The sequence below is a fragment of the Alteromonas sp. ABH4_454 genome, assembly GCF_056311775.1.
Genome location: NZ_CM149972.1, coordinates 57672 through 519044 on the forward strand (window position 1 = coordinate 57672; position 461373 = coordinate 519044).

Genomic DNA, 461373 nt, shown 5'->3' on the forward strand with positions numbered 1-461373 from the left:
GGAATGACAATTGTGGATACAGGTGCCGATTTAAATCGTGCAAACGGGTAGGCAGTTTCAGACAATAATGCCAAATTCGGCTGCACAGCAACATTTCCTGCATCCGGAAATTCGATAGCAGAAGAATCGGCCAGTTGAAAAACCAAATGCTTACCTGAAACATCGTCACAGGGCACTCCTGCAAGTGGCGCGCGTAAGCTTAAATCAAAGTCAACATTGTTGATGCCTCCTTTGAAAAAGCGCGCCGGCACCCTGAGTTGATAATCCCTAAACGACTGGCCGTTGTCATTATTAAGCGCTAGGCCGTGAACTAACTCATCATTCACGCTCACATTCATTACAGAGCCAGGTCCGAAACCCGCGCCATAACCAAAATCTAAGAACAAGTTAACGCTGGCATTCTCTGGTACGTAAAAGTCAGCGGGCAATCTAAACGATACTCGTTTGTTGAAGGTGCCTTCGTCTCTAAATTGCGATGTGGACACGCCTAAATCTTGAAGTGTGTAATGATTATCAGGAGCCAATACAAAATTGCGCTGAAGCGTGTCTGCTTTCATTTGGGTTTGGGAAAGTATGGTGACCTGAGAGACTGGATTGATAGCGTCATCCATTACCGCCAACGCTTTTGCCGCTTCAAGCACTTCAGTTGGTGTTGTGCCACTAACAATAAGCCGATAGCTCGCCGGTACAATTACTTCACCATCTTTTACAAACGCTGGAGTTCGCTGGGTTTTCAAAAATGCACCGTCAATATCGTTTATTACTTCGTCAGATAACACAGGGGATAAAGCATCTACGGTGCCAATTAATACGTGAACGGGCTGCTTTTCTTTTCGTTCCAAATACCAAGCAGTGCGTTCATAACGCGCTACGTTTTCCTCCCCCCAATAGCTATCCTCAGTCTCTTTTAATTGAGGCAAAACATAACCATCATCGAAGGTGTCATGCTCTACAATTAACGGTTGGTATTGGTTTCTAAGCGCTAGAGCTTGTGCCACTAAAGGCAAAGTTTGTTGCTTTAGCTCACTTTCGATCTCGCGTGCAGTGTAAAGCTGTACGTCTCTCTGTCCGCCAATGCCTGGATTAAAGAAACCGCTTAAATCTTCTAATTTAAAAGGTTTGTTATCGATTGATGTCTCTAATTGTAACGTTGACGTATAGGCATTAATTTCACTCCATAGCTCTGGCGCACTGCCATCTACGCACTGCTCGGCATAGTGCTGGCTTACTGCTAACGTCAGTGAATTAAAGCCTGCTCGCCAAAGAGACTGGGGTATTTCTATCTCAGAGACTAAAGACGGCCTTTGAGGGTCAAAAGCCACCTGACCGATAGTCGCGTTGTTGAACCTAACATAAAGTTGAGAGCGTTTTTTGATCAACGCTTGGGAGCTCATTACCTCTAACCGCAGTCGAGCGCTGTTTACTTTCGCAAGCGAACTAAGAGGTATAGGTATGTCTAGCGTTGCCGCTTTACCTTGTAGGCGCAGGGTTTCGTCACCGCCGAAAAACTCTGTTAGCCTGTAAGTATCGGTTTGGGCCGCGAGGCTGCATGATACGCACAAACACAACATGAAGATAAAGTATTTTTTAATCATTGTTTGTCCTTTACCGATTTAGGCAATAGACCTAATTTATCGGCGAATTTGCCTATTAATACAAGCATATGCAATAAAGCTGGCTTTAATCCAACTTTTAATACGTGTTTAGCTCCAAACCAGTAAGAAATGGGTCTGGTTCTGCGACGTTGAAACGATAACCAACGCAAGCTGTCACAAAGAGCGAAGGCGATGACTTCGTTTTCTTGTTCGTCCGTTTCGGGAACAAAACGAACTCTTAGTATTTTAGATTTGCTATCGTAGTTCAGTACAACAATAGCGATATGTACATTCTTATTTAAAGCATGACTCCATGAAGAAAGTGTTGCCTTTTCGGGAACGAATGCTCCTTTACCTTTTAATCGCAACCTTGCTCCACCTAATGAAAGGTCGACTAAGTCACCCACCCAAGCTTCATCACTTTTAGTTTTAATTACTACACTATTGGTGGCTGGCAACCGAGCTTGGCTGCGTACCTGTTTTCGCTCGAGTAGAACACTCAACACTGACAGCAATAAAATTAAATTAAAGACATTCCAAAGCAATACGACTACCGTAAGCTCTCGGGTTAGTGGTTCAGTTATTAATTTATAAACTCCACACCCTAGCGCGAAAGTAATAAGAAGTATTCCCCAGTAAAAAACGTTAGAAAGCGGCGATACAAAGGTTTTTTCTAAGCTTTCTCCTTTCGGCGTTACGACAAAAGAGGGGGCTCGCGGCTTCAAGAAAACTTTCACTAATGCGTTTAATGTGAATGCGCATTGCAATATTTCGTAAAGTTCGGATACCAAGGGCCATCGCGTTCGCCCAAAGAGCATTGTGGAGATCATATAAGTTGCGAACACATGGGGTAGTGTAAACGCGAATATCTCTAGTATAGAGGCATGGTAAACCTGAAGCCCGAACACAAGATATGCTAAAGGCATGAGTAAAAAGATAATGCGGGCGAAAGGAAACAGCCAAAACATGATTGAACTCATGTAGCCCACCCGCTGGTACCACTTTAAACCTTCCGCTTTAAATGGTTTTTTAAGTAGTAAAATTTGTGTCATTCCCTGCGCCCAACGCATACGCTGTTGAATAAACGCATCGAAGGTTTCAGGAGCAAGTCCGCTTACCATAGGTCTGTCAACATACACAGACTCATAGCCCATTTTATGCAGGTCTAGCGCGGTTTCTGCGTCTTCGGTAATAGAGTCACCAGAAATGCCGCCAACCAAGTCCAAGTGCTTTCGACGCATTAATGCGGTCTGAGCCACAAAAAAACGAACTACCCCAATAATCTAACCCTTTTTGGATAGTGCCATAGAACATATCGTTCTCTGAAGGCATGCGCGTAAACGCAGAGAAATAGTTTCTTTCTACTGGATCTGGGTTAGCCATAAAGTGAGGGGTTTGAACTAAGAACACCTTTTCGTTTTTAAGCATCCAAGGGACAGTTCTGTCGAGAAAGTCAGAAGTAGGCACGTGATCGGCATCGAGAATTACAATCAAATCTCCCGTCGTATTTTGTATTGCACTATTAACGTTGCCCGCCTTAGCAAACTCATTTTTCGCCCGAGTGTGATAGGTAATGCCTAAGCGCGAACAAAGTGATTGTAAGTCTTGTCGACGCTGTCTGGCTGACGCTGCCGAGGTAGGGTTATCCGCGTTGATTTTTTGATCTGTACCACCGTCGTCAAGCAGGTGAATATGAAGTTTGTCTTTTGGGTAATCCAACATTTGTGCGGCACGAATCGTGACCTCTAATATCTCTTCATCTTCGTTATAACTTGGGATCATAACGTCTACGCTTGGCAGCGCAGATTTATCCATACCTTCTAATGAGAGCAATGGTCGACTTAACGGGAAAGCATTAACAATAGCTCCTAATACCGAAGTGATACCCGCATATATTTCTGCTGCGAACAGCAGCCATACTGCAATCATCGAAAAAATATCTGAATAGGTGAGTGTATAGATACCTCGCCACAGCAAATACCTTACGCTAAGTGCTATGGCCAAAACGAGCGCAAAGATGCGGAATAAATGCTGGTATTTCTGAGTATGACGCGCTTCTTTACTACAAAGAGAAATGAAAACTAGGATAGTAATAGAGGCCAATAGTTGGCCTAGTGCGTCCATTGGCGCTAAAAGTAAGCCTCCTAACAAACAAGAGGCTACCAGAAGCAACAAAATTAGCTTGGAGGTATAGTGATGTCTATGGGTTTGTGAATAATCCAAGTTTGCGATCCAATATGTGTATTTGAGTTACACTTGCATAGTTCGCCCTGTTTATTAACTTCATGGTTCCGTCAACAATCTCAACTTCGTGGTTGCTTTTGTAGAACAAGCTAGAGATATGGTCTCTGCGTTTTCTATTACTTTTCGAAACTAAGAACCATGCTGGGTAAGTCGCCAAACCGAAAGCTGCAACAGTAATCAAACTGTAGAAAACTGCTGGAGACATGGAAGGAGCCACGTACAGGGAAAATAAAAACATAGCGATACTCAGGACCGTAAATATAGCAGTAATTTTACGTAAACGTATAACTTTTATAAGATTATTCTCCGCATCCAGTAGCATTTTAAGACGCTTTTTCCAAAGGTTCTCTGTTTCAAGACTGGTGCTTACTTCTACCAAACGCGGCTTGTTGCCAGCTGGCGCTGTATTTTTGAAATGTTGTGCTCGTTCAAACACATTTACCGCAGAACCGCTGTTGATAGCGTTTTGAAAAGACTGCTCAAGCAGATCAGTTTGATTAATTTGTTGTTTGTTATCGACTAATTTCACTGCGCACGCTCTCCTGACTACTACACGACAAGTCTACTTCTGCACATCCGGAGGAAAAATTGCTGAAACCATACTTACTGATTGATAATGATACGCTTACATACGCAAAAGAAAATTGGACTTTAGCTCATTAAACTTTGGTATAAGCCTTTAAAAACAAGGCTTAGAGCAGATTGGCATACCAAAACCTGACCGTTTGGAGGAGTGCTATCAGGCGTTTTGAAAGCCCAAAACAGCCCATTTTTTGAGCTAAAAGTGAGCTAAATTAGACTAATTGATTAGATAAGTGTGGTAAGAATAGTATTAAGGCTTTCTAAGCTTACTTAAAATACTGATCAAGTTACTGATATTGAAAACAGTACCGAAAATACTGCCTACGGATAAAGCGTATAACAGCCCTAATGTTTCAGCCGCTAGAAACACTTTTCTGATGGTATGTGTGTTTCTGATAACCAATGAACCTACGGTAAAAATAAGTGATGACGCATAGGCAATAAAAATTATCCAACTGTGCTCTAACACAAACCATTCATAGGCGAGAAAGCCAAGATTCACTGCTACGAAGAAAAACAAAATAGCATTGCTTCTGTGTTTAATAGCAATAAAGTTACGCACGCTTGCGAGCAATGTACCTATGCCAGCGGCCATAGCGTCCAACATAAAAAAATGGGCACTTAATGCACTTAAAGCAAACGCTGAAATAAGCAAATATTTGTCGACATTGGTTTGGCGATACCCAATAAAATTTAAAACAACGGCTATCGCGCCAAAACCTTCTGCAACTATATTCATTTATATAAGCTCATTAAAATTTTAGGTAAAAAGGCTGACAAAGGGCTTTATATTCATTTGTGTAATTCCCCTCATGGTCTCTAATAACCAGCGCATTTTCATTCGCAACTTTTGTGGTAAAAAGCTGATGGTCTGCATACGCAGTACAATCTGCATGTCCGCCGTCAGCATTCTTCATTACTTTGTTAAAGCGAAATGCACAAAGGTAAGGGTCTTTATCCGATGTATGCTTTACATAAAGCATCGCTTCCAGCAATAAGCCATGACCAGCGGCGGTTTTGATAATGTCAGTTTCCATCGACGCAGGGTAAACGCAGTACATTTGTCCACTTTCTATCAATAATGCACTGCTAGCGTTAAAAAGATCATCTGGGCTTAATGTAGATGTTTGTCTTGCTACTGAACGATTGTGGCTTTGCTTACTGTAGGCATTAGAAAGTTTCGCTGGCGATTCGAAATACGGCGGGTTGGAAATAATGGTGTCATACAAATAGGCTGGTTCAAACCCCGCCAAATCGCAGTTGTGGATATGTAGCTGCCCTGCCCACTTTGAATTTTCAAAGTTAATTGCTGCCTGCGCCGCTGCATCCTTATCAATTTCGATGGCATCAATTTTGATAGCCTCGACTTGAAGTGCATCATTGTTATGATTTAACGGAAAAAAGCTTTCGGCTTTTTGCGCCATCATTAGGGCTAAAATGCCACTGCCGGTTCCAATATCTAAAATACGCGGGGCGTGGCTAATGTTGTCTGCACGAAGCTTAGCCCAACTTCCTAAAATTAGGCTGTCGGTGTTCACTTTCATGGCGCATTTATCTTGCGCTACGGTGAATTGTTTACAGCGGAACATGGGGAAGTCATATTACCTGATGCATTAAAAGGCGCGCATTCTATACCAAGTTGGGTTGCGCTTCACGTTAAGCTGGTGACATATTCTGCTAGTTATTATAAACCTGCTCATTGCCAGCGCTGTAGCGACATCATATTTCTGGCCACATCCACGGCATGAACAGGTCGGTACTTTTTTAACGGGCCTTTCATTATGCTTTGCCATATAGGCGCCGTTTTCTGCGCTATGTCTTCTAGCGTTCGCGATTCATTGCGCTCACCCAGTAGTAATGAAGGTCGAACTGCCGAGGCATGGGGTAATTGCGGCATACGCATAATGGCGTTCTCCAGTTCTCCTTTCACCCGCAAGTAAAAGTTACTGCTTTTAGCATCAGCGCCAACTGAAGATATCCATACAAAACTGTCTGCGCGCTGAGCGCGGGTAAGCTGCGCCGCTACGTGAACGTACTCGAAGTCGACACGGCGAAAGGCTTGCTTAGACCCTGCCTTTTTAAGCGTAGTACCCAGGCAGCAATAAACATGGTTTACACTGAAGTAACCTTGGTAGTCTTGCAGGTTGTCAAAGTCGATAACCACAGGCTTTAGTCTGTTGTAGGGGTCGTTAAACATGCTAGAAGAAAGCGGTTTTCTGACTAAGCAGGTTACTTCATTGTATCGTCTGTCCTGTAACAGCATATTTACAAGCGTTCGTCCTACTAAACCTGTCGCTCCTAGCACCATTGCGGATTTCATACGTCGCACCTTGTATCATAAATTGATATAACTACAATCAAACCTTCGACAGTCAAATATGCAGATAAAAATGAAAAAAGCCCTTTTAATTGGAGCCGCTATGCTCTCTACTGCTTTAAACGCTGAAACGCTCACTATTGAGCGCATTTTCTCTTCTCCTTCACTTGATGGCAATGCACCCCGTTCATTGAAAGTATCCCCCGACGGCCAACGTGTTACCTTCTTAAAAGGTAAGCAAACTGACTACGAGCGCCTAGATTTATGGGAATACCATATTGAAAGCGGTCAAACTCGCATGCTGTTCGACTCAAACGACCTTCAAAGCGGCGAAGAAGTGCTGTCTGATGAAGAAAAAGCGCGACGTGAGCGTATGCGCTTATCTGGTAGCGGCATTGTTAGCTACCAATGGTCCGACGATGGTAAAGCATTGTTGTTCCCGCTGGGCGGAGACGTTTTCTATCACAAGCTAGGTGAAAAAGGCGCAAAACAGCTTCTAGATACCGAAGCGTTTGAAACCGATATTAAATTATCACCAAAAGGTAACTACATTTCGTTTATCCGCGACCAGAACCTTTATGTTAAACACATAGAATCAGGTAAAGAGACAGCAATTACCAAAGAAGGTGGCGACAACATTAAATTTGGTATGGCCGAGTTTGTAGCTCAAGAAGAAATGGGCCGCATGACTGGATACTGGTGGTCGCCAGATGAAAGTAAAATCGCTTTTACCAAGGTTGATGAAAGCCCAGTAGATGTAATTACTCGCTCTGAAATCTATGCTGACGACATCAAGCTTATCGAACAGAAATACCCGAAAGCGGGCACACCAAACGTGTTAGTGGAACTTGCTATTCAAGACATCAACTCTGGCGATCGCACTTGGGTTGACTTAGGTGAAGATAAAGACATTTATTTTACTCGCGGTAAGTGGATGCCAAACAGCACTACCTTTACTTACCAGTGGCAAACGCGAGATCAGCAAACCTTAGAGCTTCGCGCGTTCGACCTTAACAGTAAAAAAGAAAACGTATTGCTTACAGAAATAAGTAATACCTGGGTAAACCTGCACAACGACCTTTACTTTCTAAAAGATAAGGGTCAATTTATTTGGGCGTCTGAGCGCGACGGTTTTAAACACCTTTACCTTTTCGACAACAACGGCAAGTTAGTTAAGCAGTTAACCAAAGGTGATTGGGTTGTTGACAGTGTTGAAGCTATTGATACCGCAAACAACCGTTTGTATTTCTCTGGTCGCAAAGATACGCCGCTAGAAAGTCATGTTTACAGCGTACCCTTAGATGGCGGCGAGATTTCACGCGTAACTGAGTTAGGCGCGTATCATAGTGCTGCGTTTAGCAAAGATGCTTCAATTTTTATTGACCGTTTTTCAACTATCAATTCCCCTGCACAGGTAAGCTTAAACAGTGCAAACGGCGAGCGAATTACTTGGCTTGAAGAAAATAAGGTTGAAGAAGGCCACCCGCTACACGCTTATATGGACAGCTGGACGGCACCTGAGTTTGGTGACATTACCACTAAGGATGACGCAACGCTTAAGTATCGCATCTACACGCCAGACAGCGCTAAGCAAAACCCTAAACAGAAGCACCCTGTTATTGTTTACCTTTACGGCGGTCCACACGCACAAGTGGTAACAAACAGCTGGGCGGGTAACCGTGGTTTGCTGTTCCAACACTGGGTTGACCAAGGTTACGTAGTATTCACGTTAGATAATCGTGGCTCTAACTATCGCGGTAAAAGCTTTGAAGATCCTATTTACAAAAAAATGGGCTTTATTGAAGTAGACGATCAGGTTGCGGGCGTAGAGTTCTTGCGCACACTTCCTTATGTTGATGCTAAGCGTATCGGTGTTCACGGTCACAGCTATGGCGGCTACATGACGCTTATGACTATGTTCAAAGCGGGCGACTACTTCGCAGCGGGTGTCTCAGGTGCGCCGGTAACCGACTGGCGCTTGTACGATACTCATTACACCGAGCGCTATATGGGTAACCCTAATACAGATGATGATGCCTACACAGCATCTTCAGTATTCCCTTACGCAAAAGACTTGAAAGGCGACCTTTTGATTTACCACGGCATGGCAGATGACAACGTATTGTTTACGCACTCGACCATGCTATACAAGCACCTTCAAGATTTGGCGATTCCATTTGAAACCATGGATTACCCAGGTAAGAAGCACAGTATTCGTGGTAAGCAAACGGGCATTCACTTATACAAAACGATTACTAACTTCTTTAACCGTAACTTGAAAGACTAATCGGGTTAGGGCCTAGGCAAGTTGTAATAAACAAAAAAGCGATGCTTGTGAAAGCATCGCTTTTTTATTTGGTTTTTTTGATTCTTACTAGCTAAACATCTGGGTTGCTAGGTTTTGCTGTACCGCCTGAGCAGACGATGCACTTAACTCAATTTCAACAGGGTCGGCTTTACCCGACAACCAAATTTTAAGCTCGGCGTCAGTATCAAAGTGCCCTGCCGTCTCAACGATAAACTGGGTAATAGATTTGTAAGGAATGGAGTGATAGTTCACTTTGCGCCCGGTTAGGCCTTGCTTATCGATAAGGATTAAGCGTTTGTTTGTAAATACGCTTAAATCGCGCACTAGTTTAAACGCGGAGGTAACGGTCTCGTTAGCTGCGAGTATTGGCGTAAGCTCTTCTTGTACGTCTGAAGCGCTTGTCTCGCTTGCATTACCCATGATGGTATCAAATAAACCCATAATCATTTCCTTTAGGCAGAGGCAAGTTTAACTCGCCATTGAACTCTATGCGCCAGCGGTTTAGGTTTATCTAAAGCAAAGCCTTGACCATAGTCCACTTTAAGCTCTTGTAAGACCTCTGCGGTCGCGTTATCGACCACAAACTCAGCTACCGTTTGTTTACCCATACTGTGCGCAATATTATTAATCGCAGTAACTGTAGCATGATCAATTGGATCGTGAACAATGTTTCGCACAAAAGAACCATCAATCTTAACGTAATCAACATCAAGGTTTTTAAGGTAGGTGAACGAGGACATACCTGCACCAAAGTCATCTAAAGCGAAGCTGCAGCCGAGGGCCCGTAAGGTAGAAATGAAATGCTTAGCTGCACTTAAGTTAGTTACCGCCGTTGTTTCTGTTATTTCAAAGCAAATCTTCTCAGCTGGCACAGAGGTACTTTGCATGCGCTTCGTAATGTTGTGAAGCGCCATTTCATCGCCCAATGTAATACCCGATAAATTAATCGCAACCTTGCCAACGTTATCAATATGAGCTGGGTTACTCTCAAGAGTTTTAAGGGTGTTATCTACCACCCACATATCCACTTTGTTCATTAATCCGTGGCGCTCTGCCAATGGAATAAAAAGCCCCGGGCTTATAAGGCCGCTATCTTTTGCATTTAGACGCAGTAGAATTTCGTAATGCTCTTGTTGGGCGGCCTTTTCTTGGCTAGGCACGTTAAGTGGCATAATAGCTTGGCTATACAACTCAAAACCATCGTTTTGTAACGCGTGGTGTAAAGCATGTAAAACCTGATTTTCGCTGTCGTCAATGGCCATTTGCGAGTCGTTATCATGAAATACAAAGTAACGGTTTCGACCTAGGTGTTTGGCTTTGTAACACGCATTGTCTGCAGCTTTAATCAATGCTTCTGCACTTTGTGTACTTTCATTGATTTCGATAACGCCGATACTTGCGCCTACAAAGAATAACTTGTCGTCATAAACAAAACGATAATTTGAAATCGCCACCAATAACTTGTCTAGGCGGTTTGTTACCTCATCCAAACTTTGATTGCGAAATATAATGCAGAATTCATCCCCACCTATTCGGGCAAGCAAGTCTTGGCCGTTTACGTATTGTCTGAATATTGTAGATATCTCTTTTAAAAGCTTGTCGCCCGCGGGGTGACCACAGCTATCATTAACCAATTTGAAACGGTCCATATCGATAAAGCACATCACGCTTTGCTTGTGGTAAGCGCGAGGCGAGCTAATGTTTGCCACTTTTTTAAAACCAACTTGGTGTAACGCCTCTTGGCTACTGTGCTGAACAGCTTCTTTATGCGTTTCATCAAGGATCTCTCGCAGTTTTTCATCAAACGCGTAGCGATTAAACAACCCGGTTAACTGGTCATGGTTTGCTTGAAAATACACTTCTTCCTGCAGCGCTAGCTCTTTCGTCACATCGCGGGCAATGCCTTCAACGGCTACGAGTAGTCCTTGCTCGTCGAGGATAGGGGTGTCTGAGAACTCAATAGCTAATGGCTCGCCTACTTTGCCTTGATAATGCACAACATAAGGCTCGGGCTTTTCGCCACGGGCAATGGTTTGGCGTATTTCAAAGGTCTCGTCAGGTACTTGTCGTACGTACCTCGACTCGTTCGCACAGAAGTCTTCGGCGCTAAACCCTAAAATTTTTTCAATACCCGCGCTCACATACATAAAGTTATGCTCGACAGTTTTGGTGTAAACAAAGTGACGGTGCATGCCATCAACTAAGCGACGGTATTTTTCCTCGCTGCGTTTAAGATCATTTTGGGCCCGAAAACGCTCGGTAACATCCCTAATTGTTAAGGCGATATTTTCCCCCGCCTTTACCACCTGAACTTTTATCCATTCTGGGCTAACTTGATCACTTTCAATAGCGATATGCGATTCATAAGGTACGCCATCTTTATATACGTTTTGCGCATTTATAAATTCGTTACCCAACCCTAAATACCGCATTTGCTCCGCCAATGTCATGGAGCGCAGTACGTCACACGCCCCACGAAACAGATAACGGGTATATGAATTGGCTTCGACGAGTGAAAAATCGCCTTCAGTAGGTTGGTAAATAAGCAAGGCATCTAAAGAAGCCTCGCTGGCTGTTAGGTAACGCTGATGGCTAAGCGATAAACTGACGGCACCCTTTAATTGTTTGTGTAGTACATAGCTAACCAATGCTGACATTAACAAGCCCGTTAGCATAATCAAAAGCCCTGCGTTGTAAGGGCTAAGCTGGGACTGCATGGTAAGAAGGAAGTCCCGCTCTAGAAATGTAAATGGTGCAAGCGACACAATAGTGCCATCTTTTACTAATTCTCCGCTTTTAAATAAGGTTTGATTGTCGGCTTTGAGCTGAAAATTAAACTGCGGCCCCACTAACTCGCCTAACATCACACCTAGAATAGTTTGGACATCAAAACTCGCCACTAGAAAGCCATGTTCAGGCTCCTGAGGGCTTATCGATCTACCCATAATGATAAAGTGGTGTTTAGCGGTATCTGAATACAAAAGCGTGCTTTCCAAGTCCTCAGAAAAGCGCGATATATTCAGGCCCAACGCTTCCATAGGCTTACCAACTAAGCTGTTGTCTATACGGGTTTTAATGCCGGAAGATGGCGTGGCCACCCACGCTATCTTCCCATTAGCATCAACAAACACCAACGATGAAAAACCACGCTGCATGCCCATTAATGACAAGGCTTGCGCGTTAAACCAATCTACTTGGTTTGGTTCGAAGGTGGGCCAGTTTTGCATAAGGTTATGCAGCGCTTGAATGCGTTCACTCGAGAAAACCTCTAGGCTTATCTTTACCTGCTCTGCTACTGACTGGGCTTTAGAAATACGTGCTTGGCGTTCGTCGTTTTGAATAAAAACGCCCGCAGAAACGAATAGTAAAGTGAGAAAGAGAAACAAAACCGTTGGTAAGGCGTAAATACGATGATTGAGTTTGCTTAACATGTGCCTATCTCCGGAAACTGGCGCAGTTAGACTAAAGTAGAATTATGAAATAAATATGAATTGCCTTATACACGATAAAGTTTCAGCACACTGGCGTAATTGAAAAGTATCTGGCAGTGTATAGATTTAATTTTTTCTTTAGCGCGAAAAAGGGCATGCTTACTTTAACGCGTTAAAAACACACAATTAAAAGAGCGTTTCTTAATGAGTAACTCCCCAAATTTTGAAGATATAAAACAAGCCTATGAACGGATAAAGAACGACGTAAAGAAAACACCAATAGTAGAATCTTCGTTACTGAATAAATGGATGGGCAACCGCATTTTGTTTAAAGCAGAATGCTTACAAACCATTGGGGCATTCAAAATTCGCGGCGCAATGAATTTTCTGGCACGTTTGAAAGAGGAAGGCCGCCTACCAAAACATGTGGTTGCCAATAGCTCTGGAAATCATGCACAAGCTGTTGCTTATGCAGCCGCACATTTCGGTTGTAGCGCTACAATTTTCGCGAGCGAGACCATTTCGCCAATTAAAGCTGCGGCAACGCAAAGCTATGGTGCAGAATTAAAGTTGTATCCTACTCGCCCAGAGGCCGACGCAGCAGTAGAGCAAGCATCAAAGGCACTAGACACTGTATGGATACCGCCGTTCAATCATGAAGACATAGTGGCGGGGCAAGGCACAGTGGCATTAGAAGCGTTAAATGAAATAGGCGATGTGGACGCCGTTTTTGCACCTTGCGGCGGTGGCGGTCTGCTATCTGGTACCTTGCTGGCAACCCGTGAATTGCAGCCCGATGCTTTGGTTATCGGCGCAGAACCCGCTGAGGCAAACGACGCATCCATGTCGCTACAGGCGGGCGAGATAGTATCGTTGCAGCATACGCCAAATACCCTAGCTGATGGCGCAGCCACCCCTTCAGTGGGCGATGTAACCTTTCCTATACTTCAGGAGCTTGACGATTTTTATGAAGTAGACGAGCTACAAATTGCTTATTGGACGCAATGGTTGCACCACCTACTAAAGCTTCATATAGAGCCAACATGTGCAATGACGATGGCCGCTGTAGCAGCTTGGGCGGCGAACACTCCTCCTGGGCAAACCGCTCTTGTAATATTAAGTGGTGGCAACATTAGCCAATCGAATATGGCAAAAATTTGGGAAAGAGACTTTTTATTGCAGCCTCCTATCCTGGATTTTGAAGACGCTGACGAATTAGAAGAACTTAAAGACGCTGAGGCATAGTCGCAGGTCCAAGCTCAGACTTAGCAAAGCGGTATTTCGCTTTTTTCGTTTTAAAAAGAACTTAAGCGAATAGTACGATTTAATACTAAGAATAGAAAAACAAACAGGCAGAAACTCACTATGAACTCTACATTGTCTACGCTGACATTTAAAAAGCATTCGCTTTCAAAACTACTCGCAGCAACATTTGCCACAGCGGCAACACTGACCGCCATGACCACTGCGCTTAGTGTTGAGGCAGCCACCCTGGTTGAGAACGTAAAAGGCTACACCTTAAATGAAAAGGGTGAACTCACTACTTTTAAAAATCTTCTTTTAGACGAAGGTAAGGTCGTTGCACTAGATGTAGATAAAGGTAAAACCTCTGTTGATGACACCATCGACGGCGAAGGTAAAGTCATGCTGCCTGGTCTTATCGACGCTCATGGTCACCTTCTCGGCCTAGGGGCAAACTTACTAGAAGTAAACTTGCGAGAAAGTACAAGTGCCCAAGACGCAGCTAAAATGGTTGCCGAATACGCTTTTGCAAACGGACAACAAGCTTGGATTACCGGGCGCGGCTGGAACCAAGAATTATGGTCTGACAGAGCGTTTCCAACAACTGCTGATTTGGACAAAGTTGTTTCAGATAAACCTGTAATGCTTACTCGAGTGGACGGTCATGCGGCGTGGGTTAACACAAAAGCTATGGAGCTAGCTGGCATCACAAAAGACACTCAGTCCCCTGTTGGTGGTGAAATTATTAAGGATGCTAACGGCCAACCTACTGGTGTATTCATCGATAACGCATCACTGTTAATTGAAGAACACTTACCGAAAGCCAGTAACGCGATATACGAGCAGCAATTGAATGCCGCAGGTGAGCACTTACTAGCAAATGGGATTACGTCAATGCACGATGCTGGTGTGGGCAGAGACGTTTACGACTTCTATTTAAAAGAAGCGGTAGAAGGCGACTTACCTGTACGTATTTATGCAATGGTGAGCGCGACTGACCCCGAACTTTCTACCATGTTGAGCAACGGTGCAATTCGTGATGAAGACGACTTTTTGTATATTCGTTCAGTGAAAGCCTATGGCGATGGTGCCCTAGGTAGTCGGGGTGCAGCATTACTCGAACCGTACTCAGATGCGCCCCATCAACATGGATTGCTGTTAACTCAACCAGAAGATATGACACAGCTTTTCACCACGGTTATTGGTGCGGGCTTCCAGCTTAACTATCACGCTATTGGCGATAAGGCGAATCATGTTGCGCTAAACGAGTTTGAAACTACGTTTAAAAATATTGGCGGCAGCGAGTTGCGCAACCGCATAGAACACGCGCAAGTTATAGCGCCTGACGACCTAGCCCGCTTTGCGTCGCTAAAGGTGTTACCTTCTATGCAGCCTACTCACGCCACCAGCGATAAAAACATGGCGGAAGATCGTCTTGGCAAAGATCGAATGAAAGGCGCTTATGCATGGAAAACGCTACTCGATTCGGGCATTGCCCTCCCCTTAGGTTCAGATTTTCCTGTAGAGCTTGCTAACCCGTTTTATGGTCTTCACGCTGCGGTTACACGTCAAGACAGAAACAACCAACCGGTAAAAGGCTGGTATGCCCACGAAGCCTTAACCATTGAGCAGGCCTTCAAGGGGTTTACTTTAGATGCAGCCTACGCAGGGCATATGGAAGATACTTTAGGCACATTAACGCCAGGGAAATGGGCTGATTTCATTTTGGTAGACCAAGATATTTTCAGCATAGACGCTAAAGATATTTGGAAAACCGAAGTTCACGCCACCTATGTGGCTGGAGAGGAAGTTTTCTCTAAATGAGTAGCGAAAACAAAAGCCTTTTAACCAAAGGGATCGGCGGCATTGGCGCCGCCCTTTTAGTATTAAACGGTCTTATTGGGGCAGGCATTTTTGCACTGCCCGCTAAAATGGCAGCAGAGCTTGGTGCTTTCAGCCCCTACATCTTTTTGATCTTTGGCGCACTTATGCTGGCCATTGTCTGGTGTTTTGGACAGTTAGCGGTACGCTATCAAGAAACTGGCGGGCCAGTCATTTATGCCCAAAAAGGCTTTGGTAATGCAGCCGCGTTTCAGACGGGGTTTGTGTATTACTTGGCTCGAGCCACGGCAATTGCCGCTAATATGCACGTTCTGTTACTTTACGCAGGCTATATGTGGCCCGGGCTTAATACAGGCGCAGGAAAATCATATGCAATCATAGGGCTGACAGCAGCATTAATTGTAGTAAATATTGTTGGTCTTAAGGCCGCTATGCGTTCGCTAGATACTATATCAGTGCTAAAACTCGTGCCTTTTGTAGCGCTTATTGTTGTGGGTTATTGGCAGCTCGACTTCTCTACTGCGCTGACAAGCTCTTCGGCTACTGTTGTCCCTGCATTCGACACTATATCAGCGGGTGCTTTACTTACGCTTTACGCCTTTATTGGCTTTGAGACGGTAGTGGTGACCAGCGGCGAGACTAATTCACCGAAAAAGACCATTCCTCGGGCGTTGATGCTTACGGTTTCAGGCATTGCCATCTTTTACTTTTGCGTGCAGTGGCTTTATTGGCACACCGTAGGGCCTGCCAAGCCGGATAGCGCACCACTTATTGCCCTTGCTAATGTGATATTTGGCGAAACCGGAGCGCTGATAATGACGCTTACCGCCGTGGTGTCGGTTGCCGGTAACCTATTGGCGAACATGATATCTACCTCTCGGCTTACGTTCTCTATGGCGCAGCAGTCTCTTATTCCCGGTAGACTAGGTAATAAGCTAGGTGAAGTTCACTCGACCTTTGCTACCCCAGCCGTTTCCATAACTATACTGGGGATTTTTGCCGGTACCATGGCACTTACCGGCAGTTTTGTATGGCTAGCAATTTCAAGCGTGCTGGCGCGGCTAGTAGTATATGCAATGTGTGTAGTGGTGCTAATGAAAGCGCAGAGGACTTATTTACAAGGGAGTTCTACAGGCTCATCCGCTAACGCTATAAACCCATTAAAACGTTTGATACCCTTTGCTGCATTAGTGGTTTGTGCATGGTCTATTGCACAATCTTCAACGAACGCATGGTTATTTTTATTAGGTGAACTAGCTGTAGGCGCACTGCTCTATTTTGCGCTTTTTCATTTAGCCCCAAGCAACAAAAAATCAAAAGGTTAAACAGTGGAAATTCAAGTTATACCGGTTACGCCCTTTGCCCAAAACTGCTCGTTAATTTGGGATCCAACGACTAACAAAGGCGCGTTTGTCGACCCAGGTGGCGACGTTGAAACGTTAATTGAAGCTGCTACAAATAAAGGCGTGAGTATAGAAAAAATCATACTGACTCACGGTCATCTCGACCACGTTGGCGGCACAGTCGCCATCGCTGAACATTACGGTGTGCCTATTGTGGGCCCTCATATCGGTGATAAATTCTGGTTAGATGCCCTTATGCAGCAAAGCCAGATGTTTGGCTTTCCGCCCGCGCAACCTTTTGCTCCCAATGAGTGGTTAAATGATAACGACACCATTTCAGTAGGCAGTTTAACGTTAGAAGTATTGCATTGCCCCGGTCATACGCCTGGACATGTGGTGTTGGTAGAGCGTTCAAGCAACCGGGTTATTGTGGGGGATGTAATTTTCGCGGGCTCTATTGGCAGAACTGATTTTCCGCAAGGAAATCATCAGCAGCTTATCGACTCTATTAAGCAAAAAATTATGGCGCTACCCGATGATATGACGATTTATCCTGGGCATGGCCCCACTACAACGGTAGCCACAGAAAAGGCGACTAACCCTTATGTTTCGGGTCAGTTTGGATAAAACCCTACGTTTTATTAGCAGTTAAAGAACAAAAAGGCGAGGTGCGTTGAACAAGCTTTTGCTTGTTTCGCCCTCGCCTTTCGCTTATTTAATGCTAGCTATGCATTTGCTTACGCAATGCCTATAAAGCATTATTAATTAACGCTTACTCGTAAGCGCCGCTTGCATAGTGCAATTCATAGCTGTGGCTATAAATTTCAAGGATGTTGCCAAAAGGGTCTTCCATGTAAATCATGCGGTAAGGCTTTTCACCAGGATAGTAATAACGCGGCGCCTTCATTCGCTTTTTACCACCAGCGGCAACAATCTTCTCAGCCAAGCCTTCTACGTCTGGGTCTTGAACACAGAAGTGGAAGATACCGGTTTTCCAGTACTCGAAGTTGTTCTCAGGGTTCTCTTGGTTACTGAACTCAAAGATTTCAACGCCAACACGATCACCTGTTGAAAGGTGCGCAATGCGGAATTTACCCCAACCTGCACCGAATACGTCGGTACACATTTCACCAATGGCCGAATCGTCTTCAACAATTTCCGTTGGCTTCATGATGAGATACCAACCAAGTACTTCGGTATAAAATTTCACGGCAGCTTCTAAGTCAGATACTGAAATACCGATGTGAGAAAACGTACGTGGATACGGTGTTTTTACTGCTTCAGTCATCACTTACTCCTAGGTAGTGCAAGTTATCAAAATGGTTTAAGCGACTAATACATTGCCTATTTCAGTGTTGGGTTAGATAGCGTTTTTGCCTCAACAACCACCCAAAACTTCAATAGGAAAGCTACTCGATAAATAGCGCTTAAGTGAACATGGATACATAGTAGCTAGACAAACCGTAAACTTGAAATTATGATATTTTCTCAATTTCATAAATTTAGGTTATACCAAAATGATTAACCCTATTTGGCTAGACACCTTTATTACTCTAGTAGAAACAGGCAACTTCACTCGCACCGCTGAGCAACGTTTTATGACGCAGCCAGGAGTAAGTCAGCATCTGAAAAAGCTAGAGGAAGTATGTCAGTGCGAATTGGTGGTTCGTTTAGGCAAAGGGATTCAGCTTACAGAGCAGGGTCAGCGGGTGTATCACTACGCTAAAAATCAGCAGGCTAAGGAGCAAGATTTTATTGCCAGCTTGAAATTTGACGCGCCATTTGAAGGAAAATGTGTAGTGGCCTGTTCAGGCGCTATCGCGCAGCGTATTTACCCTGCCCTGTTGGCACTACAAAAGCAGCATAACGCGCTAAATATTCATGTTGAAGTCGCGCCTCGACGCACAATTTTATCAGGCATAGCTAACAATACCCTTGAGCTTGGCATTGTGACTAACCAGCCAGAGAGTGAAGATATACACAGTGAGTACTTAGGCGAAGAAGCACTGGGGCTTATCCTACCGCGTAGCCTGCCTGTTGCACTTGCTACACAGCTTTCTGAATTGCCTGAAAATACACAGAACTTTATGCCTGATTCGGGTACGGGTACGGGTACGGGTACGGGTACAAAAATAACAAGCGTATCTGAAAGAGCAAAGAGTAAAACTGATGACGCTATTATGCTAAAAGCCGTAATCAACCATTTAGGGCTTATAAATCACCCTGACGCCATGCACTACTTACAGCGCTACTTTAACGATTGCGGAGAGCCTGAATTAGCCAAGGTTAATCCAAATAAGCTGCCACACGCCGGCTATATCAATCAACTTTCGCAAATTCTACTGCCGGTAAGCGAAGGGTTAGGTTACACCGTGCTGCCAACCAGCACGCTAGAATTTGTGTCATTTGCCGACAAACTCACCGTCTACGAAGCCAAAAATGAGGTGACAGAGCCATTATACAGTGTTCAAACACCCCACAGCGCACTCCCCGCCCGCTATCAAGCAGTAAAACAAACCATCTCCCAAGTATTGAGATAAATAGTGGGGTGACCCGAGTTTTGGGGTCAGAGTACATTATCAGGCTGGCTTAACGACTAAACGCAGAGCTTTTGAGGGCGGGACCATTAAAATTACTCTGACCCCACAATTCGTAATTAGTCGTGAAGCGAAGGATCGGGCGCTACCATCTCGGCTTCTTTTTTGTGTTCAGGTACACCCACTTTACCCGAGGCAATGACTTCCCCCTCTTGCCAAAGCTTCCATTCACCTCGCTCGTATATATCCCACTGTTCATCGTTAGTTAGCGGTTCGGTAGCGATAATACTTACCACATCCTTTGGCGTGGTTTCAGCTGCAAAATCAATCTCTACTTCAACATCACTTAAGCAAGCCGGGCCAAAAGGTGCTCTACGGGTAATGCTAGCTAACTTTGTGCTACAGAAAGTAAACAGCCAGTCGCCGTTACTCAATAAACAGTTAAATACACCTTGCTGTGCATACTCTTGTGCCAATTCGACAAGCGTTTCAGCTAGCTGCTCTGGCATAGCATCTCGGGGGAGGTTTTGCCTAACATTATTCATAATGTCGCAGAAAAGCTCTTCGCTATCTGTATTCCCTACCGCTTCATAAATACCTGCTCGACGTGAGAAGTTGGGTAACTGCCCGTTGTGTGCAAACACCCAATAGCGCCCCCAAAGCTCACGGGTAAAGGGATGCGTGTTCGCCAAGTTGATGTTACCAACGTTAGCTTGCCGAATATGACAAATGGCGTTTTTACTTTTTATAGGAAGCTTAGAAACAAAGTCGGCGATAGGTGACGTGGCGCAAGGCTCAGGGTCGTGAAACATACGCACGCCTTTCCCCTCGTAAAATGCCACGCCCCAGCCGTCTTTATGCGGCCCGGTTTCACCACCACGGCGCGTTAATCCCGTAAAGCTAAAACACAAATCTGTTGGGGTATTGGCACTCATGCCTAGAAGTTCACACACGTTAATTTACGGCCTCTAACAATATTTGTGTTCAGCATAATAAAGGGCTGGCGCTAGTTCAATTCTTAATTAGGAGCAATCAACATTTCATAATTAAAGAGGTTTTAAAGAGTCCATTAAATAAAATAGTAATGAAAATAACAATAATTACTATTTACATGCATACTTTAGTTGAATATCCTATTGGCGATTTTTTAAGGCTGCTTGCCGCAAATTAAATAAAAGCTAAAGGAGAGCTTACGTTGACGACTGTATTTGCATTTGGTTTAGTCCTCTGCGTGTTAGCGTGTACAGTCTTGTATGCTGGGAACCCAAACCAGCAGTGGTTTAAAACACGCCCTTATTCATTTAAAACAGCCATCATCGGTTGTATTAGTCTCTGTACTGTCGCCACTTTTTGTTTCAGCCAGTCGTTTTCAGTAGCCGCAGCAATTTATACGACTTTCACGCTTAGCATGCTTGGTTTAAGCCTTGTACCTCTTATAACACGGTGGGAGAAGCCTTTAACCGCACCACGGGGTAATAAATCTACGTTATCTCGCGACCAAAGTAGTCAAGCTAATCCGCCACAATGGTGGCTAAAAAGTATTGGAGCACTTGTACTGGGGCTTCCTCTAGGTTTATTTACTAGCGCACTTATCACTTTTGCAGTTTTTGATAACACGCCTTTAGACGTTAAAACACAACACCTTATGTGGTGGATAGTACCTGTCTGGCTCACGCTTATAGCACTTATTTACTTTTCTCACCGTCCACTTCGCATCTTTACCGCTATCGCTCTTTTAACCGCTGCAGAGTACCTAGCAATACAGGTCTTCATTTAAACCATGAAATTAGAAAACTTTAAAAACTACCAAAACATTCATATTTGGACAGGCATTTTATCTGGGCTTTTATTGTTCATCTGCTTTGCAACGAGTGCTTTTACCATGTTTAAAGGGCCACTGAACACCTGGGCTCTACACAGCGAAAATACCATGCCTGCCATCGCTGAAAGCCAGTATGACGACCTAATACAACAAGTACTTACTGAGCACCCAGAAGCAGGTAAAGAAATGACGGTGTATTTGCCTACCGCAATGACAGAACATGCGCCGGTTCAATGGGTAGTGAGAGATGAAGGTACTCATGATGCGGTCTATTGGCATGCTTCATTGGATGAGAACGGACAACTTATCAGTCAGCAAGCATTTCTTTCAGATATCGGTGATTTTCTTGATCATTTACACAGAACCGCAGGGATCCCAGGAGGTGACGATCACGATGCGGTAGGTATCTGGATAATGGGTATCGTTTGTATACTCTACTTTGTCGCCATTGTATCTGGTCTGGTTATATTTCTCCCCACATGGGCAAAAGACTTATTTGCCCTGCGAAAGGCAAAAAAAGCAAAACGTTTTTGGGTAGATTTTCACAATATATTAGGTATTTCAGCCCTTCCTTTTCACATCATCATCGCGGTAACAACTGTGGTATTCGCTTATCACGATATCCTTTATGGCTCTATGCAAAGCCTTGTTTATCAAGATAAGCCTATGTTTAATCGACCCGCTGCAATTGACGTGGTTCGAAACAACGAAAACCTTCTCTCTATAGAAACATTACGCCAGAAAATTACAGAAACTGAGCCTGACTTTAATATGGCTGAACTTCGCTTTTCAGGTCTGGGTACGCCGCGTTCTAGATTGATCATTGGTGGCGAACTTGAAGGTGAGATCATCCGCGGTCCTTATTATGCGTTCTGGGTGACAGACCCATACACTGCCTCAGCTGGGTATACGGCAATGCTGCCTTCAGTTTCAGGCGTAGCGGGTAAAATTGTGAATAGCTTTTTCACGCTGCACTTCGGGGGGTTTGGCGGCAGTGCAATTCACTGGATTTATTTTGCATTGGGATTAAGCGGCTCACTGCTTTTCCTAACGGGCAATATCATTTGGATAGAAGGGAGAAGAAAACGCTCGACAGCTAATGCTCCTGCCACACAGAAACGCTCGGTAAGAATTTTATCGCGCCTAACTGTCGGCGTTTGCACAGGTACCTTGGTTGGGATTGGTTTATCTCTTTTGGCGGCGAAGCTTGTATCGGCAGCACAAGGTAACATTCAACTCTATCAGCACCTTGGCTATTACGGCGGGTTCCTAGCAGCGATAGCATACAGCTTTTGGGTTCCCCCTCTTAAAGCAGCCATTCACAGCCTTTATGCACTTACCGTCATAGCACTTAGCCTTATTGTAGTGACCTGTGTTTATTGGAATGCCAGCGTATCTAGCACCATAAATATCGCGTTTATCGGAGTTGCTATTTCGCTTATTGCTTTGTTTATTTTGACTGCGAATAGTTTGGCTGCAAAGCGCACGCTTGTGCCCCAAGACGGTGTCTGGCAGTAACCTAAATCTAACACTCTGGCGAGTGTTGACCGTTGGCAACCGCCAGAACTTTACCACTTAAGCAATAAAAAGAGCCTCGTTCAAAGCGGCCGTACTACTTTGAGAAATAATAAGGAACTACTTTTATGAGAAACACGTTTCCATCATCGTTATCTGTGATAGCAATGGCAATATCAACGGTCGGCTTTACTGTCAATGCTCAAAATGTACCAGCCCCTGACGGGAGTGTTGAGGAAATTGAGAAAATCGTCGTACTAGGTGAAAAAGCCAATCGTACGCTAAAAGATTCAACATCATCCATATCTATTCTTACCGCAGATGAAATAAACAATACGCAATACAAGTCGGTATCTGATGCACTTTCAGAAATCGCCAACGTGGTAACGCTTTCGGGAGCATTGCCCGACATTCGCGGTGTTTCGGGTAACGGTGGCGCTGGGGGCTTTAATTCAATTGCCGGTGGCGCAAAGGGGCGTGTATCAACCCTAATTGATGGCGTGGCACAGCCTTTTGTTGCCGACTTAAGCGGCGATAGTGGTATGTGGGACTTACAGCAAATAGAGGTTTTCAGGGGCCCTCAATCTACAAGTAATGGACGAAACAGTATTGCCGGCTCTGTCTTCATTAAGACTAATGATCCTTCTTTCGATTGGGAAGGCGCAGCCCGAGTAGGCTATAGAAATAAAGACCAATATATTGATACTGCTGGTGTTATATCAGGCCCTATTATTGAAGATGAACTAGCGTTTCGTTTAAGTGTGCAAACGCTTAACGCAGATACCATTACCAATGGTGAAGGTTTTGAAACTAACCCTCCAGACTACGACATAGATGAAATTGAAACCCGTCGCGTGCGCGCGAAGCTTAAGTGGGAGCCTAGCGACGACCTTTCATTTATGCTTACACACACCTACAACAACGAAGAAGGTGACACGGGGCGTATTTATTATGAGCTTGAAAATTTAGACGAACGAAATCGCGTATTTTTTAGAAATATTGAAACTGAAATATCTACCACCTCGCTCCTTACAGAATATGCAATAAATGATAACTTCTCGTTCGACCTTATATTGGCTTATATGGATTATCAGTGGGGCTTTGACAGTTACGAAGCATCTGATGAAGACGAACAAACTCTAGTATTCGATGAAACCAATACCACGGTAGATGCAAAGCTAAACTTCGCGTTTAGTGGTGGTGAAACCACAGGTTTTATTGGTTTCTATTACTTCGAGCGTGAGCAAGATATTTTAAGTACGGGAGCATTTCCCTACTACGGTGACGACGATAGTGAATCAATCGCACTATATGCCGAAGCCAACTTTACTTTATCGGATAAGCTCACGCTTACCGCGGGTGGGCGCCTAGAAAGAGAAAGCCAAGACAGGCACTTCGTTTATGACCCCATCGACGATGTATACATAGAAGATACTAACATTTTCCTTCCTAAACTCGCGCTAACCTATGATGTAGATGAAAGCACTACATTGGGTATCAGTGCTCGTAAAGGGTATAACGCAGCGGGTGGTGCGCTAAACTTCACAGCTCAAGAGTACTATTACTACGATGAAGAAGAAGTCTACACCTACGAGTTGAGCTCGCGTACATCGTTAAGTAATAGTACATTCATTAGTGCTAACCTTTTCTATAACGACTATTCAGGTTTTCAAGCATTAAGCTCGACCCGCTTCATAACGAATATGCCAGAGGTAACAACTTATGGCTTGGAAGCGGAGCTGCATACAAATCTCACTGACGACCTACAGCTTAATGCGGGTATTGGGTTACTTAACAGTGAAATTACCGATGCAGGTGAGGAATACCCTGATGTGGATGGTAATGAACTGAATTCTGCCCCCTCTTTTAACGCAAATGTAGGGGCAAAATACTGGCTAAACGACACATTTAATGTAGGTGGCTCGGTCCGTTACATTGGTGAATATTTTGGCGACTTTTCAAATACTGAAGAGCGTGTAGCTGGAGACTATACCCTGGTACGTCTAACCGCTGGCTACGAGACCGACAACTGGTCTGTTACTGCGTTTATAGACAACCTTTTCGACGAAACTGCCATTGTGACTCAAGAACCCGTAAGTGCTCGTAACCCGGCGGGCTACGCTGCCATTGCGGACCCGAGAAACGTTGGAGTTTCTGCTACTTATAAATTTTGATTTACTTTAAAGAGTAAACTCCTGCAAGCCACCACCGCCCGCGACGTATTGCGCGCGGTGGTTTAGGCTTTACCGCCTACTGCGCAGTGAAAAGCTAATCGATGACTTCAAGCTCCCTGTGTAGCATCGAAGGGTTATCTACGCTTAAATATAGGGTCGAAATACTTTCATTTAGTAAAGCCATACCAGAATAATATGTTTGGGGTTTATTGAAGGTAAGTTTGACGTTAGCAGCGCCCCTTCCAAAGTGAAAATCCTCTTTGGTTAAATTTCTACTCCACTCGCCAACTTCAATGCTTTCTATATTCGCTTTTGGAATCACAACCATTCCCCACCAAGAGTTATTCACTACAACCTTGTCCTGCCAAACAAAGCAGCTGTAGTTTTTGCTTACCCGGTAGTTCGCAACAAACATGATCACTAGATAGAACACCAAGGTGGCCACCACCATGGCAATCGTTTCACTAAATTGCGATAGCAATACATAAGAGGCATAGGTTGTGATACTCAAAGCAATAAGTACGCTTAGTAAATGCCACCACTTACCAGAAAGTAACTTCAGGTGCACTGCGCTTTTCACATGCTTTTTGCTGAAGCTAGGTATAGCGTAATACCAACTAGCAGGTTCGTGAGCCAACATTAAAGCAAGCTCTAGTTGCTTAGCCTCTTTGCTACCTTTTTCTGGCGCTTCAGCTGTTTCATATTTTTCGAGCATGTGTATTCGTGGGTCGCCGCTTAGTTTACGTGCGCCCCAAAGCGCTTTCACGATAGTTACCAAAAGCACTACTTCAATAATCATTAGTACGGCAATGATGGGGTATTTAAGGTAGCTGATAAACGCAAAATAGTGCGCTAGCTGTTCCGGGTAGTTGTAGCGGGCTATTAAACTACTTAAAGAAAATATTAGCAGTAACTTCCAAAGAGCTTGTTCGCCAATACGGATAACCCAGAAGTAATACAACACCGGCAGCAAAAGGAAATAAACCAACGAAACAAGCGCCGTATTACGCCAGCTTGGCTCTGATATGATATTGCTAAAGTTCAGCGTAATGTCTGGCAAGGTACTCGGTAAGAACCATGTGCCTACATAAAAACACGCCGCAGCAACGATTAAAAAAGCAATTCTGTATTTGACGGGTTTACGCATATTTCATCCCTGATGCGTTAAAAATAAAGGACGCTAAATAGCTAAACAATTGATATACAATACGAAAAAGTGGGGTCAGAGTAAATTAATTTGATGGCGGGGTCGTCTGACTTTGGCGAAATGTACTCTGACCCCAAAACTTATGGGGGTCAGAGTACATTAATTTGGTGGCAGGGTTCGTACAGCTTTGGCGAGATGTACTCTGACCCCTTTACTTTTATACAGCTTTTACTTCGGTGGTTGTTTCAGGCTGTGAAACGTTAGTTTCTAATTGGGGTTCAACGCTACTAAGTTCATTTTGATTTTGGCTATCACGAACGTTCTTTTGAACCGTAATGGCAGCAAATAAGCTCAAGGTAAACGCCATGCCAAAAAAGCCTTTTTCGCTTAACAAGAGTTCTGCGTTCAGCAATCCAATAACTAACAGTACAATGGCTGAACCGGTGGCTACCGCTGAAGCTAAAAAGTATGCTTTGGTCGTAGGTACACCTTCCATTTTATCCCGTACCGTTTTTTGCAAGCTTACCACTGAAAATAATCCAAATAGCATGATTGTGAAGTAATAACCTTTTTCGTTAAGGGCCATAGGTGCATTGTACAAGCCTATAAAATAAGCACCTACGCCTACAATAAGTGCAGCTAGTGACGCGATTCGAAATGCTTTAGTGGGTTTAGTCATGTTTTGCATAGTAAAACTCCTAAATATTCTCTATTTGACCCGTATGGGTAAACGTAACGGCCTTGTTTGTTAAATCGTACTTTTGCATATAGCGAGCAAGGCTTCCGAAAGTGGTGGTTTCTACCTTGCGACCGTGGTCTGACAAAGTTACGCCATCGCTGAACATACTTGCTAAGCCAAGTTTCGCGGGGCTCATATTTACTTTTTGTGGCACAAAATGGGCCTTAGCATTTACCTTTAGCTGCGTAATATCAGTGGTTGAATAAATTGCAGCGTTCAAAACATCAAGGGTGTATTCCGTGCAGTTTTGACGTTCACTATTAAACGGGTTTGCCACTACCGAATATCGAGCATTGTGAAGCAGCTTAGCTTTGTCATCGCGATATAGATTTACCAACGCTTGCTGTACCTCTACTGAAGGAATTATTATTCCTGCCTCTAGCGCATACGCGCCCCAGAAGAAATCTACTGGATAGTCGGTAATCAAATGACTTTTGCCCTGCTCATCTGCGTCTTGATATAAATTGTGTATGGCATAACCCTTCGCCGTATCGCCATTGCTTAGCTCAATACTTGAGTAAATAGCGATTGCGGTATGAGTAAAGCGAATACCTTTTGGCATATCCTCAATAGGCCTGCCACGTCTGGCAACGATAAACGCGCGGGCCCCTTCACCTGCCGCATACTTTTCCACATTCTTTGAAAAAGTAGCGATCGCTTCTGGCGTAAAAGTAGGCTTACCATGCTGCTGACTACCCGCGTATACGTCATGAATACCAGACATCAATAGTACAAGTGCAAACCCGATTGAAGTTATGTAGGTTTTCATGTCTAACCTACCGCTTAGTGTTTGTTGTAGTTGTGATCACTTTGGTTTTAGTAGTAACCACTTGGTTTGGAGCAGGGTCGGCAGTAATAATAGTTTCGGTTATTACCAAAGGTTGGTTGTGCGCTAATGAAGACTGATGGCTAGCCTGATGAAGGTTGCGAGCACTTTCATTCACGGCACTTTCTACCACCGCGCTTCCTGCTACAACCACACTCCCGGTCAATACCACAGGCACTGCCACCACCGCACTTGCTACCGAAGCGGTTGTCGCTAAGCCTTCAGAGGCAGCTAACGCACTGTGCTTACTGGCTTTGCCGCTATGGTCAAAAGAATCATCTGCCATTACAGAATGGGTAAGAAGCGCACCACTTAATAGTGCAGTTAACATCAATGTTGAACGTGTATTTTTCATATCACTTGCTCCTATTGTGTTAAGACAAGATGTGTCTGAACACTTTCTACACTAGAACCAAGAATAAATTTCGTAAACCAAAATGATTAATGTAGTATTAAATTACACCACAAGTATAAAAAAGTAATACCATGAGCCAAATTAGCCTTGTGTACGACACCTTGAAACAATGCTTACGGGAACAGCGACTCACCTATAAGCAGCTTGCAGAAGCACTTGATGTTAGCGAAGCGAGTGTAAAGCGTAACTTTTCGTTGCAGGCATTCAGCCTTGATAAGTTAGAGCAGATTTGTGAGCGCTTAAATCTGTCATTAAGCGATTTATTTAGCCTTTCACAAAAGCAGCAGGAGAAGATTTCGCAGCTGTCTGAACAGCAAGAAATGGAACTGCTCGCTAACCCTAAGCTACTGCTTGCCGCCGTGTGCGTAAGAGACGGTTGGCGCTTTTCAGAACTCATCGAACATTACGATATTGATGAAGTGGAAGGCATTAAGCTAATGACAACCCTTGATAGGCTTAAGCTTATCGAACTGTTGCCGAACAACCATTATAAGCTGCTTATTGCCCAAGACTTTCGCTGGATCCCAGGCGGGCCGCTAGAAAAGTTTATGGAACAAGAAGTCATGGTGAAGTTCATGGACCCAAAGAAAAACGAACCTTGGATGTTCCGCTTTTATTTGCGCGGGCGCTATTCACAAACCTCGGTATCTATCATTCAGCGGCGCTTAGAGCAGCTTAGGCAAGAAGCAGCTAAGCTCAGTAGCGAAGATAATGACTTACCGATAGAAGAGCGCCAGCATGTGGGGTTGCTGATGGCTATGCGGCCTTGGGAACCTTCGCTTTTTGAAAACATGAAGCGAAAATAACCCTGACAAAGCATATTTGGGGGTCAGAGTAAATTAAATAGAAATGTACTCTGACCCCATTATTGGGAGGCGCTTTTTGCCTGCATGGTAACTGGTACTCTATTGGACAGCGTTAGGTAAACGATACTGGCGATAATTAGCCCCACGAACCACGCGTAGGCGTAAAGCGTATCGAAAATGGCAGGTACGCTGTCTACAAACCCAGTCTGCGTGCGCAAAGCCAGGGATATTAGGCAAAATACCAATAACAAGTGCAGCTACGCCCGCCATGTTCCAACCATTGTTCGCGCCATATTCGCCACTGTGCTGAAACAGCGCATCAATATTTAGCATCGATTTTCTCAAGATAAAATAGTCAGCAATGAGAATACCTGCGATTGGGCCCAGTAGCGCTGAATATCCCGTAAGCCACGTAAATAAATAACCACCGGCGGTTTCAAGCAGCTTCCAAGGGAATATAGCAACGCCGATACCCGCGGTGATGTATCCGCCCATTCTAAAGCTAATTTTTGAAGGCGCCATGTTCGAAAACCCATACGCCGGGGCAACCATGTTAGCGGCTAAATTCGTAGTTAAAGTAGCAAGCGCTAATGCCGCGAGCGCAAAGACCACGCCCATGCCGCCCATTCTGCCCGCGAGTGCCACTGGGTCCCAAATAGCTTCACCGTAAATGGTTACCGTTGCCGAGGTAACCGCTACCCCAATAAAGGCAAACAACGCCATGGGTAAGGGTAAGCCGATAGCCTGCCCTAGCATCTGATCTTTCTGTGATTTAGCAAAGCGAGTGAAGTCAGGGATATTTAATGCCATGGTTGCCCAAAAGCCCACCATAGATGTAAGACCTGCGAAAAACGCAGACCAAAACTGTCCTTCTTTAGCGCCCCCTTCGACAAATTGAGATGGCGTAGATAACATAGCGCCAAATCCACCGGCATTGATGTATGCCCAAGCAAGAAGCGCTAAGCCCATTAAGATCAAAAATGGTGCAGCAAAAGTTTCAAGCCAGCGAATAGATTCAGTACCGTGCTTAATGAAAACCAAATGCATTGCCCAAAAAGCAAAGAAGCATAAGGTTTGAGTAATATCTATACCTAAAAATGGCAGCGCCTGCCCTACAAACGCGTCGCCGCTCACGCTATTTAAAATAACGTAAATCGCACTGCCACCCACCCATGTATTGATACCAAACCACCCACACGCTACAAGGCCGCGAGCCAGAGCAGGGATCTTCGCGCCTTTGGTACCAAAAGCACTACGTAGCAATACAGGAAAAGGTAAACCGTATTTAGCCCCCGCGTGACCAATTAGCATCATTGGCACCAGCACAATAATGTTGCCCAACAGCACGGTTATCACTGCCTGATACCAGTTCATGCCTTCAGACACTAGCCCAGCAGATAGCAAATAGGTGGGCACACATACCACCATAGCCACCCATAACGCCGCATAGTCCTTCCACCTCCAGGTTCTTGTTGCCTCACTGGTGGGCGCCAAATCTGGGTTCCATAAATCGCCATCGTAATGGGAAGGTTTTGTCATGGGTTGATTGTTGGTGTTATCCACGATCTATTTCCTTGTTGTTTTAGTGCTGCACGCGCTTGTCTTTTTTATAAATAAAAAACAGGGCCTTACGAAGCGTTACTGTTTACAAAATATCGAATATTTTGCTGATTCCTTGGGTGACATTTTTTGAAAAAATGCCGCATTCTTTTTAACTAGCGAAAACGCGCTATTTAGCGATAAGCCACCGATAAGTCGCTGATGAGAACAGAAGCAAAAATGCTGCCGTTTTGCGCTTACCGATAACGAAACACCTAGATACCGTTTTTTAGAATGTCGGTATCTAGGTTAGCTAAATATCTGGCATTTTCGAGCAAGGCCGTTTTCGAGTAAGATTTAAGTTTTAAGCCAAGTGTCTAAAACGCCTTACTTACCAAACTAGAAACTTCGTCTAATAGTCACGCCATATGTCCTAGGTTTTGCGTAGGAAATTTGACTTGTGCCGTAAAAGCCTGAAACGTCAAAGCCAATGAGTTCGTGATCAGAATCAAACAGATTATCTACGTAAGCAGCTAGGCTCCATTTGTCTAGACCATCAACCCAGGTTAAGCGTGCATCTGCCGTAGCATAGCTATCAATTTCATGAGCGGTAAAATTACGCGCATTGTGAAAAGTTTCAGATTGATAGTTTGCTGATAGCTGTGCAGCCATATTTCCTTCGAACGCATCCCAGTTGTATCTGAGCATAGCAGACGCCTGGTATTCAGGGGTAAATGGCGGAGTAGTATCGGCAAAGTAACCTGACGCCACTTCTAAATCTTCAACCACAGCATCGGTATAAGAGAAATTCACCATCAAATCCAAGCTGTCTGTTGGCGTTAAAAATACTTCAAGCTCCACACCGCTAAACGAGGCTTCTTCATTCGTCACAACACCGGCATTATTTACCCATGAAAAAGACTGGTAATCGTTGTAGTCGTAGTAAAAGACATTAGCATTAAACACGCCGCTTCCCTGCATAAAACTGTGCTTCAAGCCAGCTTCGTAAGAAGTGAGCTCTTCAGGTTCATAAAAACTGAACCCTCCGAATAAGGGCGCATTAAAACTTCCCGCTTTTACGCCACGATTAATTCCCGCATAGTACAAACTATTGCCAATGCTATATTCCAACTGAAGCTTTGCAGACCATAAATTTTGGTCGTTGCTTTGCGAAAGCATTTCTAAAGAAGACGTGCTGGTGTCAATCTCAATAACTCGGTCGTCGGTGTTCTCGTTCTGATAAACATTACCCACAAAGTCTTTGTCTTCACGGGTATAGCGTAAGCCACCAACCAGAACAAGGTCGTCAGTCAAGCTGTAGTCGACTTGCCCAAATACAGAGTATGATTCGGTTTCAAGGGCCACCAAAGTATTGTTTTCTTCTCCGCCTAAAAAGAAGGTGGTGGGCGAGCCCGCCAAGCCTTGACTGTAATCTGTGTCGATAGAAAGGTAATAAAGCCCCCCAACCCACTTTAAGTCGGCAGTGTCACCTGAAAAGCGAAACTCTTGGCTAAACTGTTCGATGGTGCTATTTGACTGAAAGATAAGTTCAGGAGACGCCGTTTGGTCAGAATCTAGACCAACCGTACGCTTGAATTCTTTATAATCTGACATGGCAAAGAAATCGAACTCTTCGAAAGCATAGTCTAGTGTTGCCGCTAAGCCTTTTGACTTGATTTTGTTTTGATCGTCAAAGGCGAAGTCTTTATTTACCTTATTGCCCGAACCGTCAGGGTCAAAGTTGCCGTTGAAGTCACCACCTTGCACTGGACGGAATGGGTCGCCATTAAAATTACCATCTACACACACACCCGCTTGGATAGTGTCACAGCCTAGAGGATCGTCGGCTGCAAAAATTACATCTATCACATTGCCCGCGGCATCTTTCACTTCTGTGGTATTCACCACCTGATACGGGCCTTCACTTTTGGTGGTATCAGACCAGTTACCGCTCAGAAGTAAGGAGCCTTCCTCGCCAATATCAAACATCAGTTGAGCACGAAACGCTTTGGTATCATCGTTGTACCCATCTTCACCGCCTCCCACAGAACCTAAACGGGTATCAGGTGCAGCGCCGTCTTCATAAATATTCTCCAGGATCTCACCTTGCTGATTGGTAAACCCAGAAAAGCGGCCATAAATGCCGTCTGCTAGTTCGCCTGATATGGCCCCTTCAAAGCGGTATTGCTCGAATCGTGCGGCAGTAAACTCAGCATAACCCTCTGTATCAACAGTAGGCTTGGCAGTAACCGTATTAACCAGTCCGCCTGTGGCATTTCTTCCGAATAATGTTCCCTGCGGGCCTTTCAAAATTTCTATACGGGCTACATCAAATAAGCCAAAGGTTTGCGCTTGGGTGCTTGCTAAATATCCGCCGTCCACGTAGACCGCCACCGGCGCTTCAGCCAAATCAGCATAGTCATTTTGCACCACGCCTCGAATATTAAAAATAGCGCGCTGCCCACCAATATCCCCGGCTAACGACACGCCTGGGGTAAACGCAATAAGCTCGGTACTGCTTTCAAGACCAAGCGCCTCTAAGCTGCTCCCCCGAAAAAGCGGTAATAGCGATACCCACATCGCTTATATTCTCGTTGCGCTTTTGCGCGGTAACTTCAATACTTTCCCAAACATTCTCTGCAGCAAAGGCCGCTGGCGTACTTAACGCCATCCCAACGGTTAACGCCAGCAGACGCTTGTGTGTGTTTAACGTATGCATGTTTTACTCTCGTTTATAGTTCTTTTTAACAAGCCTTGCGGCGGTGTTGTCCCGATATTTTTATAAGAGTAACTGTCGACGTGAACTGCTTATCGATTGCCACTGGGGTACAAACCTAAAGCAGGACTGGAGAGGAACTGCCAAAGGTTTGCGGGTTTAAATTGTTATAATTAATGGCATAGCTTTTACTACCCACCGCCAGTGAACATTTGCCGTTTTTAGCTAAAGGCATTAATGCACCGGCAGCATGTAGTTTTTATTAACTTGTTAGTTAACTAGGAAATGAAAAGCTGACTCCTTCTCTAACACCACTTGAGGGCCAACGTTGGGTAATAGTTTTGCGTTTAGTATAAAAACGCACGCCGTCAGGTCCGTATGCATGAAGGTCGCCAAAGAGTGAGCGCTTCCAACCACCAAAGCTGTGATAAGAAACAGGTACAGGCAGCGGTACGTTTATGCCTACCATGCCCACCTGAATATTGTCGGAGAAATAACGGGCAGCTTCACCATCGCGGGTGAAAATGCAGGTGCCGTTGCCGTATTCATGCTCGTCAATAAGCTGCATGGCTTGCTCCATACTTTCAACGCGCATTACCTGTAATACCGGGCCAAAAATTTCGGCCTTATAACTTGTCATTTCAGCCGTGACTTTATCGATGAGTGTGGCACCTAAGAAAAAGCCAGTTTCATATCCCTCGACTGTGGGGCTTCGCCCGTCAACGACTACGTTAGCGCCTTGCTCAGTTGCACTTGTTATAAAGCCTTCTACTTTCTCTTTATGCTGCTGTGTAATAAGCGGGCCAAAATCATTAGATGCATCGTCAAATGCCCCCACTTTTAAGTCTTTCATCGCCAACTGCATTTTATCTACAATCTCATCGGCTATCTTGTCGCCCACGGCAACCACCACAGAGAGCGCCATACAGCGCTCGCCCGATGAACCAAAGGCTGCGCCTAACAGTTGATTAACCGCGTTATCAACGTCGGCGTCAGGCATAACAATGGCGTGGTTTTTAGCCCCGCCTAGTGCTTGGCAGCGCTTGCCACTAGCATTGGCTTTTGAATAGATGTATTCAGCAATAGGCGTTGAGCCTACAAAACTTACTGCTTTAATGCGCTCGTCATCGAGTACCTGATCAACCGCTTCTTTATCACCATTGATTACATTGAAAACACCGTCGGGTAACCCTGCTTCTTTAAGTAGCTTCGCTAGGAAAATAGCGCAGCTTGGGTCTCGTTCTGATGGTTTTAAAACAAAAGTGTTGCCACATACTATGGCGAGCGGAAACATCCAAAGCGGCACCATAGCCGGAAAGTTAAATGGAGTTATTCCTGCAACCACACCAAGGGGCTGAAACTCGCTCCATGAATCTATACTTGGCCCCACATTTTTACTGTGTTCACCTTTAAGCAACTGCGGCGCGCCACAGGCAAATTCTACGTTCTCGATACCTCGCTGCAGTTCGCCCGCCGCGTCGTGGCTTATTTTTCCGTGCTCGGCGCCAATTAGCGCGATAATTTCATCCGCGTGCTCTTCAAGTAAGCTTTTGAACTTAAACATAACGCGAGCCCGCTTGCTTACCGGCGTGTTTCGCCATTGTGGAAAAGCTTGCTGTGCGTTAACAATGGCTTCGTTTACGGTAGCCTTTGATGCCAGCAAAACCAGCTTCTCTGCCTCCCCCGTTGCCGGGTTATAAACATCTTGCATACGCCCTTTTGGGGTACAGGTTTCACCGTTTATAAAATGGCCTACTACTTTCATTGGGTATCTAATCCTTCAGTTATGCGTCTTTACACGCGCTGTGATATCCGCGCTGGTAATATAAAAGTGCGTCGGCGTCTTGGTCTTGTTTGATGTCTACTACTTGGCAAAAAAGCACATCGTGTGTAGCAACACTTTTTACATCTGTGATCACGCAATCAAAACTGACTGCGGCATCGAGTAGTTGAGGGCAGCCAGTTGCTGACTCGCCCCAATCACCAATTTCAAAGCGTTCATTCATAGGCGCTTTACCACCGAAGGTGTTTGAAATTGACTGATGCTGCGAGGTTAGCGTGTTAATAACCAGATGCGTGCTGTTCTTAAATACCTTATGCACAGAAGCGCTGCGGTTTAAACACACCAGCAAAGTTGCTGGGCTGTCGCTTACGCTGCACACTGCCGTTGCTGTAAAGCCAGCGCGCCCTTCTGGGCCAGTTGTTGTAACGACGTTTACCGCTGCCGCTAAGCTAGACATGCCTTCACGGTATTGCTCAGGCGTAACCGGGGGAAGCACTTCTGTTACTGCGTTTTTTATTGCTGTAATAGTCATACAAATATCCTTTGTGTTGGCGTTACAATATTTGACAAGCTTGCTCGAAACTTAAGCGAGGCAAACGTTTGTGCACTTTCTTTCCATCGCCATAACCAATGTTAAGTAAGAAGTTCACCTTCCACGTGCTATCGGAAAAGAATGTGTCGTTAAGTAATTTGGGGTTAAAGCCAGACATGGCACCGGCATCAAGACCGAGTGCACGCGCGGCGCTAATTAAATAAGCGCCCTGCATGGAACTGTTTCGCATCGCGGTTTCATAAGCGGCTTCAGGGCTTGAAGTAAACCAGCTCTTAGCATCCGCATAAGGAAATAGCGTAGGTAACTCTTCATAGAACTCTTCATCGTAAGCCACGATAACCGTACAAGGTGCGGTCATAGTTTGCTCTACGTTACCGCTTGAAAGACAAGGCTTAAGTTTTTCTCGCCCTTCATCTGAGGTAATAAAAACAAATCTCGCCGGGCTGCAATTTGCTGATGTCGAGCCTACTTTCACTAAGTCATAAAGCTGCTTTACGACTGCCTCATCTATCTTTTTATCCAGCCATGTAGTGTGGGTGTGTGCACAGCTAAATAACTGAGCTAGACCACTTTCGGTTATAGGGCCTTTCGTTTCATATTCAGTTTTTTCTAATACCGTCATTTCTATGTCTTTCCAGTTTTCAAATTGCTAGACAGCGTCTTAGCCGCCTAGGTATTGTCTTGAGCGCATTGTTCTGAGGCACTTACGTGTGAACAATTAAGCTATGCGCTGTAAGTATCCCAACACCAATTTATTAAATGCCTCAGGCACCGTAATGTTCGATGCATGACCGCCATATTCCATTACCGATAACTCTGCGTTAGGCATGGCATCAGCTAGTATTTTTGAGCGCTGCCATGGAACCAAGGTGTCGTCTTTATTTGCCAGTGCTAATGTTGGTGTAGTGATATTTGCTAGCTTGTCATCGATATCGAATGCGCTTAGCGCGCCGATACGCGCTAGCAAGTTATCTACATCAGGAAAATGGTTGAGTAAATGTGCCTCTTCATCGTCTAAGTGCTGTGCATTCGCGGCTATCCAGTCAGGTGGAAATAGCAGCAGCGCTTGCAGTTGTAGGTACATATCTTTTCTATCCGCAGCGAGTAAGGCTTTGCGTATATCAAAGCAGCGCAGGGTGTGCGGATTGGGGCTACTCCATGCATTTACTAGCACTAGGCTTTGCAGTAGGTTGGGCTGAGTAAACCCTAGTTCTAAGCCCACCAGCCCACCAAGCGCATGACCAACAAAATGGCACTGCTGCACTTCCAGTTTTTTCAGCAGTGCGGCGAGTTCATTTGCCATATCAGAAATACTGTAGTTCGCTGGCAAGTTACCTACACTTTTGTTGGTTCCAAGTTGGTCGTAAGTGATCACTCGGTAGTATTGGGTAAAGTCAGCCAGTTGGGGCTGCCAAAACTTAGCAGCCCCGCCTAACCCTGAACTGAATACAACCGTTGGCGCGTCTGGCGACGTCAGACCATGTATTTCGTAATGTGTCTTGCCGTGCATTTCGCCGCTCATGTGGGCGTAGCTTGCCCGCTTATCAGAAGGCATAAAGCTCACCTATATAAAACCAATGAGCACAATTAATGGGAAGTCCAAACATAACCGCTTACCCAATGTGTGCTGTAGAGGCAATTTCAATTAAGGCTTCAGGCTTTACCAGCCCAACTTTAATGCAGTAGCGAGCAGGCTTTTCGCCTGGGAAGTATTCGGCGTAAACCTTGTTTACCGCGGCGTAGTCGTCCCAATCGGTAATAAAAATTGAGTTAAAGGTGACGTCATCCATAGTGCCACCCGCCTCTTCAATAACGCTTTTTATGGTTTCTAACACATGGCGAGTCTGCGCTTCAGCGTCACCTACATGCACCACATCATTATTTTCATCAAACGGCAAAGTGCCTGACACATAGAGAATATTGTCAGCCATGGAGCCCGGAACAAAAGGGGCTATTGGCGTTGAAGTACCCGCTGGAATAATGGCGTTCTTCGGCATAATTACATTCCTCATTCTCTGCGCTATTTACACAGTGCTTTTAGTACTGCTTTAGCTAATTTTTTATAAAGGCAGCGCTACTTGTTGCCCTTTATTTTTACTATTATCGGTTTCTCGCTTTTAAGCTTTCTTTCCCACTTTTTAATCGCTGCTATGGGTTTAAGCTAAATGGGCTTTCGCTTTACGTGCTGCGAGTTCACGACTTGGTTTTTAAAATTAAGAAGGTTTAAACACCTCACAAAATTGCGCCGTGGTAGACACCCAACCGAAAAACGTTTGAATATTAAAAAGAGACGCTTCATGAATCTCTGGCGGGCCAGCTTGATAGGCTGCGTCAGCAAGCACCACACCAAAATATTCCAGATGGAAGCCATCGCGCAGCGTCGACTCTACACATACGTTAGTGGCAATGCCGGTAAACACTAAATTGCGAATACCACGAGCCCGCAGCATGCTGTCTAAATTGGTGTTATAAAAACCGCTATAACGGGTTTTAGGGATAACGATATCGCCAGCTTGAGGTTTTAGTGCATCTACAAGTGCATAGTCCCAAGTACCTTTGGCAAGCAAACTCCCCTTCAATTCTGGCTGTCTGCGCATAGTTTTAAGGGCGTTAGACTTATACCAGTTAGGTGAGCCAGGGCCTCCCGCTTCTTTATAATCCGAGTCCCACCCATTTTGTAAGAACACCACCGGCATGCCTGCGGCACGAGCGGTATCAAGCACCTTAACGGTATTTTCAATAACCGGCGCAGTAGTAGAGACGTCAAACCCCGCTTTGTCTAAATAACCGTTTTTACTGGCATAAGCGTTCTGCAAATCCACAACTATCACGACGGTTTCAGATGGGTTTAGGGTTAAGGGCTCAGGTTTGGCAGGCAGCACTGGCTGCCCTGTTTGACGTGCTTGAAAGCACCCTGACACTTCAAATATTTCACCGGCAGACATTAGGCTGCTCCCGATGTTTCAAGTAAATGCTGACGGGACTTCATTAACGGCTGAATTTTAGTGCCGAAATCATCCATACCTTTAAGGAAATCATCAAAGGTTAGCAATACACCTTCACAGCCTGGAACCGTCGCGATTTCATCTAGCATAGAAGCGACTGATTCATAAGAGCCAACAAGGGTACCCATATTCAGGTTTACCGCTGAGGTTGGATTGGTCATGTCGCGAATGTTGGTGTCTTTGCCTGACTTTTTGTCTGCCGCGCCTTGCGTTGCCATCCAATCTAACGCTGACTGATCTTTACCGTCTTTATAGCTTTCCCATTTAGCCATAGCTGCTTCGTCGGTTTCATCAGCAATGATCATGATAAGTACCGCGGAGCCAACGCTGCGACCGTGCTTTTCCGCCGCTTCGGTCAAGCGCGCAGCGGTAGGCGCAAATGCGGTAGGTGTATTTACACCTTTACCAAAACAGAAGTTATAGTCGGCGTGACGGGCCGAGAAATCCATACCCGCGGCACTTTGCCCTGCACAAATAAGCGGTATTTTACGCTGTGGTTTGGGCAGCATACGGCAGTCATCCATTTGGAAATGCTCGCCTTTAAAATCACTTTTCCCTGTTTCCCAAAGCTCTTTCACAACTTTGATGTATTCATCTAAATATTCGTAGCGGTTACCGAAAAACTCATCGCCCGGCCACATGCCCATTTGAGAATATTCAGGGCGTTGCCAGCCAGTAACCAAGTTGACCCCAAAACGACCGTTGGAAATAGAATCGATAGTAGTCGCCATGCGTGCCATGATCGCTGGTGGCAAGACCAACGTTGCAGTTGTGGCATACAGTTGTATTTTTGAAGTAACAGCGGCAAGACCAGCCATCAAGGTAAACGACTCTAAGTTGTAGTCCCAAAACTCTGTTTCACCGCCAAAACCGCGCAACTTGATCATAGAGAGCGCGAAGTCCATATCGTACTTTTCTGCCTTCATTACAATCTCTTTGTTGAGATCGAACGATGGTTTGAACTGAGGCGAATTTTTAGAAATTAACCAGCCGTTGTTACCAATCGGAATAAATACACCTATATCCATGTTGTTCCCTCTGCTTGTCTGCGTTTTAAGCGGTTTACCCCGCTTTTTTTAAGGTTGCCGAATTCAAAACATTGAAGTGGCGGTATACATAGTGAACAGCACAAAGCAGGCCAATTTATTAAACACTTAAATTTCAACAACTTAAATATCTTTAACTTTGAAATTAGACCTATTGGTTCAATTTGGAACATCCAGTCCAGTGCAACTGAACTTAATTGGTGCATATTTGTGCAAATGGGTTTATAGGTTAGAAAACTGCGCGTAAACTATGCGCCAGATTGCAGAAATCCGGTTAAGAAGAATTGAGTAGTGAGTAAATCTGAAGACCAATTAAATACAAAAACAGCAAGAGCATTTAGCCCTACTACCCAGAAACGAAGAGAAAAGGCGCTTCAAGAAAAGCGTAACCGCATTATGGATGCTGCCCTTTCTCTGTTTTCAAAAAACGGTGTAAGCGGCACAACCGTAGAACAAGTATCGGAATTAGCGAATGTATCAAAGAGTAATTTACTGTATTACTTTAAAAGCAAAGATGGCCTTTACTTATCGGTAATCACTCACCTATTAGATGTATGGCTAACGCCGCTACAAAGCTTTTCTGCAGAACAGGAACCCATAGCCACCTTGAGTGAATACATAAAAGTAAAACTTGAAATGTCGAGAGACAACCCAACCGAATCAAAGCTTTTTTGTATGGAAGTGGTACAAGGTGCACCGCTTTTAATAAAGGAATTAGAAACGCCGCTTAAAACATTGCTGGATGCAAAAAGCGCCGTGATTAATGCGTGGATTGAAGCCGGCAAATTAAAACCTGTCGACCCCATGCATCTGATATTCAGCATTTGGGCCATAACGCAGCACTACGCAGATTTCAGCGTTCAGATTAAAGCCATCACCGGCAAAGATTTAAGCGATCCCGACTTCTTCGATAGCACGCTTAGCAACATTCAGCACATTATTTTAGACGGGCTAAAGCCTTAATCAAAATCCAATCAACTGGGGGGAACACTCAATGTATTTTGTTCAGATAACACTTGCAGTAGGTCGTTATAATTTTTGAGTGAGTACTAAGAGTCCCTACAAAGGTAATATAGACGAACTGTCTTTTAGAAAATTTTTAAGGCGCTCAACATTGGTGATAGCTATTCCTCCATATCGTTTCTCTATAAGTTGCAAGTCATACAACTTAGTTAGCGACTTATGTGCGGTAAGTACTGTTACTCCCAACCTCTCTGCATAATCGCTTTGCCGCAGGGGTATAACGTCACTTTGTGTCGTCAAATATGACTGGTAAATCAACTTAGCCAACTGAACATAAGTGGGTAAACGTCGAATATCATCTAGCCTTTCTAGCGCCGCGTGAAGCTTTATTGCGAGTGATCGAGAAATAAAGTCAGAGATTACAGGATGCTGGTTTATAAGAGAACGAAAAGCAGGTTCAGGGACCTGTAGTATCTTACATTGCGTTAGCGCTAGTGCGTGGTGGGTTCTGGCAAGTGAAGCATATAGCGTAAATTCTCCAAACGTATCTCCGCGTTGCAGTATGGTGGTAATTTGATAACTGCCGTCCAATCCATAATTACCTATTTTAACTTCTCCAGACATAACAATAGACAACCCTTTGTTTTTGCTTCCTCTATCGTGAATAGTCGAGGTCGCTGCATAGGTTTTTACCTTTCCAAAGGGTATACAAATATCGAGATAATCATCAGGCATAACCGTCTGCTGTATACCGTGAATGTAAGACATGCTCATAAAATCTATATAAGTATATATTCTGCGATGTTAACGCAATGTAAATTCACACTCAACAATCGTGTGTGGGAGTAATTACTATGAGCTATCAATGGGCAATTTTGGCCGTTTTTGTTACGTTTGCTTTGCTGGAAGCCAAGAGCGGTAAGCTATTTAAAAAAGCTACGGAAGTCAGCGATGATGGAAAAGTAGAGCTTATCGGTACGTTACTATTATTTACCGTAACACAACCTCTGGTTCTCTTTTGCTCTGCCGCAATAATGGCGTTAGCATTCCCCCAATTTCAGGGGGCGCTTACAGGTTCCCCTATTCTTTTGCACCTAGCACTGCTTTTAATATTTGATGACATGATGCAATACTGGTGGCACAGGCTTTCGCACTCAACCCGATTTCTCTATAACTTACATCGAGCCCACCACAATGCTAAGTACATGAGTGTTCGTATTATCTACAGAAATAACTTCTTCTATTATCTATTTATGCCGTCATTATGGTTTTCTGGCGCGCTAATTTATTTGGGGTTAGGTTGGACCTACGCCTTTTATTTAGTGGCAAAGCTTACTGTGATAACTGGCGCTCATGCAGAGTGGAAGTGGGACAAAGTACTGTACAATATACCTTTGTTACACCCTATTGCTTGGGTGGTCGAGCGCACCATATCAACGCCTTCTACACATAGTGCGCATCATGGATTAAAAGCAGATGACGGCGTGACCAATTACAAAGGTAATTACGGCAACCTATTGTTCTTTTGGGATGTATTATTTGGTACCGCTAAGATAACAAGGCAATATCCTGCGCAATACGGTATTGAGGGTATGTTTTACGCCGACTGGAAAGAACAACTAATTTGGCCGCTGTACAAAACCCCGAGAAAGCCAAAGCAGTTAAAGACTGAGTCTTCCAATAAGGGCTTACCTGTGCTCAATTCAGAGCAACAAAAAACGCAACAGGCAGCGAAGACTAGCGCTTAGTGTGGCATCAAAAAGTTATGGGGTCAGAGTTGTGACTCTGACCCCGTTGTTCGTGATAAACTAGCAGTTCGAAATGAGACAGAGCAGCGCCATACTATGAATGAACAACCCAACAATCCCCTACACGGCTTAACGCTAGAGAAAATCGTAACGCAGCTTCATGAGCGCTACGGCTGGGACGGGTTGTATTACCGCATAAGAGTGAACTGCTTTAACAACGACCCTTCGATTAAATCGTCACTTAAGTTTCTTAGAAAGACCCAGTGGGCGCGAGATAAAGTAGAGCAGCTTTATATCCAAACGTTTAGTGAGTAGTCACTGATAAAGTGCGTTTTACAATGCACCATATTTTATTGGGGGTCAGAGCCCTGACTCTGACCCCACTGTTATTTTTTGCTAGGCGTCTTTGTAGAGTGTCGCTATCCACTTCTCTTCATTGATGAAATTCCAGCTCCAGTCGGCCCACTTTTCATCTAGGCCCATCGCTTTTACTTCATCAAGGGTTTTGCCGTCTTGCTTGAGTTTCTTAACGTAGTCAAAGGTTTCGCTGATCATAGCTAAAAATGCGGTGTATTCTTGCTTGTTGCTGATTTCGCCGTGGCCCGGAATGATAATGGTCTCGTCATCTATTTTCGCTAGCAACTGCTCTACCGATTCCATGTAGCCTTCTACATTGCCACCTGCACCTTGGTCAATGTAGGGAAAACGACCATTGAAGAATAAGTCGCCCGTGTGCATGACGTTGGGTTGCTCAAACCACACTACGCTATCGCCATCAGTGTGACCTACCGCTAAATGTATGACATGTAAGGTCTCACCATTAAAGTAAATTTTAATGCCATCTTCATAGGTAATGGTTGGCAGGGCTTCCGGTTTTATCTTTTCATCGTTAGCTAAGCGTACGCGTACATTTTCATGGGCCAGAATGGTCGCGCCTTTATGGCTGTGGAAAAATGCATTAGAGCCTGTGTGATCGCCGTGATAATGAGTATTTATCACATATTTAGGCTTATCACTGCCTAGTTCGCCAAGCTGAGCCGCTATTTTTTCAGCCAATGGCGCAAATTGATCGTCGATGATAAGAACACCATCTTCCCCAGCTGATACGCCAATATTTCCACCTGCGCCTGTAAGCATGTGAACAGAGCCTTTTATCGCGGTTGCCTTTACTTCAACATCGGCGAACCTGTCTTGTGCATTTGCTGGATTAACCGATGAATAAATTAAAGGACTAGCAGCTAAGAACGCAGCCATAATGTGGGCACTAAAACGAGGGGCAGTTTTCATTATTATTTCCTTGTAAGAAGCCTGTTTAAATAAGACCTCTTACACTATGACCTAATTTCACAATTAGATCATTTTTTCGTCATTAGGGATATCACCCACATAAGCAAAACGAGGAAGTGTCTCTCCGTCTTTTTCCACTGACTCTAAAAACATATCGAGAGGGCGAACCCATAACGCCTTTTCGCCATAACACGGCCGATATACCACTAACTTACTTTCGTCTTCTGAATGCGTCGCCACTTCGTAAACATCGTATAAATTGCCTTTATAATGCTTGTAACGGCCGGGGGTTTTAAGTTGTATTGAATCCATTGTGACCTTCAAGGTAAGTGTTGCGTCAAAGAATAAGGCGCTAGTGTTAATTAAATTGGCTCAAAAGGCAAAACCAGCTGTTGTGTTGATTGGTCGGCGGCAAGACCTATATGCACGCCTACAAGACGGATGCCACGCCCTGTTGCGCGTTCAAAAGCTTCCTGCATTAATGTACGAAAATAAGCTTCATCAAGCGTAGCGCAACGATGTTCAACCGTGGTCAGCTGAAAGTCGTTAAACTTAAGCTTTACGCCTTGTGTGCGAATACGCACAGGCTTGCCTGTCCGCTTCTTATGGTTCTCCATTCGTTCCTGAAGCTTTTCAAACAAGTGGGGCAAAAAGTCGATGCATTGCTCGATAGTGTGTATATCTTCGCTTAGCGTGCGCTCTACACCTATAGACTTGCGCTCTCGAGATACTGACAACTCGCGCTCATCGATGCCATGAGCCCGTTCCCATAGCACACTACCGAATTTGCCCAGCTCTTTTTGAATGCGTTCGAAAGGATACTGGCGAACATCGTTACACGTATTGAGCCCCATGCGCTGAAGCTTTTGCATGGTAACTTTGCCTACGCCTGGAATTTTCTTTAGCGGCATTTCGCGTACAAACTCATCAAGTTTATCGGGCGTGATCACGCAAATACCGTCAGGCTTGTTTTCATCGCTGGCTACTTTTGCCACGAATTTGCAGGGCGCGACCCCTGCTGAAGCGGTAAGACCTAACTCGCTTTCAATGCGTGCACGTATTTCTTCAGCGATTAACGTAGCGCTACCACCACAAAACTCACTGTTAGTAACGTCCAAATAGGCTTCATCTAATGATAGGGGTTCAATAAGGTCGGTATAGTCTGCAAAAATTTTACGTATTTTTTGCGACTCAGCGGCATACACCTCCATGCGGCCTTTCACTAAAGTAAGATTGGGACATAGTTTTAACGCATACGCGGTAGCCATAGCCGAGCGTACACCAAATTTTCGGGCGGGATAATTACAGGTAGAGATAACACCGCGTCTGTCGGCACTGCCGCCAATAGCAATGGGAATATCGCGCAAGGCTGGGTTATCGCGCATTTCTACTGCGGCGTAAAAACAATCCATGTCGACGTGGATAATTTTTCGCATTACCTGCCTTTGCTCTTAACGTGCTCACACGAAACTGTACAAAAAGACAGTATATTATCAATAGTGTTTAATTACACTACCTCGTTTTGATAATTAACGAGATTGATTGGTCCTCACTCTTTTGCATGAATGGCTCAAGTTGAAACGCGTGTTTTTTACAGAACGTTGCCAGAATTAAAGTTCTAAACAAAAAGCGGCGACACACCAACATTGATGTGTCGCCGCTCAATTATGTAAACGCCAAAACAAGTATCCAAATTGTCCCAGCAGTTTTACCTAATTCGCTCGGCCTAACCAATACATTACCCGAGATGTTGCCATCATCACTTCTAGGCTTCCCTCAGCAGACTTTCTCGCGTGTAGAGAGTGGCTGCGGGCCGGTCCAATCAACGCAGGGCTTTTCCAAATACTGATGCCTTCAACCGTCATTTCGCTGAGTTCAGAAGCACCGTAGTAACTCCAATCATTGTCATGCGCCGTTGTCACAAGAAGTGTCTGTTCAGTAGCGGTTACTGGATTGGCTACCATGTCTACAATAACCTTATTTATCGAAACTTCCGATGTCTTGGTCAAACTGGTGTCAGCTACATCATACATAACTAGAGATTGGTTCTGATTATAACAGGCCAGTTCAGCGGCAGCGTCACTATCAGCATTAATAAAGGTAAGGCGCGCGCAAGAAATATCGGCGCTTGCCTGAATAGAGAAACCTGATGTTGTTGGTTTGAGTAATTGCGTTATGTCGTCGCCTTGAGAAAGCGCCACGTACACATTGCCATTGATCGCGGCAATATCAAAATCACGGAAATATTGAGGCATGGTGTAAGTGGCCAACATAACTTGATTATTCACGTCGACCGCTTTTAATGTGCGACCATCAACATACACTGCATCATCGAAACCATCGTTATTGAAGTCGAATGCCTTGATAACTGAAACATCATTTGAATAATCGCCTGTAATCTCATATTGAATAGAGAAATCATTTAATCGCATTGCAGCGAATGCGCCATCATAGGTTTCTGCACTAGGTAGGAATAAATCACCAGCACCGTCATTGTTGTAATCGGTAGTTACAGCAACACTAGAGTTATCCCAGTTAGAAGAAATCTCTTCACTAGTAATGTAATTCCCTGTGTTCTCCATTAGTAAGACCTTAGAGCCGTCATAACCACTACCCGTGCTTGGCACGAAGAAAACAGCACGTTCGTCACCAGGGTACAAATCTGCCCACCCAGCCGCACTAAAGCTATCTAGTTGATGTGTGGTTGCCGTCGTTTTTATTGTTGCAGAAGTGGCTGTGACATCTGCCGTTACGAGTAAATTTTCACCAGAATGTGTAGTGCCGGTGCCCCATAACAGTTCGTTAAGGCCATCATTGTCGGCATCGCCAAGGGTCAGCGAAGTCGAACCATGATCAACCATATCAACGCTAAATACTGAAGTGAGCGTGTTACTAGACAGCTTCATGGCGTGGACATTGCCCCATTGGCAGTCCCCTACAAGCAATACAGGATCACTATCGTCAGTCAGTTTCCCTGCGCTAATGTCGCAAGTATTAAAATTCTCAACACTCGTTATTTGAGACTTGTCTTGTGCTGAGTACACATAGATATAAGACCAACTGTCAGCGCCTACAATTTCATCAATACCGTCGCTATTTATATCGGCAACGGCAATGTGATGACTACCAAATCCTGAGTTCAAAAACCACTGGTTTTCACCAGAATCAAGGTCATAAACTAAACCAGAATTGGTAACCAGTTCTAACTGAGTGTCGGAATCTACATTACCCAGAGCAATTTCATAGGTATCTTCAGCGGTAAACGTAAATAAAGGTGTTTCGGGTGAATTAAGATCTACCACCACAATATTATCGGCATCGCCGTAATCACGTGATGAATATAGGTAGGCCAATTCATCGTCACCATCGTTGTCTATGTCTCCTAGAACAGCACTATGTATGAAATTGTCGGTGGTAAAAAGCGTTGTGGCCGCTTCATCAATGTCGGTAACGACAGATACGCCGTGTTCAGATATCACTAAAATATCGGGGTAATCGTCGTTATCAAAATCGGTACTGAGAACTTGTTTTACTGTTTCACCGTGCTCGATTTTGTAGGGATACATCCAAGTTTGGTTGTAGTTGCCGTTTTGATAAGACAGTAAGAACACTCGATTTGCAGAATCGGTGGAGAGAACTTCATTGTCACCGTCGTGGTCGAAATCACCCACTACCATTGAATTGTTCATTTTAGGCACTTCAATACCCGAGCGAGCTAACTCTTGAACGTCATTATTAGTCACTGAGACATCAGTTTTGACTACTTCGGCACCTTCTTCACCCGTTGAAAAACCAAATTCGTAAAGTTGGGTTTTAAACAACTGATTACTCGGCGCTTGCCAAGAAATCAATCCATCTTCGTTAATGGTAGCGCCTGAAGGCGCTGACACTAAGGTCGGAACCCCTTGATTGTCGCCAAGATCAGGGTCAGACACAATTGCACTAAATTCGATATATTCGCCAGGAGACACTGACTCTGGTAAATTCTCGAATGCTACTTGTGCCGGTGCATCCGCCAGAGTGATTGAAGTGCGACCTGACTCTACAGTGTTAGCGCTATCAGAGACGACCATTGATACTTCTACTACATCGTTAAATACAGCGCGGTAGGCTGGAAAGGTATCCCCTGAAACGTCCTCTACTAAGTTGCCATTGAGATACCAGCGGAAACTGACCGTTAAATCTTCGTAGTCTGTATCGCTATCATTATAATAGCCAGGGCTAACAGTAATGGGTGTCGTCGTGTCCACGTTGTCCCAAGTATAAAAATCAGGTGCATAGACAGTGGGTGGCATGGACATGTCAGCAATAGCGACAAGTGATCTGTCTGCAAGGTTACCACTAATTAAATCATGACCATCAATTATAAATGTACCTAGGTCGTAGGTACCGTCGTTATCTGTATCTTCTAAATAACGAATAGTGCTTTGTTCGAAAAGTAAGGTTGCAGTTTTATCACCCGCTACTACTACTTCGCCATCGTACATGTATGGCCATAAATACTCAGGGGCCTCTGCTTCGACAGCTAGTTTACCTTTAGAGCCAACATAGAAGTCTAATTCAGCATGGTTAAGGCTTTCATTGGGCGAATAGGATATGTCGTAATTCCCCGTTAATTTATATTGCTCTGCGCCTATAGTGAACGCGACATGTTGACTGGTATCTACGTAATAGCTACTGTTAGTTTCGTTGAAGCCCTCATCGATTGAGACGACGCCAGACAAAGTATAGGGTACACCTTCGATAGTCCATGTCAGACTGTCGAAATACATACTGTATTTCGCAGCGCTATCTGACACGCTTTCAATGGCAATAGCCGTCGACCCAGAAATAGCAACGCCATTGCTATACAACCAACAATTTTGGTAATTCATGGCGATGGTACCTGTCAAGGTATCGGATACTTTGCCGTCATAAGCAACACTACCACCTTGATCACAGGCATACGTGTTTTTAATCGTTCCGCCGTTCACATCATCAGAAAAGTCCTGTTCTGCCAGTTCTGGGACTGTCATAACTGAATCATTAAACAATAAATTGAACGCTTCTTGGACCAGCTCTATGTCCACTTCCGCATTGACTGTTTCGCCTTGGTATTGGGCGTTTGCAATTGCCTTTGCTGCAGTGTTGAGGCGCGATGGAGTGTAGTCTTTAGCGTTTTTGATGATTGATGATGAAGAAACCGGAGTGGAGCCTCCGTTATCCGACACATCAGAGTCCGAACCTCCGCCTCCACATGCGGCTAGGGATAACGCGATTATACTGAAGGTCCCGAGGCGTACACTGCGTGTCATAACTCTTCCTTGATGTTTTATTGTTTATATTAGAATTTTATGAGATGTAAATTTAACCTAAATACAAATGTGGAGCAACGAAATATGGGTAGAGCTAACAAAGTGCTAAAATATTAACGCCTGTTCATGGCTTGTTCGTAAAGATAACGCTCCCTTTAAGTGGTGTCGCCCATGAAGCATCCCCGACAAGTTACATTAGGTTAGCTGTGCAGATTCGACGTAAAATCTCCATCTATCAGATACAAAAAAGCGCTGTCGATGAGTATCAAACAGCGCTTTTATAACTTAAGCCAACGAGAGATTAAGCATTACAAAATTTGGTTTTGCTTCCACTCGTTTAATTTTTTCTGGCGGGCTTCTTCTTTTTCCATACGTGACTTTTTACGATCGCACGGTTCTGGACAGTCACAGGCTTTTTCGATACCTAGTGCCCCTAAGCCGCCACAGCTTCCAGAGATTGATTTTTTCTGAAATAGGTAGCCAACGGCCATAGCCAGTACCATTGTTAGAAAGAAACCAAAAGCAAGAATGAATGTAGACATTGCTACCCCCTAATTATGAACTGTAACCAGTTTATCAAATTCTGGCGATGCATACTCTTCAAATCCGTCTTCTGTGCGACGAATGAGGAATACAGCAAGTTGTTCTTGCTCAGCAACCGCTATTGCTTGTTCCCACCCCATCACATTAAATGCCGTAGCTAAACCATCTGACGTCATAGATGAGGGGTTAACAACGGTTACAGAAACCAAGTTGTGTGAGATAGGTTTGCCCGTTGTAGGGTCGATTAGGTGCGAATAACGAACACCGTCTTCTTCGTAATAGTTACGGTAATCACCTGATGTAGCAACCGCGTTTTCACCTATTGAGACAACTTTTTGAACAGCGCGTTCAGTGGTAACAGGCTTTTCTATAGCAATAAGCCATTCACTGCCGTCGCCGCGTTCGCCTTTCACGCGCATTTCACCGCCTATTTCCACAAGGTAGTTTTCAATACCGTGCTTTTCAAGGATCTCGGCCACTTCGTCAACACCAAAACCTTTAGCAATAGTCGATAGGTCGACGTACAACATTGGATGGCTTTTCTTTAAGCCTGTTGGTGTAGTTGATAGTTTCTTATAGCCCACATATTCACGGATATCGTCGATGTCTGCCTGACTTGGCACTTTCTCAGGGCGCTTAGTGGGGCCAAACCCCCATAGGTTAACCAGTGGACCAACAGTCACATCTAGTACACCACCACTAAGATTAGCCAATCGCAAAGCTTCGTTTACCACGGTAAGGGTATCGGGCGACACAGCAAAATTATCGGTATAGCGATATTGATTAAAGCGTGAGAGCTCTGACGTTGGGTCGTAGGTCGACATCATCTTGTTAACGTCAACAAGGCGAGCATCTATTTCAGCTTGTAAGCCTTCTACTGGCGTTTCAGCTACAAGGTATTTCACATTGTAGGTTGTTCCCATAGTCTGTCCTTGAAGGTGCACTACAGGCGTTTTTTCGTCACTGCAGCTTGCTAGTACAAGAATACCAATAGCAACAAAAGCGAGAAAAATTCGAATACCAAAACGAATCACATTGTTGTCCTTACTTACATGTACAAAGCTGTAAAGCTTCTATGTACGTTATTGCGTTAAGCTTAAACAAAAAAGGGGCTTTCGCCCCTTTTTTTAAATTGCTTGTTAGCTTGGTAGCTTAGCCACCGAAGTCATCTAGCATGATGTTTTCGTCCTCAACACCTAGATCTTTAAGCATGTTGATTACGGCCGCGTTCATCATAGGTGGTCCACACATGTAGAACTCACAGTCTTCTGGTGCAGGGTGATCTTTCAAGTAATTCTCTAGAAGTACTTGGTGAATGAACCCTGTGTAACCTTCCCAGTTGTCCTCTGGTTGAGGATCAGAAAGTGCTACGTGCCACTCGAAGTTATCGTTTTCTGCTGCTAGCTCGTCGAAGTCTTCTGTATAGAACATTTCACGAAGTGAACGTGCACCGTACCAGAAGCTCATCTTACGCTTAGACTTAAGGCGACGAAGCTGATCGAAGATGTGAGAACGCATTGGGGCCATACCTGCACCACCACCTACGAATACCATTTCGTTTTCAGTTTCTTTCGCGAAGAATTCACCGAACGGACCAGAGATAGTCGCTTTGTCACCTTCTTTCAGGCTCCAAATGTACGATGACATTTTACCCGCAGGTAGGCTTAGGTTATTAGGTGGCGGCGTAGCGATACGCACGTTCAGCATAATAATGCCTTCTTCTTCTGGGTAGTTCGCCATTGAGTACGCACGAATCGTCTCTTCGTCTACTTTAGACTCGATGTCGAAGAAGCCAAAACGCTCCCAGTCACCGCGATATTCTTCAGGAATGTCGAACTCTTTGTACTTAACGTGGTGCGCTGGCGCTTCAATCTGAATATAACCACCTGCACGGAAAGGTACGCTTTCACCGTTAGGAATTTTAAGCTTAAGTTCTTTGATGAAGGTTGCTTTGTTATCGTTAGAGATAACTTCACAATCCCATTTCTTAACACCAAATACTGACTCTTCTAGCTCGATTTCCATGTCTTGCTTAATAGCAACCTGGCATGAAAGACGGCAGCCCTCGCGTGCTTCACCTTTAGTGATGTGGTCTAGTTCAGTTGGAAGAATTTCACCACCACCTGAGTGTACATCTACACGACACTGACCACATGAGCCACCGCCACCACACGCAGAAGATACGAAGTATCCTGCATCAGCTAGAGCACCAAGTAACTTACCACCTGGCTCTGTTTTGATTGCTTTGTCTGGGTCACCGTTGATAGTGATAGTAACATCACCGCTTGGTACCAATTTAGACTTGGCAAACATGATAATAAATACCAGCGCTAGAACGATGGCAATGAACATGCCTACGCCTAGATATATTTCTACATTATTCATTTATATGCTCCCGAGCTTTCTTACAGCTGAATACCAGTGAATGACTGGAAGCCTAGTGCCATTAGACCCGCGATCATAAATACAGAACCTAGACCACGAACACCATCTGGCATATCAGCATACTTAAGCTTTTCACGTACTGCCGCAAGCAACACAATTGCAATTGCCCAACCAATACCACTTCCTACGCCGTAAACAACACTTTCGGTCAGGTTATATTCACGCTGTACTGCGAACGCTACACCACCGAAGATTGCACAGTTAACGGTAATAAGCGGAAGGAAGATACCTAGTGCGTTATAAAGCGCAGGGAAGAACTTATCTAAGCTCATCTCTAGGATCTGTACCAATGCCGCAATAACACCGATAAAGGTTAGGAAGTTAAGGAAGCTTAAGTCAGCTTCAGGGAAACCTGCCCATGCTAATGCGCCTGGAGCAAGAATGTTTACATAAATAATTTGGTTAACCGGAACCGAGATACCTAGTACCACGATAACAGCAACACCAAGACCCATAGCAGTTTTTACTTTCTTAGATACCGCAAGGAAGGTACACATACCTAAGAAAAGTGATAACGCCATGTTCTCAACGAAAATTGAGCGAACAAATAACGACAAATAATGTTCCATGACTTACTCCTTAGGCTCTACTTGCTCAGGACGGATGGTACGGATAACCCAAATCATACCGCCGATTAAGAAGAATGAGCTGAATGGTAGGATTAACAAACCATTACCCTGATACCAGCCACCGTTTTGAACCAGTGGAAGGATTTCGAAACCTAAAATAGTACCGAAACCAAATAGCTCTTTAATTGTACCAATTACAACTAGAATGAAAGAGTAACCCAAGCCGTTACCAATACCATCAAGGAAGCTCATCAGAGGTGGGCTCTTCATGGCGTAAGCTTCAGCACGACCCATTACGATACAGTTAGTAATAATAAGACCAACGAATACCGACAGCTGCTTCGATATTTCATACGAATACGCTTTCAGAATTTGGTCAACCACGATTACCAACGACGCAATAATGGTCATCTGGATAATAATTCGAACGCTAGATGGAATCTGGTTACGAATTAGTGAAATAAACAAGTTTGAGAACGCTACAACGCTTGTAAGCGCAAGCGACATTACCAATGCTGTTTCCAGCTTAGTGGTAATTGCCAGTGCTGAACAGATACCCAATACCTGTAGGGCGATCGGGTTGTTGTCCAGGATTGGCCCAAAGAGGGCCTTTTTCATTTCTTTAGTATCTGCCATGAGACTTCCCTTATGAACGCCATGCTTGGTTCTTCAGGAACTGGCCGAAGCCTTGCTCGCCTACCCAGTAACGAATAGTGTTTTCAACACCGTTGCTGGTTAGGGTTGCACCTGAAAGCGCATCGATAGTGTGAGGATTGCTAGGGTTAGCATTTTTCACTACGCGAATAGCAACTTCGCCATTCTCGTAAAGCTCTTTGCCGTCCCATTTGTCCTGCCAAGCAGGGTTTTGCACTTCACCACCTAGTCCTGGCGTTTCTTTTTGCTGATAGTAAATAAGCTCGCGAACCGTTTGGCCGTCTGCGTCTACCGCTAAGAAACCGTACATAAGATCCCAAAGGCCGCTGCCGTGAACAGGAAGGATGATACGAGAAACATCACCTGCGTCGTCGCGAACTAAGTAAACACTTGCCACGTTAGGGCGGCGCTGGAAACCAACATTGCTGTTAGTTACCTTTGTGCTGTACTCAGTTTCTTTGGCTGCTTTATACATGTCGTAATCTGGCTTAGGCGCTTCTACGAAAGTACCTTCGTCAAGATTAACAAAACGCTGTTCTACTCGCTCGCTGTACGTGCTTTCAATTGCGCTATTGCTCATGCCCATTTCATAAAGGCCTGCAGCATTAAGAATGTTGCTCTTTTTATCTAGAGCTGCGTTTGTTTGTTGTAAAGAGCGAAGGCCAACAGCCGCGCCAGAAACAACAATTGAACAAACTAAACATACGGCAACAACAATACCTACCGTTTTGCCTAAAGATTCTTTCTTAGCCGACACGTGCTACCCTCCGCTTGATATTGCTTTGTGCGACGAAATAGTCGAACAGTGGCGCCCACAAGTTAGCAAATAGAATTGCTAGCATTACACCTTCAGGGAAGGCTGGGTTTAGGACGCGGATTAGTACCGTCATGAAACCAATGAAGATACCGTAAGCCCACTTACCTTGGTTAGTGAACGACGCAGAAACTGGGTCTGTCGCCATAAAGAACATACCAAAAGCAAGACCACCAACAACAAAGTGCCAATGTGCAGGCATTGCAAACATAGGGTTAGTATCGCTGCCAATTAGGTTTAGCAAAGTTGCGAAGAAGGCAACACCAATTGCTACACCAGCAACAATCCGCCAGCTTGCTATACGCATGTACATGATGAACAAGCCACCAAGAATAATAGCAAGGGTAGACACCTCACCCGCTGAACCTGAGATAGTACCGATGAAGCTGTTCATCCACTGATCCATGTTCGCGTAATCAAGGTTGCCAGAAGCCGCTTGGCTTAGAGACGTTGCACCAGAATAACCATCTGCCGCTACCCATACTTGGTCACCTGAAATTTGTGCAGGGTACGCAAAGTAAAGGAACGCACGACCAGACAATGCTGGGTTAAGGAAGTTACGACCTGTACCACCGAATACTTCTTTAGCAATTACAACACCGAAGGTAATACCTAGTGCAACTTGCCATAGAGGAATAGTAGCTGGAAGTGTTAGTGCGAACAGTACCGATGTAACGAAGAAACCTTCGTTAACTTCGTGCTTGCGCACAGACGCGAACAATACTTCCCAGAAACCACCTACCGCGAACGTTACCGCGTAGATTGGCAGCCAGAAACATGCGCCATAGAAGAATAGACCTAGTGTTCCCGCATTTGCCAAGTCACCGCCAAGGGCAGCGAATAGACCTGCTTGCCATGTGTCAGGCAGCGTTCCTGCGCCAGCAGCAATAGCTTCTTGCGCTTGGAAACCAATGTTATACATACCAAAGAACATAGCTGGGAATGTTGCCATCCATACCATGATCATGATGCGCTTAAGGTCAATGCTGTCACGCACGTGCGTGTTAGCTTTGTTTACTTTACCTGGCGTATAAAAGATGGTCGCTGCAGCTTCGTAAAGCGCGTACCATTTTTCATGCTTACCACCCGGCTCGAAATCCGGCTCAATTTTTTCTAAATACGCTTTTAAACCCATGACTTAACCCTCTTTCTCTATCGTGGTCAAACAGTCGCGTAAGATAGGAGCGTAGTTGTATTTGCCTGGGCATACATAAGTACACAATGCCAAATCTTCTTCGTCCAACTCTAAGCAACCCAACGTCTGAGCACCGTCAGTATCACCAGAAATCAGGTCCCTAAGCAGAAGCGTAGGAATGATATCTAGGGGCATAACGCGTTCGTAATTACCAATTGGAACCATAGAACGTTCTGAACCATTGGTAGTTGTTGTCATATCAAATTTCTTGCTACCACTTAGGTGACCTAAGTAAGCGCGTGTCACTGAGTGTTGGTTTGAACCAGGTAGGATCCAACCGAACAATTTCTTCTCGTGACCTTCTTTTAATAGTGAAACTTGGGTGTGGAAACGACCTAAGAAACCGTGTACGCCCATTGCAGTTGTACCGTTAAGTACAGAACCAGAAACAACACGTACTTCACCGTCTACTTGCTCATTCGCAGTTAGCTCGGTCACGTCTGCGCCAATTACAGTGCGCACTAGACGTGGGTTTGTTGCAGCAGGACCTGCAAGTGAGATAACACGGCGGTTATCTAATTCACCTGTAGTTAGCAATGCACCAATCGCCATAACGTCTTGGTAATTAATGTGCCAAACCGTTTTGTTCATGCCGGCTGAATCAAGGAAGTGGATATGAGTACCCGGTAGGCCCGCAGGGTGAGGACCGCCAAACTCTTCAACATCAACTGCCGCATCGCCAGTAGCAACAGAAGCACCTGCCGCTTTACAAACGTAAGTCTTGCCACCGCTCAATTGCGTTAGCGCTTTAAGACCATTTACGAAATCGTCTTGGCGCTCAGCAATAATCACAGCAGGATCTGCTGCAAGTGGATTAGTATCCATTGCTGTAACGAAAATTGAGTTTGGTACAGAGTCTAGCTGAGGCGATTTGCTGAATGGACGTGTGCGTAACGCTGTCCACATGCCTGACTCTACAAGGATTGACTGAAGCTGCTCACGTGTTGCGCTCGCGATCTGGTCAGCTGCAATTTTATCAAATGTTACGGCATCGCTGCCGTTCATTTTGATAACTACAGACTGAAGAACACGTTTTGCACCACGGTTAACCTCTACCACTTCACCCGCAGCTGGAGCAGTGAATTTAACGCCAGGGTTCTTTTTGTCTTCAAAAAGAACCTGACCTTTCTTCACTACATCGCCAACTTGGACGTGCATGGTAGGGCGCATACCCACATATTCTTCTCCCAGAATGGCAACGCGCGTTGCAGCAGATGCATCAGCAATCTCCTGCTTTGGCGCTCCCTCAATTGGGAGGTCGAGACCTTTCTTGATTTTTATCATATGTAATTGCACTACTCTAATAGAAATACCCTTTTGCATGACCGCAGGAAACCTGCCTGTCAGCATGCAAAAACGCACTATTAACAGGTGTTAGACACCTTTTTTGTTGATTGATGGAACTTGCTGCAATTGCTACGGTCAGCCTGTTATGAAGCCGTAACGCATAATTCCTTTAGCGGACGCTTTGTTCGTCCTTTCTATATAGACCACCAGCAGAAATTTACACTTATTATTGTTGTTGTGTAGCTGCAATCGCCACTGCTGTTTTGGTAGAGGCAGAAAAGACCCCTACTTAATTTCGGGATTTTAGCATTAACCCATACGTTTGTGCCACGCTATTTCAAGATAAAGGCAAATTTTTCTACAATTTAATGTAAACCTTTGGTCTTATTCATTTACAATTTTTTCGATGACACCCTATATCGGCTTGTAATTCGGTACAAAAAAGCCGTCAAATCAGACGGCTTTTGCACGAATTGCATTAAGTTAATTAATGGTAAGTTTAGGCTTTACCACTTAACCAATGGGTCAACTTCACTGTCGTAATCAACGCTGTCAATGTCAAAACCAAACAGCTTTAGGAACTCATGGTGGTAACCTTTGTAGTCACTTAAGTCATGAAAGTTCTCTTGTGTCACTTGGTCCCATAGCGCTTTAATCTTCGCTTGAGTAGCGTCATTTGTTTCTTTGCCGTCCATGCGATAGCGATTTGCTTCATCTAACGTAGGCGTATTGCCAAACAGGCACTGTGTGAACAAACCATGAATCTGTTCAATACAGCCTTCGTGTGTGCCCTCTTCTTTCATCACTTTGTAAATAAGTGAAATATAAAGCGGCATGACGGGAATGGCAGAACTTGCTTGCGTCACGAGCGCTTTTAGTGAGCTTACGTTTGCTTGTACAAGCAAGTCACTGTTTTTGCCAATAATAGCAGTCTGCAGCGCGATCAAGGTCTTCTTTTGCTTTGCCGATAGTCGCTTGACCGTAGATAGGCCATGTAAGCTCTTTACCAATGTAGGTATAGGCAGTGGTTTTGCAGCCTTCTGCTAGCACATCAGCATTTCGTAAAAAGTCCATCCAACGTTCCCAATCTTCGCCACCCATCACTTTAATGGTGTTGAGGATCTCATCGTCGTTGGCAGGCTCAAGCGCCACTTCATGCACTTTGTCTTTATCTGTATCGTAAGTTTTTGTGGTGTATGCCTCGCCTACTGGCTTAAGCGTCGACTTGTAGGTCACACCGGTTTCTGGGTCGGTTCTGCGCGGAGACGCAAGGCTATAAATAACCAAGTCAACCTTACCCATTTCAGCTTTGATTTTTTCGATAGCTTCGCTTTTGATTTCATCAGAAAAGGCGTCGCCATTAATAGTATCTGCATACAAGCCTTTTGCTTTGGCTTTTTCATGGAATGCTGCCGTGTTGTACCAACCAGCAGTCCCTGTTTTGCGTTCCGTTGGCGCTTTTTCAAAACAAACACCTAATGTTTTTGCGCCATAACCAAAGGCAGATGTGATGCGTGACGCTAAGCCGTAGCCTGTAGAGCTACCAATAACCAGTACATTTTTAGGGCCTTCGCCTAAGTCACCTTTTGCTTCCACATAAGCAATTTGTTCATCAACCGCTTTAGCACAGCCTACCGGGTGCGCGTTTGTACAAATGAAGCCTCTCACTTTAGGCTTGATAACCATAATAATTTTCCTTATTTGAGCGTGGGGCTATTGTAATGCCGAAGCCACTGATAACAACTCGGAGCAGATGGGACCCTGCTAACCTTTAATTCGCTTTTGCCAGCATATCGCATACATGCATTCTCACCAACAAAACATAGTAGCATCACATATTTAGATTTAAACAAGCGACACGTAAACGCGTCCAGATTATTAGTGTGCTGTTCGTTTACTAACAAAGCGTTAGAAAAGTAAAAGGAATAGGTTAGAAGATAGAAAGGAATAAAAGATTAAACAAAGAAAAGTACTGGTATTCACAGGAGCACCATTGGGCACTCCTGTGAAGAAATCATTAACCTAGAACGTCAAGAAGTTCTACGTCAAAGATTAGGGTGCTGTAAGGTGCAATAGCTGCGCCAGCACCTTGCTCACCGTAAGCTAGGTCGTGTGGTACGTATAGACGATACTTTGAACCTGCTTTCATAAGTTGAAGTGCTTCAGTCCAACCTTTGATTACGCCGCCTACTGGGAATTCAGCTGGCTGACCACGCTCGTAAGAGCTATCAAACGTAGTACCGTTTATAAGCGTACCGTGGTAGTGAACACGTACTGTGCTAGAAGCATCTGGAGTCTCGCCGTCACCTTCAGTAACAACTTCATATTGAAGACCAGATTCAGTTACGGTTACTTCGTCACGCTTTGCGTTTTCTTCAAGGTACTTTGTGCCTTCTTCAATAACCGCTTTGCTTGCTTCTTCTTTAGCAGCTTGCATACGCTTGTGAATTTCGCCAAACGCATCACGTAGAGTGTCGTTATCAACCTGAGGTGCTTGACCTGCGAAGGCGTCTTTAAGGCCAGCTACAACAGCGTCAATCGCTAGTCCGTCGAAAGGATTTGATTGTAGTTGTTGACCCATTTGAAAACCAATGCCGTAACTTGCTTGGGTTTCTACTGTATTGAATGTATCAGTCACAAGAACTCCTGAAATTAAATTACAAATGCAGTACAAATTTCAAACAAAACGCTTAACGCGAGAATGTTTCTGCATTTTCCGGTGCAAGAGTGTACCACACCACAAAATATCTTGCTTTGAGCAATGTTAACTAGGGTGCAAAAGTATCAAAATGTTGTAAATTATAACCGAAAGTGGTTAGACAAGTCGCAAAGGACACAGTATGGTTAGCCCATATATTTAGGAGGATAGCATGCAAACACACTATGATGCTGAACTGAAAGATACCGTTCGATACCTTGGTAAAACCCTTGGTGAAACAATCAAAAATCAATTAGGTCAGGAGTGGCTAGACCGTATTGAAAAGATTCGTAAAGGCGGCCGAGCTTCTTATCAGGGAGACGCTACTTGTAGCGAAGAACTGAAAGAAACTTTCAAAACAATGTCTGACAGCGATTTGCTGACTGTTGGTCGTGCCTTCGCACAATTCTTGAACCTAGGTAATATTGCCGAGCAAGAATACAACGCGGCAATGAATGTCGATGCATCTATTGATGCTCTGTTTAAACACCTAGATAAAGCAGAACTGACTGCTGACAAAGTACAAGACGCCGTTGCAAAACTAAACATCGATCTTGTATTAACCGCACACCCTACTGAGGTTACGCGCCGTACACTTATTCATAAACATAAAGAGCTAGCGGACTGCCTGCAGGCTGTGCATCAAGAATCGTTAAGTGATGTTGAGCGTAAAAAGATCGAAACCCGCATTGCTGATCTTATAGCGCAAGCTTGGCACACTGAAGAAATTCGTTCAGTTCGCCCGACTCCCGTCGACGAAGCGCGTTGGGGCTTCTCGGTCATTGAAAACTCATTGTGGGAAGCGGTACCTGACTTCATGCGCGAGCTTGATGGTCGCTTAAATGAAGACTACGACGTATCGCTACCGCTAGACTCGTCACCAGTACAATTTAGCTCTTGGATGGGTGGAGACAGAGACGGTAACCCGTTTGTTACTTCGAAAGTAACTGAGCAAGTATTGCTGCTGGCAAGAAAACGCGCGGCTAAGCTTTTCGCAATCGACCTTGACCGTTTGCAGGTAGAACTTTCGATGTACGATTGCAACGAAGAACTACGTGCACAAGTAGGCGATGCAAACGAACCGTACCGCGCCCTACTTCGCCCGTTGGTTAATAAGTTTATTGCTACTCGTGACGGCATTGCCGACTATCTTGCAGGTAAAAACCCAGACACGTCTAACTGGATAGAAAGCGATGATGAGCTTATCGAGCCGTTGATGCTTTGCTATCAGTCACTATTAGACTGCGGTATGCAGGTTGTTGCTAATGGTCTACTACTAGACACCATTCGTCGTGCTCGCGTATTTGGTATTCACCTTCTACGCCTTGATGTACGCCAAGACTCTGAACGTCACGCAGACGTATTTAGCGAACTTACTCGCTATTTAGGTTTAGGCGATTACGCACAGTGGAGCGAAGCCGACAAGCAAGCATTCTTATTGCGCGAGCTTGGCTCAAAACGTCCGCTATTCCCAGCACAATGGGACGCATCTGACGATGTAAAAGAAGTGCTGGATACCTGTAAGGTCATTGCAAAGCACAGCAAGCATGGCTTTGGTATCTACATTATCTCTATGGCGAGTGAGCCATCAGATGTTATGGCGGTTAGACTGCTTCTTCAAGAAAGCGGTGTAGATTGGCCAATGCCGGTAGCACCACTATTTGAAACGCTAGACGATTTGAACAACTCGCCTGACGTAATGCGCAAACTTCTGTCTATCGACTGGTATCGCGGTTACGTGAAAGGTCGTCAGTTTGTGATGATTGGTTATTCTGATTCAGCGAAAGATGCAGGCGCATTGGCTGCGGGTTGGGCACAGTATCAGTCTCAAGAAGCACTGGTAGCCATTGCAGAAGAATTCGACGTAAGCCTAACCCTATTCCACGGTCGTGGCGGTACGATTGGTCGTGGTGGATTGCCAGCGCACGCTGCTATTTACTCACAACCTCCTGGCTCACTAGAAGGCGGATTCCGCGTAACAGAACAGGGCGAAACTATTCGCTATAAGTTCGGTATGCCAAAACTGGCTAAACGCAGCCTAGGTATTTACGCCAGCGCCATTATTGAAGCTATGTTGTTCCCACCTCCGGCACCAAAAGAAGAGTGGCGCGAGCTTATTACCGCAATGGCAGCGCAAGGTCGCGATAACTACCGTGCAACTGTACGTCATGATGAAGAGTTTGTCCCTTACTTCCGCGTGGCTACTCCAGAGCAAGAGTTGGGTAAACTACCGCTAGGTAGCCGCCCAGCTAAGCGTAAGCCACAAGGCGGAATTGAGAGCCTACGAGCTATACCGTGGATCTTCGCTTGGGCACAAACACGTTTAGTACTGCCAAGCTGGCTAGGCGTTATGCGCGCTATTGATAGCGTGAAGACCCCTGAAAACGAGAAAGTAGTTAACGAAATGTTCAGCGAATGGCCATTCTATCGTTCGCGTCTTTCTATGCTAGACATGGTGTTCCACAAAGCTGATCCACGCATTAGTGAAGCTTATGATGAGCGCCTTGTACCTAAAGAGCTTAAGCACTTTGGTGAAGCGCTACGTAGCGAGCTTAAAGAGAGCATCTCGTCACTGTTAGCTATTACAGGCGATGACGACATTATGAAGAACGATCCGCAAGGTAAAGAGTCTATGGAAATTCGCGCTGCGTATTTACAACCTCTTCATTACCTGCAAATTGAGCTTCTTGACCGTATCCGTAAGGCCGGTGATGAGTCGCAAAATACCAGCTTAGAGCGTGCAATGATGGTTACCATTGCGGGAATCGCGATTGGTATGCGTAATACGGGCTAGAGCCCAATTTAGCGCTTAGCGTTGTGACTAGAAGCCTGCTCATTGAGCAGGCTTTTTTTTGCAGATTGCTTAACTATAGCGAGCGAGTTTTATAAGATTTTAACAGGCTCGCTTCTTTTTCAAATAATGAGTGTGCCAAAGGATGTTCGGTAATGGATTGAATTGGCAGGAGTTTGAGAAACAGGCTCTCCTGTGCCAAGGATGCCGTGGCAAAGCCTACAAAGACGCAACAAAAAAGGCTGGATACGTAAGGTCGTAACAGACTGTCTGCAGCAGGGATGCTGCAGCCAAGCCTCCATGGATGGAAGCTCGGCGTGTCTGTGTAGGCCTTACGTATCCAGCCTTTTCTAGCGGATGCTAATGCATCCGCTTTAAGCACTATTAGCCGTTTACGAAATCAACGCCTAGCTTGATGTCGCCACGTAGGCCTTCAAGCATGTCGTTTTTCGCTTTTTCTTCAAACGCGCTTAGCTCGCCGTATGGCAAGATTTCTACAACACCGTTTGCGCCAAGGCGTACTGGGTGTGCGAAGAATGCTGCGTCGTCGCTGTCGTCAGTCTGTACGTAAGTGTACTCAACAACGTTCTCACCTTGCATTGCTGCAACTAGAGACAGACAGAAACGCGCTGCTGCTTGACCCATTGAAAGGGTTGCAGAGCCGCCGCCAGCTTTCGCTTCAACAACTTCAGTACCCGCATTCTGGATACGAGTAGTTAGGCTAGATACTTCTTCGTCTGTAAACTCTACGCCTTCAACTTGTGAAAGAAGAGGAAGGATAGTTGTACCCGAGTGACCACCGATTACCGGTACGTGCACAGAAGATACGTCTACACCTTTAAGTTCAGCAACGAAAGTTTCAGCACGGATAACGTCAAGTGTCGTTACACCGAAAAGCTTGTTCTTGTCGTAAACGCCTTTAGCTTTAAGCGTTTCAGCTGCAATAGCTACAGTAGTGTTAACTGGGTTAGTGATGATACCAACACACGCGTTCGGGCAGTTATCAGCTACACCTTCAATTAGGTTTTTAACAATGCCGGCGTTGATGTTGAACAGATCAGAACGATCCATACCTGGCTTACGAGGCATACCCGCTGGAATAAGAACTACGTCTGCTCCAGTAAGTGCATCAGCTAGGTCATCTTTACCGTGACCGGTTACTTTTACCGCAGTGGGGATGTGGCTCAAATCAACGGCAACACCAGGAACAACTGGCGCAACGTCATATAGCGCTAAATCTGAACCTGCTGGCAATTGTGTTTTCAACAACAAAGACAGCGCCTGACCAATACCACCGGCAGCACCTAACACGGCTACTTTCATACCATTTCTCCTATGGGATTACTTCACGTATTTAAACGGAACGTCACACTAATGCAACGCGGGGGAAAACTCAATCACCGGATCGTCTTATTAACGTTATTTATGGCGATTTTCATTCGATATTCATTATCATGAATGATTATGCAAAGAAATTGCGCAAAGTCTACCTGTACGGCACAATATGCGCATACTAAATAGAATTCCTTACGATAACACTTAAAAAAGAAAAGAGCGCTAATGGCAAACGCAAAACAAGAGCAACTCATCAAAGCTTTTAAAGAAATTCTAAAAGCAGAAAATTATGGTTCGCAGGGCGAGATTGTTGACGCTTTGAAAGCACAAGGTTTTGACAACATCAGCCAATCGAAAATCTCTAGAATGCTAAGTAAGTTTGGCGCGGTACGAACCCGAAATGCACGGGGAGACATGGTTTACTGTTTGCCTCCTGAATTAGGTATGCCTACCGCCAAAAGTCCGCTCAAACAGTTGGTATTAGATATCGTTCACAACAATGTCATGGTCATTATTAGAACGAGCCCAGGCGCTGCTCAACTTATTGCCCGTTTATTAGATTCGTTAAGCAAGAAAGATGGCGTACTAGGCACTATTGCAGGTGATGACACTATTTTCATTGCCCCTGCTGATGTGACAAGAATTGAAGAATTAAGACAACGCGTTGAAGATTTATTTGAAAATGTTTAGTTAGGGCAACCAAAAGCCGACAATCAAAAATCAAGAAACCGCATACAAGATGCGGTTTCCAAATAGGGTATAACCCAAGGCTATCCTAAGATAGCAACTTAATAAGCGCGTCTGCCGCTGGGCGTGAAGACGGTGGGTTCTGACCCGTTACTAACAAACCGTCAGTAAAAACTTTTACCGCGAAATCGTCAGCACTTTCATATTTACCGCCCTTTTTAACCAGTTCATCTTCTACCAGATAAGGAACAACATCAGTAAGTTCCATTGCTGCTTCTTCGCTGTTTGAGAACCCCGTTACCTGTTTGCCATCAACTAAGTATTTGCCATCTGGAGTTTTAACGTCCTTAAGTACGATTGGAGCATGGCACACTGCACCAACAGGTTTATTCGCCGCAATTGTGTCCTCAATTAATTTAATCGAGTGCGCGTTGTCAGAAAGATCCCATAGCGGGCCGTGACCGCCCGGGTAAAATACGGCATCGAACTCATCTGCACGCACATCTTCAAGCGGTATAGTCGAGGCGATAGCACTACGTGCCAATTCATCTTTGGTATAACGCATAGCGTCGTCTGTCATTGCGTCTTCTGCAAGACTATTTGGGTCAATTGGCACTTGCCCGCCCATTGGTGATGCCAGCGTAATCGTATAGCCTTGGTCTTTAAATGCGTAATATGGCGCTGCGAACTCTTCTAACCACATGCCAGTTTTCTTCCCCGTATCACCCATAATTTCGTGAGACGTCATTACCATAAGCATACGTTTTGTCATAAGCCCTCCTTGCGAGCATTTAAAAATGTAACGCCAATTGATTCGTGTGGTGGAGGGACTTAGATCATAAGCAAACACTGTGATCGATTAGTGGCTTGTGTGTGAGATAAATCGCAGGCATAAAAAAGTGCCACTTTCTGTTAAGGAAAGTGGCACCTAACACTACAACTTGTAGTTAGTGTTTACTACTTCTTAGAAGCGGTAGTTAACACCCAAACGTAATTCCCAAAGTGATGCATCACCTTGACGTGGAGTTGGGTTTGAAGAACCAATTGTAACAGTGTTGAACGATGCTTCTTCAAGAATGCCCCAGTCGTCATTCAGCATATTTGTGAAGTTATCAATCACGAAGAATACTTGTGCTGAGTGGTCTTTGTGGAATGCTGGAACATCTTGGCGAACCGCGATATCAACCTTTGTCCACCAAGGGCTTTCTTCATCATTACGCTCAGCACCGATTGGAAGAACACTACCGCTATCTAGGTAAGGAGTGAATTCAAAGATAGCGTTACCTTCATTTTTTGAATAAACAAGGCTGTAAGGTCTGCCAGACTGTGCAACCGCAAATGCAGAGAACGTAGTGTCATAACCATCAATAAGCTCGGTGGTGTAACGGAAGTCCAATGTAAAGCGGTGAGCAATGTTCCAGTCTGAAAGTGAAGAAACTTCTTCATTCGGGTTAGTAAATGCTCTGTACTGGTAGTTAGAAAACGCTACCGAACTGGTCATAGGCTGAACATCTTCAGCGTGGCTGTAGTTATAGCCTGCAACAACTGAGATCCCGTTATCCCATGATTTGTTCATAGTCCCTGTTAATGAATATGAAGTTGAAGACTCGTCAGAATTAGTTAACTCAAGAGAACCATAACCCGTTCTATCGTAATCGATATAACCTTCTTCGGTTAAACCAACCGCTTCAATACCTTTGTATTTAATCATCGCTTGGTCTTGCGTGATGCTTACCAATAGATCTAAGTTAAATACGTAGTCTTCATCTGTAATATGCGTCATACCTGCAGAGATTTTCCACTCACTAGGCATTTTGAAATCTGGGTCAAGGTTGTTACTTTCGAAGTTATCACCTTCACCAGCGTCCATAGCAGCATCTAAGTCTGAAGGTACAGAGTAACCTGGGCCAGCAGTAACACCGTCTTCAGTATTTACCCACGTAACACTACCGTCTAGAAGGTTAGCGTATTCGCCTTCTACTTCACCACCAGTTACGTTTGTGTTTTGATAATTGTTAGTCATCCAAACGTTAGGGTTACCACCTGAGAACAAGCCAAAGCCACCGCGAAGCTCTGTGCTATCGCTTAGCGTGTAGTTAAGACCTACACGCGGTTGAAGTAGGTCAATACCATCCAGGTTTGCTGTGTTGCTATAACCATAAGATTCAGTAAATTCGGTATTTTCCACTGGGCGGTCAGACGTTGTGATCCAATCGTAGCGAAGACCAGCTACTACTTTAAGATCGTCAGTTAGGTAGAACTCGTCCTGAGCATAAGTTGAGTGAGACGTATAACCCCACTCTGCCGCACGGTCGTTCAAATCACCTGAATAGGCATAACCGTATTCTATCTCTGCGTTGGTACCGTTCTCAAAGTCTTCAATGCTTTCAAACGTAATTGACGTTTCAGAGTGCTGAACAAATAAGTTGTATATGTCCAACTTATCATTTTCATAACCGAAGGTTAGGGTATGACCATTATCGAAGTAGTAGTTACCACGGAACATGATACTGGTTGCATCCCAGTCAAGGTCGTTGGCTTGACGGCTGTCGTCTGAACCAAGGTAAACAGTGATATCGTCAGAATCTGCGTTAGTCAATTCAATCTTGATCTCACCGAAGTCGTTGCCACCAGGGTTTCCATCGCCGTACATTGAACGTTGAAGGTTATCTAGCTCTGTACGTGCAATACGGATTTCAGTAGAGAATTTATCTGTCCAGTCTGAGTAAAGCACACCAATGAAAGATTGAAGCTCAGCACCACGCTCATATAAGTGGCTTGAGAATTCAAATTCATCAGAATCACCATCAGATTCAGAGAAGTTGTTGCCGTCATTGTAGTTATAAGTGAAAGCAAAACGATGCTGATCGTTAATGTTCCAGTCTAATTTAACAAGAAGCTTCTCATCTTCATTCGCCATGCTTGATGGAACTGTACCAGCGTCGAAGTTGTATACGCTTTGTGAGATAGCCTGAATTTGCTCAACTTGGTCTTGTGTTATATTGATTTCATTGATAGCACCTGAGCCGATTGCGCCGCGGTCGAAGGTGTTAGCGCCTTCAAGTTTTTCGTATGCTGCGAAGATAAATAATTTATCTTTAATAAGTGGGGCACCAACAGTAAAGCCATAACGCTTCTCGGTATAGCCACCAAGAGTAATGTCGTCACCTTCTAGAGAGTCACCACGTAGGCTGTCACTACCGAAGTCATAGAATGCAGAGCCGTGAACTTCGTTAGTACCTGTTTTACTTACAGCACTAATATTACACGCAGAGAAACCACCGTAGATTACGTCAAACGGTGCAATTTCAACTGAAACACCAGCGATAGCGTCGAAAGAGAAAGGCATTCTTTCAGTTGGGTAGCCGTTTGAATTTAGACCGAAAAGGTCGTTCATACGAACACCGTCAACAGTCAAGCTGTTGAAACGTGGGCTTTTACCCGCACACTGAATTCCGTTGCTGCCACCTTCGTCTACGTAAATACGTGGGTCGATACGAACAATGTCAGTGATGTCACGGTTGATAGCAGGCGCTTCTTGAAGAGTAGAAAGGTCGAAGCTTGCAACAGGGCCGGTTTGGCCGAAAGATAAGCTGCTAACTTGAGAACCAGTAACAACAATATTTTCGTACTGGGCTGCTGGCTCTAGCATACGCTCAATTGACGCTGACTCACCAAGCTCTAGGTAAACGTCATTGATTGTTTGATCAGCGAACTCGTCAGAATCGATTACAACTGTGTATGGACCACCAACGCGAAGACCGCGAAGACTGAACGTACCGCCGTTGTTTACAGTAACAGTTTTAACTGCGCCCGTAGGAACGTGAGTGACTGTTACAACAGTACCTGCTGCTGGGTTACCTTGTGGCCCCACAATTTTACCGTTCAATTCAGATGACGTAACCTGGGCCATAGCCGTTGACGACAAACCGATTGACAGCGCAACCGCAGCCGCAATGCGACTGAACTTTGCTGATGTTCTCATGTGTGTTTCCCTTTTTGTTTAAATTTGTTTTTAGGGTCGCAGTAGGGTGTTTCCCTTAGTCGACCTTTAATTAATATGAATCGGTGAAATTGTTATAGAGATTCATGTCAATTTTATTACAACTTTACATTTTTATTTAGCAGCAACTCCCCTAGGCGTTTGACTTTGTAAAAAATATCTTGACCAAATGGTCAGGTTAATTTACTTATTGTTATTATTGTCAATTCACGGCGATTAGCTGATGCTATTCTTGCCATATCAAACACTAATAAACAGCGTTTAACAAAAATCAGGTTTACCTATAAAAGATTCATTAATAACAACAACTTACCACTTTAAAATAAATTTACCTATTGCAATAAGTAACCTTAACTGATGAAATCCACATATAAATCGTTAATTCATTTGGTCGTTTTTTTGACAGATTTAAGAATTGTTACCTCTGCAAAGTGGATTGTGTTAGCTATAGTTGCACTATCGTGTGGCCTAGCAAGCTATTATAAAAACTCTACGTTTTATGATGACATTCTGCCTCAAACCGGCCAAATATTAACCTGCAATACAGGGTTATCGGGTAATAAAGATGTATTTTCTGCTTATATAACCGATGGTCGCATAGCTAAAATGGTTAGCGAACGATTATGCTCTGACAGCACAATAAAACGCCAATACAGCAGTATTAAAGTAGTAATTGGTCAAAGCGATTACGATACCTTTCGATATATAAACCACGGTGTAGTTGACCTAGCCTTGGTGAAAAGCAATATCGTGGATGCCTTTGGTGCAGATAAAATCTATGGTTTGACTAAGCTAGCAGCCCACCCTGACTACCCCGCATTTTTTATAGCGCTTAGAGAAAAACCATTGTTAAGTAAAGAGTATTTACTTGGGAAACGCATTGGCCTTTTAGACTATCCGAGTAGCCGTTCTGGTCATATAGTTCCCAAGACAGTCTTACAACATATGGGCCTGACAGACACCATTGTCGACATTGTCTATTACAGCTCTCACAAGGAATTGAGGCGCGCACTCCTTGCAGGCGAAGTCGATATCATCTCAACGTATTGGGCAGAGGAAGATGCCGAGACGTTTTCTAAGAATTACACCGCCCCCCTTTTAGAGAGCGTGAGCGGGATGCAATGGTATTTAAAGATGCAGACCCAAAATACGGACCTATTCTGCGCAGTTCAGTCAGTTGTCTACGAAATAGCGACAACTCACCCAAGACCATATTACAAAAATATTACGTTGGAAGAAGGGTGTAACAAATGAGTAAAGTTAAGTTACATCTGAAGTCACCCTCCAAAATTGCGGCTACGCTTTTATTACTGGTAATTTTGTTGCAAATAGCATCTATAGTCGGTCAATACTTTGCACATCAGCTTTCTATCCATCAAGCTATTGATGTCGTCGAAAGGCGTATAAGTTTGGATAGCGCCTTCCTTGATGTTGGAAACGAAACGCTAAATACGCCAGCGAATATGTATGCAATTGAGCGCTATCTTGAACGCCTCAATAAAGTGATAGAAGAAAAAACGCTGCCTGTCATAGCGAGTGCTGTTCAGGGCGTTCAGACAAATGCAGACTTAACTGAATACCCAATTGTGCATAGTTCCACTTTTAAGAATGCAGAGCAAACGATACATATTTCAATTAATAGTAGAAATGCTTTAAGTGAAGTGGGCATTAGCTGGGTAGCCGTTCTAATCGCACTTCTTATTGCCCCATTATTTGTATTTACGAACAAAGAGAAGCGAAAACAATCTCCCCTTGAAGAACTCGTTGTTCCTCCTAAGCCCAAACTAATAATTAACCTGCAAGAAAAGACCATATCAAACGGTATTGAAGACAAAGTAGTAACCTTACAAAACAAACCTCTTTGTTTTTACACTGCTTTGGTTAAATACTGCATAGCCAATCCCAATCAACCATTACCGCCACATAAAGATGTTCCAAGTGAGTTAATGGCGCTAGCTAATAAATGCTTCGGCCGATTGATTGAGTTAGGCCATACAAAGAGAAAACGCCCCGACTTCAACGCAAACCTAGACAAAACGTTAAGTGAAATAAGAGACTGCCCTTGATGAGTTGTTCTTGTCTTACGTTGAAGAAAAAGAGAAGTATTACCCACCTCGTGCTCAGGGTGAAGGTTCACGTTCAAAGCAACACTCTTATGCATTGCCACCGATAAAAGAAGAGGATATCGAAATTATTGGTAACTAATTAAAAACTGACCACTTGGAGAACTTTATTGTATTTTATGCGAGTTTAAAAAACAGCCCGCAATACCTTGAAAATACAATAATGTTCTAGCAAAGACCGCGCCCAAAAGCGAGAACTTGTGAATATAACATTGATTCGCGAGGCCTAAACGCGTATCTTTGCACCAACAAAACCAGCTTTATAGTACTATGCAATCGCCACTAATTATTGCCATTTCTGGAGCTTCTGGCTCTGGGAAGTCTCTTTTTACAAAAAATTTGTTTAACGGCTTCAGTGCTCAAGGCCGCCCTGTTCAAGTGCTGCGCGAAGATCACTACTATCGCGCCCAAGATCATCTTCCCATGGAACAGCGTGAGAAGAATAACTACGATCATCCAAACGCATTTGAACACGAGTTATTGAAAGCGCACCTGCAAGCATTGCGTGATGGCCAACCTATCGACTATCCGCATTACTGCTATAAAACGCACACACGTTTACCTGAAACGGAGCGCTTAAACCCCGCACCGGTAATCATACTTGAAGGTATTATGTTGCTTGCGCGTACCGATTTATTACCTCTATATGACGTAAAAATCTTTATCGACACTCCTCTTGATATTTGTTTGATGCGCCGAATGATGCGAGACCTGAAAGAACGTGGCCGTAGCATTGAGTCGGTGGCAAAGCAGTACGAAGAAACTGTAAAGCCTATGTATCATCAATTTATCGAACCTAGCCGCTTCACTGCCGACGTAGTAGTGACGCAAGGTGGCAAAAACCAAATTGCATTAGATGTGATCAAATCACACATTCAGCAAGCGCTTCTTTAAGGAAACATTACTATGGTAGGTTTACTGGGCATTGCAGTCCTTCTGGGTATTGCCTTCGCGTTATCATCGGCGAAACGCAGTATAAATTGGCGCACCGTTGGTGGCGCATTTGCTATTCAAGCATCAGTTGGCGCATTTGTCCTGTATTCTGAACCAGGTAAAGAGGTATTGTTAAGTGCAACCAAGTTTGTTGCTAATATTATTGCTTACAGCCAAGAGGGCATAAACTTCCTGTTTGGCCCTATTGGCGACAAGTCAATAGCATTCATATTCGCTTTTAACGTACTTCCCGTTATTGTCTTTTTCTCAGCCCTTATCGCAGTGCTCTATCACCTTAAAGTGATGGGTGTCATCATCAAAGTAATCGGTGGATTCTTACAAAAAGCGCTCGGAACCAGTCGCCCAGAATCCATGTCCTCTGCTGCCAACATTTTTGTTGGTCAAACCGAAGCGCCTTTGGTAGTTCGTCCTTTCATCCCACACATGACGACTTCTGAGCTATTTGCCATTATGGTAGGCGGCCTGGCATCAATAGCAGGCTCTGTCATGGCTGGTTATGCTGGCATGGGGGTTGAGCTTAAATATCTATTGGCCGCAAGCTTCATGGCTGCGCCAGGTGGCTTGTTAATGGCAAAAATTATTTTGCCTGAAACCAGTAAACCAAATGAAGACTTACACGACGTAGACTCGGAAGATACCGGCTACGCTAATGTATTTGATGCTGCTGCCAGTGGCGCAGCGTCAGGCATGCAGCTTGCGTTAAACGTAGGCGCTATGCTACTCGCTTTCATAGCTTTAATTGCCATGTTTAACGGCCTTATTGGCTGGACAGCAGGGCTATTTGGCTATGAAAACGTAACGTTTGAAGGGATCCTGGGTTATGTACTTCAACCTCTTGCATGGGCAATCGGCGTCCCATGGGAAGAAGCACAACTTGCAGGCAGCTTTATTGGTCAGAAAATGGTGGTGAACGAATTCGTTGCCTACCTTAACTTCTTAGAAAACCAAGCACAGCTATCTGAAGCGTCTCAGGCCATTATCACCTTTGCTCTTTGTGGTTTTGCAAACTTCTCTTCTATCGCAATCTTGATGGGTGGAATTGGTGTAATGGCACCAACACGCAGAAATGAAATTGCGCGATTAGGATTAAAAGCAGTTATCGCAGCTACGCTATCTAATTTAATGAGTGCCGCACTGGCAGGCTTTTTCCTCTCTCTGGGTTAAAGATTATTAAATTAGACCAGTTGGTCAAGAAAAAACTAGACTAACTAGTCAGGTTTCTGTAAATTACGCGCAAATTCCTCGCGGGGTTGATTTATGTCAATTTCTGCGACTTTTTTCTGTAGCCCGTCTACCTTTATAATGCCGCAGTCAAAATATACGGGATAAAGTTATGCAATTAGTTGCTGTTGATTACCAAGCGGAAAACGCACAAGAAGAATTCGTGAAGTCACTTCGCGAGACAGGGTTCGGTGTTTTGAAAAATCACCCTATCCAACAGTCATTAGTTCAAGGTATTTACGACAATTGGCAGGGCTTCTTCGATAGTGAAGAGAAGAACGACTACCTGTACAACAAAGGTAAACAAGACGGATTTTTCCCTCAGAGCGTATCTGAGGTAGCTAAAGGCTTTACGAAAAAAGACATCAAAGAGTATTACCACTTCTATCCGTGGGGGCAGTGCCCAGAAGCGCTACATCCACAAATTTCTCAGTACTATGAGGAAGCGAACACATTAGCGAAAGAGCTATTGGGTTGGATAGAAAAGCACTCTCCTTCAGAGGTGAGTGACAAGTACAGTCAACCGCTAGGTGACATGATCAAAGATTCTGATCAGACCTTGCTGCGTATACTGCACTACCCACCACTAAAAGGTGATGAAGAAGTAGATGCGATTCGCGCTGCTGCTCACGAAGATATTAATTTGATTACTATCTTACCAGCAGCCAACGAGCCAGGATTGCAAGTACAAGCTAAAGACGGTAGTTGGATTGACGTTCCTTGTGATTTCGGGAACTTGATTGTGAATATTGGCGACATGCTTCAAGAAGCATCAGGCGGATATTTCCCATCAACTACCCATAGGGTTGTAAACCCAGATGGCACTGACATGACGAAATCTCGTATCTCGTTGCCATTGTTTTTACACCCAAGACCAGATGTTGTTCTTTCAGAACGTCATACTGCAGGGTCATACCTGCAAGAGCGCCTTCGAGAGCTGGGCGTTATATAAATTAAGTTCCTTTTGTAGTGTTATTCTTTTGCCGCAGCTTAGTCTGCGGCTTTTTTTTAGTTGCTTGCCAAGGTAGCTAATTTAGAAGAATAGCGTTGCTTTTCCTGTAGGTTTGGCGAATGCTTCACGGCCCTTTCTAAGAAGCGTTGCGCTTCGCTAACATCGCCTAACTCGTGATACGCTTTGGCCATGCCGAATAAAATCTCGTGACGCGCGTTATCAAGCTTTAGCCCTTTTCTGTAGTGCGCTATTGCAGCGTTAAGCTTGCCAGCATCAAAAGCTTGTTCCCCTAATATGTAATGATAGAAAGGGTTATTTTTACGCTTTGCCTCAACCATTTGTGTAATCTGCATTGCTTCTTCGTTTCTATCTTGGTGAGTATAGAGAATGGATAAATTCTCCCAAGCTGTGAGGTTTTCATCATTTAGTGATAGTGCGTGCTTGTAAGTCATCTCAGCCTGCTTATAAGCGTCAACCATTCTATATAAAACGCCAAGGTTGACCCAGCTTTGCTGTAATTCAGGCGTTAATGTAGCAGCGGCACGAAAGTAGCTGTAAGCCCTTGTGTAGCTATTCGCCACCAACGCATCTGCACCTTTGTTGTTGTAGTACATAGACACTATTTTGTTTTTCGCTACTGGCTTTCTGGGAAAGTAGTTGCGTAGCATTTGAGGGTCAAAGTCTACGTCTGCCCATAAGCCTCCAATCGATGTTACGTTGTTAGCCTCAGGCATTGAGACGCGCATATTAATATGCCCATTTAGCAGGCTATACCCTTCTCTTCGTGTCCAATACTCTGGAATATCTACTTCATAGAAGGTCGCGTCTAAACCCACGTGTTCAGCAAGCGCATAGGTCATAATTGAAAGGGATAAGCAGTTTGCCGCGCGGTTGTTAAACGTAGTGTCTGCTGTCGTATTCGCACTATTGCGATAAAGCATGCCGTAATCTGAATGGTCAAAAATAGCTTTCACTAAACCTTTAACGTTTTTCTGCAAAGTGCTTTTGTTATGTACCGCTTTTTCAGCAAAAAACTGAGCGTCTTCACCTAAGTAAAAAATCTCGTCGATGGTCTCTACGGGAAACAAATGGTACGACGGAAAAAGGCTATCGTTTAATAAGGTAGGCGGCGACGCTATATTTTGCTCATCCGTTGACTGGCAAGCACTTAGAAAACAGCAAAGTAGCCAAATTAAAACTAGTCGAGTATTCATATCAGGCACCTATTTTAGTTACTCGATAGTTTAAAATTATAGCACCCAAACCATTTTTTTACATTTTATTTACAACTTATGCAGTTGTACTTTTATCGCAAAAAACATCAAAATGGGCTTACTCACTGCTCTGTTACCTCATTCTTATTAATGGTAATCGTTTCTTTAACGGCATTACACAAAGTTAATCATCAAAATATTAAACAGCGCCGTAACTATTCTCAATTCAGTACCTTTCATTGGCTGTCATTTAGTAGTAGGCAAAACGAAGGATGGTGAATTTCATTCAAAGCCCATTTACATATTAAAGGAAAGATTATGAAGAAATTAATGAGTGTGTTGTTTTTGGTTGTTTTAAGCACCAGCGTTTTCGCCGGTCACCACGCTGAAGGTGAGCAAAAAGATATTGTCGATACAGCCGCAAGCAATAACATGTTTTCTACACTGGTTGCTGCCGTAAAGTCTGCTGATTTAGTCACTACATTGAAAGGAGATGGTCCATTTACCGTTTTCGCGCCAACCGATGATGCATTTGCAGCTTTACCTGATGGAACTATTGAAATGCTGCTTAAGCCAGAAAACAAACAAACACTTGTGAAAATTCTTACCTATCATGTTGTAGCCGGCAAAGTAACGGCCAAAGACGTATCTGCGCTTTCTGATGCCACTACAGTGGAAGGAAGTAAAGTTATGGTCTCTACTACTATGAATAAAGTCATGATAAACGATGCTCAGGTTATCAAGGCTGATGTGATGACCAGCAACGGTGTTATTCACGTTATTGATACGGTATTACTTCCAAACGATGTAAAAGCCTCTTTATAAGATGTTCCTCTAAAAAGAAAAGTAAAGATCGCCTTTAGTCGATCTTTGCTTTTCTTAAAATCATCACCGATCTCTCCCAATAACTTCTCCGTAAAAAATCATATGAAACACTGTTTTTATTGTTCTAGCACTATCAGGCGCGTGAGTTGAACAAACAAATCAGTCTCGATGCTATTAGAACTTCAAATAATTAACCTTGCCCTTTGGACTAGAAAAGGAGTTCATATGTTTACGGTTTACACATACAGTATTGCTGGTCTATTAGTGATTAGCTTAACGGTTTTTGTCCAAAACATTGTTGCCGCTGTGGCACATAGAAAACAGTCTCGCTACATCCCCGGTAAAGTTAGCGAAGAATTGAGCCACGATAGTTTTGTATTTAGAAGTCACAGAACCTTTCATAACTCGCTTGAAAATATTCACCAATTTGTGCTGCCCGCCCTGCTTTGCATGTTTCTTGGCGCACAAACAGATGTACTCGCCATTTTGGTATGGGCATTCGCGCTAAGCCGTATCATACATATGGCGCTGTACTATGCTGTTGCCACAGAAAAGAACCCTAGCCCAAGAAGCTATTTTTATATGGTAGGAGCTCTATGTACACTTGGCGTTTATGGGCTCGCGTTATTTCAGTTGCTATTCTAGCTAGCTCCCTTGCGCTGTACAAATATCATACAGCGAAGTATTCTTTTACCTATGGAAAGTGCTTTATTCGTTAAAGGTTTTTATAGAGAAGCAGATAACAGTGATAATGAATCCTACGCTTGAATATTACACTTTTGATTAATGTTCTTTTCCAAATTCAGGCGTATTCTTATTAATTGAACACTCACATATGTGTTTAGGAGCCCCAGTGTACATTGACCAAGTCGGCGATCGGACTTTAACTGATTGCAGTGTATTGATTGTCGACGATCAAGCCAGCAGTAGACTTATTTTAGAAACCCTACTCGAAGAAACAGTAGAGTGCTTTTCTGTAAGCTCAGGAAAGGAAGCCATTGAGTACTGCAAGCATAACAGGCCAGACTTAATCCTTATGGACGTCTCCATGCCAGAAATGGATGGGCACGAGACCACAGCGCTGCTTAGACAAAAGCCATCCTGTGAACACATACCTATTATTTTCGTTACCTCTTCATCAACAGACGAGGAAGAATCTCGTTGTTGGGGTTCTGGTTGTGTAGACTTTGTAGTTAAGCCTGTGAATGCTTGTACGCTGCGCAATCGCGTAAAGTCGCACCTTCAACACAAGCTCAGAAGTGATTTCTTAGAAAAACTAATATATATCGACAAACTAACCGGTGCCTACAACAGACACTATTTGGATGACTATCTCCCCCGATTAGTTAAAGATAGCGAACGCAATGCCACCCCATTGTCTTTAGTTATATTTGATGTCGACCACTTTAAGCTATTTAACGATATGTATGGACATTTAGATGGTGATAGCTGCTTATGGAAGGTTAGTAAAACGATAAACGATGCACTCCTTCGTCCTATGGATAAATTGGTGAGAATTGGTGGTGAAGAGTTTTTAGTAATTTTACCAAACACTGATGTGGAGGGAGCAGTAGTTGTCGCCGAGCGCCTATTAGAAACCGTTTACGACCTCAACATTCTACATAGTTCGTCTGAGTACGGGCGCATAACACTGAGTGCAGGCTTAGCGATAAAAACTGCCAACGATGATAAAACGATTGATTATGTCATGCTGGAAGCGGATAAAAACCTGTATGCAGCTAAAACTTCCGGGCGTAATCGCTTAGTATCTCCTTCACTTGCGCCTACGAAAAAAGCATTGAGCCCCAGTTCTTCACAAGCGATAAAAAGTTTCTAGCTGTCGCCTAGCTGAGTGCAACCAACAGCCCCGGTGTGAAGCAGACAGTCCAGCGTAGCCTCTTTCTCTACACTTAATTCCGTCAACTGGGCTAGGAAAAGCTGAAGCGTAGCTAACGCATCATCTAGCGCATTGTGTTCATTGAAAGCTGGAAGATCTAAGCGTTGGCGGCACACACCTAGCGTAGCACTATTACCTGGCAAAACCTGATGCTGCTTATTTAGCTGATATAGCGCAAGCTGAAGGGTATCAATATAAACCACCTCCAACTTTGGTACAGCGCACAGTTTAAAAGCTTTGTTTAACGCCATTAAGTCCAGTCTAGCGTTGTGAAAAATAAGAATGTGTTGCTGAAATAAAGGCGTGAGTGCACCGAGCGCCACTTCTAATTGTTCGCCTTTTTGCAAGATGTCAGGGGTTAACCCGTGAATCACAGGGCTTTGCCCTAGGTCTGCGGTCGTGTTGATAACATGATAACCGCTCGTCGATAAATCGATACGGCCCCCCTTGCCACTCACATAACCCACAGAAGTAATTTGCGTTGCTGAAGGGTTTAGCGAAGTAAGTTCTAAATCAACTGCGGTAAATGATGTATTGTAAACGCTAAGTTCGCGAAGACGCTTTTTCAGCTTGGTTTTACCCGTGAGTGCCTGTGCGCATGCCTTTATCCACCGTTGAACCATATCGATTAACTCACGCCACCTGAAAACTTCATCACCATAGCTTGATTCGTTCTTTCTATGGCTTTAAAAGCAGCTTTAAGCTGATGTTTTTCAATTGATGACAGGCTTGATATGGAAACGCGATTATCGGTAACTTTGTTTTCAAGTTGATGACGCCAGCGCAGACGATTCAGGAACAGCCAAATATCGCTAAGATTCGTTGCATCCCGTTTTGAAAGCTGCGAACGAGCAGATAACGCTTCTAGACGTGCGAGCGTGTTAGGTAAAGTCACCCCATCAGCCAAGGCATAGATTCTTGCTATATTATTGATTAAAGCGACAGCTCGGGTCTTTAGGTCAATAACATCTTTTTCTTTTCTTCCTTTCTCATAAACAAACTTCTGGAACATAGAAAGCGGCACAGCTATTTCATTGCTATGCCTGGTAAGGGCTGCTAAGAACATGTTTTGCTGCATTAAAGGGGCGCGCTGTTTTTGAAGCTGCTTAAATAGGCCCACATCACCAGCGGCACACCGCACATCCAAAAAGATATTGAAGTGCATAATGGCATCTTTAGTAGGCGCTTTTACCCACTGTTTAGCTTCTTCGAGCGCCTCATCGAGAGATAGTCTCAACTTAGGATTACTGGCCATAATATTGCCATCGCAAAGCTTGATGCCGCACTTCGCTAACCCTTTGCATACGTACTCTGCCATATTCGAAAAGTACTCGGCTTGCACCTCGGTAGGTTGCTTGGCAAGAAGTAGCCCGTTGTCTTGATCTGAGCCCATGGTTTGGTCTTCTCGGGCTTGTGAACCATACACTAACCACGCAAACATCATGGGAGCTTTACCGTTAGCTTCTTGGAAAAAGCCAATTAGCTTTCTGGTCATAATATCGGTTGCTTGTGACAATATTTTTCCAGCAATATCGTAATCACCCGCTTTTTTAGCATGAGCTGAAAAGTAATGAGGCAGTTGCCACGACAAGCGCGTGAGCTCATAAAGGTTCTCGGCTTTGCTCAGTTCACCAATGATGAAGAGTACGTTCCCCCGCTGATGACGAATGATATCGCTTGCGGTTACCATGCCAAGGGGCACGAGCGTTTGGTGATCAATAACAGGCAAGTGATGAATGTTTTTTTCCGTCATCAGCGCTAAAGCGTCAAACAAGGTCCTGTTACCCATAATCTGAGCTGGGTTAGCTGTCATTATTTGGCTAACCGGAAGATGAGGGTCTAAAGAGGCTGCCACCACTCTCGACCTTAAATCGCGGTCAGTAATGATACCAATTAGCTTCTCATGTTCAGTTACTAGCAAAGAAGAGACTTTTTGCGATGTCATTAACTGGGCTGCCTCCGTGATTGGGGTTTGAGCCTCGACGGAAACAGGGGCTTTTTCGATAATGTCTAAAAGGCCCTTGTAAAGCCACATTGAATTACTATCTGCTATGGCATGGTTTTGCAGAGCGTTATTACTAAGGCCATCAAAAAAATGCCGTATGGTAGGTATTTCAAGTAAAGGTTCTACAGCTAGCGCATCAAAACAATAAACCAGCCCTGGGCTGTCCACCGTTATGCTTAGTGGAAAATTACGTTTTTCCATTATATTGATGTAGCCGAAGTAGTCTCCCTCACTTAAATGGCGTAAAGGGGCATCAGAATCTTGGACGGAAAACTGCCCGCTTTGGATAAGGAAAAGCGACACTTTATCCTTTTGCAGTTCCTCGACGTTATCCGCGGTTACGTATACCAGTTCAGTATGTTTTACTAGCTGAAGCTTTTGCTCGCTATCCAGCAAATCAAAAGGTGCGGATGTATTAAGAAAGTCTTCAACTTGTTTAGCCATCGCAGTCATAGAGATTGTCCAGTTCTCAAAAAGAAAAAACCAACCTACTCACATTCGCCAGTAGATTGGTTTTATTTTGCTAAAGCCTATCTTAAGGCATTACTAATTTAGTGCGCTGATGCTTCACCCGCTCCCTTAGGATAACGAATGCTCTCTACCAGTTCTTGAATTTCTTCAGGTGCTTCATCTGTTGCTTTAAACACTAGGAATGCAACAATGAAGTTTACCATCATACCTAAAGTACCAATACCTTCAGGAGAGATACCAAACCACCAGTTGTCAGGCGTATTCGCAGCCGGATTTACAAACTTGAAGTAAATAATGTAAGCCGCAGTAAACGCAATCCCTGAAATCATACCCGCGATAGCGCCTTTGTCGTTCATACGCTTGCTAAAGATACCCATGATAATTGCAGGGAAGAAGCTCGACGCCGCTAAGCCGAAAGCAAAGGCGACCACCTGCGCCACAAACCCGGGCGGATTGATACCGAAGTAACCTGCAATGATAATAGCCACCGCTGCTGCCAATCTGGCGTACATCAGCTCGGCTTTATCCGTAATATTCGGCATAAAGTTCCGCTTCAGTAAGTCATGGGACACAGAGGTGGAAATCACTAACAGTAAGCCCGCTGAGGTAGAAAGGGCTGCTGCCACACCACCTGCTGCAACAAGCGCAATCACCCATGCCGGTAGATTAGCAATTTCAGGGTTAGCCAATACCATGATGTCGCGGTCAACTTTCATTTCGTTGCGCTCATCACCCGAGTAGAACATTTTGCCATCGCCGTTTTTATCTTCAAACGCAATAAGGCCAGTTTGCTCCCAATTTTTAATCCACGACGGCGCTTCTTCATAGCTGGTGCCCGTCATCTCTGGACCGTTAATGGTTTCAATCATATTCACACGAGCGAAGGCTGCAAGCGACGGTGCTGTAGTGTAAAGAATGGCGATAAACGCTAGGGCATAACCTGCAGATTTACGTGCATCGTGAACTTTAGGCACAGTGAAGAAGCGAACAATAACGTGTGGAAGGCCCGCGGTACCCACCATTAGTGCAAAGGTGATAAAGAATACATCAATAGTACTTTTGGTCCCTGATGTGTATTCATTGAACCCGAGCTCGACGGATAAATTATCGAGTTTCTGCAGCATATGCACCCCCGAACCGTCTGCCAAGGTTGCGCCAAAACCGGTTTGTGGAAGGATATGCCCGGTAACCATCATTGAGATAAATACGGCAGGTACTATGTACGCAAAAATCATTACGCAATATTGAGCAACCTGTGTGTAGGTGATGCCTTTCATGCCGCCAAGTACGGTGTAAAAGAACACGATAACCATGCCAATAACAACGCCAGACACGATATCCACTTCTAAGAAGCGACTGAATACCACGCCTACGCCACGCATTTGACCTGCAACGTATGTGAAGCAAACAAAGATGGCGCAAAATACCGCAACGGTACGTGCTGTTTGTGAGTAGTAACGATCGCCAATAAAGTCAGGTACCGTAAATTTACCGAACTTACGCAGGTAAGGCGCTAAACAAAGTGCAAGTAGAACATAGCCACCGGTCCAGCCCATAAGGTACACCGCACCGTCGTATCCCATAAATGAGATAAGACCCGCCATTGATATAAACGATGCAGCCGACATCCAGTCTGCCGCTGTAGCCATACCGTTCATAACAGGCGGTACGCCGCCACCTGCCACGTAAAAGTCATTCGTCGACCCAGCGCGTGCCCAAATTGCAATTGCAATATAAAGCGCGAACGACGCGCCAACGATAATAAATGTTAAAGTTTGAACGTCCATGATTTACTCCTCATCTACGCCGTAGCGTTTGTCCATGGCGTTCATCTTCGCCATATAGACAAAGATCAAAGCAACAAATACGTAAATTGAGCCCTGTTGTGCAAACCAGAAGCCTAATTTAAAGCCAAAGAACTGAATTTCATTTAAGATATCGACAAACAGTATGCCGGCACCAAATGATACGATGAACCAAACGACTAAAAGCTTAGCTAGGAGCGCTAGGTTTTCACTCCAGTAGGCTTTTTTGTCCTCTTCGTTTCTAAATGCCATTGTTTCACCCTTATGTCAGGTTAACTAGTTGTTATGATTTTACAATTCCCTAACGCTCGGCTTTGTTAACGTTATTACTGCGTTTGAAACTTTTGTACACGACAGAACCAAAGCAGCAAAAGTCAAGCATCTAGGAGGTCGGCTATTACTCTAGACCTGAGGTGTGAAATTCAAAATGAGACCATGGTCGTAGGTAGACCATGGTCGAAATGATTATAATATCAGCACAGTTGTTAAAACTAAGTTAAAGGAAGATTATGGTTTTTGGTTGGGTAACGCTTGCAGTCTTGTACCTTTTTTTGCTGTTTTCATTAGCAAGTTGGGGAGAAAAGAACTCGCCTACAGCAAGGGCACTGACTTCTCATCCCGCCGTTTATTCACTAGCCCTGGCAATCTATTGTACCGCTTGGACCTTCTTTGGCATGGTGGGGCAAGCAAGTAGAGATACGTGGATTTACCTGCCAATCATGCTTGGGCCCATCTTAGTCTATGTACTGGGATACAAGTTTATTTACAAACTGACACTGGTAAGTAAAAAGCAGCATATCACAACCATTTCAGACTTCATTGCGTCTCGCTATGGCAAGCGTCAAACCGTAGCCTTAGTCGTTACGCTTATTGCTTTACTGGCAACCATTCCCTACATTGCGCTTCAGTTAAAGGCGGTAGGCGCCACCTTTCAACTGTTAACTCAACAACCTAACAGCAATGGAATTATCATTGCCGCCACAGGCTTTATCGCTGCCTTCGCGATTTATTTTGGTACGCGCCAAACTGATGTAACAGAATATAGGCGTGGCCTGATGCTGGCCATAGCATTTGAGTCTACCATCAAGCTACTTGCTTTAGTGCTGGTTGCTATTGTGGGTTACAGCGCGTGGAAGCGTACCCAGTCTGGTGCATTTTTCGAAAGTTTTACTAACGAGGTTGCGCTTGCTCAGTTCGGTTCGTTTAGCTTCATTGCACAAACTATTATGGCTGCGGCAGCCATTGTTTGCTTACCTCGTCAGTTTCACGTTGCCATTATCGACAACTTAAGCTTGGGGCACATTCGCACAGCGCGTTGGCTATTTCCTCTTTACTTAACCATTATTTCCGCGGTTATCCCTATCATTGCTATTGCGGGTAAAGCCATCTTTGCTGGTCAAGGCATTGAACCTGACTCCTATGTATTGTCTCTTGCGATGTTTTCGGAGTCTGCACTTCTTCAAGTCATTGTATTTGTAGGTGGCCTGTCTGCGGCTACGGCTATGATCATAGTCGCCACGCTTACCTTAAGCACCATGCTTACCAACGACGTGATATTGCCACGAATTTTAGCGTTCACAGGCAACACCGACGACAAAAAAGACGTATCCAAAAAAATCCGCCTAATCAGACGGATTGTTATCGCCTTTATTTTATTGATGGCTTTTCTATACCACCAGCAAATGACCAGCAGTCGCTCTCTTCACTCTATTGGCCTTATCGCGTTTTCACTTGTTATCCAACTGATGCCTGCCATTGTCGGCGGTCTTTACTGGAAACGCGCTCATGCCCACGGCGTTTATGCGGGGCTTATGGTCGGGCTTGTTATCTGGGTGCTTTGGTTAGTGCTTCCTATTGTAAGTGAGCAAGTCTCTCAAATGGAGCAAAACGAATTGATAAGCCAAGGGGCCATGATTAGCTTGGCCGCAAACAGCCTTGTCTATGTACTCTTTTCTCATTTTGCACCCCAGCGCCTTATTGACAGAATGCAGGCAGAAGCGTTCGTTTCTCCCGCCATTTCTAGTAACAACACGGTGAAAGCTCAAGCCACAAACGTTACCGTGTCTGACCTTATCACTTTGCTTTCAACCTTTATGGGAACAGGTCGTTGCGATCAGCTTCTTACCCAATATCAACAGCTAAATAATTGCCAGTTAAGCCACGCAGATACACCTAATGAATCGTTTTTATCATTCTGTGAACGCGCTCTTGGCGGGGTTATTGGCGCCTCTAGTGCTAAGGTACTTTTAGACAGTGCGCTACGTGGCAAGAAAATGGATTTTACTGAGGTAATTAACTTTTTCGACGATACCACGCAGGCGATGCAATTTAATATGACAGCGCTATTAACCTCGCTTGAAAACATGGATCAGGGCATTAGCGTGGTAGACAAACATTTAAATTTGGTCGCCTGGAACAAGCGCTACGCTAACCTGTATCCTTACCCCGACAACTTACTTGCTGTTGGCTCTCCAATAGAAAAGCTCATTCGATACAACGCATCCCAAGGCGAGTTTGGAACGGACGATGTCGATGCTGAAGTAGAAAAACGCTTAGCGCACTTGCGCTCTGGTATGCCGCACCGCTTTACTCGCCAGCGTAAAGATGGTCGAGTCATTGAAATGGTCGGCAACCCACTGCCCGGTGGCGGTTTTGTAACAAGCTTCAACGACATCACAGGGCATGTGGAAATTCAGCAAGCCCTTGAAGAATCGAACATTGACCTTGAAGCTCGCATAAAGAAACGTACGGAAGAAGTGCACTCCATTAACGCCGAGCTTCGCTTGGAAATAGAACGACGCTCCGAGGCCGAGAAAGAACTAATAAGAGCACGAAAAGCGGCAGAAGATGCCAACGCCAGTAAAACTCGTTTCCTAGCCCTTGCCAGTCATGACGTACTGCAGCCGCTCAATGCAGCTAAGCTTTACGTAAGTGCGTTGGAAGAACAGGAACTCTCTGAACAAGCCCAGAATATAGTTCAGAAACTTGGCCATAGCGTTAGTTCAAGTGAAACGCTCATCGGCACCCTGCTTGATATTGCTAGATTAGATCAAGGAGAGATGAAACCCGATATCGAATCAATTGATGTAAGCGCCCTACTCTCTCCACTAGTTGATGAAATGGCTATGCGTGCCCGTGAAAAGGGGCTTGGTTTCAAAGCCATAATCCGCCCTTGCTGGGTACGAGGAGATAAAACCTATTTATATCGAATTACCCAAAATTTGTTGTCAAATGCAGTGAAATACACCGAAAAAGGGCGGGTTCTTTTCACGGTTAGGCCTATTAAAGAAACCGTTTATTTCAAAGTTATTGATACGGGTATTGGCATATCTAATGATAAAAAAGACAGTATATTTGGCGACTTTTTTCGCGCCAACGAAAGTAAAGAACATGGGTTAGGCTTGGGTTTGGGTGTGGTGCGCCGCTTGAGCCTGCAGTTAGACAGCGACATAAATGTAACCTCAAGGGTAGGAAAAGGGAGTTGCTTTGCGTTTTCTCTTGCGAAAGCCAAACCTAAACGAGTTTCTAGTATTGCAGCAAAGCCTCGTAGTACCACATTTACTGGAATGAATGTACTTTGCGTAGACGACCAAAGGGAAAACTTAGATGCCATGCAAACCCTATTACAAAAATGGGGCGTAAATGTGTTCTTAGCGAATAACTGGGATGATGCACTGAAGGTTTGTGAGGTCATTCAGCCTCAGATCTTACTGATGGATTATCAACTTAGTCACGATAGCGAGAAAAATGGGCTTGCTCTGATTGAAGAAATAAGACATCGACTAAACGTTGTAGTGCCAGCGGCGCTTATAACCGCAACACCAGATGAGAATTTAGTGACTGAGTGTAAAGACCAAGGCGTAAACTTTTTGGCTAAGCCGCTTAAACCGGCAAAACTACGCGCATTACTACAAAGTATGACGCGTTATATTAGAGAAGCGAAAAACGTTTAATTATTGTGGAACAATGACGTATCTGCACCACGTTAATTGAATGCTTTTCGTTCTCTACTATTGCACTGTAAATGACGAATAAAGAAGTACTTACAGTAACTCGTCATGTGGTTTAGTTTCTTCCGTCTTAACCACCGGCGTCTCTACACTCGACTTCGCCACAACTTTACCCATAGCCCCCCACTTTTCTTTCGGGTTGAGTAGCACTGGGCGAGTTAGAATCAAATTGTTGGGGTACATTAGCGTTTCGCGGTCGGCGGTGATTAAACGAGTACTGAATGGCCCAACATCCGCAATGACGCCCTCTATATAGTTATCGCCATCGAGAATGCGCACATAGTTGCCTCTGCTATAGGCTACATTGGTAAGCAAAATAAAGTATGCCGTAATATTGCTGATGAGCGACCAACTTGCAAAAAGTGCAACCCCGGTTACCGTAATGATGGACGTAGAAAGTACAAGTAGGCCTGAGAAATCGATACCCCATGCCAACAGCAGCAGGGAAAGCGATACAGTTGCTACAATCACACGCGCAGCAAAAAGTCCTTTTAAAGCACTGTTAGATTTGAGCTTTGATTTTACGATATTATTTTCTAATTTTGGTAGCAGCTTCCGCGACATTGCCAAATAGATAAGCAGAACTATACCACTGAACACGACGTTTGACTGGTACTGAGTTAACCACGCCAAAAAACCATGCCACCACTCATTCATTTATTTTTTCCTTACTGTTTTTATCACGCATACTGGCTTCTTTATCTATTTTTGCTTTAAAAAGCCAAGGCGCTCTAATGCTAACGTGAATAACAGACAAGTTCATGCATTAAAAGCAATCGACACAACAAGAATTATTCGTAAGACACCCCCTTTCACTTCTATTAGTATGCGCGCAAAAATGACTTGTCTAATTTTAATACCAGTCCGCATAGAAATTAACCTATTGAATGGGCGATTATCTATACAGATTGGTATACTCACGTGCTAACGTGGTAAATGACAGGTCGAATAAACGACAAAATAAATCACAAACTACAGGCTTTTTTATAATGCGCATCGCTATTCTTTCAAGAAATCCACGTCTTTACTCTACTTCACGCTTAGTGGAAGCTGGGCAGGCTCGCGGGCATGAGGTCGACGTTATCGACACAATGCACTGCTACATGGATATTACGAGCGCACGACCGTCTGTTCGCTATAACGGTAAGAAACTACCTTACTATGATGCAGTGATCCCCCGTATCGGCGCATCTGTTAGCTTTTACGGTACTTCTGTAGTTCGACAGTTTGAGATGATGGGGACATACAGCCTCAACGAGTCAGTGGCGATTAGCCGCTCTCGAGATAAACTTCGCTCACTACAGACTGCTTTCGCGCAAAGGCATTGGCATGCCTAGAACTGGCTTTGCTCATCACCCAGATAAAATTGACGATGTGATTAAGACCGTGGGCGGCGCACCAGTGGTTATTAAGCTGCTAGAAGGTACCCAAGGCATAGGCGTTGTATTGGCAGACACCCAAAAAGCCGCAGAATCCATTATTGAAGCATTTATGGGACTTAACGCCAGCATCTTAGTACAGGAATTTATCAAAGAGGCGGGCGGCTCCGATATACGCTGCTTTGTAGTTGGAGGAAAAGTCGTTGCCGCTATGAAGCGTCAGGCGGCGCCTGGAGAGTTTCGCTCTAACCTTCACCGCGGTGGTCAGGCAAGCTTAGTTCGATTAAGCCCTGCCGAGCGCAAAACGGCGGTAGATGCTGCGAAAACCATGGGCCTTAATTGTTGTGGTGTAGACATTCTTCGCTCGAACAACGGCCCTGTAGTGATGGAAGTTAATTCTTCACCAGGCTTAGAAGGTATCGAGAAAGCGACCAATAAAGACGTTGCCAGCATGATCATTGAATTTATTGAAAAGAGTGCCGAGCCACATAAAACAAAAACCCGAGGAAAAGGCTAACCCCTTCAACCTACGCAATAACGTAAATATAGGAAAACGTTAGTGGTAAGTGATGTTTTAAAAATTGGGGGCGAAAATATTGCTCCTGGCGAAACAAAAAAGATTGAGTTAGAAATGCCACCGCTGTATACAGCGACCAATATGAGTATCCCCGTTTATGTTAAACGAGGAAAGCGACCTGGTCCTGTTATGTTTGTGAGCGCTGCTATCCATGGTGATGAATTAAATGGCATTGAGATAGTCGGCCGCCTTATCCGGTCAAAAGCGATCGAACGCATTAGGGGCACCTTAATAGCGGTACCCATGGTTAACGTTTACGGCGTTTTAAACCAGTCTCGTTATTTACCCGACAGACGTGATTTAAACCGCAGTTTTCCTGGCAGTAAAAAAGGCTCGCTTGCCGGGCGGTTGGCGAACTTATTCTTCAAAGAGATAGTGAGTAAGTGCGACGTGGGCATCGACCTGCATACAGGCGCTATTCATCGAAGTAATCTGCCACAAATTCGCGCGGATTTAGACGACCCTGAAGTGCTTGAAATGGCCAAAGCGTTTGGTGTGCCTGTGCTGCTTAATGCTGAATTACGAGACGGTTCGTTACGCGAAGCGGCCAGTGAAAATGGCGTTAAAATATTGCTCTATGAAGCTGGTCAAGCACTGCGCTATGATGAATTTTCTATTCGCGCAGGCGTAAAAGGTATAATCAATACCATGCGCCACTTAGGCATGCTAAACAAAAGCCGTAGCAAGGGCCATAGCATTGAGCGTTTCATTGCCAGACAAAGTGGCTGGGTGCGCGCGCCTGAGAGTGGATTTGTAAATCACCTAGCCCAACTAGGCGATCATGTTGAAAAAGGTGACAAACTAGCCATTATTGCGGATCCATTTGGCAATTATTTGGACAGCCTTGAAAGCCCAGACTGAAGGCGTTGTAATTGGTAAACAAAATATTCCGCTTACCCAAGAAGGTGAAGCCGTTTACCACATTGCATACTTTTCAGAGCCTGATACTGTTGCCGAACACGTAGAACTATTACAAGACAATTTATTGCCGCCAGAGCAGAACCCTGTTTTATAAATTGGTAGAAAACTGATGAACAATAAGAAAATTGTTGGTGCAGTAGAACTGTGTGACTTGCCCAAACTCGCTATCTCCGACTTAACCGTGCGCGTTGATACAGGTGCGGCAACGTCATCACTTCACGTAGACAATATTGAAGAGTTTGAGCAAGACGGTGAACTATGGATTAAATTTGATATTCACCCAGACATTCATAACGTAGAACGTGTAGTTAGACGGGAAGCGCGCGTTGAAGGCAAAAAGCGCGTAAAAAGTTCAACAGCTACACGTGAGAAACGCTATGTTATCATTACGCCTATCGTTATGGACGGATTCCAATGGGATATCCAGTTAACCCTAACGGATCGCTCTGAAATGACTTACTTAATGCTGCTTGGCAGAGAGGCGATGAGTGGACAGTTTATTGTAGACCCCGAACACGATTTTTTACTTACTGGAAAAGATTAGCAGCTAAAAAAAGGGCTATACTTTAAGTAACCTTTAACAAAGCAATTAGCCGGGCTGGCGCCACGTAAATGAGTTAAAAATATGGATATCAAAGCTAAATCACTAAGCCGTATCATTTTGTTAATGAGTTTACTTGCGCATTTCGTTGTTTACGGGCAACAGCAACCTTCTGATGAGGTAAGCGCAGACTTGCCTCATACCATTTTACGATTACCCAACGTCCATCCTGGAAGGGATAGCGTTTACTCTTACGCAAAGTCACTGCTAACAGAAGCTTTGCGTGTTACACAGCCGCATTACGGTACCTTTGAACTCATCGTTAGTAACCAAGAAACGGCCCAAGAGCGCCAGTTGCGAAGCCTCGAACACAATATGCTAGACGTAACGTGGAGCGTAACCTCAACCGAGCGCGAGCGTCAGTTCCTTCCTGTTCGCATTCCTATCATGGCCGGGCTATTTGGTAAGCGCGCCTTGTTTGTTAAAGAAGGGGATGAGCGACTAAAAAAGGTAAAAAACCTTGCAGCTCTCCAAGAGTTTCGCGCGGTTTTAGGGTATGACTGGCCTGATACAAAGATTTTTCGGGCTAATGATATTCCTGTTTTAGAAACCACATACCGCGCCTCATTCCGCATTGTTTCGGAAGGGTTCGCTGATATGTTTCCAAGAAGTGTGATGGAAATTAACGAAGAGTTTGCCAACAAAACCTTGTCAAAAGGTTTAACTATTGATAACAACCTCGTCATTTCATACCCAAGCCCTATCTTTTTCTTTGTTGGCAGCGACAACCAAGCATTGGCGGGGCGCATAGCACAAGGTCTACTGATACTATTTGAAACCGGGAAGTTCCAAGAGTTACTGCTCGCACATAAGAACTTCAGAGAAGGAATGACCTTAATTGATGGGCGTACGATTATTGAGATAGATAACCCGTTATTAAGTGAGCAAAGCCGCTTGGCGTTAGAAAAGTTTCTACCTGAATTTGCTATGTCTGAAGCCGTGCTTCAGTACGATGCTACTGAACCGGTGGCTCCAACTCAAGCTGCGAAGCAATAAGTACCGCTTGGGTACGGTTATTTATGCCCAACTTTTTAAAGATAGCGGTAACATGCGCCTTAACGGTGGCTTCAGCAATATCTAAATTAAAGCCAATTTGCTTATTCAATAACCCATCTCGCATGTAGCAAAGTACTTTATACTGGGACGGCGTAAGCGACGCAACTTTGTCAGCAAGTTCAGAAAACGCTTCATCCACCTCATCTACATCTTCGCTTAAGTTCTCAGGCAACCACACATCACCGTCTAAAATAGCCTCAACTGCATTGGCTATATCTTGTGCACTGGCCGTTTTTGGAATAAAACCAAGTGCCCCTACACTAATGATCTTCGAAATAAGGGTAGCGTCTTCCGTTCCAGAAACCACGGCAACAGGAAGTTCAGGAAAGAGTTTACGGATATGCAGCAAGCCAAATAAATCATTGCTGCCTGGCATATGTAAGTCGAGAAGCAATAAGTCGATATCCTCATTATTGAGAATATCGACTGTGGTGTTTAGATCTCCGGCCTCTTTAAGGGTAAGGGCTGGAAGTGACAACGACAACGCGCCTCGTAGTGCATCGCGATACAGCGGATGATCATCAGCGATTAGAAGGGTTATCATTGTCTATATCCTTAATTCTACTTATTCAGACGTTCCTCTATCAGTGTATCAACAACCGATGGATCCGCCAATGTAGATGTGTCACCTAATTGCTCATGCTCATTGGCCGCAATTTTACGCAAAATACGGCGCATGATTTTACCAGAGCGTGTCTTAGGTAGCCCGTTAGACCACTGAATCATATCAGGAGTGGCAATGGGGCTTAACTCTTGGCGCACCCACGCTTTAAGTTCTTTAGTCAGCGCTTCGTCTGCTTCAACACCTTCATTAGGCGTTACATAAACATATATCCCCTGCCCTTTGATATCGTGAGGGAAACCGACTACCGCAGCTTCAGCCACTTTAGAGTGAGCAACAAGTGCACTTTCTATTTCAGCCGTACCTAGACGGTGGCCCGATACATTTAGTACGTCGTCTACGCGGCCAGTGATCCAGTAAAAGCCATCTTCGTCACAACGTGCGCCATCACCTGTGAAGTACACGCCTTTGTATGCGCTGAAGTAGGTGTTAATGAAGCGCTGGTGATCGCCATAAACCGTTCGAGCCTGGCTTGGCCAGCTATCTTTGATCACTAGGTTACCTTCTGCCGCGCCTTCAAGTTCATTACCATCAGCATCAAATAGCGCCGGCTGTATGCCAAAGAATGGGCGGGTGGCAGAGCCAGGTTTCAACTCTGTTGCTCCAGGCAGAGGCAAAATCATGTGTCCGCCAGTTTCAGTCTGCCACCATGTATCGATAATAGGACAACGGCCTTCTCCAATAACACGGTGATACCATTCCCATGCCTCTGGGTTAATTGGCTCACCCACTGTGCCAAGTAAACGAAGTGACGATAAATCACAGCCTTCAGCAGGTACGTCACCGTGAGCCATTAATGCACGAATCGCGGTTGGCGCAGTATAAAGACTATTTACTTTGTATTTTTCTACGACCTGCGCAATACGTTTTACGTCTGGATAGGTGGGTACACCCTCGAAGAACACTTGTGACGCAGCGTTTACCATGGGGCCGTAAACCATATAGCTGTGACCTGTAATCCAGCCCACATCCGCAGTACACCAATAAACGTCATCGTCTTTGTAATCGAAAGCGTATTTAAAGGTCATAGCGGAATAGAGCAGATAACCGCCTGTTGTATGAACCACACCTTTTGGCGTACCCGTAGAACCCGATGTATAGAGAATAAATAGCGGGTCTTCCGCGTTCATTACTTCAGGCTCGCATTGTGCTGACATACCGTCCACAGCTTCATGCCACCATACATCGTGCTTCTGGTTCCAGTCTACGTCGCCACCCGTTAGTTTATGCACCAGAACATGTGTAATAGACGGGCAGGCATCATCGGCTAACGCTTTATCGACATTTGCTTTAAGCGGAATGCTTCTTCCTGCGCGGCGCCCCTCATCGGCTGTAATAACGACCTTTGCGCTACTGTCATTTATGCGGTCGGCAATAGCGTTTGGTGAGAAACCACCAAAAATTACCGAGTGAACCGCACCAATACGTGCACACGCAAGCATCGCGTAGGCGGCTTCAGGTACCATAGGCATATAAATGGCGACCCGATCACCTTTCGTGACTCCCATTTCTTTAAGTGCATTCGCTAACTTACATACTTCATAATGCACTTGTTGGTATGTCACATCTTGGCTGTCTTGTGGTGAGTCGCCTTCCCAATGAAAGGCAACTTTTGTGGCATTGGTTGCCAAGTGACGGTCAATACAGTTGTAGCTAGCGTTTAACTCACCGTCTTCAAACCATTTAATAGACACATCATTTTCACCAAACATGGTGTTTTTAATTTTGGTGGGCTTTTGGTACCACTCAAGCATAGACGCGTGCTCAGCCCAGAACACTTCGGGTTGCTCTACTGACTGCATATACATCTCGTCATACTGCGACGCAGTCAAATGAGTAGATTGAAGAATGTTCTCAGGCACAGGATAAGTTTTGCTGGCGGTCATAAAGATTGCCTCCAATATCAATAATGTAAAATTCTTGTTGTATGGTGAAACACTCTAGCTATTCACCCACAAAGCAAAATGAGACTTTGGTCTTAGCAGCATAAAACTAAGGTAGTAATAAAAAAGTTAGACTAAAAGTATTACGACTATAGTCTTATGCGACCAACGGCTTATTTAAATTTGCGATAATAAGTACACAATCAGCGATGTTAACGTTTAATTTACATTTATTTAACCACTTTTTTGGAACAGACACGATGAAAGCTAAAATAAAAAATACCGCTACCGCAGTAGCGCTGTGCCTAGCGGCAGCGGGCGGCACAGCACAAGCAGCAACAATCGGCGACACTAGTGTGAAATTCACGGGTTATATTAAAGTTGACGCTATGGTAAGCGACTATTCAGATGGCACCATTGCCTCTGGCAGCGTAGGTCGAGACTTTTATATACCTTCACTAACTCCCGTTGGTGGCGTTGACGAAGACCCACAGTTCGATGCACACATCAGAACATCTCGTTTCCGCTTTGCCACATCAACGCCTACCGCCGAAGGTGACACTATTAACGGTGTATTCGAGCTGGATTTTGTTGTGACTAGCGGCGGTGATGAGCGTATCAGTAACTCCTATACTCCACGAGTACGTCACGCATACTTAACTTACAAGAATTGGTTGGTGGGCCAAACATGGACGACCTTTATGGACGTAGGTTCGTTACCAGAATCACTTGACTTTATTGGTACTACCGACGGCATTACCTTTGGTCGTCAAGTCATGGTGAGATATACCAATGGCGGGTTTCAGATTGCACTAGAAAACCCTGAATCAACCATTACGCCGTTTGGTGGTGGTAGCAGGATAACAAGTGATGACAGTAGTGTTCCAGATTTAGTTGCCGCCTACACCACAAAGCAAGACTGGGGTTATGTAAAAGTAGCGGGCTTAGTCAGACAACTTTCTTATGATAATGCCGCAGGCATTGACGCTGATGAGACTAGCTTTGGCGTGTCGTTAACAGGTAAATATAACTTATCCAATGGCGATGATATTCGCTTCACGTTCAATACGGGTAAAGGTTTAGGCCGATACTCTGCACTGAACGCAGTAAATGGCGCTGTTCTTACTGAAAGTGGCGACTTGGAAGCCATTGACTCAACTGGGTATGGCATTGCGTATCGTCACAAGTGGAGCGAAAAAGCACGCAGCAGCATTATGTTCTCAGCGTTTGAAGCCGACAATGACGTAACGCTTACTGGCTTAAATACGACTGAAAGTACCTACAGCACACGTGTGAACTACTTGTACTCGCCAACGAAAGCGCTAACTGTTGGTGCTGAATATGCGTTCGCAAAACGCGAAATTGAAGCCGGTCTTGAAGGCGACATGAACCGCTTCCAAGTTTCAGCTAAATACGCGTTTTAATAAGTACGCAGCTTTACAAATTAGAACGGCGTTTCTGAGCTCGGAAACGCCGTTTTTTATTGACCGAATGGTTGCTAAATGCGTTTAATGCCTAGTTTATACCGGCCCGCACAGGTAGTGAGCGCGCTAACCTGTATTACACCATCAGAAACAATTAGTCCGCATTTACCTCTCTAGTGCAGTTTAAAACTGCCGGTACGCTTTTATATTGTCGTAAAAATAATTCCCAGTGGTACTGCAAAGAACAATCCACCCACGTAAGCTGCGCCGTACATCTTTCGTTCTGCAGCTAGGACAGATAGCTGGTAGGACAAATTAATAGGAATATTACGCAAAACAGGAACACCATAAATGAGTGTGACACCCAACACATTGTAGATAAGGTGTACCAGCGCTATCTGTAACGCAAAACCGCTGTTCACGCCCGCCACGCCTAACGCAGCAATAAGGGCGGTAATGCAAGTTCCAATATTTGCACCAAGAGTAAACGGGTAGATTTCACGGGCTTTTAGCACCCCTGCCCCCACTAAGGGCACCATGAGTGATGTGGTCGTGGATGATGACTGCACCAACACCGTCATTAAGGCGCCAGATGTGATGCCGGATATGGGCCCCTGCCCAATGCTTTTGTGTAGTAAATCCTTCGCTTTTCCTACCATAAGGGACTTCATAATTTTTCCCATATAGGTAATAGAAACCATGATCAGCGCAATACCAATCAGAATTTTAGCGATACCTGGATAAACAGAAGGTAAAAACTCAAGGGACTGAGAAACCAAATTGGTTACTGGCTGTGTGGCCGCCTTTATTGGGTTGAACCCACTCATTCCTATTGCTTCTGGAGTATGAATAAGTGTAACAATCTGGCCACTCAAGTACTCTAAAATACCAAAGGCCATTTCTAAAGGAAGGAATATAAGTACGGAAAGAACATTGAAAAAATCATGAATAGTGGCTGCGTTAAAAGCGCGCTGAAATTCTTCTTTTTTAGCAACATGCCCTAGGCTTACCAAGGTATTGGTAATACTAGTACCAATATTCGCCCCCATCATCATGGGTACCGCGATGGTAATGGGTAAACCACCTGCAACCATACCAACAATAATTGAAGTTACCGTACTTGAAGACTGAATTAACGCAGTCGAAACCATGCCAATGATAAGCCCAAGTATTGGGTTTGATGCAAAATTAAAAAGCTCTCTAGCGTGATCACCAGCGGCATATTTGAAGCCACTTCCAATCATGCTCACCGCAAGTAACATGACATAAACAAGTAGTGCAAGAAGCAGCCATCGGTGCCAGTTATTGTTCTTTTCTACAGTGCTGGCTGATAGTATTTGTGGGTCAATCATTCAGATAACGAGTACGAGTTAAGACAGAAAAAACCATACTATTACGACCGTGTGACACAAAAATGACGGGATATACCCGCCATTCTTCATCAAATAAGCACTAACTATTAGAAACCGAGAGGATACCTTCTAAATACATCGTGAATATCATTCAACGTCTCGCTTGAGAGCACTATATCAAACGCATCAATGTTTTCTTTTAACTGAGGCATTGTTGTTGCCCCAATGATAGTAGACGTAACACCGGGCACCTGCTGACACCACGCCAACGCGAGTTGCGAAGGCGTTATTCCTGCTTTTTCAGCAATTTTTATGTATTCAGCAGTGGCAGCTTGCGCAGGCGGTTTATCTCTGAATAATCCCATACGCTGAGCTAATGTCCATCGACTCCCTTCCGGGCGCGCACCGTTTTGATATTTACCGCTTAGCATACCCGTGGCCAGTGGTGACCACGGTAAATATGCAATATTTTCTAGCTCACACATTTCGATTAAATACGGCCAGTCTTTTGCGTGCAGTAAACTGAACTCATTTTGGATAGATACGGGAAGAGGCATATCGAGCTCTTTGCAAAGGGTAAGAAAAATGTGAATGCCCCAAGGCGTATCATCCGACAGCCCCCAGTGTCTTATTTTTCCTTCGTCTAATGCCCGCTTAATTCCCAAAAGAATATCGCGCATACCCTCTATTTCTTTTTCGCGATTCGTTTTCGTGGGATCCGCGCCATCAGGCCAATGCTTTCCAAAATGTGGCGTTACCCTGTTCGGCCAATGTAGCTGGTAAACATCAATATAGTCAGTATTTAAACGCTCTAGCGAATCAGCAAGTGCGTTGCTAACTGCATCAGACGTAATTGGCCCGGCATTGCGAATATACTTCAAGCCGCTGCCGGCAACTTTGGTCATCAATATAATATCTGAGCGCTTGGCGTCATTTCGCGAGAGCCAATTACCTATAATTCGCTCTGTATCGCCATAGGTTTCGGCATTAGGAGGAACGGGATACATTTCCGCGGTATCTAAAAAGTTAACACCTTTATCGAGGGCGTAAGCTATTTGTTCATCTGCATCTTGCTGGGTATTTTGAATACCCCATGTCATTGTTCCTAAACAGATGTCTGACACCTGTAGGTCGCTATTTCCTAAGCGGTTAAACTTCATCTTTGCTTCTACCTTGGCTTATACCTTGTTTATGCAATAGTGAGTCGGCCGCTTTAGAAAATCTACCTACTTTTAGCTTTTAAATGAAAGCTATGAGGCTTTCTTATTGGCCAACTCGGCTTCGACGCTGGCGAGACGCGCCTCAATATCTCTTTTCGACTCGACCATTTCATTCGCCAGTTCTGCGAGTGACTTTAACTCTGCAAACCCTAACTTTCTGGTATCAATCGTTTGATACTGACGCTTGCAACGATAAAAGAAAGTAAGAAAGTTAACAAATGCGCGATGAAATGTCGCAAAACTCTTGATCAGCACCAGAATTAATACGACAGACGTAAGCGCGGCAATACTTAAGCTATAAATACGCACCTGTGCTTCTTGTTGCTCGATCATGGGTTGCAGGGCGGCATCGACGCCTTTTAGCTGAGTTTCAACATTGTGAGCGCTTTGTCTAAATTCGCCACGAAGCCCTTCATTATGAGTTACGCCGTAGGTAGTAAATGCATCAACTAGCTGTAAAAGCGCTTCTCTATATTGAACCAAAGTGCCGCTCAATAAAGCAGTACCGCTATATTCAGAAGCTAAACGCTCACTCAACGTCATCATTTGCCTTGCGTAAACCCCTTCTTGGTTTATCTGATAATTGCGCGTTGCCAGTTGAATACCAGTCAACAGTTCACTCGCTTGCGAGTCTTGAGCACGCAGCCCTTCGCTAAGGGTATTTTCTAACTCGGTTATGCGCGCTCTCAAACCATCGTTTTGGCCTAATCCAATCCGTTCTTGAAGCGATACTACCTGTCGAAATGTGCCGCTATAGGCTTCTATCGAAGATGACAGGCTTTCCACGTCAGCCACAGGCAATCTGTACTCATTGAACAAGGGAACCAGAGTTGTTAAGCGACCTTTAAATTCATAGCTCCGCTCAAGGAACTTGTCGTAATAAACGGTCTCGTGGCGCAGAAGAAAGTCTTTTTCATGTCGTCGCATTTGCAGCAAATCTTGCCCCATTCTTAGCAATACATCACGCTGCTGGTGTAACCCTATAAGTCGCTGGGTGAAGTAATGCTGGCTAACAACTAATACCCCCATACCAATAACGCAAACAAGGGTCATTAAAACTAGGCGAGATTTAATGGAATCGAACTTCATGACAAGCTCCTCTTGGGAGAAGGGCGAGCATTAGCTACATAAATAAAAGCTAATAAACGCTGAAAACACATCAACATACGTCATCAATATAGATGTTTAACGCACGTTTTATTATTAAACCTTTGTAGCATTTTTGAACGTTTCGCTATTTAAAAAAATCTTATAATTAGGGTGAAACCCCTATGTTCTGGCCCTTCTCAAAAAGTCACTATTAAGGCGTACCTTGCTGCGATGACGTAACCCGATACCAAAGCAAACCGCAGCGTTTAGAATTTGGAGAAGAATATGAAGAAGTTCGCCCTATCTACCTTAGCTGCTGCAATGCTGGCAAGTCCTTCGGCTCACACGCTAGCCGACGCTTACATTGGTTCTCAAATGGCCGATAAACTAGTGTCTCTATCCCCTACAGAATCATTGATGGCGGTTGTTACGTACGATCAAATGTCGCCTCTTGCTGAATCTCAAATTACTCAACTATTAAACTTGGGTATTACAGAAGGTATTCAATTTAAAAACCTGCCAATTATTGGTGTAGTAGCCACCAAAGCTCAAATTGAAGCTATTGCACAATTTGACGGGGTACGCTCAGTATTCGCAAACCGTGAGATGAGCTTATACAACGCTGACGCGCGTGAGATAACGGGTGTTGCTGATATGCAGGGCGAAGCATTTGCATCGCGCAACAATGTCGAATTTACTGGTAAAGGTTCAACGGTTTTAGTCATTGACTCTGGTGTTGATGCTTCTCATCAAGACCACTTCTTTGGTGATACCGTGGTTGATAATGTGCAAGCGATTTTGAACCCAGGCGCATTGTCTATTGTTGGCATAACGGGCCCAACGCTATCTAACCAAGTAAATACAGACTTAAATTCAGGTCACGGTACACACGTGACTGGCACTATCGCAGGTACTGGCGCTATGTCTGGCGGCAAGCACCGCGGCGCAGCACCAGACGCGGATATTATTGGTTATGGTTCGGGTGCAGCGGTACTGCTACTTGATACCATCGGTGGTTTTGATTACGCGATAAGTAAGCAGTACACCTTTGACAACCCTATCAAAGTTATTAGCAACTCATGGGGTTCAAGCGGCAAGTATGAGCCACTTGGTCCTGTATCATTGGCCAGCTATAAAGCGCACACAATGGGTATGATTAGTGTCTTCGCTGCGGGTAACGATGGCCCAGGTGAAGATTCACATAACCCATACGCGCAAATTCCTTGGGGAATTTCTGTAGGTGCGGGCGATAAGTTTGGCAAACTTGCCGATTTTTCATCTCGTGGTCTTAAAGGCGAGTCTGGTGACTTTACTATGCCAGACGGCACAGATTGGACGTATACAAACGACGTAACCATTGTCGCTCCTGGTGTAGATATTATCTCTACTCGCGCTGTTTTAAATGCGGCAACTAATGGCGGTGATGGTGATATTGGTGCGATAGAGCCGCAAAATATTCCTTTCTATACCATGATCTCTGGTACCTCTATGGCAACGCCACATGTATCGGGCATTATTGCGTTAATGCTAGAAGCAAACCCAAATCTTGATAACTTAACCATAAAGCGCTTGCTTCAAGAAACTGCTACTAATATGCCTGGCTACGAGCGCTGGGAAGTGGGTGCGGGTTATGTTAACGCGCGCTCTGCGGTTGCCGCGGCCCTTCTTGAAGACATGGATCATAAAGTTACGGTTAATAACCTAGATAGCAAAAGCTTCAAAGCAAATGCACTAGTGACCACCAGCGACCGTGTAGAAAACTTCGATGTTTTTTACTCTCCAGTAGGTGCGCCTGAAGTTATAGAGTTTGAAGTAGGAACAGAAGAAGTACTTGTTAAAGCGTCTGCCGATAGTTTCGCAAACTTAACCAAGCTTGTTCTTGTTGCGCCGGACGGCACTGAATATCGCGGTAACCTTACAACACCAGTGCTTACAACGACCATGCGTGTCGCTGCTCCTGCAATGCCGGGCACTTGGGGCGTATATGTCTATGGATTGACGTCACTGTCGGGTATTGAGGCCGACCCATTAGGTTTAACCAACGGCCCAGGTCTGCCTGAAACCTTCAACGTTACTGTCTCGTTCGAAAATAGCGGTGGATTTGAAGGTATGGATGATGTTGAAGGTCACCCTCAGCAAAACGCCATTGAATTTGCTGTTAGCGAGCGTCTAATGGATGCCATTAACAGCCGTGGTTTCTCGCCAGATGCTCGCCTTAAACGTAAGGACTTTGCTCGCTATGCGGTAATGGGCGGTGCAGTAAGACAATACCGTGACCTGCTAAACGAAGAGCGCCCTAACATCGGCTCAGTACCTGGGTTTGATAAAGCGTTTGTAGAATCGGTCATGGTTAAAGGTGGTGCACTTAAAGATAAGCTTCGTACACAAGCGCCTGTTTTAAGAAGCGTAGGCGGCAGCGCCGACCCCTTTGCTAGCGTAACCAAGTTAGATATTGCTTATTCGCTGGTGCAAATGTTAGGTCTTGAAGAAGCAGCACTTAGCTTCGACCCCAATGCCGACATCGTTGTTGACTATAATGGCGAACAAATCATTTTAGAAGACCAAGACAACATTCCGGCTGATATGAAGGGATATGTGCAGTTAGCGCTAACCTTGTCTCTCATTAACGCTGAGTTTGGTGTAGAGCAAAGCCCATTTAGCATTGCGCCAACTATTACTGCGAGCTTCGCGCCAGATACAGTGATAACCAGAGCGCATTATGCTGTACTCGCTTCACGCTTTTTCACCCAATATTTTGAATAAAATCGCAAACCACTGAAAACGGTGCCATTATACTAATTGATAATGGCGCCATTTTGGGTTAAATTTTAACCAACACTGAAAGAGGTCATCCTATGATGTTTACTGCGATGAAATTCAGACAACTTACTACTGTTGTTGCCACCACTGCATTACTTCTGCTTTCAACCGCGCAAGCACAGGTAGTTACTCCTGCAACCCTAACTGTCGATGACAATAAGATCCAGGCGAAGCTTGCGCTTACCAGCTTAATCGAAGTTGATTTGACCGTTGAGTTTGAAAACAGCATTGGTCTTAATGCCAACACTATTGATATTACTGCAGAGCTGCTAGACCCAGCAGATTTAACGATTACAGACCGTCTGCCTTCAGCACTAACAAGTGCCGTTTCAGGCTTCCCTGTTCTTGTTTCTATTTCGCCGAAAACAGATGCAGGATTTGGCTTTGAAGGTTTAGCGACGGTTGAGCTTTACACCAAAGCCATTCATTACACCCCAACCATTCCATGGCGCTTGTTTACGTCGCATGACGGCGAGCAATTTGAAGACATAACAACGCTTACTTCATCTGGTAGCTTTCGTGCGCGCGGTAGTACAGGGCAATTTTCCGACTTCATTATTTTGCTCGACAATCGTCCTTCAACTACTGTCATTAACGACAAAGTTGCCTCTTTAAGTACAACTGTTAATGATAATCGCGACAAAATAGCCCCGCTGCTAGAAGCAGCTATTGATAGCGGAATAAATGACATTCAGTCAGCGTTGGCGATAAACGATGACGATGCAGCATTAATTGCGGTTGATAGCCTTATTACACTTGTTGATAGTGCTTCTGGAAGCCAGATTGCTGACGTATGGCGATCAAGTGGCGACATAGTTAATGTGAAAGGTTTGCTTCTTACTCAGCTGCAAACATTACGTTTTAGTTTAAGAACGCTGTAAATAGTCCTGTTGACCTTAAATCTACACTGTTTTTTAAACAGCTACACGGGACTAGGGTCAACTTGGCTTCGTGCCTATCCGGGCATGGTCGTAGGTTGCAAAAATAATAAAAATTCAGCGACAGTGACATGATGAGGGTGATGCCATGCCATTACAGTTTGCCTTTACAAAGAGCAACGGTAGCGTAAGTGAACACTTGCTTTTTGAGGGCCGTGAATATCAAGTAGGGCGCGCCGATAGTGCCGACATCGTTATTCCTCACCCTCAAATCTCACGTTCTCACATTGTTTTACGCACCGCAAAATATGCTGACAACGACCATATTTGGCAGTTGGACGACACCAGTTCTACAGGGTGCTTCAGCAACGCAGGTACCCCCGTAAAACATCTTACGCTAGACAAACCTCACGTTTTGCAACTTGGTCCAATTCCTTGTGAATTCACGCCTGTGGCATTTAATAATGTCGTTAAACTTGATAGCCAACGTGAATGGCGTAAGCAACAACTAAAACGATATCAAAACCAACTACAGCACTGTAATAACAGCACTACACTTATTAACCTCGCCAGAGAGTGTTTAACTCAGTCGCTTGGGTGCGAACGCGCTTCGCTCATTCTGTTTGATAAAATAAATAACTATCAGCTTGGTGTAGGTTATGAAGATTGGATGCAGGGCGATGACTTTACAGGCAGCCGCACTATTATCAATCAATGTATGCAGACAAATTCCGTTCGCGCTATCGGTAATATTGTTTGCGACAACACGCTTAACAAGCAGCACAGTATAATTAACCACGGTATTCAGGCAGCCATTTGTGTACCCGTATGTTTAGATGAAAAGCCTGTTGGTGTTTTATATGCTGACTCTGTTTTAGGGCGACGTTACTTCACACAAACGGACATAGAATTTGCCACCTCCTTAGCAAATATGATTTCCATGCGTTTGTTATTCCACACAATAGAGCATAAACTTTCACTTATAAGCTAGAATAAAAGCAATAACGTTTAAGCCAGTCGACCATTTGTTATACCTATTGTCGACTGGCCTGCGTGGCGTAAACCCTATTTGAGTTGCTTCGTCACGTTAATTAGTGAAGTGTGGAGAAGGCTTTGAACAGGCCAGATGTATTCTCGTCGCAAAATAATTCCCTTAAAACTGAAGCCTTAGCTTTAGGGCCATCTATTGCGCCAAATTCACGCCTAGCTAACCGTTTTCTTATTGTAGAACAGTTAGGCTGTGGCGCTCAGGCTAATGTTTATAGTGCGCTCGACGAGCTGCTTGATGTGAAAGTGGCGCTAAAAGTGATAGAAGGTGGTGCTAGCGACCCGGTTAAAATGCAAACTATCCGCAATGAAGTCAATATTGCCAGACAGCTTCAACACCCCAATATCATTCGTGTACATGATGTTTTCTCTGACGGAGATACTGCATTCTTTACCATGGCTTTCATAGAAGGGGAGCCTCTTTATACGCGCCTTCAAAAACCTATCAGCAAAGCCGACTTCGATAAGTGGCAACAACAGCTCATTGAGTCCTTACTTGCATGTAAATCCATAGGTATTAAGCACGGCGATATAAAGCCAGACAACATCCTAATTGACCATAATGAAGATATTAAGCTTATCGACTTTGGCATTGGTCAAAGCGCGGCTTCGGGTGTCCAAACCAGCGGGCATCAACGCTACACAGCTCCTGAAGTTATTCAAACCGGAAAAGCAAGTGAGCATTCTGACACCTATAGCCTAGGTAAAGTGTTAGAAGACATGTTGGGCTGTGTTGAAAAAGAAGGCGTTGGCATCTCCCATTACTTGTGGTTGAAAAAGCGCAAAACCTGCATTGCTCAATTAACTCATCACTTACCGGCCAAGAGGCTTTCGCTGGAAGAAGCCCTTAGCGTTAATGGTAGAGCCCTCAGCGTTAAAGGTCATGCCCTTAGCGTTAATGGCAGTGCGACCGTGCCTAACAAAACCCTTGTTGGGTTTTCTATAATTGCTTTACTGGTATTAATTGGGAGTGCCAGTATTTTTTCCTTCACTTGGTATCAAAAGAGTCACCCCAAATTAGCGACAGATAGTCCTATTCAGCTTCTGGTATTGAATGACCCTCAATACCCGCTTTTAGAAACCATTAACACATTACTACGTTACCCATTGTCTACCCACCCCAACATAGTGTTAGACAACAAAGAACAGACTCAAGCTTGGGTAAGCAATCTAGGGTTATCCCCCTTTACTAAGAATAATGATCGCACTGATTTAGCCGCTACACTTGCAGCTAATACCGTACTGCTTCTTGATGCTACGCCTACCAGTAATAGTGCTTACTTGCTTCACGCAAGCTTACTCAGCATGCCTGCCAATACGCCTATTTTTACCGTGTCGCACAATGTGGATGCAAACACCCTTTCTGAGGATTTAGTGGAGTTTTCCAACAAGTTAATTCAGCAACTATTTGATGCTGTTGAAACTCAAGCCCCTCAACCACTCCCTGATTTACGTTATCTAGATGCGTTAGATTCAGCGTGGCAAAAGGGAGAAACGCTAAATAGTACAGATGCAGTCGACGCCATTACCGCGACAACCCCTGATTACCCCGGTGGGTGGGTAGCCACAGCCCGCAATAGGATGAATACTGGCGACTATGATGGTGCCAGACAGGCCCTGCAAACCTTAACCAGCCTTCCCGAATTAGCGCTATATTGGCGACTACAAAGTGAACTTCTACGGGCTGAACTTAATGAAGATTTAGCCCTTGCAAAACAATCGATAGATGCACTGGTTTCTCAATTTCCTAACCGTCCAGAATTGCTATCAATACGGGCCGACATATACCAGTGGGCGGGCGAAGATGCCAAAGCGATGGCTGACTACAAAGCCGCTTTAGCCCTTCGACCTAACAACGGGCAACTATGGTTTGAGCTGGCTCGTTTGCAGATTATTGACGGAGATATAGAAACGGCCACCAGCGATTCGTTAACACGCGCACTGGTAGCATTTCGACAAGCCAAAGATACACAAGGTGAAAGTTTAGTGCTGAATGCCTTTGGTATTGCCTATCTGCGAACGGCCGATAATGTAGCAGCGGCGCGTTATTTTAGGGATGCGCTGGCGCTGCGAGATGCGAAAACACAGCCTTCTCAGCGGGCCAAAACCTTAGCAAACTATGCTATTGCTACTTCACTCACAGGCGACTACACCACTGCTGAAGCGTCGCTAGAAGAAGCTGTAAAGCTGCTTCACGATTTAGGTGACTTAGCACAAGAAGCGCACGTAAACGACACCCTAGGCTTTATGTTTGAAGAACGAGGACAGTTTGCAAGAGCGTTAGATTACTACAAACGAGGCCTTGATATTCGTGTTCAAAGCGATGACAAGGTACTTCAGCCCCAAAGCATGAGCAACGTGGCCTATATGCACTTTTTAATCGGTGACATTTCACTTGCAGAAATATACTGGCAGCAGGCTAAGATGCTATTTGAGAGAAATGGTGATGAATCTCACCTACTTCGAACCCATCAAAATCTTGCGCAATTGAGTTTAGTTAAAGGTGATAAAAATATCGCAAGCAATTACTTAACGGCGGTAGATAGGCAATTAGGTACACAGCATAATCAGGAAAAGCTCTACAATCACCTTCTGTTCAGCTATTTAAACTTTGCAAACGGAAATTTAGAAGAAGCCACACAACATGCTGCACAGGCAAAACGCTTAGCTCAGGAGTCTGAAGATAGCCGAGCAAAAACAGAAGTTTTGCTCTGGGAGGGTGAAATATGCTTGTTAACTGCAAACTGGTCATGCTTAGAGAAGCGTCTTGAGTCGGTATTGCCCACCATAAGCGAAGAACGTCACGAGCAATTCGCCGTTTATCAATGGTTAACGTTAGGGTTAAAGCATCATCAAGGTAACCTTAACGATGAAAGTGACGACATCTACAAAACGCTTCTAAATAACGACAATGTACCCGCGATCACCGAAACAAAGATTTTGCTCGATATGCAGCAGCGCCTTTCTTTAGGCGCTTCGAGCAGTATCATGGAAAAGCTTGGCACTCTTATTAAACCTACTTATTATCAACAATACTTGCAGTGGCTGTATATACAAGCGTCGTTAGGTGATGAAGCATCAGTTGAAAAGCTCAAGCAAAAGCTCGCGCTATACCCTTCATATTGGCGCAATCACCTATACTATCGCGCTATTCCCGGCAAAGAAGATACCGTAGATAAGTTAACAACGCAGTGGCTGTCTCAACTACCGGAAAAACAAGCGGGTGACTACAGGAACGCCTATTTTGAGTGATTTAGCCAAAGAAATAGAGAGCATTAAGGCACTACAGGCAACACTTCAAGCGCGACTAGACGCTGATCAGGAAGTACTTCAGCAGCTTGCGAAACGCCTGTGGGCTCAACAAGAATCCGAAAAAGCTAAACTTTCTAGAGAGTTGCATGATGGTATAGGGCAGTTACTTACTGGGCTGACAAGACGACTGCAGGCGCTCTCATCTTCCTCGCCTGAAATAGAAGCACTACACGGTATCGCTGAAATGGCGCTAAATGACGTGAGGCAGCTATCACGCCTTATGAGCCCCACCATTTTAGACGACCTGGGCCTTAAACCCGCACTAAACTGGCTGTGTCGGAACCTGCTTAGTGGTGAAGATATGGCGTATAACACTGACATAAATCTACCCACAGATCTCTCGAAAGATATAAGCACCTTATTATTCAGAATTGCGCAAGAAACATTGGTAAATGCTATAAAACACAGTGAAGCAACACACCTTACCCTGACGGTTTCTTACCACCATAACGTTATTCGTTTAGATATTCTTGATAATGGTGTAGGGTTTGATAGTAGAACAGTAGAGCCTGGCATTGGTCTTTCAAGTATTCGCGATAGAGCCGAAGCGTTCAACGCTACGCTAGAAATAGATTCAGCTGTAGGGCAAGGCACAAGAACAACAGTAACGGTACCTGTATGACAATTCGAGTAGTGCTAGCCGACGATCATGTACTCATGCGTCAAGGCGTATCTCAAATGCTAAATGCAAACCCAGATATTGAAGTGGTCGGAGAATGTGATGACGGTGTTGAGCTTATTGCAGCGGTGCTAAAACTCTCCCCCGACGTTATTCTGATGGATATTTCTATGCCGCGCATGAGCGGACTCGTTGCCATTGATAAAATATTGTCTCAGCGCAGTGATGCAAAGATACTTGTGCTGTCTATGCACAACGAAGTGGAATATATAGAGGCCATGCGCGACGCTGGCGCAAAGGGCTACATTTTAAAAGAGTCGTCTGGCGATAGCTTAGTCGATGCAATTATAAAAGTGGCGGCCAACAAAACCTCTTTTCCCGACGAATTAACCCAGTCATCCAGTGAGCAGTGTCAAAAGCACGTATCACCGCTGAGCGTTTTGACGCGAAGAGAGCGAGAAGTCTTTTTCTTAGTTGCCGCAGGCAACACCAGTAAGAAGATTGCCGAACTACTAGATATGAGCCTTAAAACCGCAGAAAATCACCGAAGCAACATTTATAAAAAGCTCAATTTAAGCAGTTCCGCAGAACTTATCAGAATGGCTGGAAAAGCAGGCTTGCTAGAGTAGCTGTACCCGCTTTTAGGTTGAAGCACTGCTTTCCTCCCCCGCAAACTACACGAGATCTGGTTGTGACATTCAAACCCTTCAGCAGCAGGGGGACTACGGCAGAACGCCCGTGAACAAATTCCAATATTGAGCGATAAACTTTCGGCGAAACTTAAACAAAAAAGAGGGGCCTTGCTCCATCTTCCCCCCTCCTTCTGCAGATTACGCGAGGGCCGGTTGTAACATTCAAAACCCTCAGCAGCAGGGATGCTGCTGTGGAGCGCCCATGGATGGGTTTACCGCGTGTTTTGAATGTTACAACCGGCCCTCAACCCTAAGGACTAAAGCTCAGCGTATTGCGTAAGGATAAACGCTGCTTCGCCTCGTGATACGCCATCTTGTGGGTTAAAGAAGGCTTTAAGCGTAGGCTGTAGGTCAAATGGACCTTGCTCTACCTTCACTTCCACCTGCATTATCCCTGCAGCTAAAGCTTGTTGAACATAGCCGCGATACTCAGGTGCAATCGCGTCTGTATCTTCAACTTCCACTGCCTCGCCAAGCACGATGGCGATAACCTGTTCAGAATCGAAGCTTTGTGCTGTATCTTCAAGACCTAACGCTTGAACCATTGAGTACGCCATTTCTTCTTTGCTCACCTGCATGTTGCTACCAAAAAAGTCGCCGTCAACTTGCATCACCGGTTGCGTATTCATCTCTAGATCCCCAAGCACAGCGCCAGTTGCTGTTGCTGAATTTACGGCGGCAGCTTTTTTTGCACTCACATCAGTGAAGTTCACTGTATTACCATCGTTGGTTTGACGAAGATTAGCGCTAAGCGCTAGCGTATCAGCAAGTTCTACACGCGTTAACGGTGCATCTGGTGCAAAACCGCTTTCCTTTGCGTCCATTAGCTCATTTGCTACTACATATTCAATGAATGGTTTCGCTGGATGGCCTACTGCATCATCAATACCGGTATAGCCTGATGTAACTAACAAGCGAATATTCACATCGTTAGTACCAGGAATGCCCACACCATTTGTAACGCCGAGTGGGTCAACTGACACACCACTAATGCTGCCAATGCCTCGGCTGTATAGTTTCCATGTACCCGGCATACCCGGAGCAGCTGTACCAACAGAAGAACCTAAAACAGGTAGGCCAATGCCAGAACCGTAGGTATTTCCTGCCGGGTCTTCTAATACGAACGCTGTTGCCGTTTCAATTGACGCGCTCGCCACCACCATAGATACGTCAGACGTTACCTCAAACTCTTCTACTGGTGACTCACCAACAGGAAGATAAGTTGTAGGTAGCGTAAAGCTATCGCCTTCAGCAACGTTAGCAAATGCGTTAAACTCGCGATTCTTCTTCACTGTATCGCCAAATACTTCTTCACCGTCAAGCACTGCAGTTACCGCAGCATAAGCGTTAACGTAGCCTGCGCCCACTTCCCATTCGTCCATACCAGCCATTGGTGTTGCGGTTTCCTGAAGAATGCGTTTAACGTCTTCCCACTGAAGGTTTGGATTTGCTTCTAGCATTAGTGCAACAATACCTGACACATGCGGCGCAGCCATTGATGTGCCGCTAGATACGGTATAAAACGGCAAGTGCTGTGGCTCAATCATCTCCGCGTCGTCAGCTGCACTTAAACCGCCTAAGCTAGACAGTGATGCACGGGCAGATATGACGTCTACCCCAGGCGCCGTTACGGTAGGACGGTCTTCCCACGTGAACACTTCGCCATCAACAACCGCTTGTCCGCCTTTTCCTTCAACACCGCGAGAACTAAAGTCAGCTAGCTCGCCTTGCTTGTTGCCCGCAGCCACTGTAATTACCCAAGGTGCTTTTTTGAAGTTACCGGTAATAGTTGACTCACCAGGACCTGAGTTACCCGCTGAGAACACGGTAATAATACCGTTGTCAGCCAATGCTTTGGTTACAACGTTGGTTGGGTCATCTGGGTTGAAGTCTGTACCTACATCGCCAGTGTTACCGAACGAGTTAGAGATAACACGAATGTTGTAATCGAACTGGTGTGTTAACGCGTAGTCGAAGCCACCGATGGTATCTAAAATGAATAGACCTGCGCCCGAGCCATAACCAATGATGTCTGCACCTGGTGCTACACCTGCGTGTAAACCACCGCTCTTGGCGCCGTTACCGCCTACTGTGCCTGCTACGTGAGTACCGTGACCGCCTAGGATATCGGTGTTAGATACGTTTTCTTGGTATGTAATCGGTAAAATGCCGCTGTAGCTATTTAGATTAACCTGCGCTAAAACGTTTTGCACAACGTGATCAGGGAATGCTAAATCGCCATGTGTACCGTCAACACCCGAGTCGTTTACCACTACGCCAATGCCTTTACCTGATACAGGCATGCCGTTAATGCGAATATCGCGGTCAGCCTGTAGTGCCTGTACGCCGGTAATTTGGGTAGACTCATGGTTCTCTAATTCTAGCGGGTCGTTGTTCCACACTGACACAACGTCATCACGTTGATAAAGCGCTTCAACTTGCTGTTTGTTGGCTAACACACCAACAATTGGCACGTTACGCAGGCTAACACCGCCAGTGATGCCTAACGATTCAAGTGCTGTAATTTGTTCTGTTGTGGCAGGTCCCTTACCTTCAAATGTAACAATAACTTGTTGTAGTTCTAGTGGCGAAGCAGCAAGTGCATCAGCCAAGGTTTTATCGAAAGTTTTTGCATTCACCATGCTCGCTGGTAGGGCACAAGCAATAGCAACTGATAATACTGTTTTGTTATTAAGGAACTTCATAATACACCTCTCTTTGAGTACCCCTTGAGTATTTAACAACCAAAGAAGCAAAACTATGGGGAGTTCCCCCTATTCGGTGTGATTTATAAAAGCGTTGAAAAATCAGAAATCTAAAAAGAAAAAAGCCCTCACAAATGGAGGGCTAAAAACACCAACTATCGAAAAACATTGATAGGTTGGAGGGAACGAACACAGTAAAAGAAATGAAACGCTTATTAAAATTAAAAATGCTTTACTGTTTGCGCTTCCTCAGTGAGGTAAACGCGAACAAAACTAACATTGCCGATGCGAAGGAAGCAGGTTCACTCACTTGCGTCGAGCCGTTATTGGAGCCACTACTCGGCTCGACAGTTTTAACCAATTGAAACAACCCGCCCGCACAGCGGTCGCTATTTTCAAAGAAAACACAAGTATCGGTTTGCCCTAGTCCAGCTAAACCTGAACTAATAGTAAACTCGTAAGGAACGCTTGAATCTTCAATGAAGAACTCAAAGCCTTCACTGCTTTCATCACCAAACACACCATCATCTAAATCAACTATCGCAAAGTCAGCAATGTCGGCTTCTAAAATATCGTAAGAGACGCCATCAAACTCTAACTGAAAGAAAAACGATAGCCATGTATTCATATTAAATTGGGTTTCGTTTTCATCGAAGGTGATTTGCCCGATTAAGCTGGTTTCGTCAGCTTCGTCACCTAACACTAATCGAGTGAAATCATAAGTGATTACGCCAGCGAAAGAAGGCGCGGAAAAAAGAACGAACACTGCTGCAATTAATGACTTCATAGAATGGTTACCCATGTGATTTCGTAGGCTCAGTATCAAACCAACTGCTCGAAGTGCAAATAGGGATTTCCCCCTACATAGTGCCAATGGCTAATTAATTGTGAGAATATGCGATGCTTTGCTTTCTACCTAAGAACGCACTTTGATTAGGCGAAAGGGGTAGCGCTTTTTTGTCCGCCACAAGCATGACATGAGCAGCATTTCTAAAAGGTAGAACTCGACTTTTTCCATGTTTGAAGTTGACCGCAACCGCTCCGTCTTTTAAATGCGTAAGCGCTTGAGTATCAATACTGTTGCTTTGTGTTTGCGTCCAATAATCACCTTTTTGGATATTTGGGAAAAATGCGCTTTGTATAAAAGGGCCATTAGATTTAGTTGGAGTTTGAACTAAGGCAATCAACTCTTCTGCATTGGGCAGGCGCCAGTTAGATAAGTTACACACTTTCCGTTTAATTGCTTGCTGCTGAATATGCCTTGTATCGCACCCCGGCTTGTTGAAATAACAGCTCCCTCGCTCTTTCACTCCTTTATGCTGTTCTTCGTCGAACCAACTGTAGCTCCAATAACTGTCAAAAGGCGACTCGTCATCTCTTCCCACCAGCCAAGCAACTTCGAGCTTTCTGTCGTAAACACAATGCCAAGGGCCTTGTTCGTTTGAAATGGCATGCCCATGTGAGTTCAATTTTACAAATCGATACTCCGCTGTTTCTTTAGCAGCAAACATATCAGGCACGCTTTTGAAAAATTGATAAAGCACGCTAAACTGTGTACCAACGAGGACTATAGCGCAAAGGACAAAAAGCTTTTTTACGAATAAAAGCATAGCATTACCCTTACAATTCATAGCTAAGCCGCAAGGGTCTAACATGTCGGGTATGAGCAATTTGAGCGTGATCAAACGCGCTTACCCACAAACAAATACCATCAGTTAAATTGATGTCCGTCTCTTCTGAAGTTTGCTTCTTTCGCACAATTTCAAGGTTCCAGTAACCGTTTGCATACCTTCCATAAGCACGCACGTCGGCTCGTCCCCCTTCAAGCTGATTAGAACGGTACAAAACTGAGTTGATCAAACTGCCTACTGGTAAATCATCCCGTTTGGGAGAATAAGCTTTGTAGTCAAACCAGCTAGCATAACCTTGAGATTCAAATGGAGGAGCGTTAGGAAGGCGTTTCGGGGTAACATTTTCGCTGCTGTACCATTTCCAGTTTAAGACATAGCTTCCCCCCATATCGCTGTCTTGCTGATAGCCAGCCGTGTACCTTTTTTCGCCTATAATAGGCGCTACAGGCCTGCCGATATAACTATCGTCGACCAAGTACATCGCATTAGTTCTTACCGCTTTCCACTGCCACAAATCGACGACACCGTCGGATGTAAAGTGATAGCCCTTTTTATGTTTATTAGCAGGTAATTCAGAACGAGGCTGACTACCTAAATGGGCGGTGGCAGCTGCTGCTATATTGCAACTTTGAGAAAACAGTAGCGCAAGTTTATCTTCGTAAAACTCCTTCTCATCGAACCGCTCAAAACCATGACTTTTTACTCGCCAACCTGCATCGGTTTTTACTAAAGGAAGGTGTAGTAAACTTTCCGTAGGATCTTGCCAGCGAATAAAGAAATAAGTTTCAGTCGTATTGTGTAGCGTTTTAAGCGTAACGTCCGACGTCCCTCCATAAAAATTAGCACCAGCAAAAGTTTTTACTGTAACGCCAGGCGCCTTTTGCCAAGCACTCTCATTGGCTTTTCCATCAATCTTGATAAACACATCGTCGGCAACCACTTTAGACTGAAGAGGTGTAGGCATAGATAATGTGAACAAGTACAAACTACACGTTACCAATCCAGCCGCCCCTAAATAAAAATAGCCTCGCTTGAAAGTGAAAGGTTCGATAATAATGTGGAGAAGGTATGTTACCGGCTTTTGAAAGTAGTATCGCAAGGGGTGAAGCGCAATAAAAATAAGTAGCCCTACCGCACTGTAATAATGGATAAAGCGCACCACTAAGTGTGTGAGTTCAAAAAAGAATTGTGCCCCACCACTTACTAGCGATACGCAAATAAGTGCAGAGCCTACTTGGTTAAATGTTTTTGGTACGGCCTTTTCTTTTCGTTGATTTAGCAGTGCGAAAAGCATTACCGGCATCATCACAAGCAATAACAGCCCGAAAATCACGTGCCAAATATGCACAAGCCCTTCAGGTAACAGCCAATCAAAATAAAGCCAAAAGTCTCGATGCTGTGAGGCAATACGAAAGCCGCTTAACAACTGGGTGAGCACGCAACAGCCTACTACCAGATGGCTAAATAAAAACAGTTTTTTGCGAGTCATTTTCGCACACAAATTTGCCAAATACTTATGCTGCACAATTATGAATTTTTTATGACTCCCCCATCAATAGGGTGTTACCCCCATATCTCATCGCCTCATTTTTTTATCCAATACGCACCAAACAAAACTAAGGTAACAGTCATATGATTATGCGTAGTTATAGAACGATTCTGGCACTGCTTTTATTGAGTTATGCGGGCACGGTAGTATCAGCTACTCACTTATACCGGTTAGCATGGGATAGCGCCCCCGCACACGAGGCGATAGTAGGTTTTTCACCTAAGGGGGTTAGCCTTTCACCTTATGTTCTATATGGAACGTCAACCGATGAAGACCAGTGGCAACGGGTAGAGATTAGTCACAAAGCCAGTTTCTTTAGCCTTGAATCTTACTTTGTGCGGCTTTCCCGTTTGCCTGCCGACAGTGCGATTTACTTCAAGGTGTGTGACTTTGATGGTTGTGATACTCCAATGTGGTTTAAAACTGCATCAACGGAACCTACCCCGTTTACAGCTATTGCAGGCGGCGACACACGCACGGGCTGGACGACGCGGCAGGAAGGCAACAAGCTAGTAGCGAAGATCCGCCCCTTGCTTGTTATGCACGGCGGTGACTTCACCAATGGCAATACCCCAATTGAAATGGCGGGTTTTCTTGATGACTGGCAGCTAACTTTTTCAAATGATGTGATAAACGGCAAAGCGTTTAAGCGTATTTATCCCATCATTCCCACTCACGGTAATCATGAAGACACCAACTATGCCACCTTATGTCAGGTATTCGGTGTCGACTTTATACGAGACAATGTGTGTGATGAACAAGACACCTACGGCGCGTTAACCGTTAATGCGTTGGCTAGGGTTTATACGCTCAACAGTCAGTACCAAGAAAGTGGATGGCAAGTGTATGCAACCCAGATGAATGATTGGCTTGCGTCAGATTTGCAGTTGAGCCAGCAAGCGCCCTTTTGGCGACTAGCCCAATACCACAAGCCCATCTTCCCTCATTTCGATGGAAAGTCATCGAATGAAGGGTTGTTCCAGTGGTGGGCAGCGCTGTTTTACCAACACAATATGAACCTTGTCGTTGAGTCAGATACCCACATTAACAAATTGACCTATCCTATGGCGCCAGAGCAAAACGAAGTAGCCTTTCGTCGTTCAGACGAAGGCGGCACCGTTTATGTGGGTGAAGGCAGCTGGGGCGCTCCGGCCCGTTCTGCTAATCAGTCTTACCCTTGGACCATTGACCTTGCCAGTATTCAACAGTTTAAAGTGTTGAGCATTACTTCTAGTGAAATACAAGTGCGTACCGCTGAATTTGATGAAGAAGCCAGCACTCTTTCGATGGAGGAAAGAGAAAGGAACCCGTTAGCCTTGCCTGAAAATATTAAATGGTGGGTAGCCAATGACGTAGGCGCTGTTTTCACTCTAACTCAGAACGGCAATGGTTTAACAACCTACTTACCGCCAAATCAAGAAAATCGACGGGCTTATACGCTTACTGCAAAGCACGATAGTTTTATCTCTAGTGCAAAACCTACGATGAACTACAATGCTTACCCTAGCGGTATGATGGTGGTTAATAACCATATTCAGTATGGTGAAACAAAAGCTCTGATGAGCTTTGATGCAAGTGACATAGCAAAATGTGCCACTCTCGATAGCGCTACCTTGTCTTTTCAATCTAACCCAAGCGAAACGAGTGCTGCTACCGGGTTAGCTAGCGAACTAATTCCCGTGTATCCGAACCCCACAGCGCTTGGCATATCAACTGTTACGCCTAGCTTCAATGAAAACACAGTGAACTGGCATAGTGGGCACTCACTCTTTTCAAGCAGTACTTTTACAAGTGTTAACGTCATTGATGCAGGTAATAATATAACCCTTCCTTTAGGCGAATCTACTATTCGAACACTGCAGCAGCAGTTTATAGAACACGGGGCGTTTGGGCTTGGAATTTCAACGAACCATCCTCTACAGCAACGCTTTATCGACGCTAGCGAAAACACCAAAGCACCTGTTTTACACGTGGCCTTTTCAGCTACCGAAGATTGCTTTTCAACGCCTAACAACCTTTTAACGCCGCCGCAGAACCTAACAAACTTGCACGCAAGCACGGGCGTTTTTGAAACCTATATTGTTGATGCTATTGAGCACGACAGAACCCTTTCCATTTATTTAGAACGCGGTTTTGGCGATGCTGATTTGTATGTACAAATTGGCCAAAACGTCAGTTTTCGTAACTATGTATGTCGCTCTAATGGGGTAGACAATACGGAAAGCTGCATCATTGACGTACCGCGTGGAAGCGCCGTTTCTATTGGTATTCATGCTCGCTCTCAATACCAGGGGCTGAGTTTACGAATTACAGATAAATAACTCCGTATATAGGCAATTAAGGTGTGGCTAGCGCTGTAGCTGTATTCGGCTGAAGCGCGCTCCCCTATTGAGAGAGAAGGTTAAACAATGAAAAACGCGATAAATTATTCCCGTCGACAATTTTTTAAAACGGCGGGGTTATCCGCTTCAATTTTAGGCTTTAGGGCTTCAGCGGCGCCTTTTGAAGCGCTGAATACGTCTTTTAAGCTGGATAATAACTACTATTTCCAACATGGGGTTGCCAGTGGTGATCCGCTCCCTAATGCTGTAGTCCTATGGACTCGCATCAGTCATGTTGCAACTGAAACACTAGTCACACTACATGTTGCTTTGGACAGCTCGATGAAAAACAGTGTGCTGAAAGAACAGTTAACCACGTCTGAAAGTCGAGACTATACCGTAAAAGTTGATGTCCAAAACCTTTCGTCGGATACCACCTACTTTTATCAATTTGAAGTCAACGGCTACAGAAGCCGCATAGGCACTACGAAAACGGCACCTGTCACGACAGACCATGCCCGCTTTGCAGTTGTAAGTTGTTCAAACTACCCAGAGGGCTTTTTCAATGTCTACCACGCCATTACGAACAAGAATGCCGTTGGGGAGATTGATGCCGTCCTTCACTTAGGCGACTACTTATATGAATACGCCGAAGATGAATACGGTGATGGCTCGCGGTTAGGCAGAGCGCCACTGCCTGACAAAGAAATTACCAGCTTAAGTGACTATCGGACCCGACACGCCCAATACAAAACTGATCCAGACCTAGCGTTATTGCATGCTGCCTACCCCTTTATCACGGTGTGGGATGATCATGAAATTACGAACGATGCTCATCGCACTGGCGCTGAAAACCATAACGAGGGCGAAGGCAACTACCAACTACGCAAATCGTACGCAATTCAGGCCTATTATGAATGGATGCCTATTCGCGAAGGCAGTATCTACAGGCATTTTGAGTGGGGCTCGCTCCTTGATTTATATATGCTTGATACACGCATTGAAGGGCGCGATCCGCAGGTTGATTCACCTGTTTCAGCAGAACGCTACGATACCAACCGTACACTTCTTGGCGATACCCAAGAACGCTGGTTACTAGATAAGCTCACTACATCTACGTCTACATGGCGCTTTTTAGGGCAACAAGTGATGTTTGGTCAATTCAAAGGACTGAACGCGCCAAACCTAGAGGCAGCCGGAATTCCTGTTACCAAAGATATTCTTGCGCTCAACATGGACCAATGGGATGGCTATCCTGAAGCTAGGCAACGAATTCTGGACGCCATCAAAGCCTATAGAATAGAGAATACGGTTGTATTAACAGGCGATATCCACACGTCTTGGGGAATGGAGGTTTTTGAAGACAGCACTAACGGGTACACCTACAACGATCGTGTTCGCCTTGGTGAACAGCCCTTAGCAGTGGAGTTTGTGACGCCGTCGGTAACATCGCCGGGATTAAGCGACCCTGTTGCAGACCCGCTAGCCACATTGATACCGACAATGAACCCACATATGAAATACGTAGAGCTTAAATCTCACGGCTTTATGATTGTTGATGTTACCCATCAAAAAGTAACCTGTGATTGGTGGTATGTAGATACTATTGATAGTGCTGCATATAAGGCTTATTTGGCAAAAAGTTTGTATACCACCAATGGAAGCCAGCGATTAACTGAACGCAAAGACCTAGGTGTATCCTTTGACTATACGCACAACCCTTTTAAATAAGTTCAGTGGCTGACAGCGGCCAAATCTTAGGGCGATTTAAAAGCGTTGAAGATTAATCAACGCTTTTACTTAGTATTTTCGCTAACTCGTAGTTACCTTGCGAAAGTGCGATATCGGCAACCGAATTGCCCGCTTTATCCATGTGAGCTGGGTTAGCCCCTTTGTCGATAAGCGTATTGATAATTTCTTGTCTGTCGAACAGGCTTGCGAACATTAACGCGGTTTGGCCTTGTGCATTTTCTTCGTCAATATCGCAATCGGCAAATACGAGCTGTTTGGCCACGCTTACATGCCCTTTAAAGATGGCGCCCATTAACGCAGTATTGCCGCGATTGTCTTCTTGACATGGGTTAGCGTGTGCATTGCTGATAAGGAAGTCTACCGTTTCAGTGTGGCCGTGATAGGCAGCAAGAATAAGCGCGGTATAGCCTTTTTCATCCGCTACGTTAACATCTAGGCCAGCTTGATAAAATGCACCTAGCATGGCGCTATCGCCTTCTCGCGCCGCATCAAAATAGCGTGCTTTCAAGGCTTCCATATTAGGCGTAGTTGCACTTTGTTGAGTATTAGCTTGAGTGGTTGTGTCAATTGCCGCACTAGTATAAAAACTGGTGAAGGTGGCAACGACGAACAGTGCTGCCGTAAGTGTTTGCTTCAAAAAAGACATTGTGCCCCCTTACTGGTAAATTAAACTTGGTTACTACTAAACTGTTTTGGCAAAGCTGTTTTAGCAAAGCTATAAGAGAAAGGTTGTTAAAGAAAAATGGGAGTTACTCAACACTGTGATATAACTCCCAACGTTATTGCTACTTAGCTTATTGCATAAGTGCCGTTAGGCTTTCTGCAACTTGCTTTGCTTTTGCAGCGCGTGCTGCCTGTTGCTCCATCAAGTCTTTTGCAGTTTGGCGAACTTTCGACATTGGCGCTTTAGCTAGTTTGGCTACGCCCTTACCATAGTTCTTATCTGCGTTGTACATATATGCACTAATGATTACGCGAATTTCTTCTTCAGGTACCGATGCTAACGCTCCACCTAAATTACTAATAAGGTGCGCTTGACCTTCTTTAGTTAGGTTTCTGAAAAACTCACCCGCTTGCTTAAAGTTCTGTTCTTTGTAGAACGGAATTTGTTGTGTTATACCTGCAAGCGGCTTGCTTGAATAACGAAACGCTGGATCTTCGTTTAGGTCAAGACGACGGCTTGGCTGATAGTTCACATCGCGATTAGAGCTAGTTGTGCGAAGCTGTCCGTGTTGCTCGTGGTTATTGATAACCGCATTTTTCGGCGCGTTAATAGGAATGCGGTACGCATTAACACCTAAACGATAGCGCTGCGTATCAGCATACGAGAACAAGCGGCCTTGAAGCATTCTGTCTTCTGATGGCTCAATACCTGGAATTAAGTTGCTTGGTGCAAATGCCGCTTGCTCAGTTTCTTCAAAGAAGTTGTCTGGCACACGGTTTAACACTAGGCGACCAATCTTCTTAGCAGGAACTAAAGACTCAGGCCAAATTTTAGTCGTATCAAGTGGGTTAAACTCGAAGTCATCTAACTGTTCTGGCTCTAACTCTTGAAGATAAAGATCCCAAGATGCTGTTTCACCTTTTTCACCGATACGGGTGTACACATCAGTAGTATGAGGCTGGAAGTCCATACCTTGCACTTTCATTGCTTCTTCAGCAGAGAAGTTCTTAATAGGTTGGTTCGCTTTCCAAGTAAACTTCACATACTTGTAATTACCTTCGTCATCAACAAATTTAAATGCGTGAACGCCTGAGCCGTCCATATTTAAATAGCTTGCTGGTGTACCGTAATCAGAGAAAAGCATGGTTAACGTATGCGTTGACTCTGGCACGTGAGAGAAAAAGTCAAAAATGCGCTTCGCATCTTGCTTGTTCGTTACCGGCGACGGTTTAAATGCGTGAACCATATCAGGGAATTTAATCGCATCACGAATAAAGAATACCGGGAAGTTGTTGCCTACTAGATCCCAGTTTCCTTGTTCGGTGTAAAACTTTACCGCAAAACCACGTGGGTCACGCAGCGTCTCTGGCGATAAATGTCCGTGAACTACTGATGAAAAACGAACAAATACTTCAGTCTTTTTACCTTCGCCTTGAAATGGTGCGGCTACTGTCTCGTCAGATAGGTCGACATAGTTTTCATAGTAACCGTGAATACCAACACCACGGGCGTGAACAACACGCTCAGGAATACGCTCACGGTCAAATGCCGCTAACTTTTCAATAAGGTGAGAGTCTTGTAGCAATACTGGACCCCATGGCCCTGCAGTCTGCGAGTTTTGGTTGTCACCTACCGGGGCGCCATTTTGGCGAGTTAGTGTATCTGCGCTTACACCTAAAGTAAGCATACTGGCAGCAACGCCGCCTAATACAAATTTAGTTAAGGTTGATTTCATTGAGGTTCTCACAGTTGTACTCCTACATGAAGGTTGGTACGAGGTTTAGGGGCTTTAACTTCTACACAAACTTGATCGCCGTAATAGTTATCAGCGTAGTTGCATTGCGTTTGAATTGGTTGATTCGTTGTGGAGGAAACACGGTGGCTATTGGCCGTTGTTAGCTTTTTTAATAGTGCGCTCATTTCGCTCTCCTTGTTAAGTTGAGAGCATTATCATTAATTGAGTAAAACTATTAAAACGAGATAATATGATTCATTAAATCAAACAAACCGATTGTAAATATGCTGGCTAATCGTAATTTTTTATGAACGAGAGTGATGGCTATTGCCGTGGGAAAGTGAAGGTTATCTGTCTTTTTAGGCTAGTAAGTATAGTAGGGCTAAGTGTTTGAGAAAAAATGTGGCAGCGTTTTTGTCAAAACGCCGCGCATGAAATCATTTAATAAACTTAGGCGTTAAGCCACGGACCGGTAATGGCCAACGTTTTCGTTGGTGAGTAAATATTGACGAAAAGCGTATTGCCATCAGGCGAGAAACACGCACCTGCTAGTTCTGTTTGCGCGTGTAATTTAGCAAAGTTGTATACTTCTCCGCTTGGCGTAACACCACGTAAATGGTTATCCACTATGTCAGTGTACTGATCTTCGCACACCAATAAATGCCCGTTCGGGCACACAGTTAGATTATCGCCAAAGTTGTACAGGTTCTTGTCTTCACTTTCCAAAAACAGCTGAAGCTTGTCTTGTTTACCATCTGCAGAGGGAACAAGCTTCATTACCTGACCTAGCTGCTTTTGCCCGCCATTGGTACAGCAGAAGTAAAGCTCATCTTCACCCCAATGTATGCCTTCACCGCGAGCGAAAAGCGCAGCACCTTTATCATACCCTTGCACGCGTAAATCATCATTAGGGCTTTCTGGGTTATCTAAAGCTACCCACTCCGCGTCAAACCATGTAGCTACAGGCATAGCATTGCCATTCCAGTTACGTGTATCGAACTGAGGGTTATTTTTAACGACTAATGCTTCTAATTGGCCGCCAGCTGCCAAGTTACCGTACTCATTTGGTACAAAGCGATAAAGCAAGCTGTCGCCTCTATCTTCGGTTAGATAGACAATACCAGTTTTGGGGTCGACACAAGCTGCTTCGTGGTTAAAACGCCCCATATCTTTAAGAGGTTTAGCTTCAATCAGTGAGTCGGCGTTTGCAGGTACTTCAAAAATGTAGCCGTGATCTTTGTTTACTACATCGCCGTTAGGGCCATGAGGACGGTCTACCGATTCTTCACAGGTTAACCACGTGCCCCAGGGCGTAATGCCGCCGGAACAATTTCTTACGGTGCCAGTCAGGCTAATAAACTCTTTTTCAACCTTTTGCGTGGCAAGGTTATACACCATGGTTGTGGTACCGCCGGGTATAGCAATGCCATTAGCGTAACTATCATAAGCTAAGTCGCTGGTATGCGCTTGAATAGACTCAGGCTGAGCACTTAAATGTTTGGGGTGTAATTCATGATTGCGTACTAGCGCCACTTTATTGCTACTACCATCTATAGGTAGACACCCCATTCCATCCGCCCTATCAGGTACATGCATACCGTCAGACATCGCATTGCCAAGACTTGAGATAACTTTATAGCTAAAGCCTTTGGGTAAATCGAGTAGCTTTTGAGGGTCGGCCACTAGCGCGCCATAGCCTTCACTAATTGGCATTGACGCCAAATTCATTTTCTTACCAAAAGCACTGGTCGCTAGTCCACCAAATGCCAAAGAGCCTACTAAAAACTGGCGTCGTGTAATCATGAAAATCTCGTTAAACAATAAAGCCGGGCATGATAGCCATTAATTGTTACTGTATAACAACACTATAAGAAATCATTGGCAAGGGACATTCGCATTTTATAGGCAGACAGCTTGGGGAAAGCGGTTAATGGGGAGGAACTCTAGCAACAAACCTATAGTTTTTCAGCCAAACGAGGCGGGTAGTAAAAAGGTTTACAATCTACAACTTTAAAATGCTGGGCATCGATATGTTCGGGGTTCAATACAAAATTAAATTCACCTGGACAAACACTTGATGGTACTTGTAGAACGGCAGAAGATTTATTTTGAAGCCAAGTCGTGCCGATTTGTTTAGTATGCTGCGAGTATGGCATAGCACCCCAACCAGCAGGCAGTTCTTTAAGTGATAAACGTTTTATACGAACTTCTTCCGACAATAGAACTGTGGTTATAGTGAGGTCCTTTTTCAACACTTCAGATGAGTCATTAACTAATCGCTCTAACATCGCTAAAGCCCGACTGCTAGCAGTATAGACAGCAGACTGCCCTGTATAGTGCCAACGACCCTCACAATAATGGCCGCCTATTCCATTGAGCGCGTTCTCGCTAGAGTTGTTCTTTCTTGGTGCTATACGATAGACAAGCACTAGGCTACGAAACCGTATTCTAAGCCAAGCACGATACGCTTGATCAAGGCGCGACCACTGGCTGACTCTAACACAGAGACAGGGGCTGAATTATTGAATTGGACGTGAGGAGTGTTTAACCAAAGGTTCCAACGTTCTACGCTTTCAAAGTAAGCGATACCAAGGTTCATTAGTCGGGCCACATCAAGTGTGTTTTCACTCACCTGTGGACTTAGATTTTTGTTATCCCTAGCATATCTTTCCAGCGTCTTAGGTGTAGTACGTATAAATTTAGCAATTGCTTTTCGATCCCATTTCATTATGGATTCAAGACGCTTTATTCTATTGACGGTAAAACCTTTGCGGACTGCCTCAACTTCGTCAAACGGTGACGATAGCTTGTTTAACAGGCCACCACTAACGATTTCAACCAAATCGACCTCGGTATCGTAAGTCCCGTCTCTCTTGTTTTCACTTACTTTCATAGCGCCTCCAAAAGACAATTACTCCTAAATATAGAGACAAATGTCGTTTTTATCAACTGAACTTGATATCGGATTCCTCTCTCCCAATAGCTTTCGTTTTACATAGATTAAAACAAGCGAGTCTATGCCCTCTGTTCCCCTGCATCGCACGGATACGGAGTCGGTGTTCTTACTTAAAAGCTAGAATGGGTTTACGGCGTGTTCCCCTTTCTCCTCTCAAGCTATTGACTATGCCGGTTAAGGAGGGAGTGAAGCCCCATCAAAAACTGATCGCAGCAGCGACGCTGCTGCGAAGCCGCCATGGATGGTTTTACGGCGTATCCCCCTCTCCTACAAAGTCTTATTTAACGCATAGTAACGGGCGTGAGTGTATGCCCTCTGAAACCCTACACCGCAGGGATGCGGTGTCGGAGCCCCCATGGATGGGTTCACGGCGTGTTTCAGAGGGCATACGCTCACGCACTTTCCAAAAGGCATAAAAAAAGCGCACCTAAGTGCGCTTTTTTTGGCTTGTGTTGCTAAGTCTAGATTAGTCTAGGATCTTAGATACAACACCAGCACCTACTGTACGACCACCTTCACGGATTGCGAAACGAAGACCTTCTTCCATCGCAATCGGAGCAATTAGCTCAACTTTGAATTTAAGGTTGTCACCAGGCATTACCATTTCTACGCCTTCTGGAAGCTCTACAGCACCAGTTACGTCAGTTGTACGGAAGTAGAACTGTGGACGGTAGCCTTTGAAGAATGGAGTATGACGACCACCTTCATCTTTAGACAGTACGTATACTTCTGCTTCGAAGTTAACGTGTGGAGTGATTGAACCAGGCTTAGCTAGTACTTGACCACGTTCAACTTCATCACGCTTAGTACCACGTAGAAGAACACCAACGTTCTCACCTGCACGGCCTTCGTCAAGAAGCTTACGGAACATCTCAACACCAGTACAAGTAGTCTTAGTAGTGTCTTTGATACCTACGATTTCTACTTCTTCACCAACCTTGATGATACCTTGCTCAACACGACCTGTTACAACAGTACCACGGCCTGAGATTGAGAATACGTCTTCGATTGGAAGGATGAACGGCTTGTCGATTGCACGCTCTGGCTCTGGGATGTATGAATCAAGCGCTTCACCAAGCTCGATGATTTTCTTTTCCCACTCTGCGTCGCCTTCAAGCGCTTTAAGAGCTGAACCTTGGATAACTGGTAGGTCATCACCTGGGAATTCGTATTCGTTAAGAAGTTCACGAACTTCCATTTCTACTAGCTCTAGAAGCTCTTCATCATCAACCATGTCACACTTGTTCATGAATACGATGATGTAAGGAATACCAACCTGACGACCAAGTAGGATGTGCTCACGAGTCTGAGGCATAGGGCCATCAGTCGCAGCTACTACTAGGATACCACCGTCCATCTGAGCAGCACCAGTGATCATGTTTTTAACGTAATCAGCGTGTCCTGGGCAGTCTACGTGTGCGTAGTGACGAGTAGGAGTGTCATATTCTACGTGTGAAGTAGAAATGGTGATACCACGAGCTTTCTCTTCAGGCGCGTTATCGATTTGATCGAAAGCCTGAGCAGAACCGCCGTAAGTTTTAGAAAGAACTGTAGTGATAGCTGCAGTTAGGGTAGTTTTACCGTGGTCAACGTGGCCGATTGTACCCACGTTTACGTGGGGTTTCGTACGTTCAAACTTTTCTTTTGCCATTTCTATTATCCCAGCAAAGTTACATTAAAAAATTTAGAAATTTTACATGAGCTGGGGAGAAATAAACTGGTGCTGATAGGCAGATTTGAACTGCCGACCTCACCCTTACCAAGGGTGCGCTCTACCAACTGAGCTATATCAGCACTGATTTGGAGCGGGCAGCGGGAATCGAACCCGCATCATCAGCTTGGAAGGCTGAGGTAATAGCCATTATACGATGCCCGCAATCCTAATTCTCTGGCCACCTCATAGAGAAAGTGGTGGAGGGGGCAGGATTCGAACCTGCGAAGGCTGAGCCGGCAGATTTACAGTCTGCTCCCGTTGACCGCTTGGGTACCCCTCCAGATTGATGGTGCCGACTGCCGGAATCGAACTGGCGACCTACTGATTACAAGTCAGTTGCTCTACCAACTGAGCTAAGTCGGCACTACATCAAGTGGGTGCGCATTCTAGAGTATTGTTTAACTCTGTGCAAGTGTCTTTTTGAAAATTTTTCAATTTTCTTTTTTGACCAATTTTTCAACTAATCAAAAACTTACGTCGACGTTCACTTTAGAAGTTCACTTCGAGCGTAGCGGGCAAGACCCTGCATCACCAAATGAGCGAGGCGCATGTTATCAGCAGATTTTAAGAATGCAAACACTTTTTTGTCTCCACCCCCTAAAATTATATCAAAATCGGTTTGTTTGCTTGATATGTAATCAATCGCGCTCAAATAAACACCATATAGTGCCGCATGACACCCTGATGCCACACAATCTTCAGTATCGGTTCCTACGCCAAAGGTGGTCGGAATTTCATCATTCGCGTACACTTTTTTAGTAGAAGCTACCAATGCATTACGCATTACTTGAAAACCAGGCACGATCCAACCGCCTAAATGTTGACCATCTACGACAAAGTCGACCGTTATTGCCGTACCCACATCCATAACAAAAAATGCTTTTTTTGATTTTTCTGCAGCACAGACCATAGCAAGCCATCTATCAACGCCCATTTTTTGAACATTCGCGTAACTATTTTTTATGCCGAAGGCTTCTTTCTCTGTGTGCTTTTCTACAAAAATAATATTGCGCTCGTTACACATGGCGGATATTTCATCAACTAGCTCCTGATTTCTTACCGAAGCGATATATAAATGAGAAATTTTTTTCTGAGAATCGATAAAAGAGAAAAGAGAATTGGCATCTTCACATGCATTAGGCTCTTCTTCTGCATGACAAAGCAGTGAATATTTTATTCGGGTGTTACCGATATCCACTAATATGACGTGGTTTTCTTCAATGTTGTTCATATTTTAGTTTTCAATTGCGAAGCAATACGTAAAACGAAAGGAAAGAGTTCTATCTAAAAATCACAAAGATGAACTACGAAGTACTTTTATAATAAAAATGGCCAAAATTTTCGTAGCTCAACTATAAAATAAAACGTTAGTTACCTCTTAGGCTAACTTCGCCACCGTGGAAACGGGTAATACCGTCTTGCGTTTCAACAAGAAGCGCGCCGCTGGCGTCCACTCCCCTATCAATTCCGGAAAAACGCTTTTCTCCCATTTGCAAAACAATGCGTTTATCTGCGTATAAGTCGAGCGCTTCCCAATATGCTGTGAATGGCCCGAAGCCTTGTTGAGTAAATTTAGGCAAATAAAACCACAGAGATTTGATTATTTCTGCCGCTAATGCATTTCTATCTGGGATAGTGCCTAAATAAGACGCAAGATCGCTATGAGGTTGACCAACGTCATATTGATTATCTGGAACACAAACATTTAAACCTATTCCGATAACACTATGCGCCGTTGCACCTATCTGCCCTTCTACCTCAATAAGTACACCCGCAAGTTTTTTACCCTGCAGATAAATATCGTTTGGCCATTTTAATTCAGCATCTTCGACACCAAATTCTTTAAGCGCATCGCAAACAGCTAGACCTACTAATAAAGAAAGCCCAGCCATACTCTGATAACCATCAGGAAAAGACCAATACATAGAAAAAGTTAAGCTTCCGCCAACTGGCGCTAACCAAGAACGGCCATGTCGCCCTCGCCCATCGGTCTGAATTTCAGCAAAAACAACATCGCCATTTTCAAGATCTTCTCGTTTGCTCGCAATACGCTTCTTCATTTCTGTATTGGTGGAAGGTAAAACCGACTCCACATCAATAACCGCTCGTTTTGTATTGCCTAAATGGCGTTTAATGCTGTCAGCGCTTAACAATGGAAAACCTCGTTCTAATCGGTAGCCTTTACCTTTTACTTTAAATACATCTAAACCCCAATCGGCAAGTTGGGAAATATGACCCGCTACTGCGGTACGTGAAAGTCCAACTTGCTGAGCAATGGTTTCACCTGAATGGAACTGACCGTCAGACAACAAAGCGAGTATATGTTTTCTTATAGCTTTTGATGCTTGTCTCATAGCGAAATAAGTCCTTTGTTTCCTAATAAGCGTACTTCGGGCTCCAGCTGTACGCCAAATTTATCCTGTACGCTTGCTATGATATTTTTCGCCATGGTAATTACATCGTTTCCGGTGGCGCCACCTAAGTTAGTAAGTACCAATGGCTGTGTAGGGTGGCAACGTACTTTATTCAACGTTCTGCCTTTAAAACCTGCTTGGTCAATTAACCAAGCAGCGGGTATTTTTATTTGTTCTTGTTCATTTCCAGTATTTGATGAACCAGCATTTTCGCTTACAACAAAATGCGGTACCGAGTCATATTCTTGCGCTATCGCTTCGTAAACTGCTTTTGAGACAACGGGATTCTTGAAAAAGCTACCTGCATTACCTAATTCACTGGGATCTGGCAGTTTGCTTTTTCTAATTTCAATTACCTTACTATACACCTTTTCTGGTGTCGGCTCGGTAAGTGCGGCTAATTCTCCATAGCTTGTTTTAAGTTCGTATTGCTTAGGTAACTTAAAGTTTACATGGGTGATAAGTACTTTGTTGGCTAAGGCATGTTTAAACACACTGTCTCTATAACCGAACTGACAGTCTGCATTACTTAGTAATACTTGTTCGCCGGTTTCAAGAAATACACATTCCACCTTATCGATTAACGAATTAACCTCTACACCGTAGGCTCCAATATTCTGAATAGGACAAGCCCCTACCGAACCAGGTATTAACGCTAAATTTTCAAACCCATACCACTTCTCTTTCATACAGAGAGTTACAAAGTCATGCCAGTTTTCGCCTGCTCCTACTCGTAAATAGTGGTGGCTTTCAGTATCAAAGTGACTAATGCCTTTTATTTCGTTTACCAGAATCGTACCGTCAAAATCGTCGGTAAAAATCGAGTTGCTTCCACCACCTAAAATATAAATAGCTTTGTTTGTTTCATTCTTATAGGTATTAAAGATAGATTGAAATGAGGCTACGTCGGTAAACGACTGGATGGAATCACACGACGCTGAAAGGCCGAATGTGCTGTAAGCTTGTAATGAGGGCATAGAATTTTACGAACTGCGAACAATCCGCTAATGGTAGGGTAAGGACGCATCAAATAAAAGCGCAAACACACAAATAAGTGCCCTACGGTGTTTTGAGTTTTTTACTCTTTATATTAATGGTGGTGCTTACACTATGTAATATGGGAGAACATTGCTAACTAGATAACTTTCAATAGCCATTTAATTCTGTTTTTCTCATATGCATTTTATCGATCGCACTATAAATAAAATCGCTATCGAACGAGCTATGTCCACTTCCCCATTAATGAGACAGTCCTGAATGAGAGTATTCTAGTTTTTCTCGGTAAGCTACCGGAGGCAGGTTACCCAGACTTTAAAAGTAAGAGTAACTTTATCAACATTGAGTAATTTCAGCAGTACATAGCGAAGTCTAGCATCCGATGAGGGATCAATCGCTCCATAATCGATATAGAAAAGTCGTTTATCAGAGGGTTGGCTAAGACCCTTTCCTTTTAACTATTTTCTATAAATGCACTACAGGCAAAGAAGAGTACTATTATAAAGAAGCAGACAAATTCTGCATGCTGCTTAATTACAGAATTGACAGGTTCAAGTTGAAAATTACCCCGCAAATAAGCAGGGTTATTATTAAATGGTAACGTTGACATAAACACATCGTTGCTGTTTCGTGTCTTTACACCACGCAGATTATTTTTCAACCTGTCTTTCAACACTTTTAATGCTATTAAAAATTTAATCCTTAAAAATTATGCAACTTTGCTATTTAAAAACGCTGAATAGCTTTTTTTAGGCGTATTATTTTCGGTAAAGAGTAAAATGCTACCACCGATAATAACTTAGAAGTTAAGTGTTCGCTCAAGCTAGAGTAAAGCTTTAGATTTTGACTGTTGTAACTTTGGTAGTGCAAATAATATGCAATTAACTTATGATTTCGACATAAGCTTTTAATAACCGAACGAAAGTCATCGTTTACTGCCTCGGTATCTAAAGTTTCGGCGCATTTATAAGAAGTAAGTAATCGTGAAAACCGCTCGCTGTCCAATGTGTCCGATCGGGCAACTAGCTCATCTTTGTCTTTTTCAAGAAAGTTATTGAGCTTTTCAAAGTCGCTGAAGTTCATTAGAGAAAAGTCGACATGACTTTCACTCATTCGCTGAAGTATTAAATCCAACTCCTCCAACACAGCTTTTGAAGCAATGCCGTTTGACAACCTCATGAGCTCTAAAGAGCCAGGTGAGAATTTTGTGTTTATTTTTCTGAATTCAGCCGGCGATTCAATAAAGTTGTCGAAGCAAGAAGAAAAATCTTCAAAGATATTATCGCCCTTTGAATCACTAAAATCATAAAAACGATACATGACATCTACTTGAAATTTTGATGCAATCGTAACTATCGTTTCAAGGTGATTAAACTTAACTTTGCTTGGAGCCCTAAACTTTTCTGTCTTTCCATGCCTTTTTACTTGCTGGTTATAGCCTGACTCTAAAACCGAAAGCGGATGTCTTATATAGAAAATATATTTGGCACTCTTACAATACAGAAATAGCCAAGGTAAAAAATAGTAAAAGTGCTCAGAAGAAAGTAAGAGCATTTTTTCATTTTTCTTTTCTAGTTCCTTGATAAGCTGTGAGAGCTTTTCACGGTCGAAGTAGAGCGACCTTCCACTGGAAGTTGAAATCAATGAAGAGAAATTACCCGAACTTATGCCATTTCTATCTGTTTTGTGATTTGGATAATAAATCCCCTTAGATGATAAATTATCCGATTGACTATTTAACCACCCTTGTATCGCGGAAGTACCTGTTTTTGGAGGACCGACATGTATGGCTATCTTCTTATTAGTTTTATATTTATCAATGACTTGCTGTACAATACCACTCCACTCTTCCAAAAAAATCGCATTTACTTTTTCATAAATTAAATATGCTTCTCTTAGTCTTTCAGTTATATATAATTTTTCCTTCTCTGCCAAGCGAACGCTCTCGCCTGACGTAATGCTGAATAGTTTCCCGTAAGGTATTTTCGAAAATGAAACATTGTATTTTAACTCAATTATCAGCACAGAACTTAGTAGATCCGAGTCGGAGAGAACTAAAGCTTTATTTCCCTTTATACAACTAAAAATTTTCTCATAATAGGCATTTACATCATCAATATTAGCTTCAAAAAAGTCGCCAATATTTGTATAACTATGCTCTATGCTCACAAATATTTGCTTTAAGTATTCAATGGGATCACAGACAATAATAGCATCAATTCGCTGCTCTCGATTGTCAAGATTAGATAACTCGCTGAGAGCAAACTCAACGTGATTTGATATAAGGTGTTCACTTATCAAAGAAAAGAGTTCTGATGCACTACTACCTAACAACTGCAATTTCATTCTAAAACCTAATACCTCAACATTTTGACTACAACTCACCTAGTAGAAGTGAAACTTGATAAGGATCACCAGATTCGGTGATTCACCTTTCGAGAATTTCCGTTATATCTGGCAAGGTAATGCCTGTTAAGAGCTTACTTAAATCCCGCTTGTTTGTTGAATAGTTGTCACTCACTATTTTAATTACTTCCGAATATCGAAAATCAAGATACTCTCTCGCTTTTTTAAAGTAATCTCTAAACCTTTCATCTTTCAAATGCTTTTCCATATAGCTTCGATAGTCCTCGAAAGCAACCGTTTGAAAACTAAAGGTGTGAGGGTTAGAAACAAAATAAAAACCTGCTCGATTACTTTTTAGACGTAAATGCTCTTCTTTCAGCTTTCCAAGAGGGCGCCCCCTGAGTAACATTGCGACATATTCATATTGAGACCGATTTTTTCGATGTAATATGTAAGCATTCTTTGGCATTTCGATACAATCAACCTGAGAATTTTGGTCGTTTATACACTTTAGATACTCTGCATTCTCGAATTTTTGTAGTAAACCATTATCTAAAGTGTTGTGGGGGTTCATCTGCTGGGGGCGCGTGTATTTTTTGTACAGCGTTTTTATTTGTCTGGCTGATTCAACGCTTATTGTTTGCTGAAGCGCAGGGGTCAACAAGTTATCTTTTTCAAGCTTGTTAAACCATTTGAAAGACAATGTATCAAACTTTCCTATTGAACTGCAGACCTGGGCAATTGTTCTCTTTAAATCTATAGGAACCCAAAACTCATCAATATCAAGAAACATAACTGCGTCTACACTCTCGATATTCGTAAAACTGCTTTTGTATATGTGAACTTGTGGAGCGGGGATACCACTTGCAAAAACTTCATCACTGTTTATAAATTTTACGGGAAGGTCTTCGAGTAGATTGGCCAACTCTTCAGTATTATCACTACACCCATTGTAGTATATTTCTATTTCACTGAAGCCGAAGTATAGGTGGTGAAAAATCCATTCTGGTAAGTACATCGACTCATTTTTAGCGACTGCAACTAGTTTAATTCGCTCAACATTTCTGGATGTTATGTTCCGATTAATTAACAGTCGCTGCGCTTTTTTCCATTGTGCTAATTCACTCTTCAATCTAAGCAACATTTTTTCGAAGAAAGTGTATTCTTCCATATTAATTTAATAGCTCCTTCGTAATGTATTCTCATTTTACACTAAAGAGCTTTGCCAACATATTGATTATGTATGTCAAGTGAAACGAAAAAGACATCTTAATTTTGAGGTTTTGTTGATATGAGTGGAAATTAATGTACTCTGACCCCATTTTTTCTTTCTTCCGAACGCAAAAAACCCGCCGTTAGGCGGGTTTCTCTTAATGGGACCTGGCAGTGTCCTACTCTCACATGGGGAAGCCCCACACTACCATCGGCGCTAATACGTTTCACTTCTGAGTTCGGAATGGGGTCAGGTGGTACCGTATCGCTATGGCTGCCAGGAAAAAACTGGTAACAATTTGGGAAAGATAATATTAATTCAATCAGTGAGTAACTACTTTTCACTCTACTTGCTGCTCTTTATCAGAGCTTAGCTTGTCTACAACACGCAAAAGCCTAAAGCTTTTTGGGCGTTGTATGGTTAAGCCTCTCGGGCAATTAGTACAGGTTAGCTTAACGCCTTACAACGCTTCCACACCCTGCCTATCAACGTCATCGTCTATAACAACCCTTCCAGAACTTAAAGTTCAGGGATGACTCATCTTTGGGCCGGCTTCCCGCTTAGATGCTTTCAGCGGTTATCCGTTCCGAACATAGCTACCGGGCAATGCGATTGGCATCACAACCCGAACACCAGCGGTTCGTCCACTCCGGTCCTCTCGTACTAGGAGCAGCTCCCATCAATCATCCAACGCCCACACCAGATAGGGACCGAACTGTCTCACGACGTTCTAAACCCAGCTCGCGTACCACTTTAAATGGCGAACAGCCATACCCTTGGGACCGACTTCAGCCCCAGGATGTGATGAGCCGACATCGAGGTGCCAAACACCGCCGTCGATATGAACTCTTGGGCGGTATCAGCCTGTTATCCCCGGAGTACCTTTTATCCGTTGAGCGATGGCCCTTCCATACAGAACCACCGGATCACTATGACCTACTTTCGTACCTGCTCGACGTGTCTGTCTCGCAGTTAAGCTAGCTTATGCCATTGCACTAACCTCACGATGTCCGACCGTGATTAGCTAACCTTCGTGCTCCTCCGTTACTATTTGGGAGGAGACCGCCCCAGTCAAACTACCCACCAGACACTGTCCACAACCCCGATAAGGGGCCAATGTTAGAACATCAAACATACAAGGGTGGTATTTCAAGGACGGCTCCACACAATCTAGCGACTGTGCTTCAAAGCCTCCCACCTATCCTACACATGTAGGTTCAATGTTCAGTGCCAAGCTGTAGTAAAGGTTCACGGGGTCTTTCCGTCTAGGTGCGGGTACACAGCATCTTCACTGCGATTTCAATTTCACTGAGTCTCGGGTGGAGACAGCGTGGCCATGGTTACACCATTCGTGCAGGTCGGAACTTACCCGACAAGGAATTTCGCTACCTTAGGACCGTTATAGTTACGGCCGCCGTTTACCGGGGCTTCGATCAAGAGCTTCGTCCGAAAACTAACCCCATCAATTAACCTTCCGGCACCGGGCAGGTGTCACACCCTATACGTCCTCTTACGAGTTTGCAGAGTGCTGTGTTTTTAATAAACAGTCCCAGCCACCTGGTCACTGCGGCCTCCATTTGCTTACCACGCGAAGTGTTCACAAACAGAGGCGTACCTTCTCCCGAAGTTACGGTACAATTTTGCCGAGTTCCTTCACCCGAGTTCTCTCAAGCGCCTTAGTATTCTCTACCTGACCACCTGTGTCGGTTTGGGGTACGGTTCATATAATCATAAGTTTAGAAGCTTTTCCTGGAAGCAGGGCATCAACAACTTCACTCCCTTGGGAGCTCGTCTCGTGTCTCGGCCTTGAAAACCCGGATTTACCTAAGTCTTCAGCCTACGCACTTTCACTTGGACAACCAACGCCAAGCTTGCCTAGCCTTCTCCGTCCCTCCATCACTGATTATATAAGTACGGAAATATTAATCCGTTTCCCATCGACTACGCATTTCTGCCTCGCCTTAGGGGCCGACTTACCCTGCCCTGATTAGCATGGGACAGGAAACCTTGGTCTTCCGGCGTGGGAGTTTTTCACTCCCATTATCGTTACTCATGTCAGCATTCGCACTTGTGATATGTCCAGCAAGCTTTACAACTCACCTTCATCCACTTACACAACGCTCCCCTACCCAGCATGTAAACATGCTGCCGCAGCTTCGGTATATTGCTTAGCCCCGTTACATCTTCCGCGCAGGCCGACTCGACTAGTGAGCTATTACGCTTTCTTTAAAGGGTGGCTGCTTCTAAGCCAACCTCCTAGCTGTCTATGCCTTCCCACATCGTTTCCCACTTAGCAATATTTTGGGACCTTAGCTGGCGGTCTGGGTTGTTTCCCTCTCCACGACGGACGTTAGCACCCGCCGTGTGTCTCCCGGATAGTTCTCATTGGTATTCGGAGTTTGCAAAGGGTTGGTAAGTCGGGATGACCCCCTAGCCTTAACAGTGCTCTACCCCCAATGGAATTCGTCCGAGGCTCTACCTAAATAGATTTCGGGGAGAACCAGCTATCTCCCGGTTTGATTGGCCTTTCACCCCCAGCCACAAGTCATCCCCTGACTTTTCAACGTCAGTGGGTTCGGTCCTCCAGTTGATGTTACTCAACCTTCAACCTGCTCATGGCTAGATCACCGGGTTTCGGGTCTATACCTAGCAACTAAACGCGCAGTTAACACTCGCTTTCGCTACGGCTCCGCTATTTGCTTAACCTTGCTACTAAATATAAGTCGCTGACCCATTATACAAAAGGTACGCAGTCACCCCGAAGGGCTCCCACTGCTTGTACGTATACGGTTTCAGGTTCTATTTCACTCCCCTCACAGGGGTTCTTTTCGCCTTTCCCTCACGGTACTGGTTCACTATCGGTCAGTTAGGAGTATTTAGCCTTGGAGGATGGTCCCCCCATATTCAGTCAAGATAACACGTGTCCCGACCTACTCGATTTCACTGTAAAGATTGCGTCGTGTACAGGGCTATCACCTTGTATCGCTCCTCTTCCCAAAGGATTCCACTACATTCAATACAGCTTAAGGGCTGTTCCCCGTTCGCTCGCCGCTACTAGGGGAATCTCAATTGATTTCTTTTCCTAAGGGTACTTAGATGTTTCAGTTCCCCTCGTTCGCCTCGTTACACTATGTATTCATGTAACGATACCTGTAAACAGGTGGGTTTCCCCATTCGGACATCTGTGGCTCAAATGCATTTTGTCGGCTCACCACAGCTTTTCGCAGACTTACACGTCCTTCATCGCCTCTAACTGCCAAGGCATCCACCGTATACGCTTCGTCACTTAACCATACAACCCCAAACAGCCTTTTGACTTCTGTCTGAGTTATGTCGTATGAATGACAAGCTAATCGGAAGAATTGCCTTGCTATCAATAAATTGATAACAAGCAATTCAGTCAAGTAGAGTAAAAAGTTCATCTTTCGATTTCTCAGTTACTCAATTTTGATTGATTACTATTAATATCAGCTTTCCAAATTGTTAAAGAGCATAGTGCTTAATTCAAAACACTTAGGTTTGATCTTAAATCAAAGCTAAGGGCTTTTATTTAAGTCATCTTTAAATATAAACAAAACAATCTGTGTAGGCACTGCATCAAGTGCGTCTATCGACGTAATGGTAAGGAGGTGATCCAACCCCAGGTTCCCCTAGGGTTACCTTGTTACGACTTCACCCCAGTCATGAAACACAAAGTGGTAATCGTCCTCCCGAAGGTTAGACTAACTACTTCTTTTGCATCCCACTCCCATGGTGTGACGGGCGGTGTGTACAAGGCCCGGGAACGTATTCACCGCAGTATTCTGACCTGCGATTACTAGCGATTCCGACTTCATGGAGTCGAGTTGCAGACTCCAATCCGGACTACGACATTCTTTAAGGGGTCCGCTCCACATCACTGTCTCGCTTCCCTCTGTAAATGCCATTGTAGCACGTGTGTAGCCCTACACGTAAGGGCCATGATGACTTGACGTCGTCCCCACCTTCCTCCGGTTTGTCACCGGCAGTCTCCTTAGAGTGCCCAACTTAATGCTGGCAACTAAGGACAAGGGTTGCGCTCGTTGCGGGACTTAACCCAACATCTCACGACACGAGCTGACGACAGCCATGCAGCACCTGTGTCAGAGTTCCCGAAGGCACCAATCTATCTCTAGAAAGTTCTCTGCATGTCAAGTGTAGGTAAGGTTCTTCGCGTTGCATCGAATTAAACCACATGCTCCACCGCTTGTGCGGGCCCCCGTCAATTCATTTGAGTTTTAACCTTGCGGCCGTACTCCCCAGGCGGTCTACTTAGCGCGTTAGCTTCGCTACTCACGACTTAAAGTCACAAACAGCTAGTAGACAGCGTTTACGGTGTGGACTACCAGGGTATCTAATCCTGTTCGCTACCCACACTTTCGCACATGAGCGTCAGTCTTTGGCCAGGGAGTCGCCTTCGCCACTGATGTTCCTCCAGATATCTACGCATTTCACCGCTACACCTGGAATTCCACTCCCCTCTCCAAGACTCTAGTCTGCCAGTTCTAAATGACCATCCCAGGTTGAGCCCGGGGCTTTCACATCTAGCTTAACAAACCGCCTGCGTGCGCTTTACGCCCAGTAATTCCGATTAACGCTCGCACCCTCCGTATTACCGCGGCTGCTGGCACGGAGTTAGCCGGTGCTTCTTCTGTTGTTAACGTCACGGCTAGCAGGTATTAACTACTAACTTTTCCTCACAACTGAAAGTGCTTTACAACCCGAAGGCCTTCTTCACACACGCGGCATGGCTGCATCAGGGTTTCCCCCATTGTGCAATATTCCCCACTGCTGCCTCCCGTAGGAGTCTGGGCCGTGTCTCAGTCCCAGTGTGGCTGATCTTCCTCTCAGAACAGCTAGAGATCGTCGCCTTGGTAAGCCTTTACCTTACCAACTAGCTAATCTCACTTGGGCCTCTCTTTGCGCCGGAGCCGAAGCCCCGTTTGGTCCGTAGACATTATGCGGTATTAGCAGTCGTTTCCAACTGTTATCCCCCTCGCAAAGGCAAGTTCCCAAGCATTACTCACCCGTCCGCCACTCGTCAGCGAAGTGCAAGCACTTCCTGTTACCGTTCGACTTGCATGTGTTAGGCCTGCCGCCAGCGTTCAATCTGAGCCATGATCAAACTCTTCAATTAAATATATCGAAATATGAATCGTCGTTGTGACACTCTTAACGAGTGCCCACACAGATTGTCTTGTCTAAATTGTTAAAGAACGTTGCGACTTCGTCGCAATTCACTAGAAGCCGTTGCTTCTTAGTGACTCACCCTGTTCGAGTGAGGTGCGCATTATACGCTGGAAGTTTTCGTTGTCAACACTTTTTGAAAATTTATTTTCTGAAGCGTTTCTTCTAAACTCCCGTCTTTACTGGCCTATATAGGTAGTAGAGACTTACTTCAGGAGGGTTGCTGTTTTGCTTTTCCCCCGAAGCGGATGCGCATTTTAGGGAAATGAGCGCTCACGTCAACACTTATTTTAAAAAAGATGAAAAAACTGAACTAACCGTCTATTTTTCATTCAAATGTGATAATTAGTAGACAATATGGACTAATTACTAATAGGATGGAGATTCAGATCCTATAAAGTAGTAGTTCTTAAAGTAGTATTTGATCCTGCCGTTATTATAAAAGTGCTTAGTATTAGTTACTGATATTGAAGCCAGCGTAAAGGAATACGTATAAGAATGTATATAAGCGTAAACGATGCACGCTTTGCGTTCTTTATAAATGTATTAATACTGGTGGTGTCATAAATTGACTACGCAATAATTATAAAGGTGGGTTTATGTTACGAACTCTTACATTGCTATCAGCGGCAATACTAGCTTCTCAAGTTAGTTATGTGGCAATGGCACAAGACACTTCTTCTGATGAAGTAATTCAGCCATCCACTTCAGCGAGTGTAGAAAAATCCGTTGATGAGTCTAATCGCTTTCAAACAGCCTTTTTAAAACGTCAAGTTGACCAAACCATGTCTGTAGGCAGAGCTATAAGCTCTATAGCAGGTCACTACCCTCAAGAAATCGTGTCTATCGTAGATATTGCGCTAGATACCTACCCTGACAAATATCGTGAGATTATCTTCGCTGCTATATCAGCGCAGCCTTCTTCTACCGAAGAAATTGTTCAGCTTGCTATAGAGAAAGAAGTGAGTAGCTGCCCTAACATCGTGCAATTAGCTATTAAGGCAGAACCGACTTATGTAGATTTCGTTGTGCAAGCAGCTGCGGTTTCTACACCTGAAGAATTAGATGAGATTGTACGCGTTGCCGTATTAACGCAACCTGATGCTGCTGACAGCATAGTGCAGACATTGTCTCAGGAACATCCAAACAAGATTGTCGATATAATGACAAGTGCGTTAAACGCTGTACCTTTTGTTGGTGAATATGTAGTAGACGCACTTCTAGCCGTGTTTCCTAACGAAGCGGAAACAGTAGTCGAAACAGCAGTACGAGAATCAGCGCAGCAGCGTGAACAAGTAATGCGTATTTTGAACACCGCTCAACATGCTGGTGTGTCTGATGATAAGTTAAAAGAATACGCTATGTCGGCGGGTCTAAGTGAAGACGACGTAAATAGTGCGCTAAACAATTAGTCTTCCAGTTCATAAACAATGCTTAACTGAAACGGCGTATTGAGTAAATCAATACGCCGTTTTCGTTTATGGCTTTGTAGATAACTTCAATTGCAGTAAGGTGTGTCGTAAATAAAAGCAGCCCGTACTTATAATCTTGTCAGCACTTGCACATCGCCTACATTGCAATTGCGATGACTGGATTCTACAAAAGCTAGTTGTCGAGGGAATGCAGCATCGCTGCTTCTTTATATAGCATAAGCTCCGATTTTAATAAGTCGACCTTGGCTTTGATCTCTTTGATCCTGGCTTTAATCTCATTTTGCGCTCGCGCATTTAATACGAACATATCACTGTCACCTGCATCGAATCGCGTTTTCTCTACCTTCGACAAAGTTTTCGCTAACGCAGCATTTTCACTTTGAAGCGACACAATATCCTTTGCTTGCGACCAATAAATAAAAGCTTGTTCGAATCGTTGAACGATAGCTTGCTGCGTTGATGTTAGCTTGTGTGCAAGCTCTCGTTGCTTTGACTGAAGTTGAGCGCGCTCTGCCTTCGCCTTTCTGTTGCCTAGCGGATAAGAAAACGATAAGCCCACTTTGGTTTCTGTGCCTTCCAATGTTTCAGAGCCTGCCCCCACATCTCTGGCGATAGACGCTGTAAGGTCAAGCTTGGGGAGTAGCGCGTTGTCAGCCAGTGCAACTTTATTTTCTACCACCTGCTGTTCTAACTTCATTACATCTAATTCTGGGTGACTTCGAAGCGCATTGCGAAGCATCACCAACTGGCTGTTGCCAATCCAAAAGGGCCAACTCAAATCGGTAGGTGGCTGGTCACTGTTAATTGCCAACATGTCACCGGTTGGTGAACGCCAGTAAAAAGACAGCATTTGCGCGTGCGTATCTCGCTTTTGTTTTAGTTCGGCCAATGTTAAACGCTGTTGAAGTAAGTTGGCTTTAAATTCGGTAAGCACAATACTGGCTAAGTCGCCCTTCTCCACCCGAGTAACCAAGGCTTTTTCACGTTCAGACGCCGTATTAAGTAACTCAGTGACGGCTTGAATTTGTAACGCACTCTCGTACCACGCAATGTATTCACTTACACCTTTATAGACAAAGTCGTTTATAAGGCTCGTCGCTAGTGCCTGCCATTGCGATGTAGCCAGCCCCGCGTTGCGCAATTCAGTTCTGCGTTTATCTATCTCGCGATTTTGCAAAAGAGACATGGCAACACCTACACTCGCCTCGCCGGCAGAAAGCGTATCGTAATACCCTTCATAGCTAGGAAAGTCACCTGCGGCAATTCGATACTCACCAAATACAGACGCGTTAAAATCTTCAATTGGGTTGGTGAAACGCTGAGTGAGGTTGGTCCCATCGTAATAACCCGACACTCGGCTTTTGGTTTTCTGTTCAATAAAGGGGTCGAAGCTGCTCCTTGCAATCTCAAGTTCAGCGGCAGCTTGATAGTTTCCTTCGTTAATCGCCTGCACATAAGGATGATAGTTCACCATGCTATCAACTAACGCTTCTATGGTTGGCGCTTGTCTACCCTGTTGAGTTTGCACTTGATTCGTATTTTGTATCTGCGCGAATGAACCAGGTACACTTCCACCTATATATGTAACTAATGCAATTGCAGTAAAAAACAATCTGCGCATTACCATATCGATGCTCCTGAGCCTTTCGCTCCACCTGTTGATGACTGCTGTGTAGGTAATGGCGGGAAGTTATTTAACTGTCTCCACATTTCATAACCCAATCGTACTTCCTCTAGCAGCACCCATGCTTTTACACGGCTACCTAAACGGGCCGAACTTTCTGCTGGCCATGGAACGTCGGACTCGTCGGGTCTGATCCACACATTAAAGTCGCCCGTGGCGTTTGCCACCGGCTCAACATATACTACTTCACCACCGAAGGTTCCTATTGCACTTCCAGGCCACCCGCTAAACTGGAAAACCGGCCAACCTTCGAACTGCAATCGCGCTTTTGCACCAGGTTTTACTAATGGTGCATCTAATCCCCTTACCGTTACCCGCACACTACGCTTGGCATCGGCAGGAATAAACTGACCTAAGATGTCGCCCGATTTTACAAAAGTAGACACACCACCCGACAGTAAACGCACCACGGTACCATCTACCGGCGCAAACTTGGTTTGGGTAGATTGACGAGAGAGCGTCATACTTACTTCGTTTATTTCCGATACCGATGCTGCGGCTTTTGCTCTTAGCTCCTGTACTTTGATTTCGGCTTGCTCAACTTCTTTACGAGACACCAAGCCTTGTTCCTGCAGTGACTTTTGGCGCGCCAGGTTATTTTCGGCATTTTTCACCGCCGTTTCGTTAGCTTGGTTTTTAAGATTTGCAGCAGAAAGCTGCGACTGAAGCTTTTCAAGACGCTGAGCATCGATATCAATAAGCGTAACAATAGGCTCGCCCGCTTTAACTTGCTGACCTTCTCTCACATGCCATTTTTTAACCTGTCCATCGACAAGAGCGTTAATAGGCTGGGTTCTGTCTTTAGGGTCGAGCGAGTCAACCATACCTGTACCATAGGCGGTTTGGATCCAAGGGGTAAAGTACAGTATTAATCCAGCAGCTAGTACCAAGAAAATGATCACGCCTGTGATGACGCGGTGGAGTTTGGGCACTTTCAAAGAGGGTAACGATGTAATGTTGTCTAAAAAGCGACGTTCTGCGTTATTCACTTACTCACCCTCCTTATCATTTGTTTGTAAGTTATTACTTTGTCCATTATTAGCATTAGTACTTTCATGCTCACCACTGACTGGCAATTCGCTAGCGCTATATGTGTTCAACATAGCCGTGGCATTATCGTGTAGATGAAGCACACCCTCGAAGCAATCCGGTATTGGCATATTGGTAAAGTACATTACAGTGAAATCGTACTTGCTTAAGCGTCTTAGCAGTCTTGCTCTTAAGTCGACAGGTATGGCATCAAAGTGCTGGTTCAACACAAGCAGCTTAGGTTTGCCTACGATAGCAGCAGCCAGCTTAAGCAGTAAGAATTCTAACGGCTGTAAAGGCGCACCTAATACCGACACTTTGGTCTGCAGACCTTCCGGTAAGCTATCGATAACCTTCGTCATTTCGACTTCTTCAAGGGCGGCGCGAATATCGGCAATGCTCGCGTCGGGATGTGCCAGTTTCAAGTATCGCTCGATAGACACTTCAATAATTAAAGAACGATCTAAAATAGTTACCGCCTGCCTTAACTCATGGGTGTCATAATCGTTTAGGCTAAACTCACCTAATAATATATCGCCTGACTTCACGCGTTCATATTGCTTTACTAGCCCCAACAGTTGCTTTTGAACCCAGCTTTTGTCAGTAGTCACGAAATACTTAGTACTTGGCTCGAACACAACGTTTAAATGGCAGGTATCATTTCCATGTTTAAGCTCTACATTGTTAAAAACCAACTTAGACGATGTAGGGATGTGCTCTGAGGCATTTAGCTCTTCCTGAGGCATGGCTAAAGCACCACCCAACTTTTCGGCTGCACCGTAGAGTTCATAATAAAGTTTTAAGTACTGAGTAAAGCGGGATAAACCAAAGAATACGGCAGACATTACCAGCTCGGCCGCAACGAGCTGACCAATAGACAGCTCACCTTGTACAACAAGCACACCACCAATGCCAAGTAGCGAAGCACTTGCCACCGCATACATTAATAGGAACATTACCACTTGCGCGAAAGTGTAATTGAAGTGGCTTTTGTGCTTTTTCACATAGTTACTGATATAGCCTTCGGTACTGCGACCGGCATATTCCACGTGATCCGCCGACTTGAAAAACTCGTGTGCGATGGCAAGGTCGTGCAGCCACTTAGCTGAATCATACTTAGCGTGAGAAAGTTCGATGGCCGTGCGTTTAGCGCCCCGCCCCCAAATTTTCCACACGGCATACATCGTAAGTAAAAGCACTACGTTAAAGGCAAAAAGTGCGGGATGGTAAAATGAAACTAACGTAAAACCCACCAGCATCTGCAGTACCAGAGCAAAGCCGTCGATCATCAGCGAAGGCATGTTCTTTTGAAACGTCATAATATCGAAGTAACGCTGCGTAATACTTACGTTCTGACGACCTTCGAAAAAGCTATGCGGGGCAAGAATAGTTTTAAGCCCTAAATCTGCGGTAAGGCGTGCATACACCTTGCGCTCGTAAAACTCCATTACGCGCATACGAAGTGCGCTGAATACACCTGATATAAACAAGGTAAGAAACAAGATAACGGCGAGGATGATAACAGCACGTGTTGAGCCAATATTGGCAATACTGTTAATTAGCGTTTGTACAGCAATAGGTACTGCCAGTGTCATCAAACTAATTGCAACGCCATAAGCGATTGCTACCCAAAAAAAGCCAGCCTCCGGTTTCAATAACGAAAACAGTGTTTTTCGCGTTTTACGTAAGTTTATTGTTTTAGCCATAGTTATGTCTTCAATATACCGCTAGCTCAGAAAAGTTAGTTATGCGTTGTTATAAATAGCATATGCAACAACACTTATAGTGTATTGCAATGGTTAGTAAGAATAAATCTGTTATATTCTTAATACTTCATCGAAAATAATTGCGTTTACAAATAATGGGGTCAGAGTACTTTTCTCTACTCGTTTAACAGGTTGATAAAGCATGCATCATCTTAACTACCACCATCTCTATTATTTTTATCTGGTTGCCCGCGAAGGTAGCATTGCCAAAGCAGCTAAGTTACTCCACGTTACCCCGCAAACGGTAAGCGGGCAACTGAGCACGTTTGAAAGTCAGCTTGGTTATTCACTATTTGACAGAATAAACAAGCGGCTGTACCTAAACGCACGGGGTAAAGTAAGTTATCAGTATGCCAGCGAAATATTTCACAAGGGTAACCAACTGGCTGAAATACTTAACAATAGCGATGAAGTAAATACGAAGGAATTCGTAATAGGTATTACAAATGGTATTCCAAAAGTGCTTTTTTATGATTTTGTGCACGACACCATGCGCAAGTTCTCGCAAGTAAAGTACGTAATTAAAGAAGATAGCTTTGATGGTTTACTAAAGGAGTTGGCTATAAATGCTATCGACTTTATTGTTGCTGACAGAGGCATAGCGCCCGGTACGCAAATTAGCGCTAACAGCTACTTTTTAGGGGAAAGCTCTTTAAGCTTTTTTGCTAAGTCGCCTCTTAGTGAAGGGCTACAGTTTCCAGATTGTTTAAACCAAATGCCGTTACTTATTCAAGGAAACACGTCGGGCATACGCCAAGCACTTACAAGCTGGCTTGAAACCGAACAGCTTTACCCAAAAATTGTGGCCGAATTCGATGATACGGCGCTGCTGAAGTTATTCGGCAGCGAGGACTTTGGCGTGTTCTGTGCCCCATCAGCTATATCAAAACATGTAGAAGAACAGTACGGGGTGCATTGCATAGGTAACGCCAATACTTTGAATGAGAGATACTACGCCATTACCGGTAAAAGCCGTGCCGACTATACAATTAGTGAAGCGATCGTGGAATCGGCACGTGGAATTTTAGCGTAACACTCTGAGTTATGGGGTCAGAGTACATTTTATGCTTTCTATTTGTTTAAGCAGCAACACCATCATCTATATCTTGCGCATAAAAACTTAGTGTCAGAATTTTTTCTAACACAAAGCGTAGTGCGTCATTGATAGGCATAAGCTTTTCACCCAATTCATAATCTAATTGAGCCAGTTTTTGCCTACCTTCTGCGATCATTGGCGGCTTCGTCTTTACAACGTGACTAGTACTGTTTGCAGCAATATCAACAACCAACGGATACTTAAGCACATCAGAACCCAGTGGTTGTATGGCTATTAGCGCGGCCGCATACTTTTCTGGTACGGCTTGTTTAATCGGCTTACATACCGAAAGCGTTGCTTCGCCTGACTTTGTCTTATAGCCTGCCGCACCAAACATACGGCAAATTCCTGGGCGGTATTCGTAAATTCCGCAATAACCTTCTGTACCGTCTAAACTCAAGCGTTGATATTGCTTGCATGCAAAACCGCTATAGCTTTGAAGCTCATCGAATACTTGTTCGGCTTGACCACTATCAAACAGATGCAGTGCATATGGCAACATTTCTAAAGGCGACACTTCAATGTCGGGTTTATTGCAACATGCGCCGCACTTCTCAACACAGTTTAATGACTGGCTTGATTGATATGCGCTAAATTCTTGAGAAAGAGATTGGTAAACATCCATCACTTGGCTGGAAAGCTCACGCAGCCTATTCATAACGACTCCGCTAATAAAAGCAAACTAAAACGAAACGAAGTTCACGCTGGGTAATATGGTAGGTAGCATGAACTCAACACTTTGTTTACTGATTTTGGTAACCAGTGAACAGATAGCATTGGAGGCAGAAATGTACTCCGACCCCAATATTTTAAAGCATGCTTCTTCCCCGCCGGGTGTGATTAAGCTTGAGGCTTAATGGCAGGGGTTGAATTGGCGTGGATTTTATTTTGATTTTTGAGGTTTGGGAAGTTTTTTGTGAGGAGGGTTGCGAAAAGACTGATGCTTTTCGCAATCTCAATTTATTTTGTTAGTCAGCGTTGAACAGGTCGCGGCTGTATACTTTATCGAGTACGTCTTCGATATCGCCCGTTACACGGTTTGCTACGATTACGTCAGAGATTTCCTTAAACTCTTCTAAGTCGTTTACTACGCGTGAATTAAAGAAACTTTCTTCTTTAAGCACTGGCTCGTAAACTACAACCTCAATACCTTTCGCCTTAATACGCTTCATGATGCCTTGAATCGCACTTGCACGGAAATTGTCTGAACCTGTCTTCATGATAAGGCGATAGATGCCGACAATCTTCGGCCCGCGGCTTACGATTGAATCAGCAATAAAGTCTTTACGTGTACGGTTGGCATCTACAATGGCCTGAATCATGTTATTCGGCACTTCGCTGTAGTTAGCTAGTAGTTGCTTGGTATCTTTTGGTAAGCAGTAACCACCGTAGCCAAAGCTTGGGTTGTTGTAGTGATTACCGATACGCGGGTCTAAACCAACACCTTCAATGATTTGCTTAGTGTCAAGACCATTACGCTCAGCATAGCTGTCTAACTCGTTGAAGTAAGCAACGCGCATTGCTAAGTAAGTGTTCGCAAAGAGCTTGATGGCTTCAGCTTCGGTGCTATCGGTAAATAGCACGTCGATTTCTTCTTTAATTGCGCCTTGTTGAAGTAGCTTAGCAAAAATTTCTGCTCGCTCGCTTTGTTCGCCCACAATAATACGGCTAGGGTAAAGGTTATCGTAAAGTGCTTTGCCTTCGCGCAAGAACTCTGGCGAAAAGATAATATTATCGGAACCGAAGCGGGCTTTTGCGTCTTTAGTAAACCCTACTGGCACGGTCGATTTTACAATCATCACAGCATTAGGGTTAATCTCCATCACTGTTTTGATAACCGCCTCTACACTACCAGTATTGAAGTAGTTAGTTTGAGGGTCGTAATCCGTTGGTGTTGCAATGACAACGTAGTCGGCATCTTTATAAGCAACTTGTGCATCTAACGTGGCTTCAAGGTTAAGCTCTTTCGTTGCTAGATATTCTGAAATTTCTATGTCTTCAATTGGAGACTTTTTGTTATTCAGCATCTCGACTTTTTCTGCAACCAAGTCAACTGCTTTCACTTCATTGTGTTGCGCTAACAACACAGCATTAGATAAGCCTACGTAACCGGTACCAGCTACCGCTATTTTATAATTGCTCATTGTTGATTCCATTTACTTTTTCAGTTCCAACTTTCAAATTAATTCAAAGCTATTTCTAACGGGAAAACTCTTCTTTCGATTTGATGGAAAAGTTCTCACGCATAAGTGTAAGGTTCGGACTGTATGCGGGGTCATGTTCAATGTATTTACCCCACTGTACTTTTAAATATTCTAACTCTCGATTAAATCGTGCTGCTTTTTCTGGAGCATGGTCTAAGCCTCTACTCACAGATTCATGATGGTATAGTTCAGCCTCTGCGCAATAAATATTCCGCACTCCCAACTCTTTCACCCTTAGGCAGAAATCTACATCGTTGAAAGCCACAGTGAGATCTTTTTCATTTAAACCACCTACTTCCACGAATAGCGACTTCCTTACCAGCAAACAAACTGCTGTCACTGCAGAATAATTTTGCGTTGCAATTAAGCGCTTTATATACCCTGGGTGGTATCTAGGGAAGTATTTATGTGCATGGCCTGCACCACCACCGTACCCTAAAACCACTCCAGCATGTTGAATTCTTCCATCGGAGTATAACAATTTAGCGCCCACACACCCCACATCGCTACGCATGGCATGTCCCACCATACTTGTTAGCCAATGAGGGTTTATCACCTCAATGTCATTATTGATAAGCCCTATTACCGTACTATCATTGCAAGCATGTTGTACGCCAAAATTGTTAATTGCTGAATAATTAAATTCACCAGGGTAACGAAGAACTCGAATTTTGGTATGTTTGTCTAGTTCTGAAAAATACTCGAGACTTTCTTTTTCATCAGAACCATTATCAATGAGTAATATTTCATAATTTTGATATACGGTTTTTTCTAATATGGACTCTATACAAGCTTTAACAAGTGCTTTGCCATTTTTAGTAGGAATGATAAGAGAAACTAAAGGTTCAGATTCAACGGGCCACTGAATAGTATTTACGGCAAGCTCTTCATTGTAAGATGGAATTGCAGTTATGCAACTTTCTATCACTGTTCTAATATCAGCTAGACTTTCAATTGCCCTCTTTTTATTAAAGAAACGATGAACCAGTGTATAGGGTACGTGCTCAACTGACAGTTTTGATTGTTTCAACCATAGCTCAGTAACGAGTCCGGCGATTGACGAAGCGCTTACCAAGGTCTTTTTGACCAAAGCCGCTTTACACATTACGCCCGTAAACACATAACCTGTAGAGAACTGTAGGTCCGGATTCCAATCGGGCAAAAAATGAGGGGAGACTCTTCGAGCCTTAGCGTCAATCTTATCGGTATCACAGTAAACAATATCGCCACCACTGTCGCATTTTAGAAACGTTTCAAAAGACTCTTTAGTTATCGTATCTCCGCTATTTAAAAGCAGAAGCCTCGTCGATTCAGATAAATCATCCACTGCTTCAGAAATTGTTGAGGCACGACGGATTGACTCGTCAACACTGTTTGGCGCCACCACACAGATGCGTTCATGTTTTACGCCTACCCGGTTAAGCGAATCCAACGTTAAAGATTGATTTTTTGCCCCAAAGACAAGCACGTGAATTTCGAGAGCATTTTTGTCAATAGAAGCCAACTCTTGGAAGTATTGCGTCTGTTGTTTGAGGTAAGCACTATACAAAGCCATACGTTTTTTTTCAGAAGGGAAACCATAAAACAACCCCGAACGCTGTAAAGAACGGCTATAAAACTCGGTGAGTTTATGGTTGCTTTTCAGCTTGTTTCTAACCGCCTTTGGTACTAAACCAACAGCGCCTTTAACGGTTAACATGGCCAATTTCTTCATACAGCTAATTCAATCCCTAACAGCGATATCTAACAACACTAAAAAAACAAAAAAGCCGCAATTTTGCGGCTTTTTATTATATCACGAATTAAAGTGGCGAGTATCAGCTACTTGTACCTAAGCGTTCGCCTTGGTAACTACCGTCAAGAACCGCTTTCCACCAGCCTTCATTTGCTAAATACCATTCAACGGTTTTACGAATACCACTTTCAAATGTTTCTTGTGGCTTCCATCCTAGCTCACGCTCAATTTTGCTAGCATCAATGGCATAGCGCATATCATGCCCTGGGCGGTCTTGAACGTAAGTGATTTGCTCAGCGTATTTACTATCTTTCGGCTTTACTTCATCCAAAATAGCGCAAATGGTTTGCACCACTTCAATGTTCTGCTTTTCGTTGTGTCCACCAATATTATAAGTTTCGCCTATCTCCCCATTAAGCGCTACAACAACTAGCGCACGCGCATGGTCTTCAACATACAACCAATCACGAATTTGATTACCTTTGCCATATACAGGCAGCGGCTTACCAGCTAGTGCATTTAGAATAACTAATGGAATAAGCTTTTCTGGGAAGTGGTAAGGGCCGTAATTGTTAGAGCAGTTAGTTACAAGCGTTGGAAGCTTGTATGTGCGAAGCCACGAACGCACTAGCTGATCAGAGCTTGCTTTACTTGCTGAATAAGGTGAACTTGGTGCATACGGAGTAGTTTCCGTAAACAGTGGAAGCTCCGTTCCTGGCTCAACTTCATCTGGGTGAGGAAGGTCGCCGTATACTTCGTCAGTAGAAATATGATGGAACTTAAACCCTGCTTTTTTATCGCCTTCAAGTGCTGACCAATATGCTCTTGCTTGCTCAAGCAAAGTGTATGTGCCTACAACGTTGGTTTGAATAAACTCACCTGGCCCGTCAATTGAACGGTCTACGTGAGACTCTGCCGCAAGGTGCATAATGATATCTGGCTGGTGCGTATTGAAAACACGCTTTACTTCTTCAGCATCACAAATATCAACTTGCTCGAAGCTGTAGCGGTCGCTGTTTGAAACCGAAGTTAATGACTCTAAATTACCCGCGTAAGTTAGCTTATCTAAATTAACCACTGCGTGGTCAGTGTCGTTAATAAGATGACGAACTACTGCAGAGCCAATGAAGCCCGCGCCACCTGTTACTAAAATTGTTTTACTCATTTTCTTTTTACCAAAAATAATTCTGTTCTTGCCATTTAGGCTTTCAATTCATCTAGCATGCTAGCTAACTGCTTACGCCAGTGAGTAGGCTTGCACGAAGCAAATGCTTCACGCGCAGTTTGTTTATCAAGCACACTATAGTGAGGACGTTTTGCAGGTGTTGGGTACTGGCTGGACGGTATAGGTAGTACTGGAATTGATTTATCTAGCAATCCTTTCTCAACGCCCAACTCTTGAATAGCTAACGCAAAATCGTACCAGCTTGCTACACCTTCATCGGTCCAGTGGTAAACACCGGCTGTTTTATTTTCAGCGGCAGAAACACAAGCTTCAGCCAAACCTTTTGCCCACGTAGGCGTACCAATTTGATCATCGATAACAGCAAGCTGTGGCTTATCGCCCATTAAGCGCAGCATAGTTTTCACAAAGTTATTGCCATGCGACGAGTAAACCCAAGCAGTACGGATTAAGCAGTTGGCTTCTGGCAGTATTTCAAACAGTGCTTTTTCACCTTCAGCCTTTGACTTACCGTAAGCACCTTGCGGCTCGATAGGATCATCCGTTAAATAAGGTGAACCTTTGTGGCCGTTAAATACATAGTCGGTAGACACATGCACCATGAAGGCGCCGTTATCTTTACAGAAGTTTGCTAAGTTCTTCACAGCAAACGTATTGATAGCATTACATGCTTCAGTATCTTCTTCGGCTTTATCAACAGCTGTATACGCAGATGCGTTTATCAAAACATCAACTGACAACGACGCTAAAGTAGTGTTAATACTATCGCTACTTGTAATATCAATATCATCGCGCCCTAAAAACGTTACATGGTGTTCGCTACCTTCTAGCTCACGAGAAAGCTCAAACGCTAGCTGCCCAGACTTACCTATAATTACAATATTCATTTATCGCTAGTACCAATGACAATTAAAATGTGGGCGCGTCTACAAATTCCACCCCAGCTTCGTCTTTCCCAGATAGTGAAGGTTTTTCTCCGTTCACCAAAGGCCAGTCAATATTCAAAGTTGGGTCGTCATATTTTACCGATACTTCAGATTCCGGGTGATAATAGTCGGTACACTTGTACACAAATTCAGCAGATTCACTGGTTACGTAAAAACCGTGAGCAAAGCCCGCTGGTACCCAAAGCTGACGCTTGTTTTCAGCTGATAACGTTACCCCAACCCACTTTCCGTAGGTAGATGAACCTTTACGCATATCTACGGCTACATCGTACACTTCACCGCTAACCACGCGAACTAGCTTACCTTGTGTTTGCTCCATTTGATAATGAAGACCGCGAAGAATACCTTGGCTAGATTTGGAGTGGTTGTCTTGAACAAAGTCTACATCTGCGCATTCTTTCTTGAACCAGTCGGTGCGAAAGGTTTCTAGAAAGAAACCGCGCTCGTCGCCGAATACTTTTGGTTCAATAATTTTAACGTCTGGGATATCTGTTTTAATGACTTGCATTTACTTTCCATACAAACTGGCAATTTAAAATAAGAAGAAAGGTGGCAGTGCCACCTTTTGTAATTTGACATGAAACTAGATTTTAACTCTATCGTTAATCACTTTTAGTAAGTAATCACCGTAACCACTTTTCTTAAGTGGTGCCGCTAGCTTTTCAAGTTGCTCAGCGTTGATATAACCCATTCTATAGGCCACTTCTTCTGGGCAACATACTTTTAAGCCTTGACGCTTTTCAATCGCCGCCACAAAATTTGCAGCATCAAGCAATGAATCAAGCGTGCCCGTATCAAGCCAAGCAGAACCGCGGCCCATTAGTTCAACTTTAAGCGAGCCATCTTGAAGGTATAAATTGTTTAAGTCGGTAATTTCGAGTTCGCCTCTATGTGAAGGCTTCACTTCTTTTGCGAAATCCACTACGCGGTTGTCGTAATAATAAAGACCGGTTACCGCATAGTTTGATTTAGGCACAGCGGGTTTTTCTTCGATAGAAAGCGCATTCCAATCATCATCAAAATCTACCACGCCGTATCGCTCTGGGTCGTTAACATGATAACCAAATACCGTGGCACCATGTTCTTGCTTGTATGCATTTTGGAGTGAAAGTTTTAAGTCATGGCCGTAATAAATATTATCGCCTAGAACCAGAGAGCAGCTATCATTGCCAATAAACTCTTCACCAATCAAGAACGCTTGTGCCAAACCATCGGGCGATGGTTGAACCGCATATTGAATATTCATTCCTAACGACGCGCCGTCGCCAATTAGGTCGATAAAACGCTGCTGCTCTTCAGGTGTGGTGATAATGAGTACGTCACGAATGCCCGACATCATTAGCGTAGTTAACGGATAAAAAATCATCGGCTTATCGTAAACAGGCATTAACTGCTTACTAACTACTTTAGTTAACGGGTGCAAACGTGTGCCAGATCCGCCAGCTAGTATTATTCCTTTTCGCATTTTTCAACCTATATTTTTAAATAACTTTGCAGTATTTGATTTCGTTTTTCAGCTGTCACAGAAAAATTGTTTTGAAAATTAGTATAATTGTCACGAACGATATTCGCTATCTCATTTGAATGGCGATTTTCATAGACCCACCTAAGTTTTTGGACAGCTGAATTTTCAAGCGGCTCAGCCCAACATTGCCCGCTCCCTTCAGGGTAATCACTACTGTCGAGCTGATTCAAGCTATACTCTACCGCTAAAGGGTTAGTCTCAGCAATTATATCTGTGCTACCAGACCACCCTGTTGCAATTACCGGTATTTTTCTAGCTACCGCCTCAATAAGCGTTCTTCCAAAACCTTCGCTTCGATGGAGGGAAACATAACAATCACAATTTTTCCAAAATTGAGCCATTTCTCCATCACTTATACTTCCAACCTTAAGCATGATTCTACTATCACTCTGTGCTAGCTTGATAAGACTATGCCAATCGCTGCCACTCCCTTCTGAAGTAGACTTAATAACCAATCTGACTTGTTCATTACCGTTAAATGCTTTAAGAAAGGCTTTAGCAATTGCTTCTGGGTTTTTTCGTTTCAGATATGACTTTGCATCAAAAATAAACAAAAACGTAAAAGGACGAGACTGCCGTTTTACGTTTTGGATAGGTGACGCGTTCGGCATGCTTGCAACTGGCGCAACATATTTTATTTTGATCTTGTCTTCGAATGCATCTTTGTAGCTTTTTTCAACAAATCGGGAAATCGCCCAAATCTCTTGAAAATGAGACAAAGTTTCACCCCACTTTTCTGGTGCTTTGGGTAACTCCCACGGGCTAGCTGCAATACAATAAGCAAATGGTGATAAGTCACCATCATAGCATTGGATCAACTTGCTTAACTCAATTACATTCATGCAAAAAATCGAGTGATCGAAAGGCAAAGAGTAATCTTCATTAACATGCATATAATCTTTAGGTGCGTCAGAAGAGTGACCAATGCTATAAACACTGAATGGGATGTTTAATAATTCAAATACATTGATAAAACCTCTTAAGTCTTCACCTAAACCTAATCGTCCACGATTATAACCAATCAAGTTAAAGCCATGGGCTTTTTCATTTTTTACTGCCTGAGGCGTTTCATTTAGAATAGACTCTAATTGATCCAAATTATAGATTGAACGGCCCGTGACGCTAAACCAAGAAAATATTTCTCTTTGCGTCTTGGGGCAACATGGATCACAGTTCCCAAAATGTTTTGTATATAGAAATACCATTAAATTGGTAACTTTCGTATTAATGACGGCTTGGAATTTAAAGTCTGCAAACAGCAATTCCCACAGAGATTTTGGAATGCTATTAACTCTGCTAACAGTCCAAGGAAGATAGGAATTAAATTCTTTTAAACTCAATTTTTTACCTTCATCATTACCAATTGAAGTAACTTACTAACCCGCCTAACCAGTGCTTTAGCGTAAAAACGAAATCGAACGTACAAAGAAAATCTCGAACCTAGCAAATCTAATAATTCTGGGCGCTCAATGTTGTCAACTTTACTCCATTCATTGATATATAAAGTAAACAATGTAAGCTCATCCACTTCGGGAGCGGCTAAAAATTTATCTGCTATCTCTTTAAAATCTTTCTCAGATAAAAATTGCTCTTTATAGGGGGGAGGCGACAAATCACGGCAAACTCTAATAAACTTTTCAGCATTATGAACCTTATAGTGCACAGAAAACTCTTCGATGAGCTTATTAAAGTGTGACTTTACTATTTCGAACAATTCGGGCTTAACTAACGAGTATCTTTCACCACTTTTACTCTCAGATTGCAAGAAGGTATCCAAGGTTTTGGTGTAACTCGCTAGATTTAGTTGATTAAACCACCTCTTAAACTCCAAATTCTCAATACTATACGAGGGGTTAATTTGACTCGTTTTTCTTTCATCAGTTATTAGCGAGGAAACTGACTCATGAATTCCCAAAGCGGAACAAAAATCAGAGATTAAGCTCCCTCCTTCAAAACATTCTGCATGGTAAGGCCTAATCTGGTAATCATTGCTACCAAGCGCATCGCAAACTTTTGCGAGACGCTCTAAATTAAAGGCTTGAGGCTTCATTCTTATGCCAAATCGATGGGTTTGTCTGTGCCGTTTAATACCTTGATTATAAGAGGACTGTGTAAATTCGAGGGGGTAACGTAAATATGCGATTACTTCTATTTGAGACAACTCACTTACCAATGCTTCTATATGTTCAGAAAAAAACTCGGAAGATAAGAGCAAACGATCACAGTTCAGGATTTTGGCCTCGGCTAATACACCTTGAATTTTTTTTCTATTGATAACAAGGTCTTCGCCTTCTCTATCGAAAATTTGTAATAGGTTCCCCGAACTTATGCCATTCACATCCACTTTATGATTAGGATAATATATTCCTAATTTTGAAAGCTCGCCTTGGTGAAACGATAACCAATTTTGAATTGCGGAAGTACCCGTTTTTGATGGGCCCACATGAATAATGATTTGCATATATTATACGTGTCGAGTGGTTAAATAAGTTTTCAAAAAGGCTGAAAACTTATCACTATTACGTATTTCATTTGACGCCAGATGTAAAAATTGAAGTACATCTCTTTTCTCAAAGCTCAGAAATCTATCTTCGTTGAATTTTTCTTTAAGCTGCGAGTAAAAGTTAGTCTCTTTTAATAGATTGAAGAAATCGGCACCGTTTGAAAATAAAGATACTGCACTAAAAAGCATGTCGTCATCTCGCCTAAAGTCGGGCAAGCATTGCACGTCAAAAAAAGCGTAACTGCTTTGGCACTTCGCTTTTAATAACTTTTCAAATGCTTTGTGATGAGGGCGTCGCGCCAAAATTAAGTTACAGCTATTTAGGCTACCTATCAAATCAAGAAGATGCATGCTACTACCTTCTTCCCATATGATTTTCTTGGCAGATAAAATAATAGATAACTGCTCTGTAAGAGAATGTTCTTCTGGCCTAAACACATTATAACCATCTTCTTCAAGAAGATTTATAAAGTAATCTGCACCGAGAACACGTCCGGCCGCCAAGAAGTTCTCCCTAGAAACCCACACTTTTTCATAAGCACGCGAGTCGCTTTTTGGCACTTTTTTCTGAATTTTTTCTAAATGTTCTATATACCAGTCATGAGGAACTCCGTTTAGCACAGTTCCTTGTTCAGGCACGACAAGCTCTTCAAAGCAAACCAACTCCTTCGCTAAGAAAACGCTGTCTTGCGAAATATTGAAAAGAGATAACACTTCCAATATATAACTTGGAAGGTGTTCTACATTTTCAATATTTGGTTTACATGAAAACACAACGCCATCAAATTCGGAACTATCATACTTCCACAAACGATGAATGCTTTCCGACAAAAAGTGACCAAAATGTTCAAAGAGGCCGCCTGCATACAACCATCGCCCTTTCTTTTTAGTGACGTCTTTCACTAAATTTTCCTTTAAGTATTCTTCTCTTAATGAAAAGTTAATCAAAGGGCCTGACTGTCTATTATGAAAAAAATGGCTAGGCCTTTCAGACGAGTTAATATATACGCCGTGAATAAACTTTTGCTCTCCACAACCAAAGTCAGTACCCAATGTTTGAGGAATGACATACGCATTTGAGCATGTTGTTACAATCGGCATTTTAGTCTTCTTTTTTTGAAAGAAGCGTTTCATAATCATTAAGCTTTTTCTTTATCAATGAGCCTTCAGGTCGTGCATTGTATGCAATAGACATTAGCTTCTGCGCCAGCGAAACATCGCTATTTTCGTTTTGGATTGCTAAATCTCTTAAAAAGTCAATTTCATGTTGCGCAAGCGAATAATCTGACTCTGAGCTCGACTCAAATTCAAAATTAAAATTTTTAATGTCGTTAGCAAATCGGTTTGCTACTCTCTGTTTGCTCTCTTCCGTTCTATAATAAAAGCTGTAGTGATGATGCTTTGTTGAGTTTGAGCGCGGTGCTGACTTGTAGGGTAAATGATATTTGCCACTAATATAAGCGAGCATCTCGTTCAAGTTTTCCACTTTGAAGACATCATCCACCAATAGATCATTGCCGTCGTATAAGAAGTCACTGCACCCTAACTCATCCATCCACTGTGACTTTGCGTAAGTTTCAAAATCTAAACTTCTTACTTTGTCTCCTTTTCCGCCTTTGCCCCATCCTGTTTTATGAAACCAAAAGTAAGTTGAAACAATTTTGTCCCATGGATTGCGAATAGTGGCAAATTTGTAATAGGAATCCCAAACGTCATCACCAACAAAACGCTTAATTTCTGATGCCGTTGAGTGCTTATATATTCCGTGCTTCGCTAAATACTCTTCAGATAGCTTCTCTGTCTCAGGTGAGCCGCCTAGCACCAAATCATCTTCACCTAAAAAAGGCAATAATGCTCGCGTAACACTGGTTCCACCGCACTTATTAATATGTACAAAAATAAACTTATATTTGTGACTGACTATCATTCAACATTACCAAATAGTTTTTTAAAAGTAGCTATCTGTTGAGCGTTATACGCTTGAAAAACATTTACTGAGTCTATGGCCAGTTGCTCTTTCGCAGTGTTATCGAAAGTGCGTAAAGCACTAACCAATAATTCAACAGATTCAAATTTTTGGAAGTCGCTAGTAGTGCTAATACCTACCATAGCATCTTTTGTGGCTATCAGAGGTTTTCCATAGGAAAGCGCCTCTAGTGACTTGATTTTTAGGCCTGTTCCGCCAATCATAGGGTTAACAACGACGTCTATCACTCGGTAAAAGTCATCTAACTCATCGACTAAACCCACTAAGTTAAAGTTAGGAACTTTTGACTTTAAAGCGCTGCAAATTGTTCCCGCGATGCTAAATTCGAACTTTTCCAATAAGCAGGGATATTGTGATACAAAATCATGTAACGCCAGAATTGACGTAACATTAAATGGATTGCCAGAACCTATGTAACCAATGTTTATTTTCGCTGAGGTTTCATGAGGTTTTTCAACGAGAACCACTGGAGGAACAAGGTAACCAACAGTGGAAATTGGCGTTTCAACAAGACCTTCAAAATACTTAGCTTCTTCGCTCTGAATAGCTAATATAAGATCAGCCCGTTCCAACCCTAACGCTTCCAACGCCTTCGTGGTGTAAAACCAAACAGCCTCTAACCCTGCTTCTGCAGCAACGATATGGCGGTCGCCAAACACATCGTGTGTATCTATTATTTTATATGTCGTCTCTGGAACGACGTCTAAAACCTTTGAGAACCAGACATAGTTGACAAGGCAGATATCAAATTTATAACGGCCACACAATTCTTCAACCAACTCAGAAACTTTTTCATCGTACCAGTCATCGATATCAAAGTAGTCTACAAAAGACGGTTCTGCGGCAGGCCCCTCAGGTTTTACAAAGTGGAAAGTATCCCAATCACTTTCCATTTCCAATCGCTGAGTCTCATTTAATCCTTCCATTCCAAAGTAAACGAAATGAACCCTGTAACCTAGCAGTTTAAACATTTGGTTCAGGCGATAAATTCTAGCGCTATTACCCTGAAACTGCGGGTGTGATGGAATTGGAGATACGATCAATATATCTTTATTCATTCTCTAGCCCTTCAACCCACTCAATAACCAAACCGCTTAACGAAAAGCCCAGTAATTTACCTTCAATAGACGTCATTTCATCAGAAGTAACTAATAATTCGAAAGTTTTACCATCTGAAGGAACATAGTACTCAAACGAAATAGTTTGCCCCTCGTTGATTGTTTCAAAGAAGGTTAAATTGCCATCGAAAAAGCACTTTATCTTCTTGCTAATAACATCTTCCGGAAAAAAACCTATCTGCAAATTTATCTTATAATGGCCTCTTGCCATCAGAGGAATAAATAGCCGGCTTGATGAATTTGGGCCTAGCCAACGCCAATATTGCTCACCATCTGTTTCTAGTGGATAAAAGTTGAACGCCATCAGCTTATCCATGTGATACCAACGTCTATTATTTTTCAAATAGTCTGATGTTAGGCGCCCAACGACAGAATTAATGGATACAAGAGGCGAATAGTATTTTTGTAAAACTCTGCTTGTAGAAACTGATTGATTCGATATTACTGACTTTGCACCAGCATAACTTTTAACCTGCTCAGCCCAGTCTGAAGATGGAAATGCGTAAATGATACGACCTTCTTCATGTTCAGTTATGTCGCAGAGTAGCTCACTTAAAAAGACATAGTTGTTTCTGTCTCCCCACGCTATCATATCCTGCGTTACAGATTTACACCTACCTGAAATAAGTGGTCGCTTCTGATTTATGATGCTCGCGTTGTCTAAAAGTAGCGCGTCATCAATAAATGACAAGGCCACCCAACTCAAGTGAGTATATCTACTACAAACTTCTGAAAATGTACGTTCACGAATAATTCGTTTGTGCTCTGCAAGCCCGGCATAACCTGCCTGAACTTTAGGGACTATATGATGGTCTCGACTATCTTGACCTATAAACGTAAGATCAATATCCAGTTCGCTATACAGTTTCGCTAATTCAAAGCCGTGTTGTTTCAATAATTCAAATGAAGGGATTAATGTACAACTTAACCCAGAAGCTTCGAACATATTCACCAAAAGACTTTGAGGCTGAGCTTCTATTAAAGCATGAAACTTCGCCGGCATAGATTCCAATATAGCGGCAGTAACTATAATATCTCTGTAAATGCCATGCCGTTCTGACATCAACTCTAAAACTGTGGATGAATGGTTCTGCATTTAGACTTCCTGCTGCTTGATTTCTGGCAGTAACGCTAAATTACTGCTAGTTGCGCCGTAACCTTTTGGCGCCTTATTTACCATTCGAGAGCATTTTGTTGTCACAAATGTCCATTCCTCCGTATCCAACAAGGGGAATCGATTGTGGATATCCAATGTTCTTTGCCCTGCATACTTGTCTTCTACACTGAAGCCTGCTGCTTCAATATAGTGCTCGAGATCACTACGCTGCAAATCGACAGTCGATGAAGTAAGCCCATCATTAATAAAAGACAATATCACCACAGCACCCACAGCACACTGTAGGTTTATTGCTGACAAATAGGAAATAGGGTCATTTTCCATCGCACGTAACGGAGAAATATTAACAACCAACTTGGCTTGAGTGGTTACGGGGTTCGTGATTTCAAAAGGGTCGATATGTGAAATACTGCTATCGTCATATTTGAACAGCCGTGATAAAAGAATTGCATCGTCAAACGACTCACTAATACACAATACGTTACCTTTTATACCGATTGGAATGACGTTTTCAGACCACCATGTAACACCACTTATGCGGGCGATGAGGTCAGAAAATTCAGAGCTACCCATCAAAGTGTCTACTTCTGAATAAAATGCAGTGTCGGAATAATAACTATATATTTGATTGCTAGGAGATTCCCTTCCACTATTATCGGTATGCGTATTTTGCTCGCGTTGACACGCTTTAACCACTTCGCCATACGCGCTAGTAGTTACATTTATCTCTTGTGTTTGCTGAACCCATCGTTTTGCGGAAATGCCAATATTAGCTCGCAGCTGGTTGTCTTCTATCAGCGTGCTTAGAGCTTTTGTGAGACTGGTTTGAAAGTCTTCATCATACGTTAATTTTAGTGCACACTCCTTGGGTATCTCCCCAAATGGACCGATATCAACAACAACACAAGCTAAGCCTAACCCCATTGCTCTAGTTAATGTACCTGATGTTTCACCTCCGCTTGGATAACGTAAATTTACAATGAAATCCGAAGCACACAAATATTTAAAGAAGTCATTTTCCTCTAAAAATCCGGTAACGATAACATGGTCTTGCAACCCACAATCAGCGATATCCTGATAAACATCGTATTCGTGAGGTTTACACTGCCCAGCTAGGACGTAAACAAACTCTAATCCCTGCTCTTTGAGTTCTTTTAAACTCAATAGCACCGCCTTAATTTGTTTCGCCTTTGCGATAAACCCCATAGAAGTAATAACAACCTTATTCCCCGGAAGGCCTAATTGCCCGCGATAGGTCATCTTATGTTTCAAGCTATACTTTCGAGTTTTGGGTGACAGGTGGTGCGGAATAATAGAAACCTTCTGATGCCCTATCGCCTTTATTTTGTCTGCTGAATATTTTGAGTGGACTATGATATGACTTGCAGCATCAATGATGCTTGAATTCATCATAAGCTCGTGCGGCATAAAACCGCCTTTCCACCCATATTCAGAGAGTTGTTTACCTAACACTTTACCCGCAGAACCGTACTGGTTATACAGTGCCTTTGTATAAGACGCCTTATCACCAATAGACAGGTTTGTTAAGTCGATAAGGTAATGAAGATTCAAATCATGAACCATAACGATACCTGGTGTCGACAACAGTATTTCAAGCATATACTGAGTATCACGATTATTCCCTACGTGATAAAGATGCGGGTATTGTACATATTCAGCTCGGCACCACATGTACTGCTCGATATACAAGACTGAAACATTGTTAGGTATATCTACAGGCTGAGGAGAGTCGTTTTCTATAACCACAGTTACATCAAAATTTCGGACGAAATACGGTAACTGCTCAGCAAGGTAATCTGCTATTCCATTAGGTTTTGGGGGTAAAGGGCAAAAAATAACTAATTTTTGTAATGGGGACGACATAGGCTATTTTTCGAGCTGTGATTTTAAGTAGTTAAACTCGCGCTGGAAACGTTCATTTTGAATAGCAAGAAGCGCATCCATACGTTTTTCAACTTCCGTTGCAAAGTCACCCAATACCTCGGTAAATGCACTTTGCAAACGAATAGGAGCAGAAGTAACGCGCTTGCCATTAATGTATAAGTGAACTTCTCTTGCCTCAGCCGAAAAAGGAAGCATTTCAAGATTTAGTGTAAAACCGTGACAACCATTTCCTATTCCTGCCTCCAATAGGTCTTCTCTCAAAGTTGCTGCTTTAGTTGAAGCTAATACCTTTTCACCCTCACGTACTTCTACGTGGCAAGGAGTAGAAGGTGCTACATCATTGAGCGCCCACCCTGAAATCTGGCTAACGGAGACAGTATCTAAGTGATAACTTATACGACCTCGCCCCAGTATTCTTTTAATCAATCGCTTAAATTTTGCTTTCATTATCTTCCAATGATCAGTTTTTATTAAACCAGCAATGCTACCTCAAAATGTCAAAGTATGCATTACAGGTGAAATAGTTTTTCTAAACGATAGTGGTATTAATAAACTTTTGTAGTTCGGCGTTATTGATTCGCCAGCCTAACCTAAACGGGTAAGGCCAAGTTTGACCTTTAAAATAGGAAAGCTCTGGAAACGACATACAATTAATACCAAAACCTTTATTAAGAACACGCTGGCTAATTCCTATTTCTCCATTTTCAATCAGAGCTTGCTTCTCCTTGTAGTCTGCTCCTTCAAAGAGTAGTGAGTTGCCGAACGCTTCTTTTAATACAGCCATATTGCTGTATAAAAACCAACTTTGAACATGTTCCTTATGGCATCCGATCTCTTTTCCATCTTCAATGAGCGGAAACATATTCAGTGTTGTTCCAGTTAGTCCAATATTTTCTTTACTATAGTGCAATTTACGAAAGGCATTTAGCCAGTAATCGGTAAACGGACCACTCACTGAACTATTCATAAAAGCAATATCGCCTTCATAATTACTCTCAAGCGCTTTTTTATAACCGAAATCATATGCCCCAATGTCCCGAGCCACGTTTTCTCTAAAGAAAACTTCAACGTTAAGCCCTGTACGTTCCACTAATTCGTGATACTTTGAACGTAACTTGGGGTCGCACCCCATTGCGGCATTTATCACCATCGTGATGCTTACGTTTTTATTACCCCTTAGCTTACTCATATTTTCGAGGAAAGGTCCTAGACCACATGGCACTTTTTTACCGTTGAAGTCTTTTTCTCGATATAGGTCGTATTTTTCCCAGTCGACTAAAACTAATTTCCACCTACGCGTTGGAAATAAAATATCCTTAGTCCTAATTACATCTCTTATCACTTAAAATGCCTTTTATACGTATACGTTTTTATTCTTTGAGTGTTATTTTTTGTCGAACTAAACAGTCTTATTAATATACCACTTGCTGTGCATGTGCACATGTGAATGCGCAAGCATTTCATCTTTATCAAACCATTTATAATCATTATGTTGGGCACTGGGTAATGTTGAAAGATCAATATCGCAAGTAAGCTTATAACCCAAAACAACATAATGAGTAGAAACGTCTTCCCCGAAAACATAATCGTCGTAAAAATGCTCGTAAGGCCCCAGAAATGTAGCATTTTCTCTTTGGCAAACTTTACCGATTTCAGCCAATGTTAAGCGTTGAAAAGCATCGTCCATGCTCTCGCCTTTCTGAATTCTTCCCCCTGGCACAAACCAATAGCCTTTAGCCGGGCGATTATTGCGATACCCCAGTAATATTTTGCCGTCGGTATTTTCGATAACAAGATCAATGGATACAAGTGGTGTACTATCGATAACAGTGGTAAACACACTTTTTTCTAAAAAAGCCATATTTAAATCCCTATAAACAAAAACACCGGGCAAGCCCCGGTGCCTTAAACTTTAAATATTCACTAGCCTCTGAAATTATCTTGGTTTGCTAAAAACCAATCAAAGGCATGCTTTAGTCCACTTTCAAGGTTGTAGGTATGCTTCCAACCTAAAGCGTGTAAACGAGAGACATCCATAAGCTTCCTTTGCGCACCATCTGGCTTACTGGTATCCCATTTAATTTCACCTTCAAAGCCCGTTACTTTCGCCACTGTTTCAACCAACTCGCGAATAGTACAGTCTTCACCCGTGCCAACATTGATGTGACTAAGCATTGGCTGGGTGTTGGCTTGATATGTTTCATTATCAAGCTCCATTATGTGCACACTCGCTGCTGCCATATCGTCTACATGCAAAAACTCGCGCATTGGCGTACCGCTACCCCATGCAACTACTTCGCTATCGCCGCGCTGCGCTGCTTCGTAGAAACGGCGTAACAATGCTGGTATAACGTGCGAATTTTCTGGGTGGAAGTTATCGTTTGGGCCGTACAAATTTGTAGGCATTACGGAGCGATAATCGCGACCATACTGACGGTTGTAGCTCTCACAAAGCTTAATACCTGCAATTTTTGCGATGGCATAAGGTTCGTTAGTTTCCTCGAGTGTACCCGTTAGTAAGGCCCTTTCAGTCATAGGCTGTTCTGCCAGTTTGGGGTAAATACAACTAGATCCCAAGAACAAAAGCTTTTGTACATCATTGACATGTGCCGCATGAATAATGTTGGCTTCAATCATCAGGTTTTCGTAGATGAATTCAGCTGGATACGTATTGTTCGCATGAATACCACCTACTTTGGCAGCCGCTAAGTAGACTTCGTCAATATTATTTTCAGCAAAGAACGCTGACACGTCTGCCTGGCTGGTTAAGTCCAGTTCGCTACGGGTACGGGTGATGATTTTTACACCACCACTGGCTTCTAAGTTTTTTACAATGGCTGCGCCCACCATGCCGCGGTGGCCAGCTACGAATACAGTTTTCATCTAACGGAACGTCCTTTTTGAATTTAATTCCACGATTATCATTAATAAGCAGCAATTAATCAATGTAACCTACATCTTCGCGAGTAGTATCAACTGGTACGGTTGTTCAGATACAGGACGATTTAACCATTTATTCCGTTAATGACCCATAACCTGGAACCTTGCCGCGCTTACTCATCTATACGTGATATTCAACAAGCACTCTTGCCCAGCAATTAGTACCTATCCCTAACTCCCTCTTACTAACATCGAAGCTGGAGAAAACTGAGTAAAATTCATAAAGTTCTGCCTCGAAGTTATTTTGTAATAAGAGCAAACTGCTCGCGCAATAACCCCGCTAATTAACTTTAGTTAGGGCTATCTAACAACACAATTCAAAGGGTTTTAATTTCGCTCTTTACTTTCTCTCAGAACAGTAATTTGCCATTTGTACTTTTTATGCATGCTATGAAATATATCGAAGAACTTAATCCATCGATAATAACTGAGAGAACGTGGTTTTTGAGCTTTCAGCTTGGAGCATTTTATTCTGACGAAGTTCATCTCTGTCAAGCCCCAGAAAATTGAACGGGCAATACTTTAATAAGTCAGACTGTACCTCTTTAATCACCTCAGTGTCTGGCAATGTATACTCGCTTTCTTGAGGAAATTCAGCATTCATACTAAGACAACTCACCGGATTTACATCGGAAAGATTGACGCTTTCATAGTAGTCTTGGAATTTCAGCTTTGTAGTTCCGCTCTGTTGTTTTTGAGTTACCTCCGTAAAATTGCACCAAACAGCGGGGATATCATAGGCGTGAGCAACAATTATTCCGTGAAGAGATGAGGACAAGATTTTTTCACAAGAAGTGATAACATCGATCGTGTGATCAACCGTTGCTTTAGTCTTGTGTTCTCCCAAGCACACTACCACAACTTCCGGATGATCTTTATATCGCTCTCGCACTGTTCCATACTCAGTAAAGTGCGGAATAATCCCGAATTTGTATTGTTTTTTATGGGAGCCGGTGCGCATCAATGGTAGCAGAATAGCAGGGTCTCCTAATGCAACCTGCTTTGGCAATTGCAGTCCTGCCTCTTCCAATGCTTTTTTAGTTATTGGCCCGCGAACTGCGTAAATTTGATCTGGAACAATCGACTCATAAACTTGCTCGACATCCCCTTCATGCATGATCCCTATCCCCCATAACCATGACAGCTCAGAAGTATGTTTCAGGATAGAGCCTACAATCATATAGTGTTCAGTTGTGTTTTGACTCTTAATCTCCTTGTTATTGATAAAAATGTTTTTTGGAGAGACGCCTACAATCTTTTCAAAAATATAGCTTCCCAACACATCACCGAAATTGCCACCAAAAACGTTCGCGCTGCCAACCGAAGAAAGAACTCGTTTCACGTGACTTCTGTCTCGTTCGATATCGAGTCCATCAATAGCTTTAGGGTGTATAGCAGAATGAATTAAACGTGATTGTGATAAATCGAAGGCTGGAGGTGGTTGAGCCGTAAAGCTCTTAACTGAATCTGCTATACAAAGACTGTGAAAATAAACATCAGATGTATGGGTTATTACACTTACATCGTTTATTGAGTTAATAACATATTGAGCATACGATGCATTACATACAAAACAAGAATTACTCATCGCTTTGTTATCTGAAAAATTAACCTCACCATTTATTTTATGTATATCAGGTGAGTATCCAGGATATCCCAACCTAACCAAAGTGGGAACTGAACTCTTGAGGTTATCAACAATCTCTTTTCGGTTATGGATTGCGCGAAAGACATCAGATGCATAATAGGTAAACTTGACGTCATCCTCACAAACCATGGCTACAGAATACTGACCTAGTGCAATAACGTGCAGTACGCTAAGGAAAGATAACCAATTAGCAACTTGTTTGGGAATAAGCACGTTATTTGGGCAACCACAAGATTGTTTACCGCAACGAAAACATAATCCTGGCGCTTTAATTAAATTACTGCAAAACGCATCCTTCACCAGCTTTTCATCAAAGTTGATAGCTGGAAAAAAACTAAAATCTCGTACTCCTAAAGCTGACATTTCAGCAATTGTATGTTGTTTGCGATTTATGTCTCGCGCTAGGGAAATTGAAAAGACATGCTCAATACCTGCAAAAGAAGGGTTTAGGTTACCTTTTAGTCTGGACAAACATAATATAGTTTGAGTTTTCCAAGTACGGTAATTATGCAATACAAATCCAGCAGCTCTGAATATGTCAATCAAGTCAGGTATCGTGAAGTCATTTACCCACCCATGACTTCTTCTGTCACTGTGGTTTTTTTCTAAGCACGCATAAGAAAGGATTACAGTTTCAAAACTCTTAGATAGAAATTTTGCAACCTTTGGCAGATCATGTAAATATTCTAAAACGCCGGAAAAGATAGCGGTTGTATAACCCTCGATTGGTTGCAGTTCATCCTTGTTTAAATCAAGCACGATTGTACAGCCATCTCTATCGATTAAATCAGACTTTTGATATTTGCATTGTGACGGCAAATACTGTTTCAAAACACCCGCGCCAGCACCAAATTCGAATACACACGCACTCTCAGGTACAAAGCTAGCTATAAGCTTTGTTCTTTCATTCCAAGCAGGCATAAGTGAGCTATCGTCCGACCACCTTTCATAATCACTTTGCCTAGTTTGTATTAAAGATACTGTAGTATCATGACGTGTCGGTTTTCCATTCATACTAAAATGCTCTGTTCTGGTGCCTAAAACGAAAAAAGCTGAATATTATTATTCAGCTTTGGTGCTATTGAAATAAAATCTGCGCTTATCGAAAACTGAAGTTACTCTTTTGCAACAGCTACTGAATAACCATGCTTTTTAAGTAATGCGTGTTGTTTGGCTTTTTGCAGATCGCCTTCCACCATTTCGGCACACATTTCCTCTACCGTGATTTCAGGTACCCAACCAAGCTTTTCTTTTGCTTTAGCAGGATCGCCCAGCAACGTTTCTACTTCTGCTGGACGGAAGTAACGCGGATCCACTTTAACGATCACGTCGCCAACTCTAACGCCTGGTGCATTATCACCTTCAACATTAGTAACGGTAGCAATTTCATCTACACCTTCACCACTAAACTCGACTGTAATACCAGCTTCTTTACAACTCATGCGAACAAACTCACGTACAGAGATTTGTTTACCGGTAGCAATAACAAAATCTTCTGCATGGTCTTGCTGCAACATCATCCATTGCATACGCACATAGTCTTTAGCATGCCCCCAGTCTCGTAGTGCATCCATATTGCCGAGGTATAAACACTTCTCCAGCCCCTGGGCGATATTGGCCACTGCACGAGTGATTTTACGGGTTACAAAAGTTTCACCACGGCGTGGAGACTCATGGTTAAACAAAATACCGTTACACGCATACATACCGTAAGATTCACGATAGTTTACTGTGATCCAATATGCATACATTTTAGCTACGGCATAAGGCGAACGCGGATAGAAAGGCGTGCTTTCTTTTTGCGGGATTTCCTGCACCAAACCATAAAGTTCAGACGTTGACGCTTGATAAAAACGGGTTTTCTTTTCAAGACCTAAGAAACGAATAGCTTCCAGCAAACGAAGCGTACCAATCGCATCAACATCGGCAGTATATTCTGGCGCTTCAAAAGATACTGCCACGTGAGACTGTGCTCCTAAGTTATACACTTCATCCGGCTGCACTTCTTGCAGAATACGAGTAAGGTTAGACGTATCAGTCAAATCACCATAATGCAGGTGGAACTTTGGATTTTCGTTGTGCGGATCTTCATAAATGTGATCAACACGCTCAGTATTAAACAAAGAAGCACGACGCTTAATACCGTGAACCTCGTATCCTTTCTCTAATAAAAACTCGGCTAAATAGGAGCCGTCCTGGCCGGTTACACCGGTAATAAGTGCTTTTTTCATTTTCTTTTTTCCAACTGAATATCAAACAACTGTTCAATTTCTCTACAGCTATTTCCAATAAACTCTTCTGACAACACAGGATATGGCACTTCTGAAAAAACATCCAGATTAGCTTCGGGAAAAATAAAGTTGTATTGAGCATCTAGATATTCCAAATGTCTACTAGCTTTCGAACGAATTATGCTCAGCGTATCAAGAGGAAGATAGAATTTTACTCCGGGAACTTTGGTCAAATACTGCTTAAACCGGGCTGACTTGATAGGAAACTCAAAATTAGTATAAATATAATCGGCCAAAAGGGTTGCGTCTATAGACAGAGATTCGTTAAATGAAGTAACCTCGAACGCCTTTAATTCTTCATCGGCGACTCCGATATTAATGAGTAGGTCATCTAAGACATTTTCGTTTTTCAATGCACTCTTTTCAAACAAATGCATCCTTACCAAACCACTACCGAACACCGAATTCAACTTTTCTAATTGCTCTTTTGCTCTAAATACAAAGGGATTTTGCAAATAGGTATTTAGTAATATCTCACCGTTCTTGACCAAAGTCTGGCATAGACTAACTGAATGAGTATAAGGATGCCTTAGATAAATGATCACCTCAATGTCTTGACAGTACTTGTCAAAAAAACTCTTCATGTTTTCTAACGATTCGATATCGTAAGTGACAATATTCTCGCTAGACACTAATAAGGTGTCACAAGAATCAGACTCGGTTAGTAGTGCGATTTTTTTTAAAGCAGTTTCATCTGAATCGCAAAATGCCTGACGTAGTAATATATGTATATTTTCACTCTTAGGCATTAGAGGCTTAATTCCTTGCTTTACAAAAGAATCATATCTTTGCCTCATACTCTTCTGAATCGTAGAAGACCCTGTTTTTCCATGTCCGACATGAATAATAATTTTCTTATACATTAGAAACCTATAAATTATAGTATATAGCGTTTAGGCAGAGCTTTAATGATAAAAGTCAATCCTAGGCGAGCATTAGTCATCACGTTAAAAAACTAAAACAGCTAGTTTTTCAATGTATTTATTTTTATCTAAAAAACTCTAGCTCGAAAGATTAATTAAATTAGAATTTCATTTAAACAAAGTTTAAAAACTTTAATGAATATCTAAGCATGATCCGGCTCTCTCTCGAATATTTTTTATATATGAGAGAGCAGCTTCATTCCATTGACAACTATTAATACTTGAGAAACTAGCTTCGTTTGCACAAGACGCTATAAGAGTGTGCTTTTTTAATTCATCCTTATCTACACCTATGTTTCCACAAGTGTTGTGGCTATATGGAAATGGAGTTCGCTTTCTGGAATTTACAATACTGGAAACAATATTATCAAAAATTACCGTATTTTTATTCTGTACTTGTAAAAGAGAAGCGTCCTTATCATTTTGCTTGTATTTCTCAGGTTCTGTAGGAATCAACATGCCAATTTTATCTTCATCAAGTAAAATAAAGTTATCATTTATTTTATTAGCATCACCTTTAGTGACGATTCCGACTTCTCCACAATTCCAAATCCAATTGTTTTCTATAGTTAATCCCCTGGTATGGTCATCGCCCCTTATGCAAATCCCATGGCCTTCTATAAAATTAATGTCATGTACTCTGTTATTCCTTATGATACTGCCAGCAGTTCCCCCCCTAGCAGTATATAATAATGCTACATCGTTACTTAGCATCCCTCCATTGTACACTTCATTATTTTCTACTAAATGGGGACCATCATTAAATTTTACTAGTACAGTACCTGAATTACGAACTATTGAGTTAGATATTGAACTACCAATTCCATTGCCTATACCTTGGATAAATACAGCCGGCTGCTTTAACGACCCATACCAAGAAGTGTTGTCAACTGTAGAGTCATTAATATTATTATTAGAACCTCTAAGGTAAATCCCGCCACCTGCGGCATTTGTTAGGGAAACTTTATTCAAAGTAATATTATTGCCCTCAAATGAAGTAAAACTTAATTCATTTGGATTGTTTGTATAGGTAGGAAAATTGAATCTCAAGTTATCAAAATGACAATAATCACATCGTTTAACACTAATTGTAGAGGAAAAAAACCTAATATTACTAATTTTTATATTCCGTACGTTCTTTAATTTAAAGCTATAATCTCTGGATTTGAAATATAAATTTTTATCGTTGATATCTTTCGAGTAAATATAGATAGCACCACTATCCTGATCATAATAGTACTCATCTTCGTAATCTAGAAGCGGGAAATCTCCGACTAAATAGAACCTATCATTTTCCCACACCTTACTCTGAATGTCTTTTTCGATTACGTTTAAATCACCAAGGTCATAATAAAGGCTGAATGATTCCTTATCGAAACCTTTTATAGCCAACAACCAACTATAGTATTGATGCCCGCCGTTAAATATTATTTTCGCTTTACTAAAGTTAATCGCTATATTTTTTATGGCTGAGCTTTTAATTACACCAGGAATACTTCCACTGTCAACCCCCATCCAAGTTTTATGGTTTAGAATATCTTCAAAGGATGTATTTGGCCACCTAGCTGGAATTAACATCCGATCTCCGATGAAATATTGCTTTGCTAAAGGGACATTAACAATTTTGGTAATTAGACCACTCCCCTCTTTGACTGGGGTAATGTTTACTATTTTATCTCTACCATCAAGAATCACCACTTCATCTTTGTATGCAGAAATAACAGTTTCAGTATTCCCTTTTAAATTTTTAATTACCACATTTTCTCGGTATACACCTTCTCTAATAAAACAAGTATCTCCGGCTTTCATCACATCTATGGCTTGCTGAATATTTCTAAAAGGTTTTTCAATGGTACCAGGGTTTTCCAGACTTCCATCGCTACTTACATAATATTCAGAGAAATCATTGGCAATGCAAATTGGTTGGTAAAGAATAATATAGGAACAAATTAGGGAAAATGCTAACCTTTCGAAGATATTCATCATCACTCCCTTAATTCAAACTCAACCTTATACGAAACTATAATTTAAAACTCTATATTACTTAAATTAAGTTAGATATGAAGAAATAACGTTTAGTTGTTGATGGACTTTGTAAACGGTATCGCTAATAAAGCTATCACGAGGCAAAACATCAAGCTTTTTGAAATTTTTGGATACATACGAGTTCAATTTATCAGAACTAACATGAAAATTATCCAAGGCTAACCCAATTGAAAAAAGTGTAGATTTATCTCCGATGATTTCATAAGGAATAACTAGATTAGCCTTTCTACTTTCAATCCGGTTGATCCACTCCACTACAAAACACAATTTGTAAAAATAACCTTTATCAAGGCTTTCTATAAACGGATACCGTGCTTTTAAAGCATTAAAAATCGACAGCACATTCCAATAGTCCAGTCCTTCTGTATCCTCTGTAAGCTCAAGCCCATCTTTCTTCGCCAACTTCTGTAGCGAAAGAAAAACCTCATACGGATTGCGAGTAATTAGGATATTGTAATTATTAGGAAAATTATGACTAAACCAATCAAAGCAAAAATTCAGCCTGTTAGCCTGGAGAACCGGGATCTTTTTATTTTCTTTGGCATGATCGTGTAAAAACGTTACGTATTTTTTTAAACTTTTGTTTTTACATTTACCTGTTAACACAGGGTGATGCAGAGTTCTCGCGCTTAAGTTAAACGCTTGGGCCATTTCACCTAAATTTATATTTCTGTATTCTTCGAAATAATCACCATCTAATGTATGGCCCAGTCTCTCTCGATCAGCACTAGGTAATCCAGCCTGACACGCAGCCACATAATTCAAGATATCAGGATGGTAAGGCTCATAAAATACTTGTAATTCTGCGCATTGGCGTAATGCAGAAAATAACAGTGTACTGCCGGTTCTAAAAAACCCCGTAATTAAGATGCTATCCATACTGGTAATTCTTAATTATATTGATTGAATAAAAAATAGTTAAAGTCCTGTGCTAACTCTAAATATTTTAGCGCATTAGCCTCGTCCCCAAGAACAGAATAACATTTATACAACTCATAAAACGACTCGTAGCTGGGGCAAACTTTAATGAGTTCTAAGTAACGATTAACTTCTTTCTCCAGCTTTTCCAAGCTTTTTAAGGGGAAGTAACCAATTACTTTTGACTTCTTGCCATTATTAATCAGATTGTCCCTAAACTGCTCTATGTCTTCCAACGCTCTTAACGCATTAACCACTTCGCCAGCTTTTTTGATCTCCTTAGGAATTCGCTCACCTAGTGTGTCAATATCATCCTTGGATTTGTTCAGCTGCTGACAACACTCTATAACGCGCAAATACCCTGTTTTTATCGCGCCATTCACCCCTTTATTGATAGCTTCATCCAAAAACAGTTTGTAATTATCAAACGCATATTCAATGTTACCTAACCGGCTATGCTGCAATGCGACAAAATGATATTCCCAGAAAGGGTTTTGAGCTCGCTCAACGATCAGCTCACCAACTACCTGCGCAGCATTCAGAGAGCCTGCCGCCTCTGCCAGTTCGGCTAAATTTCTTAACTGGTTAATATCAAAAGGTTCATAATCCTGCGCGTTTAAGGTTTCTCCCATTGTGACTTTCACAATGCTGACGAGATATTTATCACCAAACACCTTGGGTTTGACTTTAAGAACAGATTCAAAAAATTCCTTGAGACACTTAATGTCTACTGATTTATCAAGCAGCTGATAGGTCAGCTTCTTTATGTCAGGCCCCGATAAATGCTTAACCGTATCGTTAAACACAAGATTAATTTTATTACTTACGATATTTTTATAGGCAGGGCTGTCTGACTCAACATAGTTCTTAACGTCTATTAACTGAGCACATAGTTGAGACAAATCATCGCATTCTTTTACATACTTGGGATTTAATAGATACGATAACGCGCCAACTTGCCTGTTATTTTTAATTAAACTCTCTACTATGTTCACACTGTTAGCCTTTATATTTAACTTGCCTAAAGCTGTCTTTAAAGCTTTCTAATTTCAATCGATTTGCGACGCCACTTTCCTTTAAAAACTGAGAACCTTCCAGCAACTTATCTCGATTGTTTAATAAGCATTCTGCCTCTTCTTTCGTAGAAAAGTACAACGGATAATCCTTACCAAGGTAGTCAATTACCGCTCTTAACGGTGGACACAAAATTGGTGTTCCCCGCACCACGCACTCAATGATGGCATTATTAGCACTTGTGTCATAGAAATCTACAAACACGACAGACTCCGACAACAACTTGTCATATTCATCGTTGTCTAAAAATCCTACGTTTTCGACTTTCTGTTGATTATTAATTTTAGGCTCAAAGATACACCGTTCTATATTCACAATCCGCTGTTGGTAGGGTCTTGACATACCTACCGTATATTTTCTAAACGTGGATTCGGGTAAATTTAGTTCGTGAATACCGTGAAGTTTTCTCAACCAAAATCCTAACTGAACCACTTTGAGTGGTGATTTTGACGTAAGCACCGATTCATCAAACAAAGATGTGCAGCTTTCGGTAGGATGAAGCAGAGTTGTTACTGGCAGGTCATAATTCCTTGATAACCAATTTGATAGTGGGGTGGATAAAGAGATCAACCCCTTACAATGTTTTAGCGCACTTTGAAACTCAGGTGTCGTAAAATAGACTTCTGGTGAATAATGACGATTGAACCAAAGAGGCACATTCACTGGGCAGTGAATTACACCCACCCACGGTCGGTTAACTGGCTCAAAATTATTATTAATATCCCCTTCGTCGCCACCAAAAACGAATTTTTTTTCAACAAAACTGATAAATTCAGGGCCATTGGGGTCGTGGTACTCTCGTAAACAGCTCACTGCGTAAGACCATCCAGCTCGATGGCTACCATAACTTTGTTCTAATTCTTTCCCTAGGTTAAGCATTGCTAATCATTTACTCTCTAAGAAGGTAAAGTTAAAGAATTTATCCATCCATTGCATCTTCATTCCGTTATTTCTCGCTAAATCGACTAATTCTTTATTATCTCGATATACAGCAATAAGCTTCTGCTTATTGTACTCCAAGTAATCATTGTACTTTTCATTCTTCCACTCCATGTCATCACCGTAATGAAACGTAAGATAAGCATCATCCAGTTCGTCAAAACATTTTGCATGTAAAACACAGTTAAGCAGAAAAGGCCTGAAGACAAAACCTATCCCCAGGATATGGTCTCGAATATCAAACTTATCTAATAGTTTAAAAGGAAAAACGAAGCAATCATGACCAATATGCTGATCGCCATTCGACACGTAAGCATCTATCAATTCTTTATCCATTAACTCTTTTGGTATTGTTCGTCTGTTAATCACAAACACATCTTTACCCGTATTATGGATCCTAAAGAGTTCCATGTAGAAGAAGGGTTGAACACAAATGTCCATATTCGTAACTACAACTAAGTCATCTTCATTTGCAGTGCCAGACAACTCAGATAAATCAAGTAAATCATTCAGTAAAGGTAATTCTCTTCTAACGTTAAACGGTGGGTCAATTTCGCTAGAATCAGTAGCCAGCTTACATAAAAACACTTTGTCATTTTTACTGTATAGTTCATTAAAATACTCGTAGTCGCCCTGCGACACTTTCATTACAAGCTTGACTTCATAATCACTGCCTACAAAGTTTATAGCTGTAAATAGAGTATCTAATGTCTTCTGCTGTTCTACAAAAGCTGCTGCACTTTCATCGACTTTATAAGGGTTAATGATATGGTATATTTTCTTCACTTCAGGTTCTCCATACAACCTTTATAAAAGTCAAAACGTTCAAGAAAACTAAAGAACTCCTCTGAGTTCTCAACTTCATATTTAACTTCACTGGGTAATTCTCTTCTTGGGCGTAATGTAATTTCTGAGCTACCGCGGCCACTATCACCAGTAATTGACCTAGCATCAAATATATCTATAAAAGCATCAGAGTAAGGTATATCTAACGCTTCGCAAATCTTTTTTATTACGACTTTCGGTTTTTCGACAAATTTCTCGTAGAAAAATATACTTTCATCAGAAAATGTACTCAGAAAAGCATTTAACCGCTTACAGTACTCGTTGAAAGTAGCAGGAGAAAAATGAACCCAACCATTTTTTTTTAAAGAAAGAAAGCTATCGATGGGGTTTCTTACAGTGACTGCCGGAAGGTTTATAAATGAATCCTCATCTAACGTTTGAAAGAAACGTGATGTTAACGCCGTATCACCAACACAGAAATCCGTATGCGTATGCTCTCTGAAAACTAAAATCTCACCTCGGCTTTCAGTATGTTCTATAGAAAGGCCAACTGAGTTCACCATTATCTTTTTTGCCAACTCGTCGATATCCGTCACATCGGCATAATAAGCACATGAAATAATATCTGAAGGTGTAAATTTATGACTTTTTGTATCCAGGTGCTTTCTTGCCAAAGGATGTAATTCGCTTAGCAACCGAACAGAGGGCATAGCATTTATACACTTAGAGATAACAGAGCCACCGCTACAAGCAAAATGATGCACTGTTCTAACAATTTTTCGGCTATCTGAATTATCAACAATTTGCTGACAACGACTTAGCAAACTATCCGTCTCATCAATAGGTAAACAGGGTGAACTCATAACATCTTTATTTTCATCCGGAATGTTAACAACTTTATGCTTATCTAATATGGCCAGCGCCCTTTCAAGCTCAATTTGCATATTTTTAAAGTCACTATTATCAGCTTTCATGTCTGTATGTTATTCCCGAGTAATTCAGGATGCTGCTGTTCCAGTTTATGATAGTAGGCGGCAGCTTGTTGCAGCTTTTGATGCAACTCTGTAACTAACTGTTTTAGTTCGGCTCCTTCCTTCACTTTTTCTTTATATTGACTACGTAAGTCATCACAATCTATTTGCAGTTTTGTCATCAACTTAATGTTAAGCTCTAGCGCTGAAGTAAGCTGTTTTGCTCTTGCTTGGCTAGTCTCATAATCACCTTTGAGACTTTTAATTTCGGCTTCTAGTTTCGTCAGTTTGTTATTACTCTCTTCTTGTGAAGATCTCAGTTTCTCATTTGCTTTCTGGAGCAGTTCAACCTGTTCTTTACTCTTTTGATGCCAGTGACGCTCAGTATTACGTCCCTCGGTTATTTTCAAATTATCATCATTTAAGCTTTTGTTAGCCTTATCAAGTTGCTGAACTTTTGTATTAAGTGTTTCTATTTGTGCTAATTTTTCCTGCAAAGCAGATTGTAATGTTTGCCGCTCTAAATCAAATTCAGCCTGAGACTTTTTATCACGCTTCAAGAGCTCTGTATTTTTGTGGCCAACTTCAAGTTCACACTCTTTAGCTTTGGTTAACTCTGCTTCTAACTGGTTAATTTTCTTTTGTAGAATTTCGATTTCTGATTTTAAATTCTCAGCCCAGGTTTTATTTTTTAAAATCTGTTCTTTTTGCTGGTCACGCTGAACGGCGAGTTCAGTATTATTAGCATTCAGTTGAGTATTTTGAGCTCGTATTTCTTGTAACTCTGTCTGTAATGCCTGCAAAGTATTCTCAAGCTCTAGTCTTGCATTTTTTAAGCCTAGTTGTTCATCATGAAGTTGTTGAGATTGTTCCGCTAAGGTCTTGTTTTCTCTTCTTAATGCTTGCTCACTTTGTTTAGCGTTTGACAATTCGACTTTAAGCTCAGCAAGTTCCGAATTTTGCTTATAAAGCAGTTCACTATAATTATCTTTTTCGTTGAAACCAGACAATTCAAAATTCTCTAATGTGAGTGTTCCTTGCCACGCTGAGTCATAGTAGCCGTTCTGTGGTGCTTGAATAATAATCAATTCAAACTTTTTCAGCACTTCAAATCCCATACTTTGCAGTAATGGTACTTCGCTACCCTGCGCCGACATAATCAAAATATTGAGTTGCCCAGGATCGAGTACCAAATCAGTCACAAATACATCTATAGGAATACCGGACACTTGTTTTTCAGTTGTCAATTTTATATTGGGATAAGTCTTCAACACCGCTTTTGGTTTACATAACGAATTAAAACGCGGGTTATTAAACAGATATACATTACTTTGCCGGCAGCCAGCGGGTAGTAGCCATTTATTAAGAGTTTCAACATTTTTGTACTTGCGAGCTTTGCGCTGGAGGGAAGCATACAGCACATCAGAGGCCTCGATTGCCACGACCAGAGTTGGTTTCGCACTACACAATTCAGATAGCTCTGCACCACTCCCGGCGCCTATATGTACAATTGTGCCCAGTTTCCTTTCTGAGTGCGTTAACAATGTCGTTAAAGAAAAATTCATTGCCATATATCCATTTCACTCTACTATCCAGTATGCTTGTCCGCATATAATAAACTGCCATTCGCCCTAAACCGCTTACGGCATATATGGGGGCGCAATCGGCAGCACTGTAAAATAAGTTTGCTCGAGTCACCAATACTTTAGTTTAAAACCGGTTCGAAAATACAAAATCGCTTGCTGTCAGACGTAAAATCAGCGTATTCTTGTTTTAAGATATATCCATAGCTAACTCTCATATTTTACTTCGAATGCCAGCTAGTTTGTCGAAAGTCTATCATGATAGCTCTGAAAAAACCTTGAAGTCGTGAAGAGCTTAACCCGGACCTACACTCGCGTAAGGCGATAGTCGATACAAACTAAAGTTTTCATAGGACTAGTTTAGGCTACGCTTGCGATTTAAGATATTTAGCCAGAGCCGCTTAACAAGTTCATCGAGATCGCTGTTATTTAACTTAGCATCTGTGGTGTTAAATAACTGGATGGCCCATGCAAATTCGTCGTTTCGTTGTATACTGAGTTCGCCTAGCAGAGCCTCTGCCGGAATTTGTACTCTTGGGCCGTATTCGTCTTCGCCAAAGAATTCGGTATCATGGTACAGTACATCATGATTACCGTTTCTCAGTTCAAGGTAAAGTTCGGCATCGAAGGTATCAGGGTTTACATTTTGTGCTTGTAGCTTTATTTTGAGATCCGATTCTGGTAGATCAAATGCAATGTGCTGGTAGCTGCCCATACTTACTACTTCTCCTAAAATCAGAGCCTCTCGTATCTGTTGTTCGGGAAGTACTGGCGCCTCTTTATTTTCGAGAAGGTATTGTACCGTGCTTTTCCATTGCGCTTTAGAGCGTTGCATAGACACCTGCGATTCATCAATTTTTTCGAGGATGCTTGGTAGGTTATTAGTAACCTGCGTAATCAATTGCTTATCCTGTGCGGCAACATCGTCTAACACTTCCAGTTGGTTTATTGGAACTACAAATTTTAGCCCAAATTCATCTGAAGTTTCTGGCGGCCAGGTAAGTAATGGTGCGGTGCCATCCTCTAACTCCCTAAATTCCAGAGCTATGCGTTGGCAGAAAATATCATCGTTGTCTACGGTTAACTCGAGGGCAGCCAATTTTAGTTCGAGTTTTTTCTGCCATACGTTGCCCATCAGAACATGATTAAACTGTATCCAGAGGTGTTCGTACCCTTCCGTACGAAATTCTTCTTTTAATACTACGCTATCAAAGCTTAGCCAGTTGGGCAGACTGGTTACGTAATTGGCTAGTTGAATAGCGCCCAAGCGCCAACTACGCCACTCAGAATTTTCCAATTTTACATGGCAGTCGATGTTCTTACCCTGCAATAAGTCAGCGACTAAGTTAATAACACTCATTACAAGCAGTCGTTCACTAGCTATCATGCGGCCATTAGTAACTTTTTGCTTCCCTACTTCCCCCGCAGGCGGCTTGGCAAAATAGCGTAAATATGGACCATAATCATCTATAGCATCGTCATAACTTTTGAACAAACCGCCATCAGAACTATCCCGGAATTCTATTCCCACATGGCTGTTTATGTTTACCAATTTCACTTGTAATTCTGCAAACTCCCGGCCATCCCCCAATTGTACTTCGCTTAACAACAAATGTAGATCTTGGTAGCCGTCCTCTCTATATTTTCCTGTAACGACCAATGATTCAGCCTGAGCTTTACTAAACACTTTTTGATGATGTTTGCCCATTTTAATTACCTGAGTTCCATTTTGTTGTGCTTCTTGCCATGCGTTATAATAATACTCTAATTCTTTTTGAAGCTGACTGATTTGAAGTGACGCAGAGCTGTAGTTCAGCTTGTTGAAATTCGTTACTTTGACTCATTCCTGCCTCAGCCTGTTTTAACTGCTCTTGCAATCTCGCATTACTGTTTTTTAGTAAATGAGTTTGTTTAAGTTGTTGTTCTAATTGAGATTGCAATTCATTTACGATTGCTTGTTCTTCCAGTCCTTTTCTTTTAGTTGCTGCTTCAACTTGTTGCTTTAGGCTAGAGGATTGAGCAATAAGTTCTTCATTCGTTTTTGTAAGTAGTTCTATTTGCTTTGATTTTTCTGGGATTACATTTTCATTTGAGCTGCTTGCAGCTTCTAAGTCGGCCTTCTGCACGGTTACTAGTTCAAGCTCTTCCTGTAGTTGACTTATTTGCAGTTCAGCGAGCTCCTTGTCCTGAATCAACTGCTCTATTTGCTGTGTAACCGCGGACAGTTTAGAGCGAGCATCTTCGTGCAAGGCTTCCGTATCTCTTGCTCGCTGGAGCTCAGCAAAAGTACTCTCGAGCTCTTCCTGTAACTGAGCTACTTGTATCGTTGCGAGCTCGAATTCCTGACTAGTTACTGTGTTTTCTTCCTTGAATTTAACCAGTGAACTGGTAGATTCTTCTAAGGCTGTCTGGGCTTGTGTTAGTGAGTTAGAAAGGGCCGCGAATTTTTTATCCTTGCCTGACATCACTTCCTGGTGCTGAGTTTGTAACTCAACTAAATTTGTTTCTAATTGACTAATTTTTTGATGTGAAGTATTGAGCTGGTTCTCATACTTTATTATGGCACTGTCTTTGAGTGTAATAGCTTCTTGTTTCTCTTCTATAACTATTTGTAGACTCTGGATTTGCTCTTCTAATTGTTCAATTTTTGAAGTTAGCTCATCTTGCTGAGCGTTGAGTTCGGTAACATTAGTCTTAGCAGACTGGAATTGTTGCTGTGTATCTTGTAATGATTTTTTAGCAGCTTTACTTTCTTTTTCTTTTTCTTCGATAACCGACTGCTGATTGGCTAGTTGTTCTTTTAACTGTTGAACCGTGTCAGTTAACTCTACTTTTTCCAAGTTAAGTGTACTGGCTTGCTGGTTAACTGACCGCAACTTGTTTCCAAGTTCTTGTAAAGCAGCCGTATTAGCCACTTTATCTTTATCGTTTTCAGCAATTACTTGTCTCTGCTGGCTTAGCTCTTCGTGGAGCTTTGCGGTACTGGCTTTTAATTCTTCTATTTGACTTAGCAGTTGTGTATTTCTTTGCTCCTTCCCCTGAAGCTGTGTCTGTAGATTGGTTTGACGATCCTGGTTCTCGGTCAAACTTGCTTCTTTAGCTGATAATTCGGATGCTAAAGCCGTCATTTCATTTTTAGACTTTTCTATTTGGTCAGTTACTGCCTGAAGCTTTATTTCAATATTTTGCTTGCTGTCTTGTAGAGCTTCTATTTTGCTTGCTTGCTGCTCAGCCAGCTCTTTATTTTTAGTTAGCTCTTCCTGCAACTGAACACTATTTTCTTCAAACGCGGCTTTGGTGTGCTGTAATTCCGCAAGTTGCTTTTCTAACGCATTAACCTTTTCACTTTTTTGGGCTTTAAGACTTTCGATCTCATTGTGTTTAGACTGTATTTCCTGATGATTACTGATGAGTTGTTTAAATACAGACTGGCCTGAATCGGTAGCTGACTGTTTGATTTCATCGGTATCTGGGCCTAAGTGAACTGTAAACTCGCCGTATAACTTACCAATTGATAAGGCTTCGTCATAAAGGGCGAAAGCATCGTCTTGCTCAAACAAATAAAGTGTAGCAAGGTGATTAGCTAACTGCCTTTTTGTATACGTAGAAGGCTTTGATTCCGCAGATGTTTCGATTGCGAAAAATTCTTTGAGGAAAAGCGATGAATGCTCTAAGACATCATTTAGGTCACACAGCGAATACAAACCACTATCTTCAGCCAATTTCATAGTCTGGCAAAGTGACTCCTGCCAGCGGTTAATTACCTGTTCGGGTTTAACTTTACCGTTTGATATTTCGAGTGCATTTCCTAATGCAGTAGCAGGTGAGCAGTATAACAACACCAGCTTTTTTGTCGCATCTGCAATGCGTGGAATGTGCTGGCAAAGTGAACTAACTCCTTTAAGCAGTAAACATTGTGCTTGATCATCTGTTCGAATAAATTTGACAATTTCATCCACCGAGACTGGTTGCAGCGTCGATAACATTACTACTTATAGAATTTTGTTTGAGTAAGTCATTTAGGGGGTTGAGAGGGGTATCTCCCACCGCCACCACGATGGCTTTAGGCATAGTGTCTCCATATACTACTAATATAGACAAACTCGTTCTTGTTGAGCATTTCAGTTTACCGAGTTTCCTAGTTTAATTAAACCACTATAGCCAAAGTAAAGCTGACTTAGACCTGCTTTATTTATTTGATATACACAGAAGATTAAAATGAACGGCGAACTAAGTCGAATTCAATTGTTAAGGCTTTCTGCGAAACTCAGTATTCTGTTACCGTAGTGAAGTTACCGCTTTTAAGTATTGCAATAGGCAGCCAGTGATCGCTGACCGCCGTTTGCTAGCTTTAAACCATTGCTACTTTTTGCTATCTGGAACTCGGCCATAACGATCTGAATATCTTACGATATCATCTTCTCCCAAGTAGGCCCCAGACTGCACTTCAATAAGCTCTAACGGGATCTTACCTGGGTTTTCTAGTGCATGAACGGCGCCGATTGGAATGTAAACCGACTCGTTTTCTGTAACTAGCTGTGTTTTTTCATCAATAGTTACGTTTGCACTGCCCGATACTACAATCCAATGCTCAGCACGATGGTGGTGCATTTGAACCGATAGTTTCTCACCAGGCTTAACCGTAATACGTTTTACTTGGAAACGGGCACCGCTATCGATAGAGTCATAGCTACCCCATGGGCGGAATACTTCACGGTGGAATTCAAACTCTGGGCGATGCTCTGCTTTAAGTTTATTTACTACCGTTTTAATGCTTTGCGCATCATCCTTGTGGGCTACCATAACGGCATCTTTGGTTTCTACTACGATAACATCTTCTAGCCCGATTACAGAAACCAAACGCTGTTCGGCATTTATGTAACTGTTTTTGGTGTTTTCCAGGATTGTATCGCCTACAGTAGCATTGCCGTTTTCATCTTTCTCTGCAGTTTCCCACAATGACGACCAACTCCCCACATCGCTCCAACCTGCGTCTAATGGGACCATAGCAGCGCTATCTGTTTTTTCCATTACTGCATAGTCGATTGAATCGTCTGGGCAAGTCGCAAAAATGTCGTGGTCTACACGGATGAAATCTAGATCTGGTGTTTCTGTGTCGATAGCACGCTTACACACGTCTAACATTTCAGGGTTATATTTCTCTAGCTCTTCCAAATAACGACTTGCTTTAAACATAAACATGCCGCTATTCCAGTAGTAACTGCCAGAATCTACATACTCTTTTGCGGTTTCTAGTGCAGGCTTTTCTACAAACTGTGCTACTTCAAAACCTTCGCCAGCTTGCTCACCGGCTTTGATATAACCATACCCAGTATGCGGCTGGTCAGGAACAATACCGAAAGTAACAAGTTTGCCCTGCGCTGCCAGCTTTTCGGCTTTAGCAATAGCAGTGTGAAATGCTTGGTTATCTTTAATAAGATGGTCAGCGGCCAACACTAGAAGAACAGGGTCTTCACCATTAATTGTTGCGTGTAGTGCCGCTAGTGCTATTGCCGGTGCCGTATTACGACCAACAGGTTCTAGAAGAATGCCACCATGCTGAATATCTTTTTGTCGAAGCTGCTCAGCTACTAGGAAGCGATGTGCATCATTACAAATAAAAATTGGATTCTGAGTCTGGGGTGCCTTTTAAGCGTGTGATTGTGTCTTGAAGCATGGTGCTGTCTGATGTGAGAGACAAAAACTGCTTTGGAAGCGCCGCACGAGATTTTGGCCATAAGCGACTACCTGAGCCGCCAGCTAATACTACTGGTTTCATTTGTAATATCCTTGATGTGTGGGTGCTTGGCCCACGTCCTAATAGTTATATATTCAGCGGATAGTATACAAAGGTTTGTGTTGCGATTAAATGGCAAAAACTAGGTAGAAATAAAAATAGGGCGAAGTTCAGCACTTATGCCCTATCTTTATCGTAAAATTTAGCGTTCGGCGTTTACTTATTCAACGCGTATAAGGGCTAACACTTCTTTGGTTTTTTCTTCCATTAACGAAATATCGCCCTTACTTTCTACATTGAGGCGAATTACTGGCTCGGTATTCGATTTACGTAAATTAAAGCGCCAATTTCCAAACTCCAAACCTAGACCATCTGTAGTATCGACAACGTCAGCTAAGGGTTGATACTTTTTTGTCACTCGGTCTAGCGCTGCGTCAGCATCTTTCAATTTACTGTTTATCTCGCCAGAAGAAGGAAAAGCTTTTATTCTCTCTTTAACCATACTGGCTAGGGTTTGCTGTTTTACGCACACAAGTTCTGCAATTAATAACCATGGGATCATCCCTGAATCGCAGTAGGCAAAGTCGCGAAAATAATGATGTGCACTCATTTCACCGCCATATACAGCATCTTCTTTACGCATTCTTTCTTTAATAAATGCATGGCCAGTCTTTGACTTAATTGGCATGCCGCCTGCGTTTACTACTACGTCTTCAGTGTTCCAATATACGCGTGGGTCATAGATTATTTTACTGTCGGTATTTTTCTCAATAAATGCCTCAGCAAGAAGCCCTACTATGTAGTACCCCTCAATAAACTCACCATCTGCATCGAACAAAAAGCAACGATCGAAATCGCCATCCCAGGCTATACCAAAATCGGCACCTGAGGCTTTTACTGCATTGGCGGTGTCAGTTCGATTTTCTGGTAGAAGTGGATTAGGGATACCATTTGGAAAAGTACCGTCTGCGTTGTGGTGGACTTTAACAAATTCGACAGGCACGTTTTGTCTTTGCATCTCATGCTCAATGGCATCAAGTGCTGGACCAGCGGCACCATTACCTGCGTTAACCACAATTTTAAGGGGGGTAAAGTTTTTAAGATCGATGTATGAAAGCATGTGAGCCACATAATCTTTCATGCAAGATTGTTTAAGGTACTGGTCAGTTTCTTCTAGCTTTTCTAGCTGCACATGCGCTTGACCGTTGAAAAAAGCATCTGCATCGATAAGCCCGCCCGAAGTATAATGAGAAAGACGTCCTAAAACGAACTCATCGCTTAATGCTTCTGCGCGTACTTTTATTGCGTTTAAGCCTGTATCGCCGCTTATTGGAACAGAACCAGCTTTCACGAGCTTCATACCATTGTAGTTTATCGGATTATGACTTGCGGTAACTTCTATACCACCGTCGAGACCAAGATGTTTGGTAGCAAAATATATTTCTTCTGTGCCAGCCATCCCAATATCAGTCACTTTAGCACCGGCATCAATCAGACCTGCGCTTAGTGCTAGCTTTAAGGGGGTAGAGGTTAAACGAACGTCACTGCCAACCACTACCGTTTTTGCACTCAATTCTGCAGCGAATGCATAGCCAATTCTGTATGCCACTTCTTCAGTAAGCTGTGTATTTAGTTCACCTCGAATGTCATAGGCCTTAAAGCAGGTAATCTGGCTTCCCATCTCTCGTATTTTCCTTGGTTTTTGATTGTGGATAGATTTACAAAGCTTTTAACGCGTTTTACGTCGAAAAGCATAGGTTGATATTACTATAAATCGCTATTGAAATGATAAAACACGCACTTCTAATTATCACCTATAGATCCCAACAACCCCAAAACCTGCTCATCACTGGACTGAGCCTGGGCCCGAACAGAAATGCTCGCTTGTTCAACTATTTGCGCCTGTGTGGATTTAGCAGTTTCTTCAGCAAAATCTGTATCGAGGATTTGAGAACGGGCTGCCATTAGGCCTTCGTGCATACGGTCATTGAGTTTTAGGGCCGACTCCATTTGATTCATCTTTGCGCCGTAAAACGCTCGGCTCTCACTAACATACTCTAAGGCATTATCAATTTGCTGTAGCGCTATTTCTGCATTTTCAAAGGTAAGCACATCACTTTCAACCATGTCTAGGTCAGATAAACCCACTGGCGTTTTAGTTAGGTTTATGAAGTCTGTGCCATCGCTTAGCGAGTTAGTAGCAGTGATATCCACAGGGCCTGCTTCAAAGCTGTTTCCACCACTTCCGGCAGCACCCAACGTATCCCAGTCTACTGTGGCATCAAATACACCTCGCCCCACTACTGCAATAATGAGCGGCTCGCTAGTGTTATCAATGGTTAAACTTTCTGTTGTTACGCCTGGGTGTTGGTCACCTGAGAAGGTGAATGTTGTTCCGTTAATCGTACCAGAACCACTTGTAATCAATGAACTACCATCGTAGCTTGCTGTGGGTGCATACCCTTCTTCAGGTAAGAATAGAAAACGTTTGATGTCACTCGTCGAGTTTACGTTATTACTACTCCAGACATTATCAGACAGTGGTGTGCCAACTAGATGCCTACCGCTTGTTGTGAATACCTGCAAATCATCGTCTGCAGTAAAGCTATCAATATCTATAGATATATTTGTTGAACCTGCGGGAATGTACGCTACAGAACGTAAGCCACTGCTCAATCGAGTTGTATTACCCTTTACAAAGGTATCGCCTATTGAAGGTACGTTATCTGACAATAAGTCGTTATCACCAAGCAAAGGCAATCGGTTAAATGCTTCGGTATTGTAGGCAATGCCATTGAGTGCGTTTTTTAACTGTTGGAATTCTCTATCTAGTGCGCGCCTATCTGAATCAGTATTAATGCCATTTTGTGACTGCATGGCTAATTGCCGCATACGCTGCAATATATCGGCAGATTCTTGCAGCCCGCCTTCCGCTATTTGTGCATAGCTAATGCCGTCGTTTAAGTTACGGCGAAGTTGATTTTTTGCAATTGACTCTGACGTGAGCCTATTTGATATCTGTAAACCTGCACTGTCATCAGCAGCACTATTTATTCTAAGCCCTGAACTTAGCCTTTCATACGCGGTAGAGAGCGTTTTACTAAACACAGGATTTGAAGATAGCGACTGTGTAAATGATGAAACGGTTAACATAAACTTCCTTGCTATGAATAACAGAAGTGACCAAGTGCCAAAAATCTAGCTGCGAACGGCACTTTCAATGCATGGTCTAAAAACTTACCTATTTCTTTTTTGCAAGCAACAAGCCAAAGTGATTATTACGGTGTGACAAAATACTTCGTAAGCTTGATGAGCAATTGTGAGATAAAAAACAATAATGGGGTCAGAGTTGTGACTCTGACCCCATTATTCTTTGGCACAAAAAAAGGGGCCTGAGTTTTCACTCAGGCCCCTTTTTCAAATCGAGTATTAATTACTCTTCAGTTGCTTCTACTGCTTCTTCTTCAGCTTCTACAACTGGACGGTCAACTAGCTCAACATATGCCATTGGGGCATTGTCGCCAGCACGGAAACCGCATTTAAGAATGCGAGTGTAACCGCCTGGACGAGCTTCGTAACGAGGACCAAGCTCGTTGAATAGTTTACCTACAACCTCTTTGTCACCAGTGCGGGCAAAAGCTAGACGGCGGTTTGCAACGCTGTCTTCTTTAGCCATAGTGATTAGAGGCTCGATTACGCGACGTAATTCTTTCGCTTTTGGTAACGTAGTTTTGATCACTTCGTGCTTGACCAAAGAACCGGCCATGTTTTTGAACATAGCTTGACGATGGCTGCTGTTGCGATTCAACTGACGACCACTCTTACGATGGCGCATAGTTTTATCCTTCTCTACAAATCAGTTTGATAAAAACCTGATTAATCTTTTTCAGCGATGCTCTCTGGCGGCCAGTTTTCTAGGCGCATGCCTAGAGAAAGACCACGAGATGCTAGAACATCTTTGATTTCAGTTAGCGATTTCTTACCAAGGTTTGGCGTTTTAAGTAGCTCAACCTCAGTGCGCTGTACCAGGTCACCAATGTACTGGATAGCTTCTGCTTTCAAACAGTTTGCAGAACGTACTGTTAGCTCTAGGTCATCTACTGGGCGAAGCAGAATCGGATCGAATTCTGGCTTCTCTTCTTTCGCTTCTGGCTCAGATACATCACGTAGGTCTACGAATGCATCTAGCTGTTCAGCTAGGATAGTAGCAGAACGGCGGATCGCTTCTTCAGGATCTAAAGTGCCGTTCGTCTCCATGTCGATGATTAGTTTGTCTAGGTCTGTGCGTTGTTCAACACGTGCAGACTCTACACTGTAAGCAATACGTTCAACTGGGCTGTATGAAGCGTCAACTAACAAACGACCAATTGGACGATCATCTTCTTCAGAGGAGCGACGGGTAGAAACTGGTACATAACCACGGCCCATTTCTACTTTAATGCGCATGCTGATTTCAGCTTCGCCAGTTAAAGTACAAATAACATGCTCAGGGTTTGCAATTTCTACGTCGCCATCATGCTGAATATCACCAGCAACAACAGGGCCAGCGCCAGATTTCACTAGAGTTAGGGTTGCCTCAGTTTTACCTTCAAGGCGAACCGCTAAACCTTTAAGGTTTAGCAAAATCTCAATTACGTCTTCCTGAACACCTTCTTTGGTGCTGTACTCGTGAAGAACGCCGTCAATTTCTACCTCGGTAACTGCACATCCTGGCATAGATGACAGTAAAATACGACGTAGGGCGTTACCTAGAGTGTGGCCAAAGCCGCGCTCTAGTGGTTCCAAAGTTACTTTGGCACGAGTAGGAGAAACGTTTTCGATCTCAACTAATCTCGGTTTTAGGAATTCAGTCACAGAACCCACAATGCTTCCTCTTTAGTTAGCTTTACTTAGAGTAAAGTTCGACGATCAACTGTTCGTTAATTTCCGCAGACAGGTCAGTTCTTTCAGGAACGCGCTTGAAAGTGCCTTCCATTTTGCTGCTGTCTACTTCAATCCAGGTTGGCTTCTCACGTTGGTCAGCCAGTTCCAAAGCAGCAACGATACGCGCTTGCTTTTTAGCCTTTTCACGAACAGAAACCACGTCTTCGGCAGAAACGTTAAACGATGGGATGTTCACAACTTGACCATTTACCATGATCGCCTTGTGGCTAACTAGCTGACGTGCTTCAGCACGAGTGCTAGCGAAACCCATACGGTAAACTACGTTATCAAGACGCTGTTCTAAAAGCTGTAGCAAGTTTTCACCTGTGTTGCCTTTTAGACGTGCAGCTTCTTTATAGTAGTTGCGGAATTGTTTTTCCAGAACGCCGTACATACGACGAACTTTTTGTTTTTCACGCAGACTGAACACCGTAGTCAGACAGACGGCCACGACGGGCACCGTGCTGACCAGGCGCTGTATCGATTTTACATTTAGAATCGATTGCGCGAACGCCGCTTTTTAGGAACAGGTCAGTTCCTTCGCGACGGCTAAGTTTGAGTTTAGGACCCAAATATCTTGCCATGATCTTTCTCCAACTGTCCGTCGATTAAACGCGACGTTTTTTCGGTGGACGACAACCGTTGTGAGGAATAGGGGTCACATCGGTAATGTTTGTGATCTTATAACCTGTAGCGTTAAGAGCACGGATCGCAGACTCACGGCCTGGACCTGGACCTTTAACGAATACTTCAAGGTTCTTAAGACCGTATTCTTGTGCAGCAACACCTGCACGCTCAGCAGCTACCTGTGCAGCAAATGGGGTAGATTTACGTGAACCACGGAAACCAGAACCACCAGATGTCGCCCATGCTAGTGCATTGCCTGAACGGTCTGTTATAGTCACAATTGTGTTGTTGAAAGACGCATGGATATGAGCCATTCCGTCTGCAACCTGACGTTTAGCGCGCTTACGCGTGCTACGAGCTGGTGCTTTAGCCATAACTTACTCCCCGTTTACTTCTTAATTGGCTTACGAGGACCTTTACGGGTACGCGCATTAGTTTTAGTGCGCTGACCACGTAGAGGCAAGCTACGACGGTGGCGAATACCACGGAAGCAACCCAGGTCCATCAAACGTTTGATGCTCATAGAGACTTCACGGCGTAGATCACCTTCAACGGTGAATTTAGCCACTTCGTCACGAAGCTTATCAATAGTAGCTTCGTCTAGCTCTTTGATTTTTGTATTTTCTGCAACACCAGCACCCGCACAAATGCTTTTCGCACGTGTGGGACCAACGCCATAGATCGCTTGGATAGCGATTACAGCATGCTTGTGCTCAGGAATGTTAATGCCAGCGATACGGGCCATTAACAGCACTCCTCTTGTTTATTTGTCGACGACCTAAAAAGCCCGATAGGATACTTACCCGTCGACTAAATTGCAAATTAAGGTTCAAAATACTTTTAAACAAAACTAGCAGAACCTGACAAGTATAATCCAGGTTCTGCTCACTTAGTCTTGCAAATATTCTGTTCCGCTTTGATTAGCCCTGACGCTGCTTATGCTTTGGGTCAGAACTGCAAATTACACGCACAACACCGTTGCGCTTGATAACTTTACAGTTACGGCAAATCTTTTTTACTGATGCACGAACTTTCATTACATCTTTCCCCTTTCTATCAATATTAAGGGGCTAACTTATCGGCCGTAGCCTTTAAGGTTAGCTTTCTTCAGCACAGACTCATATTGACTAGACATCAAATGTGTCTGTACTTGTGCCATAAAGTCCATGATAACCACTACAATAATTAGAAGCGACGTACCACCGAAGTAGAACGGAACATTCCAAGCGATTAGCATGAATTCAGGCACTAAACAAATAAAGGTTATGTACAGTGCGCCAGCCAGTGTAAGGCGAGTCATTACCTTGTCAATGTATCGTGACGTTTGCTCACCCGGGCGGATGCCTGGGATGAACGCGCCAGACTTCTTCAAGTTATCTGCTGTATCACGCGGGTTGAATACCAACGCCGTGTAGAAGAAGCAGAAGAAGATAATCGCAGCTGCGTATAACATCACGTACAGCGGTTGACCAGGAGATAGCATAAGCGCTACATCTTGCAACCACGCTGTTGATTCATTCTGTCCGAACCATCCTGCGATGGTACCCGGGAACAGAATAATGCTAGAAGCAAAGATTGGTGGAATTACACCAGCAATGTTGACTTTTAGCGGTAAATGGGTGCTTTGCGCAGCAAAAACCTGACGGCCTTGCTGACGTTTTGCGTAGTTTACCACAATTCTGCGCTGTCCGCGCTCTACAAATACAACTAGGTATGTAAGAGCAATAACAATTGCGCCAATCAACAGTAGGAACAACAAGTTAATGTCGCCCTGCCTTGCTTGTTCCGCAGTCTGACCTATCGCTGTTGGCAGACCGGCAACAATACCAGCAAAAATCAATATAGAGATACCGTTACCAATACCTCGTTCGGTAATTTGCTCACCTAACCACATAAGGAACATAGTTCCTGTGACTAGACTCACCACTGCCGTAAAGTAGAATCCGAAGCCAGGGTTTATCACCAATCCATTAATCAGGTTAGGCAAACCAGTCGAAATACCAATAGATTGGAAGATAGCCAATACAAGCGTTAAATAACGCGTGTACTGACTAATTTTACGACGGCCTGCTTCGCCTTCTTTTTTAAGCTCCACCATCGGTGGGTGAACCACCGAGAGCAACTGCATGATAATGGATGCAGTAATGTATGGCATAATGCCCAAAGCCAGAACGGATGCACGCTCAAGCGCACCACCAGAGAACATGTTAAACATTTCTACAATGGTGCCTTTTTGTTGCTCGAACAAGTCAGCAAGTACCGCTGGATCGATGCCAGGGATAGGAACATAAGAACCTAGTCTGAATACAACAATCGCACCAAGTACGAACAACAATCTTGCCTTAAGCTCACTCAAGCCGCTTTTAGCGCCTGAATCCAATCCTGGTTTAGCCATCTAGCTTATTCCTCTACTTTACCGCCAGCAGCTTCAATCGCTTCTTTAGCGCCTTTAGTAACCTTTAACCCGCTTACTGTAACAGCGCGTGAAACTTCACCGCTCTTTACAACTTTAACGAACTGGATTTCTTTCTTAACAAGTCCAGACTGCTTTTAAAGTCTCAAGAGACGCAGTATCACCATCAACCTTCGCGATTTCAGCAAGAGTTACTTGATCAGTAACAAAGCTCTTGCGTGAAGTGAAACCGAACTTAGGAAGACGACGCTGGATAGGCATCTGACCACCTTCGAATCCTGGCTTAACACGGCCACCTGAACGGCTTTTTTGACCTTTGTGACCTACGCCACCTGTTTTACCAAGACCTGAGCCGATACCACGACCAGAACGCTTACCAGTAGGCTTTGAACCTTCGGCTGGAGAAATTGTATTTAAACGCATGTCTTACTCCTCCACTATCTCAACCATGTAATGTACACGGTTGATCATGCCACGAACGGCTGGGGTATCTTCCAGTTCACGAACATGGTTGATTTTACGAAGGCCTAAACCTTTAAGCGTAGCTTTGTGCTTTGGCAAGCGGCCAATTGCACTTTTAGTTTGCTTTACTTTAATCGTTGCCATGTCTGATTACCCCAAAATTTCTTCTACAGACAATCCACGCTTCGCAGCAACTTTCGCCGGGCTATTCATTTCTGTTAGCGCGTTGATTGTTGCACGTACAACGTTGATTGGGTTTGTAGAGCCGTAACATTTTGAAAGTACGTTTTGTACACCAGCTACTTCAAGTACTGCACGCATCGCACCACCGGCAATAATACCGGTACCTTCAGATGCTGGCTGCATGTAAACTTTAGAGCCAGAGTGACGACCTTTAATCGGGTGCTGTAACGTGTGACCGTTAAGGTCTACGTCAACCATGTTGCGACGTGCCTTTTCCATTGCTTTTTGGATTGCAGCAGGTACTTCACGTGCCTTGCCGTAACCAAAACCAACGCGACCGTTACCGTCACCCACTACTGTCAATGCAGTGAAACTAAAGATACGACCACCTTTAACCACTTTAGAAACGCGGTTTACAGCGATCAATTTCTCTAGAAATTCACCATTTTGAACGTCTTGTTTAGCCATTATAAACTCCTAGAACTGAAGACCAGCTTCGCGAGCTGCATCAGCTAATGCTTTAACGCGACCGTGGTATTGGAAACCACTACGATCGAAAGCCACTGTTTTAATGCCTTTCTCAAGCGCGCGCTCTGCGATTGCTTTACCGACTACCGTCGCTGCTTCAGCGTTACCTGTAGACTTAAGATCTTTTGCAAGATCTTTCTCAACAGTTGAAGCCGCTGCCAACACTTCAGAACCGCAAGGAGCGATTAACTGAGCGTAGATGTGGCGAGGTGTACGGTTAACTACCAAGCGATGCGCGGCCAGTTCACGAATTTTTGCTCGTGCGCGAGTAGCGCGACGAATGCGAGCTGTTTTCTTATCCATCGTATCACCCACCTACTTTTTCTTAGCTTCTTTACGACGTACGTGTTCGTCAGCGTAACGTACACCTTTACCTTTGTAAGGCTCTGGTGGACGGTAACCACGAATGTTCGCCGCAACCTGACCAACCACCTGCTTATCGGCGCCTTTAACGACGATTTCAGTTTGGCTAGGAGTTTCAACCGTAATGCCTTCAGGCATTTCGTATACTACAGGGTGAGAGAAACCTAGTGTAAGGTTTAGCTTGGCACCTTGTGCTTGTGCACGGTAACCAACACCTAACAATGTAAGCTTTTTCTCGAAACCTTCTGAAACACCTTGAACCATTGCGTTTAGGATAGAGCGAGCAGTACCTGCTTGTGCCCAGCTGTCAGCGAAACCTTCACGTGGAAGTGCTTTAAGTTGGTTCTCTTCCTGTGCAACTTCTACAGCGTCGTTGAAAACGCGGGTCAAAGTGCCTTTACTACCTTTAACAGTAACTTCTTGACCAGAGATAGAAACTTCTACACCTGATACAACGTCTACTGGGGCTTTTGCTATACGTGACATTTCAACTCCTCCGTTATGCTACATAACCGATGATCTCACCGCCCATGCCAGCGTTACGCGCTGCACGGTCAGTCATCACACCTTTAGAAGTCGACACGATAGCTACGCCTAAACCACCCATAACCTTTGGAAGCTCATCTTTTTTCTTATAGATGCGCAGACCAGGACGGCTTACACGTTCGATAGTGTCAATTACTTGCTTGCCTTCGAAGTACTTAAGCGTAACTTCTAAAACAGGCTTAACGTCACCAGAAGCAGCGAAGTCAGTGATATAACCTTCAGCTTTCAATACTTCACAGATTGCAACGCGAAGTTTTGAAGAAGGCATAGTCACAGAAACTTTCTGTGCCATCTGGCCGTTACGGATGCGGGTAAACATATCCGCGATAGGATCTTGCATGCTCATTATCAGCTACTCCTTACCAGCTGGCTTTCTTAAGGCCAGGGACTTCACCGCGCATCGCTGCTTCGCGAAGCTTAATACGGCTAAGACCGAATTTGCGTAGGTAACCATGTGGACGACCAGTTACACGGCAACGGTTACGTTGACGTGAAGAACTAGAGTCACGTGGCAGTTGTTGTAGCTTCAGAACAGCGTCCCAACGCTCTTCTTCAGAAACGTTAACATCGCTGATAATCGCTTTAAGTGCGGCGCGCTTCTCAGCATACTTAGCCACTAGCTTAGTACGCTTCGCTTCGCGTGCCTTCATTGATTCTTTTGCCATAACCCTACACCCCTACTTTTTGAATGGGAAGTTAAACGCGTCCAGCAGAGCACGTGCTTCGTCATTAGTATTCGCACTGGTAGTGATAGTAATATCCATACCGCGAACCTTATCCACTTTATCGAAATCGATTTCAGGGAAAATGATTTGCTCACGCACGCCCATGCTGTAGTTACCACGTCCGTCGAATGATTTAGGATTCAAACCACGGAAATCGCGAACACGTGGAATAGCGATTGAAATCAAACGCTCTAGGAATTCCCACATACGCTCGCCGCGTAGGGTTACTTTACAGCCAATCGGATAACCTTCACGGATTTTAAAACCCGCTACTGATTTTCTAGCAACTGTAACAACAGGCTTCTGACCGGCGATAGCCGTCATGTCAGCTTGAGCATTCTCAAGTACCTTTTTGTCAGCAACTGCTTCACCTAAACCCATGTTTAGAGTGATTTTTTCAATCCGAGGGACTTGCATGACGCTTTTGTATCCGAACTGCTTAGCAAGTTCAGCTACTACTGTTTCTTTATAGAAATCATGCAGTTTCGCCATCGTACTCTCCAATATAATTAAACAAGTTCGCCGTTAGACTTGAAGAAACGTACTTTCTTCTCATCTTCGAAACGGAAACCAACGCGATCTGCTTTGCCCGTTGCCGGGTTAACAATCGCAACATTAGAAACGTGAATAGAAGCTTCTTTCTCAACGATGCCACCAGCTACGCCCAGTTGTGGGTTTGGCTTAGTGTGCTTCTTGACAAGATTAACGCCTTCTACAATTACACGGTTATCAGCAATAAGCACTTTAAGGACTTTGCCTTGTTTGCCTTTGTCTTTACCCGCTAATACGACTACTTCATCATCACGACGAATTTTATTAGCCATTATCGTGACTCCTTATAGTACCTCTGGGGCCAATGAGATGATTTTCATGAAGTTTTCACTTCTCAACTCACGGGTAACCGGGCCAAAGATACGCGTACCAATTGGTTGCTTGTTAGCATTAAGCATAACAGCCGCGTTACCGTCAAAACGAATGGTAGAACCATCTGCACGACGAACGCCTTTTCTAGTACGCACCACCACTGCATTCAGTACGTCACCTTTTTTAACTTTACCGCGAGGAATTGCTTCCTTAACAGTAACTTTGATGATGTCACCGATACCTGCATAACGGCGATGCGAGCCACCAAGAACCTTAATACACTGAACCCTGCGAGCGCCGCTGTTGTCTGCAACGTCCAGGTTAGTTTGCATTTGGATCATGTTAGTGCTCCGCTCTTAAATTAAGACTCTCCCGAGTCGTTAGTGCTGCTAAAAACAACTGGATGTCGTTGCTTTTATGTACATACCCCCATAAAAAGGGCGCGAAATAATAACAGAAAACTTTAGGAAGTGATAGCGGTAAATTGAATTATTTTTAAACTATGTGAGCAATAAAAAAGCCCCGACTAAAAGTCGGGGCCGATAACCACGTCATAGGTTATCAAGCAGGATCTTTTAACGCTGAAACAGTGTTTACAAACTGCTTACTCATATGTCGAAAAACGCATTCTTTCAAGCGACTTACACCAACAGGTTTTGATATGAAGTCGTCCATGCCAGATTTCAAGCATTTTTCTTTTTCTCCTGTCGAAACATTTGCCGTTAAGGCGATTATAGGAACTTCGGCGGTCTGTTGATTTATTAGCCTAATTTGTTTGGTTGCCTCTAAGCCGTCCATAACGGGCATATGGCAGTCCATAAATATTAGCGCATAGGGTGACTTTTCAGCCATTGAACGCTTAACCTTTTCTAGGGCATCCTCACCGTTTACCGCTAAATCACTAACAAGACCTATCTCTCTCAACTGCTCTTTGATAACAAGCTGGTTTATCTCGTTATCTTCTACGACAAGCGCTTTAAACGCCCTCAGATCTTCTTTACTTGGTATGTAAGTATCGTTCTGAGTAACTGTTTTACTTGCAATAGCGCCTGCATTTGCATCATCTAATGTGAGAGTAACAGTAAAGCGAGCGCCAATACCCAACTCACTACTCACTTCAATTTTTCCGTTATAGTGTTCTACTATTCGTTTAACGATTGATAAGCCTAAACCTGTTCCACCAAAAAGTTGTTGTGTAGAACTGTCTGCTTGCATGAACGGGGTGAAGATTATTTTCTGCTGCTGAGCGCTGATACCAATACCTGTGTCAGTCACAATTAATTTAACCCGATAGCGCCCTTTACCGTAACGCACACACCTTGTCTCGACGGTTACTTCACCTTCTTTGGTAAACTTAAAAGCGTTGTTTACCAGGTTGATGAGTACCTGCCCTAACCGCAACTTATCAGCGATAAAAGTTTGGCCTTTGAGCGCTGATGTATTTACGCTAAACGTTATCCCTTTTTCCTGTGCAAGACTTGTGAACATGGGTATCTGTTCTTCAATCGTTTCTTCAAAGTTAGTAGGCCCGTCTTCAAAGACTAGCTCCCCTTCGTCAATTTTTGAAAAGTCCAAGATGTCGTTCACAATGTTGAGGAGGGAATCTGCGCTTTGCGCAGCAAGGGAGGCTAATTCCATTTGTTTCGAATTTAATGGCGACGCCATTAGCGCTTCTAGCATCCCCTGAACGCCATGAATTGGCGTACGTATTTCCTGGCTCACATTAGCCAAAAAATCACCTCTCGCTTTGAGGGCGTTCTGCGCCAAGTCGCTTTTATGCTGTAGAACAGCCTTGTCTATCTGCATTTGCGTAATATCGACGGTAGCACCTACTACTCTTACGCACCTGCCGTTATCCATTATGGGATGGGCTCTGCTTTCAATCCAACGCTTTTCACCTGCATCGGTTCGAATCTCTACTTTGTATAAGAAATCTTCCCCTGTTTGCATTGTTTGCTTAAATTTTTCGGCGTATTTTTTACGATGCTCCTCATCGACGATAAATTTCAGTATATCCTCGGCTACCATCACGCGATCACTGTGAACATGAAGCATGCGCTTTAGTGCACCCGACCAGATTATCGAGCCGCTTTCTACATCCAGTTCCCATGTTCCAACCCCAGCCAAATTTGTTACTTGTTTTAACAGGGAGTTTCGCTCCTCAAACATGACCTTTTGGGCATTCAGATTACTCATGGACTGCTGCCGTTCAAGTTCATTGCCAATCCAGGTGGCAAGCAGTAACAAGTAGTCGGTTTCTAGTTCATTAAACGGTTCATCTCTTGAAGACAGCGAGGAAAAGTTTACCGTACCGTAGAACTCTCCGAATACGCGAATAGGAGAAGCGAGGTAACTTTTTAGCGTGTATTTATCGAAACAAGGATGTGAAGCTCCAGGTTGAACATCGATATTATGGTACGCAATGACTGAGTCGGCTCTTGCAGCGTCGGCACAATACGTATCGCAAAGGGAAAATTCAGCGCCTTTTGGTATGTCACCGTTGGGAGTGACAACGCTTAGCACGCTATACCGCTCTCCCTGAATATTACTCACAATCCCTGTTTCTAAACGAAGCGCTTCTGTACCGATACGCAGCAAACTTTCTAACTTTTCATCTAATGACATAGCCTTATCATCAGATATAACTTGAAGATCTCGAATAATACTCATGAGGATTTTAGCCCTCCCAGACTGCAAATAAAAAAGGCCAATGTACTAACATTGACCTTTTAAATTTATGGGATATTTTACAAGATGAAAGTTTTCCGCATTATCAATTAGTATAATAAATAGACTAACTAATTAATAAAGCACGTTAATTTCATATCCTGTTGCGGTATCTGCTGGTTCTACAGTTACGATGTAGTTTTCCTCTTCAGTAAAACCATACAGAGACGTTCTATCTAGAAGCACTTGCTCTTCATTATCGTCCTCGTAAACCGCAATTACTTCGTAATAATCTGACGGCAGCACTTCGCTGGTGCTTTCAGCAAACTCCAGGTTCTGTATATCGTATTCTGCGGTATCAATGGTTTCGTCGTTTCTTACTAAGTAAAAATCCACATCATCGAAGTCGCTGACTAAGTTGATAAAGTTAACGGTCTTGTCATATGCCTGCGGCAAACCACTTTCAACAAAGGTGGCAGCACCTAGTTGGTTGTTAGTGTTGTAGATAAGGATAGCTTTACTCTCACCTTGGTTAAGGGTGATTAGCTTATTGCTAAGCGATGCAACTGTTCCTGATGGGTCAGTAACGGTTACGCGATAATCGCCATAGCGTATAGCACTAAATTCAGACATCTCACCCGCTGCCAGCGTAAAGCTTACGTCTTCTTCGTCTGTATTACCGCCAAAGGTAACATTTAGCTCGGCATCTAGATTGGTAGAGTTGTATATACGATACTGCGAATCAGCTTCAACGTCGGTCAACGCTGTTACTGTTGAAGAGTTTAATACCGTGTCGACCACAAGCCCTTCTTGAATAGCGCCGCTTACATCACGAAGGGTCATTAAATACTCAGTTTCGTAAACGAAATCTATCGTTTGCGATTCGAATACCACCTCATCGCTACCTGGCTCGGTAAGGTAAATTGTATATTCATCTTCATCAAAGTATTCGCTGTCGTCATCAGCATCCCAATAGTCAAACTCTATCATGTCACCCGTGGTCACGGTGCCAAGAAAATTAGCTGCCTCAAACGGGTCACCTGATTCACTCATGTAAAAATCATATGATGAATCATCTACGGCCACAGAAAGCGCAAACAAACGGAAATGGTCTTCTAGTGTTTCGCGCTCATACGAATACGTAGTAAAAGTTGGATTGCTAAAATCACCACTCATTACAACGATGGTTTTATAGCCATTTTTTAAGTCCACAGTAATTTCGTCAATGTAAACTTCTTGGTCATCAGAGTCTGTACGAATGAACTCAAGTTCGTATTCGCCATCATCCATCGAGTACATTGAGGTAGCATCACCAAATTGAGCTGAACCAAAGCTATCCCCATCAACCTCTCGCATTTCAACATTCGCGCCATTAGGTGATGCGTTATAAAACTGTATGTAAGCATAAGAGTAATCTGAGCTACTACTGTCTGAGCCACCACAAGCGGTTAGCCCTAGTAGCGCTACAAGCCCCATTGCCGCTGCACGGAACCAAGTTCCCTTGAGCAAAGAGTGAGAGGTCAATTGCATAAATTGAATGTCCTTTGAAGTTGTTCTTTATTGGTTTAAGACTGCGTTAACACAAGCAGGCACACGTAAAAGTTGCTTATATTGGCTCGCACAATACAGCGATATGGCTATCTGAGAAGGTCTTAGTTCAGAGCTTTACACTATCTTTGCAAAGCTGACTTTTCTTTGTATAACTTGACAGTTCGCAACCAGCAGCAACTTTTTGCAGAAGCTCTCTCGACGGGGGATGTATTGATAAAATGCTGGTAGAAAAGAAACAAAAAAGCCTGCAAATGCAGGCTTTGAAAGTATCGTTTGTTTACGGCGTTAGTTATTCATACGAGTATGAAAGCGTCACACCGCTATATGATGAGTATGCGCGGATACCTATGTGCCAAGTACCCGATGCTGGTGCGTCAAATGTACATACTTCGCTATTACCGTTTTGATAAGGGCGACAATCGTAGCTATTGGTTTCTGGCTGTGAGCCAAATTTCACATAAAGGTCAGCATCACCTGAGCCACCAGAGGTACGAATGGTCATTAGCGATACGCCTTCTGGGATAGTCCAAGTGTAGCGATCCCAGTTTCTGCGAGTGCCTGAAAGGCCTGTTAGTTGACCTGATACTGGCTCGACGCCAGGCTCAGAGCCGCCACCACCCGTGCCACTTCCATCACAGCCATTGGTGTTCAAGTAGTTATACGCATCAGCTAACTGCATCAAACCATAGCCATAAAAGTTGTCGCGTCCAGCACTGCCTTTATCTTCGGCTGTTGCATTTAGCGCATTACGTATTTGATTGTTTGAACACTGCGGGAAGTAGCTCCACACCAATGCAGCACCACCTGCCACGTGTGGCGTAGCCATTGATGTGCCGCTTAAAGACGCGTAGGTATTAGTTGGGTAAGTAGATTGCACGGCACTTCCTGGCGCAGCAATTTCAACTTGGTCGTTATACTGGCTGTAGCTTGCGCGGTTTTCGTTTGAGTCTACCGCTGCAACCGACATTACTGCATCGTAAGAAGCAGGATAAGACTTTGCACTGTTACCATCGTTACCCGCAGCCGCTACCAATAACATTCCAGCATCAGTAAAGCTCTGCATAGCATTGCGTTCGGTAGTAGATGAACTGCCGCCACCTAAGCTCATGTTAACTACGTTTGAGCCCGCATCTTGACACTGAGTAATCGCATCAATTAGGTCAGACGCATAAGTCCATTGGCCATTATCGTTAAAGATTTTAACGATATGCATATCCACGCCAGGGTAAACGCCAACAACACCTTCATTGTTATCATATGCCGCAATGGTACCCGCTACGTGAGTACCGTGTCCGTTACCGTCGTTATACCAGTTACCAACAGCACTGTTGTTAGCTTGACCCGTAACGCCATCGTTGGTTCCAGGCAAATCTGGGTGACCTAGGTTATAACCCGTATCGATGATACATACCTTGCGAGCTGTAGTATCTGACTGACCAAACTGATTTGCTTGTACCATGGTGTAGCCGTAAGGCGTAGTTTGCGCCATAGGCTTACGGCGAACATCTACTTCAATACTTTCTACGTTAGGGTTTTTACGAAGCTTGTTTAGCGCAGACTTACTCATAGTAGCCGCCACCATTTTATGCTTCTTAAGCTCTTTCTTAATTGAACCGCCGGCTTTTCTAACTTCAGATTTAGCTGAAGCAATGCTGAAAGGCTTCTTGTTTTTCAGTTTAGTCTTAACCTTTGACTTGGCTTTGCTACTGCTCAGCGTATCGCTTGAACTGGCCACCTCTACCGTTTCACTTATCATTTCGTCTTTAAACTTAATGATATAGCGCTCTTGGTCTACTGTAACAAGGCGGTCAACAGTTAGCCTTTTGCCTAGCGCTTGTTTAAGGGTTTGCGGTTTTTCTTTAACTTTTACCAGACCTTCGCCTGCTGCCATTGCAGAATTAGTCATTAAACCAAATGATACAGCTAGTGCAGCTGCTGTTAGACATGTGTGTTTCTTATTTAATTTTGAGTTCAAAACTTATTTCCTGTTTTATCTGTCTTATTAACTTCAGCACTGTTTTAGTTCGTGCTTTTGAAGCTATTTGTTATTAAATGACATACAGGTATAACCATTACCTCATACGAAAAGCTCATCCATGACAACCGACGCAACAGCGTTGCAACGACCTACCCGTTTGTCAGGTTAATAGCTAACTAGCGATAAGCAGGTTAGCTACAGAGCTCATATTAGGCGGCTAATCAAACAGTTGAGTATGTTGCCTTAACCCTGGTGAGTATTTTTTATACCTTTAAAAATACTAAAAAAAACACCACACTTGATGAAAAGCGCGCCAAATGCGTTCTACGAGCAAATTCATGTTAGGAATAAAATTTCATAATTAACATTTATTTTACAATACAAAATGTAACAAAATATTAAAACTCTTATTATTTTTACTTAAAAGCAAAAAGCGCGTGACCCTCTCGGATCACGCGCTTTTTTCATAAGTATTATTATATTAGTTGCAATAAGCCAGCTAATACAGGCCGCTAGTCTTTACATACTGCGCTGCCTTACGATTTCGTATAAACACACGCCAGTTGCTACCGACACGTTCAAACTTGTTACGCTACCAGCCATGGGTAACTTAACCAATTCGTCACAGGTTTCTTTTGTTAGTCGACGCATGCCCTTACCTTCTGCACCCATCACTAGTGCAGTTGGGCCTTTCAGGTCTACATCATAAAGGGTTTTATCGGTTTCACCGGCGGTACCCACAATCCAAAGCCCTTTGTCTTGAAGGTGTTTTAAGGTTCTAGCAAGGTTTGTAATTTGGATTAGTGGCATAACTTCAGCTGCCCCACAGGCCACTTTTCGCACTGTACCGTTTAAACTTGCCGACTTGTCTTTAGGTACAACCACAGCGTGTACGCCCGCACCATCAGCTGTACGTAGGCACGCCCCTAGGTTATGAGGGTCGGTAATACCGTCTAACACCAAAATTAGTGGCTGCGACTCTCGCTCAAGTATTTTATCAAGGTCAGCCTCATCCAATACGCGAGCAGGCTTTGCTTTGGCAACAACGCCTTGATGCTGTTCGCCGTTTACTTTCTCGTCTAACGCTTTACGCTGGCTGAACTGAACTGAAATTCCGAAACGGCGGGCTTGGTTAACAATGTTGGTCAAGCGTTCATCGTTACGCCCTTTTAAAACCCACACTTCCATTACACGCTCGGGCTCTTTTTCAAGTACCGACTGCATGGCATGTAAACCGTATAACCATTCTTGCTGCGCCATTTAACGCTTACCTCTTTTATTCAATGACAATGTTTTTCCGCTGCTACCGCCTTTTGCGCTGCCGCGACTTGACGATTTTCCACCGCTTCGACTAGACGAGTTTGTGCCGCCTTTACCTTTGCTCCCTTTCTTATCAGAACGGGAGTCTTTACCAGAGCGGGATTTGTTATCAAAGCGAGTAGGTTTGTCTGAAGCCTTTTTAGCTGTCTTCACTTTTACCTTCTTGCCTTTAGTGCTGCGCAGCATAGACTTATCGAGTAATAAATCAATCTTTCTTTCATCAAGGTTAACTGCCGCAACGGTTACTTCAACCGTATCACCAAGTCTAAACTGACGATGGCCCGACTCACCCACTAGCGCTTGTTTAACATCATCATAGTGATAATAGTCATCATCTAATGATGTTATATGTACTAAGCCGTCAATATGGTATTCAGTAAGACGCACAAATAAGCCAAAGTTAGTGACCGAGCTCACTACCCCTTCGAAGGTGTCGCCAACATGGTCGAGCATGAACTCGCATTTAAGCCAGTCGGCCACATCGCGAGTCGCATCATCAGCGCGGCGTTCTGTCATTGAACACTGTTCACCAAGCTGCTCAATTTCTTCAACAGTGTAGTTTTTAGCACCGCTTACCGCTTTTTTACCCTGCTGTTTAGCAATAATGCCTTTCAGCGCACGGTGTACCACTAAATCAGGGTAACGACGGATAGGTGATGTAAAGTGGGCGTAAGCTTCTAGTGCCAAACCAAAGTGCCCTACGTTTTCGCCATCGTAAACCGCTTGCTTCATTGAGCGTAGCAGCATGGTTTGAATAAGCTCTTCGTCTACTCGACCGCGGGTTTTAAGCACTACATCGGTAAACGCGGCTGGCTCAGCATCTTCTACAATGGCATGAGGGATACCAATTTCACTTAAGTAGCTGGTAAAAGCAGTAAGTCTGTCGGCGTCTGGTTTGTCATGCACACGATATAGCGCTGGCGCTTCATGCTTTTCTAACATCAACGCCGCACTTACGTTCGCCATGATCATGCATTCTTCAATAAGCTTATGCGCATCGTTACGCACTAAAGGCACGATATTTTCAATTTTGCGCTGGGCGTTGAAAACGAACTTCACTTCCTGGGTTTCAAACTCAATAGCACCACGCTTGGCACGGGCTTTTTTAAGCGCGCGGTACAAGTCGTGAAGATTACGTAAATGAGGTACATGAGGCTCGTAACGCTGATGAAGTTCTTTGTCGCCCTGCAGAATATTCCACACTTTAGTGTAGGTTAAACGGGCGTGTGAGTTCATGACCGCTTCGTAAAACTGGAATTCTTCTAGTTTGCCATTTGCACTGATGGTCATTTCACACACCATACAAAGGCGGTCTACTTCAGGGTTCAATGAACACAAACCGTTAGACAATACCTCTGGAAGCATAGGAATTACTTGGTCAGGGAAATAGACCGAGTTACCGCGCTGCTGGGCTTCATCATCAAGGGCTGAGCCTGTTCTTACATAATGACTTACATCGGCTATGGCTACCCATAGTTGCCAGCCACCATCGTCTAGCGGTTCGCAGTATACTGCATCGTCAAAGTCGCGGGCGTCTTCGCCGTCTATGGTAACAAGGGGAAGCTGGCGCAAGTCGATGCGACCTTCTTTTGCTTCATCAGGCACCTGGTCGGTAAGCTTTTCCACCTGCTTGGTTACGCCATTTGGCCACTGGTGTGGAATATCGAACGTGCGAAGCGCCATTTCTATTTCCATTCCCGGCGCCATATGCTCACCAAGTACTTCCACAATTTTGCCCACCGGGTTCATCTTACGGCGAGGGCGCTGAGTAAGCTCTACCACTACTACCTGCCCCATGCGGGCGCCGTTAGTGCTTTCTGGTGGAATGACAATTTCATGCTGCAAACGGCTGTCGTCTGGCACTACCATGCCAAAGCCTTGCTCAACAAAATAACGACCAACAATAGGTTCGCTGCGCGGCTCAATGACTTGCGTCACAAAGGCTTCTTTTCTGCCGCGACGGTCGGTACCGCTAATACGCGCTTCTACCACGTCATCGTGAAGGAACAAATTCATTTGCCCAGCACTTATAAATAAGTCACCGCTTTTGTCTTCAGGACGCAAGAAGCCGTAACCATCTCGGTGACCAATAATTCTGCCTTTTATGAGTTCATCACGGTTTTGAAGTATGTACTTTTTCTGCTTAGTGAATTGCACCTGCCCTTCGCGCTCCATGGCACGTAGTCGGCGCTGAATACCAATTCGCGCTTCTTCATCGAACGCGTTCACCAAATTACAGATATCAAGAAACGACAACGGCTTGTCGTGTTCTTTTAATAAACTCATTAAGTATTCGCGGCTGGCTACCGGATTTTCGTACTTCTCTTTCTCGCGCTGATAATGCGGATCGTCACTCATGTATTTTTAAATTACCTTTAATTGCTTTGTTCAAAACGTCTTCGTTGGTGGCCTTTCTCTTAAAAGCGCTATGGAAAACATTGAATATGATTTTTTAGACACACAAACCAATTTTGGTTCATGTGGTTATTTGCTGCACAGTATAACAGTATTTGCACTAAAAGATTGCGCGTTATTGTGGAATCACAACCTGACATCTCTATGTCACAAACACTCAGTATAAAAATGGGTTTTGGTTTTTGTTGCATGAGCGTTCAACAAAACAATGACATCACCAGTTACCTTACAAACTTATAAAGAGCAGGCATATGGATAGAAGAACGTTTATAAAGCTGTCGTCATTCGCAGGTGCGAGCGTGGCAGTGTCTACAGGGCTAGCGGGCTGCACAGTGAGCAATTCAGCAAATAGCCAACCGCAAACTAACGCTACCTTTACCCATGGTGTGGCTAGTGGCGACCCGTTAAAAGACGCCGTTATTATCTGGACGCGCGCCGTCCCGACAACAGATTCAGGCTCGGGTTTAGCAAAAGCCGATATTTTATGGGAAATGGCAAGCGATGCTGATTTTGCCAACGTGGTAAGTAGCGGGATAGTTGAAGCTAAAGCAACGCATGACTTTACCGTAAAGGTAGACGTCACAGGCCTTACCCCAGCAAGCCGTTATTTTTACCGGTTTAAAAGCGCTGATAATACAAGCCCAGTGGGTGAAACCCGTACACTGCCTGAAGCTGATGTGTCTAACGTTACGTTCGGCATATTTTCTTGCTCCAACTACCCTGCTGGCTTTTTCACGCCTTATATGGAAGCAGCGAAAAACGACAACATCGACTATGTATTGCACCTTGGCGACTACATTTATGAGTACGATGGCAAAGGTTATGCGACAGAGCATGCAAAAGAGATTGGCCGAACCTATGCGCCTGATAACGATACCGAGCTTTATACGCTAACCGACTATCGCAATCGCTATGCACTATATCGCACGGATGAAGGTTTATTGGCGCTACACCAAAACAAACCATTTATTGTGGTGTGGGATGACCATGAAATTACTAACGACACTTATAAAGACGGCGCGGAAAATCATCAAGCAGATGAAGGCGATTTTTATGAACGTCGCGCTGCCGCCGTACAAGCTTATTACGAATGGCTACCCATCCGCCCACCGTTTGGCACTGAGCGTTTAGAAATTTATCGTCAGTTTACCTTTGGTAAGCTTCTTGACTTGTACATGCTCGACACCCGCGTTCTTGCTCGCGACAAACAGCTTGAGTACGGCGACTATCGCGATCCTGAAACAAAAGCGTTTGACCAAGCTAGTTTTATGAAAGACATCGGCAACCCGAATCGCGGTTTACTTGGTGAAACGCAGCGCAACTGGCTGCACTCTTCTATGCAGCAGAGCCAAGCTAAATGGCAGGTGTTAGGGCAGCAGCTATTGATAGGCCGCATGCTCTTCCCAGTATCTGTTTTTAATGGGGTTGAACGAAAAGATATTCCTGCTCATGTACATAGGCTCGCGAATATCAAACGCAAACAAAAGCAAGGTGGCGCACTTAGCGAACAAGAGCTTGCGCTTATCAATACGGTAATGCCCTACAACTTAGACGCATGGGATGGATACCCTGTTGAACGTGAACAGGTTCTGATGCAGCTAAAATCCATCGGCAAACCCGTTATTGCCCTTGCAGGTGATACTCATAATGCATGGCACAATAAGTTAACCCTGAAAGATGGCACAGAAGTAGGCGTTGAGCTTGCTACACCAGGCGTGACATCACCCGGTATGGAACATTATTTAAGTATGGATGATGAAATGGCAGAAACCCTTGCCGACGAACTTCCGCTTCTTATTGATGATTTACAGTACTGTAATCTTCACCAGCGCGGCTTTATGACATTGACCGTTAGCGAGGATAACGCTAAAGCGACCTGGCACTATGTGGATGCGATTTTGACCAAGGCAGGAAAAGTGGTTAATACGCATAGCTATGAAATAAACGCATAGTAAATAGAATTTGTTTAGATTAAGGCGCTTAACCCAGTTAAGCGCCTGTATTTTTAGGTATTTCTAAAACTCGTAGTAAACGCGCACACCAGCAATGCGTGGCATGCCGCGTACGAAGGTAGGAATGCCCAAGCCGCCACCCGTGTTACCTGCATCAATTAAGAACTCTTTATCAAACAGGTTGTTTACGTAAAATTCGTAGGCAAACTTGCTGTTGTCTTGAAGCAGTTTCACCGAAACATCGGTAAGTGAATAAGTGTCTTGAGAAAGACCAGGGTAATTACTGCTTTCAAAGAACACTTCAGATTGGAAGCTGGTTAGCCAGTTAACGTCAATGTCGAAGTTATTCATGTTGAATACTTTGTTGATGTTGATGGCACCGCTGACCTCTGGCGCAAGGCGGAATTTGTTACCGCCGTACTGGAACTCAGAACCATCAGCAGTACTGTCAGCAAATTCAGCGTCAAGGAAACCTAGGCTTGCTGTTAACGTGAGTGTTTCGCTGTAGTTATAGGTCGCCATGCCTTCAATGCCCGACATGGTCGAATCGCCTACCGTTACAGTAATAGACTGCAAGGTTTCCGCATCGGTAAAGCTTTGCTGATAGTCGCTGTATTCGTAGGTAAAAATGGCGCCCGAGAACAGGAAGTTGGCGCTTTGATACTTAACACCCAAATCGTAGCTATCTACAATTTCAGCTTTTGTCACGTTAACGCCACCCGCGTTTGCATCCACAACCGGTGAACGACGACCTTTGGCGTAGTTCGCATACAAGTTCCAGTTGTTGTTCACGTCATAGCTTACCGCGAAGCGTGGCAGAGTATCGTCAAAGTCGCGCTCGGCATCGAACGTAAATGCACCGTCTGCAGTGGTAAAGGTATTTCGCGTATAACGGGTCTCATCAATGTAGCGAACGCCAGCCGTTACGTTAATATTGTCGGTAACAAAATACGACACTTCAGCAACGTAGGAAGCAATGTCTAGCTCAGCTTCAAAGATAAACGGCCCTTGTGTCAATATAGGCGGTAGAGTTGGGTTAGAAATAGGTGAACCATCGGCATTAAATAGCTGAGACACCAACATGGCACGTAGCGCTTCAATGTCTTCTAACGATGCGTCGGTAGCGATATTTTGGTTAAGTGGAATGTTCGAGGTGGACTCAAGCTGTGCTCTTACTGCATCAAACGTTCCTCGTATAAATGGGTCTACCATCACATAGTAAGGCAAAATCGATTCATCTTGAGTAATAGACGCGCCAACAAACGCTGCAAGCTTGTCACCTGAGTCATACACCAAACGCATTGACGCACCTTGAAGTGTGGCATCGTTATCGAAATAGGCATCTTGAATACGCAACGCTGAACCATCAGCATCAAAACCTTCGCTTACTTCTACATCTTTATAGTAGGCATCGGCGTGTAGGCTAAGCATTTGGTTGAAATCGTAGTTTACAGTTAAGTCGTAGGCTTGAAGCGTACGCTCAATACCTAACTCACTGCCCAAGCTGAACTCAGCATCGGTAAAAGGGCTAGTATCTCCATCATTTGGTGCAATAGAACCTGACTTGAAAGCAATGCCCGGCTGGTCATTATACTCCATGGCCGCACGAGCAATAATTTCTAGCTTCTCATAGCTTGCAAGCCAAGTTGCGCGAAGTGCTTGCACCGACACCCCCTGAAGATCTTCGCTATTGCACGGTACTTCTTCACCTAAATGATTATACATGTTGGCATTACCGTAGTATGAATCAGCGCTACAGGCATTGTTTTCTACAATGCCGTCCATTTCTCGGTAAAGCCCGGCAATTCGGAAACTGTGGTTGTCGTTAATAGGCTGGTTGTACATAAACTCAACTTCTTGGCCTTGCTCTGAATTATAGCCAACCTGCACTTTGCCTTCCTGTTCAAAGGTAGGAAGGTTAGAATGAATGCTTACCGCTCCGTTAGCCGCGGCTACGCCAAAAAGTGTTGGCTGCGGGCCTTTTAAAACCTCTACGCGGGCAATATCGTAAAGCGCCACACTAGCTATGGTTTTTTTACTGATATCAAGGCCATCTTGGTATACCGATATACGAGGCGTTGCCGCCACTGACGAAACATCATCGGTGACACCGCGAATATTAAAAGATGGTAGGCTTACGGCTTGTTCCTGAATTTGAACGTTTGGCAATATTCGAGAAAGCTCGTCAAGCTCCATAATGTTGGTGCGCTCTAAGAACTCACTTCCGATTACATCCATAGTAACAGGTACATCCATTACGGACTGCTCACGCATTTGGGCAGTTACTGTAATCTCTTCTATATAGTCAGTTTCGTTTGCTGTGTCGGGCGCTACTTCTTGTGCAATTGAAGCGCTTGATAGAGCAAACGCAATCGTTGTAGCAAGTAAAGAGCGTGAATAAACGGATCTAGGGTACAGAGGACGCATCAAATCATTCCTTTCGTGTGCTTAGTGGGTGTTTTATGTGTTTTTATAAGCAGTTCACCGGTAGATTGGCGACATTGCCTACTTTTTAGAATTATCGAAGCACAAGAATGTAGAACGCTTTTGCGAAGGTTCGATGAAGCATAGGTGACAAGTCAAAGGCACTTTTGTGACAGACGACTCTCCGGTTCTATTCCCCTAATCAGCTCTGTACCAGAACTCAGTTGTTATTAAGTAAAGCCCTATGTAACTTTTGTTGAATAAATACACAACAGAAGTTATCATTAATGATAACCCGATGGGAATAATGATGAATTGGGAGATCAGGTTTCACAGAGGCGTTAAAGAGCAAATATTGGCTATGCCACCACAGATTCAGGCACGGTTTATACGGTTATTAGAACTTATGGAAAAGCATGGCCCGAACTTAGGGGCTCCTCATACTAAACCCATGAGTAATGGGTTGTTCGAGGTCAGAGCTAAAGCAAAAGAAGGAATCGGTAGGGGGCTATTCTGCTACACAAAAGGAAGACAGATACATATTTTATATGCGTTCATAAAAAAGTCTCAGAAGACGCCGAAAGAAGTAATACAGATCGCCAGATTGAGAATGAAAGAGGTTCACTAGCTATGACTTTGCAAAACCTTAAGCGTGAAGCATTGAAAAATAAAGATGTAAAAAAAGAATATGATCGCCTCGAAAGCGAGTTCACACTTATCGAGCAGCTGATATCTATGAGGAAAGAGGCAGGGCTAACTCAAGAGCAACTTGCGCAAAAAATGCAAACACACAAGAGTAATATTAGCCGATTGGAAAAAGAGAATAGCAACCCTAATTGGAAGACTTTAGTCAGATATGCAAGTGTCTGTGGGTTCGAACTTACGCTTACCCTTCATAAAAAAGAAAGCCACGTCTCGCGCTAACGATAGTTCTTTACCCCGCTAATTTTTAAAACTATATCGTGAATATCGACAATAACAAAAATGTACGCCGCGATATATGTCTATTGCAAAAACTACCCTTTGAATCATAGAGCAAACTAAGTACACTCATTCCACGTAGGACAGAAATAACGTTTAACTAAAAAGCGAAATGGAGACTGCAATGAGAAAATTAATGATGGCTACGGCTATTGGCGCTGCAACCCTTTTAAGTGCGTGTAGTGCAGAACATGGCACTACGCAGTGTACTACTGCACCTGAAGCTGAATGGCAAAACCAAGATGCGTTTCAGGCTCAGCTTTTAGCACAAGGCTACAAAATAAACGAGTTTAAAGTAACAGGCGGCAACTGCTACGAAATCTATGGTTTTGATAAAGAAGAAAACAAAGTAGAAATTTACTTTAACCCTGTTGATGGCAGCATTGTTAAGAAAGAAATGCACTAGGTGTGTTTTAGCAAACGGCTGATAGCTCGCTTGCTTTAATACTTGATAAAAACGCTGCAACCTATTGCAGCGTTTTTGTTTTACCTTAAGAAAGTGATGTAATGTACAGACCTAAAGATACGCCTTCGGATATTTATATTTGGGATTGGGTAGTGCGCCTGTGCCACTGGGGCCTTGTCGCTACCTTTGTGACCAACTATTTTATTGTGGAGCCAGGTCGCCTTTATCACGAAATAGCTGGTTACACAGCGGTAGCGCTTATATCCATACGGGTTAGTTGGGGCTTTTTATCAACCAAATTCGAAGCTAGTAAAAAGGTTGCCACTGAATACGCAAGCTTTTCTAACGTGTCATTGCATCAACAAGCCTTCGCTGAACATATACAACACGTAAAACAAAAGAAAGTTCCCACTCATCATGGCCATAACCCTTTCGGCTGGCTAATGATAATGGCCGTTATCACGCTACTGCTGGGCTTGGGTATTACCGGTTTTATGATGGAAGAAATAGATGCCATGTTCGGTAATAGTACGCTGGAATGGATACACAGCATTATCGCCGATGTGCTTTACGCATGTGTGCTAGTGCATGTTGCTGCAGTGTTTGCTGTGCAATATATGGGAAATATTCAGTTAGTTCGCCCTATACTCACAGGCTGGCGAAGGCGTTAAGCCCCTTTTAGAGTGAAAATGCACTGAAGCCATAAATGCACAAAGGCTATCGCTATTGCAGAAGCCAGCTCATGCTAACTGCTAGCTTTTTCCTGTTGCTCGGATTGCCTGCTTCCCCTTGTGTTTAAATCTACTCTCGTAATCAATTAGGCGTTTGATATCAATTAGGTACTAATGTCATTTAGCTATCTAAAGGACGCTTTGCTTCACGCACAGCTTTCGGATGCATTAATTTTTCTAAGCGAGCGAGGTATGACGCTATTTGCTGGTGCTGCTTTTTATCGTTGGTCACAGAGTTATAAAGCCAGTGGTAGGCATCTTCATAATCGTAAGGGCTGCCGTGACCGTCTAAAAACAACTCGACCAAACGAATCTGCGCTTTTAGGTTTTTAAGTGCCGCGGCTTCTCGTAAGTACACCACCGCGCGTGCTTTATCCTGCTGTACCAGCGTGCCCTTTGCATAATAACGCCCAAGCTGCTCTAGTGCTGCAGGCAAACCTTGATTCGCGGCATCTTCCATATAGCCAATTCCACGAGCAGGTGCAGCATCTACGCACACGCCCCACGCCAGCATATCACCCCATAAAAATTGGTAGGCTGGAATTTTTAACACATCAGCGCGAGCTTCAATGTCTTGAACAAGCTGACATCTGTCTTCTACCACTTTATCTAGGTGAGTATTCGCGTTAATCATGTCGATGAGCGCGTCTTGACTGTAAAGCTGAACTGCACGCAGTTCTTCTATCGTCTCACCTTCAAGCGCATGAGCAGAAAACCCCGCTACGGAGGCACAGATTAATAAAGCGGTAGATATAATTCGTTTCATAGCTAAGCAATAAATGTTGATAACGCAAACTTAGTTTAGTTATCGACCTATTATAGATTAACTTAACCAAGAGACGCTTTTCTTTACGTAAATAATCGCGAGCGGCCAAAGCCTATTTCACTTTGGCCTATCTGCTAAAAGATATAGCAGAAAACGTTTAGGCTAATGACTACTTTTTCGCGGGCACATGGCGGATTGGATATGACGGGCGTGGTCGGCTAAATCAATACCTAAATCAGTTAGGTAACCACCGTCTGGCTGGGTAATTAAGCCTTTCGAGTACAGCCTGGATGCTGCGTTCACCATGCTTTGACTGGCATCGTGATGAATTTTCAGCCCCTGAAGTAGACTGTCTGCAGGAAACTTCAGTAGCAAATTTAACTCGTCTAGCATGTCCTGATCGAATGAACTCATGTAACCACCTTAGGCAAAAAAAGGGTTATTAGGGTTTTAATGCACGCGCATTACTGCGGCGTGTTATAGCAAAGCACTAAAATAGAAGGGCTAAGTAAGAATACGCACGCCGTGCGCTATTGGCCCGTAATTGTTAAATTTAATAACATATTTCTATATCACACTTAAATGGCGCCACTGTAAAGGTTAATTTGTCTGTAGAACGTTTAATGTTGGTTTCACACCGCTTACTGATCGGACTTTGCACTAAAATGGTATATTCTTGCCATAAATAACGTGTGTGGATACGCCAAACAGATGAAGTACAAAGATTTACGCGACTTTATTCGCCAGCTTGAAGCAAAAGGCGAGTTAGTGCGCATTAGCCAGCCCATTGATACCGACCTTGAAATGACAGAAATTGCCGATAGGACTTTGCGTGCTGGCGGCCCTGCGCTGTTGTTTGAAAACCCTAAAAACCACGATATGCCGGTACTGGCCAATTTATTTGGTACCCCCGAACGCGTAGCGATGGGCATGGGGCAAGACTCTGTTGAAGCGCTACGTGAAGTGGGCAAACTGCTGGCCTACTTAAAAGAGCCAGAGCCTCCAAAAGGGCTTAAAGATCTTTGGGAAAAGTTACCTGTGTTTAAACAAGTGCTGAACATGCCTGCTAAAGTGTTAAAAAAAGCCCCTTGTCAGGAAGTGGTGCTTACCGGTGACGATGTAGACTTATCAAAAATTCCGGTTCAGCGCTGTTGGCCGGGTGACGCTGCACCTTTGGTAACCTGGGGTTTGAGTGTTACTAAAGGACCACACAAAAAGCGCCAGAATTTGGGGATTTACCGTCAGCAAGTTATTGGCAAAAACAAACTCATTATGCGCTGGCTATCACACCGTGGTGGTGCGCTAGATTTTCGTGAGTGGTGTCAAACTCATCCGGGTGAACCCTACCCTGTATCTGTTGCGCTCGGTGCAGATCCCGCTACGATTTTAGGTGCAGTTACTCCTGTTCCAGATACCCTTTCTGAATATGCTTTTGCGGGCTTACTACGTGGTGATAAAACCGAAGTAGTTAAGTCTATTAGTAACGACTTACAAGTACCTGCCAGTGCCGAGATTGTGCTTGAAGGCTATATCGCACAAGATGAAACAGCACCTGAAGGTCCATACGGCGATCACACCGGGTATTACAATGAAGTCGATGACTTCCCAGTGTTTACGGTAACGCATATTACCCATCGTAAAGATCCTATCTATCATTCAACCTATACTGGCCGCCCGCCCGATGAGCCAGCCATTTTAGGTGTTGCGCTAAACGAAGTATTTGTGCCGATTTTGCAAAAGCAATTCCCTGAAATTGTCGACTTCTATTTGCCGCCAGAAGGTTGTTCTTATCGTATGGCGGTAGTTACCATGAAGAAACAGTACCCGGGTCACGCCAAACGAGTGATGATGGGCGTGTGGTCTTTCTTACGACAGTTCATGTACACAAAATTTGTGATAGTGTGCGATGACGACGTTAACGCGCGCGACTGGAACGATGTTATCTGGGCTATCACTACCCGTATGGACCCAGCCCGCGACACGGTGATGATAGAAAATACGCCTATCGATTACTTGGACTTTGCGTCACCGGTATCAGGGCTAGGTTCGAAAATGGGTATGGACGCCACAAATAAAATGCCGGGCGAAACCGACCGTGAATGGGGCGTACCCATTGTGATGGACGAAGACGTTAAAAAACGGGTTGATGATATTTGGGACAGTCTTGGTATTATGTAGCGACTCGATGTAGCGCTATTAACGATTATTAAAGCATGCGCTTGTCTCAAAGCGCATAAAAAGGCGACAAGCTAGCAAGAAGGTTTAAAGAGAATACATGTCAGAGATTAAGTGTAAGGTTGCAAGCATCACGCCTTTAACCGAAGTGGTACAAAAAGTTGAATTGACGCCAGAAAGCCCTGTTGAGTTTAAGGCGGGTCAGTACGCTATGGTGGTGATGGGCGAAAAAGATATGCGCCCGTTTTCTATTGCTAATGCCGCGTTTGATAACAGCCGCATTGAATTACACATTGGTGCAGAGCCTGGCAACAGCTACGCTGGTGAAGTGCTAGAGCGCATGCGTGCAGATGGCGAAATTACCGTAAACGTAGGTAATGGCAATGCATTTTTGCAAAGTAACGGTCTGCCAATGGTGCTAATTGCTGGTGGTACAGGCTTCTCGTATACCTACTCAATTCTGCAAGAGCATCTTCAAAGCGGTGACAAAACGCCACTTACCCTTTATTGGGGTGGAAAACACGCGGCTGATTTGTATTTAGCTGACAAGCTAACTGAACTCGCTGAAGCTAACGATCACTTCACTTTTGTGCCGGTTGTAGAGTTTGCATGTGACGAGTGGAAAGGCAGAACAGGCTGGGTACATCACGCGGTAATGGCAGACCACGCTGACTTTGCGAACGTTCAAGTATATGTTGCCGGCCGCTTCGAAATGGCAAAAGTAGTGCGCGACGATTTTACTCAGCGCGGTTTAAAAGTTGAAAACCTATTCGGCGACGCGTTTGCCTTTATTTAAGCGCTAGCGTAAACCTCATATTGTGAAAGCCGGCGAATGCCGGTTTTTTCATTCTTTGTTACAGATCGTTTTTTATACTCCGCGCCTTACTCCGCTTTTCAATCGCAATGACTTGCGATGACCAACCATTAAACAGGTTTACTCCAATTGTAGACAAGCCACGTATTGGTTATGGTGAAAAGATAAACACTGGAGAGAACAATGATAAAAAACCTATCCGCACTCGCTAACTTAAGCGCAAAAATAAGTAAAAACACCCTGCTGACATCTGCTGTATTATTGAGCGGCACCGTTTCTTTCGCTGCTCACGCACAAAGCGAACAGCAGCAAGCACTTTACGATATTGCTAAAAATGTCTCTGCCGAAAACATTGAAAAAGACATTACCAAGTTGGTGAACTTTGGTACACGCCATACTCTCTCTGAAACCGAGTCTGATACCCGTGGTATAGGCGCTGCGCGTCGCTGGATTAAATCTGAATTTGATAGAATTTCAACTGAGTGCGGTGGTTGCTTAGAAGTGTACTACCAATCAGAAGTGATTAGTGGTGAGAAACGTATTCCAGACCCAGTGGAAGTGGTTAGCGTAATTGCGATTCAGCGTGGTAGTACTGATCCGGACCGCTATGTGATTATGTCTGGCGACATTGACTCACGAGTATCTGATGTCATGGATTTCACGTCTGACTCACCGGGTGCAAACGACAACGCCTCGGGTGTTGCCGGAACTCTTGAAGCGGCACGAGTATTATCAAAGTACAAGTTTAACGGCAGTATCGTGTATGCTGCACTATCTGGCGAAGAGCAAGGGCTTTTCGGCGGGCGTATTATGGCAAACCAGGCCAAAAAAGACGGCTGGAGAATTAAAGCCGTGCTCAATAATGACATGATAGGCAACATCGAAGGGGTTAACGGTGTGATTAATAACACCACCGCTCGCTTGTTTGCCGAAGGTACACGCGTAACCGAAACGGAAAAAGAAGCGCGAATGCGCCGTTTCACCGGGGGTGAAGTTGACTCACCAAGCCGGAACCTTGCCCGCTATATTGATAAAATCGCGGATAAATACATAGAGAATTTAGACACTATGGTGATTTATCGTTTGGACCGCTTTGGTCGTGGTGGCCACCATCGCCCATTTAACGACTTGGGCTACCCGGGTATTCGTATTATGGAAACTAACGAAAACTACACCCGCCAGCACCAAGACCTTCGCGTAGAAGACGGTATTGCCTATGGTGATACCTTAGATGGCGTTAACTTTGACTACGCCGCTAAGCTTACCGGTTTAAACGCTGTTTCTCTTGCAGCAATGGCGTGGGCGCCTAACCCACCTGCAAACGTAGAAATTGCCGGCGCCGTTCAGCCCTCAACCTTTTTGAAGTGGGATGCACTAGACGCTGAAGAGAACCCTCAGCTTAAAGGGTACAAAGTATATTGGCGTCATACTGATGCACCGCAATGGGAATACAGTAAATTTGTGGGCAATGTGACCGAAGCCATGCTTGAGAACGTTGTTATCGACAACTACTTTTTTGGCGTTGCCAGCGTGAACAAAGACGGTGTTGAAAGCGTTGTGGTTTATCCAGGTCCTGCGGGAAGCTTCGGCGAATAAACGTTTAAATTGAGAGTTTATATTACGCGTACTTACACGCATTCAATTACGCCCTCAATTACGCACCCAATCAAATTCGTGGCGTTAAGTGGGTAATGGAAACTGGCTTATCGTCACGAATGACTTTTCTCAACAAAAGCCTGCCTAGACGTTAGCATGACACACGATTAATTGATGCCGCTTACATTTTGTTAATTTAAACCGATACGGGTTTATTGGAATTAAGTCACTAACTACATTACAGTGTAATAAATGCATGACGGCAGTTCGGAGTTCACTTTTGGTAAGATTCAGCGCATTTTCGCTCTCTTTTTTCGCTCGACGCCTTTCCCTGTTAGGTATAAGCCTAGCCCTTTGTTTAGTCAACATTTCGCCTTTGCAAGCCGCCACAACGACTTTGGGGGCCGCTACCTTTGAAACTTATATAAGCGATGATGGTGAGCCTGCTCGAATTAATGCTTTGCTTGAAAAAATATTTCAGAAAGCCGATTTAAATATTCAACTTCAGGTTATGCGACAAGCTTTTTTAGGCAGCTCTGTTCTGACAGGGAAACTAGACGGCGAATTCGCCTATATGAATTTAGGCGAAAATAGCGGCAACTATATACTCTCCGATATCTACTTACCTGTTTACCTTTACGCGGTGAGTAAGGAGGCAGAGGTAGAAGACGTAAAACTTTTCCCTCACTTAAAAGGCAATCGCGTTGCCATAGAAAATCGCTTTGCCAATACCCCCTCATTCAGACTACTTAAAAATGTAAAGTGGTCGCGTAATCCCACAACTTTTGATGCCTTTCGACAACTTGCCGATGATAGAGCACCTTACTTAATTACCACTCAGCTTCTCGCACAAGAACTAAATATACTGCTTGCCAACGATAACGAAGAGACTCTGCACTTCTCAGCAAAACCTCTAATAAAAACAGGGTTTCAAATAGCTATTAGTAAAAATGTTACCAGTGCTGAAAGCATTATTGCGAAATTTAACCAAGCCCTATCGGCGTTACAAGATAGCGGTGAACTTAATCAGCCTCTTGCATTAGCATGGCTAACGAAAGATGTGAATGGAGATGGCGTAGCCGACTATATTGGGCATAGCAGCATAACTACCGCCTCTGACTTACTCAATACGGCCTATTCCCTTGACGGGAAACCGACTTCTGAAAATAGCGTGTTTTATATTAACGGTGAAGGGTATGCATCGTTAGAAGATGCTCGCGCTGCGCTTCCCTCTAAAGAAAATGCATTACCTCGCGATTCACTACTAGATAAAACCACCTACCAGCTACTGCTTCGCCGCTGGTAGATAAATTTTGAAAGCCTAACAGATGCTAACTCGCTGTTGGGCATCAACGGAGCCTGATTTAAGACTCTGTATTCAGGTTGTAGTCAATACAATGCCACGCAGTATGCACTTATCCGCGCGCTGAAGGCTGACTAGACTTACAGGCGCGGTTTTCAGCTATTAGAGTGACGTTTCTGGCATATACATTTCCAAAATAGTCAGCAACTCTTCTCCGTCAACGGGTTTAGATACGTAATTATTGAAGCCGGCTTTAAGGGCTTTAACGCGGTCTGATGTATAGGCGTATGCAGTAAGTGCCACAGCGTTGAGCTTCGCAATCTCGGGGATTTCGCTGGCTCTTATTTTTAACACTAGACCTAACCCATCCATTTCCGGCATGCCAATATCCGACAGTAATAGATCGAAAGCTTCGGGCATATCGTTTAGCTCTTTCCATGCGAGCAGCCCGTTTTTAACTACGTTGACGCGGGCACCGTTAGACTCTAAAAATAACTTTATAAAGTCACGGGCGTCTTGCTCGTCTTCTGCTACCAAGATTCGTAAACCGCTTAAACGCAAAGACTCGGTTAAATCACTGATTTCGCTATTCTTGGTTTCGATAATGTCATCGTGCAAGCTAAGAGGAGCAATAGGCAAAGATACAAAGAAAGTAGTCCCGGAATTTGGTCCATCACTTTCGGCGCGAATTTCCCCGCCGTGCATTTCAACTAAGCTCTTTACAATGGATAAACCCAGCCCCAAGCCGAGTTTGTTATGAGAATCTTTACCTTGGTAAAAGCGCTCAAAAACCCGGGCTATCTGATCTTGGGTCATTCCTTTACCGTTGTCTTTTACACGGAACAAATAGTTAGAGTGTTCTCTTCGGCCCCGCACATGCACGGTTCCGCCTTTTGCTGTAAATTTAAGAGCGTTACTGAGCAGATTGTTTATCACCTGCTTAATACGCAAATTATCACCCAGAATTTGGGTATGTTCGTCTTCGCAATTGATTGAAAGTTGAATATTTTTACTGGCAAAGCCCGCTTCAAATGATTTAGCCACCTCAGAAATAGATGAAGCAATATTAAGTGAATGCGTGCTGAGCTTCATGGTGCCGGAGATAATGCGCGACAAATCTAAAATGTCATTTATTAAGGCGGCCTGTGTAGACGCAGCGCGTTTGATAACGCCTAATGCGTCGGACATTCTATCGACATTCGTCACATCCATCAGGGCTAAATCGGTCCAACCTACAATTGAATTAAGGGGTGAACGAAGTTCATGGGAAATACTCGCTAAAAACTGATCTTTAGCTTTATCTAACTCTTCTAATTTACTAATTTGCTTATCGAGCGAAGCTTTCAGGCTTAGCGCGTAAGGTATAAATAGATGATCAAAACCTTCTATTATAAGCTGATCATCCTCACTCCACTCAATCGACTCATCAGCAACACTTTGTAAGTACATATCAAAGGAATTACGAGGCGTTAGTACCTTACCAATATCTTTGTTTGCGGCTTCGCGGCCCGCCCATCGTATGGTTTTGTCTTTTTGCTCTCTAAACCAAACCGTGTAGTAACCAAGCTTGGCAGATACACAGGATATATACATGCCGCGAATGCCATTGAGGTCACATTGCTCCGACACTTCTTCCGCCAGCTTGCTAATAGCAATTGACTCTTCAGAATTTGGAATGACGAATTTGTCGAGAAGGCGAGTTAATGTTTGTTCAGAGGGCGTTTTACCTACTAAATATTTATCTACAGGGGTAATAACCGCCATACCACATGCATTGGCAACATCCAAAAGGCCTTTTTCTTTTTGGGTTATCGCCTCAAGCGGGTTAGCAAAGCCAGTAAGCTGATGAATAATAGTGTTTAGCTTACGTTGGCGAATTTGAAACTGTTCTTTCTTTTCATGCAAGGCTTTAGTGTGTAGCTGCCACGCATAGAGATGACCGAGGGATTCGCATACCAAACGCTTTTTTTGGTCGATATATTTAGGCTCGTTATTGTGACAAGCAAGTAACCCCCAAAGTTTACCTTCAAACACAAGGGACACTGAAAACGATGAACGTATACCCATGTTTTTAAGATAAGTAATATGAACCGGCGACACTGAACGAACCATAGACATGGATAAATCCAGTGGCGGTCGCTCTGCTTCTTGCACTGTTGGCTTTAAAGCAATAGGGTTTTGTTCTACGTCAAATACGCAACGTACGCGATTTTTTAAGTACAGAGCTCGGGCTTGGCTAGGAATATCAGATGCCGGAAATTTCAAACCTTTGAAAGAGCGTGAAGCTGGTAATTTTGCTTCGCCAATTACTTCTCCGCTATAGGTTTTATCGAACTGATAAACCATCACCGAATCAAACCCTATGTAGCGCTTAAATACGCCCGCAATGGCGTCTGCAACATCACCGATAGACTCGCACCCATCCACATCAGGAAGCAATGTGCGAATATCTACGTCCATCGGTACCCATTGTTGGGCAGCTTCATAGCTAAGCTGCGGGGTAGGCTCTAATTCAATAACAAGTAAACCGTTTGAATCGAACGCGACACCGCTACCCTCTTTTTCCCAGTTGTCTAAATGAAGCGCGTTGTCGGCAAATTTCCATTGATACGCTCGGCGCGTGTCTCCGCCTTTTACGCTTTGATAAATACTTTGAAAAGTGGGGGCATCATCAGAAGGGGTATCGATGAGTTCAGTAATAAGGGTTTCACCCGCAGTGATACTGACTTTAAATAGTTCATTGATGTTTTCACTGAACACCTGAATTTTTTTAGTTTCAGGGTCTACCGCTATAACGTAACCAAAGCTTTGAACACTTTCGATTAGGTGAATAGCTTCATCTTCGCAGTTCTGAAGCGTCTTTATCTTTTTATCTGTAACGTGTTGCATTGCCTTGGCCGAGAAATTTTGAAAGCTAACTTTCATGAGGGTTTTAATTACACAACCACGATAACAACTTATTGCAACCAAAGCATGCAATATCGTTGAAACTTTCCTAATTAACTTTTATTAAATTATCAATAAAATTTAGCTTACAAAGCTTTTTATTGTTGCTTTTTTTGATCTGACGCAATAAACTTTCAGTAATTTCTGAAACTTCTGGAAAATAAGAATGAAAATGACGCCTTTAATTACATCTGCAGTCATGCACTTTGGCGAAATGGGAAGTCGCTGGGGTTTTAATAGAACAGTAGGGCAAATTCTTGCGCTTATTGTATTAAACGAAGAGCCCATTTCGGCACAAGAGGTTGCCGATGCGCTCAATATCTCCAGAGGCAATACCAGTATGGGTTTAAAAGAGCTTCAATCATGGCGCCTAGTAAAACAACATCACGTTCCCGGCGAAAGAAAAGAGTTCTTTATTCCCGCTGGCGATATCTGGACATTAGCAAACAGAGTATTTGAAGAGCGCAGAAAGCGCGAAATAGACCCAACCATGAGCCTGCTTCGGGATTTGCTTCTTGACGCACCTGCTAATGAAAAGGAGGCAAACGCCCAACATAAACTGAACGAAATTCATGATTTACTCGAATCAATTACGGCATGGTCTGAAGAGCTTCAAAATCTTGGACCTGAAAAGCTAAACACGTTGATGAAGTTAGGTTCTGGCGTGGGCCGTATGCTTGAGCTTAAGGACAAGCTGCTTCCGGGGAAAAACAGCGTTAACTAAGGGGGCTCTCTGTGGATGCATTCTTGCTGTCTCGATTACAATTTGCGTTAAATATTAGTTTCCATATTTTATTTCCAACCATCACCATGGCGATGGGCTGGTTTCTATTCTATTTTAAACTGCGTTCTAACATTTCAGGTCACCCTGTGTGGATGCGCATGTATCGTTTTTGGGTACGTGTTTTTGCTCTAAGTTTTGCATTAGGTGTTGTCAGCGGCGTCACCATGTCATTTCAGTTCGGCACTAACTGGCCTGGATTCATGGAAAAAGTGGGTAACGTGGCCGGTCCGCTCTTAGGTTACGAGGTACTGACCGCTTTTTTCTTAGAAGCCACGTTTTTAGGCATCATGCTATTTGGTATACGCCGTGTGCCTAACTGGCTGCATACAGCGTCTACCCTTATTGTTGCCCTTGGCACCACAACCTCTGCATTCTGGATACTAGCGCTTAATAGCTGGATGCAAACCCCACAAGGCTTTGAAGTAGTCGATGGTGTGGTGTATGCCACAAACTGGACAGAAATCATTTTCAACCCATCTTTCCCTTATCGCTTTGCTCATATGATGTTAGCGTCCGGATTGACAGCTAGTTTCTTAATAGCGGGGCTTTCGGCATACCGCATGCTTAAAGGCGACGACAAGCTTGCGCCTAAGCTCGCGCTTAAAACTGCCACCTATACGGCGGCAGTGTTAATTCCGCTGCAAATTTTTGCTGGCGACATGCATGGTTTAAATACCCTTGAACATCAGCCGCAGAAAGTAGCGGCGATGGAAGGGCTTTGGGAAACCACAGAAGGCGCTCCTTTATTGCTTTTTGCAATTCCTGACGAAGAAAACAAAGAGAATCATTTTGAAATTCCTATTCCCTACGGTGCAAGTTTAATTCTGACCCATGAGCTCAAAGGAGAGATAAAAGGGCTTAATGAGTTTGAGGGAGAACATCCGCCTGTTGCCCCTGTTTTTTTCGGCTTCAGAGTCATGGTGGGTATGGGCATGCTAATGCTGGCCGTTTCATGGCTTGGTAGTCTTTACCTTATTCGCAAGAAAGACTTCCCCGTTTGGCTTAAACGCACGTTTGCAGGTATGGCATTTAGCGGTTGGATAGCAACGTTAGCAGGCTGGTACGTTACAGAAATAGGCCGCCAGCCTTATTTAGTGAGTGGTGTATTGAGAACCGCTGATGCTGTTACCCAATTGCCACCGGCCAATATTGCTCTGTCATTCACGCTTTACCTTGTCATTTACACAGTGCTTTTAATCGCATACATGGGAACGCTTATGTTGATGTGCCGAAAAGCAGTGGAAATCGAGGAAATAACGACGGAAGAGCGCGAAGTAGCGAAGGCTAAGATGCAACCCTCTGAACCTGACCCAAGCACGGTATAAGGAGAGCAAACATGTTTGAAAATGTATCAGCAGAAATGCTTGGAAACATCTACGTCGGCTTACTTGGTTTATCTGTATTACTGTACGCTATTTTAGACGGCTATGACTTAGGTGTTGGCGTATTAATACCGCCAAGAAAAGAGGCTTTTCGCGACGATATGATAGCCTCTATTGGGCCTTACTGGGATGCCAATGAAACCTGGCTTGTGCTTGCCGTAGGCTTACTGCTTATCGCTTTTCCTGAAGCACATAGCGAGTTTCTGCAAACTCTGTACTTACCTGCAACTTTCATGTTGTTAGGGCTTATTTTGCGCGGTGTCGCATTTGATTTTCGCGCTAAAGTTGTGCAAGTAAAAAAGCGTAAGTGGGATTTAGTATTTAAATACGGTTCGCTTTTAACTACGCTCGCGCAAGGATACATGTTAGGTATTTACGTGACAGGGCTTCGCACTGATATTTGGGCTCAAGGCTTTGCTCTACTTGCGGCATTTGGAGTAACAGCGGCCTATGCATTTATTGGCTCATGCTGGTTAATACTCAAAGGCGAAGGAGAGCTTCAAGAAAAAGCATATTATTGGGCACGCCGAGGGTTGGTTGTACTGGCTGTGGGAATTACTGCAGTAAGTATCGCTAATTTAACCCTACACGATGATGTGCGAGACTTATGGCTGTCTGCACCTTGGGGCTATGTGCTTTTTGCTATACCCGTAGCATGTTTTGCGCTTTTAGCATTGTGTGGGGTATTGCTTAAAAAGCTGCCTGACGCTCAAGGTAAAGGCGAATGGCTTCCGTTCTTTATAGCCTTGCTTGTATTTTTACTTTGCTTTACCGCATTTGGCATTAGTTACTACCCGTTTATTATACCTGGGCAGATGACGGTGATGGATGCGCTCAGTGACGCTAACTCCCTGCGCTTCTTGCTAGTCGGTGTAGTTATTGTTGTGCCAATCATTCTGGCTTATACGGCCATGGTGTATAAGATTTTCTCCGGTAAATCAGAGAAGCTTTCTTACTACTAGTATTTATTATTGGGATCCCAGCAGATCCTAATTACTCAAAACAATAGTGAACATCACTGATAGTCAGTGGTGTTCACTTTCTATTCAGCGCTATAATTGGCGCTTATACGTTGTGAGTTTATTCTGTTTCCAACTACTTTCTGGCCTGTGGCGTTTTCGGCGACGACTATAACCTGCTCGGAAACTCGATCTGAAAACCTGCGATCAAAATATGATCCTTTCCCTCGAACAATGTATACCAATGAATAGAGGATGCTCAGTTCTACTGAGTCTATCCTTATTATGTGAACGAGATATATAAATTGTTTAATGACAATTATTTTGTTGACATCAAACTGTAATATTACTATATTTTATTTGGGGCAATTTTTACTAGAAGGAGCCAATACTATGGAAAATGTATTCCATTCGTTCTCACGGTTCTTCAAACGCGCGCACCCCTATACAGTCGCTCATTACATCGGCCGTAAAAATGCGCAGCGTATCTTAGGATGTAAAATTAAAAAGAAATCCAAGATATTTGCCGACCAGCACGTTGAAGACCAAAATCATTAATTTATATGGGGCCCGTCAAACCGGCCCCATTTTTTTGGCGTATTAAATGTGGTTTAAAGGGACTGAGGTTGTGTACTTAATCTGTTCCATGGCAAAGCTAGAGGTAACGTCTGAAAACTCTATACCGTTAACCAATCGTTTATAAAAGTGGTCGAAGCAATCCATATCGGTGACGAGGACTTTCAGCAAGTAATCGTACTCCCCTGACATACGATAACATTCAACAACTTCATCAAATGACGCGGCGTGCTTGGCGAAACTTGCTAGCCATTTTCCATCGTGCCTTCCTGCTTTCACTTGAACGAAAACCGTCATTGCAAGGCCTAGCTGCTTTGCTTGCAACAGCGCCACTCGTTTAGAAATTATGCCCTTCTCTTCTAGCTTTTGAATGCGTCGCCAGCAGGGAGTGACCGTTAGCCCGACTTGCTCGGCGATTTCTGCAACAGGCGTATCAGCATTATTCTGAAGCATGGCCAAAATGGCTTTATCTATTGCGTCTATAACGCTCATTTTTTCATTAGCCATAGCAAAACCTAGCCCTTCTCCCCAACACTTTCAGTTGTATATTTGTTTTGTTACTCATACTTTAATTAAAGCCACCAAGGCTTTGAAAAATCGACGTTTTCAGTGGCAATTTCATACTGATAGGGAGGTTTAAATAAATCCCAAAACGCTTCGCGTAGGTCTTCATCCACTATGTCAAGCTTACCCGCATCACGATAGCGAGAGAGGAGTTTGTTGTAACCATCGATAGGCATTTGCGGGTTAGACTGTCGAAAAACAACACGACCACCAAACTCTTCGAACATGGTTTTTTCAGCTTGGAATTGCATTACCTGCTTAACCGCTATTTCTTCGATAGGTTTAGATGAAGTTTCGCTAGATACCTGACTCTTAAACTTATCGATAAACTTATTTACTAGCGCTTGATCAAGAGCAATACCTCTTTCCTTAGCGTAATCCTCTAACACTAGTTCGAAAATCTTGTTAGACGCGTTTACACGTGTGACATATTCGAGCACTTCGGCGTAGGAATCTTTCGCCTGGTCCTTCATGCTTTGACGCTTTTCTTCACTGGGCATTACGTCTACTGCTCGAATTTCGGTACTGAGCACTGTTGCCAAAACATTCTCGCCAACGACTAGTCCATCTGCTTGGGCAGCATAAGTAGAGTTTGAACAAAGAAGAAGTAGTAAAGCAGCCAGTGTGGTCCGAATAATTGATGTGATGCGCATAAAGCACTCCCTGAAAGCGTGTTCATCGTTATATCGAGTAAAGCATTAAACACCATGACTACGCAATACTGTGGCGTACTGATATTAGGAATATACTGCGAGCATCAAAATTATTGGGGTGAACGAGTGCTTATGTGATCTGGTGCGGTGTAAACAAGAAACGGTAACGATAGTTACGCTGAAGACTGGCAATTGAAGAAAAGCGCTATTCGTTAAAAGTGAGTTATACCAAAAGCGTTATAGACTAAAAATGTTATGCACTAAAACCCTAGTCAAGCATTTAGCGTGAGCGTGGGAAATGCAGACAATAGAAAGAAAAACGGCGGTCAAATGACCGCCGTTTTTGAATTCTTAGATAGCTTGCACGTTAGCAGTCTTGAAGACCTTTTTGACCTTCTTCAACTTCAAATTCTACTCGCTGACCTTCTGGAAGCGTTTTGTAACCGTCAGAGATGATCGCACGGAAATGAACGAAAACGTCCTTGCCGCCGTTATCTTGAGTTAGGAAACCGTAACCTTTATCAGCGTTGAACCACTTAACTGTGCCTGTAACTTTAGACATGTCGTATAGACCTCAAATATCGTATTAAATTGCGCATAAGCGCGTGTAACAAAGTTCTTTAGAGTCTTTAAATTGGCGGAGTATTGGGTCTTACTTACGAATGGACAAACAACTTACAACAAATTACCGGGTAACTCGAGTGGTTTAACATATAGCAAATAATACAAAATCGCGTCTATTTAAAGACTTTGGCTTAGAGCCGTATCCACTATAACACTCTTCGGGACGATTACTATACAAATTAATTAATTAACTACGGATTTCATAAATATTTCACCGCAGCGTAACAAAAATCACAGCCCTTTTCGCCACGCTAAATACCAACAAATTGCGCCGATTACTCCCGTACTTGCAGGGAAATACCAAGATAAGTCATAAATTGGCAATATTGCTGACATCAGTACAAAGGTTGCACCTACTAGGCTTAAGTGAGTGGTCTGAGTTGTTTTCTTCTGCTCTTGAATCAGTGCCAAATGTGCCCTCTGCTGTTGCAATGGCAAGCGCTTCATTTGCTGTAAACTGTCGTAAAGCAGGTCTGGCATTTCAGGGAGTTTTTCAGACCAGAAAGGCAAGTTGTCTTTTACTTTCCCCATCATAGCCGTAAAACCAATTTGTTCCTTCATCCAGTTTTCGAGGAACGGCTTGGCGGTTTTCCATAAATCGAGCTGGGGGTAAAGCTGACGACCTAAACCTTCGATATACAGCAAGGTTTTTTGCAGTAACACCAATTGCGGCTGTACCACCATATTGAAACGTCGTGCCGTGTTAAATAGCTGTAGCAGTACGTTACCAAAGGATATTTCTGCCAAAGGCTTTTGAAATATCGGTTCGCATACTGTGCGAATGGCCATTTCGAACTCATCAATGTTGGTATCTTGCGGCACCCAACCTGAGTCGGCGTGAAGTTGCGCCACTTTGCGATAGTCGCGGTTGAAAAAGGCGATAAAGTTTTCGGCCAAATAGCGCTTATCTTCGCGATTAAGCGTACCAACAATGCCAAAATCGATGGCGATGTATTTGGGGTTTTCAGGATGTTCCGTAGATACAAAAATGTTGCCCGGATGCATATCAGCATGGAAAAAGCTATCCCGGAATACTTGGGTAAAGAAAACTTCAACCCCGCGCTCTGCTAACTTTTTCATGTTGGTGTTTTGGGTTAACAAAGCATCGATATTGGAAATAGGTAAGCCGTAAATACGCTCCATAACCAATACATTACTGCGACAGTAGTCGCTGTAAATCTTAGGTACGTATAAGGCGTCTGAGCCCTCAAAATTACGTCCTAGCTGGATACCGTTAGCTGACTCACGGAGCAGATCAAGCTCATCTACAATGGTTTTGCGGTATTCCACTACCACTTCTACAGGGCGTAAACGCTTGCCGTCTGGCAACCAACGCTGTAGGACATTTGCTAGGCTAAATAAAAGCTCCATATCCGCCACTATGGTATCGCGAATATCCGGCCTTAATACCTTTACTACAACATCTTCGTTATTGTGCTTTAACTTTGCTGCGTGAACTTGCGCAATAGAGGCCGACGCGAGTGGCGCGGTTTCAAATTCGCTAAACAACTCGTTCAGATCAGATAGCCCTAGTGCCCGCCTGATGATGTCTTGCGCTACGTCTGACGAGAAAGGTGGTACCTTGTCTTGTAAGCGGGCCAGCTCATTAGCAATAGCTGGGGGAAGCAGGTCGCGGCGTGTAGAAAGCATTTGACCAAACTTGATAAAGACTGGACCAAGATTTTGCAATGCAAGAGTAATGCGCTCGCCAGGAGATTTCCCTTTATGCTTATTGCGCACCCAAAAAATGGCATGGCGCATAATTCGCGCGTACCAGGGTAACCATTTTGCTGGAATAAGTTCATCTAAGCCGTGTTCCAACAATACCTTGTTAATTCGGTATAACCTAACAATACGCATTTATGAGCCTGTTTCTCTCAATTTTACTTAAGTTTTTCTTCTAACCGGCGCAGTCGCGCATCGGCACTTTCTGCCCTGTCGCGAAGCGCATTCACTTCATCACTAAAGTGCATTACCGCAAGCTTATGTGCAGCCAGCTGTTTTTCTTCTACCACGGCATTGCCAAAGACCTTCGCCATAGACGCTAGAGCCGTCATCGATTTCTCATGCACTGTTTTTACCGTTTTAATGGTTTGATGAGCGATAACGTCATTGGTCTTTTGAGCAATCAACTCTTCAACGTCGATGTCGAGCTGCTGAAACAAAGCGCTGACTTGCTGGGCAACGTTCAGCTCCCCTTCTAAAAAGAGTGCTTTTTGTTGAATAAGGCGGGTCAGCTGGCTAGTTTCTTTTAACTCAGGCAAGGTCTGTAGCGACGTTTTAATACAACAGTCTTTCGGCCCAAGGGACGCGACGGCGTCTTCAAACGAGCCTTGCTCGCTGAGTACGTCCACTCGGTCAGAAAAAGACAAGGTGATACCGTAAGGCAGCGGCGAAATAAACGCGGTAAGTCTCGCGCCGTTAAGGACTTTTAATCTTTTCTCGCTGTCTTCATCTAAAGACAGCAGTTTGTTTAGAGCCGATTCAACCGTAGCGGTAACAAGCGCTGAAGTAGGCATTAAAACTTGTAGCCTCTATGCAGAGCCACAATACCGCCGGTTAGATTCTGGTAATCACATTGTTCAAAGCCAGCCTGTTCAAACATGCCTTTTAATGTTTCTTGATCAGGGTGCATGCGAATACTTTCAGCAAGATATTGGTAGCTTTCTGCATCATTCGCCACCAGCTGCCCCATTTTCGGCAAGATGTGAAAAGAATACATGTCGTAAAGCTTACTTAGCTGCTCTGACGTAGGCTTAGAAAACTCTAAAACCAGTAAGCGACCACCGGGTTTTAACACACGAAAAATAGAATTCAGTGCATTTTGCTTTTCCGTCACGTTTCGAAGACCAAATGCCATGGTCACCACATCGAAATGGTTGTCAGGAAACGGCAGCGCTTCTGCGTCGGCTTGTACATAATCAATATTGCTAACCAAACCGCGATCGCGCAATTTATCACGCCCCACCTTAAGCATAGACAAGTTAATATCAGCTAACGTGACGCGGCCTGTAGGGCCCACCAAACGCGAAAACTTAGCTGTTAAATCGCCAGTACCACCCGCAATATCCAGTACTTTATTACCCGCGCGCACACCGCTGCAGTCAATGGTAAATCGCTTCCATAAACGATGTACTCCCATTGACATAAAGTCGTTCATTACGTCGTACTTCGCAGCAACAGAGTCAAAAACATTAGCAACCAAAGAGGCTTTCTGCCCTTTATCTACCTGCTTAAAACCGAAGTGTGTCGTATGCTCGTTAGCATTGTCGATTGCAGAGTCTGCTTGCGTAGCGGGAGTTTGATTGTCGCTCATGACAGTCCTGTAATTTGAATATTGTTATTAATGCCGAAGTGTATAGGATTGTGTGCTGAAGCAAAAGCTTTATGCCTGTCTGCCTCATATTGAAAGCCAAGTTGCTAGCTTTGCTTCTGCATTAGCCTGCGAGATGCACGCCTGCTTTTAATATACGCAAAGAAGCCCTAAATAGTCCTAATCCGTATTACGCTGTAAGATTATTCGTGCCCCAGCTAAAAGCTACAATAGCGCTGACTTCTTGTAGCGAGCGACCGCTTTCTTTATGCCAATGTGCAAATGCTGAATTTGCTGCTGACAGCGACTTTTTCGATGTTAATCCGCCATCTATAATGTCGTTTTTGCGCAAATAATCTTCAACGTCACGAGAGAACAAGAACGTATCAATACCCAATGCGCGGAGCATGTACGGGCCCGTATTGCCACCTAATCGCGCGCCGCGCTTTTTCAAAAACGTCCATAGTTCGGTGATGTTGTCTTTATCAAAGCTGGCGACAAACTTGCCAAAGCTACCGTGCTCCATAGCCACGTCTTTAATCATCATGGCGTTATCTCGCACAGTCATCACTTTTTTATAGTTGCGAACAATGCGCTTATCCGACGCTTTTTGTTCTAGCATTTCATCTGGCATCAGCAACACTTTATCCACGTTGAAACCGAAAAATACGGTTTCAAAATCTGGCCATTTTTGTTCGATGACTCGCCATACAAAGCCAGATTTAAAAACTTGCTTAGTCATAGCCGCTAAAAAGCGATCATCACTAATGGCTTCAATTTGCGCTTTAGAAAGCGGGGCTTGAAGCATTGCCTCAAGCCCCCTTTCACCGCCTTTGCGCTCGCACGCACGGCGGTAGATAGATTGGAAAGACTCTAACTTCGACTCTTTCATGTATGCCTAGCCCTTTATACCGCTATGACGAAGCAAAGCGTCAACCTTCGGCTCGCGCCCTCTAAAGGCAACAAACAAATCCATAGGAGGCTTGCTACCGCCCATTTCTAGAATGTTTTCTAAGAACGCTTTGCCCGTATCACGGTTGAAGATGCCATCTTCTTCAAATTTACTGTAGGCATCTGCAGAAAGGACTTCAGCCCACTTATAGCTGTAATAGCCCGCTGCATATCCACCTGCAAAAATGTGTCCAAAACCATTTTGGAAGCGATTAAACGATGGCGGAATAACTACGGCAACTTCTTCGCGCACTTTGTCCAAGGTGCCCTGCACGTCTACTTCACTGCCCTTTTCACTGTGAAGTAAGAAATCAAATAGACTGAATTCAAGTTGACGAACCATCTGCATAGCAGATTGATAATCACGAGCCGCAAGCATGCGGTCGAGCAAATCAGCTGGAAGCGGCTCTCCGGTCTCATAATGACCAGAAATAAAGTTTAAAGCGTCTTCTTCCCAACACCAGTTCTCTAAGAACTGACTTGGTAGTTCAACAGCATCCCAAGGCACACCGTTAATGCCAGATACGCCAGCCACACTCATTTTTGTAAGCATGTGATGGATTCCATGACCAAACTCATGGAAAAGGGTGACGACTTCATCGTGAGTAAACAGCGCAGGCTTATCGCCAACAGGGGCATTGAAGTTACAGGTCAGGTACGCCACTGGTAGCTGTAGCTCGCCGTCTATCATTTCACGTCGTACTCGGCATTCATCCATCCATGCCCCGCCACGTTTTTTAGCACGGGCGTACAGATCTAAGTAAAAGCTGCCACGCAATGCGTCAGCATCGTCGGTTATAGTGAAATAACGTACATCTTTATGCCAAGTATCGATGCCAGGCTGCTCAATGATTTTCAAGCCATATAAGCGATGCACTACTTCAAAAAGACCTGATAGCACTTTGTCTTCAGGGAAATAAGGGCGCAGCATTTCATCAGAAATGGTGTACTTTTCTTGCTTCAACTTTTCGCTGTAATACGGTAAATCCCATGCTGCTAATTCGGTAACACCATGTTTGTCTTTGGCGTACGTTCTTACTTCTTCAAGCTCTTTTTCCGCCTGAGGTTTAGACTTAGCCGCCAAGTCGCGTAAGAAACCTATTACCTGATCGGTAGAGTCTGCCATCTTGGTAGCCAGTGAACGCTCCGCATAGCTAGCGAACCCTAACAATTCAGCCAGCTCTGTGCGCAGCGTTAAGGTCTCTTTAATAATGTCGGTGTTATCCCACTTACCAGCATTTGGCCCTTGGTCAGATGCTTTGGTTGAATAAGCTCGATACATTTCTTCGCGAAGTTCACGATTATCGGCGTAAAGCATAACGGGTAAATAAGACGGAATATCCAGGGTGAATAACCATCCCTGTAAGTCTTTTTGGTGCGCAGCTTGCGCGGCCGCTTCAAGTGCTGACTCTGGCATACCTGCAAGCTCAGATTCATCGGTAATGTGTTTGGTCCAGCCCATGGTGGCGTCCATCACATTGTTTGAGAAGGTTGACGATAACTCACTAAGCTTTGCCTGAATTTCTGCAAAACGTTTCTTTTGTTGTGCAGGCAAGGCAACACCTGAGAGCGTAAAGTCGCGTACCGCGTTCTCAATGACTTTCTGTTGTTCTTCGCTCAGGGTTTCAAACTCGTCAGACGCTTTTAGTGAAGCATAAGCATTATAAAGGCCTTCGTGCTGACCTACCCAAGTCCCATATTCAGATAAAAGCGGCAAACACGCATCATGCGCCTCTCGCAACTCATCGCTGCTTACTACACTGTTCATATGAGACACAGGGGAGAACATTTTGCTTAAGCGGTCGTCTACCTCTTCAAGGCGTAATACTAAATTCTTGTAAGAGTAATCATTCGACGCTACCACTTCTTCTATTTCACTTTTACAAGCTTCAATGGCTTTTTCGATAGCTGGCTTTATAGAGGCAGGCTCAATAGCAGAAAAAATTGGTAGGCCGTCTACCATCTCGATTGCTGGGGTTGTCATAATCTTTTTCACTCTTAACACGTTGATAGAATAATGATGGGGTTTCGTTGACTAAAAGCAAGCTATTGTTTAAGCCGCGGTTGACCTATCTTGAAGTTACTTCTAGTTTGAAAGTAAGGATCACGAAGATTTGTTGAGGTTAGTGTGCTTGAAGCGTTCCTCAAATAAATATAAATAAGGTGGTTAGCAACTTGTGACCTCACGAAGCACTTGTCACAAATGTCACATTTCATCCTTTTGTCTACTTTGTCTCCTTGTGATACAGCAGCTATAATTCTGTGTAATAAATCTACAAGGCTTAGATATGAAAACCTTAACCTCTGGCGAAATAGCGTCGTATTGCGATGTGAACCTTCGCACTGTAATTCGATGGATTGAAAGCGGGAAGCTTAAAGGCTTTAAGCTTCCTGGGCGTGGTAACAATCGTATTCTTGTTGAGGACTTCATAGAATTTCTTGAACGCCACGACATGCCTATTCCTGACGCACTCAAAGGCATTGCTTCGCCATCTGTTCTAATTGTTGATGACGAGATGCCGGTAGCGAAATCAATACAGCGTGTGGCTCGTCGTGCAGGGTTCGATTCATACATTGCGACTGGCGGGTTCCAAGCAGGGATCATGTTAAGTCAGTACGAACCTAAAGTGATGACCCTCGACCTGAGTATGCCAGGCATGGATGGCTACAGTGTTATTGAATTCACTCGAGAGCAAAACAAGCACAAAGATTTAAAAATTATTGTTATCTCTGCCCTAGACGATATCAGTCTTGAGCGTGCGCTAGAAATAGGCGCTGATGCCACGCTTCAAAAGCCTTTCTCAAACCATGATTTAACGAATGTCTTAGAACAATTCATGTCGATGTAATTTTGATGAGAGGGTGTGCACTATGTCGCGGCTAGCAATGTTCATTATAACAGCTCTTTGTCTTACTGTTGTTACGCTCTCTTCTAACGCAAAAACGCTAACTTTCGCCGTCGTTCCACAGCAGTCAGCCAAAACTTTGGCTGAACGGTGGCAACCGCTTATTGATTACGTGAGTAATTATACTGGGCTTGCCATCGAGTTTAAGACAACTAAAGATATTCCCACTTTCGAAGCAAACTTGACTGCTGGGCTTTACGACATTGCCTACATGAACCCCTATCACTTTGTAGTTTTCAACGAATCTGCAGGCTATCGTTCTCTTGCTAGACAACGTGACAAAAAAATTCGCGGATTAATCGTGGTTCATCAAGACAGTACTATTCAATCAATTGATGATCTAAATGGTGCCGAAATAGCCTTCCCAGCGCCCGCGGCGTTTGCGGCCACTATTATTACCAGCGCCCACCTGCGCAATAACAATGTTGCATTCATTCCGCGTTATGTAAATTCGCACGATTCAGTGTACTTGTCGGTTCAGCGCGATTTCTTTAAAGCAGGTGGAGGCATTCATCGAACGCTAAACATCTCACCCGAGGCAGTGAAAAGTGATTTACGAGTGCTTTGGGAAAGCAAAGGTTACACGCCACACGCTATAGCCACCCACCCCAAAATGGCGTTAGCAGATAGACAAGCTATTCTTAATGCATTGATTGCATTATCTAATGACAGTAGTAAGTCATCAATTCTTCGCAAAATTGGGTTGAGTGAATTTGTTGAATCTAACGACAGCGATTGGAATGACGTTAGAGAGCTGGGTATTGCATCGCTTTCTAGACCACACCTATGAGAAACGAGCAGATGAAGCTGTCGTTACGATTTAAAACAATAACTGGCATTGCTAGCATCGCAGCGCTCTTGCTGCTGGTGCTAATTGTGACCGTGTTCCAATTATTAAACGATCTGGTTGACAGCAACATCAAAAAGTCTGCGGACACCACTGTTGCGCTTTTCGTTTCTACAACAAAAAATGCTTTTTTAAGTTATGACTTAGCTTCTCTTGACGCAGATGTATCTGAAATTCTCACTAACCCGAATATTGCCTACGTGAAGGTAAAAGATAAACTTGGCAATGTGTTTGTAGAGAAAGGCAGTGAGGACGCGCTTAGCCGCCCTTTTGAGGCAGACCTGTCGGTGTCGGCAGCTGACGATGGTGTATACGATACCCGCGCACCAATCATGGTTAACGACACTGTTTACGGCTATGTAGAAATTGGATTAAACATCGCTTCTGTAACTGAGTCGGTCTCAAGAGTGAGAAACTGGACCGTAACGCTCGCTTTGATGGAATTCGTTCTAATTGGCTTGTGCTCATATTTACTTGGTTCGTTTTTAATGTCTCAGCTTCAGCAGCTTTTGCAGGGTGCTAAACACCTCGGCGAGGCAGTTAAGTACAATAATTACAGAGAAGTGTTTGTTCCAGTTAGAGGCAAAGATGAGTTAAGCGAGCTTGCTGAAGCATTTAATCAACTTGTAGAGCGGTTAAAAGAGGAACACGAACAACGTCAGCGTGCGCAGGATGAGCTTAAAGAGTTAAACACGCTTCTTGAAGAAAAAGTGCAAGACAGAACGTCTCTACTCAATCAAAAAAATTACCAGCTAGAAGAAACAAACAAAGACTTAAAAGAAGCCCAAGTTCAACTTCTTCAGGCAGAAAAGATGGCATCAGTAGGCCAGCTTGCCGCTGGCGTTGCCCATGAAATTAATAACCCCGTCGGTTTTGTAAGCAGTAATATTTCAACACTTAGTGAATACGTTGCTACTTATCAAATGATCTTTTCTCAAATTCAAGTTGTTATAGGCGAGAAAGATGAAAACAAACGGGCAGCATCACTGATTGAACTAGAGAAATTGCTAGATAAACAAGATATGGCCTTTATAAACGAAGACATTTCAGATTTACTGAGTGACTCTCGCGAAGGCTTGCTTCGCGTGGCTGAAATAGTTAAAGGGCTTAAATTGTTTTCACGGGTTGATAGCGATCAAATGCAAAAACACAATATTAATGATTGTGTACGTACTACTTTGGCGATGGTTAACAATCAACTGAAATATATCTGTACGGTAGAAACCCATTTAGGAAGGATCCCGGATGTAGAAATGAACGTTGGTAAAATATCTCAAGTGATTACCAACCTGCTCATTAACGCCGGACAAGCTATAGAAGCCACCGGCAAAAACGGAAAGATAATTATCACAACGTGCACGGTTGGCGAGTTTTTAGAATTGCGGGTAGAGGATTCAGGCTGCGGTATTCCGCCTAGTCATCTTGATAAACTGTTTAATCCTTTCTTCACGACCAAGCCAGAAGGGCAAGGGACGGGGTTAGGTCTTTCAATTTCATTTGGTATCGCGCAAGAACACGGTGGGTCATTATCTGCCACCAGCACGGAAGGAGACGGCAGTACCTTTACGCTAGCGCTCCCTATCAACCCCGTATCCAAAGACTTACAAAGTAATGGTAACGCTGATAATGCATAAATTAATAGTGTTAAAACATGCCATTGCGTGTGATAGTTGTTACGTCGCGTATAAGGATAATTTTTATGACAGAGCCTACTGAACAAGCTACAACCTATACCGTCCTATTTGTCGACGACGAACCTAATATTCTTCGTGCAATTAAACGTGCGCTCTTCACTATGGATATTACACTGCTGCTTGCTGATAGCGGTGCTAAGGCACTGGAGTTGATGAGCAACAACGAAGTCCACGTTGTGATCTCAGATATGAAGATGCCTCAAATGTCTGGCGCTGAGCTTCTTGAACAGGTGGCTATTAATTATCCCGATACATTTAGAGTAGTACTTACCGGCTATGCTGATATCGAATCCACGATTAAAGCAGTCAACCAGGGAAAAATTCATCGCTACCTTCAAAAGCCATGGGATAACGAAGAATTAAAAGCAGTAGTTGAGGAAGGGTTAGAGCGAGTTAAATTAAAAGCTGAAAATACGCGTCTTCAAAAACTTACACGCCTTCAGAATAGAAAGCTCAGAGATGTGAATGCATCGCTAGAACAAGTGGTCCAAAAGCGTACTCGTCAAATTAAAGCTGCACTTAACAAAATTGAAAAGCACAATATTGCCATGGAGCAAGTGCTGTTCAACGTGATTAGCATTAACCCGAACATTAACGGGAAATTTGCCATTGAGGTAAGTGAGCTGTCTTCAAAGCTTGCGCGTATTGCACGTTTGGAGAAAGACGAAATAATACAAGTTCGCTACGCAGGTCTCATATGTGAGCTTGGGCTATTAGGGCTTGAAACCGAAGATTTTAAAGCGCCGTTTTCAAAGCTTAAATATCAGCAGCAACAAAATTATTTATCGCAAACCAAACAGGCTGCACTGATCCTTGCGCCGGCTCACGAACTGCATCAAGTTTCAGATATTATCGAGTTTCAATTCGAGCACTACAATGGCTCTGGTTTGTATAACAAAGTTGCCAAAGAAATTCCCGCAGGGGCGCGCATTTTAGCGATTGCCAGAGATTATTGGCGCTTAGTAACCGGCAGAATGAGCGGCGTTGAAATGAGCCCCCGCGATGCCAAATTAGAAATGAAAAAGCACCGAAATACCCGCTATGATGGCGAGTTTTTGGACCTTTTACTCGAAGCAGAAGATGTGACTACGTCAAAGCTACTTTCGACATCATTGAAGGCTTCACAGCTTAAAGCAGGCATGGTGCTTGCTCAAAATTTATATAACGATAGCCATATTCTAATCCTTCCTGAAGGTCACGTATTTAGTGACGCTACCATTCAAAAACTCGTGCAATTTGAAGAAGAGCGAGGAAAAGCGTTTAGTATTCAAATAGAACCAGAAGAGCTTTCTGCTACTATAAGTGAGTAAGTTCTGAAGGCATTGAGCTTAAATGGGGCTGGCGCAACATAAATTATGGCGGGTTGCGCCACGCCCTTTTATTTAATCTGCATTGTCCCCATTGACTAACTAATTGAAACACTATTAGGCAAACCTCGGTCTTTTAATTAATCTTACAAACAGAACCGTTTAAAAATGATTTGCTGTGCGAACGTGTTTAAGCGTTTATGCTTGTGTTCACGATCGTAAAACCGATAAAGAAGGCTTTTTGAATGACACATTTTGATTATATTTGTATTGGCGGTGGCAGCGGTGGTATCGCATCTGCAAACCGTGCAGCTAAACACGGAAAGAAAGCCGCCATCATTGAAGCTAAAGATATTGGCGGCACTTGCGTAAACGTAGGCTGCGTACCTAAAAAAGCCATGTGGTACGGAGCCCAAATTGCTGAAGCTGTTCACCGCTACGCGCCTGAATACGGGTTCGATTTGTCGGTAAATCACTTTAGTTGGGATAGCCTTATTGCCAGTCGCCAGGCTTATATTGAGCGTATTCATGCCTCATACGACCGCGTTCTCACTGCAAACGACGTTACCTTAATCCGCGGTTTCGCGAAATTCATCGATAACAATACAGTAGAAGTAAACGGCGAAAAGTATACGGCTGACCATATTACGATTGCCGTTGGCGGTCACCCAGTAATTCCGGATATCGAAGGCGCCGAGTACGGCATTGATTCTGATGGTTTCTTTGCATTAAAAGAGCAACCTAAACGCGCTGTTGTGGTTGGTGCTGGATACATTGGCGTCGAGTTAGCTGGTGTACTTCATGCGCTAGGAACAGAGTCACATTTGGTGGTTCGCAAACACGCTCCGCTTAGAAATTTTGATCCCATCATTCATGAGACCTTGGTGGATATGATCCACGCTGAAGGCTGCAAACTGCACGACCATGCCAGCGTAGAGAAGGTGGAAAAGGCTGACGATGGCGAACTATCAGTACATTTAACCAACGGTGAAGTGCTAAAAGCTGACTGCTTAATTTGGGCAATTGGCCGTAAGCCGTCTACCGACAAAATTGATATCGAAAATACTGATGTTGAATTGAGTGATGACGGTACAGTTAAAGTAGATAAGTACCAAAACACCACAGCTAAAAACGTGTACGCGGTAGGTGATATTACCGGTGAAGCAGAGCTTACTCCGGTGGCAGTTAAAGCAGGTCGTTTGCTTAGCGAACGTTTGTTTAACGGCCAAAAAGACGCTCACATGGATTATTCAATGATTCCAACCGTGGTCTTTAGTCACCCACCTATTGGCACAATTGGCCTAACTGAGCCAGAAGCTATTGAAGAATATGGCGAGGACAATATTAAAGTGTACACCTCTAGTTTTGCATCTATGTACACGGCGGTAACCCGCCATCGTCAGATGACCAAGATGAAACTAGTGTGTGCAGGTAAAGACGAAAAAGTGGTAGGTCTACACGGTATTGGTCACGGCATGGATGAAATTTTACAAGGCTTTGCCGTTGCCATAAAGATGGGCGCTACTAAAGCTGATTTTGATGCGTGTGTGGCCATTCACCCTACCAGCGGTGAAGAGTTTGTTACAATGACTTAAGTGTGTGCTCTTCACTGTTTGATTTAGTGTAGAAAAGCTTTTTTAGCGTTACTCTTTCAGGATAGCTACATAAAAGTTCACAGGTGAACGCACAATGAGTAGAAGACCTACTTGTTGAACATACCACTGAAAAACGGCATTTACTTTTAAGTAGATGCCGTTTTTTTATATGCTTAACTTACTTTTTCTAGCTCAACAGGTACGCCATTGAGTACCGCATTTCCTGATAGTTCATCTACCTGCAAATCGTCAGTAAGTATGTTGGTGTTAACCCCTGGGTGCTGACTTGCCACAGACAACTTTATGCCTTTTTTGTTGTGTCCCCATCCATGGGGAATAGAAACCACGCCGGGCATAATTGCATCGGTTATCTCAGCCTCTATGGTTAGTTGGCCAACTCGCGATTTCACGCATACCTCATCACCATCTGCAATGCCGTATTTTGCCCCATCATCAGGGTGAAGCTGCAGCGTACAGCGGTTGTTGCCTTTCACCATACGGGAGCTGTTATGCAGCCAAGAATTGTTGGTTTTAATATGCCTACGCCCTATCAAAACGAGGGACTGATTTTGCGCTGTAACATGGTCCGCTTTTCCAAAGAAATGCGTGTTCACCCTGTCTAAATCAGCCATGAAGTAATCAAAATCTAAGTGAATCTTTTTATCTTCATGGAACAAGGCGTGAGGCAAAGACGGTTGTAGCGGCCCCAAGTCGATACCGTGTGGGTGTGCTTTAAGCACATCAATCGACAACCCGCCTTCCAGAATAGCGGTTGGAGTTTCGCTTAAGTTAGCCTCGACTTTTTCGTTTTTACTTGCTGCTCGACCATAAAGACCTGCTTGTAACAAATCATCGACCACACCTTTAGGCTGCTTGTCCCAAAGCGCAGCATAGTGTGCGGTGTTTTTTCCGTTTAGCGCGTCGAGCCTTTCTGCTAACGAAAGGTATATTTGCCAGTCGCTAAGCTGGTCTTCGTCAATGTCCACCACCGCTTCCGAATACTTAGCGAAATCTCGCACGGCAAAGTTATGAAAAACAACGTCGTAGTGGTCGCGCTCTAGCGCGGTTACTGGAGGAAGAATGACATCAGCATGACGGGAAGTTTCGGTAACATAAAAGTCTACGGCAACCATAAAATCGAGTTGAGAAAATGCGTTATCAAGCTGCTCTGCGTTGGGCGTAGTGACCACTGGATTACCTGCACCAATTACCATGGCCTTAATTTGCCCTTCTCCCGGGGTTAAGATTTCCTCGGCTAAACACGCCACCGGATACTCACCAGCAAATGACGGAAGCCCTCTTACGCGAGAGGTAAATCCACCCATGCTGCCCCTACCTGAAACTGGCAGTACGTCAGCGGCGGGCTGGGTGAACATCATGCCACCCCGCTTATCTAGGTTTCCGGTGAGCATATTGAACAGCATAATGAGATACTGAGTGAGCGTGCCAAAGGCTTGTACGCTAGCCCCCATCCTTCCATAACAAACTGCAGACTCAGCATTGCAGAAGTCCAAAACAAGCTGAGTGATTTGTGAAGCTGTAATACCGGTAAGCTCACTCACCTTTTGTGGTGAATAATCGCGAACGTATTTTTCAACCGCTTTTATATCTTCAGCATAAGGTAAAACTTCATCCATTTTGTGCAGTTGCTTTTCAAACAATACATGCAGCATAGCCAGTAGTAACAGCGCATCACTGCCAGGACGTATAAAGTGATGTTCACAGCTTATATCAGCGGTTTCACTGCGTTTAGGGTCGATAACAACCACTTTCCCTCCGCGTTTTTGAATACCCTTCAAACGTTTTTTCACGTTTGGCACTGTCATAATGCTGCCATTGGATGCCAGCGGGTTCCCGCCGATAATCATGAAATGCTGCGTGTGGTCGATGTCAGGAATAGGAATTTGAGAGATATGACCAAAAAGTCGTCGACTAACAATGTGATGTGGCAACTGGTCAACGGAAGTAGCGGAATAGCGGTTGTGCGATTTCAGCGCACGGTAAAAATAAGGCCCGAATAATATTGAACCCATGTTGTGCGCATTGGGATTTCCTAGATATACACCTACCGCATTGTTACCGTGGGTCTGTTGAATGCGGTGCAAGTTATTAGCAACTAGGTCGAAGGCTTCATCCCACGAAATCTCTTCCCAGGTGCAGTCTTCCCAGGCGCTGTCTCCTCCTTCAAGTCTTACCCTTTTTACAGGGCGCTTTAAACGGTCAGGATCATCATATAAGTCTTTGAGCGCACTGGCTTTCGGGCAAATATGACCTTGGCTAAAGGGGTTATTTTTATCCCCTTTTATTGACAATATTTGACGGCCTTTCGTCGCTACTTCAATGCCACACATTGCTTCACAAAGCGTACAAGTAGAATAATGCAATTGTTGTTCAGCGTCGCTCACGATTATATCCACACATTTCGTTGTTAATAGCTTGTTACGAAATTAGCGACTATTGCTGTAATAGACAAGCATCACTGAAAGTGATGGTGCATTCGTTGAACGTTAATTTTATACCCACAATCGCATTAGGTGAGTGAATCTATCCTACTTTGCAGTAAGATTAACCTTAGTTTTACAATTCAAGAATACGTATCTTCATGTTAAGTCATGTACTCTGATGTAGACAGAAAATAAATAACAAGCGGTTGGAAACACAATTATGATAACGACAAAGAAAAGTTTACTGGCCATCACGCTAGTAAGCGCCCTGGGCTTGGGCGTGGCACCTACTTTATACGCCCAAACCGACAGTGAAGAAAAAACAGAATCCGAACTTGAAACGTGGGAAGTCAGCAACCCACCTTATGCATTAAACGAAGTCACTATCAAAACAAACGAAACCACCTGGTCTAGCTTAGACGTTGCACCAAACGGCGAGTTTATGGTTTTTGACATGCTGGGCGACTTGTACAAAGTGAGCATGAGTGGTGGCGATGCGACCCCGCTGACCCAAGACTTCGCATGGAATATTCACCCTTCAATTTCTCCAGACGGTAAACACATCGCATTTATCTCGGATAAAGATGGGTTAAGCAACGTATGGGTTATGGACATTGACGGCAGTAATCTTCGTCAGGTAACCAAAGAGAAAAGCAATCTTATCCACTCTCCTAAATGGAGCCCAGACGGCGAATACCTAGTGGTAACCAAAGGCATCATGTCTAGCCGTAGTATTCCTGCAGGCGAGATTTGGATGTACCACAAATCAGGTGGTGACGGCCTACAAATTAAAGCTCGTAACAGCGGAAAGCGCGACCAACAAAACATTGCCGACCCTGTATTCTCTCATGACGGCAAGTATATTTACTTTACCGAAAATACGGTTCCGGGCGCCCGCTTTGAATATAACCGCGACCCGTTAGAAGGCATTTTTGCTATCACTCGCTACGACCGCGAAACCGGCGAAGAGAGCCGCTATATTAGCGGTACGGGCGGCGCTGTGGTTCCTACGCCTTCACCTGACGGTAAATACATCGCTTTTGTGCGTCGCGTTAAAGATAGAACTGCGCTTTTCATTAAGGACATCAAGACAGGTGAAGAAACACCACTGACGTTAGAACTAGAGCGAGATATGCAGGAAGGCTTTGGTTCGGAAGGTTACTTTGCCTACTTTGACTGGATGCCAGGCAGCAGCGAAATCGTATATTGGACGGGCGGTAAGTTCCACACTATCAACGTGAAAGATAAAACCACCAGCACCATGGACGTAACCGTTGAAGGCACGGTGAAATTTGCCGATGCGTTACGCTTTGACGTAGATGTCGCACCTGATGAATTTGACGTTCGCATGATCCGCTGGTCTCAAATGTCGCCCAACGGTAAATCCGTACTCTTCCAAGCGTTAGGTAAACTTTATGTGCGCGATGTTAAATCTGGCAAAATTAAGCGTTTAACGAAACAAAACGACCATGACGAATACTATCCGCGCTTTTCAAACGATGGAAAGTCGATTGTTTATACCACTTGGAATGACCAAGACTTAGGCACCGTTCGCGTGGTTTCTGCTCGCGGCGGTAAAGGAAAGGTTATTACCCAGCAGCCAGGCCACTACATCGAACCGTCGTTCTCTGACGATGGCGAGAAAGTAGTTTTCCGCAAGTTTACAGGCGGCTACCTGCTAGACTCGAAATACTCAGTTGAGCCTGGAATTTACGTAGCAGACCTTGAAGAAGACACCGTAGAAAAAGTCTCTGAAGGCGGCTACAACGCGCATTTCGCGGGTAACGATGACCGAGTGTATTTCACCGAATCAGCGGGCGGCGAAGCTTACTACGAAACTCAGCTTTCAAGCGTAAATCTTAAAGGTAACGACAAGCGAACTCATCTTTACGGTGCAGATAAGGTAAGTGAGTACAAACTTTCACATGATAAGAAATGGGTTGCGTTTGTTTACCAGTTCAAAACCTACGTGGCGCCTTTCGTCGAAAATGGCAAGCGCATTACCATAGGCCCGAACATGACCTCACTGCCGGTAACGCAGCTTTCAAGCCGCGCAGGTGAATACTTAACGTGGTCGCCTGATAACAAAACCCTAAGCTGGTTTAACGGCCCTACGCTATTTAGCCGTTCACTTGATGAAGCCTTTGCCTTTGTAGATGGCGCAGCGGAAACCTTACCTGAGCCGGTAGCTGAAGGTATGGATTTGTCGTTTACCACTAAAGCTGACAAGCCATCTGGTTACAAAGCTTTGGTTGGCGGTAAAGTGGTAACCATGCGCGATGCCGACAACACCCAAGAGGTGATTGAAGATGGTGTTGTGCTGATTAAAGACAACCGCATTGAAGCAGTGGGTAAACGTGGTGATGTGACCATTCCTGATGATGCAATGCAAATAGATACAACGGGTAAAACCATTATCCCAGGGCTTGTTGATGCGCACGCTCACGGCTCACAGGGCCGCAATGAGATTATTCCTCAGCAAAACTGGAGTCAGTACTCGAACGTGTCATTCGGTGTCACTACCATTCATGACCCATCAAACGACACGACAGAAATTTTTGCTGCGGCAGAATTACAGCGTAGAGGCGATATTGTTGCGCCGCGTATCTACTCCACCGGCACGATTTTATACGGTGCAGAAGGCCTAGGTTACAAAGCGATTATCAACAATTATGAAGATGCCTATTTCCACGTAGAGCGCTTAAAAGAAGCCGGTGCTATTTCAGTAAAAAGCTACAACCAGCCCCGTCGTGACCAGCGCCAGCAAGTGCTGTGGGCGGCAAAAAATCAAGAGATGATGGTAGTGCCTGAGGGTGGCGGTAAGTTACAACAAAACCTGACTATGCTAGTAGATGGCCATACGGGTCTTGAGCACAGCATTCCTGTGGAAAAAGGTTACAGCGACATCACTCAACTATGGAAAGCGACAGAGTTTGGCTACACGCCGACCTTCGTTGTGTCGTACGGCGGCATGATGGGTGAAGAGTATTGGTACGATAAAACAGAAGTGTGGAAGAACCCGCGCCTTCTTCGCTATACCCCGTCGACTATTCTAGACAGCCGTGCGATCCGCAGACCTACTGCGCCAGAAAATCAGTACAACCACCAAAACGTTGCAAGCTACGCCAAAGAGCTTCGAGATAATGGGGTCAGTGTACATATTGGCGCTCACGGCCAGCGTGAAGGCTTAGCAGCGCACTGGGAGTTGTGGATCATGGAACAAGGCGGCTTCACGCCTTGGGAAGCGCTACGCGGTGGTACTATTGATGGCGCGAAACACCTAGGTATGGGCAAAGATCTTGGCAGTATCGAAAAAGGTAAGCTTGCTGACCTAGTTGTGATTGATGGCGATGTGCTTAGCGACATTAGAAAGAGTGAATTCGTAGAATACACTGTACTAAATGGACGCGTATACGAGTCGGCCACCATGAACGAAGTAGGCAGTAAGAAAAAACGTAAACCGTTCTTCTTTGAACAAGACAATGCGACCTTTATGCCGCAACAAACGGCTGATGAAGTGGAAGCGAAAGCGCACCACTATCATTGGGAGCATTAGTAAATGAACCGCTAAACAAAAGGGGCTTCACATAATGTGAAGCCCCTTTTTACTTTCCGTTAGTTAAATTTACTTGCTACCGGTTACGCCCATACTGTTCGTGTGACGACACCCAGTCTGACGAACTAATGGCTGACGCTAGCGATATCTCACCGGCCAGCACAACCGACGCCACGATTTCTGCAAATTTATACACGCGATCTCGCCCGTAGCAGTCTAACAGTTCCAAGCACTCTCGCTGGGTACCAATACCAGTACCACCGCCATAGGTAGCCACAATAAGCGATGGTATGGTGATAGACACATATAAGTCGCCATCGTCGGTAAGTTCGGAATACATCATGGCCGCTGACGATTCAGATACGTTGGCTACGTCTTGCCCTGTTGCTATAAACATAGCGGTAATACCGTTTGGCGAATGAAGACCGGTGTTATTCACACCAGATAAGAATGATCCTACGCCAGCCACACGGCCGTGATAATCTATTTGTTTAGGGTCGACGCGCATTACCTCTAACAAATGCTCTCGCTTAATAGTGGCTTCAGCTGTCACCCGTTTACCACGGGTACGCATAATGTTTATTTGAGAGGCTTTTTTATCGGTCGCAAAGTTAGATTCAAGATAGAAGTTTTCTATTCCCTCGTAATGGTCGAGTATCCATCCGCAGGCAGCAAAAGTTGCGCGCCCCACCATGTTCTGACCTGCAGCATCACCGGTTTTAAAGTTAAACCGTAAAAACGCAAATTTGTTAGACAGAAAGTGGTCGATGTAGGTTAGCTTAGCCACGCTTGAGGTCGCTTCAGCTTCTTCTTTAATCTTTTCAAAGTTTGATTTTATCCACTTAACGAAGTCTCTGGCACCTCGCGCATTTTCAAAGATAAATACCGGCGCGCGCTGCATGGCATCATCAACTACTGTTGCCGTTACGCCACCACTCATGTTAAGTAGCTTCATACCGCGGTTGTACGACGCTACCAATGTGCCTTCAGTAGTCGCTAGTGGTACTACAAAATCACCTTGAGCGTGTTCGCCGTTTATAGTCAACGGCCCAGCAATACCGATAGGAACCTGCGCCACGCCAATGAAATGCTCGATATTGCCTTTAAGCGCTTGCGGGTCGATTGAGTACTTACCTACGTGGTCAATTTTCTTGCCTGTAGCGCTTTCAAAATATTCTTGGCGTGTTTTTATAATGCTTTCGCCATAATCATCCATATCGTCACGAGGAATAAAGGCACTGCGTTGTCCTGGCGCCGTAATATTATCTTCTACTTCAAATTTAAGTTTTCCGAATGGAGAAGCAGAAAAACAAATACCTAGCTTTCGCTTTTCCGGACAAGGTGCTTCGTCGATGTCTAAGTGAACGGTAATAGTTTGACGCAAGCCAAACGGCTCTCCGTCCGACTTATTTAACGCTTCAACAGAAATACAGGAATCGGGGGTAAGCTGGAGTGAAATTTTTTCTTCAGGGATTTTCTCTCCATCAAGGGAAATCCATTTTACTTCCTTGATTGTCGCGTCTTTTAATCTGTTTTTAAGAGAAAAAGATAAGCCTTTATTTGTTTTTGTAAGGCTTGCACGTGTGTAAAGTTGTTTTAAAAGTATGCTGGGTACAAACATCTTGCTTCCTTTTACGTATTCTTACCGTGTTATTTTCATATTTCCTTGTTTTTTATAGCACATTCTTTAGACACTTCTATGACTTCTTTGCATCTCTTCGCCGTTTTCTTGTGCAATATCAACTTTCAAATTTAGGCCAAGCGCTTTCAAAAATGCGCCAAGCCCAATGAGGCTGCATGCTACAGAAAAATAGACCTTAAGCACCATTCATCAAGTTCTCACTCCGCCTAAAGTAAATACCGTCACTGCAGTAACGTTGACCACAAGGTATCTGGTAGTAACAAAACGGAGGCGTCACGGATTACGATGCCAAGGATTAATCGCCGATATGGAAGCGGCAGCCAGATACTCTTTATGTGCAAACTAGCACCTAGAAAAAGGGTTGCTTTAACAGGACCCCAAGCGCAAGTAGCGAATTATATAGGGATGAAGATGAGAACAGGGTTGTTTAGAAAAGAAGTTATTGATGAGCAATCGAATGCCGTTGAGGGGAGCTTTTTAATGACCCCTAAACCAGCCTATTCAGCAATAGCAGGGCTGCTTGTCGTGTGGATTGTGGCGGTTGCTGCTTACCTGAACATGGAAAGTTATGCGCGAAAAGCTTCGGTAACTGGATGGCTAGAACCCAGCTATGGTGTTTTCAAGCTTTATTCAGACGCAAGGCGAGGAAAAGTGCTCGACGTTATAGTCAGTGAAGGTCAATTAGTCGAAAAGGGCGCACCGCTAATAAAAATTAGCTACAGCAGCGAGGATGCATTAGGCCATAGAGTCAGTACCCAGTTACTTGCCGAACTAGAATCGAAACAAAATCGCACTCACCAAAGTATTAAGCGCCTGCGCACTTTGCACCTAGCCCAGCAGCAGCGCTTGGAAGAGCAGCTTTCCCAGGCTAAACATACCTCAGAAACGTTGAAAGACATTATTGCTCTAACCCAATCACAGTGGCTTCTAGCATCTAAACAATGGGAAAAAGCACAAACCTTACTTAAGCAGGGACATATTAGCCGTGCCGACTTTGAAACCCATTCGCTTAATCGCTTAAATGCAGAGCAGAAACTAGCTTTAGCAAAAAAGGATTGGAATAGCGAGCAAGCCAACATAGCAGCAATAAATCATGAACTCGCTACCTTGCCTGAGCAACAAGCCAACGAGCTGGCAAATATAGAGAATACTTATAGCGATCTCACCCAACAAATTGTGAGTCACAAAAGTAATGCTGAAGAGATAATTTATGCCCCTCGCAGCGGCGTGATATCAGGCCTTCATGTAAAGACGGGATATACCGTTGACAGCGCTCGCCCTCTACTCACTCTACTCCCTCAAAATGCTGACATTCAAGCGCGAATCGCAGTACCCGTGCGCTCAGCAGGATTTTTACAAGAAGGCCAAGCCCTACACATACGATATGACGCCTTCCCTTATCAAAAGTTTGGTGTGCAGTTTGGCGAGATAGTTAATATTTCTTCGTCGCTTGTTTTACCGGGAGAACTTGCCGATGCACCTATTTCAATTAGCGAGCCAGCCTACTTGGTTACTGCCACCTTAGATACAAACGAAGTATTGGCTTACGGCAGCCGTATTTCATTGAAAGCAGGCATGACATTTTCGGCAGATGTTCAATTAAGTCAACGCACGCTTATGGAATGGTTAATGGAACCGCTTTATAGCATTAAAGGGAAGCTGTAATCATGATGAGTTTAACACACCCTCTTTCGGCACAACTGTTTCATACAACAAGCAGGGTACCGGTTATTCTGCAAAGCGAAGCGGCTGAATGCGGACTTGCTTGTATGGCAATGATTGCACAGTACTACTCCGATAAGCGCGACCTTAATACTTTGCGTCAAAGCATATCCGTGTCATTACGAGGAACGACCTTAAAAGACGTAATGCGAATTGCCAGTGACCTGGGCTTTCAAACCCGAGCGGTAAAGATAGAAATGGAGCATCTTGCGCAGTTATCTTGCCCAGCCATTTTGCACTGGGATATGAACCACTTTGTTGTTTTGACAAAAGTGAGAGGGAAGCATATTTTCGTTCATGACCCCGCCCTAGGTAAAAGAAAGCTCAATTTTGAAGAAGCCTCAAAGTACGTTACGGGAATTGCGCTTGAGGTCTCACCAAGTGACACATTTAGCCCCAAAAAGTCTGCGCCTCAACTTGGGCTTACTCAGTTTTTCTCCCGTGCCATTGGCTTCAAACGTAATCTACTAACCCTTTTCGCCTTATCAATAGTACTGCAGCTTTTTGCCCTTGCTGCGCCTTACTACATGCAAACAGTGGTAGACGATGTATTAATTTACAACAACGAGGCCTTGCTCAAAGCTCTTGCTATTGGCTTTGCCCTATTACTGGTTATAGAAACCTTTACAAGCGGTATAAGAAAGTTCGTTATCTTGTCCGTTTCATCCCGCCTACAGCTACAGATGTCTGCATCTGTATTCAAGCATCTTTTAGCTCTTCCCTTAGACTATTTTGATAAACGTCATATTGGTGATGTGGTATCGCGCTTTGGTTCCCTGGCTAGCATTCGGGAATTTTTAACCACTGGGGTCGTTACCGCCATGCTAGATGGAATAATGGCAATCGTCACCTTGGCCGTGATGAGTTTATATTCCTTCAAGCTTACTTTAGTGGTCGTGGTGATAATGCTTATCTATCTGGCCATTCGTCTGGGACTTCTACCATTCATTAAAAGGCATACTACTGAGCGCATTGCTCTGGCCGCTACTGAACAGAGCCACTTCATGGAGAGTGTGCGGGCAATTTTACCTATTCGCGTGTATGGGCAAGAGATACAGCGCCATGGCCTATGGCAGAACAAGCTAGTTGCAACACTTAACAAAGACATCACCTTAGGGAAATTTAACATAGGTAGCACACTGGCAAACCAATTTCTGTTTGGTGTTGAAAACCTAGTCGTTGTTTATATTGGCGCGAACCTTGTCATGCAAGGTACCCTTTCAATAGGCATGTTACTGGCCTTTATGGCATATAAGACAAGGTTTGTAGGTGCTATCGACGGTATAGTTAATAAGCTTATTGAGCTTAATATGCTAGGCGTTCATTTCAACCGCTTAAGCGATATTTTACTTACACCAGTAGAGCAAAAAGCCAAAATTCACCCGCTACATAACACAGAACGTTCGCTCGGCGTTCAAAGTACACAAACGCGTAACCGCCCGGCTTCTACCTCAGATTCACTTAACTCTTCCCTATTTAACTTACTCGATGCTGACTCGCCGGGAAGTAGCACTTTCGACGATGACGCTTTGTCAGGCACTACCGCGCTTAGGGTAAAGTCACTTAGCTACCGCTATGGAGAAAATAGTGAGTGGGTATTTAAGAACCTGACATTTTCAGTAGAAGTCGGCGAAATCGTGGCCATTATCGGCGGCAGCGGCTGTGGGAAAAGCACTTTGCTTAAGTGCTTAATGGGCCTTTATCCAGCTTCACAAGGCAGCATAGAGCACCCTAGTACTGTAAATCCTGTCATCGCTTCTGTGCTTCAAGAGGACGCCTGCTTAAGCGGTACTATTGGGCAAAACATCTGTTGTTTTGAAGAAGCCCCGAACCTCAAGAAGATGGTTTATGTAGCACAGCTTGCCTGTATCCATCACGACATTATGCATATGCCTATGCAATATCACTCGCTAGTAGGCGATATGGGTAGCAGTTTGAGCGGTGGGCAAAAGCAGCGCCTGCTTTTAGCAAGAGCGTTATATCAAGAGCCTGACATTTTGTTCTTAGACGAAGCGAGCAGCCACCTAGATATGGCCAATGAAGCTCAGATAAATCATCACCTCAAATCCTTGAATATGACTCGAATTATTGTGGCACATCGCCCCCAATCTATCGCCTTGGCAGACAAAATTTATCGCCTAGAACAGGGCACATTACAACCATGCTCTCCCTCTGAAGTAACAGGAAGCGCAACATCTGGTAAACACGGAGAAACCCTATGAAAAACCATGAAGTAAGAGAACCCGCAGTATTGATGACAACTGCTGAGCGCATGCAAATAGATGCGAGTGGCATTACCGCTCGTGACACCGTTATTCCCATGGACTGTTTGTCGAAACGTGAGCTACAGGTAGTACACAAAATAATGGAAGGCCGCTCTAACAAAGTGATCGCCTCTGAGCTATTCATCAGCGAGCGAACCGTTAAGTTTCACTGCGCCAACATTTATAAAAAACTCAATATCAGTAGCCGTTCAGCACTTATCGCCTGCTGCTTTCGAACCCTTTACCGAGAAGTGGTTTCGCTTTAAGCGCATCCACTTCTTCACTCAACACGCCACTACAAGGAGCGTACTTTATGAAACACCATCAACTAAATCACAACCAACCAAATCTAAACCCACCAGCAAGCACCGAGCCCGTTGCTTTAGCGGAAGCGCAACTGTTTGAAGTATCCGGCGGTCTACGCGTTCGTTTAAGCGATACCTCACCGGTAGTTGGCCCTGCCCCCAAAGAACCGGTTTATATCACCATGGCTATTGGTGAAGGCGGCGGCAAACTACCAGATATTTTGTCATAGCTCTAAGCCCCCTTAGCGTCAGCATATGGATAGCCAGTGTTTACGAACTGTCCATATGTTGCGCTTTTTAAAAACAATACTCTTTACCCATAACCCGTTAGCAAGGAGCGCGAATGCACGTTGCACTTTTAGGAAGTGAGCAAGATCCACAAATTCAACACGTAGCGAAGGCGCTTAGTCAAACAGCTAGCCCTTTTTATATCGCTAATACGCAACAATTCGGTTCAGCTTGGAGTATTAGCTATGACCCTGATTTTGACGACGGATTAGTCCATTTCAATTCACCGACACTATGTGACCAACCCAGAGTGACTTTTTCGAACACCAAAGCGGCCTACTGGCATGAATATTTGCCGGGAGCTTCGTTGACAGCATCAGGTGAGAATACTCGACCCAATCACGCTGTGAATAATCAGATTAAGACAGATGAGCTTAACAATAAGCCACCTAACCTGTTAGCTGATGCTACTTGGGTCGAGCAAGAACGGGCGAGCACCTTACTGTGTTGGTTTAGCTATAGCGACATCAAATGGGTGAACTCTATCGATGCTGTAAGAAGCCATCAATGTAAACCTTACCAGTCACGGGTTGCAGGCAAGTTGGGTGCACATATACCCTACACCTTCGTTGGCAATGCCCCCGAAGTCGCCTCTCAGTTTTGCAACAACATGCGAGAAGTTATTTATAAGCCAGTACGCGGCGGTCGCACGGCGCAGTTTGTAAATAAACAGTCTAATATGCGCCCGCTCCTAAATTCACTTTTAAATGAGCGCCCTGTGACCTTCCAAAAATATATTGTGGGCGAAAATGTACGTAGCTATGTACTAGGCGATGATGTGCTAAGCGTACAAATCGACTCAAGCGAACTAGATTATAGAAACGACGACAATGCCAGTGTGTCTGTGACTATTATCCCAAACGAGGTGCAGCGTATGGCTATTAAAATTTGCCAAGCGTTAGGCATGCATTGGTGCGCAATCGACTGGCGTAGAAGTGCGAAGGGAAAGTACTTTTTTCTAGAGGCTAACCCCAGCCCTTATTTTCTAAAAGTAGAGAACGATACAGGCCTGGATATAACAGATAAATTGGTGGCGCAGCTTGTGGAGGTTTAGTTTTTATAACACTTTAATAAAGCCCATTTGCTTCTAGGCGCTTTTGTAAACTGCCCTAGGTGTTATTCACATCACTTTTGAAGATGCATATTGACAACACCCACCAAACCTATCAACATGATAGGTAATGGATTAATAATTATGGCCCTAAAGCCCCCCAAAGGCGTTAAGGAATTCCCTCTTAGCGCGGAAACTGCAAGGAAGATAATGAGCGACCTTGCAGAAAACCATACTCATAGGATTCGATGGAGTAAACATGTTAAACAGCGTATGCATGAGCGAGGAATAACTACAGGTCAGGTGATGACTTTACTCAAGAGTAAATACTCAGTTTTTAGGGAAGGACCATATCTTGAAATTACCGGAGATTGGAAATTTAATCTGAAAGGTTTAGCAGCGGGGAAAGTTATCGAACTAACCGTAGCACTAAAGAACCATCATGATAATCCAACTTCAGTTCTAGTTACTGTTTGGATAGTTTGAGAGGTTTATATGTACCATTACACTGAAAGTGGGTTATCAAATGTGTTTTTGAAAAATGGTGTTACTGTTGAGATTGTCGACGGCGAAGAATACACAAGTATTGACGATATGAACGGCCTCCATAGCGCGATCGCTCAAGCGATTGTAGACACCAGCAGACCTCTTGCACACGATGAGTTTAAATTTTTACGTATTGAATTGAATCTTTCTCAAAAAATACTCGCGACTCGGTTTGGTGTAGATGAACAGACCATTGCACGTTACGAGAAAGGTCAAACGAAAATTCCCAGGACGACAGATGCTGCTTTGAGAGCCCTTTACATGGAAAGCCAAGAGAAGAATAACCCTGTGAGTTACTTTCTTGATCTACTTGCCGATACTCAAGCTGAAGAAGCTGCGAGTATAATTCGCCTTGAAGAAATTGAAGCTCAATGGGAAAAAGTGAAAGACTAAATCTTATTTTTTCACATAAAAAAGCCGACTACATTCATAGAGTCGGCTTTTTACTATCTTTTTGTGTAGAAGTGAGCATTCACAACCGAACTACAGGAAGAGGCCTCTACTTAGCATTTATTTAAAGGATGAAACGCGACAGGTCTTCGTTATCTACCAAGGTTTCTAGGTGGCTGTTAACGTAATCTGCATCAATCACAAAGCTCTCACCGCTTTTCTCAGAAGCATCAAACGAAATATCTTCCATTAGGCGTTCAAGCACCGTGTGCAAGCGACGTGCGCCAATGTTTTCGGTGCGCTCATTCACCTGCCATGCTGCTTCTGCAATACGCTGAATGCCCGAATCATCGAAGCTGATATCAACCCCTTCCGTTTTCATTAACGCTACATACTGCTGAGTTAATGATGCATTTGGCTCGGTAAGAATACGTTTAAAGTCGCCCACTTTCAGCGCAGCAAGCTCAACACGAATTGGCAGTCGACCCTGAAGCTCTGGGATAAGATCCGACGGCTTGCTCATTTGGAATGCACCTGAAGCAATAAACAAGATATGGTCGGTTTTAACCATGCCGTGTTTTGTCGATACTGTAGACCCTTCTACAAGTGGAAGCAGGTCACGCTGTACACCTTCACGAGAGACATCGCCTGACGTATTGCCTTCACGCTTACAAATTTTGTCGATTTCGTCTACGAACACAATACCGTGCTGCTCTACTGACTCAATGGCTTTTTCTTTCAAATCTTCTTGATTTACAAGGCGTGCTGCCTCTTCTTCAATAAGCAGTTTGAACGCTTCTTTGATTTTCAGCTTCTTCTTTTTCTTTTGCGAACCCGACAAGTTTTGGAACATGCCTTGAAGCTGATTAGTCATTTCTTCCATACCAGGAGGCGCCATAATTTCTACGCCCATCTGCGGAAGTGCCACATCAATTTCGATCTCTTTGTCGTCTAAGTCGCCTTGACGCAGCTTTTTACGAAATGCTTGGCGAGTGCCGCGATCTTCAACGTCTTCTTTGTTGCCCCACGCGTCTTCTGGTGGAGGAAGCAAAACGTCTAAAATGCGCTCTTCCGCTGCTTCTTCAGCGCGGAACTTCACTTTCTTCATTTCGTTTTCTTTCGTCATTTTTACCGCAATGTCGGCAAGATCACGAATGATGGTCTCAACTTCTTTACCCACATAGCCCACTTCGGTGAACTTTGTCGCCTCAACTTTAATGAAAGGTGCGTTAGCAAGCTTTGCTAAACGGCGAGCAATTTCAGTTTTACCCACCCCCGTTGGACCAATCATCAAAATATTTTTTGGGGTAACTTCTTGGCGCAGCTCAGGCTCAAGCTGCATACGACGCCAGCGGTTTCTAAGTGCAATAGATACAGCGCGCTTGGCATCTTGTTGACCGATAATGTGTCGGTCTAACTCGTGAACAATTTCTCTTGGTGTCATCTCAGACATGAATAAACCCTTTTCTAACAATACTTGTTGTACTTGCTACGCAAACGAGCGACAACAAGCCAATAACAGCGTTCGCTATTACTTAGTAATCTAGTACATCAACCGTTTGGCTATGGTTAGTGAATACGCAAATGTCACCGGCAATGGTCAGCGATTTTTCAGCAATTTCTTTTGCGCTTAGCTCGGTATTGGCTAAAAGTGCGGTAGCAGCCGCTTGTGCATAGTTACCGCCAGAGCCAATAGCGATAAGATCTTGCTCTGGCTGCACTACATCCCCGTTACCGGTAATGATAAATGACGCGGTCTCGTCGGCTACGGCAAGTAGGGCTTCGAGTTTGCGTAACGCCCTATCAGTCCGCCAATCTTTGGCAAGTTCAACCGCTGCCTTGGTTAAATGGCCTTGATGCGCTTCAAGCTTAGCTTCAAAACGCTCAAATAGCGTAAATGCGTCGGCCGTGCCGCCCGCAAAGCCCGCAAGAATTTTGTCGTGGTACAAACGGCGCACCTTGCGCGCATTCCCTTTCATTACGGTGTTGCCCAGTGATACCTGTCCGTCACCGGCCATTACCACTTGATTCCCACGTCGTACAGATACAATCGTTGTCACGTTAATTCCCCGTTTAGCTGGGCGCTGCTGCGTTTAATATGTACCTTTTTCGCGGAACTAAGGCAGCAGCGTAATAATTCAATAACAAATAAGTGGGGGAAGGCATTTTAATTTCAAGGGTGAGACAAAAGAATGTGCGCTCAGAGGTTCCTACTATTTGGGCTTAGCGAAATCGGTATCCTTCAATGTCAAAACCAAAACTACTTTCATAACCTTTTACATACACCCATCCTTTGTTCGGTAAGCGTTTGTGCTCGCTTTCCCCTAAGCATAAGCGCCCATCGGACAAAGTCCCGCTCTCTTTCAGCAAAAGGGGATGTCGACAGCGTTTAGAGCCGCTTCCTTTTTCATAAGCAAATTTTCGTTCGGTCTCTTGTTTATCGGACGCTAAATGAATTGTGTAGGGTAATGCCACATCAACGAAACTAAAACATAAGAAAAAGGCTAATAGCGGCATACCAAGTAACGTCATTTTTCCACGCAAATCTTTAGTCACAAACTGCGCGTGTCGCTTATCGAGGGAGATAGACAGGTAATAAAAGACGCTGTAGACAAAAGTGAGGAGAAAAATGGCCCATGTTGAATTATTTAGCCATGCATTAATCACGATAAAATCAGTGAAAGCCGCTATGCACATTGCGCCAATAAGTACAAAAAAAGTACCATGGATGATGCGTGTTAATGGATGAAGCTCAGACCATTTAGGCCGAGTAAAATGCTCGTCTTGACCGGCGCTATCCGCATCATCATCAAATGACAGCGTAGCTCGCCTAGAATCGAGCTCGTTCTTCGCTGCCTGATAGCGCTCTGGAAAGGCCTGCTTATCGACATTTTCCAGAACGTCTTCAAGCTCTTCTATGCTATAAGCGGCGTAATCTGGTTGTTCGGTGATGGCAAAACCCATTGATACTTCCTTGTAAATACATACTTCCGCTACGCGCTATGCAGCGCATTAAGTGTCACCTACAATGAACTGCTACAAATTCCAGTACCAAATTTGGCATGTGGCAATGTTCACCTTACGCAGGCTGTGCTTGGCTTTTTCCGCATCGCGCTTAGATTCATATGGGCCAAGAATAACGCGGAACCAATCGCCGTTGCTGCCGGTGCTGTGTCTGATAAGAGCTTCTAAACCTTGGAATGCAATTTTGGCTTTCATCTCTTCAGCCTGGGCGCGGGTTCTAAATGAGGCGCACTGCATAAGATAGCGTTTGTCAGACTTTTCCTGCTCTCTTACTTCAACTTCTACTTCATACCCTGGCAGGGTCTTAATGTACTCCCACTCTTCTTCAGGCAGCTCAGGTAAAGACTCTTCTGTTGGGGCAACAGGTCGTGAAGCTTGAGTATCTACGTCATCCTCTACATTGTCTTTTATCGACCATAAAAATACACCGAAGCCAATCACTAAAGCGAAAATGCCTATAAGACGCACGATAGGAAGCTTCCCAGAAACTGGGGCGTTAGCTTGTGCGTTTGATCGCGTATTTGTGGCTGGCTTTCTACCTTTACCAGCGGGCTTCTTTTTTTGAGGAGAGCGTCCACGAGAGACATAATCGCGTTGAGCCATAGTCGGCAATATTCCTACTTGTTATCGTTGTTTGTATGCGTAAGAAAACGTCATATACCAAGTCTATTAGAAGGGCTGGTGTTTCAGCCTCTTCAATCTTGTTAAAATTTTAACGTATTGCTACCTAACAAGCTAACTGAAATCGGTAGGATCGATATCAATCGACCACCTTACCTTCATAGCCTGTGGTAACGCCTGTAAAAATGGCAGCGCCAAACGCAGCGCATTGTGAAGCGGCGCACGCTTTTCATGGCTGCATACCAGCATAAACCGAAACCTGCCTTGCCGCTTTTCAATTAAACAAGGAAACGGTCCGTTTATATCAATGGCGTGTTGTTGATTAAACACCTGCTTACTTTCCTGTAGGAAGCGATAAGCTAAACTGCTATCGGTAGCCTCTGCGCGAATAACAAACTGGCTAATAAAAGGGGGTAACCCTGCTGCCTTACGCTCCATTAAAGCGTGTCGCGCGAAATGCCCATAGCCATTGTGCACTAAATCTTGTAGTAAAGGGTGATGAGGATTATGGGTTTGAAGCCACATTTCACCGGGTTTACTTGCGCGCCCTGCTCTTCCAGCAAGCTGTGTCACAAGCTGGGCGAGCTTTTCTGGCGCTCTAAAATCGGCACTAAAAAGTGCACCATCACAATCTAGCACAGCAACTAATGTTACATGAGGGAAATGGTGACCTTTTGACAGTATCTGTGTACCTACTAGCAACTGGTACTCTTGGCGATTAATAGCATCAAGGGTTTGGTGAAGCTTGTCTTTACCCCGCACAGTATCGCTGTCTATTCTTACCTGTTTAACGCCGGGAAATAAGCTTGCTAGCCCTTGCTCAACTTGCTCTGTCCCCGTACCTGCGGTAACTAATTCATTGTGATGGCACGCTTCGCAGTTTGATGGCATTGAACGCATGCCACCGCAGTGGTGGCACTGTAACCGGTTTTGGGCTTTGTGCACGGTATAAGGGCGATCACAACGCTTACACATTGCGGTCTCACCGCAGTGATGACAAAGTAGCGCTGGCGCATAACCTCTTCGGTTTACAAACACCAACACCTGATTTCCTGCGTTAATGTGCTGACGCATTATCGTTAACAGGCCTTGTGAAATACCGTAATGAATAGGTTGGTCGCGTGCGTCCAGCACATGCTGATGTGTGCTTTTCGCCCCCCCTGCTCGCTTAGTTAGCTGTAAATGAGCATAGCGGCCGTTTAGTGCATTATTGAGTGTTTCAAGCGCGGGTGTGGCGCTGCCTAGTAAAAGAGGAATATTGTGCTGCTTGGCACGCATGGCCGCTAAGTCACGAGCGTGGTAGCGCAACCCATCCTGCTGTTTAAAAGACTCGTCGTGTTCTTCATCTACAATCAACATGCCGGGATTATGCAGCGGCGTGAAAATAGCCGAACGAGTACCAATGATAATGCCGAGTTCACCGGCTTTTGCACGCTGCCAAACATGTAAACGTTCTTTATCAGAAATCTGAGAATGCAAAACGCCCACCGCAATGCCAAAGCGCTTCTCAAAGCGTGACACGGTTTGCGGTGTAAGCCCAATTTCTGGTACAAGAATAAGCACCTGTTTTCCTTCGCGCAGTAAGGGTTCAATGGCTTGAAGGTACACTTCCGTTTTACCGCTACCGGTAACCCCTTCAAGTAAACTTACCGCGAAGTTACCTTGCTGACGATTAAGCGCAGCAATGGCAACCGACTGTTCAGTGTCTGGAGTTGGCTTTTCAGAAAGCGATAACGAGGCAAGCCAACTGCCCGGCTTAAATTCAGGAGCTATTTCTTCGATACATGCTAGTGACTTTTCAACCAACGCTTTGACCGCAGGTGCACCATACTGCTTTCGCGTTTGGGAGGCTAATAAAGCTCCACCAGCCAGCGCAGTAAAACAGGCTTGTTGTTTAGGCGCCCGCGATAACGTGTCTGCAGCCGTTTGCCTACCTTCTTCGGTAAGCATTAGCATATCTTGTGGTGTGGGCGCGGCCGACTCGCCTTTGCGTAATAAAACAGGCAACATGGCGTGCAGTACTTCACCCGGCGCATGGTGATAATACTGCCACAGCCACTGTGCCATTTTCAGCAACACATCATCTATAATGGGGCTATCGTCAAGTACCGACTCGATAGCTTTTAACTTGTCGACGTTGTCAATTTCACTTTCAGGTTTTTGGAGGGTTTCAATGACCACACCCACCAATTTGCGGGGGCCAAAAGGCACAACCACTCTTACACCCGCACGGAGTGCGTTGTTGTGGGTATATGTGAAAAGTTGGCGCAGTGGCACTGGCACGGCAACTTGGATAAAGGCCATTGCGAACGTTCTACCTTATTTGATGGCTGTTACAGCGCGTAATGCGCTTACTAAGCTTCTTATATTGAAACTAATAATACTGAAGCTACTTGCAGACCCATATATTACGGCAGTTTGCGCTGCTAACAGTTAGCTACACATTTTGCTATAGCGCACAATTTTACTATTGACGCTAATGGGCCTAGCCTTGAAAGATAAATATTTAAACATATTTTACTGGTAAGCATAAAAGGAATGTTTTTTTGTTTAGCTGTCTTGGGTAGCCTTCTTGCCAAGCTGCTTTGTTTAACAATTGGGCAAAAACCACTTGATCATGCCACATCCATCCTATATTATGCGCCGCTCTTTTTGCGATGGGTTGTTCTTTGAACGACTTATCATTTGAACTAAGTAACGTATGGTGTGCGACTTCGGGTTGTATAGCGATACGGCCTTATTATTTGAGGTAACCCAATGAAACAAGATATCCACCCTAAATACGAAGAAATCACAGCTACTTGCTCATGTGGTAACGTAATGAAGATTCGTTCTACGCTTGGTAAAGACATTAACCTAGACGTATGTTCTTCATGTCACCCATTCTACACTGGTAAGCAACGTAACGTTGATACTGGTGGTCGTGTTGATCGCTTCAAGAAGCGTTTCGGTGCATTGGGCAAAAAGTAAGCCTGATATCGAGTTCGAAAAAAGCGCCTTCATGGCGCTTTTTTATTGTCCAGAGAAAACTATTCACGTTAGTAAACTAACATTGAATAGCTCCCACTTATGCAAGCACCTCTAATCAACGCTAATTGATCATATCAATAACGCTCACACTTAAGATCAAAACACTCATTATAATTAATGAAGTTTTTCGACTCCTGACAAGTGTTTATCCCAGTCCCCTCTACTTTGTTTTTTACACGATTCCTCACTGTCGAAATACATTCCAGCTGGAATAGACTTTATAGATTCTAGGGCTATATTCACCTGGTTTATGAAGTCCATATCCCAACCGTTAATCAATGCTTGCTGCTTCTCTTGCTCCGTATTAAATACGGCAATAACTTTCGGCGCTTTCCAAGGTCCTAAATGCGTAAGCCATACGAAACCATTATCGTCAGATTTTACGTTTTCACACACATCAGTTAGCACCGCAATCAGTTTTCTTTCTGTCATATTCTTTGTCTTCAAAGCTAGCTTGAGAGGCCATTTATTGTATTTTATCAGAAAAACAATAGTGAAAATAAAGAGGTCTATCTTTGTGAAATATTATCCAAAGCTGTTTTCTCGAGTATAAATCGATAAGCATCTTAGCACCCGCGCCTATAATACACCTTCAAAATGAAATGAGACTTCAAAATAAATTTTATGAATGACAATTATAGACTTATTTTACTGGTCTAATTAGTATGCCTAACCTACATTGGTAAATGAGAATTCTGATCAGATATGTACACAGTGATTGGCTGTGTTAGAGTTGCGATCGGCACCTTGATAGTGAGCATTAATTTTATGAATAATGCTTTACTGCTAAGGCTTGTGGCGCTTTTGGATATAAATTCAGGTCTAAATGTTAGACCTAATATCAACAGCGATATGTGAGGGAAATCAGGAAGAGTTAACGCTAGGTCTGCAGTTTCCAACGTACCACACTGGTGCTAACAACTATTTATAATCACTTTTGTCATTAGTTAGTTGTAACGCGCTTATGTTTATCTATCTATAACTACAACGATAATAAAATAGCTACAGAGCGTGAACAAAAATACCGATGAACCCTACATCTAAGGATACCTTTTTACATGTCAGATTTTAGACAACGCGCACTCGACTATCACGCCAAACCCACACCTGGAAAAATTCGCGTAGAGCTATCTAAGCCAGCCGATAGCGTCGACGACCTTGCTCTTGCCTACAGCCCGGGCGTTGCCGAGCCGGTGAGAGAAATCGCCGAGGATGCAGATAACGCTTACAAGTATACGGGCAAAGGTAACTTGGTCGCTGTTATCAGTAACGGAACTGCGATTTTAGGCTTAGGTAATTTAGGCCCATTAGCTTCAAAGCCAGTAATGGAAGGTAAAGCACTTCTGTTTAAACGCTTTGCTGGTTTAGATGCCATTGATATTGAAGTGAAACATCGTACGACCGAAGAGTTCATCAATACTGTAGCCAATATTGCTGATACGTTTGGTGGTATTAACCTAGAAGATATCAAAGCGCCGGAGTGCTTTGAAATTGAGCAAGAACTCATTAAGCGCTGTAAAATCCCAGTATTCCATGATGATCAACACGGTACCGCTATTGTAACCGCCGCAGGTATGCTTAACGCTTTAGAAATTCAGGGCAAAAATATAGAGAACGCTAAAATTGTTTGTATGGGTGCCGGAGCAGCAGCGGTTGCCTGTATGGAGCTACTGATTAAGTGTGGTGCCCAGCGTGAGCGTATCTACATGTTAGATAGAAAAGGCGTTATCCACACTCGTCGCGAAGATTTAACTGAGCACAAGAAGCTGTTTGCTAACAATACTGATAAACGCACCCTTGAAGATGTAATGGAAGATGCAGATATCTTTGTTGGTGTGTCAGGCCCTGATGTTTTGCCACCAGAAGCACTTTCTTTGATGGCTGAAAACCCAATCGTATTTGCATGTTCTAACCCAGATCCTGAGATAAAGCCTGAGCTTGCTCACGAAGTGCGTAAAGACCTAATTATGGCTACTGGCCGCTCAGACTATCCTAATCAGGTGAACAACGTGCTGTGCTTTCCGTTTATTTTCCGCGGTGCTTTAGATGTTCGCGCAACAGCCATTAATGATGAGATGAAAGTGGCGGCAGTTGAAGCTCTTCGTGCTATTACGAAAGAACCTGTACCACAGGAAGTATTGGCAGCGAGTAAAAGTGACAGCCTAACATTTGGTAAGGAGTATATTATTCCTAAACCTATGGACCCACGTCTGTGCGAGCGTATAGCTACCGCGGTATCTAAGGCGGCTATTGAGTCGGGTGTTGCACGAGTACCTGAAAGCCCAGAAAAATAAAGTTCTGGCGCACAAGGCTAAAAAAGGTTGTGTTAACGCTCGATCAATATTTGCTTAAAAGTGCGCTTAAAGAATACAAGTACATAAAAAACGGCGCTGTGTTGTAGGCTATCAACTAGTAAAGCCTTACAACACAGCGCCGTTTCTCTTTAATACTAAATATCAGTCGTCTTCAGACACATCATTTTCGAAGCTTGGGTCAATGCCCATTTCTTCCATAATACGCCTAGCTTCAGCCGGCACGCGATTAGGATTGTCTTTACGCAGGTCATCGTCGTTAGGCAAAGGTTGCCCGGTAAACGCGTGTAAAAACGCTTCACACAATAGTTCCGAATTAGTGGCGTGGCGCAAATTATTGATTTGGCGGCGGGTACGCTCATCAGTAAGTGCTTTAAGCACATTAATAGGTATAGAAACAGTGACTTTCTTTACCTGCTCGCTCTTTTTCCCATGCTCTGCGTAGGGGTGAATATATTTACCGTTCCATTCTGCCATTGTACTAACTCGGTCTACTCTTTTTATATTATGAAGAGAAATTCTAAACAAGTTCACGAAAAGGTCAATTGAGCAGTGTAAACCTCTTGACGTCTAGACATATATTCTTTAATTTAGACGTCTAAACGTCTATAAGATTACATTTTTGAGAGTATAAACCATGGTTTCTTACGCACAAGGTATCGATGCATTAAACCAGTCCCTGTCGGAGCTGCGTGATATTGATGTATCTTTTGAATTCTTTCCGCCTAAAACGGAAGCCATGGAGCAAACCCTGTGGAAGTCGGTTGAACGCCTAGCACCGTTAAAGCCAAGCTACATGTCGGTTACTTACGGCGCCAATAGCGGTGAGCGTGACAGAACCCACGATGTGGTAAAACGTATTCAACAGCAAACAGGCGTTGCTGCCGTTCCTCACTTAACCTGTGTCGACGCAAGCCGTGATGAATTAAAGCAAATTGCAAAAGACTACTGGGATTCCGGCATTCGCCGTATTGTTGCACTTCGTGGCGATTTGCCTAAAGGGGTAGACAAAACAGAGATGTATGCCTCTGACCTAGTTGCCTTATTAAAAGACGTTGCCGATTTCGATATTTCAGTTGCCGCCTACCCGGAAAAACACCCTGAAGCGCCAAATGCGCAGTTCGACTTGCTAAACCTTAAACGCAAAGCAGAAGCTGGCGCTACCGAAGCGATAACCCAGTTCTTTTTCGACACCAGTGTTTATCTGCGATTTAGAGACCGTGCAGCCGCCGCAGGTGTAGACTTAGACATAGTGCCAGGCATTTTACCCGTGACTAACTACCAAACGTTAGTAAGGTTTGCAGGCTTTACAGATGTTCACGTACCGGGATGGTTACACAAGATGTTCGACGGTCTTGATGCAGATGATCAAGCCACTCGTAACCTAATAGGCGCTAACATTGCCATGGACCAAGTGAAAGTTCTTGCAAAAGAAGGGGTGAAGCACTTTCACTTCTATACTCTCAACCGTAGTGAACTAAGCTATGCAATCTGTCATATGCTGGGGGTGCGCTCCGGCGACTGATTTCGTATAGCTTTAACAAAGTTATACAGTTAGATGACTAAAGGCGCATTCATGCGCCTTTGTTGTATAAAGATTGCATTAACCTTTTGCCACTGACGCCTACGCCAGTTACCATTTGCTGCAATATGAATTGAACTATTGATACCGTAAGGTCTCCCATCAAAAGATCACGCTGTTTATCTGCCAGAGGGTATCGCCAGGAGAAGTCGAGTGGATTTAGACAAGGTTAAAACCTTATATAACAATGTTACCCCTCAACTAAGAGAGCTCTTCAGCATCTTTATAAAGCGCTGTAGAGAAGACAATATTACTATTTCTGCTGGGCACTTGGCTTATGTAACTTTGTTATCTTTAGTACCCTTTATTATGGTGACCTTTACCATAATGTCGGCCTTTCCTGCCTTCGCTTCAGTAAGAAGTAAACTTGAGCATTTTGTTTTCAGCAACTTTGTGCCTACCGCCAGCGATGTGGTGCATAAATACATGACCGATTTTGTTGGCAACGCCTCGCAAATGAGCGCTATTGGTATTTTGTCACTGCTGGTCGTAGCGCTAATGCTCATATCAAACGTAGATAAAACCCTGAATAGAATTTGGCGCACGCAAAGTGACAGACCCATAGTGTACACTTTTGCTATCTATTGGATGGTGATCACTCTAGGGCCTATGCTTATTGGCTCTAGCGTAGTAGTAAGTTCCTATTTAACTGGCCTTGCTGCTTTTACCGAAGAGTACACGCCTGGATTGGGAACCTTCTTACTCAGCCTTGTGCCAAGCGGTGCTGCCATGCTCGCATTCACTATTTTGTACATGGTAGTGCCAAATAGAAGAGTGTTTGCCCGCCATGCATTCATAGGCGCGATTGTTGCCACTATAGCTTTTGAAATTACTAAATCAGGCTTTGCATTGTATGTAACAAACTTTCCTTCATACGAGTTAATTTATGGCGCCCTTGCGGTGGTACCTATCCTCTTTTTATGGGTGTATTTGTCGTGGATAATCGTGCTGTTCGGTGCAGAATTCACGTGCAGTTTAGGCGAAGCTTTTGAAAATCGTAAAGCAGAGAACGAGCCGCGCAAAGTTCCAAAGGAGTAGCCAACCTAATGTATAGACAGGCGTAATTATGATTAACCTTACGCCTCGGCTTTCAAAAAATGCATAAAACGAAAGAAGGGAGCTATAAGCTCCCTTCTTTATAATTAATGCCTAACTAACGGCTAGTTTTTCATCGAAGATATAAAAGCGTCAGACTCAGCGATAGCTGAATTCATTTGTCTGATAAGCTGAGCAACATTGTTTTCAATAGTAGAAAGTTCGCCCTGCAGTGCGCCAATGGCGCTGGCATTTAAGTTGTGCTTCAAGTACAACACATTATCTTGAAGTGCACTTAACACTGGCGGCATTTTGCTTTCTGCTTTGCGCATTGCTGTCATTAATGAAGAATAGCGACGCTTGGTTTCGCGAAGCTTCGCCGCGCTATCCCGTTTCAACGACGCATTCTCATACTTTTCAAGCTCTTCTGCCCACTCATCAAATAAAGCTTCAGCAACGCTTTCCACTTTATCGATGCGTGAACTCACTTCTTCTGAAGCGGCAACGCTGTCTTCGTACTGACCATTTAAGCGATTGTAAACGTCTTCTAGCTCTCCACCATCGAACGCAACAGCAGCACTGAATGCTTCTAACGCAGAGTTAAACTGCTCTTGTGCGTCTTCCTGTGATTCTTTTGCGTTTTCAACGCGGTCAACTAAGATATCGCGCTTTTCAACGCCGACCTTTTCCCATGCTGCGTAATATGCAGACTGGCACCCGCTAAGGGCAAGCATAGCAACAAATGCTGATGCGATTAACTTCATGCGGTTACTCCACCTCTAAAACGTGCTGCGCTTATAATACAAATCAAATGCAAAAGGGCGCCTAAAGGCCAAAAGACAATGGCTAGTACCACAGTTGCAGCTAAGGCATAACATACGCCTACTGTGATGAAAAAGAACAATGCACCTAAAATTCTTCCTTGTACCAGGTGACCTAACCCAGGAATAAAGAAGTTACAAATTGCGGCGATTACGTTACCGCCCGATCCTTGACCTGCCATATAAACATCCTCGCATTTATGACTATAATATGATTAGCTAGCACGTAATGACACTTGTTCTATAGTATAGACTTAACGTTTATTACTTAATTTAAAAGCAAAAACGGCGTTGAAGCAGTCAGCACGCAAACGTTTGTATAACAATAAACTAAACTAAAACAGGCACTCACACAACGCGCAGAAACAAAATGAAACGACTTTACCCCGATGTTACCTACTATGAAAACGGATTTATCGAAGTGGGAAGTGGGCATTCGCTTTACTTCGAGCAAAGTGGCAATCCAAACGGTATCCCCGTGCTTTTTATTCACGGCGGGCCTGGCGCAGGCTTACCCCCTAACTACAAATGCTTTTTTGATAGCAACAAGTATCGCATTATAGGTTATGAGCAACGTGGTTGCGGCCGCTCTACCCCACTCGCCGATACATTAAACAACGACACTTGGTCTAACGTTGAAGATATAGAAGCACTACGAACTCACCTTTCTATACCAAAATTTTTACTATTCGGCGGGCTCATGGGGCTCTACGCTCGCCTTACTTTATGCGCTCAAGTATACCCCGCGAGTAACAGGTCTCATTCTTCGCGGCGTATTTTTAGCCCGGCAAGAAGACAGAGATTGGTTTTTATCGCCAAATGGATGCGCTGCTCAGTTATTTCCTGAGTACTACCGCAAATTCACCAAGGATGTGCCTACACCGGTGACCTCAAGCGCAGTCTGCAGTTTTTATAGCGCTATGGTACGCTCTAGCAATGATGTACTGCGTCACGCAGCATTAAAGCGCTGGTATCAGTGGGAAGAGCGATTGTCGCGCATTACTTTACCCCCCGGCGTAGGTGATTCCACTGACAATTACCCCATGCAACTGGTCACTTGCCTGGCAACGTTGGAGTGCCACTTCCTTTCTAACAAATGCTTTTTAGATGAAAACTACATTCTTGAAAACATTGACAAAATAAGTCATATTCCGGGCACTATTGTTCATGGTCGCTACGATATGATTTGTAAAACCGAAGCCGCTGAAGCACTTCACAAAGCATGGCCTCAGAGCCAGTTACAAATCATCCCAGATGCGGGGCACAGCACATCCGAACCCAGTATAGGTTATGCCCTTTGCCGCGCTACTCGCGACATGTCACGTTTTATTCAGGAGTCATCTAAGTGATAGGACTTATCCAACGGGTATCAGAAGCTAATGTAACTGTAGACGGTAACGTTATTGGTGAGATTGGCAAAGGCATGTTGGTGCTGTTAGGTGTTGAAAAAGAAGACAGCGAAGCGCAAATAGAGAAGCTGGCGAATAAACTCTGTCGGTATCGCATGTTTAGCGACGAAGATGGCAAAATGAATTTAAATATTGAGCAAGTCGATGGCGAAATACTGGTGGTATCTCAGTTCACGCTTGTTGCAGACACTCAAAAAGGGAATCGTCCAGGCTTCTCTCGCGGAGCATCCCCAGAGCATGGCCAAGCTATCTATGAACAATTTGTGCAGGCCCTTAAAAATAAAGGCATGAAAGTAGCCACAGGCGAGTTCGGTGCAGACATGCAGGTTGGCCTTATTAATGACGGGCCTGTTACTTTTCAGTTTAGTGTCTAAGAGCTCAAAGGGGCGCGTCTCGCTGCACTAGGCGGCTAAACCTTTCTTTTTCCAGCTATGCGAAAGCAATTCGGGCATTCCTTGCTGTTTAGTCCGTAACTATTGGGTCCTTCGGTTTACTGGTGACTGTGTACTTCTTCGGCATTCCAAGTTTGCTTACATAATTAAACTTGTACCTCATGGGTTCTTACGTTTAAATACTCCTTCACTCATTTAAGAAGGTCGGTTTATTGTGTACAAGGTAGTTACGCCTAAAAGCGACGCCGAATTTGAAGCCTATTTTCATTTTCGATGGGAGCACTTGCGCCAACCATGGAATTTCCCTCCTGGCTCTGAGAAAGACGAATATGAACAGGTCGCCGAGCATCGGATTATTACCAACCGTAAGAACGAAATTGTAGCCTGTGGCCGTGTTCATTTAAACACCGCTGAGGAAGCACAAATCCGTCATATCGCGGTACATCAGGACCATCAACGTAAAGGCTTAGGTCAGATGATAATGGCAGCGCTGGAAAACGTTGCCAAAGACTTGGGTGCTGAGCGCGCAGTGACAAATAGCCGCGAAATATCTATCGACTTTTTTAGTGCCTGCGGTTTTGAGATTGAGCGTGAAGCCCCTAATGAACTAGGCATGCTTAAACGCCAGCAAATGGTTAAAAAATTCACCGAAAACAATTCCTTAATACTACACCCTAAATGGTGTAAATCGCTGCAGGAAACGTGGTCAGAGACTATACCTATTACCGAACACATGGGTATCAAACTATATCAGTATACCGGGCGTACTCTGGAAACCCGCGCCTCACTGAATAAAAATATTAATATTCACGGCACCATGTTTGCGGGCAGTATTTTTTCTTTAGCTACACTGACCGGCTGGGGCATGATTTACTTGCAGCTTAAAGAGCGTGGTTTAGACGGTGATATTGTATTGGGCGATGGTGATATCCACTACCACAAGCCGATCACTATGAAGCCAAGGGCCATCTGTAATATTGAAACCCTATCGGGTAAGTTCAAGCCCCTTGAAAGCGACAACAAAGCACGTTTTGAATTGAGCGTGGCTATTTTAGACGGCGATACACCGGTAGCGGAATTTGAGGGTGTCTTCTACGTTCTTCCCCCTTCAAAAAACGAAGAAGAGTAGCATTAGGTTTAACGCCTAGTTGCTTACATGTAATTCCCAACATATCGATACATACATGACTGCTTCAACGGTGAATTGAAAGATACTCTTCACCCTTTTCTAAGAGCCGTCATTACAATGAAACTCTACACATAAAAAAAAGCGCCTTTAAGGCGCTTTTTTCAACGTTAAGTTTTGTATAAGCTGTGTTGTGCGCGTACTACGCGACCATAGCAGCTTGAAGTTTTTTCATCGCGTTCTTTTCAATTTGACGAACACGTTCTGCAGATACCTGATACTTATCAGCTAAATCTTGCAGCGTAATCTTGTTGTCTGCTAACCAACGGGTTTCGATAATGTCTTGGCTACGCTCATCTAGCGTTTTAATTGCTGAATACAAACGCTTGCTCGCCGCTGTATCCCAGTCATTGTTAATCACGTCAGTTTCAACATCTGATGATTTATCTTCTAGATATTGAACTGGTGCGAAATTGCCTGTTTCATCTTCATCCGCAGTTAAGTCGAACGCTTGGTCTTGAGAACTCATACGCGCTTCCATCTGAAGCACCTCTTTTGTACTCACGCCCAATTCGTCCGCCACCGTTTGCACTTCAGCATGGGTAAACCAACCAAGACGCTTTTTCGCCTTACGAAGGTTAAAAAACAGTTTACGCTGCGCTTTAGTTGTCGCAACTTTAACTATTCTCCAGTTTTTAAGTACAAACTCATGAATTTCAGCTTTGATCCAATGTACCGCGAAAGAAACCAAACGCACGCCCACGGTTGGGTCGAAACGCTTAACTGCTTTCATTAGACCGATATTACCTTCTTGAATTAAGTCGGCTTGTGGTAAGCCATAACCTGAGTAAGATTTTGCAATGTGCACTACAAAACGAAGGTGTGACATTACTAGCTTACGAGCGGCTTGTAAGTCTTCGTCTTCGCGAAGGCGCACTGCCAACTCGCGCTCTTCCTCAGCGCTAAGCATATCAATGCTGCTTACAGCTTGGATGTAGCCTTCAATGCTACCGCTGTGTGGCACTGACAGGGCCATAGATTGCAAATTGTTGCTCATTGTTCACCTCATTTATTGCCGCTTCATATTAGCAAAGTAACTGAAGCTGCGCGAGACCTCATTAAGATATGAAGTCTAACCAATATGTAGGTATAGTGACTATTTCTACAATATCAAGACCTAGAATAAGAAAAAAAGTTCAACTTCAAGAAAGAACTATGCATTTAGCGCTCTTTCAGTCAAAACCTCTCACCATTCCTTATGAGCGCTAGCTCTTTTGACTTCATACTCCACTAACGCCACACCCGTTCAATGACTGGCCTGCACTTAGTGGTAGTTGGGTAGGTCATTTAACTACAACACTATTATACTTTAATTACATAGCTAGAGTTAAAAGCTAATCTCACTGGTATGAATTCTAACGTTTATACGCTACCTGCTTCAGCGAAAGCATAAATATTAGCAACCTGCACTCTTAGCGCTTTTCAAGTTCATGCAGTACTACCATACCCTTGTGATATTAGTATTTTAAACCTTGCTTTTCTGTTCGGAAATTGAAAATATTAGATTGTATTAATCGATTTTGCACTACGACCGCTGCATGGCATTTTCCAGACAACAATAATAAAAAACTGGAAGGGAAATACTTAAGGAAGGAGTAAGGCAAGTAAAGCAAAGAGGAACTCGATGTTTGCTTACGTCGCTAGACAACCCATATTTGATGTAAATCGAGAGGTTTACGCTTACGAACTGCTTTTTCGCGTGGGCGAGGAAAATTGCTTTCCGGATATCCCCCCCGATGAGGCCACCTCGAAAATTCTCACCTCTACTCACTTAAGTTTAGGTATTGAAGAAATTACCGGAGACAAAAAAGCGTTCATCAATTTTCATCGAGATACGCTAATGTTTCGCTTTCCCACGTCGTTAGATGCTGACAAAGTTGTAATTGAAATCGTTGAAACGGTAGAGGTAGATGACGCCTTAGTTGCGGCGTGTAAACATATTCGAGGATTGGGTTACCCAATTGCCCTAGACGATTATGACATGAAGGGAAAATGGGAAGCCTTCATTCCATTCACCAGTGTGGTGAAAATTGATATCACCGAAATTTCTCACGATAAAATCCCCGCCTTGGTAGCGCGTTTCAAATCAAACAGCATCAAATTAGTAGCCGAAAAGATTGAAACCTATGAAGAATTTCATAAATTCAAAGACATGGGCTTTGATTACTTCCAAGGCTATTTCCTAGCTAAACCAGAAATTGTTAGGCATAGGAAGTTGGGGCCAAGCAGCTTAACTATGATGGAGTTGCTCACCTTAAGCAGCCAACCCAAGCTTAATTTCGATGATGTGAATAAGATTATTGAAAGAGATCCATCGCTTACCTACTTGCTGCTGCGCTTTATCAATAACCCGATGGTGAATAAGCGCCATAAGATAACGTCACTTAAGCATGCGCTAACCTTTATGGGTGAAGTAGAAGTGAAGAAATTTATATCTTTACTTGCTCTTGCCAATTTAAGCGATGGTCAACCCACCGAATTGATGCAGATGGCGCTGGTTCGTGCGAAATTTTGTGAGTTAGTGTTTACCCAACTTGAGACGTCTGACAATCCACTGAAAGGCTTCCTTACTGGGCTATTGTCTTTGCTTGACGCCATGATGGAGCAACGTATTGATGATTTGGTAAGCAAGGTACCAATCAGTGATGATGTTAAGGACGCGCTTTGCGGTACTCCCGGTATGCTGCGTAACTGCTTGACGCTTGTACAATATTTTGAGCGAGCTAAATGGGCTGGTGTTAAACAATTTGCGGCAAAATATGAAATGAAACAAAGCCTATTACACAGCTACTACAATGAAGCAATAAAGTGGGCAAAACACATTCATAACTCAGCATTGAAAGATGACTAACGAGCTCAATAAAAGAATAGGTTTTCAAAATAATCATTGATTTGTTGTTAGATTATACCTACATATCATAGACTAGGGTGTGGGCTTAATTTTTTCTAAGCCCATTTGATACCAATAAAAACCTCGTCAAACCATGTTGCCTCAGGATTAGTTTATGTTTGCGTTCATAGCTCGCCAGCCTATTTTAGACAAAAGCAAAAACGTATTTGCCTATGAACTCTTGTTCAGGGATGGTAAATCAGGCGCATACCCAGAACATAGCGACCAAAAAGCTAAGTATATTTCTGAACATTTTCATCCACTTGGGCTTGACGATATAAGCGGCGAGAAAACATCCTTTATCACTTTCTCATCTGATACCATAATTTCGCGCTTTCCAACTTCGCTCAATCCAGAGTCGGTCGTTGTTGAACTTGCCGACCCTACCGATAACACTAACGGTCTGTATGAAGCGTGCCAGCACATCAAACAGCTTGGCTTTAAGCTCGCCATCGACGACCCTATGATGGTAGGCGCAACCCATGATGTCTTCCCTCTTATCGACATAGTAAAAGTAGATGTCACTAAAACTCGCTTTGAAACCATCGAAAAGCACATCCCCCGCTATCATGATGCTAACGTGAAACTTGTTGCTGAGCAGGTCGATACCCAAGATAACTTCTCTACTTGTGTAGACTTAGGCTTTGATTTCTTCCAAGGCTATTTCTTTTCACAGCCTGAAGCGCGCATACTTAAGCAGCTTCCAGCCTCTAAAATGAATATCGTAGATTTGATGGGAGAGAGCTCAAGTACTAGCTTTGATGTTGAGCGCATTACCCAAATTATTGAACGCGACGCCACGCTTAGTTTCTTATTGCTAAAGTTTATTAATAACCCAACCATCAATAAGCGTTACAAAATTACATCGTTGAAGCATGCCCTGAATTACATGGGTGAAGTTGAAATTAAGAAATTTATCGCGTTATTAAGTCTGACTAATTTAGGCGATGAAAAGCCCCTAGAAATCATTCATATGTCGCTTGTACGCGCCAAGTTTTTTGATTTACTGGCCGAGCGCAGGGGCATAAAGAATAACCCGCCCATATCTTTCTTAGTTGGGCTATTTTCGTTACTTGAAGGTTTACTCGACCAGTCTATGACAGACATTGTGAAACAGCTTCCGCTGTCTGAAGAGGTGAACGATGCCTTGTTGGGTAAAAACCTGGAAATGAACAACTACATGACGTTAGTGCGCGCCTTCGAGAGTGCACTTTGGATGAACGTAATCAAGCAAGCAAAGTTGCTGAACATTGACCAAAAGCAATTACACATGCTGTACAACCAAGCTATTACGTGGGGCAACGGTGTACGCAGTGCAATTTCTTCACACTACCCGCGCGCTACTGCTTAATTATTTAGGCTCGATCTCTTTTACGTGACGTTGCACTGAGATTAGAGATCCGAGCAAGCCTAATAGTACTGAAAGCCCTAGCATGGTTAGCAATGCTGAACCGGTTAGCCCTGTAATATTAAAATCTTTCTGATACATGGCAGCAAATGTGGTTATGCTGCTATCCATCCACCACAAAATAATAATTACGGCAAACCACGCCATCAATCCGCCTAGTAAGCCATACCAAAAACCTGTGTATAAAAAAGGGCGGTGAATAAACGCATCGGTAGCTCCCACCAGCTTCATTACTACAATTTCATCGTATTTGTTGAGTATATTCAGTCGGATAGTGTTACCGATAATAAGCACTACAGCAATAAACAAGAGCAGGCCAATTAAGGTAACTAAGTCTCTTGCAATATCAATAACCGCGTACAAACGTTCTAACCACTCGATATCAAGCTTTCCGATGTCTACCTCGCGCTGCTGACGAAGCTTGTCTAACAGCGCTTTAGCAGCAGTAGGTGATGCGTGTTTTTCACCAGGCGTTACCAGTACGACATCCGGTAGCGGGTTTTTCTCCAAGTATGCGATAGCATCGCCCAACCCAGATAGGTGCTGAAACTCTTTAAGTGCGTCATCGGCAGGAATGTAAACTACACTGTCTATTTCCGACCAGGTATTCAGTCTGGCGACCAGCTGTTGTGAGCTTGCCGCATTGATACTAGGCTTTAGAAAAAGGGATATTTCTGATGCCTGATCCCAGCCTGCGGTAATTTTCTCTGTGTTTTTTACCATGATGTATAGCGTACTTGGCAAAGTTATACTTAAACCCAATACGCCAATTGTCATTAACGAGGCTAGGGGCTGCCGCCATAGCTCACCAAGGCTAGACAAAGCTTGTCGCACATGGCTAACAAAGAACATGATAATAGTTTGTACCATGCCTACTTTTGCTGAAGATGCGCCTTGGGCGCGACCTTTAAATAAAATGCTCACGACCACTCTCCTTCGCCATTACCTGAACCCGCGTCACTTATATCGTCGGTTAGGCCATCAGTAATCATTTGCCCGTTTTTAAGAGTGAGCGTGCGATAGCGCATACGAGCGATTAACCCTAAGTCGTGAGTTGCTATAAGCACCGATACTCCCGCTTGGTTAAAATCTTCGAACAAGCGGATAATTTCCATTGAAAGTTTAGGGTCGAGGTTACCGGTTGGCTCATCGGCAAGCAGTAAGGGAGGTTTATTTACCACTGCTCGCGCAATACCCACCCGTTGTTGCTCACCACCAGATAACGTAATGGGTAAGCAACGGACTTTGTCTCTAAGCCCCACCATTTCAAGGGCGGCTTCTACACGCTTGCGAATTTCTTTATGGGTGTACCCTTCAATGACAAGAGGTAACGCCACGTTGTCAAAAACCGATTTATCCATTAACAGCTGGTGACTTTGGAAGATCATCCCGATATCGCGTCGAATGTAAGCGATGTCTCGACGGGTAATGGCGTTGAGGTCGTGGCCATTAATAAGAACGCGCCCTACTGTTGGGCGCTCCATTAGGCTGATAAGTTTAAGTAGCGTGCTTTTTCCTGCGCCAGAATGCCCTGTTAAAAAGGCCATTTCACCCGGCGCAATATGAAAATTCACCTTGCTTAGCGCACGTTGTCCGCCCGGATAGGTTTTGCTTACCTGCTCAAACTTTATCATTATTTTTCCCTACCGCTTTGCTGGTTTTAGCTTTCAGGTGTGTCCATTTCGCTAAACAACGCATCAATAAATTCTTGTCCGTCAAACTGGCGTAAATCATCAATGCTTTCGCCAACACCTATATACCTTATAGGAATTTTGAACTTATCGGCAATAGAGAATATAACACCGCCTTTTGCTGTGCCGTCTAATTTGGTAAGGGTGATACCCGTTAAGCCCACGGCTTCGTTAAATAACTTAGCTTGGCTAATGGCGTTTTGCCCAGTTCCAGCGTCTAATGTAAGCATGACTTCGTGAGGCGCGTTCGGGTTGATCTTTTTCATAACACGAACCACTTTCTTAAGCTCTTCCATCAAGTTATTCTTGTTCTGCAAACGCCCTGCGGTGTCAGCAATAAGAATATCTGTGCCCCGCGATTTGGCCGCTTCTAGCGCATCGTAAAGTACCGAGGCACTGTCCGCGCCTGTGTGCTGTGCGATAACGGGAATGTCATTGCGTTCGCCCCATACTTGAAGCTGTTCAACGGCAGCAGCTCTAAACGTATCACCCGCAGCAAGCATCACTTTCTTACCTTCTTGCTGGAACTGCTTAGCCAACTTACCAATAGTGGTGGTTTTACCTACACCATTTACGCCAACCATTAAGATAACAAACGGGCCTTCACTTGAATCGTGCGCTTTCATGACTTCAGAAAGCGGTTGGTTAACTTCAGACAGCATACCCGACATTTGCTGCTTCATGATCTCCAGCAAGGCTTCCGCGTCTTTAAGATCTTTACGAGACGCACTATCAGTCAAGTGGTCAATAATTTTCTGAGTGGTATCCATGCCCACGTCGGCCACTAAAAGCTGTGTTTCAAGATCCTCGTACAGCTCATCGTCAATGGTTTTGCCTTTAAATAGGCTAACGATGCCGCTGCCCAAATTCTCTTTTGTGCGAGATAGGCTTGCTTTTAAGCGTGCGAATAGTGACTTTTTCTCTTTTGGCTTTTCTTCCGCTTGCGCTTTAGCCTGTGCTTCGACTTCTGCCTTTACGCGAGCCTCTTCTTCCGCCTGGACTTTGGCCTGTGCTTCAGCTTCTGCCTTTACGCGAGCTTCTTCTTCCGCCTGCGCTTTCGCCTGTGCTTCGGCTTCTGCCTGTAGGCGAGCCTCTTCTTCCGCTTGGGCTTTGGCCTGTGCTTCAGCTTCTGCCTTTGCGCGCGCCTCTTCTTCCGCTTGGGCTTTAGCCTGTGCTTCAGCTTCTGCCTTTGCGCGAGCCTCTTCTTCCGCTTGCGCTTTAGCCTGTGCTTCGGCTTCTGCCTTTACGCGAGCCTCTTCTTCCGCTTGGGCCTTAGCCTGTGCTTCAGCTTCTGCCTTTGCGCGCGCCTCTTCTTCCGCTTGGGCTTTAGCCTGTGCTTCAGCTTCTGCCTTTGTGCGCGCCTCTTCTTCCGCTTGGGCTTTCGCCTGTGCTTCAGCTTCTGCCTTTAAGCGAGCTTCTTCTTCCGCTTGGGCTTTCGCCTGTGCTTCGGCTTCTGCCTTTGCGCGAGCCTCTTCTTCCGCTTGCGCTTTCGCCTGCGCTTCGGCTTCTGCCTTTACGCGAGCTTCTTCTTCCGCTTGGGCTTTCGCCTGTGCTTCAGCTTCCGCCTTTTCGCGAGCCTCTTCTTCCGCTTGCGCTTTCGCCTGTGCTTCGGCTTCTGCCTTTAAGCGAGCCTCTTCTTCCGCTTGGGCTTTTTGTTTCTCTGCTTTTTTGTTCTTACTGAACCAGCCAAAAAGTTTCGACATCGTTAGGACAAATCCTTATAAATTCTTAGCAATTTCGGCTACACTTGCCGCCTAATGTATGAACGCATGATACCATTGTCAGCCACTATGAAGCGAGTTTCTCGCCCTACTCGGGCACCATCTTCTGCAAAAAAACCTCATTCACCAAAAAATGGAAGAGCCCAACGTGCAAATAGCACGGGGCAAATACGTATTATTGGTGGTCAATGGCGCGGTAGAAAGCTACCTGTATTGAACGCAGAAGGGTTAAGGCCCACTACCGACAGGAATAAAGAGACCTTATTTAACTGGCTAATGCCTTATGTTAATGACGCACGCTGTCTAGATGTATTTGCGGGCTCAGGTGGACTGGGCTTAGAAGCATTATCGCGCTATGCAGCGCATTGCGATTTTATTGAATTAGATAATCAGGCTGCTTCGCAGCTAGAAAGTAACCTTTCTTTACTTAAAGTAAGTTCAGCCAATGTCCATAAAGGTAATGCGCTAAACATCTTGAAGGGGCTCAACGGATCACCCTACGATGTAGTATTCGTTGATCCGCCGTTCGGCAAAGATTTAGTAGCACCTTCGCTTATATCGCTTGCAGAAAATAACCTAGTGCAAAGCGGCAGCGTAGTTTACTTAGAGCATGAGAGTACGCTCACAACACCAACGTTACCTACCCACTGGCAAGTTATTAAGGAAAAACACACCAGCGCACTGCGCTACATGTTAATAGAAGTGAGCTAATAGAACGTACGCTTAGCGTAGCGCAAAGCCGTGAACTTACCTAGAGTGCACGGCCTAGCTATTTTAAAGTTCAAGGCCTATGTTTGAGATACCCGCTTCCAGCGCGAGGGCTTTCATTTCGTCTGCTGCCTTTGCAGGATACTTAGCCTGCTCAACGTAATCGAGCAGTTCGTTTTGTACCTCTACTTCAAATTCCATAAGTGGATGACCTTTCACGGTCTCATCATCAGCTTCTTCGCTTTCTAATAAATAAGCTTCAACGCTACCTTGAGATAGTTTGCTGATTACCACAGCACCTTGGGGGTCATCACCTGCTATTAGGTTGAGTAGGCCAGCTAATCCGATGGCTGCATCAATAGCAGGGTAAACGCCATAGTTATCGTGTTCGCTTGTATCCGGGGTGGCAACTTCTACTTTTTCAAGCTGTACCGCAATATTAAATTTACTTTTAGGAGACTTAAGTGTTTCCCAGACCAAGTTTAAGCAGTTGCGTAAGGCATTCGCATCACCACTTTCTGTAAGCTCACAAAACAGCGTGTAGTTAGGCAACATACGTTCAAGTAACGCAGCGCCGAATGCAACGGCTTTCCAGCCTTCCAAGGCGCGGACACGCCCAAAGGTATTAAGTTTTTGCTTTGCCATTTAAAGGGCTCCAGTGGCATGCATGAAATATTTGGTAACGCCATCTAACAACATTTGGATAGCGATCATAACGAGGATCATACCCATTAATCGCTCCATCGCAACTAGGCCACGTTCCCCTAAGATTTTATGAAATACGTTTGAAAATAATAAGATGACAGCGCTAATCGACCAAGAAGCGGCAAGCGCTAGTGACCAATCCACCATTCTATCCGGTGCTTGATTAGCAAGTAGAATCAACGCAGCTAACGTTGATGGACCTGCGATCATTGGAATAGCAAGAGGCACCAAGAAAGGCTCTTCACCTACAGCAAGTCCGCTAGGGTTACCAGACGACGGAAATATCATCTTAAGCGCGATGAGAAATAGAATGATGCCACCGGCAATACTCACAGTTTCTTGCTCTACATTCAAAAAGTTGAGAACCGACTGACCGCTGAACAGAAACAGGAATAAAATACCAAGCGCAAACAATAGCTCTCGTATAAGAATAAATTGCCGTCTTTTAGGTTCAATGGATTTAAGTACCGACATAAAAACCGGCAGATTACCGAGCGGATCCATGATCAAAAAAAGCATAACGGCAGCGGACCAGGTATCCATTTTTTTATTGTCTCCGGTTGAGAGCGTAAGCCCTATTTATAGCGTGAATTGTAAAGTATAACCCAATATTCATGCAGATAGGTGGTTATGGCGCGCAATGGTAAACCAAGCAGAGTGAGTAAAAAACACCTTTTAACACTCGACTGCTGCTCTTTATATCTATCTAACCCCGATTTTTAAGTAAAAAGCACATACCTAACTTTAGTGAACGTTAAAAGAATCGGTAAAAAAGACTCGAAAAATAGTAAAAATGCGCTTAACTAAAACAATAGGAAGCAGTATGCAACAGGCGGAGCAACGATAACCTTATCTAGCATTTGGTTTATGCAATGCGTAAATAGGACCGCTTACCAAAGCTGGATGTTTAGTTTTTTATTCGCCTTTTAGGTAATGTCTTGTACAAAGCGCTTCTGATGTAATGACAAGATTACACAGCCTTGACCAAAGTAGAGGCCTGGTTAAAACCTAACAAAAACAACCACAATAGGAAAAATTGTAATGAGTTTGATGACGGTAAAAGAAGTGGCAGCATTTCTGGGTGTGCAAGAAGTACGCGTAGAGCGTCTAGAGCGCGAAAGCCTTTTAGTATCAAAAGACAAAGATACCGACGGTAACCCACTTTTTGATAGCGGTGACGTTGAACGTTATAAGAAGCTCGCTGAACGCTTGGGCGGGATCTAGCTAACGAAAAGGGGCGACACCCTGTGAAGCCCCCCTGTTTTTTTATTTATGCAGTGAAATCTTTCAGCATTCTGGCAATTGAACGAATGCCTTTTGCTGTAGCACCTACCGGCATTTCAGCGGTTGCACCACCGTGATAGGCCGCAGCCAAATCTAAATGCACCCAGCCTTCAGGCTTAACAAAGCGCGATAAGAAGCCCGCAGCGTTTGACGCACCGCCGCCACCGCCACCTTTCATCGGTCGGCTATTTGCCGTGTCAGCAAACGCTGAAGGGCAACGGTCTGCGTGAAAGTCTTCAAGGGGTAATGGCCAAAAGCGTTCATTCTCTGCTTTTGCGGCTTTAAGCATTTGATCGCGCGCATTATCATCCAGCGAGAATACGCCGTGATAATCAGAACCCAGTGCAACCACTGCTGCACCTGTTAACGTTGCTGCATCGATAATAAGCGGTGCGCCAGTTTCCGTGGCGGCCATCAAACCATCAGCCAATACTAAACGTCCTTCAGCATCGGTATTAACAACTTCAACGGTTACCCCATTTTTGTAGGTAAGTACATCACCCAACTTATAAGCGTGACCGCTAATTAGGTTTTCTGCACAGCACAAAATAAGCTGAATACGCTTTTCGCTGCCTTGAGAAATAGATAGCCCTAATGCCCCTGTAACAGTCGCTGCGCCACCCATGTCACATTTCATGTCTAGCATGCCTTCGCTAGATTTAATGCTGTAACCGCCGCTGTCGAACGTGATGCCTTTCCCTACTAGCACGGCATCGACGGGAGCATCTGCGTTGCCTGTGGGATTGTAATCAAGAACTAACATTGCAGGCGGGCGTTCACTACCACGACCTACGTTATAAATACCTATCCAGCCTTGCTCTTTAAGGCCTTCACCTACTGTCATTGAGTAAGAGACTTTGTCCCCACCCAATGATTTAAGCCACTGGGCAGCACGTGTCGCTAATGTCTCAGGGCTAAGGTCTTCCGGCGTTTCGTTTACCAGCTGACGGGTAAATAATAATGCCGCATACTCCTGCTCTAACGCGGCTTTGTCAGCCGTATCCGCCCATTGGATAGAGGCAGGCTTAAGTGCACGTGTAAAGCTAAGTGCAAAGGCCCACTGTTGCTCTTTATGCCAATTACCCTTCAGCGTAACGGCAGGCAGCCCTAGACCATCTAACTTTCTCGCTGCTTGCTGAATTAATCGCTCGTTAAGCTTGTCATCAGGTAGGTGAATAACTGCGCCTGATTCAGTGAAAGAAAGCTTAGCGCTTTCGCCCCATACAGCTTCAGCACTATTGGTTGAAAGGCTTACGGTAAATTCTGCCATCGCGTTTTATTCCTTATACATCGTTATATTTTCGATAAGCGCTTTTTGCGCTTGCTCAAATCTTTGCTACTCTCTTTTGCCTGCATACCGCGAACATGTAGCGCGTTTCCCATAAATCCGATGCTATAGCACACGAGTACTGGCAGGAAACGCCTACGCGGTGAACCTAGTTTTTATAAAAAAGGCGATACATGAAGTTTTCACCTTCGTTATTACGCGGCACCTTAATTAAAAGGTACAAGCGATTTCTTGCCGACGTTGAGCTAGACGACGGTTCAATCGTTACTGCTCATTGTCCAAATACTGGCGCAATGACCGGCTGCGCTGAACCGGGATACACGGTTTTTCTAAGTGAGTCGACGAACCCGAAGCGAAAGCTTAAGTATACATGGGAACTAGCCCAAACGTTTAATGGTCACTTCATCGGTATTAACACACACAATGCTAATAAGTTGGTGGCAGAAGCACTAGATAACAAGGTGCTAGGTGAATTTTCCGATATCGGCGGTTGGAAAGCAGAAGTAACACCGCCAACTGCCAACAGCCGATTCGACTTCGCGTTGACAAGGGAAAACGCGCAGAGTCAAGAACTTACAGAATACATGGAAGTAAAATCCGTCACTTTAGCGGAAAATAATAAAGGCTACTTTCCCGATGCGGTAACTCAGCGAGGTGCAAAACACTGTTTGGAACTGGCTCGCCTAGCGCAAGGCGGTATAAAGACCAGCTTGTTGTTCTGTGTGCAACATACCGCTATTGAAAGTGTTCAAGTTGCAAAGCATATTGATCCAACTTATGCCGAAAGCGTACAGATTGCCGCTAATGCAGGCGTAACTGTACTTGCCGCAGGCTGTATAATTGATGAACAAAAAATCCTATTAAATCAATCACTCCCTGTGATTTTATAAAAAATAGGTTGATTTTTTTCATTTCGCCTTCATATTTGCGCCTTGTTTTAGTGGGAGAACGCACTAATGCGTTTGCTGGTAGCCAGTCGTATAAATGATTAAACATCTGGTAAATGTTAGAAACAACACACCAGCATAATAATTACATAGACACGATCGATTGCCTGAAGCTGTCGAGTCTGATATAGATATCGGTCCAATCAGGACAAGATGGATGTCGTAGTGTAGGAGATGTGGCAGATGCCAACAGGAAAAGAAACAAAATCCCTAGGACTATTAGCGCTTGCAGGTTTGCAGCCGTACGAGCCAAAAGCTGACGAAGAGTACATGGGCGAGCCCCAACTTGAGCACTTTCGTCTATTGCTTAAAGCGTGGCGCAATCAACTTCGTGAAGAGGTTGACCGTACGGTAACGCATATGAAGGATGAAGCAGCAAACTTCCCTGATCCTGTAGACCGTGCAGCTCAAGAAGAAGAGTTCAGCCTTGAGTTACGTACACGTGACCGTGAGCGTAAGCTAATAAAGAAAATTGAAAAAACGCTTAAGCGCATTGAAGAAGACGATTTCGGCTTCTGCGATTCTTGTGGTATCGAAATTGGTATCCGTCGCTTAGAAGCGCGTCCTACAGCTGATTTGTGTATCGACTGTAAGACCATGGCTGAAATCAAAGAAAAACAACTTCAAGGTTAAGCTAATAACCGCGAGTATGTTGATATAGAAAGCCTCATCCCAAAAAGATGGGGCTTTTTGTTAAACCTTAATTATGCATAACCACTATGTAGGGCGCTTCGCTCCCTCACCCTCCGGCCAATTACATTTCGGTTCACTCGTTACTGCTGTTGCCAGCTACCTAGACGCGAAAAGCCATAACGGCAAGTGGTTGCTTCGCATGGAAGACATCGACGAACCACGCTGCATAGCGGGCGTCGACAAGGACATTCTTACCACGCTAGAAGCCCATGGTTTGTATTGGGATGGCGATGTCATTTACCAAAGTCAGCAACATCCTCGTTATCAAGCGATACTAGATGATTTACTTGCTCAAGAGCGAGCTTATCGTTGTACCTGTACACGTAAGCAAATTAAAGCTATGGGCGGTATCTATAACGGTAATTGCCGAGACAAGTTGTTGAGCATAGATACACAGGACTGTGCACTACGGTTAAAAGTAGATACACCACTTGAAGCTTTTGAAGATGTACTCATGGGTAAGGTTACGCCTTCTAGTTCAAACGCCAGCTCAAACGCCGAAGATGTAGTACTTAAGCGACGTGACGGTTTGTTTTCTTACAATCTTGTGGTCATTTTGGATGATGTATTTCAGCGAGTTAACTGTGTAATCAGAGGGTGCGACCTAATTGATGTAACGCCATTGCAACGCGCGGTGTATAAAACACTTGGTTACACCGCCCCTCAATACGGGCATGTGCCGGTAGCGGCTGTCGCGCCAGGCAGAAAACTCAGTAAACAAAACCGAGCAGCCCCCGTTAACAACAATACAGCGCTAAATAATATTGTGCGTGTGATGGACTTTTTAGGCTTTTCCTTTCCAATTGCATCAGAATTTGATGATATTGATTCAGCGCTTAAAGCGGCTATTTCGATGTGGGATAGGAAAAAAGTAGTGAAAACACCCGAAATTATTGTTCCACAGCATGAATCCACTTATTATAGCGAACCTTTATAGTCTGCGGAGATACCATCATCATTCATCGTGTTTTTAAATCTGTTAAGCGCGCTTTTTCAAAAGAGAGCTCGTCCTCTGACGCTTTGAAGCCAAGGACAATGACCCGTGGAGAACACGGCATTTCTCGTGAAGATGTAAGCGCAAATGCATTGAAAGTAATGTATCGCCTTAATGGAGCTGGCTTCGAATCCTATTTGGTCGGAGGCTGTGTACGCGATATTTTGATGGGTCACGAACCAAAAGACTTCGATGTAGTGACTAATGCTACACCTGAACAGATTAAAGGTTTATTCAGAAACTGCCGTCTGATAGGCAGGCGCTTTCGTTTGGCCCACATTGTTTTTGGTCGAGAAATTATTGAAGTTGCCACATTCCGTGGTCACCACCAAGAGTCCGACGAAGACGAAAATCTGCCTAAGGGCAAAGCTATTGCGAAGCGTGATGCACATGGTCAGCTAGTACGCGATAACGTTTTTGGCTCTATCGAAGAAGATGCTGAGCGCCGTGATTTTACCTTTAATGCCATGTATTACAGTGTGGCTGACTTTACGGTGAAAGACTTTGCAAATGGTCTAGCCGCCATAGAGAAGCGTGAAGTTGAGCTAATTGGCGACCCTGAAACACGCTACCGTGAAGACCCGGTGCGAATGCTACGCGCGGTACGTTTTGCCGTTAAACTTGGCATGAGCATCGAGGAAAAAACCGCTGCACCGATGAAGTCTCTGGCGAACCTTCTTCAGAACATACCACCAGCACGTTTGTTTGAAGAAACTCTTAAACTGTTTTTATCGGGTAAGGGGGAAGAAACCTTCTTAATGCTGCACGAATACGGTTTAATTGAGCCTTTATTCCCTCAGCTTACGCCATTTTTAAAAGATGAAAACAGCCGTGAGATGCAGCTTGTGCGCCGCGTGCTTGCCAATACCGATGAACGCATTAACAACGATCAGCGTGTTACGCCCGCTTTCCTTTATGCGGCACTATTGTGGTATCCGGTTGAAGAGCAGTCACAGCGCTTGCAAAGTGAGTCTGGCTTAAACGCACACGATGCATTTAACATTGCATCAGGCGAAGTTATTGCCCGTCAGACGCAACGCATTATGATACCTAAGCGCTTCTCTACCGTGGTACGTGACATCTGGATTTTACAGCAGCGTCTTCCTAAACGCTTTGGTCGTCGCGCGTTTCAATTGCTTACTCACCCTAAGTTCAGAGCTGGCTATGACTTCTTATTGGCTCGAGGTCAAATAGAAGGCGGCGATCTGCTTGAGCTAGCTCAGTGGTGGACGCACTTCCAGCACGCTGACAATGGTAAACAAAAAGGCATGCTTAACGCACTTCGCAAAAGCGAGGGTGGCGGAAAAGGTGCACCGCGTAAACGCAAGCGTAAACCAGCAGCGAAACGAGGTCCAGATGCATAAAGAGCACGTTTACATTGGCGTAGGTAGCAACCTTGGCAATAGCCAAGAAAAAGCGCAGCGTGCGTTTGATGCCATTAACCAATTAGAAGATACTCGCGTACTTAAAACCTCTTCACTTTATTCCAGTAAGCCGATGGGGCCGCAAGACCAACCTGACTATATTAATGCAGTATGCTTAATAGAAACGTCGCTTAAACCTCACGGACTATTAAAACAACTTCAGCGCATCGAGCTAGAAGAAGGCCGCGAGCGTAAGGGTGAACGCTGGGGCCCGCGCACGCTGGACCTAGATATACTGCTATACGGCAGTGAAACTATCGATACTGCAGATTTGATTATCCCTCACTACGGTATGGCAGAGCGTGAGTTCGTTATGGTCCCCTTGTTTGAAATTGCCCCTAATATGGTAATGCACGACGGTAAGCCTATTTCAGCGTGGGTTGCTAACTGCTCGCTAGACGGACTTAGTCGCCTGCGAGACTTCCAATTAGCGACAAAATCCGTATAGTTCGCCACACGATATCAACAAATATCAATCTGAGACATGTCATGAAGAAAGTAACAGTATCTGGCTTGCTTAAGAAAAAGCAGGCTGGGGAAAAGATCACCTCTTTAACCGCTTACGACGCCAGCTTCGCCAAAATGTTTGATGAACAAGGCGTAGACGCCCTTCTTATCGGCGACTCTTTAGGCATGGTTCTTCAAGGTGAAGACGACACCCTTCCAGTAACTATCGACGATATTGCCTACCACACAAAAAGTGTGCGTCGCGGTACCGAGCGCGCTTTCGTTTTAGCTGATATGCCATTCATGTCTTACGCTACACCAGAGCAGACCTACACTAATGCAGCAAAGCTAATGGCTGCCGGTGCTAGCATGGTAAAGATGGAAGGCGGAAGCTGGTTATGCGACACCATTAAAGGCTTAAACCTTCGCGGCGTGCCCGTATGCGGGCATCTAGGCTTAACACCCCAGTCAGTTCACGTTTTCGGTGGATTTAAAGTACAAGGTCGTGAAGCAAGCCAAGCGGAAAAGCTGCTTAGCGAAGCAAAAGCATTAGAAGAAGCCGGTATTCAGCTACTAGTACTTGAATGTGTACCTTCATCATTAGGAAAAGCAGTCAGCGAAGCCTTAACTATACCAGTAATAGGCATAGGCGCTGGTAAAGATACCGACGGCCAAATTCTAGTAATGCACGATATGTTTGGTATCAGCGCCAACTACATGCCTAAGTTTTCTAAGAACTACCTTGTAGAAACCGGTGATATGCGCAAAGCAGTATCAAAATACATTGAAGATGTGCAAAGCGGTGCATTTCCTTCTGCTGAACACAGCTTCGAATAACGGGGTAAAATATGAAGGTGCTTGATAGTATTTCAGCATTGCGCGACACCGTAAATACGTGGCGTCGAAATGGTGAAACCGTAGGTTTTGTCCCTACGATGGGTAACCTGCACGACGGTCATCTTAAACTAGTTAAAAAAGCAAAAGCACACAACGACAAAGTGGTGGTAAGCATTTTTGTTAACCCCATGCAGTTTGGTGCGAACGAAGATTTAGACGCCTATCCACGCACTATTGAAGAAGATAAAGCTAAGCTTATTTCGGTGGGCGCAGATGCCGTATTTTTACCAAGTGTTGCTGAGATGTACCCGGCAGGTCTAGACGCGCAAACCTTTGTTGAAGTGCCTGGTATATCAGACTCTCACTGTGGGGCAAGTCGTCCAGGACATTTTCGCGGCGTGGCAACCGTGGTTACTAAGCTGTTTAACATGGTACAGCCAGACGATGCCTTCTTTGGCGAGAAAGATTTCCAACAGCTACAAGTTATTCGCGCTTTAGCGCGTGACTTGTCAATGGCGGTAAAAGTTCATGGCGTACCTACCGAGCGCGAGGCGTCGGGTCTGGCAATGAGTTCTAGAAATGGGTACCTGACAGAGTCTGAAAAAGCCACAGCAAGCGCTATTTTTGAAGAGATGCAGCGTATTAAAGCGAGCATCGAAAATGGTAATACCCACTTTGCTGAGCTTGAAAATATCATGGTTGCTAACCTTGAAGCGAAAGGCTTTAAGAAAGACTACTGCCAGGTAGTTAACGCAGCTACGTTTGAAGCGGCTAACGATAGCGACAAAGAGCTAGTATTGCTAGTTGCTATGTTTATGGGTAAGACCCGTTTAATCGATAACATGCAAATTACTCGACGTTAAGCGAAAGTCAGTTATAAACGAAAAAACGCCCGATGCAACACTCTTAAACAGAGCCAGCACCGGGCGTTTTTGTTTGTTCGCTTTGAAACATTAGCTTTTTCGTTAGCCTAGAAACTACTCGAATTTAAAAAGCTAACACCTTAGAGGCTAGCATTTAAGATGCTTCACCTATGAAGCTAGAGTTTCTGTTTCACTAACAAAATCCATTAGCTCTTTCCAAGCCTGTGTCTCTTTCGCAATTAAGTGTTGCTCAGCCAAAATTGCTGCCAAGTCGTTATGGCTAGTAAGCGGATTCGCTAACACTACGCGAAATACGGTAATACACTGAGATGGGTAATCTGGCGCTTCTAAACGAGTACGAGATACGAATGACTTACCAGCTTCACGCTGCTGCTTTTGAACTGCGACAACGAGCGCGTCAACTTTTTGGTTAATTGCGTTACGCGTTTGGGCGTTAGCGTGCTTTAACTTTTCCTGTACCTCTTCAGGGCACACTCGATAGGTCAATAGCGATAACGTTGGCGTAGTAGTTAATTCAAAGTCACTCGCCTTATCTATCATTTGTGAAAAGTCTTTGGCTTTATCGATGCTGCGATCAATAAGGAGTTCGTAACCTTTGCGACCAAATATATGCAGCGCCGAGTAAACCATCATAGCCATACCGTTACGGGAGCCCTCTAGCGTGGTAGCACCTAAATCTTTAGAGCCTGCACGCAGAATATACTGAGCATGATGTCTTACCGCGTTGGCATGTTGTGGGTCTTTAAAAAGGGCCATGCCCGCGCCCATAGGCACATACATTTGCTTGTGAGCATCAATGGTGACTGAGTCTGCTCGCTCAATACCCTTTAATCGGTCGCGATAACGCGCAGAAAATAAGGTAGCGCCGCCCCAAGCTGCGTCTACGTGGAACCAGCAGCCAAGCTCTTTTGCAACGTCAGCAAGCTCATCCAGTGGGTCGACGTGACCGGTCTCAGTGGTACCGCCCACGCCAACGATAGCAAGAAGCTTATTCCCTTCCTCTTGATAACGTTTACCAATGCGAAGGGCTTTCGCTGGATCTAGGGTTTGTTTCGGCGCAGCGACCGTTAGTAACTGCTCACGACCTAAGCCTAGTACGTCTACTGCTTTTGATAATGAGTAGTGGCCGCGTTTGCTGCACATCACCCCTAAGTTATTAATATCGTAGTGACGATAAGCAGCGGCAAGACCCGCTTTAGCCACGCCTGAAAAGCCTTTTTGCGGGCCGAGTAATTTATTGCGAGCTACCCACAAAGCAGTGATATTGGCGATAGTACCGCCTGAACAGAATGCACCTAATGAGTGTGCTGCACTGTGCAAATGCTCATCATAAAAATCTTGAGGCTGGTCGTACACAAGGTTGTGCATCATACCCAGCACTTGACGTTCAAGCGGTGTGAAAGCTTTAGAGGTCTCTATTTTAACCAAGTTCTGGTTAAGCCCTACCATTAACTTAGAAAGCGGTAGGTGGAAATAAGGTAGCGCAGAGGTCATGTGACCAATAAAAGTAGGCGAGTAAGTATTTACAGAGTGTGCAACGAGCTTATCAAGTAAGCTTTCAGCATGAGTAGACACAAACTCAGGCGACTCAGGCACTTTGGAGTCTGAAAAATCTTTTTCAATTTCTTCTAACGACGTTTTTTTTGTCACTACATGCTGCGACAAAAAATCTAAGATATTGTCAGATAAATGCTGCTCTATTTGAGCCAGCTTTGAGTCTTTGTGTTCAGGTTTGGTAAAGACCCTAAACAGGTGCTCTAAACTAACTTGCGCTTCACCCACTCAACACACCTCATACTTTAAACAATCACACATTTCGCTTACATTTATTGGGCGAAATAAACAGGCGGTTTTGTAGGATACCGGCCTGACACTTACTTTTCCTTCAGCCATTTAGCATGCTTCTTAAACAGCAGCTATTTAACCCCTATACCTCGTTGCTATAAAAAACTAGATATCGGCTAGGCTAATGCGCGTTGACGCGGTCCATTCGTTGCCAAACCTGAAACTTATCACAATACTTTCAGGGTGTGGCACTTTACATCAGATTGCAATGCTCGCCAAGAGGCAGAAACCGCCAATTCACCGTCTTATGTGAAACATTCAGACTAGTTAGTCAATTTTCATGGACATGACGGACACACTATACCTTTAGCTGTCTAGTGATGTGACCTGCAAGGATAAACCATACTTCTTTCAAATTAGTACCGCAAAATTTTGCACTCTCAACTATATTTAATTTATGAATAGTGCAGATGCGCAACCTGCTATAACTGTTAAGCGCAGGTGTCGGGGACGTATCAGTCACTATTAGATACATTATTGCAAGGAGGTCGGTTTATGCCCATACGCGAAATATCCGAGGATTTCTCCATAGAAGATATTGTCCCCTACTTTCAACCCATTGTTGATTTAAATAGCCAAGGGGTATGGCGATACGAATGCTTGGCGCGCCTTATTACACGAGGGGATAAAACCTTTCTGCCCAGCGAATTTCTTTATCTTATTGAACGAGAGCAACATGTAAATTCACTTGCAGCAAGTATGTTCGTTCAGTGTGCCAGTTACTTTCACGATGTGAATATTCCTTGGAATATTAATATAAGTGCCAAAGATTTGTATAACCAGGAACTTACCAACACACTTATAACCCACTTAGCGAGTTACCCAGCGCCAGAGCGAGTAAGCATTGAAGTCAGTGCTTCTACCGCGCTGTCTAATCCTAAAAGCTTAACCGAGTTTATAGAAAAAAGTATGCACGCCGGGCTAGGTGTGTTCATTGACAATGTCGGCTCTTGCCCAGGGAATATACGGGCGTTGATGAACCTGCCAGTTCGAGGCATAAAGCTAGCCGGTGGACTCATTAAACATTACGACGAACAAGAGGCAGTAAGAGAGTATGTGGACTATTTATTGTCGCTGTGTGAACGACATAGCGTAAGCACCATAGCTGAACACGTTGAAGATGAAGCGCATTTAGAACGCGTAAAGCGCCTGCCCATTCGCTATGCACAGGGCTATGTATTCAGCCCGCCTTTAGCGAACGTACGCTCTGCCACAGCACGGCATTAATAGGCTAGTCGTTTAGCGATATAGACGAAAAAAGGGCGAGGTATTGAAGTAAGCTCCCCGCCCTTTTATCCAAAGTAAGCTGCCGCTCAAATATTGAGAGCCTTATTAACTTTCTTCGCTGCGACAATTTAGCTGCCAGCACGACTGCCCACTACCTCGGTACTTTCGTTCAAACGGCGTCATGTGATTGTCGCCGGTGACTTCAGATAAGTCTGACACTATGCCGTAGTGTTTAGCCGCTTGCGCAAATTCCATCAGGTAGATAAGCCAGTTGCTTCGCACCTCAATATTGGGGGTAATAGCCATCAAATCCACCATGGCCGCACTGCCGTGCCAACGCTTTTGAACCTGGGTCTTTTTGGGGTACGGGTTAGGGTACAGTAAAAAGTGCTGCGTCACCTTCCAGTTAGACTGTTTTACCAAGCGCCAAAAGTCATTTACATCAGCACGGATCACCCGATAGTTATCCTGCTGCGCGCTGTAATGCTCATGCTTATCTACCCGTAAAGCTGACTTATCAATGCCGATAACACGGGCATCGGGGTTAGCTCTTGCTATGTTTGCCGTACTTTCGCCAACACCACAGCAAGAGTCTAGAATAACCTCGCCGTTGAAGCCGTCGCCAGCATCAAGCCACGCACTTACCTCGTCAAAGGCGGCTTGTGTATGCTCGCTAATGGGCCTCTTGTTTTCACTGACTTGGTACTTTTTTACTAAGTCGTCTAACTTATCGTGAATACCCACCTGCGATGTAGTGATTTCTCTAGAGTTACCGCTCGCCATTAGCTACGTATACCTTTACCGGTTTTAAGTAAATAGTACGCTACGCTAAATAGCAACGCGTTGAAGCCCACTAACAAAGTAAGCGATAGTGTCACGTTCACGTCAGATACACCTAAGAAGCCGTATCGAAACCCGTTAACCATGTATACAACAGGGTTCGCTTTGCTCACCCATTGCCAGAATTCAGGCAATAGCGTAAGAGAATAGAATACGCCGCCTAAATAAGTTAACGGCGTTAAAACAAACGTTGGCACCACGCTGATATCATCAAAAGTTTTGGCAAACACCGCATTAATCAGGCCCGCAGTGGCAAATAAGGTAGAAGTAAGTAGTAACGTCAGCGCAATAATGCCTAAATGATGTATTTGTACGTCAACGAAAAATAGCGACACCAAGGTAACGATTATTCCTATGAGAATAGCGCGTGCTACACCGCCACCCACATACCCAAGAATGATAACTGAAGTGGGTACAGGCGATACCAATAGCTCTTCAATATTGCGCTGGAACTTTGCGCTAAAAAATGAAGATGACACATTGGCGTAAGAGTTTGTGATCACCGACATCATAATAAGTCCGGGTACAATAAACTCCATGTAGGTAAAGCCCCCCATTTCGCCAATACGGTTACCGATAAGGCTACCGAATATAACGAAATACAGGCTCATCGTAATAGCTGGTGGCACCAGGGTTTGTACCCATATGCGCAAAAAGCGCGTGCATTCTTTTATCCAAATAGTGGTTAGCGCAACATAGTTTTGCTTAAACCAACCCACGTTTTCTTCTGTGTTCATTTGTGTACTTTCAGTTTTCATGTTCTTCACCTTTTCCTGCTGTGGGCTTAGCTAGCTTGTTTCGCTGATTCAACTAAACGCACAAACAATTCTTCCAGGCGATTTGATTTGTTGCGCATACTCATTACTTGAACGCCCTTTTCACTGAGTTGCGTGAAAACTGGGTTTAGTCCTTCGGTCTTCTCTACATCAACTTCAAGGGTGTGGTCGTCAATCAAACGGTGTTCAAAGCCGGTTAGTAGGCCATCTGTTGTCTTTATGCCATCTGGGATTTTGATATCTAACACAAAGGTTTCCACATTAAGCTTAGACAGCAGCGCCTTCATGCTGGTGTTCTCTACAATGGTGCCCTTATTAATAATGGCGATATTGCGGCACAGCATCTCTGCTTCTTCAAGGTAGTGGGTGGTAAGGATAATGGTAATACCCTGACGGTTTATTTCTTCTAAAAAGCCCCACATAGAGCGGCGAATTTCAATATCTACGCCTGCAGTTGGTTCATCTAGAATAAGTAGCTTTGGTTCATGCATTAACGCACGAGCAATCATTAAGCGGCGTTTCATACCACCTGATAACTCGCGGGCGCGGGCATCGCGTTTTTCCCATAGATCCAGTTGAGCAAGGTATTTTTTAGCGCGTTCTTTCGCAACACTACGCGGTACGCCATAGTACCCAGCTTGGTTAAGCACAATTTGCAGTACGGTCTCAAACTGGTTGAAGTTGAACTCTTGTGGTACCAGACCAATGCAGGCTTTAGCTTGTTCTTTTTGCGTGGTGAGATCATAACCAAACACCGAAACGCTGCCGTTAGTTTGATTAACAAGTGAGCTTATAATGCCAATGGTGGTCGATTTTCCTGCCCCATTTGGGCCAAGTAATGCAAAGAAGTCTCCTTCTTGTACTGTAAGGTCGACGCCTTTTAGTGCCTGTACGCCACCTTTGTAGGTTTTGGTTAACCCTTTAATGTCCAACGCTTTCATGATTTGCCCGTAGTGAGAGTGTGACTACTAAGACATACTGACCTTTGATAAAAGCCAAAGGTCAGTACGCCCTTACCAACTTTAGTGAGATGTCGTTATCTGTCGCTAACAATATATAGTCAACGAAGTGTAACCTAGTTCATGCTATTAAATGAATACACTCGCGTTTAGTGGTTGCTTTAAACAGTTAGAAAATGAGTGCAAAAAGACCTTTTTCAACCCTAATAAAAAAGCGCTGCGTACCGTTGGGGGAGCACGCAGCGCAAAGGGTAGCTTTATACCAGTCTGCATGGAAGTTCAGCCTTACCGCTTCCACGGTGCTGTTTGTCACTCTCTTGAGAATAAAAGAGACGTCAACAGCACAGTCTGCTTTAACCACATTGCACTTGCTAAAACAGACTAGGTATAGAAGCCTGTTTTGAAGCGATGCGCACTGTGTTCGACAGACAATATTTATTTAACACGGTACAAATGGCAGAAAAGGCGCCTAATTGTGGAAATGTAATGATGGTTTAATACCAGTCCACACAGACAGTACAATAGAACGCTAAGCCAGATAGAAGCTCGCGTTGCAGAATGCTCTATTTATAAAAATTTCGCTCAACGCTTCTCAAATATGGCGCAAATGAGGCAAGTTTGAGGATTTTATGTCGAACTTAGGCAATAGCTTTTGTTCATAGGTATAGTGTGCGTTCTATTAGAATTATAATTGTGGGTTAATGTATGCCAAAGACAATTGCATTAGTGGAAGATGACGCGGCCATTCGCGAAAACTACATTATGGCGCTTAAAGCGCAGGGATATAGCGTAAATGCCTATGAAGACAGACCCTCTGCGGCCGAAGCGTTTAACCACACCCTACCCGACTTAGCCATTATTGATATTGGTTTGAAAGATGAAATAGAAGGTGGCTTTATGCTGTGCCAGCAACTGCGAGGTCTTTCTCAAACCCTTCCCATTATCTTTTTCACTGCGCGGGATAACGATGTCGATACTATTAGTGGCCTTAGAATGGGCGCGGATGATTACCTAACTAAAGATATCAGCATGGCTCACCTGCTAGCCCGAATTGCCGCACTGTTTAGACGTACTGATTTGCTTGCTGCCCCCACAGAGCAAAAAGATGAGCTAAAAGTAGGTGATTTAAAAGTAGATGTATCGAGAATGACGGTAAGCTGGCAAAACCAACCTGTTTTACTGACGGTAACAGAGTTCTGGATGCTGCACGCACTCATCAAGCGACCAGGTCACGTAAAAAGCCGTCAACAGCTTATGGATGAGTCGAGAATGGTAGTCGACGACACCACCATTACGTCTCACATAAAACGTATGCGCAAGAAATTTGTGCAGCTTGACGCAAACTTTGATCATATCGATACCGTGTACGGTATGGGGTATCGCTGGCAGCTTTAAAGTACGTGGGTTTAACGCTGTGTATCATCAGTAAAAAATAGAGGCAACCGACTACACACATGGGATTTCGCTTTTCTATCCGCCTTCAGCTTATGGTGCTGTCGTTGTTCCTATTCACCATTCCCTACTTGGGCTATAACTACGTGTGGGAGCTTGAGCAGTACCTTAGAAATGGTCAAGAGCAAACCATGATAGGTACGGCGCGAGCCGTTGCCACTGCCCTTCACGAACGACCCGCTTTATTTGATAGTCAATCAGCTTACCTTCAAGACGTGCGCCCCGGCACAGACCTTTACGCGCCGCCTATTCCTTATCCTATTCAGCTAGATGGCGAACTTAACGACTGGCAGCAAGTTAGCGAATTAATGAGCGAGTATGGCAGTGATGAAGTCATTGAGTATTACAACGGCTTTGCTGGCGAACCCACTAGCTTGTCATTTAAACATATGGTGGGACGCTACGGACAATTTCTGTATGCCATGTTTGAAGTGAGCGATGACGCGCTGTTATGGCGGCAACCCAATAGCTTAAGCGTAGAAACGGGCGACCATTTACTTATCGGCATGGAAACCCCACAAGGTGAGCTAGCAAGATACGTTGTTGCGCCCTATGAAAGTGGCTGGGTAAACGCGTACAAACTTGCTAGCAACACGTCTACAACACGAGCAATAGAGAACGCTCTTTCAATTCAAGGTCGCTGGCAAGAAACTGCCACTGGCTACAATGTTGAATTGCGCTTCCCGCTGTCTATGACTACAGGCGGCTTAGCATTTTCACTCGTCGATGTTGATGATGAGAACAGCAGGTTGAAGCAATACGCATTAGGCACAGCAAATACAAAAGAGCTCGCTGAGTTGGGTACTGTCATAACACCCTCCCCTGAAATTGAGCGTATTTTGGCAGGCTTAAAATATGCCGATTCTAGGGTGTGGGTTGTGGACAAGCACAAACGCGTGCTCGCTCGCGCTGGTGATATTCAATCGGCTACAGGCATTAAAGTCGATGAAAAAGAAGCCCCATCTAATGCGGTATGGCATTGGATAGAAAGTGAGTGGTTACTTCCGCTTTATTATCAAATTCTTACTCGCCCACCTGCCGACTTTATCGATGAGTTAGACGATGCCTATGCACTAGTGGGGCAGGATTTAGGTACGGCGTTAAATGGTCAGCCTGAATCACTGTGGCGCTTGTCACCCGATAATAAAGCCATTGTACTTTCTGCTGCCTACCCTATTTTTATTGAAGGCAATGTAATGGGGGCGGTAATTGTAGAACAAACTACTAATGGCATTCGCACATTGCGAAACCGAGCCCTTGAGCAACTTTTCCACGTTATTTTAGCAGTAATGAGCATAGGTACATTGGGGCTACTGCTATTCGCTACGCGAATCTCAAATCGTATCCGTTCCCTTCGTGATAACACCGAAGCCGTCATTGACGACAATGGTAAGATTATTGGCGCACTGCCGGTATCTAACCAACGTGATGAAATTGGCGATTTATCCCGTTCATTTGCCGACGTACTTTCACGCTTACAGCAGTACAACTCTTATCTAGAGAACATGGCCTCTCGTTTGTCTCATGAGCTAAGAACACCTATCGCTGTGGTGAAGTCATCGTTAGATATGCTTTCTCACGTTAATGATGCTGACCAACAAGCGGTATTTGTAGAAAGGGCTCAGTCAGGCGTAAATCGTCTAAGCACTATATTAAACAGTATGAGTGAGGCTACGCGATTAGAGCAAGCAATTGAGCAGGAAGACTTAGAAACCTTTAATATTATCAAAGTGATTGACGGATGTGTTCAAGGCTATCAGCACGCTTATGCGCAAAGAAAATGGACCTTTATTTCCACTGACAATAGTTTGCTTATTAAAGGGTCTCCTGAACTTATTGCCCAGCTTTTCGATAAAATCGTCTCAAACGCTGTGGACTTCAGCAAAGATAATGATGAAATTATCGTCAAACTGGAAAAGAACGACAAATCTGTGCGACTGTCGGTCAGCAACCCTGGGCCTTTACTTCCCAAAGGAATGAAGAGTCAGCTTACCCAATCCATGGTATCGGTAAGAAAAGAAAATGACGTGCAAAACGCTACACACTCCCCCCATTTAGGGCTAGGGCTTTATATCGCGAACATGATAGCTACTTTTCATAAAGGGCAGCTTTTGTTGAATGACAGAGAAGATGGCACGGGCGTCATCGTTACCGTTAAGCTGCCGCTTTAATTCTGGTATAAAGCATTTTTGGCAAAGTCACCTGTTATAAATACTCGGAGAGTCTAATAGCAAAACAAAAGTCTCTCCTCATTAGACGTCCTTTTTGCTAAGTGGCAAGCTATCTTACAAAAGCAACTGGCCGAAATATAAAGAGAATTTGAATTAAGCATTACTTAAGACTCTTTCAAGCATATCAAATGAGAATGTTTATTATTTATATTTACATTTCTTTGCATATTTCATAGACTTCGTCCTCCTTACACACACTCAAGGGAAACAGGATGAAAAACACTAAGTTAACTATGGGCGCACAGACTATTGCCGCTGCACTGGCATTTGGTAGTGGTGCAGTAATGGCGCAAGAAGAAGTAGAAACCTGTAATGGCACTACTTCAGCAGAATGTGAAACCGTAACTGACGAAGCAATAGAACTGATTAAAATCCACGGCGTACAGCAATCTATCTACCGCTACAATAAATCTGGCGATCCTCGTCGCTTAGCAGACCTTGTTGATACACCACAAACCATTAGCGTTCTTACTCAAGACCAAATTCAAGAAAGCGGAAGAACAGATCTTAGAGATATCTTGCAAGCACAGGCAGGTGTAACTTTAGGTACCGGTGAGAATGGTAATGCTTTTGGTGACCGCTATATTATTCGTGGCCACGAAGCACGCAGTGATGTATTCGTTGATGGTCTTCGCGACCCAGGTATGACAATCCGTGAAAGCTTCGCAACCGAGCGAGTTGAAATTACCAAAGGTCCTAGTTCTACTTTTGCCGGTCGCGGTTCTTCAGGTGGAGCGGTTAACTCTATCACCAAAAAGGCGTCTACCGCTTACAACTTCGGCCGTATTGATGCCGCAGTAGGTACCGACGAGCACAAGCGAGTAACCGTTGATTTAAACAAAACGCTAACTGAAACCAGCGCTGTGCGCCTAAACGGACTTTATTCTTCTGAAGATAAACCTGGACGTGAGGGTATTGAGCGCGATCGTGAAGGTGTGCAGCTTTCTTATGTGAATCAGCCTACTGACCGTTTGTCCTTCACTGGCGACTTGTATTACCTCAATGCAGAAGACATTCCTGACTTAGGTAGCTATTACGACAGGGATGCAGGCTACCCGCTTGAAGATATTCCTGTGTACGCACAAGATGAAGACTTCCAAGACTCGGAAGTAACCACATTCACCTTGCGTACTGAGTATGATATTAGCGATAACGTGCGTTTTTATAACGCTACCCGTGTAGGTAAAACGGAAAACGAATATATTACCACGGGGATGCGTGGCACTAACCGTGACGCAACCGACCCTACTGCGCCAGGTGCTTACACACTATCTTTAAGCAATCACCAAGGTTGGCAGGAAGTTGACTATGTAACTACCCAGTTTAACTTATTCTGGGATACGGCTTTCGCAGGCGTTGATCACCGTTTCGTGATCGGTTTTGAATACACCGATGAATCGGTAGACAATGGCGTGTTCAATATGGATTATACTAATCCATCAAACTGTTTAACCAGCGGTCGTCGCGGTGTATCTGAAAGCTATTGCTTACTAGATGGTGAAGGTAACATGGTCGATAACATTAACTCGCTAATGGGTAAAGCTTATACCCGTGGCGATGCTGATGCCCTATTCGACATTGAAACATACTCACTATACGTTATGGACACCTTTGAGCTGACCGATAACTTTAATGTTTTCGCCGGTCTTCGTGTAGACAGCTATGACTATAGCAACCAAACCTCTAGCGACCTTTACGAGTTCTCGGATGAACTATACAACGGTCATTTAGGGCTAGTTTATGATGTGACCGAGAACGGTAACATCTACGCTTCGTATAGCACGGCAACCAACATAAACGGCGGTGAATCAGATCTAGGTGCTAACTGTGGTTATGGCGGTATTTGTGGTACGCCAGAGCAAGCGTCTCAAGCTGACCCAGAGCAGGTTGAAAACATTGAGTTAGGTACTAAGTGGTCACTATTCAATGAAAAGCTTGTAGCAAATGCCGCGCTATTCCGTATCACTAAGAGCGACGTACACGAGAGTGTTGGTGATGCTTATTCAACGCTAGGTACATTGAACACAGGTGAAAACCGTGTAGAAGGTATTGAGTTTGGTTTAAGCGGTGATATCACAGATAAGCTTAGCATCCAGGCGTCTGCTGCATTTATGGATTCAGAAATTCTTGAGTCTTACAGCGAAGATAATATCGGCCTTGCGCTAAGCAACTTCGCTGACGAAAGCTTCTACATTCAAATGCGCTATCAGCCTAATGAGAAGTTTGCCTTTGGTGGAGACTACAGCTACCAGTCGGAAATGTATGGCGGTCAACCAGATACCGCAGCGGGCTATAGTGCTGAAACCGGTGAGTACTCTATCGTAGTTCCTGACTATCAAGTGATTAACCTATTCGCTAACTACTATCACTCAGAGTCACTGACTTTCCGTGTTAACATTGGAAACTTGTTTGATGAAGAATACTGGACGGCAGCCTACCGTTCTGGCGCCTTCATGTATATCGGTGATGGTCGCAACATTACAGGTACCGTTAGCTACGAATTTTAATGCTAGCATGACCTAGGCGGGCAACTGCCTAGGTCTTTTTATATTAAAAACACTCTCAAAAGCGTTGAAAACATGATTATTATTGATGACTTATTGACGAAAAATGAAGTTGCTCAGTTTCGTCAGCAGCTTACTGATGTGCCCTTTGTTGATGGCAAGAACACAGCGATGGGCATGGCTGCAGGCGTCAAAAATAATGGTCAGGCAGATGCACAGGACAAACGTGTTCAGCAGCTTGCTAACCAATTGCTGAGCAAATTAGGTAACCACCCCAAAGTTATCTCCGCCGCCCTTCCTCAACGTATTTTCCCGCCGTGCTTTAACCGCTACAGCGAATCGCAAACCTATGGCTACCATGTAGACGCCGCCATTATGCGTATTCCGAATACGCCCGATGTCTTACGCAGCGATATGTCGATGACGATTTTTCTTACAGATAAAGATGACTACGAAGGCGGTGAACTTGTTATTCAGACAGGATTTGGCGAGCAAAAAGTTAAATGCGATGCCGGAAGCGCCATACTCTACCCATCTTCAAGTCTACACAAGGTGACGCCTGTCACTAAAGGCGAGCGCATTGCCGCTATCACCTGGCTGCAAAGTATGGTGAGTGACCAGCAAATGCGTGAAACGCTTTTCCAGCTTGACCAAAGCATTCAGTCACTGGTTAACGCAGGCACCGCTGAGCGAGAGCAGCTTGATGGACTTCATCATGTTTACCACAACCTGGTGAGAAAGTTCTCTCAGCTTTAACCTCAATTCAACACAAGTACAATTTGTCACAAGCATTAGCGCGAAAGCTTTCTTAAAAACGAAATAAAGTCTCAGTCGATAGGGTCCTATACTAAAGGTGTAACGCAGTTGTATATTACTGGGTTTATTCTATGACTAATACCAATCCGCATAGATAAGTGCCCACTCAGAAGGCGCTGGCAAGTTTCCTAGCGAAGCGTGGGAATGCAGGAATGGCTGCTCCCTTTCAAATTCCCAGAATGAAGCTAGGAAGCTTGCCAGACCTTCCCGAAGGGCGAGTTTAAAATGTCCGTACTCTTTGTTGTGTCACCTTGATGTAGAGCCACTATACCTGCGGTAACACGCCGCGATTACGAACATTTTAACTCTCGCTGAGTGGGTAATTATCTATACGGACTGGTATATTCAACTGACGCTTTCTTTTTATACTTTGTGCTGTGGTACTTGAATGAAATATAAAACACTTTTTACCGCCCTTCTTTTTATGGCTTGTTCAAGTATGGCCTTAGGACAAAACGGCGAAACCGCTAGCTTTTCTATCACACTTAATGATAGCGATGGCGAGCCTGTCGATAACGGCGTGTTTCTTTTTGAGCCTCAGTTTGAGCCGGATGCACATCAGATGCCGCAGCAAGAACCAGCCGTAATGAATCAAATAGATAAACAGTTTGAACCTCACGTGCTTGTGGTAAAAGCCGGTACTGAAGTGACTTTCCCTAATGCGGATAATTTGTTTCACCACGTCTATTCATTTTCACCTACGAAACAATTCGAACTAAAGCTCTATAAAGAGTTTACGGCAGAGCCTTTACGCTTTGAAAATGCAGGTATTGTGGACATTGGCTGTAATATTCATGATTGGATGCTGGGCTACATTGTAGTCTCAGACTCTCCTTATTTTGGTAAAACTGATAATGAGGGGCAGTCTTCAATTTCACTTCCTCATGGTGAGTACACCGTCCGTTTTTGGCACCCGCAAGTGGAAGGTGAAAAAGCGCTCCCTGCACAGTCCATTTCTGTGTCTGCCGATACTCAAGTAACATGGGCACTTAATACAAACATAATTAGGGATGACGGATTCGATTCTGGTTTCGGCGACTATTGATGCGGTTTGTCACTCAATCATTAGCCCTATTGTCGTTAGTTTTCTCTATCGCAAGCTACGCAGAAACAGACTTTTTGTTGCGCGGAACCTGGGCGCTGAAAGAAAACACACAAAGTTTTCAAGACTTTGGCCAAAACCACCAGCGATTCGAAGGTGATGGCTTACACCTTTCTCAAGCCGTTATCTCAACCAACCTGCGTTTATTTGATGATTGGACAATATCTGGTGTTTTAAACGCTTACAGTGACGGTGAGGAACGACTCAACTTTTCTCAGCTATATTTAAAATATCGGCCACTTAGCGCCTCATCTATAAAACCAGAAGTAAAAGTAGGTGCATTTTATCCTGCTATTTCAGCTGAAAATACAGACATTGCTTGGCTATCACCTCACTTCCTCACTAACTCAGCCATAAACAGCTGGATAGGTGAAGAACTAAGAACAGGTGGGCTTGAGATGAGTTTTCGGCAAAATGGCAGACAAGTACGAAGCAACTGGTCGTGGAAAGTATTGGGCAGCGTTTTTAAAGGTAACGATAGCACTGGAACACTACTCTCTTGGCGCGGCTTTGCACTTCACGATAGACAGTCACTTTACAACGATAGGGTGAATTTCCTGCCCATTCCGAGTGTAATCGATGAGGAAAGGCTGGATGCCCCTGCATGGACCGAACCTTTTCGGGAAATAGACAATCGCTTTGGCTATTACTTCGGAGCGCACGTGGCGTACAAGCGCAGCGCTGAAATGCGCTATTACTATTACGATAATAACGCAGACGCAAATGCAGTCGACCCCGACCGCATCTACGCATGGCATACACGCTTTCATTCGTTAACACTGCGCTATCTACCCCGCCCCGAATTAACGCTGTTTTCTCAACTTCTATATGGCGACACCCTAATGGGAGAAAACATCGTTGATAATGACTTTGCGAGCGCTTATGTTGCCGCTGCCTTAGATTTGAATGCGGTGGGACTAAAAAACTTAACCGCGGCAGCACGCATAGACTGGTATCGCGTGAGTGATAATGACAACACAATGTACGACCCAAATGGTAGTCGAGGTAACGCCTATACAATTAGCGTAAAGTACGACATTACCTCTCGCTTTTCAGTAACGACAGAATGGCAATTAAACTCAGGTGAGCAAGAAAATTTGCGTTTCTTTCGGCCTAGTGAGAATTTCACAGAACACCTCTTTCAAGTGGCGTTAACCGCAACACTCTGAACTATAGCTTTTTAAAGCTCAGTCTGGCGAAATCTAACTTTCGGCAACCTCGATTAAGTCAAATTTCGTCTCACTGTCTCCTTTAACCATAACCTGACATTGCCCCCAGCTTTGTGGGATGTGCCAAACATGAGCTTCGGCTACGGTGAACTTTTCTCGGTGGGAGTCACAGCGAACTTCCACAGTATCAAGTTCGCCTTGTATGTTATTAAAAGCAAACTTGTTTCTCACCAGCGTGTGGAACCAACGTCCGTTATCTCCCATGTCCACAGGTACCTGAAGATTCTTTTCAGACGCAATGAATGTTTCAATCTGATTTATTACGGCGGCAGTTTCTTCGATACGCTTTTGTTGTTCATCCATTTCTTGAAGCCTGCTGTAAGACTTTAAGGCATCTGCAAAATACCCCCGCTGCGTATCTAGAAGGATTTTTCTTTGAAGCACGTAAGCCACGTAGTCGTCATCGAACACCGCATTGTCAAGGCGCTTTTGTCCATTGCTAGCAAGCAACCGCGTTAAGCTTGTCGCTTCTCTTTCGATGTCACCTTTAGCACCTGCAATCTGTGACTCCAAGTTGAGTAACCACGCATTCTCGTACCGATTTAACGTATCCCAGCTTAATAGCTCTTTAAGAGCTTCATCTGCCGCCTCTACGTCTCCGGCGTTAAATATTTCATCTACGTTTTTATAAGCTTTAATAAATTTACGAGTTGCGCCCGTTTTTCCGACTAATGCGAAATCCATTTGAACAGCTTGATGACACTGTTGTGTAGGTTCGCCGTCTTTTATTGCTGGATCATACTGCCACTTCTTAACGGCTGATAGTGCACTGCGCTTGAAAGAGGGGCTTCCGAAGAAATCTTCTACTACAGGGTCTTTCACCCTGCCTTCTTCATCAATAACATAGCTCAGCCTAACCCAGCCTTCACGGCCTTTTCTCGCTGCAGAAGAAGGATATCTAGGGTCAACGCGCTCTAACGGGGTCGCGGGTTTAAATGCACTTATCCGCTCCACTTCGTTAGTCTTGGCTTCTGCTAATGCTTTCTCTTCAACTTCATCACAGGGAATGCTCAACTCTTGTGCAGTTGCGCCAGCCATATAACCAGAAGTGAGTAAAACAGCTACCATAAAGGCGAGCGGTTTTTGCTCAGTCCTATACTTATACATGGGTAGGAGCAATGGTGGGGCTTCACGTCGTTTAGCTTTTTTCAATATCGCTTTAAACATCACTATCATCCTTAATAACGGTTCAGGCCTTTGTTGCAATATAGGTTATTTTTTCCTCGATGATTTTTCAAGTGACGCATCGGGAACATTTTTAATCATCATCTGCTCCTTGCGCTTTGTCATCATCTTCGCTAACCGACGCATACTCACTGTTGTATCTTTTTCGTCTACAATATCTACGCCCAATAAGCGTTCAAGCAAATCTTCTAAGGTTAAAACGCCTTCTAAGCCACCGTACTCATCTACTACCAACAACATGTGTACATGCTTATTAATGAAGTGCTCAAAAGTTACCGATAAAGGCATGGTGTTTAATACTGTGACCAAGTCTTTGGCGTATTCAGAAAGCGGCTTATCAGTGTTACCTCTCGCCTGCGCGACCAACAAGTCAGAGCGCATTACGTAGCCAGTAATGTTCTCTGAGTCACTATCTTCAAATACAGGTATACGTGAAAACTCAATATTGGCGTGTTTATGGAAAAACGCTTCCACCGTCATCGACTCTGATACTTTAAATAGCGCCGTTCGGTGGGTAATAGCATCTTTCACTCTAAGCTCGTGCAAGCTTAATAAGCTCTGCAAAAACGCCGCTTCATGATTAGCTAACTGCCCTTCCTGCCCTGACAGTTCAGCCATGGCATGAAGTTCGCTGCGGCTCAATCCGCGAAGTGGGCTGTCTTCCTTGAATCCTTTAGTCATGAGCTCAGACATTTTAACGAACGGCATAAGCACGATTGAAAGGTATTTGAGAAAGTATGCCGTTACAGGGGCAAGTGTTCGCCAATAAGTAGCGCCAAGCGTCTTTGGAATTATTTCTGAAAAAATTAGAATAAGCAGAGTAAGGACAGCTGAAATAACACCTAAATAGGCGTCGCCGAGTACGGCCGCTGCTTGCGCACCTGCGCCGGCAGCCCCCATGGTATGGGCAATGGTGTTCAGCGTTAAAATAGCAGATAGCGGAGTATTAATATTATCGGTTTGTTTACGAAGTAGTGCACCGCTGGCTTTGCCGTCTTTTTCCAATACCGAGATATACGCTGACGAAACGCTCAGAATTACAGCCTCTGCGATTGAGCACAAAAAAGAAAAGCCCAGTGCAATGAAGACGTACACAATAAGTAAAAGCATGTAATTATTCCAAGCGTCCCTGTAGGTTTAAACGCGTTTTAATTTAAAGAAGTTGAGCGACTATTATGGATAATAGAGCGGGATATACAAGCGCTCTGTAAATAACATTCGAGCGCTTGAATGAGGAGAAGCAACTGCAGCGTTAAACCTAACCACAGCATGCCGAGTGGTGTTCGTGATTATGGCGATATTGCTGAAGCTTTTTCACACCCAGCCTTAACATCAATCCCGCCAGCAAAATTGCACATAAACCATAGATTATTTGAACATCTGCGCCGTGCTCATGAACGTGGCTGGCTGTTTTGATCATCGAAGATAGAGAAAACGAGGACACTAGGTAGTTTAGTGCGTAACCAAAACCTATGCTTGCCGAGATAACGCTGAACAAATAAAGCGCAAGAGTTCGCGTACCCATTTCTTGTTTAATCATGCCCATAGTAGACACGTTAGTGGCAGGGCCTGCCATCAAAAACACAAGCACGGCACCAGGAGATAACCCTGCAGCCAAAAAGCCAACCGCAAGCGGTGTAGACGCGGTAGCGCATATGTACATAGGAATACCAATAAGTGCCATAACAAGCATAGCGACCACACCATCTCCCCACTGGGTAAGAAAATCGGTGGGCACCCAAGTTTTAATGGCGGCGGCGAGGGCTAAACCAATAAGTAGCCACACCACAATATCTTCTAGCAGCTTGCCACTTGCATAAGACAATACCTTAGCCACCTGAGATGATTTGCGCGGTAGATTATGATCATGCTGGCCAGCACGGTGATCGTGCTGATGGACAGACTCGCTGTCACAGCATTGGGTCTTATTTTCTGGTTTCTTAGCAGGCTCTGCTTTAGTGCTGCAACATGATGAAGTGGCAGAGGGAGTAATAAATTCACTCTGCACTGCTAGCTCGCTGCGCTCCGCAAAAAAGCGTACCATCAAACCTGCGTAGATTGCACTTATGATTGCTGCAATAGGTCTCACGATAGCGTACAAAGGCCCCAACAATGCGTAAGAAACTGACACACTATCCACCCCCGTCTCCGGTGTAGACACTAGAAAGGATATCGTTGAAGACTTGGATGCACCGCTTCGGCGTAAACCGAGTGCTGCCGGAATAACGCCACATGAACAAAGTGGTAAAGGCGCGCCGATAATAGCAGCTTTGCTAATAGAGCCAAATGATGCGCTACCCATATGCTTTTCTAAAAAAGATACAGGCACTAGCTCATGCATCACTCCTGCGACCAGTAAACCCAATAGCAGCCATGGCGCTGATTCCATGAATAGCGCTAGAAAGTTTTGCCCTAGTAAAATGATATCTGACACATAGCCTCTCTTGTAACCTTGCCTTAAGCTTCAATGCTCGTAGGCATATCCTGCTTGCAGACAAAGTCACCTTGTATTGAACACTATACATAGTAACAGATATAAGGTGTGACAGAAAATCAACAAAACTGATTAGGTTGATTGTAGAAGCATAAAAATGGCCAGTACAAATGTACTGGCCGAATGTTGACTGTCTCGTGAGTGTGCTTTTTAAACTCAGAGGTCAACCATGAAAAATCGGATAATTGTTCAGTTAATCATTAAGCTGCTTATTCTTGTGTAGCCTTATGTTGCTTCTCTTTTTTAAGCTTAGACACCACAGAGAAAGCTTCGAGCATTACGAGTACTGAAACCACCAGCACTACTGCGTCTAAGAACACCAACAGATAGTTTCCTTCTACGTAGTACTCTTTAAGCTTTATCAGGCCAGCAAAGAAAGCCATGATCAGTACAAACACCATTGGAATGAGCGTATATTTCGCTGGTCGGCCTAATTTAATCAGCATCACCGAGATTACTAACAGGGTTAAACTAGCTAGTATCTGGTTAGTAGAGCCAAATAAAGGCCAAATAATCATACCGCCACTGCCTGACGCACCACCTGCGCCGAAGGCCAGCAATAGGCAACATCCAACGGCTACAAGCGTCGCAACTACGCCATTTTTCAGTGCACCAATAGAATAAATATCACCCCATTCTTGTATGATGTACCGCTGTAAGCGTACACCTGAATCCATAGTAGTGCCTGCAAATAGAACAACCATTACAGCAAGGATCGTTGAAGAAAAGTCTACTGGCAGCCCCCAGCCCTGCTGAATTAAGTTCGCACCACCTGTGATAAATGCACCGACACTTCCAGCGCCTAAGTGACTATAGACTTCGTGCCATTCTTCAGGTGACGCAGCGAACGCTACGCCGCTAACCGCGACAATAGTAATAAGCGCAAGTGAACCTTCGCCCACAGCGCCAAGGTAACCTACGAAACGTGCGTCTGTTTCTTTATCAAGCTGCTTGGAACTAGTACCTGATGACACTATGCCGTGGAAGCCAGAAACCGCACCACACGCAATGGTGACGAACAGCAACGGGATAAGACTTGGTGAATCTACCGCCGTTTGCGTGTTAAACGCTGGCGCTGTGATATCCGGCATAGCAAAGAAGACAGCACCGTAAAGTAAAAATAGGCCCACTAATAGCTGCATACCATTAATGAAATCACGAGGCTGTAGCAACATCCAAACTGGTAGTAGGGAGGCAATAGCAGCATAAACAAAAAGAATGATTATCCAATTCGCTTTATCGGCTAAACCAAACATGGTTTCTGGCAAGCTCAGTGGAATATAACTGCCTGCATAGACCGATGCGTAAAGCACGATAATGCCGACAAGGCACAAAGGGATAAGGCTGAAGTTACGCTTTAGTAGCTGACCAATAACTAATGCAACGGCAATCGCCATCCACGCAGGGAAAACCGCATTAGGTTGGGAAACAAAGGAATTAGCGATAACCACGCCGAAAACGGCATTAACCATTAAAAGTACTAGGAAAATCACTATCATAAAGAGTGAGCGGGAGCGTTTACCAATAACACTCTCAGAGAGCGCTCCCATGGATTTCCCTTTGTGACGTGCGCTGGCCCACAAAGCCCCCATATCGTGCACACCAGCAAACAAAATCGTGCCAAATACCACCCACAGAACAGCGGGTACCCAGCCCCAATAAACGGCAATTGCGGGGCCTACAATCGGCGCAGCACCGGCTACCGAGGTAAAATGGTGACCCCATAACACTACTTTATTGGTGGGAACAAAGTCGACACCATCTTGCATGGTATGGGCGGGGGTTACAAAACTATCATCCAACTTGAATATACGGTTCGCAATAAACTTCGAATATACGAACCAACCAAGCAACATTCCAATGATGCCCAGTATCACTATGGCAATAGACTGCATTTTATTATCCTAATATTGTTTTTATAAGATCTCATAAGCTTCGCTGTATATCGAAGCTTAAAAACCCGAGCCTTTCTTTTAACATTAAACCATTTGTCGCCATGGTTTAGCGCCATTGTAAGACTAAAGTCTAACTCTGGCGTAGTTTTTTACGACTCTTCATACCACTTAGCGTTTCTTGATTATAGGCAGCGCTACGGAAAAGAGAAAAATAACGCTGTTAATCTCAAATTTTCTATCAAACAGGTAAACAGCGCTTTAAATAAGATGCATTCTCGTTTATAAATACGCCTCTTTTTATCTGTAGGCAGAACAATGGCATCACCTAAATTTCACATGGCTTTTCGCAAATATCACCGTTGGCTTGGTTTTTTTCTCGCGGGCATAATGGGTGTATACGCTATTAGCGGCATTCTTTTAATATTTCGCCCTACCGATATATTGAAGTATGAACAAGTCCAGACCAGGCAATTTGAAGCAAACCTATCAGGTGAAGAACTGCTGCCTTTGCTTAAAATGAGAGGCAGTAAAGTCACAAGTGAAAACGTAGACAAAATTGTACTTAATGTAGGCCTGTACAATAAAGCTACGGGTGAAGCCACTATCACCAAAAAAGACTATCCAATCGTTTTGTCTAAAATGGTTAAGCTTCACAAAGCGACGAATAACAGCCCTCTATTTTGGCTAAACATAAGCTTTGGCGTAGGCTTGCTATTTTTTGTTATTTCCGCGTTTTTGATGTTTGTTCCTAAACTGCCTATGTACAAGAACGGGCTAAAAATAGCTGGTATCGGAGCTATCGTTACCGTGTTAACCGTAATTTTTGGTTCGTAATTTTTGCTTCGAAGTTTGCAATTCGAAACATTTGTGTAGTCGAGCCTATGTTATGGCGCTTTTAGTACGCATACTGAACGGTATGCGTACTGGGCTAATTAATTGATAGAGAGAAAAAAGGATTTCATCGACCTGTAAGTGGTCTCCGACTCTGGCGTTTTATAGAAAATCAAATATTCGGCGTGGGATAGCCCTTCAAAGATTTCTATCTGCGCAACACCTCCACTATCACGTATTGCACGACTCACTCTTACCGTATCGCTTAAAAACATGTCTCGCGTCCCTGTCACCAGCAGAGTTGGCGGGAATGCTTCAAAAGAACCGTACAGTGGCGATATTGCAGGGTCCGTTAGCGCTCTTTTGCCAGCATATAGTTTGGCGGCAGCTTCAAGTACTCCATCGTAGGTCACCAACACAGCATCTATACTCTCATTTGTAGAAAGACTATCGCTGGTTTTGGTAAGGTCGGCCCAAGGCGTGCCTGCATACACCCCTTTGGGTAAAGGACTTTTGCTGCTGATGAGATACTGGACTAGTGAAAGCACTAAACCACCTCCAGCCGATGTTCCTCCCACAAATATATTTCCCTCACCAACTTGGTCGTGTAAAGCATTGTAAACTGCAACTACGTCATTCAGTGCAGCGGGAAAAGGAAACGCTGGCGGCATCCTATAGTCAACGCTATATACTACAATACCTAACCTTTCAGCGACGAGCAGCCCTTCTTCGATGCTCGGCAAACCGCCAAAAAGCACAAACGCTCCACCATGAATATCAAGATAAACCTTGTCTTTAAATTCAGGTGTAATCGTTTTAGGTGTCAACTTGCGCACGACCACATCATTTAATTTAATAAGCTCAACATCCACGTTAAGCTCTTTTTTCATCTTTTTGATTTTTTTCTTTTGCTCGCTATTTCTAGCGTGAACATAGTTTCTCCATTCTTCAATGGTACGAGGTGTACTCGCTATTACTTCTTCTTTGGTGAAGTGGGGAAATGCTGAGATGCTTTCTATCAGCGCCTCACTGGCTGCTTGGGGTAATGGTGGCTTATTGTTGTGCATAGGGCTTGTAGTAGCTGATGTAGTAGGAGTAAATAACAACGCAAGTACGTACATCAATAGGTATGTAAATTTCATAATGAATAGACGCCTTACGTAAATGTGTAGCTTTCTATAAGAGTTAATGTACGTGAACAAAGCTGTAATACCAATCCGCGTAAATGTAAAGCTTAGTCTGACTTGCGGCTTCAATTGCTAGCATTCGCCTAGACCTAAATGCGCCTTTTCTAGGTAGTCTGAAAAAACTGTACTAAGTACAGGTTATATCTAGATTGCATTTTGCTATGCTAGCTTATAATTTACTCACTACCGTAAAAATGATTACGACTTTTTTGAAAGCGAAGGGATGCTAAATCGCACGCTTTAGCTAATAAGTAAATAACCTTAGGGATGAAGATGAAAAGCTTTTCTATACACAAACTACTGTTCTCACTAGGACTCGCTGTATCTACAGTAACATCCGTTATTGCCGACGATGATAGCCAAACGTCAGTTTGGAAAGTATCCAATGGGGAAGATGCCGTATATGTAGGTGGCACTATCCATATTTTACCTATCTCTGAATTCCCTCTGCCAAGTGAATTTACCGACGTCTATGAGCAGGCAGACACACTAGTATTCGAAGTCAAAATGCCGGATCCCACAGACATTGAAGGCCAACAGAAAATGATGGCAGGGCTCGCCTACGCGGAAGGCAAGTCGCTTAAAGATGATGTGTCAGAAGAAACCTATCAAGCCCTTAATGCTTATTTAGCTAAATTCGGCGCTACTGCAGATCAGTTAGCTCGATTTAAGCCAGGCATGGTTGCATCTATGCTAGTTGCTATGGAAGCACAGCGCTCTCAGATGGCCGGGCAAGGGGTAGATGCCTATTTTATGCAGTTGGCGGCACGTGACGGTAAAGCAAGTGAATACTTAGAATCACTAGATTTTCAAATCAATATGCTTGCGAACATGGGCGCGGGTGAAGAAGATCGCCTTATTTCTGAAACGTTAGAAACCTTACCAGAGCTAAAAGACATGCTACAAAGCACTATTAAAGCATGGAGAAACGGTGACACTGATCAAATTGATGAGTTGGTGGTAGATACATTCAAACGTGAATCTCCTACCTCTTATGATGATGTGTTTACCAAGCGTAATCAAAACTGGCTACCTCAAATCGAAGCTATGTTCGGCGATGAAGACCAAGAGTTTGTTTTAGTTGGTGCAGGACATTTAGTGGGTGATGACAGCGTGATTGCCCTATTGGAAGCTAAAGGTTACAAGATAGAACAAATGTAATTCGCCTTTGGCACAGGGTTAACAAAGCTAAAGCTAGGCAAATGCCTAGCTTTTTTATGCTGATTGAGTATGGAGTGAGTGTATGCCCTCTGAAACCCTACACCGCAGGGATGCGCTGTCGGAGCCCCCATGGATGGGTTTACGGCGTGTTTCTTCCTCTCCGCACAGTCTAAATAAATGTAAAGGGGGAGCTTGTTCAATCTAGAACTCTCAGCTGCATGGAAGCAGCTGCGAAGCCCCCATGGATGGGTTCACGGCGTGTTCTAGATTGAACAAGCGCCGCCTGATGTTTAGGCATAAAAAAAGCGCACCTAAGTGCGCTTTTTTTGGCTTGTGTTGCTAAGTCTAGATTAGTCTAGGATCTTAGATACAACACCAGCACCTACTGTACGACCACCTTCACGGATTGCGAAACGAAGACCTTCTTCCATCGCGATCGGAGCAATTAGCTCAACTTTGAATTTAAGGTTGTCACCAGGCATTACCATTTCTACGCCTTCTGGAAGCTCTACAGCACCAGTTACGTCAGTTGTACGGAAGTAGAACTGTGGACGGTAGCCTTTGAAGAATGGAGTATGACGACCACCTTCATCTTTAGACAGTACGTATACTTCTGCTTCGAAGTTAACGTGTGGAGTGATTGAACCAGGCTTAGCTAGTACTTGACCACGTTCAACTTCATCACGCTTAGTACCACGTAGAAGAACACCAACGTTCTCACCTGCACGGCCTTCGTCAAGAAGCTTACGGAACATCTCAACACCAGTACAAGTAGTCTTAGTAGTGTCTTTGATACCTACGATTTCTACTTCTTCACCAACCTTGATGATACCTTGCTCAACACGACCTGTTACAACAGTACCACGGCCTGAGATTGAGAATACGTCTTCGATTGGAAGGATGAACGGCTTGTCGATTGCACGCTCTGGCTCTGGGATGTATGAATCAAGCGCTTCACCAAGCTCGATGATTTTCTTTTCCCACTCTGCGTCGCCTTCAAGCGCTTTAAGAGCTGAACCTTGGATAACTGGTAGGTCATCACCTGGGAATTCGTATTCGTTAAGAAGTTCACGAACTTCCATTTCTACTAGCTCTAGAAGCTCTTCATCATCAACCATGTCACACTTGTTCATGAATACGATGATGTAAGGAATACCAACCTGACGACCAAGTAGGATGTGCTCACGAGTCTGAGGCATAGGGCCATCAGTCGCAGCTACTACTAGGATACCACCGTCCATCTGAGCAGCACCAGTGATCATGTTTTTAACGTAATCAGCGTGTCCTGGGCAGTCTACGTGTGCGTAGTGACGAGTAGGAGTGTCATACTCTACGTGTGAAGTAGAGATGGTGATACCACGAGCTTTCTCTTCAGGCGCGTTATCGATTTGATCGAAAGCCTGAGCAGAACCACCGTAAGTCTTTGAAAGAACTGTAGTGATAGCTGCAGTAAGGGTAGTTTTACCGTGGTCAACGTGGCCGATTGTACCCACGTTTACGTGGGGTTTCGTACGTTCAAACTTTTCTTTTGCCATTTTTCTCGTTTCCTAAGTTAAAAGTCCGACCCACCAATAGACCGGACCGAACCTTCATTTAGATTAAATTCTAGATTCAATAATAGCCTGCGCCACATTGTTAGGCGCCTCAGAATAATTGAAGAACTCCATTGAGTATGAAGCACGACCTTGTGTTTGTGAACGCAAATCAGTTGCGTAGCCAAACATTTCTGAAAGCGGCACTTTTGCACGTATTATTTTAACACCTGCTACGCCATCTTCCATACCTTCGATCATGCCGCGGCGACGGTTAATGTCACCAACTACATCACCCATCCAGTCTTCTGGAGTAGTCACTTCAACTTTCATTGTGGGTTCAAGCAACACCGGATTTGCTTCTGCGGCGCCTTTTTTGAAACCCATAGAGCCGGCGATCTTAAACGCCATTTCAGAAGAGTCAACATCGTGGTAAGAACCATCAAACAAAGTAACCTTTACATCTAGTACTGGGAACCCTGCAAGAACACCACTTCGCATCTGCTCCTGAATTCCTTTATCGACCGCTGGAATGAACTCTTTTGGTACAACACCACCGACGATTTCGTTCACAAATTCGTAGCCTGAACCTTCTTCCTGAGGCTCAATGCGTAACCATACATGACCAAACTGGCCACGACCGCCTGACTGACGAACGAACTTCCCTTCCACTTCAACAGATTTACGAAGGGTTTCGCGATAAGCAACCTGTGGGTTACCTACGTTACATTCAACTTTAAATTCGCGCTTCATGCGGTCGACAATGATGTCAAGGTGAAGTTCACCCATACCTGAGATAATTGTCTGACCCGTCTCGTCATCAGTTTTAACTTTAAACGATGGATCTTCTGCCGCAAGTTTGCCTAAGGCAATACCCATTTTTTCTTGGTCAGCCTGAGATTTAGGCTCTACTGCTATTGAAATAACAGGGTCTGGGAACTCCATACGCTCTAACGTGATAACGTTATTAGGATCGCAAAGCGTATCACCAGTGGTAACATCTTTAAGGCCGATAGCGGCGGCAATGTCACCTGCGCGTACTTCTTTAAGCTCTTCGCGGTCTTTTGCGTGCATTTGCACGATACGCCCGAAGCGCTCACGTTTACCTTTTACTGGGTTATATACAGTATCGCCCGTGTTAACTACACCTGAGTAACAGCGGAAAAAGGTCAACGTACCCACAAATGGGTCTGTTGCTATTTTAAATGCTAGTGCTGAGAAAGGCTCATCGTCGCTTGAATGACGCTCTGCTTCAGTCTCGTCTTTGTCGTCAAGCACACCTGTAATGGCTTTAACTTCAGTTGGAGACGGTAGATAGTGAATTACAGAGTCTAGTACTGCCTGAACACCTTTGTTTTTGAAGGCACTGCCACAAGTGGCAAGAACAATTTCGTTGTTCAGTGTACGCGTACGAAGGCCTAAACGGATTTCTTCTTCAGTCAGCTCTTCGCCTTCTAAATACTTATCCATCAGCTCATCAGACGCTTCTGCAGCCGCTTCGATCATCTCGGTACGGTACTGCTCAGCGGTATCAAGATATTCAGCCGGAATGTCTTCATAGGTAAATGTCATACCCATGTCGTCTTCATTCCAGTTGATGGCTTTCATCTTCACAAGGTCGATGACGCCATGGAAATTCTCTTCAGCGCCCATGTTGATTTGAATCGGAACACAGTTTGCGCCTAAACGCTTGCGGATTTGCCCCACAACGCGCTCAAAATCAGCGCCAGCCCGGTCCATTTTATTAACGAACACTAGGCGTGGCACTTCATATTTGTCAGCCTGTCGCCAGACTGTCTCTGATTGAGGTTCTACCCCAGAAGACCCACAGAAAACAACTACTGCACCGTCTAGTACACGTAATGAACGCTCTACTTCAATAGTAAAGTCTACGTGTCCAGGGGTGTCGATGATGTTAATTCTGTGCTGATCGAACTGTTGCTCCATACCAGACCAGAAACAAGTCGTTGCAGCAGACGTGATAGTAATACCACGCTCCTGCTCTTGCTCCATCCAGTCCATGGTAGCAGCACCATCGTGCACTTCACCGATTTTGTGAGACAGCCCTGTATAAAACAGGACTCGCTCTGTGGTCGTGGTTTTACCCGCGTCCACGTGAGCCACAATACCAATATTGCGATAACGCTCAATCGAGGTCTTACGAGGCATAAATCTCTCTCAGTTAAATAACGTTGATTACCAACGGTAGTGAGCAAACGCTTTGTTTGCTTCGGCCATACGGTGAACGTCTTCACGTTTCTTAACCGCTGAACCTTTATTATCTGCTGCGTCTAGCATTTCAGCCGCTAGGCGTTGTGCCATAGACTTTTCGCCACGTTTACGTGCAGCTTCTACCATCCAACGCATACCTAGCGCGTTACGACGAACTGGACGTACTTCAACTGGAACCTGATAAGTTGAACCACCAACACGACGAGACTTAACCTCTACTGTTGGGCGGATGTTATCAAGCGCTTCCTCGAAGATATCTAGGTGTGCTTTGCCGGTTTTTTCAGCAACAATATCAAGCGCACCGTAAACGATTCTTTCAGCGACTGACTTTTTGCCGTCGAGCATTACGACATTCATGAATTTCGCAAGCAGTTGTGAACCAAATTTTGGCTCTGGTAGGATTTTACGTTGACCTACGACTCTTCTTCTTGGCATTTTCTATTCTCCGTATGAATTCAGGGAAAACCCAAAACTCTTAAACTTCAGTTTGGCCTTACTAACGGAGAACCGTTAAGACTTAGGCTTCTTCGCGCCGTACTTAGAACGGGCTTGTCTACGATCGTTTACACCTGCGCAGTCAAGAGTACCGCGAACTGTGTGATAACGAACACCTGGTAGATCTTTAACACGACCACCACGGATAAGTACTACACTGTGCTCTTGTAGGTTGTGACCTTCACCACCGATGTATGAAGAAACTTCAAAACCGTTAGTTAGACGTACACGACATACTTTACGTAGTGCAGAGTTTGGTTTCTTAGGCGTAGTAGTATATACACGAGTACATACACCACGTCTTTGTGGACAAGCTTGTAGAGCAGCTACGTTGCTTTTTTCAACGGGCTTTCTACGCGGCTTGCGCACTAACTGGTTAACTGTTGCCATTAACTAGCTCCTGATTAAAAACTACGAAAACCCAATCACTGCGATTGGGTCCATATTAATGCGATTAATCTATTAATCGCGCTTGTTTGTGAACATTGTGCTCGTCAATATTCACTGAGCGCTGATACGAAAAACCGCGACCGTTTATCGAGCCATTTGATGGCTATCCAAAATCGGGTCGCGGAATATTAAAGATCATCGCTCTGACTGTCAAGGTGTACAAAGCTTAAGCAGTTAATTTATCTGCAATCTGTACAACTTCACTGCCAAATTGTTAGGAGTACGTTAACGTACTCCTATGATCTTGCCTTATTCGGCAGTATCTTCGTCTGCACCTGCATTAAGCGCTTCGGTTAGTGCCTGTTCTGCTTCAGCAGCAGAAACTGACATTTCTTCGATTTGCTCTTTGCGACGTTGTGCACGGCGTTCGTGGTAAGCGAAACCGGTACCCGCTGGAATAAGTCGACCAACGATTACGTTTTCTTTCAGACCGCGTAGGTCATCTTCTTTACCTTGAACCGCAGCTTCAGTTAGAACACGTGTTGTTTCTTGGAACGATGCCGCCGAGATAAATGACTCAGTAGACAGTGACGCTTTAGTGATACCAAGCAGTCTGTGTTTCGTACTGCGCAGGGATCTTGCCGTGTTTTTCAATTTCACGGTTAGCCACTTTAACGTTCGATACTTCAACCTGTTCGCCTTCAAGGAACTGCGTATCGCCTGGGTGAGTGATAATACACTTACGTAGCATCTGACGAATAACTACTTCGATGTGCTTATCGTTAATCTTAACACCCTGTAGACGGTATACTTCCTGAACTTCGTTCACAATGTAGTTTGCTACTGCTGAGATACCACGTAGACGTAGGATATCGTGTGGAGACTCTGGACCATCGGCGATAACTTCACCTTTTTCCACTTTCTCACCTTCGAACACGTTAAGCTGACGCCACTTAGGAATCATCTCTTCGTATGCGTCACCTTCAGCAGGTGTGATTACAAGACGCTTCTTACCTTTGGTCTCTTTACCGAAGCCGATAGTACCTGAGATTTCTGCAAGGATTGCAGGCTCTTTAGGCTTACGTGCTTCAAATAGGTCCGCAACGCGCGGTAGACCACCGGTGATATCACGAGTCTTCGAGCTTTCTTGAGGAATACGTGCTAGCACGTCACCTTCGTTAGCCACTTTGCCTTCTGACGCTTCAATCGTGGTAAAGCTTGGAAGACGAATTTCCTGAAGACCGAACTCATCGCTCTCAAGAATTAGCTTAGGCTCTTTAGCGTTAACTTTCGCAAGGTCTTTAACAACGATACGGGTTAGACCAGTAAGCTCGTCTTGCTGCATTTCGGTGTTAGAGTCATCAATGTCTGCAAAGCTAATCTTAGCTGCACGTTCAGTGATGATTGGGTGACTATGCGGATCCCAGTTTGCAACAACGTCGCCAGCTGCAATAGATGCACCGTCATCCACGCTAAGTACAGCACCGTAAGGTACTTTATAGCGCTCTTTCTCACGGCCTTGCTCGTCGATAACAGTAAGCTCTGTTGAACGAGAAACAATAACCACTTTACCTTCAGAGTTACGTACGAACTTCGCGTTGTGTAGCTTAAGGCTACCCGCTGTCTTAACCTGTACGCTGTTCTCAGCAGATGCTCTTGATGCCGCACCACCGATGTGGAACGTACGCATGGTAAGCTGTGTACCTGGTTCACCGATTGACTGTGCTGCAATAACACCAACCGATTCACCGCTACCTACCATGTGACCACGTGCAAGGTCACGACCGTAACACTTAGCACAAACACCGAAGTCGTTGTCACAAGTGATTACCGAGCGAACCATGATTTGGTCAACTGAGTTAGCTTCAAGCATGTCTACTAACGCTTCGTCTAGAAGAACATTACGCTCAACTAGTACTTCGTCAGTACCTGGCTTAAGTACGTCTTCTGCTACCACACGACCTAGTACACGCTCGCGTAGCGGCTCAACAACGTCACCACCTTCGATTAGTGGTGTCATTTGAACACCTTCGAATGTGCCACAGTCGTCGTTTGTAATTACCAAGTCTTGTGCAACGTCTACTAGACGACGTGTTAGGTAACCCGAGTTAGCTGTCTTAAGTGCGGTATCCGCTAGACCTTTACGAGCACCGTGAGTTGAGATGAAGTACTGTAGTACGTTCAGACCTTCACGGAAGTTCGCCGTAATTGGGGTTTCGATGATTGAGCCATCTGGCTTAGCCATCAGACCACGCATACCAGCTTAGCTGACGAATCTGAGCGGCACTACCACGAGCACCCGAGTCGGCCATCATGTAAACTGAGTTAAATGATGATTGCTCTTCTTCTTCGCCATCGCGGTTAATTACGATGTCAGTCTTAAGGTTATCCATCATGGCCTTAGCAACTTTTTCGTTGGCATTTGACCAGATATCGATAACTTTGTTGTAACGCTCACCCGCAGTAACAAGACCGTTTTGGAACTGTTCCTGAATTTCAATAACTTCTGCTTCCGCCGCGTCGATAATTTCTTTCTTAGCAGCAGGGATAACCATATCGTCGATACCAACAGACGCACCCGCGATCATCGCGTAGTGGAAACCGGTATACATGATTTGGTCAGCAGCAATTACTGTGTCTTTCAGACCTAGCGTACGGTAACAAGCATTCAATAGTTTTGAAATTTGCTTCTTGCCCATCGCTTGGTTGATGATTTCAAATGGCAGACCCTTTGGAAGGATCAATGAGAAAATCGCACGACCAACAGTAGTGTCAGTTAGGGTTACTTTCTCAGTTTTGTTGCCATCTTCATCGATGTCATATTCAGTAATACGTACTTTAACGCGAGAGTGAAGCTCAGCATTACCTGTACGGTACGCTTTTTCTGCTTCATTCGGGCTGGTGAATACCATGCCTTCGCCTAAGCCGTTTACTTTGTCACGCGTTAGGTAATAAAGACCTAATACAACGTCCTGTGAAGGTACGATGATTGGCTCACCGTTCGCTGGTGACAGGATGTTGTTCGTTGACATCATAAGTGCACGTGCTTCTAGCTGTGCTTCGATTGTCAACGGTACGTGTACCGCCATTTGGTCACCATCGAAGTCGGCGTTGTACGCCGCACACACTAGCGGGTGAAGCTGAATCGCTTTACCTTCGATTAGTGTAGGTTCGAATGCTTGGATACCCAAACGGTGAAGTGTAGGTGCACGGTTAAGTAGTACCGGGTGTTCGCGGATAACGTCGTCTAGTACGTCCCAAACCTCTGGTGCTTCGCGCTCTACTAGCTTCTTAGCTGCTTTGATTGTTGTTGCAAGACCACGACCTTCAAGCTTACCGTAGATAAACGGCTTGAATAGCTCAAGTGCCATCTTCTTAGGAAGACCACACTGGTGAAGACGTAGCGTAGGACCAACGGTAATTACAGAACGGCCTGAGTAGTCAACACGCTTACCAAGAAGGTTTTGACGGAAACGACCTTGCTTACCTTTGATCATGTCTGCAAGCGACTTAAGTGGACGCTTGTTAGAACCGGTAATCGCACGACCACGACGTCCGTTATCTAGAAGCGCATCTACAGACTCTTGAAGCATACGCTTTTCGTTGCGTACGATAATGTCTGGAGCAGCTAGGTCTAGAAGACGCTTAAGACGGTTGTTACGGTTGATTACACGACGGTATAGGTCGTTAAGGTCAGACGTTGCAAAACGGCCGCCATCTAGTGGTACTAGAGGACGTAAATCTGGTGGAAGTACCGGAAGAACCGTCATGATCATCCACTCTGGCTTGTTGCCAGATTGTTGGAATGACTCAAGCAATTTAAGACGCTTAGTAATCTTCTTACGCTTGGTTTCAGAGTTGATTGAAGGCAGCTTCTTCACGCATAGCCGCAACATCTGCGTCTACGTCTAGTACTGTTAGAAGATCGAATACTGCTTCAGCACCCATCTTCGCTTCAAACTCGTCACCGTGCTCTTCAAGTGCATCCAAGTACTCTTCTTCGTTAAGAAGTTGGCTGCGCTCAAGTGTAGTCATACCTGGCTCTGTAACCACGTATGATTCAAAGTAAAGTACACGTTCAATATCACGAAGTGTCATATCAAGCATAAGGCCGATACGAGACGGTAGTGATTTAAGGAACCAAATGTGTGCAACCGGGCTAGCTAGCTCGATGTGACCCATACGCTCACGACGTACTTTAGTCAGTGTAACTTCAACGCCACACTTCTCACAGATAACACCACGGTGCTTAAGGCGCTTGTACTTACCGCAAAGACACTCGTAGTCTTTAACCGGACCAAAGATACGCGCACAGAACAGACCGTCACGCTCAGGCTTGAACGTACGGTAGTTAATTGTTTCAGGCTTTTTAACTTCACCGAATGACCATGAACGAATCATGTCAGGTGAAGACAGACCGATTCGAATATTATCGAATTCTTCGGTCTTGTTTTGTTGCTTTAGAAACTTTAATAAGTCTTTCACATTACTCTCCCAGCGGAGTCAGTCTCTAGAACCCGGCGCAAGCGCCGGGCCATCTCATAACATTACGCGGCGATTGCCGTATTACTTTTCTTCAAGCTCGATGTTGATACCCAACGAGCGAATTTCTTTAAGTAGTACGTTGAATGATTCTGGCATGCCAGGTTCCATTCTGTGGTCGCCATCGACGATGTTCTTGTACATCTTGGTACGGCCGTTAACGTCATCTGACTTAACAGTAAGCATTTCCTGAAGGGTATATGCTGCACCGTATGCTTCAAGTGCCCACACTTCCATCTCACCGAAGCGCTGACCACCAAACTGTGCTTTACCACCAAGAGGCTGCTGTGTAACAAGGCTGTAAGAACCAGTAGAACGCGCGTGCATCTTGTCGTCTACTAAGTGGTTCAGTTTCAGCATGTACATGTAACCAACCGTAACTGGACGCTCAAATTCGCGACCGGTACGACCGTCGAACAATGAAATCTGACCGCTTTCTGGAATATCAGCAAGCTTCAGCATTTCTTTGATTTCTGATTCACGAGCACCGTCGAATACAGGCGTTGCAATTGGAACACCCTTACGAAGGTTTTCTGCTAAGCGACGCACTTCGTGGTCTGTGAAGTTATCGATGTCAACTTCTTGGTGATTTTCACCAAGCTCGTACACCTTCTTCAAGAACTCACGCAGTTCAGCCAGCTCACGCTGCTCTTTAATCATGCGGTCAATCTTCACACCAAGACCGTGTGCAGCCATACCCAAGTGAGTTTCTAGGATCTGACCGATGTTCATACGAGACGGTACACCTAGTGGGTTTAGAACGATATCTACCGGCGTACCGTTAGCATCGTATGGCATGTCTTCTACAGGCTGGATAGTCGAGATAACACCTTTGTTACCGTGACGTCCGGCCATCTTGTCACCCGGTTGGATGTGACGCTTAACTGCAAGGTAAACCTTAACAATCTTAAGTACGCCAGGCGCTAGGTCATCACCTTGTGTGATCTTACGACGCTTAGTTTCAAACTTCTTATCGAAGTCCGCTTTAATTTCAGCGTGTTGCTCAGCGATTTGGTCTAGCTCTAGCTGTGCATCTTCGCTGTTAAGTGCAATTTCAAACCACTTTTCACGCGGCAGGCTGTCAAGCTTAGCTTGGTCAACACCAGCACGTAGAAGTGCAGTTTGTGCACGGGCAAAGATACCGTCTGCAAGAATTTCGAACTCGTCAGTAAGGTCTTTCTTAACCTGACGTAGCTGCATGTCTTCGATTTCTAGCGCGCGCTTGTCTTTCTCTACACCATCACGGGTAAATACTTGAACGTCAATTACCGTGCCGTGAACAGAGTTAGGTACACGTAGCGACGTATCTTTAACGTCAGACGCTTTTTCACCGAAGATTGCACGTAGTAGTTTCTCTTCTGGCGTAAGCTGCGTTTCACCTTTAGGCGTTACTTTACCTACTAGGATGTCACCGCCTTTCACTTCCGCACCGATGTAAACAACACCTGATTCATCAAGCTTGCTTAGTGCAGATTCACCCACGTTCGGGATATCAGAAGAAATCTCTTCTGGCCCAAGCTTAGTATCACGAGCGATACAGCTAAGCTCTTGAATGTGGATTGTAGTGAAACGGTCTTCCTGTGCTACACGCTCAGAAATAAGGATTGAATCCTCGAAGTTGTAACCATTCCACGGCATGAACGCGATACGCATGTTCTGACCAAGTGCAAGGTCACCTAGGTCTGTTGAAGGACCGTCAGCTAGCACGTCACCAGTAACAATCGGGTCACCAACACTACAGGTAGGCTTCTGATTGATACAAGTATTCTGGTTAGAACGCGTGTATTTAGTCAGGTTGTAGATATCGATACCCGCTTCACCTGGAAGCATTTCATCTTCGTCTACTTTAATTACGATACGGCTGGCATCAACATAATCAACCACACCACCGCGCTTAGCAACTACAGTAACACCTGAGTCAACCGCGATAGTTCTTTCCATACCGGTACCAACTAGCGGCTTATCAGCGCGTAGTGTAGGTACTGCCTGACGTTGCATGTTCGCACCCATAAGTGCACGGTTTGCGTCATCGTGCTCTAGGAATGGAATAATGCTCGCAGCAATTGAAACGATTTGCTGTGGTGAAACGTCCATGTATTTGATGTCTTCAGTTGGCATCAAAGTAGTTTCACCGCGGTGACGACATGGAATTAGGTCGTCTACCAACTCGCCATTCTCAGTCAGCGCAATATTAGCCTGAGCGATTGCGAATTGACCTTCTTCAATTGCAGATAAGTAATCGATTTCGTCTGTTACCACACCGTCAACAATGCGACGGAAAGGTGTTTCAAGGAAACCGAAGTCATTGGTGCGCGCGAAGCTTGCCAATGAGTTGATAAGACCGATGTTCGGGCCTTCCGGCGTTTCGATTGGACATAGACGACCATAGTGAGTCGGGTGTACGTCTCGAACCTCGAAGCCTGCACGTTCACGTGTAAGACCACCCGGGCCTAATGCAGAAATACGACGCTTGTGCGTTACTTCTGATAGCGGGTTGTTTTGGTCCATGAACTGAGAAAGCTGAGATGAACCGAAGAACTCTTTAACCGCAGCCGAAATTGGCTTAGCGTTAATTAGGTCCTGTGGCATTACGTTGTCTAGGTCACCTAAGCTTAGACGCTCTTTAACTGCACGTTCTACACGTACAAGACCAACGCGGAATTGGTTCTCTGCCATTTCACCAACAGAACGGATACGACGGTTACCTAGGTGATCGATATCATCTACTTCGTCTTTACCGTCACGAATCATTATTAGCTGCTTCATTACAGAAATAATGTCTTCTTTATCTAGCGTGCCTGAACCGATAAGTTCTTCACGACCTAGACGGCGGTTGAACTTCATGCGACCAACAGAAGATAGGTCGTAACGTTCGTCAGAGAAGAACAAGTTATCGAACAAGGTTTCAGCTGCGTCTTTTGTTGGTGGCTCACCAGGGCGCATCATACGGTAAATTTCAACTAGTGCTTCTAGGCGGTTAGTTGAAGAGTCGATACGAAGTGTATCTGAAATATATGAACCGTGGTCAAGTTCGTTGATGTAAAGCGTTTCGAACTCTTTGATACCCGCTTGGCTTAGCGCCGCTAGGTTCTCAAGGGTAAGTTCTTCGTTCGCGCTTACAATAACTTCGCCAGTATCTTCATTTACATAAGTAGCAGCGTACACGCGGCCAATTAGGTAATCAGCTGGAACTTCTAGCTCAGTAAGACCTGCTTTCTCTAGTGCACGAGTATGACGTGCTGAGATACGACGACCCGTTTCAACAACAACGTTGCCTTCACCGTCAATGATGTCAAATGCAGCAGTTTCACCACGAAGGCGATCTGGAACCACTTCCATCATCAACTTGTCTTTGTTGATACGTATGCCAACTTTGTCGAAGAAGGTATCAAGGATTTCTTCAGACGTCATTTCAAGTGCGCGCAAGATAATGGTTGCAGGCAATTTACGACGACGGTCTATACGTACAAATAGGTTATCTTTCGGGTCAAACTCGAAGTCTAACCACGAACCACGGTAAGGAATTACACGTGCGTTATAAAGCACTTTACCTGACGAGTGGGTTTTACCTTTGTCGTGATCAAAGAATACACCAGGTGAACGGTGTAGCTGTGACACGATAACACGCTCAGTACCATTGATAACGAACGTACCGTTCTCAGTCATCAATGGGATCTCGCCCATGTACACTTCTTGTTCTTTAATATCTTTTACGGTACCTGGGGCAGCGTCTTTATCGAACAACACTAACCGTAGTTTTACTCTTAACGGAGCAGAGAAAGTTACGCCACGAATTTGACATTCTTTAACGTCGAAAACTGGCTCTCCCAGGCGGTAGCTTACATATTGAAGCTCTGAACTACCTGAGTAGCTTTTAATTGGAAAAACGGAACGAAATGCTGCTTCCAAACCGTATTGAGCTTCCGGATCGGTCTCAATAAACTTTTTGAAAGAATCAAGCTGAATTGAAAGAAGGTATGGAATTTCCAGTACCTGTGGGCGTTTGCCAAAATCCTTACGGATACGTTTCTTTTCGCTATAAGAGTAAACCATGGGTTCCTCAGCCTGCTGATTTATGACCCAACCTGCTGCAAAATGCTTTAAAACGCGTGCTATGGGCTAAAAGCTGCGTTTCAAATGGCGCACTAAGCAACAAACTTCCACAACCCTTTTTCGGGCAGATACACCAGCATACAACAAAATTCAACCAATTATTAGTTAACTTGTTGGATTTTTATGCTTTTTATGGGTATTTCCGAATGGCGCTTTAAGTAGTGTAACCAAGGGTTAGTTTCTACACACTATACAGCGCAAAAAGGCTGGTGGTTCAAAAAACCACCAGCCTTGCCGTCTCAGGCAATAATCTGACTAGGTCAGATTACTTGATTTCTACTTCTGCACCAGCTTCTTCAAGCTCTTTCTTAAGTGCTTCAGCTTCATCTTTGCTTACGCCTTCTTTGATAGCTTTAGGAGCAGACTCAACTACTTCTTTAGCTTCTTTAAGACCTAGGCCAGTCGCGCCGCGAACTGCTTTGATAACTGCAACTTTGTTGCCACCGAATGAAGTCATTACAACGTCGAATTCAGTCTTTTCTTCTGCAGCAGCAGCGTCGCCGCCAGCAGCTGGACCAGCAACAGCAACAGCAGCTGCAGCAGATACGTTGAATTTCTCTTCAGCCGCTTCAATTAGTTCTACCAGTTCCATTACCGGCATTTCAGCGATTGCGTTTAAGATATCTTCTTTAGTTAGAGCCATGTTCTCTAAACTCCTGGGTATAAAATGTTAAAAAAATCAATATGCCAAAAACGCCAATTACTTGGTGTCTTTGACCGCCGCCAATACGCGCACAAACTTGCCAGGAACTTCGTTGATTGTTTGAACGAATTTCCCAACTGGTGCTTTGAAGGTTGCAAGTAGTTTTGCAAGCGCTTCGTCGCGGGTAGGTAGTGCTGCAACTGCGTCCAATTTCTCTGGACCAAGAAGACCGCTACCAATAGATAGTGCTGTAACTTTAAGCTTATCGTTAGTCTTACCGAAGTCTTTGAAAAGACGTGCCGCACCGCCTGGTGCGTCGATAGAGAAACCATAGATAAGCGGGCCAGTTAGGGCGCTGTCTAAGTCTGCAAATTGACTGTCTGCTAGAGCACGCTTTGCAAGAGTGTTACGTACAACCTTAAGGTATACGCCTTGCTCACGAGCTTTAACACGTAGGTCAGTCAGTTCTGCAACTTCCATCCCACGGTATTCAGCAACGGCTACGGATAGAGCGCGAGACGCAACTTCAGAAACTTCTGCTACGATCTCTTTTTTTGCTGCTAAACCTAGTGCCACTGAGTTCACCTCTTTGTATCTGACTTTGTTTGCGGTTACCCGCTTACGCCGTCAGGGTTCACAGATTGATACCAACCCTCATGGTTGATACCGCTCTACGGTGTTTGTTACCCCAGAGAGTCTGAGTCAAACCACCGTCTGCGCAGGTTGTTGTATTAAGCAGTGTGTTGACTGTGAAAGTTCTCTTACCTCTTTCACCACACCGCACCTGCGGTCTTGGACGGGAGCTGCTTATTAGCACTGCTAATTGTCACAGCTCCAACCCATAACCTTTAAGAGATTTCGATGAGCCTAAGCTCAGCGAAATTAAAGACCTACAGAAGCCTTATCAAGAGCAACACCAGCACCCATTGTAGTGCTTAGGCTGATCTTTTTGATGTATGTACCTTTAGCAGAAGAAGGCTTAGCTTTCTTCAGTGCTTCAAGTAACGCTTCAAGGTTTTCTTGAATTTGGTTCGCTTCGAACGCAATCTTACCGATGCTAGCGTGGATGATACCGTTCTTATCGTTACGGTAGCGTACCTGACCAGCTTTAGCGTTCTTAACTGCAGTTGCAACATCAGGCGTTACAGTGCCAGTTTTAGGGTTAGGCATTAGGCCACGTGGACCTAAGATTTGACCTAGTTGACCAACAACACGCATCGCGTCTGGGCTAGCAACTACTACGTCAAAGTTCATTTCGCCTTTCTTAACTTGCTCAGCTAAGTCGTCCATACCAACGATATCTGCACCAGCTTCTTTCGCTGCTTCAGCATTTGCACCTTGAGTAAATACTGCAACGCGAACGTCTTTACCAGTACCGTTAGGTAGTACAGTTGCACCACGAACGTTTTGGTCAGATTTCTTCGCATCGATACCAAGGTTAACAGATACGTCTACGCTTTCTGCGAACTTAGCTGTTGCTAGTTCTTTAAGAAGCGCTACTGCTTCGTTGATTTCGTACTCTTTAGTAGAGTCAACTTTGTCGCGGATTACGCGAGCGCGTTTAGTTAATTTAGCCATTCGATTAGTCCTCTACGTTCAAGCCCATTGAGCGAGCAGAACCCGCGATAGTGCGTACCGCTGCATCTAGATCAGCTGCAGTAAGGTCTGGCTCTTTAGTTTTAGCAATCTCTTCCAACTGAGCGCGAGTAACTTTACCCACTTTTTCAGTGTTAGGACGGCCAGAACCACTCTTGATGCCCGCTGCTTTCTTAAGCAGGTAAGACGCAGGAGGAGTCTTAGTTTCGAATGTGAAAGAGCGATCTTCGTATACAGTAATTTCTACTGGTACTGGAGCGCCTTTCTCAAGGCTTTCTGTTTTCGCGTTGAAAGCCTTACAGAATTCCATGATGTTTACACCGTGTTGACCTAGTGCAGGACCAACTGGTGGACTTGGGTTAGCAGCGCCTGCTGCAACCTGAAGCTTGATAATACCGCTTACTTTTTTAGCCATTTTACATGCTCTCTTGTTTGGGTCTAACGCCTCGCAAATACAGAGATTATTTGCTCAATCGGCTTCCCGTTTCCGTTTAAAAGGGCGCGCATTATATAAGGTGATTAATTACTATGCAAGGGCTATTTAGAATAAAAAACCATCGAAAGGTCAGTATTTTTTTATCCCCAACAGTGCAAAGCTAAATTTGTCGTTATGCGAAGTGCATAACGCCCTAAATGAAATAACAGAAGGATTATTGGAAGATGGAAAGACCAGTAGAATTAAATGAAAATGAATTAGAAAAAGTATCTGGAGCACTTTGGGCGAATGCGTTGGGTGCAATTGCCGGTGGCATAGGAGGCTTTTACGGCTCAATAATTAGTGGTGGACGAAACGCTACATTTAGCGACATCGCAGTGGGAACCCTTTCAGGAATGGGCGCAGGTGCCTTAAGTCCGGTAAAAGGCTTCAGTTCGCTTGCTACCACTGTTGGCGGTGGTATCGTCGCAGGCGGAATTGCGGGTCTATACTCAGATTTTGAAGAGGCCGAAACATACGAAGAGTAAATAAAGGTTCAATGATGGTGGAAGTAAACGAAGTTCTAATCTGGTTTCTCTTTCTCTGTATTAGCAATCTTATTTTGAAGCGAGCATTAGGCGTTCGCTTTTGGGATTCATTTACTCAAAGCAGTAAAGTATCAAAAAGCACCAGTACAATTATACAAATTGTGTTCTTGATACTGGCATTAAGTAGCTGCTTTTTATGGATTACATAACTGCATGTTTTAGCAGTATGTATAATCTACGAAAGATAAAACTTACTTAACTATGCCTATTTCCCGTAGCTGAAAAAAAAGCCCCGTTGAACGGGGCTTTTTTAAATGCGTTTAGCAGAGAGGACTTAGCCTTTTTCTACCTGACCAAATTCTAGGTCTACCGGTGTAGAACGACCGAAGATAAGTACGGATACTTTTACGCGGCTCTTTTCGTAGTCGACTTCTTCTACCACACCGTTGAAGTCTGCAAATGGACCGTCGGTAACACGAATAACTTCGCCTGGCTCGAACAAGGTCTTTGGTCTTGGCTTATCAACGTTTTCTTCAAGACGATTTAAGATAGCATCAGCTTCTTTTTGCGTGATAGGCATAGGACGGTCAGATGTACCACCGATGAAACCAAGTACGCGAGGAACGCTTTTCACCAAGTGCCATGACTCTTCGGTCATCGCCATTTCTACCAATACATAACCCGGGTAGAACTTACGCTCAGATTTACGCTTCTGACCCGCACGCATCTCAACAACTTCTTCTGTTGGTACTAGTACCTGACCGAAGTAGTCTTCCATGTTGTGCATTTTGATGTATTCAAGCAGGGTCTTCTTTACACGAGACTCATATTGCGAATAGGCTTGTACTACGTACCATCTTTTCTTTACTGCTTCTTCTTCAGACATACGTTTATGCTCCTATTCCAGTAATAAAGCCAACTACACGAACGATGATGCCGTCTAGTCCCCATAAAATTAGTGCCATGATTAACGTCGCTGCAAGCACGATAAGGGTAGTCTGGTTCGCCTCTTGGCGAGTAGGCCACACAACCTTGCGAACTTCTGTGCGAGACTCTTTAGCAAAGCTCAAGAAGGTGCTACCTTTTTCGGTAGTTGCCGCGATAAAACCAGCTATACCAACTACTACAACAATAGCGATAGCACGGTATAGTACCGAGATCTCACCGTACATTGTATTAGCGGTTACTAAACCGGCAAGTAGTGCAAAAACCACTACCCATTTAAACATGTCCAATGCATTGGACTGATTTTCCGTCTTTTCGCTCATGTTACGATCCTAGCACTACAGCGTCGTTGTTTTACGCACTCATTTAATGCGCAATTTAAAAATTCTTAGTTTAAGTAAATTTGGCAGGGGTGGAGGGACTCGAACCCCCAACCATCGGTTTTGGAGACCGCTGTTCTACCAATTCGAACTACACCCCTGTGGTGTCTAAAAGACAAAATTTACTTACACTGCCCTTGTGAGTTGTGCGTCTTTTCTAAGGAAAGTGCGGTATCGCAAGGGAGGGACGCGTATTATACTTAACCACTTTCAAGATACAAGCGGTTTATCCATCCCTTCTGCGATTGAACACTATTTCGCGAGTTTCCTATTCAACACCAATAAATCCGCCGGTTTGGTGAGCCCAAAGCTTCGCATAAATACCATTTTGAGCGATAAGCTCAGCATGTGTGCCCTGCTCTACAATGTTACCTTTATCCAAAACAAGCAACCTGTCCATTTGTGCAATGGTAGATAGGCGATGTGCAATGGCTAGCACGGTTTTACCTTCCATCACTTTATCCAGACAGGCTTGAATGGCCGCTTCAACTTCTGAATCTAGTGCCGATGTCGCCTCGTCCAGTACCAGTACAGGTGCGTCTTTTAGCAATACACGGGCGATAGCGATACGCTGACGCTGCCCTCCTGAAAGCTTCACACCGCGCTCACCTACATGCGCATCGTAGCCTGTTCTACCGTAACTATCGGTAAGTGTAAGGATAAAATCGTGAGCTTCGGCTTGCTTAGCTGCTCGCACCATATCCTCTTCTGTCGCGTCCGTACGCCCGTATAAAATATTGTCGCGTACAGAGCGATGCATCAACGAGGTATCCTGCGTTACCATACTGATTTTAGCTCGTAGGGTTTCCTGCCCCACTTGGGTAATATCTTGCCCATCAATGATAATTCGGCCACTTTGGGTATCGTAAAAGCGCATTAATAGGTTCACTAAAGTTGATTTACCTGCACCAGAGCGCCCCACTAACCCTACTTTTTCACCAGGCTTGATGTCTAAATCCAAATTTTTAAACACATCAATAGGTTTTTCATCGGCCCCAGCATAAGAAAAGTTCACGTTGTCGAAGTTAATCCCGCCGCCATTTACTTTAAGTGCATTAGCCTTAGGTTTATCTTTTACTGCAATTGGCTGCGCTAGCGTATTCATGCCGTCTTGCACAGTACCTAAGTTCTCAAACAAGCCTGATACTTCCCACATTACCCAGTGCGACATACCGTTTAGTCGCAAACACAGACTAATAGCAATGGCGATATCACCGGGGCTCGCAATGTTTTCCATCCACAAATACACAGACAGCGCGCCAATGGTAAAAATAAGAATGGCATTAGCCATTTCCACACAAAATTCCAATACGGTAACCAAACGCATTTGCGGGTAAACCGTTTTAAGAAAACCATCCATGCTTTCTTTTGCGTAATCAGCTTCACGGCGACTATGCGAAAACAGCTTCACTGTGGTGATATTGGTGTAACTATCCACAATACGCCCTGTCATTAATGAGCGCGCGTCGGCTTGCTTTTGAGAGACTTCTTTTAGTTTTGGTACTAGCACCTTCAAGATACCGATATACACAAAAAACCACACGATAAGCGGCATGGCTAAGCGCCAGTCAGTACTGAAGATAAGCACAACCATGGAGATAAAGTAAACGCTGATGTACACCAGCAAATCGAGCACTTTAGTTACCGTTTCTCGCACCGATAATGCGGTTTGCATTACCTTGGTGGCCACACGTCCGGCAAATTCATCGTGGAAAAAGGTTAAACTTTGCCCAAGTAAGTAGCGGTGTGCCTGCCATCTAATGCGCATGGGGTAATTACCCATCAAGGACTGGCGAGAAAACAGCGAGCGCAACAAAATAAACAAAGGAATGAAAACAAGAACCGTTAAACCCATGCCAATAAGCGTGAATTTTTGGTCCTCTAAAAAGGTTTCTCGGCTTTGCTCTGAGAACCAGTCAACCAACTGGCCTAGAAATCCAAACAGCGCTACTTCTAACATGGCCACAATCGCACTAAGCACCGAAACTGTAAGGATGACGCCCCACATGCCTTTGGTGTAGTACTTACAAAATGCAATGATACCTGTTGGCGGTTGAGTAGGCGGTGTATCGGGGAAAGGCTGGGTCAGCTTTTCAAAAAATGAAAACATGTAGAACTCGTTAATTATTCGGTGACAGAGCACGTTTACGTATGCCCAAAATGCTTAGGTCACAATTCTACACGATAACTGAAAGTGTGTTGAACTTTGCGGTACTTTTTTACCGCAAAGCTCACTTAACATTAGTTAATATTTGGACAAGCTAATTGCTTAATGAAGGGCTTAGTGAATAGCTCATCGAACACCTGTCAAAATATGGCTCATTTTCTGCAGAGCTTTACTCTGCAAAGCCTAATTTAGCGAGTATGCTTTCTACTTTTTCAGCGTGTTCAGCCTGCCACTGTTCTAACGACATAGAACCGTCTTTTTGTGCGCGCTTTTGGGCAATATCATAGGCTGCTAGCGCCTCATCCTTTGGAATTACTGCAATGCCCTCCTCGTCCGCCACAATGATGTCTCCCGCGTGAACAGTTACACCAGCACATGTGATAGGCTCATTTAACGGCGATATGCACTTTTTCGCTCCAGGCTTGGGTATAACGCCTCTGGCAAACACTGGAAACTTGTTGTCACGGGTTTCAGCAATATCTCGGATAACACCATCAATTACGAAGCCTTTAATCCCTCGAGATTGGGCGATTGCGCAGACGTTACCGCCCGCAACGGCAAAGTTATCGTCAGCTTCAACCACAATGATATCACCGGGGCTTGCACGATATATCGCCGCATGCAGCATAAGATGGTCACCCGGCTCACACTTAACGGTGAATGCTGGACCCGCAATACGAGGCATACCGTACCACAATGGTTTAATCCCGTAGTGCATGAACTGCTCTCTTGGCAGGGCGTCTGCGTACTCGCACGGTGATACGCTTTCAAAAGGAGTTTTATGTAAGTCCATTGCCGTTCCTTGAATATTGTGATGAGGTCAATACAGAACACTATAGCGAACTTAGTCTGCCAAGTTGTTACAAGCTGTGTATTTTCACTATAAACACTTTTTCTATCCCTACCATCATGCTAAAACGTTAGAAAAACCGTGCGTGTTGCGCCCCGATATTCTTGTGGATGCAAAGGTCATTCTTTTGGATGTAAAGGGCCTAACAACGCGCTAAAAACTATAAGCGGCAAGTCCAAACATTGCCCAGTCAGAATGAAAAGGAAAACTCTAAATGTTACGTAGCGTTTTAAGCTTAAGCGTGGCACTGGCCTTAACGGCCTGTAGCCCACAAAATTCATCGACAGAACAACAAAACCAAAGCGCTGCCACTGAAGAAGCTCAGCAGCAGCTTTCTTCAGGCGTCATTAAAGAGAATATGGACCTGTCTGTAGACCCCGGTGATGACTTCTTCCGCTACGTAAACGGTAAGTGGTTTGATAATTTTGAAATACCAGCTGATAAGTCTAGTTACGGTTCTTTCGTTATTCTACGTGATGAAGCGCAAGACCACGTAATGGATATTATTAAGTCTTCTGCCGAAGGTGATTTTAAAGCGGGCAGTGACGAACAAAAAGTGGGTGATTTTTACCGTGCCTATATGGATATGGAAACCCGCAACGAACTTGGTACGACGCCGCTAAAGCCTGAGTTAACTAAGATTGAAGCCATTGAAGACTACACTGACCTTGCTGAGTATTTTGCTTATGCTGCTCGCTATGGCTACGGTACGCCATTCAGCCTAACTCAGTACCCAGATCTTAAGTCGCCGAAAGAATATCTGATGTACACGTGGCAAGCCGGCCTTGGACTTCCTGAGCGCGAGTACTATTTTAAAGACGACGAAACATCACAAACCATTCGTGACGCATACGTTAAGCATATTCAAACTATGTTTGAACTTGCGGGTTTCGAAGCACCAAAAGAAAGTGCCGATATGCTTTTCGAGCTTGAGACTAAAATTGCTCAACTGCACATGAAGAAAGAGCAAGCCCGTAACTTTGCCGCAAACTATAACAAGCTTTCGATTGAAGAACTTAAAGCATTGATGCCTAAGTTTAACTGGGATGCTTACCTTGCCGAAGCTGATATTAGCGACATTCCTTCGCTAGGTATTCTGCAAAAAGACTACATGCAAAACATTGATGGCGTCATAGCAGAGACCTCACTAGAAGACTGGAAAACGTTTCTTAAATGGGGCGTGTTAAATGCTTCAGCTAGTCAATTAAATGCTGAGCTTGATGAAGCAAACTTCAATTTCTACAGCAAGGTGCTTCGCGGTGTAAAAGAACAGCAGCCTCAATGGCGTCGTGCAGTGAGTCTTTCAAACGCTCATGTTGGCGAGCTTATCGGAAAGGTTTATGTAAAACAGCATTTCCCGCCTGAAGCGAAAGACCGCATGATGGAAATGGTTAACAACCTACTGCTGGCTTACAAAGAAAGTATTGAAAACCTAGACTGGATGACAGATGAAACCCGCGCGCAAGCGCTGGACAAACTGTCTAAATTTACCGTGAAAATTGGTTACCCAGATCAGTGGAGAGACTATTCAGCACTGACGGTTAATGCCGGAGACTTATTCGGAAACCTTAAGCGTTCTTCTGACGTGCTATACGAAGAGATGCTTAAGAAACAAGGCGGCCCAGTGTGGACCCACGAGTGGGGTATGACACCTCAAACCGTTAACGCTTACTACAATCCACCGCTTAACGAAATTGTATTCCCTGCGGCTATCCTTCAACCTCCGTTTTTTGACATGAACGCCGAAGACGCGGTTAACTACGGCGGCATTGGCGCGGTAATTGGTCACGAAATTGGTCATGGCTTTGATGATTCAGGGTCAACCTTCGACGGTGATGGCGTTCTGCGAAACTGGTGGACCGATGAAGATCGCAGCGAGTTTGAAGCACGTACTGCAAACTTGATTGAGCAATACAATCAATTCGAGGTCTTACCTGATTTGCACGTAAACGGTGAATATACCTTAGGTGAAAACATCGGCGACCTTGGCGGTATTAGTATTGCGCTTAAAGCTTACCACTTGTCTCTTGATGGTGAAAAAGCCCCAGAGCTAGATGGCTTTACTGGCGACCAGCGCGTATTCATCGGTTATGGTCAGGTATGGGCCAGCAAATACCGTGAAGAAGCCTTGCGCAGTCAGGTACAGACAGACACCCACTCCCCTACTAAATTCCGTACCAACGGCGCTGTGCGCAACGTACCAGAATTCTACGAAGCGTTTAACGTTACCGAAGAAGATGCGTTGTATTTACCACCAGAAGAACGCGTGAAAATTTGGTAATTTGCGTACTCTAAACACAGTACATAGAAAGTAGCGTACACAAAATTCGATAGCTAAAGCCCCATGTTTGCTTCACCAAACTGGGGCTTTTTTTGTCGTGTTGAAGTGTATGACTGAGCAGTTTCAAAAAGGCTAAATATGAATGTAAGAACAACTATTGTCTTTAGCAGCTTAGCGTTGCTTTACTTGGCGACGCTGCCGCTTACCCCCTATATGGCTCAATTCTTACCCAAAGCTCTACCTATTGGGGTACTGGCAGTTTTCGCCTATATAAAACTTAGCGCCATGCCGCGATATATGGTGTTGATGGCGCTACTTTTTAGTTTTGCTGGAGATATTAGTCTGGCCTTGCCCTTTGCAGAAAGTTTTATATCAGGCCTGTCTTGCTTTTTTCTCGCGCACTTATCTTATGCCACGTGTTTTGCCAATCTAAATCGCCACAAACCCAAAGCGCTCTCAAGCGATATTATTTCACACAATGTGAAATGGCTAATTAGCCTTACCATTGTAAGTTTTACGGCAGTGATGGCCGGTCATATTCTGCCTGCATCAGGTTCGTTGTTTTACCCTGTAGTGGCATACATTAGCGTAATCACGCTGATGGGCTTAACCGCGGTGTGGTTAGCTCAAACCAAGCTAATCGTAACCGGTGCGTTACTTTTTGTGATATCAGATGCCATTCTCGCTCAGTCGGTTTTCAAAACCCCGCTCCCACTTTCTACCTTTTGGGTAATGACAACTTACTATGGAGCACAATATTGCTTAACCATGGGGCTGGTTAATGCGTTCTCGGGAAAAGAAAAAAAGCAGGAAGAGAATGGGCGGGCCTAGTGAGACAGCGACGTTAAAACTTCTATCGCCAAGTCGACTTTTTCAGCTGGCACAAAAATGTGGTCGTGATAATAAGCGGCCACCACGTTGGCGCTAATTCCTGCCTTACCCAACGCGGTGGACATAGCTGCCGTCATGCCTACCGCTTCCAAACTAGAATGCACTTCACAGGTTATACAGCGGTAATAACCCTCAAATTGCAGGTTAGCTTTCTCGGCTATAGCAACCGGAAGAATAAGGGTGGTGCCCTCGCGTTCTTGAAACATGCCCTTAGCCGCTGAAATCAACGAACTGGTTAATTTATCTGCCTGCAAAGTGGTGAATACAAAGTCTTCACTACCGGCTACAGGGTTTAAGTTTTTGAGCAACAGGGTTAAATCAGTTTCAGCAACCACACTAACCTTCCTTTCTTACTTTAAGGTAAATACTTACTTATTAAAGCGCCCGTTAAAGTTTTCGGGCTCGAATACGCTTACCTTTTATTTTACCTTCTCTAAATTGAGTCATGGCTTTTTTCACGCTTCGCGTTTTCACTGCGACAAAACTCATGCTGTTTTGCACTTTAATTTTGCCTAAGTCGTCGCCAGGAATGCCCGCATCTTTGGTAAGTGCACCTACCAAGTCACCAGGGCGAAGCTTTTCCTTTTTACCCGCGCTTAGTGAAATACAGGTAAAGTCAGGCTGGGTAATTTTATTTTTATGAAAACGTAAGCTTTGCGCACCTTTAAGCGGAATATCACTTTCTTGCAATACTTCGATCTTTCGTAAAAAGTGTTCTTCTTCCTCGCTTACTAGCGTCACTGCCATGCCTTTAGCGCCCGCCCGTGCCGTACGGCCAATGCGGTGGATATGGGTTTCCGGCTCTTCACTTACTGTGTAGTTAATCACACAAGCAACATCGTCAATATCTAGCCCTCGCGCAGCTACGTCAGTGGCAACGAGTACTTGCAGTGCATCGCTGGCAAACTGCATAAGTACCGATGTACGTTGATGCTGTTCCATATCACCTTGAAGCCCTTTAGCACTGAATCCGTCTTCTATAAGCTCTTCAACAACTTCATTTACCTGCGTTTTACGGTTACAGAAAACAATGGCGTTCTTAGGCTGATATTCAGTCAATACAGCTTTAAGCGCTTGAGTGCGTGTGTGTGGTAGTACGTTGTAACCTAACTGTATAATGGCGGGTTTACTGTCTTGCGACTCTACTTTACAGGTTACTGGATTATGCAAATATTGCTTAGCCACGCGTTCAATTTGTTCAGTGAAAGTGGCGGAAAACAGTAGAGTTTGTACTTGCGTTGGCGTCTGTCCGAAGATAATGCGTAAATCATCTTCAAATCCCATGTCCAACATACGGTCGGCTTCATCAAGCACACGCAGTTTTGTATTACTCAAATCAATACGGCGCTTTTCCACATGATCCATCACGCGTCCAGGAGTACCTACAATAATGTGAGGACTGTGTTTTAACGACTGAATTTGCGGCCCCATAGGCTGCCCGCCACATAAGGTGGTTACTTTAATATTACCGATATTTTTAGCCGCAGTACGGCACTGCTGCGCTACTTGGTCGGCAAGCTCACGGGTTGGGCAAAGCATAATAGCTTGTGTAGTAAAGTCGTTAACTTCAATGTGCTGTAAAGCAGGGATCACGAAGCATAGAGTTTTACCGCTACCTGTCTGCGCTTGACCAATCACATCTCTTCCCTGCAGAGCTTCGGGTAGCGACTGCGCCTGGATTGGCGAAAGTTGGTGAATGCCTTGAGAGTCTAGTGCTTTAACGATGGCAGGGTTTATATCTAAATGCTTAACGGTTTCAACGGTCATTAATTTGGGTTCCAAAAGTTAACTACACCATATTCTATATGATGAGCTACGCCATATTCTTGGTTCATCATGTCACTCTTCGAAGAAAGTGCGATGATGGAAAAGTGTCAGTAAAATCGTTTGAATGGGTGTAGAAGAGCGTTTGTGCCCTTAAGGAAACGTTCCACAGGGCACGCGTACAAAACATATAGAATAAGCTTACGCTTGAAATGCCTTTTCTAATTTCCACTGTAGTGTTTGCCCCGCAAAAAATGGAACCATGTCGGTACCATCAGCTAGGGTTACCTGTTCTGGCACCGTCCAAGACTCTTTCACTAACGTCATTGTAGTTGTATTTCGCGGTAAACCATAAAAGTCTGCACCGTAATGGCTAGCAAAACCTTCAAGCTTGTCTATTGCACCTAGCTGCTCGAACACTTCTGCATAAAGCTCTATTGCAGACCATGCGCTGTAACAACCTGCACACCCACAAGCATTCTCTTTTTTATGCTTAGCATGTGGTGCAGAATCAGTACCTAAAAAGAACTTCTTATTACCACTTGCCACCATATCGCGTAAGGCTTTTTGATGGGTATTTCGCTTAAGCACCGGCAGGCAATAGTTGTGAGGGCGTACACCACCAACTAGTAAATCGTTGCGATTAAGCAATAAGTGCTGAGGCGTGATAGTTGCGCCCACAAATTCGCTCGCGCCCGCTACGAAGCTAGCAGCATCTGCTGTGGTAATGTGTTCAAACACCACTTTCAGCTTAGGAAATGCTTCAACAATGGGACCTAAATGTGTGTCTATGAACACTTTTTCACGGTCAAAAATATCTATGTGATGCTCGGTAACTTCACCGTGAATTAGCAAAAGCAAACCTTGCTCTTGCATGGCTTGGAATACCGGATATAAAGCCTGAATACCTTTTACCGCCGCGTCTGAATTAGTCGTCGCGCCTGCTGGATAAAGCTTACATGCGGTTACGCCTGCTTGCTTTGCATCGATAATATCCTGCGGCGTAGTTTGGTTGGTAAGAAATAAAGTCATTAACGGCTCAAAGTTACTGCCTTCAGGTCGCGCAGCCTCAATTCGCCCTTTATATGCCATCGCCATTTCAGCATTAACTACGGGTGGTACTAGGTTCGGCATAACGATAGCGCGTTGGAAACAACGCGCAGTTGCAGGCACTGTTTCAGCCAGCATTTCGTTGTCGCGAAAATGAAGATGCCAATCGTCTGGCGTAGTAATGTTGAGCGTTTGCATGCCTTGTCTCTCTTAATACTTATTCAAACAGAGGGGAATTGCGCGCAATAATAGCACAATTCCCAATTTGCGCGCAGAACAACTCGCTTGATAGCAGCTATGATTTCACTTGGCCGTGCTCTACCCAAATAAGCTTACTAACATCGTACCCAGCCGCGGTCGCTTTTTCTAATAAACGCATGCGAACTTCGTCTGAAATTGAAGGCGTCCGCGCTAATATCCAAAGGTAATCTTTATCCGGGCCTGTTATCAGTGCATATTGATAGCCTTCTTTGTCTAGCTCCATAATGACATAGCTCGCGTAAAACGGGCCAAAGAAGGATACCTTTAAATGTCCTGTGGTTTCGTTCTCTACAAAATACGCTTTGCCTTCGGCTTCATCCCACTTACCTTCTTCTTTTGAATAGCCGCGATTAATCACTTTCACGCCACCATCTTCGCGCATACTATAGGTTGCTGTGACCTCGCTGAGCCCTTCTTCGAAACTGTGGTCAAAGCGCGCTATTTCATACCACTCCCCTAAATACCTAGGAAGCTCGAAACCTTTAACCGGCTTTACGTTTTCCGGTACTCCGGTGCAGCCAGCTAACCCAACAAGTAGTGCAATTGCAAATAAAAGCCATTTTTTCAACATAAACCCTCTTCTCTTGTGATGAGTTTGTAGCGATGAATATTCACTACGATATTAAAACGCCTACACCAGCAGTTGTGATCTTTATTGCTAATTCACACCATAAATATCCCAAGCGTTAACTGTCGCTAGTTAAAAGACACTCGACTAATCAAGCTTTTATTATCAAACACGTCATACTAGAGTACTGCCCAGTTGATAATAAGAATAAGCGCCAAAGCTTCTATGAGTGCAAAGGCAATTTTGTTCACTCACACCTTTAAAGGGAGATAACTACATGAATGCACACTTTCCACACGCAAGCCGCCTAATTTATGGTTGTATGGGCCTAGGTGGAGGTTGGAATAACGACCCCGTCACTAAAGCCGATGTGACCCAAGCAAGAACAATCATTGACACTGTACTAGACTTGGATATTAACGTTTTTGACCATGCCGATATTTACACATTCGGTAAAGCAGAAACTGCCTTTGGTGAAGCCCTAAAGCAAGCGCCAGAGCTTAAAGATCAAATGATTATTCAATCTAAATGTGCAATACGCTTTGAGGACGATTTAGGACCAAAGCGCTATGATTTCTCGGCAAATCATATTCACACCTCGGTCGAAGGTATACTTTCACGTTTAGGTATCGAGCAACTCGATATACTGTTGCTACACCGCCCCGACCCGCTTATGGAGCTAGAAGAAGTGGCTGGTACCCTACTACTGCTGCAGCAACAGGGAAAGATTAAACACGTAGGCGTGTCTAATATGCATGGGCATCAAATAAACTACCTTCAATCAGCACTGTCGACACCTATTGTTGCTAACCAACTTGAAATGAGTCTTGGCTTTAGGGACTGGTTGGAAGACGGGATAACCAGCAACAGCGCGGCTAATCGCAATATAGGTTATGCCCCCGGCACGCTTGAATACTGCATGATGAATAATGTACAGCTTCAGGCTTGGGGAAGCTTGGCTCAAGGAAAATATACAGGGGCGGAAACCGAGACTAGTGCAGATGCAGCTACCGCAGATTTAGTGGCACAGCTTGCAAGCGAATATCAAACAACGCCTGAAGCAATTGTTTTAGCATGGCTAATGCGACACCCTGCCAATATCGCGCCTGTGTTAGGCAGCACCAATGTAGAACGTATCAAATCTAGTCAGAAAGCGATGGACGTTCATCTTTCTCGCGAACACTGGTACAAGTTGTTTGAAGTCGCTCGTGGCCAAGAAATGCCATAAGCACTAGTAAGGAAATAGCATGCTAAAAGGCTTTCACCATGTTGCTATTATTTGTAGTGACTATCCCCGTTCAAAAGCGTTTTATACCGACGTGTTAGGGTTCTCCATCATTGACGAAAATTACAGAGAAGCCAGGGACTCATATAAATGCGACCTTGGCCTGCCTGACGGTAGTCAAATTGAGTTATTTTCGTTTCCAGGGGCACCGCAAAGACCTTCGCGCCCGGAAGCACAAGGGCTTAGACACTTGGCATTTAAAGTAGACAACCTTGATGAAATGATTGATCACTTAACTAACAAGCGTGTGGAATGTGAGCCGGTTAGGACAGACGAATATACCGGTAAGCGCTTTACGTTTTTTCAAGACCCTGACGGGTTACCGCTAGAACTTTACGAATTATAAAAAAATGCCGAACGGCTGAGTGGCTGTTCGGCATTTATCTAACAATAGGTCTGCTAAAATAACCTTATCCTAGTCCAGCATTCTGACTTCTCGTTGCGGGAATGGAATATCAATATTGTGCTGTTGAAGCGCGTTAAAAACGGCTTGATTAAGCGCATAGCGCACTTCGAAATGCCTTGTCGCAGGAGCCCAAACTCGAACTCCAAAATTAATACTGCTGTCACCAAAATTATCGACACCAATAGCAGGTGTTTTTTCTGCACTAACACCGTCAACAGATGCAACTGCATGTCGAATTACTTCAATGACGTTATCTACATTACTGGAGTAAGCAACGCCTATCTCGAGTTCTATAAGCATGTTTTCAGCAGAGTTATGCAAGATTTCCCCAACAATTAGCTTATTGGGAATCTGTATGTGCACGTTATCTTCATCAATAAGAATGGTATAAGGCAGCATGACTTGATCAACAACGCCCACAACGCCACGAACCCGAATAGTATCTCCTACTACAAACGGACGGGTAATGATTATCGTAAAACCTGCGGCATAGTTTGCCAGCATGCCTTGAATAGCAAGACCAGCTCCTAAGCCCACTGCACCAAGTGCCGCTATTAAAGGCGTTACACTGATACCCACATTCCCAAGCGCAATAATGATGACTATACCAAGTACTACCAGCTTGCATATACCACCGGTAAATCGGCTAAGCGTGATATCAATCTTCTTGCTCACCATGAGGTTTTCAACCACATGGCCTATTTTATTTGCTACCCACCAGCCAAGTAAGAAAATGATAATGGCACCTACAATTTGGAAACTGTAGGTCACAGCAAATTCAACCAGCGTGTCGTAAAGGGCTTGGGCTTGTTTTAATTCATCCATGGGACGTTATTACAGATTGATAAATGAGGGAATATTGGGAAGCTTAAACAACAACGCTATGAAAAACCAGTGCCGAACATAAGTCCGGCACGTTTAGGTTAACTAACACGCTGAGCGACTAGCCTCGCGGTTATTTTCACTTAGTTAGCGTACTCACTCGCTTCAATTTCTGCTAAACGCTCTTTGGTGGGGTTCTTAACGAAGTTATATACTAAGCCGATAAACAGCAACGCGGCAAAACCCGTGGCGACCATGAAGCCGTATTTTGCATCACCGCCGTTAGCGTCACTTACAAGCCCCATGATAAAAGGGCCAGCCGCTGCGCCAGCAGCAGTAAAGAACAATATAACTCCTGCCACACTCCCGTGTTGATGTTTAGGGAAGCAGCTGATTCCCTTTGAATTGAACGTAGGGTAAATGACCGACATGAAAATACCTGTGAGTGGGAACAAATAAAGCGCGAGCTGCTTTCCGCCCCATAACCCCAAGCCGAAGCACAGTACTATAGCGCCTGTAAACAACATCAACACCAACGCCCAGTTAAAGCGAGACATCATCCAAATTCCCACGAAACGGCCTGCGGCACGCAAAATAAAAAATGCGGTTACCGAATAAATAGCCAAAGTTTGAGAAAACCCCTCACTGTAACAGTCGTAGGTCGCTTTAAGCGTAGTTGCGTCGCATACTAGGTAACTAGGCATCCACACGTAGATAGCACTCTCTGCAGCAACATATAAAAATGCGCCAATTGAAAAGCCTAACGCGTAAGGGTTTTTTACCAGTTTTAAGCTTTGCGCAATGGATACTTTATTTTCACCAGAAGACGTGTCACGAGAATAAGCCGGGTATTTGACCAGCAGCGCACCGACAATAAGAACAGTACAAACGCCGCCCGCAATAACGTAAAGCCATTGCCATGCTACCCCTTGATGGATAAGGTAGGCTACAATTAAAGGGCCTATAATTGCGCCAACACCAAAGAAAGCTTCTGCACCGTTCATCGTTGCAGTATGTTGTTTTGTTGAAGTTGAAATGTCACCAATAAGGGCCAGCGCACCTGTTTTGAAAATACCAACGGCCACCCCTGACAAGCTCATCAAACTAACAATTAGCATAAAGTCATTAGCAATAAGGAAGCTGTAACAAGCTAATCCAAACAATGCTAACCCTATAATAATGGTTGGCTTACGACCTAACTTATCGGCTAGAAACCCCAAGAACAAACCAGATAGGGCGATACCCAGCATAGGCAAAGAATGCATTAAACTTGCTTGCGCATTAGTGACGGAAAACGCCACCTTCACTTCTTTGATAATCTCGCCTACTGAATCTGATGTCATCGCAAACATCATAAACATTAGGTAGGTTAACCACCGGATAATTCTGCTACTACGGTCTTGGTTAGGCATAGTCAGTCTCACAACAGCGGCATGACGAAAATTTATATCCGTATGCACGTATAAAAAACATGTCAGTTTTGACAAACAATAGATGTTTGAAGCACTGACTTATTTCACATATTTAGTAATCAAAAACGACGATGTAATAAATTTGATAACAAATTTAACATCTCATTTGGAAAAATTAACTTAATCGTTTAAGATGAAAGTTAACAGAATTTAAAAAGCCTGTAAACCCGTTAATTAGAATAGGTTCGCTAGTCCTTCAACCGCGTCATACTATGGAGTTTTCTATGAGCTACGCTGCCGATAGCAGTATGTGTTTAGAGCGCATCTTGGCATCTACCGATTTATCTGGACTTACCAAGAAAGATGCAACGACGTTTACCCAGCGATTAAAAGCACATTTCCCTCGACTTTTTAAACATTATACCTGCGTCTATGGACATCAGTATGACTGCTATTTTCATTTACAAAAACTCATTGAAATATTAAGAGATGGGTTAAAAAGTCGAAAGCCAGCGCTTAAAAAGCTTGATAATGAAAGGCTAAAAGCTCCCTTGTGGTATCGCGAAGAGCAACAGGTAGGCATGGCCTGCTATGTAGATTTAATGGGGCCAACGCTAAAAGACTTACACGATAAAATTCCTTATTTTAAAGCGCTAGGTGTAACCTATGTACATTTAATGCCGCTATATGACGCCCCGAAAGGTGACAGTGACGGCGGCTATGCTGTTTCGGACTACCGCAAGGTAAATCCCTCTTTAGGTACTGTGAAAGATTTGGAAAAGCTTTCGTCGGCCCTGCAAAAGGAAGGAATTAACCTGGTATTAGATTTTGTGTTTAATCACACCTCTGATGAACATGCGTGGGCAAAAGCGGCATTAAATGGCGACAAGCAATATCAAAATTACTACTACTTATTTGATGACAGAACTATTCCCGATCAATATGAACAAACGTTAAGAGAGATTTTTCCTCAAGTTAGAAGAGGCAGCTTTACTTTTAACGAACAGATTGAAAAATGGGTTTGGACGACCTTCAACAGCTTTCAGTGGGATTTAAACTACAGCAACCCTGAAGTTTTTAATGCCATTACCTCTGAAATGCTATTTCTAGCTAACATTGGTAGCGCAGCGTTACGTTTAGACGCACTTGCGTTTATTTGGAAAGAAGTGGGGACCGACTGCGAAAATCAGGAGAAAGCACACGTACTGATTCAAGCGTTCAACTGCTGTTTGCAAATTGTTGCGCCAGCGGTGGTATTTAAGTCAGAAGCTATTGTTCATCCAGATGAGGTGCTGAAGTATATCGATAAAGATGAATGCCAGCTTTCTTATAACCCGTTATTAATGGCATTACTGTGGAACTCTTTAGCTACACGTAAAACGCGCCTGCTTACACACTCTATGAAAAAGAGCTTCGCTATTTCAAACGAGTGTACTTGGGTTAACTACGTACGCTGTCACGACGACATAGGCTGGACGTTCGATGATGCTGTCGCTAATCAATTGGGTATAAACCCCTTCGATCATCGCTATTTCCTCAACCAATTTTATACTGGTCGCTTTGAGGGAAGTTTTGCTAACGGTGTGCCATTTGCAGAAAACCCAAGTAATGGCGATTGTCGTGTATGTGGTTCACTGGCATCGCTGTGCGGCTTAGAAGGCGCACTTAAAAACGGTGACGCACAAGGTATCGACGAAGCCGTTAAACGCATGTTGTTGTTATATGGAGTAACTTTCAGTATCGGCGGCATCCCTTTACTTTATTCCAGCGATGAAATTGGAAAGCTAAACGACTACAACTACCGCAAAGACGAAAGTAAAAAGCATGACGACAGATGGGTTAATCGCATCGCGGTTAATGAAGAAGATACCGCATTGGCCCTAGGTAAGACAGCACCGTCTAGTGAAGCGGAAGTCGCGAGCCTTCGCGTATTTAAAGGCTTGCAAAAAATGATCGAAACTAGAAAACAGTATTCCGTTTTTGGCCAAGCTCAAACACATATATTAGATGCTGACAATCAACATTGTTTTGTTTTTATGCGCGAGAATGATGCAGGTGAAAAGCTCCTTGTTATCTGTAATTTCAGTGAACATGAGCAACAGCTTCAGCGTTCTCTATTGGCGACAGTCAACTGTACATCGACCACCGACCTGCTGTCAGGTGAAACTGTGACTATGGAAGCTGCACCTTTATTACTCGCCCCCTATCAGCAGCTATGGCTTTTAGCCAACTAACGCGACCTTTCATACATTGTGACCCACTCGTTGTACCCTCCGCGGCGGGTGGGTTACCGCCAATAAAATTAATTAGCTTTAATGCCAACGACTTACTAAATAACCCCAAATTAAACAGGCAGTAAAAGAATTACAGACTATACTTTAGTCGTGGATAAGGGTTATCCAAAATCTTTGTGAGATAATTCCGCAAAGTGGCCATTCAGCTTATTTACAGGCTAGTTAACGCGAAAGTAGTACTTGACCGATGTGTGTGGTTTGTATCTTGCAGATTTTTAGCTTTTTCTCTTTTAAAAGCTAAAACGTCGAGGTAATACAAATTACTTTTTCACACACTGGATTTCGACTTACGTCATATGGATATGTAAAACATGGTAACGGATAAAGCAATGCAAAGTGTTAAAGCATTGGAATACATGTGCCCCTATTGCGGCGCAATTAATGATTTTCAACTAAACGCATCTCGAGACATGTACCTCGAACAACATGAGTCTTGTGGTTGTTGTAACAAAGTACTCAGTCTTATTCCCGCCGATGGTATTGGTGGCCGAATTAATCTTGTTGTTGACGCTTTAGATAGCGAACACCTTTTCAAGTAAGAAATCAACGCTAGGTATCTACGAAAAAGCCGCTTCAGAAAGCGGCTTTTCTAGTTTATCAGTGAAGCCTTTCCCGACTTGCTTAACGGAAAAACTCTCGTTTTAATTCACTGTCTGTTAAGAAACGGCCACCTAACGCTGACGTTTTGGTGTAGGAATTAGTGTCTCGAATCCCTCTTGCTTTCACGCAATAGTGCGTAGCGTTGATACTCACAGCAACATCTTCTGAATTCGTTAATGTTTGCAGTGCAACTAACACCTGCTGCGTTAAACGCTCTTGTACCTGAGGACGTTGAGCAAAAAAGCCTACAAGACGGTTTATTTTTGAAAGACCAATCACCGTATCTTTAGGTATGTAAGATACTGTGGCTGTGCCATCAATGGTTACAAAGTGATGCTCGCAGGTACTTGTTAAGCTAATGTCAGATACCTGAACAGGCTGATCTATCTGCATTTTGTTTTCAATAGCAGTAATCTTGGGGAACTTGCGGTAATCCAAGCCTCCAAAAATCTCATTGACGTACATTTTGGCAATACGGCTAGGCGTGTCGCACAAGCTGTCATCAGTAAGGTCAAGTCCAAGCGTGTCCATTACGTCACGCATAGCACTTTCAATTCGTTGGCGCTTTTGTTCGTCAGAAAGACCATTAGCCACCATAGGCGTTTCTAAACCCTTGGCTTCTAATGCTTCACGTACACGTTGTGCTGGCTCTGATATAGAGGGGTCTAGTGCATCACGCACAATTACCGCTTCTTTTGCTAACATTGCTTTATCCGTTGTTACTGCTTTTTTTGAACTGATACGCCTTTCAACTCGTAAAAGTTCGGTTATACGACAACATGACTTTTATTTAATGTTGTTGCTACCACACGTGCATTTAGCACGGAATAATAAAACTGTTACCTCTTAGAAAAGAAGGACACTATCTTGAACTCACCTGTACTGATAACAGGCGCCAGCCAACGATTGGGCTTAGCGATGGCCGAAAGTTTACTCGAACAAGGTCATCGCGTTGTTGTGACTTATCGAACGCATCGCTCTAGTATTGCAATGCTTGAAGAAAAAGGTGCAACAGTCTTACAGGCGGATTTTAGCACTGAGGCGGCTATTGATCGAGCAATTGATGAGATTAAGGCAATCAGTAAAACCTATCGAGGGATCATTCACAATGCATCAGATTGGGCTCAAGAGAAAGATAATGGTAATAAGCAACACTTAATGGAACGCATGATGATGATTCATGCGGTTGCTCCCTATCGCATTAATTTAGCATTAGAAGAAGCGCTGTGCGGTTGTGAAGAACAAGCTGACATTATACACATGACTGATTATGTGCAAGATACCGGCAGTGAAAAGCATATGGCTTACGCGGCGAGTAAAGCTGCGTTGCACAATCTCACTTTGTCCTTTGCCAAAAAGCTGGCCCCAAAGGTGAAAGTGAATAGCATTGCACCGGCTTTACTCATGTTTAATGAAGGTGACGATGAAGCTTATAAACAAAAAGCAGTGAAGAAGTCGCTACTCGAAATAGTACCGGGTGCCCAAGAGGCTGTTAAAGCCATGCGTTATCTATTTGACAGCGACTACGTGACGGGACAAACACTACACCTTAATGGCGGGCGACATTTAAAGTAATATTATAGATTTCAAGCTAAGCTTACGTTTTGGTTGGTTTATATTAATCGTCACCGCCAATTAATTTCATCGCCATTAGCCTTGGTCTGGTACTGCGGCATGGCTATAATCCACTCCCTATTTTAAAGCGACTTGGATTTCTACTATGTACGGCAACCGTATTATGGCGCCTGAATGGCACGACATTGATGCTGTTATGTTGGCATGGCCACATGCACAAACCGATTGGGCTCCATGGTTGGAAGAAGCAAGAGCAACCTACCTGAATGTGATTGCAGCAGTGAATCGCAATAACGCGGGTGTCATTTTATTATGCGCGCCAAGTGACGTTGATGATCTTAAGCCTCGTTTACCCGAAAATGCCCGAGTGCTTATTGTTCCTGCATCCTTTAATGATACCTGGATGCGCGACTACGGTTTTATCACCTGTAAAGACAGTGAAAGTAACGGCTCGCCCGTAGAATTTCGTTTCAACGGTTGGGGTAACAAGTTCAACGCTTCAGAAGATAACCTTGTCAATCAGCGTTACCTCGCCGCCATGTGCAATTCTGCGCTGCGCAGCAGCCCTATTGTGGCAGAAGGCGGTGCGTTAGAGATTGATGAAAACGGGCACCTATTAAGTACTGCTCAGTGCCTACTAAACCCCGAACGCAACGGAGATATGTCGCTAAGCGCTTACGAAGATACCTTTAAAGATATGCTGGGCTGCAGTAAGGTCACCATATTGCAGCATGGGCATTTAGAAGGCGATGATACAGATGGCCATATTGACACCCTAGTGCGCTTTACCCCGAATAAAGGCTTAGTAATTCAGGCGTGTAACAACCGCCCTAATGATAGTCACTTCGAAGGTTTGAAGGCGTTATGTGACGAGTGCGCTCTTGAATTGCCAGAACATAAACAATTTCATTTACCGCTGCCTCATATAGTAAACGATGAAGGAGATCGCTTGCCGGCATCGTACGCAAATTACTTGATTTGTAATAACGCGATTTTATTGCCTGTGTATGGTGAAAAAGAAGATGCTGAAGCCATCGAGACTGTGCAAAAAGCACACCCCAATCATATTGTTGAACCAATTGATTGTAGTGTACTCGTAAGACAATACGGCAGCTTGCATTGTATTTCTATGCAAGTACCCACAGATACGTTAAAAGATTCGATTATCACCACCTTAAAGAAAGGAGTGTCATTACATGCGCCCAGCTAAGCTAAAAGTGGGTCTGGTACAACAGGCCGTTGCCGATAACGATAAAGCAACGAACTGGAATAAAAGTGCCGAGCAAATTGCCAAATTAGCGGCTGAGGGCTGCGAGTGTATTCTGCTACAAGAACTGCACAGTACCCTGTATTTTTGCCAGCAAGAAGATACTGACGCCTTTGATTTGGCTGAACCAATACCAGGTCCAGCGACAGGCTTTTTTGGTGAGCTAGCCGAAAAACACAATATTGTGTTAGTCACGTCCTTGTTTGAAAAACGTGGTTCTGGTTTGTATCACAACACTGCAGTCGTGTTTGACCGCAGTAAAGAAATTGCGGGCAAATACCGTAAAATGCACATTCCTGACGACCCTGGTTTTTACGAGAAGTTTTATTTCACACCGGGCGATATGGGCTTTACGCCTATAGAAACCAGCGTAGGTAAACTTGGCGTCTTGGTATGTTGGGATCAATGGTACCCAGAAGCAGCTCGCCTGATGGCAATGGCAGGTGCAGACTTATTGTTCTACCCTACGGCTATCGGCTGGGACTTAACTGACACAGCAGAAGAACGTAGCCGTCAACATGGTGCATGGGAAACCATTCAGCGCTCTCATGCTGTGGCTAACTCAGTACCGGTTATCGTAGCCAACCGTACTGGTTTTGAAGCGTCACCAGTTGAAGGCGACCCAGGCATTCAGTTTTGGGGACAAAGCTTTGTTGCAGGTCCGCAGGGCGAGGTTTTGGCAAAAGCCGAAGCTGAAGGTGAAACCACGCTATCAGTAGAGCTTGATATGGAACGTACCGAACAGGTTAAGCGCATTTGGCCTTACTTCCGTGACCGTCGCATCGACGCCTACGACGAACTAACTAAGCGCTGGCGCGACTAACCCAAACAAAGGGGTCAGAGTCAGCACTCTGACCCCAGCTTCGGCTTTTAGAAGGAAGGTCAATGTCTAAATGTTCCGCTGACTCTGACCCCATTTTTACACAAGTTCTTTTTCACCGCCGTTTTTCGCTGAGCGATAAATAGCGTTTAGTAGCGCAATCGATCTACGTCCTTCAAATCCATCCACAAGCGGTTTGGTGCCGTTATCAAGGGCATTTAATACATCTTCGAAGTTTCTTTGATGCCACTCGAAATCGATGGCGGATGGATCAGCCGCCCCTGCTCCCGCTTCACCTTCATTGAGCCCATACTTGCATCTGATCTCTTCGTCTTCCTCACTTTCATCAGCAAACTCCCAGACTCGAAATTTGTCGTCGCTCATAAAAACAGAGCCCTGAGAACCAGTGATTTGAATTTCTGCCGGATGACCGCTTTTAGACCAGCAAGCTGTTGAACCTTGAATAACGCCTAATGCACCGTTTTTAAACTCGAGCATCGCAATTCCAACATCCTCCACTTCTATACCATCATGGGCCACCAGCCTAGTCTCTGCTCGCACAGACTTTACATCCCCCATTACATAAAGGAGTAAATCGATAGTATGAATTGACTGGTTCATCAACGCGCCACCGCCATCAAGCTTCCAAGTACCACGCCAGGCACCGCTTTCATAATACTCTTGAGTTCGCCACCATTTAATATAAGCATCTGCCATGGCAATATTGCCGAAGCGGCCAGCATTTATAGCTTGCTTAAGTAACTTTGAAGAGGCGTTAAACCGACGAGGAAAAATGCCTGCTAGCATCACTTTGTTTTCAGCACACACCGCAATCATTTCATCGACTCTGTCAGCTGTAACTTCCAGCGGCTTTTCACAAATGATGTGCTTGCCCGCTTTTGCGGCGGCGGATATAGGCTCTAAATGAAAGCCTGAAGGCGTGCATATAGTAATGATGTCAATATCAGGAGACGTTATAAACGACGTATAGTCGTCGTAAGGTTTACAGCTATGCTTTTTAGAGAAAGCGTTGGCTTTATCAATTGAACGTGAATAAATCCCTGTTAATTCTGCATTGGGAATAGCGTGGATGGCCTTAGCATGAAAATCCGCAATCATGCCTGCGCCGACAATTCCAAAACGATACATTTTCCTGTTCCTTTTTTGTTCAGTTGAAAAAGTATATGGGAACTCAGCGCACTAAACTAGGCTTAAAAAATGAGGGGGTCAGAGTCCTGACTCTGACCCCCTCACTGTTTACTTCGGCTTTTAGAAGGAAGGTCAATGTCTAAATGTCCCGCTGACTCTGCCCCCATTTTTGATGTGCTATATTTTGAAGATTATGCCGTCACAGAGCATGAAAACCTGACGGGTCGAATTGGGAAGAAGCGTTAGCATTACGTCTTCGTCTATGTCTAATCCGCCGGTGAACTGCCCGAAGGCGGGCATCACAAACAAGTTTTCGTTGTTAGTAAAGCATTTGCCTGAGTATCGGCGGCGAGAAATAGTGGTGCGCTTTTTAGGGTGATAGTGACCGATAACTTGCGCTCGCTTTTCGTTTAATTCCGGCTCATGCCTGAATACCATATTATCTAGTACCACTTCAAAACGTGGCGTGCCCGGAATGCCTTCAGGTAAATCAGGGTCATGGTTGCCTTCAACCCATATCCACTCATTGACGCTATCAACAAGCCTACATAAATGCCTACGGTCATCAATGGTCATTCGGGACATGCTATGCTTATCGTGAAAGCTATCCCCTAAGCTGATTACCCGCTTAGGCTGGTATTCATCAATAATGCTTTCTAAGCGTTTAAGTGTGGCGGTGGAGTCTAAGCTAGGTATAGGGTTCGCATAGCTGCGTAAATAGCTGCCTTTTTCTAAGTGAAGATCAGACACAATCAGCCAGTCGCATGCGGGTAAATATGCGACGCCACGTGCGTCTAATAACCACAAGTAGTCTGCATATTTCGTAATAGTGATATGGCGCTGACTGACTTTTTCAGTCAGCCACGCGTCGGTTATTGCCAAATTATCCTCTTTATTTTTCTTTTTCGAGTTTTTAGTACCTAGGTAACGCTGACGTTTATTTAGCGAAATACTATTAAGCTTTCCTATTCAACGGACTTACCGCAAATGTTTGTTAAGTAAAGCATCTGGCGTAAGGTATATCATTAATATAAAAAAGCGAAGTTTGAATATTCTGTTTAACCCCACCCTATTCAACGCTAGCCCCTGAGAGTAGTGCGCGTACTTCATCTAACATAGTTTCAGCTTCGGCGTATAAGTTAGCTTGCTCAATAATGGCCTGTGCGCCAGCCCCTTTCACTTGTTCACTACGCACATCAAGCACTATAGGTATGGCCATGGGAGAGGGCTTTTCCAGATTTATCAATGTCGCTGAATCTACATACCGAATAAGTAAATTAGCGAGTCGCCGTAAGTCGAGAAGCTCACGCTCAGCATCAGCCCGAGCTACTTTAAGTAATATGTGGTCACGGTCGTGCTCACGCAATGTATCGTAAATAAGGTCGGTAGAAAACGTAACCTGCTTCATGGTTTTTTGGCTGGCGTGATAACGCTGTTCGGTCAGCCCGCTCACTACCGCTACTTGCCTAAACGAGCGTTTGAGCATAGGCGCCTGTAACATCCAATCTTCTAACTCGTCGCCTAGAATATCCGGCTGAAACAGCTGCTGTAACTGCCCTTGGGTGATGGCGTTCACTGATGCTATCGACAAACCATAATCAGTCACACTGAAGCTCAGTGGCTTTATGCCCATTTTTTCCATTCGCCGCGTTAGCAACATACCTAAGGTTTGGTTCGCTTTGCGTCCGTCGAAGGTGTAGTACAAGGTATAGTGCGCCTGCCTAAATGGAAACTGCTCCACCAACACCTTTTCAGGGCTAGGTAACTGAGAAAACGCCTGCTGAAGCTTCAGCCATTCTTGTACCTGTGCGGGCAGTGCTTTCCATGATTTCTGAGTAGCCAGAATTGCCCGTACGCCTTCCGCCAAATAGGTAGATAGCGGCATTTGCCCACCCGCGTAGCTGGGTATTTTCGGCTCTTTGGCTTTAGCCGGCTTGGCGTGAAGCTGCATGTCGCGAATTGCTTCAAAGCGCAGTACTTCTCCACCGAAATAAAAGGTATCTCCGGGCGCTAACTGCTGGGCGAAGTACTCTTCTACCTCGCCAATGATCTTGCCTTGGTTCCCCCTACGAATACGCTTTACCTTTAAACGTCCTGCCTCAACGATTGTGCCTATGTTTTGCCTGTGTCTTTGTATAACTCGCCGATTTGCGGGCGCAAAAGTGCCATCGTCGTTTCGTGTTAAACGCTGATATCGTTCATAAGCATTAAGGGCACTGCCTCCGTCTTGGGTAAAGCGCCACAGCTTATCGAAATCGTCTCTATCTAACCCTTGATAAGGCGTGGCGGTAAGTATCTCTTGATACAAGGCATCTGGGCTATCAGCTTTGCTACATAAACAGTTCAAGATGAACTGTGGAATGATATCTAGGGCGCCCGGCTGTGGGCTTTCACCATCAAGCTCACCTTTTTCTATAGCAGTAATTGCCGCTTGGCATTCCAGCGCTTCAAAACGATTTGCCGGAACAAGCAGCGCTTCGCTAGGTTCATCTAACCTGTGGTTCGCTCGCCCTATCCTTTGTAGCAGCCTGCTTACGCCTTTAGGTGCGCCAACTTGAATAACCTTATCCACGTCACCCCAGTCGATACCTAACTCTAACGCAGAAGTACACACAATTGCCCTTAGCATACCGCTTGCCATCATTGCTTCGGTTTTGCGCCTTTGCTCTTTACTCAAACTGCCGTGATAAAGCGCAATGGGAAGCGCCGCTTTATTTGCTTCCCATAGCATTTGAAATAGAAGCTCGGACTGGGCTCGTGTATTGACAAAAACCAGCGTGGTCTGTGCATTTTCTATGGCCGCATAGATATCATCAATGGCGTAACGAGCCATAAAGCCACCAAAAGGCATGCGTGCTTTAGAGTGCAGCATCTCAACTTTTGGCTTCTCCCCCGCTTTTACTTTAATGATATTGGCAAAGCTGTCACTGCCTGCCAGCCACGCGCCCAAAGTTTCAGGAAATGCCACGGTCGCTGACAAACCTATGCGTTTGCAGCTTGGAGAAAGAACGCTTAATCGCGCTAAGGCAAGAGATAAAAAGTCGCCGCGTTTATTAGCCATTAAGCTGTGGGTTTCATCGATTATCACGCGTTTTAGCTTGCCGAAAAGCTTATCGGCATCGGCGTAGCTCAACATCAGCATAAGAGATTCGGGGGTAGTAAGTAGAATATTAGGCGGCTTTTTACGCTGCCGCTGACGCTTATGAGAGGATGTATCGCCGGTGCGGGTTTCCGCGGTGATAGGCAACGACATTTCTTCAATAGGCTGTAACAGATTGCGATGAATATCTTGGGTTAACGCTTTAAGTGGTGAAATGTACAGGGTATGCAAACCATTAAACCCACTCTGATTACCCTTGATTTCAGCTGATTCATTTAACTCACTAAGCTCTACCAAACTTGGCAGAAAACCTGACAAGGTTTTACCCGCCCCTGTCGGTGCTATCAGTAACGTACAGTCATGTTTATCTTTTTCCACCAACATGGTCTGTTGATAATCACGTAGTTGCCAGCCTTTTTGCTTAAACCACTTAGAGAAAGCGCAGGGAAGTAATGTCATTTACAGTATCTGTTATGCCTTTTCCGCTTTATACGCCAATTCTTTAGTTAAGTTTATATACGCCAACACCTTACTTTTACCTTTGCAATAATCGTCAAAGCTCAACGCCAAAACTCAGCGCCCAAACTCAGCGCCCAAACTCAGCGCAATAAGGCTTTCTTGAAAAAATACGTATCTCCTGTACTTTTTATTTATTAGTGGATTAAGGTTATTAGCAATAGTTAATATTCGGATACACTTTAATTATCGACACTTCGAAAACGAGTACACTACACTCGTTAAACTACAAAATATGATTACAGGGAACGTAAATGCGAATTCAATCCATAGATGCCATTAGAGGTTTAGCAATCCTTGGCATTTTGTTTTTAAACATTGCATACCATCAAAACTTTCACACCGGCTACGCGTTTTTTGAAGAGCCACTTTTATCAGATGAGATTATCTCGACACTTAGCGCGCTTTTATTAGATGGCAGATTTCGCACCTTATTTTGCCTGTTGTTTGGAGCAGGTTTAGCTATTCAATTCGACGCTTGCCAAAAGCGTGGGCACAACTTTTTAGACTTTTCTAAATCTCGGCTTAAATGGCTATTTTTATTTGGGTTAATACATGGCGTTTTCATATTTGGCGGCGACATACTGCTTTATTACAGTTTTTGCGCCTACTTTGTACTAAAACACTTAACGTTAGACCAAGAAGCGCTTCGCACAAAAAGCGTTAAATATTTAGTCGTGGGAAGCATCATTATGCTTGTTTTTGGCATAGTGCTTACGCTTGGATACGACTACGGTGGCGCACTTCCATTTAGGTCTAGCGAAGCTTACGCCGAAGAGGTTACACAATGGCAAAGTAGTTATTTGTTCCAAATTGGGGTTCAAGCTTCTTTTGTTCTTGCTACCGTTATTGCAGCACCTTTTACCATGCTATGGCAGTCGATGGGGCTTATGATGTTTGGTGCCTATCTTTATAGAAGTGGTTTCTTTAGCGTTGGGTTTTCATCTACTGTATTTTTGAAAGTGTCTATAATTGCCATAGCCACATCTGTCGTTACGGTTATACCTCAGTTGATATTTGAGCAAGTAACGTCGGATGTTATTCCCATGTTTACCAGTATCCCAGCAATTTTCTGTGCTTTTGCCTACGCACACCTGTTAATCAAGGTGAAAAATACAACCACTTGGTGGTATCAGTCACTTATTAATTGCGGCAAGGTAGCGTTTACCCTCTACCTGACGCAATCTATTGTTCTGGCTGTGTTGTTTCGTGTGATTATGCCCGCTTACTATCCCGACTTTGCCTATACCGTGACGCTGCTCGATTTGATGTTAATTACCTTTGCGCTCACAGCAATTCAAATGTTGCTGGCGAATTTTATAACTAAGCATTTTGAACAAGGGCCATTTGAAGCGGCATGGAGAAGGCTATACCTGCGCAGCTTTTATAAGAAGAAACAGAGCAAGCAAAACGACGGCTTAGTTGCAGAGCAAGAATTAGCGACAGAGGCAAATAAAACCTCATAGCTAACATCTTTACTAAAAGAAGTTATATAAATCCGATTAAAGCAAAAGGACCAGGTAGAGCCTGGTCCTATAGCATATTGGCGCAACTATCTAGAACCTGAAAGCACCTAGCAAAGTAGCCGAGCTTAATTGGCTTTTGTCAGTATCATAGCCCAAGCCAAATTTGATAGATGAATGTGGGTTGAACCAATAGTGAGTGCGACCCAAGTGGTCGATTCAGGGGGTTAAATACGTAGTAAAAAGCATTCTCTGATTTGGCAGGACTATGAGTAGTGCACCCATCAACCTGGTTAAAAGCTGACGATACTGGCCTTTATTGCGAGCCCGGTGAGTTTTACATCGACCCAATGAATGAAGTCGCCACCGCGCTTGTCACACACGGTCACGCTGACCATGCACGGGCAGGTCATAACAGTGTGTTCGCAAGCTCAGAAACACTAGCTATTATGCAAACCCGCTACGGTGAAGATATGGCTACTCACCAGCACGCTGTAGCTATAGGTGAAAGCATTAATTTTAACGATGTAAAAGCCACATTTTATCCAGCAGGACATATTCTTGGCTCTACACAAATTCTTATCGAATATGCAGGCTACCGCGTGGTGGTTTCCGGCGATTATAAGCGCCGTCACGATCCTACCTGCCCGCCTTTTAAAGTTGTACCTTGCGACGTATTGATTACCGAAGCCACCTTTGGGCTTCCTGTCTTTAAGCACCCGCCTATTGAACATGAAATCGAAAAGCTCCTTCACTCATTACGCGTGTTTCCCGAGCGATGCCATTTAGTAGGCGCTTATGCATTGGGTAAATGTCAACGGGTTATATTAGCGCTGCGCGAGGCGGGTTACGTCAAGCCCATCTACTTACATGGTGCGCAGCTGAAGCTGTGTGACCTATACAAGCAATTAGGAATAGATTTAGGTGAGTTGATTCCGGTGTCTGAGGTTGCAGATAAAAAGACCTTAGCCGGCGAAATAGTCATTGCGCCCCCTTCTGCACTTGCCGATAGATGGTCACGAAGCTTGCCTAATGTACGCCCTGTTGTGGCATCTGGATGGATGCAAATTCGCGCTCGCGCTAAGCAAAAAAATGCTGAGCTACCGCTTATTATCTCTGATCATTGCGACTGGCCTGAATTGCTGCAAACCATTGAAGAAGTGAACCCGAAGGAAGTGTGGGTGACTCATGGCAGAGAAGATGCGCTGATGTATCAGGCTGAAAAAATGGGGTTTAAAGCCAGAGCGCTATCGCTAGTCGGTTATGATGAAGCAGAACAAGGAGGCGATTAGTGGAAGCATTCAGTCACTTACTTGAACAGCTGTATTTCACGTCTGGAAACAAAGCCAAAGCGCAGCTTATAGCTAACTACATTGCCAATACGCCAGACCCTGATCGAGGCTGGGCGATTGCTGCTATGGCAGGTACATTGCGGTTCGACTTTTTTAAGCGCAATACGGTAAAAAAGCTTATTACCGAACATACCGACTCTGAGCTTTTTGCCATGAGCTATGACTATGTGGGTGAGGTTAGTGAAACCGTGGCCCATTTATGGCCTTATAGTGAGCCAACAAATTCGCTACCCACGCTTACCGAAGTGGTAGAAACGTTCGCTTCGGTCAGTAAGCAAAAAGTTTCTGAGACGCTAGCCCATTACCTAACAATAATGACGCCGGCTCAACGCTGGGCGTTACTAAAGTTGGGCACACGAGGGTTACGTATAGGCGTGTCGGCGCGCTCTATAAAACAAATATTGGCCGATTATGGCAATAAAGACATTAAAGAAGTTGAGACACTATGGCATGCGGTTACTCCGCCTTATGTCGATATGCTTGGTTGGCTAGAAGGAAAAGCTGACAAGCCTGATATTGAAAATGCCGTCACATTTCATCCAGTTATGCTTTCTCACCCCATTGAAGATGGCGATATCGACGCTTTCACCAAAGACGCTTGGCAAATTGAGAACAAGTATGATGGCATTCGCGTGCAGCTTGTTGTTAAGTCGAATAAAACTGTTGATGATAAGCCTCAGAAAGATAGTGAGGTCGATGGCGATGAACCTGAAAAAGCTCTTTTTTCTCGTACTGGCGATGATATCAGCCACTCATTTCCTGATCTGCTTGAGTCTGTAAGCGGTAATATGGTGCTAGATGGAGAACTGCTGGTTATCCATAATGCAGAACATGGCTTACATCAATCTGAAGCATTGACTGCCCAAAGTGCGGCTAGTCAACGCACCAGTAGTGATAAAAGCGGTAAACAGGCTTCATCCGCCACACAGCCAGACGTGGATACCTTTAATGCCCTTCAGCAGCGCCTTAATAAAAAGAAACCGAGTAAAGCGTTACAGTCTTCCTCCCCAGTTGGACTAATCGTTTATGATGCTTTAGTGCTTAATGGTGAAGATCTAACTGATAAAACATTAAAGGCAAGGCGCGATGCCCTTGAAGAATGGTTTAGCAACACGAATAACAGCCGCTTGTTTCTTTCTGAAACACTTAATGCCACTTCCCCTGAAACTTTGCGCCAGCTTCACACCCAAGTCTGCCAGAATCGTGCGGTAGAAGGGCTGATGATAAAGCGCTTAGATAGTAAATATGTACCTGGCAGGCCTAAGGGCCAGTGGTTTAAATGGAAGCGCGATCCGCTGGTTGTGGATGCGGTAATGATGTATGCACAGCGCGGACACGGCAAGCGTTCCAGCTTTTACTCTGACTACACGTTCGGCGCTTGGGAAGACTGTCAGCTTCTGCCTATCGGAAAAGCCTATTCCGGGTTCACCGATGAAGAACTCAAAAAACTAGATAACTGGGTAAGACGCAACGCCGTGGGGCGGTTTGGCCCGGTAAGAGAAGTGAAAAAAGAACTGGTGCTTGAAGTGGCTTTCGACGCTGTACACCCTTCGTCGAGGCACAAATCAGGGGTCGCGCTGCGCTTTCCCCGTATACATAGAATTCGTTGGGACAAGCCCGCTAATGAAGCAGATACCTTAGCGAACGTTAAAGCACTAATAGAAGGCTGAGCCAGCAAAAACACTTTCTTAGTCGTCTAAAATCGCAGAGAATGGGCTGAGATAGAAACAAGGCTTGCACCTTAAGAAAATAAAACAATAGGAAATCGCCATGCCTAAGGCTAGTGAAATTAAAAAGAATAACACTGTGGTATTTGACGGAAAAACTTGCATCGTGCGAGACATTGAACGCTCTGTCCCTCAAGGTCGTGCTGGTGGCAGCATCTATCGCATGCGCATGTACGATGTAGTAACGGGCGCCAAATACGATGAAACCTTTAAAGACTCAGATACCCTAGATATGGCTGACTTAATTCGTCGTCCTGCTATGTTTTCGTATATTGATGGCGAAGAATATGTATTCATGGATAAGGAAGACTACACCCCTTATCACTTGAACAAAGAGAGCATTGAGAATGAAGCTCTGTTTATTAACGAAGAAACCGATGGCATTCAAGTTGTCATTGTTAGCGAAGTACCCGTTGCCTTGGACTTGCCAATGAGCGTAGAGCTAGAAGTAGTTGAGACCGACCCGTCTATTAAAGGTGCGTCTGCTACTTCTCGTACCAAACCAGCAACGCTTTCGACCGGTCTAGTAGTTCAAGTGCCAGAATACATCAGCACGGGTGAATGGATTAAGGTCAATACCGAAGAGCGTAAGTTCCAAAGCAGAGCCGATAAGCACTAGTCAATTTAACGTATTGAATTAGGCTGCCATCGACACTTGAAATATTTGCTCAGCTTAAAAAAACAAAAAAGGGTTCAATCGAACCCTTTTTTATTGCCTGCTTCACAGCTTTGAAAGCGTTTTTTTTGCGTTTCCTACTTAGCGATATTTTCCTGCGTAGGCAGTGCGCTGAATGCACCGTACTGGGTTACTGTGTAAGCACCACATCGAATAGCAAATTCAGTCGCTTCGCTAACATTTTCAAAGTTTTCAGCCCACGCATCGAACTCATCCGCGTTCTTAACTTTGGTCGAAAGGAAATACAGGAACCCACCGATAAACGAATCACCGGCTGCGGTGGTATCTTTTACATCCATTTTTGGCGATGCCAGCGTGCCGCTGAACGACTTAGTAATATAGTGAATTGGCTCGCCACCGTCTGTTACCAATACAACCTTCACACCGCTATCTAGCCACTGCTGTACTTTTGCATCGGCATTTTCTTCGCCATAAAGCTCTGCAAGTTCTTCGCGGCTTGCCTTTAACACAGAAACTTTTTTAGCAGCCTCATCAATACGTGTTGGCGCATTGGCTGTGTCATCCCAAAATGCTGGGCGATAGTTGATGTCTAAACACACCATCATGCCGTTTTCCTTTGCCTTGTTTAAAATAAACTCGGTGCCAGGAATAAGCTCAGGGCCAGAAATTGAACCCGAACAGAAGTGCAGTACTGTATTCTTGTCGCAGTCAATCGTAGACAAGTCTTGTTCTGAAATATGCTTATGTGCGGCATTATCAACATAGAAATCGAACGAACGCTCACCGTCTTCATCTAAATTTACAAACGCCAGCGCCGTATTACCCTCTTGTGTGGTCCACACAAAGTCCGTATTTACTTTGTAGTGTTCAAGCATTTCTTTAAGAAAGGCGCCAAAAGTATCGTCACCCACCTTCGATACCATCGCACTTTCTCCACCCAGTTGGGCAACAGCAACCGCCACGTTAGCGGGCGCGCCACCAGCATAAGGCTGGAAAGGCTTCATGGCTGGTATGTTGCCATCTTTGGGCGCTGCACCTTGGCTTAACATATCAATAAGCACTTCACCTAAACACAAAATTTTCATACCAGCCTCGCTCAAAAAATGTCAATAAAGGACGTTTACCTAGTGCGCACAATACGTAAGGTTAACGAATCGTTAATTAATTGCGGCATAGTATTGACGAACAAAACTATTAAATCAACCCAATTGATTTACTTTTTTTAAAAGGATTGTAGGATGTGTACCTATTGTATTAAAAAGATTAAAATTTTTATCTGAAAGGTCTGGTAAGATTCATAGCTTCATTTTGGAAGTTTGAAAGGGGACACATTCCTGCATTCCCACGCTTCGCTAGGAAACTTGCCAGCGCCTTCTGAATGGGCAATTATCTATGCGCATTGGTATTATTAAACTCTTTTCTTTTTTAACGGTAGATAGTAATTACTTTGAATATTGAATCGGCTTTTCACCTGCCACAACAAAACGCACCAGAGTTACTTGATGATCGTTCTGCGAATGAGCGCGCGATCTTAACCTTAATACGGCAACGCATTGCCTTACCTAAAGCTGAAATTGCACAATTGACTGGGCTGTCGGCGCAATCTGCAACGGTAATTATCAAGAAGTTAGAAACCGATGGATTGGTCAAACGCCTAAAGCCTATAAAAGGCGGTGTAGGGCAGCCTAAGGTACCTTTCGGATTGAATGCTAACGGTGCGTTCAGTATCGGCCTCAAAGTTGGTCGCCGTAGTTTCGACATAACCTTGCTCGACTTAAAAGGCAATGTTAAAGCCACCCTTCACGAAAAGTTCGCCTATCCAACGGTAAGCAACCTACTGAACTTTGCAGAGCGTGCATTCAATGTTCTAATCAAAAACCTAGATGCAGCACAGCAAAAGATGGTTAGAGGCTTAGGCGTAGCTATGCCTTTTGAAATTTGGAGTTGGGCAGAGGAAGCAGGCGCGCCGAAAAAAGAGTTAGAAGAATGGAAAGAGTTTGACCCACAAACCGAACTTGAAAGCTTATTAAACCTACCTGTTTTCATTAAAAATGATGCAGGAGCAGCGTGTAGCGCGGAGATGTCGTTCGGCAATCCAAAGCGTTACGATAGCTTTTTATACATATTTGTTGGTACGTTTTTAGGCGGTGGACTGGTACTTAACAATCAGCTTATCAATGGCAAAACAGGTAATGCCGGCGCTATTGGCTCGTTGCCTTTTTTTAGTCAAAATCAGCAGCGTCAGTTAATAACGCAATCTTCACTTTATCTATTGGAAAGCGAGTTAGAAAAAGCGGGGGAAAACGCTAAGCACATTTATGAGTCCCCCTCTTACTGGCAGTGCAATGATTCACTTGTAAAAAATTGGGTGCGCGAGACAGCCAAAGGGCTGGCATTCGCTTCACAGTGCGCGATGAGCCTTTTGGATTTAGATGGCGTAATCATTGACGGCGCCATACCCAGCAACATAAAAGAATTATTAGTTGAAGCAACCCAAAGTGCGCTGAAAGACTTGGATATGCGAGGAATTACTCCCGCGCAAATTAGCCCCGGTCACGTGGGCGTAAAGGCCCAATCGATTGGAAGCGCAAACTTAGCGCTTCAGGCTAATTATTTCTAACTATTCAGATGTGCAGTTAAGGTTTTCATGACAGTAAGTAGCAAAGTGATTCATATTCTAGATGGTGGTATGGGTCGTGAACTTGAAAAGATTGGTGCACCTTTTAGGCAGCCGGAATGGTCCGCACTGGCATTAATGCAGACCCCTGAGCTAGTGCGTGAGGTTCATACCCACTTTCTAAATGCTGGTGCCACTGTCATCACTACCAATGCCTATGCCCTCGTTCCATTTCATATTGGTGAAACCGCGTTTAACGAGCAAGCATTTTCGCTGGCCGAGTCTGCGGCTAAGCTAGCAAAGGAAGCCGTTACTTTTCAGCAGGATAAAAGCAACAAGTTATCAGTCGCGGGCTGTGTGCCACCTGCTTTTGGCTCGTACCGCCCAGACTTATTCGATGCAGAACGAGTGGCAGAGATTTTAACGCCTCTTATCAAAGCGCAAGCGCCTTTTGTGGATGTTTGGCTTATTGAAACGGTTTGCTCTATTGAAGAAGCTGATGCCGTAGTTTCACTAATAAAAACACTGTCTTCTCGTCCCATTTGGCTGTCGTTTTCTTTGCATAATAGAGCGTCGTCAAACGAGCCTGTAACTCTTCGTTCAGGCGAGCCGCTAGAAAAAATCGCGCCTTTGCTGGAGCGTGTTGAAAGCGTACTTTTTAATTGTTCACAGCCTGAAGAAATGGAAAATGCACTAACAATTACGCGACAGTTGAATGAAAACATTGCTACTGGTGCATACGCCAATAGCTTTTCAGAAAGGAAGCGTCAGCATGAAGCTAACGCCCTTTTGTCAGAGCTGCGTGACGATATAACGCCACAGCGCTATGCAGATTACGCTCAATCGTGGCTAGCGGCAGGTGCCAGTATCATTGGAGGCTGTTGCGGCATAGGCCCTGAACATATCAAAGCCATAAGTGATAGCGTAAAATCTTAAAACTGAAATCACGCTAGTGCAGATCAGCGGCGTCAGTGCGCAAAATCCTGTGTTTCAAAGTACACTAGAAAAGGCGATTCGCAGTGAGTAAAAACCTCTTTAATTTGCGCCTTGCTCGGAACACTTTCGCCCAGCATGTTTCCTAAGGTTTCCTGACAATCGTCAACGATAAACAGTGCATCAAAGGATGGGCGTTCGCCAATGAGGTGAATGTATAAATACTTGTCACCGAGGCTGATGCTAGTCCACTTTTCATCAGGCTGATATGTAACGCTATCGTCGTCAGAATGTGGCGGTTTGTATTGTTTTACCAAGCGACGTTTAAACATCAGCTTTTCAAATGTCAGTTCCGATTTACCCAACCACTTAGTGCCACCTCGCTCAAAATGACCTTTATAAAACTGTGCTGAGATAGAAAATCTTTCACCATCAACAAGTTTATTTAAATCAAAATTTTCTGGTAACAGGGTCACCATGTTGCTGTGAGAGGTTGAGCCTGCTTGTAGATACGCAATTAGCGTAGCTTTATGCGGACTTCCTACTGCATAAATAATTTGGTAATCATGTGGCGAATAATAAAGGGGTAAGTGACTCGCATAGAGTTCAGCGCCATCTGTAAATAGCACCATACCGTGAGAACCAACTCTTTTGTGGTTTTTATGACCGGCGTGTATAGAAGAACTAGCATTGGATGCTTTACTAATGCCATCTGCACTTAGTTCTTTTGTGGTTGTCGCCGTTGCTCCCATGCACACCATATATAAACACAAGACAGCCAAATGAAGACGCTTCATAAACCTTTTACGCTTAATAACAATTTTATTATGGCGATACTGGCACAGTAACCACCTACAATTAAGCTACAATAAATACATGTTTAATTCCCAACCGGAAACAATGAGGCGGCGAACCCGTGGATATTGAAGACTTAAGAAAATTTATTGTTGTTGCCCAACATGAGAACTTGAATAAAGCGTCTGTGCACTTATCGGTTACCACAGGCGCATTGTCTAAAGTGGTGAAACGCATAGAACAACAGTTAGAAAGCCAACTGTTTGACCGCGTAGGTAAACATATTCGACTCAACCAACGGGGAAACAAATTCCTTATTTATGCCACTCATCTTGTGCACGAAGCCGATCAGGCACTCAGTGAGTTTAGGGGTAATACTGCTTTATACAACATTACCGTTTCTGGCCCATCACTCTTGCTTCAATATTACTTGCCAACTTTGCTTGCTAAACCTTCCTCTTCACAAGATCGCTTTCACGTCAATATCCACGCTTGCTGGGAAGGGAAAGCGCTGGATAGCGTTTCTAAAGGGGGTAGCGACGTGGCTATCGCCACCTCTTTTGCAATGGAAGAACGAGAGAAAGACCCGTCACTGCATCGCATATTATTAGGGTCGTCTACCTATGTGGTTGCGGCCGCAAAAAATCACCCTGCGGTAGCTGAAGCAAAGAACGGTATATTAACAAGTCAAAGTTTGTTCGCTTTCGCTTTTGCTTGCCCTGACGTTTCACCTTTTTGTGGAATAAAACGGGGCATAGGCTCTGATGGGTGGAGAGACGACAAAGTCCCCCGCTCTATACACTATCGATGTAATGATTTTGGCACACTGCTGTCTATTGTCAGGCAAGGACTGGCTTTGGCCTACGTACCTGACTTCATAGCGAAAAGTCATGATCTTACTTGCGTGTCCGTATCAGATTATGACTTTTGCCATGAAGAGCATTTTGAGTTGATTTACAAACCGAGTATGGCATCAGGCTGGCTCAATCGGTTTGTCGATTCAGTTAAAAGCGTTATTTAGTAACCACATTTTTGGCGCCTTTAAGCAGCGCCTCTTTATCTATCTTATTAGGCACTTCCACGCCACGTCGCGCTGCAGGCCTCGCTTCAATACTGTTCTTCCAGCGTATTAGGTTGTCCAAGCCTTCAATGCTAACACCTGACCATTCATAAGTGCGCACCCAGCACCAGTTAGCCATGTCAGCAATACTATAGTCGTCTACCAGATATTCACGATTTTCTAGCCTATTATCCAGTACGGTGAATAAACGTCGCACTTCGTTTTGGTAACGCGCTATTGCTACGGGAATTTTTTCTTCTAGATAACGATGGAACACGTTGGCTTGCCCCATCATAGGGCCTATTCCACCCATCTGAAACATTAACCACTGGATAACTTGGCTCTTTCCCTTAGCATCGCGGGGTAAGAACATTCCGGTCTTTTCAGCGAGATAAATCATAATTGCGCCGGATTCGAAAACAACGTGGCCATCGGCTTCTCTATCTACGATAACCGGTATACGTCCGTTCGGGTTCATGGCTAAAAACTCAGGGGTTTTCTGCTCGCCTTTCATTAAGTTTACAGCATGAGCTGTATATTCAAGTCCCATTTCTTCAAGCGCTACTGACGCTTTCCAACCATTAGGGGTGGCTGCGGTATATAAATCTATCATTAGGCTTTTGCACTCGCTCGGTTGCTTACGGCCTCATACCAGCGCGCTAAATTAACGTGGTCGTCAGTCATACGAATTTTTACCACTCGGGCGAAATCCATAGCACATAACGCGGTTATGTCGGCGATAGAAAAGGTATCGCCAGCGATGTATTCTTTTACACCAAGTCGGCGTTCTAGAATATTGAGATATTTAGACGCGTTGATACCCGCTTCTTTGCCATATTCAGGTACAGGTGTCATACGATCTTTAAAGTAACCTGTGGTATGTTGAAAGCACATGCCAATTTGCATCATGAAGGCTAACTCTACTTGGCGCTGCCACATAGATATCGTTGCTTTTTCAACGGGCGTTGTTCCCATTAAAGGGGGATCTGGTTGCAATGCTTCAAAGTAAGTACAGATCGCATCGGTTTCTGCAATACAGGTACCGTCATCAAGCTCTAAAATGGGTATTTTACCTAACGGGTTCTTAGCGCGCATTTCTGCACTTAGGTTTTCACCTTTTTGAATATCGACTTGCACGTAATCAACATCAATGCCTTTTTCGGCTAAAAACATGCGTACTCGACGTGGGTTAGGTGCGGTTTTCGTTTCGTATATTTTCATAATGATTGCCACAGACCTTATGACAGATTGCTAAATATAGGGTTGGTTCTAGATTAGTAATTGCACATACCGCTTTCAAATCACTCTGTCTATGCACAGAACTATTCAGTTCTTTTATGGTTATACCTCTTGGGTATTTTTAAATACTGAAAAACAATGAAAAGCCAGGATTGGGGTCCGATCATTAGTTATGAGCCCGTAATCACCTTAAGACGTTTTATTTCATTATCAGTAAAGCGTGCAGACAGGTATTCGCGCTGGGCATCCTCTGCCTCGCTCGGCGAAAGTGCCTGCTGCGATAGGCTTTCGCGAAACGCCTGATAATCTGCAATTTTGTTTTTCCAGTTAGCCTGCTTTTCCCAGGTTTTCGCAAAGCGGTCTGCTACCGTACTTCCAAACTCTGCCGCCACTGCGTTATACCGATCATTAATATTGCTATAACTGCGTTTTATCTCGTTGATGCGATGTATATTCAGCGTTGGCTGGAAAACATCGCGTTCGGCTTGATTTCCCGTTTTCAGTGACTCAACAATAAGCGCTTTTCTTTCATGCCTAGACAGCGTGCTTTCCTGAGCAAGTTGTAAACGCGCTAGCGCCGCCTCGTCCACCTGCGCTTCTTGGCTAAATAAATAATGGTATTCGGTGTCGTCGAAGTAGGTCCGTCTTATCCCCTCGCGCTCATCAAGTTTGTAAGACACATCCTGTAAACTATGAGTAGCCAAGTCGACCTCCGTCTCGATGGAAGAAAGCGCCACTTTATAATCTACATATCGGGTAAATAAGTCAGACGCTACCGCTTGGGTAGTTGGCGTAAACACGTTGCTAACGTAGGTGGTATAGGCAAACTTAACGGTTTGCGGGTCGTCTGTTGTACGCGTAAATATAAAGCGGTCGAAAGCGTCTTTGGTTGAATAGTTAAGCTTAAAAGGAGTAAGGCTTTTATTTGCGCTTTCTGCTTCGCTCTTTAGATGGAGGCGCGCATCTGTCTCCTTACGCGTTGTTCCCTTCTCGCCCAGCTTTCCACTGGTTTCTTTTTGCCTGCTAACTTCCAAGCGTTCGGAGGAATGCCCAGCCCCGTTTTTTTTGGTGTCAGGTGCAAATTGGATATAAACAACAGTACCCAATACTAACAGAGCAACTAGCCCTGTGAGTATTGAATACGCATGGCGTACTTTACCTTTTGTCACTACAAGCCCAATCTTTTAAGACGATTAGCCTGGCGTACAAACACATCTACCGGGTCGGTTTCAAACCAGTGCGTAATTCCAAAACTCTGGTTTACTTCATCGAGGTGATTCATTTTGTAGTTATCTTTTAGCACCTTGCCCAAGTGCGAGCTACACGTTGAGACTAAGCCATCGTTTGGCTCTTTAAACGCAGTGCCAGTAATAGCTAGGAAAGGGTCGACAATGTCTAAAGCATTGGTATAAGTTCTTCCGCCGCTCCATGAGAAATAATACACGCCATTTTCAGCCAACATCTTACCGTCGTTGCGACAGTAGGCGGTAGGCATGCCTTCAGGGTATTTTTGATTGAACGCTACTGAGCCTGCAGTTGATAGAGAATCAAGTGCAGCGATTGAGTCGGTGGGCTTTTCACGGGGATCTGACCCAGACGCAATTTCAATAATGTTGGCAAATGCATTAACAACGACGCCAGCGGCGCCTTCTCCCACTGAGCCCTCAGCGAAAGCATCCCGTAATTCATCTGCGACTTTACTGCCCCAATTAACACCGGCGACAGAGCTTACCGAAGCAACTTTTTCTGGCGCCACGCTTGCGGCGTAACGTGCCGTTGGGCCGCCGTGGCTATGTCCAATTAGATTCACTTTGTCTGCGCCAGACAAGGCGAGTACTTCGTCGATATACTCAAGCAACTGCTCGCCGCGCACTTCTGTGGAATTTGCTGGTGAAACTTCAGCAATATATACCACAGCGCCGTTGCGGCTGAGTTTATGCGGAACCTTATAAAAATAATCTACAAAGAGTATGTCTTCAAAGCCAAACAGGCCGTGGACCAATACTATGGGGTTTTCAGTTTTTGCGTATGTTCCTGCGAAGGCTTGTCCTGCCCCTACAACTAGGGTACTGACAGCGCCTGTTATGGCAAGCAAAGTAACAATGAGAGCATTCCTTGCTCTATTATCTTTGGATATTCTCATCGTGTGTGTGCCTCATAATTATAACGTTGTGGTCTGTGGTCAGACCTTTGTTATAATTATGTAAACACACTGTAAAGATCAACCTTTATGTTGAAACTTTAATAAGGAGGATAAACATCAAGTTGTGATATTTATCGTCATCTAACTATCAATATCTATTAAATTCAGCAAGATAGTACTCACGCGAGAGTATACTCGCCCATACCATTTTCACTCGAAATACGAACCATAAACACAATTAATAAACCGTTATCAACTTCTGGAATAGGATTGGATAAAGTTTACCGCAAGGCTAGAAGTGGTTAGCCACTCTCCCTTGAAAGGGTCGAGTTTCATACCTATCTGATGTTTCAGTGTGAAGTCTTCACCGACCCATTTTTCTAATTCACTAGGTTTTACAAACTTTTGCCAATCATGGGTTCCCACAGGCAAATACCGCATTACGTATTCAGCCCCCACAATAGCAATTACAAAGCTTTTAAGTGTTCGGTTTAGAGTGGCAAGAATAAGCAGCCCGCCCGGTTTGACCAAGCTAGCGCATTCATCAATTAACTGCTGCTGATCTGGCACATGCTCTACCACTTCAGCGTTTATAACAATGTCATATTGCTGTGCTTCTTTAACTAGTTCACTGGACAACATGTGTTTATAAGTTACCGATACACCATTTTTTTCCGCATGGCGTTTTGCCACTTCCACACTTACTGCACTTGCATCAATGCCAGTTACCTTTGCACCAAGCTTGGCCAGAGGCTCGCTAATAAGCCCGCCGCCGCTACCTATATCAACAATAGACAAAGACGAATAATCCGGTGGGAGGTTACCTTTGCCGAAATGATCCTCTATTTGCGCTTTAATGACATCCAAGCGCGCTCGATTAAACTCAAGGGCTGTTTTATATTTGCCGCTGGGGTCCCACCATGACTCTGCCAGTGAGTCAAAGCGCGAAATTTCTTCTTCAGAAAAGTTAACTTCCCCGGTTTTTTTACTTTTATCGAGCACGATTTTTTACCTTTAAACGTAAGTACACTAGTGCTTTTCTATTGACCCATAATGTTCAGGGTCATAAGGTGAATACATTAGGGTGAGCATTTAAGACGTACACCTTTATATTCTAAATAGGCACCTAGATAAAAACACATTATAAGAATATACGTTGTGAAAGAGGGTTCTGATTTTGGCAAACGCAAAAAATGTATATGGTCGACCGCTCCAGCTATGCTGCGGAAATACGGGGTTTACCCGTGAAGGTTTTTGCTATGTACCCGATGCTGATGTGGGCAATCACAGTGTATGCGCTGTGGTTAGCGATGAATTTCTACAGTTTTCCTTACGACAGGGTAACGATTTAATAACCCCCTGGCCTAGCATGTCTTTCCCCGGTCTACTCGACGGCGACAGATGGTGCCTGTGCGCTGCTCGTTGGTTAGAAGCTTACGAAGCCGGTGTTGCGCCCAAGGTGCGACTGGAAGCTACCCATGAAAAAGCCCTAGATATCATTCCGCTATCTTTATTAGAAGAATATGCGGCTGACAAAAACTAGGGGATTGGACAAGATATTTTCCACTGATGAGCCTCAACGTGAGCCTTTCACACCAGGTATTGGTTGATGAAACTAACCATAAAAAAAGAGCATGTTTGCCTAAACATGCTCTTTTTATTTATTAATAAAAAGCTTTCTTAGCTTACTGGGGCGTTCGAATAACCATAAGACGCGTCTCAGACATATCCTCTATCGCGTAGCGAATACCCTCTCGACCTAGTCCTGAATCTTTAACGCCGCCATAAGGCATGTTATCCACCCGCCAGCTAGGCACATCACCAATAACAACGCCGCCCACTTCTAGTTCATCCCAAGCTTTATGTGCTTTATAAATATCGCGAGTAAACACACCAGCTTGAAGTCCGTAACGACTGTTATTTACTTCTTTAAGCGCGTCGTCGTAGTTGTCGAAAGGCTCTAGAATAGATAGCGGACCAAACGCCTCTTCGGCACTGGCATCACAGTCTTTGGGCACGTTTTCCATAACCGTAGCTTCAAGCATTGCGCCTTCGCGAGTACCGCCACATAAGATAGATGCGCCCTTTTCTTTGGCCTCTGTAATCCAACCATGCAAACGTTCAGCTTCGCCCTCAGAAATCATGGGGCCGATGAAAGTATCTTCATTTGAAGGGTCACCAGACACCAATGCTCTTACTTTTTCTACATAGCGCGATTTAAATTCATCGTATATTTTACTATGTACTAAAAGGCGCTGAACACTGATACAGCTTTGACCAGACTGATAGTAAGCCCCAACAATCACCCGGTCGATCGCGTCTTCAATGTCAGCATCTTCATCAATTACGCAGGCTGCATTACCGCCTAGTTCCAGCACAACTGGCTTTTTACCGGCCTTTGCTTTAAGTGCCCAACCCACATCTGGAGAGCCCGTGAAGCTTAGCAGTTTTAGTCTTTCGTCTGTGGTAAACAAGTCAGCGCCATCACGGCTACACGGCAGAATTGAAAACGCCCCTTTGGGCAAATCTGTTTCTGACAATACTTCGCCAATAATTAGTGCGCCAATAGGTGTTCGCGAGGCCGGTTTAAGTACAAATGTGCAACCAGCGGCAATGGCAGGTGCCACTTTATGGGCAGCCAAGTTTAGCGGGAAGTTAAAAGGGGATATAAACGAGCACGGACCAATGGGGACTTTTTTGGTCATGCCTTGATAACCTTTTGCCCGCGCTGATATTTCTAAATTTACCGTTTCGCCATTGATACGAACCGATTCTTCTGCGGCAATTTTAAAGGTGTCTATTAATCGGGTCACTTCGCCCTTGGCATCTTTAATAGGTTTACCTGCTTCAATACACAAAGCTTGCGCCAGTTCGTCTGCGCGCTCAGTAAAGCGTTTAACACAGTGCTCTAACACTGCCTGTCTTTCAAAAGGCGCCATTGCGGCCATGGCAGGCTGCGCTTTCTCTGCCGCAGCTATGGCTTTATCAATGGTATCAGCATCAGCCATAGCAACTTTAGTCGCTACTTCGCCTGTGTATTTATTGGTTACCTCTAGGTCGGTGTTCGCGTATTCGGGTTCACTGGCTAAATAGTAGGGGTAGCTTTCCTTCAACATTTTTTAACTCCTTACCTTTTCAATACTGTGTTTTAAAGCTTGGCACTCAACTCTTTTATTGTGTGGTTTAATGTTTCGTCATTCATGCTGTAATCAACAGGGCAATCGATAATGTGCACACCTTTTGTGTTTAAACACTTATCTACCATGTGAATGAGTACGTCTGTATCGTCCACACGCCAGCCTTGAGCACCATAGCTTTGCGCATACTTAACAAAATTTGGGTTGCCATAGTCCAAACCAAATTCGTCAAACTCCATGTTTGCTTGCTTCCACTTAATCATTCCGTACGCGTCGTCACGCAAGATGATCACCACCAAGTCTAGGTTGAGCCTTACAGCTGTCTCAATTTCTTGGCTATTCATCATAAAACCACCATCGCCACATACGCTGAGTACTGGCGCCTCCGGTTTTACTAATTTAGCCGCAATGGCAGATGGTAAGCCCGCTCCCATTGAGGCAAGAGCGTTATCTAAAAGCAGGGTGTTGGGATGAAAAGCAGGATAATTACGCGCAAACCAAATTTTGTAAATACCGTTATCTAAGGTGACAATGCCGTTATCTGGCATGACCTTTCGAATATCTCTAACAAATCTTTCGGGTAAAATAGGAAAACGATTGTCATCTTCTGCTTCAGCGCGGTGTTCTACATACGCCTGATGCACATCTTTATAGAAATCTAGCTTCCAATCGTCCTGGGGGGTAATGCCTTCTTTAATTTGCCAGATGCTGTTAGCAATATCTCCAACCACTTCGAGTTGCGGGAAGTAAACAGGGTCTACGGCAGCCGAATCAAAGTTGACATGAATCACTTTTTTGTCGTTGTGATGCATGAAAAACGGCGGCTTCTCTACCACATCATGACCCACATTAATGATAAGATCAGCCCGTTCTATCGCTCGGTGCACGAAGTCGCCATCAGATAATGCCGTATTCCCGGCGAAACGCGGATCGCTTTCGTTTAGTACCCCTTTACCCATTTGAGTGGTAACAAATGGAATGCAGGTTTTATCAACAAACTCCCTGAGCATTTTCGCTGTTAGCTTTCTGTTTGCTCCGGCGCCTATAAGCAAGAGCGGAGACTGCGCTTCTTCTATCATCGTAATTGCCGAAGTAATCGCTTTATATTCAGCTATCGGTCTTCGCGTACTGCTTGGCGTTAATATCTGCGCGCTAGTTTGCTCTGCTGCTATATCTTCGGGTAGCTCAATATGTACCGCGCCGGGCCGCTCTTCAGAAGCAAGACGGAACGCTTCTCGAACCGTTGAAGGAATTCTGTCTCCACTAACAACCTGATTGGTAAATTTGGTGATAGGTCGCATCATGTCCACTATGTCGATAACTTGAAAGCGACCTTGTTTGCTGGTTTTGATTGGCTTTTGCCCAGTAATCATTAACATTGGCATGGCGCCTAACTGAGCATAGGCAGCGGGCGTGACTAAATTAGTGGCCCCAGGCCCTAAGGTCGAAAGGCACACGCCCACTTTTCCGGTAAGCCTGCCATATGTAGCAGCCATAAAACCAGCGCCTTGCTCGTGACGAGTCAGCACCAGTTTAATAGAGGACTCGCGCAACGACTCAAGTAAGTCGAGGTTTTCTTCACCTGGGATACCAAAGACGTATTCCACGCCTTCTGCTTCTAACGCTTTAACAAATAAATCGGACGCTTTCATGTGCTGCACGCTCCTTGTAATTTGAGCAGAAAATAAAGTTCTTATGAGATGTGCTACGAAACAATGCTGCGAATGGGTTTACTGTGCGTAATAAAATGCCCGTTGCTAACGGGCATGTTAAAAAATAGTGTATAGGAGAGAAAATGGAAGTCTAATCACTGATTATTATGCGCTTGTATGCGAGCAAAGAACCATCTTCGTTTTGTGACACACTAAATGTATATTCATTGTAGTCACTGCCAAACACTGTATCTTGTCCCAGCAACGTGTCTGGCTCACCCCGGTGACTATAGTCGGGATGATTGGTACAAATATCTTGGCAAAAGCTATCGGAAAAGCCAAATTGAGAAACCAATTGATCAGTGTTGTTGCGACGTATACGAAAATGAATGTGGATAGCTCGGCTGCTATACCAGCCGGGAAAACAGCTTTTTAGGTTTATTCTTCCGCTAGTATCTGTCACCGCAATACCTCTGAACCACTTCGCACTTAATGCATCCACTTCATTTCCCGTGCAAAATGCCGAATTGAATCCGCTGGCATCAGCACTATCACTGGTATCTCCTGAATAAACGCCGTCTACATCGCAATGCCATACTTCAATTTCATAACCCGATAGGGGATTACACGCTTCATCAATTAACTGAAGACACAACATCATCGGCAAACCTGTTTGCTCATATGATATGTCGTCAAGATAATCACTTTGAAAATAGCACGGGCCTTCCGTTTGAGAACCTGTGAGAGCCACACTGCATACAGAAGCAGTGTCAAATAAACTATCGTCTGGAAAGTCTGACGTCATAGCTGACGTGCCACCGCTTGCCCAACCGTCAAAATCTTCTTCAGGTTCGGCATTTGAATCGGTGTCGTTATTGGAAGATGAGGAGGTAGATGCTGTGGAACTTGCAGAGGTGGAATTAGAACCTCCACAACCCCACAACCCGATCGCAATAGGAGCCAATGTAAGTCCCACCGCTGTTTTCATAAAGCGGCGTCGTTTGAGCGGCTCTTCCGTTAATTTGTTTGATGTCATCGTACATTGCCCTTGGTTGTCTTTGCAAAAAAGACATTTAGCTAAAGGACAAGGTTCTCTTATTTACTCAAGCTTTACACTGTAAATAAGCAAAGTGAAAAAAGCGCAGGTATTTGGGTAACTAAACCTAGGTTATTCAGCACTCCATTCGGATAGCGCCTTCTGTGTTACTTTATCTACCTCATGTTTATTTTCGCTTATCCACCAGCGCTCCATGATACGAACATTTTTCTGATTGGCTTTATAGAATATATCCACGATGTCGCCAACAAATGGAATAAAACCTAAGCCAAAGTCGATTGCTGAGTTTTTTACCATTTGAGCTATTAACGCTTTGGGCATACCCAATGATTTTCCCAGCCAAACTATTCGAAGTGAAACGAAGAGCATCAGCGCGTCACCGGCTCCAGGGATAAGGCCCACGATTGAATCCAAGCCTATTTTTATCGGAATAAAAGGGAGCTTTACGGCAGTGTCCAGCAAGTTCGCCAGTTTTTGCGCTTTAAGTAATTCCTTTGGTGCTTTGCCTTCCACGACCTTATCTCCCTTTTAATTTAATCAATGCGCCACCAAGAGTGATTTCCCTATTGGTTTTTCTCGAAACGTTTGCTGTCAGCTTTTCAAACGCTACTTTTCAGCGCCCAGCGCTCTCGCTAAGCCCGCACGTAAACCGTTGTCTGATTCTACCGCCCAGCCATGTAGATTTTCTTTCACTATGTCAAAAAGCACATCTATGTGCTCTTTATCACTGTTAAGTGCCGCGATATATTCATAACGCTCACCGCCGGCTTCCATAAAGTATTCGCGATTCTCTTCACCAATTTCTTCAATGGTTTCTAAACAGTCGGCTGAAAAACCGGGGCACATAACCTGAATCGATTTAACCCCTTTTTCAGGTAATGATTTCAATGTTTCATCTGTATACGGTGTTAACCACTCTTCACGACCAAAACGAGACTGAAACGTTGTCATATACTCGTCGTGCGAGAGCCCGAGCTTTTCGGCAAGCAAACGCGATGTTTTATGGCATTCACAGTGATAAGGGTCGCCATTCATCAAGTAGCGCTTCGGAATGCCGTGATAGGACAAAATGAGTTTATCTGCGCGGCCATGTACTTCCCAGTGCGCTTTTACTTTATTGGCAAGTGCAGCAATAAAATTGTCGCGGTCGTGGTAGTGGTTAACGAAACGAAGCTCTGGGAGCCAGCGGCGCGACGTAAAATCTTTTGCAATAGCATCAAAGGTAGAGCCCGTCGTCGACGCACTGTACTGTGGATAGAGCGGAAGCACTACAAGCTTGCGTACGCCTTTTGCCAGCATAGCATCGATAGTGTCGCTTATAGCAGGTTTACCGTAGCGCATAGCAAAGTCGACAATAACATTATCGCCGTATTGTGCTTTACAACGTTCTGCTATCGCTGATGCTTGCGCTTTCGTAATAGCCATTAGCGGTGAACCTTCTTCGGTCCACACAGTAGAGTAGGCCTCTGCCGAACGCTTGGGGCGAAAGTTTAAGATGATGCCATTTAATACAAACCACCAAATCGCTTTAGGTACTTCGACCACGCGAGGGTCTGATAGAAATTCTTTCAAATATGGGCGTAGAGCCTGTTTAGTTGGCGCTTCTGGCGTCCCCAGATTCGTTACAAGAACACCAATTTTATCTGATTGCCCGTGGGTAAAGCCTTTGTTTGATTTGTATTTCATGTATTCATAGTCCGAGAAGTACTGCGCTATATCCGTATTATACTGAATTACCTTAGATTATGATCTGCTATAACGCCAAAAAACTACGATTGCACTAATAGATTTTAGGCATTAAAAAAGCGGCATATGTTTAAAAATAATATTTAAAAACACATACCGCTGTTTAACTGCCACCTAATAAATATTGTGGCAATAAAGCTAATTATTTACTTAGGGCTGATAGTAAGTGGCTGCGCCCGGACCTACCGGCATGCCAAGTAAAAATACCCAGATGTAAAATAAGATAGTCCAACCTACTATGAAGACCATAGAGTAAGGCAACATCATGGCAATAAGCGTGCCCATACCTAAGTCTTTTTTGTATCTAGCGGCCATGGCAAGGATAAGTCCAAAGTAGCTCATCATAGGTGCTATAACGTTAGTTACTGAATCACCAATACGATAAGCCGCCTGAATAACTTCTGGCGCGTACCCAATTAACATAAGCATAGGTACGAAAATAGGCGCCGTTACTGCCCACTGCGCAGATGCACTACCTAACGATAAGTTAACCACACCACACATCAATATGAATAGGATAAATACGGCTGGGCCATCTAACCCTGCCGCTTGCAATAGTGCAGCACCTTTAACGGCTAATACTGTGCCTAAGTTCGTCCATTTAAAGAACGCAACAAATTGCGCAGCGAAAAATACTAACGTTATGTAAAGACCCATAGCGCCCATGCTTTTAGACATGGCATCAATAACGTCTTTGTCATTTTTCATCGACTTAGTCACTTTACCGTAAACAAAACCTGGAATGGCAAAAGTAATGAAGATGAAGGCAACAATGCCTTTAAGGAACGGAGAGCCCGCCACTTCACCCGTTTCAGGGTGACGCAAAATACCGTTTTCAGGTACTACTGTTAACGCCAGTATTGCGCAAACCACAACAAAAGATATTCCCGCCCAACGCAGACCTTTCTTTTCTAAGTCTGTAGGCGCATCCATTGATTGCTTACCTAAATCGATTGATGCCTCAGATGGGTCAAACTTTCCCAGTCTTGGCTCTACCACTTTTTCAGTAACTAGCGCCCCCATAGTGGCCACTACAAAAGTACTGATAAACATAAAGTACCAGTTTACTTCTGGCCCAACCATGTAATCAGGGTCAATCATATGCGCTGCCGCTTCTGTTATGCCGGACAATAGTGGGTCGACCGTCCCTAACAATAGGTTTGCACTGTAACCTGCAGAAACACCTGCAAAGGCCGCCGCAAGACCGGCTAGCGGGTGGCGTCCTAGAGAGTGGAAAATCATCGCTGCAAGCGGAATGAGCACCACGTAACCGAACTCAGAGGCAGTGTTTGAAATAATGCCGGCGAAAACAATAGCAAAGGTTACAGCGCGTTTTGAAGCATTCATAACTAATGCGCGCATTGCTGCCGACAAAAGGCCCGAATGTTCAGCTACCGATACACCAAGAAGGGCAACAAGCACGGTGCCAAGTGGCGCAAACCCGGTGAAGTTAGTGACAAGCCCAGTCACTATTCGCTGCAAACCTTCTGCGCTCATTAACGATATGACTTCAATCATGCCGTCTTCTTCACGCCCCTTCGCACCAACAGGGCGAGGGTCGGCAACCGCAATGTCGAAGTAACCTAATATGCCGCTTAGTACCACTATGAAAAGTGAAAGCAGCGCAAATAATGTTACTGGGTGTGGAAGTAGATTTCCTAACCATTCCACCGTAGCGAGAAATCGCGAGAATAACCCACCTTGTCCGCCGTTATTATCGGCAGACGCTGTACTCTTGTTTTCCGTTGTCAAAATCTTCCCTCTGTCGTTTATTTACGCCTACTGCATCAAAGTTATCGCTGGGACGGCGCTAACTTCGTACTTAATGAGTGACGTGTTTTAATAATATTCAGGCGGTATTTTACCCGATTTAGTGAAAATTTGGCAGTGGATAGGGAAAATGAGAGGTAAACTCACTGTACACTTTGCCAAATTGGCCTCGTGAAATAAAAAAATAGCCTCTGTGAATCAGCAAGTTACCTTTCGAGTGGATATAAAAAAGCCAGTCTAAAAGACTGGCCTTTATATTTATAAAAACATTTGGTTTTTAGTTGCCGTTAGACTGATTCATATACTTAAAGAAGTCACTGTCAGGTGCAATTACCATAACGTCTTGTTTGCTGTTAAAGCTCTCTTTATATGCATCCATACTACGCAAGAAGCTGTAGAAATCTGCATTCTTAGAATAAGCGTCAGCGTAAATTTGAGCTGCAATCGCATCACCTTCACCACGCAATTGACGAGCATTACGCTCAGCATCTGCTAGCATTACTGTTACTTTTGCATCAATGTTAGCTTTAATTACTTCAGCTTGTTCCTGACCTTCTGAACGGTGCTCACGAGCAACAGCAGCACGCTCTGCGCGCATACGTTGGAAGATAGAGTTACTCACTTCAGTAGGTAGGTTGATTTGCTTAACGCGTACGTCAACAATTTCAATGCCTAGCTCGTCTGATGATGTAGACGCCTGTTCCATTGCTTGGTTCATTAATGCTGAACGCTCGCCAGAAACGATTTGCGCGATAGTACGTGTACCAAACTCTGAACGTAGACCATTGTTCACTTTTTGCTTTAGTAGTGCTTCGGCTTGAAGCTTATTACCGCCTGTTGATAGGTAGTAACGGGCAAAGTCTTCAATACGCCATTTAACGTAAGAATCAACGATAAGGTCTTTTTTCTCGCTTGTTACAAAGCGGTCTGGTGAACCATCTAACGTTTGAATACGCGCATCAAGCACACGTACTGAATCGATAAACGGAAGTTTAAAATGAAGACCTGGTTCGAACACTTTCGTATCGCCAGTCGCGTCGTCTCTTTGAACTTTACCAAACTGAATAACAATAGCGCGTTCGCCCTCTTTAACTGCAAACAGAGAACCTGATGCAAGCAAAACAAGAAGAACGAATGCTGCAATAAAAATATTCTTCATTATGCTTATCTCCCTTCTCTGTAGCTATCGCCACGCAAGCCTGAACTTGGCGAACTGTTGCGGCTGCGGCCATTAGCATCGGTTACTGGTGCTTGTAAGCCTTCCAGCGTGTTGCGCGTATTTTTGTTACTTGTAGATTGCTGGCGTTCCATAATTTTATCTAGCGGTAGATACATCATGTTATTGCCACCTTTGCTATCAACCATGATTTTGCTGGTATTGCTAAGTACTTCTTCCATGGTTTCAAGGTAAATACGCTCGCGAGTAACCTTAGGGGCGCGTTCGTATTGAGGAAGCAGCTCTTTAAAGCGAGCCACTTCACCTTGTGCCTCTAGCGTAACGCGCTCTTTATAGGCTTGAGCTTCTTCATTCATGCGATTGACTTGACCGCGTGCACGAGGCTCAATTTCTCTAGCATAAGCTTCTGCTTCACGAATGAAACGCTGTTCGTCTTCCTGGGCAGCGATAGCATCATCGAATGCATCTTTAACTTGCTCAGGTGGACGAGCATCACGGAAGTTCATATCAATGATAGAAACACCCATATTGTATGGTTCGATGATAGCTTGTAGTTCTTCCCATACACGCTGACGGGTTACTTCACGTCCGTCAGTCAAAACGTCATCCATTGTAGAATGACCAACCACATAACGGATAGCGCTATCAAGAGATTGACTTAAGCTTTGCTCAGGGCTTTCAACGGCAAACGTCCAACGGTATGGATCAACAACGCGAAATTGCATTTCCATTTGAACGCTCACTACGTTTTCATCTTCAGTAAGCATAGAGCCTGATGACGACTGATCGCGTATTGATTGAACATCAACAGGAATAACAGAGTCGATGAACGTAGGCGCCCAGCGAAGACCCGGCTCAACTTGTTGGTGATACTCACCAAAACGAAGGACTACGCCGCGCTCAGCTTCACGAATGGTATAAAAACCACTAATGAACCAGATCACGACAAGTAAACCTACTAGAATACCAGCACCGATGCCGCCTAGGCTTTTGCCTGAACCACCACCGTTGCCACCTGACTTTCCAAACTTACCAAATAAGTTTTTAAAAACATCGTCCAAATCTGGGGGACCTTGCTCTTTCCCACCGCGATTCTTCCACGGGTCGTTATTATTGCCACCCGGCTCATTCCAAGCCATGCTGATACTCCATAGATTACTGTTATATTTTTGAATTTTGCATGCTCAATACAGTGTTTAGCACTGCTTAATGTCGCACAACATACTCTGATATTCCGTTTTCCAGACGTTTTTCAAGCCTGTTCCAATCGGCAGTGGGCATTCTTACATCAACTACCCAGTCTCCCTGACTGTCGTATTCTTCGCTTGCAATACAGTTTAGCTCGAACAACACGCCACGCAATTGACTTTGTGCGGGTGGAATCTTCAACGTATAGTTCACCATGCTTTTAGCTAAACATTCAGTCAAAGCTTGGCTTAACAATTCCGTCCCTTCACCCGTCTGTGCAGACAACCACACTCTAACGGGAACGCCTTCGTCATTTCTTTCTATACGCGGCTGAACGTCGTCTAGTTTATCAATCTTATTACAGATTAGTAATTGTTGAATGTCACCTGCTTCAATTTCTTCAAGTACGTCGTTCACCTCATCCATGGTTTCACGGTATTTTGCATCGGCAATATCGACAACATGAAGCAGTAAATCAGCTTCTTGTGTTTCTTGAAGCGTTGCTTTAAACGCAGCAACTAGGTCGTGGGGAAGATGACGAATAAAACCAACCGTATCGGCCAAAATTGCGGGGCCAACATCTTTTAACTCGATTTTACGTAACGTAGGATCTAGCGTTGCGAACAACTGGTCAGCAGCGTAAACGTGTGAGTCGGTAATGGTGTTAAATAGCGTCGACTTTCCCGCATTCGTATAGCCAACTAAGGATACCGTTGGAATTTCAGCGCGTTTGCGCGAGCGACGACCTTGCTCACGCTGCTTTTGCACTTTTTCCAAGCGACGAAGAATGGCTTTGATACGACCACGAAGCAATCGACGGTCAGTTTCTAGCTGTGTCTCACCCGGACCGCGAAGACCAATACCACCTTTTTGACGCTCAAGGTGAGTCCATCCTCTGATGAGACGGGTTGAGATATGTCTCAACTGGGCTAGTTCAACCTGAAGCTTACCCTCGTGAGTTCGCGCGCGCTGCGCGAAAATATCGAGAATAAGCCCTGTTCTATCTAACACCCGGCATTTACACACCGCTTCTAAATTACGCTCCTGAGAAGGAGAAAGCGCGTGGTTAAAAATAACAACGTTGGCATCGTGTGCTTTTACCGCTGCTGCTATTTCCTCTGCCTTACCTGATCCGACAAAAAACTTAGCATGAGGCGCACTGCGTGACGTCGTGATGACTTCGACCGCATTTACCCCTGCTGAAGACACAAGTAATTCAAGCTCACTTAAGTCTTCTTTACTGTTCTCGTCGGAAAAATTAACATGAACAAGTACAGCCTGTTCACCGGCTTCATAACGGTCAAACAAGCGCGTTACCTTTTAAATTATTCACCTTTAGTATTTTCAGAATCTCCTGCGCTAGGCATAGTGATAGCGCGTGCTGGAACAACAGTAGAAATCGCGTGCTTATACACCATTTGGCTTACTGTGTTCTTCAGTAAAATAACGAACTGGTCGAATGATTCAACCTGCCCCTGAAGTTTAATACCGTTTACCAGATAAATTGATACTGGAATACGTTCCTTACGCAAAGCGTTCAAGAATGGGTCTTGTAAAGATTGCCCTTTAGCCATTTGATATCCTTAGTTTTTATTATTCATGATAGAAATTTCACTATCACTGCACGTCTAATGTATACCACACTCAAACATTTAAAGTGTGACTTTCGCTGTAATTTTAATCAAATTATCGTTAGCAAATGTGTCAAGCCATGTAACCTGCTCCCAGCCCCGTAACCACGTAAGCTGACGCTTGGCAAGCTGCCTTGTAGCGATAATACCTCTTTCACGCATTTCTGCGTAACTCAATTGGCCGTCTAGGTACTGCCACATTTGTCGATACCCTACTGAACGTATAGAAGGTAGATCTTCATGTAGATCACTGCGTTCATAAAGTTTCGATACTTCTTTTTCGAACCCTTGCTCTAACATCATATCGAACCGGGTCGCGATCCGTTCGTGCAACACTGCCCTGTCTGCGGGCGCTATGGCAAATTGTGCAATGTTATAAGGGCACTTTTCACCCTCTTGTTGTTGCCAATATGTCAACGTCTTGCCGGTACTTCTATACACTTCCAGTGCACGAGTAATACGCTGTGGGTCATTGGGGTGGATTCTCTCACCACTGATTGGGTCTACACCACGTAATTCATCGTGTAATTTAGACCAACCCAAGCGTTGTGCCTGCTGTGTTATATCATCTCGTATCTTTTCATCTGACTTAGGTAGTGGCGAAATTCCATTTATCAAGGCATTAAAGTACATCATTGTACCTCCAGCCAGAATTGGCACCTTGCCTCGAGCTAAAATATCGCCGATAAGCCCATTCGTATCGTTTACAAATTGCGACACCGAATAGCTATCTGCCGGGTCGATAATATCAATTAAGTGGTGCACTACCCCCGCTTGCTCTTCCTGCGTCGGCTTCGCTGTGCCAATATCCATGCCTTTGTATACAAGGGCTGAATCTACACTAATTACTTCACTATCGACCTGAACTGCTATATCTAACGCCAACCCCGTCTTGCCTGACGCTGTGGGGCCCATAATTGCTATTACAGGTAATGCAGAATTTATGCCATTGGACACGTTATTCTCCCCACACATCTAGCACTAAATTTAAGGGGCGCACTTTAGCAAATTGCTCAATAATTTCCCATTGTTTCGCTTCGCTTTGCTGATCCAACCAGTACCAGAGCATATTTGATACATCGTCGTCGAACACTTGCTCTTTTAAAACGAGCGATGACATCGCACCTTCAAAAGAATCTAATTCACCGCTACCCTTGATGGATAAAAAGGATTCAAACCATTTTAGCCAAGGTAAATGCCTTGTTCCGGCAGGCACCTGCTGCAAGCGGTACTTTCCAGCTACCTTGTTAATTTCAAAATGCGATGCGTTTAATAATTCGACAAGCTTTTCATCCACATTTTCAAGTGAAACGGCGACAGGCATCAATAGCGGCTGCCCATGCTTCGCTTTTAAAAATAGTTCGCTTAACCAGATACTTGCAACTTTAGTTGCAAAAAGAAGGTAAATTTTTTCTGATTTTGGGTAAATTCTACACAAGGGAGAAAGATTAACGTGAGCATGAGCCCGCTGTTCGCCGTTATCACTATCGGCGATGTTACTATTTGGCGTCATTAAGGCGTTATAACTAGATTGATAAGCCGCGCCTGGCCCTCGACTTTGCCCTCTGCCTTGCAAAAGCTTAGCGCCGCCGCCCCCACTAAAGCTTCCCGCTGACGAAGGTTTCGCACTGCCGGGATATTGACCGTTACTCTGCGTATCATTTTGCGAATATGCCCCCGCAGGATAATGAGAGGTTTCATTAAAAGCGCGTGCGTTATCAGGCGTTTGTTCTTGTAGGGGCCTAATGTAGTCGTGTTCTACCTGTGTAGCCATGAAATCAGAGCCCGAAGCGCGATTTGTATCTATTCCTGTCAGTGGCTGCTCGTCGGTCATGGCGTGTAGTGCATCACTCACCGTTTTACAGATAAAGTCATGCACCAGCCTGCCTTGCTGAAACCTAACTTCGTGCTTAGCAGGATGAACATTCACATCAACATCTTTAGGATTAACATCTAAATACACCACAAAGCTCGGTTGCTCGATAACGCCCCAGACGCTTTCATACGCTTGCCGGATAGCATGCATAATAAGCTTGTCGCGCATGCCCCTACCGTTCACAAAACTAAACTGGCAATCATTGCTGCTGCGCAACATAGCTTCGTTGCCGAGCCATGCGTCTATGTGAAGACCTTCATATTCCGTATTTATGTGCACAGCATTTTGAACAAACTTCTGCCCAACTACGGCGCCTATCCGTGTTTGTAAGCTGCCTTCTTTGTCGGCGATAAAGCGCTTAATCACTTTGTCGTTGTGCTTTAAAACAAAAGAAACTTTGGGGTAACTTAACGCAATACGCTTAATAACGTCTTCGATATGCTGAAATTCGGTTTTTTCAGTGCGTAAAAACTTACGTCTTGCTGGCGTGTTGTAAAACAGGTCTGCTACATCAATGGTGGTGCCAACAGGGTGGGCCGCTGGCTGAATATTTACCGCCATTTCCCTGCCCTCACAATACGCCTGCCATGCCTCGGCTTGAGACTCTGTTCGAGATGTCAGAGTCAACCTACTCACCGAACTAATACTAGCAAGTGCTTCACCGCGAAAACCAAGGGACAAAATTTGTTCTAAGTCATCAAGGGTAGTAATTTTACTTGTCGCATGGCGACTCAATGCCAACTGCAGTTCACTTTTTACAATGCCTGACCCATTGTCTTTTATTCGAATGCGCTTGTGGCCGCCTTTTTCAATATCGATCTCTATTTTGGTAGCGCCGGCATCGAGGCTGTTTTCCAGCAGTCTCTTTCACGACAGAGGCAGGTCGTTCAACCACTTCACCAGCGGCAATTTGGTTAGCGAGTTGGGGAGATAAAAGCTGTATAGGCAAAGGGCTACCCTATGATAATAACTGTATGGATTGGTGGCGATACAACATGTAAGTGCAACGAGCGCTGAAAAAGCCGATGAAACAAAACCCGGGTTTATGTTCTCGGAATATTTAGTACCTGCCCAACGCGTACAACATCACTTGAGAGATCATTAGCTGCTTTAATGCTGCTTACTTTCACGTTATAGCGCTGTGCCAATAGTGAAAGCGACTCGCCGCTTCTTACTTTGTGCGTACGGTTGTTCGCCCTTTCTTGTGCCCATAGTGTACCATCAGGGGGAACTTGCTTGAAGTAACGCTTAGTCGCATTAAACATTGCATTCGCTAAGCGTTCGCGATGTTTAGACCAGTTTAGGTTTTTCTCTTCTTGCGGGTTCGATATAAAACCAACTTCAACCAAAATTGAAGGGATATCGGGCGCAGTTAACACGGCAAAGCTTGCAGCTTGTGGCTTTCTTTTATGAAGACTGGTCACTTGCTTTAGTTCTTCTACCACTTTATTGCCTAAGTCATGACTAGTCGCCATGCTGTGATCCATAGATAAGCCCAGAATAGTTTCCGTAAGGTATCTTTCGCTAGATTTATCATTAATGACTTCAGCAGCTCCGCCTAACAGCTCAGAGTGACGCTCTGATTTTTCTAACCAACGGCCTAGTTCGGTGTCAGCTCTGCGCGTTGAGAGTACCCATACCGAGCCGCCTCGCGGTTGTGGCTGACTAAACGCATCGGCGTGGATAGAGATAAGTAAGTCGGCTTTTTTCTCTCTGGCAATTTCAGGGCGACGGTTAGGTGATACATAATAGTCACTGCCGCGTGTCATTATTGCACGCATACCGGGTTCCCGATTGATCTTGCTTTCAAGCTTTTTGGCTATGCTCAACGTGATATGCTTTTCATATGTTCCTGCGGGCCCAACTGAGCCTGGGTCATGTCCACCGTGCCCAGCATCAATGGCGACAATAATATCTCTATCACGTGCGCTACTTTTATCGTCAATCACTACTGAGCCCGTTGATGTCGATGCCGACAGTGTTGCGGATGTTTTAGGTGCACTGTCGGGCAAATCAACCACAAGCCTGTGCCCAAGAGAGCCGTCGGGCGTTACAGCAAACAACGAGGGCTTTGTATTTCTGTTAAGTTCGACAACTATCCTAGCAGATGACTTATTTTTAGGCGTTGAATAGCGCAGCTTTTTGATTAAATCTCCGCTATTTTCTAAGCCTGAAAGCTTTGCTGAATCGCTGGTATTTTTAAGATCGATAACCAGTCTAAGGGGATTTTTGAGGGTGAAATAGGTGAATTCTGGCGCGGCTTTCATATCGAAAACGACACGTGTATTGTCCGGCGACGGCCATATCCTTACTCCGTCGATGTTATTTTGTGCGCCGTGTGCAAACTGCACTACGAAACACAAGAATAATACCGAAACTATACTGCGCACCATAATTAGCCTTTTTGTTATTGTCATGCCGCTCTCGTAAACGTCGGAGCCACTAATTGTTCAATGTCTCTTTCAGCTCAAATATTCGCTACACGCGTTTGCATTGCTGAAGCAATTTAGCACCGTGGGCACTTTTCGCTTCCAAATTGAACTGCCTACCCGCTGGTGTAATATTTATACTAATCACTAAGTCTGGGGATGCCAAGTATTCGCCGCCTTTTTCCGACCATTCAATAAGCGCGATTGCCCCGGAGCCGAAGTAATCTCGAATTCCCATGAACTCTAGTTCTTCCGGATCGGCCAAGCGATACAAATCGAAATGATAAATATTGACGCTATCCAACTCATAAGGTTCAACCAATGTATAGGTTGGACTTTTAACGCTACCTGAATGACCTAGGGACTGAATAAAATAACGGCTAAATGTTGTTTTCCCTGCCCCTAAGTCGCCGTCAAGATAAATAACAGCATCGGTAGGGAGTTGACTCGAAACCGCTTGCGCTAAATCCCTGGCAAGCTGAGCAGTATCATCTACTTCATTAGCAAAAAAAGAGGTATGCGGGTAAGACATCAACAATATTCCACAGTAGTATAAAGAAACACAGTAGATGCCTGCCCGTTTAAGACAAAACCAACCTATTTAGTGGTTGATAAGCGCACGTACTGCGTCGAACAAATCACTCGCTATCATACCACGTTGACCATACAGTTGGGCAATATCATCACCAGCCTTAGCATGAAGCACTACGCCATATTTTGCTGCAATATCTGTTTCAACGCCTTGCGCAAGCAGTGCGCCTAAAATTCCGCTTAGCACATCACCACTTCCTGCCGTTGCCATGCCGGGGTTACCGTGACGGCAAACCCAGGTTTTCTTTTCATTGTCGATAAGTGTGCCTGCCCCTTTCAGTACACAAACGGCGTGATATCGCTGTGAACATTGTCTTGCATAGTTGAAACGATCGCTCTCTACATCGTCAATAGAAACACCCAGTAAGCGCGCAGCTTCACCCGCGTGAGGCGTTAATATACTGTCTGACAAGGTGTACGCTGTGGACTGTTGGCACAAAAGATTGAGCGCGTCAGCATCGACAACTACAGGCTTATTCTGATTTTGGCAATGTTTCATTGTGGTTTCGAATGCTTCTTTGGCCCATTCATCTTGCCCAAGACCTGGCCCGATAACTACGCAAGTCGCCCAAGCTAATGCATCTTCCAAATTGAAGTCGGTCACCATAAGTTCAGGTCTGCCTGCACTTACCTGAACTACCGACGATTCATGGGTATACACTCGAACCATACCCGCGCCACTTCGAAGGGCCGCTTCGCTGGCAAGTCGAATTGCCCCTGCAGTACCTCGGTTTCCGCCAATGCATAACAGTCGCCCGTAAGTGCCTTTGTGGCTGTTGATCTCCCGAGGACCCATTCCCTTGAAGTGATCGATATTCAGCATGGTCGCGCTAGCTTTGGCTAATGCTTGGAAGGCTTTACCTATACCCAAATCAGCGTAAACCAATTTGCCGCATGATTGTTTGCCCGCACCTGTGACAAGCCCGGGCTTTATACCCACAAAGGTCACCGTTATATCAGCCTGAACACAGCGTCCTAGACTTTGACCTGTGTTAGCATCTAGTCCTGAGGGCACATCCACGCTCACCACGGGGGTCGATGACGAGTTTACGGCATCGATAACATCAGCAAACTCATTGCGTATATAACTGTTAATACCTGTACCAAGAAGCGCATCAATAACTACATCTGATTTGTCCAATAACGCCGCATCAAACCCATTAACGCTGCCGCCAGCATCAAGCCAGCGCTGCTGTGCTTTACCCGCATCGCCGTCGAGAGTACGTTCAGGCTCTACCGCACATAGGTGAACTTGCTTACCCGCGAGTTTTGCGTTGATTGCTGCAATGTAGCCATCGCCCGCATTATTACCTTGGCCCACCAATACTAAATAAACGTCTGAATTAGGCATTAGCTCTAAGCATTGTTTAAATACCACGTCACCGGCTCTTTGCATTAAGGTGAACATATCACAGCCAGAGTCGGCGGCGGCTTGCCCTTCATTTTCCCTAACCTGATCGGCCCGAAATAGTTTGTATGATAAACTTGACGTTAATTGAGTATCTAGCATAAGCAAATGTCCGAAATTAGTTCTATCGACCTTGTTGAATTGACCAACAATATCAAGGCTTGGGGTACAGCGCTAGGCTTTCAACAGGTTGGCATCAGCGATATTGATCTACATCAGCACGAGTCACGCCTACAGGAATGGTTAGACAATGGCTACCACGGTGATATGGCCTTTATGGAAAGCCATGGGATGAAGCGTGCCCGGCCAGATGAACTGGTTCCAGGTACATTGCGTGTAATCAGTGTTCGCATGAATTACTTACCTCCTGATGCCTCGTTTGCTAAGCATTTGAAGAATCCAGAAATAGGCTATATCAGCCGCTATGCGTTAGGCCGTGACTACCACAAAGTGTTACGTAAGCGCTTAAAGCTGCTCGGCGAAAAAATAACCACCTCCCTTGCGCATACCCAATACCGCCCGTTTGTGGATTCAGCACCAGTTCTGGAACACGCCATCGCCGAAAAAGCGGGTATTGGCTGGACCGGTAAGCACAGCCTGACACTTAATAAAGAAGCGGGCTCTTGGTTCTTCCTAGGTGAGCTTTTTATTAATTTACCGCTGCCAGTGGATGCCCCTATCGAAGAAGGCTGTGGAAGCTGCACAGCGTGTTTGACTATATGCCCCACGAACGCGATTGTAGCCCCCTATAAAGTGGACGGTCGACGCTGTATATCATACCTCACCATTGAGTCGGATAAGGATATACCCGAAGACTTACGACCAAAAATGGGCAATCGTATTTACGGCTGTGATGATTGTCAGCTTGTCTGTCCTTGGAATCGTTTCGCCGATATCACTAGCGAAGAAGACTTTCATCCTAGGCAGGTATTGCATGGTCAAAGTCTTAACGATTTGTTTAGTTGGTCTGAAGAAACCTTTTTACGCAATACCGAAGGCTCGCCTATCAGACGTATCGGCTTTGAGAAATGGCAGAGAAACATCGCCGTGGCGTTAGGCAATGCCCCCTATAATGAAGATAGTATTCAACTTTTAGAAGAAAGACGGGGCTGTGTAAGCGACTTAGTAGATAGGCACATTGATTGGGCTATTGCGCAACAGCAAAGCAAACAACAGGCCTCTAGCGCCGACAGTAGACAGCAAGCTCGACTTATTCGCGTTGTTGAAAAAGGCTTACCTAGAGACGCATAGGATTTGAATGTAAATTCAAGCAATAAACCTAAGGTTAAAGGCTATCCCGCAGATGTTATTTGGGCTGATGCAATTTGGTTGTCCGAGTCAGACTGAACACTATTTTGATTTTGCTCTTGGGCACGGCTTCGATTTTGCACGCGAGCGCTTGGCAACTGTGAAGCAACAAAAGAAACATTGAGTCTTAGGCCGCGCTGTGCAACCTCAGTAGTAATAGTCGGTGAGCCAAATTGCCACCATGGTTCTCTCTCTAACGCTTCTATAACCAAAGATAATTCGGTTTCAGAGCCATCGTACTCTCCGGTTATTTCGCAAAGCCCATTTCCACATTTTACCGTTTCCAACACAAAGCGTTCTTTGTTAGGAGGTAAAGCAAAAAAGGTATTGAGTGACCCCTCTGTTTTCATATAAAACGGGTCAAGAGTCCCAGGTTGAACACTATCAGTTGCCTGTACGCTAGCTTGCTCTTCATCAACAACACTTATTCCAGAGTTAGTTGTTGCGACTTCGTTCTTTACTAACTTAGCGGCAGGCTTAATGACTTTAAGTTCACTGGTTTCCGTGGCGCGAGAGCGCGCTAACACACTGGTTAGTCGCTCTTTCTCTGCATTGGATTCACTGAGTTGGTGTTGATAGCCAGAGAATTTATACCCCGCTACCAATGCAAACGCTATCAGCAACAACACAAGCCACGCTTTCATTCCACTTCCTTTATTGAAGTCGCTTACTTGTGATATTGCTTACTAAGGTCGTGCACCGCGTTAACAAACACGCCGGCGTTTTCAGGTGGTACGTCTAAATGAATTCCGTGGCCTAAATTAAATACGTGACCGCTTCCTTCGCCGTAGCCTTCTAAAATAGACGCCACTTCCTGTTCAATTCTTTGCGGCTGAGCGTATAACATAGAAGGGTCCATGTTGCCCTGAAGCGCGACTTTATCGCCAATACGTGCTCGAGCTTCTTTAATATCGATAGTCCAATCTAAACCTACTGCGTCACAACCTGTTGCCGCAATCGACTCAAGCCACATACCACCGTTTTTAGTGAACAAGGTAACAGGCACTTTACGACCTTCATTTTCACGGGTTAGCCCACTTACGATGCGCTCCATGTATTGAAGCGAGAACTCTTTATAGTCACGAGGAGACAATACGCCGCCCCAGGTATCAAATACCATGACTGACTGCGCGCCCGCTGCGATTTGAGCATTGAGGTACTCAGTTACCGAGTCGGCTAGTTTGGCTAACAATGCGTGCAGCGTGGCTGGCTCCGCGAATGCCATTTTTTTAATTTTGGTAAAGGCCTTACTTGAACCACCTTCGATCATATAGGTGGCTAGTGTCCAAGGGCTTCCAGAAAAGCCAATTAGTGGTACCTCACCTTTTAGCTCTCGGCGAATGGTGCGAACAGCATTCATTACATACTGCAGCTCACCTTCTGGATCCGGCAGACCAATTTTATCTACGTCCGCTTTGCATGTGATTGGATTTTTAAAACGTGGACCTTCACCTGTCTCGAAGTAAAGACCAAGCCCCATTGCATCTGGGATAGTCAAAATATCAGAGAAAAGAATAGCAGCATCAAGAGGAAAGCGGCGTAAAGGCTGCAGCGTTACTTCACAGGCAAGCTCTGCATTTTTGCATAACGACATAAAGTCGCCTGCTACTGCACGGGTCGCTTTATACTCTGGAAGGTAACGTCCTGCTTGTCGCATCATCCATACAGGTGTCATATCAACCGGCTGCTTAAGTAATGCACGTAAGTAACGATCATTCTTCAACGCGGGCTTATCAACACTGGGGAAATTTTGCGACATATAACTCACCTAAATAACTGTATATATTTGAACCGCGGAGTATACCAGCATTCTGAACAAGGTGTGCTAAAACCTGAATTAAAAAGTCGATGTTTTAATGACAAATCGACGTAGTGTCGATAATTAAAGACGAACATTCCTTGTACATTGTTTAAAAAGTAACTTGCACTTAAAGTGAGTGTTTGCTATTACTATAACCGTTAAACAAAAGAAGCCCTTTATGGGACCGTGCTAAACGTATTGAAACCCTGCTTCGGCAGGGTTTTTTATTTGTCTCCGATGAGAGACACTGTTTTCTCGATTAGCTGCCCAGCGATAGACACTTTAGGCGGAATAGTCGGCAGTGCATCCACTTCGAACCACTGTGCGTCATCTATCTCGTTTTCTTGGCAACGAATTTCTCCGCCATCATACTCAGCAATAAAACCTACCATAAGAGAGTGAGGAAACGGCCAAGGCTGGCTGTTGTAGTAACGCAAGTTTTTAACTTTTACACCAACCTCTTCAAATACTTCTCGATGGACGGCTTGCTCTAAACTCTCCCCGCTTTCAACAAAGCCGGCAAGGGTCGAATACATATTAGACTCCTTGTGGCGAACCCCTTTTGCTAATAGTATTTTTTCATTGTTGTGAATAGAAACGATAATACATGGGGACACCCTTGGATAGGTGCGATGCTGACAGCGGTAACACTGCATAGCCATCTCCCAATCTACACGCTCGGTTTTCGCACCGCACTGGCCACAAAACTGGTGTGTCCGCAAAAAGTGAATGTATTGCCAAGCTCTACCAATAACAGAAAAAGCAATGTCGTATTCTGCAAACAAAAGTTGTCTAAGCGATACTTTTTCCCAACCGGGTTCATCTATGTGTTCAGCGCCGAAATCTACAACAAAGACAGGTAATTCTCTGTGTGCTGTTTCGTTTAGCGGCGGGAGTTGATGTATTTCGTTAACATATGACGCTAGGAAAGGAATTTCACTCAGATAAGCAACGGGAATAGACTCTGATGATTCTTGTACTAGCACTTTTCCACGACTAAAAACCACCCACATCGCCTGCTGGGAGGACAACTTTCCTTCATCTAACTTTATCATCATCTTGTGTTACTCCTACGCTTCTGTACTTCATAATACACTAGGGCTGATAAAGGTTACTGTACATTCTGACCAAAATTTGTAAATTCAGGACAAATAACCCGTCCACTGCGTGTTAGTCTGCCTTAGCACCATGTTTTTACTGCAAACTTTTTCGTGCAAAATTTGTGTCGCTAGTGCACGGTGTTATACTGAAACTTATTGTCGCTAAACGGGTAGCACATACAATGTTGCAACAGTTGGAAAGCGTAAAATCTAAATGGGGTGGCAAAAGCCAAGTCGTAGACCGTTGGCTGTTAGACAGGCAAGCCCTATTAGTCTCGTACTGTGAACTTGCTGGCATTAACAACCATAGCGAATGCTTGCCCGATGCCGATGATATAGCGAGCTTTTGTAGTGCTTTACTTGATTACCTTTCTGCAGGCCATTTCGAAGTTTTTGATATTTTAGTTGAAAGCGACATCGAAGGTATAAAACTGCGTGATAAACTTTACCCCAGATTGACAAAAACCACTGACGCTGCACTGGAATTCAATGATACGTTTGCGCAAGCAGTGACGCCCGAGCAGGCTGCAGGCTTCGATTCTGCCATAGCCAAGCTTGGAGAAACATTAGAAGAGCGTTTTGCCTTGGAAGATGAGTTAATTGCTCACGTTCACACAAACAAACGTGATCCAGAAGTGACGCTTTAATATAACAATGAAAGTCGAGTTTACGGTTATCATCAATGAACAAAACCACACTTATCCATAAGGCACGCGCGTATTGTGAACAGCGCGGCGCTAGATTTACACCGCTTAGAGAAAAGGTGTACGAGATTCTTGTATCAAAGCACGGCCCCATGGGTGCTTATGAACTACTCGACTCATTAAAAGAAACGGAATCCAGTGCAAAACCTGCCACCGTGTATCGCGCTTTAGATTTTCTTCTCGATTTTGGTTTCATTCATCGCTTGGAGTCTACCAATGCGTTCGTAGCCTGTTACCATTTCGGATGTAACCACCCCGTTCAGTTCTTAATTTGTGACAGCTGTGGTGATGTTGCTGAGATACAATCTGAAGGTCTTCAAGATACCCTCGATAATCAGGCCAAACAGCACGGCTTTAAAGTCTCAAAACAAACGATCGAGGCCCATGGATTATGTGCCGACTGCCAACAAACCGAAGAGCACACTGACCAGGAGAGTGTACATGAATGCTGATTTTGTGAACCCTTTTATTGCCGGCCTGCTAAACGTGCTAGAAACGATGGCACAAACAAAGTTGACACCGGGCAAGCCCAAACGCAAACAGAGTGATATCGCAAAAGGTGACGTTTCTGGTTTGATAGGCATGGTAGGTCCAGACGTTCGCGGTTCTATGTCTATCACGTTTGATGAATCACTTGCCCTTACAATTATGGAGCGAATGGTTGGAGAGCGCCCTGAAAAACTCGATGCTGAAGTGGGTGATATGGTTGGTGAAGTTACCAATATGATTTGCGGAAACGCAAAACGAGATCTTGCAGAACGCGGGTTCGAGTTTGGAATGGCGACACCTATCGTTGTATCGGGAAAGCAACACACTATCAGCCATCAGGTTGATGGCGCTAAAATTATTCTCCCCTTTATGTGTGATGAGGGATTAGCGCATTTGGAAATCTGTTTTGACAAATAATTTCTGGCACTCTGAAAAAATTACACTCGACAGTTACCCCAGAGGATTTCACCTAATAACCGACCAGGTGGAATCTGCGCTACCGAATATTCGCCATATTGAAGTTGGGCTGCTACACCTATGGCTTCAGCATACCAGCGCAAGCTTAACGATAAACGAAAATGCCGACCCTACAGTAAGGCATGATATGGAAGCTTTCTTCAACCATAGTGTAAAAGAAGAACTTTCTTTTTTCAGGCATACTTATGAAGGTAAAGATGATATGCCTGCTCACTTAAAATCGAGTATACTAGGCTGTCAACTTACCATTCCTGTCCAACAAGGCAAACTTGCACTTGGCACGTGGCAGGGTATCATGCTCGGTGAACACCGAGATCATGGTGGAAGACGAACAATTATTGCCACATTACAAGGGATCGCAGCCTAACCCATATTATAAATGGCACAATTTGTGCTAGCAAATATCGCTAAGCACAACACAAAATTATCTAAAATCGATAATCACTCAACGTTAAACAGGATGTGACTATGAAACAACACTTTAAAATGGCAGCGCTATCTCTAGCTGTACTTTCATCTACCAGTGCATTTGCTCAAGACTCTTCTGAGCCAGAGTACAAAAGCTGGTTCGGTATCTCGGGCATGCACTACAATACTGACGAGTCGCGCCCTCTTTCTCTTACCGAAGGTGAAGTATACGACGACGGTTTAGGTGCAACGTTCGAATACGGTTTCCGTTTCACCCAAAGCTGGGCTGCTCGTGTAGAATTCACGAAATTGTCTGTAGATTTCCGTGATGGCGGCGACGACAGTGGCGAAATGACTGGTGTTGACGCGCTATACTTCATGCCGGATGACGCATGGTTTGTTTTTGGTGGTGTTAAGCGCCAATCAGTTGGTGACTCTACAACACTTGGTAACATTGGTATCGGTAAACACTGGAAAGTGGGTGAAACAGCTCGCTTAATTACAGAAATTGCTACATATCATGACTTTGGTGAAAGCTATAACGACTTCAGTGTAAAAGTTGGTCTTGCGATTCCATTTGGTAAAGCGACACCTTCTGCTCCTAAAGACAGCGATAACGATGGCGTTGTAGATGGCAAAGATCAGTGTCCAATGACTCCAGCTGGCGTTCGCGTTGATGCAACTGGCTGTAGCGTTGATAACGACAACGACGGCGTTCTAAACAGTGTTGACCAGTGTCCTAACACTCCAGCTGGCACTAAAGTAGATGCTAAAGGTTGTGCGCTTAAAGATGCTGACAACGATGGCGTTGTAGACAGCAAAGACATGTGCCCTGATACACCAGCTGGCGTAAAAGTAGACGCTAAAGGTTGTACAGTATTTGACGAAGAGACAGTAGAAATCACACTACGCGTTCTATTCGACAACGAAAGCGCTGTTGTTAAAATGCCTAAAGATCCAGAAATCTCTGAATTTGCTGAGTTCATGAAGCAGTATCCTTCAACAACTGCAGTAGTAGAAGGTCACACTTCTGCACCAGGTTCTGAAGCGTACAACATGGACCTTTCTAAGCGTCGTGCTGCTAACTTCAAAGAAGTAATGGTGGACATGTACGGTATCGACGGCTCTCGCCTAGAGACTATCGGTTACGGCGAAACTCAGCTTCTAGACAATGGTAAGAATGCTGAAGCACACCGTGTTAACCGTCGCATTTCAGTGACAGTTAAAGACACAGTGAAAGTAGCTGAAGAAAAGTAATTCATACTATATTGACTAGTCCTGAAATAGGTTGACACTTATTTCGGTTAAAACGCCCGATGTATTTCATCGGGCGTTTTGTATTTAAGAGCCAGATGTGGCCTCCTACCATTATAGATTGTTACTGACTCTGCAACCATCTTTCTCGCTTCTTCTAAATCTCTTGGCTTATGGAGTAAGTATTCATTTTTAAGAATACCGTTTATCCGCTCTGCAAGGGCGTTTTGATAGCAGTCGTAGCCATCTGTCATTGAGCACTGTACATCATGTTTTCTATGGAGTTTTTGATACTCTTCTGAGCAATACTGTATACCTCTGTCAGAATGATGTACGAGTTTTTCGTTTGTACTTTTTTGTTTAAGCGCTCGAGTAAATGCTTGCTTTACTGACTGCGTTCGCATGTTATCGTCGACCTGATAGCCCACAATCTTCCGCGAATAAGCATCTGTAATGAGACTCACATAACTCTCTCCAGTTCGCGTCGGTAAGTACGTGATATCCGCTACCCATAGCTGATTGGGTTTATCCGCTTTTAACCCCGCTTTAATAAGGTTGGGATGACAGCGGAACCGATGATGACTGTTCGTTGTTTTGTGATAGGCACGCTTTGTAGGCACTAATAGACGCCTTTCTCTTAGTAAATTAAAGAGATGATCCCTACCAATATCTATTTTTACGAGCGCAAGAAGATACTGTAATTTCCTAGCACCGATGCGAGGTTGAATCATTCGCTCATGACGTACGAATTGAATGACTCTAGCCTCATGCGCTTCGCGCTTGATTGAACGAGCACAATGTTGGTAATAGGCCTGGCGAGAAATATTCAGATAACGACAAGCTTTGGCTACGGAAACCCCGTCTATCACTTTTTCCTGGATGACTTTCTTTTGCGCTTTTTTACAACGCTTACTCCATAATCAGTTTCAAGAACATTCACGACGGCTTCAAAGAAATCAGCTTTCATTTTCGTATCAGCAAGCTCTTTCTCCAGTGCCTTAATACGCTGTTCTGGAGTGAGCTCTACTTTGGACTTATCCACGCAGTTACCTCGTTTAAGAAACTCAGGTGTACCATCCGTCCAATTTAAACGACCATGCTTACGAAGCCAAACTAAAACCGTTGAACACCCCTGAATTCCGTAGTGGTCTTGTGCTTGTTTATATGTGAATTCGCCTTTTTCAACTTGGTCTACAACGGCCAGTTTAAAAGCGAGGGAATAATCGCGTTGAGTTCTTTTGCTATTTGATTTCATTACACTCTCCAAATTAAGTTTGAAAAGTGTCAACGCTATTTAGGATGGGTCATATGAATTGAAGAAGGCGCCGAAAGGCGCCTTTTTTGTATCTATCGACCCATCCTAAATAGCGTTTTGCAGAAACGAATGCTTCACGCTATTGAATCAAAGCTTGCGAGTCTGTTAGACAATCAACTGAAGTGAAGAAAATGCATTAATACTCATCTGCGATGGCAGGGCCTGCGTAGTTATCAAAACGCGAAAACTGACCCTGGAAGGTAAGTCGACAGGTACCGATCGGACCGTTACGTTGTTTACCAATAATGATCTCAGCAATACCTTTATATTCACTGTTTTCGTGATAAACCTCATCACGATAGATAAACATGATAAGGTCGGCATCCTGCTCGATTGAACCAGATTCACGAAGGTCAGAGTTAACGGGGCGTTTATCGGCACGTTGTTCTAGCGTACGGTTAAGCTGCGATAGTGCGACTACGGGCACTTCCAGTTCTTTAGCCAGCGCTTTCAATGACCGTGATATTTCGGCAATTTCTAATGTACGGTTATCGCTTAGCGAAGGTACACGCATTAGCTGAAGGTAATCCACCATGATAAGGCTAATCCCGCCGCGCTCCCGTGCAAGCTTACGGGCTCGGCTTCGCACGTCCATTGGTGTTAGACCGGAAGAGTCATCAACAAATAAGCTGTCTTTGTCTTTGAGCATAGCCATGGTGTTGGATATACGTGCCCAGTCCTCATCATCTAGCTGTGCAGTACGGATTTTAGTTTGGTCTACGCGACTTAACGATGCCAACATACGCATCATGATTTGTTCAGAAGGCATCTCAAGACTGAAAACCAGTACTGGCTTTTCTTCTGCCATCATGGCGTTTTCAATCAAGTTCATGGCAAAAGTGGTTTTACCCATTGATGGACGCGCCGCCACAATGATAAGGTCCGACGGCTGCATACCACTGGTCATTTTATCTAGATCGGTAAAGCCCGTTGTAACACCCGTTACTTCTTTATTGGTTTTTACCAACTCTTCAAGACGGTCGATGGTCTTACCTAAGATAGACTCGACATCGCGAGGGCCTTCGTTTTCACCGGTTCTTCGCTCTGCTATTTCGAAAACTTTACTTTCAGCAAGGTCGAGGATATCTGCGCTGTCACGGCCTTCAGGGTTATAGCCTACTTCAGCAATTTCGTGTGCGACACCGATAAGTTCACGAGTAATAGCACGCTCGCTAATAATCTGTGCATAAGAAACTACGTTTGCAGAACTTGGGGTGTTTTTTGCTAGCTCGCCGAGATAAGCAAAACCACCCGCATCTTCCAGTTCATCGTGCTTTTCAAGCTCTTCTGATACGGTAATAAGATCTATCGGCTGACTGCTATTGAGCAATCGTGTGATAGCACGGAAGATTATTTGATGTGAACGATTGTAAAAGTCGTTATCGGTAACGAGTTCCGCGACCTTATCCCAGCTTTCAGGGTCGATAAGCATGCTGCCTAAAACAGACTGCTCGGCCTCAATGCTATGAGGGGGAACCTTCAATTTATCAACATTTTTATCGTTGTTAGACGCAGACGCCACAAGTAAAGCCTATTCCAATGCACAAAAGTCAGTTGGATATTATGCGCTTTTAACGCACATCTCTCAACAAAGGAAGCAGGTCTTTTATCACGATAGCCTAAAAAGGCAGCTTAGGCTAAAGCGTTTTTTCTAGCTTCAAAAAAGTGCCATCTACCAAGGTATAAGTGTTGATATTTTCTTGAAAAATTAGTGTCGACCCCATGGTGGCGCCGTTATCTGAACAAGCCAAACTCACTTGGATGATTGGGTCATCACTGAAGTCTAGCGACGACGGCGATGCGCCAAAAGTAGCGTGAAAGTCACTTCCACTCATCTCTTTGGATGTATAAATAGGCGACTCGCAAAAGGCTTGATCAAGTTTCGCCGTATCTTTCTCGTAGGTTACAGAGCGCCCAAGAAACTGCTCTGATTCAGCTGTTGAGTGAGCGGTAATGCCTACGTTGTAAGCTTTAGTAACAACCCAGGTTCCTTCGTAATAAGCGGGCTCTTGAACAGCACAACCTAAGGTTAGCGCACATATCCCAAACGCACCGATAATTAGGCTATGAAATCGCCAAAACCTTTTGACGTGTCCAACAATACTCAATTTACTCTCCGTAGATAAAATTTATTAAAATCAGGTGGTTTAACGTAAAAGCTATATAAAAAGTTCACTTGAAGCCACTTGAGTATAGAGCTTTAAACTTTCCCTATAGTTCTAACTAAGCGTCCAAATATCAACATTTAGCGACTAAACAAAAAAAGCTGCGTTTATACGCAGCTTTTCTATCACCACCACATACGCTAATTAATAAATGTGGTCTAAATTACTTTTTTCAAGCTAAAGTCCCTATCAAGCTTACTATAGCTTATTCATTTTCGATCTATTTCTATACGCCCGTGTACCGTTGAAATATCGACGCTCGCAGCACCGCCATTGTGTATAAAGCGCAACCAGCTTCCAGGCCCATACTTGGGCTTTTGTGCTTTTTCGCCGCTAATATTATTCACAATATTTCCACCTGCATGTGTCTCTATATCAAACTGGGCTGATACATCATCTTGAAAAATAAATTCCATCGCACCACCAACCGAATTAGCTTTAATGCTGCCGTTCGCATTCAGCCCTAATTTTGCAAAAGTACGACCGTTGACTGTATTTATCTGCAAGCTATCAATATTTTGCAACGATAGATCAATACGTCCATTCACTGTCTCAATTGACAAGTCAGGGCTGCTTGATGCGATATCGAGCTTTCCATTTACCGCCGTAAAACTTACAGGCGTGCTGCCTTCGTGAGTAGCTTCTATATCGCCGTTAACCGTGCCTGCTTCTAACCGGCCTCTGACGTTCTTTAATAAAATATCGCCATTTACAGATTCAACCTCAACGCGCTCGCCAATGTTTTCCAGTGTCACATTGCCGTTGACGACTTCTACATCTACCGCTTTTGTTATTCCTTCAGCTTTCACATCTGCGTTGACTGCAGTGTAATGAAGATCGCTTGCCGATGGCACGTAAATTATCAGGTCATCACCATCTAGACTCTTCTGATACCAGCTCTTTGAGCGGTGCTCCACCTCTACGTGAATAACAACAACATCTCCGCGCTTTTCAAAAATAAATTCTTCGGTTTGATCACCAAGCTCCCCTGTTACCCGTACCTGAGCTTTATCCCATACTCGGATGTCAGCCTTTCCATCGATATGTTCAATATCAACTTTAGGAGAGGATGAGGTATCAATGGTTTTATCAACTTTTTCACCCGCAAAGGCGGCAGTCGCGATGCTTAATAATGCCGTAGTTAGCACAGCTTTAACCCTGTTCGATGTGCTGAACGTGTGCGTTAACTTATCCGATATTGTGTTTTTCATATTTTTAGTCATTTTAAAGCCCTTATTAAATTTGCTGCCACTTGGGCGCGTGCACTCGCTCAATTAAGGCAATTTGCTGTTGATATACATGATGCAGCATCTTTATTAATGCTGAGTTGTCTGGATCGTCTTTTAACGCCGCTTTAATAACATCCGCGGCATCATCTAATTCTTTCAGCTGCTCCTGCCAGTCTTGGGTTAGCGCAGGTGTACTTTCATAACTTGCTAGCAGGCTGTTAACTTGCTGCTGCTGTTGGCTGCTCATTGCGTCAATTAACGCGTATCCACTGCTTCGACTTTCATCGCTTTTGAACGCAAAGGGAGCAGCAAACCACAAGACAGTGACCAAACAAACACTGGCAGCTATAGCCATCCATTGTCTTGAAGTTACCGTAGAACGTGAGCTCTCTTCATTTGAAGCATCGCTCTGTTGAGACGCTATGCCTAGCTCAATTCCACGCCATAGGTCCCTTTCTGGCTGCTTCTCTTTCGATAACCCAGACACATGCTGAGCAAGCTTGTCATCAAAATCACTCATCATCGACTCCCATAAAATCTTTCAATAATTGCTTAGCACGGAAAAATTGCGCTTTGCTTGAGCCCACTGCCATATTCAACATGTTGGCAATGTCTTCGTGTCGGTATCCTTCAAGTGCGTGAAGTACAAAAACCATTCTGGCGCGCTCTGGTAGGCGAATAATCAATGCTTCTAAATCCACATCGGTACTATTCTCTTGAGCCGGCATTTCACTAATGCCGCTATTTTCCAAGTTAAACATGCGCTGCACCCAGCCTTTCTGTTTGCGCATGTAAGAGATGGTAATGTTTGCCGTTACGCTATGTAGCCACGTAGAAAACTGGCTTTGCCCGTCGAAATTATCGAGCTTTTTCCACAGCTGAATAAAGACTTCCTGAGACGCATCTTCTGCCATTCCTTTTTCACCAGTAAGCCGATAACACAGTGCGTAGACTCGGCCAACATATTCGTCGTAAAGAGCTCTAAACGCTTGTTTATCGCCCTCTTTCGCCTTACATATAAGCTCGTGTTCGCCTTTGTTACCAAACACCACATTGGCGTGTACAACACGTTGTTGTGTGTGTTCCATTTTTTTCTCTTTGTTATTTGTGATGCTGATTAGCATTAGCACTTGTTAGTGTTATAAGGTTAGTCGTACCCTATAGTAGAAAGGTTTAAATACACAAAAATATTTTTTGGAGTTGCCATGTCTGCCACCTTTACTGTTAACGCTTTGTTTGCTGGAAAACCTCAGCCACTTGGGCCTCGTGGGGCACCAAGTAGCATTGTTAAAACCTCCGCCGAAAAGTTAACGGTGCATATGGACAGAACCGATGAAGACGAACAGGCCAACAAACGCCTTCACGGTGGACCGGAAAAAGTGCTACATCAGTTCAATCCGACCAACTACCTGACGTTAAGAAAGCACTTTCCTGAAGGCGAATTTTCGCTGGGCAGTATTGGCGAAAACATCAGTGTAGAGGGCATGGACGATGCCACCGTTTATATCGGAGATACCTGGAAGTTCGGCGATGTAGAGCTGCAAGTAAGCGCACCGCGTGCTCCTTGCAATAAAATATCTCAACGCTTTGGCATTCCCAACTTAGATAGATTTGTTGGAGAGCGAGGCATTACTGGCTGGTATTACCGGGTGATTAAAACCGGTACCATAAACGTTGGCGACGAAGTAACACTACTGCACCGTGAGGACGATACCGTTAATGTCCACACTTTAATGCAGTGTGCCCATACGAAAGCCGACAAAGCATTGGCTCAAAAGCTAGCTAAGCTAAAACCGCTTGATGATGAGTGGCGCGGAAAATGCCAAAAGATTGCGGATAGAGTTGCGGATAAATAGAATAGTTTGAGTAGATAGCCTTGCCATCTCCGTCTTGAAAAAGAGGTAATTCATTGTAAAAAAACGGAGAAACTTCATTTTCTAGGCGGCGAAGTATGGGAGGCAATTTTGATGGCGTATTTACATAAACCCAAAGTGCACAGCGTTTTGAGTTACAGGAAATGTAATAGCCCACCTCTTCTTTAGCGTACGGCTCGAAAATTTGATTGAGTGCGTTATGCATTGAAGCGTACTGGTAATTCTCGGAATTAGAAAGCAGGTACTCCATATTAACCCTGCAGTTGTCTATGCAGCTTTTATAAGGCGCTGAGAGTTGACCAGGCCGCTCGTTTATCAGATATATCCAAATTCCGAGATAACTGCAAAGTACAATAGATAAAGTAATAAAAGCACTACTTCTTAGTTCAGACACTTTCAATCCTTGAAAATAAAACCAGTTCTTATTTGATTAAAGAATAACCACAATAGTAAACTTGGGCAAGTCTATTAGTAATAATACCTGTATAACAGATAGCTATTAAAAAGACACTTTCTCACCTTCATTCAAAATAATCCATGGCATTGAAGGATTGAGCTGCTTTTTCATTTTCATCAGTCGAAACAGCGCAGAATGTGAGGTTTTGTCGCCCATCATCCATGTGGCGTTTCCAAAGCCCCAAGGCACTACGACTCTACAGCCTAGGTCTTGGGCCGCAATAATGGCATCTTCTGGCGTAGTATGTACCTTGCGATACCATTTAGGTGAGGTTTCGCTGAAATAAGACGCTATGGGTAACAGGCAAACATCAATATCACCAAAGCGAGCTTTAATATCTTTGAAGTGAGGTGAGTACCCTGTATCCCCCGCAAAAAATAAGGTGTTACCTTCATGTTCAAAGACCCAGCCACCCCACAATGTTGCATTGTCGTCCTCGTATAGATACGGCACCCAAATTCGGTTACTGAAATGATGGGCAGGCACGAAGTGAATAGCGGTGTTGCCTACGTTTTTGCTGGTATACCACGCCATCTCGCTAATGCTATAGCCTCTGTTAGGGAAGTGCTCTGCGAAACCTAACGGAACAAGATATTCGGGATTTGTGCCTAAATTGGCAATATCGGCTTTATTAAAATGATCGTAATGAATATGGGAATAGACCACTGCACCGGTTTGAGCGAGTTTGTCTTCATCTACCTTAGCGGGTTCGTTGCGGCTGAACCCTTCTGCCAGTCGAAAAGCCCAATTAACGGGCCAATCAAACTGCCCAAACACAGGGTCAATAAGTATTTGCTCACCACTTGCGGTGTTTAGTAAAAAACTTGCGTGCCCTAACCATGTGACATTAAAGCCGGTGTGTAAGTTCACTGGCGGGTTGTTGCCAACAAACTGACAATTTTGCATGTCACTTTCACATTCGATATCTGCAGACGCTGGGTAGCAATCATCAGTACAGGTGACGGGGTAAGTCTTAAAACGGCCGTAAATATTGCTAAATCTATCCTCGAAGCCCGGTGTATCAGAGTACTTAATTACCGCTTCGTCACTATCAACCTGAGTAACCTTATTCGGCATTGCGCACCCTGTCACAATAATTGAAATTAAAACAGTGGCTGCAACAGTCGCTAAAAACGTCCTCTGCTTTGTTAGCTTATCTAAACAGCTCATCATTTTTAGTATTCCGTCCTTGTAATTCAACTCTTGCAGATAAAGGCTTAAATCTGTCGCTATATCTATATTCCATTAACTCCCTTATAAGAAAGCCGCTTTTGAAAAGCTTGCGCTAGAACACAGCATCACGATAGCCACCATTGTAAGACAAGAAAACAATCGCTTAACAGTAAATTTGTAACAAGATAAAAAGTCGAATAGAGCAAAACCGAGAAGTTGCAAATGATAATTATTATTAATAATATAAACTAAAATTTATTTCTTAAGCCGTTATGTGTAAAACCCGAATACTCATTATTGAAGATGACGCCACGTTAAGTGAACAAATTACTCAGCTACTGCAGGCTCGAGGATTTGACACTCGCCATGAAAACGATGGTCATGCCGGATTGCACGCTGCGCTCGAGGAAAACTTTGATCTTGTGTTACTCGACATACGCCTTCCATCGTTAAATGGTCTCTCATTACTGCATCAACTCAGGCAAATTAAACAAACACCCGTAATGATGATTACGGCATCTGGTGCCGAGCAAGAGCGAATTGAAGGCTACCGCAAAGGCGCAGATGACTACTTACCTAAGCCCTTCAATTATACAGAAATGATGCTTCGCATCGACGCAATACTAAGGCGTAGCAAAGCGATGAATAGTTCGGGTACGCAAAAGTCAGAAATATTAGTTGATGTGCTTTACCTAAATCGCATTCAACAAGTAACTAAGTATCACGCTAAATTGCTCGAATTCACCCCCATACAATTTAAGCTTCTGTGGATGCTTGTAGAAAACAAGGGCGAAACCTTGAGCAAAGCATTTCTTTACCACAGTGTGCTCAATAAACCCTTTTCTCGATATGACCGAAGCCTAGATATGCACCTTTCTAGAGTACGCAAAAAGTTAGTTGAAACGGGTATGCCCCCTGAGCGCCTTGCCACGGTTCATGGACAAGGATACCGCTTTTCGTGAAAAATAAATTGCTTTGGCGGCTATGTGCATTCATCGCTGTTGGCACTGTTTTGCTATTTTGGGCCATTGCTTGGCTTACTAATCACACCGAAACTAGCATGAGCTTTTTAGATAAGGCTCATCAAGAAACTCTTTATACCTATGGAAAGAATGCCGAAAAAATCTATCTGGAAAAGGGAGAAGAAGGGTTAGCCGTTTTCTTAAAAGAGATAAGAGCGAAAGAGAACACCTGGCTTGCTGTGCTTAACTCTGAAATGACAACATTCGCTGATACCAAGATGTTAGATGAATTTGCAGATAGGTTTCAAATTGGGCGCAGCCCTGAATGGAAAATACATTTGTATTTCTCTGAAAACCCTGTAATGGAAGTGCCTTTTGTAGACAACAACACGCACTTTTTGATTCAGCTTCCACAGCGGATGCGCCCAGGCTCGTTATTACTCGCCACCCGTCTATCATTACAAATTGCACTACCCCTAGTCATACTAAGTCTATTGAGTTTTATGCTCTATCGGCATGTTATGACACCACTTAAGCAGCTAGAAAAGGCAACAAAAGACTTTGCTAACGGTAACTTAGAAGCTCGGGCAATGGCTACGATGCCCGAGCGAAATGATGAACTGACTACACTAGCTCAAACCTTCGATAAAATGGCGCAAAGAACGAGCAGTCTCATTTATAACCAAAGAAGTTTGCTTGCAGACCTTTCTCACGAGCTTCGCACGCCTCTTGCCCGCATTGATATGGCAATAGACTTTGTAGAGCAAGACATTAATCGTGAACAAGCCCTTTCACGCCTGCGCTATGAAGCAAGTACGATGAGAGAGCTTGTTGAAGATACCCTAACTTTTGCATGGCTAAATACAGAATCTCCACAATTAAATAGCGATGACTTTGACTTGGTAGAGTCTCATTAATGTTATTTGTGAAGATGCCCGCTTTGAATACCCTGATAGAACCTTATGCGTAAGCACGCCGGAATGTGCGAGTATAGAAAAAAGCAGTCAGCTTGCTTTGGGGCAGGCATTAGAGAATATTGTCCGCAATGCTTTGCGCCATACTCCGCAACAAAGCAAAGTAAGCGTGACCTTGGTCAGCGATAACAATAACTACGTTATCACTGTTACAGACGAAGGCACTGGTGTCCCTGAATCAATGCTTGACGCCATATTTGAACCTTTTTTCAGGGTAGACAAGGCGCGTGCAACGAAAAACTATGTTCATGCTGCAAAGCGCTCTGGGTTTGGCCTTGGGCTTGCGTTGGCGAAACGCCAAATTGCCGCTGTAGGCGGTGACATATCTGCGTGCAATCGCGCAAGTAAAGGCGATGAGCAGATCAATAACGCTTATCTAAATAAAGATGCAAGCGCAACCAAGCAGACAGGACTGATGGTCACCATCACCCTGCCTAAATTTTCTGATGCGGCTTTCGCAAATTGAGAAGCCTTTTCACACCAAGTAGTGTGCCGGTATAAACTAAGATACAGCAAAGCAAGCTAACCAATCCTGCTATAGTCTGGCCTACAAAGCCAAAGTATTCTCCGGTATGTAGAAACCGAGAAGTGCCCCAAGCCTGACTTCCTTTTGGCCAATCTGTTTTGTGTAGAACTTTAGCGATTTCACCAGTACCTGTGTCGAAATACAGAGAATATGCTAGCTCTTGACGGTGCCCGATACTCTTATCAATATAAAATCGGGCAACGCCCTCACTTTTACCAATTTCCATCCACATGGAGTACCAATCCTGATAGCCATGCTCATTGGCATGTTGCCGCGCTTTATTAAATAACGTGTGGTAACTCACAACGTCGGCGTCTAGCGTTTCGGGCATTGCCTTCTTTTCACGAGCAGGTACTTGTTCACCATACATGCCATACAGTGCCTTGTTAGCCCATTCAAAATAAAACAGCGTAGCCGTCGTTCCAATCACAAGTAAAAAAGGCAGTGACCACATACCAAAAACAAAATGCCAATGTCGGCGTCGATGTTGTTTGTTTGTGTATTTTTGCCGCAACCACATTTGCTGCTTTAAGGACTTTTTCGATATGTGTTTTGGCAACCAAATGATGACACCCGATAACAGCAAAAAAATAAAAATAAGATTGCTATAAGCCGTTATGGTTTTGCCAATTAATTTGTAATCGCCTTCCATTAAGAGGTATCGATGGAGGTCAGTGATGAAATGAAATACTTCTTCAACAACCCCTTCTCCCTCTCTTAATATGTCTCCGGTATAGGGGTGAATAAGATAACTATGCTCGCCCGCCCACGCCGGAATGGCCGCTCCTTCGCTATTTACCCATCGAACGAAGATATGCGCTTCGTCAGGGTGCTTTTCGCGAAGTATTGATACAACTTGGTCAGTCGAGATCACCGGCTTTTCAATATCAATGGTTTGCGCATAAGCCATTTCACTTAGCTCTTTAAACTGGCGCTCGTAAGTTAGCAATACCCCAGTAAAAGCCATGATAAAAACGACAATGCTGGCCAATAAGCCAGCAAATAGGTGGGCCCAAAAGACCCACCTTTTAAAAGTGGAAAAGTTCATTTAATAGCGTTACTTAGAAATCGTAAGTCACTGATAAACGGATATCTCGCCCAGCTTCTTGCGGACCAACAACGCTTGGGAATACTTCGCTGTAATCACCCACACTTGAATGGTCGATATAGGCTTCATCAAACAGGTTAGTAACAGCAAGGTTGACGCTAAGATCATTCGTTACTTCCCATTCGCCATAAATATCCACTAGGGTATAGTCTGCTTTGTTTAGTGAATACAGCGAATCAGTCCAGCCATTTTCTAAGGCCTGATGAAGGGTATCTATGTTGATGTCGTCAACCATAGTAATGTTGAAGCCAATGCTGATGTCAGCCGTTACGGTATAATCTGCACCAAGCACCCAGGTATCGCCGCGGCTATTACCTAAGCCAACAAACTCGTACCCGTTAATATCGATGCTGTTATACGGTACGCTGTACAGATCTTCACGAGGCATCAACTCAACGTCTACGCTTGAAAACCCAAAGTACAGGTCAACAGAATCCCAACGGTACGCAAGGTTAAACTCTACGCCAGATGATTCTAGGTCGCCGATATTATTAAATACCGAGTTACCTTGATAACCGCTAAATAGCACATCATCAATGGTAGATTCATAAGCGCTAAGACGCGCGTTTAGATTATTGGCACTGTATTCAATTGACGCTTCGATATTGGTAACAGTTTCAGGCACCACGTCGCTAGCAACAACAGGAACGTCTTCGCCATCGTATAAGTACTCATCTAGGGTGAAGCCATCACCAATTTGCTTGCCGCGCGCCGCTTCTGCGTAGCCAAGACCAAGGGTCCAAGCTTCGGTAAGCTGATACTCAAGACCTACGTTAAAGCTGAGCTCATCATCGTCTAGCCCAGATGGCTCATCGGTAACGGGTGTGCCGTAATAGTCATCAATAAGAATTTCTTGCTGGAAGTCAAAATCGTCATAACGAACGCCATAACTTAACAACAACTCTGGCGTAATGTTGCTATGAGCCTGAGCATAGATACCTAATACGCTGCCTTCTTCTGCATTTTGAACAGGGCCTGTTCCTGGGCCGCTCTCAACTTCGTCTTTGCGATAATCGATACCATAGGTAAATACATGATTGGTAACGTCGCTCGTATTTCTAATATCAAACCCATAGGTATCGATATCAGATAAGAAGTCAAAGCGACCGCCACGGAATGACGATGAAGTTTGATATGCCGTAGCCTCTAAAAACACCATCGCACTGTGGTCAAAACGATAGTTCGCAACATAGGTGTCACGCTGTGCTTCACTAGGATAAAGCGGGGCACCTTCTAGTACTACCCAGTTAGGTCTTGCCGAAAACTCACCTTCTTCATCGCGCTGCTCTGCGCTTATCGAAAGGTATTGATTATCCGCAATGTAGCCACTGGCTTTAAGGAACATGAGATCTTGATCTGCGGCAGTGCCTAGTACTTCATTGCCGTCACCGTCTTCAAAGTTATCTCTGTCAACCGTGCTGTAATAACCTAGTAAGCCCCAAGTGTCGCTTAGCTTTCCATAAAGGCTACCACTATATCGGGTACCATCGTTTGAGAAATAACTCGCTTTTACTCGACCACCAAATTGTTCGTCTTCTTTTAATAAATCCTGTGCATCTTTGGTCTTGAAGCGAATTGAACCGCCTATAGCACCTGGGCCGCTGGTTGCTTCACCGGCACCAGCCTGCACATCAATTTGCTTTAAAAGATCAGGGTCTAAAGTAACGCGACCAATGTGGTGAAACAGCGTTGAGGTTTGCTGCGCGCCATCTACGGTTACATTCAAGTACGCGTCTTCTAGCCCGCGAATAAAGATTTTTTGTGCTACACCCACTGAACCGCCAACGCTGACCGACGGCGACTCTCTAAAAATATCCGCTAAGTCATTTGCCTGAAACTGGTCAATATCTTCCGCAGTAATGCTCAAGTTAGTTGCTGCGCCTACCACAGCAACTCGCTCTATAGATTTGGCTTCTTCGTTTTGGTTTTCTAAGGATTGCGCGAATACTACTGGGCTGGATAGTGTGCACACTGCACCAGCTAAGACTAACTTTTTCAAGGGTAACTCCATTTGACAATCAACAATTACAAATAAGAAACATTCTCATTAAGTTTTGCCTAAATGGATAGCACTTTTACAATTGTTACACTTCCTCAATTTTTCGCCGTCAAAGACTTCCGCTCATCGCTGTAGCGCACTTTCTGGCCCGCACGTAAACGCTCTGCCCCCCTCACAACAACAGAACGCTTCGGGTTCACATCACCAAACACTTCAATTCTATCGCCCATGCCCACCCCGGTTGTCACCTTCACTTGCTCAGCTTCGTTATTTTCGTTTAGCTGATAAATAAAAGTGCCCGACTTTCTTAGTACCAGTGCATCGCGGGGTATGGTGACACCATCATGAGTATCGCTGCTAGGCAACGCCACGCGCACTGCACTGCCTATTGGAAAATCGCCTGGGTTGATAGCAATTCGTAGCTCCATCATACGCGATGCACTGTTGCCTACCGGTACAATGGCACGAATAGATTCTTGTACTTGGTTCACGTTATTGTGAACGGTTACGCTCATGCCGTTAGCAATATAGGGTAATACGTTAAGGGGGGCGCGCACCTGAACTTCAACGCTATCAGGGTTTACCACGCGAAGCAGGGTTTGCCCTACCCCAGTATATTCGCCAGGCGACTGCAACCTTTCAACCACTAAGGCTGTAAAGGGAGCACGAATACTGCTTTGTGCAATCTGATATTCGGTAAATTCTAAGTCCAATTTGGCTTGCGCTAATTCTTGTTTAGCATTCTCTAAGTCAGCTTCCACTTCCTCTAACTCACCTCTGGACGTGTTTTGACTGGCCTGAAGATTTTTGTACCTTGTAAGACGTTTGGTAAACAGTTCAACCTGCGACTGCCATCTGGCAATATTCGAGGCATTTTGATTGCGGGTAATGCTTAAGCGAGTATCGTCGACTTTAACTAAAGGCTCCCCGGCTTTAACCACGTCACCTACCTCTGCCATCCAAGTAATGCGACCGTCTATCTCAGAAGCGAGGTTTGCATCGATAACACTTAGTACCGTTCCAGGAACCCAGGTTAGTTGTGAAATCGCTTGCTCTCTTGCTTCATCTATTTGAACCAGCACCGGCGGTGGTTGATTGCTATCCTGTGCTTTTACGCTCAACGACACACTGCCTGTAAGCAAGGCAAACAAACTAAGGGCGAGAGTAGAAGTCATTGCTTTCATGGTTGTCTTTTCCTTACACATGGTCGTTGTATTTGTTTTGTTTTACGGTGGATGAGGTAGTCGGCGAAGCGCCAGATCTCTCTATGCGCTCGGCCAGGGGTCTGAGTATATTTACAGATGACTTTGAAGCCGTCATACGCAGTAAGGTGGGCAGTAATAGCAAGGTAAATAGGGTACTCACCGTCATTCCTCCCACAATAACAGCCGCAAGACCTCGGTAAATAACGCTGCCTGCTCCAGGTAGTAACAGCAGCGGCAGCATGCCAAAGATTGAGGTCAGCGTGCTCATAAAGATAGGCCGTAAACGAAGTTTGATGGCTTGCTCTACCGCATCATCACGGGTCAGCCCTTCTTGCTCTCCTAGGCGAGTCTGATGCACAAGTAAAATGGCATTGTTCACCACGAGCCCTAGCAAAATTATGAAGCCAATCATGGTTAACAGGTCCATGGGCTGGAAGGTAAATATATTCATAATACGAATAGCCATGACGCCACCTACCGTAGCAAGCGGAATTGAAAGGACTACCAGCACGCTGTCTTTTAGCGACTTAAACAAACCCGCCATCAAAAGTAGCAGTAGCACCATGGCAAAAAGAAAGTTGTCTGCCATAGAGGCAATAGCGCCTTTTAAGCTATCTGCGCTGCCGCCGTAATTGATAGCGCCATCGGTTGGCATCATAGCCATAATCGCAGGCTCAACTTCAGAGGTAATCACTTTCATGGCTTCTTCTAAACTCATGCCCTCTGGCGGATTAACGTTTAGCGTAAGGGTTCTGCGGCCATCTATACGCTGAATACGGCTTGGTCCTACCGCTCTTTCAATACCTACAAGGTCACCTAATTGCACCACCTCGCCTGATGGCGTCATAACCGGCGTGCTGTTCAAGTCTTCTGGTGTATACCAAGGTGCTGAGCGGAAGATAATATTCATGCGTTTAGTACCATCGAAGTATTCCCCCACATACATCCCATCACCCATGGCGCGTACCAAGTTGCCCATATTGCCGCGATTTAACCCGACTTCCATCATTCGGCTGTCATTCGGGTAAAAGCGTAGCTCTGGTTCAGCTTGCTCTAATGGAGGGTTCGAACGCGCATTGGCGTTGGGGAAAACTTCTCTCAATTTGTCTAAACCTGCTTGCGCAGCGATGCCGAGCATGGCCTGATCGGTGCCTTGTAGATGAATGTCGATTGACCTACCGTTTCCAAAGCCACCAAACAAATTACCTTGCTGCGAAAAGGTTTGTGTATCCGGCAAATCCTTTAAAATTTCATCGCGAACAATAGCTTCTAACTCTTTGACCTTAGACTGATCTTTAGCGCGCACGCCTAAATTTCCGCCATTTGGCCACGTAATAATGTAGTAGTTCTTAAGCGCTGGCTGCTTTTCTCCGTCCATATAGGGCTGCAGTCGCTCAACGATAATTGGCATCACTTCTTCACTAATAAAGTTTTCACTGGCACCTGCAGGCAAACTTAAGAAGGCGTCAACGGCATCGCGTTTTACGGGCGGCAAATAATCCATGGAAGGCATAAGCAAAACACTACCTGTAATAGGCACGCCCATGAGCGTTATGACTAATACAAGGCGGCGAAGCGGCGTGCTTGATAGCGACATAATAGCGCGGGTTATCTTAGCCCATACCCGCTGTAAGCTATCAGCTGGCATGTTGCCATTAAGGTATCTAGCGGCAACGACAGGCAATACCGTTACCGCAACCACTAACGACATACACACTGCAATGGCAATGGTAAGAGCGAGGTCAGCAAACAATTGCCCTTCAACATCTTCCAAAAACATGACGGGAATAAAAATGGCAACGGTGGTGGCTGTTGACGCCATGAGGGCACCAAAAACTTCCCTCGTTCCCCGATGGGCACAATCCTCCATGTGCGTTTGTGAATTTGGGTTGTTATTGTCGACTACGGTTTCGGTGTTCTTGCGCGTTCTTACAATGTTTTCCAGCACGACAATCGCGGCATCTAGCACCATACCTACCGCAAAGGCGAGTCCTGCTAACGAAATGATATTGAGCGAGCGACCAGTAATCTGAAGCACCACAAAAGTGCTAAGTAGTGAGATAGGAATGGCCAATGCCACAATGAGCGTTGCCCGCAGCTGGCGCATAAAGAGCCAAAGTACGGCAATAGCAAGCAGCACGCCTATAAACAAATTGCTGGTAACTAGCTGCACCGCTCTATAGATAAATACTGAGGCATCGAAGCTTTGCGCCATCACTAACTGTTCAGGGGCCAAGTCCTGTTCGTTTATTTGCGCTACTTTTGCTTTTACGGCTTCTAAGGTAGCAAGAACATTGGCGTTGTTTTGTCTGTCTACGCGAATAGAGATAGCCGGATTGCCGTTTTGCACACTGTAGTTTGCACCGTCAGCGCGGGTGATTTTAATTTCGGCGATGTCATTTAGAGTAATTGGGCTACCATCTCGCCATTCAAGGATCATTTCACCCATTTGCTTAGGCTCGTAACGACCTTCAAAACGCAGGGTATAGCGTCTTCTACCCACATCGACAAAGCCGCCTGAAATATCATTCGCACGACCCAACTCGTTAGCGACTGCCGTTAGGTCAATGCCTAACTGCGCCGCTTTAAACGGGTCGAAAACAATTTGAAACTCCTCGACGCCGCCAACCCCGCTTTCCATACGCGCTCTTGCAACACCTGGGATAGATTCAAGCTGAGGTTTAATGACATCAGTAAAAAAGGCGACATAGGTATTAATTTCGTTTGGATTGCCCGGTAGGCGCTGAAGAAAAAAGTAGGTCAAAGCGGGCGCATCTCCCCCACTTCCAGCAAGCATAATATTCGGCGATAGTGCATCGCGAGGGAGTGGCGGCACACGGTTCATGCGGCTAATCACTTCAATGAGCGTTTTCTGCATGTCCGTATCTAAACCAAACTCTAGGTTTATCCACGCGTTGCCTTGGTTTGCCCATGCATTCATCGACTCAAGGCCTGGAATTCCCTGCAGCACTTCCTCTTGAGGCTCAATAATTTCCGACTCGATCTCTTGGGGCGACGCAGCGCGCCAAGAGGTCTGGATATTAATATTGGGTCGTTCGATGTCAGGAAATAGCTGTACCGGTAAATTAAACAGGCTATATAGACCTAAAAATACCAGTAGCGTTATTCCGATACCTACCCCAGTCGCGTTTTGTATTGCTTGCTTAGTGATGTCCATAAGATGGCACTTATGCTTTTTATTGTCTGATTTACTATAGGTCGCAGTAATGACAGAAAAAGTTTAAAGCTATGACGTTAAGAATTTCAGCGACTATTAACATTTTGTTTAAACACCGTTTAAAAACCGTTATTTGTCGCAGATGAGTGGACCTCAAAAATACGCAATTTGTCGGCGCTGGACATATTTGCTTACACCCATCGTTAATTAGGCGTCGCAACGTGGAGTGAGGGTAGGGATATTTTAAACTCGCCCTTCGGGAAGGTCTGGCAAGCTTCACTCTGGGAATTTAAAAAGCAACGGCCATTCCTGCATTCCCACGCTTTGCTAGGAAACTTGCCAGCGCTCTGGGTGGGCAATCATCTATGCGGATTGGTATTGCTCTTAAGTATCGGACAAAAATTTAGAGCAAAAAAAAGCCGCTCTAGGAGCGGCTTTTTCAAATACGTCAGCGATTACGCTTCAGCAATGATGATCACTTTGATTGAAGTGATAACGTCAGAGTGAAGTTGTAAGTCGATGTCATACTCACCAGTCTCACGAAGAGTACCAGTAGGTAGTTTAACTTCTGCTTTTTGTACTTCAACGCCAGCTGCAGTGATTGCATCAGCGATGTCACGAGTACCAACAGAGCCAAATAGTTTACCTTCGTCACCAGCAGGAGCTGCGATTGTAACTTCAGCAAGCTCAGCAACTTTTTCAGCGCGTGCGTTAGCAGCAGCTAGTTGCTCAGCAATTTTCGCTTCAAGCTCAGCACGACGTGCTTCGAACTTTTCAACGTTGTCTTTAGTTGCAGGAACCGCTTTACCCTGTGGGAAAAGGAAGTTACGAGCGTAACCAGACTTAACAGTCACTTGGTCGCCCAGGCCGCCAAGGTTGGCGATTTTATCTAGTAGGATGATATTCATCTTAGCTAACCCTTATATTCGCCAAATTACTTATGTGAATCAGTGTACGGAAGCAACGCAAGGAAACGTGCGCGCTTGATCGCAGAAGACAGCTGACGCTGATATTTTGCGCTTGTACCAGTAATACGGCTAGGGACAATTTTACCGCTCTCAGTGATGTAGTTCTTAAGAGTAGCGATATCTTTGTAATCAATCTCAGTCACACCTTCTGCAGTGAAACGGCAGAACTTACGACGTCTGAAAAAACGAGCCATGGGTGATCTCCTTAAGCGTTGTCTTCAGTGGTTTCAGTTTTCTTTTCCGCGCGATCTTGGCGAGGAGCAGAATCGTCACGACGCTCACGACGAGGCTCTTCTTTCATCATTGGAGAAGGCTCAGTCACAGCAGTCTTAGTGCGCATAACCATGTTACGTAGGATCACGTCGTTGAAACGGAAAGCATTTTCCAATTCATCAACAGCTTCTGCAGACGCTTCAGCATTGATTAGTACGTAGTGGGCTTTGTGCAGCTTTTCAATTGGGTAAGCCAGTTGACGACGGCCCCAATCTTCTAAACGATGAATCTGACCACCGTCTTGCTTTAGGATTGTGGTATAACGCTCGATCATACCAGGTACTTGTTCACTCTGATCAGGGTGAACCATAAATACGATTTCGTAATGACGCATTATAGCTCCTTACGGTTGTAGCCTCGACAGTACAGCCGACTGTATGGAGACAAGGAACGAATTGGGATGGCTGTAAGGGCGCGCATTATACGCACACAAACATCGTTGCACAAGCATTAATCAACTTTGGCAATTATTTTTGCGCTTACTATTATTGACAGAGCTCGTATTGACAGCGCTTGTATCAATAGCGCTTCGCGGTTATTGCGAAACGCTTTCAAATGGAATAGAAGAAACACGGGTTAAAGGAAAGCAAAGGGTAAATTCTGTGCCGTTAAAATCAGAAGTCACGCTCAGCGAACCTTGGTGCGCCCTTGCAATTTCTGATGCGATAAATAACCCCAACCCTAGCCCGTCGTTTTTTGCACTGCTTTCTTTACGCCAGAAAGGCTGAAAAAGACGCGCCTTAGACTCATCAGGTATTGGTGTGCCGCTATTTTGCACGCTGAGAATGAAATCGTTTCGGTTGGTGATGACTTTCACATATACCGGATGCGCTTGGTCGCCGTGAACCAGAGCGTTTTTCAATAAATTAGATAAAAGCTGACACACCCGTTTTTCGTCACAGACCAACTGCTCGGTAATATCGATATGTGTTCTGATAGTGCAATTAGGATAAGCAGTAGCTAGCTCTTCAGCCGTATAATTCAACTGTTGCGCTAAACTAGCTGCTTCGGCCATTTTCACAGGTAGCCCTTCGCCCATACGGCTATGAGTAAAGTCCATAGCATCTTCAATTAAACGCGTCATCCTCTGCACACTATTCTTCATTCTCGATACAGCTTTGAATACAGGTACTTGAACCGTACTGGCTATTTGACTGTCTTTTATTATGTCGTCAAGAAAGCTGATACCAATTTGAATGGACGATAAAGGAGTTCGAATATCGTGGCCTAAAATAGCAATATACTGCTCTTGAAGGCGGGCAATATTTCTTGCATCGGTTAGCTGAGCCTGTGAACGCTCCATTTGGTCTTTTAATAAAATTTGACTAGATATAAGCTTAGCAAATGCACTAATTTGCCCGTGAACAAGTTCGCTACGTAACTCCCTAGGTTCTGGGTCTAGACCGCAAAGCGTTCCAAAAAACTCACCGTTTGCATCATAGATAGGGTAAGAAAAATAACTCTCAAAGCCAGACATAATAGGAATGGGATTATCACAATATTTACTATCAGCAGAGGCGTGATTAATGACTATCTGTTGTTTGCTCGCCCTTACGGTTCTACAAAAAGTGGTTTCAATTTCTAAATGATCGCCAGGTGTTAACCCAAACTCAGCGTTGTCCAACACGGCACACATCGTCCATGCTTCTTCTGTGACTCTAGCGACACAGATGAAACGCAAATTTAAGCTACTGGCTAATATTTGCATTATATTAGGTATAGCATCGATTGCGTCTATAGCTTGAATGTCTTGCTGAACAGCTTTGCTCGCTACCATAACTTTAGAGTTCCTTTTTCGAGAGCGTGCTAATTAACGCTATATTTCTACTGTTCTAGGTATTTCGGACGCTGAAATACCTTACTAATTTGCTGCTTCCGCAAAGTTTAAATTCAAACGCAATTGAAGCTACCAACTTATAATAAAGTACAAACCTCGGCAATGTTACCTGTAATAATGAAAAAATCACCTCAAAACTGTTTATTTATACAGTATTTTACTGTACAGTTTTTGTGTCTTTAATAAACAGGGGACCTACCATGGCCATTACCACACAGTATGTTGTTACGCACAAAGGGGTAGAAAAATTGGTAACTACCGACAAAAAAGAAGCGGATCAGTTCGATAAGATGCTCGATGCAGCAGATAACCTCGCTGAATATATTCATGCTAAAGGCATTAAACTAGACGATAGCGTGGTTGAAGAACTCACAATCATGCTGGCGAAAAACAAAGATAAAGTCGGCAAAATATTTAAAGGCGCTACAGCAGAAAGCGTATTAGAAGATGAAAGCGCAGAAGTAGTAAAATTACAGGCCAACGGCTGATAATGTAAGCTCGACTCGCCCTCTATGTCGTTATGATGAACAATAAGTGAGAGCAACTGCCGCTTTAAATGCGTAAGTTCTGATAACATGTCTTTGCAAAGTGATGTTATTTGATAACATCACTTTTAAGCGGTGCTATGTTCTTTACTTGCTTCTAGCTGATTGAATAAGTAGGAAAACAAATAAGAAACAAGGTACCGCCTTTGCTAATGTGAATATAAGACGTAAATACAGGTCGGGCTTAGCGTGAACACCATCAATAAAAACAATAGCACTCATTCCCAGCGCAACGCAGTGTCTGAAAAGCACAACGCATTGATAGAAGAGTGCAACCCAGCAATTCAAGTAAGTAATTTACAGTTTTCGTACACTAAAGAAAGCCCGCCCGTCATTGACATAAAAGCGTGGCAGGTGTCACAAGGTGAACATGTTTTTCTTTCAGGTCCTTCGGGAAGCGGAAAGAGTACATTGCTTAATTTGTTATGCGGTACTTTGACACCCACCCAAGGCAACATAACTTTGTTGTCGCAGCCTTTCTCTTCTTTATCAAACCGTCAGCGAGACAAGTTTAGAGCACGCAATATTGGCGTTGTCTTTCAGCAGTTCAACCTTATTCCGTATCTTTCTGTGGCGCAAAATATTAACGCTGCGGTGTACTTCGCAAGTAGTAAAACAACTAAAACGGCGGGAGAAGATAAACTTCTCCATTTACTCGACAAGCTACAACTACCTTCACAGGTACTACATGCGAAGGCAGATGCTTTGAGTATTGGCCAGCAGCAGCGGGTAGCTATAGCCCGAGCGCTTATTAATGACCCACAGTTATTAATTGTTGATGAACCAACTTCGGCGTTAGATAGCGATGCGCGAGATAGCTTTATGTCGTTGTTAAAAGAGGTTGCAGGTAAGAGCACCATGATTTTTGTTAGCCATGATAAAGCCATGGAGAGCTATTTTGACCGTCATTGCAGTATCAGTGAATTGAGCCCAAACTCGAACCACGCAATATCCTCACTCGGTGGCATTGAGCAAGCACAGGAGCGTGCGTAATGCTAAGTACTATTGCTATTGAAAGTCTAAAGCGCAGAAAAACAACGGCAATACTTACGCTGTTAAGCATTACCATCAGCATTAGTTTGCTTTTATGCGTTGATATAATTCGCAGCCAAGTGAAAACCAGCTTTACGCGTACAGTGTCAGGTGTTGACCTTATTGTCGGCGCACCGAGCGGCCAGCTTAACCTGCTATTGTCGTCGGTGTTTAATATAGGAACACCCACTAAGGGCATTGAATATAAGAGTGTTGCATCACTTAAATCTAACAAACAGGTGTCGTGGCTCATTCCACTTTCTTTAGGTGATACTCACCGAGGCTTTAGAGTGGTAGGTACGACCAACAGCTTTTTTGACCACTTTAAATACGGTGACATGCAGTCACTAAAGCTATCTGATGGAGCGACATTTACACAACCGCTATCTACGGTAGTTGGTGCTGATATAGCGGAATCATTGGGATATGAAGTGGGTGATGAGATTATTATTTCTCACGGCTTAGGCAGTGTCTCATTCAATAATCACGACGATCACCCTTTTACTATTTCCGGCATTTTAGATAAAACGGGCACCCCGGTGGATAAGGCTGTGTATGTCACCTTGCAGGGACTTGAAGAGGCCCACACAGGGCCTAAGCATTCGCCCACCTCAATGTTAGGCCGTAAATCGAGTAATAAAACCATCGAAGACGAGCACGAGCACGAGCACGAGCACGAGCACGAGCACGGCGAGCATACCGGTAAGCATGAGACTTACAACAGCGAAGCCTTTGCTCCAGAGTCGGTATCAGTTGTGATGCTTGGGCTAAAACATCGCGTTACAGCGCTACAGCTGCAGTATCAAATCAACCAAAGTAAAAAAGAGCCGCTTATGGCGATACTACCGGGTATGGCGCTCGCTGAGCTTTGGCAAATTATGGGAAATGTAGAGTCGCTATTGCTTGGTCTTTCCGGTCTTATCGTCATTTGCGCGCTAATTGGGTTAGCGACTATGCTACTTGCAACTATGCGTGAGCGTTATCAAGAAATCGCTGTTTTACGTACCATAGGAGCAGGGCCTTTCACCCTACTGCTACTTATTCAAATTGAAGCTATGCTGCTTACTATGTTGAGTGCCGTACTAAGCTTAGGCTTGGTGGCTGGGCTTATGAGCGTACTAAAACCCTGGTTAAGCAGTACCTATGGATTGTTTTTGAGTAGTCCACTGTTTGGGCAAAGCAGCGTTATTATCATTTTGCTTATATTAGGGTGCACCTACTTAGTTTCTCTGTTCCCAGCCGTTGCTGCCTATAAACGCGGCTTACATGCTGGCCTCAATACGAACTAGGCGCAACCCACACGGGGGGAGAGGGCTACTCTCCTACCCCTTGTCTGTACTAAAGCGCAAAATAAGCTCGTGAACTTGATTTACCGTAGCGCGCAAATCTTGGCTCGCTGCTAGCGATGCCTCTGAGGAACGCTGAGTTTCAGACGCGCCATCAGCCACTTCTACTAACTGTTGGTTAATATGTTCCGCTACTGTGCTTTGCTCTTCTACAGCAGAAGACATCTCTACGGTAGCATCAGCAATGCCTTTCACCGCGTTATTTATTTCAAATAATGCCCCCCGCGTTTCTTCCACGATTATGCTGCCGTGCTCTGCTGAAGCTAGCCCTTCTGTAGATACCCGCACGGCGCGATCAGAACGCTCAGCCAATTCACTAATGATATTGTGGATTTTGTCGGTTGATTCGCGCGTTTTTGAAGCCAATGTACGTACTTCATCGGCAACAACCGCAAAACCCCTTCCCTGTTCACCGGCTCTTGCCGCCTCAATGGCAGCGTTAAGCGCTAGCAGGTTAGTTTGCTCGGCAATGGTGGATATAATATTGGCCGCTTCACCTATATCGCTGGTTGACTGAGCTAACTCGGTTACTGTTGTTGAAATTGATTCAACCGCCTCGCGCAACGCAACAATTGCCTGCATGGCTTGTTCAGCTTTTTGGTTACCTGTTTCTACATTAGCTGCGGCTGTTTTTGCGCTTTTCGCATTTCCTTCAACCCGCTCAGCCACTTCTTGTATAGCCTGACTCATTTGCGTCACGGCAGACGCTATTTGCTGAGTAGCTTGGTTTTGCTGCACGACCGCAGCACTAGTACTTTCAGCCTGGTGATGGGTTGCATTAGCTATATTATCAAGACCCGCTGACGCATCTTGTATTCGAGTCAACGCTGTGCGATTTCTTGCAAGTTCACAGCCTAGCGCGAGTTTAGCTTGGCTTATATGAGGCGGATCAGAAAAGTAGGTTTGTGACACCGTTTCATTTGCGTAGCTTTCAGGGCTAAGCGCAAGTAATCCGTGCCAATCTTTTTTGGCGTTAGTTTGTTGAGCCAACATCAAAATAATAGCGCCAAGTAGCGCTATGCCAGCAGCAACAGCGCCGTGTGTAAACGCCAAGATCAAAACCATTAGCGCACTGAATATTAATGATGGTGCTAAATGCGAAAGCATTTGTATAATACGAACCGCTGGCGATACCGGCGATTTACCTGCTCTTATTCTTTCATAAACCTTTGTAGCTCTGGCAATTTCATCATTTAACGCAGGAACTCGAACAGATTCGTACCCCACAATTGTTTTACCTTCATAAACGGGCGTCACGAATGCCGAAACCCAGTAGTGATCGCCATTCTTCCTTCTGTTTTTTACTAATCCCAGCCAGCTTTGTCCAGACTCTAAAGTACGCCACATTTCCTTAAACACGGGGGCTGGCATATCGGGGTGACGAATTAAATTATGGTTTTTGCCTATTAACTCTTCGCGGGTAAAACCACTCGCTTCCACAAACTCATTGTTACAATGCTGAATAACACCACGTTTGTCGGTTGACGAAATAAGGCGGTGGTGAGGGGGAAATTTATACTCTTTTTGGGTAACAGGCTGGTTATTTCTCATTGAATACTTTCTCCATTTTGCAAAGCGTTCGTCCTTAAAGCAGAGAATCTTTGCTTTCTCATAAGACTAGAACATAAACAGCCGCTGTCTAGCTTAAGCAAAAAATTAGAGAAATTTTATGTTTTATCAGATAGCTAGGAAAGCACTCTATACTTTAGACCAATGGCAGTACGACTGACACTTTTGTGCCTCTGCCTTCAACACTGACAATATCTATCCTGCCATTATGCTCCTCGACAATGGTCATGGAAATTGACATACCCAGCCCTGTGCCCTCACCTGGCGGTTTGGTAGTAAAAAACGGAGTGAACACTTTACTAAGCGTTTCTTTTGACATGCCCATACCTTCATCTTCAACGATAAGACAGACACTGCCAGCCTCCTTCTGTATTTTTAGTGTTATGCCTTTCCCTACCGGCGTGGCATATATCGCATTGGTTAAGAAGTTTACAAGCACCTGCTGAATTTGCCCTGAGTTACCGTTAAAGAAGGCATCTTCCTCTGGTACTTCAAAGCGCACCGTATTGCGATAACGATGCAAATTATTGGTGAGCTTAATCGCTGTATTCATGGCTTCGATAGCGCTAATTTCAGAGTGCTTGCCCGAGCCTGGATAAGAAAAGCTTCTTAACGCTTTCACAATTTCGATTATACGCTCAATACCTTCATGAGACTCATCAAACATTTCCGCAATTTCGGTCGCACTGTCTTTAAGGGAAAAACGCTTTTCAAGCGCCATAAAATGCGCGGCAACTTCACCACCTGCTTTTTTACAAAGACTACCTATTTCCTCAAGCGCACGCTGATAGTCGTTAAAAATATCTTTTGCAACGACAGTATTACTTCGCACATAACCAATAGGGTTATTAATTTCATGAGCGATACCTGCGGCTAGCTGACCTAGCATAGCCATTTTATCAGCACTGACTAATCTTTCTTCAAGGAAATCCCGGTCCTTTTTCACGTTACTCAGTTCTACTTGCCTAGTATTTAGTTCACTTTTCTTATTTTGGTATCGAGACGTGATATTGAGGTAATGCTTCGTGGTATCTAATACGTAAAGAGTTTCTTCTTCCAAATTATCGTCTTTGGTCAATAATACTAGCCACGTATATTCCCCCCGCGACATTTCATGCATAAAGTGAAGTAAGCGAGACTCTGTATCTTTTTCCGGCTGTATTACTGCACTAACACACCAATGGGAATAGCTTTCTCGTAAATCTAGTGGCGTTTCCTGCTTGATAAATTGCGCTAACGCGGGGGACGTAATCCAGCCCTGCCCCTGAACCAGCACGCTGTCATCGTTACCAATGATGAGTTCACCATCTTTTACGGTAAAAGCTTTGCCGCAAAACGCACCGCTAAATTCTACGGCAGATTCAAGGGCCGAAAATATGTAACTTTCCCCGGATGTCGCTTGTGTAAGTTGGGATGCTGTTCGATTAAGGTAAAGAAGCTCGCGCTCTCTTTGTTTAGAGTCTTTGAGTGCTTTGCGTAATGCTTGATTGGCAAGATAGGCGTCTTGGGAGTAGGTTTCTAGGAAAGATTCAGCGTTTTTGCGTGCAACTTTTTGGCGTTTAAGCTGTCGCTCTAGCGAATTAACACGGGCCTCAAGCGCACGAATACGTTCGTTTTCGGTGGAATACGATGTTTCACTCACCTTAAAGCCCTCCATTGTGCGTGCCCGTCAATTATAAGAGCACGCTTTATTCTGTGTGCTTCAGCGCTTGATAGTTTTAACCGGCCAAGCGATCAAGAAGCATCATTACACGCTCGCTCGCCTGTTCCATTTCTATCAGTTTCGCATCTGCTTCTGCAATATTACCCGCTTGTTTAGCTTTTATTGCTGCAACACCACTACTATGCACTTTTGCATGCGGCGCTTCAATCTCTCTAAAGGCTGTCGTCTGACCTATAGGATTAGTTGAATTTTCATTATACCATTGTCCTAAACGACAACTAACGTGATCGCTAAAGTCAGCTGCTGATTTGTTACTGAAGCCACAGAGCACCTCATAAACCCCTGCTTTCCACACCACGTGATCTAATTTTACAGTTTGAATGAATGTAGCCATTGCGCCTTCGCTAATGGTGGTCTTCATGCTGTCGCAATGTTGAACCATAGTCTCGTAACTGCTATTAAGCTGGTTAATGCCTGTTTCTAACTCTTCATTGTTACCACGCAGTTCATTAACACCTGACACCGCTTTCGATGTTGATTGGATAATACCGTTTACAAGCTCTGATACTTCTGTAGCAGACTTATTTGTCTCAGTTGCCAGTGCTCTTACCTCGTCAGCTACAACACTAAAGCCTCGTCCAGCATCACCTGCACGGGCCGCTTCAATCGCTGCATTTAAGGCAAGTAAATTAGTTTGATCAGAAATGCTGGTGATAGTGGTTACAAACTTATTGATATTGTCAGCTGTAGTAGACAGACCAGAAATACGCTCGCTCATACTTCCCATCTGAACATTCAGGCCGCTCATGTCAGATACAATCTTGCTCAATGTAGAGGCCGATTCACTAAATAAATCATTTATATCAACAATAGACTGACTCTCGGCATTAATGCGTTCGTAAGAATGTAAAACCGTTTCGCGAACGCCCTCAACCTGTGACAGTGAATCTACTAAACATTTAACCACTGTGGCATTGGCAGATGAAACATCTTCGTGCTTGGCAATCTCTAAAGCGGTAGTCAGCTCTGCATTTTCGGCTTCAAGCAAAGACACCCTGTCTAACGTTTCTTGAAGTCGTTTTTCTAATAGTTGAACTTGCGCTTCTTTTTCTTCGAATTTGCTGCGTGATACAAACATGTTTAGTTACCAATAATTTTTATAGAGTTATTTTGTTCAGACTAACAGAGGTTATATCGTCTTAGCCATTAGTCTGAAGTAGCGTTATTGTTTGATTATCGGCAGAAAATTATAAAACTGAGGGGATAAATTAAACTATTATCTCTGCTTTTAGTTTGCAGGCAGTAAATGAGGTGGTAGAGGCGCACGACGAGCGCTTTTTTTAGGGCCATACCAGGTTGATAGATAATCTAATATCGTTGGTTCTGCCTCACCCAGTGACCACAGCTTCTGTGTGTTTTGCATCCAGCGGATAGTCTCAAGCCACCTTTCACGGCTCATGGCATTCTGAGTAATAAGAGAAGTCGAGTGACAGGCACTGCAATGGGCTAACACTAAGTTAAATCCTTCTGCTTTTACGAGGCCTGACTGGGGATCCACAGCAGGCTGCACGTGCTCTTTTGATGAATTTGTCATGCTTTTCGTATTATTCGTCTCAATATCGGCCTCTGCAACGGGTAGATGAAGGACTCCTACTAGGGCAATAAATCGAACCATTATGCTAGCCATATCAATTGCCCCGCTTAACATACATAAAATCTCGTACTCATATACCTACACCACACGCACAGCGATACGATGACAGGCATTGTTTAAATACCCTTTTGGATTCCATCCAGGTAACACCATAGGCTGTGATTTTCCATGCTCATCTTGTGCTTTAGCCCATACTTCGTAATAGCCCTGCTGGGGGAAGTTTATCTGCGTGCTGAACTGCTGCCATGCGTGTCTGTTTGCCGGTGCGTTCAGCTGAGCAAGCTGCCAAGTTTGGCCAAAATCAATAGAGGTAAACACCTTGGCAATTTTGCCTTCACCACTCCATGCATGTCCCCGAACGGTTAGCTTTTCTTTAAGAGAGTGGTCGCTGCCAGACTTTGGAAAGGTAATAAGCGACTTAACTGGCATAGCTTCAATAATACACATGTCTTCGTCGGCAACTTTCGCGCCAGGCGCTACAGGTTTACACGGCATCCTATAGGCTTTACCCAGCATTTTTGCACCGTCGTGTACGCGGTCTCGAATTACAATTTTCTTAAGCCACTTACCTGACGTTGATGCAGGCCAGCCACCAAATACCAGTCGCAGTGGGTAGCCATTCATCAAAGGAAGCGGCTCATCATTCATTGCCCAAGCGATTAAAGATTCATCTTCCATCGCTTTTTCGATGGGCACGCCTCGCGAAATCGCCGCCTTGCCCGGTGTTCGGCTTAAGTGCTGATCGACACCGTAATAACCAATGTAAACCGCATCATCTTTAACACCCACGGCCTTTAAAACATCTTTTAGCCTTACACCCGTCCAGCGTGGGCAGCCTACCGCTCCCGTTGTCCACTGGTTACCGGTAGCGGCCGGTGAGAACTCGGCACGCCCATTTCCGCCACACTCAAGCGTTAGCTGATAGGTGTAATGCTTAAATTGAGCTTTTAGTTCTTCAAGGGTAAAGGTTTTTGACTGTGCTGCAGACTCCCCTTCAATAGTAAGCGTCCAGCTGTTTGCATCTGGTGCTTGCGGGGGAATACCGTTATTTCTAACGAAAAAACGCGAAGCAGGTGTGACTGCGTCATCCAATAGGTGTGCTGGCGTTTCTGCGTTTAATGGCCTGTCATTGAGTATGGTTAAACCGTCTTTACCTTTAATAGAAAAAGGCGTGTCGGCCTGCGCAAATGCTGCAGGAATGAGCCCCGCTGGCATAAATTGCCCGTACACCACTTCGGCACCGAGTAACAAAGACAGTGATTTCAAACCTTTGATAAAGCCTCGGCGGGTTAGCTTATCACTGGTTCTTTGAAAGACCTGCTCATCGGCTTTTACAGGGTCTTTGGCATAAAGTTCGTGAAGACCGTGTTTTTTCACTGAGACCACCTTAATAGTACAATCGACTTATGTTTAAAACGTGCTGCCGTAAAATGATGAAATGCCTTTACATGGTGTATAGAAAACCAAGAATGAGCAGTGCAATCCACAGGGTTTCAACCACTACCATGACTATGGGAAGCATGCCGACTTCGGCAAGCTTGCCTAAGTTTGATTTCATACCGATTGCAGTAATGGAAACAACTAAAAAGAAACGAGAAACCTGCGTACCTGCTTCAATCAAAAATTCAGGTAACGTTACAAAACTATTGAGCAGCATTAGTGCAATAAAACCGATGAGGAAAAGCGGCATTTTAGGTACTTCACCGCCCTCTGCTTGAGTACTGGCTTTATAGAATCTTTTTATCACAAGCATCATAATCAGTACCACGGGCATGAGCATGGCAACGCGAACCAACTTGGTAAGGGTCGCCATATCACCTGCACTTTCTGACACCGAGTAACCAGCCCCTACTACCTGCGCTACATCGTGAATTGTACCGCCTAGAAAGATACCAGCTTCGGTATCTGACATACCTAACTGCCCCGCGATTATGGGATAAAGCACCATGGCGATAGTAGACATAGCCGTTACACCAATAACGGTAAGTAATGTATCTCGCTCGTGGTTCTCGCCCTTTGGCAGTATTGTAGAGATGGCTAGCGCAGCAGACGCACCGCAAATAGCGACGGAGCCGCCGGTTAGTGCACCAAAGCGTTTTTGAAGTCCTAGCGCTTTTGCCAAGACTACGCCCAAAACAATGGTAGTAAAAATGGCGCCAGCGAGCATGAGCGCTGTTTGCCAACCTAGCACTGCCAGGTCACCTAGGGCTATTCTTAAGCCCAGTAAAACCACACCCGCGCGAAGCAAGGTACTTGCGGTAAAATCGATACCGCAAGCGCATGGCGTATCGTTTTGGTATAAAAACGAAACCGCCATGCCTAACAATAATGCGAATAACATAGCAGGGGCATTGTAGTGCTCACTTAAAAACAAGGCCGCCATGCCCGTGATGGTGGCAATACCCAGTCCAGGCCAAATGTTTTTACATTTTACTGCTATGTCATTCATTGTATTAACGCTCTGAAGCAACCAATGCCACAAGCACTACACGCTTGCGGTCACCAGAGTAGGGACGACGGCCGTGCATCGCACGATAGTTATCGACAATTGCCACGTCCCCGTCTTGCCACTCTAAATCAAACGTGAAGTCTTCAGAAAGCTCAGCAATACGCTCTAGCCCTTCTTTCGGGATAGCGCTGCCGTCACCAAACGTAATGGCTGAAGATGGGTTCTCGCGAACGCCTTTCCAGCCCATGTAAGCTGCAATAAGCTGGTTGTAGAACACTTCAGAACCGTCAGCTAACTCAATGACTGCTGGAAGTACAGGCGTAATAGCTTTTAAGCTACCGTCTTTCATCCACTCCCAGCTGTAACCTAGTTCTTTAAGCTTAGCTTCACCCTCTTCTACGGTTTCAACACTCAATGTACTTTTCCAGCTACGCCCTTGACCTGAATTGATATCATTTGCTGCAGGCATGGTAGTGGTGTACTTCAGACCTTTTTCTTTAAAGTCCCTTGCCAGTTCGGGGCTTTCCGCTTTCAATGCTTCAAACAGTTTGTCTGAACGACACAACGGCGTAGCACCGCCCTCATCTGCTGCAGTTTTACAAAAGAAGAAAAGTTTACTTGGAGAAATAGGTGTTTGAGCCATTTCGTGATGAAGAAAAATCTCTACATCTTTAGGCGCTTCGTTAGCGGTAAATACACGCTCGGTATAGTTAATACGCACCGCGTTAGACAGCGACTCTTGATAAGTAAAGTTAGGATAGCCGAAGCCTGCTGAAAAAACGTCAAAAGTCTCTGCTGAATCTAGAGGAAACCCTCTAAACAGCAGCGCACCAGATTTAGCAAGTTTTGCTTCAAGTTCTGACTGATTCGCTTTAACAAAAGCAACCGTTTCCTCTACAGTGGAACAGCTTTCATTGTTCACGACTATTTCAGGGAACACGCCGCCGTTGTAGTTGTGCTGAGTAGGTACGCTTGCATAAGCTACCGCAGAGCTGTCATTGACGTTTTTCATAGTTTACTCCTAGTCGTAAATGGGATGGAAACGATTGAAGGCAGCTTCGCAGAAGTGACCCGGATCGTTAAATCGACGATTCATGTTTAATGCTGAAATAGCCTGCATTTCACTTTCACTTAGTGAGAAATTGAAAAGCGCCAAGTTCTCTTTCATACGTTCTACTTTTGACGTTTTCGGAATAATCGCGTTGCCGCGCTGAATGCCCCAACGCAATACAATTTGCGCTGGCGTTTTACCGTGGGCTTTTGCAGCAGCTTTCACTACGTCCTGCTGAAGTACTGATTCAGTCTGGTCAGCCATTTCAAGCTCTAGGTAAGAAAGCGCACCTAAAGGCGAGAACGCGGTAACATTTAAGCCATAGTCTTTTGCTAAACGAATTAAACGTTCTTGGGTAAGGTACGGATGAGATTCAATCTGTAGCATAGCTGGCTTAATGCGCGCATAGCTCATTAGGTCGTTAAGCAGGCCCGTGTTGTAGTTACACACACCAATTTGTTTTGCTCTACCACTATCTGCTAGCGCTTCCATGGCTTCCCATGTTTTGTGAAGCGGCACAGGAGCAAGCTCCATCTTTGGTTCAGCTGCATCAGGGTCGTAAAACCACTCTGGCGGATACCGTGTTTCAATTGGCACGAACTTTTGCGCGATAGGGAAGTGGATAAGATACAAGTCTAGGTAGTCTAGCTGTAAATCAGATAGCGTTTTTTCAAGCGCTAGCTCTACGTGTTCTGGGGCGTGAAACGTATTCCAAAGTTTCGAGGTTACCCACAACTCTTCTCTGGTACACAGACCTTCATCAATAGCGCGCTTTATACCTTCGCCCACTTCTTTCTCGTTGCCATAGTCAGCTGCGCAGTCTAAATGGCGATAGCCAGCTTTGATTGCTTGGTATGTTGTTTCAGCACAAATGGCAGTATCTACTTTCCAAAAGCCAAAACCTACCTCAGGTATCTTATTCATTGCTTCATTCACCTTAGAATTTGTTGCATTAAGCTAATTAGTTTTACTTTAACAGTATGCTCTTGTATAACTTCAGCTTCAAACTTTAGTCTTGTATAAGACATAAGTTATTACACAGGCACTCTTATGTCAACAAAGTGTTAACAAACTAAATTAAAAGATCGAGTTTTGCTTTTAATGTTGGGATTGGATAACGCTTGTACCCCGGTTTCGGAGGGCGGGTATGTTGAGCGGACGTTTATCTATGTCCGCTTTTTAGGAAGCGGTCAGCAGTGTGGACGATAGAAATGGCCTAGAGCCGACTAGAAATGAAGCAAGTTAGTCAAGTTCAACTTGATAATGATAGTGGTCGGTTCTGCATTTACTCTCGCGATACTCTATTAATTTGCCATCAATAGATTCTGTGACACGAGTGACCAAAAGTAAGGGCGCTCCCTTTTCAATACCTAAGCTTTTCGCATCACTTTTTGACGCTAGAACGGCTTTAATGCTGTCACGGGTTTTAAACACGGTTTGGTTATAATCCGTTTGATAAAAGTGATACAAAGTATGTGGAATATCTTCGCGTTGGTGAATGTCGGGAAACATTTTGAAGGGCAAAAATATCGTTTCTAGCATACAAAATTCGTTTTCGAGTATGCGTCTGCGTTTAAGCTTTATCGTTTTGTCTTTTGCCGTTAAAGCAAGGGCTGCTTGGACCGTTTCATTCGGCTCAACCAGTTCTTTACTGATGAGTTCTGCTTTAGGTAAATCGGCGCCTTTTCCGTCAGCTTGTAACGGGAAAAAGCGAAATAATGCATCTTGAGCGGTATGTTCAGAAACGAATGTGCCAACCCCTTGCCTACGGGTTACTATTTTAGTGTCGGTAAGCAGTGTTAAAGCTTTGCGAACGGTTCCCTGACTCACTTTGAACTCGTCTGCAAGTTTAAACTCACTAGGCAGCATCTCACCGGGTTGCCATCGACGCTCCACAATAAGTTGCTTAATGTATTCAGCTACCTGTTGATACAGAGGCTGAAAAGCGAGACTTGGACCGCTGAGTTTGTGATCGAATTGAGATGAAGACATGAACCCTAACCTAAACGCTTAATTATTGTTTTTATATCATACACAAGAGTTATAGCGCATTTTTGACTTAAATCACATACATCGTAGGAATAACATACATGCTCTTGGAAACACTGCTCCCCATGTTCGCCCTTTTAGGTCTTGCGACGCTCCTGCAAACATTAAGCGGGTTTGGCTTTGGGTTAATGGTGGTGTCTAGCTTCACCTTGTTTGGTATTTTACCCCTCACGGCGACCACATTTATGGTGAGTTTTTTGAGCCTTTTTAACTCGGTAAGCCTGGTTGCCAGAAATCGTGATCAAATTAACACGCGTGCATTTAAAATCTTACTTATTAGCGGAATCCCTTTTATGGCAGTTGGCTACGCGCTGCTAGAATACTTATCAATAGGCATGGCAACATGGTTAAACCTATTGCTGGGCTTCGCTATTTTAAGCTGCTGCGGGCTTTTACTGGTTAAAAGAAAACGTGGGCAGCCGTCTGGTAGTGCCTTTGGTTTTACTGTTGCGGGCGGTCTTGGCGGAATGTTAGGCGGGCTTTTCTCTACGTTCGGTCCGCCTGTGGTATTTCAGTGTTACAGACAAGCCTGGCCAATCAATGAAATACGCTTTACTTTGTTGGCCGTATTTAGCGTAACCGCATTAATACGTCTTGCTATAGTACCTTTTGGTACACTCCCTTCAATAGACGTTATGATTTCTGCACTACTCGCAGTACCAGTAATTCTTATATTTACAAAAATCGGCCGCGTACTGGCAGCACGAGTTTCAGCATCTTCAGTGAGGTTATTAGCGTTAACTATGCTTGCGTTAAGTGGCGTTACCCTAATTGTGAAAAGCATAAGTTTTTAAGCCTTCTTCGCTCGTATTTCGATAACGGAGAAAAAGCTTGTATCACTACAATAGCAAATCAGAGATGACCACATCCCGATCTAAATCTTTATAATTTGCTAATTGCAGATTGACACCCAAGTTACATTTCATTAACTTATGTCTTATATAAGACATCAAGGGTAATGTAGAAATGAGTAACGCTTTTTGTGTAACTGAACCAGATTGGAACGATATTGAAGCTGCCGACATCACTGAGCAGCCCTTTTTGTCTGACGATAAAACACTTATCGTCCCTACGCAATACGGTGAGTTGAGCTTAAGTATCAGCCAGTTTGGCTTACGCATTCAAAGTGACGTTAACGCCACTGACGACTTTGCTATGCTTAGACAGTCGCCCGATAAGCAAACGTTAGTGTATTCAGGTGACAAGTCGCACAGTACACTTGTCGCTGGCAATTATCGTTTAGAAATTTTTGCTTCTCCTCTACATTTTAAGCTGTATAAAGATGATGTGTTGGTTCAACAAAGCGCGACCGACGGCCACTTCGTGCGCCAGCATCGTTTACCGCCCTTTGCTAAAACAGACAGCGGATGGTTAGTGAGCCTAGAGCTTGGTTATGATGAGGCGGTTTACGGTCTTGGCGAGAAATGGGGCAAGCTTGATAAGCGCGGTCAACTAATTCGTTCATACAATCACGACGCCCTTGGCGTAAACGCGGAGAAGTCGTACAAGAATACCCCGTACGCCTGGAGCCCTGAAGGCTGGAACCTTTTTGTACATACACCTGCACCTGTCACCCATGGCGTAGGATATGCACTTTGGTCACAGCGAGCGTATGTATGTTTAGTAGAAGATAGTCTACTCGACCTGTTTTTGTTCCACCAAGACTCACCGGCCCAAAGCATTAAAACCTACAGTGAATTAACCGGTTTTGCCCCTACGCCTCCGACCTGGAGTTTAGGCGTGATTCTTTCTAAAGCGTATTACAAAGATGCGGATGAGCTGCTCGCGGTTGCCCGTGAAGTACGCGAAAAGAATATGCCCTGTGATGTAATTACCCTTGACGGTCGTGCATGGCAAGACACGGATACTCGCTTTGCTTTTGAGTGGGACCCGAAGCGCTACGAAGATCCACAGCCGGTTATTGATGAGCTCAAAGCGTTAGGTTTTAAGATCTGTGTATGGGAATACCCCATGATCTCAGTGAAAAACCCTCTTTATAAAAAAGCTGCAGAAAAAGGTTGGCTGATAAAGGATAAGCGCACTGGCGAAGCGTACCGCTATGAATGGGATTTGAGCCCATTTGGGGAAGTGCTTACGCCACTGCCAGACTCAGGTATCTTAGACTTTACCAATCCAGACGCTTATGAGTTTTGGAAAACCTCGCACAAACCTTTATTTGACCTTGGTGTAGACATGATCAAGGCCGACTTTGGTGAACAGCTAGAAGACGACAATATGCTGTCTTACAGTGGTGATTCAGGCAACCGCCTGCACAATGTTTACAGTATGCTTTATAACCGCTGTGTTTATGAGGCAGCTGCGGCTTACTGCAAAACTGGCCCATTCTTATTTAGCCGTTCTGCTTGGACGGGAAGCCAGCGCTATCCATCACAGTGGGGCGGCGACCCGCAAGCCGATTGGCACGGCCTAGCGGCAAGTATTCGTGGCAGTTTGTCTTGGGGTATGTCAGGCGGACCTTTTTTCGCCACAGATATCGGTGGTTTTTACAAAGATACCCGAGATGCAGAGCTCTATGTACGATGGGCGCAAGCATCAGTATTTAGCGCCCACATGCGATTGCATGGTATTGGCCCTCGTGAACCCTGGTCATATGGTGATGAAGCATCAGATGCCGTGTTTGACGCATTAAAGCTGCGCTACAAGCTTATACCTTATCTAAAAGAAACCGCAGAAAAAGCATCTCTTACAGGCCTGCCGGTTCAGCGAGCTATGGCGTTAGCCTTTCCTGACCAGCCGCTTTCTCACGCTTTTGAGCAACAGTTTATGTGTGGTGATGAATTGCTGGTTGTGCCTTGTGTCGTGCCTGGCGGCAAAATTAAATACTACTTACCTAAGGGCGAGTGGGTGCGCTTTGGTACCGATGAAGTCGTGCAGGGTGAGCAATACAGGGAAGAAATACTTGCGCTAAATGAAGTGACGGTGTTCATCCAAAAAGGCAGTCGCATAGTAATGGGACCAGACGTTCAGCATACCGATATGGATATGTCGAATATCTCGCACTGGCCAGCATAGCGCTTAGGAGTTGTTCATGGATATTACCCTTACTCTACTGTCATGTATGGCATTTATGGCGATCGTTGCCGCTATCTCTTACATGAAAACCAAAGGGGAAGTTAACACACAAGATGGTTACTTCCTCGCAGGAAGAGGGCTGACCGGCACCTTTATAGCCGGGTCCATGATCCTTACCAACCTCTCCGCTGAGCAGCTTATTGGCTTAAACGGCTCTGCCTTCGGCTATAACCTTAGCGCGATGGCGTGGGAAGTAACCGCAGGTATCTCTACCATAATTATGGCGCTTATTTTCTTGCCACGTTATTTAGCGGGTGCGTTCTCAACCCTACCTGAGTTTTTGCGAGACCGCTTCGACGACAGCGTGCGTAGAATGACGGTAGTACTGTTTATGGTGGGTTACTCGTTAGTAACTATTCCATCGGTACTTTATTCAGGCTCCATTGCAGTTTTGCGACTGTTCGATGTACCGGGTCTTTTTAACGTAAGCTATGAGGTGGGTCTGGTACTTACCATCGTCATAGTCGGTACGATTGGCGCTCTCTATGCCATTTTTGGTGGCTTAAAGGCAGTAGCGGTATCAGATACTATTAACGGTGTAGGCCTATTAATTGTGGGTTTGCTAGTCCCTATACTTGGTTTAATTGCTTTAGGCGACGGAAGCTTTAGCGACGGACTTTCGACTATTGCGACAACGGAAACAGAAAAGCTCAATGCCATAGGCGGCGCTAACGATCCTGTCCCCTTCGGTACTATTTTTACAGGTATGATATTAGCTAACCTGTTTTATTGGGGTACAAACCAATACGTTATTCAAAGAACCCTTGGGGCCAAAAACCTGGTTGAAGGTCAAAAAGGCGTGCTGTTCTCAGGCTACTTTAAAGTGCTTGTGCCCTTTATGATGATGCTACCTGGCGTTATTGCTTATCATTTATACCAAGATGAAAACCTTCAAACTATCGACCTCGCCTACCCTCATTTGGTTAAAGACGTACTGCCACAGTATTTATCAGGTTTTTTCTTAGCTGTATTACTTGGTGCGGTGTTTAGCTCTTTCAATTCACTGCTTAACAGTGCTGCCACACTATTTTGCTTAGACGTTTATAAGCCCTTCAAAAAAGATAAAGTGAGTGACGAAAAGCTAATCCGCGTTGCGAAGATCACCAGTATTGTTATCGCTGTTTTGTCTTTTATCACTGCGCCACTGCTTATGTTTGCACCTGAAGGCTTATGGCAAATTATTCGCATATTCACTGGGTTCTACAACATCCCTGTCATCACCATTGTGCTTGTGGGCTTGTTTACTAAGAGAGTGCCAGCCTTAGCCGCTAAAGTAGCTATTATTTTCCACGTGATCGCTTACGGGCTGCTAAAGTTCGTATGGGAAGTGGATATCAATTTCATTCATATTTATGCCATTCTATTCGCTATAGAACTGACCATTATGTTAACCATAGGTAAGCTATATCCAATGGCTACACCATGGCACTTTAAACCGAAGGCCGAAGTTAATATGACCCCATGGCGCTACGCTATCCCCTGCGCCATTGTGCTGGTTGGTCTTATTGCTACCTTGTATTTGATGTTCTCCCCAGTGGGCTTTGTAGGCGGGATCAGTAACATCTTTATACCGGCTCTAGTTGGCTTGTGGGTAACCTGTTTCGCTGCCATTGGCATAAGCCTTAAATGGTGGCGAGTAAAATACGAGCAAGGCCTAAAGCGCCTTGCTTCCCAGCCGGCTTAAACTAAACGCTTCGCTTCTGTATAGAAAAAAACCAAAAAAATTAACATAACGTTTGCAAACGACTTAACAATTGTTTAACTTAACCACTCTTATATAAGACATCAGATGAAAGATATCTTTTATAAAGACTGGTAATGATAAATCACATAGTGCGCCATTTTAAATGATGCCCCTTGTGTAGCTAAAAAAAAATAAAAAACCAAACACCGTCTACGTACAACGGTTGATATATCCGAAAAATGTTGGCCATTGTTAGTTAGAGCGAGATAAGCGAAATACCCTGGAGAACAACATGAATACAAAAAGATCGATCATTAGTAAGGCGGTAACCCTTGCTATGACATCTGGATTGCTGCTTAACGCAAATGCCTACGCGCAAGATGCAGAGACTGAACAAACCGAAGCTGCAAAAGACGATAAGTCATTCGAGCAGATTGTCGTAACCTCACAGAAACGTGTACAAAGTATTAGCGATGTTCCTGTAGCAGTATCAGTATTACGCGGTGACCAGATAGAGTCGGCTTTCGCAAATAATGTTGAGAATCTTCAAGCTCTCGTCCCATCGGTAAGTTTTCGTAAAGGTACCACAACCCGTAACTCTGCATTAACGGTTCGAGGTATTGGCACAATTTCATTTAGTATCGCTGCCGAGCCAAGTGTGGCGACTGTGGTAGATGGCGTTGTATTAGGCCGCTCCGGACAGGCTTTTGCCGATCTATATGACGTTGACCGTATAGAAGTTCTGCGCGGCCCACAAGGTACACTTTTTGGTAAAAATGCATCAGCCGGTGTGGTAAACATCACCACAAAAGATCCGTCACAGGACTTAACCGGGAGCCTTTCTACTGAATTTTATCAAGACAATGAATATCGTTTAAAAGGCACGGTGAGCGGTGGTATAACAGACGACCTTTCAGCTAGTTTGACCGTGTTTCAAGGTAAATTCGACGGTTATATAGACAACGTTTACAACAACGAAACGGTAAATGGCTATGACCGTGAAGGTGCGCGCGCCGTTGTGCTTTACGAGCCAACTAACGATTTAAAAGTTAAATTTATTAGCGAGTTTTACAGTGCTGATGACGACTGTTGTGCCGATTTAGAAGGCGTATCAAGCGGTCGTAATCCAGACTCAGAAGCAGCACCTAGCAGTGCAACTATTGCTGACGGCATTGATTTAGAACAGCGTCAAATCGACCACGATTTTGAGTCTCGCACCATCGACGACCACTCAGCTTTCTCTGTGCAAGTTGATAAAACTGTTGGCGACTATACTTTCACTTCAATCACAGCCCAGCGCTCATGGGAAAACACTGAATTCCGCGAAGGTGACTTTACCTCAATTGCTGGCGACAGCGACCAGCCAGTTTTCGGCGTCCCGTTCCAACTACACGATGTGGGTGAGCAGGAATGGAGTCAGTTTTCTCAAGAATTCCGTGTTGCTTCAAACCTAGCAGGTCCATTTAACTTCCTTGCAGGTATGTTCTACTGGAACATGGATTCTGAGCGTAATTTTACGCGGGATGCAAACTGCCAGAACAATGCAGGTCAACTTGATGACGCACTGACTTTTTACGCACAAAATAATTTGTCAGGAGACGACCTAACCAACGCGCTATCAGACCTAGACGCCTATGCAGACTCACTGGGGGTGTCGTGTAATGCAAACGATATCGTCTCCGCCACTGCATTTATGAGCACCGAGTTTAATAACTGGGCGGTATATGGCGATGGTACTTACGATTTAAGCGATGATATGCGCCTTATCTTCGGCCTTCGCTATACCGACGATGAAGTGTCGTATAAGCATCGTCGCATTAGCAACGATGAATATGGACGTCGTGGTGTTGGTGTACGCCCTGCTACCGAAAACACGGATGCCGAAGGGGTGGTAGATGAAACCAATCTGTCTGGTCGTGTAGGCCTACAGTACGATCTTGACAAAAATCAGATGGTATATGCCACCTACTCTCAAGGCTACAAAGGCCCGGGTTTTAATGTTTACTATAACTTTAATCCAGACAACGACGGTCGTCCTATCGGCGCTGAAGAATCTGACGCTTTCGAGATAGGCTATAAGTACGCAAGCCGCGACCTTTTGTTAAACGTTGCTTTGTTTAGCACCGACATTGAAGGTTTCCAAGCGAATAACTTCGATTGTTCGGACGGTGCGTGTATTACCCGTCTGACCAATGCCGGGGATGTTACCACGCAAGGTATCGAGCTTGATATGATGTGGAACGCAACCGACAACCTTACGTTAATCGGTGGTGCTGCATACACGAAAGCAGAAATCGATGAGTTTAACTGTCCTGAAGAAGCGACATGTACCGACCGTTCAGGGCTTGATGTTCCTTTCTCACCTGACATGAAATACTCGCTAACCGCTGAATACTTTATGGAAACAGAGCACGGATTCGATGTTTACTATAACGCATCGTATATCCACACCGACGAGCAGTACTCTGACTTGCCAGACAACAATGGTGTATTCAATTCTCACTCATTATTACCTGACTACAGCATGCTTAACGCAAGCGTAAGTTTCTCATTCAAAGACGATGCATTCCGCGTATCTTTGATTGCTAAAAACTTACTCGATGAAAGCTATGCAACAACGTATAGCGGCGATAACTTCCGTTATCAAATCCCTCGCGACGCAGACCGTTACTATGGCGTAGCCTTCAAGGCACAATTCTAAACCTTCAAAGCGTGTGTGTTTAAAGGGGCGTGTATACGCCCCTCTTTTTTTGAGAGCAATAACTCAAGCGCTTAGGCAATTAGAAATACGATTAACTAACGGCTTCCTGTCCCTGCCTCTATTGCGTCTTAATTTATCTCGTCGTGTTCATGATGATGAGAATGGGCATGCAAATGATCATTCTCATCACGGCATGGCTCCCCCGGTAGTTCAAACTCTACGGTTGTATGTGCAAGTGCAAATGGCGCAAGACGTTCACGCACCAGTGTTTTTAATTGGCGCAATTTATCATTGTCGATAGCACAATTAATGACGACATGAGCGGTGAGTACATGTTGTTCACCATCTAAAGACCAAAAGTGCAAATGGTGAACTTCTTCAACATGCTCCATAGACAGCAACGCTTGGCTAATAGCCTTTCGCGTAGATTCATCAGGCACACCTTGTAAGAATAAAGACATAGTCTGCACAAGGTATCTCACTACGTTTATTAAAATAAAGAGGGTAAAACCAATCGATAATATTGGGTCGAGAATTGGCCAATCTACAAAATGAAGAACAATGGCAACGACTAACACTGCCACCCAACCCAGCGCATCTTCAATTAAATGCCAGTTAAGCACTTTCTCATTCATTGAATGGCCACCATGAAGCTTATAGGCCGCGAAACCATTTACCAGAATACCCAATATCGCGAGCCCTATCATGCCTTCCGTTACAGGCATCTCTGGGCTGTATAGACGAGGAATTGCCTCGGACATTACCCAAATTGAACCAAGTACTAAAATGAGACCGTTAATCATGGCTCCCATTAAACTTAGCCTTTTAAAGCCATAGGTATACTTTTCGGTGGAGGCTTTGTGACCTAGTTTACTCAAGTACCAGGCTAATCCAATTGAGAGGGAATCGCCTAGGTCATGAACAGCGTCTGCCATTATAGCCACACTGTTAGTGAGCCAACCGCCGATAAACTCAATAATAGTAAAGGTAAAGTTCAGCCAAAATGCCCATCCGATACGAGTGGAGTCTTCCTTAGAGGAAGTAGTGTCGACATGATGATGATTATGCATGGGCTATACTCTTTTTGAGCTATAGAGAAAGCTTATCGTGAAGCACTATTTGTTGCGAGTGAAATACTCCAAACACCTTATTAACAACCGCGCCTTTTCATTTGTAAATGCAGAGTGAATCGTTAAAGTAATCTTTTTAAATAAAACGACCAATACCAACCAAGCCGCTGATAATATTATTATTTTTATATTTTTGACGATATATACTCATTCTACTAAATGTTAATTTTTTGAGAACAGTATTGATCTTTACGTGTCAGTGGCTTAATGTAATGTAAGCGCTTTCAAACAGCCATTTTTATTTGACCCATTTTGTAAGCGCTTACACAAGCTTTTTACGTGGCATTTGCCACAACATAAAAACCCAATTTCTTTTGATCAGGGCTGAAAACAATGACGAAAAAAGCATCTCAACTCTCGCGGATAGCAGCCGCGATCTCAGTCACAACCCTATTTGGCTGTGGAGGTGGAGCAACAACCTCTACAGATATCGACGTTGTTGACGCAACGGTTCCCGTTACCGACTGGGAGCTTGTTTGGAGCGACGAGTTCGATGGAACCAGTATTAACGATGATAACTGGACCCATGAAGTAAACTGTGACGGTGGCGGTAACAATGAAGCCCAGTGTTACACAGACAGCGAAGACAATTCATTTGTGTCTGACGGTAGCCTGAAAATTGTCGCGCTTCCTGCCGAAGAAGGTGCCCCAAAACCGTATACGTCAGCCCGATTAATTACTCAGTATAAAGCCGATTTCAAATACGGCCGTTTTGAAATGCGCGCTAAGCTACCAGAAGGTCAAGGTAGCTGGCCTGCATTCTGGATGATGCCTACTGATTCAGTATATGGCGGCTGGCCGCGCTCTGGTGAAATCGACATTATGGAAGCGGTAAACCTGAAAGCAGCAGACGCAGACGGTAACCCTGAAAACCATATTTACGGCACCCTTCACTATGGTCAAGAATGGCCGAACAATGATAGCTCTGGTCAAGCGTATTCTCTTCCTGATGGCGCGAACCCAGCTGATGACTTCCATACCTACGCTATAGAGTGGCAGGAAGGTGAAATTCGCTGGTACATGGACGGCTATTTATATGCCACCCAGCGTCGCTCTGAGGTGCGCTATAACGCAAATGGTGATGCAACAGGTCTTTCCCACCGCGGTTGGTACACCGAGTACTTTGACCAAATTACCGGTGAACTTGAAACCCAATGGAATAACGCCCCTTACGATCAAGAGTTTTTCATGATCCTTAACTTCGCTGTGGGCGGAAGCTGGCCTGAAGCAGTTAACGAAACGGGCATAGATGCAGATGCATTCGTAGACGGTCAAACGTTCGAAATTGACTACGTGCGCGTTTATGAGTGTGCCTCAGACCCTGAAACTGGTAAAGGTTGTGAGACTGTGCGCCCTGGTTACGACAGTGTAGATGATGCATTGGTTGAAGGCGCAGTTCCCATCCCGTCACCGCCTTCTACCGGCATTCCACAAGACTTAACCATTTTTGGTGGCACACCTAATCCAAACTGGGCAGCGTGGGATTGCTGTGGTGGCTCTACCCCTCAACTTGTTGAAGATACTGAGCTAGGTCAAGTTTACGAATTTACCTTTGGCGCAGATCCGACGGTAGTAGGCTTTATCAGCCGCGATGCGTTTCTTACTGACCCAGAAGGTGAAGCCTCTCCATTTGATGCATCTCCCCTTGAAGGCATTGGTAGCTTAAAATTTGATTTAAAGCTTGTTTCTGCACCTAATAACGCTGAAGCAAACTGGAACTTGAAAGTAGAAAGTACTGAAGCAACCACAGATGCCTCTTTTTCACTGATGAGCGGCTATGTTGGACCTTCAGATACTGCACCTGCTACACCGCAAGTGGGTGTATGGGAAAGCTATCAATTTCCTATCAGTATGCTTGCTGAAGCAGAGCTAGATACTAGCGCCATTGATACCATCATGATCTTCCCTGACTGGGGTGCAGGTGAAGGTGCCGTTTATCAAATTACTAATGTAGAAATTTCACAGGACGGTGCGACAGACTACCCTGAACTCACTATCTTCGAAGATGGCCAAAACCCTGATTGGCCTATGTGGGACTGCTGTGGTGGCTCTACGCCAACTGAAGAAATGGATGACGAAGAGCACGGCTTAACTGCAGAGTTCCGCATTGGCGCTGAACCTACCGTAATGGGCTTTATTACTCGTTCTGCCGCTGGTGGTGGTGATACCCCATTTGATGCAACTGCACTTACAGATGGTGGCCTTCTACAATTCGATATGAGAGTAGTGAGCGCTCCTAACAATCCAGACTCTACATGGCTATTTAAAGTTGAGTCTAACGATGCATCAACTGCGGTAGAACTACCATTAGCGGATAGCGTTGAAGGTCAAGCTCCTGTTGAAGGTGAGTGGCAGACATATACGTTCCCTATTTCTGACCTACAAGCACGCGGCTTAGACGTTAGCGCGATAGACGTCATTATGGTATTCCCTGCTTGGAGTACTGGTGAAGGCGCCGTGTATCGCTTAGACAACGTAAAAATATACCACCCTGACAGTGGTCAAGAAGCGCCTTCAGCGTCTGGCATTACCTTGTTTGCAGACACTGCGGCAGACCAATGGCGTATTTGGGATTGCTGCGGTGGCTCAACGCCTACCGAGGAAGTTGATGATGCAGACCACGGAACAGTTGCTGAGTTTCGAATTGGCGCAACACCAACGGTAATGGGCATTATTGCCGATGATGGTCATTCTTACGATGCGTCAGCACTACTAACTGATGGTGCAGTGCGATTCGAAATGAAAGTAAGCTCTATGCCTAACAATGCTTCTGCGCCTTGGTTATTCAAAATTGAATCTATCGACGTGTCATCAGCAGTAGAGCTCCCTATTTCGGCTAGCCTTGAGGGTGTAGACCCTGTTGAAGGCGAATGGCAAACCTATACCTTCCCTCTTCAAACGCTGTACGACTTAGGTCTGGATATCAGTGCAATCAACGTCATCATGATGTTCCCTGCATGGGGCTCTGGTGAAGGCGCAGTATACCGCGTCGATAATGTTGAAATTGCAGCGCAATAGCAAAGCATGTGTTGCCTAAGCGGAGCTTGGGCAACATACGAAATTGATAAGAATTAGTAGGGCAATTATGAAAAACACATCTTTTAAAAAGACCCAACTTGCCACATCAATGGCTTTGTTGATGGGCTCTTCTCTTGTGCTACCCGCATATGCTCAAGAAGCGGAAGCAGAAGCTGCAACACCTGCAGAAGGTGAAGTAGAAGTTATTCAAGTTAGTGGTATTCGCGGCAGCATGATCCGTTCAATGGATTTAAAGCGCAGCTCAAGTGGTGTAGTAGACGCCATATCAGCTGAAGAGCTAGGTAAATTTCCTGATACAAACCTAGCGGAAGCACTGCAACGCATTACCGGTGTCACCATCAGCCGAAATAACGGTGAAGGTAGCCAAATTACTGTTCGTGGTTTCGGCCCAGAATTCAATCTGGTAACCCTAAATGGCCGCCAAATGCCGGGGACCGGTTTTACCCGTTCTTTTGACCTTGCTAACCTTTCATCTGAAGGCGTAAGCACGCTAGAGCTTCAAAAAACTGCCCGAGCAGAAAACCCGAGCGGAGGCTTAGGTGCTACGGTAAATATCATTACTATGAAGCCGCTTTCCCAGTCAGGGCAAAACGCTACTATTTCAGTGAAAGGTATTTACGATACGTCGAACGAAGAAGGTGACGATGTAACCCCTGAAATTGCGGGTGTTTATACCAATACCTTCGCGGACGACATGTTCGGGTTCGGAGTATCTTTTTCACACCAAGAGCGTGACTTCCAGCAGCAGTCGGCTGCTATTCAAGGTTGGGTACTACAAGAGAACGATGCACTGCCTGAGCTAGATCCAAGCAACGTTGTTGACAACCGTACTAATATTACAGATGCGGCGTTCTTCCCAAAAGACATGAACTACAGCATTAATGATGTACAGCGTGAACGTTCAAATGGACAAGTTACCTTCCAGTTCCGCCCTGTCGATGCGTTTACTGCAACCATAGACTACACCGCGTCTCGCGCAACCACCGGCACTAACAGTGTAGGTTGGGGTATTTGGAACAATTTTGGTGCTAACATCAATGCTTACGAGCTTGATGAAAATGGTACGGCTGTTTATGCAGACATCAGTGGCGATGACGGCTCGTTTACCGCAAGCCGCAACACTACCCGCGTCGATGCTCGCTCACTGGGTGTAAACTTAGACTGGATGGTGAATGACGATTGGCACTTCCGTTTGGATTATCATGATTCTTACAACAAAACCGACAATGGTTATGACGAAGGATTGGGTAGCGCTGGGCAAATCATTCTTGGTTCAAACCAGTTAGAATCTAAAATTTATGACTACCGTGAAGGTGAAATCCCTCAGGTCTTCGTTAACTGGAATAACGGCACTAATGAAATTTTGCCGGGTGAAATTGACTCTAACTTCAGTCAGTTCATCTATTCACCAGGACGCTCTGACATTGAACAGCTGCAGTTAGACGGTACTTGGTATAACTCAGCGTGGGATATCCCGCTTGTCAAAATCGATTTCGGTGTAGCTCGCACAGAACAGTCTTTGACTGGCTTCACCGCATGGAGCGGACTACGCGGCGGACCTGGCTTTAGCCCGTCGTTTACGGAAATTTTCCCAGACAGCATGTTCGTTCGCAACGACACCTCAGGCTTCCTAGACGCTTTTGATGGTGGTGGTGCGAGCATGAACCCAGGCTATTATTACACCTTTGACTTTGATGAAGCCATTGCGCGTCAGCTTCAATTCATCACTGCCGACGTTGTGGGCGAAAGCAACGCGTACTCTATCGACCCGTACTTCAGCGGCGCACCTTCAGTAAGCAACGTAGAAGAGACAACAGACTCAATCTACGTACAGACTGAATGGGATTTTGAAGTTAGCGATTACTATGTTCAGGTTAACGCAGGTCTTCGCTACGAAGAAACGGAAGTACCAAGCACGGCTGAAGTACGCGTCCCTATTCAGGTTAACTGGGTTGCGGCTGGTGAGTGGATCACTGTTTTCCAAGACGGCGTTGAAGAGCAAGACTTTACCGGTAAGTACGATGTATTGCTTCCTATGTTCGACGTGAAAATTGATGTAACTGACGACATTGTTGCCCGCTTCTCTTGGGGCAAATCAATTACCCGTGCACCTATCGGCTTCTTACAAGGCGGTCGTTCATTTAGCGGAAGCCCTAAAATTGGTTCGCGCACGGTTTCTGAAGGCAGTACCGATCTTAAGCCTTACGAGTCAACTAACTTAGACTTATCTTTCGAGTGGTACTACGACGAAGCGAGCTATGCGTCAGTCGGCCTATTCAGAAAGTCGGTTAAAAACTACATCGATACGCAAGGTGCGCTTGAAACCTTTGACGGTCTAAACGACATCTATCAAGGGCCAAGATGGCAAGAAGCGGTATCTGCACTTCAAGCAGACGGAATCCAAGCTACTGACAGCAATATTTACGATTACTTCTTGTCGGCGGGTTACGCCAACGCTGAAGGCGTAGTAGAGCCTAATTCAGATGACCCACTTATTGAGTGGAACGTGGTGAAGCCTCGTAACCTTAATGAATCAAAAACTGTTGAAGGTATCGAGCTTGCTGTTCAACACACATTTGGTGAAACGGGCTTTGGTTTTGGCGCTAACGCAACGCTGGTTGACGGTGACGTAGAGTACGACCCGTACAATCTAGAACAGCAAAACCCGCTAGTAGGTATCAGTGATTCAGCTAACTTCCAAGTGTTTTACGAGAAGGAAGGTCTGTCTGTAAAAGTCACTTATGCATGGCGTTCAGACTATGTTGTTGGTATTGGTCAAGCGCAAGGTTCATCTGATAACCCAGCCACCCAGTTCGACACCTTTGGTCAGGTTGATGCCAGCATCAACTACGATGTGAATGAGCACTTAACAGTGTTCCTAGAAGGTGTGAACATCAACGACGAAACCGAGCGAGGTTATGGCCGCTTTGAAGAGCAATTCTTATTTGCCCGTCAGTATGGCCCTCGCTACACGCTAGGCGCTAGATACAGCTTCTAAGTTTAGTAAGCACTTACGATAAGGGCCTTTTCAAGGCCCTTTTTTAATTCCAACCCGCTAAAATCATCAAACATTTCTGCCATTTTTTGGTAACCTCACTTCATAAGCTCAGGTATGAGTAGTAGAAGAAGTAAACAAGTGAAGTATAAGAAGTGTATTAGCGCGCTAGTGCTATTTTTGATGGGAATTAATTCTACTTTTGCGATTAGCGGTGATAAATATTTCCAAGCATATTCCCAAATTATAAGCAGTAAACCCGACGGTGAAAAAGAGTTAATGGCATTAGTCTCTGACTCTGACGCCCTATCTGAATCGTCATCCCTTGCATCTGTGTACATTGCTTTGCTGCAATCTACGGTTAATCATCCTACGGGATTCGAAGAATACAAACTTGCGCCGAAAGACCACCTACAAGATGTAAAGCGTTCACATCCGTCTTTATATTTTAGACACAACATTCTGTTAGCTTATAACTTTGCCATTCAAGAAAAGTGGCGTTTGGCCCATAGCAAAATTGACGAAATAATCGCGTTTGCCAATGGTAATGATACTGAGCTTTACTTTGACGCCATTGCGACTAAATCCATTTTCTTGGCGAGAATGGGACTAATAAGAGCATCTTTGAACTCCAGCGCAAAAATCTTGGGCGAATTGCCCTCATTAACCGAAAAACGTTTCTTTGGAGACGGTGCAATAGAAAACATGGAGCTTGATATAGGACTCAATATGTCTTACCTAGGGGAGAGCAAACGGGCTTTGGAGTTGTGTTCTCGCGCAGAGGCTTTCTTTATTACTAGGCCGTTGGCTAGCCCACACCGATATTACCAAATTGCCCTCGATTGCCAACGAAGAAGCCTTGAGAACTTAAATCAATCCGATAAGGCTTTCGATACGCTTGAAAGGTACATTGAATACGCTACATCCATTGAAGACTGGGATACCTACACCTATGGGCTAGTTTTGAAAGTTGAGTATTTGTATGCTCTGGACAAAGTAAAAGAAGCGCATAAATTAATTGAAAAAACTGAGAGTTTTATATCCTCACTACCGACCTCTTACGATACTAACACCTATCAAATTTCTCGATTTAAAGCGCTAGTAGAACAAGGAGATGTTGAAAGAGCTAACGCTTTGTCTGCCATAATTGCTGATAACTTAAGTGACGATTACAGCTCGCCTGATTTACATTGGGCGCAATTCAAATCTATTCAGTCTTCTCTTTTCGAGCAGTTGGGAAACAAAGATGCTGCCATATCAGCATTGCGAGACAGTAAGAACTTTTATCAAACCCTTTACTATCAGACGGACGACAGAAAAGAGCTGTTTAGCGACTATTATGAAAGTGCGTTAGCTGAGCGAAAATTAGAGCTTTTAGAACAACAGCACGAATTATCTCAATTGGAACTTGCAAACAGCAACAGAGTGAATTTAATACTCACTGCTGGTGCGCTGACTTTATTAGGACTTCTAGTCCTCATTAGCTATCTATATGCTGTCCAGCGAAGATTAAAAAGAGAACAAGAAACATTAGCGACTGTAGATACCCTCACAGGGGTTCGTAATAGAAGAAGTTTACTCGGTGTTATACAGTTAGAGCTCAACGAGGCAAAAGGGTATCAAAATGACTTGTCATTGGTGTTAATCGATTTGGATAACTTCAAGGCAATCAACGACAACTACGGCCATGAATGCGGAGACGATTTACTTAAAGCGTTTTGCGAGCATGTATCTAACTCCATTAGAAAAACAGATACTTTTGGACGCTATGGCGGAGAAGAATTCATTTTATGCCTTCCAAAAACCTCCGCTTCCGAAGCTAAAAAAGTTGTAGATTCAATCCTTGATAGCTATCGACAATTGCGTATTTCTAGTGAGATCAGTGAACAAACCTTTTCCGCTGGCATCGCTGAATATCAAAAAGGTATTGAAACGTCGACACTAATAAATCAATGTGACGATGCACTATACGTAGCTAAAAGATTCGGTAGAAATAGAGTTTGTATTTTTAGTCATGATGACTGACAAAAGCCTAAGAGTTGAAAGCTAAACAAGACGAACAAACCTCAGTGCCAGGGTTAATTAACCCTAACACTTTCGTAAGCGTCTCGCTTTAACTATGACTACTGGTGCTTTCCACGCTACTGTTTTCTCTAGGCCATCGTTACTCGGTAACGGGTGTGCCGTCTTTGTTAAACTTCGCAATTGCAGCGCCGGACGCCTTCCATTGTTCACGTTCGGCGTCTGTGGCTTTTGGCGAGAACCAGCCAACATAGGCGTAAAATATTCCTATCAGAGGTGCCGTCCAACAGGCAAAAGCAAGAGGGATATAGAGCAAGTTTTCTAAGCTAGCGCCTGAAATACCAAGACCAAGAGCCGATATCACAAACGCGCCTCCGGCATTCCAAGGAATAAGCGGAGACATAAGCGTTCCTCCCTCTTCGATACCGCGCGACAGATTAAGGGTGGAATAGCCCATGCCACGATAAACGGGAGAATACATCCTTCCAGGTAAAGCCACCGATAGATATGGGTCGCCTGCCACTAGGTTAGTGGAAAAGGCAGTGCCAACTGCCGCAACCTGTGTACCGGCAAAGGTTTTTGCTTTGCTTTTAATTGCGTTAATGATGCTTCGTAAGCAGCCCGTTGTTTCTAACGCTCCACCGAAACCAAGGGCAATAAGCACCAAGGAGATGGTCCACATCATAGACTGAACACCACCGCGATTAAGTAAGCTATCTATTTCAACGATATTGGTATTAATGGAGTAGCCGTTATTTGCATAATCGAATACGGCCTGCAGGCTTTGCCCCTGCATGAACATGGCAAATACACCTCCCACCACGGCACCAGCAAATAATGCAGGAAGTGGCGGAATCTTCTTAAGTGCTAACCCCATAACAATCAGTGCTGGCAAAAGTGCCCAGCCAGAAATGGTGAAATTATCTTCTAGTGCCGTGGTAATACCCGCAATTTTAGCAAACGAAACGCTTTGGGCATCTATAACGAAGAAGCCGACGCCAAGGTAAATTAAAAACGCGATTAGCATGGCAGGAATGGTTGTTGCCATCATATTTTTTATATGTGAAAACACATCTGTACCGGTTACTGCCGGAGCAAGATTTGTGGTGTCAGACAGCGGCGATACTTTGTCCCCAAAGAAGGCCCCAGAAACCACTGCCCCCGCGGTCCAGTACATGGGTATATCGAAGCCCTCGCCAATACCCATTAACGCTAAACCAACGGTGCCTACGCTCCCCCAACTTGTACCTAGAGAAACGGAAACGACTGCGCAGATAACCATACCGGCAGCCAGAAAGATTTGGGGAGAAAGGGTCTTTAACCCATAGTAAATAATGGTAGGTACAGTACCACTAGCTATCCAAATACCTATGATCATTCCAACAACAATAAGAACACTCACCGAAGGTAAGGCCACGTGGATAACTTTAAAAATACCTGCCCGTACATCTTCCCATGTAAGACCAAGATAAGTCCCCACAAAACTGGTCAATGCTATGCCGATGGCAAGTGGGATATGAGGCTCGAACACGCCGAAGTAGAAGATCTGCATACCCAATATCAAAAGGGTTAAAATAACTGGCGTCAAAGCAAGATAAAAATGGGGTGTAGGCGTTTTATCGTTTGTCATATTACTACCCTGTAAATAAACATGTGAAGTGAACGAGGACTTAGCAAAATACCCTGCTTGAATCAGTTATCATCCAGCCACTGATTTGCAGATTTAATAAACATAGCTACGGGGTAACGTGGGGAAAAGATCGGTGACGCAAATGAGTGGGGGGTTGAGCTTTTTACAAACAAAAACGTCGCCAAGGCTTTGCCCCGGCGACGTTGTTTAAGGTCTAGTGATAGAGCTTTAACTTACTCTTGGCAGCTTATACTCGCTGATTCTGCCGCACTTGGCGTAAACTGAATATCTGCTACGCTCAAACTTGCCTTACCTGAACTGCCTAGCTCAAACGGTACGACAAGACCAGTGAAATCAATGCCCTCATCAACAAAGCACTGCAGGTCAATGTTCACGTTTGTCCATGTATCAGCAGGCATCGCTTTAAGCTGCTCGCTAATATCAATCTGCGTTGAACAGCTGCCCGCAGCATCCCCCTCGCCCTCACAGTTCATACCTACGGTGACAGGCGCATTAATATCTGAGTGACGGCTAACGTTAAAGCTTAACGCTCCTTCTGTAAGTAGCTGTGCGCTTAAATCTTCGCGGAAAAAGCTCTTGCTAGCAAACCGCATAGCCGCAAATTCAGAGCCATCAAAGGTAACTTTTCGTGCATCTTCTTGCACTACCTTGTCCACAGTGCGGTAGGTCAGCGCACCAAGGGTGTGAGTACTTGCGTTCACAGGTAGCGTTTCATCACCTGAATAAAGCCATAGTACCCACGGTGACTGCACGGCACCATTAAGGATTTCCATCGGCTTGTTGCTGTCAGTGCTAACTTTTATTTCAGTATTCAACGTGTCGCTTAATACATTGTCATCGCTGAAAGTAAGACCAAAACCATAAGGTAAGAGCGGCTCGTAAGCCTCATCGCCTTTATTCACTATCTGCTGAGGCTGTGACGGCCAAGAGAAAGATAGCTTTCCTTTAAAGTCTTGTTCGCCAAACAGCACATCAGCTACCGCATCACCTTCAGAACCCGGTAGCCATGCAGCAACAAAAGCGTCAGATGCATTAAGCTCGGCATTTACCCACATTGGGCGGCCGCTGATAAACACAGATACCACAGGAATACCTTGAGACTTCAGCTTTTCAAGTAGCGCTAAGTCTTTCTTATTGCCGTATTGGTAGATAAGCGTTTCTCTATCACCGTGGCCTTCTGCGTAAGGCTCTTCACCGAATACCACAATGGCAACATCTGGCTTAGTTTCAAAATCGCCCTCAACAGAAAGCTGAACGTTGCCACCTGCACTTTCGACATGCTCTTTGATGCCGTCGTAAATAGAACTTCCGCCTGGGAAGTCCGCATTAGTATTGTTGGTGCCTTGCCACGTAATACTCCAGCCACCAGACTGCTTACCAATGTTGTCGGCGCCATCACCGGCCACTAATATGTTTTTAGTTGCAGAAAGAGGCAGAGTTTTATCTTTGTTTTTCAGCAGTACTAGTGACTCACGTACCGCTTGTGCTGCTACTTCGCGATGCTCAGCTTTGCCAATTAATGAACGGTTACCTGAAAGTGGTCGATTTGCTGGGCTAGGCTTATCGAAAAGACCCGCTCGTACTTTCACACGAAGAATACGGCGCACAGCATCATCGATACGCGTCATCGCGATAGTGCCATCTTTCACTTGAGCGAGGGTGTTGTCGTACAGTACCTTCCAATCGTTAGGTACCATGAAAATATCCAGACCCGCGTTGATAGCTTGCGCGCAGTCTTCGTTATTACAACCTTTTACCTGGCCGTGACCGTTCCAATCGCCTACTACGAAGCCGTCAAAGCCCATTTGGTCTTTAAGTACATCATTTAATAGGTACTTATGACCGTGAAGTTTGTCGCCGTTCCAGCTGTTGAACGATGCCATAACAGACTGCGCACCAGCGGTTAATCCGCCAACATAACCTTGGGCATGAATATCGAATAGCTCTTGTTCGCTAGCTACGTTATCACCTTGATCGTCCCCGCCTACGGTACCACCATCACCGACAAAGTGTTTTACCGTGCTGATTACACGCTGGTCGCTTAAAAAGTCTTTGTCAGCAGCACCTTGTAGACCTTTAACCACTGATGCAGCATACTCTCTTACAATCGCTGGGTCTTCAGAGTAGCTTTCATAGGTTCTACCCCAACGGTCGTCACGTACAACAGCAACCGTTGGCGCAAATACCCAATCAATGCCCGTCGCCATCACTTCTTTCGCTGTGATATGAGCAATTTTCTCTACTAGCTCAGGGTTATTTGCCGCACCTAAACCTATGTTATGAGGAAATAAAGTGGCGCCAATAACATTGTTATGACCGTGAACCGCATCGGTACCCCACATCGTTGGGATTGTCGAACCATCTAGGCTGTCGTCGATGGAGGCTTGATATAGCTTTTCGGCAAGTTCCACCCAATCTTCAGGAGTTGCATGCTTGTCGTTATTCGGAAATGCGCCACCACCATTGAGGTAAGAGCCAAACCCATACTTACGCATGTCTTCAACAGTGATATTGCGAATTTCTGGCTGTATCATCTGCGCAATTTTTTGTTCAAGCGTCATGGTAGATAAAATATCATCTACCTTTTTCTCTACCGCAGGGGCTGACTTTACTTCGATATCTAGCTTAGGCCATATCTCACTGGCTTTATTCGTTTTTTCTACGGCACTGTTAACTGAAGAAGCGTCTTCATCGGATGCACAAGCGCTAACTAAGACACTGATCAATGCACCTGCAACAACCTTCGCGATTAGACTTTTTCGCATTATTAATCCTCGTTACTTTTCAGTGGTTTGAAATTTAGACACGCGACTTCCTACAAGGCCATAATAAGCGATGTAAAGATAGCACGAAGCGGGTAATAGGAATGAAAGCGTAACCCCAATTGAGTCGGCCAGCATACCTTGAAAGAGTGGAACGATAGCTCCCCCCACAATAGCTAGACATAAAATGCCTGAACCTTGCGGTGTGTCCTTACCTAGTTGCTGTAGTGCAAGACTGAAAATGGTAGGGAACATAATTGAGTTAAATAAACCTACGCCTAATATACTCCACAGCGCAAGGTCACCCGTACTTGAAAGCGATAGCAAAATAAGGCCAATTGCTACACAAGCATTAAAGGCCAATACATAACCACCTGAGATTTTTTGCATAACGACAGCGCCGATAAAGCGCCCTACCATGGCTCCACCCCAGTAATATGCCAGCAGTTTCGCCGCGCCAGCTTCAGTTAGTCCGCCAACCGCGGGACTGGCTAAGTAATTAACCAACATACTGCCAATAGCCACTTCTGCACCAACATACATAAATATACCAACCGCACCTAAAACAAGGTGTTTGTGGTGCCATGCGCCGCCTTTAAATACACCTGCATTTGCGCCTGTGTGGTTAAGCTTAGGTAACTTCAAGTACATGAAAATAAGCGCTAGAAGCAGTAACGACGCCGCTAGAATTAAATAAGGAACCTGTACATCTGACGGGCTTGGCGTGCCCCCACCGTGCTCGCCTGTGGCACCGTAGATAAGATAAGAGCCGAAGAATGGCGCCACTGTGGTACCAAACGCGTTGAATGCCTGAGTCATGGTAAGTCGTGACGAGGCCGTTTTAGGGTCTCCTAGTGCTGTCACGAAAGGGTTGGCAGACACTTGAAGTATGGTTATACCTGACGCCAACACAAAGAGCGCCAACAAGAAAACACCATAAATTTGACTAGACGCAGCGGGGAAAAACAGCAAGCAGCCTACACATGCTATACCTAAGCCAAGCACAATGCCTTTTAGGTAACCAATGCGCGACACAACCATTCCCGCGGGGAGCGATACGATGAAATAAGCGCTAAAGAAACAAAATTGAATTAACATTGCTTGCGTAAAGCTAAGGTTAAAAGCTCCTTTTAGATAGGGAATAAGAATGTCGTTCAAACATGTAATAAATCCCCACATGAAAAACAACGTGGTAAGTGAGATTAGCGCAAAACGGTAGCCACCGTTTGCCCCTTGCTCTTGGGCGGATGAAATATTCGGCTGAACTGGTGTGTCCACAAGTAACCTCTGTTGCTATTTTTCTGATTAATGATAAATTTACATTTGAAAGCGCTTACATCCTTATCCAAATTATTTTGTAAGCGCTTACATTGAGTAGATAATTACATGAAGCGTTATCGAATTCAATGTAAATATGATGTTATTTGCTTAGCAATTCGCAAAGCAAATATGACGAAATTGTTATTGCTAGGACATTTCTACGATGAAAGACATTAACCTTCCATCCAATTCTATGATGCTTTCTAAAGACTTCCTGTTTGGTGTAGCTACATCAAGCTTTCAAATAGAAGGCGACAGAAAAGGAAGGTTGGACTGTATTTGGGATACATTCTGCGAAAAAAGCGGGGCTATCTCAGATGCAACTAACGGTGATGTAGCGTGCGACCACGTAGCGCTTTGGAAGGAAGATGTAGCGCTTATCGATGCCTTAGGTGTCGATGCCTATCGATTATCTATTTCTTGGCCCCGCGTTATGATGCAAGACGGCACCGTTAATGAAGTAGGTATGCAATTTTACGTCAACCTAGTTAACGAGGTCGTAAAACGCGGTATGAAAGTGTTCGTTACGCTTTATCACTGGGATTTACCGCAGCACCTTGAAGACAATGGCGGCTGGCTAAACCGCGACACCGCCTACGCATTTGAAAAATACGCAGAGGCCGTTGCAAAGGCATTGGGCGAGAAAGTCTATTCTTACGCCACCTTAAACGAGCCATTTTGCTCTGCTTATTTAGGCTATGAAGCCGGTATTCATGCGCCTGGTAAAACAGGGATGGGCAACGGGCGTAAAGCAGCGCACCACCTGTTGCTTGCACATGGGTTAGCTTTGAAAGTACTTAATAGCCATTGCCCGAACAGTCAAAACGGTATTGTGCTTAACTTTAGTAACTGCCATACCACGACGAATTCTAACGAAGATAAGCACGCAGCTAAACTGGCCGACGACTACCATAACCAGTGGTATTTAAAGCCGATAATAGAAGGTAGATACCCCGATATTATCGACATGCTCGATACTGATAGCAAACCAGAAATACTTGAAGGTGATATGGATATCATTTCTCAACCTATCGATTATTTGGGTATCAATTTCTACACACGCACTCTGTATCAAAGTGATGGAAATAATTGGTTTGAAATTGTTCCACCAGCAACAAATGAGCTAACAGCAATGGGCTGGGAAATTACCCCTGACGCGTTTACCGAACTGCTCGTTGATCTTAATGAGCGCTATGACTTACCGCCCATTTACATTACAGAAAACGGTGCGGCCATGGATGATGTCCTTAATGACGGTGAAGTTATAGATGATACGCGTACCGCTTATTTTCACACTCACTTAAATGCCGTAAATCAAGCAATGGAAAAGGGTGTGGACATTCGCGGGTATTTTGCATGGAGCCTGATGGACAACTTTGAGTGGGCGCTGGGTTATTCCAAGCGTTTTGGCATTGTATATGTTGACTACGAAACCCAAAAACGCACCTTAAAACAAAGTGCTTTAGCCTATTCAAAACTGGTGAAGAGTCGCATAAATGGGTACATTAGCGGTATTAAATAAGGACAATTACTAGAAACCGTATGGCAACAATTTACCAAGTATCAGAAGCAGCTGGGGTATCGCTGGCTACCGTCTCTCGCGTTATGAATGGAAACGCGAAAGTAAGCGAACGCACGCGTAAAAAAGTGGAAGACGCTATGGCATCGCTGGGCTATCAGCCCAACGCTATTGCGCAATCTCTGGCATCAAACCGTACCAATAGTGTAGGTTTACTTGTTTCCGAACTGCATGGCTCATACTTTGGTGACTTGATGAGCACGGTTGAACACGTGCTAAAGAAAAGTGGTAAGCATGTAATCATAACCGCGGGACACGTCGATGAAGAGCGTGAACACGAAGCTATAGAGTTTTTGAAAAGCCGCCGTTGTGACGCACTTATCTTGCACGCTGAGGCAGTCTCTGACGAATACTTGAAAAAGCTGGTCGACAGCAAAGTCCCGGTTGTAGTGATTAACCGAAAAGTAGACGAACTTGAGCAAAACTGCTTTGTTGTAGACAACGTAAAAGGTGGCTACTTGGCTACGAAAGCGGCCATTGACGCAGGTCATACGAAGATAGCTTACATTAGCGGACCGCTATTTAAAAAAGATGCGAGCGATCGTCTTACTGGTCACAAAAAAGCTCTTGAAGAAGCGGGACTTACATTTGACAGCAACAGTTTGTTCGAAGGCGACTTCCATGAGTCAACAGGACAGGAAGGGATGCAGCATCTCCAAGCGACCTTTCCAGACTTCACCGCCCTCGTGTGCGCAAACGATGAAATGGCCTCTGGCGCAATGACGGCGGCACGAGAAGCTGGATTTGATATCCCAACTCAGCTTTCCATAGTGGGTTTCGATAACGTGCTATTTTCGCGCTATCTCTATCCTAAGCTAACAACTATTAATAACCCTATTCACGCTATGGGAGAAATGGCCGCTTATTGGGTGCTTGAACATGTTTATAACATTAAAAGTCCTATCCCAATTGAGCACTTATTTGTTCCTGAAGTCGTCGATAGGGACACACTAGGCAAATTATAAAATGCATAAAGCCCTGACTCCCTCGCTATACTACACGCTCATTGTTTCCCTTGGTGGGTTCATATTTGGTTTTGATGCCAGCGTGATAGCCGGAGCCAATGGCTTTATTGACGCCGAATTTAACCTAAGTGATTGGCAGCAAGGATTTGTGGTCAGCTCACCCACGTTGGGCGCACTTATTGCCATGCTCTTTGCCGGCGGCATAAGCGATGCTATCGGAAGACGAAAAGCCCTGATCCTTGTGGCTTTCTTGTATTTACTTTCATCCATAGGCTCTGCCCTCGCCCCTAATTTCGAATTGTTAGTGCTTGCTCGGTTTATTGGCGGCATTGCCTTCTGTTCACTCATCATTGCCCCACTGTATATCTCGGAAATAAGCGCCCCAGAAAACCGAGGTAGAATGGTATCGGTGAATCAACTCAACATTGTGTTTGGTTTCGCTCTATCCTATTTCACTAATTATTACCTGTTACAGCTGAGTAACAGCGGTGCAGGTTGGGTTACTGAATGGGGTATAGATACGCATTTGTGGCGCTACATGCTAGGGCTTGAAGTCATTCCAGCCGCATTTTGGTTTGGCCTACTATTTACTATTCCACGTAGCCCTCGATGGTTAGTACTAAAAGGAAGGCAAGAAGAAGCAGAGCAGGTGATAAACCGCCTTTTCGATAAGGCACAAGCCCATGCACTTGTTAAGGATATTGCATCTTCGCTTAATGAGAAGACTTGGACACTACGCGAGCGCCTTGGTTTTTTAAAAGCAAAAGCCATGCGCTTTCCTTTGATGGTAGGAATCATTATTGCCATTGCGCAGCAAATTACCGGCATCAACGTTATCTTTTTCTATGCACCTACTATTTTTGAACAAAGCGGCGTGGGTACCAACGCCGCCTTTATGCAGGCAGTATGGATTGGTGTAGTGAATGTCGCCTTTACTGTTGTGGCAATGATGACTATTGATAAGTGGGGTAGAAAGCCACTACTCATTGTGGGTTTGACCGGTGTTGTAATCAGCATGGCTATCTGTACCTATGGCTTCAAACAAGCCACTTACCAAGTTCAACAAACTGCCGTTAGCACTATTCAACAAGACGCCCCCATCGCAGCAAGCAAATTAGAACCTCTAACCAACCAAGTCTATTATTCGGACGTGGAGTTTAAACGGGCGCTTAAAACTGTTTTATCAAGTGAAGAGTTTGATACTTACCAACAGCCATTGCTTACCAGCAGTATCACAATGAACGCGCCCTTAGTGCTATTTGGCATTATCGCGTTTGTAGCCTCTTTCGCTATGTCTTTAGGCCCTGTAATGTGGGCGATGTTAGCCGAAATTTTTCCTAATCAAACGCGTGGTTTGGCTATCTCTTTGGTGGGCGTGATTAACTCCTTAACCAGCTTTCTAGTTCAAATTATCTTTCCGTGGGAGCTAGCTAACCTAGGCGCGGCCACCACATTTGCTATTTATGGCTGTTTTGCATTAATCAGCCTCATTTTAGTTGCTAAGCTCTTTCCGGAAACTAAGGGTAGAAGCTTAGAAGACATTACAAGAAACTTTGAACACAAGGCTATGAAATAGCGCACTGTGTTTGCAGTGAAGTTTTAATGTCGGCTTCACCTAGTTGAAGGTGCGTTTTTACGTTTAGCGCGTCTGGTGTTGTGTGGGATGCAACTAAAATCAATGTGGTAGCAGAAAGACTATTTAGTACCTCACTCACCTTTAGTTGTGTGTAAGAATCTAAGCCCTCAAAAGGCTCATCTACAGCAAGAACAGGTGGCTTTGCTAGTATTGCGCGAGCTAATGCCAAACGCTTTCGCTCACCACCAGATAAAGGCCTTCCAGCTTTTCCTACCCAGTTCGTCAAGGGCAGAATCTCTTCCAGGCCAAGCGCAGACAACAATTCACGCATTTCATTTTGAGAAATATCGTTGCCCGCTGGGTCTAGGTTTAAGGATATACTGCCTGATAACACAATAGGTTCCTGCTCTACATAACGCCAGTTTGTTACCATGCCCTCAGGCATACCTATGCCGTCAATTTCGCGCAGCCCCGTAGCTGGCAGCAAACCAATAATTGACTGCAACAATGAAGACTTACCGCATCCCGACGGCCCAGAAATACAAACAACACCATTCGCAGGTAGTGAAGTATTAACCAAACTTGCATGTCGACCTTTAGCAGAAAACTGAATTAAATTAAGTGAGTGTTTTATTTCTCTATCACGATACTGCCTAATTGGCGTGGCTTTAAGTTGCTTAAGAGCATTGACGCTTTGTTTGTACTGCGCAAATTTACTTACACTTAAAAAGCCTGTACTTGCCCAGTCAGGCGCTGCCAATAGAACCATAGGTATGACTATAGCGATAGGCGCGAATACAAGGGCCGACGCTACGGGTGAAACACCCGACATGACTAAAACAACAAATAAAAACGCTAATCCCTGAAACCACCATGCTGTTCGTTGTGCCTTAGCTTTTTGCGCCAGCTGATAGCGCCATACCTGACTAGCACTCGGTATTTTAGTGTTGTCAGGGTTAGGTGAGGCAAGGTCATTTTCAATCATCGATTTGTCCAGATGCCAAATGGCACTGCAGTTGAAAAAATCGGAAGATTGCTGACGAAATAGTTTGTTTGCTTTATTGGCCTCTTTCGCAAGCGTTAGTGCGTTTACGCCTTGCACGGCCACAAAAACTAGCCAAGCAACAAATAGCGCCAGAATATAAAAAGCGCCGGGGAGGTCGAGGTACACCGCAGCAACGCACAAACCTGAGAAGATGAATACAACGCTTGATAGAGGGGCAACCCATGCAATCCATTTGCTCGCAAGCTCTTCAGTATGTTGCGCTAGTGCTTCTGTGGTATAGGCCTTATCAGTAATCCGACTGTTTTCTAGCTGACGAAAAACGCGCAGCCGTGCTTTTGCAATGCGTGCTAGGAGGTCATTGTGTCCGAACCACATACTGGCATAACCTGACGCAATACGAAGGAGCGCCAAAGCGCGAATGACCACAGCAGGTATTACATAGTTAAACCCCACTGGCGCTATTGCGCTAATCGCGATAAACCAAGCAGAAATAACAAGAATACTAATCCCCGCTATGCCATGCAAAAGAGCCAGTAGTAACGTCAGATAAGCGGGTTTTCCATTATTCAAAACCAAAACTCCTTTTCTGATCATTTGAATTTTTATTCACAGCACTGGTTACTACTTTCACTACACTTGCTACATCACAATCGTGGTTGCCGTGTTCTATACCAGTGTCGCTGTGATCATTATTAGCTTCAGTATTTGCTTGGTTGAGTGACGTTTTTTTCTCAACCGACCAAAACTGATTAAACCAATTACTTGGCAATGCTTTGTGAGAGGCCCATATCAAGGTTTTGCTCTCGCCCAAACGCTTAATCAACTGAGCTAGCCTATGGTGTTGCTCATCGGGTAAATGTGCGGTTGGTTCATCGAGAAGCCAGATACTTTCATCACGTAATAACGCTCTTGCCAGTGACAAACGCTGTGCTTCACCGCCTGAAAGTTGCGGGTAGTCTGTCATCACAGTATCAAGCCCATAGGGCAACAGTGTTAGCCAAGCTTCAAGTTCAACGTCTTGCAATGCGGCCATTAAGATGTCATCGGAGTAAGTATCGTTAAGACATAGGTTCTCCCGTACTGAACCTGGCGTGATGACTGGGTGCTGAGTGATCCACACTACTGGCTGTTCGAATTTATGGGTCGCTGGCCTTTGGCCACTAAGCGCCTCTAACAATAAGGTTTTTCCCGCTCCAGATTTCCCATTAAGGAGCACCTTATCGCCTTTTGAGATTATCAAGGAGTTAGCTTTTAGTAAGGCAGGTTGTACGTGCCCTCCATTAAGTGAAGCAGGCTCGCGCAAGTCGAACACATTGAAGTTAGAAGCATCTAGTAACCGTGACATTTCCTCAGGATTATCAGCGCTTTGAGCATAAGATTGTAGTGAAATCGTATCAGGCACGTGTGAGTACAATGGAGCCAGTTCTTCTTGCGCTGCTTCAGCCTGAGCTTTTTGATGATACACCTGCCCCAGTTTTTTCATTTCACTTAGTAACAAGGGTACGGTAAGTAAAACCCATAAGCCTTGCTGCAAGGTTATAGCCGGGCCAATTTCAAGCTCACCTAATAGCGAAAACCCAATAAACACCGCCACTAACGCCACAGCAAGCGTGGCAAAAAAATCGAGCACACTATTAGATAAAAATGCGACACTGACGACTTTCATTGTGCGTGTATTTAACTGTTCGCTTGCTTCTTTTAGCAGGCCGGTTTGTCTTTGATGCGCTTGAAAATTTGATAGCATCGGCAATGCCGCTAAACGGTCTGTAAATAAGCTTCCCAACCTTTCAAGAGCAACAAAGTGTTTACGATGCAGTGCAGCTGCGCCCTTACCAACAATAATCATGAAAAGCGGCACAACAGGAAGTGTGATTAGTAACCCAAGACCAATAACCGGATTGACATAAAAAATTACTGTTAATGCTAATAAAGGCACTACAACGGCTATTGTTTGCTGAACACGATATTCCAGCGCCCAATCTGTAAAAGCTTGTAGGTGCTGTAACCATAGGGTTTGCCAATAATAAACTGAGTGCTGTCGAACCAAGGCATGTTGGCGAGAAACAAACACCTTACTTAACTTCTGCTCCAGCTTGTTGAGCACCGAGTCTTTCGCTTGGCACGACAAGCGATTCGCTACGCCTTGAAGCACCCAGGTTATTCCCAAGCAAACAGATAAGCCCGCTAGATCACTTTGTAAGGCGGGTGTTTTATTCACCACCCAGTCTTGGGCAATATTAGAAAAGTAATAAAAACCAATAATTAAAGAAAAAAGCGACAAACACTTAACCGCTACCTGTGACATAAGAGAACGGCGCAAGCCAAGCGTGTGCGCGCTATCCATTTCCTTACACCACTGAGTAAGTGTTTGCCTGTTGGGAACCTTTTCTTTAATCACTGTTCGTATCTATCTTTCTCGTTATTTGATTTCTTTTTCACCCTCTTCGAAGGGGTGGTGGGCTGGCCGCAAAGCCCCCTTTGACGGGTTCACGGCGTGTTCTTGCGGCCAGCCTACTTCCATTTCTACTCTTGATCTTCCGGTCTATCCATATTTTCTGTAGCTTCTAACCACATGGCGTTGATAATGCCGAAAGAGCACGCCAGTAAAACACCTAATATCCAAGCGAAATACCACATAAATATCTCCTTAATAGATAGTGTGCGATTGGTCGAGGTCATCATTTTTGATGCGACCACGCATCACGTAAAAGCTATAAGCGGTGTAGCTAAGTACAATGGGTACAAAGATACAGGCAACAATGAACATAACGTTCAGCGTCATGTGACTAGACGTTGCATCCCATACGGTAAGGCTAGCTTCTGGCATGGTGATGCTAGGCATTAGGAACGGGAACATTGAAAAGCCCGCAGTTAAAATTACACCCGTGATAAACAATGCACTTGATACGAACGCCATACCCGGATTGCCTTTCTTAGAGAAGAACGCGCAGGCAAGACCAGCTACTACACCTAATACAGGGGCTACCACCATGAAAGGATATTTGCTGTAATTGCTCATCCAAGCGCCCGCTTCAATAGCTACCTCTTTCTTAAGCGGGTTCGATGTGGCAATAGTGTCTACCGCAGAGGTAATCACAAAGCCATCTAAGCCAAATGCTACCCAAACACCTGCAATAACAAACAAGGCTACGCCTACCAGGCTCAATACTACTGACACGGCGCGGGCTCTAACTTCAATAAAACCATCGGTTTTCATTTGTAACCAGGTTGCACCGTGGTTAAGTAAAATAGCTACTGACAGTAATCCGCTCACCAGGGCAAAAGGCGTCAGCAAACCAAAGAACGAACCTGTATAGGTTGATTTAAGGGTGCTATCTAGCTCGAAAGGCACACCTAATAGCAGGTTACCAAACGCCACGCCAAAAATGAGCGACGGAATAATGCCACCAGCAAAAAGCGCCCAGTCCCAGGCTTTGCGCCACTGAGGGTTTGGTAGTTTACTGCGGTAGTCAAAACCAATAGGACGCATCCATAGGGCAATTAAGGTTAATGCTAACGCGAGGTAAAAGCCCGAAAACGCCGTAGCATAAATCATTGGCCACGCCGCAAAGATAGCGCCACCAGCGGTAATAAACCATACCTGATTTCCGTCCCAGTGAGGTCCAACGGTGTTAATCATCACACGACGTTCTTTGTCATTTTTCCCGATAAGGGTAAGCAAAGCGCCCACTCCTAAATCGAAGCCGTCAGTGACGGCGAACCCAATTAGCAGCACGCCAACTAAGCACCACCAAATGACGCGTAACAGTTCATAATCAATCATGCTTTTGCTCCTTGCTCATCAAGGTCAATAAGATCAAGCTCAGTTTCAGTCTTTGTATCTTCCGGAGGCACAGGACCTTTCTTCGCGAATTTTTTCATTAGGTAAAAGCCAATGATGAACATTGCTGTGTAGAAGACGGTATAGGCAACAATAGTGATTACCACATCGCTAATCGCCAAGTTAGACACTGAGGTATGCACCGGCAATACTTCTGCAATAGACCATGGCTGACGACCATATTCAGCAACGAACCAGCCTGCTTCACACGCCACCCAAGGAAGTGGCAAACCATAAAGCGCGCCTCTTAGTAGCCAGCGAGGCTTGGTGATTTTATGTTTTGTACTGTAATAAAATGCGCACAAGAACAGAGCAAGCATAATGAAACCTGCAGCAACCATGATTCGGAAACTCCAAAATAGCGGGGCCACCGGAGGAATGCTGTAGTCAACGGCTTGTTGAATCGCCGTTTCTGATGGGTTTGATACATCGTCTGTGTAGGGCTCAAGCAGCATGGCGTAGCCAAGACTGTCTTTGTTGGCTTCAAAGGCTGCACGCTGCTCAGCGGTCGCTGTGCCGTTTCTTACATCATCAAGCACTTCGTACGCTTTAATGCCGCTTAAAATACGCTCGCGATTCTCTTCTTTAAGATCCTTAATACCTTTCACTTCTTCGGTTAACGAACGGGTTGCAATGATGCCCATTGCCCACGGAATCTGAAGGGCGTATTCGGTTTCCTCTTTCTCATCGTTAGGTATACCAAAAACAGTGAAGGGTGCTGGCGCGGGATGCGTTTCATATTCAGCTTCCACAGCAGCTAATTTCACTTTTTGCACGTCACCCAGTTCATAGCCACTTTCGTCACCAAGCACAATAACTGATAATGTGGCCGCTAAACCAAAGCTTGCAGCTATAGCGAATGAACGACGCGCAAAAGCGATGTGTTTATGATTAAGCAGGTAATAGCTTGAAATGGCTAATACGAACATAGCGCCAGTCACGTAACCTGCAGATACCGTGTGAACGAACTTAACTTGTGCAACCGGGTTGAAAACAACCTCAGCGAAGCTGGTCATTTCCATACGCATGGCTTCAAAGTTAAATTCAGCGCCTACTGGATACTGCATCCAACCATTAGCGATTAAGATCCATAATGCTGAAAAGTTTGAGCCAATGGCGACCAGCCAGGTTGCCATAAGGTGTTTAACCTTAGACATTTTGTCCCAGCCAAAGAAGAACAAACCTACGAATGTAGATTCTAAGAAGAACGCCATCAGTCCTTCAATAGCCAGAGGTGCTCCAAAAATATCGCCCACATAGTGAGAATAGTATGACCAGTTCATGCCGAACTGGAACTCCATGGTTAAGCCAGTAGCTACCCCAATGGCAAAGTTAATTCCAAACAGCTTTCCCCAAAACTGGGTCATTTGCTTATATATCTCTTTACCTGTCATCACGTAAACGGATTCCATAATGGCAAGTAAAAAGCTAAGCCCTAACGTTAAGGGCACAAAAATAAAGTGGAACATCGCAGTTAATGCAAATTGCCACCGCGATAGTTCTATTAACGTATCGCTCATGGGTTATCTCCCTTGTCAAACAGGTGCGCTAAGCGCATGAAATAAAAATGGGTCGTTTAATATTCAGTGGGATATCTACTGAAATTGCAGCTTTGGCAGCTTTGTTAGAGCACGGTCTATGCCACTCGCCAAATTGGTTTCACTTTAAAAGCAAAGCTTGGTTGCAGAACGGCATCTTCGTACGCTGCAGAGGGATTATTCCATGGTCGAAAGTTGAGCACTTTGATCCATCGCAAGAATCTAATATGAAAACCGCGTCATTTTTGTCAATAAAGAGACAAAAATGACACTGATGTAAAGGGGAGGAAAGTGTTAGCACTTTGTCAGTAAGACATTGTGGGACTAAGTTGTAAAATCACCGCTATTCAGGTTGGTATGTAAGCGTGAAAGCACCGCGCAAATCACCAACCTTAAACCCCGTAGCTTGGTCATCAGGGTAATGCTTGGCAATAACGTCTTTCACAGCAGGGGCTACATTAGTGCCATGGCACGCCATACAAAGTTGACCTTGTTCAATGGCCATCATATAACGAAATTCACCGCTTTCATCATCATACTGATATGCGTCTAAGGGTCTTTTAAGCGGTTCACTAGTTAGTTTGTTTTTCTCTAAAAGACTAGAAAAATGCGCTAGCTGTTCTCGCTCCCAGCCATCCGGTGCATTATCCGGGTTACGTACTTTGAGTGAAGTACGTCCTACCGCCCAACCATTCTTGCTTAGGCTCTCAGCAATTGGCCCTGCGGCTAATTGGCACTCTTCTACGCCCGCTGTTAAACCACCAGATTTTATAGCTTGTTGAAGTCGCGTTTTTAATCCGGCGCCAAGTGCTTTTACGTGCCCTTTGGCCTGTTTCACTTTTATTTGCACCTCGCCTTCTTGCGCATCAGCATTAGCCACTTGAGGTTTTTCAGCGAGACTACAGACTGCTTAACATTGCGCTTAATATCGTGCTTAACGCCATTAAAGCCACATATTTATTCATAAGGTAACGCTCCTGATAACTGAGTTTATGGCTACTAAAGCCAAGTCATTTATCTCAAACAGTGAACAAGCTTTGTGCCAGTATGTTAAATTGATGAAATAAAATTAGAATTAACTAATACGCTGACAATGAACATATCAATTGTACAAGCAATGATAGATGCAATAGACAAACCCGCTATTTTCATCAATCAAAACTATATTATTGAGGCGGTCAATGCGCCTTACAGAGACACGTACCCCGTTAATATTAAGTTAGGCTATAGCACCTGCTATCAGGTATCTCATCGCAACAACAAACCCTGTGATCAATGCGGCGAGCAGTGTCCCATGCAGCAAAGTAAGACGACTGGACGAGCGGCGAGCGTGGTACATATTCACTCCACCAGCGAAGGTCAAAGTTATTGCGATATTTTGATGCGTCCAATTTTCGATGGAAATGGCGATTTATTAGGTTATTTAGAGATTTTAGATAAGCTTGCATTTGCATCTAATAGTCCTGCAGCAGGCAAAATGATTGGCGAGTCTGAAGCATTTAAAACTATGCTTAATAAAATAAATCGCGCTGCAAATTCAGATATAGCCGTACTGCTACATGGAGAAACTGGTACAGGTAAAGAGTTAGTCTCGCAAGCATTGCA

The 461373-nt window shown here is 44.3% G+C and carries 374 protein-coding genes, 5 tRNA genes, 3 rRNA genes and 10 pseudogenes (2 of these 392 running past the window's edge); 134 read left to right on the forward strand and 258 right to left on the reverse strand.

The window, feature by feature from the left end; translation table 11 throughout:
* The 7 genes from ACYX4W_RS00265 to ACYX4W_RS00295 form a co-directional block, all read right to left on the reverse strand.
* Positions 1–1595: the 5' portion of a cellulose biosynthesis cyclic di-GMP-binding regulatory protein BcsB gene (locus ACYX4W_RS00265; RefSeq protein WP_476074335.1), read on the reverse strand. Its footprint begins 682 nt before the window's first position; only the first 1595 of its 2277 coding nucleotides appear in the window; it begins with the start codon at positions 1593–1595; its stop codon lies off the left edge, out of view.
* Positions 1592–2836, reverse strand: a complete 1245-nt coding sequence (locus ACYX4W_RS00270; protein WP_476074336.1) for a glycosyltransferase family 2 protein — start codon at positions 2834–2836, stop codon at positions 1592–1594. Before ACYX4W_RS00270 ends, ACYX4W_RS00265 begins: the two co-directional genes overlap by 4 nt.
* Complete coding sequence (locus ACYX4W_RS00275; protein ID WP_476074337.1) at positions 2793–3818, reverse strand: glycosyltransferase; 1026 nt, start codon at positions 3816–3818, stop codon at positions 2793–2795. The genes ACYX4W_RS00270 and ACYX4W_RS00275 overlap by 44 nt, the downstream gene beginning before the upstream one ends.
* Positions 3796–4368 carry a hypothetical protein gene (locus ACYX4W_RS00280; RefSeq protein ID WP_476074338.1) on the reverse strand — a complete coding sequence of 191 codons (573 nt, stop codon included), beginning with the start codon at positions 4366–4368 and terminating at the stop codon, positions 3796–3798. Before ACYX4W_RS00280 ends, ACYX4W_RS00275 begins: the two co-directional genes overlap by 23 nt.
* 303 nt (positions 4369–4671) lie before the next feature.
* Positions 4672–5160, reverse strand: a complete 489-nt coding sequence (locus ACYX4W_RS00285; RefSeq protein ID WP_474857448.1) for a YgjV family protein — start codon at positions 5158–5160, stop codon at positions 4672–4674.
* Between the two features lie 13 nt (positions 5161–5173).
* Positions 5174–6010, reverse strand: a complete 837-nt coding sequence (locus ACYX4W_RS00290; protein WP_476074339.1) for a tRNA1(Val) (adenine(37)-N6)-methyltransferase — start codon at positions 6008–6010, stop codon at positions 5174–5176.
* Between the two features lie 107 nt (positions 6011–6117).
* Positions 6118–6741 (reverse strand): NAD(P)H-binding protein, encoded by a 624-nt coding sequence (locus ACYX4W_RS00295; RefSeq protein ID WP_476074340.1) that lies wholly within the window; start codon positions 6739–6741, stop codon positions 6118–6120.
* Between the two features lie 70 nt (positions 6742–6811).
* Between ACYX4W_RS00295 and ACYX4W_RS00300 the strand changes: the two genes are divergently transcribed.
* Entirely contained in the window at positions 6812–9025 is a 2214-nt protein-coding gene (locus tag ACYX4W_RS00300) for a S9 family peptidase (RefSeq protein ID WP_476074341.1), read from the forward strand.
* An 87-nt stretch (positions 9026–9112) separates the two neighbouring features.
* On the opposite strand, the gene ACYX4W_RS00305 is transcribed toward ACYX4W_RS00300, so the two are convergent.
* Both ACYX4W_RS00305 and ACYX4W_RS00310 read right to left on the reverse strand, forming a co-directional pair.
* Positions 9113–9487, reverse strand: coding sequence for a PH domain-containing protein (locus ACYX4W_RS00305; protein ID WP_118492099.1), 375 nt, complete (start codon positions 9485–9487; stop codon positions 9113–9115).
* Positions 9488–9498: 11 nt separating this feature from the next.
* The gene (locus ACYX4W_RS00310) at positions 9499–12477 is read right to left on the reverse strand and encodes a putative bifunctional diguanylate cyclase/phosphodiesterase (RefSeq protein ID WP_476074342.1); all 2979 of its coding nucleotides are present in this window, start codon (positions 12475–12477) and stop codon (positions 9499–9501) included.
* Positions 12478–12681: 204 nt separating this feature from the next.
* Between ACYX4W_RS00310 and ACYX4W_RS00315 the strand changes: the two genes are divergently transcribed.
* The 4 genes from ACYX4W_RS00315 (at position 12682) to ACYX4W_RS00330 (ending at position 17531) form a co-directional block, all read left to right on the forward strand.
* Complete coding sequence (locus tag ACYX4W_RS00315) at positions 12682–13722, forward strand: serine/threonine dehydratase (protein WP_476074343.1); 1041 nt, start codon at positions 12682–12684, stop codon at positions 13720–13722.
* A gap of 120 nt (positions 13723–13842) precedes the next feature.
* Positions 13843–15543, forward strand: coding sequence for an amidohydrolase (locus tag ACYX4W_RS00320; protein WP_476074344.1), 1701 nt, complete (start codon positions 13843–13845; stop codon positions 15541–15543).
* Positions 15540–16886, forward strand: a complete 1347-nt coding sequence (locus tag ACYX4W_RS00325; RefSeq protein ID WP_476074345.1) for an APC family permease — start codon at positions 15540–15542, stop codon at positions 16884–16886. Before ACYX4W_RS00320 ends, ACYX4W_RS00325 begins: the two co-directional genes overlap by 4 nt.
* A 3-nt stretch (positions 16887–16889) precedes the next feature.
* On the forward strand, positions 16890–17531 hold the full coding sequence (locus ACYX4W_RS00330; protein WP_476074346.1) for an MBL fold metallo-hydrolase: 642 nt from the start codon (positions 16890–16892) through the stop codon (positions 17529–17531).
* Positions 17532–17676: 145 nt separating this feature from the next.
* Here the strand turns inward: ACYX4W_RS00330 and ACYX4W_RS00335 are convergent, their stop codons facing one another.
* Complete coding sequence (locus ACYX4W_RS00335; RefSeq protein ID WP_476074347.1) at positions 17677–18192, reverse strand: lactoylglutathione lyase family protein; 516 nt, start codon at positions 18190–18192, stop codon at positions 17677–17679.
* A 229-nt stretch (positions 18193–18421) separates the two neighbouring features.
* Here ACYX4W_RS00335 and ACYX4W_RS00340 point away from each other — a divergent pair, with 229 nt between their 5' ends.
* Entirely contained in the window at positions 18422–19444 is a 1023-nt protein-coding gene (locus tag ACYX4W_RS00340) for a LysR family transcriptional regulator (protein ID WP_476074348.1), read from the forward strand.
* Between the two features lie 116 nt (positions 19445–19560).
* Here the strand turns inward: ACYX4W_RS00340 and ACYX4W_RS00345 are convergent, their stop codons facing one another.
* Positions 19561–20394: a class II glutamine amidotransferase gene (locus ACYX4W_RS00345; RefSeq protein WP_476074349.1), complete on the reverse strand. Its 834-nt coding sequence runs from the start codon at positions 20392–20394 to the stop codon at positions 19561–19563.
* A 242-nt stretch (positions 20395–20636) separates the two neighbouring features.
* Between ACYX4W_RS00345 and ACYX4W_RS00350 the strand changes: the two genes are divergently transcribed.
* The 3 genes from ACYX4W_RS00350 (at position 20637) to ACYX4W_RS00360 (ending at position 24952) form a co-directional block, all read left to right on the forward strand.
* Positions 20637–21218, forward strand: coding sequence for a hypothetical protein (locus tag ACYX4W_RS00350; protein WP_476074350.1), 582 nt, complete (start codon positions 20637–20639; stop codon positions 21216–21218).
* Positions 21219–21221: 3 nt separating this feature from the next.
* Positions 21222–22781: a PepSY-associated TM helix domain-containing protein gene (locus ACYX4W_RS00355; RefSeq protein ID WP_476074351.1), complete on the forward strand. Its 1560-nt coding sequence runs from the start codon at positions 21222–21224 to the stop codon at positions 22779–22781.
* A 125-nt stretch (positions 22782–22906) separates the two neighbouring features.
* Entirely contained in the window at positions 22907–24952 is a 2046-nt protein-coding gene (locus ACYX4W_RS00360; protein WP_476074352.1) for a TonB-dependent receptor, read from the forward strand.
* Positions 24953–25046: 94 nt separating this feature from the next.
* Here ACYX4W_RS00360 and ACYX4W_RS00365 read toward each other — a convergent pair whose 3' ends face one another.
* From ACYX4W_RS00365 to ACYX4W_RS00380, 4 genes are all read right to left on the reverse strand, one after another.
* On the reverse strand, positions 25047–26099 hold the full coding sequence (locus tag ACYX4W_RS00365; RefSeq protein ID WP_476074353.1) for a hypothetical protein: 1053 nt from the start codon (positions 26097–26099) through the stop codon (positions 25047–25049).
* 217 nt (positions 26100–26316) lie between these two features.
* Positions 26317–26787 carry an inner membrane protein YiaA gene (gene yiaA, locus ACYX4W_RS00370; protein WP_474857435.1) on the reverse strand — a complete coding sequence of 157 codons (471 nt, stop codon included), beginning with the start codon at positions 26785–26787 and terminating at the stop codon, positions 26317–26319.
* Positions 26788–26797: 10 nt separating this feature from the next.
* A complete protein-coding gene (locus tag ACYX4W_RS00375; protein ID WP_476074354.1) occupies positions 26798–27607 on the reverse strand; it encodes a DUF2145 domain-containing protein in 810 nt (269 codons plus the stop codon).
* Positions 27608–27614: 7 nt separating this feature from the next.
* Positions 27615–28019 carry a hypothetical protein gene (locus tag ACYX4W_RS00380; protein WP_476074355.1) on the reverse strand — a complete coding sequence of 135 codons (405 nt, stop codon included), beginning with the start codon at positions 28017–28019 and terminating at the stop codon, positions 27615–27617.
* A 131-nt stretch (positions 28020–28150) separates the two neighbouring features.
* Here ACYX4W_RS00380 and ACYX4W_RS00385 point away from each other — a divergent pair, with 131 nt between their 5' ends.
* Positions 28151–28885, forward strand: coding sequence for a helix-turn-helix domain-containing protein (locus ACYX4W_RS00385; protein ID WP_476074356.1), 735 nt, complete (start codon positions 28151–28153; stop codon positions 28883–28885).
* 99 nt (positions 28886–28984) lie between these two features.
* Here the strand turns inward: ACYX4W_RS00385 and ACYX4W_RS00390 are convergent, their stop codons facing one another.
* From ACYX4W_RS00390 to rutA, 10 genes are all read right to left on the reverse strand, one after another.
* A complete protein-coding gene (locus ACYX4W_RS00390) occupies positions 28985–30448 on the reverse strand; it encodes an NCS1 family nucleobase:cation symporter-1 (protein WP_476074357.1) in 1464 nt (487 codons plus the stop codon).
* A gap of 375 nt (positions 30449–30823) precedes the next feature.
* Positions 30824–33004 (reverse strand): TonB-dependent receptor, encoded by a 2181-nt coding sequence (locus ACYX4W_RS00395; RefSeq protein WP_476074358.1) that lies wholly within the window; start codon positions 33002–33004, stop codon positions 30824–30826.
* Complete coding sequence (locus tag ACYX4W_RS00400) at positions 32946–33143, reverse strand: hypothetical protein (RefSeq protein ID WP_476074359.1); 198 nt, start codon at positions 33141–33143, stop codon at positions 32946–32948. The genes ACYX4W_RS00395 and ACYX4W_RS00400 overlap by 59 nt, the downstream gene beginning before the upstream one ends.
* Before the next feature lie 271 nt (positions 33144–33414).
* The gene (locus ACYX4W_RS00405; protein ID WP_476074360.1) at positions 33415–34905 is read right to left on the reverse strand and encodes a CoA-acylating methylmalonate-semialdehyde dehydrogenase; all 1491 of its coding nucleotides are present in this window, start codon (positions 34903–34905) and stop codon (positions 33415–33417) included.
* 19 nt (positions 34906–34924) lie between these two features.
* On the reverse strand, positions 34925–35455 hold the full coding sequence (locus ACYX4W_RS00410) for a flavin reductase (RefSeq protein WP_476074361.1): 531 nt from the start codon (positions 35453–35455) through the stop codon (positions 34925–34927).
* 22 nt (positions 35456–35477) lie between these two features.
* The gene (locus tag ACYX4W_RS00415) at positions 35478–36098 is read right to left on the reverse strand and encodes a malonic semialdehyde reductase (RefSeq protein WP_476074362.1); all 621 of its coding nucleotides are present in this window, start codon (positions 36096–36098) and stop codon (positions 35478–35480) included.
* Positions 36099–36194: 96 nt separating this feature from the next.
* Entirely contained in the window at positions 36195–37031 is an 837-nt protein-coding gene (rutD, locus tag ACYX4W_RS00420) for a pyrimidine utilization protein D (RefSeq protein WP_476074363.1), read from the reverse strand.
* A gap of 58 nt (positions 37032–37089) precedes the next feature.
* The gene (gene rutC / locus ACYX4W_RS00425) at positions 37090–37473 is read right to left on the reverse strand and encodes a pyrimidine utilization protein C (RefSeq protein WP_476074364.1); all 384 of its coding nucleotides are present in this window, start codon (positions 37471–37473) and stop codon (positions 37090–37092) included.
* Positions 37474–37689: 216 nt separating this feature from the next.
* Positions 37690–38421 carry a pyrimidine utilization protein B gene (rutB, locus tag ACYX4W_RS00430; RefSeq protein ID WP_476074365.1) on the reverse strand — a complete coding sequence of 244 codons (732 nt, stop codon included), beginning with the start codon at positions 38419–38421 and terminating at the stop codon, positions 37690–37692.
* Positions 38421–39509: a pyrimidine utilization protein A gene (gene rutA, locus ACYX4W_RS00435; RefSeq protein WP_476074366.1), complete on the reverse strand. Its 1089-nt coding sequence runs from the start codon at positions 39507–39509 to the stop codon at positions 38421–38423. The genes rutB and rutA overlap by 1 nt, the downstream gene beginning before the upstream one ends.
* 309 nt (positions 39510–39818) lie before the next feature.
* Between rutA and rutR the strand changes: the two genes are divergently transcribed.
* Positions 39819–40490: an HTH-type transcriptional regulator RutR gene (rutR, locus tag ACYX4W_RS00440; protein ID WP_476074367.1), complete on the forward strand. Its 672-nt coding sequence runs from the start codon at positions 39819–39821 to the stop codon at positions 40488–40490.
* 96 nt (positions 40491–40586) lie between these two features.
* Here the strand turns inward: rutR and ACYX4W_RS00445 are convergent, their stop codons facing one another.
* Positions 40587–41258, reverse strand: a complete 672-nt coding sequence (locus tag ACYX4W_RS00445) for a Crp/Fnr family transcriptional regulator (protein WP_476074368.1) — start codon at positions 41256–41258, stop codon at positions 40587–40589.
* Positions 41259–41344: 86 nt separating this feature from the next.
* Between ACYX4W_RS00445 and ACYX4W_RS00450 the strand changes: the two genes are divergently transcribed.
* Both ACYX4W_RS00450 and ACYX4W_RS00455 read left to right on the forward strand, forming a co-directional pair.
* Positions 41345–42238 (forward strand): sterol desaturase family protein, encoded by an 894-nt coding sequence (locus ACYX4W_RS00450; protein ID WP_476074369.1) that lies wholly within the window; start codon positions 41345–41347, stop codon positions 42236–42238.
* A 96-nt stretch (positions 42239–42334) separates the two neighbouring features.
* Positions 42335–42553, forward strand: coding sequence for a VF530 family protein (locus ACYX4W_RS00455; protein WP_476055747.1), 219 nt, complete (start codon positions 42335–42337; stop codon positions 42551–42553).
* A gap of 81 nt (positions 42554–42634) precedes the next feature.
* Here ACYX4W_RS00455 and ACYX4W_RS00460 read toward each other — a convergent pair whose 3' ends face one another.
* From ACYX4W_RS00460 to ACYX4W_RS00525, 14 genes and pseudogenes are all read right to left on the reverse strand, one after another.
* Positions 42635–43525 carry an MBL fold metallo-hydrolase gene (locus ACYX4W_RS00460; protein WP_476074370.1) on the reverse strand — a complete coding sequence of 297 codons (891 nt, stop codon included), beginning with the start codon at positions 43523–43525 and terminating at the stop codon, positions 42635–42637.
* A gap of 63 nt (positions 43526–43588) precedes the next feature.
* Positions 43589–43837 (reverse strand): DUF1653 domain-containing protein, encoded by a 249-nt coding sequence (locus ACYX4W_RS00465; protein WP_474857428.1) that lies wholly within the window; start codon positions 43835–43837, stop codon positions 43589–43591.
* A gap of 50 nt (positions 43838–43887) precedes the next feature.
* A complete protein-coding gene (gene dinB, locus ACYX4W_RS00470; RefSeq protein WP_474857427.1) occupies positions 43888–44961 on the reverse strand; it encodes a DNA polymerase IV in 1074 nt (357 codons plus the stop codon).
* Between the two features lie 276 nt (positions 44962–45237).
* Positions 45238–48819: an FG-GAP repeat domain-containing protein gene (locus ACYX4W_RS00475; protein WP_476074371.1), complete on the reverse strand. Its 3582-nt coding sequence runs from the start codon at positions 48817–48819 to the stop codon at positions 45238–45240.
* A gap of 308 nt (positions 48820–49127) precedes the next feature.
* Positions 49128–49361 (reverse strand): (Na+)-NQR maturation NqrM, encoded by a 234-nt coding sequence (nqrM, locus tag ACYX4W_RS00480; protein WP_014950791.1) that lies wholly within the window; start codon positions 49359–49361, stop codon positions 49128–49130.
* Between the two features lie 9 nt (positions 49362–49370).
* A complete protein-coding gene (locus tag ACYX4W_RS00485; RefSeq protein ID WP_476074372.1) occupies positions 49371–50396 on the reverse strand; it encodes an FAD:protein FMN transferase in 1026 nt (341 codons plus the stop codon).
* A gap of 118 nt (positions 50397–50514) precedes the next feature.
* Positions 50515–51747 carry an NADH:ubiquinone reductase (Na(+)-transporting) subunit F gene (gene nqrF, locus ACYX4W_RS00490; RefSeq protein WP_179984639.1) on the reverse strand — a complete coding sequence of 411 codons (1233 nt, stop codon included), beginning with the start codon at positions 51745–51747 and terminating at the stop codon, positions 50515–50517.
* A 20-nt stretch (positions 51748–51767) separates the two neighbouring features.
* The gene (gene nqrE / locus ACYX4W_RS00495; protein WP_015068138.1) at positions 51768–52376 is read right to left on the reverse strand and encodes an NADH:ubiquinone reductase (Na(+)-transporting) subunit E; all 609 of its coding nucleotides are present in this window, start codon (positions 52374–52376) and stop codon (positions 51768–51770) included.
* A gap of 3 nt (positions 52377–52379) precedes the next feature.
* Entirely contained in the window at positions 52380–53012 is a 633-nt protein-coding gene (locus ACYX4W_RS00500) for an NADH:ubiquinone reductase (Na(+)-transporting) subunit D (RefSeq protein ID WP_118492037.1), read from the reverse strand.
* Between the two features lie 10 nt (positions 53013–53022).
* Positions 53023–53787: a Na(+)-translocating NADH-quinone reductase subunit C gene (locus ACYX4W_RS00505; RefSeq protein ID WP_014950796.1), complete on the reverse strand. Its 765-nt coding sequence runs from the start codon at positions 53785–53787 to the stop codon at positions 53023–53025.
* The gene (locus ACYX4W_RS00510) at positions 53777–54979 is read right to left on the reverse strand and encodes an NADH:ubiquinone reductase (Na(+)-transporting) subunit B (protein ID WP_474804667.1); all 1203 of its coding nucleotides are present in this window, start codon (positions 54977–54979) and stop codon (positions 53777–53779) included. Before ACYX4W_RS00510 ends, ACYX4W_RS00505 begins: the two co-directional genes overlap by 11 nt.
* Positions 54980–54982: 3 nt before the next feature.
* Positions 54983–56323 carry a Na(+)-translocating NADH-quinone reductase subunit A gene (locus ACYX4W_RS00515; RefSeq protein WP_474804665.1) on the reverse strand — a complete coding sequence of 447 codons (1341 nt, stop codon included), beginning with the start codon at positions 56321–56323 and terminating at the stop codon, positions 54983–54985.
* Positions 56324–56832: 509 nt separating this feature from the next.
* A pseudogene (fabV, locus tag ACYX4W_RS00520) lies at positions 56833–58012 on the reverse strand (enoyl-ACP reductase FabV).
* A gap of 331 nt (positions 58013–58343) precedes the next feature.
* Positions 58344–58964 (reverse strand): FKBP-type peptidyl-prolyl cis-trans isomerase, encoded by a 621-nt coding sequence (locus ACYX4W_RS00525; RefSeq protein ID WP_015068144.1) that lies wholly within the window; start codon positions 58962–58964, stop codon positions 58344–58346.
* 232 nt (positions 58965–59196) lie between these two features.
* Here ACYX4W_RS00525 and ppc point away from each other — a divergent pair, with 232 nt between their 5' ends.
* Complete coding sequence (gene ppc, locus ACYX4W_RS00530; protein ID WP_476074373.1) at positions 59197–61818, forward strand: phosphoenolpyruvate carboxylase; 2622 nt, start codon at positions 59197–59199, stop codon at positions 61816–61818.
* Positions 61819–62199: 381 nt separating this feature from the next.
* On the opposite strand, the gene mdh is transcribed toward ppc, so the two are convergent.
* Positions 62200–63138, reverse strand: a complete 939-nt coding sequence (gene mdh, locus ACYX4W_RS00535; protein ID WP_474804648.1) for a malate dehydrogenase — start codon at positions 63136–63138, stop codon at positions 62200–62202.
* Between the two features lie 237 nt (positions 63139–63375).
* Between mdh and argR the strand changes: the two genes are divergently transcribed.
* Entirely contained in the window at positions 63376–63840 is a 465-nt protein-coding gene (argR, locus tag ACYX4W_RS00540) for a transcriptional regulator ArgR (RefSeq protein WP_179984645.1), read from the forward strand.
* An 85-nt stretch (positions 63841–63925) separates the two neighbouring features.
* On the opposite strand, the gene ACYX4W_RS00545 is transcribed toward argR, so the two are convergent.
* Both ACYX4W_RS00545 and ACYX4W_RS00550 read right to left on the reverse strand, forming a co-directional pair.
* A complete protein-coding gene (locus tag ACYX4W_RS00545) occupies positions 63926–64609 on the reverse strand; it encodes a type 1 glutamine amidotransferase domain-containing protein (RefSeq protein ID WP_474804644.1) in 684 nt (227 codons plus the stop codon).
* Positions 64610–64801: 192 nt separating this feature from the next.
* Positions 64802–67822, reverse strand: a complete 3021-nt coding sequence (locus tag ACYX4W_RS00550; protein WP_476074374.1) for a TonB-dependent receptor — start codon at positions 67820–67822, stop codon at positions 64802–64804.
* Between the two features lie 375 nt (positions 67823–68197).
* Between ACYX4W_RS00550 and ACYX4W_RS00555 the strand changes: the two genes are divergently transcribed.
* The 6 genes from ACYX4W_RS00555 (at position 68198) to ACYX4W_RS00580 (ending at position 73090) form a co-directional block, all read left to right on the forward strand.
* The gene (locus tag ACYX4W_RS00555) at positions 68198–69094 is read left to right on the forward strand and encodes a PhnD/SsuA/transferrin family substrate-binding protein (protein ID WP_476074375.1); all 897 of its coding nucleotides are present in this window, start codon (positions 68198–68200) and stop codon (positions 69092–69094) included.
* The gene (locus ACYX4W_RS00560) at positions 69091–69906 is read left to right on the forward strand and encodes a hypothetical protein (RefSeq protein WP_476074376.1); all 816 of its coding nucleotides are present in this window, start codon (positions 69091–69093) and stop codon (positions 69904–69906) included. The genes ACYX4W_RS00555 and ACYX4W_RS00560 overlap by 4 nt, the downstream gene beginning before the upstream one ends.
* A 10-nt stretch (positions 69907–69916) precedes the next feature.
* On the forward strand, positions 69917–70045 hold the full coding sequence (locus ACYX4W_RS00565) for a hypothetical protein (RefSeq protein WP_476074377.1): 129 nt from the start codon (positions 69917–69919) through the stop codon (positions 70043–70045).
* A gap of 188 nt (positions 70046–70233) precedes the next feature.
* Entirely contained in the window at positions 70234–70857 is a 624-nt protein-coding gene (gene udk, locus ACYX4W_RS00570; RefSeq protein WP_014950808.1) for a uridine kinase, read from the forward strand.
* 12 nt (positions 70858–70869) lie between these two features.
* Positions 70870–72081 carry a NupC/NupG family nucleoside CNT transporter gene (locus ACYX4W_RS00575; protein ID WP_476074378.1) on the forward strand — a complete coding sequence of 404 codons (1212 nt, stop codon included), beginning with the start codon at positions 70870–70872 and terminating at the stop codon, positions 72079–72081.
* Between the two features lie 169 nt (positions 72082–72250).
* Entirely contained in the window at positions 72251–73090 is an 840-nt protein-coding gene (locus tag ACYX4W_RS00580) for an isopenicillin N synthase family dioxygenase (protein WP_334060271.1), read from the forward strand.
* Between the two features lie 56 nt (positions 73091–73146).
* Here the strand turns inward: ACYX4W_RS00580 and ACYX4W_RS00585 are convergent, their stop codons facing one another.
* Positions 73147–74304 carry a tetratricopeptide repeat protein gene (locus ACYX4W_RS00585; RefSeq protein WP_476074379.1) on the reverse strand — a complete coding sequence of 386 codons (1158 nt, stop codon included), beginning with the start codon at positions 74302–74304 and terminating at the stop codon, positions 73147–73149.
* Positions 74305–74622: 318 nt separating this feature from the next.
* Here ACYX4W_RS00585 and ACYX4W_RS00590 point away from each other — a divergent pair, with 318 nt between their 5' ends.
* From ACYX4W_RS00590 to ACYX4W_RS00600, 3 genes are all read left to right on the forward strand, one after another.
* Entirely contained in the window at positions 74623–75129 is a 507-nt protein-coding gene (locus tag ACYX4W_RS00590) for a fasciclin domain-containing protein (RefSeq protein ID WP_474804623.1), read from the forward strand.
* A gap of 225 nt (positions 75130–75354) precedes the next feature.
* Positions 75355–75774 (forward strand): MAPEG family protein, encoded by a 420-nt coding sequence (locus tag ACYX4W_RS00595; RefSeq protein WP_474804620.1) that lies wholly within the window; start codon positions 75355–75357, stop codon positions 75772–75774.
* A gap of 208 nt (positions 75775–75982) precedes the next feature.
* A complete protein-coding gene (locus tag ACYX4W_RS00600) occupies positions 75983–76966 on the forward strand; it encodes a GGDEF domain-containing response regulator (protein ID WP_476074380.1) in 984 nt (327 codons plus the stop codon).
* Here the strand turns inward: ACYX4W_RS00600 and ACYX4W_RS00605 are convergent.
* The 4 genes from ACYX4W_RS00605 to ACYX4W_RS00620 all read right to left on the reverse strand — a co-directional run bounded on the left by ACYX4W_RS00605 (position 76963) and on the right by ACYX4W_RS00620 (position 81559).
* Positions 76963–77649, reverse strand: a complete 687-nt coding sequence (locus ACYX4W_RS00605) for a 3'-5' exonuclease (protein ID WP_476055731.1) — start codon at positions 77647–77649, stop codon at positions 76963–76965. The two genes, ACYX4W_RS00600 and ACYX4W_RS00605, sit on opposite strands and share 4 nt — an antisense overlap.
* Before the next feature lie 5 nt (positions 77650–77654).
* Positions 77655–79484, reverse strand: coding sequence for a putative nucleotidyltransferase substrate binding domain-containing protein (locus tag ACYX4W_RS00610; RefSeq protein WP_476074381.1), 1830 nt, complete (start codon positions 79482–79484; stop codon positions 77655–77657).
* A gap of 98 nt (positions 79485–79582) precedes the next feature.
* Positions 79583–81289 carry a sodium:solute symporter family protein gene (locus tag ACYX4W_RS00615; RefSeq protein WP_476074382.1) on the reverse strand — a complete coding sequence of 569 codons (1707 nt, stop codon included), beginning with the start codon at positions 81287–81289 and terminating at the stop codon, positions 79583–79585.
* 3 nt (positions 81290–81292) lie between these two features.
* Complete coding sequence (locus ACYX4W_RS00620) at positions 81293–81559, reverse strand: DUF4212 domain-containing protein (protein WP_039216401.1); 267 nt, start codon at positions 81557–81559, stop codon at positions 81293–81295.
* Between the two features lie 257 nt (positions 81560–81816).
* Between ACYX4W_RS00620 and ACYX4W_RS00625 the strand changes: the two genes are divergently transcribed.
* Positions 81817–85260, forward strand: coding sequence for a PAS domain-containing hybrid sensor histidine kinase/response regulator (locus tag ACYX4W_RS00625; protein WP_476074383.1), 3444 nt, complete (start codon positions 81817–81819; stop codon positions 85258–85260).
* A 90-nt stretch (positions 85261–85350) separates the two neighbouring features.
* On the opposite strand, the gene ACYX4W_RS00630 is transcribed toward ACYX4W_RS00625, so the two are convergent.
* Complete coding sequence (locus tag ACYX4W_RS00630; protein WP_474804601.1) at positions 85351–85974, reverse strand: mechanosensitive ion channel domain-containing protein; 624 nt, start codon at positions 85972–85974, stop codon at positions 85351–85353.
* Between the two features lie 332 nt (positions 85975–86306).
* Between ACYX4W_RS00630 and rimK the strand changes: the two are divergent.
* From rimK to ACYX4W_RS00650, 4 genes and pseudogenes are all read left to right on the forward strand, one after another.
* Positions 86307–87213: pseudogene (gene rimK / locus ACYX4W_RS00635) on the forward strand (30S ribosomal protein S6--L-glutamate ligase).
* Between the two features lie 42 nt (positions 87214–87255).
* A pseudogene (locus tag ACYX4W_RS00640) lies at positions 87256–88288 on the forward strand (succinylglutamate desuccinylase/aspartoacylase family protein).
* A 15-nt stretch (positions 88289–88303) separates the two neighbouring features.
* A complete protein-coding gene (locus ACYX4W_RS00645; RefSeq protein WP_474804594.1) occupies positions 88304–88738 on the forward strand; it encodes an ATP-dependent zinc protease family protein in 435 nt (144 codons plus the stop codon).
* A gap of 81 nt (positions 88739–88819) precedes the next feature.
* Positions 88820–89791, forward strand: a complete 972-nt coding sequence (locus ACYX4W_RS00650; RefSeq protein ID WP_476074384.1) for an amino acid ABC transporter substrate-binding protein — start codon at positions 88820–88822, stop codon at positions 89789–89791.
* Here ACYX4W_RS00650 and ACYX4W_RS00655 read toward each other — a convergent pair.
* Together ACYX4W_RS00655 and acs are read right to left on the reverse strand one after the other, a co-directional pair.
* Entirely contained in the window at positions 89751–90395 is a 645-nt protein-coding gene (locus ACYX4W_RS00655) for a response regulator (protein WP_474804589.1), read from the reverse strand. The genes ACYX4W_RS00650 and ACYX4W_RS00655 overlap by 41 nt on opposite strands.
* 17 nt (positions 90396–90412) lie before the next feature.
* Positions 90413–92359, reverse strand: a complete 1947-nt coding sequence (acs, locus tag ACYX4W_RS00660; protein WP_476074385.1) for an acetate--CoA ligase — start codon at positions 92357–92359, stop codon at positions 90413–90415.
* A 257-nt stretch (positions 92360–92616) separates the two neighbouring features.
* Here acs and ACYX4W_RS00665 point away from each other — a divergent pair, with 257 nt between their 5' ends.
* Positions 92617–93780 carry a DcaP family trimeric outer membrane transporter gene (locus ACYX4W_RS00665; RefSeq protein ID WP_474804584.1) on the forward strand — a complete coding sequence of 388 codons (1164 nt, stop codon included), beginning with the start codon at positions 92617–92619 and terminating at the stop codon, positions 93778–93780.
* A 203-nt stretch (positions 93781–93983) separates the two neighbouring features.
* Here ACYX4W_RS00665 and ACYX4W_RS00670 read toward each other — a convergent pair whose 3' ends face one another.
* From ACYX4W_RS00670 to ACYX4W_RS00680, 3 genes are all read right to left on the reverse strand, one after another.
* Positions 93984–95132 (reverse strand): Na/Pi symporter, encoded by a 1149-nt coding sequence (locus ACYX4W_RS00670; RefSeq protein WP_476074386.1) that lies wholly within the window; start codon positions 95130–95132, stop codon positions 93984–93986.
* 107 nt (positions 95133–95239) lie between these two features.
* Positions 95240–96292, reverse strand: a complete 1053-nt coding sequence (locus ACYX4W_RS00675; RefSeq protein WP_476074387.1) for an aldo/keto reductase — start codon at positions 96290–96292, stop codon at positions 95240–95242.
* A gap of 90 nt (positions 96293–96382) precedes the next feature.
* A complete protein-coding gene (locus ACYX4W_RS00680) occupies positions 96383–97441 on the reverse strand; it encodes an SGNH/GDSL hydrolase family protein (protein WP_476074388.1) in 1059 nt (352 codons plus the stop codon).
* Between the two features lie 285 nt (positions 97442–97726).
* Here ACYX4W_RS00680 and ACYX4W_RS00685 point away from each other — a divergent pair, with 285 nt between their 5' ends.
* From ACYX4W_RS00685 to ACYX4W_RS00710, 6 genes are all read left to right on the forward strand, one after another.
* On the forward strand, positions 97727–100204 hold the full coding sequence (locus tag ACYX4W_RS00685) for a S8 family peptidase (protein WP_476074389.1): 2478 nt from the start codon (positions 97727–97729) through the stop codon (positions 100202–100204).
* Between the two features lie 92 nt (positions 100205–100296).
* Positions 100297–101142: a DUF6689 family protein gene (locus ACYX4W_RS00690; RefSeq protein WP_476074390.1), complete on the forward strand. Its 846-nt coding sequence runs from the start codon at positions 100297–100299 to the stop codon at positions 101140–101142.
* Between the two features lie 145 nt (positions 101143–101287).
* Positions 101288–102130, forward strand: coding sequence for a GAF domain-containing protein (locus ACYX4W_RS00695; protein WP_476074391.1), 843 nt, complete (start codon positions 101288–101290; stop codon positions 102128–102130).
* 122 nt (positions 102131–102252) lie between these two features.
* A complete protein-coding gene (locus ACYX4W_RS00700) occupies positions 102253–105438 on the forward strand; it encodes a protein kinase domain-containing protein (RefSeq protein WP_476074392.1) in 3186 nt (1061 codons plus the stop codon).
* On the forward strand, positions 105431–106120 hold the full coding sequence (locus tag ACYX4W_RS00705) for a sensor histidine kinase (RefSeq protein ID WP_476074393.1): 690 nt from the start codon (positions 105431–105433) through the stop codon (positions 106118–106120). The genes ACYX4W_RS00700 and ACYX4W_RS00705 overlap by 8 nt, the downstream gene beginning before the upstream one ends.
* Positions 106117–106746, forward strand: a complete 630-nt coding sequence (locus ACYX4W_RS00710) for a response regulator (RefSeq protein WP_476074394.1) — start codon at positions 106117–106119, stop codon at positions 106744–106746. Before ACYX4W_RS00705 ends, ACYX4W_RS00710 begins: the two co-directional genes overlap by 4 nt.
* Positions 106747–107066: 320 nt before the next feature.
* Here the strand turns inward: ACYX4W_RS00710 and ACYX4W_RS00715 are convergent, their stop codons facing one another.
* The 4 genes from ACYX4W_RS00715 to ACYX4W_RS00730 form a co-directional block, all read right to left on the reverse strand.
* Positions 107067–109514, reverse strand: coding sequence for a S8 family serine peptidase (locus ACYX4W_RS00715; protein ID WP_476074395.1), 2448 nt, complete (start codon positions 109512–109514; stop codon positions 107067–107069).
* 232 nt (positions 109515–109746) lie between these two features.
* On the reverse strand, positions 109747–110301 hold the full coding sequence (locus ACYX4W_RS00720) for a hypothetical protein (protein WP_474857400.1): 555 nt from the start codon (positions 110299–110301) through the stop codon (positions 109747–109749).
* 94 nt (positions 110302–110395) lie between these two features.
* A complete protein-coding gene (locus ACYX4W_RS00725; protein WP_476074396.1) occupies positions 110396–111124 on the reverse strand; it encodes an Lcl C-terminal domain-containing protein in 729 nt (242 codons plus the stop codon).
* A 10-nt stretch (positions 111125–111134) separates the two neighbouring features.
* A complete protein-coding gene (locus ACYX4W_RS00730) occupies positions 111135–112634 on the reverse strand; it encodes an ethylbenzene dehydrogenase-related protein (protein WP_476074397.1) in 1500 nt (499 codons plus the stop codon).
* A gap of 143 nt (positions 112635–112777) precedes the next feature.
* Between ACYX4W_RS00730 and ACYX4W_RS00735 the strand changes: the two genes are divergently transcribed.
* Positions 112778–115015: a DNRLRE domain-containing protein gene (locus ACYX4W_RS00735; RefSeq protein WP_476074398.1), complete on the forward strand. Its 2238-nt coding sequence runs from the start codon at positions 112778–112780 to the stop codon at positions 115013–115015.
* Between the two features lie 87 nt (positions 115016–115102).
* The gene (locus ACYX4W_RS00740) at positions 115103–116746 is read left to right on the forward strand and encodes an alkaline phosphatase D family protein (RefSeq protein WP_476074399.1); all 1644 of its coding nucleotides are present in this window, start codon (positions 115103–115105) and stop codon (positions 116744–116746) included.
* Between the two features lie 52 nt (positions 116747–116798).
* On the opposite strand, the gene ACYX4W_RS00745 is transcribed toward ACYX4W_RS00740, so the two are convergent.
* The 19 genes from ACYX4W_RS00745 to ACYX4W_RS00835 form a co-directional block, all read right to left on the reverse strand.
* The gene (locus ACYX4W_RS00745) at positions 116799–117413 is read right to left on the reverse strand and encodes an ankyrin repeat domain-containing protein (RefSeq protein ID WP_476074400.1); all 615 of its coding nucleotides are present in this window, start codon (positions 117411–117413) and stop codon (positions 116799–116801) included.
* A gap of 148 nt (positions 117414–117561) precedes the next feature.
* A complete protein-coding gene (locus tag ACYX4W_RS00750) occupies positions 117562–119178 on the reverse strand; it encodes a catalase (protein ID WP_476074401.1) in 1617 nt (538 codons plus the stop codon).
* The gene (locus ACYX4W_RS00755; RefSeq protein ID WP_179984675.1) at positions 119175–119351 is read right to left on the reverse strand and encodes a hypothetical protein; all 177 of its coding nucleotides are present in this window, start codon (positions 119349–119351) and stop codon (positions 119175–119177) included. The genes ACYX4W_RS00750 and ACYX4W_RS00755 overlap by 4 nt, the downstream gene beginning before the upstream one ends.
* A gap of 265 nt (positions 119352–119616) precedes the next feature.
* Positions 119617–120969, reverse strand: a complete 1353-nt coding sequence (locus ACYX4W_RS00760; RefSeq protein ID WP_476074402.1) for an alkaline phosphatase PhoX — start codon at positions 120967–120969, stop codon at positions 119617–119619.
* A gap of 152 nt (positions 120970–121121) precedes the next feature.
* Complete coding sequence (locus tag ACYX4W_RS00765) at positions 121122–121595, reverse strand: RES family NAD+ phosphorylase (RefSeq protein WP_476074403.1); 474 nt, start codon at positions 121593–121595, stop codon at positions 121122–121124.
* Positions 121595–122059 (reverse strand): antitoxin Xre/MbcA/ParS toxin-binding domain-containing protein, encoded by a 465-nt coding sequence (locus ACYX4W_RS00770; RefSeq protein WP_476074404.1) that lies wholly within the window; start codon positions 122057–122059, stop codon positions 121595–121597. The genes ACYX4W_RS00765 and ACYX4W_RS00770 overlap by 1 nt, the downstream gene beginning before the upstream one ends.
* Positions 122060–122588: 529 nt before the next feature.
* Entirely contained in the window at positions 122589–123773 is a 1185-nt protein-coding gene (tuf, locus tag ACYX4W_RS00775) for an elongation factor Tu (protein ID WP_012519826.1), read from the reverse strand.
* Positions 123774–123840: 67 nt separating this feature from the next.
* Positions 123841–123916, reverse strand: a tRNA-Thr gene (locus ACYX4W_RS00780).
* A gap of 7 nt (positions 123917–123923) precedes the next feature.
* A tRNA-Gly gene (locus ACYX4W_RS00785) sits at positions 123924–123998 on the reverse strand.
* A gap of 33 nt (positions 123999–124031) precedes the next feature.
* Positions 124032–124116: transfer RNA gene (locus ACYX4W_RS00790), tRNA-Tyr, on the reverse strand.
* 7 nt (positions 124117–124123) lie between these two features.
* A tRNA-Thr gene (locus ACYX4W_RS00795) sits at positions 124124–124199 on the reverse strand.
* Between the two features lie 121 nt (positions 124200–124320).
* On the reverse strand, positions 124321–125067 hold the full coding sequence (locus ACYX4W_RS00800; RefSeq protein WP_476055712.1) for a type III pantothenate kinase: 747 nt from the start codon (positions 125065–125067) through the stop codon (positions 124321–124323).
* A 136-nt stretch (positions 125068–125203) separates the two neighbouring features.
* Complete coding sequence (gene birA, locus ACYX4W_RS00805; protein WP_179984680.1) at positions 125204–126190, reverse strand: bifunctional biotin--[acetyl-CoA-carboxylase] ligase/biotin operon repressor BirA; 987 nt, start codon at positions 126188–126190, stop codon at positions 125204–125206.
* Entirely contained in the window at positions 126187–127227 is a 1041-nt protein-coding gene (gene murB, locus ACYX4W_RS00810; RefSeq protein WP_476074405.1) for a UDP-N-acetylmuramate dehydrogenase, read from the reverse strand. Before murB ends, birA begins: the two co-directional genes overlap by 4 nt.
* Positions 127228–127972: 745 nt before the next feature.
* Positions 127973–129592 (reverse strand): hypothetical protein, encoded by a 1620-nt coding sequence (locus tag ACYX4W_RS00815; protein ID WP_476074406.1) that lies wholly within the window; start codon positions 129590–129592, stop codon positions 127973–127975.
* 82 nt (positions 129593–129674) lie between these two features.
* Positions 129675–130763, reverse strand: a complete 1089-nt coding sequence (locus tag ACYX4W_RS00820; protein WP_476074407.1) for a glycosyltransferase family 2 protein — start codon at positions 130761–130763, stop codon at positions 129675–129677.
* Between the two features lie 207 nt (positions 130764–130970).
* A 5S ribosomal RNA gene (rrf, locus tag ACYX4W_RS00825) occupies positions 130971–131086 on the reverse strand.
* A 135-nt stretch (positions 131087–131221) separates the two neighbouring features.
* A 23S ribosomal RNA gene (locus ACYX4W_RS00830) occupies positions 131222–134097 on the reverse strand.
* Between the two features lie 330 nt (positions 134098–134427).
* Positions 134428–135960, reverse strand: a 16S ribosomal RNA gene (locus ACYX4W_RS00835).
* The 16S, 23S and 5S rRNA genes sit together here, the layout of an rRNA operon.
* A gap of 649 nt (positions 135961–136609) precedes the next feature.
* Between ACYX4W_RS00835 and ACYX4W_RS00840 the strand changes: the two genes are divergently transcribed.
* Positions 136610–137422 carry a hypothetical protein gene (locus ACYX4W_RS00840; RefSeq protein WP_474804523.1) on the forward strand — a complete coding sequence of 271 codons (813 nt, stop codon included), beginning with the start codon at positions 136610–136612 and terminating at the stop codon, positions 137420–137422.
* A gap of 193 nt (positions 137423–137615) precedes the next feature.
* On the opposite strand, the gene ACYX4W_RS00845 is transcribed toward ACYX4W_RS00840, so the two are convergent.
* From ACYX4W_RS00845 to ACYX4W_RS00855, 3 genes are read right to left on the reverse strand one after another with little or no spacing between them, the layout of a single operon-like run.
* On the reverse strand, positions 137616–139070 hold the full coding sequence (locus ACYX4W_RS00845) for a TolC family protein (protein ID WP_476074408.1): 1455 nt from the start codon (positions 139068–139070) through the stop codon (positions 137616–137618).
* Complete coding sequence (locus ACYX4W_RS00850) at positions 139064–140116, reverse strand: HlyD family secretion protein (RefSeq protein WP_476074409.1); 1053 nt, start codon at positions 140114–140116, stop codon at positions 139064–139066. Before ACYX4W_RS00850 ends, ACYX4W_RS00845 begins: the two co-directional genes overlap by 7 nt.
* Complete coding sequence (locus tag ACYX4W_RS00855) at positions 140117–141862, reverse strand: ABC transporter transmembrane domain-containing protein (RefSeq protein ID WP_476074410.1); 1746 nt, start codon at positions 141860–141862, stop codon at positions 140117–140119.
* A 202-nt stretch (positions 141863–142064) separates the two neighbouring features.
* Between ACYX4W_RS00855 and ACYX4W_RS00860 the strand changes: the two genes are divergently transcribed.
* Complete coding sequence (locus tag ACYX4W_RS00860) at positions 142065–142955, forward strand: LysR family transcriptional regulator (protein ID WP_476074411.1); 891 nt, start codon at positions 142065–142067, stop codon at positions 142953–142955.
* Between the two features lie 46 nt (positions 142956–143001).
* Here ACYX4W_RS00860 and ACYX4W_RS00865 read toward each other — a convergent pair whose 3' ends face one another.
* The 55 genes and pseudogenes from ACYX4W_RS00865 to rnr form a co-directional block, all read right to left on the reverse strand.
* Positions 143002–143676: a YkgJ family cysteine cluster protein gene (locus ACYX4W_RS00865; RefSeq protein ID WP_476074412.1), complete on the reverse strand. Its 675-nt coding sequence runs from the start codon at positions 143674–143676 to the stop codon at positions 143002–143004.
* A 310-nt stretch (positions 143677–143986) separates the two neighbouring features.
* Complete coding sequence (locus ACYX4W_RS00870) at positions 143987–145174, reverse strand: nucleotide sugar dehydrogenase (protein WP_476074413.1); 1188 nt, start codon at positions 145172–145174, stop codon at positions 143987–143989.
* A gap of 43 nt (positions 145175–145217) precedes the next feature.
* Positions 145218–146936 (reverse strand): glycosyltransferase family 2 protein, encoded by a 1719-nt coding sequence (locus ACYX4W_RS00875; protein WP_476074414.1) that lies wholly within the window; start codon positions 146934–146936, stop codon positions 145218–145220.
* A 103-nt stretch (positions 146937–147039) separates the two neighbouring features.
* Positions 147040–148122 carry a dTDP-glucose 4,6-dehydratase gene (rfbB, locus tag ACYX4W_RS00880; protein WP_476074415.1) on the reverse strand — a complete coding sequence of 361 codons (1083 nt, stop codon included), beginning with the start codon at positions 148120–148122 and terminating at the stop codon, positions 147040–147042.
* A 35-nt stretch (positions 148123–148157) separates the two neighbouring features.
* Positions 148158–149027 (reverse strand): dTDP-4-dehydrorhamnose reductase, encoded by an 870-nt coding sequence (gene rfbD, locus ACYX4W_RS00885; RefSeq protein ID WP_476074416.1) that lies wholly within the window; start codon positions 149025–149027, stop codon positions 148158–148160.
* Positions 149028–149049: 22 nt separating this feature from the next.
* On the reverse strand, positions 149050–149595 hold the full coding sequence (gene rfbC / locus ACYX4W_RS00890; RefSeq protein ID WP_476074417.1) for a dTDP-4-dehydrorhamnose 3,5-epimerase: 546 nt from the start codon (positions 149593–149595) through the stop codon (positions 149050–149052).
* A 75-nt stretch (positions 149596–149670) separates the two neighbouring features.
* Complete coding sequence (rfbA, locus tag ACYX4W_RS00895) at positions 149671–150552, reverse strand: glucose-1-phosphate thymidylyltransferase RfbA (RefSeq protein WP_476074418.1); 882 nt, start codon at positions 150550–150552, stop codon at positions 149671–149673.
* Between the two features lie 8 nt (positions 150553–150560).
* On the reverse strand, positions 150561–151952 hold the full coding sequence (locus tag ACYX4W_RS00900) for a glycosyltransferase (RefSeq protein ID WP_476074419.1): 1392 nt from the start codon (positions 151950–151952) through the stop codon (positions 150561–150563).
* Positions 151949–153073: a hypothetical protein gene (locus ACYX4W_RS00905; RefSeq protein WP_476074420.1), complete on the reverse strand. Its 1125-nt coding sequence runs from the start codon at positions 153071–153073 to the stop codon at positions 151949–151951. The genes ACYX4W_RS00900 and ACYX4W_RS00905 overlap by 4 nt, the downstream gene beginning before the upstream one ends.
* Positions 153074–153076: 3 nt before the next feature.
* A complete protein-coding gene (locus ACYX4W_RS00910) occupies positions 153077–154255 on the reverse strand; it encodes a glycosyltransferase 61 family protein (RefSeq protein WP_476074421.1) in 1179 nt (392 codons plus the stop codon).
* Positions 154218–155042: a sulfotransferase family 2 domain-containing protein gene (locus ACYX4W_RS00915; RefSeq protein ID WP_476074422.1), complete on the reverse strand. Its 825-nt coding sequence runs from the start codon at positions 155040–155042 to the stop codon at positions 154218–154220. The genes ACYX4W_RS00910 and ACYX4W_RS00915 overlap by 38 nt, the downstream gene beginning before the upstream one ends.
* Positions 155039–156160 (reverse strand): glycosyltransferase, encoded by a 1122-nt coding sequence (locus ACYX4W_RS00920; protein WP_476074423.1) that lies wholly within the window; start codon positions 156158–156160, stop codon positions 155039–155041. Before ACYX4W_RS00920 ends, ACYX4W_RS00915 begins: the two co-directional genes overlap by 4 nt.
* Positions 156153–157316, reverse strand: coding sequence for a hypothetical protein (locus ACYX4W_RS00925; RefSeq protein WP_476074424.1), 1164 nt, complete (start codon positions 157314–157316; stop codon positions 156153–156155). Before ACYX4W_RS00925 ends, ACYX4W_RS00920 begins: the two co-directional genes overlap by 8 nt.
* Positions 157317–159221, reverse strand: coding sequence for a glycosyltransferase (locus tag ACYX4W_RS00930; protein ID WP_476074425.1), 1905 nt, complete (start codon positions 159219–159221; stop codon positions 157317–157319).
* 3 nt (positions 159222–159224) lie between these two features.
* The gene (locus tag ACYX4W_RS00935) at positions 159225–159689 is read right to left on the reverse strand and encodes a hypothetical protein (RefSeq protein ID WP_474377221.1); all 465 of its coding nucleotides are present in this window, start codon (positions 159687–159689) and stop codon (positions 159225–159227) included.
* A gap of 82 nt (positions 159690–159771) precedes the next feature.
* Entirely contained in the window at positions 159772–160584 is an 813-nt protein-coding gene (locus ACYX4W_RS00940) for a hypothetical protein (protein WP_476074426.1), read from the reverse strand.
* Between the two features lie 57 nt (positions 160585–160641).
* The gene (locus ACYX4W_RS00945) at positions 160642–161103 is read right to left on the reverse strand and encodes a GDP-mannose mannosyl hydrolase (protein ID WP_476074427.1); all 462 of its coding nucleotides are present in this window, start codon (positions 161101–161103) and stop codon (positions 160642–160644) included.
* A 62-nt stretch (positions 161104–161165) separates the two neighbouring features.
* Positions 161166–162125, reverse strand: a complete 960-nt coding sequence (gene fcl, locus ACYX4W_RS00950; protein ID WP_476074428.1) for a GDP-L-fucose synthase — start codon at positions 162123–162125, stop codon at positions 161166–161168.
* A 466-nt stretch (positions 162126–162591) separates the two neighbouring features.
* Positions 162592–164844, reverse strand: coding sequence for a polysaccharide pyruvyl transferase family protein (locus tag ACYX4W_RS00955; protein WP_476074429.1), 2253 nt, complete (start codon positions 164842–164844; stop codon positions 162592–162594).
* Positions 164845–164945: 101 nt separating this feature from the next.
* Positions 164946–166061, reverse strand: coding sequence for a GDP-mannose 4,6-dehydratase (gmd, locus tag ACYX4W_RS00960; protein ID WP_476074430.1), 1116 nt, complete (start codon positions 166059–166061; stop codon positions 164946–164948).
* The gene (locus ACYX4W_RS00965; protein WP_476074431.1) at positions 166058–166984 is read right to left on the reverse strand and encodes a hypothetical protein; all 927 of its coding nucleotides are present in this window, start codon (positions 166982–166984) and stop codon (positions 166058–166060) included. The genes gmd and ACYX4W_RS00965 overlap by 4 nt, the downstream gene beginning before the upstream one ends.
* 192 nt (positions 166985–167176) lie before the next feature.
* The gene (locus ACYX4W_RS00970; RefSeq protein WP_476074432.1) at positions 167177–169027 is read right to left on the reverse strand and encodes a right-handed parallel beta-helix repeat-containing protein; all 1851 of its coding nucleotides are present in this window, start codon (positions 169025–169027) and stop codon (positions 167177–167179) included.
* 66 nt (positions 169028–169093) lie between these two features.
* Complete coding sequence (locus tag ACYX4W_RS00975; RefSeq protein WP_476074433.1) at positions 169094–169969, reverse strand: sulfotransferase; 876 nt, start codon at positions 169967–169969, stop codon at positions 169094–169096.
* 11 nt (positions 169970–169980) lie between these two features.
* The gene (locus ACYX4W_RS00980; protein ID WP_476074434.1) at positions 169981–171003 is read right to left on the reverse strand and encodes a hypothetical protein; all 1023 of its coding nucleotides are present in this window, start codon (positions 171001–171003) and stop codon (positions 169981–169983) included.
* 4 nt (positions 171004–171007) lie between these two features.
* Positions 171008–171961: a hypothetical protein gene (locus tag ACYX4W_RS00985; protein WP_476074435.1), complete on the reverse strand. Its 954-nt coding sequence runs from the start codon at positions 171959–171961 to the stop codon at positions 171008–171010.
* A gap of 6 nt (positions 171962–171967) precedes the next feature.
* Positions 171968–172807 (reverse strand): hypothetical protein, encoded by an 840-nt coding sequence (locus tag ACYX4W_RS00990; protein ID WP_476074436.1) that lies wholly within the window; start codon positions 172805–172807, stop codon positions 171968–171970.
* Positions 172804–173781: a hypothetical protein gene (locus tag ACYX4W_RS00995; RefSeq protein WP_476074437.1), complete on the reverse strand. Its 978-nt coding sequence runs from the start codon at positions 173779–173781 to the stop codon at positions 172804–172806. Before ACYX4W_RS00995 ends, ACYX4W_RS00990 begins: the two co-directional genes overlap by 4 nt.
* Positions 173778–175343 (reverse strand): hypothetical protein, encoded by a 1566-nt coding sequence (locus ACYX4W_RS01000; RefSeq protein ID WP_476074438.1) that lies wholly within the window; start codon positions 175341–175343, stop codon positions 173778–173780. The genes ACYX4W_RS00995 and ACYX4W_RS01000 overlap by 4 nt, the downstream gene beginning before the upstream one ends.
* 373 nt (positions 175344–175716) lie before the next feature.
* On the reverse strand, positions 175717–177069 hold the full coding sequence (locus tag ACYX4W_RS01005; protein WP_476074439.1) for a hypothetical protein: 1353 nt from the start codon (positions 177067–177069) through the stop codon (positions 175717–175719).
* Between the two features lie 43 nt (positions 177070–177112).
* On the reverse strand, positions 177113–179320 hold the full coding sequence (locus ACYX4W_RS01010; protein ID WP_476074440.1) for a coiled-coil domain-containing protein: 2208 nt from the start codon (positions 179318–179320) through the stop codon (positions 177113–177115).
* A 403-nt stretch (positions 179321–179723) separates the two neighbouring features.
* Positions 179724–181140 (reverse strand): annotated as a pseudogene (locus tag ACYX4W_RS01015) (mannose-1-phosphate guanylyltransferase/mannose-6-phosphate isomerase).
* Between the two features lie 178 nt (positions 181141–181318).
* Complete coding sequence (locus ACYX4W_RS01020; RefSeq protein ID WP_476074441.1) at positions 181319–182779, reverse strand: phosphohexomutase domain-containing protein; 1461 nt, start codon at positions 182777–182779, stop codon at positions 181319–181321.
* 122 nt (positions 182780–182901) lie between these two features.
* Positions 182902–184251: a flagellin N-terminal helical domain-containing protein gene (locus tag ACYX4W_RS01025; protein ID WP_476074442.1), complete on the reverse strand. Its 1350-nt coding sequence runs from the start codon at positions 184249–184251 to the stop codon at positions 182902–182904.
* A gap of 280 nt (positions 184252–184531) precedes the next feature.
* Positions 184532–184933: a 50S ribosomal protein L17 gene (gene rplQ, locus ACYX4W_RS01030; RefSeq protein ID WP_012519212.1), complete on the reverse strand. Its 402-nt coding sequence runs from the start codon at positions 184931–184933 to the stop codon at positions 184532–184534.
* A gap of 41 nt (positions 184934–184974) precedes the next feature.
* Positions 184975–185964 carry a DNA-directed RNA polymerase subunit alpha gene (locus ACYX4W_RS01035; RefSeq protein WP_476075424.1) on the reverse strand — a complete coding sequence of 330 codons (990 nt, stop codon included), beginning with the start codon at positions 185962–185964 and terminating at the stop codon, positions 184975–184977.
* A gap of 19 nt (positions 185965–185983) precedes the next feature.
* A pseudogene (rpsD, locus tag ACYX4W_RS01040) lies at positions 185984–186605 on the reverse strand (30S ribosomal protein S4).
* 24 nt (positions 186606–186629) lie between these two features.
* Positions 186630–187022 (reverse strand): 30S ribosomal protein S11, encoded by a 393-nt coding sequence (rpsK, locus tag ACYX4W_RS01045; RefSeq protein WP_012519215.1) that lies wholly within the window; start codon positions 187020–187022, stop codon positions 186630–186632.
* Between the two features lie 14 nt (positions 187023–187036).
* Entirely contained in the window at positions 187037–187393 is a 357-nt protein-coding gene (rpsM, locus tag ACYX4W_RS01050; RefSeq protein ID WP_012519216.1) for a 30S ribosomal protein S13, read from the reverse strand.
* A gap of 175 nt (positions 187394–187568) precedes the next feature.
* Entirely contained in the window at positions 187569–187685 is a 117-nt protein-coding gene (rpmJ, locus tag ACYX4W_RS01055) for a 50S ribosomal protein L36 (RefSeq protein ID WP_012519217.1), read from the reverse strand.
* Between the two features lie 38 nt (positions 187686–187723).
* On the reverse strand, positions 187724–189043 hold the full coding sequence (gene secY, locus ACYX4W_RS01060; RefSeq protein ID WP_012519218.1) for a preprotein translocase subunit SecY: 1320 nt from the start codon (positions 189041–189043) through the stop codon (positions 187724–187726).
* 5 nt (positions 189044–189048) lie between these two features.
* Positions 189049–189484: pseudogene (gene rplO, locus ACYX4W_RS01065) on the reverse strand (50S ribosomal protein L15).
* A 3-nt stretch (positions 189485–189487) separates the two neighbouring features.
* Positions 189488–189667: a 50S ribosomal protein L30 gene (gene rpmD, locus ACYX4W_RS01070; protein WP_012519220.1), complete on the reverse strand. Its 180-nt coding sequence runs from the start codon at positions 189665–189667 to the stop codon at positions 189488–189490.
* A gap of 6 nt (positions 189668–189673) precedes the next feature.
* Complete coding sequence (rpsE, locus tag ACYX4W_RS01075) at positions 189674–190174, reverse strand: 30S ribosomal protein S5 (RefSeq protein ID WP_012519221.1); 501 nt, start codon at positions 190172–190174, stop codon at positions 189674–189676.
* A gap of 9 nt (positions 190175–190183) precedes the next feature.
* A complete protein-coding gene (gene rplR / locus ACYX4W_RS01080) occupies positions 190184–190537 on the reverse strand; it encodes a 50S ribosomal protein L18 (RefSeq protein ID WP_014950908.1) in 354 nt (117 codons plus the stop codon).
* 12 nt (positions 190538–190549) lie between these two features.
* On the reverse strand, positions 190550–191083 hold the full coding sequence (gene rplF, locus ACYX4W_RS01085; protein WP_334059908.1) for a 50S ribosomal protein L6: 534 nt from the start codon (positions 191081–191083) through the stop codon (positions 190550–190552).
* 13 nt (positions 191084–191096) lie between these two features.
* Positions 191097–191489, reverse strand: coding sequence for a 30S ribosomal protein S8 (gene rpsH / locus ACYX4W_RS01090; RefSeq protein ID WP_012519224.1), 393 nt, complete (start codon positions 191487–191489; stop codon positions 191097–191099).
* Positions 191490–191502: 13 nt separating this feature from the next.
* Positions 191503–191808 (reverse strand): 30S ribosomal protein S14, encoded by a 306-nt coding sequence (gene rpsN, locus ACYX4W_RS01095; protein WP_012519225.1) that lies wholly within the window; start codon positions 191806–191808, stop codon positions 191503–191505.
* A 12-nt stretch (positions 191809–191820) separates the two neighbouring features.
* Positions 191821–192360, reverse strand: coding sequence for a 50S ribosomal protein L5 (rplE, locus tag ACYX4W_RS01100; RefSeq protein ID WP_012519226.1), 540 nt, complete (start codon positions 192358–192360; stop codon positions 191821–191823).
* A 17-nt stretch (positions 192361–192377) separates the two neighbouring features.
* Positions 192378–192692: a 50S ribosomal protein L24 gene (gene rplX / locus ACYX4W_RS01105; protein WP_014950912.1), complete on the reverse strand. Its 315-nt coding sequence runs from the start codon at positions 192690–192692 to the stop codon at positions 192378–192380.
* A gap of 12 nt (positions 192693–192704) precedes the next feature.
* On the reverse strand, positions 192705–193073 hold the full coding sequence (gene rplN, locus ACYX4W_RS01110) for a 50S ribosomal protein L14 (RefSeq protein WP_012519228.1): 369 nt from the start codon (positions 193071–193073) through the stop codon (positions 192705–192707).
* Between the two features lie 220 nt (positions 193074–193293).
* Positions 193294–195402, reverse strand: coding sequence for a GAF domain-containing hybrid sensor histidine kinase/response regulator (locus tag ACYX4W_RS01115; protein ID WP_476074443.1), 2109 nt, complete (start codon positions 195400–195402; stop codon positions 193294–193296).
* A 132-nt stretch (positions 195403–195534) separates the two neighbouring features.
* On the reverse strand, positions 195535–196929 hold the full coding sequence (locus ACYX4W_RS01120; RefSeq protein ID WP_476074444.1) for a DUF4397 domain-containing protein: 1395 nt from the start codon (positions 196927–196929) through the stop codon (positions 195535–195537).
* Between the two features lie 310 nt (positions 196930–197239).
* The gene (locus ACYX4W_RS01125) at positions 197240–198925 is read right to left on the reverse strand and encodes a S8 family serine peptidase (protein ID WP_476074445.1); all 1686 of its coding nucleotides are present in this window, start codon (positions 198923–198925) and stop codon (positions 197240–197242) included.
* A 522-nt stretch (positions 198926–199447) separates the two neighbouring features.
* Complete coding sequence (gene rlmB, locus ACYX4W_RS01130; RefSeq protein WP_474856444.1) at positions 199448–200188, reverse strand: 23S rRNA (guanosine(2251)-2'-O)-methyltransferase RlmB; 741 nt, start codon at positions 200186–200188, stop codon at positions 199448–199450.
* Positions 200189–202606, reverse strand: coding sequence for a ribonuclease R (gene rnr, locus ACYX4W_RS01135; protein ID WP_476074446.1), 2418 nt, complete (start codon positions 202604–202606; stop codon positions 200189–200191).
* A gap of 308 nt (positions 202607–202914) precedes the next feature.
* On the opposite strand from rnr, the gene ACYX4W_RS01140 reads away from it, so the two are divergent.
* Positions 202915–204615 carry an alkaline phosphatase D family protein gene (locus ACYX4W_RS01140; RefSeq protein WP_476074447.1) on the forward strand — a complete coding sequence of 567 codons (1701 nt, stop codon included), beginning with the start codon at positions 202915–202917 and terminating at the stop codon, positions 204613–204615.
* A gap of 63 nt (positions 204616–204678) precedes the next feature.
* Here ACYX4W_RS01140 and ACYX4W_RS01145 read toward each other — a convergent pair whose 3' ends face one another.
* On the reverse strand, positions 204679–207042 hold the full coding sequence (locus ACYX4W_RS01145) for a TonB-dependent receptor (RefSeq protein ID WP_476074448.1): 2364 nt from the start codon (positions 207040–207042) through the stop codon (positions 204679–204681).
* A 358-nt stretch (positions 207043–207400) separates the two neighbouring features.
* Between ACYX4W_RS01145 and ACYX4W_RS01150 the strand changes: the two genes are divergently transcribed.
* From ACYX4W_RS01150 to ACYX4W_RS01165, 4 genes are all read left to right on the forward strand, one after another.
* The gene (locus tag ACYX4W_RS01150; protein ID WP_476075425.1) at positions 207401–207667 is read left to right on the forward strand and encodes a type II toxin-antitoxin system RelE/ParE family toxin; all 267 of its coding nucleotides are present in this window, start codon (positions 207401–207403) and stop codon (positions 207665–207667) included.
* A 2-nt stretch (positions 207668–207669) separates the two neighbouring features.
* Positions 207670–207963 carry a helix-turn-helix domain-containing protein gene (locus tag ACYX4W_RS01155; RefSeq protein ID WP_476074449.1) on the forward strand — a complete coding sequence of 98 codons (294 nt, stop codon included), beginning with the start codon at positions 207670–207672 and terminating at the stop codon, positions 207961–207963.
* 181 nt (positions 207964–208144) lie between these two features.
* Positions 208145–208426 carry a PepSY domain-containing protein gene (locus ACYX4W_RS01160; protein ID WP_476055668.1) on the forward strand — a complete coding sequence of 94 codons (282 nt, stop codon included), beginning with the start codon at positions 208145–208147 and terminating at the stop codon, positions 208424–208426.
* A gap of 101 nt (positions 208427–208527) precedes the next feature.
* Positions 208528–209097 (forward strand): cytochrome b/b6 domain-containing protein, encoded by a 570-nt coding sequence (locus ACYX4W_RS01165; protein WP_474804401.1) that lies wholly within the window; start codon positions 208528–208530, stop codon positions 209095–209097.
* Between the two features lie 181 nt (positions 209098–209278).
* On the opposite strand, the gene ACYX4W_RS01170 is transcribed toward ACYX4W_RS01165, so the two are convergent.
* Both ACYX4W_RS01170 and ACYX4W_RS01175 read right to left on the reverse strand, forming a co-directional pair.
* Positions 209279–209923 carry a tetratricopeptide repeat protein gene (locus ACYX4W_RS01170; protein WP_476074450.1) on the reverse strand — a complete coding sequence of 215 codons (645 nt, stop codon included), beginning with the start codon at positions 209921–209923 and terminating at the stop codon, positions 209279–209281.
* Positions 209924–210085: 162 nt separating this feature from the next.
* A complete protein-coding gene (locus tag ACYX4W_RS01175) occupies positions 210086–210337 on the reverse strand; it encodes a TIGR02647 family protein (RefSeq protein ID WP_118491853.1) in 252 nt (83 codons plus the stop codon).
* Positions 210338–210634: 297 nt separating this feature from the next.
* Here ACYX4W_RS01175 and ubiD point away from each other — a divergent pair, with 297 nt between their 5' ends.
* The 4 genes from ubiD to ACYX4W_RS01195 all read left to right on the forward strand — a co-directional run bounded on the left by ubiD (position 210635) and on the right by ACYX4W_RS01195 (position 215814).
* The gene (ubiD, locus tag ACYX4W_RS01180) at positions 210635–212101 is read left to right on the forward strand and encodes a 4-hydroxy-3-polyprenylbenzoate decarboxylase (RefSeq protein WP_179984729.1); all 1467 of its coding nucleotides are present in this window, start codon (positions 210635–210637) and stop codon (positions 212099–212101) included.
* Between the two features lie 97 nt (positions 212102–212198).
* Positions 212199–212894 (forward strand): NAD(P)H-flavin reductase, encoded by a 696-nt coding sequence (fre, locus tag ACYX4W_RS01185; protein ID WP_476074451.1) that lies wholly within the window; start codon positions 212199–212201, stop codon positions 212892–212894.
* 201 nt (positions 212895–213095) lie between these two features.
* Complete coding sequence (locus ACYX4W_RS01190) at positions 213096–214508, forward strand: M28 family metallopeptidase (RefSeq protein WP_476074452.1); 1413 nt, start codon at positions 213096–213098, stop codon at positions 214506–214508.
* 280 nt (positions 214509–214788) lie between these two features.
* The gene (locus ACYX4W_RS01195) at positions 214789–215814 is read left to right on the forward strand and encodes a substrate-binding periplasmic protein (protein WP_476074453.1); all 1026 of its coding nucleotides are present in this window, start codon (positions 214789–214791) and stop codon (positions 215812–215814) included.
* Between the two features lie 159 nt (positions 215815–215973).
* Here the strand turns inward: ACYX4W_RS01195 and ACYX4W_RS01200 are convergent, their stop codons facing one another.
* The gene (locus tag ACYX4W_RS01200) at positions 215974–218700 is read right to left on the reverse strand and encodes an ATP-binding protein (RefSeq protein ID WP_476074454.1); all 2727 of its coding nucleotides are present in this window, start codon (positions 218698–218700) and stop codon (positions 215974–215976) included.
* A 223-nt stretch (positions 218701–218923) separates the two neighbouring features.
* Here ACYX4W_RS01200 and ACYX4W_RS01205 point away from each other — a divergent pair, with 223 nt between their 5' ends.
* From ACYX4W_RS01205 to ACYX4W_RS01220, 4 genes are all read left to right on the forward strand, one after another.
* Complete coding sequence (locus ACYX4W_RS01205; protein ID WP_136783374.1) at positions 218924–219481, forward strand: GbsR/MarR family transcriptional regulator; 558 nt, start codon at positions 218924–218926, stop codon at positions 219479–219481.
* Between the two features lie 11 nt (positions 219482–219492).
* Positions 219493–220866 carry a cytochrome ubiquinol oxidase subunit I gene (locus ACYX4W_RS01210; RefSeq protein WP_476074455.1) on the forward strand — a complete coding sequence of 458 codons (1374 nt, stop codon included), beginning with the start codon at positions 219493–219495 and terminating at the stop codon, positions 220864–220866.
* An 11-nt stretch (positions 220867–220877) separates the two neighbouring features.
* Positions 220878–221885: a cytochrome d ubiquinol oxidase subunit II gene (locus ACYX4W_RS01215; RefSeq protein WP_476074456.1), complete on the forward strand. Its 1008-nt coding sequence runs from the start codon at positions 220878–220880 to the stop codon at positions 221883–221885.
* A 390-nt stretch (positions 221886–222275) separates the two neighbouring features.
* Positions 222276–222440: a hypothetical protein gene (locus ACYX4W_RS01220; protein WP_014950935.1), complete on the forward strand. Its 165-nt coding sequence runs from the start codon at positions 222276–222278 to the stop codon at positions 222438–222440.
* 42 nt (positions 222441–222482) lie between these two features.
* Here the strand turns inward: ACYX4W_RS01220 and ACYX4W_RS01225 are convergent, their stop codons facing one another.
* The 8 genes from ACYX4W_RS01225 to prlC form a co-directional block, all read right to left on the reverse strand.
* The gene (locus ACYX4W_RS01225; protein WP_476074457.1) at positions 222483–222965 is read right to left on the reverse strand and encodes an Lrp/AsnC family transcriptional regulator; all 483 of its coding nucleotides are present in this window, start codon (positions 222963–222965) and stop codon (positions 222483–222485) included.
* 65 nt (positions 222966–223030) lie between these two features.
* On the reverse strand, positions 223031–223675 hold the full coding sequence (locus tag ACYX4W_RS01230) for a hypothetical protein (protein WP_474804377.1): 645 nt from the start codon (positions 223673–223675) through the stop codon (positions 223031–223033).
* 367 nt (positions 223676–224042) lie between these two features.
* On the reverse strand, positions 224043–224237 hold the full coding sequence (gene cspE / locus ACYX4W_RS01235) for a transcription antiterminator/RNA stability regulator CspE (RefSeq protein ID WP_476074458.1): 195 nt from the start codon (positions 224235–224237) through the stop codon (positions 224043–224045).
* Positions 224238–224530: 293 nt separating this feature from the next.
* Positions 224531–226159, reverse strand: a complete 1629-nt coding sequence (gene ubiB, locus ACYX4W_RS01240; RefSeq protein ID WP_474834634.1) for a ubiquinone biosynthesis regulatory protein kinase UbiB — start codon at positions 226157–226159, stop codon at positions 224531–224533.
* A gap of 23 nt (positions 226160–226182) precedes the next feature.
* Entirely contained in the window at positions 226183–226818 is a 636-nt protein-coding gene (locus ACYX4W_RS01245; protein ID WP_474834632.1) for a ubiquinone biosynthesis accessory factor UbiJ, read from the reverse strand.
* Entirely contained in the window at positions 226818–227615 is a 798-nt protein-coding gene (gene ubiE / locus ACYX4W_RS01250) for a bifunctional demethylmenaquinone methyltransferase/2-methoxy-6-polyprenyl-1,4-benzoquinol methylase UbiE (protein ID WP_118491819.1), read from the reverse strand. Before ubiE ends, ACYX4W_RS01245 begins: the two co-directional genes overlap by 1 nt.
* 187 nt (positions 227616–227802) lie before the next feature.
* Positions 227803–228504 carry a DNA-3-methyladenine glycosylase I gene (locus ACYX4W_RS01255; RefSeq protein WP_476074459.1) on the reverse strand — a complete coding sequence of 234 codons (702 nt, stop codon included), beginning with the start codon at positions 228502–228504 and terminating at the stop codon, positions 227803–227805.
* Positions 228505–228510: 6 nt separating this feature from the next.
* Positions 228511–230547 carry an oligopeptidase A gene (gene prlC, locus ACYX4W_RS01260; protein WP_476074460.1) on the reverse strand — a complete coding sequence of 679 codons (2037 nt, stop codon included), beginning with the start codon at positions 230545–230547 and terminating at the stop codon, positions 228511–228513.
* Between the two features lie 304 nt (positions 230548–230851).
* On the opposite strand from prlC, the gene ACYX4W_RS01265 reads away from it, so the two are divergent.
* The 5 genes from ACYX4W_RS01265 to gorA all read left to right on the forward strand — a co-directional run bounded on the left by ACYX4W_RS01265 (position 230852) and on the right by gorA (position 236912).
* Positions 230852–231412: a response regulator gene (locus tag ACYX4W_RS01265; protein ID WP_179984746.1), complete on the forward strand. Its 561-nt coding sequence runs from the start codon at positions 230852–230854 to the stop codon at positions 231410–231412.
* Positions 231413–231434: 22 nt separating this feature from the next.
* Positions 231435–232259 carry a phosphate/phosphite/phosphonate ABC transporter substrate-binding protein gene (locus tag ACYX4W_RS01270; RefSeq protein WP_476074461.1) on the forward strand — a complete coding sequence of 275 codons (825 nt, stop codon included), beginning with the start codon at positions 231435–231437 and terminating at the stop codon, positions 232257–232259.
* A gap of 11 nt (positions 232260–232270) precedes the next feature.
* The gene (locus ACYX4W_RS01275; protein ID WP_476075426.1) at positions 232271–233950 is read left to right on the forward strand and encodes a sensor histidine kinase; all 1680 of its coding nucleotides are present in this window, start codon (positions 232271–232273) and stop codon (positions 233948–233950) included.
* Between the two features lie 65 nt (positions 233951–234015).
* Entirely contained in the window at positions 234016–235320 is a 1305-nt protein-coding gene (gene nosR / locus ACYX4W_RS01280) for a response regulator c-di-GMP phosphodiesterase, NosR family (protein WP_476074462.1), read from the forward strand.
* A 242-nt stretch (positions 235321–235562) separates the two neighbouring features.
* Positions 235563–236912 (forward strand): glutathione-disulfide reductase, encoded by a 1350-nt coding sequence (gene gorA, locus ACYX4W_RS01285; protein WP_476074463.1) that lies wholly within the window; start codon positions 235563–235565, stop codon positions 236910–236912.
* A gap of 173 nt (positions 236913–237085) precedes the next feature.
* Here gorA and ACYX4W_RS01290 read toward each other — a convergent pair whose 3' ends face one another.
* On the reverse strand, positions 237086–239317 hold the full coding sequence (locus ACYX4W_RS01290; RefSeq protein ID WP_476074464.1) for a molybdopterin oxidoreductase family protein: 2232 nt from the start codon (positions 239315–239317) through the stop codon (positions 237086–237088).
* A 259-nt stretch (positions 239318–239576) separates the two neighbouring features.
* Between ACYX4W_RS01290 and ACYX4W_RS01295 the strand changes: the two genes are divergently transcribed.
* Complete coding sequence (locus tag ACYX4W_RS01295) at positions 239577–242912, forward strand: amidohydrolase family protein (RefSeq protein ID WP_476074465.1); 3336 nt, start codon at positions 239577–239579, stop codon at positions 242910–242912.
* Positions 242913–242988: 76 nt separating this feature from the next.
* Here ACYX4W_RS01295 and ACYX4W_RS01300 read toward each other — a convergent pair whose 3' ends face one another.
* The gene (locus ACYX4W_RS01300) at positions 242989–244533 is read right to left on the reverse strand and encodes a hydroxymethylglutaryl-CoA reductase (protein ID WP_476055650.1); all 1545 of its coding nucleotides are present in this window, start codon (positions 244531–244533) and stop codon (positions 242989–242991) included.
* Positions 244534–244965: 432 nt separating this feature from the next.
* Here ACYX4W_RS01300 and ACYX4W_RS01305 point away from each other — a divergent pair, with 432 nt between their 5' ends.
* From ACYX4W_RS01305 to ACYX4W_RS01335, 7 genes are all read left to right on the forward strand, one after another.
* Positions 244966–246219, forward strand: a complete 1254-nt coding sequence (locus tag ACYX4W_RS01305) for an HlyD family secretion protein (protein ID WP_476074466.1) — start codon at positions 244966–244968, stop codon at positions 246217–246219.
* 2 nt (positions 246220–246221) lie between these two features.
* Positions 246222–248498, forward strand: a complete 2277-nt coding sequence (locus tag ACYX4W_RS01310) for a peptidase domain-containing ABC transporter (protein ID WP_476074467.1) — start codon at positions 246222–246224, stop codon at positions 248496–248498.
* Positions 248495–248806, forward strand: coding sequence for a helix-turn-helix domain-containing protein (locus tag ACYX4W_RS01315; protein WP_476074468.1), 312 nt, complete (start codon positions 248495–248497; stop codon positions 248804–248806). The genes ACYX4W_RS01310 and ACYX4W_RS01315 overlap by 4 nt, the downstream gene beginning before the upstream one ends.
* Positions 248807–248853: 47 nt before the next feature.
* Positions 248854–249075, forward strand: coding sequence for a hypothetical protein (locus ACYX4W_RS01320; RefSeq protein ID WP_476074469.1), 222 nt, complete (start codon positions 248854–248856; stop codon positions 249073–249075).
* Positions 249076–249188: 113 nt separating this feature from the next.
* Positions 249189–250187: an ATP-grasp domain-containing protein gene (locus ACYX4W_RS01325; protein ID WP_476074470.1), complete on the forward strand. Its 999-nt coding sequence runs from the start codon at positions 249189–249191 to the stop codon at positions 250185–250187.
* A 207-nt stretch (positions 250188–250394) separates the two neighbouring features.
* Complete coding sequence (locus ACYX4W_RS01330; RefSeq protein ID WP_476074471.1) at positions 250395–250670, forward strand: DUF4258 domain-containing protein; 276 nt, start codon at positions 250395–250397, stop codon at positions 250668–250670.
* 9 nt (positions 250671–250679) lie between these two features.
* Positions 250680–251123 carry a helix-turn-helix domain-containing protein gene (locus ACYX4W_RS01335; protein WP_474856474.1) on the forward strand — a complete coding sequence of 148 codons (444 nt, stop codon included), beginning with the start codon at positions 250680–250682 and terminating at the stop codon, positions 251121–251123.
* Between the two features lie 121 nt (positions 251124–251244).
* Here the strand turns inward: ACYX4W_RS01335 and hslU are convergent, their stop codons facing one another.
* The 5 genes from hslU to priA form a co-directional block, all read right to left on the reverse strand.
* Positions 251245–252573, reverse strand: coding sequence for an HslU--HslV peptidase ATPase subunit (hslU, locus tag ACYX4W_RS01340; RefSeq protein WP_118491788.1), 1329 nt, complete (start codon positions 252571–252573; stop codon positions 251245–251247).
* Between the two features lie 82 nt (positions 252574–252655).
* Complete coding sequence (gene hslV / locus ACYX4W_RS01345) at positions 252656–253180, reverse strand: ATP-dependent protease subunit HslV (protein ID WP_474804330.1); 525 nt, start codon at positions 253178–253180, stop codon at positions 252656–252658.
* Positions 253181–253343: 163 nt separating this feature from the next.
* Positions 253344–254084, reverse strand: coding sequence for a hypothetical protein (locus ACYX4W_RS01350; RefSeq protein WP_476074472.1), 741 nt, complete (start codon positions 254082–254084; stop codon positions 253344–253346).
* 72 nt (positions 254085–254156) lie between these two features.
* Positions 254157–254747: an SPOR domain-containing protein gene (locus ACYX4W_RS01355; RefSeq protein WP_474804324.1), complete on the reverse strand. Its 591-nt coding sequence runs from the start codon at positions 254745–254747 to the stop codon at positions 254157–254159.
* A 132-nt stretch (positions 254748–254879) separates the two neighbouring features.
* A complete protein-coding gene (gene priA / locus ACYX4W_RS01360; RefSeq protein ID WP_476074473.1) occupies positions 254880–257069 on the reverse strand; it encodes a primosomal protein N' in 2190 nt (729 codons plus the stop codon).
* 453 nt (positions 257070–257522) lie between these two features.
* Between priA and rpmE the strand changes: the two genes are divergently transcribed.
* Positions 257523–257735: a 50S ribosomal protein L31 gene (gene rpmE, locus ACYX4W_RS01365; RefSeq protein WP_012519872.1), complete on the forward strand. Its 213-nt coding sequence runs from the start codon at positions 257523–257525 to the stop codon at positions 257733–257735.
* Positions 257736–257909: 174 nt separating this feature from the next.
* Here rpmE and ACYX4W_RS01370 read toward each other — a convergent pair whose 3' ends face one another.
* Positions 257910–258227, reverse strand: a complete 318-nt coding sequence (locus tag ACYX4W_RS01370) for a hypothetical protein (protein ID WP_476074474.1) — start codon at positions 258225–258227, stop codon at positions 257910–257912.
* Between the two features lie 626 nt (positions 258228–258853).
* On the opposite strand from ACYX4W_RS01370, the gene ACYX4W_RS01375 reads away from it, so the two are divergent.
* A complete protein-coding gene (locus ACYX4W_RS01375; RefSeq protein WP_476074475.1) occupies positions 258854–260089 on the forward strand; it encodes a malic enzyme-like NAD(P)-binding protein in 1236 nt (411 codons plus the stop codon).
* Positions 260090–260251: 162 nt separating this feature from the next.
* Here the strand turns inward: ACYX4W_RS01375 and metJ are convergent, their stop codons facing one another.
* Positions 260252–260584 carry a met regulon transcriptional regulator MetJ gene (gene metJ / locus ACYX4W_RS01380; RefSeq protein ID WP_014950979.1) on the reverse strand — a complete coding sequence of 111 codons (333 nt, stop codon included), beginning with the start codon at positions 260582–260584 and terminating at the stop codon, positions 260252–260254.
* A 160-nt stretch (positions 260585–260744) separates the two neighbouring features.
* Here metJ and metF point away from each other — a divergent pair, with 160 nt between their 5' ends.
* Entirely contained in the window at positions 260745–261632 is an 888-nt protein-coding gene (metF, locus tag ACYX4W_RS01385; protein WP_269918543.1) for a methylenetetrahydrofolate reductase, read from the forward strand.
* A gap of 210 nt (positions 261633–261842) precedes the next feature.
* Positions 261843–262727 (forward strand): virulence factor BrkB family protein, encoded by an 885-nt coding sequence (locus tag ACYX4W_RS01390; RefSeq protein WP_179984766.1) that lies wholly within the window; start codon positions 261843–261845, stop codon positions 262725–262727.
* 122 nt (positions 262728–262849) lie between these two features.
* Here ACYX4W_RS01390 and ACYX4W_RS01395 read toward each other — a convergent pair whose 3' ends face one another.
* Together ACYX4W_RS01395 and ACYX4W_RS01400 are read right to left on the reverse strand one after the other, a co-directional pair.
* The gene (locus tag ACYX4W_RS01395) at positions 262850–263488 is read right to left on the reverse strand and encodes a DUF2959 domain-containing protein (RefSeq protein WP_179984767.1); all 639 of its coding nucleotides are present in this window, start codon (positions 263486–263488) and stop codon (positions 262850–262852) included.
* The gene (locus tag ACYX4W_RS01400; RefSeq protein ID WP_025257569.1) at positions 263485–263727 is read right to left on the reverse strand and encodes a hypothetical protein; all 243 of its coding nucleotides are present in this window, start codon (positions 263725–263727) and stop codon (positions 263485–263487) included. The genes ACYX4W_RS01395 and ACYX4W_RS01400 overlap by 4 nt, the downstream gene beginning before the upstream one ends.
* A 188-nt stretch (positions 263728–263915) precedes the next feature.
* On the opposite strand from ACYX4W_RS01400, the pseudogene pip reads away from it, so the two are divergent.
* The 3 genes and pseudogenes from pip to ACYX4W_RS01415 all read left to right on the forward strand — a co-directional run bounded on the left by pip (position 263916) and on the right by ACYX4W_RS01415 (position 266475).
* Positions 263916–264894 (forward strand): annotated as a pseudogene (gene pip, locus ACYX4W_RS01405) (prolyl aminopeptidase).
* A complete protein-coding gene (gene dtd, locus ACYX4W_RS01410; protein ID WP_474804305.1) occupies positions 264891–265328 on the forward strand; it encodes a D-aminoacyl-tRNA deacylase in 438 nt (145 codons plus the stop codon). Before pip ends, dtd begins: the two are co-directional and overlap by 4 nt.
* Before the next feature lie 232 nt (positions 265329–265560).
* Positions 265561–266475 carry a bifunctional GNAT family N-acetyltransferase/hotdog fold thioesterase gene (locus ACYX4W_RS01415; RefSeq protein ID WP_474804303.1) on the forward strand — a complete coding sequence of 305 codons (915 nt, stop codon included), beginning with the start codon at positions 265561–265563 and terminating at the stop codon, positions 266473–266475.
* A gap of 199 nt (positions 266476–266674) precedes the next feature.
* On the opposite strand, the gene rpoH is transcribed toward ACYX4W_RS01415, so the two are convergent.
* Entirely contained in the window at positions 266675–267529 is an 855-nt protein-coding gene (gene rpoH, locus ACYX4W_RS01420) for an RNA polymerase sigma factor RpoH (protein ID WP_179984771.1), read from the reverse strand.
* A 627-nt stretch (positions 267530–268156) separates the two neighbouring features.
* Here rpoH and ACYX4W_RS01425 point away from each other — a divergent pair.
* Together ACYX4W_RS01425 and ACYX4W_RS01430 are read left to right on the forward strand one after the other, a co-directional pair.
* Positions 268157–269383 (forward strand): EAL and HDOD domain-containing protein, encoded by a 1227-nt coding sequence (locus ACYX4W_RS01425; protein WP_476055640.1) that lies wholly within the window; start codon positions 268157–268159, stop codon positions 269381–269383.
* Between the two features lie 154 nt (positions 269384–269537).
* Positions 269538–270773 carry an EAL and HDOD domain-containing protein gene (locus ACYX4W_RS01430; protein WP_476074476.1) on the forward strand — a complete coding sequence of 412 codons (1236 nt, stop codon included), beginning with the start codon at positions 269538–269540 and terminating at the stop codon, positions 270771–270773.
* Here ACYX4W_RS01430 and ftsX read toward each other — a convergent pair whose 3' ends face one another.
* From ftsX to ftsY, 3 genes are read right to left on the reverse strand one after another with little or no spacing between them, the layout of a single operon-like run.
* Positions 270774–271754: a permease-like cell division protein FtsX gene (gene ftsX, locus ACYX4W_RS01435; RefSeq protein ID WP_474856483.1), complete on the reverse strand. Its 981-nt coding sequence runs from the start codon at positions 271752–271754 to the stop codon at positions 270774–270776. It lies immediately after the preceding gene.
* Complete coding sequence (gene ftsE / locus ACYX4W_RS01440) at positions 271751–272464, reverse strand: cell division ATP-binding protein FtsE (protein ID WP_476074477.1); 714 nt, start codon at positions 272462–272464, stop codon at positions 271751–271753. Before ftsE ends, ftsX begins: the two co-directional genes overlap by 4 nt.
* 26 nt (positions 272465–272490) lie before the next feature.
* The gene (gene ftsY / locus ACYX4W_RS01445; RefSeq protein WP_476074478.1) at positions 272491–274224 is read right to left on the reverse strand and encodes a signal recognition particle-docking protein FtsY; all 1734 of its coding nucleotides are present in this window, start codon (positions 274222–274224) and stop codon (positions 272491–272493) included.
* A gap of 66 nt (positions 274225–274290) precedes the next feature.
* Here ftsY and rsmD point away from each other — a divergent pair, with 66 nt between their 5' ends.
* Complete coding sequence (gene rsmD / locus ACYX4W_RS01450; RefSeq protein ID WP_474804286.1) at positions 274291–274953, forward strand: 16S rRNA (guanine(966)-N(2))-methyltransferase RsmD; 663 nt, start codon at positions 274291–274293, stop codon at positions 274951–274953.
* A 63-nt stretch (positions 274954–275016) separates the two neighbouring features.
* Here rsmD and ACYX4W_RS01455 read toward each other — a convergent pair whose 3' ends face one another.
* Positions 275017–275595 (reverse strand): YjaG family protein, encoded by a 579-nt coding sequence (locus tag ACYX4W_RS01455; protein WP_118491752.1) that lies wholly within the window; start codon positions 275593–275595, stop codon positions 275017–275019.
* Positions 275596–276198 carry a YhgN family NAAT transporter gene (locus ACYX4W_RS01460; protein WP_118491750.1) on the reverse strand — a complete coding sequence of 201 codons (603 nt, stop codon included), beginning with the start codon at positions 276196–276198 and terminating at the stop codon, positions 275596–275598.
* Between the two features lie 498 nt (positions 276199–276696).
* Here ACYX4W_RS01460 and ACYX4W_RS01465 point away from each other — a divergent pair, with 498 nt between their 5' ends.
* On the forward strand, positions 276697–276879 hold the full coding sequence (locus tag ACYX4W_RS01465) for a helix-turn-helix domain-containing protein (RefSeq protein ID WP_118491748.1): 183 nt from the start codon (positions 276697–276699) through the stop codon (positions 276877–276879).
* A gap of 46 nt (positions 276880–276925) precedes the next feature.
* On the opposite strand, the gene pepB is transcribed toward ACYX4W_RS01465, so the two are convergent.
* Positions 276926–278209, reverse strand: coding sequence for an aminopeptidase PepB (pepB, locus tag ACYX4W_RS01470; protein WP_476074479.1), 1284 nt, complete (start codon positions 278207–278209; stop codon positions 276926–276928).
* 191 nt (positions 278210–278400) lie between these two features.
* Here pepB and sfsA point away from each other — a divergent pair, with 191 nt between their 5' ends.
* From sfsA to panC, 7 genes are all read left to right on the forward strand, one after another.
* Entirely contained in the window at positions 278401–279117 is a 717-nt protein-coding gene (gene sfsA, locus ACYX4W_RS01475; RefSeq protein WP_476074480.1) for a DNA/RNA nuclease SfsA, read from the forward strand.
* Positions 279118–279357: 240 nt separating this feature from the next.
* A complete protein-coding gene (gene dksA, locus ACYX4W_RS01480) occupies positions 279358–279807 on the forward strand; it encodes an RNA polymerase-binding protein DksA (RefSeq protein WP_012519849.1) in 450 nt (149 codons plus the stop codon).
* 73 nt (positions 279808–279880) lie between these two features.
* Positions 279881–280804, forward strand: a complete 924-nt coding sequence (gene gluQRS, locus ACYX4W_RS01485; RefSeq protein WP_476074481.1) for a tRNA glutamyl-Q(34) synthetase GluQRS — start codon at positions 279881–279883, stop codon at positions 280802–280804.
* 98 nt (positions 280805–280902) lie between these two features.
* Complete coding sequence (gene pcnB, locus ACYX4W_RS01490) at positions 280903–282225, forward strand: polynucleotide adenylyltransferase PcnB (RefSeq protein ID WP_476074482.1); 1323 nt, start codon at positions 280903–280905, stop codon at positions 282223–282225.
* Positions 282218–282733: a 2-amino-4-hydroxy-6-hydroxymethyldihydropteridine diphosphokinase gene (folK, locus tag ACYX4W_RS01495; RefSeq protein WP_474804270.1), complete on the forward strand. Its 516-nt coding sequence runs from the start codon at positions 282218–282220 to the stop codon at positions 282731–282733. Before pcnB ends, folK begins: the two co-directional genes overlap by 8 nt.
* A 41-nt stretch (positions 282734–282774) precedes the next feature.
* Complete coding sequence (panB, locus tag ACYX4W_RS01500; protein ID WP_014980494.1) at positions 282775–283569, forward strand: 3-methyl-2-oxobutanoate hydroxymethyltransferase; 795 nt, start codon at positions 282775–282777, stop codon at positions 283567–283569.
* Between the two features lie 11 nt (positions 283570–283580).
* Positions 283581–284432 carry a pantoate--beta-alanine ligase gene (gene panC, locus ACYX4W_RS01505; RefSeq protein ID WP_476074483.1) on the forward strand — a complete coding sequence of 284 codons (852 nt, stop codon included), beginning with the start codon at positions 283581–283583 and terminating at the stop codon, positions 284430–284432.
* A 168-nt stretch (positions 284433–284600) separates the two neighbouring features.
* Here the strand turns inward: panC and panP are convergent, their stop codons facing one another.
* Positions 284601–286235: a pyridoxal-dependent aspartate 1-decarboxylase PanP gene (panP, locus tag ACYX4W_RS01510; protein WP_476074484.1), complete on the reverse strand. Its 1635-nt coding sequence runs from the start codon at positions 286233–286235 to the stop codon at positions 284601–284603.
* 558 nt (positions 286236–286793) lie between these two features.
* Here panP and ACYX4W_RS01515 point away from each other — a divergent pair.
* Positions 286794–287525 (forward strand): EAL domain-containing protein, encoded by a 732-nt coding sequence (locus tag ACYX4W_RS01515; protein WP_476055632.1) that lies wholly within the window; start codon positions 286794–286796, stop codon positions 287523–287525.
* A gap of 105 nt (positions 287526–287630) precedes the next feature.
* Here the strand turns inward: ACYX4W_RS01515 and trmB are convergent, their stop codons facing one another.
* Genes trmB through ACYX4W_RS01530 form a run of 3 tightly spaced genes read right to left on the reverse strand, consistent with a single transcriptional unit; the run spans position 287631 to position 290082 of the window.
* Positions 287631–288308 carry a tRNA (guanine(46)-N(7))-methyltransferase TrmB gene (gene trmB / locus ACYX4W_RS01520; protein WP_476055631.1) on the reverse strand — a complete coding sequence of 226 codons (678 nt, stop codon included), beginning with the start codon at positions 288306–288308 and terminating at the stop codon, positions 287631–287633.
* Positions 288308–289123 (reverse strand): ABC transporter permease, encoded by an 816-nt coding sequence (locus ACYX4W_RS01525; protein ID WP_474829535.1) that lies wholly within the window; start codon positions 289121–289123, stop codon positions 288308–288310. Before ACYX4W_RS01525 ends, trmB begins: the two co-directional genes overlap by 1 nt.
* A gap of 26 nt (positions 289124–289149) precedes the next feature.
* Complete coding sequence (locus ACYX4W_RS01530; protein WP_476074485.1) at positions 289150–290082, reverse strand: ABC transporter ATP-binding protein; 933 nt, start codon at positions 290080–290082, stop codon at positions 289150–289152.
* Positions 290083–290805: 723 nt separating this feature from the next.
* Between ACYX4W_RS01530 and pdsR the strand changes: the two genes are divergently transcribed.
* The 6 genes from pdsR to ACYX4W_RS01560 all read left to right on the forward strand — a co-directional run bounded on the left by pdsR (position 290806) and on the right by ACYX4W_RS01560 (position 299374).
* On the forward strand, positions 290806–291495 hold the full coding sequence (pdsR, locus tag ACYX4W_RS01535; RefSeq protein ID WP_179984790.1) for a proteobacterial dedicated sortase system response regulator: 690 nt from the start codon (positions 290806–290808) through the stop codon (positions 291493–291495).
* Positions 291496–291554: 59 nt separating this feature from the next.
* Positions 291555–293723, forward strand: coding sequence for a proteobacterial dedicated sortase system histidine kinase (gene pdsS / locus ACYX4W_RS01540; RefSeq protein ID WP_476074486.1), 2169 nt, complete (start codon positions 291555–291557; stop codon positions 293721–293723).
* 272 nt (positions 293724–293995) lie between these two features.
* Positions 293996–296290, forward strand: coding sequence for a TonB-dependent receptor (locus ACYX4W_RS01545; RefSeq protein WP_476074487.1), 2295 nt, complete (start codon positions 293996–293998; stop codon positions 296288–296290).
* Between the two features lie 72 nt (positions 296291–296362).
* On the forward strand, positions 296363–297043 hold the full coding sequence (locus ACYX4W_RS01550) for a Fe2+-dependent dioxygenase (RefSeq protein WP_476074488.1): 681 nt from the start codon (positions 296363–296365) through the stop codon (positions 297041–297043).
* Positions 297044–297491: 448 nt separating this feature from the next.
* A complete protein-coding gene (locus tag ACYX4W_RS01555; RefSeq protein ID WP_476074489.1) occupies positions 297492–298148 on the forward strand; it encodes a methylamine utilization protein in 657 nt (218 codons plus the stop codon).
* Entirely contained in the window at positions 298148–299374 is a 1227-nt protein-coding gene (locus ACYX4W_RS01560; protein ID WP_476074490.1) for an outer membrane beta-barrel protein, read from the forward strand. The genes ACYX4W_RS01555 and ACYX4W_RS01560 overlap by 1 nt, the downstream gene beginning before the upstream one ends.
* Positions 299375–299407: 33 nt before the next feature.
* Here the strand turns inward: ACYX4W_RS01560 and ACYX4W_RS01565 are convergent, their stop codons facing one another.
* The 4 genes from ACYX4W_RS01565 to ACYX4W_RS01580 all read right to left on the reverse strand — a co-directional run bounded on the left by ACYX4W_RS01565 (position 299408) and on the right by ACYX4W_RS01580 (position 305008).
* Positions 299408–300601, reverse strand: coding sequence for an energy transducer TonB (locus ACYX4W_RS01565; RefSeq protein WP_476074491.1), 1194 nt, complete (start codon positions 300599–300601; stop codon positions 299408–299410).
* A gap of 45 nt (positions 300602–300646) precedes the next feature.
* On the reverse strand, positions 300647–301729 hold the full coding sequence (locus ACYX4W_RS01570) for a CNNM domain-containing protein (protein WP_476074492.1): 1083 nt from the start codon (positions 301727–301729) through the stop codon (positions 300647–300649).
* Positions 301730–301877: 148 nt separating this feature from the next.
* Positions 301878–303053, reverse strand: coding sequence for an SO_0444 family Cu/Zn efflux transporter (locus ACYX4W_RS01575; protein WP_476074493.1), 1176 nt, complete (start codon positions 303051–303053; stop codon positions 301878–301880).
* A 269-nt stretch (positions 303054–303322) separates the two neighbouring features.
* Complete coding sequence (locus ACYX4W_RS01580) at positions 303323–305008, reverse strand: carbon starvation CstA family protein (protein ID WP_476055621.1); 1686 nt, start codon at positions 305006–305008, stop codon at positions 303323–303325.
* 315 nt (positions 305009–305323) lie between these two features.
* Between ACYX4W_RS01580 and ACYX4W_RS01585 the strand changes: the two genes are divergently transcribed.
* Complete coding sequence (locus ACYX4W_RS01585) at positions 305324–305842, forward strand: hypothetical protein (protein WP_476074494.1); 519 nt, start codon at positions 305324–305326, stop codon at positions 305840–305842.
* A gap of 98 nt (positions 305843–305940) precedes the next feature.
* On the opposite strand, the gene ACYX4W_RS01590 is transcribed toward ACYX4W_RS01585, so the two are convergent.
* A complete protein-coding gene (locus ACYX4W_RS01590) occupies positions 305941–306981 on the reverse strand; it encodes an alpha/beta hydrolase (protein WP_476074495.1) in 1041 nt (346 codons plus the stop codon).
* Positions 306982–307299: 318 nt separating this feature from the next.
* On the opposite strand from ACYX4W_RS01590, the gene ACYX4W_RS01595 reads away from it, so the two are divergent.
* Positions 307300–308187: a TraB/GumN family protein gene (locus ACYX4W_RS01595; protein ID WP_476074496.1), complete on the forward strand. Its 888-nt coding sequence runs from the start codon at positions 307300–307302 to the stop codon at positions 308185–308187.
* 350 nt (positions 308188–308537) lie between these two features.
* On the opposite strand, the gene tuf (ACYX4W_RS01600) is transcribed toward ACYX4W_RS01595, so the two are convergent.
* The 10 genes and pseudogenes from tuf (ACYX4W_RS01600) to rplK all read right to left on the reverse strand — a co-directional run bounded on the left by tuf (ACYX4W_RS01600) (position 308538) and on the right by rplK (position 324145).
* Positions 308538–309722: an elongation factor Tu gene (gene tuf, locus ACYX4W_RS01600; RefSeq protein WP_012519826.1), complete on the reverse strand. Its 1185-nt coding sequence runs from the start codon at positions 309720–309722 to the stop codon at positions 308538–308540.
* 63 nt (positions 309723–309785) lie between these two features.
* On the reverse strand, positions 309786–311888 hold the full coding sequence (fusA, locus tag ACYX4W_RS01605) for an elongation factor G (protein WP_474804199.1): 2103 nt from the start codon (positions 311886–311888) through the stop codon (positions 309786–309788).
* Positions 311889–311915: 27 nt separating this feature from the next.
* A complete protein-coding gene (rpsG, locus tag ACYX4W_RS01610) occupies positions 311916–312386 on the reverse strand; it encodes a 30S ribosomal protein S7 (RefSeq protein ID WP_014980519.1) in 471 nt (156 codons plus the stop codon).
* 75 nt (positions 312387–312461) lie between these two features.
* The gene (rpsL, locus tag ACYX4W_RS01615) at positions 312462–312836 is read right to left on the reverse strand and encodes a 30S ribosomal protein S12 (protein WP_025257518.1); all 375 of its coding nucleotides are present in this window, start codon (positions 312834–312836) and stop codon (positions 312462–312464) included.
* 309 nt (positions 312837–313145) lie between these two features.
* A pseudogene (gene rpoC, locus ACYX4W_RS01620) lies at positions 313146–317321 on the reverse strand (DNA-directed RNA polymerase subunit beta').
* Positions 317322–317402: 81 nt separating this feature from the next.
* Positions 317403–321431, reverse strand: coding sequence for a DNA-directed RNA polymerase subunit beta (rpoB, locus tag ACYX4W_RS01625; protein WP_476074497.1), 4029 nt, complete (start codon positions 321429–321431; stop codon positions 317403–317405).
* A gap of 325 nt (positions 321432–321756) precedes the next feature.
* Positions 321757–322134 (reverse strand): 50S ribosomal protein L7/L12, encoded by a 378-nt coding sequence (rplL, locus tag ACYX4W_RS01630; protein WP_015068303.1) that lies wholly within the window; start codon positions 322132–322134, stop codon positions 321757–321759.
* Positions 322135–322191: 57 nt separating this feature from the next.
* Positions 322192–322710 (reverse strand): 50S ribosomal protein L10, encoded by a 519-nt coding sequence (gene rplJ / locus ACYX4W_RS01635; protein ID WP_014951041.1) that lies wholly within the window; start codon positions 322708–322710, stop codon positions 322192–322194.
* Between the two features lie 306 nt (positions 322711–323016).
* Positions 323017–323712 carry a 50S ribosomal protein L1 gene (rplA, locus tag ACYX4W_RS01640; RefSeq protein WP_014980521.1) on the reverse strand — a complete coding sequence of 232 codons (696 nt, stop codon included), beginning with the start codon at positions 323710–323712 and terminating at the stop codon, positions 323017–323019.
* A 4-nt stretch (positions 323713–323716) separates the two neighbouring features.
* A complete protein-coding gene (gene rplK / locus ACYX4W_RS01645; RefSeq protein ID WP_014951043.1) occupies positions 323717–324145 on the reverse strand; it encodes a 50S ribosomal protein L11 in 429 nt (142 codons plus the stop codon).
* Between the two features lie 245 nt (positions 324146–324390).
* On the opposite strand from rplK, the gene ACYX4W_RS01650 reads away from it, so the two are divergent.
* Positions 324391–324693, forward strand: a complete 303-nt coding sequence (locus ACYX4W_RS01650) for a hypothetical protein (protein ID WP_476074498.1) — start codon at positions 324391–324393, stop codon at positions 324691–324693.
* A gap of 334 nt (positions 324694–325027) precedes the next feature.
* Here ACYX4W_RS01650 and nusG read toward each other — a convergent pair whose 3' ends face one another.
* From nusG to ACYX4W_RS01675, 5 genes are all read right to left on the reverse strand, one after another.
* Complete coding sequence (nusG, locus tag ACYX4W_RS01655; RefSeq protein WP_179984807.1) at positions 325028–325579, reverse strand: transcription termination/antitermination protein NusG; 552 nt, start codon at positions 325577–325579, stop codon at positions 325028–325030.
* Positions 325580–325583: 4 nt separating this feature from the next.
* Complete coding sequence (gene secE, locus ACYX4W_RS01660) at positions 325584–325961, reverse strand: preprotein translocase subunit SecE (RefSeq protein WP_014951045.1); 378 nt, start codon at positions 325959–325961, stop codon at positions 325584–325586.
* Between the two features lie 81 nt (positions 325962–326042).
* Positions 326043–326119: transfer RNA gene (locus ACYX4W_RS01665), tRNA-Trp, on the reverse strand.
* 167 nt (positions 326120–326286) lie between these two features.
* Positions 326287–328128: an ABC transporter ATP-binding protein gene (locus tag ACYX4W_RS01670; RefSeq protein ID WP_269919007.1), complete on the reverse strand. Its 1842-nt coding sequence runs from the start codon at positions 328126–328128 to the stop codon at positions 326287–326289.
* A 226-nt stretch (positions 328129–328354) separates the two neighbouring features.
* Complete coding sequence (locus tag ACYX4W_RS01675) at positions 328355–328978, reverse strand: RraA family protein (RefSeq protein WP_476074499.1); 624 nt, start codon at positions 328976–328978, stop codon at positions 328355–328357.
* Between the two features lie 271 nt (positions 328979–329249).
* Between ACYX4W_RS01675 and ACYX4W_RS01680 the strand changes: the two genes are divergently transcribed.
* Together ACYX4W_RS01680 and ACYX4W_RS01685 are read left to right on the forward strand one after the other, a co-directional pair.
* Positions 329250–331316, forward strand: coding sequence for a M13 family metallopeptidase (locus ACYX4W_RS01680; RefSeq protein WP_476074500.1), 2067 nt, complete (start codon positions 329250–329252; stop codon positions 331314–331316).
* 138 nt (positions 331317–331454) lie between these two features.
* On the forward strand, positions 331455–332147 hold the full coding sequence (locus ACYX4W_RS01685; protein WP_476074501.1) for a lysoplasmalogenase: 693 nt from the start codon (positions 331455–331457) through the stop codon (positions 332145–332147).
* Here the strand turns inward: ACYX4W_RS01685 and ACYX4W_RS01690 are convergent.
* The 4 genes from ACYX4W_RS01690 to ACYX4W_RS01705 form a co-directional block, all read right to left on the reverse strand.
* A complete protein-coding gene (locus tag ACYX4W_RS01690) occupies positions 332144–332542 on the reverse strand; it encodes an ACT domain-containing protein (protein WP_476074502.1) in 399 nt (132 codons plus the stop codon). The two genes, ACYX4W_RS01685 and ACYX4W_RS01690, sit on opposite strands and share 4 nt — an antisense overlap.
* Positions 332543–332594: 52 nt before the next feature.
* A complete protein-coding gene (dbpA, locus tag ACYX4W_RS01695) occupies positions 332595–333974 on the reverse strand; it encodes an ATP-dependent RNA helicase DbpA (protein WP_476075427.1) in 1380 nt (459 codons plus the stop codon).
* Between the two features lie 198 nt (positions 333975–334172).
* Entirely contained in the window at positions 334173–335219 is a 1047-nt protein-coding gene (pyrC, locus tag ACYX4W_RS01700; RefSeq protein WP_474804174.1) for a dihydroorotase, read from the reverse strand.
* 97 nt (positions 335220–335316) lie between these two features.
* Positions 335317–335853: a lipocalin family protein gene (locus ACYX4W_RS01705; RefSeq protein ID WP_476074503.1), complete on the reverse strand. Its 537-nt coding sequence runs from the start codon at positions 335851–335853 to the stop codon at positions 335317–335319.
* A gap of 274 nt (positions 335854–336127) precedes the next feature.
* On the opposite strand from ACYX4W_RS01705, the gene ACYX4W_RS01710 reads away from it, so the two are divergent.
* Positions 336128–337078 (forward strand): aldo/keto reductase, encoded by a 951-nt coding sequence (locus ACYX4W_RS01710; RefSeq protein ID WP_476074504.1) that lies wholly within the window; start codon positions 336128–336130, stop codon positions 337076–337078.
* Positions 337079–337097: 19 nt separating this feature from the next.
* Positions 337098–337481 carry an SMU1112c/YaeR family gloxylase I-like metalloprotein gene (gene gloA2, locus ACYX4W_RS01715; RefSeq protein WP_476074505.1) on the forward strand — a complete coding sequence of 128 codons (384 nt, stop codon included), beginning with the start codon at positions 337098–337100 and terminating at the stop codon, positions 337479–337481.
* Positions 337482–337550: 69 nt separating this feature from the next.
* On the opposite strand, the gene ACYX4W_RS01720 is transcribed toward gloA2, so the two are convergent.
* Both ACYX4W_RS01720 and ACYX4W_RS01725 read right to left on the reverse strand, forming a co-directional pair.
* Positions 337551–338366, reverse strand: coding sequence for a mechanosensitive ion channel family protein (locus ACYX4W_RS01720; RefSeq protein ID WP_476074506.1), 816 nt, complete (start codon positions 338364–338366; stop codon positions 337551–337553).
* 140 nt (positions 338367–338506) lie between these two features.
* Positions 338507–339724: an MFS transporter gene (locus ACYX4W_RS01725; RefSeq protein ID WP_476075428.1), complete on the reverse strand. Its 1218-nt coding sequence runs from the start codon at positions 339722–339724 to the stop codon at positions 338507–338509.
* A gap of 335 nt (positions 339725–340059) precedes the next feature.
* On the opposite strand from ACYX4W_RS01725, the gene ACYX4W_RS01730 reads away from it, so the two are divergent.
* Together ACYX4W_RS01730 and ACYX4W_RS01735 are read left to right on the forward strand one after the other, a co-directional pair.
* Positions 340060–342009 carry an alpha-amylase family glycosyl hydrolase gene (locus ACYX4W_RS01730; protein WP_476074507.1) on the forward strand — a complete coding sequence of 650 codons (1950 nt, stop codon included), beginning with the start codon at positions 340060–340062 and terminating at the stop codon, positions 342007–342009.
* 371 nt (positions 342010–342380) lie between these two features.
* Positions 342381–342608 carry a hypothetical protein gene (locus tag ACYX4W_RS01735; protein ID WP_474856526.1) on the forward strand — a complete coding sequence of 76 codons (228 nt, stop codon included), beginning with the start codon at positions 342381–342383 and terminating at the stop codon, positions 342606–342608.
* 82 nt (positions 342609–342690) lie between these two features.
* Here the strand turns inward: ACYX4W_RS01735 and folE are convergent, their stop codons facing one another.
* Positions 342691–343374, reverse strand: a complete 684-nt coding sequence (gene folE / locus ACYX4W_RS01740; protein WP_474804153.1) for a GTP cyclohydrolase I FolE — start codon at positions 343372–343374, stop codon at positions 342691–342693.
* Between the two features lie 162 nt (positions 343375–343536).
* Here folE and folM point away from each other — a divergent pair, with 162 nt between their 5' ends.
* From folM to ACYX4W_RS01755, 3 genes are all read left to right on the forward strand, one after another.
* Positions 343537–344244 (forward strand): dihydromonapterin reductase, encoded by a 708-nt coding sequence (folM, locus tag ACYX4W_RS01745; RefSeq protein WP_474804150.1) that lies wholly within the window; start codon positions 343537–343539, stop codon positions 344242–344244.
* Between the two features lie 145 nt (positions 344245–344389).
* Positions 344390–345454 carry an agmatine deiminase family protein gene (locus ACYX4W_RS01750; RefSeq protein WP_476074508.1) on the forward strand — a complete coding sequence of 355 codons (1065 nt, stop codon included), beginning with the start codon at positions 344390–344392 and terminating at the stop codon, positions 345452–345454.
* Entirely contained in the window at positions 345441–346334 is an 894-nt protein-coding gene (locus ACYX4W_RS01755) for a carbon-nitrogen hydrolase (protein ID WP_476074509.1), read from the forward strand. The genes ACYX4W_RS01750 and ACYX4W_RS01755 overlap by 14 nt, the downstream gene beginning before the upstream one ends.
* Positions 346335–346430: 96 nt before the next feature.
* Here ACYX4W_RS01755 and ACYX4W_RS01760 read toward each other — a convergent pair whose 3' ends face one another.
* The 3 genes from ACYX4W_RS01760 to ACYX4W_RS01770 form a co-directional block, all read right to left on the reverse strand.
* Entirely contained in the window at positions 346431–347480 is a 1050-nt protein-coding gene (locus ACYX4W_RS01760; RefSeq protein WP_476074510.1) for a Gfo/Idh/MocA family protein, read from the reverse strand.
* A gap of 177 nt (positions 347481–347657) precedes the next feature.
* Complete coding sequence (pdeM, locus tag ACYX4W_RS01765; protein WP_476074511.1) at positions 347658–348362, reverse strand: ligase-associated DNA damage response endonuclease PdeM; 705 nt, start codon at positions 348360–348362, stop codon at positions 347658–347660.
* A 187-nt stretch (positions 348363–348549) separates the two neighbouring features.
* A complete protein-coding gene (locus ACYX4W_RS01770; RefSeq protein WP_476074512.1) occupies positions 348550–351039 on the reverse strand; it encodes a ligase-associated DNA damage response DEXH box helicase in 2490 nt (829 codons plus the stop codon).
* A gap of 311 nt (positions 351040–351350) precedes the next feature.
* On the opposite strand from ACYX4W_RS01770, the gene ACYX4W_RS01775 reads away from it, so the two are divergent.
* From ACYX4W_RS01775 to efpL, 4 genes are all read left to right on the forward strand, one after another.
* The gene (locus ACYX4W_RS01775; RefSeq protein ID WP_476074513.1) at positions 351351–352562 is read left to right on the forward strand and encodes a DUF418 domain-containing protein; all 1212 of its coding nucleotides are present in this window, start codon (positions 351351–351353) and stop codon (positions 352560–352562) included.
* A 272-nt stretch (positions 352563–352834) separates the two neighbouring features.
* Positions 352835–353851, forward strand: coding sequence for a ligase-associated DNA damage response exonuclease (locus tag ACYX4W_RS01780; protein WP_476074514.1), 1017 nt, complete (start codon positions 352835–352837; stop codon positions 353849–353851).
* On the forward strand, positions 353851–355581 hold the full coding sequence (locus ACYX4W_RS01785) for a cisplatin damage response ATP-dependent DNA ligase (RefSeq protein WP_476074515.1): 1731 nt from the start codon (positions 353851–353853) through the stop codon (positions 355579–355581). Before ACYX4W_RS01780 ends, ACYX4W_RS01785 begins: the two co-directional genes overlap by 1 nt.
* Before the next feature lie 100 nt (positions 355582–355681).
* On the forward strand, positions 355682–356257 hold the full coding sequence (gene efpL, locus ACYX4W_RS01790; protein WP_025257482.1) for an elongation factor P-like protein EfpL: 576 nt from the start codon (positions 355682–355684) through the stop codon (positions 356255–356257).
* Between the two features lie 134 nt (positions 356258–356391).
* Here the strand turns inward: efpL and ACYX4W_RS01795 are convergent, their stop codons facing one another.
* Positions 356392–357360: a carbohydrate kinase family protein gene (locus ACYX4W_RS01795; RefSeq protein WP_476074516.1), complete on the reverse strand. Its 969-nt coding sequence runs from the start codon at positions 357358–357360 to the stop codon at positions 356392–356394.
* Positions 357361–357722: 362 nt separating this feature from the next.
* Between ACYX4W_RS01795 and ACYX4W_RS01800 the strand changes: the two genes are divergently transcribed.
* Both ACYX4W_RS01800 and ACYX4W_RS01805 read left to right on the forward strand, forming a co-directional pair.
* Positions 357723–358895: an ROK family transcriptional regulator gene (locus tag ACYX4W_RS01800; RefSeq protein ID WP_474804119.1), complete on the forward strand. Its 1173-nt coding sequence runs from the start codon at positions 357723–357725 to the stop codon at positions 358893–358895.
* Positions 358896–358922: 27 nt separating this feature from the next.
* Positions 358923–359828 carry a homocysteine S-methyltransferase family protein gene (locus ACYX4W_RS01805; RefSeq protein WP_474804116.1) on the forward strand — a complete coding sequence of 302 codons (906 nt, stop codon included), beginning with the start codon at positions 358923–358925 and terminating at the stop codon, positions 359826–359828.
* Between the two features lie 32 nt (positions 359829–359860).
* Here ACYX4W_RS01805 and ACYX4W_RS01810 read toward each other — a convergent pair whose 3' ends face one another.
* Positions 359861–360622: a hypothetical protein gene (locus ACYX4W_RS01810; RefSeq protein WP_476074517.1), complete on the reverse strand. Its 762-nt coding sequence runs from the start codon at positions 360620–360622 to the stop codon at positions 359861–359863.
* 119 nt (positions 360623–360741) lie between these two features.
* Here ACYX4W_RS01810 and ACYX4W_RS01815 point away from each other — a divergent pair, with 119 nt between their 5' ends.
* A complete protein-coding gene (locus tag ACYX4W_RS01815; protein ID WP_474804110.1) occupies positions 360742–361641 on the forward strand; it encodes a LysR family transcriptional regulator in 900 nt (299 codons plus the stop codon).
* Here ACYX4W_RS01815 and ACYX4W_RS01820 read toward each other — a convergent pair.
* The 5 genes from ACYX4W_RS01820 to ubiG form a co-directional block, all read right to left on the reverse strand.
* The gene (locus ACYX4W_RS01820; RefSeq protein WP_474804107.1) at positions 361634–362293 is read right to left on the reverse strand and encodes a glutathione S-transferase family protein; all 660 of its coding nucleotides are present in this window, start codon (positions 362291–362293) and stop codon (positions 361634–361636) included. The two genes, ACYX4W_RS01815 and ACYX4W_RS01820, sit on opposite strands and share 8 nt — an antisense overlap.
* Entirely contained in the window at positions 362293–362901 is a 609-nt protein-coding gene (locus tag ACYX4W_RS01825; RefSeq protein WP_474804104.1) for a glutathione S-transferase family protein, read from the reverse strand. Before ACYX4W_RS01825 ends, ACYX4W_RS01820 begins: the two co-directional genes overlap by 1 nt.
* 188 nt (positions 362902–363089) lie before the next feature.
* Positions 363090–364088 (reverse strand): lipase secretion chaperone, encoded by a 999-nt coding sequence (locus ACYX4W_RS01830; RefSeq protein ID WP_474804102.1) that lies wholly within the window; start codon positions 364086–364088, stop codon positions 363090–363092.
* A complete protein-coding gene (locus ACYX4W_RS01835; RefSeq protein ID WP_474804100.1) occupies positions 364088–365062 on the reverse strand; it encodes an esterase/lipase family protein in 975 nt (324 codons plus the stop codon). The genes ACYX4W_RS01830 and ACYX4W_RS01835 overlap by 1 nt, the downstream gene beginning before the upstream one ends.
* Positions 365063–365314: 252 nt before the next feature.
* Complete coding sequence (gene ubiG, locus ACYX4W_RS01840; RefSeq protein ID WP_474804097.1) at positions 365315–366064, reverse strand: bifunctional 2-polyprenyl-6-hydroxyphenol methylase/3-demethylubiquinol 3-O-methyltransferase UbiG; 750 nt, start codon at positions 366062–366064, stop codon at positions 365315–365317.
* 175 nt (positions 366065–366239) lie between these two features.
* Here ubiG and ACYX4W_RS01845 point away from each other — a divergent pair, with 175 nt between their 5' ends.
* Entirely contained in the window at positions 366240–366605 is a 366-nt protein-coding gene (locus tag ACYX4W_RS01845; protein WP_269918491.1) for a DUF2237 family protein, read from the forward strand.
* Positions 366606–366747: 142 nt separating this feature from the next.
* Here the strand turns inward: ACYX4W_RS01845 and ACYX4W_RS01850 are convergent, their stop codons facing one another.
* The 15 genes and pseudogenes from ACYX4W_RS01850 to ACYX4W_RS01920 all read right to left on the reverse strand — a co-directional run bounded on the left by ACYX4W_RS01850 (position 366748) and on the right by ACYX4W_RS01920 (position 384826).
* Positions 366748–368178: an aldehyde dehydrogenase family protein gene (locus ACYX4W_RS01850; RefSeq protein ID WP_474804094.1), complete on the reverse strand. Its 1431-nt coding sequence runs from the start codon at positions 368176–368178 to the stop codon at positions 366748–366750.
* A 32-nt stretch (positions 368179–368210) separates the two neighbouring features.
* Complete coding sequence (locus tag ACYX4W_RS01855; protein ID WP_476074518.1) at positions 368211–369851, reverse strand: acetolactate synthase large subunit; 1641 nt, start codon at positions 369849–369851, stop codon at positions 368211–368213.
* A 151-nt stretch (positions 369852–370002) separates the two neighbouring features.
* Positions 370003–370887 carry a dioxygenase family protein gene (locus ACYX4W_RS01860; RefSeq protein ID WP_474804090.1) on the reverse strand — a complete coding sequence of 295 codons (885 nt, stop codon included), beginning with the start codon at positions 370885–370887 and terminating at the stop codon, positions 370003–370005.
* A 132-nt stretch (positions 370888–371019) separates the two neighbouring features.
* Positions 371020–371421 (reverse strand): DUF4112 domain-containing protein, encoded by a 402-nt coding sequence (locus ACYX4W_RS01865; RefSeq protein WP_474804088.1) that lies wholly within the window; start codon positions 371419–371421, stop codon positions 371020–371022.
* A gap of 93 nt (positions 371422–371514) precedes the next feature.
* Positions 371515–372594 carry a ferrochelatase gene (hemH, locus tag ACYX4W_RS01870; RefSeq protein WP_474804086.1) on the reverse strand — a complete coding sequence of 360 codons (1080 nt, stop codon included), beginning with the start codon at positions 372592–372594 and terminating at the stop codon, positions 371515–371517.
* Positions 372595–372804: 210 nt separating this feature from the next.
* Positions 372805–374406: an AbgT family transporter gene (locus tag ACYX4W_RS01875; protein ID WP_476074519.1), complete on the reverse strand. Its 1602-nt coding sequence runs from the start codon at positions 374404–374406 to the stop codon at positions 372805–372807.
* Between the two features lie 295 nt (positions 374407–374701).
* Positions 374702–375583 (reverse strand): protease modulator HflC, encoded by an 882-nt coding sequence (gene hflC / locus ACYX4W_RS01880; protein ID WP_474804081.1) that lies wholly within the window; start codon positions 375581–375583, stop codon positions 374702–374704.
* Between the two features lie 5 nt (positions 375584–375588).
* On the reverse strand, positions 375589–376740 hold the full coding sequence (hflK, locus tag ACYX4W_RS01885; RefSeq protein ID WP_474804079.1) for an FtsH protease activity modulator HflK: 1152 nt from the start codon (positions 376738–376740) through the stop codon (positions 375589–375591).
* Positions 376741–376807: 67 nt separating this feature from the next.
* A complete protein-coding gene (hflX, locus tag ACYX4W_RS01890; protein ID WP_474804077.1) occupies positions 376808–378097 on the reverse strand; it encodes a ribosome rescue GTPase HflX in 1290 nt (429 codons plus the stop codon).
* Positions 378098–378114: 17 nt separating this feature from the next.
* Positions 378115–378363, reverse strand: coding sequence for an RNA chaperone Hfq (gene hfq / locus ACYX4W_RS01895; protein ID WP_014951092.1), 249 nt, complete (start codon positions 378361–378363; stop codon positions 378115–378117).
* Between the two features lie 78 nt (positions 378364–378441).
* On the reverse strand, positions 378442–379335 hold the full coding sequence (gene miaA, locus ACYX4W_RS01900) for a tRNA (adenosine(37)-N6)-dimethylallyltransferase MiaA (protein ID WP_476075429.1): 894 nt from the start codon (positions 379333–379335) through the stop codon (positions 378442–378444).
* Positions 379336–379378: 43 nt separating this feature from the next.
* Positions 379379–381245: pseudogene (gene mutL, locus ACYX4W_RS01905) on the reverse strand (DNA mismatch repair endonuclease MutL).
* A gap of 94 nt (positions 381246–381339) precedes the next feature.
* Positions 381340–382689, reverse strand: coding sequence for an N-acetylmuramoyl-L-alanine amidase (locus ACYX4W_RS01910; RefSeq protein ID WP_476056412.1), 1350 nt, complete (start codon positions 382687–382689; stop codon positions 381340–381342).
* Positions 382690–382774: 85 nt separating this feature from the next.
* The gene (gene tsaE, locus ACYX4W_RS01915; RefSeq protein WP_476055586.1) at positions 382775–383257 is read right to left on the reverse strand and encodes a tRNA (adenosine(37)-N6)-threonylcarbamoyltransferase complex ATPase subunit type 1 TsaE; all 483 of its coding nucleotides are present in this window, start codon (positions 383255–383257) and stop codon (positions 382775–382777) included.
* A gap of 69 nt (positions 383258–383326) precedes the next feature.
* Entirely contained in the window at positions 383327–384826 is a 1500-nt protein-coding gene (locus ACYX4W_RS01920; RefSeq protein ID WP_476074520.1) for an NAD(P)H-hydrate dehydratase, read from the reverse strand.
* Positions 384827–384832: 6 nt separating this feature from the next.
* Here ACYX4W_RS01920 and queG point away from each other — a divergent pair, with 6 nt between their 5' ends.
* The gene (gene queG, locus ACYX4W_RS01925) at positions 384833–385975 is read left to right on the forward strand and encodes a tRNA epoxyqueuosine(34) reductase QueG (protein WP_476055584.1); all 1143 of its coding nucleotides are present in this window, start codon (positions 384833–384835) and stop codon (positions 385973–385975) included.
* A gap of 41 nt (positions 385976–386016) precedes the next feature.
* Here queG and ACYX4W_RS01930 read toward each other — a convergent pair whose 3' ends face one another.
* The 3 genes from ACYX4W_RS01930 to nudC form a co-directional block, all read right to left on the reverse strand.
* Positions 386017–386676 (reverse strand): hypothetical protein, encoded by a 660-nt coding sequence (locus tag ACYX4W_RS01930; protein WP_476055583.1) that lies wholly within the window; start codon positions 386674–386676, stop codon positions 386017–386019.
* Between the two features lie 23 nt (positions 386677–386699).
* Entirely contained in the window at positions 386700–387791 is a 1092-nt protein-coding gene (gene hemE / locus ACYX4W_RS01935) for a uroporphyrinogen decarboxylase (protein WP_179984851.1), read from the reverse strand.
* A gap of 266 nt (positions 387792–388057) precedes the next feature.
* The gene (gene nudC, locus ACYX4W_RS01940) at positions 388058–388891 is read right to left on the reverse strand and encodes an NAD(+) diphosphatase (RefSeq protein ID WP_474804058.1); all 834 of its coding nucleotides are present in this window, start codon (positions 388889–388891) and stop codon (positions 388058–388060) included.
* Positions 388892–389115: 224 nt separating this feature from the next.
* Between nudC and rsd the strand changes: the two genes are divergently transcribed.
* From rsd to ACYX4W_RS01965, 5 genes are all read left to right on the forward strand, one after another.
* Entirely contained in the window at positions 389116–389580 is a 465-nt protein-coding gene (rsd, locus tag ACYX4W_RS01945; RefSeq protein ID WP_474804055.1) for a sigma D regulator, read from the forward strand.
* 35 nt (positions 389581–389615) lie between these two features.
* On the forward strand, positions 389616–390089 hold the full coding sequence (locus tag ACYX4W_RS01950; protein WP_474804052.1) for a transcriptional repressor: 474 nt from the start codon (positions 389616–389618) through the stop codon (positions 390087–390089).
* Positions 390079–390543, forward strand: coding sequence for a chemotaxis protein CheX (locus ACYX4W_RS01955; protein WP_118491578.1), 465 nt, complete (start codon positions 390079–390081; stop codon positions 390541–390543). The genes ACYX4W_RS01950 and ACYX4W_RS01955 overlap by 11 nt, the downstream gene beginning before the upstream one ends.
* Entirely contained in the window at positions 390533–390970 is a 438-nt protein-coding gene (locus ACYX4W_RS01960) for a secondary thiamine-phosphate synthase enzyme YjbQ (RefSeq protein WP_474804049.1), read from the forward strand. Before ACYX4W_RS01955 ends, ACYX4W_RS01960 begins: the two co-directional genes overlap by 11 nt.
* A 101-nt stretch (positions 390971–391071) precedes the next feature.
* Positions 391072–392268: an OmpA family protein gene (locus ACYX4W_RS01965; protein ID WP_476074521.1), complete on the forward strand. Its 1197-nt coding sequence runs from the start codon at positions 391072–391074 to the stop codon at positions 392266–392268.
* Positions 392269–392315: 47 nt separating this feature from the next.
* Here ACYX4W_RS01965 and ACYX4W_RS01970 read toward each other — a convergent pair.
* The 6 genes from ACYX4W_RS01970 to ACYX4W_RS01995 form a co-directional block, all read right to left on the reverse strand.
* Positions 392316–393520 (reverse strand): IS3 family transposase gene (locus ACYX4W_RS01970; RefSeq protein WP_476074522.1). Its coding sequence is split into 2 segments (ribosomal slippage): positions 392316–393148 and positions 393148–393520, totalling 1206 coding nucleotides; the frame shifts between segments, so codons are not numbered across the junction.
* Between the two features lie 196 nt (positions 393521–393716).
* On the reverse strand, positions 393717–395102 hold the full coding sequence (gene dnaB, locus ACYX4W_RS01975) for a replicative DNA helicase (protein ID WP_179984856.1): 1386 nt from the start codon (positions 395100–395102) through the stop codon (positions 393717–393719).
* Positions 395103–395217: 115 nt separating this feature from the next.
* Complete coding sequence (locus ACYX4W_RS01980; protein WP_476074523.1) at positions 395218–395688, reverse strand: hypothetical protein; 471 nt, start codon at positions 395686–395688, stop codon at positions 395218–395220.
* Between the two features lie 266 nt (positions 395689–395954).
* Positions 395955–396968 (reverse strand): DUF4097 family beta strand repeat-containing protein, encoded by a 1014-nt coding sequence (locus ACYX4W_RS01985; RefSeq protein WP_474804039.1) that lies wholly within the window; start codon positions 396966–396968, stop codon positions 395955–395957.
* Between the two features lie 13 nt (positions 396969–396981).
* The gene (locus tag ACYX4W_RS01990; RefSeq protein ID WP_474804036.1) at positions 396982–397494 is read right to left on the reverse strand and encodes a hypothetical protein; all 513 of its coding nucleotides are present in this window, start codon (positions 397492–397494) and stop codon (positions 396982–396984) included.
* Complete coding sequence (locus ACYX4W_RS01995; protein WP_179984859.1) at positions 397487–398062, reverse strand: RNA polymerase sigma factor; 576 nt, start codon at positions 398060–398062, stop codon at positions 397487–397489. Before ACYX4W_RS01995 ends, ACYX4W_RS01990 begins: the two co-directional genes overlap by 8 nt.
* A gap of 117 nt (positions 398063–398179) precedes the next feature.
* Between ACYX4W_RS01995 and ACYX4W_RS02000 the strand changes: the two genes are divergently transcribed.
* Complete coding sequence (locus ACYX4W_RS02000; RefSeq protein WP_474804032.1) at positions 398180–398830, forward strand: MOSC domain-containing protein; 651 nt, start codon at positions 398180–398182, stop codon at positions 398828–398830.
* 517 nt (positions 398831–399347) lie between these two features.
* Here the strand turns inward: ACYX4W_RS02000 and ACYX4W_RS02005 are convergent.
* Positions 399348–400478 carry an MBL fold metallo-hydrolase gene (locus tag ACYX4W_RS02005; protein ID WP_474804030.1) on the reverse strand — a complete coding sequence of 377 codons (1131 nt, stop codon included), beginning with the start codon at positions 400476–400478 and terminating at the stop codon, positions 399348–399350.
* A gap of 272 nt (positions 400479–400750) precedes the next feature.
* On the opposite strand from ACYX4W_RS02005, the gene ACYX4W_RS02010 reads away from it, so the two are divergent.
* Positions 400751–401440: a response regulator transcription factor gene (locus ACYX4W_RS02010; RefSeq protein ID WP_474804027.1), complete on the forward strand. Its 690-nt coding sequence runs from the start codon at positions 400751–400753 to the stop codon at positions 401438–401440.
* Positions 401437–402880 (forward strand): annotated as a pseudogene (locus ACYX4W_RS02015) (sensor histidine kinase). Before ACYX4W_RS02010 ends, ACYX4W_RS02015 begins: the two are co-directional and overlap by 4 nt.
* On the opposite strand, the gene ACYX4W_RS02020 reads toward ACYX4W_RS02015, so the two are convergent.
* The 8 genes from ACYX4W_RS02020 to ACYX4W_RS02055 all read right to left on the reverse strand — a co-directional run bounded on the left by ACYX4W_RS02020 (position 402849) and on the right by ACYX4W_RS02055 (position 413448).
* Positions 402849–403988, reverse strand: coding sequence for a PepSY-associated TM helix domain-containing protein (locus ACYX4W_RS02020; protein ID WP_474804020.1), 1140 nt, complete (start codon positions 403986–403988; stop codon positions 402849–402851). The pseudogene ACYX4W_RS02015 and the gene ACYX4W_RS02020 sit on opposite strands and share 32 nt — an antisense overlap.
* A gap of 13 nt (positions 403989–404001) precedes the next feature.
* On the reverse strand, positions 404002–406047 hold the full coding sequence (locus ACYX4W_RS02025) for a TonB-dependent receptor (RefSeq protein ID WP_474804017.1): 2046 nt from the start codon (positions 406045–406047) through the stop codon (positions 404002–404004).
* Positions 406048–406142: 95 nt separating this feature from the next.
* Complete coding sequence (locus tag ACYX4W_RS02030; protein WP_474804014.1) at positions 406143–407231, reverse strand: efflux RND transporter periplasmic adaptor subunit; 1089 nt, start codon at positions 407229–407231, stop codon at positions 406143–406145.
* A gap of 13 nt (positions 407232–407244) precedes the next feature.
* Positions 407245–410430, reverse strand: coding sequence for an efflux RND transporter permease subunit (locus ACYX4W_RS02035; protein ID WP_474804012.1), 3186 nt, complete (start codon positions 410428–410430; stop codon positions 407245–407247).
* A gap of 455 nt (positions 410431–410885) precedes the next feature.
* Positions 410886–411338 carry a 50S ribosomal protein L9 gene (gene rplI, locus ACYX4W_RS02040; protein WP_012519953.1) on the reverse strand — a complete coding sequence of 151 codons (453 nt, stop codon included), beginning with the start codon at positions 411336–411338 and terminating at the stop codon, positions 410886–410888.
* A gap of 26 nt (positions 411339–411364) precedes the next feature.
* A complete protein-coding gene (rpsR, locus tag ACYX4W_RS02045; RefSeq protein WP_012519954.1) occupies positions 411365–411592 on the reverse strand; it encodes a 30S ribosomal protein S18 in 228 nt (75 codons plus the stop codon).
* An 11-nt stretch (positions 411593–411603) separates the two neighbouring features.
* On the reverse strand, positions 411604–412005 hold the full coding sequence (gene rpsF, locus ACYX4W_RS02050; protein ID WP_014951120.1) for a 30S ribosomal protein S6: 402 nt from the start codon (positions 412003–412005) through the stop codon (positions 411604–411606).
* A 201-nt stretch (positions 412006–412206) separates the two neighbouring features.
* The gene (locus tag ACYX4W_RS02055; RefSeq protein WP_476074524.1) at positions 412207–413448 is read right to left on the reverse strand and encodes a GAF domain-containing sensor histidine kinase; all 1242 of its coding nucleotides are present in this window, start codon (positions 413446–413448) and stop codon (positions 412207–412209) included.
* 260 nt (positions 413449–413708) lie between these two features.
* Between ACYX4W_RS02055 and ACYX4W_RS02060 the strand changes: the two genes are divergently transcribed.
* The 3 genes from ACYX4W_RS02060 to ACYX4W_RS02070 all read left to right on the forward strand — a co-directional run bounded on the left by ACYX4W_RS02060 (position 413709) and on the right by ACYX4W_RS02070 (position 416374).
* Positions 413709–413996, forward strand: coding sequence for a YebG family protein (locus ACYX4W_RS02060; protein ID WP_476055573.1), 288 nt, complete (start codon positions 413709–413711; stop codon positions 413994–413996).
* Between the two features lie 246 nt (positions 413997–414242).
* Entirely contained in the window at positions 414243–415046 is an 804-nt protein-coding gene (locus ACYX4W_RS02065; RefSeq protein ID WP_476074525.1) for an ABC transporter ATP-binding protein, read from the forward strand.
* Positions 415046–416374, forward strand: coding sequence for an ABC transporter permease (locus ACYX4W_RS02070; protein ID WP_476074526.1), 1329 nt, complete (start codon positions 415046–415048; stop codon positions 416372–416374). The genes ACYX4W_RS02065 and ACYX4W_RS02070 overlap by 1 nt, the downstream gene beginning before the upstream one ends.
* Before the next feature lie 33 nt (positions 416375–416407).
* Here ACYX4W_RS02070 and ACYX4W_RS02075 read toward each other — a convergent pair whose 3' ends face one another.
* The 9 genes from ACYX4W_RS02075 to ACYX4W_RS02115 all read right to left on the reverse strand — a co-directional run bounded on the left by ACYX4W_RS02075 (position 416408) and on the right by ACYX4W_RS02115 (position 426809).
* Complete coding sequence (locus ACYX4W_RS02075; protein WP_474804000.1) at positions 416408–417982, reverse strand: methyl-accepting chemotaxis protein; 1575 nt, start codon at positions 417980–417982, stop codon at positions 416408–416410.
* A gap of 154 nt (positions 417983–418136) precedes the next feature.
* On the reverse strand, positions 418137–419642 hold the full coding sequence (locus tag ACYX4W_RS02080; protein ID WP_476074527.1) for a sensor histidine kinase: 1506 nt from the start codon (positions 419640–419642) through the stop codon (positions 418137–418139).
* Positions 419643–419718: 76 nt separating this feature from the next.
* A complete protein-coding gene (locus tag ACYX4W_RS02085) occupies positions 419719–420801 on the reverse strand; it encodes a methyl-accepting chemotaxis protein (protein ID WP_476074528.1) in 1083 nt (360 codons plus the stop codon).
* Positions 420802–420951: 150 nt separating this feature from the next.
* Positions 420952–421257 carry a hypothetical protein gene (locus tag ACYX4W_RS02090; RefSeq protein WP_474809201.1) on the reverse strand — a complete coding sequence of 102 codons (306 nt, stop codon included), beginning with the start codon at positions 421255–421257 and terminating at the stop codon, positions 420952–420954.
* Between the two features lie 138 nt (positions 421258–421395).
* The gene (locus ACYX4W_RS02095) at positions 421396–422709 is read right to left on the reverse strand and encodes a sulfite oxidase (protein WP_476075430.1); all 1314 of its coding nucleotides are present in this window, start codon (positions 422707–422709) and stop codon (positions 421396–421398) included.
* A 52-nt stretch (positions 422710–422761) separates the two neighbouring features.
* Positions 422762–423766 carry a YeiH family protein gene (locus ACYX4W_RS02100; RefSeq protein ID WP_474803993.1) on the reverse strand — a complete coding sequence of 335 codons (1005 nt, stop codon included), beginning with the start codon at positions 423764–423766 and terminating at the stop codon, positions 422762–422764.
* Between the two features lie 4 nt (positions 423767–423770).
* Positions 423771–424778 carry a TauD/TfdA family dioxygenase gene (locus tag ACYX4W_RS02105; RefSeq protein ID WP_474803991.1) on the reverse strand — a complete coding sequence of 336 codons (1008 nt, stop codon included), beginning with the start codon at positions 424776–424778 and terminating at the stop codon, positions 423771–423773.
* Positions 424779–424787: 9 nt separating this feature from the next.
* Positions 424788–425741: an aldo/keto reductase gene (locus ACYX4W_RS02110; RefSeq protein WP_474803989.1), complete on the reverse strand. Its 954-nt coding sequence runs from the start codon at positions 425739–425741 to the stop codon at positions 424788–424790.
* A gap of 318 nt (positions 425742–426059) precedes the next feature.
* Positions 426060–426809, reverse strand: a complete 750-nt coding sequence (locus tag ACYX4W_RS02115; protein ID WP_474856578.1) for a GntR family transcriptional regulator — start codon at positions 426807–426809, stop codon at positions 426060–426062.
* Positions 426810–426907: 98 nt separating this feature from the next.
* Between ACYX4W_RS02115 and ACYX4W_RS02120 the strand changes: the two genes are divergently transcribed.
* The 4 genes from ACYX4W_RS02120 (at position 426908) to ACYX4W_RS02135 (ending at position 434344) form a co-directional block, all read left to right on the forward strand.
* Entirely contained in the window at positions 426908–427660 is a 753-nt protein-coding gene (locus ACYX4W_RS02120) for a TSUP family transporter (protein ID WP_474803985.1), read from the forward strand.
* A gap of 172 nt (positions 427661–427832) precedes the next feature.
* Positions 427833–429899 (forward strand): glycoside hydrolase family 31 protein, encoded by a 2067-nt coding sequence (locus tag ACYX4W_RS02125; RefSeq protein WP_474803983.1) that lies wholly within the window; start codon positions 427833–427835, stop codon positions 429897–429899.
* Positions 429900–429915: 16 nt separating this feature from the next.
* Entirely contained in the window at positions 429916–431643 is a 1728-nt protein-coding gene (locus ACYX4W_RS02130) for a solute:sodium symporter family transporter (RefSeq protein ID WP_474803980.1), read from the forward strand.
* A gap of 292 nt (positions 431644–431935) precedes the next feature.
* Positions 431936–434344 (forward strand): TonB-dependent receptor, encoded by a 2409-nt coding sequence (locus tag ACYX4W_RS02135; protein ID WP_476074529.1) that lies wholly within the window; start codon positions 431936–431938, stop codon positions 434342–434344.
* Positions 434345–434472: 128 nt separating this feature from the next.
* Here ACYX4W_RS02135 and ACYX4W_RS02140 read toward each other — a convergent pair whose 3' ends face one another.
* Positions 434473–435414, reverse strand: coding sequence for a cation diffusion facilitator family transporter (locus ACYX4W_RS02140; protein ID WP_474803974.1), 942 nt, complete (start codon positions 435412–435414; stop codon positions 434473–434475).
* Positions 435415–435807: 393 nt separating this feature from the next.
* Between ACYX4W_RS02140 and ACYX4W_RS02145 the strand changes: the two genes are divergently transcribed.
* From ACYX4W_RS02145 to ACYX4W_RS02155, 3 genes are all read left to right on the forward strand, one after another.
* Positions 435808–438492, forward strand: coding sequence for a family 16 glycosylhydrolase (locus ACYX4W_RS02145; RefSeq protein WP_476074530.1), 2685 nt, complete (start codon positions 435808–435810; stop codon positions 438490–438492).
* A 67-nt stretch (positions 438493–438559) separates the two neighbouring features.
* Positions 438560–441511: a TonB-dependent receptor gene (locus ACYX4W_RS02150; RefSeq protein WP_476074531.1), complete on the forward strand. Its 2952-nt coding sequence runs from the start codon at positions 438560–438562 to the stop codon at positions 441509–441511.
* Between the two features lie 138 nt (positions 441512–441649).
* Positions 441650–443533, forward strand: coding sequence for a GGDEF domain-containing protein (locus ACYX4W_RS02155; protein ID WP_476074532.1), 1884 nt, complete (start codon positions 441650–441652; stop codon positions 443531–443533).
* 139 nt (positions 443534–443672) lie between these two features.
* Here ACYX4W_RS02155 and nhaC read toward each other — a convergent pair whose 3' ends face one another.
* The 3 genes from nhaC to ACYX4W_RS02170 form a co-directional block, all read right to left on the reverse strand.
* Positions 443673–445160 (reverse strand): Na+/H+ antiporter NhaC, encoded by a 1488-nt coding sequence (nhaC, locus tag ACYX4W_RS02160; RefSeq protein ID WP_476074533.1) that lies wholly within the window; start codon positions 445158–445160, stop codon positions 443673–443675.
* Positions 445161–445393: 233 nt separating this feature from the next.
* Positions 445394–447946: a glycoside hydrolase family 3 protein gene (locus ACYX4W_RS02165; protein ID WP_476074534.1), complete on the reverse strand. Its 2553-nt coding sequence runs from the start codon at positions 447944–447946 to the stop codon at positions 445394–445396.
* Between the two features lie 12 nt (positions 447947–447958).
* Positions 447959–449221 carry a sugar MFS transporter gene (locus tag ACYX4W_RS02170; RefSeq protein ID WP_476074535.1) on the reverse strand — a complete coding sequence of 421 codons (1263 nt, stop codon included), beginning with the start codon at positions 449219–449221 and terminating at the stop codon, positions 447959–447961.
* 205 nt (positions 449222–449426) lie between these two features.
* On the opposite strand from ACYX4W_RS02170, the gene ACYX4W_RS02175 reads away from it, so the two are divergent.
* Genes ACYX4W_RS02175 through ACYX4W_RS02185 form a run of 3 tightly spaced genes read left to right on the forward strand, consistent with a single transcriptional unit; the run spans position 449427 to position 453383 of the window.
* Positions 449427–450785, forward strand: coding sequence for a GH1 family beta-glucosidase (locus ACYX4W_RS02175; RefSeq protein ID WP_476074536.1), 1359 nt, complete (start codon positions 449427–449429; stop codon positions 450783–450785).
* Positions 450786–450805: 20 nt separating this feature from the next.
* Positions 450806–451807, forward strand: coding sequence for a LacI family DNA-binding transcriptional regulator (locus ACYX4W_RS02180; protein ID WP_474872298.1), 1002 nt, complete (start codon positions 450806–450808; stop codon positions 451805–451807).
* Position 451808: 1 nt separating this feature from the next.
* Positions 451809–453383 (forward strand): sugar porter family MFS transporter, encoded by a 1575-nt coding sequence (locus ACYX4W_RS02185; protein WP_474872297.1) that lies wholly within the window; start codon positions 451809–451811, stop codon positions 453381–453383.
* Here the strand turns inward: ACYX4W_RS02185 and ACYX4W_RS02190 are convergent.
* The 6 genes from ACYX4W_RS02190 to ACYX4W_RS02215 all read right to left on the reverse strand — a co-directional run bounded on the left by ACYX4W_RS02190 (position 453373) and on the right by ACYX4W_RS02215 (position 460648).
* A complete protein-coding gene (locus ACYX4W_RS02190) occupies positions 453373–454959 on the reverse strand; it encodes an ATP-binding cassette domain-containing protein (protein WP_474872296.1) in 1587 nt (528 codons plus the stop codon). The two genes, ACYX4W_RS02185 and ACYX4W_RS02190, sit on opposite strands and share 11 nt — an antisense overlap.
* Positions 454952–456733, reverse strand: coding sequence for an ABC transporter ATP-binding protein/permease (locus tag ACYX4W_RS02195; protein WP_476074537.1), 1782 nt, complete (start codon positions 456731–456733; stop codon positions 454952–454954). The genes ACYX4W_RS02190 and ACYX4W_RS02195 overlap by 8 nt, the downstream gene beginning before the upstream one ends.
* A 179-nt stretch (positions 456734–456912) precedes the next feature.
* Complete coding sequence (cydX, locus tag ACYX4W_RS02200) at positions 456913–457026, reverse strand: cytochrome bd-I oxidase subunit CydX (protein ID WP_012519975.1); 114 nt, start codon at positions 457024–457026, stop codon at positions 456913–456915.
* 10 nt (positions 457027–457036) lie between these two features.
* Positions 457037–458173, reverse strand: a complete 1137-nt coding sequence (gene cydB, locus ACYX4W_RS02205; protein WP_476074538.1) for a cytochrome d ubiquinol oxidase subunit II — start codon at positions 458171–458173, stop codon at positions 457037–457039.
* Positions 458170–459750: a cytochrome ubiquinol oxidase subunit I gene (locus ACYX4W_RS02210; RefSeq protein ID WP_476074539.1), complete on the reverse strand. Its 1581-nt coding sequence runs from the start codon at positions 459748–459750 to the stop codon at positions 458170–458172. Before ACYX4W_RS02210 ends, cydB begins: the two co-directional genes overlap by 4 nt.
* Positions 459751–460111: 361 nt before the next feature.
* Complete coding sequence (locus ACYX4W_RS02215) at positions 460112–460648, reverse strand: Tll0287-like domain-containing protein (protein WP_476074540.1); 537 nt, start codon at positions 460646–460648, stop codon at positions 460112–460114.
* Positions 460649–460885: 237 nt separating this feature from the next.
* Here ACYX4W_RS02215 and ACYX4W_RS02220 point away from each other — a divergent pair, with 237 nt between their 5' ends.
* Positions 460886–461373: the 5' portion of a sigma-54 interaction domain-containing protein gene (locus ACYX4W_RS02220; protein WP_476075431.1), read on the forward strand. It continues 859 nt past the right edge of the window; only the first 488 of its 1347 coding nucleotides appear in the window; it begins with the start codon at positions 460886–460888; the stop codon falls past the right edge of the window.

Bases quoted from the DNA above. Each gene is read 5' to 3' on its own strand.
- ACYX4W_RS00270 (WP_476074336.1), bottom strand. From the start codon at position 2,836: ATGCGTCGAAAGCACTTGGACTTGGTTGGCGGCATTTCTGGTGACTCT.
- ACYX4W_RS00285 (WP_474857448.1), bottom strand. From the start codon at position 5,160: ATGAATATAGTTGCAGAAGGTTTTGGCGCGATAGCCGTTGTTTTAAAT.
- ACYX4W_RS00290 (WP_476074339.1), bottom strand. From the start codon at position 6,010: ATGTTCCGCTGTAAACAATTCACCGTAGCGCAAGATAAATGCGCCATG.
- ACYX4W_RS00295 (WP_476074340.1), bottom strand. From the start codon at position 6,741: ATGAAATCCGCAATGGTGCTAGGAGCGACAGGTTTAGTAGGACGAACG.
- ACYX4W_RS00300 (WP_476074341.1), top strand. From the start codon at position 6,812: ATGAAAAAAGCCCTTTTAATTGGAGCCGCTATGCTCTCTACTGCTTTA.
- ACYX4W_RS00305 (WP_118492099.1), bottom strand. From the start codon at position 9,487: ATGGGTTTATTTGATACCATCATGGGTAATGCAAGCGAGACAAGCGCT.
- ACYX4W_RS00310 (WP_476074342.1), bottom strand. From the start codon at position 12,477: ATGTTAAGCAAACTCAATCATCGTATTTACGCCTTACCAACGGTTTTG.
- ACYX4W_RS00315 (WP_476074343.1), top strand. From the start codon at position 12,682: ATGAGTAACTCCCCAAATTTTGAAGATATAAAACAAGCCTATGAACGG.
- ACYX4W_RS00320 (WP_476074344.1), top strand. From the start codon at position 13,843: ATGAACTCTACATTGTCTACGCTGACATTTAAAAAGCATTCGCTTTCA.
- ACYX4W_RS00325 (WP_476074345.1), top strand. From the start codon at position 15,540: ATGAGTAGCGAAAACAAAAGCCTTTTAACCAAAGGGATCGGCGGCATT.
- ACYX4W_RS00335 (WP_476074347.1), bottom strand. From the start codon at position 18,192: ATGACTGAAGCAGTAAAAACACCGTATCCACGTACGTTTTCTCACATC.
- ACYX4W_RS00340 (WP_476074348.1), top strand. From the start codon at position 18,422: ATGATTAACCCTATTTGGCTAGACACCTTTATTACTCTAGTAGAAACA.
- ACYX4W_RS00355 (WP_476074351.1), top strand. From the start codon at position 21,222: ATGAAATTAGAAAACTTTAAAAACTACCAAAACATTCATATTTGGACA.
- ACYX4W_RS00360 (WP_476074352.1), top strand. From the start codon at position 22,907: ATGAGAAACACGTTTCCATCATCGTTATCTGTGATAGCAATGGCAATA.
- ACYX4W_RS00365 (WP_476074353.1), bottom strand. From the start codon at position 26,099: ATGCGTAAACCCGTCAAATACAGAATTGCTTTTTTAATCGTTGCTGCG.
- yiaA (WP_474857435.1), bottom strand. From the start codon at position 26,787: ATGCAAAACATGACTAAACCCACTAAAGCATTTCGAATCGCGTCACTA.
- ACYX4W_RS00375 (WP_476074354.1), bottom strand. From the start codon at position 27,607: ATGAAAACCTACATAACTTCAATCGGGTTTGCACTTGTACTATTGATG.
- ACYX4W_RS00380 (WP_476074355.1), bottom strand. From the start codon at position 28,019: ATGAAAAATACACGTTCAACATTGATGTTAACTGCACTATTAAGTGGT.
- ACYX4W_RS00385 (WP_476074356.1), top strand. From the start codon at position 28,151: ATGAGCCAAATTAGCCTTGTGTACGACACCTTGAAACAATGCTTACGG.
- ACYX4W_RS00395 (WP_476074358.1), bottom strand. From the start codon at position 33,004: ATGTGGGTATCGCTATTACCGCTTTTTCGGGGGAGCAGCTTAGAGGCG.
- ACYX4W_RS00400 (WP_476074359.1), bottom strand. From the start codon at position 33,143: ATGCATACGTTAAACACACACAAGCGTCTGCTGGCGTTAACCGTTGGG.
- ACYX4W_RS00405 (WP_476074360.1), bottom strand. From the start codon at position 34,905: ATGAAAGTAGTAGGCCATTTTATAAACGGTGAAACCTGTACCCCAAAA.
- ACYX4W_RS00410 (WP_476074361.1), bottom strand. From the start codon at position 35,455: ATGACTATTACAGCAATAAAAAACGCAGTAACAGAAGTGCTTCCCCCG.
- ACYX4W_RS00415 (WP_476074362.1), bottom strand. From the start codon at position 36,098: ATGACGGTATTAGAAAAAACTGAATATGAAACGAAAGGCCCTATAACC.
- rutD (WP_476074363.1), bottom strand. From the start codon at position 37,031: ATGCCTTCTGATAAGCGGGCAAGCTACGCCCACATGAGCGGCGAAATG.
- rutC (WP_476074364.1), bottom strand. From the start codon at position 37,473: ATGCCGAAGAACGCCATTATTCCAGCGGGTACTTCAACGCCAATAGCC.
- rutB (WP_476074365.1), bottom strand. From the start codon at position 38,421: ATGTCTGCCGGTGAAATATTTGAAGTGTCAGGGTGCTTTCAAGCACGT.
- rutA (WP_476074366.1), bottom strand. From the start codon at position 39,509: ATGGATATAGGTGTATTTATTCCGATTGGTAACAACGGCTGGTTAATT.
- ACYX4W_RS00445 (WP_476074368.1), bottom strand. From the start codon at position 41,258: ATGTCTTACATTCACGGTATACAGCAGACGGTTATGCCTGATGATTAT.
- ACYX4W_RS00450 (WP_476074369.1), top strand. From the start codon at position 41,345: ATGAGCTATCAATGGGCAATTTTGGCCGTTTTTGTTACGTTTGCTTTG.
- ACYX4W_RS00455 (WP_476055747.1), top strand. From the start codon at position 42,335: ATGAATGAACAACCCAACAATCCCCTACACGGCTTAACGCTAGAGAAA.
- ACYX4W_RS00460 (WP_476074370.1), bottom strand. From the start codon at position 43,525: ATGAAAACTGCCCCTCGTTTTAGTGCCCACATTATGGCTGCGTTCTTA.
- ACYX4W_RS00465 (WP_474857428.1), bottom strand. From the start codon at position 43,837: ATGGATTCAATACAACTTAAAACCCCCGGCCGTTACAAGCATTATAAA.
- dinB (WP_474857427.1), bottom strand. From the start codon at position 44,961: ATGCGAAAAATTATCCACGTCGACATGGATTGTTTTTACGCCGCAGTA.
- ACYX4W_RS00475 (WP_476074371.1), bottom strand. From the start codon at position 48,819: ATGACACGCAGTGTACGCCTCGGGACCTTCAGTATAATCGCGTTATCC.
- nqrM (WP_014950791.1), bottom strand. From the start codon at position 49,361: ATGTCTACATTCATTCTTGCTTTTGGTTTCTTTCTAACAATGGTACTG.
- nqrF (WP_179984639.1), bottom strand. From the start codon at position 51,747: ATGAATAATGTAGAAATATATCTAGGCGTAGGCATGTTCATTGCCATC.
- nqrE (WP_015068138.1), bottom strand. From the start codon at position 52,376: ATGGAACATTATTTGTCGTTATTTGTTCGCTCAATTTTCGTTGAGAAC.
- ACYX4W_RS00500 (WP_118492037.1), bottom strand. From the start codon at position 53,012: ATGGCAGATACTAAAGAAATGAAAAAGGCCCTCTTTGGGCCAATCCTG.
- ACYX4W_RS00510 (WP_474804667.1), bottom strand. From the start codon at position 54,979: ATGGGTTTAAAAGCGTATTTAGAAAAAATTGAGCCGGATTTCGAGCCG.
- ACYX4W_RS00515 (WP_474804665.1), bottom strand. From the start codon at position 56,323: ATGATAAAAATCAAGAAAGGTCTCGACCTCCCAATTGAGGGAGCGCCA.
- ppc (WP_476074373.1), top strand. From the start codon at position 59,197: ATGCAAACACACTATGATGCTGAACTGAAAGATACCGTTCGATACCTT.
- mdh (WP_474804648.1), bottom strand. From the start codon at position 63,138: ATGAAAGTAGCCGTGTTAGGTGCTGCCGGTGGTATTGGTCAGGCGCTG.
- argR (WP_179984645.1), top strand. From the start codon at position 63,376: ATGGCAAACGCAAAACAAGAGCAACTCATCAAAGCTTTTAAAGAAATT.
- ACYX4W_RS00545 (WP_474804644.1), bottom strand. From the start codon at position 64,609: ATGACAAAACGTATGCTTATGGTAATGACGTCTCACGAAATTATGGGT.
- ACYX4W_RS00550 (WP_476074374.1), bottom strand. From the start codon at position 67,822: ATGAGAACATCAGCAAAGTTCAGTCGCATTGCGGCTGCGGTTGCGCTG.
- ACYX4W_RS00555 (WP_476074375.1), top strand. From the start codon at position 68,198: ATGAAATCCACATATAAATCGTTAATTCATTTGGTCGTTTTTTTGACA.
- ACYX4W_RS00560 (WP_476074376.1), top strand. From the start codon at position 69,091: ATGAGTAAAGTTAAGTTACATCTGAAGTCACCCTCCAAAATTGCGGCT.
- udk (WP_014950808.1), top strand. From the start codon at position 70,234: ATGCAATCGCCACTAATTATTGCCATTTCTGGAGCTTCTGGCTCTGGG.
- ACYX4W_RS00575 (WP_476074378.1), top strand. From the start codon at position 70,870: ATGGTAGGTTTACTGGGCATTGCAGTCCTTCTGGGTATTGCCTTCGCG.
- ACYX4W_RS00580 (WP_334060271.1), top strand. From the start codon at position 72,251: ATGCAATTAGTTGCTGTTGATTACCAAGCGGAAAACGCACAAGAAGAA.
- ACYX4W_RS00585 (WP_476074379.1), bottom strand. From the start codon at position 74,304: ATGAATACTCGACTAGTTTTAATTTGGCTACTTTGCTGTTTTCTAAGT.
- ACYX4W_RS00590 (WP_474804623.1), top strand. From the start codon at position 74,623: ATGAAGAAATTAATGAGTGTGTTGTTTTTGGTTGTTTTAAGCACCAGC.
- ACYX4W_RS00595 (WP_474804620.1), top strand. From the start codon at position 75,355: ATGTTTACGGTTTACACATACAGTATTGCTGGTCTATTAGTGATTAGC.
- ACYX4W_RS00605 (WP_476055731.1), bottom strand. From the start codon at position 77,649: ATGGTTCAACGGTGGATAAAGGCATGCGCACAGGCACTCACGGGTAAA.
- ACYX4W_RS00610 (WP_476074381.1), bottom strand. From the start codon at position 79,484: ATGACTGCGATGGCTAAACAAGTTGAAGACTTTCTTAATACATCCGCA.
- ACYX4W_RS00615 (WP_476074382.1), bottom strand. From the start codon at position 81,289: ATGGACGTTCAAACTTTAACATTTATTATCGTTGGCGCGTCGTTCGCG.
- ACYX4W_RS00620 (WP_039216401.1), bottom strand. From the start codon at position 81,559: ATGGCATTTAGAAACGAAGAGGACAAAAAAGCCTACTGGAGTGAAAAC.
- ACYX4W_RS00625 (WP_476074383.1), top strand. From the start codon at position 81,817: ATGGTTTTTGGTTGGGTAACGCTTGCAGTCTTGTACCTTTTTTTGCTG.
- ACYX4W_RS00630 (WP_474804601.1), bottom strand. From the start codon at position 85,974: ATGAATGAGTGGTGGCATGGTTTTTTGGCGTGGTTAACTCAGTACCAG.
- ACYX4W_RS00645 (WP_474804594.1), top strand. From the start codon at position 88,304: ATGAACAATAAGAAAATTGTTGGTGCAGTAGAACTGTGTGACTTGCCC.
- ACYX4W_RS00650 (WP_476074384.1), top strand. From the start codon at position 88,820: ATGGATATCAAAGCTAAATCACTAAGCCGTATCATTTTGTTAATGAGT.
- ACYX4W_RS00655 (WP_474804589.1), bottom strand. From the start codon at position 90,395: ATGATAACCCTTCTAATCGCTGATGATCATCCGCTGTATCGCGATGCA.
- acs (WP_476074385.1), bottom strand. From the start codon at position 92,359: ATGACCGCCAGCAAAACTTATCCTGTGCCTGAGAACATTCTTCAATCT.
- ACYX4W_RS00665 (WP_474804584.1), top strand. From the start codon at position 92,617: ATGAAAGCTAAAATAAAAAATACCGCTACCGCAGTAGCGCTGTGCCTA.
- ACYX4W_RS00670 (WP_476074386.1), bottom strand. From the start codon at position 95,132: ATGATTGACCCACAAATACTATCAGCCAGCACTGTAGAAAAGAACAAT.
- ACYX4W_RS00675 (WP_476074387.1), bottom strand. From the start codon at position 96,292: ATGAAGTTTAACCGCTTAGGAAATAGCGACCTACAGGTGTCAGACATC.
- ACYX4W_RS00680 (WP_476074388.1), bottom strand. From the start codon at position 97,441: ATGAAGTTCGATTCCATTAAATCTCGCCTAGTTTTAATGACCCTTGTT.
- ACYX4W_RS00685 (WP_476074389.1), top strand. From the start codon at position 97,727: ATGAAGAAGTTCGCCCTATCTACCTTAGCTGCTGCAATGCTGGCAAGT.
- ACYX4W_RS00690 (WP_476074390.1), top strand. From the start codon at position 100,297: ATGATGTTTACTGCGATGAAATTCAGACAACTTACTACTGTTGTTGCC.
- ACYX4W_RS00695 (WP_476074391.1), top strand. From the start codon at position 101,288: ATGCCATTACAGTTTGCCTTTACAAAGAGCAACGGTAGCGTAAGTGAA.
- ACYX4W_RS00710 (WP_476074394.1), top strand. From the start codon at position 106,117: ATGACAATTCGAGTAGTGCTAGCCGACGATCATGTACTCATGCGTCAA.
- ACYX4W_RS00715 (WP_476074395.1), bottom strand. From the start codon at position 109,514: ATGAAGTTCCTTAATAACAAAACAGTATTATCAGTTGCTATTGCTTGT.
- ACYX4W_RS00720 (WP_474857400.1), bottom strand. From the start codon at position 110,301: ATGAAGTCATTAATTGCAGCAGTGTTCGTTCTTTTTTCCGCGCCTTCT.
- ACYX4W_RS00725 (WP_476074396.1), bottom strand. From the start codon at position 111,124: ATGCTTTTATTCGTAAAAAAGCTTTTTGTCCTTTGCGCTATAGTCCTC.
- ACYX4W_RS00730 (WP_476074397.1), bottom strand. From the start codon at position 112,634: ATGACTCGCAAAAAACTGTTTTTATTTAGCCATCTGGTAGTAGGCTGT.
- ACYX4W_RS00735 (WP_476074398.1), top strand. From the start codon at position 112,778: ATGATTATGCGTAGTTATAGAACGATTCTGGCACTGCTTTTATTGAGT.
- ACYX4W_RS00740 (WP_476074399.1), top strand. From the start codon at position 115,103: ATGAAAAACGCGATAAATTATTCCCGTCGACAATTTTTTAAAACGGCG.
- ACYX4W_RS00745 (WP_476074400.1), bottom strand. From the start codon at position 117,413: ATGTCTTTTTTGAAGCAAACACTTACGGCAGCACTGTTCGTCGTTGCC.
- ACYX4W_RS00755 (WP_179984675.1), bottom strand. From the start codon at position 119,351: ATGAGCGCACTATTAAAAAAGCTAACAACGGCCAATAGCCACCGTGTT.
- ACYX4W_RS00760 (WP_476074402.1), bottom strand. From the start codon at position 120,969: ATGATTACACGACGCCAGTTTTTAGTAGGCTCTTTGGCATTTGGTGGA.
- ACYX4W_RS00770 (WP_476074404.1), bottom strand. From the start codon at position 122,059: ATGAAAGTAAGTGAAAACAAGAGAGACGGGACTTACGATACCGAGGTC.
- tuf (WP_012519826.1), bottom strand. From the start codon at position 123,773: ATGGCAAAAGAAAAGTTTGAACGTACGAAACCCCACGTAAACGTGGGT.
- ACYX4W_RS00800 (WP_476055712.1), bottom strand. From the start codon at position 125,067: ATGAACAACATTGAAGAAAACCACGTCATATTAGTGGATATCGGTAAC.
- birA (WP_179984680.1), bottom strand. From the start codon at position 126,190: ATGAGACAAGCATCAAAAGCTATAAGAAAACATATACTCGCTTTGTTG.
- murB (WP_476074405.1), bottom strand. From the start codon at position 127,227: ATGCCCTCATTACAAGCTTACAGCACATTCGGCCTTTCAGCGTCGTGT.
- ACYX4W_RS00815 (WP_476074406.1), bottom strand. From the start codon at position 129,592: ATGAAATTGCAGTTGTTAGGTAGTAGTGCATCAGAACTCTTTTCTTTG.
- ACYX4W_RS00820 (WP_476074407.1), bottom strand. From the start codon at position 130,763: ATGGAAGAATACACTTTCTTCGAAAAAATGTTGCTTAGATTGAAGAGT.
- ACYX4W_RS00840 (WP_474804523.1), top strand. From the start codon at position 136,610: ATGTTACGAACTCTTACATTGCTATCAGCGGCAATACTAGCTTCTCAA.
- ACYX4W_RS00845 (WP_476074408.1), bottom strand. From the start codon at position 139,070: ATGGTAATGCGCAGATTGTTTTTTACTGCAATTGCATTAGTTACATAT.
- ACYX4W_RS00855 (WP_476074410.1), bottom strand. From the start codon at position 141,862: ATGGCTAAAACAATAAACTTACGTAAAACGCGAAAAACACTGTTTTCG.
- ACYX4W_RS00860 (WP_476074411.1), top strand. From the start codon at position 142,065: ATGCATCATCTTAACTACCACCATCTCTATTATTTTTATCTGGTTGCC.
- ACYX4W_RS00865 (WP_476074412.1), bottom strand. From the start codon at position 143,676: ATGAATAGGCTGCGTGAGCTTTCCAGCCAAGTGATGGATGTTTACCAA.
- ACYX4W_RS00870 (WP_476074413.1), bottom strand. From the start codon at position 145,174: ATGGAATCAACAATGAGCAATTATAAAATAGCGGTAGCTGGTACCGGT.
- ACYX4W_RS00875 (WP_476074414.1), bottom strand. From the start codon at position 146,936: ATGAAGAAATTGGCCATGTTAACCGTTAAAGGCGCTGTTGGTTTAGTA.
- rfbB (WP_476074415.1), bottom strand. From the start codon at position 148,122: ATGAGTAAAACAATTTTAGTAACAGGTGGCGCGGGCTTCATTGGCTCT.
- rfbD (WP_476074416.1), bottom strand. From the start codon at position 149,027: ATGAATATTGTAATTATAGGTAAGTCTGGGCAGCTAGCGTTTGAGCTT.
- rfbC (WP_476074417.1), bottom strand. From the start codon at position 149,595: ATGCAAGTCATTAAAACAGATATCCCAGACGTTAAAATTATTGAACCA.
- rfbA (WP_476074418.1), bottom strand. From the start codon at position 150,552: ATGCGAAAAGGAATAATACTAGCTGGCGGATCTGGCACACGTTTGCAC.
- ACYX4W_RS00905 (WP_476074420.1), bottom strand. From the start codon at position 153,073: ATGCAAATCATTATTCATGTGGGCCCATCAAAAACGGGTACTTCCGCA.
- ACYX4W_RS00910 (WP_476074421.1), bottom strand. From the start codon at position 154,255: ATGATTATGAAACGCTTCTTTCAAAAAAAGAAGACTAAAATGCCGATT.
- ACYX4W_RS00915 (WP_476074422.1), bottom strand. From the start codon at position 155,042: ATGATAGTCAGTCACAAATATAAGTTTATTTTTGTACATATTAATAAG.
- ACYX4W_RS00920 (WP_476074423.1), bottom strand. From the start codon at position 156,160: ATGAATAAAGATATATTGATCGTATCTCCAATTCCATCACACCCGCAG.
- ACYX4W_RS00925 (WP_476074424.1), bottom strand. From the start codon at position 157,316: ATGCAGAACCATTCATCCACAGTTTTAGAGTTGATGTCAGAACGGCAT.
- ACYX4W_RS00930 (WP_476074425.1), bottom strand. From the start codon at position 159,221: ATGTCGTCCCCATTACAAAAATTAGTTATTTTTTGCCCTTTACCCCCA.
- ACYX4W_RS00935 (WP_474377221.1), bottom strand. From the start codon at position 159,689: ATGAAAGCAAAATTTAAGCGATTGATTAAAAGAATACTGGGGCGAGGT.
- ACYX4W_RS00945 (WP_476074427.1), bottom strand. From the start codon at position 161,103: ATGGCTTTTTTAGAAAAAAGTGTGTTTACCACTGTTATCGATAGTACA.
- fcl (WP_476074428.1), bottom strand. From the start codon at position 162,125: ATGAAAACTGTATTCGTAGCTGGCCACCGCGGCATGGTGGGCGCAGCC.
- ACYX4W_RS00955 (WP_476074429.1), bottom strand. From the start codon at position 164,844: ATGAATGGAAAACCGACACGTCATGATACTACAGTATCTTTAATACAA.
- gmd (WP_476074430.1), bottom strand. From the start codon at position 166,061: ATGAAAAAAGCACTTATTACCGGTGTAACCGGCCAGGACGGCTCCTAT.
- ACYX4W_RS00965 (WP_476074431.1), bottom strand. From the start codon at position 166,984: ATGTATAAGAAAATTATTATTCATGTCGGACATGGAAAAACAGGGTCT.
- ACYX4W_RS00970 (WP_476074432.1), bottom strand. From the start codon at position 169,027: ATGAATATCTTCGAAAGGTTAGCATTTTCCCTAATTTGTTCCTATATT.
- ACYX4W_RS00975 (WP_476074433.1), bottom strand. From the start codon at position 169,969: ATGGATAGCATCTTAATTACGGGGTTTTTTAGAACCGGCAGTACACTG.
- ACYX4W_RS00985 (WP_476074435.1), bottom strand. From the start codon at position 171,961: ATGCTTAACCTAGGGAAAGAATTAGAACAAAGTTATGGTAGCCATCGA.
- ACYX4W_RS00995 (WP_476074437.1), bottom strand. From the start codon at position 173,781: ATGAAAGCTGATAATAGTGACTTTAAAAATATGCAAATTGAGCTTGAA.
- ACYX4W_RS01000 (WP_476074438.1), bottom strand. From the start codon at position 175,343: ATGAATTTTTCTTTAACGACATTGTTAACGCACTCAGAAAGGAAACTG.
- ACYX4W_RS01005 (WP_476074439.1), bottom strand. From the start codon at position 177,069: ATGGGCAAACATCATCAAAAAGTGTTTAGTAAAGCTCAGGCTGAATCA.
- ACYX4W_RS01020 (WP_476074441.1), bottom strand. From the start codon at position 182,779: ATGGGAAGCCAGATTACCTGCTTTAAGGCCTATGACATTCGAGGTGAA.
- ACYX4W_RS01025 (WP_476074442.1), bottom strand. From the start codon at position 184,251: ATGTTAACCGTTTCATCATTTACACAGTCGCTATCTTCAAATCCTGTG.
- rplQ (WP_012519212.1), bottom strand. From the start codon at position 184,933: ATGCGCCATCGTAAGAGTGGTCGTCAGTTGAATCGCAACAGCAGCCAT.
- rpsK (WP_012519215.1), bottom strand. From the start codon at position 187,022: ATGGCTAAAGCACCAGCTCGTAGCACGCGTAAGCGCGCTAAACGTCAG.
- rpsM (WP_012519216.1), bottom strand. From the start codon at position 187,393: ATGGCCCGTATCGCTGGCATTAACATTCCTGAGCACAAGCATGCTGTA.
- rpmJ (WP_012519217.1), bottom strand. From the start codon at position 187,685: ATGAAAGTTCGTGCATCAGTAAAAAAGATTTGCCGTAACTGTAAAGTT.
- secY (WP_012519218.1), bottom strand. From the start codon at position 189,043: ATGGCTAAACCAGGATTGGATTCAGGCGCTAAAAGCGGCTTGAGTGAG.
- rpmD (WP_012519220.1), bottom strand. From the start codon at position 189,667: ATGGCAACGATTAAAGTAAAGCAAACTAAAAGTGCAATTGGCCGCTTG.
- rpsE (WP_012519221.1), bottom strand. From the start codon at position 190,174: ATGGCTAAACAAGACGTTCAAAATGGTGAATTTCTAGAGAAATTGATC.
- rplR (WP_014950908.1), bottom strand. From the start codon at position 190,537: ATGGATAAGAAAACAGCTCGCATTCGTCGCGCTACTCGCGCACGAGCA.
- rplF (WP_334059908.1), bottom strand. From the start codon at position 191,083: ATGTCACGTATAGCAAAAGCCCCAGTAGACGTTGTATCAGGTGTAGAA.
- rpsH (WP_012519224.1), bottom strand. From the start codon at position 191,489: ATGAGCATGCAAGATCCTATCGCGGATATGTTTACCCGCATCCGTAAC.
- rpsN (WP_012519225.1), bottom strand. From the start codon at position 191,808: ATGGCAAAAGAATCAATGAAGGCACGCGAAGCGAAGCGTACTAAGCTA.
- rplE (WP_012519226.1), bottom strand. From the start codon at position 192,360: ATGGCGAAACTGCATGATTTCTATAAAGAAACAGTAGTAGCTGAACTT.
- rplX (WP_014950912.1), bottom strand. From the start codon at position 192,692: ATGGCTAATAAAATTCGTCGTGATGATGAAGTAGTCGTATTAGCGGGT.
- rplN (WP_012519228.1), bottom strand. From the start codon at position 193,073: ATGATCCAAATGCAAACTAACCTGGACGTTGCAGACAACAGCGGCGCT.
- ACYX4W_RS01115 (WP_476074443.1), bottom strand. From the start codon at position 195,402: ATGAGTATTATTCGAGATCTTCAAGTTATATCTGATGATAAGGCTATG.
- ACYX4W_RS01120 (WP_476074444.1), bottom strand. From the start codon at position 196,929: ATGCAATTGACCTCTCACTCTTTGCTCAAGGGAACTTGGTTCCGTGCA.
- rlmB (WP_474856444.1), bottom strand. From the start codon at position 200,188: ATGGCGCAGCAAGAATGGTTATACGGTTTACATGCCATGCAGTCGGTA.
- rnr (WP_476074446.1), bottom strand. From the start codon at position 202,606: ATGAGTGACGATCCGCATTATCAGCGCGAGAAAGAGAAGTACGAAAAT.
- ACYX4W_RS01140 (WP_476074447.1), top strand. From the start codon at position 202,915: ATGGATAGAAGAACGTTTATAAAGCTGTCGTCATTCGCAGGTGCGAGC.
- ACYX4W_RS01145 (WP_476074448.1), bottom strand. From the start codon at position 207,042: ATGCGTCCTCTGTACCCTAGATCCGTTTATTCACGCTCTTTACTTGCT.
- ACYX4W_RS01150 (WP_476075425.1), top strand. From the start codon at position 207,401: ATGCCACCACAGATTCAGGCACGGTTTATACGGTTATTAGAACTTATG.
- ACYX4W_RS01155 (WP_476074449.1), top strand. From the start codon at position 207,670: ATGACTTTGCAAAACCTTAAGCGTGAAGCATTGAAAAATAAAGATGTA.
- ACYX4W_RS01160 (WP_476055668.1), top strand. From the start codon at position 208,145: ATGAGAAAATTAATGATGGCTACGGCTATTGGCGCTGCAACCCTTTTA.
- ACYX4W_RS01165 (WP_474804401.1), top strand. From the start codon at position 208,528: ATGTACAGACCTAAAGATACGCCTTCGGATATTTATATTTGGGATTGG.
- ACYX4W_RS01170 (WP_476074450.1), bottom strand. From the start codon at position 209,923: ATGAAACGAATTATATCTACCGCTTTATTAATCTGTGCCTCCGTAGCG.
- ACYX4W_RS01175 (WP_118491853.1), bottom strand. From the start codon at position 210,337: ATGAGTTCATTCGATCAGGACATGCTAGACGAGTTAAATTTGCTACTG.
- ubiD (WP_179984729.1), top strand. From the start codon at position 210,635: ATGAAGTACAAAGATTTACGCGACTTTATTCGCCAGCTTGAAGCAAAA.
- fre (WP_476074451.1), top strand. From the start codon at position 212,199: ATGTCAGAGATTAAGTGTAAGGTTGCAAGCATCACGCCTTTAACCGAA.
- ACYX4W_RS01190 (WP_476074452.1), top strand. From the start codon at position 213,096: ATGATAAAAAACCTATCCGCACTCGCTAACTTAAGCGCAAAAATAAGT.
- ACYX4W_RS01200 (WP_476074454.1), bottom strand. From the start codon at position 218,700: ATGCAACACGTTACAGATAAAAAGATAAAGACGCTTCAGAACTGCGAA.
- ACYX4W_RS01205 (WP_136783374.1), top strand. From the start codon at position 218,924: ATGAAAATGACGCCTTTAATTACATCTGCAGTCATGCACTTTGGCGAA.
- ACYX4W_RS01215 (WP_476074456.1), top strand. From the start codon at position 220,878: ATGTTTGAAAATGTATCAGCAGAAATGCTTGGAAACATCTACGTCGGC.
- ACYX4W_RS01220 (WP_014950935.1), top strand. From the start codon at position 222,276: ATGGAAAATGTATTCCATTCGTTCTCACGGTTCTTCAAACGCGCGCAC.
- ACYX4W_RS01225 (WP_476074457.1), bottom strand. From the start codon at position 222,965: ATGGCTAATGAAAAAATGAGCGTTATAGACGCAATAGATAAAGCCATT.
- ACYX4W_RS01230 (WP_474804377.1), bottom strand. From the start codon at position 223,675: ATGCGCATCACATCAATTATTCGGACCACACTGGCTGCTTTACTACTT.
- cspE (WP_476074458.1), bottom strand. From the start codon at position 224,237: ATGTCTAAAGTTACAGGCACAGTTAAGTGGTTCAACGCTGATAAAGGT.
- ubiB (WP_474834634.1), bottom strand. From the start codon at position 226,159: ATGCGTATTGTTAGGTTATACCGAATTAACAAGGTATTGTTGGAACAC.
- ACYX4W_RS01245 (WP_474834632.1), bottom strand. From the start codon at position 226,818: ATGCCTACTTCAGCGCTTGTTACCGCTACGGTTGAATCGGCTCTAAAC.
- ubiE (WP_118491819.1), bottom strand. From the start codon at position 227,615: ATGAGCGACAATCAAACTCCCGCTACGCAAGCAGACTCTGCAATCGAC.
- ACYX4W_RS01255 (WP_476074459.1), bottom strand. From the start codon at position 228,504: ATGAAAGAGTCGAAGTTAGAGTCTTTCCAATCTATCTACCGCCGTGCG.
- prlC (WP_476074460.1), bottom strand. From the start codon at position 230,547: ATGACAACCCCAGCAATCGAGATGGTAGACGGCCTACCAATTTTTTCT.
- ACYX4W_RS01265 (WP_179984746.1), top strand. From the start codon at position 230,852: ATGAAAACCTTAACCTCTGGCGAAATAGCGTCGTATTGCGATGTGAAC.
- ACYX4W_RS01270 (WP_476074461.1), top strand. From the start codon at position 231,435: ATGTCGCGGCTAGCAATGTTCATTATAACAGCTCTTTGTCTTACTGTT.
- ACYX4W_RS01275 (WP_476075426.1), top strand. From the start codon at position 232,271: ATGAAGCTGTCGTTACGATTTAAAACAATAACTGGCATTGCTAGCATC.
- nosR (WP_476074462.1), top strand. From the start codon at position 234,016: ATGACAGAGCCTACTGAACAAGCTACAACCTATACCGTCCTATTTGTC.
- gorA (WP_476074463.1), top strand. From the start codon at position 235,563: ATGACACATTTTGATTATATTTGTATTGGCGGTGGCAGCGGTGGTATC.
- ACYX4W_RS01295 (WP_476074465.1), top strand. From the start codon at position 239,577: ATGATAACGACAAAGAAAAGTTTACTGGCCATCACGCTAGTAAGCGCC.
- ACYX4W_RS01300 (WP_476055650.1), bottom strand. From the start codon at position 244,533: ATGTTTGTACCCAGCATACTTTTAAAACAACTTTACACACGTGCAAGC.
- ACYX4W_RS01305 (WP_476074466.1), top strand. From the start codon at position 244,966: ATGAGAACAGGGTTGTTTAGAAAAGAAGTTATTGATGAGCAATCGAAT.
- ACYX4W_RS01310 (WP_476074467.1), top strand. From the start codon at position 246,222: ATGATGAGTTTAACACACCCTCTTTCGGCACAACTGTTTCATACAACA.
- ACYX4W_RS01315 (WP_476074468.1), top strand. From the start codon at position 248,495: ATGAAAAACCATGAAGTAAGAGAACCCGCAGTATTGATGACAACTGCT.
- ACYX4W_RS01320 (WP_476074469.1), top strand. From the start codon at position 248,854: ATGAAACACCATCAACTAAATCACAACCAACCAAATCTAAACCCACCA.
- ACYX4W_RS01325 (WP_476074470.1), top strand. From the start codon at position 249,189: ATGCACGTTGCACTTTTAGGAAGTGAGCAAGATCCACAAATTCAACAC.
- ACYX4W_RS01330 (WP_476074471.1), top strand. From the start codon at position 250,395: ATGAGCGACCTTGCAGAAAACCATACTCATAGGATTCGATGGAGTAAA.
- ACYX4W_RS01335 (WP_474856474.1), top strand. From the start codon at position 250,680: ATGTACCATTACACTGAAAGTGGGTTATCAAATGTGTTTTTGAAAAAT.
- hslU (WP_118491788.1), bottom strand. From the start codon at position 252,573: ATGTCTGAGATGACACCAAGAGAAATTGTTCACGAGTTAGACCGACAC.
- ACYX4W_RS01350 (WP_476074472.1), bottom strand. From the start codon at position 254,084: ATGGGTTTTGCCATCACCGAACAACCAGATTACGCCGCTTATAGCATA.
- ACYX4W_RS01355 (WP_474804324.1), bottom strand. From the start codon at position 254,747: ATGGCTCAACGCGATTATGTCTCTCGTGGACGCTCTCCTCAAAAAAAG.
- priA (WP_476074473.1), bottom strand. From the start codon at position 257,069: ATGGCCTTTATCCAAGTTGCCGTGCCAGTGCCACTGCGCCAACTTTTC.
- rpmE (WP_012519872.1), top strand. From the start codon at position 257,523: ATGAAACAAGATATCCACCCTAAATACGAAGAAATCACAGCTACTTGC.
- ACYX4W_RS01370 (WP_476074474.1), bottom strand. From the start codon at position 258,227: ATGACAGAAAGAAAACTGATTGCGGTGCTAACTGATGTGTGTGAAAAC.
- ACYX4W_RS01375 (WP_476074475.1), top strand. From the start codon at position 258,854: ATGTCAGATTTTAGACAACGCGCACTCGACTATCACGCCAAACCCACA.
- metJ (WP_014950979.1), bottom strand. From the start codon at position 260,584: ATGGCAGAATGGAACGGTAAATATATTCACCCCTACGCAGAGCATGGG.
- metF (WP_269918543.1), top strand. From the start codon at position 260,745: ATGGTTTCTTACGCACAAGGTATCGATGCATTAAACCAGTCCCTGTCG.
- ACYX4W_RS01395 (WP_179984767.1), bottom strand. From the start codon at position 263,488: ATGAAGTTAATCGCATCAGCATTTGTTGCTATGCTTGCCCTTAGCGGG.
- ACYX4W_RS01400 (WP_025257569.1), bottom strand. From the start codon at position 263,727: ATGGCAGGTCAAGGATCGGGCGGTAACGTAATCGCCGCAATTTGTAAC.
- rpoH (WP_179984771.1), bottom strand. From the start codon at position 267,529: ATGAGCAACAATTTGCAATCTATGGCCCTGTCAGTGCCACACAGCGGT.
- ACYX4W_RS01425 (WP_476055640.1), top strand. From the start codon at position 268,157: ATGTTTGCTTACGTCGCTAGACAACCCATATTTGATGTAAATCGAGAG.
- ACYX4W_RS01430 (WP_476074476.1), top strand. From the start codon at position 269,538: ATGTTTGCGTTCATAGCTCGCCAGCCTATTTTAGACAAAAGCAAAAAC.
- ftsE (WP_476074477.1), bottom strand. From the start codon at position 272,464: ATGATAAAGTTTGAGCAGGTAAGCAAAACCTATCCGGGCGGACAACGT.
- ftsY (WP_476074478.1), bottom strand. From the start codon at position 274,224: ATGTCGAAACTTTTTGGCTGGTTCAGTAAGAACAAAAAAGCAGAGAAA.
- rsmD (WP_474804286.1), top strand. From the start codon at position 274,291: ATGATACCATTGTCAGCCACTATGAAGCGAGTTTCTCGCCCTACTCGG.
- ACYX4W_RS01455 (WP_118491752.1), bottom strand. From the start codon at position 275,595: ATGGCAAAGCAAAAACTTAATACCTTTGGGCGTGTCCGCGCCTTGGAA.
- ACYX4W_RS01460 (WP_118491750.1), bottom strand. From the start codon at position 276,198: ATGGATACCTGGTCCGCTGCCGTTATGCTTTTTTTGATCATGGATCCG.
- ACYX4W_RS01465 (WP_118491748.1), top strand. From the start codon at position 276,697: ATGAGTTTGATGACGGTAAAAGAAGTGGCAGCATTTCTGGGTGTGCAA.
- pepB (WP_476074479.1), bottom strand. From the start codon at position 278,209: ATGGCAGAATTTACCGTAAGCCTTTCAACCAATAGTGCTGAAGCTGTA.
- sfsA (WP_476074480.1), top strand. From the start codon at position 278,401: ATGAAGTTTTCACCTTCGTTATTACGCGGCACCTTAATTAAAAGGTAC.
- dksA (WP_012519849.1), top strand. From the start codon at position 279,358: ATGCCAACAGGAAAAGAAACAAAATCCCTAGGACTATTAGCGCTTGCA.
- gluQRS (WP_476074481.1), top strand. From the start codon at position 279,881: ATGCATAACCACTATGTAGGGCGCTTCGCTCCCTCACCCTCCGGCCAA.
- pcnB (WP_476074482.1), top strand. From the start codon at position 280,903: ATGACCCGTGGAGAACACGGCATTTCTCGTGAAGATGTAAGCGCAAAT.
- folK (WP_474804270.1), top strand. From the start codon at position 282,218: ATGCATAAAGAGCACGTTTACATTGGCGTAGGTAGCAACCTTGGCAAT.
- panB (WP_014980494.1), top strand. From the start codon at position 282,775: ATGAAGAAAGTAACAGTATCTGGCTTGCTTAAGAAAAAGCAGGCTGGG.
- panC (WP_476074483.1), top strand. From the start codon at position 283,581: ATGAAGGTGCTTGATAGTATTTCAGCATTGCGCGACACCGTAAATACG.
- ACYX4W_RS01515 (WP_476055632.1), top strand. From the start codon at position 286,794: ATGCCCATACGCGAAATATCCGAGGATTTCTCCATAGAAGATATTGTC.
- trmB (WP_476055631.1), bottom strand. From the start codon at position 288,308: ATGGCGAGCGGTAACTCTAGAGAAATCACTACATCGCAGGTGGGTATT.
- ACYX4W_RS01525 (WP_474829535.1), bottom strand. From the start codon at position 289,123: ATGAAAACTGAAAGTACACAAATGAACACAGAAGAAAACGTGGGTTGG.
- ACYX4W_RS01530 (WP_476074485.1), bottom strand. From the start codon at position 290,082: ATGAAAGCGTTGGACATTAAAGGGTTAACCAAAACCTACAAAGGTGGC.
- pdsR (WP_179984790.1), top strand. From the start codon at position 290,806: ATGCCAAAGACAATTGCATTAGTGGAAGATGACGCGGCCATTCGCGAA.
- pdsS (WP_476074486.1), top strand. From the start codon at position 291,555: ATGGGATTTCGCTTTTCTATCCGCCTTCAGCTTATGGTGCTGTCGTTG.
- ACYX4W_RS01545 (WP_476074487.1), top strand. From the start codon at position 293,996: ATGAAAAACACTAAGTTAACTATGGGCGCACAGACTATTGCCGCTGCA.
- ACYX4W_RS01550 (WP_476074488.1), top strand. From the start codon at position 296,363: ATGATTATTATTGATGACTTATTGACGAAAAATGAAGTTGCTCAGTTT.
- ACYX4W_RS01555 (WP_476074489.1), top strand. From the start codon at position 297,492: ATGAAATATAAAACACTTTTTACCGCCCTTCTTTTTATGGCTTGTTCA.
- ACYX4W_RS01560 (WP_476074490.1), top strand. From the start codon at position 298,148: ATGCGGTTTGTCACTCAATCATTAGCCCTATTGTCGTTAGTTTTCTCT.
- ACYX4W_RS01565 (WP_476074491.1), bottom strand. From the start codon at position 300,601: ATGTTTAAAGCGATATTGAAAAAAGCTAAACGACGTGAAGCCCCACCA.
- ACYX4W_RS01570 (WP_476074492.1), bottom strand. From the start codon at position 301,729: ATGCTTTTACTTATTGTGTACGTCTTCATTGCACTGGGCTTTTCTTTT.
- ACYX4W_RS01580 (WP_476055621.1), bottom strand. From the start codon at position 305,008: ATGCAGTCTATTGCCATAGTGATACTGGGCATCATTGGAATGTTGCTT.
- ACYX4W_RS01585 (WP_476074494.1), top strand. From the start codon at position 305,324: ATGGCATCACCTAAATTTCACATGGCTTTTCGCAAATATCACCGTTGG.
- ACYX4W_RS01590 (WP_476074495.1), bottom strand. From the start codon at position 306,981: ATGAAATTTACATACCTATTGATGTACGTACTTGCGTTGTTATTTACT.
- ACYX4W_RS01595 (WP_476074496.1), top strand. From the start codon at position 307,300: ATGAAAAGCTTTTCTATACACAAACTACTGTTCTCACTAGGACTCGCT.
- tuf (WP_012519826.1), bottom strand. From the start codon at position 309,722: ATGGCAAAAGAAAAGTTTGAACGTACGAAACCCCACGTAAACGTGGGT.
- fusA (WP_474804199.1), bottom strand. From the start codon at position 311,888: ATGCCTCGTAAGACCTCGATTGAGCGTTATCGCAATATTGGTATTGTG.
- rpsG (WP_014980519.1), bottom strand. From the start codon at position 312,386: ATGCCAAGAAGAAGAGTCGTAGGTCAACGTAAAATCCTACCAGAGCCA.
- rpsL (WP_025257518.1), bottom strand. From the start codon at position 312,836: ATGGCAACAGTTAACCAGTTAGTGCGCAAGCCGCGTAGAAAGCCCGTT.
- rpoB (WP_476074497.1), bottom strand. From the start codon at position 321,431: ATGGTTTACTCTTATAGCGAAAAGAAACGTATCCGTAAGGATTTTGGC.
- rplL (WP_015068303.1), bottom strand. From the start codon at position 322,134: ATGGCTCTAACTAAAGAAGATATCTTAAACGCAATCGCTGAAATGCCG.
- rplA (WP_014980521.1), bottom strand. From the start codon at position 323,712: ATGGCTAAATTAACTAAACGCGCTCGCGTAATCCGCGACAAAGTTGAC.
- rplK (WP_014951043.1), bottom strand. From the start codon at position 324,145: ATGGCTAAAAAAGTAAGCGGTATTATCAAGCTTCAGGTTGCAGCAGGC.
- ACYX4W_RS01650 (WP_476074498.1), top strand. From the start codon at position 324,391: ATGGAAAGACCAGTAGAATTAAATGAAAATGAATTAGAAAAAGTATCT.
- nusG (WP_179984807.1), bottom strand. From the start codon at position 325,579: ATGTCTGAAGAAGAAGCAGTAAAGAAAAGATGGTACGTAGTACAAGCC.
- secE (WP_014951045.1), bottom strand. From the start codon at position 325,961: ATGAGCGAAAAGACGGAAAATCAGTCCAATGCATTGGACATGTTTAAA.
- ACYX4W_RS01670 (WP_269919007.1), bottom strand. From the start codon at position 328,128: ATGTTTTCATTTTTTGAAAAGCTGACCCAGCCTTTCCCCGATACACCG.
- ACYX4W_RS01675 (WP_476074499.1), bottom strand. From the start codon at position 328,978: ATGGACTTACATAAAACTCCTTTTGAAAGCGTATCACCGTGCGAGTAC.
- ACYX4W_RS01680 (WP_476074500.1), top strand. From the start codon at position 329,250: ATGTTACGTAGCGTTTTAAGCTTAAGCGTGGCACTGGCCTTAACGGCC.
- ACYX4W_RS01685 (WP_476074501.1), top strand. From the start codon at position 331,455: ATGAATGTAAGAACAACTATTGTCTTTAGCAGCTTAGCGTTGCTTTAC.
- dbpA (WP_476075427.1), bottom strand. From the start codon at position 333,974: ATGACCGTTGAAACCGTTAAGCATTTAGATATAAACCCTGCCATCGTT.
- pyrC (WP_474804174.1), bottom strand. From the start codon at position 335,219: ATGCAAACGCTCAACATTACTACGCCAGACGATTGGCATCTTCATTTT.
- ACYX4W_RS01705 (WP_476074503.1), bottom strand. From the start codon at position 335,853: ATGTTGAAAAAATGGCTTTTATTTGCAATTGCACTACTTGTTGGGTTA.
- ACYX4W_RS01710 (WP_476074504.1), top strand. From the start codon at position 336,128: ATGAATGCACACTTTCCACACGCAAGCCGCCTAATTTATGGTTGTATG.
- gloA2 (WP_476074505.1), top strand. From the start codon at position 337,098: ATGCTAAAAGGCTTTCACCATGTTGCTATTATTTGTAGTGACTATCCC.
- ACYX4W_RS01720 (WP_476074506.1), bottom strand. From the start codon at position 338,366: ATGGATGAATTAAAACAAGCCCAAGCCCTTTACGACACGCTGGTTGAA.
- ACYX4W_RS01725 (WP_476075428.1), bottom strand. From the start codon at position 339,724: ATGTTTATGATGTTTGCGATGACATCAGATTCAGTAGGCGAGATTATC.
- ACYX4W_RS01730 (WP_476074507.1), top strand. From the start codon at position 340,060: ATGAGCTACGCTGCCGATAGCAGTATGTGTTTAGAGCGCATCTTGGCA.
- ACYX4W_RS01735 (WP_474856526.1), top strand. From the start codon at position 342,381: ATGGTAACGGATAAAGCAATGCAAAGTGTTAAAGCATTGGAATACATG.
- folE (WP_474804153.1), bottom strand. From the start codon at position 343,374: ATGTTAGCAAAAGAAGCGGTAATTGTGCGTGATGCACTAGACCCCTCT.
- ACYX4W_RS01750 (WP_476074508.1), top strand. From the start codon at position 344,390: ATGTACGGCAACCGTATTATGGCGCCTGAATGGCACGACATTGATGCT.
- ACYX4W_RS01755 (WP_476074509.1), top strand. From the start codon at position 345,441: ATGCGCCCAGCTAAGCTAAAAGTGGGTCTGGTACAACAGGCCGTTGCC.
- ACYX4W_RS01760 (WP_476074510.1), bottom strand. From the start codon at position 347,480: ATGTATCGTTTTGGAATTGTCGGCGCAGGCATGATTGCGGATTTTCAT.
- ACYX4W_RS01770 (WP_476074512.1), bottom strand. From the start codon at position 351,039: ATGACATTACTTCCCTGCGCTTTCTCTAAGTGGTTTAAGCAAAAAGGC.
- ACYX4W_RS01775 (WP_476074513.1), top strand. From the start codon at position 351,351: ATGCGAATTCAATCCATAGATGCCATTAGAGGTTTAGCAATCCTTGGC.
- efpL (WP_025257482.1), top strand. From the start codon at position 355,682: ATGCCTAAGGCTAGTGAAATTAAAAAGAATAACACTGTGGTATTTGAC.
- ACYX4W_RS01795 (WP_476074516.1), bottom strand. From the start codon at position 357,360: ATGAAAATTTTGTGTTTAGGTGAAGTGCTTATTGATATGTTAAGCCAA.
- ACYX4W_RS01805 (WP_474804116.1), top strand. From the start codon at position 358,923: ATGACAGTAAGTAGCAAAGTGATTCATATTCTAGATGGTGGTATGGGT.
- ACYX4W_RS01810 (WP_476074517.1), bottom strand. From the start codon at position 360,622: ATGAAGCGTCTTCATTTGGCTGTCTTGTGTTTATATATGGTGTGCATG.
- ACYX4W_RS01820 (WP_474804107.1), bottom strand. From the start codon at position 362,293: ATGATAGATTTATATACCGCAGCCACCCCTAATGGTTGGAAAGCGTCA.
- ACYX4W_RS01825 (WP_474804104.1), bottom strand. From the start codon at position 362,901: ATGAAAATATACGAAACGAAAACCGCACCTAACCCACGTCGAGTACGC.
- ACYX4W_RS01835 (WP_474804100.1), bottom strand. From the start codon at position 365,062: ATGAGAATATCCAAAGATAATAGAGCAAGGAATGCTCTCATTGTTACT.
- ACYX4W_RS01850 (WP_474804094.1), bottom strand. From the start codon at position 368,178: ATGTTGAAGGAAAGCTACCCCTACTATTTAGCCAGTGAACCCGAATAC.
- ACYX4W_RS01855 (WP_476074518.1), bottom strand. From the start codon at position 369,851: ATGAAAGCGTCCGATTTATTTGTTAAAGCGTTAGAAGCAGAAGGCGTG.
- ACYX4W_RS01860 (WP_474804090.1), bottom strand. From the start codon at position 370,887: ATGACATCAAACAAATTAACGGAAGAGCCGCTCAAACGACGCCGCTTT.
- hemH (WP_474804086.1), bottom strand. From the start codon at position 372,594: ATGAAATACAAATCAAACAAAGGCTTTACCCACGGGCAATCAGATAAA.
- hflC (WP_474804081.1), bottom strand. From the start codon at position 375,583: ATGAAGAATATTTTTATTGCAGCATTCGTTCTTCTTGTTTTGCTTGCA.
- hflK (WP_474804079.1), bottom strand. From the start codon at position 376,740: ATGGCTTGGAATGAGCCGGGTGGCAATAATAACGACCCGTGGAAGAAT.
- hfq (WP_014951092.1), bottom strand. From the start codon at position 378,363: ATGGCTAAAGGGCAATCTTTACAAGACCCATTCTTGAACGCTTTGCGT.
- miaA (WP_476075429.1), bottom strand. From the start codon at position 379,335: ATGGGCCCCACAGCGTCAGGCAAGACGGGGTTGGCGTTAGATATAGCA.
- ACYX4W_RS01910 (WP_476056412.1), bottom strand. From the start codon at position 382,689: ATGGTGCGCAGTATAGTTTCGGTATTATTCTTGTGTTTCGTAGTGCAG.
- tsaE (WP_476055586.1), bottom strand. From the start codon at position 383,257: ATGTCTTACCCGCATACCTCTTTTTTTGCTAATGAAGTAGATGATACT.
- ACYX4W_RS01920 (WP_476074520.1), bottom strand. From the start codon at position 384,826: ATGCTAGATACTCAATTAACGTCAAGTTTATCATACAAACTATTTCGG.
- queG (WP_476055584.1), top strand. From the start codon at position 384,833: ATGTCCGAAATTAGTTCTATCGACCTTGTTGAATTGACCAACAATATC.
- ACYX4W_RS01930 (WP_476055583.1), bottom strand. From the start codon at position 386,676: ATGAAAGCGTGGCTTGTGTTGTTGCTGATAGCGTTTGCATTGGTAGCG.
- hemE (WP_179984851.1), bottom strand. From the start codon at position 387,791: ATGTCGCAAAATTTCCCCAGTGTTGATAAGCCCGCGTTGAAGAATGAT.
- nudC (WP_474804058.1), bottom strand. From the start codon at position 388,891: ATGATGATAAAGTTAGATGAAGGAAAGTTGTCCTCCCAGCAGGCGATG.
- rsd (WP_474804055.1), top strand. From the start codon at position 389,116: ATGTTGCAACAGTTGGAAAGCGTAAAATCTAAATGGGGTGGCAAAAGC.
- ACYX4W_RS01950 (WP_474804052.1), top strand. From the start codon at position 389,616: ATGAACAAAACCACACTTATCCATAAGGCACGCGCGTATTGTGAACAG.
- ACYX4W_RS01955 (WP_118491578.1), top strand. From the start codon at position 390,079: ATGAATGCTGATTTTGTGAACCCTTTTATTGCCGGCCTGCTAAACGTG.
- ACYX4W_RS01965 (WP_476074521.1), top strand. From the start codon at position 391,072: ATGAAACAACACTTTAAAATGGCAGCGCTATCTCTAGCTGTACTTTCA.
- ACYX4W_RS01985 (WP_474804039.1), bottom strand. From the start codon at position 396,968: ATGACTAAAAATATGAAAAACACAATATCGGATAAGTTAACGCACACG.
- ACYX4W_RS01990 (WP_474804036.1), bottom strand. From the start codon at position 397,494: ATGAGTGATTTTGATGACAAGCTTGCTCAGCATGTGTCTGGGTTATCG.
- ACYX4W_RS01995 (WP_179984859.1), bottom strand. From the start codon at position 398,062: ATGGAACACACACAACAACGTGTTGTACACGCCAATGTGGTGTTTGGT.
- ACYX4W_RS02000 (WP_474804032.1), top strand. From the start codon at position 398,180: ATGTCTGCCACCTTTACTGTTAACGCTTTGTTTGCTGGAAAACCTCAG.
- ACYX4W_RS02005 (WP_474804030.1), bottom strand. From the start codon at position 400,478: ATGATGAGCTGTTTAGATAAGCTAACAAAGCAGAGGACGTTTTTAGCG.
- ACYX4W_RS02010 (WP_474804027.1), top strand. From the start codon at position 400,751: ATGTGTAAAACCCGAATACTCATTATTGAAGATGACGCCACGTTAAGT.
- ACYX4W_RS02020 (WP_474804020.1), bottom strand. From the start codon at position 403,988: ATGAACTTTTCCACTTTTAAAAGGTGGGTCTTTTGGGCCCACCTATTT.
- ACYX4W_RS02030 (WP_474804014.1), bottom strand. From the start codon at position 407,231: ATGAAAGCAATGACTTCTACTCTCGCCCTTAGTTTGTTTGCCTTGCTT.
- ACYX4W_RS02035 (WP_474804012.1), bottom strand. From the start codon at position 410,430: ATGGACATCACTAAGCAAGCAATACAAAACGCGACTGGGGTAGGTATC.
- rplI (WP_012519953.1), bottom strand. From the start codon at position 411,338: ATGAATATCATCCTACTAGATAAAATCGCCAACCTTGGCGGCCTGGGC.
- rpsR (WP_012519954.1), bottom strand. From the start codon at position 411,592: ATGGCTCGTTTTTTCAGACGTCGTAAGTTCTGCCGTTTCACTGCAGAA.
- rpsF (WP_014951120.1), bottom strand. From the start codon at position 412,005: ATGCGTCATTACGAAATCGTATTTATGGTTCACCCTGATCAGAGTGAA.
- ACYX4W_RS02055 (WP_476074524.1), bottom strand. From the start codon at position 413,448: ATGGTAGCGAGCAAAGCTGTTCAGCAAGACATTCAAGCTATAGACGCA.
- ACYX4W_RS02060 (WP_476055573.1), top strand. From the start codon at position 413,709: ATGGCCATTACCACACAGTATGTTGTTACGCACAAAGGGGTAGAAAAA.
- ACYX4W_RS02070 (WP_476074526.1), top strand. From the start codon at position 415,046: ATGCTAAGTACTATTGCTATTGAAAGTCTAAAGCGCAGAAAAACAACG.
- ACYX4W_RS02075 (WP_474804000.1), bottom strand. From the start codon at position 417,982: ATGAGAAATAACCAGCCTGTTACCCAAAAAGAGTATAAATTTCCCCCT.
- ACYX4W_RS02085 (WP_476074528.1), bottom strand. From the start codon at position 420,801: ATGTTTGTATCACGCAGCAAATTCGAAGAAAAAGAAGCGCAAGTTCAA.
- ACYX4W_RS02090 (WP_474809201.1), bottom strand. From the start codon at position 421,257: ATGACAAATTCATCAAAAGAGCACGTGCAGCCTGCTGTGGATCCCCAG.
- ACYX4W_RS02100 (WP_474803993.1), bottom strand. From the start codon at position 423,766: ATGAATGACATAGCAGTAAAATGTAAAAACATTTGGCCTGGACTGGGT.
- ACYX4W_RS02105 (WP_474803991.1), bottom strand. From the start codon at position 424,778: ATGAAAAACGTCAATGACAGCTCTGCGGTAGCTTATGCAAGCGTACCT.
- ACYX4W_RS02110 (WP_474803989.1), bottom strand. From the start codon at position 425,741: ATGAATAAGATACCTGAGGTAGGTTTTGGCTTTTGGAAAGTAGATACT.
- ACYX4W_RS02115 (WP_474856578.1), bottom strand. From the start codon at position 426,809: ATGTCTTCATCTCAATTCGATCACAAACTCAGCGGTCCAAGTCTCGCT.
- ACYX4W_RS02120 (WP_474803985.1), top strand. From the start codon at position 426,908: ATGCTCTTGGAAACACTGCTCCCCATGTTCGCCCTTTTAGGTCTTGCG.
- ACYX4W_RS02125 (WP_474803983.1), top strand. From the start codon at position 427,833: ATGAGTAACGCTTTTTGTGTAACTGAACCAGATTGGAACGATATTGAA.
- ACYX4W_RS02130 (WP_474803980.1), top strand. From the start codon at position 429,916: ATGGATATTACCCTTACTCTACTGTCATGTATGGCATTTATGGCGATC.
- ACYX4W_RS02135 (WP_476074529.1), top strand. From the start codon at position 431,936: ATGAATACAAAAAGATCGATCATTAGTAAGGCGGTAACCCTTGCTATG.
- ACYX4W_RS02140 (WP_474803974.1), bottom strand. From the start codon at position 435,414: ATGCATAATCATCATCATGTCGACACTACTTCCTCTAAGGAAGACTCC.
- ACYX4W_RS02145 (WP_476074530.1), top strand. From the start codon at position 435,808: ATGACGAAAAAAGCATCTCAACTCTCGCGGATAGCAGCCGCGATCTCA.
- ACYX4W_RS02150 (WP_476074531.1), top strand. From the start codon at position 438,560: ATGAAAAACACATCTTTTAAAAAGACCCAACTTGCCACATCAATGGCT.
- nhaC (WP_476074533.1), bottom strand. From the start codon at position 445,160: ATGACAAACGATAAAACGCCTACACCCCATTTTTATCTTGCTTTGACG.
- ACYX4W_RS02165 (WP_476074534.1), bottom strand. From the start codon at position 447,946: ATGCGAAAAAGTCTAATCGCGAAGGTTGTTGCAGGTGCATTGATCAGT.
- ACYX4W_RS02175 (WP_476074536.1), top strand. From the start codon at position 449,427: ATGAAAGACATTAACCTTCCATCCAATTCTATGATGCTTTCTAAAGAC.
- ACYX4W_RS02180 (WP_474872298.1), top strand. From the start codon at position 450,806: ATGGCAACAATTTACCAAGTATCAGAAGCAGCTGGGGTATCGCTGGCT.
- ACYX4W_RS02185 (WP_474872297.1), top strand. From the start codon at position 451,809: ATGCATAAAGCCCTGACTCCCTCGCTATACTACACGCTCATTGTTTCC.
- ACYX4W_RS02195 (WP_476074537.1), bottom strand. From the start codon at position 456,733: ATGGATAGCGCGCACACGCTTGGCTTGCGCCGTTCTCTTATGTCACAG.
- cydX (WP_012519975.1), bottom strand. From the start codon at position 457,026: ATGTGGTATTTCGCTTGGATATTAGGTGTTTTACTGGCGTGCTCTTTC.
- cydB (WP_476074538.1), bottom strand. From the start codon at position 458,173: ATGATTGATTATGAACTGTTACGCGTCATTTGGTGGTGCTTAGTTGGC.
- ACYX4W_RS02210 (WP_476074539.1), bottom strand. From the start codon at position 459,750: ATGAGCGATACGTTAATAGAACTATCGCGGTGGCAATTTGCATTAACT.